This is a genomic window from Sphingomonas sp. 4RDLI-65 (assembly GCF_049472435.1).
Classification (GTDB): domain Bacteria; phylum Pseudomonadota; class Alphaproteobacteria; order Sphingomonadales; family Sphingomonadaceae; genus Sphingomonas.
The window spans coordinates 1-461,373 of sequence record NZ_JBCEBT010000001.1; the positions used below are offsets into that span (position 1 = coordinate 1).

Consider the following 461,373-nt stretch of genomic DNA (forward strand, 5'->3'; position numbering starts at 1 on the left):
GGGCTCCCGCCTTCGCGGGAGAACATCGCCAGGATCACCGCGTCGGGTAATTCGGCGCTTCCCGCGTGATCGTTACGTCGTGAACATGGCTCTCCATCAAGCCAGCGCCCGTAATCTGTACGAACTCCGCGCGCGCCTGGAGATCCGGAATCGTCGCGGACCCCGTATAGCCCATCGCCGCCTTGATCCCGCCGACCAGCTGATGGACGACATCCCTTGCCGGGCCCTTGTACGCCACCTGCCCCTCAATGCCCTCAGGCACGAGCTTGAGCTGGTCCTTGATATCGCCTTGGAAATAGCGATCCGCCGAGCCGCGGCCCATCGCGCCGACCGAGCCCATGCCGCGGTACGACTTGTACGCCCGCCCCTGATACAGGAACGTCTCGCCCGGAGCTTCGTCCGTGCCGGCCAGCAGCGAGCCGATCATCACCGTCGATGCACCTGCCGCGAGCGCCTTTGCCATATCACCCGAGGTGCGGATGCCGCCATCGGCGATCACCGGGACGCCGGCCTTGTGACCCGCCTCCGCGCAATCCATCACCGCAGTCAGCTGCGGCACGCCGACGCCTGCGACGACGCGCGTGGTGCAGATCGAGCCCGGCCCGATGCCGACCTTGATCCCGTCCGCGCCCGCACCGATCAGCGCACGCGTCGCCTCGCCGGTCGCGACGTTACCCGCCACCACCTGCACCGAGTTCGACAGCTTCTTCACGCGCTCGACCGCACGGCCGACGTCGCGATTATGCCCGTGCGCGGTGTCGATCACGATCAGGTCGCAACCGGCGTCGACCAGCTGTTCGGTCCGGTCGAAGCCCTTGTCGCCGACCGTCGTCGCCGCGGCCACGCGGAGGCGACCCGCCTCGTCCTTGGTCGCATCCGGGAACATCACCGCTTTCTCGATGTCCTTGACGGTGATCAGGCCGACGCAGCGATACTGCGCGTCGACCACCAGCAGCTTCTCGATGCGGCGGGCGTGGAGCAGGCGGCGTGCCTCTTCCTTGCCGACTTCGGTCGAGACGGTAGCGAGGTTCTCATGCGTCATCAGCTCGCTGACCGGCTGCTGCGGATTGCCCGCAAAGCGCACGTCGCGGTTGGTGAGGATGCCGACCAGCTTGCCGTCCGCTTCCACAACCGGGATGCCGCTGATCCGGTGACCCGACATCAGTGCCTGCGCTTCGCCGAGCGTGGCGGTCGGCTTGATCGTGATCGGGTTGACCACCATGCCCGATTCGAAGCGCTTGACCTGGCGCACGGCCACCACCTGTTCCTCGATGGTGAGGTTGCGGTGGAGCACGCCGATCCCGCCGAGCTGCGCCATCACGATCGCCATGTCGGCTTCGGTGACAGTGTCCATCGCGGACGAGAGGATCGGGATGTTGAGCGCGATGCCGCGCGTCAGCTGAGTCCGGGTATCGGCCTGGCTTGGCAGCACGTCCGATTCCCCCGGATACAGGAGGACGTCGTCGAATGTGAGGCCGAGGCGGATATCCATGAGAGCTGCCGTTCCTGGGTGTGAGGTGGCGCGCCATGTAACCAAACGCGCGGCGTACGGCTAGGCCTCTCATAAGCGGACGTGCTATAGCCGGGCCATACACGGATGGGGGATTGTTCGATGGGCCTGATCGTTGCCGCGCTCCTGCTGGCGCTGGTGCTGCTGTACCTCTTCACCAGCATCAAGATCGTCCACCAAGGCTATCAATACACGATCGAGCATTTCGGTCGCTTCACCACGGTCGCGCGGCCCGGCTTCAATTTCTACCCCGCGTTCTTCTACCGCGTCGGGCGGAAGGTGAACATGATGGAGCAGGTGATCGATATCCCCGGCCAGGAGATCATCACCAAGGACAACGCGATGATCTCGACCGACGGGGTCGTGTTCTTCCAGGTGCTCGACTCGGCCAAGGCGGCGTACGAGGTGTCGGACCTGTACCAGGCGCTGTTGCAGCTCACGACGACGAACCTGCGCACGGTGATGGGGTCGATGGACCTCGACGAGACGCTGTCGAAGCGCGACGAGATCAACGCGCGGCTGCTCAACGTGGTCGATCATGCGACGACGCCGTGGGGCGTGAAGATCACGCGCGTCGAGATCAAGGACATCCGTCCGCCGGCCGACATCGTCAACGCGATGGGGCGGCAGATGAAGGCCGAGCGCGAGAAGCGCGCGAACATCCTCGATGCCGAGGGTTCGCGGGCGTCTGAAATCCTGCGCGCCGAGGGGCAGAAGCAGGCGCGGATACTCGAGTCCGAGGGGCGCAAGGAATCCGCGTTCCGTGATGCCGAGGCGCGCGAGCGGGCGGCAGTGGCGGAGGCTTCGGCGACGCGTGCGGTGTCGCAGGCGATCGAGGAGGGTGGCGCGCAGGCGATCAACTACTTCATCGCACAGAAATACGTCGAGGCGATCGGCAAGTTCGCCACCTCGCCGAACGCGAAGACGATCCTGTTCCCGGTCGAGGCTACGCAGTTGATGGGGACGCTCGGCGGGATCGGTGAGCTGGCGAAGGACGCGTTGCGGGATGCGACGGCGTCGCCGCCGGCCAAGCCTGCCGCTCGTGGGCCGTTCGAGCTGTCTAAGTCCACCGAACTGCCGAAAAGCTGATGGACGGGATCAGCGCGGCTGCTGCGTGGCTGATCGCGGCGCTGGTGCTGGGGATCGCGGAACTGGCAGTGCCGGGGGTATTCCTGGTTTTCCTGGCGATCGCCGCGGCGGTCACCGGGGCGGCGGTGTTCGTGCTGCCCGACCTGCCGATGCCCGTTCAATTGGCGGCGTTCGCGATATGGAGCGCGGTCACCGTGCTCATCGGGAAGCGCTGGTACCGGGACTATCCGGTCGAGGGCGGCGACGCGATGCTCAACGACCGCGCGGCACGGTTGACCGGGCAGGTGGTGATCGTGGAAACGGCGCTGGTCGGCGGTCACGGCCGGGTCTTGGTCGGTGATGGAAGCTGGCCGGCGCGGGGAGACGACGCGCCGGTTGGCGCACGCGTCAGGATTGCGGCCGTGATCGACGGCGAAGTCGTGGTGGAGTCGCTTTGACGGCGCGGTGAGGCATGCGAGCGTTGGCGGGTGTTGCGCATGCCGCTAAGCCCGACTCTCTTAGACTATCCACCGCCTCCAAACCGGTAAATTCACCGCCCGCAGATCACCAGATTACAAGTCGACGGGAATTACCGATGACTATGCCGTTGCAGCGATAATTTAATTTCTCGGTCCGTACTATTGATTGTTATCGGATGCAATATTCAGGACTCTCGCTTGCGGTTTCCTGTAACACTCATCTGTTCAAGGACTCGTGAACGTACGAGCCGCGAGTCGCACGGTCTATAGCCCCGACCCCGTCATGTCCGGGTCGCCCGCATACGGATCGCCCGATACAGGGAGGGCCGTATGCTGCAACATGCGCACGCCATTCTGGGTATCAGCCCGGCAATGGTGGCGTTGCGCGGCTATCTGCCCAAGATCGCGCGGTCGTTGGCGACCGTCCTGATCACCGGCGAGACGGGCACCGGCAAGGAGCGCGTCGCACAAGCGGTGCATGACCTCGGCCCCCGCGCGCACGGGCCGTTCATCGCGCTCAACTGCGCCGCGCTGCCCGAGGGATTGATCGAAAGCGAGCTTTTCGGCCATGCCCGGGGGGCGTTCACGGGCGCGCATGTCGCGGTGCGAGGCCATATGGCGCAGGCCGATGGCGGCACGCTGTTCCTCGACGAGATCGGCGAGATGCGGCCGCAGGCGCAGGCGAAACTGCTCCGGGCGATCGAGACGCGCGAGATCCGGCCGGTCGGCGGGCAACGCGGCGTCGCGGTCGACATCCGCGTCGTCGCCGCGACCAACCAGTCGCTCGAGGGCATGGTCGCGCACGGGCTGTTCCGCGCCGACCTGTATTACCGGCTGAACGTCGCGCGGCTCGACCTGCCGCCCTTGCGCGATCGACCCGAGGATGTCGGCGTGCTGCTGTCGGCGGCGATCGGCGAACTGAACCGGCGCGACGATGCCGATGTCGGCCGGCCCGATCCGGAGCTGGAGCATTGCCTCGCCGCGCACGACTGGCCCGGCAACGTGCGCGAGGTGCGCAATCTCGCCGAGGCGTTGTTCATCGATCCGCCGCGCGGCACGATCCACTTCGCGGACCTGCCGCCGGCGTTCGCCCGGCTGTTCGCGCCGTACCGGATCGCGGTGTCGGACGAGCGCGCGCGGCTGGTCGCGGCGCTGACCGCAACGCACTGGAACAAGGCGCAGGCGGCCAAGGCGATGAACTGGTCGCGGATGACGCTGTACCGCAAACTCGCGCAGTATCACGTCGAGCATAGTATCGAGGTGTAACCCGGCGCGCAGGGCGATGTTACGGTGCGAGCGTAACATGCGCCCGCGCACGATGGCGGGAATGGCGGATATCCGCGGTTGGCACGTCCGTTGCGCATGTCACGGCATGACGCCAAACACTTCCTCGACCCCGACCTCGACAGCACCGGGCGATCTCGCGCTCGCGACCTACGCGAACTATTGCGAGGTGGGCTACAACGCGTTCGAGTTCCTGCTCGATTTCGGCCAGTTCCGGCCCGAGGCGCGCGCGGTCAACGTGCATTCGCGGATCGTCGCCGGCCCCGTCCAGGCCAAGCTGTTCGCGCGACTGCTGGCGGATGCGATCGCCCGGTTCGAGAGCGCGCACGGGGCGATCGCCGATCTCGACGACGAGGATCCGCTGAGCGCGCTGATCACCAGCCTGCCCGAGTTCGAACACCGCGCGACGACCGTGCGGGCCCAGCCCCTTTCGCCCTCCCCCTCCCCTCCACCGGGCGCCATGCCCCCTTCGCCGAGGTAGCCAATGCCTGCGCAGATCCGCCCCAACCGGCTCGAGGTCAACGACCGTTTCCCGATGCTCGGCTTCACCATCCGCACTCGCGGCGAACCACGCCGCGCGGAGATCGCGATCGCGACGGATCCCGGGCTGTTCGGCCCCGGCGGACGCGGCGCGCGCCGGCCCAGCAATTTCTATTCGAGCCGCGCGAGCGGGACGCTGGAGGTCGCAAGGGGCGAGGCGGTGTACGTGATCCCGCCCGAAGTTCTCGCGCAGTTCGTCGGTTCGGAGAGGCTGTATTTCGGGCTGGCGACGACCGGCCCGTCGGGACCGATCCAGTTCGAGGTCGACGTGATGCCGACATCGGCGAGCCCCTATGTCTCGCTTCACGCGCTGACCGGGCGCAGCCTGCGACGACTGCGCGTGATCCCGGGCCAAAAATCCGGTGCGGCGGGTGCGCTCGAATGGGCCGGCGACGCGGCACCGCCGGGGCAGCAGCCGGCGCAACGTACGGTGGCACCAATTACCAACGCCGATGCCCCACCGGCCGGTCATTATGATGACGGGTTTGGTCCGATGCCTGTCAAATCCCCCGGGTCGGCGCCGGTCGCCGACGCGGTTCCGGAACGACGGACTGCCCCGACGGCCCCGCCCATCGACCGGCCCATCGCGACAGCCCCCGCAGCGACCGCCAGCAGCCTTGCCTGGTCGACCGCGCCGAAGCCTGCACAGGCCTTCGCGACCGACGTCGTCGTCTCGCCCGATCGCGTCGCGGTCACGCCTCCGCCGGTCACGGTGCTGAGCGGGGCGCTACGGATCGCGGCCGAAGCGCTGCTACTCACGGTCACCGGCCCCGCCGCGCCGATGATCATCGCGCTGCGACTAGCCGCCCGGGCATCCGCCGCGGCGGGCATGCCCGTCTCGATCGGGCTCGGCGAGGCGGCCGGAGCCGGGCTGCTCCAGGGTGGTACGCTCGGCATCGGCCTGATCTTCGGGCCCGCCGGGGAATTGGGCGTCTACGGCTCGGCGCAACTCGATACGGGTCTGCTCGCATCGATCAGCGCGGTGGTGCAGCTCACGGTCATCCGCGGCGGCGTCGCCGGCTTTTCGGGTTGGAGCCGGAGTGCGACCGTTTCGGGCGGCGAGGCGATCGTCGGCGGCGCCTCGGTATTGTTCGATACGCTCGGCAATTTCCAGGGCGTCACGGCGCAGGTCGGGATTGGCGCGGGGTTGTCGCCGATCGAATTCTTCGTGTCGGTCCAACGCACCGTCTCGACCACTTTCGGGATGGCGGCAGCGCTCGGACAGCTCGGCGAACCGGCGCGCGCGCTCGGTGCGGAAGGGCGGAGCGTCGAAGTCAAATACCGGATGTTCATTCCCTCCCCTGCAATCGACTCTCCGCTGACCGTCTATGGCGGTGACGGGCGCGGCTTCGCCTATGCGGGCGGCACGAGCCGCGGCGAGATCGTCGCCGAAATACGGCTCGCGGCAAACGGTACGATCGCCGGGATCGACATCTCGCGGGCCGACTGGGGCGAGAGCACCGCCTATGCGACCGACGACACGTTCCATCCGGAGGGCAAACCCAATTGGTGGCGCGAAAAGCGCGACGGTGCGCAACCGACCGAGCGCGCCAAGCTCGCGCGGACGGTGGACAATCTCGATATCCGATCCGGTGCACCGGGCATGGCGCGCGGCGCACAATCCGCGTTCGAACGCGCGTCACTGGTAACCATCAGCGCCAGCGGCGGCCTTCCGCTCAGCCATGTGTCGCCCGCGATTGATGCCGACATGTCGGTGCTGTTACGGATCACCGGCGATGGCGCAATCGAGGCGAAGGCCACCGGCAGCCATGACGGTTTCCCAGCCCACGAACTCTATGTCGGTGGGCACAGGCTTTACGCCTATGATCCGGTCGCGGCGGGCAACGATCCGAGCAACCTGCTGCCGCCGATGGATATCGACGTCGACACCGGCTGGACGACCGTTGCCGCGGCATCGGCGACCGGCCAGGCGCTCGCGCTGAAGCCTACCCCACGCGCGTTCGATGCGGAGATCCCGCTCGATCCCGGCGTCGGCGGCCAGTCGATCGGCATGGGTGCGTTGCAGGTCGGCGACATCATCCTGTCGACTACCGACGCGGCAATCTCGCAAGCCATCCGCCGCGCGACGAGCGGCCAGGTCAGCCATGCGATGCTGTATGTCGATCAGGGCGGCATGGTGATCGAAGCGGTCGGCGACGGCGTTCTCTTCCGCCCGCTCGGCGAAGCGCTGGCGGACGCGACGGTCGCGGTCGCGTTCCGCGTGCCGGGGCTCGACACCGCGCAGCGCGAGACGATCGCGCACGCCGCCAGCGCGCATATCGGCGAGCCCTACAGCCATATCGGGATCGTCCGCCAGGCGCTGTTCCAGATCGACCAGCGGCTGTGCTCGGCCTTGCCCAACGGCCTGTCCGACCGCTGCCGCGCGTTCGCCGGTCGCATCGACATGGGCACGCCGTCCAACGACAGCTTCTTCTGCTCCGAACTTGTGCTCGACGCGTATCAGGCTGCGGGAAAGCCGCTCACGACCGAACCGCCAAGCTGGGCGACGCCCGACGACATCGCCAACCTGCGCTTCGATGCCGATCGGTTGCGCTATGTCGGGCATCTGAAGGCAGCCCCCTCAGGCGGGCTGTTCGGACACCTGCTCTCCTACGCCAAGGGCGAGGCAACCAGGGCGGCGCGTGGCCTCGCCAACGAGAGCTACAGCCTCAATTGGGACGAGGTCGAGCTCATCGCGCAACCGAGCGATTTCAGCTGCTGGGCGGCAGCGGGCGCGATGGTGATCGGCTGGGGCGAGCGCGTCTCGCTCAGTCCCGACAGCGTCGCGACGCTGTGCCACCGCACCACTGCGACCGGGCTGGCGCCCGCGCAGGTCGGCGATTTCGCCCGCGAGATGGGGCTAAGTGCGGCACCGCCAGCCTGCTATACGCCCGACGGCCTGCGCGGACTGCTTGAGGATCATGGTCCGTTATGGGTCGCGGCCGACGTGCCCGGCCTTCATGCGATCGTCGTCACCGGCATGTACGGCGACGCGAACGGCTTCTTCGTGCGGATCAGCGATCCGTGGGACCGGACGATCGGCACGCCCGGGTCCCCCGGCGCGTATGCCAGCACGCATCTGACCGGCAGCCGCTACATCATGGGCTGGGACGCGTTCGCCGCGGAATACGAGAATGCCGCGACGCTCGCGGGCGTCAACCTGCAGATCCTGCACAATGCGGACACCGGAGGGCGCCGTCCCAACACGGGCTCCGCGGCTGCCGTCGGCTATGCGCAAGGCTATGAGCAACGCCGCATGGCCCCGCCTCCCGCCAGCAAGGGACCACGGGCGATGGATGCCGGTGCCGACCCGATCCGGCGGACCGACCGGACGACGGTCGGCGGTGTCGGCTTCGTGCTCGAACAGCTCGATGGTCTGCGCCGGCCCCGTACCGCGCGGACGGTCGAGATGCCCGAGGTGCAGGGCGCGCTTGCGATCGACGACTGGCCACAGATGCCGGACGCGGGCGGCGGTACCTTTGGTGGCGTGGCGCTTGCCTGGAGCCATGGCGGCGGCGCGGTCGGCAACGTCCGCGTCACCCCCGGTCGGGCGGCGCTAAGCGACGGCTGGGCGCTGAATGTCGAGGGCCGTATCCTCGACGGTCCGGACGACGAGAGCCTCGCCAAGCTGACCGTCGTGCTCGATCACCACTTCAGCAAGCCCGGCGAGGCGGATCATCGCTCGACCATCCGCGTCGTGCTCGATGGCGATGGGCATCATCTCCGAACCAACGCGTGGGTCGATACGGGGTCCGATGCGGGCGCCACCCCATCGCGCGAACCCGCCCACGTCGGCGTTTGAGCGGCTCGGCCGATGCCCCTTCGCCCTCCTCCCCCGCCGACGAGCGGCGGCTATGCCGTCGCGCGGTCGCTGGCGCGCGATGCGTTCGGGCGCGAGATCGGCGATTCGACGCAGGCGCCCCAGCCCGAGGACGATCCGGCAGCGGTCACCCCCGCACCAAAGCGCGAGACCGCAACCGACTCGCTCGGCCGTCGCGCGGGCGCGCTGTCGGACGAACTCGACTTTCCCGCGTTTGTCGCCAGCCTCGTCCACGGCACGTTCGATGCGATCGTCGACAGCTCGATCCGGCAGATGGAGAGCTTCGCCGATCTCGTCGCCGCGGTCGCCAAACCGCTCGAACAGTTCAAGAACGAGAATGTGACGCTCAACCAGGCGCGCGACTATCTGGTCGAGCAATATCCGCGCGACGTCGCGATCGGCAAGGGTGAGGACGGGCCAACGCTCGTCCCCGTGGCGCGCCCCGGCAACGACGAATCCGCATCGCCGCCGTGGCTTGCCGATTTCGGGCTCGACGATCAGGAACTCACCGCCGAACTGCTCGAACAACAGGTGCTGCCGCACGCACGCGAGGCGGTCGCGAAACAGCGGTTGCAGACATTGTCGACGATGGTGCTGCTCGGCATGAACCGCGTCGTCGTCAAGGACGGCACGATCAACGCGCGCGTCCGGTTTCGCGCCGCGGCGGCGGACCACACCGCGTTCGACTATGCGACCGGCGGCGATCCCAAGACCGGCGGCGCCGAATGGAGCGAGCGTGGATCGCGCACCTATGCCGCGCCGTCGACCAAGGTGTCGACCGTCGGCGTCAACGTGCAGGCCGACAGCGATCTCAAGGCCGAGCTGTTCGGCGAGGTGAAAATCAATTTCGCCAGCGAGACCGTGCCGCTCGATCGCTTCATGGACGACGTCAAACGCGGCCAGCTGGAGCATCACGCGAGAGGCGGATCGACCCGCCCCGCGCCCGCCCGCGCCGCGCTGCCTGCCCCTGTTCCCATTCCCCTCGCGCCGGGCGTGACGGCATGACCGGCCTCCGCCCGCTCGCGCAGACGCTGACCGAGGTTGCCGACGGCGCGATGGCCGCCGCCGCGCAGACCGGCGTGCGCGCGACCCGGATCGAACTCGACCTCCCGATCGAGATCGGATTTGGCGGCACGGAGTTTCGCGCCGACCTGCCGCGTTTCGTCACGCGCACCGCGTTCGACCTGCCCGTCTCGCGGCTGCGCGTGGTGTGGGAGATGCCGTCATGAACGCCGGTGCGCTCCCGCTCGAGCATTTCATCCAGGCGGTACAGAGCCAGCTCGACAAGGCGCAGACCGCGATGGCGACCAAGGCGCGCAATCTCAACCTGCCGCTGACCTTCGCGATCAAGGACATCACGATGGACCTGCGCGCGCAGGTCGAGTTCACCGCAGGCGAGATCCGGATCCGCCCGGCGGGCGCCGCGGATACGCAGGCGAGCCTGTTCCACCTCGTCTTCGCGGCGATCACCCGGCCAATGATCGAGGAGAATGCGATCGCCTCGTCCTATGATCCGAACGATCGGCCGCTCGACGAACTGGGCGACGACGTCTCGGAGGAGGAGCGCCGCAAGCTCGAATGGATCGGCGTCCGCACTGTCGACAAGCTCCAGCAGATGAGCAAGGACGGCGGCGAGCGCGAGATGGCGCGCGTCACCAGCCTGCCGGTCGACCGCCTGCGCAAAGCGTTGGAGCGTGCCGCCGCGCCGCTGGTCGAGCATGTCGTGCCGGTGCCAAACGACGATCCCGATGCACCGCCGCTACTGCGCGTCCGCGGTCGCAATCTCACCCGGGGCGGTCCGCCGCGCGTCATGCTGGCGGGCGAGGCGATGGCGGTGGTCAAGGCAAGCGAGACCGAATTGCTGCTCGCGCCGTCGCCGCATCAATGGTTCGGCGAACTGACCGTCGCGCCGACGCCGACCGTCTCGACCGCGATGGCGTTCGATCTGCGACCGTTCGCACCGCTTCCCGTCGTGGGACCGATCGCAGCCGTCATACTCGATCCGGACGCGACGTCATGACGATGCGTCGTCTCGCCGCCCCCTGGGCACCCCGCGGCTCGACCGCCTATTGCCTGCCGGGATCGATGCTCGTGAAGCTGAGCCTAGGCGAGGCGCCCGCGTCTGTCCCCGCGCGCAACGACGTCCGCGACGGGGCGATCGCCGCGGCGACGGCGCTGGACGGTGGCGCGATCGACCGGATTCTTCGCGAACGCGGTGGCAGCGTGCGTATCGCGCGGCTGCACACGGCTGCTGCGAACATCGGCCACAAGGGCGCGCGCAACCGGCACTATACCGACGCCGAACAGATCAGCGGCGTCGCGCGCACCTTCCTCGTCCAGGCCGATCACACGACGCAGCTTGGCGACCTCGCCGATGCGTTGTCGTCGATCAGCACGGTCGAGTGGGCGAGCCCCAACTACGTCGCCGCAGGACCGTTCGGGCAGGCCGCATTGCTCGCGGTCGATGCGGTCGACGACGAGGAGATGTGGGCGCCCTGGGCGATGATCCGCGGGCCTCAAGCCCTGGCCTACGAACCCGGCGACAGCGCAGTGATCGTCGGCATCATCGACAGCGGCGTCGCACCCGAGCACCGCGAGTTCGCCGGACGGTTCCGGCGCGGCTACGATACGGTCAACCTGTCGACCCGAGACGTCGCACCGGGGATCGAGATGCTCGGGACCACCGACGATCCCGATCACGAGCCGGTCGATCATTATGTCGGTCACGGCTCGGCCTGCGCGGCGATCATCGGCGCGCTCGGGATCGACATGCCACCGGGCATGGCGGGCGATGCGCAGCTGTTGCCGATGCGCGCGCTCGGCGCGGCGCGGCTGCCCGGACGGTCGGCGGCGATCGGCATGGGCGCGATCGCCGATCTCGATGCGGCGGCCAAGCTCGCGATCGATCTCGGCGCGCGCGTGCTCAACCTGAGCTTCGGCACCGACGACGCGCAACTCGCGCCGCACATGCCCAAGCCGCATGCCGACGTGATCGCGTACGGCGCGGATCGCGGCTGCGTATTCGTCGCGGCCAGCGGCAACAACGGCCACGAGACGACCTATTGGCCTGCCGCCTATCCGCAGGTGATCGCAGTCGGCGCGGTCGGCACCGATGCGCGGCCGACCGGCTTCTCGACCCGCGGCCAGCATGTCGCATTGTGCGCGCCGGGCGACCGGATCTTCACCGCAGCGCTCGACGGCTATCAGCGCGCGACCGGCACCAGTTTCGCCGCGCCGTTCGTCAGCGCGACCGCGGCGCTGATGATCGCCCGCGCCGAACGCCGCGCCTTCCCGATCGATGCGGCCACGATCAAGCACCTGCTCGCCGCCACCGCGCGCCCGTTCTCGACCGCCTCGCCCGGTTGCGGCGCGGGCGTGCTCGACGCGGCCGCCGCGGTCGCCGCGGTGGATCGGTTCATCGACCACGAACATCCCGCGACCGAGGACGGATGATGGCCAGACCCCGCACACCCCGGAAAGGCCCGAACAAGCAGAGGAATCCCGCCATGACACTCTCGAACATCCGCTACCGCGATCTCGCCCACCTCGAATTCACCGAGCGTACCCGCCTGCAGGAGCGCCTCAACCAGCTCGATCGATCGGCGCGCTCGCGGGCCGGCGCGGGAGTCGGCGGTGCCACCGACGCGGTATATTATTCGGTCGAAGAAAAGGCCGAACGCGACCGCATCGCGCGGACGCTTGCGATCATCACCGTCACGCCCAAGGAATGGGCCAGCCCCCTCTATCTCGCCGCGCGCGACCTGTTCACCGAGCGCAACCTGTTGATCGGCCATCTCGGCAACCCCGATGGCTCGGTGCTCGACGAATCCCCCGGCGTGACACTGAGAATGGCGAGCGGCGATCGTCTCAACGGCCCCTCCGCGGTCGGTTGCGCGCTGACGATCGGTTTGTTGATCAGCGATGCGGTAGAACCGCCTCCGATCGTCATCGACGACCGCCCCAGGAGGCCCGAGGCTCCGACTGCGGCGGAAGCTGCCGCAGCACTCAAGGCGCGGACCCAAGGTCAGATAGACGCTGCGGCGGTTGAGGCCGACATCATTGCCAACCAAACGCCTGCCGAACAGGAGGCGGCGGCCGTGCTCGCTGCGAAGCTCGAGGCGGAGACGAAATTCGACAACGACCGCTTCGCGCTGAACGCCGACAAAGACGATCCCCAATGGCCGCTTTTCGCCCGTGCGTTCTTCAAGGCGCTCGGCGAAACAGAGTCGTACAAGCCGTTGTCGGCGCGCGTGCTGGGCATCCTGGCGCAGGAAGGCGGCGGCACATCCGCCAGCGGTGGAATCGTCGATGTCGTGGAATTCGCCAAGGTCATGCGTCAGCTCGCGGCGCGCGGCGTCACCGAGCATGATCCGCAACTCGGCCGCCGGATTAGCGAGGCGCTCGACAAAGTCCAGAACGTCGGTGTCGGCGACGTCACGAGCGAGATCGGCATCGACCTGCCCGACCTCGACACGGTATCCGATGCCGAAGTCGTCTCGGACAATATCCGGCTGATGGGACCGGTGATCTGCGCGGCGATGCTCGACGAGCTGAAGGCGTTCCAGGTCGTCGACAAGATCCTGGAGAGTGCGCAGAACGGCACGCTGCCGATCGGCAAGGGCGCGGCGGGGCAGATGCTGTATCGCCGCTGGAAGGAGTCGCCCAACCGGATCAGCGAAGGCGAACGCGCCGACCTGTATGCGATGACGATGGGGCAGCCGGGCGGCAATCCGGCGATCCAGGGCAATACCGACTTCAACGACCTCTGGCTCCGGTTCGTGTCGTCGGTATCCAATTTCGTTCGCCAGCAGGACGTCGACAAGCTACTGCGCGCGGCGATTCCCAGCGCGACCGGCGCGCAGCAGATGCGCAAGGCGGCGCGCGACCTCGCCACCAACCTGTCGCTGCACGGCTATGGCATGACCTATTATGCCGCGCTCGAGCTGCAGGGCGAGGTCAAGTCGATGATCCAGCTGCTTAGCGATCCCGAGATCCGCGGCGCCTACGGCGCGCGCGACATGTGGCAGGTGATCGATCAGGTCGCGACCACCGATCTGGGCGGCGCGCGCACCAGTTCGCGCTACCGCACGCTCGCCACCTGCGGCGCGATCATCACCGCGTGGCTCGCCAACAACATCGAGAAGATCATGCGGCCGATGGGCGTGTTGCTCGACATGATGGACGTGCGCTCGCCGATGCCGCGCACCGCGGGCTCGAAGGCGACGAGCAACCCGACCGACTATGACCTGGTCAATGCCTGCGAGCTGTGGCTCGCCGACACAGCGACCACCGACAGTCGCGTCGACGAGATGAGCCAGCCGCGGATGTCGCCGGTGATGACCTCGAAACCCGTCCAGATGCCCGCCTTCGCGCGCGAGTTCATGGACGAGATCCCGGGCATGACCGGGGGTTTCAGCGGGGCGATGGGCGTCCGCAACGGCGCCAGCCGGCACTGATGGCGCCCCTCTAGAACGCCACCGACAAGGAGGATCGAACGATGCCCTACCAACCGCTCTCCGCCAAGGTGACCGAGCGCCTTGCCCAGGCCGCGCGTGCGCTCGGCGCGGCCGATCCGAGCCAGCCGATGGCCGGGCTGATCGCGCGCACCTTCCCGTTGCCCGCGGGCGACCCGCGCTATGCCCGCAATGCGCTGGTGCCGATGGCGGCACCGTTCGAGCCGTCCTTCTCGGAGATACAACCGGCCAAGCTGCGCTTCACGATCGAGCCGCTCGAACCCGACGCGTCGGGGGCGGACCGCCGCGACGAGGCGACGCGCGAGATGCGGCGGCTGGTCGGCGCGTTCCTCGGGCGCGACACGCTGCGCTGGTTCGACGAGCGCTCCGAACCGTTTCGCGGCTTCGGCGGCGGCAATCTCGATTACGGCGCGTTCTTCGGCGCCTCGACCGACCGCGACGGACTGTACGCGTCGAAGGTCTATTACGAGACCAACCCACACCAGGTGACGCAATTGCCGCCCGGCCTGCTCCAGGTCATCACCACCGCGCAGCGGCTGCTGCCCGGCCTGCGCCCGCTGTTCACGACGATCAGCGCGCAGCGCGACATGGGCGGCCAGCGGCTGACGTTCCTGTATCCGCACGCGCTGAAACTGCGCGATCTCGAGCCGGTGCTGACCGCGATGGGCATGGCCGAACGGCTGCCGGCGATCATGCAGATCATCGGCCTGGTGCTGGGTGGCCGGTTCGAGCTGCCCGAAAATTCGGTGCTGATGGCGTTCGGGACGGGACCGCAGGGCCCCGAGTTCGAACTCTACGTCCAGCTTGCGCGGATCCCAGACCTGCCGCCCGAATTCCTGAGCCTGCTGACGCTCGGGCTGTCGGAACGGCCGCGCGAGCTCGCCGCGCTCAGTCGCTGGATGAGCGCGTTCACCCCCGACGACGAGGTGTGGCCAGGGCGGTTCTCGATCCTGTCGGTCCGCGCCGGCGCCGCACTGCCGCCGCGGATCAGCCTGTATCTCCGTCCCGCCGAGTTCGAGGTCAGCGCCGAGGCGCTCCAGCAACTCGCCGCCTGAACCCCTTGCGAGGCCCAAACCATGCACCCGCCGTCGATAGCCACGCTGCCTCGCCCGCCCCGTCCCGAAGTCCGCGACGCGGTTCGCGACCTGTTGATGAAGAGCCCGGCGTTCGCCGCGCTGCCGCCCGCCCGACAGCTTCAGGTCGCGAAGGATACTACCCTGATCGCGAATTACCTGGCGGCGCCGGAGGATATCGAGGGCAACCGGCTGGCGGGCGGCCTTGGCATGCCGGCCACCGCGCTGGCCACCCCGGGCAGCTATGATGCGAACAACGAGAAAGTCGAGGCGATCGGCGACAGCGACTTCAAGGCGGGTGCGATCCACGAAGGCGTCGCAGCCGCGAAGGAGTATATCGATGGCGTGAACTTCCCGGCGTTCGTCGGCGGACTGATCTCCAACGTGTTCCAGGCGATCGTCAGCACATCGATGGAGCAGATGGAGGCATATGGAAAACTGGTCGCATCGGTGTCGATGTCGCTCGGCCAGTTCATGCAGGATAACGTCTCCGAAAATCAGGGCCGCGATCATATCCAGGAGAAATTCCCCGACATGTTCGAGATGGGCACCGACGACATGGACGATAATCCGCAACCGCGCCTGAAACTGCGCGGCGATATCGACGAGGGCGCCGCACTCGCGCGCGTCAACAGCTCGATCAGCTTCGAAAACGGTGCACTCAAGAGCCTCGACCTGTCCGACGCGAACGTCGAGCGCGCCTTGGTGGTCGGCGCCCGGATGCAGCTTGCCAAACAACGTCAGCAGATGATGGCGAGCATGATCCTGCTCGGCATCAACCGGATCGTCGTCACCGACGGCAAGATTTCCGCCAAGGTGTTGTTCGACTTTACCGCGACCAGCGGCCGCGATCTCAGCCGGAGCGCGGAGGCGTTCGACATGGCACGCGATCAGGCTGGTAATGTCCAGACCACACGCCAGGGCGTCAGCACGCGAGACCGAGGATCACAGACCAAGATCGAGGGCGGCACGCTCAACGCGGAAAGTTTCTCACGCGGCACGTACAAATACCAGGACCGTCCGATCATCACCGCCAAGAGCAGCGCGTCGGAAACCAGTTCGGACATGATCAAGGCCAAGGCCAGCCTGACCGGCGCGGTCGAGGTGAACTTCAAGAGCGATTACCTGCCGCTCGACAAGATGGCGACGCCTGGGATGATCTCGGCGATCCAGGGCAATGCGACGCCGGTCGATCCCAACGTGCTGCCGTCGGCGCGGGTCGCCACCCCGCCGCCGATCGCCGCCGCGCCCGTCGCCGCCCGGGTCTGAGCCATGGCGCGCGAGGATCCTGCGGGCTGGACGAGTCCCCACGCGCTGGCCCCCCAGGCGCTGGCGGAGGTGCGGCCGCAGGTCCGCGACCTACTGACCGCGGTGCCGGCGTTCGGCGTGCTGCCAGCGGGCGAACAGCAGCAGCTCGCGCGCGATATGGTCAAGGTGCTGTCGTACATCGCGGACCCGAATGCGGTGTCGCAAGCGGCCTCGCAGGCAGGCGTTGCCCCGCCCCCTCCCCCGACCTCGACCGCAATGGACCAAGCGTCGGGCGTCGCCAATTTCAAGAAGCTGACGAGCGGCCTGCCCCCTGCCGCCGGCGCGAACTTCAAGGCGGGCGCGACCGCGGCGGGGGTCGAGCAGTTCGGCAACCTGGTCGGCAAGGTCGATTTTCCGAAGTTCGTCGGCGGGCTGATCAAGAACGTCTTCCAGGCGATCGTCGAATCGTCGATGGAGCAGATGCGCGCGTACGGCGAACTGATCGCGAACGTCGCTAAGACCGTCGACCAATTCATGGACGACAATATCGGTGCAGGCGCAGGCCGCGATTACCTCGCCAACCGCTTCCCCGACGACCTGTCGGTCGAGGTCGACGGCAACGCCACGTCGTTCGCGGCCGGTGATGCGCCGCCGCCGACCGCCAAGCTGGTCACGACCGGCGACGACACCGAGGTCGCGCTCGCACGGATCAGCGCGGAGATGAATATCAACCCGCCGATCACCGACCTGTCCGACGCCAATGCCGAACTTCGCCTGGTCACCGCCGCACGGTTGCAGATGGCGCGGCAGCGGCAGCAATTGCTGTCGTCGATGGTGATGCTCGGGATCAACCGGATCGTCATCACCGATGGCTCGATCAACGCGAAGGTCGTGTTCGACATGCGCGCGAGCGACAGCGTCCAGCAATCGAACACCGCCTCTATGTACGACCGCGAAAGCTCGATGAACCGCAACGTCACCTCGGCCGGAGTCGCTGGCTGGGGTTTCGCTGCGGGTACGACGAACACCAACGTGCAGGAGCATGTCGCGACGGTCGGCTCGGCGGTCGACGAGAGCAGCGAGAGCAAGGCGGAGGTGAAGGCCAAGCTGTCGGGCGACGTCCGGGTGAACTTCAAGAGCGACTACCTGCCGCTCGAGAAGATGGCGACGCCCGAGATGATGAGCGTGATCCAGGGCAATTCGACGCCGTACAATCCTAATACGCCGAAAGCCCCGGCCGCGCCGGCCGCCGCACGATGACCGCCGCGCTATGACCAAGGCCAGCGCCTTTGCGAGCCCTCCGATCGAGACGATGCTCGACGAACTCGGGCGCGCGCAACGCCTCGTCGCGCAGGCGAGCAGCGTCGCGACCGCGCTTGCCGATTTCGGCCCCGATATCGGCATCGAGCTGCCGCCACCCAGCGCCGCGACCGCCGACGCCGCACAGCTGCGGGCGATCGCAGGGCTGTATTTCGCCGCCGAACTCGACGCCGCCGGGGTCATCGCCGCGGCCGAGGCCTTGGCGGGGTTGCACGGCGGCGGCGGGATGCCGTTCACGCTCGGCAGCGCGGCGGGCGACGTCGCGCAATTCTGGAGCGGACGCCACGATCGTGCCTCGCATGACGAGCGCGCTGCGGTGTTCGCCAGGCTGTTCGGGGCGGATACCGGAGTCGGCCCCGCGGATCATCCGGGAAATACCGATTTCCAGACCGACATGATCGAACTCGCGGAGGCGCTCTACAAGCTCGACGAACTGGGCGACGATCGCCAGTTCGGCGGTGTCGCGCAGCAGGCGCGCGTGCGCGGCGCGGCGGGGCGCGTGGTCGACGGGCTTGTCTCGGCTTCCAGCGGGCTGACCGTGTTCATGGCGGAGGATCTGCTGGCGACACTGAAACAGGCCTTCGCTATCTTCCGGCACGACGATCTGCGGATGGCGCTGCGCGCGCACGATCTGTGGGGGGCGGTCGCCTCGGCGATGCGGATCGCACGCCTGCCCGCGTCGTCGACCGCGCTGCATGCCAGTCGTGCCGGGGCTGGCATGACCGTGCTCGCCTGGCTTGCCGACGCCGCCGCGCATCTCGGCACGGGTGGCGGACCGCTGGTCGCGCTCGATCACCCAGTGATCGCCGCGGCGGTCGAATGGCTCGAGGTCTCGCTGAGGATCGGCGAGGCGGGGACGCCCGATACGCCTGCCCCCGGATCGCCCTACGCACAGGCCCCGTCCGCCAACGCGCGCCCGACCGTGGCGGCGCGCTCGCCCTGGGCGGCGATCGCCGGCTGACCGGCGCATGACGATCCACCTCACCTCGCCGACTCCCGAAGTGCGTGGTGCGGTGCGCGATGTGCTGACCGCGTCGGCCGACTTCCATGCGTTGCCGCCGGATGCCCGCCGCGAGATCGCCGGCGGCCTCGTCCAGGTCGCGCATACCGCGCGGGCGCTCGCCGACGAATCCGGCGCGCCACTTGCCACCGCGCAGGCGGGTGGCGCGGGTTCCGCGTTCTCGGGCGTCGCCACCGACAAGATCGCCTCGACGACCAAGGCGGTCCTCAACGCGGTGTCGTTCCCGCGGTTCGTGACAGAACTGATCACCGGCGTGTTCAAGGCGATGAACGATTCGAGCCAGCAGCAGATGCAGGCCTATGTCGAACTGATCCGCAACGTCGCCGCCAGCACCGAAGGCTTCGCCGATGCGCAGGTCGGCGTGGCCGGGGCTCGCGCGTGGCTGGCGGAGAAATTCCCGAACTTCACCGTCACCGGCGACGACGACGACACGAGCCCCGAAGACCGCGCGCGCATGACGCCCGAAGAGCGTGCCGAAGCTGCGGCGGACCGCGATCGATCGACGCGGCTCGCACTCGCGCCGGGCGCCTCGATGCCGAGTGAGGCGGCATTGCGCGCCGCGCTCGGGCTCGGCGCGGCGGAGTCGGTACCGAGCGGCAGTCCCGAGGGGCTGGTCAGCTTCGCGCGCGCGGCAATGGCGCGCAGCCGGCAGCAGATGCTCGCCTCGATGGTGATGATGGGGCTGCAACGGATCGTGATCGAGAGCGGGCGGATCAGTGCGGGCATGCGCTTCCACATCGACACGCGCAGCGCCGCCGACGACGATCGCGGCAGCAGTTTCGACACGCGCACCGAAGCCGCGGCCAGCGGCAGCTTCGGTTATGGCCCGTGGGGCGCATCGGCAAGCGTCAAGAGCACGATCGGCTTCGTCACCACCGAACAGACGCGGACTACCGAGGAGATCAACACCAGCGTCGACCTCAACTCCGCGGTCGAACTGGTCTTTCGCACCGACTACGTGCCGCTCTCGCGCCTCGCCGGCGGTGGCGACGTCGACCGGATCCGCGTCAACACGCTCAACCCTGCGGAAGAGGCACGGCTGGCGACCGCGGCGGATACCACCCGGTCGACGCGGGGCAGCGATGCCGACGATGCGCGGCGGACCAGCCTGTCCGCCCGGCTCGCGGCGCCCGCCGGATCGACGCTCACGGCCCCGCCGATTCCCCCACCGGCGGTCATACCGCCCGCCAGCCCGCCGCCACCACCAGCTCCACCTGCCGCCGTTCCACCTGCCGTCGTTCCCCCCGCTGCGGTTCCGCCCCCTGCCGTCCCCCCTGCGGCCGCCCCCCCGGCGGTCGTCCCCCCCGCCGCCGTTCCGCCCGCGCGCTCTCCAGCCGCGTCTGCTCGTCCCGCCCCCGCCCCCGCCCCCGCGCGCCGCGCCCCGGCGTCACGCGCGGAAACGGCGCACTGACCCGTCGACGAACGCGATTGCCCTTGCCCCCCGGTTGCGCCTAGCTTCGGCACATCGTCTCCGGAGCCTTTCGCCATGACCCTCAAACTCGCCCTTCTCGCCTCGATCGCGCTCGCCACCCCGGCGGTCGCGCAGACCCAGCCTGCCCCCGCGTCGATCGGCGGCGACATCCCGGCCAAGTTCGTCCCGCCGATCGCCAATCGCGATTACGTCAAGCGCGAGGTGATGATCCCGATGCGCGACGGCACCAGGCTCTACACCGTCATCGTCTATCCCAAGGGCGTGACCAACGCGCCGATCGTGCTGACGCGCACGCCCTATGACGCGAAGTCGCGCGCGAACCGGTCGGACAGTGCGAGCATCCTCGCGACGCTGCCGCTGGCCGACGAGATGTTTGTGAAAGCCGGCTACATCCGCGTCTATCAGGACGTTCGCGGCAAATATGGCTCCGAGGGCGACTATGTCGTCACGCGTCCGGTGATCGGTCCGCTAAACCCGACGAAAGTCGATCACGTCACCGACGCCTACGACACGATCGACTGGCTGGTGAACAAGGCGAACCTGCCCGAATCGAACGGCCGGGTCGGCATGATCGGGTCTTCGTACGAGGGCTTCACCGTCGTCATGGCGCTGCTCAACCCGCATCCCGCGCTCAAGGTCGCGGCCCCCGAGAGCCCGATGATCGACGGCTGGATGGGCGACGACTGGTTCCATTACGGCGCCTTCCGCCTCGCCAACATCGCCTGGCTCGGCGGCCAGACCGGCTACAAGGGCGCGGGGAAAGCCCCGCCGACCGGCGGCTACGACGATTACGAGAATTTTCGCGAGGTCGGCTCGGCTGGCGACTGGGCGAAGAAGTCAGGGTACGACCAGCTGCCCTATTGGCAGCGCATGGTCGCGCATCCCGCCTATGACGAATTCTGGCAGGGCCAGGCGCTCGACAAGCTGCTCGCCGCCAACCCGTCCAACGTGCCGACAATCTGGGAACAGGGGTTGTGGGACCAGGAGGACATGTACGGCGCGGTCACGTCGTGGGAAACGCTCAAGGCCAAGGGAAAGCTCGGCAACAACCATCTCGTGATGGGCCCGTGGCGGCACAGCCAGATCAACCGCGACGGCCGCAGTCTCGGCCCGTTCCAGTGGGATGGCGACACCGCGCAGCAATTCCGCGAGGACATGCTGCTCCCCTATTTCAACCAGTATCTGAAGGACGGCCCAGCCGTGACGCTGCCCGCCGCGGCGATCTACAACACCGGCGAGAACCACTGGGACAAGTTCGCCAGCTGGCCGCTTGCCTGCGAAACCGGGTGCGCCGCGCCGCTGAAGCCGATCTACCTCCAGGCCGGTGGCGCGCTCGGCTTCGGCACGGCGGCGAGCGGCGGTGACAGCTATGTCTCGGACCCCGCCAAGCCCGTGCCGCACCTGCCGCGCCCGGTGAACTTCGGCGACGGCCGCTGGGGCGACTGGCTGGTCAGCGACCAGCGCGGCGTCGATGGCCGGCCAGATGTAATGACCTACATCACCGAGGCGTTGACCACGCCAGTGCGCGTATCGGGCGCGCCGATCGCGGACATCTTCGCCAAGACGACCGGCACCGATGGCGATTTCGTCGTCAAGGTGATCGACGTCTATCCCGCCGAGAACGCGACCGATCCGAAGATGGGCGGCTACGAACTGCCGATCAGCCTCGACATCTTCCGCGGTCGCTATCGCGCAAGCTTTGCCAAGCCGAGCGCGATCCCGGCGGGCAAGGTGCAGGAATACAAGTTCCGCCTGCCGACCGTGAACCATGTCTTCCAGCCCGGCCACAAGATCATGATCCAGGTCCAGTCGAGCCTGTTCCCGCTCTACGACCGCAACCCGCAAACCTATGTGCCCAACATCTTCCTGGCGAAGAAGGCGGACTACAAGGCGGCGACGGTGACGATCCTGCGCGGCGGGCCGTCGGCGAGCGCGGTGTGGCTGCCGGTGGTGCCGCTCGATCAGTCCGCCGCGATGGTAAAATAGGCGGCGGCGCGTCGTCGTGCCGTCTGCGTGGCGATCGAATGCGCAGACTGCGCCTGACGTGGGAGGGGCCGGTTTATCAGGCACGGGGAGTCTGTTTCCCCGCGAAGGCGGGGACCCAGTCTGGGCTCCCGCCTTCGCGGGAGAACAAAATGTGCGAACAGAATGGCACTGACAGTGCCCTCATCGCCTTTTGTCCACCAAAGACCTTAGACATGTTGTATCATAACGCTTGACGCTCGGCCCGCGCATCGGCCACACGCCCGGCTCGCATACCGGGAGTTATCGCGTGCCAGACCAGACCCCGCCGTCGATCGTCATCGACGACGTCACCCTCGCTTATGGAGCGCACCGCGTGCTCGACCGGCTGTCGTTGCGCGTCGCACCGGGGAGCATTTATGCGCTGCTCGGCGGCAACGGCGCGGGCAAGTCGACCACCTTGTCGACGCTGCTCGGCTTCGTCGCGCCGCAATCGGGGCTCGTCCGGGTCGCGGGGATCGACCCCGCCGCCGACCCCGACACCGCCCGCCGCCGGGTCGCGTACCTGCCCGAGAACGTCGCGCTGTACGAGCATTTGAGCGCGGTCGAGAACGCCGATTACCTGCTCGCGCTGTCGGGCGAACCGCAACCGCGCGAGGCGATCGTTGCGGCGTTCGCAGCAGCCGGCTTGCAGGAACGCGCCTGGGACCAGCGGCTCGGCGGGTTCTCGAAGGGCATGCGCCAGAAGGTCGCGATCGCCGTCGCGCTGCTGCGCGCGGTGCCGGTGCTGCTGCTCGACGAGCCGACCTCGGGCCTCGATCCACGCGCGACCGCCGACTTCAACCGGCTGGTCGGCGATGTCCGCAACCGCGGCACGGCGGTCCTGATGGTGACGCACGACCTGCTCAGCGCGGTCGACGTCGCCGACCGGATCGGCTTTCTCGATGGCGGCCGGATCGTCGAGGAGGTCGTCGCGACCGGTCCGGACCGGTTCGACATCCGCGCGCTCCACGCGCGCTTCGCCGCGCCTGCGGACCCGGTCGCATGAGCCCGCTACGGCTGATCGCCCGCGACGAGCTCCGGTTGATGGTGCGCAACCGCGTCGCCCTCATCGCGCTCGGCCTGATCCTGATCCTCACGATCGTCGCGATCGCCACCGCCTGGACGCACCAGCGAGGCATCGCCGACCAGCGCGCGCGGCACCAGGCCGCCGCCACCGCCGCGTTCGAGGCGCAGCCCGATCGCCATCCGCACCGCGTCGTCCATTACGGCCACTTCATCTTCCGCCCGCTCGGGCCGCTCGCCGCGTTCGATCCCGGCGTCGACGCCTTCACCGGCAGCAGCATGTTCCTCGAAGGCCACCGCCAGAACACCGCCAATTTCGGCGACGTCCGTCAGAGCTCGCTGCTCGTCCGCTTCGGCCAGCTCACCCCCGCCTTCGTGCTGCAGGCGGTCGCGCCGTTGTTGCTGATCTTCCTCGGCTACGGCGTCGTCGCGCGCGAGACCGAACGCGGCACGCTGCGCCCGCTGATGCTCCAGGGCGCCACGCGCGCGCAGATCGTCGGCGGCAAGCTGCTCGCGCTGGGCGGGCTGGCGCTGCTGGTCGGCCTGCCGGCGATGATCGGGCTCGGGCTGATCGCCGGGCAGCCGGGTGCGCTCGCCACACCGATCGCGACGCTTGCGCTGGGCTATGCCACGTATCTCGCTTTGTGGACGGTCGGGATCGTCGCGATCTCGGCGCTCGTCCGCCGTCGTCGCGACGCGTTGCTGGCGTTGCTGGCGGTGTGGACGGTCACCGTCGTGCTGCTGCCGCGGGTCGCGCCCGACATCGCGAACCAGGCCTATCCGCTCGCCAATCGCCTGCAGACCGACGTCGGCATCGCGCGCGACCTGCGGGCGATGGGTGACAGCCACGATCCGAACGACCCGCATTTCGCCGCGTTCAAGCAGGCGACGCTCAAGCGTTACGGCGTGTCGCGCGTCGAGGATCTGCCGGTCAACTACAAGGGCGTGCTCGCGCTCGAGGGCGAACGCCTGAGTACCGAATTATTCGACCGCTATACGACCGAGAGCTTTGCCGCGCAGGCGAAGCAGACCGCCCTAGTCGATGCGATCGGCCTGCTGAGCCCGACGATCGCGCTACGCTCGCTGTCGATGGCGGCGGCGGGGACCGATCTGGCGGGACACCGCCGTTTCCTCGATCAGGCCGAGGCGTATCGTTACGCGCTCGTCCAGCGGCTCAACGCGCTCGAACAGGATGCGGTGAGCTATGCCGACGACACCGCGGTCGATGCCGGTGCAGATCGTCGCAAGCGTGTCGACGCCGCCAACTGGCGCGCGTTGCCGGCATTCACCTTCCATGCCCCCGATGGCGCGAAGCTCGCGCGGTCGGCACTGCCCGGCCTTGCGGTCGTGGTCGCGTGGCTGGTCGCCGCGACGCTCGTGCTGACGATCGCGACACGACGGATGGGGGCACGCTGATGCGGATCTGGGCTTACGAGGCGCGGCTGTTGCTCCGCTCGAAACTGGCGGCGTTCGCGCTGCTGCTGCTCGCCGCGCTGACGATCGGCGCGGTCGTCGCCGGCATGGCCGAAGTCTCGCGCCAGCGCGCTGCGATCGCCCGGATCGCGCCGGCGCAGGCCGAGGACATCGGTGCGATCGCCGACTGGGTCGTGAAAACGAAGGACGCGGGCAGCGCTGGCTATTACACCTTCCACGCGACCTGGGACGCCCCCTCGCCGCTCGCCTTCGCGGCGATCGGCATGCGCGACGTCGCACCGTACATCCTCCGCATCCGCGCGCTCGGGCTGGAGGCACAATTGTACGACGGCGACACCTTCAATCCCGAGCTCGCGCTGCCGGGACGGTTCGACTTCGCGTTCGTGCTCGTGTTCCTGTCGCCACTGTTCGTGATCGCGCTGTTCCACGATCTCGTATCGGGCGAGCGCGAGGCAGGGCGTGCAAGGATGCTCGCGGCGTTGCCGGGGACGCAGCGGCGGCTGTGGCTGCGACGCGGCGCGCTCCGGTTCGCGCTGGTCTTCGCAGGGCTCGGCCTGCCGTTCGTGGCAGGCGCGATCCTGTCGGGCGCAGCAGTGATGCCAGTGCTCGCGATTCTCGGCCTCACCGCCGCGTACCTGCTGTTCTGGACCGTACTGGCGGTGCTGGTCGCGCGGACCGGCATGGGGTCGGTCGCCAATGCGGCGGCGCTGGCGGCGGCGTGGTTGGTGCTGGTGCTGGTAGTGCCGACGCTCGCCAACGTCGTGGTCGACCGCGCGATCCCAGTCGACCAGGGTGCCGACATCGCGCTCGCCCAGCGAGACCGCGTCAACGGCGCCTGGGACATTCCGCGCGAAGACACGATGCGGCTTTTCTATGCACACCATCCGCAATGGGCGGACTCGCCGCCGCTGCCGACCGGCTTCCATTACAAATGGTATTTCGCGTTCCATCAGGTCGGCGACGAGAGCGTCGCGGACCAGGCGCGGGCCTATCGCGCCGGGCTGGAGAAACGCTCCTCCGCCGCCAGCGCGCTCGGCTGGGTCCTGCCGTCGGTAGGAATCCAGGCGCTGCTGACGCGAATCGCTGGTACCGACCTCGCCGCACAGCTCGCTTATCAGGACCGGATTCGCGCCTATCATCGCCGTTTGCGCGAATTCTACTACGGCTACCTGTTCCGCGACCGCCCGTTCGACCGGGCGGACTTCGCAAAAACACCGCAATTCAAGGACTCATGAGACCGCCATGTCACCGCGCCGGATGTGCTTTACAATGGCAATACACCTGATAGCTTGAACCCTTGATAAGGGGGTCTCCAAATGCTCGAACTCGCCAACGTCACGCATGTCTACGCCAACGGGACGCGCGCGCTCGACGACGTCAGCCTGAGCATCCCCAACGGGATGTTCGGGCTGCTCGGCCCCAACGGTGCAGGCAAGTCGACGCTGATGCGCACCGTCGCGACCTTGCAGACCCCAACCTCCGGCACGATCCGGTTCGGCGCCATCGACGTGATCGCCAATCCGGAAGCGCTGCGCGAGACGCTCGGCTATCTCCCGCAGGATTTCGGCGTCTATCCGCGCGTGTCCGCCTACGACATGCTCGATCACATGGCGGTGCTGAAGGGCATCGCCTCGGCGCGCGAGCGCAAGGAGACGGTCGAGACGCTGCTCAACCAGACCAACCTCTGGAGCGTCCGCAAGAAGGCGATCGCCGGGTTCTCGGGCGGGATGCGCCAGCGGTTCGGGATCGCGCAGGCGCTGATCGGCAATCCCGCGCTGATCATCGTCGACGAACCGACCGCCGGGCTCGACCCCGAGGAGCGCAACCGTTTCCTCAACCTGCTGGCCGAGATCGGCGAGAACGTCGTCGTGATCCTGTCGACGCATATCGTCGAGGACGTCGCCGACCTGTGCCCGCGGATGGCGGTGCTCGCCGCCGGCCGGATCCAGCTCGAAGGCGCGCCGCTCGACCTGATCGAACGCACGCGAGGCCATGTCTGGGCAAAGACGATCGGCCGCGACGAACTCGACGAGGCGAAACTGCGCTACGAGGTGATCTCGACGCGACTGTTCGCGGGGCGGACGATCATCCACATCCTGTCGCCCGACGATCCCGGTGACGGCTTCGCCGCCGCGCATGGCGGGCTGGAAGACGTGTATTTCTCGACGCTTGCCCGCTCGCGGCGGGTTCCCGCAGCGGCTCCCTCTGATCAAGCCGTCGCCGCCTGATGTTCGGCCAGATCGCGCGCTTCGAGCTGCGCTACCAACTGCGCAACCCGGTCTTCTGGACCGTCGCGATCCTGTTCTTCCTGCTGAGCTTCGGCTCGGTCACGATCGAGCAGATCCAGATCGGCAGCGGCGCGAACATCCACAAGAACGCCCCTGTCGCGATCGCGCAGGTCCATATGATCATGTCGCTGTTCTTCATGTTCGTGACGACCGCGTTCGTCGCCAACGTGATCGTCCGCGACGACGAGAGCGGGTTCGGGCCAATGGTGCGATCGACCCGCGTCACCAAGTTCGACTACCTCACGGCGCGCTTCCTCGGCGCGTTCGGTGCCGCCGCACTCGCCTTCACCGCGATCCCGCTGGCGATCTGGTTCGGGTCGCTGATGCCGTGGGTCGATGCCGAAACGCTCGGGCCGAACCGGCTGCACGATTACGCCTATGCCTATTTCCTGCTCGCGCTGCCCAACGTCTTCCTGACCTCGGCGATCTTCTTCGCGGTGGCGACGATGACGCGGTCGATGATGTACAGCTATCTCGGCGTCGTCGTCTTCCTGATGCTGTATCTGGTGATCACCGCGGTGCTGCGCGCAAAGCCCGAATGGCGGCCGGTCGGCAGCTATTTCGAGCTGTTCGGGCTCGGCGCGTTCGGCACCATCACGCGCTATTATACCGCGAGCGAGGCCAATGCCGGCCTGCCGCCATTCGCGGGCGTGCTGCTGTGGAACCGCGTGCTGGTGATCGCGGTCGGGTTCGTCGCGATCGGTATCGCCTATGCGCGCTTCACCTTCGCCGAACGCGGCGTCTCCAAACGCAAACTGCGCAAGCAACAGCGCACCGTCGCCAAGCTCGCCGCGACGCCGCCGCTGCTGGTCGACCGCCTGCCGCCCGCACGACCCGCTGCCGCCACCTGGACGCGGCTGCTGGCGCGATGCAAGTTCGAGATGGCGCTGGTGTTTCGCAGCCCGGCCTTCCTCGTGCTGCTGCTGGTCGGGCTGTTCAACACGCTCGGCGGGCTGTTGTTCGCCAACGAACTGTACGGCACGCCGATCCGCCAGCTGACCTTCGCGGTGATCGGCACGCTGGAGGGCAGCTTCAGCATCATCCCGCTGATCATCGCGATCTATTATTCGGGCGAACTCGTCTGGCGCGACCGCGAGCGCGGCATGCACGAGATCGTCGACGCGACCCCGCTGCCCAACTGGGCCTATCTGATTCCGAAGGTGCTGGCGATCACCGGCGTGTTGTTCGCGACCGTGGTGATGGCGGTCGTCACCGCCTGCGTGATCCAGCTCGCGCGCGGCCAGACCGATCTGGCGCTCGGCGAGTATCTGATGTGGTGGGTGCTGCCGATGACCGTCGACGCGGTGATCCTCGCGGTCCTCGCCGTGCTGGTCCAGGCGCTCAGCCCGAACAAATATATCGGCTGGGCGATCATGGTGCTCTACCTCGTCGGCACGATCACGCTCGTCAACATGGGCTTCGAACACCCGCTCTATCAATATGGCAGCACCGGCACGGTGACGTTGTCGGACATGAACGGCGCCGAGGTGGGCGGTCCGCGCGAATGGTGGCTGCGGCTGTATTGGGGGTCGGTCGCGCTCGGGCTGAGCGTGTTCGCGCACCTGCTCTGGCGGCGCGGCACCGAGACGCGGCTCAAGGTCCGTATCGCGCAAGTGCCGCGTCGCCTGCTCGGCACGCCCGGCGCGGTCCTGGCGGGCGCGCTGCTCGTCGCGGTCGCGACCGGCGCGTATCTCTATCACCAGATGGACGTGCTCAACGTCTATCGCACCAAGCAGGACGCCGACGCACGCCTTGCGACCTACGAGAAGAAATACCTCCGATATGCCCGCGTGAAACAGCCGACCGTCACCGACATGCGGCTGAACGTCGCGCTCTATCCCGACCAGCGGCGGCTCGAGGCGAACGGCACCTACGCCTTTATCAATGATACCGGCGCGCCGGTCCGCGACCTCCATGTCCGCCTGCCCGACGAGAAGACGCGGCTCGGCGACGTCACGATCCCCGGCGCGACGCTGGCGATGAACGACGCCGACCTGCAATACCGCATCTACCGGTTCGCGACCCCGCTCGCCCCCGGCGCCCGCGGCACGCTGACCTTCCACGCCAGCCGCTGGCAGCACGGCCTGGTCGCCAACAACGACGACACCCGGGTCGTCGGCAATGGGTCGTTCCTCCAGAACGCGGAATTCTCGCCGCAGATCGGCATGAGCCGCGACGGCCTGCTCCAGGATCGCGCCAAGCGTCGCAAATACGGCCTGACGCCCGAACTCCGACCCGCCAAGCTCGAGGACCGGTCGGCGCAGGACCGCAACCTCATCGGCAACGCGCCCTGGGTCCGCTCCGACATCACCCTGTCGACGCTGGCGAGCCAGGTGCCGATCGCGCCCGGGCGTAAAGTGGCAGACTCGGTCGCGGACGGCCGTCGCACCGCGCGGTTCGTCTCGACCGTGCCGATCCTCGCCTTCTTCTCGGTCCAGTCCGCCGCCTACGCGCAGAAGAGCCGCACCGCCGACGGCACCGATCTCAGCGTGTTCTACGATCCCCAGCACGCGTTCAACGTCGACCGGATGCTCGACGCGATGCAGCGCTCGCTCGCCTATTACCGCGCCAATTTCGGGCCGTATCAGTTCGACTATGCCCGCATCCTCGAATATCCGGGCTATGCGAGTTATGCGCAGGCGTTCGCGGGCACGATCCCCTATTCGGAGCGGCTCGGCTTCATCGCCGACAACCGCGATCCGACGAAGATAGACTATATCGGCTACATCACCGCGCACGAACTGGGCCACCAATATTGGGGCCACCAGCTCGTCAGCGCGGACATGCAGGGCGGCTCGATGCTGGTCGAGACGATGGCGCAATACTCCGCGCTGATGGTGATGAAGCACCAATATGGCGACGACAAGATCCGCCGCTTCCTGAAATACGAGCTCGACAGCTACCTCCGCTCGCGGGGCGGCGAGGTGATCGAGGAAGTGCCGCTCGACCGGGTCGAGAACCAGGGGTACATCCATTACCGCAAGGGCTCGCTGGTGATGTACCTTCTCCAGGACAGGCTCGGCGAGGCACGCGTCAACGCGATGCTGCGCGGCCTGCTCGCGCGCTATCGGTTCAAGGGCAAGCCCTATCCGCGCTCGCTCGACCTGGTCGAGGGTTTCCTGTCGCTCGCGCGTACGCCGGCGGAAAGGGCGCTCGTGCTCGACCTGCTCGACCGGATCACGATCTACGGCCTGAAGACGACCGCGGCGACGACCCGCAAGCTGCCGGACGGACGCTACGAAACGCTCCTGACGATCGACGCCAGCAAGGTCTACGCCAATGGCCAAGGCGTCGAGAAGGCCGCGCCGTTGCAGGACACGATCGACGTCGGTGTCTTCGACCAGCGTCCCGGCCTCGGCAGCTTCGCGCTACGCGACGTGATCCTCAAGGAGCGTCGACCTATCGTGTCGGGGATGCAGACCCTCCGGATCGTCACGAAACGCAAGCCCGCCTTCGCCGGCGTCGATCCGTACAACATGTACGTGGATCGCAACGGCGACGACAATGTCGTCGCGGTCACCGGAGGATGATGCGCGCCGGGGGCGGTCGTCGTTCGGAGTTGTAGGGTCACGACAGCCCAAGAACGCGCAGCGGCCCCTCGGCTTGGCTGGCACCCATCATACTCGTCCCATTCACCTCCCCGGCGGAGGCCGGGGTCCAATTGGGAAGGTCTTCGTAACTCGGCGCTGTGTCAGCCAACAAGGCTCTCCCAATTGGACCCCGGCTTTCGCCGGGGAGGAGCCAAACCTATCGGATACACGCTGCCCAAAGGTTGAAGGTAATCCAATGATTTGCTTGAAACACCACACACCCGACGCACGTCGGCTGCCATCCCATTCCGGATGCGCTATTTTTTGCAACGCATAGTGCAAGTCATTGTAGTGGATCGGTAGGGTAAGCGCGGGCATGATGCTGACGATGTCGCGACCTGGCCCTCCTCTCTTCGATCAGCCTTGCCGCGTGTCACGTGCGCCGACGAGTGATGCATGCGGGCCCCTCGGGTGACGATCATCACGGCATTGCGTCACCTTCTGCGCCAATTCCACATTCAGCGGGTCGACACCCCAGCCACCCCAGATCCGTGCAACCGCACCGCACTCCCCCGCACACGATCTGAGATCGTCCAGGCTGCAGCTCTGCTGGACCTGACCATCCCCGACGCCTGCCTGCCTGGAGTCGAGGCGAACCTTGCCTTGCTCGACAGCCACGCAGACATTTTGCTGCATCCTGCTCGACGAGGCGATCAGTGAGGCGCGCGCTCGACATCGCCGACGACGTCCGCGCAGGACGCGTCACCGCCACCGAGATCGTCGAGCGCTGCCTGACTGGCTTGCGCGCCGGCAACGACCGGCTTTGCGCAGTTACGCACATCCTCGAAGACCGCGCCCGCGCCGATGCCGCGAAAGTCGATATCGCCATCGCTGCGGGCCGCGATCCGGGGCCTCTCGCTGGCGTACCGTACGGCGTGAAGGACCTGTTCGACGTTGCCGGGCGGCCCACCACCGCGGGATCCGCCCTGTATGCCGACGCTGCGCCTGCACAAACCGATGCCGAAGCGATCCGCCGGCTGCGCGATGCCGGCGCGGTGTTGGTCGCGACGCTCAACATGGACGAATTCGCCTACGGGTTCGCGACGATCAACGCGCGGCATGGCACCACGCGCAATCCGCACGACCCCGATCGGTTGGCGGGCGGGTCGTCGGGCGGATCGGCGGCGATCGTCGCGGCGGGCTTGCTGCCGTTCGCGCTGGGGTCGGACACCAACGGATCGATCCGGGTGCCGGCCAGCCTGACGGGCGTCTACGGTGTCAAACCGACGCACGGCGATTTGCCGATGGCCGGCGTGTTCCCGTTTGCCGAGAGCTTCGACGACATCGGTCCGTTCGCCACCTCGGTCGCGGATATCCGATGCATTCATAGCGTGTTGCAAGGCGCTTCGCCCACCAATGCCGAGGATCGCAAGGTCCGGGTCGCGCAACTCGGCGGACGGTTTCTCGAAAACGCGGACCTCGATCTGCGCGCCGCAATTATTGAGATCGCCCCCGATGGAGCGGTGCTGGAACTGCCCGATATCGCTCGCGCAAGGTCGGCCGCGTTCCTGATTACAGCGTATGAAGGCGGCACGCTGCACCGCGCCGCGCTCGCGGCGAACGCGATGATGTTCGGCCCGGCGACCCGCGACCGGCTGATCGCGGGCACGCTGATCCCGCGCTCGCTCTACGATGCCGCCCAGGAGTTTCGTCTGTCTTTCAAGGCAATGGTCACCGATCTTGTCGCGGAGTATGATATCCTGCTCGGCCCGGCGACCCCGTGCGTGGCACCGCTTGTGGAAGACCCGCGAATCCTGATCGATGGCGTGATGAAGCCCGCGCGCTCGGATCTCGGCATCCACACGCAGCCGATCAGCTTTACCGGCCTGCCCTCGCTGTCCGTGCCGCTGCGCAGGCCGGGGCGACTACCGCTCGGGCTGCAACTGATCGGGCGGCCGAATGGGGAATCGACGCTGTTCCAATTCGCCGCCATGCTGGAAGCCAAGGGGGTGATCGGAACGTCTCCCCCGCCTGATTATCGGGGGCCGGACTATCGGGGGCCAAGCTATCGGGGGATAGAGACATGACGACCGCAACGGGCCGGCTCGACCGGTATTTCAGCCTCACCGAACGCGGCACGTCCGCGCGCACCGAAGTGCTGGCGGGCTTCACCACCTTCCTGACGATGGCGTATATCGTGCTCGTCAACCCGGCGATCCTCGGTCAGGCGGGCATGCCGATCGCCTCCGTTGCCGCCGCGACCTGCTTTGCCGCCGCGTTCGGCTCGATCCTGATGGGGTTCGTCGCCAACACGCCGCTGGCACTCGCGCCGGGCATGGGGCTCAACGCGTATTTCAGCTTCACGGTGGTGCAGCAGATGGGTGTGCCATGGCCCGTCGCGCTGGCTTGCGTGTTCCTCTCGGGCGTCGCCTTCCTGATCCTCACGCTCACCGGCGTACGGCAGCTGATCGTTGCCGTGATCCCGATGCACCTGTTCGCCGCGGTCGCAGGCGGCATCGGCCTGTTCATCGGCTTTATCGGCCTGAAGAACGCCGGCATCGTCGTCGCCAACCCCGCCACCTTCGTGGCGCTCGGCGACCTGAAGGCGCCCGGTGCCGCACTCGCGCTGTTCGGCCTGCTCCTGATCGCGACGCTCAGTGTGTGGAAGGTGCGCGGGGCGATGCTGATCGGGATCGTCGCGACCACCTTGGTCGCCTGGATATTCGGCCAGGTCACGGTGACACCCGCGCCGTACAGCCTGTCCGCGCTCACCGGCACCGCGTTCGCGCTCGACCTGCCGGGCGTGTTCGGGCTGACCGGCAGCCACGGGCTCGGCCTGCTCGAAATCCTGTTCGTGTTCCTGTTCGTCGACCTGTTCGACAATATCGGCACGCTCGTCGCGGTTACCAAGCGCGCTGGGCTGATGGACGCGGCGGGCCGCATCCCCGGCCTCAACCGCATCCTGATGGCGGACGCCGCCGCGACGATCGTAGGCTCGATGGCGGGCACCAGCACCGTCACTAGCTATGTCGAGAGCGCGGCGGGCGTGCAGGAGGGCGGCCGCACCGGGCTGACCGCGATCGTCACCGGCGTGCTGTTCCTGCTGACGATGTTCGTCGCCCCCTATGCGCAGATCGTCCCGCTCGCGGCGACCGCACCGGCGCTGATCATCGTCGGCGGGCTGATGCTGTTGCCGCTGACCGAGGTCGAGTGGGAGGATCCGCAGGCGGCGATCCCAGCGTTCCTGACGGTGGCGATGATCCCGCTGACCTTCTCGATCGCCAACGGCCTCGCCTTCGGGATCACAGCGCACGCCGCGCTGAAACTGCTGCGCGGACAGGCGACCGGCAAGGACTGGTTCCTGTTCCTGCTCGCCGGGCTGTTCGTGGTCCGCTTCGTCTGGATGAGTGCCGCCGCATGAAAATCTGTCTTGCCCTGCTCGCTATCATCGCCTCGCCTGCGATCGCGAAACCGCTCGATCGGACACCGCGCACCGTCGTGATGACCGCCTTCGCACCCGAATGGGAGTCGCTCGCGCATTCGATCGACAAGCCCAAGACGTACAAGCTCAATGGCCTGACGTTCCTCACCGGCACGATGGCAGGCAAGCCCGTACTGCTGATGCAAAGCGGCGTCAGCATGGTGAACGCGGCGATGAACACGCAGCTCGTGCTCGATCGCTTCACGGTCCGGCGCATCGTGTTCTCCGGAATAGCCGGCGGCGTCGATCCGGGCCTGTCGATCGGCGACGTCGTGGTCCCCGATCACTGGGCGCAATATCTCGAAGTCTCGTTCGCGCGCAAAGCCGGCGAAGGCTGGACGCCGCCCGAACCGGCCGATGCGGATGCCCCGAAAAATTACGGCATGATGTTCCCGCGCGGCGTCCGCGTCGGCAATGCCGCCGAGCCGGCACGCCGTCATTACGCCTTCCCGGTCGATCCGGCGATGCTCGCGCTGGCGCGGAAAGTCGCCACCGACGTGACGCTGCGCCGGTGCGTCACCCAGCAGGCCTGCCTTACCGAAACGCCCAAGATCGTCGTCGGTGGCACCGGAGTCAGCGCAGGCGTCTATGCCGACAACGCCGAATTTCGCAGCTATCTCTCGCAGACCTACAAGGCGCCCGTGCTCGACATGGAAAGCGCCGCGGTCGCCCAGGTCGCCTATGCCAACGCCGTCCCGGTGATCGTCTTCCGCAGCCTCTCGGATCTCGCGGGGGGCGATGCCGGCGCGAACCAGATGACGGTCTTCATGACGTTGGCCGCATCGAATTCCGCCGACGTCGTCCGCGCGTTCGTCGCAGCGTTGCCGAACTGAGATGGCGCTGACGACCGTCACCGGCACCAGGGGCATGGTCACCGCGCCGCACTTTTTGGCGGCGGAGGCCGGCCTCGGCGTGCTCCGCGACGGCGGCAACGCGGTCGAGGCGGCGGTCGCCGTCGCGGCGACCCTGGCGGTAGTCTATCCGCACATGACCGGCATCGGCGGCGACGGCTTCTGGCTGATCTGCGAGCCGGATGGCGACGTGCACGCGGTGCACGGCTGCGGTGGCGCCGCGGCCAAGGCGGACCTGTCCCTCTACACGGGACTCGACGCCGTACCCACGCGTGGCCCATTGGCGGCGAACACGGTCGCAGGCACGATCTCCGGATGGGCAGCCGCGTTGGAGCAAACCGGCGGCACCCTGCCGCTCGACCGCCTCGTGCGCGACGCGATCGCCCATGCCGAGGCCGGCGTCGCCGTCACCCCTGGCGGCGCAGCGATCGCCGCCGCCAAGGGCGACGAACTCCGCAATCAACCTGGCGCCTACGCTGCGATCTTCGAGCCCGAGGGCCGCCCGTTGCGCGTCGGCGACCGACTCCGGCAACCGCTGCTCGCGCAAACCCTCCGCCAACTCGCCGCAAACGGCCTCGACGATTTCTACCGCGGGGACCTCGCCGCACGGATCGCCGCCGAGCTGGACGCGCTCGGCAGCCCGGTCGCGCTTGCCGATCTCGCCAGCCACCACGCGACCCGACCAGCACCGCTGACCGTCCGCATAGACGGCGCGCGCCTCTACAACAGCGCACCACCGACGCAGGGCATCGCATCGCTGCTGATCCTCGCGCTGTTCGACCGGCTCGCAGCGAAGGAGGGCGAGAGCTTCGACCATGTCCACGGTCTGATCGAGGCGACCAAACAGGCGTTCCTCTGGCGAGACCGGCATTGCGGCGATCCCGGCTTCATGACCGACGAACCGCAGGCGCTGCTCGACGATGCCGCCGCGCTCGACGCCTTGGCCGCGCGGATCGACCCGACCCACGCGCTCCCCTGGCCGCAACCGCCACAATGGGGCGATACCTGCTGGTTCGGCGCTGCCGATGCCGAGGGCCGCGTGGTCAGTGCTATCCAGTCGACCTATTTCGAGTTCGGGTCGGGCCTCGTCCTGCCGGGCACAGGCGTCACTTGGCAGAACCGCGGCAGTTCGTTCCGCCTCGCCGAGAGCGGCTGGAACGCGCTGAAACCCGGCCGCCAGCCCTTCCACACGCTCAACCCCGCGCTCGCCCGCTTCGACGATGGCCGGACGATGGCGTACGGCACGATGGGCGGCGAAGGCCAGCCGCAGACGCAGGCCGCGCTGTTCACCCGCTATGCCCGCTACGGCAGCGATCTCCAGGCCGCGATCATTGCGCCACGCTGGCTGCTGGGCCGCACCTGGGGCGAGCAGAGCACGACGCTGAAGATCGAGGACGGCCTACCCGCGCCCCTCTACGCAGCACTTGCCGAAGCCGGCCACGACGTCGAACGCGTCGGCCCGCTGACGGCAATGATGGGCCACGCCGGCGCGATCGTCCGCCATGCCGATGGCCGTCTCGAAGGCGCCACCGATCCCCGTAGCGATGGCGGCGTGGCGGCATGGTGACCGCCCTCCCCGGCGGCGCCCGCGCGGTCGCCCGCTGCGACGAACTCGGCGTCGCGCCCTCTAGCGACCTGCCGGACAGCCTCTACCGTGGCTATCTCACCCCCGCCCACCGTGCCGCGCTCGACTGCGTCTGCGCGTGGATGAGCGAAGCCGGCATGCAGGTCCGCATCGACCCCGCCGCCAACCTGATCGGCCGCTACGAAGCCTCCACCGCGGACGCCCCCGCGCTGATCATCGCCAGTCACATCGACAGCGTCCGCGACGGCGGGCGTTACGACGGCCCTCTCGGCATCATGCTCGGGATCGAAGCCGTCGCAGCGCTGCAAGGCCGCCGCCTGCCCTTCGCGATAGAGGTGATCGCGTTCGGCGACGAGGAAGGTTCGCGCTTCCCCGCCGCGATGCTGACCAGCCGCGCGGTCGCCGGCACGCTCGACGCCTCCGCGCTCGACATGGCCGACGCGCACGGCATCTCGGTCGCCGGAGCGCTCGCCGAGATGGACCTGGACGTCGCGAAATACCTGACCGCTGCCCGCAAGCCCGGCACCACGCTCGCCTATCTCGAAGCGCATATCGAACAGGGCCCGCTGCTCGAAGCCGAGGGCCTGGCCGTCGGCACGGTGACCGGCATCGCCGCGCAACTCCGCTACGAGATCACCGTCACCGGCACCGCGGGCCATGCCGGCACCACCTCGATGCCACTCCGCCGCGACGCGCTTGCCGGCGCGGCGGAGATGATCCTCGCGGTCGAGACGATCGCGCGAACCGCCGCCTCCGACCTGGTCGCCACCGTCGGCCGCATCGAAGCGTCGCCCGGCGCCGCCAATGTCATCCCCGGCAGCGTCACGTTCACACTCGACGTGCGCGCAGGCACAGCCGCGCGACGCGACGAAGCCGCCGCCGACATCCTCGCAGCCATCCGTGCAATCGCCAGCAATGATACACCCCACCCTTCCTCGTTCCCCCGCGAACGCGGGGGCCCAGGATTACAGGAGATACCATTCGTGGCTCCTGGGCCCCCGCGTTCGCGGGGGAACAGCGCGCGGGACGACGTGGCCAGCCGCAACCTCGATGTCACCATAACCCTGATCCACGACCTCCCCGCCAGCCCCTGCGACCCCGCCCTGATGGACCTGCTCGACGCCGCCACTACCACCGCCGGCCACCCCGTCCGCCGCCTCGTCTCCGGCGCAGGCCACGACGCCATGGTCATGGCCGCTTTGTGCCCCACAGCCATGCTCTTCATACGCTGCCGTGGCGGCATCAGCCACAACCCCGCCGAACATGTCGACCCCGCCGATGTCGAAATCGCGCTAAAAATCATGTCCGGCTTCATCGACAGACTGGGAGCGTCCCTTGACCCTGCTTGACCCCTTGTTGTTCGGGGAAATCGACCCGCCGCAGCGCCTGCTGATGGGCCCCGGCCCGATCAACGCGCATCCACGCGTGCTGCGCGCGATGGCCGCCGATCTGCTCGGCCAGTTCGACCCCGAGATGACCGCCTACATGAACCAGGTCATGGCGCTCTACCGCCCGGTCTTCGGCACCGCCAACCACTGGACGATGCTGATCGACGGCACCGCGCGGGCCGGGATCGAGGCGGCTTTGGTCAGCCTCGTCACGCCCGGGGATACGGTACTCGTCATCAATTTCGGCCGCTTCGGGTTGCTCCTCACCGAAATCCTCGCCCGCATCGGCGCGGTCGTCGAAACCGTCGAGGCCCCCTGGGGCGAAACCGTCCCACTCGACGCGATCGCCGCCGCAATCGAACGCACCGCCCCCAAGGTCGTCGCCTCGGTCCACGGCGACACCTCGACGACGATGGCCCAACCGCTCGAAGGCCTCGGCGCGCTGTGCCGATCAGCCGGCGCGCTGAGCTATGTCGACGCCACCGCGACCATCGGCGGCATGGAGATCGCGACCGATCGCTGGGGCATCGACGTCGTCACCGGCGGCTTGCAGAAGTGCCTCGGCGGCCCGTCCGGCTCGGCCCCCATCACGATCTCCGACACCGCCGCCGCGCACATCGCTGCCCGCCGCCACATCGAGCGCGGCATCCGTCGCGACGACATTTCTGATGGCGCCGGCCCACGCATAAGCTCGAACTATTTCGACCTCGCGATGATCATGGACTACTGGTCCGACAAGCGCCTCAACCACCACACCGAAGCCACCTCAATGCTCTACGCGGCAAGGGAATGCGCGCGGCTCGCAGTCGGCGAAGGCCTCGAAGCGCGCTTTGCCCGCCACGCCTCGGCCGGCCGCGCGATGACCGCCGGCCTGCGCGCGATGGGCTTGCGCGTGTTCGGCGACGATGCGCACCGGATGACCAACGTCACCGGCGTCCACATCCCCGAAGGCGTGGACGGCGAGCGCGTCCGCACCGCGATGCGCGAGCATTTCGAGATCGAGATCGGCACCGCCTTCGGACCGCTGCAGGGCAAGATCTGGCGGCTCGGCGCGATGGGCTACAACGCGATGAAGCATAAGGTGCTGCTGACCCTGGCGGCGCTCGAAGCATGCCTGAAGGCCGAGGGCTATTTGCTCCCCGACGGCGAGGCGGTGAAGGCGGCGCTCGAGGCTTGGCACGCATGACCCTCGCGCGCGACCTGATCGGCTACGGCGCCACACCACCCGACCCGCGCTGGCCCGGCGGGGCACGCGTGGCCGTACAGTTCGTCATCAACTACGAGGAGGGCGCCGAGAACAGCGTCCTCAACGGCGACGTCGGTTCCGAAGCCTTCCTCTCCGAAATGGTCGGCGCGGCGAGCCACCCGGACCGCGCAATGGCGATGGAAAGCCTCTACGAATATGGCAGCCGCGCCGGCTTCTGGCGCCTCCATCGCCTCTTCACCGAGCGCGCCCTCCTCGTCACGGTATTCGGCGTCGCCAAAGCGCTCGAGACGAACCCGGCGGCGGTCGACGCCATGCTTGCCGCCAACTGGGAGATCGCGAGCCACGGCCTGCGCTGGATCGACTACCAGACCGTCCCCGAAGCCGTGGAACGCGCGCACATCGCCGAAGCCGTCGCGCTCCACACCCACCTGACCGGCACGCGCCCGCTCGGCTGGTACCAGGGCCGCACCTCCCCCAACACCGCGCGGCTGATCGCGGAAGAGGGCGGCTTCGCCTACGACGCCGACAGCTACGCCGACGACCTGCCCTACTGGCAGCACCGACAATTGATCGTCCCCTACACGCTCGACGCCAACGACATGAAGTTCGTGGCCCAGAACGGCTTCACCGAGGGCGACCAGTTCTTCCGCTACCTCCGCGACACGTTCGAGCAACTGCGCAGCGAAGGCGGAAGGATGATGTCGATCGGCCTCCACGCACGCATCGCCGGCCGCCCCGCCCGCGCGCTCGCGCTCGCCAAGTTCCTCGATCACGTCATCGCCAGCGGCGACGCGTGGGTCGCCCGCCGCATCGATATCGCGCGCCACTGGATGGAGGTGCATCCGGCATGATGATCGACGACCCCGTCCTGCTCGCCGAAGTGACCCAGGCGTTCGAAGCCTATGAACGCGCGCTGATGGCCGACGACGTCGCCGCGCTCGACGCGCTGTTCCACGCCGCGCCCACCACCAACCGCTACGGGGTCGGCGAACTCCTGTACGGCATCGACGCGATCCGCGACTTCCGCAAGGGCCGCGGCGGGTCACCCCAACGCAAACTCGGGCGCGTCGCGATCACCGTCTATGGCGATGCGTTCGCCACCGCCGACGCCGAATTCCACCGCGAAGGCAGCGACCGTCGCGGCCGCCAGACGCAATCCTGGGTCAAGTTCGCCGACGGCTGGAAGGTCGTCTCCGCGCACGTGAGCCTCGAAGGGGCGACGCATTGACCGCCGCTGACAAAGAAGCGTTCATCGCCCGCCACGCCGCCCTGTTCGAGCACTCCCCCTGGATCGTCGAACGCGCCGCCGAAGCGCTGCCCTTCGCGGACGTCCACGCCGGACTGATGGCCGCAGTCCACGCAGCCACCCCCGACGAACAGCTCGCCCTGATCCGCGCGCACCCCGAACTCGCCGGCAAGGCCGCGATCGACCGCACGCTGACGGAAGCCTCCACCACCGAGCAAGCCTCCGCCGGTCTCGACCGCCTCACGCCCGCCGAATTCGACCGCTTCCACGCGCTCAACGCCGCGTACCGAGACCGCTTCGACTTCCCCTTCATCATCTGCGTCCGCCTCACCGACAAGGCCGGCATCCTCGCCGCGATGGACCACCGCCTCGCCAACTCCCGCGACGTCGAGATAGCCACCGCCCTCGATCAGATCGGCGAGATCGTCCGGCTCCGACTGGCAGACCTCGCATGATCGGCCTCCCCGCCCTCGAAACGGACCTGGCCCGCCAGCTCACCCTGATCGGCCACGGCGGCGCCGACTGGACCCGCCCCCGCGCGCATCCCGAAGGCCATGTCCACGACGTCATCATCATCGGCGGCGGCCAGAGCGGACTCGCCGTCGCGTTCGGCCTGCTCCGCGAACGCGTCTCGAACATCCTCGTCATCGACGAAAACCCGGCCGGTTACGAAGGCCCGTGGGACACCTATGCGCGGATGATCACGCTGCGCACGCCGAAGGGCCTGAACCCGATCGATTTCGGCGTCCCGGCGCTCAGCTTCCGCGCCTGGTACGAAGCGCAGCACAGTGCCGACGGCTGGGACGCGCTCGACAAGATCCCCCGCGGCGACTGGATGGCCTACCTCCGCTGGTACCGCCGCGTGCTCGCACTCCCGGTTCGCAACGACGCGAAGCTCGACCTGATCGAACCGCTCGGAGACGGCCTCTACCGTCTCCAAATCGTCGGCCAGGCGCCACTGCTCGCGCGCAAAGTCGTCCTCGCGACCGGTATCCAGGGCGGCGGCGAATGGCACGTGCCCGCAATGATCGCCGACGCGCTACCCCGCACGCTCTACGCGCATACCAGCGAACCGATCGACTATGCCGCCCTCGCCGGCAAACGGATTGGCATCCTCGGCGGCGGCGCCTCCGCCTTCGACAACGCCAACGCCGCACTCGAATTGGGCGTCGGCACCTGCGACGTGTTCCTCCGCCGGAAGATCCTGCCGCGCATCAACCCGATCCGCCACATGGAGCGCGTCGGCTTCACCGGCCGCTATCCCGCACTCGCCGACGCGGACAAATACGCGGTGATGGCGGCGTTCCTCGGCCACAACCAGCCCCCCACCAACGACACGTTCGCGCGCGCCTCCGCCAAACCCGGCTTCGCGCTGCACCTCGGCACACCCTGGCTGTCGGTCGCATCCGAAGACGGCAAGGTCCGCGTGACGACTCCCCAAGGCAAGCATGAATTCGATTTCGTCGTGCTCTCGACCGGTCTCGTCAGCGATTCCGGCCTCCGCCCCGAACTGAAGCTGGTGGCCGACAGAATCGCCCGCTGGTCCGACCGCTTCACGCCCCCCAAAGGCGAGGCCAACGCACTGATCGACGCGCACCCCTATCTCGGCCCCGGCTTCGAATTCCTCCCGCGCGGCACCGCCCCGCTCCACGGCCTGTTCGCCTTCAACTACGCAGCACTCGTCAGCCTAGGCCTCTCCGCCTCCGCGCTGTCGGGCCTGCGCACCGCACTCCCCCGCGTGACGAAGGGCATCACCGACCAACTCTTCCTCGACGATCGCGAAGCGCTCGTCGCCGACCTGCTCGCCTATGACGAAGCCGAATTCGTCGGCGAATGGCCCCGTCTCCAGGACACCGCAGCATGACGACCCTCTCCACCCACGTCCTCGACACCGCACATGGCCGGCCCGCCGCGCATGTCGCCGTCCGGCTATCGACCGCGGCGGGCGTCTGGCTGTTCTCCGCCGTCACCAACGCAGACGGCCGCTGCCCCGGCCTGCCCGCCATCAAGCCCGGCCGCTACCGCCTCGAATTCGCCGTCGCCGAGTATTTCCGGGGCCTCGACGTCGCCCTGCCCGACCCGCCGTTCCTCGATATCGTCGCGATCGACTTCGGCATCGCCGACGAAGCCGGCCACTACCACGTGCCGCTGCTCGTCTCGCCGTTCGCCTATTCGACCTACCGAGGGAGCTGACATGACCGTCCGCTTTGTGCTCGATCAAGAGGTAATCGAGCTCGCCGAGGTCGATCCGACCGCCACGCTGCTCGACCATCTCCGCTACCGGATGCGCCGGACCGGCACCAAGGAAGGCTGCGCGGAGGGCGACTGCGGGGCGTGCACCGTCCTCGTCGGCGACCTGGACCACACGCATGACGCGGTGACCTGGCGCGCGGTCAACGCCTGCATCCTCTTCCTGCCGATGCTCCACGGCAAGGCGCTGCTGACCGTCGAAAGCCTCGCGCAGGACGGCGTCTTCACCCCGCTCCAGACCTGCATGGCGGAAAACGGGAGCTCGCAATGCGGCTTCTGCACGCCCGGCTTCGTCATGTCGCTCCACGGCCGCAGCATCGGCGCGACCGGTCACACGCTCCCGGTTGCAGACGTCATCGCGGGCAATCTCTGCCGCTGCACCGGCTACGGCCCGATCCTCGCGGCTGGCGATGCCGTCGAGCCCACGCCGCAGGATGACCAACGGCTGGTCGCCAAGCTGAAGGCGCTGGCCGAAACCGACACCGTCTCGGGCCGCTTCGGCGACCGCCAATGGTTTATTCCGCGCACCACAACCGCGCTCGTCGAACTTCTCGTCGAACATCCTAAGGCACGCCTCGTCGCAGGCGCGACCGACGTCGGCCTATCGGTCACCAAGGGCCTGCAAACGATCGACACGCTAATCTTCCTCGGCGACATTCCGGAACTGGCCCGGATCGAAGACACTCCGGATGGCCTGACGATCGGCGCAGCCGTACGCTACGCCGACGCGCACGACGCCTTCACCCGCCTGCACCCCGATCTCGGCGAACTCACCCGACGCCTCGGCGGTCTCCAGGTCCGCAACGCTGGCACGATCGGCGGCAACATCGCCAACGGCTCCCCGATCGGCGACGGCCCGCCCGCGTTCATCGCACTCTGCGCGACGCTCACAGTGCGCAGCGCCGAAGGCCGCCGGACGATGCCCCTCGAACGCTATTTCATCGCCTACGGACAGCAGGATCTCCGCCCCGGCGAGTTCGTCGAAAGCCTCCACATCCCCCGCCCCGGTCCGGACGACGTCATCCACATCTCGAAACTCGCGCGCCGGTTCGACAGCGACATCACCGCGGTCTGCGGCGCGTTCAAGCTGACCGTTCGCGACGGCCGGACCACCGACGCCCGCATCGCCTTCGGTGGCATGGCGGCAACCCCGAAGCGCGCCGGCGGATGCGAGGCCGCCCTCACCGGCCGCCCCTTCACGCTCGCCACGATCCAGACCGCGATGGATGCGCTCCGCAGCGACTACGCCCCGCTCACCGACGTTCGCGGGTCCTCCGCATACCGCATTGACGCCGCCGCCAACTTGCTGCTCCGCCTCTGGTACAAGGCGCAGGGCGAAACCGTCTCCGTGCTCGACCTGGAATCCGCCGGTGCCTGACCGCAATCCCAAGCCGAGCAACCCGCACGACAGCGCCCGCCTCCACGTCAGCGGCGCCGCGCTGTACGTCGACGACGTCGGCGAACCCGGCGACATGCTCCACCTCGCCTTCGGACAAAGCAGCGAAGCCCATGCCGACATCGCCGCGATCGAACTCGCCACCGTCCGCGCGGCACCCGGCGTCGTCGCCGTCTTCACCGCGTCCGACATCCCCGGCGCCAACAACGTCAGCCCGGTCGCGAAGGACGACCTGCTGCTCGCCGACGGTGAAGTCCTGTACGTCGGCCAGCCGATCTTCCTCGTCGCCGCGACCAGCCAGCGCGCCGCCCGCGCCGCCGCCCGGCTCGGCCAGATCACCTACGAAGCCCGCCCCGCACATCTCACGATCGAAGCCGCACGCGAGGCGAAATCCGAGATCGAACCAGCCCAACGCATGGCCCGCGGCGACGCAGCCGCCGCGCTCGCCAAAGCCCCGCACCACATCAGCGGCAGCTTCGCGATGGGCGGCCAGGACCATTTCTATCTCGAAGGCCAAGTCGCGGTCGCCACCCCCGGCGAAGACGGCCAAGTCCACATCCTCAGCTCGACCCAGCATCCGAGCGAAATCCAGCACCTCGTCGCGCACCTGCTCCACCGCAGCTCCGCCGACATCACCGTCGAGGTCCGCCGGATGGGCGGCGCATTCGGCGGCAAGGAAACCCAGGCCGCCGCCTTCGCCGCCGCCGCCGCGCTGATCGCCGACAAGACCCGCCGCCCCGCCAAATTCCGCTGCGACCGCGACGACGACATGATCCTGACCGGCAAGCGGCATGATTTCGCGGTCGCCTACGACGTCGGCTACGACGACGAAGGCCGCATCCTTGCGCTTCAGCTTCGCCTAGCCTCGCGCTGCGGCGCCACGGTCGATCTGTCGCCCGCGATCAACGACCGCGCGATGTTCCACAGCGACAATTGCTACTGGCTGCCCGATGTCGAGATCGTCTCCGAACGGCTGAAGACCAACACCGTTTCCGCCACCGCCTTTCGCGGCTTCGGCGGGCCGCAAGGCATGCTCGCGATCGAGCGTGTGATCGACGACGTCGCCGCGCATCTCGGTCGCGATCCATTGGCGGTAAGGCTTGCCAACCTCTACGCCCCCGGCCGAGACATCACGCCCTACGGCATGACAGTCGCCGACAACATCGCCCCGCAACTCGTTGCCAAGCTGCGACAAGATGCGCACTATGACGCGAGACGGCAGGAGGTCGACGCCTTCAACGCCCGCAACCGCGTCATCAAGAAGGGCATCGCGCTCACCCCCGTAAAATTCGGGATCAGCTTCACGACGACGCATCTCAACCAGGCCGGCGCGCTGGTCCACGTCTATGCGGACGGCAGCATTCAGATCAATCACGGCGGCACCGAGATGGGCCAGGGCCTCTACATCAAGATCGCACAGATCGTCGCCGACGTCTTCGCGGTGCCGGTCTCGCAGGTCCGCATCACAGCGACGCGCACCGACAAGGTCCCCAACACCTCGGCGACGGCGGCATCGTCCGGCGCCGATCTCAACGGCATGGCGGCGTACAACGCGGCGATGACGATCCGAGACCGTCTGACCGGGTTCCTCGAGCGAACCTTCGACTGCAACGACGTCCAGTTCACCCCCGATGGTGTCGTCGCCGGCCGGGAACATCTTACGTTCGGCGAACTTGCCAGGAAAGCGCATATGGGCCGCATCTCGCTCTCCGCGACCGGCTATTACGCCACCCCCGACATCGCCTACGACCGCGCCGCGCATCAGGGCCGCCCGTTCTATTACTTTGCCTATGGCGCGGCGCTCGCCGAAGTCGCGATCGACACGCTCACCGGCGAGCACAAGGTGCTAGCCGTCGACATCCTCCACGACGTCGGCCGCTCGCTCAACCCGGCGATCGACATCGGCCAGATCGAGGGCGGCTTCCTCCAGGGCCAGGGCTGGCTGACCACCGAAGAACTCGTGTTCGACGAGCACGGCCGCCTGCTCACCCATTCCCCCGCCACCTACAAGATCCCGACCGCCGCCGACCGCCCGCGCCATCTGAATATAACGCTTTGGGACGGCGAGAACGTCCAGCCGACGATCAACCGTTCGAAAGCGGTCGGCGAACCCCCGTTCATGCTCGCCATCGCCGTCTTCTCCGCGCTCAACCAGGCCATCGCCGCGACCGCGCCCGACACCCGCAGCATCCCGCCCCTGAACGCCCCCGCCACCCCCGAAGCGATCCTCCGCGCGATCGCCGGCCACCGCGCATGATCGACTGGCTCATCTGGCTCCGCGACATCGCAGCACACGAACCCGCCGCGATGATCAGCGTCCTCGCCAGCGAAGGCTCCGCCCCCCGCGGCGCCGGCACGCGCATGCTGGTCACCGCGACCGCACTCCAAGGCACGATCGGCGGCGGCCAACTCGAATACCGCGCGATCGAACAGGCCCGAGCGATCCTCGTCCTTCCCGCCGGAAGCTGGCGCATCCAGGATTACCCGCTCGGCCCCTTGCTCGGCCAATGCTGCGGCGGCCGCGTGCGGCTGCTCATCGAACATGTCGATCCCGCTGGTCTCGGCTGGATCCCCGACGCCACCGAAGAACGCGTGCTCGTCTCGACGCTGACGCCCGCCGGGATCGAACGCCGCATCAGCCGCGACGCCATCGCAACCACGCTCTCCGCCAGAGGACCAGCCCCGCTCCCCGGCACGACCTTCGCCGAGGTCGTCGGCCAGCGCCGTCGCCCCGTCTACCTTTTTGGCGCTGGCCATGTCGGGCAAGCCATCGCCCGCCACGCCGCCAATCTGCCCTTTCGTCTCGCCTGGTTCGACACCCGCCCAATCTTCGAAACGATCGACGGCGTCGTGATCGTCCCCGAAGCCGGAATCGCCGCGTGCGTCGCCGACGCCCCCGACGACAGCGCGATCCTGATCCTCACCCACGATCACGCGCTCGATTACCAACTGACCAAGGCCGCGCTCGAACGACCATCACCCGCCTTCGTCGGCCTGATCGGATCCGCCACCAAGCGCGCCCGCTTCGACGCCCGCCTAGACCGCGAAGGCATCCCCGCCGAAGCGCGCGCGCGCCTCACATCCCCCATCGGCATAGCCCGAGTCCCCGGCAAGGAGCCCGACGTCATCGCCATCTCCACCCTCGCGCAACTGCTTCAACTGGGACCCGCATGAAACCGACGCCCTTCCGCCACGCGCTGCGCCTCGCCGGCCTCTGCCTGGCGATCCTCCTGTCCACCGGCCCCGCCACCGCACAGGATCACCGGCGGAAAGTCATCATCGACGACGAGGGGTTCGGGCTCATGCACCTGATGCTGCTCGACGCGCCCGACGTGGACGTCGTCGGCATCACCACCGTATCGGGCAATGTCTGGGCCAACCGCGCGACCGCGCTCGCCCTGCGCGGCGTCGAGATCGCCGGCCGCACCGACGTGCCCGTGGTGCAGGGCGCGACCTACCCCCTGCTCAATTCCGAAGCGCTGACCGATCGCTGGGAGGCGCTGTACGGCAAGCTCATCTGGAAAGGCGCGTGGATGAAGGCGTGGGTCGAGCCGACCCAGCAGGCCGCGCCGCCCTATTACGGCCCGACGGACTCGGTGGTGCTCCCCGGCGGCAACGCGAAGATCGAACCCTCGACCGAGATCGCCGCGTTATACCTGATCCGGATGGTGCACGCGCACCCGGGCGAGATCACGATCGTCGCCGCCGGGCCGCTCACCAACCTCGCGCTCGCGCAACGCCTCGACCCGAGTTTCGCCAGTTTCGCGAAGGAGCTCGTCTATATGGGCGGCAGCCTCAACCCGCGGCAGATGCTCGCGAACACATCCGCCGGCGATTTCGCGCGCGAGTATGTCAACGCTCCGCGCCGCGAGTTCAACATCCGCTTCGATCCCGAGGCGGCGAGCATCGTCCTCCACAGCCCGTGGAAACACATCACGCTCGTGCCCGTAGACCCGACGACCGCCACGCAGTTGAGCCCCGAACTGCTCGCCCACCTCGCCAAGGTCGCCGACCCCGCGGTCGCAAAACTCATCACCGCCATGGAGCCCGGCTTTCCGCTATGGGACGAGGTCACCGCGGGCATATGGCTCGATCCGACGATCGTCACCGCGAAGGAGACGCTGTTCGTCGACGCGGACACGCAGTTCGGTGCGGGCTACGGCGACCTGCTCTCGTGGGATAAGGCCTATCGCCCCGGATTGGGCGAGCAACCCGCCGACGTCGTTCGCGCGGTCGACCCCGCCAAACTGGAGGCCTTGATGACCAAACTCATCGCCAACGCCTCGCACCACGCCAAACGAAAATAGCGCTCACCCGTCCGGGTCGACCGCGGCGTCGATCGAGGCGGGATAGCTCAACTGCGCGAACCCGTTCTCGATCTCGCGCAGCACGATCCCCGCCGCATAGGACGGCGTCCGCGCCGACGCCGTGCACAGCGCCAGGATCATCGGCCGCAGGATCGCATCCGAAATCCGCGTGAACGACAACAGCCCGCGCCGCACTTCGGTCGTCACGTCGATCGAGGTCAGGATGCCGATCCCGACGCCCTGCAGCACCAGCGACGTGATCATCTGGATATTGTCCGACGTCACCGTCTTGTCGACGACCACGCCGGTGATCCCCTCCAGCACCGCGATCTGCTGGCACACCGCAAGCGGCTCGGCCGGCACGATCAGCGCCGAGCCCGCACACGCCGAGAACCGCGCTTCCCGCTCCCGCCCCAGCGGATGCCCGGCCGGCGTCAGCAGCCCCAGCACTACCTCGACGAACGCGCGCACCGTGATCCCGCGAAAGGATTGCGGCTCGAAGAAGATCCCGAAATCCACCTCGCCGCTCAGGATCGCGCTGCGCACCGCATCGTTGTTGAGCACCTTGATGCCGATCGTGATGCCCGGATACTGGCTCTGGATCGTCTGGACGATGCTTGGAATGTACCCCTTCGCCAGCGCGTCGATGATCGCGATGTCGACATGCCCGCGCTTCAGCCCGCGCAGATCCTCGATCCGGGTGCGCACCTCGACCAGGTCCTTCTGCCATTTGAGCCCCGACGCCATCAGGATCTCGCCCGCCGCGGTCAGCCTGAGCCCGGTCGGCAGCCGCTCGAACAGCGGCATGCCCATGTCCGCCTCGACGTTGAGGATCTGGCGATCGATCGCCGACGCCGAGACGTTGAGCACGTCGGCTGCCTTCCGGATCGACCCCAATCGTCCGACCGCGATAAAATAGCGCAGGAATCGTGAAAAGGCGGGCATGGACCACTCTATTTTTTGCAACGGGCTGCGGGATTCATTGCATTTGATAGCCGCAGGTCAAGCCCGTACGCCTTGCGCATAACTATAAAAGTCGGGGGCGGATCGGCGCACCAATGAAACCGAAGCCAGTTCAACGGGCACGGCACTATTGGCGCGGAACATATCTAGGGACGCTGGGGCATCCCTAAATTACGATCAGGGGGACTACCGACAATGCCAGTATTTCAGGGCTTCGGCTCGACGGTCGTTTGCGCACCCCGCGGACGTCTCGGGATGTATCGTCTTGCGTGTGTCGCAAGCCTGCTGAGCTGTACCGCGATAACGTCGCCCGCTTTCGCACAGACCTCCACGACACAGACCCCAGCCGACGAGAGCGCGGAGATTGTCGTCACCGGGTCGCTCGACGCGCTGCCGAACAAGGACGTCGGCTCGATATTCGGGTTCGACAAGACGCTGGTCGAAACCCCGCGCTCCGCGTCGACGATCAGCGGCGAGCAGATCGAGCGGTTCGGCATCACCGACATCTACGATCTCGTCGCGCAGGCGCCGGGCACCTTCACCAACTCGTTCTTCGGCGTCGGCGGCGCGCTCGATATCCGCGGCACGCCCGGCGAGGTCTATTTCCGCGGTGTCCGCCGGCTCGACAATCCGGGCAATTACCCGACGCCGATCGGCGCCTCCGACCGGATCGATATCGTCCGCGGCCCCGCCTCGCCGATCTACGGTCCGTCAAAGACCGGCGGCTACATGAACTTCGTGCCCAAGTCGGCGCGCGTGAAGGGCGGCGCACTGCTCGATCACGCCGAAGGCGAGATCAGCTACACCGGCGGCAGCTGGAACCGAAACGTGCTGAAGGCCGAGGTGCGCGGCCCCGCGCGCGTGATGGGCACCGAATTCGGCTACAGCCTGTACGCCGAGATCGAGGATTCGGGCAGCTATTACCGCAACATGGGCACCAACCAGACGGTCCTCCAGGCGGCGTTCGACAACCAGCTCACCGACGCATTGCGGATCGAATTCGGCGGCATGTACCAGAAATATTCCGGCCAGCAGAATGGCGGCTGGAACCGGCTGACGCAGGATCTGGTCGATAATGGCACCTACATCACCGGCTCGGCCAAGCCGCTCGATACCAACGGCGACGGCCAGCTTTCGCCAGCGGAATTCACCGCGGTCGGCAATTTCTCACCGTTCGGTGGCTTTGGCTGCGGCGGCAACGTCACCGCGGCCTCGATCACCAACGCCTGCTTCAACACACTCACCGCCGCAAATGGCACGGGCCCGAGCAACTATCTCGCACTCCAGAACGTCGGCACCACGAAACTCAGCCGCAAGAACGTGCTTACCGGCGAAAACGACTTCCTCAAGAACACCGCCAAGACCGGCTATTTCGACATCATCTTCGACGGCGGCAACGGCTTCGAGATCAAGAACCAGCTGTTCTACGATGGCTACAACAACGACAACGAGAACGCGTACGGCTTTTCGCAATTCCACGATTCCTGGGTGATCGAGGACAAGATCGTCGTCTCCAAGGCGTTCAAGACCGACGTCGGCAAATTCTCGTTCCAGGTATCGCCATCGATCCGCTACACCGATTTCCTGCACGGCGAAGACTTTGATTTCGAGTATTTCCACCGGGTCGACCTGACGCAAGGCTACACCCCACTGTCCGACCGTCTGCTGTCGACCGAGTGCGACTGCAATTACACCAATTACGTAAAGGGCCATTATACCGACTACGGCCTTGCCGGGCTCGCCGATCTCGACTTCGACTTCGGTCTCGATCTGGTGCTCGGTGCGCGTTACGACGTCATCGACGCCAAATCGACGATCGATCCGACCAAGGTCCGTGTCGTTCCCGCCGTCCTGACCGGAACCGGCAGCACCGGCGCATGGTCGTGGACCGCCAGCGCGTCGTACAAACTCCCGTTCGGGCTCATTCCCTACGTCACCGCGTCGCGCCAATCGACCGTGGTCGCCGGCCAGGGTGCCGAAATCGCCGTCGCAGACGTGATAGGCGAGAATTTCGTCGCCGCGTCGAAGCTCTACGAAGGTGGCCTCAAGGGCAGCTTCCTCGACGACAAGCTCTACGCGGCGGTCTCGGTCTACAAACAGACGCGTACCGATCACAATGTCCAGTCGGCTACGGTCAACCAGTCGGTCGAAACCCGGGGCCTCGAGGCCGAAGCCCGCTGGGCGGTCGACAAGCACCTCTTCATCACCGGCGCCTATACGCGGACCAAAGTCTACAACCAGACCTTCCTCGATGCCGGCACCGCGTTCAGCTTCTTCGGGATCGAGGATCTGGTCAACGTCACCGATCCTACGCTGTTTCTCGGCGGCCAACCCGGTGGCCTCGTCCTGATCCCCGACAAGGAGGCGTCGCGCCGTCAGGGCATCCCGACCAATCTCTATTCGGCGACCGCCAGCTACGCGTTCGACAACGGCATCGCGCTGACCGCCAGCGTCGTCCAGGTGGATTCGGTGTTCTCGGGCCAGTCGCGCGTGGTGAAGCTGCCGGCCTACACGCTCGTCGATCTCGGCGCCTCGTTCCAGAAGGACAATTGGCTGTTCCGCGTCGTCGTCAAGAACGTGACGGACACGACCTATTACCGCGCCAACTTCACCGAATTGTTCGGCAGTACGATCGTCCTGCCGGAGCGGCCCCGCAGCTTCCAGGGCTCGGTCATCTACAAGTTCTGACGATAGCGCTTCGCTCGCAGGCGAGAAATGCCTGCGTGGCGATCGTATCGAGGGGCAATCGCTATGGACCGATGCGGCAGCCTAGGATGGCCGATATGTAGTTGATGGGCGCATGGTCGGCGAGTCCGCGAAAGGGGGCGGTGTTCCAGCTGACCACCCGCCGAAATGCTCGCCTCGCACGGATCTGGTCGCGGCACAGCATCACCGGACCGAGAGCGTCCCCCAAGTGAACATGGCCGGTCGCGTCGATATAGCGAAGGCCGTCGAGATGACGATAGCCGATTGCCTTGGGCGGCAGATGCGCGACGAGATCGGTACAATCGACATAGCGCCGCATCGTGCGCCCCTCCCACGCGGTGGCAAAGGCGGCGTCGCCGACCCGCGGCGATCCGAACGTGACGAGGTCGGCGTCCCGATGTCGTGCTGCGAACAATGTCGCCATCGCGGCGCCCAGGCTGTGCCCTGTCACCGTCAGTTGCACGATCCGCCGGTCCGCGATCCAACGGTCGACCTGCGGCAAGAGACCGAGCAGCGCGTCGTTGAAGCCGCGATGGACACGACCCGCGCCGGTCCATGACACCGGCAGCGCCCGCACATCGCTCAGCACGTCCCGCAACGAATCCGGCTGCGTGCCGCGAAATGCGATGATCGCGTGTCCGTCGGCGCGGAGTCCGGCAAAGCCCTGGCCATCGAGCCCGTGCGCACCATTCCTGCTGCCATCGCTGAAAAAACCGACGTCGCGATAGCCCAGAGCGCCAACCGCATCGGCGACAACCGTGCGGTACGCACCGTCTCGTTCGAACCGGACATAGGCAAGCCGGGAGAATTCGCCCGCAACGGCATCATCGGGCCATGTCTTGTCCATCCGCAACTGGGGACGGATCTCCGGATGGAACACCGCCGCGCTGGTCGGATCATACGCGATCCGCACCCGCGGGGCTGACGCGATCGCCGCCGTCGGCACCGTGGCTTGAGTCGGAATAGCCGTCAGGACCAGTTCCGGTCGTGATCGCGGTGCGCATCCGTCAGCCCGTTGCGGAAGAAGCGCTCGTAATAGTCGAGCTCCAGCTTGTGGACCTGCAGCCACACGCCGGGGACATGGATCGTGTCGACGTGCGCGGGAAAACGACCATGCGTATCGTAGATATAGTTGCAGATGTCGCGCGCGCACGCGATCACGTCGTCGGGATATTCGCTGGCGTCGCGCAGATAGGCATCGGCATAGCCGGGCTTGTAGATCCGGTCGAACACCGTCTTGTCGCGGTAGATACCTTTCGCGCCGAACTTGCCGGCCATGACCGCGTCGACTGCCTCCGCCATGCTGTCGTAATAGGGCGGGCAGCTGCCCTTGATCAGATGCTCGCCCTTGTGGCGCAGACCGACCGGGTGCGCGCGCAGGTCGGCATATTTGGGCAACGGCACCTGCCAGCGGAGCATGTCAGCGAGCTTCCATTTCGGCGTGACGAAATCGAAGCCCAGCATCGCGCCGTAGGTCTTGCGGAACTTGGGATCGCCGAGCAGCACCGGCGGCGACATCGCCGCGTGCAGCCACGCCCCCAGCCCCATCGCCTCGGCGGTCAGCACCATGTTCTGAAGGATCAGGTCGGCCTCGATCTGCGTCCGCATCTGCGCGATCGTGCCGAGCGGCACCTTGATGTCCTTGTTGAGGAAACCGTTGGCGACCCATTTCTTGACGCCCGCCATCCGGTAGAAATTGCGATCGTCGACCAGCGTCGGTCGCGCACCGTCGGGCTGCGTCAGCAGGTACATCAGACCGTTGATATATTGGTGCGACAGGTCGACCACCGGGAACAGGATCGTCGTGCCCGGCAGGTTGGACAGGAAGCGGTTCGAATCGAGATAGGCGGGGAAGTCGCGCTGGCCGTCGGGCACGTCGAGCCGGTGATCGAGCAGCTTCACCTTGCTCTGCGCCGCGCGCTCCAGCAGCACCGTCTCGCTGAAGATCGTATCGGGCGCGGGCGGCAACTTGCGCAGGAAATAGGTCCCGCTGTCGTTGATCAGGAAAAAATGCGTGCCCTGCGCATTGTCCGGACTGCCCGCGGTCCGTCCGGCCATGTTGAGGTTGGGCTTGGCCATGATCGGCTTGCCGTTGCGCGGATCGTTGAACGGCCGATCGGGCATGGTCAGCCCGGTGCATCCCGTCATCGCGATCAGCACCGCCTCCTCGAGCGCACCCAGCGGTTCGCGTTGGTGCGGGCTCTTGTAGCTCATCGAGCCAGCCGAGACGTCGCTGCCGCGGCTCACCCGGTGCGTACGGCGCTGCCAGATCGTCTCCAGCAGCGGGCGATCGAGCAGCGCACGCAGACCGGCGTGCGGGATTTCCGGAGCGTCTGTCATGTCATGGCTTTCGTGACGGCACCGGGCGCCACGGCGCGAACGCACTCGCGTCGCGCGGCAGCGTCGCGGCCAGTTCGGGGCAATGGCGCAGGATGACGCTGGTCATCGTGTTGCGTTCGATCCAGTCCATCCCGAACGGCGAATAGATTTCGGGCCGAAAATCGACCGTCAGGAAGCGATCGCTCTGCAATCGTCGCGACGCCATCAGGATGAAGATCCGGAACGCGGTATCGGAAAAGCCGAACCCGGTCGGCACCGGCTCCGCGAACAGCCCGACCATCGTGTCGACCTCGTCGATCGACCGGTAGACATCGCGCAGTTGCCGGACGGTTTCGGGATCGTCGGTCAGATCCTTCCAGCGCGTGATCCGCGGCTTGTGCAGCCCGGCGCGAAAGTCGTTGTAGCGTGGCACGCCGCGCCGCCGGGTGCGGACGAGGTCGACCACCGCCAGGTCGATCATCTCGCCATCGCGGTCGAAGCTGCGCAGCGCGTCGGGGTAATTGTGCAGCGTGATCGCGCCGGGATGCGCAATGCCGAACGAATACAGCGCGTTGCCGAGCCCGACCCTGCGCATCTCGTCGTCTGCGGTACGACCCTGGATATCGGCGAAGCTGCGCGTGCCGATATGGCCACCGCCGCGATGATCGTAGAACGCGTAATCGTCGGGGATCAGCGGGTGAAGCCGATAGACCGTGGCGAAATCCTCGGTCAGGCAATAGGGCGCGCCATGATGATCGGGCATCGTCTTGGGGATGCCGACCCCGGATCCCGCATCGAGCAGCCAGAGCCCGCCTTTGGTCAGCCAGTCGTTCGCCGGTGGGCCGTTCCAATTGTTCTTCAGCGCGGTGTCGATCGCCTTGGTGGCAAGGATCGCGGGCGTCCACTCGACGGTGTGGATCTTGGCGATCAGCGCCGACACGATCAGCCGCGCGGTGTGATAGACGCGGTCGTCGGTCCAGATCGGGTAATGCCGCTGCAGCTCGTCGCACAACAGATTGTGCTCGCGCGCGAACAGCGTGTGGAGCGCGCTCAAGCCCATCCACCAGCTCTGGTTGAAGCCGGTGATGTCCATGCCGTTGAGGTCGGTCGGCAGATAGCCATCGGGGAGCCGTAACCTGGCCCCCTCGCGGAGCGCGGTCGCCTGGGTCAGCGTCGCGCCATAGACCTCCGATCCATCCCACCAATGCGACGCCTGGTTGGCGAAGACGCGCTGGATGCCATCCGGCGTCTCGGTCGATGCGACGTTGCCGGCGACCCGCATCGTATCTTCCAGCGGACCGTCAGGGGTATTCCTCCAGCGCGGCGTGCCCGGCGGCAGGGGTATGCGGACGTCCTTCTTGCCGAGCGCGAGGCGTTCGTGATCGACCCAGTCATGGACCTGGAACTGGATCCACGCCGCCGCGAGGATGTTGAGCGACCGCGCCGGAATGAACGCCTCGCGCTTGAGCAGGACGTCGCTGACGGTGATCGGGTTCGGCGTGTCCATCAGGTCGGGGCGGTAATCGGGTTTCAGATTGCGCCCGAACGGTTGCCCGACCGATCCCATCAGCGGCTTCGACAGATCGTTGCCGACCCCGTCGAAGCTGCGCGCCAGACGCGCGTCCTCGTCGGGTGCCGGCGGGGCCGGCCGCGCGACCGGCGGCGCTTCGGGTGTGTCGGTATCGATCAGATTGTCGCGCCGCAGGACGAAGCGAAACATGTCGAGATTGAGCAGGCTCGCGGCAAGCGGCAGCTTGTGCCATGCGACGAACCGGTTGATGCCGCGGAAGACCATGCGCGCCGCCCCGGTCGAGAGCGTGTTGCGGCGTGGCGGGTCGGCGTGCCAGCGGAGCGACTGGCGGTGCGCGGCACTTGCGTCGTAGACCGATTTGCGCGCGCGGTTGAGGTTGCCGAGCGGGCGGAACTCGTCGGTGGTGTTCCACGGATTGAACGACAGCCCGTCGATCGCCCGCGATTCCGCAAGCGCCACCGCGCCATTCGTCTCGTTCGCCATGCCGCCCGGCAGGCGGATCGTCGCGACCGGCACGAACGCGCTGTCCCGCTCGCGCCACGGGATCGCGGTATCCTCGATCGGCGTGGTCGCCTCGTCGACGAACCGCTGCACGCACAGCTCGAACACGATATCGTCATGAGCCAGGCGCCGGACCGCCTCCTTGCCAAGATACCCCGGATCCTTCGCGACAGGATCGGGTGCGGGCGGAGCGTTCGACGCGGGCCTGATCTGGAAACGGACGGCTTCGCGGCCCCAGCACATTGCGCCGCGGCTCCAATAGGTCTCGAGCGCGATGCTGCGGACCACCCGCTTGCGCGCGGCACCGACGTTGCGCAGCATCCGCACCGTCTCGGACGGGCCCTCGGCGGCGATCAGCCCGATCAGGCCGAGCAGCCGTGACACCGAACCACCCGCGGTCGCCTTTGCGAAGCGGACGAACTGACGGGCATTGCGCGCATGCGACACCGGATAGTTGGTGGCGAGCAGATCATGCTGCTCGCCGTCCGATACGATTATCCGCACTGCGATGCCGCGCAGATCGGGCTTGTAGTCGGGCGTCGCGTGATTGGCGGCGTTCGAGATCCGGACGATCGCGTCGTAGCGCGCGCCGGGGTGTGCGAAACCAACCACCAGATCGTCGGGCATCGTATCGAGGAACGTGATCTTCGCACGCTCGACTCCGAGCAGCGCCTTGGCGTGGAAGGCGCGGTCGATCGCGCCGCCGAACGCCTTCCGCGCCTTGATCTGGGCGCGCATGATGTCGATCGCGAGCCGCTCGGTCTCCAGCCGCTCGGCCTCCGCGCTGCCGCCCGCATAGGTTTCGCTCCAGCTCACCATGCCCTGCCCCCCGGTTCGCGGCCCTCAGTCCTCACGAAAACGCTTCTCGACACGTTCGACGATCCCCGCGATCACGCCCTGCGGCGAGGTGCCGTAATGCGGCACCGCCCAGCGCGTGATGTGCGCGTCGATCACCGAGGGTTTTCCCGACGCCAGCGCAGCGGCAAAGGCCGTCTCGAACCCGTCCTCGTCGTCGACGGTGTAGCCGTCCGCGCCGCACGCCCGCGCATAGGCCGCGAAGTCGGGGTTCTGGAATTCGACCAGCCCGGTCTCCCGGTATTCGGTGAGCTGATAGATCTTGATGAGCTTGAACTGGCCATCGTTGAAGATGATCCAGATCACCGGCAGGTCATGCTCGACCGCGGTCATCAGCTCGAAGCCGGACAGCGAATAACACCCGTCGCCGCAGCCGACGACGACCTGGCGATCCGGGTGCGCGAGCTGTACGCCGATCGCGCCGTTGGTATGCCCCGCCATCGGGCCGAACGCGCCGGGCTTGCGGAAATGCTGGCCGTCTTCGAGCTCGATATAATAGCCGAACCAGGCGAGATGCGCACCGGCATCGGCGAGTACGATCGCGCGCGGCGGCAGCATCCGGCCGACGATCTGCGCGATCCGGCCGGGGTGAACCGTGCCGGGGACGGGAAGGATCGTCCGATATTCATAGTCGCGACCATCGACCGTGGGAGCGGCGCGCGGACCGACCCGCGGGTCCAGCGCCACAGTCAGCGCCTCGATCGCCAGTCGCGCATCGGCGACGATCGCGTGATCGGCCTTGTAGACCTTGTCGATCTCGATTTCGGAAATGTTGATGTGGACGAGCTTGCGGTCTTCGAACAGGTCCGCCCAGTAGTTGAAGGTCGCGTGCTGGTTGAACGCGTTGCCGATCGCGACGACCACGTCGGCGGCCAGGAACGCCTTCCAGGCGCTGGCATGGCCGCTGTCGCAGAATACGCCGATCGAGAGCGGGTGGTTTTCATCCAGGATACCCTTGCCGTCGAGCGTCGTCAGCAACGGGATCTGGAACCGTTCTAGGAACAGGCGGATAGCCGTCCCCGCGCCGCTGCGATGCGCGCCGAAGCCGACCAGCGCGACCACCGACTTGCCCTTGGCGAACGCGTCCGCGAGCATCGTCGCGACATCCTCGACGCGCGCCGGGTCGGGTGGACACGACCTGACCGACAGCACGATCGGGCGATAGTTGGTGACATCGTGGCCGGGCAGGCCGAACTCCCCGGGCACCGCGATATGGACCGGCCCCGGCCGCCCGTCGAAGGCCAGGTTTACCGCCTGTTCGAGGATGTCGCAGGTCTGGTCCGGATGGTCGATGATCCAGCTGCCCTTGGTGCAGGCCGCGAACATCGCCTGCGAATCCGGCGTATTGTTGAGCCCCGACGTCTCGTTCAGCGACCCACGGCCGCGCCAGTTGCGGTTGGCATAGCCGGTGATCGCGAGCATCGGATAGGAATCCGACATCGCGATGCCGAGCCCCGAGATCAGGTTGAACGCACCCGGCCCCGCGGTCGCCCAGCATACGCCGAGCTGGTCGGAGAACATCGCCTGCCCGCATGCCATGAACGACGCCGCCTGTTCGTGGCGGGTGATGATGCCGCGGATCTTGGTCGAATGCTTGAGCGCGATCATCATGCCCGTTGCGGTCTCGCCAGCGCCGCCATAGGCCGCGGTAACGCCGATGTTCTCGAGGCCGGCAACAATCGCTTCGAACACGCGCATCCCTGCCCCCTCTATTGCCCATACGACGAACTATTCGGTGAGTCCTGATTCCGAACTTAGCGTGTTAGAGCTTTATCCAATCGAGTCGGTCAAGTGGCATAGACTCTTCATATCCAATACGGACCAATATTGAGTAGATCTTCGCTTGAATAAGAGCAGTATGAATACTGCATTTACATAACATCTCTTCTTCACCGTTCATGGGGAGTGGCGACGATGTCTGATCCGGGCTGGCCGTCCAATGCCGAGGACGCGGCGATCGACCAGCGCGAGCGAGACCTTGTCGCCGAACGCAGAGCAGTCTGGGGCGCCGCCGGGGGCGCGGCCAGCGCGCCGCCGATCGGCCTCGCGCTGTCGGGCGGCGGCATCCGCAGCGCGACCTTCAGCCTTGGCGTGCTGCGCGAGCTGTCCGCGCTCGGAGCGCTGACCCGGTTCGACTATCTCGCGACGGTGTCGGGCGGAACCTATGTCGGCGCCTTCCTGGGCGGACTGTTCGTCGCGCGTCGCACCGGAACCGCGATCATCGCGCCGAGCCAGTCCCCGCCGGCCAGCGGAGACGCCGATCCGCTCGGCACCACCGATGCGCACAAGGCGATCCGCCTGCTCCGGCAATCGGGACGCTATCTCGCACCGAGCGGCACGGTCGACTATTGGTATGCGTTGGCGATCCTGATCCGCAACTGGATCGGGCTGCACCTCGTGCTCGGGTCGATCGTCTTCGGCCTCGCGCTGGCCGGCGTCTGGCTCCGTGCCGCCGTCGCGCACGGTCACGTGATCGTCGCTGCGGGCGGCTCAGCGGGCGGCACAGCGGACACCCTGAGCAAGGTCGTCGCCTATGTGCCCGATATCGGCGTGCTACCGTCGCTGACGATCTTGATGTTCGCGATCGCGACGGCGTTCGGCTGGGCCTATTGGCTGACGCGGCGCGACATCGGCGGCGGGCTCGCTAATGCCGGTGGCGCGGTTGCGGCGTCGGTCGTGATCGTACTCCTGTGCCTCTGGGATTCGGCCAGCCTGCAGTCACCTGCCAGCCTGAAATCACTTGTCGCCTATATCGATGCCGCGCCGATCGCGCGGAGCATCGGCGCGATCGGGCTGGTGGCGCTCGCGACTTGGCTGTTCGGCTCGGTGCGCGCGATGAGACGGGGCGACGGCAGAGATCTCGAACAGGCCTGGGATGCGCAGCGATTGTGGATCACGCGCCGCCAGTCGACCCTGTTGCAGATCGCGGCCGCGCTAGCCGCCTTCGCGCTGGCCGATCGTGCCGCCTTCGCACTGGCCGGCTGGATCGCAAAGGACGGCAACGGCTGGAAACTCGCCGCATCGCCGGTGCTGGTCACCGGGCTGGTCACCGCGGCGCGAACGCTGTTGTCGCGCACGGCCATGCTGGGCACCTTCGCGCGTGGCCCTTTCGCCAAGCTGGCCAACCGCTTGCTCATTCCCGGGCTCGCGACGGCGCTCACGCTGTCGGTGGTCGCGTTCTGGGGGACACTGGCCTATGTCGTGACGTGGCCATTTGCGGCAGATCAGGCCGGTTCCTTGGGCAGAATACCGCTTTTGAACGCGTTTCTATCGCGTGGCGGGGTCATCTCCGCCGACGTGGCAATCCCGTCGCCCGCGCTCGTTTGGCTAAAGAATCTCGCTACAGCCCGCCCGCTGGTGATCGCGACGATCGTCGCGCTGGTCGCGGCGCTCGGCATTCGCAAGACGGTGAGCTTCCTCAACCTTTCCTCGCTCGCGACATTTTATGCCGGGCGGTTGCGCCGCGCCTATCTCGGGGCGGGCAACCGGGCCCGCTTCGGCGCAGGCATTGCGATCGAAATCGGCGATTCCGGCGACGACATCGACCTCGCGGCCTATTTCCCGCACCGGTCGTCGGGCGCCCCGCTCCATCTCATCAGCGTCACGTTGAACCAGACGCGAGGCCGCGGCTCGAACATCGTCCAGCACGACCGTCACGGCCGCAACATGACGCTCGGGCCCGCCGGGATCAGCGTGTCGCTGGATGACGGCGCACGCTCGCTGATCCCTTACGATAGCGCGACGACGCAGGTCGAACGGCTGCCGCTATCGGCCTGGATCGGCATTTCGGGCGCATCCTTCTCCACCGGGATTGGCGCGCGCACTGGCTTCGGGCTGACCACGCTCGCGGGGCTCGCCAATGTCCGCCTCGGCTATTGGTGGCGCGCTGGCGATCCCAAGACCGACCAGAGCGTGCAGTCCTATCTGCTCGACGAGATCCGCGGGCGTTTTGCAGGGACCGACACGCGCCGCTGGTATCTGTCTGACGGCGGTCATTTCGACAACAGCGCGGTATATGAACTGATCCGACGCCGTCTGCCGTTCATCCTCGCCAGCGACAACGGGCAGGACGAGCGCTATGGCTATGAGGATCTAGCGACGCTGGTCCGCAAGGCGAGGATCGATTTCGGCGCGGAGATCAGCTTCCTCGATGCCCCCGCGCTCGATGCCGCGCTAGGGGTCGCACTCGAAGCCAATGCTCGCCCGGTCACCTCGCCCGCCTCACGCCCAGGCACCGCGTCCGGAACTCCACAAAGTCCAGGCGAGGACAATCTTGTACGACGCGCATTCGGTACCTTGCGGCAGATCGGCGGCGACGAACCGGCCGCCCCTCATGCGGTCGCGGCGCTGGCAACGATCCGGTATCACGATGGCAGCATGGGCACGCTGGTACTGATGAAGCCGCGGCTGACGGGCGACGGCCCCGCCGATCTCGTCCGCTACAAGAGCGACAATGTGAATTTCCCGCAGCAGGCGACGATCGACCAGTTCTTCGATGAGGCGCAGTGGGAGAGCTATTATACACTGGGCCGACTGGTAACCCGCCTCGTCATGGCGCCGCGTGACGGGCGCTGGTCGCCCGGCGAACTGGTGCCGCTCGGCGCCGTCTAGGCCGGCCCACCGCCTGATCGGGCAGCCAATCCTGGCGGTGGTGCGGATAGATCGCCGGTCTAGTGAGATCGCGACGCCACACACCCTGCGCAGTTGCCCAGACTGCAAGCTCCAGGATCGCGTACCTTCCCGGAATGCAGCGCTTTTGACCACGCCGGGCGCTGGATCGCACGCCGCGACGGTCTGGCGAACGCAAGCGCGCTTGGCATGGATATCGGCCTGCCGCGCAGTCCTGACCATCGCGCGGCATAGCCGGATCAAACTGTAATTCGCCCCCCTACCCGCGATCGTCTCGACCAGCAGCGTCCTTCATAACGTCATGCGGACCGACGCGCGCACTGTGCGCGGTGCGCCGGGAAATACCCAGACCGGGCTGTACGAACTCATCGCGTATTTTTCGTCGAACAGATTGTCCGCCTCGACCCGCAGCGTCATGGTCGTGGTGACGCCGATCTCGCCCGCTAGTTTCGCCTTGGTGTAGGCGGGCAGGCGCAGCCCGCTGGTGTCGATCGCGCCGGCCCGGTCCCCGACATAGGTCGCGCCGGCACTGATCGACCATTCGGTGTCCCAGCCGGTCGGATAGCGCCCGACCACCAGCAGCGTACCCGAGTGCTTGGCGACGTTCAGCACCGCCGGTGTCGCGAATGTCGCGTCGTCCGCGCTGGCGTCGATATAGGCGTAGTTCGCGACGACCTGCCACCTTCGCGCGAGATCAACGGACGCATCGAGCTCGACGCCGCGGCTGGTGAGCGATCCCACCGGCGCGTTGAAATTGGCATCGAGCGGATCGTTGGTCAGGATGCCGCGCTTGACGATATCGAACACAGTCGCCGTGGCATTGATCCCGGCCCAGCGACCCGCAACGCCGATCTCGTATCCCGTCGCATTTTCCGGCCCGAACGCCTCGCCGGTACGCCCGGTCCCCGAATTGAGCAGGAAGGATTCACCCCAATTGGCGTGCACCGCGATCGTGTCGGTCACGCGGTAGCGCGCGCCAACACGGAACTTGACGGGCTCGCCGGTGGTCGCGGTGGCGATGCCGGTCAGGTTGCGGCGCAATTGCTGGCGATATGCATCGAACCGGATGCCCCCTGTCACGGTCAGCCGCTCGGTGAGATCCCACATATCCTGGGCATAGACCGTGACGACCCGGCGTTTCTCGCGCTGGTCGATCGACGGCAGCAGCGGCTGTGCGATACCGCCATACACCGGGTCGAACACGTCGATCGCGTAAGGAAACGCCGCGGTTGGATTGCTGCGATTCAGCAGTTCGAGATAGTCGAGCGTATAGCCCTTCACGCCGATGCTGGGATGATGGAGACCGAGCGCGTCGAACCGTCCGGCGAGCTCGATCCGCGCCGACAGATCGGTCGCTTCGTAACCGCGCTCGCGTCGCTGCCGCCACAGGATGCGGTCGTCGACCAGGCGCGACTGGTCGCTCGAGAACCCGCGCAGCGTGCTGTTCCGCCAGACGATGCCACCGTTCAGCGACCATTCGCCACCAAGATCATGCTCGCCGGTCAATTGCAGCCGCGTGTTGCGCGCGTGGTGGTCGCCGTCGCCGGGTTCGCCAAAGAACCGACTCCGCGGCAGCGCGAGCGCATCGCCCTCCACCGCGGGCACGCCGCGATCGAAGGGCGAATCGAAGCGCGTATATTCGGCGAGCGCGATGATCCGGGTGCCGGCCTGCGGCTGCCAGGTCAGCGAGGGCGACACGGTACGCCGCGACAGGCCGACGAAATCGCGATAGCCGTCGCTGTCCTCCGCTGCGACGACGATCCGGCCGGCAATCGTCGACGTCAGCGGCCCGGTGACGTCGAGTTCGCCTCGCCTGGTATCGAACGACCCATACAGCAGCGTAACCTCGGCATGGGGTGTAAACCGCGGCGTCTTGGAAACGATGTTGACGCGACCGGCAGGATCGATGTCGCCGAAGACCGCCCCCGCTGGACCCTTGAGCACCTCGATACGCTCGGTCGTCGCCGGATCGCGCGGCGGCGCCAGCCCGCGATTGGCGAGGAAGCCGTCGACATAGGATTCGGCGCCGCCATCGGGCGTGCCGAGAAAGCCGCGGATCGCAAAATTGTCGATAAAGCCGCCGCGGTTGTTCTGCTGGCTGATGCCGCTGAACAGCTCCAGCGCATCCGACAGGCGATAAGTGCCGTTGGCGACCAGCAGATCGTGTTCGAGCGATCGGCTCGACTGCGACATGCGCCGGGTGATGAGGTCGGATCCCAGCGTCGCATCACGCGGCGCCCCCGTCCCGAGCACGACGATGTCGCCATGATCGTCTTCGACGGGATGAGGATCGACACGGGCAGATGGATGATCGACCGTTGCCCGAGGAGCCCCCCGCGGAAGCGTGGCAGTTGCGGAAGCCGCTGCATCTTGCGCGATGGCTGCTTCCGACAGGCAGAGCGCAATCAGCGGCAGGCACGTCGCGGCGATGCGCGTCAGTGCTCGGTTGGAGCAGGTCGTCATGCGGTTTCCCCCGGTTGTTGCGACGCCCTTAACCGCAACGCGTTTAATGATACAACATATCTTTGAGCTGATAGGTCAGGATGCTTGCCGCGCGGTCGGCGTCCGGGGATCAGAATCGGGTGCCCACGCGGAACGGGACTACTGCGACCCGCAATTCCGCCGTCGCAGCACATGCTGGAGGGCGGACAATGCAGGCCTTCGAGGGCGGAGCAACGCTGCTGCTCCTATGCTCTCCCTCACCTTCGACGGCGATTTTGGCCTCGGCGATGGCGACGGCTCGATGCGGAAAAAGCCAGACTTCAAGGCGATAGCGCCGCATAAGCCCTCGCCGGGCTGCATGCGTCGGAGCGCGATCATCCTCGACCGTCGCCAATGCCTGCTTTTCTTGCGGCGCACGATCCGACAGGATGCGGAAATCCGATCGGCAGGGGGAACGCGAAAATGACATCAAACACTGCGATGCAGGCTTTGCGCCTGTGTGCCTTGCTGGCCCTGTCGCCCGCGTCACAGGCTGCGCAGGCGGCTGATCCCGCGACCGCCCGGGCCACCATCGACGCGCGGATCGAGCAGGATTACCCCGCGCTCGACACGCTGTACCGCGATATCCATGCGCATCCCGAGCTCGGATTTCAGGAAACCCGGACGGCGGCGTTGCTGGCGAAGCGGATGCGGGCGCTGGGCTTCACGGTAACGGAAAAAGTCGGCAGCACCGGGCTGGTCGCGCTCTACAAGAACGGCGCCGGGCCGACCGTAATGGTCCGCACCGAGCTCGACGCGCTGCCGATGGAGGAGAAGACCGGGCTGCCCTATGCGAGCCGTGCGCAGGCCGACTATGACGGCAAGACGACGTTCGTCGCGCAGAGCTGCGGTCATGACGTGCACATGACGGCCTGGGTCGGCACCGCCCAGGCATTGCTGGCGATGAAGGCCCAGTGGAAGGGCACGCTGATGTTCGTCGCGCAACCCGCCGAGGAGCAGGTTCAGGGCGCCAGGGCGATGATCGACGATGGGCTGTTCACGCGGTTCGCCAAGCCCGACTATGGCTTTGCGGTGCATGTCGGGTCGAACGAAGCCGGCACCGTATTGGTCAAGGACGGCGTCGTCAGCTCGAATTCCGACACCGTCGAGATCGTCTTCAAGGGGCGCGGCGGGCACGGATCCATGCCGAGCGCGACGATCGATCCGATCGTGATGGGCGCCCATTTCGTCAACGACGTGCAGACCGTCATCAGCCGGCAGAAGGACGCGAACGCCTTCGGAGTCGTCACCGTCGGCAGCTTCCAGGCAGGCACGGTCGCCAACATCATTCCCGATCAGGCGGTGCTGAAACTGAGCCTCAGGTCGTTCGACAAGGACGTGCGGCAGGCGTTGCTCGACGGCGTGACCCGGACCGCGAATGCCTCGGCGGCGATGGCGATGGCGCCTGTCCCCAGCGTCAAGCGGCTCTACGGCACCGCCGCGGTCGTCAACGACTCCGGGCTCGTGCGGCGCGCCGCGGCAATGTTGAAGAGCGCCGGCGGCGATCGGATCGACGTTCTCCCCGCGACCGCGCCCGGATGGTCGGCAAGCGAGGATTATTCGGCGTTTGTCGATGCCGGTATCCCGTCGGTCTATTTCACGATCGGCGGGTATGATGCCGAGACGCTTGCCGGCTTCAAGGCGCGCGGCGAACCCGTGCCGAGCAATCATTCGCCGTTCTTCGCGCCCGATCACGACGTGGCGATCCGTACCGGTATCCGGACGCTATCCCTTGCCGTGCTCATGGTTACGTCGCCGGACTGAGACCGGATCAGGCGTCCGGAAGCACCCGACCTGCGGGAACGTAGCTTGATCCAGGTATATTTGCGATTGCTTCGCAGTAGCCATGACGATAGGAGGCCATCAACGCGCCGGGGGGCGTGATCATCTCGGAGGACAGTATGAAGCTCAGCCTGATCGCAGGACTGTTGGTCGGCGTCGCGTCGCCAGCATTCGTTGCAGAACTTCGCGCCGCCGAACTTGCAGACGTGCCCGATCCGCAACGCTCCGACGACATCATCGTCACCGGCTCGAAGGTCGGCAAGGCCGCCGACAAGCAGAGCGCGTCACCCACCGGCCTGGCGCTGTCGCTCCGCGAGACACCACAGTCGATCACCATCATCGACCGCGAGCGGATCGACGACTTCGCGATCACCAACGCCAACGACCTGCTGACGCAGACCATCGGCATCAATGTCGAGCGCACCGAGACCGACCGCACCGAATATACTTCGCGCGGCTTCGACATCACCAATTTCCAGATCGACGGCATCGGCCTGCCGCTGTTCTTCAACATCCAGACCGGCGATCTCGACACCGTGCTGTTCGAGCGGGTCGAGGCGGTGCGCGGCGCCAATGCGATCATGACCGGCGTCGGCAATCCGTCCGCAACGATCAACTATTTGCGCAAGCGTCCGACCGCGGAGTTCCACGCCAATGCCTCCGCGTTCCTCGGATCGTTCGACCAGCGTCGGCTCGAGGCGGATGTGTCGGGGCCGATCACCAAGGACGGCAAGCTGCGTATCCGTGCGATCGCCGCGCACGACGAGCATGACAGCTATCTCGACTACAACCACGTCAACCGCGACGTCTATGCCGGCCTCGTCTCGTGGGACGTGCTGCCGTCACTGACCGCGACCGCGGGCTATATGCGGCAGGACAACCGGTCCGACGGCGTGCTCTGGGGGGCGTTGCCGCTGGTCTATAGCGACGGCAGCCGGATCGATTACGCACGCTCGGCCTCGACATCCGCCGACTGGACCTATTGGAACGTGCTCGACCAGACCGCATTTGGCGAGCTGGCGCTGAAGCTCGGCGGCGACTGGTCGGTTCGCGGCGTCTATACCTATCGCAACTGGCAGGAACGGGCCAAGATCCTCTACGCCTTCGGCACGCCCGACCCGGCAACCGGCCAGGGCATCATGGGCATGACCGGTGTCTATCCGTCACAGAACAAGCAGTACATGGCGGATGCCTATGCGTCGGGCAGCGTCGAGCTGTTCGGCCGCCGGCACCAGCTCGCCTTCGGCTTTTCCAACGGTATCTCGAACGGCAAGCAATATGGGGAGTTGTCGACCACCAACATCGATTATGGCGACATCCGGCAGCTCGCCAGCTTCCGCGCGGTCGAGCCCGACTATCCAGACGTGCGACTCCAGGCCGACACCCGCGATCGGCTGACGCGCGCGTATGGGTCGATGCAGGTCAACCTCGCCGATCGCCTGAAGGCCGTCGTCGGCGGAACCGCGATCTGGCTCAAGAGCTCGGGCTATTCGTACGGCGTCGACCAGGCGCGAAACAACAACAAGCTCAGCCCTTATGCGGGCCTGCTGTTCGACCTGACCAAGAACCTGACATTGTATGCGAGCTACACCGACATCTTCAATCCGCAGAGCGAGGTCGACGTCGGCAACCGGCGGCTCGATCCGGCCAAGGGCACCAGCATCGAAGGCGGCGTGAAGGGCGAATGGCTCGGCGGGCGCATCTACGGCGCGGCGTCGATCTTCCAGGCGAAGCAGAACGGGCTCGCCGATTTTGCCGGGACGTTCGACGGCACCACCGGCGGGCAGATCGGCACCAGCTATTATGTCGGCCGCGACACGACTTCGAAGGGGTTCGAGGTCGAGGTCGCCGGCCACGTGTCGCAGCGCTGGCTGGTATCGGGTGGCTTCACGCACCTGAAGCTGGAGGACGACGACGGCGTAGCGGCCCGGTTGTTCGTGCCGCGCGACACGTTCAAGCTGGCAGCGACCTACACGATCGAGGATCTGCGAGACCTAAAACTGGGCGGCCAATTTCGGTACCAGAGCCGGATAAGCGCACCGAGCGGCATCGCCGACGCGGCGGGCGACGACATCGCGATTCGCCAGAAGGGCTACGCGACGCTCGACCTGCTCGGCAGCATCCGTGTCGCCGAGCGTGTCCGTGCCAGCCTGAACGTCCGCAACGTCACCAACACCCGGTATCTCGGCACGCTGAAATACGCGTCCGGGTTCTACGCCGCGCCGCGCAGCGTGATCGCCACGCTTCGTTTCGAGTATTGAGGGTATGGCGCACGCGGGTCGCGCTCTGGCGATGGTCGCAGGTGTGATCCTCCTGCTTGCGGCCGCGGCCCCCGCCCGGACTTCGCCGGTTGCGGCGGAGACCCCGCTCGTACGCATGCCGGGTACGCGCGAACTGGCGCTGAAAGGGCCGCAAGGCGCAGACTATCGGATCTGGATCAGCGAGCCGGTCGGTCCCGTCCCCTATACCGGCGGCTACCGCGTGCTCTATGTGCTCGACGGCAACGCGTTCTTCGGCCTGTTCCACGATGCCAAACGACTGCAGGACGCGTTTGCCGACACGATCATCGTCTCGGTCGGCTACCCTACCGACAAGCCGTATGACTTCGCCCGCCGCGCCTACGACTTCACGCCGCCGGCCCCTGGCGCCAAGCCGGCGCAGGGCGGGCAGGACGCATTGCTCGATTTCCTCGAACAGACGCTGAAGCCGGCGATCGCCGCGCGCTACAGGATCGATACCGATCAGGAGAGCCTGTTCGGGCACAGCTTCGGCGGGATGTTCGCGCTGTACGCGATGTACACCCGCCCGGCGCTGTTCGATCATTATGTCGCGGCGAGCCCGACCCTGTGGTGGGCCAACCGCTATCTGCTCCCGTCCGAACGCGCCTTCGCAGCGCGTGTCGCGCGCGGCGAGATCGACGTCCGCCAGACCAGCCTGTTGCTGGCAGTCGGCGACGTCGAGCCGGCGCAGGAGGTCCAGGACGTGATCGCCCTCGAACGGCGGCTCCAGCCATTGTCCGCGCAAGGGCTACGGACGTCGGTGCGTCTCCAGCCGGGCGAGGATCATATGTCGTTGCCACCGTCGATCGTGTCGCAGGTGCTCCGCGAGGTATTCACCGCCCGCACGCGGTAAAGCGGGCGTCGTCTGCTCGTCAGGCCGACATGGTCGTGACGACCTGCAACCGCATCGTGCCGCGGATGCCGTGCTCGGCATAGTCGACTCCCATGCCCGACTGTTTGATGAGCGGGAACGGGACGGTCGGGTCGAAGGCGGCATGGCGATTGATAGCAGCGGACCCGACGACGAGGCGGCCTGCAATGGCGTCGCCCGCCGTCAGGTCGGAGGTCCAGATCGACGCCGTGAGGCCGTAAGGGCCCGCGTTGATGCGATCGACCACTGCGTCGATGTCGTCATAGCCGACCACCGGGATGACCGGCCCGAACTGCTCCTCGTCGACCAGCCGCGAGCCATCGGCGAGACCGGTGACGACGGTAGGCGGGAAGAAATAGCCGGGTCGGTCGAGGGGGCCACCGCCGCTCAGCATGACACCACCATCTGCGCGCGCGTCCTCGACGATCGCGCAGACCTTGTCATATTGCGCCTTGTTCTGGATCGGGCCCAGCGTCACGCCCGGCGCGAAGCCATTGCCCAGCACATAGGCGTTCGCCGCCGCCGCCAGCCGCTCGGCGACCGCGTCGACGAGTGCGAACGGTGCGTAGATACGCTTGATCGCCGCGCAATATTGCCCGCAATTGCTGAACCCGGTCATGGCAGCCGCCGCGACCAGATCGTCGATCGAACCGTCGGGCAGCAGGATCGCCGCGTCGTTGCCGCCGAGTTCCAGCGTCACCGGGCGCAGGAATGCGGCCGACGTCTTGGCGATCGCGATCCCGGTCGGGGTCGAACCGGTGAACGACACCTTGTCGAACCCCGGATGCCCGACCATCGCAGCACCCGTTTCACGCCCGCCGCTGATCACGTTGAGCACGCCGAGCGGCAATATCCTGAGGCTGATGCGGCCGAGTTCCAACGTGCTGAGCGGAGTCAGTTCGGACGGCTTCAGGACGATCGTGTTGCCCGCGATCAACGCCGTCACGACCTTGACCATGCCGAGCAGCAGCGGCCCGTTCCACGGCGCGATCGCCGCGACGACGCCGAGTGGGTGCCAGCGCTCGACGACTGTCCGCGCTGGCTCGTCGATCAGGATGCGATCGGAAACACGGAACCGCGACATGACCCGAATCCGCTCGGCTGTCGTCCGCACGAACAATTCGGACTGGCCGAACGGCATGCCCTGTTCCAACGTGTGCAGCGCGGACAGCCACGCGCTCTCCCGGTCGATCGCATCGGCGAACGCCTGGAGCTGCCGGGCACGCTCGTCCCAGCCAAGCGCCGCCCAGCCGGGCTGGGCGCGCCGCGCCGCCGCGACCGCCGCGTCCAGTTCCGCGGCAGTCGCGACCGGCGCGCGCTGGAACGCGGTGCCGGTCGACGGATCGATGACGTCCTCGAACAGGGTTGCGACGCGTTCGCCGTCGATGGTCTGCAGGAACGTCTCCTGCGCGGCGCGGTCGATCAGATGCTGCAAGGTCGGGCTCCGGTATCGAACGAGGTCAGGATTTCGGTGGCGCGCGCAGCGGAATGGCGCGTGGGTTCGGGTCCATCAGGATGTCCATCGCCACGCAGGTCGCCTTGACCTTCGACGGCGAACAGCCCGACCGATGGCCGCGACCGGTCCAGTCCTCGGCGAGGATCGCTTCGCCGGGCTTGAGGTTCAGCGTGCGGCCATCGCCCAGATCGAAGAACATCTCGCCCTGGAGCGCGATGATCAAATGCCGGTAGTCGACCGCACCGTGCCATTCGAACATAGCCCCCTGCACGCCCCGCCCGATCGTGATCTGGTGCGGGCTCTGCATATTGAAATAGGTCTGGAGCGCGGCGCCGGACTTGTGCGTGGTCTCCTGCGACGGGATCGAGATCTCTTCGAGATAGCTCTTGCCGTCGCTGGCGGCATAGGCGTGATAGATCTTCAGCGCGCGCAGATCGTCCCATGTCAGCAACGAGTCCGCGGCGTTCGCCGATGCCCCAGGCAGGAACGCTGCTGCCGCTGCGAGCAGCCCGACGATCTTGGTCCTGAATTGTCTCGCCATCATGTCGATCCTTCTGGGTGGGGGAAGCGGGTCACGCGGCGACCGGCAGTTCGGCGGTGAGCGCGTCATAGGGTTTACGGCTCTCGCGATCCTCGGCCGCGATTTCGGGCGCACCACCGGGCCCGGCGTCGAAGATCTCGCCTTGTCGCCGCGATTCGAGGAGGATTGCGTTGGCTCGGTCGCGGCGCGCGCGCTCGTAGAGGTTGAGCGCCGCCTGCGGCCCCGCTCCGGTGGCAAACGCCCGCCCGAGGACGATCGCGTCCTCGATCGCGAGCGCTGCGCCGAAACCGAGGAAAGGCAGCACCGCATGCGCCGAATCCCCGAGCAACCCGACGCGACCGTCGGTCCAGACGTCGAGGGGATCGCGGTCGTACAAGGCCCAGCGTGCGGTTCGCTCCAGCGGCGCGCAGGACGCGAGCCCGACGACGTTGGCGTTCCAGCCTTTGAACAGCGCCAGCAATTCCTCGCGCGTGGCCTGCGCGGACCAGTCCTCGTCCTCGATTTCGGGCGCATGCGCGAAGGCGACGCAGTTCACGACGCTGCCCTTGCGGATCATGTACCGCGCCAGCGCGACGCGCGAGCCGACATAGATGCCCGCGGTCCATTCGCCCATGAACGGCGCGGCATCTTCGATCGGCACGAGGAAACGGTAGGCGACGCGGCCGGTCTTGCGGGGTTCGCCAGCGCCCAACATCTGCGTCCGCACGGTCGATCGCAGGCCGTCGCAACCGAGCAGCGCCTGCCCGGTGAAGCGGCGCCCGTCGGCGAGCAGGATCGTCGCGTCCTCGGCGGTCTGTTCGAACCCGACGACCGAGCAATCGAGCTGGATCGCGTCGCGGTCGTTGGCGTCAACCGCCGCCCTCAGCACCGCGAACAGATCGGCACGATGGAGCATGTTGACGTCGACCAGATCGGCCGCGCTCCAGTTCCGACGCGCAAACGCCCCGCCCAGGACTTCGCCGGTCCGATAGTCGAACGCGGCCGAGGCCTGCGGACGGTCCGAGACGGCAGTCAGTGCCTGTTCGAGCCCGAGCGAATACAGGCTGCGGCTTGCGGTCGCGCCGAGCGCTATGCCTGCGCCGACGTCACCGACCGTTGCCGTTCGCTCGAACAGCCGGACGCGGAACCCCTGACGCTGCAACGCGAGCGCCGCGGCGAGGCCGCCTATCCCGGCGCCGGCAATGAGAATGGGAGAAGGCATCGAACGGCATCCCGATTGATCGCGTGATGTCGTCTTGTGCAACGATCGTGCACGCGGGTGCATGGTCGGTCCGGAGTGTGATCGTCAGGCGATCATGGATCTCGTGCTTGGCGGGATGGACTTCCGCCACCGAGCTTTGTGCAATAATGTGCAACGGAACCCGGCCGCGGCACCATCAACTTCGGACTTGTGACCATGATACAGCCCCTGCCCCGCCGCATCACGTCCAGCGACGTCGCCCAGCTGGCGCAGGTATCGCGGTCGGCGGTGTCGCGGACCTTTACCACCGGTGCGAGCGTCGCGCCGCACACGCGCCAGCGCGTCCTCGCCGCTGCCGCCGAACTCGGGTATCGACGCGCTAGCGCCCGCACCGATCGCCCGGTGGCGGTCATCATGGCCAACGTCCTGAGCCCCTATTTTGCCGAACTGAGCGATCGGCTCAGCGCGGAACTTGCCGGTCGAGGCCAGAATACGCTGTTCTTCATCTCGTCCGATCCGACCAAGATCGACGACCTGGTCCGCAACGCCGTCGCGGCGGACGCGCGCGGCATCATCCTGTTCTCCGCCGTCCCCTCGCGCGCGGTGCTGGCGGAGGCGCGATCGCGCGAGCTTCCGATTGTGATCCTCGACCGCAACGAACGGGTCGAGGATGCGAGCCTGGTCTGGATCGACAGTGCAGAGATCGGTCGCACAGTCGCCAAGCGCATGCTCGCCGAGGGACGTCGACGCCCCGCCGTGATCGCCACCGCGCCGGAACGATCGCGCGAGCTGGAGGCCTTTGCGGATACGATGGACGCCGCGGGCGCCGCCCCGTGTCGCTGGATCGATACGGGATGGAGCTATACCGATGGCCTGGACGCCGCGGCGCGCTTGTTGGCAGGCGAGGACGTGCCGGACGCCGTGTTCGCCGCGTCGGACGCGGTGGCGATCGGCGTGCTCGACGGTATTCGCCGGGACAGCCGCCTGACGGTCCCTGGCGGCATGTCGATCATCGGCTTCGGCGACACCGCGCCGTCGACCTGGCTGTCGCACCAGCTATCGACGGTCCGCATTCCCGTCGTTGCCCTGATCCAGACCGCGGTTTCAACGCTGATGGCGCGCATGGCGTCGATGGGGACGCCGGCGCCACGGATCTGGCTGAGCTGCGACCTCGTCGAGCGCGGCACCAGCCTGGGGCTTGGCGACCCTAGATCTGGATGAACGGCGCGTCGCGTTCGTTGAGCGGTTCGCAGCCGTTCTCGGTGATCAGCCAGAGGTCTTCGAGATGGACGTTGCCCGATGCGTCCGCCTGAAGTGCGGGGCAGTCGACGCTGATCACCATGTTCGCTTCCAGCACGTGATCAGCCTTGGCGAAGTTCAGCGAATCGTCGCGGAATGCCTCGTCGGTATGGAACAGCCCGACGCTGTGCGCCGAACAGGCGATCAGGACGTCGAGCCCCGCCTTCGCCACCGCCTCTCGCCCGATGCGGGTGATCTCGGAATAGCGCAGGCCGGGTTTGAGCGCCTTTGCGACCGCCTCGTTGGCGGTGATCGCCGCATCGAGTGCGCGGCGGACGGCCGGGTCGGGCGTGCCGACGAACACGGTGCGCCCGTAATCACCATGATAGCCCGCATAATGGCTGACCGCGTCGATCTGGAACGAGCGGCCGGCGCGGATGATGCCGTCGCGCTGGCGGACCGGCATGCTGTCGGTCGAGATAAACAGCGGCACGCCGCCCCGCGCGCCGGTTTCGGCGAAGAACGCCCGGCGCAGATCGTCGAAGCTGCGGCCGACCGCCATCGACTCGACCGCGGTGCGCGCCGCCTGCGCGTTGTTCTGCGCGGCGTGGCGCATCAGCAGGATCTCGGCCGGCGTCTTGACCATGCGGATCCGCCGCAGCAGCGGATCGGCTGGGCGATACGCGAAATCGTCGCCGAAGAAGGATTGCGGAATGGCAGAGTCGACTGCCACCAGTCCGTCGATCGACGCGTCGTGCAACGCGGCACGGAGCGCCCGTTTCACGTCCGGATGTGCAGGATACGTCGCCAGTTGCCGCTCGGTGGATGCGCGCGTGATGCGATCGAAGGGGTCCGGTGTGCCGCCCTCGGCGCTCGCGAAGAAGATCGGCGGGGCGGCGGTATCGCCCTCCAGGCCGTCGGGGGCGGTATACAGCGAGATGCGCAACGGCCATGCCGCCGGCGTGTCCTCCAGATCGTAGAGGTAATGCATGAACTGGCTGGTCACGAGTACGACCGGCGCCGAGCGATCGCGGGGGACGATGGCCAGCGATACGCCGGTCTGACCCATCGCCACCGTCTGAGGCCAGAAGCCCGTCGCGTAATAGACGTTGGTCGGATCGGCGAGGATCATCGCCGAGACGCCGAAGTCGTCCAGCACGCGCTGGGCACGATCGCGGTCGATCAGCGGGATTGGCATGGCCATGGGATGCTTCCTCTTTTCAGCCGGTCGTGCCGCGGACGTCCGGGGTGCCGCCCTCGACGCCGGTAAGATCTTGCTCGGCGGGATCGGTCTCGACGAGGTTGAGCAGCACGCCGTCGGGGTCGCGCAGGCAGACTTCGCGCTGGGCACGGTGCGCCATCCGGAACATCTCGGGGTCGGGCGACCAGCTCGCGCCGGCAGCGCGCAGCGCGGCGAGGACAGGGTCGAGCGCGCGGACGTAGAAGACCAGCGCGACCTCACCGATCCTCGCGGGACCTTCGGCCATCGGAACGACCTCGGGTGCCAGCGCAGGATCGATCAGGAACAGCCCGATCATGCCGAAATTGGGGCCGCCGCTCTTCACGATCCGTACGCTCAACGGTCCGTGATCGGCGAAACCGAGGATGGTCGATGCCGATGAATCCGAGATCACGCCTTCGTAATAGATCCGGTCGAACCCGAGTGCTGCGTAGAACGCCGCAGCCCGTTTCAGGTCGCGGACGAAGATCGTGCCGCGGATGAGCGATGAGACGGAGGGTAGCGTCATGCCGAAAGCTCCTGGACCGCGGTCAGTTCGTAGGTGGTCGGCACGAGAGCCCATTGCATGCGGAGGAACAGATGATCGCCGCCCCTCACCCACAGGTCGGCGGCCGGCCAATCCTCGCGCCAGCGCACCGCGTAGCGACGCACGTCGAAGCGGCCGGCGATCACGGAGATGGTCTCCTCACCGATATAGGCCACCTCGATCCGGACCGGCACGGCGCGACATGCTTCGTCGCCATTGGGGGATACCGAGTTTGTAACGGCATCGATGCCGACGAACCGGCCTGGATCGTCGGTGCCGCGGATTGCCGCGATCAGCGCGTCGCCCTGCAGCGGGTGGAGCCCGAGATAGGGCAGCCGACCATCGGTGAAGAGATGCAGTTCGTTGTTGGGCTGCTGCCCGATGCGCGCCGCGACGCGGACCGACTCCGCGCCGACGTCGAACCACATCGCCGCCAGCGGCTGGCCGTCTTTCACGATGCGGCAGAAGCCGTCGATCGGCCGCCAGTCCGTATCCATCGCGAGTGTCACGTCGCGGAGCAGCGCCTCGTCGTCGATCTCGCACAACGCACGCAGGACATGTCCGCCGGGATGGTGGAGGATCTCGAACCGCTCGCGTCCGGTCTCGCGGCCATCCGCCCCGAGATACGCGATCCTGCCGCTGATGCCGCCGGTCCGAACCGCCTCCATCACCAGATTTCCGGCTCGGCGCGGCGCGACGGATCGGTCTCGTACTGATTGTCCGGACGCGACAGGCCGAGATTGCCCCGCAGCGTGTCCGATTCATATTCCGTGCGGAACAGGCCTCGTTCCTGGAGGATCGGCACGACCTGGTCGACGAAATCCTCCAGCCCGCCCGGTAGGAAGGGGGCGGCGATTACGAAGCCGTCGGCTGCGCCCTCAGCTTCCCATTTCTGCAGTTCGTCGGCGACGTCGGACGCGGTGCCGACGATCGTCCGGCTGGTCCGCCCCGCCGCGACCCGACGCGCGAGTTCGGCGACTGGGAGATTCTCGTTCCGGCTCAGTTCGAGCACGCGGTCACGCGTCGAATTCTCGCCCTGCAACGCGGCTTCCGGAAGCGGCGGCAATGGCGCGCCGGGATCGACGTTTGACAGGTCGATGTTGCCGAGCAGCGCGCCGAGTTTCGAGATCGCGATCTCCGCGGGGATCAGTGCGTCGAGTTCGCGCTGCAACGCCGCCGCTTCCTCGCGCGTCCGACCGATCACCGGCGTGACAGCAGGCATGATCTTCAAGGTGTCCGGCGTCCGCCCGAACGCCGCGAGCTGGGCGTGCATGGCGGTGCGGAAGGTGCGTGCGGTCTCGATGCTCGGGTGCGAGGTGAAGATCACTTCGGCGCAACTGGCCGCGAAATTCTGCCCCGTCGCCGACGAACCGGCCTGGACCAGCACGGGATGACCCTGCGGCGAGCGCGGCACGGTCAGCGGGCCCGCGACGCGGAAATGCGCGCCGTCATGGTTCACGGCCGAGATACGCGCGGGATCGGTGTAGCGGCCGCTCGCCTTGTCCGCGGTGACCGCGCCGTCCTGCCAGCTGTCCCACAATTTCCGCGCGACATCGACGAACTCGGCGGCGCGTTCGTAGCGGACGCCGTGCGCGAGATGCGCCTCGCGGCCGTAATTATGCGCCTCGTTCTCCATCGTCGAGGTGACGATGTTCCAGCCGGCGCGACCGTGGCTGATATGGTCGAGCGTCGCGAACCGGCGGGCGAGATCGTAGGGCTCGTTATAGGTGGTCGACGCGGTGCCGATCAGCCCGAGATTGCGCGTCGTGGCGGCGATCACCGACAGCAGCAGCAGAGGATCGAGCTTGGGCGTCTCCATGCCCGCGAACACCGACGCGCCCTTCACCGGATGATAGCCGACATAATCGGCGAGGAAGACCGCATCGAACAGCCCGCGTTCCGCGACCCGGCCCAGCGCGGTGAAATAGTCGATGTCGGTGAGCGCGTCGCTCGCCGCACGCGGGTGGCGCCAGCCCGCGATATGGCCGCCCGTCTGCATCAGGAAAGCAAGCAACTTCATCGGAGTATCCCTGGCCATGTCTCGAGGTGGTCCTAAACCCACCGCCCGGCGACACGGCCTGCCCGCCCCCGACTATCCGCCTGGCGACCAGATTGCGGGCGCGCCGCTATCTCGACCGCCGCAGCGTCAAGAAGGCGGCAACAGGAGTTCTGCATGGCGTATTCGTTCGATTCCGCTCCGTCCGGTCCCTCTCCGTCCGGTGTAGAGCCCGAAACCCAGGGTGGCGGCGCTGCGGCCTGGTTCGCGGTGACGATCCTGTGCATCGCGCAAATCGTCTCGACGATCGACCGCGGCATGCTCGCGCTAGTGATCGACCCGGTCCGCGCCGATTTGTCGATCAGCGAGATCCAGATCGCACTGCTCCAGGGGTTCGCCTTCTCGGTATTCTACGTGACGATCGGCCTGCCGCTCGGTGCGGTCGCCGATGTGGTCAACCGCAAGCGCCTGTTGATCGGCGGGATCATCGTCTGGAGCGCGGCGACGATCGGCGGCGGGCTCGCGCAGGATTTCGGCCACATGTTCGCGTCGCGCGTCTTCATCGGCGTCGGCGAGGCGGTGCTCGGCCCCTGCGCGGTGACGATGATCGGCGACATGTTCCCACCAAGCCGCCGCGGTCGGCCGATCGCGGTCTATGTGCTCGGCTCGATGGTCGCCTACGGGATCGGTTCGCTGGTCAGCGGCTACATCCTCCAGATCGCACCGACCGGCGTGTTCGGCGGCGTACCGTTCCTCGCCGATCTCGCGCCGTGGCGGATCGTGTTCGTGCTGGTCGGCAGCTTCGGCTTCGTCATCGCCTGCCTGCTGGCGCTGCTGCGCGAACCACCGCGTCGGGGCAGCGTGCCCGGCGTCAAGGGCAAGACCGCGTTTCGCGCGTCGCTCCACCATTTCATCGACCAGCGCGGCGTATTCCTGCCGCTGTACGGCATGCTCGGGCTATTTGCGATGGGCGGATCCGCGGCGACCGGCTGGGGCGCGGTGCTGCTGACCCGCTCGTTTGGGTTCCAGATCGGCGCGGCGGGCAAGAGCCTCGGCGTCGGCCAGATCGGCTGGGCGATCGTCGGCGCGCTGCTCGCGAGCGTCTTGGTCGACCGCGTCTCGCGCGATGCAGGAGCCGTCGGCAAGGTGAAGCTTGCCGCAATACTGTGTCTGGCCGCGATCCCCGCCACGATCGCCGGGCTGGCGAGCAACGGCACGCTCGCGGTGCTGCTGCTGTCCGAGATCATGTTTGCCAGCGCGGTGTTCGGCACGACGATGCTGTCGGTCATCTCGCAGATCACCCCACCCGGCGCCCGCGGACTCGCCGTCGCGCTGTATGCGTTCGTGATGACGATGATCGGCGGATCGCTGGGGCCGCTCGCGGTCGCGTATCTGACGCAGACCGTGTTCGGCGCCCCCGAAGCAGTCGGCCAGTCGATGGCGATCGTCGGCGTTGCGGCGCTTGGCGCGGCGACGCTGCTCGGGCTGCTTACCGTTCGACGGATGCGCGCCGATCAGGCCGACGCCCACTGGCTCGCCACCGAACCCTCCGCCGCCTGAGCGCGGCGCTCCCACGAAAGACCAAATTATGGACCGCATCACGCGCGCCTATGCCGACTCACGCTATGGCCAGGTGCATTACCGCATCGTCACCCCCGAAAACCCGACCTCCGCGATCCCGCTGCTGTGCCTCCATCAGACACCCGGCAACGGCGGCGACTGGGCGCCTGTCATGCCGACGCTCGGGAGCGCGCGGATCGTCATCGCCGCCGACACCCCCGGCTACGGCATGAGCTCGCCTCCGCCCGAGCCTGCGCGGATCGAGGATTTTGCGGGAGTCATGACGCAGCTGATGGACGATCTCGCTGCTAGCGGCGCGATCCCCGCGGGCGCGTTCGACGTCATGGGCTATCACACCGGATCGCTGATCGCGACCGAGCTTGCCAGGACCCTGCCCGACCGCGTGCGGCGCGCGGTGCTGTTCGGCCTTGCCGCCTATCCGGCCGAGGCGCGCGCGGAAAAGCTCGCGCGGCTGCGCGACAATTTCCCGGTGCCCGAGCGCAATCTCAACCACGTCAACAAGCTGTGGGACATCATGCAGTCGCTGATGGACCCGCGGATGAGCGCCGAAGAGCTGCATGTCGGGATGGCGGAATGCCTGCGCCTCGGCACGCGGATGCCATGGGCATATATCTCGGTGTATAAATACGACTTCCTCGCGGCGATGGCGGCGGTGTCGCAGCCGGTGCTGGTAATGAACCCCGAGGACGATCTGTGGGAGGTCACGCGCGCCACCGCCGCGCTGTTCCCGGCGGGGCGGCGCCACGACATGCCCGGCGTGCGTCACGGCGTGCTGTCGATCGAGCATGATCGCGTGGTCGCCGAGATTACCGGCTTCCTCGACGCCTGAACGATTCCGCCCAGCGGCATTACTATCCGCTGGGCGATCATACAGGTTCCCAAGCTGGCGCCCAGCCCGGTTGATCCCCATCCCGATGTCGGACGTGGACGCCGGTTTGACCGGCAGGCCCGCATCCGAACCGAAGTTCGCAGGAACCCGCGATCGCCGGAGGCTCATAATGGCCGCGGCGCATGATCGACGGGAGAACAGCTACCCCATCTGCGGGAAGGCGGCCAGGCGCCTTGCCGATATCATCAAAGGGACTTCGCGAATGTATCGCTTTTCAACCACGGTCGTGCGCAGTTGCCTTGCGGCCTCCGCGTCGATCCTCGCCATCGGCGCAATGACGTCGCCTGCGCTCGCCCAATCGGCTGCCGAGACTGCGGCAGTACCAGTGCCAGCAACGGCGCCAGCGACATCACCGCCCCCCGTTCAGTCGGTTGCGCCCGCAGTGGCTGTCGCTGCCGAAGCGCCATCCGAGGAAATCCTGGTGACCGCGCGCAAGCGTGCCGAGGACATCCTCAAGACGCCGATCTCGATCTCCGCCTTCACGAGCGCCGATATCCAGGCGCGCGGCATCCAGTCGATCACCGATCTGTCCGCCTTCACGCCCAGCATGAAGATCGTCAGCACCGCGTCGGGCCGCAACGACCGCTCGTTCCAGCAGATCATCATCCGCGGCTTCACCCCGTCGAGCGCCGCCGCGCAGACCACATCGCTGTTCATCGACGGCGTTCCCGTCTCGACCGCGACCGGCATCCAGACGATCACCGACCCCGAGCGGATCGAAGTGCTGAAGGGTCCGCAGAGCGCCTATTTCGGCCGCCAGACCTTTGCCGGCGCGGTCAACGTGGTCACCAAGGCACCGCCAAAGGACCTCGAAGGCTCCGTCAGCGGGATGCTCGGCACGCGCAACAACCGCGACGTCCAGTTCGCGATCGGCGGTCCGATCTTTGGTGAGGTGCTCGGCTTCCGTGCCACCGTGCAGGAAGTGGCCAAGGACGGATCCTACGAGAATGCCGGCGTCCCCGGCCAGACGCTGGGCGACCAGCGCACCCGTTCGGGCACGCTGTCGCTGCAGTTCGAGCCGACGCATAATCTGAAGATCAAGGCGTTCGGCCTGTTGTCGGCGAACAAGGATGGCCCCAACGCCACCGGCTTCATCTCCGCGTACGGCGTCACCAACCCGAAGACCGGCGCGGTCATCGTCCCGAACCAGGGCAATTGCAGCTTCAACGGCGTCACCGCGGCGGGCGCGGCGGTCGTCAACCAGTCGATCTGCGGGACCGTGCCGAAGCTGTCGTCGACCTCGCCGTCGATGAACACCGCGAACGACGCGAACATCACCAATTTCCTCGCCAGTTCGAACGGTCGCGTCGTCAACGCGGACGATGGCGTCCAGGGCTATGGCCTCGTCAGCCGCTATTATCACCTGCATCTCAATGCCGACTGGGCGATCGGCGATACCGGGATCACGCTGTCGTCGCTGACCGGCTATAACAACGAGCGTCGCAGCCAGATGTCGGACCTCGACCTCTATTACGACACGTCCGCCGCCAACCCGAGCACCGCAGCCGGCGCACCGAGCTATTTCTCGTATCCCTATATCGTCGAGGCCGTCAGTCGCGACGTCTCGCAGGAGGTCCGCGCGAGCTACGAGCCGGGCGGCCCGTTCCACGCGACGATCGGCGCAAGCTATCTCAACGCCTTTTTCCAGGGCAGCGGCGGCGGCGGCAACGGTGCGCTCGGCACCACCGTCTCCAGCGTGGTCAGCGGCGCGACGCGCTCGAAGACCAGCGGCGTCTTCTTCGGCGTGGGCTATGACATCACGCCGTCGCTCAAGATCAATTTCGACGGCCGCTATCAGGAGGATCACCTGATCGCCTATACCAAGCCGACCGGGCAGACGCTGTCGACCAGCGTCTTCGCGCCCGCCGGCGTGTATGCGGGCGGCTCGGTCCTGGTGCAGGACAAATACAAGAACTTCATGCCGCGCGTGATCGTCAACTATGACGTCACGCCCGAGACGATGGTCTACGCCTCCTATTCGAAGGGCATCAATCCGGGCGCGTTCAACACCGTGTTCCTCAGCAGTTCGCCCGCGGTGCAGGATATCGCCGCCGCTGCCGGGCTGAAGGTCGCGGTCAAGCCCGAGACGCTCAACAATTACGAGATCGGCCTCAAGGGACGGCTGTTCGACAACGCCATCCGCTACAGCCTGAGCGCGTATTACGGGATCTGGAACAACCAGATCAACGCGCTGACGCTGGCGGCGAAAGATCCGACGACCGGGCTGATCTACGTCATCCAATCCACCGACAATACCGGCAAGGTGCGCGTTTCCGGGCTCGAGGCCGAAGTGTCGGCGCGGGCGTCGTCGCGGTTGAACTTCAACTTCTCGGGCTCGATCAACGACACGCATATCCTGAAGTTGAGCAGCCCGTCGGTCACGCAGCTGACCGGAATCACCGATTTCCGCGGCAAGGAAAATCCGCTGACGTCGAAATATTCAGGTGCGGCCTCCGCGCAATATACCGTGCCGATCGGCAACGAGGGCGTGAAGGCGTTCGGCCGGGCGGACTTCACCTACAAGTCGGGCGTCTACACCAACGCCGCCAACATCCTGAAGACCCCCGCCATGACGCAGGTCAATCTGCGGCTGGGCGTCGGCAACGACCGTGTGTCGATCGAGGCGTTCACGACCAACCTCTTCAACAACCGGGCCTATGCCAGCGCGATCGATTACTACACGTTCGACACGACCTTCTCGAAACTGGCGATCCCGTCGGGTGTGGCGGTCGCGTTGCGCGACCTGCGCACCTTCGGCCTGCGCGGACGGTATAACTTCTGAGGCTCTCGGGCTCGGGAGCATCGATCGCGATGCTCCCGAGCCTTTATTCGTAAAGGCGTTGCAATGCTTCTGAATCGAGACCGGGCCGATGCCCTGATGGACCGCGACGGTGTGACGGCGATCGTCGCATCGACGCCGATCAACACCTTCTACCTCAGCAGCTGGGCAACCGATGCGAGCTGGGGCTTCGGCGATCTCGCGCTTGCGATCCTGCCGCGCGATCATGGGCGCGACGCGGCTGTCCTGACGGTCGAGGTCGACATGGGCCAGCCGCAACAGGGCCAGGGCACCTGGATGATCGTCCGCGGCTATGCGCGGAAAGCCGGGATCGGCGCGGGCGGCGTCCAGGCGACGATGAACGCGGAAGGCCTGCCGCAGAACCACCCGGAAGCGGTCGCCGCGCATCTCCGCGAACAGGGCCTCGACCAGGGCCGCGTCGCGTTCGAGGATCGCGGGCTCGGCATCGACGTCGCCGCCCTGCTCGGCGGGACAATCGAAGTCGTCGAGGCGCGCGACCTGCTGCGAGACATCCGCATGGTCAAGACCGCACCGGAAATGGCCAACATGCGCGCAGCCTCGCGCAAGACCGAACTCGCGCTCCAAATTTCCGCCGAGGCGATCGCCGCCGGCGCGACCTGCGCAGAGGCCGAACGCGTGTTCTGGTCCGCCGCAGCGCTTGCCGGCGGACGCCCCGTGTTCCTGCTGATCACCCCGTATCGCGCGAACTTCGGCCGCCTGCCCAAGAACGCAGCGCTCGAGCCCGGCGACACCGTCACCTTCGATGCGACCGCGGAGTTCGGTCACTATACCAGTGACATCGGCCGCACCGCGGTGATCGGCGAACCCTCCCCCGAACAGCTCCGCCGCTACAACGCGACGCGGCTCGGCTGGCACGAGGCGTTGCCGCACTTCAAGGCGGGCGCGCTGTCGACCGATGTCGAGAAGGCGGTGGTCGCCTGCATCCAGGCCAATGGCAACCCCGAGTTCCGCGCCTGCGGGCTGCACTCGGTCGGTCTCGAACACACCGATCACCCGCATCCCGGCGGCGGCATGCACAGCTTCACGCTGGTCGACGGCATGGTGCTGAGCTGCGACCTGCCCTGGATCGGGCCCGCGGTCGGCAAATTTCATTTCGAAGACATCATCTACCTGAAGGACGACGTCGTGGAGATCCTGAACGATGCCGATGGCCGCCTGCTGGCGTGCATCGATGGCCGGACCGTTCGCGTTGACTGAGCGCGCCGCTGGGGCGGCCCCCTCCTACCCCTCTCTGCGCCAGAGCTGGTGGCCGATGCTGCTGCTCTTCCTCGCCGCCAATCTCTACAGCATCGACAAGGCGATCGTCGGCGTGCTTGCCGAGCCGATCAAGGCCGATCTGGGCATCAGCGACATCCAGATGGGGCTGCTGCTCGGGCTCGCGTTCACGTTGCTCAGCGGGATCTGCGGGCTCTGGCTCGGCAGCCTGGCCGATCGCGGCATCCGTCGCAACATCCTCGCCGGCAGTATCATCCTGTGGAGCCTCGCCACCGCCGCAGGTGGTCTCGCGCCCAACTTCGCCAGCTTCTTCGTGTTCCGCGCGCTCGTCGGTCTCGGCGAGGGCGCGATCGCTCCCGCCGCGCTGTCGCTGCTCGCCGACATGTTTCCGCCCGCACGACGCGGTCGGGCGATCAGCGGCTACATGATCGGCGCGTCGGTCGGCACCGCGCTGTCGTCGATCATCCCCGGCTGGATCCTCAGCGAAAACCTGCACCTCTCGATCCCAGGCTACGGCCAGGTCGTGCCGTGGCGCACCACCTTCCTGTTGTGCGGCATGATCGGCCCGGTCGTCGGATTGCTGTTCTTTACGATCAAGGAGCCGGTCCGCCACGGCCTGAAGGCGATCGAGACCACGCCGTCGCATGTGAAGGACAAGCTCGCCTATCTCTGGCGCCAGCGCAGCGTCGTCGCGCCGTTGTTCGGCGGGTTCACGCTCTATTACGTCGCATTCATCGGCGTGCTGTCTTGGACCGTACCGCTGCTGATGCGGACGTTCGGCGTCGGCTTGACCAGTTTTGCCGGCCTGCTCGGCGGAGTCGCGCTGGTCGCGGGACTGTCCGGCTATCTGTTCGGCGGGTTCATCGTCGACACCGTCTCGCACGGTAATCCCGGCAAGCGGCTCCGGCTGATGGCGTTGTTGCCGCTGATCGCGCTCCCCTGCGCGTTCGCCGGCTATGCGCCGAGCGTGCTGGTCGCGATCCTCGCGCTCGCCACGATCAGCTTTGCGACGCCGATCCTCAACGTCGCGACCAACGTAACCATCCAGGAAATCGTCTCGAACGACATGCGCGGCTTCTCGTTCGCGTTCCTCGGCGTGGTCGTCGCGATCCCGGCAGGCGCCGGCGGACCGTTCGCGATCGCCTGGGTCACGCAGACGCTGCTCGGCGATCCGCTGCGCCTCGGCCAGGCCTTCCTGATCGTCGGCCTGCCTTGCTTCCTGCTCGCCGCCGCCTGCTTCCTGCTCGCCGCCCGCGCCTATGCCCGCACGACCGACGACGGCGAACTCGCCCGCGTCGTCCGGTCGAGCCGAACCTGAATTCCCGGAGATAGATGATGACCGACCCGACCCGGAAGATGATCCTGGCCACCTTCATCCACAACAGCGGCGCGCATCCCGGCGGCTGGCGCTATCCGGGTGCCGAGGCCGTCGACCAGCACGACTTCCAGCATTACGCGCACATCGCCCAGACCGCCGAACGCGGCAAGATGCACTGCTATTTCTCCGGTGATTCCGTCGGTTTCCCGCAGATCTCGGGCAAGGACGCGTTCGCCGCGACCGATTATGCGGGCAAGCTCGAGCCGACCACGCTGCTCGCTGCGCTGGCCGTCGTCACCAAGCATATCGGCCTGATCGCGACCGCATCGACCACCTATAACGATCCCTATTCGATCGCCCGCCGGTTCGCATCGATCGACCATATCTCGAAGGGTCGCGGCGGCTGGAACGTCGTGACCTCGGCCGGCGACAACGAGGCGCGCAACTTCGGTCGCGATGCCAACATGGACCATGACGACCGCTACGCACGGGCGGAGGAGTTCGTCGATGTCGTCAAGAACCTGTGGGATTCGTGGGAGGACGGCGCGATCCTGCGCGACCGCGAGGCGGCGCGCTATTTCGACACCGACCGCGTCCACCAGCTCGATCATGTCGGCAAGTTCTTCAAGGTCGCAGGCCCACTCAACGTCAACCGCCCGCCCCAGGGCCATCCGATCATCGTCCAGGCGGGCGGATCGGGCGTCGGCCGCGCACTCGCCGCGCGCACTGCGGACCTGATCTTCACCGCGCAGAGCACGCTCGAAGGCGCCAAGACCTTCTACGACGACATGAAGCAGCGGGCGGTCGGCTTCGGGCGCAATCCCGATCACCTGCTCGTCATCCCGTCGGTCCAGCTGATGGTGCGCTCAACCGAGCGGGAGGCCAAGCTCGCCGAGGCGGAACTGCTCGACCTGATCCCCGACGCGCTGGCGCTCCGCACGCTCCAGCTACAGCTCGGCGTCGACCTGTCGGCCTATTCGCCGGACGCGATGCTGCCAGACCTGCCGCTGACCAACGGCGGGCAATGGGTGCAGCAGCAGATCGTCAAGATGGCACGCGACGAGAGCCTGACGATCGCGCAGCTCGCGCGCCGCGTCGTCGTGTCGCGGGCGAGCTTCTCGTTGTCGGGCACGCCCGAGCAGATCGCCGACATGTGCGAACTCTGGTTCCGCGAAGGTGGCGCCGACGGCTTCTCGCTGTCGCCGAATTACCTGCCGGGTGGACTCGACGACTTCGTCGATCAGGTCATTCCGATCCTCCAGAAGCGCGGCCTGTTCCGTACCGAATACCAGGGCGCGACGTTGCGCGAGAATCTCGGCCTGCCCCGTCCGGAAAACGCGTTCGTCGCCAACCCGGCACTCGGCCGCGAACCGACGATGTGGGCGTGACGTAACCTCTTATCCTCCCCCGCCGGGGGGAGGATTGTTTTAGTTCCTGCACATAGTCCCCCCCCGTCATGCCGGGCTCGTTCCAGCATCCACGGTTCCGCGCAATCGACGGATTAGGGCTTGCAACGGCAGACCCCGGAACACGTCGGCGGTTATTCTTCTCCGACATGTAAACCTTGTTTCCCCGCGAAGGCGGGGATCCAGACTGGGCTCCCGCCTTCGCGGGAGAACAAGAGGAGCGGTCGAGACTGCGTTGAAACGCGCGTACATGCTCGATCGGTATAGGTGTCGAACACGTCTGGGGTGACGGAGTGAGTTTGGCGACGGTGCTTAAGGGCGACTCACCCGTTACCGCGCCTCGACGAACGCCTTCAACACAGCCCCGGCCGCAGCCGGATTGTCCTGGATCACGAACGCACCCGAGTTCGGCACCACCGCGGTCCGGACATGCTTCAGCGCAGCCTCGGCCGCCGGCTGAAACTTCCGATACGCCTTGTCGCGGTCGCCATAGACGAGCAATGTCGGCGCCTCGACCCGTTTAAGCGTGCCGGCGATGTCGGTGATCGCGACGCCGCGCTCGGTCGGCTGGATCCAGTGCCCGGCGGCTTTGCGGCTGGCGATGCCCTCGACGTTGATCGCCTCGGCATGGACTATCCCGAAGATTTGCTCGATCATCGCCGGCGCGGTCGGGACCGGATTGCCGCCCGCGTCGAACAACGCGGTCTGCCTGGCATCGATGTTGGTCGCGATCTCGGCGAGCGAGCGCCGCACGCCTAGCGCACTCGAGATGATCGCGAGCTTGGCGACGCGCTCGGGCCAGAACGCCGCGAGCGGCACCGCGACACAGCCGCCCAGCGACGTGCCGAGCAGGTCGACCCGGTCGATCCCCATCTCGTCGAGCGCACCGATCAACAGCGCCGCACTCTCGCCCAGCGTATGGATGTACGGCGCCGTGCCGAGCCACTGCGACCCGCCATGCCCGGGCAGATCGAATGCGATGACACGGCGGCCCTGCGCCAGCACCGGCGCGACGAAGCGCCAGTCCGACAGCCACCCGCCGAGCTTGTGCAACAGCACGATCGGCGGGCGCCCGCTGCGATCCTCGCCGAGCGTCGCATAATGGAGCGTGCCGCCTGCCCGACGAAGATCGCCGAATTTGGTCCAGGGACCGACTGGCGGCACGATCGACGCGGCCCCCGATGCCGCGCCGGAGGGAATTTGCGCTCGGGCGCCCGAACCGAAGACCGCAGCGGCCGCGGTGATGGCGGCGCCGGTGGCGAGATCGCGACGGTTGATCATGCTGGTCCTCGTATCTCGATGTATCGATGGCATACCGGACAACCGCGACCGGCCCTGCGGGTTACGGCAGCGTTGGTCGCCTGTCGGATAAACATACTAGGGTTTGCGCAGGCGAGGCTCGATCCTTCGTGGTCCCGGTATCAGCGTGCGGGCGGCTTCAACGTCGTCAGATAGGCGATGACCGCCGCGCGATTGGTCGGATTGGCGATGCCGCCGAACGCCATCTTCGTGCCCGGCACCACCGCGCTCGGCCGCGTCAGGAAATTGTCGAGGTTGGCCGCGGTCCACGTCACGCCCGCCTTCTTCATCGCCGGCGAATAGACATAGCCCGGGCGGACCGCCGATTTCGCGCCGACCACGCCGTTCAGGTTCGGGCCGATGCCGTTGCGCTCGCCCGGTCCGGGCGTGTGGCAGGCACGGCATTGAAGGAACAGCTTGCCGCCGAACACCGGATCGCCCGCCGCCGACGCCGCCTGCGGCAGCGCCACGCAGGCAATCGCCGCGATGATCCCGATCCGTGTCATACAAATCCCTTTCGTCCGAAGCTCGACGCAAACCCTAGACGCGCCGCGCCGGCGATCGCTGGGCCAAGCGCCGGGATGATCGCAGGGCGAGCAACGTCGACGCATGTCTGGCCGATAACGCCGCCATCACTTGTATTCCGTGCACGCAACCGTCGTCCGGAGCCCGATCATGAACACGCATCCGCTCAACCCGATCACGCCCGAGCATATCGCGGACTATCGCCGCGACGGAGTCGTCTGCCTGCGGCAGATGTTCGATGCCGACTGGATCGCGTCGCTCAAGCAGGCCGCCGACGCGGTGATCGCCGATCCGCACGCGCACGGCCAGACCGGGCCGTCGCACGGCGCGATGACGTCGGTCTCTTTCCTGTGGCGCAACGAGGGGCCGTTCCGCGATTTCGTCGAGAACTCCCCCGTCGGCGAGATCGTCGGCCGGGTGATCGAGGCGGATACCATCCAGCTTTTCCACGATCACCTGTTCCACAAGCCCGCCGGATCGCCGAGCATCATGCAATGGCATGCCGATCACCTGTGGCCGTTCACCGGCACGATGATCCCCAACATCTGGATCGCGCTGTCGCCGGTCAACAAGGAGAATGGCCGGATCGAGTTCGTCGCGGGCTATCATCGGTTCTGCATCGACACCGGATCGAGGTTCGGCCCGGCGGGCGACGGCAGCTTCCGCTTTCCCGATTTCCAGGCCGAGCGCGACAATCCCGACTTCCCGTTCGACTTCGTCACCTGGGATCTCGAACCCGGCGACGCGGTGCTGTTCCACGTCGACATCCCGCATTATTCGAAGGGCAATGATTCCGAACATCTGGCGCGCACCGGGCTTGCCGTCCGCGTGATCGGCGACGACAGCTATTGGTGCCCGCGCGAGGGCCTCACGCCGATCGCCGGGGTCGACGTGCATGCGCAGCCCGAGGGCGTGCATCCCGCCCCGATCCCCGAACTGCCGGTGATCTGGCGCCGCCCCGAGAACGAGCCGCGCGCCTTTCGGCCGGCGGTCGCCGCGTGACGATCGATACGCTGGCGAGCAAACGCGCGTTCCTCACCCGCTCCGGCGCGCTGCTCGCGTCGCTCGGGCTGGCTGCGCTCGCCGATGGCAGTCTCGCGGCGGACCTCAAGAAGACCGCGATCCCGCTCGATTATCCCGGCACCGGGCCGATCCCGTGGTTCCGCCGGATCTTCCATCTCTACACCGGCCCCGACGGCCTGACGCACGCCGCACAGATCCCCATCGATACGCCGGAGGGCGCGCAGACCGCGCAGTTCCTCCGCCGCACCGCCGAGCGAGTCACGATCGGCGGGCTGGCCGCCAATGCGGGGTTCGGCTTCCATGTCGCCAACCAGCCGACGTTGCTGATCCCGATCTTCGGGACGATGATCGTCGAGCTGCACGACGGTACGCGCCATGAACTGCAGCACGGCGACATCGCAATCGCCGAGGATTGCTCGGGCAAGGGGCATATCTCGCGCGCCGGAGCGAACGGTTCATTCATGGTCGCGGTGCAGTTGCCGAAATCGCTCTGCCCCGCGACGGGACCCTCCGACCCGGCCAGCTTCTGGAAGGATTAACCCGGCAGCAATGCGGTGAAGGCGGCGCGGGTGGCGTCGTCGATGCCGATGCCGAGCACGGTCGATCCGCCCTCGGCATAGCAATGCGAGCGATGGCCCTGCCCGTGCGTGTCGAGCATCAGCAGGACCGACCCGGTGCGCAGCATCCGCCGCTCGCCGTCGCCTGCCTCGATCTCCCATTCGCCCGACAGGACGATCGAGAGGCCCGCCATGTTCGCGACGTGCCAGTCCTTCACGACCGGTCCGGTGCCAACGACGAACCCCATCACGGTCGCACCGGTCGCACCGAGAAACCGCGTCCTGCCCTCGACATCGACGGTCTGCGCCAGCGCGGGGAGCGCGACGTCGGTCAGATGCGACACCCCGTCACGGTCGGCATAAATGCAGACGGCGTCGACCGTGGGCGGCTGTTCAGCGCACATCATGCGTGACGCGGTCGAGGAACACGCGGGCGGCGGCGACGCTCGCCGGCCCGCATTCGAGCGGCATCATGTGGCCGCAATACCGGATCACCGTCAGCCGCTTGTCGGTCGAGCCGAGCAGCCGCAGCGCATTGCGCCCGTCGATTGCAAGCGGCACTTCGGGGTCGGTGTCCGACCACAGCAGCAACGCGGGCGCGCGGATCGCGGCGAGGTCCGCGGGGGTGCGCGCGAACGACACGTAACCGGGCGGACGCGGGCGGCGCAGGTAGAATTGCGCACGGTTGTTGAGGTCGGTCCATTCGCGCACCAGCGCCGACGTCACCTTGGCCGGATCGGCATAATTGGCGGTCAGGACGCCGTTCCAGAACGCCGGCATGTGCCACCCGCCGAGATAGGGATCCGCCCATAGCGCCAGCCGGAACGCGAGCGGATACGCGGTCGGCCGGAAGGCAAGCGGCCCGGCAGCGATGTTGGCGAAGATCACGCCCCTAACCTTGTCGGGATGCGCAGCGGCGTATGCAGCGGCAGATTCGCCGCCGCTGGAGGTTGCGGCCAGCACGAAGCGGTGCACGCCGAGCCGTTCGGTCAGTGCCCCGATCAGCTCGGCCTCGCGCGCGGCGTCGTAGCGCCCCTGCGGTTCGGCACCGCTCAGCCCCATCGGCGGGCGATCGAAGCGGATCAGCCGGTACCGCCCGCGCAACGCGTCCGCCCAGCCGTCCCACATCCGCAGGCTCGCGAACGAGCCGTGGACCAGCACGATCGCCGGCCCCTGCCCTTCGTCGACATAATGGATTGACTGGCCATCGATCGTCGCGAACCGGCCGGTCGGCAGCGCATACCGCGCGCGCAGTTTGGCATCGTCCGGCGTCCGCCAGCCCTGCCGCGCCGATACGACGTACCAGCCTGCGCCGATCGTCAGCAGACCGACGATGGCGATCGCCAGCCGGGCAATCTTGCGGATCATTTCGCAGGGTGCGCCTTGAGAAACGCGCTCGTCCGCAACAGCGCATTGGCGCGGACGTCGGCGTAGAACAGGCCGAAGTCGTGATAATGCATGCTGCCCCCCGGCAACGGCTTCAGGCCGAGCGACGGCGCGGGATCGACCACCAGCATCCCGTGATCGCACCGCGCCGAGACCGCGCCGCGGATCAGCGGGCCGACCACGCCCTCGCCCGGATCACCCGGCACTGCGCCCAGGCTGCGCGTTGCGGGCGCATTCGGGACGGCGCGGTCGAACGTCAGCGGGTTGACGCACAGCGTCCGCTTGTCGGGCCCGTCGCCATATTTATCGACGAACCCCTGCTCCGCGCGTGTCGCCGCGAGCGTCAGGTCGACGCTGCCGAGCACCGCGTTCCACTGCACCGCGCAACCGGTCTGCGCGGGCGTGTCGCAGATCGGGGTGTGCGTATAGCGGCGCGAAAAATCGCCCTCCGCGAGGTTGAAGCCGATCGCATAGGCGGCAACCATGCGCGCCGCGATCGGCTTGCCGTCGATCCGCGTCTCGAGCAGCTTGGCGACCATTAAGCCGCCCTGGCTGTGCCCGGCGAGGATGAATGGCCGGCCGTGATTCTGGTAGCGGATATAATGGTCGAACGCGCGCTCGACGTCGCCATACGCCAGATCGAGCGCGCGATCGCGGCCGCCGACCTTGTCGCTCAGCAGCGATGCCTGGCGGTAACGCGGCGCATAGACCCGGCAGCAGGCGTTGAAAACGCTCGCCTGCCGCGCGATCGTGCTGGCGTCGGTCCAGTCGTTGACGCTCTTGTCGGCGACGTCCTGGTTCCAGATCGTCGTGGTACGGAACGTGGTGGGGTGGATGAAGAAGACGTCGACCGGCGCGTTACGGGCGGCGGCGGTCGCGCCCTTGGGGACTGCGGCACTGGCGCCGGGGCCTGCGGGGCCTGCCGCCCAGGACGAGGCGAGCGCATAGTCCGGCGCAGCGGGCGGGGTCTGGTCGGCGAACGCGGGGACCTGCGCCGCAACGTTCGCCGCCATGCCCGTAGCGGCGAGCAGGAGACCGATCCGCACCAATGTCTTCAATTCGAATACCCTTGCGTTAGCGACGCGGACCGATCTGCCGCCAAAAGTGCCTTCGGAACCGGTCGGCGATTACCCTGTCCATCATGCAAAGCTTGTTTCCCCGCGAAGGCGGGGGCCCAGACTGGGCTCCCGCCTTCGCGGGAGAACAAAGCAGTTCGGGCTAGCGGGAAGTGGGTTTGCACATACTGGCCCCAAGATGCCCGGCCCTCCCCTACCCCTTGTACGTCACCGGCGGGCGCCGCAGCGCCGCCTCCGGGTCCGCGATGATCGTCCTGTCGTGCGCCTCCAGCATCGCCAGCCAGTCCTGCGGCATGTCGCCGATCTTCAGCACCTTCGCACCGATGCCGCGCAGCGTGATCGTGCCCGGCCGGTCGCCCATCTTCAGCCAGCGCGGAAAGCTCGTCACGTCGCTCGAATGCACCCACGCATCGACCGAAGTCGTCCGCGGATCAAGCGCCTGTGCCGACGGCCCGTAGATCATGCTGACATCGTTCACGATCCGGTCGGCAAACCCCGCAGTCCGCACGCGAGACCGCGCACGATACTGGACGAAGACATTGCCCTGCGCCTCGAACGGCGTTTCGGGGAACGGCTGGAACTCGATGTCCGACCCGCCAAGATTGCGCGGCACGGTCGGGATCGCATCGGGCGAATAATGGATCGTCGTCGGCCCGATCGGGTTGAACGGCGACACCAGCATCTCGCCCGTCAACGGATTGCGAAAGTCCCCCAGCCGCTTGCCGGTCGCCAGATCGGTGCGGAAGCCAAGCTCCATCTGGGTGACGTCGAAGCCGCCATCCTGGCCCTGACGGACCATCTGGATCCCGCCGAAGTTCATCCCGTACAGCGGCGTCAGCGTCGCATCGACATCGGCGAGATACTCGCCCTTGATCCACCAGAACACCATGCCCTCGTCGGTCCGATAGCGCAGCTTCCGGATGATCTTCCGCGCATCGTCGGCATTCTTCGGATCAAGCCGTTTTGCCGCCGCGGACGCCGATGACGGCAGCGCGGCGAGCGCCGCCGCCCCCATGCCGACCGCCATCACCGTGCGACGACCCAATAGCGGGGCGCGGCGATCCTCGTGTGCCAATGTCCATTCCGTCATACCGCCCCCCATGCTGCCCAGACCCTGCGCGACGATCACGCCCGCCCGACGATCTCCATCGCCGCGCGCTCGCCGCTCTCGAACGCCGATTCCATGCCGAAATCGACACGCCGCGTGTGTTCGCCGGCAAAGTGCAACACCTGCCACGGGTCGACCATCGTCCGCGCGAACGCGTTGACCTGCCCCGGCGCGAGGCTGAACCCGCAGCCGCGCTGGAGGGGATCCGCCTGCCAGTCCTTGTAGGTCGACACCTTGACCAGCCCCTTCGACGCCGGCCGCAACCGGGTGAGTTCGTCGAGCAGGAACGCCTCCGCCGCCGCCGGCCCCAGCTTCGCGATCGAGCGCGCGACGTTGCCGACCAGCACGATCATCGCGCGGTGCGCGCCGGTGCCCTTATGGTTGTCGATCGCCCAGAACATCCCCATCGGCCCGTCGGTCGAGAACGACGGCGGCAGGCCGTCCTCCAGCCAGAACGGCCGCTCGACGGTGACGTACATCCGCGCGGTGTTGGCATAGGGCATCTCGGTGATGGCCTTGCGCATCGTCGGGTTCGGCTTGCCGGCGATCGCGACGTCGCGCAGCATCGTGAACGGCAGCGTCGAGATCACGAACCGTGCCTTGTACACGCTGCCATCGGTGCAGGTGACGGTGCCGCCGGTGTCGGTCAGCGCGATACCCGCGACCTTCTTGTCGAGCCGGACGACGTCGCCGAGCTTGGCGGCCATCGCCAGCGGCAGCCGCTGGCACCCGCCCTCGATGTTGGAGATCTGCGCGAGACCGTCGATCTCCTTGCGATTATTGCCCTCGCCGAACGGATGGTCGCGGTGTGCGGGCGCCTGCGCCGGCCCCGCGATCTTGCGATCGAGCATGCCGCGCGTATCCTCCTGCCACATCCGCAGCAGCGAGGTCTCGTCGATGCCGATGCCGGGTGCGGAGAAGCTCGCGAGCTTGATCGCCTGCGCGCTATAGCCCTTCGCGGTCATCAACTGGCGCAGGCTGATATCGAATGCGCCATATTTGGGATCGAGCCAGTCCTCGACCTCCTTCAGCGGGTTGAACTTGGCCGACACCGCCTGCCCCATCAGCATCGGCGGGATTTTCCGCTCGTCCCCCACGCACGTGTTGAGCGGGTTGGCGTCCCAGGTCTTGGGGTCGATCCAGCTGTCCATATAGTGCGCGCCGAACGTCAGCAGGTCCCGGTCCTCGGAGAGCAGTTTCAGGCCGTGCGTGCGACACGCGTCGATCACTCGCGCGTAACTGCGGCCGATCTGGCTGGCACCGACGTCGATCGGGCCCTCCCCGGTCTGCACCGTCTTGACGCGCCCGCCGACCTGCGGCCCCGCTTCGAGGATGATCGGCCGCATGCCCGTCTCGGCGAGGATCGAGGCGGCATGCAGCCCCGACAGGCCGCCGCCGATGATGATGACGTCCGATGCCGTCGCCGCGAACACCGCCTTCGACAGAAGCGGGATGGCGGCCGCGGCGGCCACGAAACTACGCCGTGAGAGCATGGTCATCGACCCTTTTGATAATGGACAGCGTGGATCTCAGCTCTTGCGCGGCGCGGGCGCTGCGGGCGGCTGCGGCGGCGACCAGCCGGCCGGGACCGGCGCGGGCGTCTGCTCGTGCGCATAATGCTCCAGGCTCGACAGCGACGGACCGTAATCGGTGGTCGGTGCGGACAGCCATTTGGGGTCCATCGCGCGCGCCGCCGCGGCAAGATCGGCAGGCAGCGCCGCGACGTTGGGCAGGGTCTGGAACGTGCACAGATAGTTCACGTTGCCGGGCGCCTGCCCCATCAGCATCCATGGCAGCCACGGCGTGACGCGGCTCCACGATCCGACATGCGGGATATGCGTCAGCCGCGGATTCTCGACGTCGGCGCGCTTGACCGTATAGACGAAATGCTCGGAGACGCGGTTCATCGGTCCGGCGGATTCGCGCGGCCATTTGTCGGGCTGGAGCGCGCTCGGATAGATCATGTCGATCCCGGTCTGGCAGATCAGCGTTCCATCGGGCCCCTCGGTCCAATCGAGCAGGAACGGCTTGCGCGGTGCCGGCGCGGTCTTCTGCAGTCCGCCGTAGGAGGGAGCCTCGGGCAAGAAATCGCTGATCGTGTAGTTGAACGGATCGTTGGCGATCGGCACGACGCGAACGTCTTCGTCGGTATAGGGATTATGCCAGGTCTTGAGCAGCTCGCCGGTATCGAGATCGCGGTAGAACACGATCTCGCGCAGCATCCGCCGCCAGCTGCCGTCCTCGAGCTGCTTGACGCGAACCAGGCTGAACCCCTCGACCCCGAACAGCGGGCGGACCTTCTCGTTGTCGCGCACGCCCCAGGCGGTGCCCTTGAGCCAGCCGAGCTTCTCGCGGGTCGGATCGACGTCGCCGTCCATCCGCGCATAGGTGTCGCGGTTCCACTTGGGATCCTTGAAGTCGACCTTGGTGACGAAGCTGGGCACGCTCGCCGATGTGACCGCGCCCGCTGCGATACCGGCCGCGCCCGCCGCCTTGGGTATCGCCATCATGCCGACGGTCGCCGCTGCCAGCTTCAGCCCGTCGCGCCGCGTCACCTGATCGTTCGCCATGTAATCCCCCACTCGAATGATGCGGGATCATGCGGCACCAAAAGGAGCGCGCCATATCGATCTTGGAGACTAGCCGATCATCGGATACCCGGTTTACGGAGGCGTGCCGGGCGCCCGAGCCCATGACGAAAAAGACGCGCCCCGCGGATGCGGGACGCGCCTTTGGTCGCCTGTCGGATGTCGCAGATCAGAAGCTGAACTTGGTCCGGATACCGACCGTGCGCAGTTCGCGGAGCGACACGAGGACCGCCGAATTGTAGCTCGTATAGGTGAAGGTGTTGTTGAAGACATAGTTGTCGACGGCCATGTTATAGGCCTGGTTGTTGAACAGGTTGGTGACGAACGCCTCGACCGTGAAGGCCGCGCTCCTGGCGCCGATGCGCAGGTTGACCTGCGTCATGTCGGGGGTCTTGAGGATGTTCGCGGCGTTCGAATAGACGCCCGACTTGTAGGTGAAGTCGGCGCGGACATAGCCGTCGACATCGGTCAGCCCCGGCAATGGCGCGGTGTACGAGCCACCGATGGCCGCCGAGTATTTCGACGTGTTCGGGTTTTCCTTGCCGCGATAGTTCGTGAGCCCGGTTAGCTGCGTCGTCTGCGGCGCGACCAGCGCGAGGATGTACGAGTCGTTGAGCGCACCGCTGGCGTTGAAGGCAAGCTCGGGCGTGATGTTCGCCGTCGCCTCGACCTCGATGCCCTGCATCCGCACCTTGCCGGTATTCGCCGAGCCTTGGACGAGCTGCGGCAGGTTGTTCTCGGGGTCGACTAGCACCAAGGTCTGCGAGTTGATCTGGTTCTTCCAGATCGCGTGATACGCGCTGATCGAATAGCGCAGGACGTTGCCGAACGCCTTGCCCTTCAGCCCGATCTCGTAATTGTCGAGCTTTTCGGGCTCGACCATGATGCTGAAGCCCGCGGCATCGGCCGCGCGCTGCGTGGCCGGGGTGGCGGTCAGGAACGTGCTGTTGAACGCGCCGGGGTTCACCCCCTTCGAGAACGACGCATACATCATCGTCGACGGGTCGAAATCGAACTGCGCGATCAGGCGCGGCAGGAAGTTTTTGTAGGTTCCCTTCAGCAACTGCGCGTTCGGGCCGTACGCACCGGCGGGCGCGAAGGTGCTCGAGGTCAGCGTCACCCCGAGCAGCGGGGCATAGGCGTAGAGATTGTCGATCTGGTAGCGACCATCGGCGTTGATGCTGAAACCCGGTATGATCTCCCAGCCGACACCGAAGAACCCGCCGAACGTACGCGACCGCGCGCCGCCGCCGACCGACGAGAAGGTGGTGACGCCGAGCGCGGTGTTGCCGCCCGCGCTGCCGCCGACGCTATAGGCGTTGAGGTAGCTGGCGCCGATCGTGGCGTGCACCGGACCCTGGTTGTCGAAGCTCGCGCGGACCTCCTGCGAGAAATCCTTGCTTTTCCGTTCGATCAGGAACGGAAAGTCGAAATAGGCCCGCGAGCCGGTGCCGCCAAACGGATTGGTGGCGGTCGTGTCGTAGTAGTTCTTGAGATCCGACAGCTCGCTATACTGCTCCCGGTTGACCCCGGTCAGCGACGACAGCGTCACGTCGGAGCCCGGAATGTCCCAATCCATCGCCAGATGGAGATGGACGGTGCGGCTGCGCAGGCCATAGCCCTGCACGCCGTCGTCGGGATCGATCAGGCGCCCCCTCGGATTGGCCAGGAAGTTCTTGGTGAACGAGTCGTTGATCGTGTTTGCGGACGGCGCGGTCGAGGCGAGCGACGGCGTAGTCCCGCAGAGGAACGCATTGGTCCGCGCGACGCCGGTCGAGGTCAGTCCGTTCAGCGTGCAGTTGCTCTGGCCCGGCACGATGACCTGGCCCGCGGCATTGCGGATCGTATAGGCCGAGATCAGCCCGGTCGCGCCGGGACCGTCGTTGTTGAGCGACAACAGCCCGAACGCCTTGGCGGTAAAGTTCGACGCGGGCTTGAACACCAGCGACAGCGTACCGCTCTTGGTCGACTGGTCGCCCAGCGTCTGGCCGTTCACGCCGGCGTTGTCGTAGGATCCGTCCTTGGACAGCTTCCGGCCCGACAGGCGAAAGCCGAGCACGTCGCCGAAGATCGGGCCGCTCAGTTCGCCCTGCACGTCGTAGTTGTTGCGCGTGCCGAGCAGTCCGTCGACCGATCCGGTCAGCCTTTCGGTCGGCAGCTTGGTGACGATGTTGAGCGCACCGGCAAAGGTCTGGCGGCCGAAATAGGCGCTTTGCGGGCCCTTCAGGATCTCGACGCGCTCGGGATCGGTGATCGTCTCGATCGCGGTCGCGGACGATACCGGCACGCCGTCGATGAAGATCGAGGTGGTCTGCGACAGCGCGGTGGAGGGCGTGAAGCCGCGGATGATGACCTGCTGGAACGAGCGATCGCTGCGTGCGCCGCTGGAGCTCGCGTTCGAGATCTTCATGCCGGGCGTGAAGCTGGCGACGTCGTTGATCGACACGACGCCGCGGGCGGTCAGATCGGCGCTGGTGAAGGCGCTGATCGCGACCGGGGTCTTGAGGATATCCTCGGCCCGCTTGCGCGCGGTAACCAGGATTTCACCCGAATCCGCGCCTTCGTCCACCTGGGCCAGCGAGGCATCCGCGGCCACCTTGGCGTCGGCATCGGGCGTCGTGCCCGGCGGTGCCGCGACCTGCGCCATACCGGCGGTGCCGCCCCCCGCGAGTATCAGTGCCAGCGTCGACGTCATGCATCGACGCAGCGTCATGGTATTGCCGATCTTCATCATTGTGATTGCCCCCCAGGGTTGCTCATGATGTCGTGCGAAAACCGGCGAATGCGGTTTCCCCGACGTATCCGGCGCGGGGGAACAGAGTCCCCATGCCGGACATGCAGTGCGCCGCGCACAAGATCGCAGGCCGGCAAGTGGATAACCTGCGGTCAACCTGACTTCTTCGAAGATCGAAGCCCCATGTTCTTGTATGTTTTCAGGGCCACCCGATTACGGCAACATTTGGAAGCTCCCGCAAGCCGATCGATGCTACAATCCCATGGTTATAGATAACCACTCTGCGGATAAGTCTTGGCGCGGCGCCATCGGTAGAACTTTTCCAGAATCACCATAAGTGATCGACCGCTATCGATCGTGCCCGGCCCATGCGCGCCTGCCGGGACTATTGCCGTCGAGCCCCGTTCTGTTCGACTGGCGGCCAGCCTGTACGTCGGACGGCCTATTTCGAGACGCCTGCATAGCATGCCCTTGGTCGACAGAACGCCACGTCGACGAGGGGAGCCCGTATGAAGCAACGTGCATTGATCGGCTGGGGGATCGGGTCGTTCACCTCCTCGGCGCTGGTGGGCGCGGTGGGGCTGCTCCACCTGCGTTTCATGACCGACTCGCTGGGGCTTGCGATGGGGCTCGCGGGCATGCTGGTAGTGATCGCCAAGATCTACGACGCGGCGCTCGATCCGGTGATGGGCGTGATCAGTGATCGGACGCGGACGCGCTGGGGGCGGCACCGGCCGTATCTGTTCGCCGGCGGGCTGTGCTGCGCGACCTCGCTGGTGCTGTTGTTCAATGTGCCGCAGGGTTTGAGCGGTACCGGTCTGGTGGTGTTCGTGGCGTTTTCGCTGCTGCTGTTCTCGACCGCATACACGATGTTCCGCATCCCCTATCTCGCGCTCGGCCGGTCGATCACGCAGGATTTCGACGAGCGATCGAAGCTGATGACGTTCAGCGTCTATGGCGCGTCGCTCGGCGGCCTCGCGGCGACCTCGGCAGCACCGTATCTGCTCGCGACGCTGGGCAGCGACCGTGCGGGACACGGCGCGGTCGCGTGGATCCTCGCCGCGCTGATCGCCACCGGCGGGGTGGTGAGCTTCCTGCTGATCGATACCGAAGCCGGCGATAGCGGCACCGGGACGAAACGCCCCCACGTCTCGTTCCGCGAGGCCTGGGCGGCGCTGCGCGAGAACCGGCCGTTCCAGCACCTGATCGGCTTCAAGGTGACGATGTTCGCCGGCCTCACGCTCAACGGCGCCGCGATCCCTTATTATACGCGCCACGTTCTGGCCGCGTCCGACGTCAGCCTGAGCGGCATCTTCCTCGCGCAGATGATCGCGATGATGGCGTCGCAGGTCCTGTGGGTCCGGGTCGCGCACCACTTCGGTCGCCGCGACGCGCTGATGGCCGCGTCGCTGCTCCAGATGATCGCGATGCTGTGCTGGTACGTCGTTCCCCCCGCACATCCGAGCCCGTGGGTGCAGATCCTCGGCGCGTTCCAGGGCGTGTGCGCGGGCGGCATCTTCTTCGGGCTGTACACCGTGCTGACCGACACGATGGACCTGTCGCGCAAGACGGCCGACGGCGAGAGCCATGCGGGACGCGAAGGCATCCTCGCTGGCGTGTTCGTGATGGTCGAGAAGGCCACCGCGGCGTTCGGCACCTTCGTGTTCAGCGCGATCCTCGGCTCGGTCGGCTATGTCTCGGCGAAGAACGCCGGCGCCGCCGCGCAACCGCACGAGGTGATCGTCGGTATCGGCATAGCGATGTCGGTGATCCCCGCCGCCTTCGCGCTGGTCGCCTGCCTGTTCCTGCGCCGGCTCGATCTGCCGCACGTTCGGCGCGCGCGTGCCGAACCGGGCGGTATCGGCAAGCCAGTGACCGCAGTCGCCGCACTGCTTCTTGTCGGCCTGGCCATGTCCGCAGACCCCGTACGCGCGGAAACGCCGGTCGCGGTGCCGACCATGGTGATGATCAAGCGCGTCTATACCGGCGAGGGCGGGCGATCGACCATGGACGAGGTCGAACTCCCGCGCGTCAGCGGCGGCGACGGGCGCAGCGTCGGCACGCGGCTCTATGCCACCGACGTCGAGATGGGGCTGTCCGCGCCCGGCAGCTTCATCGACTGGCACGGCGTCACCACCCCGCGCCTGCTGGTGGTGATCGCCGGCGCGCTTGAGATCGGCCTCGGCGACGGCACCACGCACGTGCTGACGCCCGGCACGATCGTGCTGGTGATGGACATGACCGGCAAGGGCCACACGAGCCGCTCGATCGGCCGCGTCCCGGTGCAGGTCGCCACCATCCGGCTGCCAAGCGACGATCCGCTCAAGCCCAAGCTCAACAGCTGTCCGCCAAACGTGGCACCCGACAAGTGCGTTGCCAACGGCGTCGCCGTCACGCGGGCGGTGCGCTGATGCCGCTCGAACTCACGGGACTCGTCTCGCACAATCGCGGCGGGCCGCTCGCGCCCCGGCCGCAGACCGACTTCGACGTCGCGGGGATCGTCGCCAGTGCGGTCGCGCAGGAGTGCGCGGGGTATGACAAGGTGCTGATCGCCAACAGCGCGCTGATGCCCGACAGCCACGCGATCGCCACCTACGTCGCGGCGAACACGACCAGCCTGCGGATGATGATCGCGCACCGCCCCGGCTTCATCGCACCGACGATGGCGGCGCGGATGCTGGCGACGGTCGACCGGCTGAGCAACGGCCGCGCCGCCGTCCACATCATCGCCGGCCCCAGCGATACCGAACTCGAGGCGGACGGCGACTTCACGACCAAGGACCTGCGATACGCGCGGGCGAGCGAATATGTCGGCATCCTGCGCCGGCTGTGGACCAGCGCCGTGCCGGTCGATCACGACGGCGCCTTCTACCGCTTCAACCAGGCGTTCATGCCGGTCAAACCCGTCGTCGCCGGGGGCATCCCGGTGTCATGGGCCGGCAGCTCCCCCGCCTCGATCGAGGCCGCTGCCGAGCACGCCGACATCTTTGCCATGAGCGGCGATTCGCTGGCCGTGATCGGCGCGATGGTCGGGCGGCTGGGCGATGCCGCGGCGAGCCACCAGCGCACGCTCGACTATATGATGACGGTGATCGTGATCCTCGGCGACACCGAGGACGCGGCCTGGGCTAAGGCGGACGCGGCGCTTGCCGCCTTCCTCGCACTGCGCGGACCAACGCTGGCGACCGACGACAAGGGCCCCTCGAACTTCGCCGCGTCGAGCGATGCCGGGGCTCGCGTGCTGGCGACCGCCGCTGGCGGCGCACGGCAGGACCGGTGTCTGTGGATGGGCATGACGCACGCGGCGCAGGGCAAGTTCGGCAATCAGACGACGCTGGTCGGCACGCCCGACCAGGTGACGGAGGCGCTGATGGACTATTACCGGCTCGGCGTGACGCGGTTCCTGGTCCGCGGCTATCATCCGGAGGCGGATATCGAGGAATATGGCCGCGACCTGTTCCCGCGGTTGCGCAGGGCGGTGGCGGCCTATGATGCGGCGGTGGGGTCAGTGTAAGGCGAAACGCGAGCCTTACCACGCCACCACCCCGGCGGAGGCCGGGGCCCAGTTGGGGGACGTCGCCAACTAAGGGAAGCGCTTCGTTACCATGGCCTTGCTAACTGGGCCCCGGCCTCCGCCGGGGTGGTGAAGTATGTGTAGTGCCGCTTACAGGCGATCTGAGCTCGGTTAGCACCCTGATCGAAAACGCAACCCACGGTATGCAATAAATTTACCCGCCACCATATGTTGCGCCTGGTTCGCAACAGGCACATAGTCCTCCCGCCGGCCCCAAAGCGCATCCTCGCGCGCTTCGCGGAGTATCGGCGGCTGCCCATCCCAAGGATATCCGATGAGTTCGACTATCGCGCACGGCCCTCTCGACCAGCCCGTCACGACGCATATCTGGCGCGAGAAATACCGGCACGGCGACGAAGCCGCCCCGGCGGACACCTTCGCGCGAGTCGTCGGCGGGGTCTATGCCAACGATACGAAAGAGCAGGCGGAAACGGCGCTCGCGGCGCTGAACGCGCGCGACTGGGTGCCGGGCGGGCGCATCTTCGCGGGTGCCGGGACCGGCAAGCGGGTGACGTGGATCAACTGCTTCGTCAGCCCGACGATCCAGGATTCGATGGATACCGAACCCGACCTTCCCGGCGCCGGGATCATGCCCGCGCTGAACGTAGCGGCGTTCACGCAGCAGCAGGGTGGCGGCATCGGCATGGATTTCGGCACGCTGCGCCCCGATGGCGCGGTGGTCGGCCGGACCGGATCGATCTCGTCGGGGGTCATCCCGTTCATGGTGATGTGGGACGGTATGTGCGTGACGATCCGGTCGAGCGGATCGCGGCGCGGCGCGATGATGGGCGTGCTGCCGGTGTGGCACCCGGACGTGCTGGCGTTCATCACCGCCAAGACGCGCAAGGATTTCCTCAAGAACTTCAACGTCTCGGTCACCGTCACCGACGATTTCATGGCCGCGCTGGAGGCCGGCGAGGACTGGGAGCTCGGCTTCCACGTGCCGCGCGCGGACGGCGAGCATGTCGCGGTGCGCGAGAAGGACGGCCGCCCCTGGTACGTCTATCGCCGCCTGCCCGCCGCCGAACTGTTCGACCTGATCACCCGCACCACCTATGAATATGCCGAGCCCGGCGTGATCTTCATCGAGCGCGTCAACCGCCTCAACAACCTCAATTACTGCGAGACGATCGCCGCGACCAATCCGTGCGGCGAGCAGCCTCTGCCGCCCAACGGCGACTGCGATCTCGGCCACGTCAACCTCGCCAACATGGTGCTGAACCCGTTCACCACCGACGCCGCGGTCGATTGGGAACGGTTGCGTGCAGCGGTGCGGATCGGCGTGCGCTTCCTCGACAACGTGCTCGACACCTCGCCGTTTCCGACCGCCGAACAGCGCGCCGAAGCACTCGCCAAGCGGCGTATCGGGCTCGGCTATACCGGGCTCGGCAATCTGCTCCAGCAGATGCGGGTGCGCTATGGCCGCGGTGCGGTCGCGCTGGTCGAACAGGTCGGCGAGGCAATCGCGATCGAGGCGTATCGCACCTCGGTCGACCTCGCACGCGAACGCGGCGTGTTTCCGGCCTATGATACCGAGGCGTTCGCGCGCGCGCCGTTCCTGGAAAAGCTGCCCGCCGATCTGGTCGCGGACATCCGCACTTACGGCATCCGCAACGGCGTGCTGCTGACGCTGGCGCCGACCGGCACGACCTCGATCTTCTACGGCAATGTCAGCTCGGGCGTCGAGCCGACCTTCAGCTGGCATTACGACCGCGCGGTCGTCGTCGAACAGACCGCGACCGAGCAGAAGCTGGAGAGCTTCGAGGTGCAGGATTATGGCTGGTATCTCTATTCGCGGATGCCCGGCTTCGATGCTGCCTCGGCCCTGCCCGACTATATGGTGACGGCGCTGGAACTGTCGGTCGACGATCACATCGCGGTCGCAGCGGCGGCGCAGGCGTGGGTCGACGCGGCGATCTCGAAGACGATCAACTGCCCCGCGGAGATGCCGTACGAGGCGTTCCGTGAGGTGTATCTGACCGCCTACCGCGAGGGCATGAAGGGCTGCACGACCTATCGCCCGAGCGGTCTGCGCGGCTCGGTGCTGTCGGTGAAGAGCGATACGCCCGCAGTTGCCGATACGGTGGAAGCGCCGTTCGCGGGCACATCGGAGGTGCTCGCGCGGCCGCAGGTGCTGAACGGCAAGACGATCAAGATCAAATGGCCGATCGACGGCGAGAACTACTACCTGACCATCAATGATTACGTTCATCCAGACGGCAAGCGCGTGCCGTTCGAAATCTTCATCTCGACCAGTTCGGTCGAGAATTTCGAGACGATGGCGGCGTTGACCCGGACCCTGTCGGCGGCGTGCCGGCGCGGCGATGCGACCTTCCTGTTCGAGGAACTGGAACGCGTCCATTCGCCCAAGGGCGGCGCGCTGATCCGGCTCGAACACGAGGCGAAGGGGACGTACGCACCAAGCCTGATCGCGCTGATCGGCCGTATCCTGCGCCAGCATTCGACGCCTGCGCCGGTGAATGCGATCGAGGAGACCGGCGAGCAATGCCCCAATTGCAAGCGCCACACCGCGCACAAGCTGGAGGGGTGCCTGACATGCTTCCAGTGCGGGTACAGCAAATGCGGGTGATGTAACTGCCGCCTGTGCGATCCTCCCCCGCCAAGGGGAGGGAAGGTCGCCGCAGTGGCAGAACAGTCCGTCACCGCAGACCTGTTAAGCGGCTATACCTTTCGAGCACGTAAGACTTGTTCTCCCGCGAAGGCGGGAGTCCAGACTGGGCTCCCGCCTTCGCGGGAGAACAAGGAAGGCACGGTGCCGCACGACTGTCGACTCGTACGCGTTCGAACGGGATAGCCACCGAACCAGTCAGGCATGACGGAGGAGCGGGGTGGCGACTTAACCCATGATCCCGGTGGCGCGGAGTGCGGCCACAGCATCGGGCGCGCGATCCAGCGCGGCGATCGTGTCGGCCAGGCGATCGTCGCACGCTTCGAGACCCGCGAAGGCCAGGCAATCGCGAGCCTTCGCGCGGTGTTGCTCCGGTGTCAGCGGCCACGCTGGCGAGCCCAGCTGCGCGGTCATGTCGACGCGGATCGTCCGCCCATCGTGCAAGGTAGCGACCATATAGGCGGGCACGAACGCCGCAGCGTCGGGATTGTCGTCGGCGATAACGCTCACCCGCGCAGCCAGCGCCAGGACCGCAGGATCAGCCAGCCTCTCCGCACGAAAATCCGCTAGCCCGACGGTCTCTTGCAACAGCGTCACCGCCGCCAACCATTGCAGGCAAAGCCGCGCATACCCCGGCTCCATCCCCGCAAACGCCGGACGCCCGACGAGCCGCTCGATCAACGGCGGCGCATGATAGGCCAGCGTCGCGACGGCATCCGCGACCACGCCATGATCCGCCATGAGGCGCTGGATCGCGACGATCCCGCCATGCGCCGCGCGACCGGTCGGGAACGGTTTCCAGCTCACGCCGGCGATATGATGCCCCCGCCCCAACGCCCCAAGCGCGCCGTCGAGATCGCCCTGCGTCTCGATCAGCGCGAAATACCCGAACGCGCCCTCGATCGGCTGCGCCACACCCGGCATTCCGCCGCACGCAAGGTCGACGGCGGCCAGCGCATTCCGCGCCGCGTTGGCGACCTGCACCGGCAGCGCGGGCTTGCCCTCGACATGCGCCTGCATCGTCCCCGACGCGAACGCCAGCGCATGGCCTAACGCATCGCGCGCAGTCTGGCGCGACAGCGCACGCAAGCTCGCGATCGCCGCGACGCAGCCGAAGATCCCCGCAGTCGCCGGCCGGAAGAACCGCAGCGGCCCTGCAGCGATGCCGAGCGTCACCGCGACGTCCACTCCCGCGACGATCGCCGTCAGCAGTCGCACGCCATCGACCGGCACGCCGCGCTCGATCTCCGCCAGCAGTGCTGCCAGCACGGTCGCCATCGGGTGCAGCACCGCGGGCTCGTGGACGCAGTCATATTCCTGGCCGTGGATCTGAAACGCGTTGACGAACGCAGCCGAAGACGCGGGCAGCCGCAAACCGGGCCGCCCAAGCACGGACGCACGCCCCCCCTCGCCCCAGCCCTGCGCTATCGCCAGCACCGCGTCCGCATGCGCCGCATGACGCCCGGCGACACCGACGCACAGGCTATCGTGGAGGAACGTCTTCGCCGCCGCCCGATCCGCCTCGCCCAAATCCGCCCAGCGCAGCGCCAGCGCGTGGTCGACCAGCCGTTCGGATACGCTCAATGCGGTTCCTCGCCGCCCGACACATTCATGCTCTCGCCCGTGATGTAAACCGCCTCGTCCGAACACAGGAACGCGACCGCCGACGCGGTGTCGCTCGGCAGGCCGGGTCGTCCCATCGGGATCCGCGCCGCCATCCGCGCCAGATACTCCTCGACTGACACGCCCTGCAATTCGGCGAAATGCGCGTTCTGCCACGCGCCGAGCCCGGTGGTGACGTGGTTCGGGCACACGTTGTTGACGGTGATGCCATGCTCGCCCAGTTCGATCGCCGCCGAGCGCGCGAGCCCGACCAGACCGTGCTTCGACGCGGTATAGGCCTGCGCGTGTGCGAAGCCCGACTTGGCGGCTTGGCTGGCGATATTGACGATCCGCCCGCCCCTGCCTGCCGCGATCATAATCCCGGCGGCGGCCTGCAACCCGTAGAACGCGCCGCTCAGATTGACGTCGATCACCGCACGCCAATCGTCCGACGTCACGTCCAGCAGCGGCTTCATGATATAGCCGATGCCCGCATTGTTCACCCAGACGTCGAGCGAGCCGTGCGCCGAAACCGCGTGCGCCGCGAGCGCGCGGACCTGGTCGGGATCGCGCACGTCGCACGGAAAGATCGACGCGGGCGTGTCGAGCAAGTCGGCGATGGCCTGCATCTCCGCGGTGTCGCCGATCATCGCATCGGGCGTCGCCGCGTCGCGTGAGGCGCCGATGTCGGAGACGACGATCGCCGCCCCCTCCGCCGACAGCCGCCGGGCGATCGCCTCGCCGAGCCCGCCGCGACGCCCCGATCCGGTGACGACCGCGGTCTTGCCCGCAAACCTCATGCGAGCGGTTCGGTGGTCATGAAGGTCACGTCGGCCATATCCTGGAACGCCGCGGCGATCGCCTGCATCGCCGCGGTCGAGACGTCCTCGCCGAACCGCACCATGTCGGGCACGTCGATGATCTCGACATACGCATAGGGCGCCGCGGCGTCGGACCCGAGCTGGCCGGTCACTCGGTGGACGGTAAAGCTTTCGACCGACGCGAGGCCGGTCACCGTCGGGATGTCGACCGTCTTCGCCCAGTCTTCATAGGCCTCGACCGCGATACCCGGCTTCAGGTTGAACAAGACGATGAGGCGCATGGGAAATCCTTGATTGTCCGCGACGATCGAAGCCTAGCGCGCCGCCCGAAATCGGACCTCGCCGCGCGCGGACTATCCGCGACGCGAACACCGCGTGCATGCCGCACCGGCAAGCGGCTCCGTGGTATAGTGCAGGCGCACATCTCAGGAGCGCGTCGTGACCAGCAGCACCAACGACCCTGCCGCCGACTATGACGGCCCGCCCGACTACCGCGTCGTCGGCCGCCACGCGCTGTTCCCGCAGACGAGCCATGACGAGATCGAGCGGATCAATTACCTTGCGCAGATGAACCGCCACCTCGCCGCGCGTGTCGTCCCCGGCGTCAAGGCAGCCTATGGCGTGCGCGTCGTTCCCGGTTTCGAGCGCGAGCATGGCCGGCCGATCGCCAACCGGCACGAGGCGCGCAAGGCGTTGTTGCAGGATCCGGCGTTCCAGAGTTGGTCGGCACTCCGCCGCCTGACGATGGAGCAACGCCAGCAGGCCGGTCGCTGGACCGTGATCCGCCAGCGCGAACAGCTCGCGCGCATCGCCGCCGACCTGACGGATGGCGACGACCGGCTGTTGCTCGATCCGACCCTTGCCGTGCCGCGCTACGTCTCCGCGGTCGATCACCACTGCATGCCCGGCAGCTATCATACCGAGGCATTCGCCGGCGATGTCGCGGCCGGCGCGAATTACGATCATGCGGGGTTCGTCACGACCGGCGGGCTGCTCGGCAAATATTCGGACGGCGGCGGCCATGCGGTCGTCAAATGGGTGAAGCGCAACCTGCCCGACTTCCGCCCGACCGCGATCCTCGAGATCGGCGGTACCGTCGGTCATTCGAGCCTGCCGCTCGCGCAGGCGTTTCCCGAGGCGGAGATGACCGTCGTCGATATCGGCGCGCCGGTGCTGCGCTATGGCCTCGCACGCGCGAAATCGCTCGGCGTCGACAATATCCGCTTCGTCCAGGCGAGCGGCGAGGATCTGTCGACGTTCGCCGATGCCAGTTTCGACTGGATCCAGACGACGATGTTCCTCCACGAACTGTCGACCACCGCGCTCGCCAATATCTTCGCGGAGACGCGGCGGTTGCTGAAGCCGGGCGGGATCGTGCTGCATGTCGAGCAGCCGCAATACGCCCCCGACATGCCGCTGTTCGAGCAGGCGATGCGCGACTGGGATGCGTTCTACAATAACGAGCCGTTCTGGAGCCGGATGCACGAGATGGACCTCGACGCGGCAATGGTCGCGGCCGGGTTCGATGCGGACGCCTTGATCCACGGCGGCGTAACGGGCGTGGTCGACCGCGACCTGTTCCCCGATGCGGAGGAGGACGAGACCGAGGATTATGGCCGCAAGGCCGCGTGGCACGTGATCGGGGCGATGGTCGCATGAGTGTCGCCGATGCGTTGCGCGAGGCGGGCGCGAAGCCTGCCGGGAAACGGCCGTATTTCCTCGAACCGCAGGTCGAGCGGGTGCTGGCGATCACGATGGCGATCGCGCAGGAACTGGCGGTATCGCGGCAGCGCGGCGACACGCTCGAACGGTTGCTGAAGGCGAAGGGCGTGCTCGCCGATGGCGAGATCGATGCGTTCGCGCCCGATCCGCAGGCCGCCGCCGAGCGCGCGATGGCGAACCAGGAATATATCGCCCGCATCCTCCGCATCGTCCAGCAGGAGAACGAGGCGGCGGTCGCGACCGGCGATGTCGCCTCCGAAAACGTCGGCGACGAACTCGGCTGAATGACCGGGTTCGAGTTCACGATACCCGTCCTCGTGGTCGGCGGCGGGGCGTGCGGCTGCGTCGCGGCGCTGGCGGCGTCGGATGCGGGCGCGGCGGTGCTGCTGATCGAGCAGGACGCGCGGCCGATGGGATCGACCGGCATGTCGCAGGGGCTGTTCTGCGCGGCGGGCACCAAGGCGCAAGCGGCGGCGGGCATCGACGACGATGGCGAGACATTCCTTGCCGACATCATGGCGAAGACGCGTGGCCAGACCGATCCGGTGCTTGCGCGGACCTTGGCGTTCGGATCGGGGCCGGCAGCGGACTGGCTGATCGAGACGCACGGGCTGCCCTGGGCGGTCGATCGCGGGTTTCGGCCGGCCTATGGCAACAGCCGGTTTCGCGTCCATGGCTGGCGCGGGCATGGCGGCGTCGACATGGTGCCTTTGCTCCACCAGAAGCTCGCCGAGGCCGGGGTCGACGTGCTGTTGCAGGCCCGACTGACCGACGTGATCGCCGACCCCGACGGTCGCGTGCGCGGCGTCGAGATCGCGCGGCCAGATGGGTCTGTCGAGCGGATCGGTTGCGACACGCTGATCCTCGCCAGCGGCGGCTTCGCGGCCAATCACGCGATGGTGGCGAAGTTCATGCCCGAAATGGCGACCGCGCGGAACAACGGTCACGAGGGCAGCCAGGGCATCGCGGTAACGCTGGCCGGCAAGCTCGGCGGCGCGCTGGCGGACATGGGATCGTATCAGGGCTATGCGATGCTGACCGAGCCGCAGGGGATCAGCGTGCCCCCCGGCGTGCTCGTCGAGGGCGGCGTAATCGTCAACGTCGAGGGCCAGCGCTTCACCGACGAGACCGCGGACATCGCCGGCATGGTCCATCCGGTGATGGCGCAGCCGGGCGGTCACTGCTGGGTGATCTTCGACGCGGGGATCGAGGCGCGGTGCGGCTACATCCCGGAGACGAAGGCGCTGGTCGCGCTGAACGCAGCGAAGGCGGCGGACGACGTTGCGGGCCTGGCAGCGCAGATCTGCGTGGATCCGGCAACGCTTGCGGCGACTCTGGCCGAGGCACGCGCAGCACAGGCGTCAGGGATCGCCGATGCGCAGGGCCGGACCTGGGGCGACGACACGCCCCCCGCCCCGGCCTATCGCGCGCTGAAAGTGGTCGGCGCGATCTATCACACGCAAGGCGGCCTCCGCATCGACGGCGAAGCGCGCGTAGTCCGCGAGGACGGCTCGGCCTTGCCCAACGTGTTCGCCGGCGGCGGTGCCGCGCGCAGCGTCTCGGGCCCCGCGCATTGGGGGTATCTCCCGGCAATGGGGCTCTGCACCGCGATCACGCTCGGCCGCATCGCCGGCGACACCGCCGCGCGCCAGGTGCTGGCCGGGGATTAACGCCACCGTTTCGACCCCCACTCTTGTTCTCCCGCGAAGGCGGGAGCCCAGTCTGGGTCCCCGCCTTCGCGGGGAAACAAGCTTGCTTACCGGAGAGGAATAACGCCGAACCGTTCTGCAGAACGAGGCACCCGCCCTACCGCGCCAGATGCCGGTCGAAGAATGTCCAGATCAGGTCGTACGCTTGCATCGCCTCGGGCGTGCCGGGGATCGTCGTGAATTCGCCATGACCCGTGCCTTCCTGGACGAACAGCTGCGTCTCCACGCCCACTTCGAGCAGCTTGACGTTGGTCACCAGCGCGTTGCTCATCGCGCTGTCACGCGTGCTGGTCACGAGCAACGTCGGCGGGAATAGCGCGAGCGTCTTCGGGAACAGCCCCGGCGTCACGAGCGGGTCGTTGCCGTCGACGCCGGCCAGATACAGATTCCCCGCGCCGGTCTTCAACTGTTCGGGCGTCGGCGCAGGCTGGCCGTTGAGCATCGGCGCGACCGACAGCGCGTCGCCACCATACCAGAAGGACGGCATCGCCCCCGAGCAGAAGATACCGATCGCCCCGGGACGCGGCAGGCCGTGCTGCTGGAACCACGCCACCGCCTGCGCGACCAGCGTACCGCCCGCCGAACAGCCATAGATGCCGATATTCTCGGGCCTATAGTCCTTCAGCAGCGCGCGGTAGACATACGCGACGTCTTCGCTCGCCGCCGGAAAATGCGCTTCGGGCGCGAGGCGGTAATCGACCGCGACCACCTTGATCCGGCCGCGTCCGGCGAGCGGCACCGCTTCCAAACGTCCGCCGATCCCGGAGCCAGCGAAGAACCCGCCGCCGTGCAGGTTGATCAGGATTCGGGCGGCATTCTCTTTCGCGATGCCCGCCTTGGGCACGACGACATCGGTCCTGACCCCATTCATCACCACCCGCGTGATCGTCGAGGGATAGATCGCCTCCCACCGGGCGAGCAGCGGCGCGAGGAACGCGTCGGTCGCCTTGCGCGCGTTGGCGATCGCGTCGCCGCCGGTCGCCGCGGGAAAATGCTGCTGGAGCCGCGCGGCGATCTGCGTGCGGGCCTCGGGGCTGAGCATGTCGGACAGCGGCACGACCAGCCTATCGGCATGGATCGTCCCGTCGCGGTCGACCGTGACCGTATCGCGCGGGGTCTGCGCCGACACGCTGGTGCTGGCGGCGAGGATCAGGCCGGACGCGATCATCCGGCGAACGAGGCGATATGGCATGGCCGAAAATCCCATCAAACGGTGACCGGCTCGTCGGCGAAATCGCGGTAGCGGCCGAGCAGGAGGAACGACGCGGCGGCCACGACCAGCACGACGCACGAGATCGTCAGCGACAGATGATAATTGCCGTGCAGGTCGTAATCGCGGCCGAATCCGAACGGGCCGAAGCCTGCGCCGAGCGAGAAGAACACGTACAGCATGCCGTAGATCGCGGCGTAGCTCCGCAGCCCGAAATAGCGCGCGACGAAGAACGCCATCACGTCGTATTCGACCCCAAGCGCAAACCCGATCAGGACGATCGCTGCCGCCGCGGTCGGGTAATCGAGCGCGGTGCCGGTCAGCAGCCAGCACGAGATCCCCGGCAGGCTGAGGATCACGAACGCGACCGCGGGCGCCCAGAAGCGGTCGAGCAGCCATCCCCCCGCGATCCGTCCGACGATCGACGCCAGCCCGACCAGCGGCGTCAGCGTCAGCACGGTGGCGGCATCGACCCCGCCGCCCTTCAGGATCACTTCGAGGTTCGGCACCGGCCCGCCCAGCGCATAGGAGATCGGCAGCAGCGCGCTCGCCAGCAACAAGAACCGCCACTGGCCGAGTGCTTCCCGCAGCGTGAACCCGCCCGGCGTGGTGGTGCGGACGACCGCGTCGGCATGCGTATCGGTATCGCGGAACAACAGGTAGGCGGTCGGCAGCGCGATCAGGATCGGCAGCAGCCCGAGCCCGACATAGCCCGCCCGCCAGCCAAACGCACCGATCAGCCAGGCGAGATACGGCTTCGACGCGATCCCGAACAATCCGGTACCCATCAGCGACAGGCCCAGCGCGAGCCCCTTGCTACGGTCGAACCAGTGGTTCACCGCCTTGGTCCAGGTGATCGGCAAGGTGCCCGCGCCGAGCGTCGCGATCGCCGCCCAGGTCAGGTAATATTGCGTCAGCGATCCGCTCGACAGCCCCAGCGTCATGAAAGCCAGCCCGAACAACGGCAGCGACGCCAGCGCGACCCGCCGCACCCCGATCCGCCCGGCGAGCACGCCGATCGCCGGCCCTGCCCACAGCACCATGAAGGTGGTGACGGTCAGCCCGCCCATGATCTCGCCGATCGACCAGCCGAATTCCTTCGCCATATGCGGCGCGAACACGCCCATCGTATAGAACGGCATCGGCGACAGCCCGAGGCCGATGCCCAGCAGCGATGCGAGCACGATCTGCCAGCCGCGCCTGAACTCGGAATATTTTCCGCTGCCGATGGCCATAAACTGCACGCCCCCTGTTGCCTAGCGTGAGAGGACGAGGGCGTGGCGTGTGCGGCAAGCGACCGCCCGGCTCGATCCGCCCAGCGGATAAAGACCGCTCGACCGCTGCCGTGCGGGGCGACGCGGATAGGGTGTCGATGCCCATCCCTATCGCCGAGACTGGAGCCGCGCTCATGCTGGCAGACGCAACGACCCCGCCTCCAACGGCGAACTTTCCCGCCGCCGCACTGAAGGCCGAATTCGTCGCCATCGTCGGCGCGGCGAACGTCCGCGACGACGCGGCGAGCCTCAGTCTGCACAGCGAAGACGTGTTCGAGGCAGCGGACGAGACCGCGATGCTGATCGTCGCGCCCACCTCGCTCGAACAGCTGAGCAAGGTCGTCGCCGCGGCGCATGCCGCCGGCGTCGCGCTCGCGCCGCGCGGTGCCGGCATGAGCTACACCGCGTCCTACCTCCCGGTCACCGCCACCACCGTGTCGCTCGACATGGCGCGGATGAATCGCATCCTCGCGATCCGCCCCGACGACATGACCGTCACGGTCGAGGCGGGTTGCACCTGGATCGCGCTCAACGACGCGCTGCGCCCCCACGGCCTGCGCACGCCGTTCTGGGGTCCGATGTCGGGGCTGTATTCGACGATCGGCGGCGGGCTCAGCCAAGGCAATGCGATGTTCGGCGCGGGCCATTACGGCACCTCGATCGAGAGCATGATCGCGCTGACGATGGTGCTCGCCGACGGCCAGGTCCTGCGCACCGGCGCACGCGGGCCCGACGGAGACACGCCCTTCTACCGCTATTACGGCCCCGACCTTGCCGGGTTGTTCTGCGGCGACAGCGGCACGCTGGGGATCAAGGCGGAGGTGACGATGCGGCTGATCCGCACCCCCGCGCACGAGGATCACGCCTCGTTCTCGTTCAAGTCCGGCCAGGACTTGCTGAAGGCACTGGCGGAAATCGCACGCGCGGGAATCGCCTGCGAGACCTGCGGCTTCGATCCGGGGCTGACCAAGGTACGGATGCGGCGGATGTCGCTGCTCGGCGACATCAAGACGCTGGGCGCGGTGATCGGCAAGCAGGGGTCGCTCGGCAAGGGCTTGTTCGCGGCGGCGAAGATCGCGCTGGGCGGGCGCAACTTCATCGAGGCGGACGAATATCCGCTCCACATCGTTGCCGAAGGCCGGTCGAAGGACGGCGTCGCGCACGACATCGCGACCGCGCGGGCGATCGCGAAGGCGTTCGACGGGGTCGAGATCGATAACACGATCGCCAAGGTGATCCGCGCACAGCCCTTCCCCGCACCCAATTCGATGCTCGGCCCCGACGGCGAGAGCTGGGCACCGGTCCACGGCCACGCCTCGCTGTCGACCGCGCCGGCGATGTTCGGCGACATCCAGGCGCTGTTCGCCGCGATGCAACCCGAGTTCGACGCACACGGGATCAGCACCGGCTATCTGTTCACCTCGCTCGCGACCAACGCGATCACGATCGAACCGGTGTTCTTCTGGCCGCACGGCTATCGCCCGCTGCATGTCGCGCTGATGGAACCGGGCTATCTCAAGGGCGTCCCGAAGCTCGACCCCAACCCGGTCGCGACCGAAGTGGTGGTGCGCGCCCGCGACGCGGTGAAGGACATCGCCACGAAATACGGCGCGGCGCATTTCCAGATCGGCCGCGCCTATCCGTATCGCGACAGCCGAGATGCCGCGTCGGTGGCGCTGCTCGACACGATCAAGGCGCTGGTCGATCCCGATCGGCAGTTCAATCCCGGCGGGCTGGGGTTCCCGCTGTGAGCGCCGAGACCTATGCAGCAATCCGCCTCGAACGCTTCGCGCCGTCGTTTCGCGAAGGCGCCGACATCGTCCGATGCCCACTGACGCTGCCGGGGCCGGGCGAGATCCGCGTCCGCAACCGGCATTGCGGGATTAACGCGATCTTCGACACGCAGATCGCGCGCAACGCGGTCGATTACGTCGCGATCGCGCTGCCGACCTTCACCGGCGTCGAGGCGGTGGGCGTCGTCGATGCGATCGGCGACGGCGTCACGGGCTTCGCTGTCGGCGACGCGACGGTGACGGTGCGCTTCAGGGGCGGCTACCGCGACGCGAACATCGGCGCCGAGAGCCAGTTCACCAAGGTGCCGGCGGCAACGCGTGACTGGCTCGCGCTAGCCTCGACCGGTGTGTCCGCGTTGCTCGCGCTGGAACGGATCGGCGAAATCCGTGCAGGCGAGACCGTCGCGATCTCGGCGGCGGCGGGCGGGCTCGGCCATCTGATGGTGCAGATCGCGCTGCTCCGCGGCTGCCATGTGATCGGCGTGTGCGGCGGCAGACGGAAATGCGATTTCGTCGCCTCGCTCGGCGCGCACCGGGTGATCGACTACCGCAGCGAGGACGTCGGCGCGGTGCTCGCCGCGGAATATCCCAAGGGGATCGACGTCGCGGTCGACACCGTCAGCGGCGCGATCTTCGACGCGTTCCTCGCCAACATCGCCTATCACGGGCGGCTGGTGGTCGGCGGCGCCGCGGCCGATCTCGAGGGCCGGCCCGAGATGGTCACCGCGCCCCGCATCGCGCACAGCATCTATTACAAGGGCGCGTCGGTGCGCGGCTTCATGAACGGCCTGCTGACCCCCGACTGGCCCGCCGCGCGCGAGACGATGTTCGGGCTGTACGCCGATGGCCGCATCGCGGTCACTTTCGACGATGTGCCGTTTTGGGGCCTCCCCGGAATCTACGATGCGGTCGAGCGGCTGCTGTCGGGGCAGTCGATGGGCAAGGTCGTCGTCGACTTCTGAGCCCTTCCATCTTCAGGGGAGACAGGCGCGTGGCAAACAAGGTTTCGCAGCCGGGAATCAGGGACGCGATGCCCCTGCTTGCAAGCAACGAAGGCGTCTGGGAGGGCTGGTATCGTTATTACGACGCGAAGACCGGCGCCCTCACCGACGAGCATCGTTCGCGACTGTTCTGCCGCCTGACCGGCGAGCCGGGCCACGAGGAGTACACCCAGACCAACCATTATTTCTGGGACGACGGTCGCGTCGACGTGCGCGAGTTCCCGGCGTGGTACGAGAATGGCCGGATCTGGTGGGACAATGATCTGATCAAGGGCTGGGCCGCGGCGATGCAGCCCGACGACCGCAACCGATCGACCTGTCTCAACTGGACGCGCCACGACGAGCCCGACATCTATCTCTACGAGATGATCCAGGTGAACGAGGATCGCACAAAACGCGCGCGCACGTGGCAATGGTTCCGCGACGGAGAATGCTATCAACGCACGCTGATCGACGAACGGCTGGTGACGCGCGACTGGGCAAGCTTTACCGACACCAGCGCGCCGAAGATCTGAGATGACGGCGGGCGGGTCAGCACGGCGATCGCACTGCCGCCCGCCCGCCCGATACCGCGCGTCAGCGCTTGAGTTCGACCAGTTCGTACCAGGTCTGCATATAGCCGCCGACCCCGCCCTGGACGAAGATCGCGTCGTCGTCGGCGGTCACCCACAGATCGTAGTCGGGGTGCGCGCCCTTGTCGCTCGCCATCCCGCCATGTTCGTCGCCGAACCGGAAACGGCGGCAGGCGAACGTCCCCGCCGCGACCGTGACGGTCTCGTCGCCGATATACGACAGCTGCATGTTGGCCTCCGCGATCAGCGGCGGGGTGGCGCCGCGGTGGTCGATCGACGGCAGGAACGTGCGCAGCTGATGCGTGTGCGGGCCGCGCGCGATGTCGAGCCGCTTGGTGATGTACGCGTCGCCCTGGATCGGGTGCGTGCCGAAGCCGTCATAGGGCCCGACGATCTTCACCCGCTGCGAGACGCGGCCGATCGACGGGCCATAGCTCTCGCACTCGACATGGCCGTCGCCGATGATGAACAGCCCCGCGCCCATGAACCGGTCGCCGATCGTCAGCCGGACGAAACAGTCCATCGGCACGTCGTTCTCGTCCATCGAATAGGTGATGTCGCGCATGACGGTCGGCGCCGGCTCCTCGATCTCGCAGAGCGCGCGGAACGTCCGCTTGCCGTCGGAATGGATCGTGAAGGTGAAATCCTCGCGCCCGCGTTCCTCGCCCATCCGCTCGGGACGGCGCGACGTGTAGAGGATTTTCCCCGTGATGGTGCGATGCTGCATGCTGCGTGCTTCCCCGAAAAGACCCTCGAAGCATGCGTGATAGGATCAAGTCGGCGCCCCGGCAGCGCGGTCGCATGATGCTATCCGCACAGCAGTCTCTCCTTGCCTTCACCGTGGAGCCGTCATGAACCTGTTGCGTTGCGCTACCCATACCGTCCTCGATCTCGACGCGACCGTCGCCCGGTTCGCCGAATGGCTCGATTACCGCGTCGTCGAACGTGGCGAAGTCCCCGCCGACCTCGCCGCCGCCTGGGGCACGCCGGCCACCGCCGGGCGTCGGTATGCGATCTGCCAGCCCGCCTCGGGTGCGGAGGTGTTCCTGCGCTTCGTCGAAGGCGATCCGGTGCCGGCGTATTTGCCGATCCGCAGCTTTGGCTGGGCGGCGATCGAGATCTGCGTGCAGGACGTGCTCGCGGTCGATGCGCGGATGCGGCAGCCGGGTTCGCCCTATCCGGTGATCGGCCCACCGACGCGGATCGCAGGCATCGACACGATCTTCCCGATGCAGGTGCGCGGGCCCGAGCAGGAGACGCTCTACTTCACGGAGGTCACCACCGACGCGCCCGACAGCGGCCTGCCGCGCGCCGGTTCGCCGATCGACAAGCTGTTCATCCTGGTGCTCGCCTGCCCCGACATGCGCGCGACGGTCGACTGGTTCGCGCGCACGCTGAAGCTCGCCATGACCGCCCCGATCGCGATCCGCTATTCGATGATCAGCAAGGCGTTCGACCTGCCGATGAGCGACCTGCACGAGATCGTCACGGCAAAATGGGACGGCGACGTGTTCCTGGAGTTCGACCAGTATCCGGCGGGCACCGTCGTGCGCCCCGGCCATCCCGGCGCACTGCCCCCAGGCGTGTCGATCTGCACGCTGCTCCATCCCGCGTTCGACACGCTGGCCCCCGACTGGTTTTCCGAGCCGGTGGTCCGCGACGGCATACTCTATGCGGGCCGACGGGTCGGTATCCTCAAGACTCCCGAAGGCGCACTGCTCGAAATCATCGAGGGGTAAGCGCTCTCCTCACCTACGCCACCCCGGCGAAGGCCGGGGCCCAATTGGCAAGGTCGCAGTAACGGCGCGCACCGCTAATCATCACCGTCCCCCAATTGGGCCCCGGCCTTCGCCGGGGTGGTAGTAGGGGGGCTCAAACCGGCGTGGCGATACCGAGATAGCTCGCGACCAGCAGCAGCAGCCACAAGGTGATCACCACCCGCCGGGCCTTGGCGTTGACCGCGGCGATGGTCCGGTCGGTCTCGGGCGTCGGCCCGGTCGCGATCATCTGGCGGATCGCCACGAATAGCGGCACCAGCTGGCGCCGCACGACGAGCCCCAAACTGATGCAGGTCGCCAGCACGATCAGCTTCAGCGCGATGAACAGCGGCAGTGCGATCAGCTTGACCAAGCCCGCAAACCCAAGCCCGAACAGCACCGCCAGCATCCCCCAGCGGATCGCGATATCGAGCCGCTTCACCCCATCGCCCCCGCCATGCTTCAGATGCACCGCCCAGGCGAGCGCGAGCCAGCCGAGCGACGCGATCCCCACCGTCACCGGGACATAGGTCGGCAGGTCCAGCCACCCCTTCAGCCACGCGAGCACGAGCCCGGTCGGCAGCGCGAGGATCAGCGCGGTGCGCGGCGCCATGTCGACGTTATTGAGGATCTTCAGCGCCATCGTCCGCTCGACGACGGTCCGCTTCGGATCGACCATGAAATTCGATCCATAGAACGCCCCCAGATCGCCGCCGAGCCAATAGACCAGCACGAGCACGTGCAGGAGCGTGAACAGCGCTGTCGCCAGATCCATGAGGTCGGTCCTTTGAAAAATGCCCGCGCGCCCGGCGACGTCGCGGTCGTCGCAAGCCCTGCGCCGCGGTGATCCTAAGGCGCTTCGCTGCCGCCATTGGAGGGATCATGCCGCCGGTCGCCTGGCGGACACGTCACGGGGAGGTTTGGCCGCTCTTCGGATAGCCGCCCGCCGTCATGCCCGTCGGGTCGCGTCGCGTCCTAGGGTCGCGGCATGCCATCGACCCTGTATGCCAAGCTGTGGGACAGCCACGTCGTCGCCGAGCTGACCCCCGATCGACAGGGTGGCGACGCGCTGCTCTATATCGACCGTCACCTCGTCCATGAGGTGAGCAGCCCGCAGGCGTTCCAGGCGCTCCGCGACGCCGGACGCAGGTTGCGACGGCCCGAGACGCATCTCGCGGTCGCCGATCATGCGGTGCCGACGCGCAGCCGTGGCGAGCGGATCGCCGACCCCCTGGCCGCCGCGCAGGTCGCCGAACTCGAGGCCAATGTCGCGCAGTTCGCGGTGCCCTATCACCGGCTCGACGGCGAGGATCAGGGCATCGTCCATGTCATGGGCCCCGAGGCGGGCTTCACGCTGCCGGGCATCACGCTCGTCTGCGGCGACAGCCACACCACCACGCACGGCGCGTTCGGCGCGCTCGCCTTCGGGATCGGCGCGAGCGAATGCGGCACCGTCATGGCCGCGCAATGCCTCAAGCAGAAGCGCGCGCAGACGATGCGCGTCGACCTGACCGGCACGCTCTCGCCGCATGCCTCAGCCAAGGACATCGCGCTCGCCTTCATCGCCCGCGTCGGCGCCATGGGCGCGGCGGGGCATGCGGTCGAATATGCCGGGCCGGGCATTGCGAGCCTGTCGATGGCGGCGCGGATGACGCTGTGCAACATGACGATCGAGGCAGGCGGCCGGATCGGCTTGATCGCACCCGACGACACGACCTTCGCGTATCTGGAAGGCCGCCCGCTCGCGCCGCGCGGCGACCGATGGACCCCGGCGGTCGCGTATTGGCGGACGCTGCGATCGGACGACGATGCGGTGTTCGACCGGATCGTCTCGATCGATCTCGGCGAGGTCGTGCCGCACGTCAGCTGGGGCACCAGTCCCGAGGATTGCGCGCCGATCACCGCCAGCGTGCCCGATCCCGCGACGATCGCCGATCCGAGCGCACGCCGCCGGCTGGAAAAGGCGCTCGCCTATATGGACCTGGCGCCCGGCACCGCATTGCAGGCGATCGCGATCGACCGGGTGTTCATCGGCTCGTGCACCAACGGCCGGATCGAGGACCTCCGCACGGCCGCGGCGATCGTCGCCGGGCGGCACGTCGCGGACGGGGTAACCGCGATCGTCGTGCCGGGCTCGACCGCGACCAAGCATCAGGCCGAAGCCGAGGGGCTCGACGCGATCTTCCGCGCGGCGGGGTTCGAATGGCGGCATGCCGGCTGTTCGATGTGCGTCGCGATGAACGACGACCGGCTCGCACCCGGCGAACGCTCGGCATCGACCTCGAACCGCAATTTCGAGGGCCGGCAGGGCCCCGGCGGGCGCACCCATCTGATGAGCCCGGCGATGGCGGCGGCTGCCGGGATCGCCGGCCATCTGGTCGATATCCGCACGCTGGGAGCGCCGGCCGCATGATGAAGTTCGATCGCCTCGCCGGCACCGCGGCGCCGCTACCGGAGGAGAATGTCGATACCGACATCATCTTCCCCGCGCGCTTCCTGCTGATCACCGAGCGCCACGGGCTTGGCCGCTACGCGTTCCACGATCGTCGCTTCGATGCGCAAGGCGCGGAGATCGCCAGCTTCGTGCTCAACCGGACACCGTGGCGCGACGCCCCGATCCTGATCGCGGGCGCTAATTTCGGCTCGGGATCGAGCCGCGAACAGGCGGTGTGGACGCTGCTCGGGCACGGCATACGCTGCGTGATCGCGCCGAGCTTCGGCGAGATCTTCCACGGCAACTGCTTCCGCAACGGCGTGCTGCCGATCGTCCTGCCCGATGCGATCGTCGCCTCGCTGATGGCATCGGCACAGGGCGGCCGCAGCTTCGTCGTCGATCTCGATGCGCAGGTGATCGCAAGCGAGAACCTGCCGCCGCTGACCTTCGCGGTCGATCCCGAACAGCGGCTCGCCTTGCTCAACGGCTGGGACGAGACCGACCTGATCCTCAACGCGCGCGGTGCCGAGATCGCAGCGTTCGAGAACCGACAACACCGCGTGCAGCCCTGGCTGTACGAGCAGGAGACGGCGGCATGAGCGACGATCTGGCGGCGAATTACGCCGGCGTGTACGGCAAGCGGATCGGCTTCGGCGCGCGGCCCGCGCTGCTGATGATCGACTTCTGCCAGGGGTATTTCGATCCGGCGTGCGATCTGTATTCGGGGGTCGCGGATGCGCTGGCGTCGGCGTTGCGCATCCGCGCGGCGGCACGCGCTGCGGGCGTTCCCGTGATCCTGACCAACGTGGTCTATCACCCGACCGCGATCGACGGCGGGCGCTTCTACGAGAAGGCCGCGCCGTTGCGCCATTTCCTCGCCGGCAATCCGATGGGCGCGTGGCCCGCGGGGCTGGTGCCCGAGCCCGACGAGCTGGTGATCTCGAAACAATATCCTAGCGCATTCTTCGGCACGTCGCTCGCGTCGACGCTGACCGCATTGGGCGTCGACAGCGTGCTGCTGACCGGGCTGACGACCAGCGGCTGCGTGCGCGCGAGCTGCGTCGATGCGATGTCGCACGGCTTCCGGACCGCGGTGATCGCCGATGCGTGCGGCGACCGCCATGCCGCGCCGCACGACGCGAACCTGTTCGACATGAACGCCAAATATGCCGACGTCGTGCGCGAGGACGAGGCGGTCGCGTTCCTGCAAGGCCTCAAGCCGTGACCGCGCGGCTCGACGGCAAGGTCGCGCTGATCACCGGCGCCGGCATGGGGATCGGTCGCGCAATCGCACTGCGCTTCGCCGAAGAGGGCGCGCGGCTGGCGCTGATCGAGCTCGATGCCATGGCACTGGAAGCGATCCTGGCCGACGTCGCGGCGCTTGGCTGCACCGCGATCGGGCTGGCGGGCGACGCGACCGAAGAGACGGCGGCGGCGGCGCTCACCGAGCAGGCGGTCGCCGCGTTCGGGCAGATCGACATCGTCGTCAACAATGTCGGCGGCGGGCGCTCGGGGCGGATCTGGGATCTGTCGGTCGAGGACTGGGATCACACGATGCGGCTCAGCCTGCGCTCGGCGTTCCTGTTCACGCGCGCGACCGTGCCGCACATGATCGCGCGCGGCTATGGCCGGGTGATCTGCCTGTCGTCGGGTGCGCGTAACGGCACCGTCTGGAACGCGTTCCACGTCGGCGCGTGCGCATATGCGACCGCCAAGGCCGGCATCCACGGCTTCATCCGCGATCTGTCGATCGAACTCGCCGACCACGGCATCACCGTCAACGCGGTCGCGCCGGGGCCGATCGATACCGAGCTGGCCGGGCCGTACCTGCGCAAGATGGACGCCGACGGACTCGAATACGCGCCGAGCCGGATGACCCCGCTGCACCGCCTCGGCACCCCGCGCGAGGTGGCCGATGCGGTGCTGTTCCTCGCGTCGGACGAGGCGAGCTACATTACCGGCGTGACGCTCGACGTGACCGGGGGGCGCTGACGCCGCGCGTCACTGCAACCCCTATTGCGGCAGATCGCGCGCGACGCGGAAGCCGAGATGCGTGTTCTTGATCGCGATCGGATCGCCGATCCGCTGCGCGATACGGACGCTCCACGCTTGCAGGTCCCAACCGCCGCCACGAACGTTGCGGACCGCGCAATCGGCGTCCTTCAACCACGGCGAGCCATCCGCCGGCGCGCCCTCATAGCCGTTGTGATAACAGTCCTGCACCCATTGCGCGGTGTTGCCGGTCATGTCGTACAGCCCGAACGCGTTGGGCGGATAGCTGCCGACCGGCGCGGTGCGATCGCGGTTCTTGGCGTAATTGGCGTTGTCGGGGGTGATCGCATTGCCGAAATACCACCAGCCGGTGGTGCCTGCGCGACCGGCATGTTCCCATTCGGCCTCGCTCAGCAGGCGATAGGGCTGGCCGGTCTTCGCCTTGAGCCACGCGACAAAGGCGTTGGCATTGGCGAAATCGACGTTGATGACCGGTCGTCGGCCCCTGCCCCAGCCCGCGTCGTCGGGCTGATAGCCATCGCAGCCGCCATCGGCGACGCACGCATCCCACTGCGCGAACGTCACCGAATAGCGCGCAACCGCAAACTTATACGCGATCGACACCGGATGCCGCGGGCTCTCCATCCTGTCGAAGATCGCCATCGCACCGAGCTTGGTCCGTTCCTCCTGCGTCGAACCCATCACGAAACGGCCGGGCGGCACGACGACCATGTCCGGGCAATCGACACAATCGCTGAACGCAGCGCCGATCCGGTACGGCACCGTCTCGCCGGAAAGCGCCGCTGGAAGCGCAAGGACCGCGCAGGCGAGAAGACGTGACGTCAGGCTCATAAGGACTCCTCGAAAGGGCCGTCGACCATGTCGGCGGCATTGGCCCGGGCCGACGCGCGGACGCGGTCGAGCAAGGCGATCAGGCGGTGGCCATCGCCGTGCAGCGAACTGCGGTGCGGCCGGCCGCGAACCGCGGCGACGAACTCGCCCAATTGCGTCCGGAAATAGCCCGACAGGTCGCGCCCGCTCATGCTGCGCGGATTGTCGATCGTGCCCGTCACCGGCTGCACGATCGGCACGTCGTTCCAGTAGAGCCACTCGCCATCCTCGATCCGCAGCACGCCGCGATCGAAGAACAGCGTCTTGCGATCGACCACGTGCCGCTGATTATAGCTGAGGTGGAGGGTCGCCATCCGCCGCCCCGGATAAGCGAGCAGGATCATCGCCTCGTCCTCGCCGCGCCAGCCATCCTGGTGCCGCGCCGCCTCGACATGGACGCGGACCGGGTCGTCGGCCATCACCAGCTGGACGAAATCGAGCGCATGCGGCGCGAACAGCGACAGGATCAGGCCATCTTCGGGCGCACGTGTCGCCCACCACGGAGCCTGCGGACCATCCCAGAACACGCATTGCGACACCTCGACCGCGTGGAGCAAGCCGAATTCGGCACGATGGTCCAGGAGATGACGGACCACCGCGCCGTGGCGGAAGGTGTGGCCGACCGCCAGCACACGACCCGAGGCGTCGGCCGCATCCGCCATCGCCTGCGCATCGGCAGCGTTCTCCGCCATCGGCTTTTCGACGAGCACATGCTTGCCCGCCGCAAGCGCCTGCAACGTTTGGGGCGCATGGCAGGCGTTGGGCGTACACAGGATCACCGCATCGACCATGTCGAGCGCGAGCGCCTCGGCAAGAGTCGTAAATGCGTGGGCGGCGCCCCGCTCCGCCGCTACCGTCGCGGCCCGCGCCGGATCGGGATCGACCACCGCGACCAGCGTCGCGAGCGAAGGCAACGCTGCAATCGCGTCGAAATGCGCTTCGGCGATCCGGCCGCAGCCGATCACGGCGATGCGGAGCGGATCAGCCGGCATGGACAGGCGCCTTCACCGGTACGGCCTTGACCAGATCCGCCGGTACGAAGCGCCAGACGATAGCGGCGGCGATCAGCTTGAGTATCCCCGGCAGCACGCCGTAGGCGAACGCGATACCGGTCAGCGCCGACGCCGGCTGCACCCCGCCCTGCTTGGCGAGCGCGGCGCTGAACCCGGCCGCCGACAGCACGAACCCGGCGATCAGCGTGCCGCCCAGCGCGATCCCGGATTTCTCGATGATCGTCCACACCGCGGAGAACGAGCCGGCGCGGTCGTCCCCGCGTTCGGCGCGCGATCCGGCGATCGTGTCGGCGAGCAGCGACAGCATCACCAGCCCCCAGCCGGTGTTGAAGAACCCCACGCACGCGCCGAAGACATAGACCATGCCGATCGGTGCATCCGCCGACAGCGACCACACCAGCATCGTCAGCGCGTGGCCGATCGCGGCGACCAGATACGCGTTCTTCTTGCCGATCCGCCGGGCGACATACACCCATAGCGGCGAGCCGGTCATGACGACCACCGCCATGATCGTCGAGATGATGCCGATCTGCACGAACGCGTCGCTGCGCGCCATGTTGTAGGTCACGAAGAACGCGAACGAGGCATAGGACATGCCCGCCGCCACGGTCATCGCCACCGCCGACGCGCACAGCACGACGAACGGGCGATAGGCCAGCACGCCGAGCAGCGCGCGCAAGGTCAGCACGCGCTTCACACGCGGGACTACCCGGATCCGCCCCGCCGCCGCCCACGCGATCAGCAACGTCGCCGCGCAGAGCAGCCCGAGCACGGTCGCCGCGATCAGATACGCCGCGCGCCCTCCCCCGAGCAGGTGGATCAGCACCGGCGTCAGCGCCGCGCCGAGCAGCACGCCGACCCCGGTCATGCCGTGCTTCCACGCCATCAGCACGGTGCGCTCGCCGGGATCGTCGGTCATCTCCGCGAACTGCGCGAGATAGGGCACCGAGAAGGTCGAGAACGCGATCATGTAGACGCTGAACGCCAACGCGACATACCCGACCTGCACCCACAACGCGGCATCGGGCACCGCGAAGGTCGCGACCATCGCCAGCGGCGCCATCACCGCGCCGATCAGCAGCCAACGCCGCCGCGGCACCCTGTCCACCAGCCGGTCGGACAGGATGCCGATGCCGAGATCGGACACCGCGCCGAAGAACACTTTCGGGATGAAGATCGCGGCACCGGCGATCGCGGGCGGCATGCCGATGATGCTGGTCAGGTAGAACAGCAGCAGCAACGACGGCGCATCGCGGAACAGCTGCCCGGCGATCTGTCCGGCGCCATAGCCCGCCTTGACCGCGGTCGTCAGAGTATTGGCGGGTCTGTCGTGCATCGGCGAAGTCCTGCGTCTGGTGTCGTCGCCACGACAAGAGCCACATATCGCCAGGCAAATATCCGGTCGCACCCGCCGTGATCGCGTGGCGGGCAGGACGCCGGACCTAAATCCGGATCATGCCCGATCGGCGAGGAACTGGGCGATCAGGGCGATGCGCCGTGGCCCGAAATGTGGAGCGTCGTAGCGAGGCAGTGCGACGAACCGGCCCTCGGCCACCAGTCGCTCGGCATCGCGCGTCACCTCGGCGAGCGGATCGTCTTCCGCCGCCAGCAACAGCATGCGCTGCTCTGCGAGCGGGAGGCGTACGACCGCGTCCCACGCGAAGGCGGCATGATAGGCGAGCGGATAGGTCTCGGCCGCCTTGAGAACCTCGACCAGCCAGGCGTGAAGGTCCGCGGCCGGGCGGACGCCGCCATCGCGACGCCCGGTACGCGTACGGTCGTACCAGGGATAGAAGAGATACTGGTCGCGGCAGAACTGGAACGCACGCATCAGATAGCCGCCGTCGAGATCGGGCGTGAACGCGGGTGCGTAACGGGCAAGCTGCTCGTCGCGCTGCTCGGGCGTGAAGATGCCGATGCCGTCGAGGATCAGCCGATCGACGCGATCGGGCGCGAGGATCGCGAGCTCGACCGCGATCGCCGCGCCGGTATGCGAGCCATAGACCGCGACCCGGTCGAGCCCGAGCGCGTCGAGCAACGCCGGCAGCCGGGCGGCATAGTCGGCGATGGTCGGCGCCGCGATCGGCAGCGGCGTACTGTCGCCGTTGCCGGGCGTATCGGGGGCGACGACGTCGTATCGCTCGGCAAGTCCGGCGATCAACGGCACGAGCTGGCGCGAACTGCCGGGCGAGGCATGAAGCAGGAAGATAGGGCTCGCCGTCCCCGTCACTGGCCCGGCCCGGCGATAGTGGAGCTGGCCGTCGGGCAGGTCGATAAACACGCGGCGGATCGTCATGCCGCATAGACCCAGGCGCGGCGCAGACGATCGGCGGCGATAAACGCATCGATGTCCACGCGGCGCTTGAGCGTCAGATCGATCGCGTCGAGACCATCGAGAAGCATCTCCTTCGCCTCGTCCGCGATCGGGAATGCGTGCGTCGTGCCGTCGGGAGCGGTCAAGGTCTGCGTCGGCAGGTCGATAGTCAGCCGGCGCGCTTGCGGGTCGGGCGCGATGGCGGTCGCCAGCGCGGCGATAGCCAGCGCATCGAGCGTCACCGGTACGATCCCGTTGCGGATGCAATTGCCCTGGAAGATCGGGTTGAACGACGACGCCACGATCGCGCGGATGCCATATTCGGCGAGTGCCCAGGCGGCGTGCTCGCGACTGGAGCCGCAGCCGAAATTCGCGCCACCAAGGATGATGCGGGTGGTCGCGTAGGCCGGCTGGTTCAGGACGAAATCGGGGTCACGATCGCGCGTGCCGATGCCGATATAGCGCCAGCCGGCGAACAGGCCGTCGGCCAGGCCGGTCTTCGACACCGACCGCATCTCACGCGAAGGAATGATCGCGTCGGTGTCGATATTGTCGCGCAGCAAGGGCGCGGCAACGGCGGTCAGACGTGTGAACGGCTCCATCTCAACGCTCCAGCAGGCGGGGGTCGGCGATCCGCCCGGCGATCGCGCTGGCGGCCACCGTCTCGGGACTGGCGAGGTGCGAGCGCGTTTCCGGACCCTGCCGGCTTTCGAAATTGCGGTTGGTCGAGGTCACGACCCGCTGGCGTGCGCCGAAACTCTCGCCGCCGGCAAAGAAGCACATCGAGCAGCCGGACTCGCGCCACTCGAACCCGGCGGCGCGGAAGATACGGTCGAGCCCTTCGGCTTCGGCAGCGTGCTTGACCGCGGTCGAGCCGGGCACGCAGATCGCGCGCACACCGTCCGCCACCTTGCGCCCATCAAGCAAAGCAGCGGCACGGCGGAGATCGGACAGGCGGCTGTTCGTGCATGAGCCGATGAACGCGGCATCGATCGGCAGGCCGAGCAACGCGTCGCCCGCGGCCAGCCCCATATAGGCGAGCGCGCGATCGGATGCGTCGGCCGGGACCATGCCGTCGATCGCGACCGAATCCTGCGGACTGATCCCCCAGCTGATCGTCGGCGCGACTGCGGTGGCGTCGATCGCGATCTCGGCATCGAACACCGCATCGGCGTCGGTGGCGAGGGTGCGCCAATAGGCGACGGCCGCATCCCAGGACTCGCCTTTGGGGGCATGCGGGCGCCCTTGCAGATAGGCGAAGACCTTGTCGTCGGCGGCGATGATCGCGGTGAAGGCGGAGAATTCGGTCGCCATGTTGCACAAAGTCATCCGCGCCTCGACGTCGAGTGCGCTGACGATTTCGCCGGCATATTCGACGACATGGCCACGTCCGCCGCTCGAACCGTGCTTCGCGAGGATGTGGAGCGCAAGGTCCTTCGCCGTCACGCCGCGACCCAACGCGCCTGAGATCGTGACGCGCATCGTCTTTGGCTTCAGCACGCGCAGAGTCCGCGTGGCGAGCGCATGCTCCGCCTCGGTCGAGCCGATCCCCCAGGCGAGCGCCCCGAGCGCACCCTGCGTGCAGGTATGGCTGTCGGGGCAGACCAGGGTGACGCCCGGCAGGACGATCGCCTGTTCCGGGCTGATGACATGGACGATCCCCTGCCCCGGATCGCCGATGTCGAACAGCGTGATCCCCGCCGCGTCGGCTTCGGCGCGGGTGGCGCGGATGAAGTCGGTGCCGGTCGGCATGATCGTGCGATCGGTCCGGCCGGGAAGCGTGTCGACGACGTGATCCATCGTCGCGAACACCTGCCGGGGGGCGGCGACCGTGCGACCGACTTCGGCGAGACTTTGCAGCGCGATCCCGCCGGTGCGCTCGTGGAGCAGCACGCGGTCGATCAGGATCAGGCCACCGTCTGCGAGCGGCGCGACCTCATGATCGCGCCAGATCTTCTCGAAGATCGTCAGGCCCATGCTCAGCCCGCCGCGCCGGATGCGAACATCGCGTCGACTGCCTCAACGGACAGGCCCGCACCCAGCAAAAGCACGCGCGAGTCCGCACCGGGCTCGCCAAGGTCGTGGCGGACGCCAAACCGCGCACCGTCGACTTCGATCGGGAGCGCCGGGAGACGCGCCGCAGTACCGCCAGGGAGCTGCAGGTCGACGAGCCCGCCCTGCGCATTCAGGTGCGGATCGTCGAACAGGTCTTCGGGGCGAGCGATCGGGGCTACCGGCAAGCCGATCGCCTCGCATTTCGCCAGCAGTTCGGCGCTGTCGAGGCTCGCGAATAGCGCGCGGATCCTCGGCAGGATACGGTCGCGCGCCAGCACGCGGTCGTTGTTGAGCGCCAGCGTCGCGTCGCTCGCGAAATCGTCGAGTGCGAAGGCGGCGCAGAACGCGCTCCATTGCTGGTCGCTGACCACACCGACGAACACCTGCTCGTCTTCACGGCACGCGAACACGTCGTAGATCGCCCAGGCCGAGATGCGGGCGGGCATCGGTGCCGCGGCGATCCCGGTGACCGCCTTCTGCGCCATGTGCTGGCCGACGAGGAACGCGGTGGTCTCGAACAACGAGCATCTCACCTGACCGCCCGCGCCCGTGCGGTGCCGCCGTTCGAGCAGGCCCAGTATCCCAATCACGCCGAACATCCCGCCGGTGACGTCGATCACCGACGCGCCGGCGCGCAAAGGCCGGCCGGGCGGCCCGGTCATGTAGGCGAGCCCGCCCATCATCTGCGCGACCTCGTCCAGCGCGGTGCGGTTCTCGTACGGACCCGCGAGGAAGCCCTTGGCCGAGCAATAGATCAGGCCGGGATTGTCCTTCGACAACGCGTCGTAGCCGAGCCCGAGCCGATCGAGCGCGCCGGGGCGAAAATTCTCGACGACGATGTCCGCGTCCGCTGCCAGTGCGCGCGCCGCCGCGATGCCGCCCTCGGACTTGAGGTCGAGGCACACGCTGCGCTTGTTTCGATTATACATCGGATAATAGCCCGCGCCCGAGCCGAGCAGCCGGCGCGTGCGGTCGCCGCCGATCGGTTCGACGCGGATCACGTCGGCGCCCATGTCGCCGAGGATCAGCCCAGTCGACGGGCCCATCACCATGTGCGTGAACTCGACGACCTTGAGCCCGGCGAGGGGCAAACCGGCGAGCGGCAGCCCGCTGAGCGGGGACATTTCCGTATCCGACATCCGGTCACTTTCTCCTGATCCGTCGCCACCCTGCGCGCCGCGCGCCATCGCTGACCACCGCACCGCGCCGACTATCCGAGGACCGGAACAAATGACCGAAATCGACATACTGGTGAGCGAGGTCGGCCCGCGCGATGGCTTGCAGAGCATCGCCACGATCATGCCGACCGCCGCCAAGAAGGCGTGGATCACCGCCGAGGCCGCAGCGGGGCTGCGCGAGATCGAGGTCGGCAGCTTCGTCCCCGCCAAACTCCTCCCGCAGCTCGCCGACACCGCCGAGATCGTCGCGCACGCGCGCACCATCCCCGGCCTGACGGTCGCGGTCCTCGTGCCGAACGCCAAGGGCGCAGCGGCGGCGATCGAGGCGGGCGCGCACAAGATCACGCTGCCGCTGTCGGTCAGCGAGACGCACAGCCTCGCCAATCTTCGCCGGACGCACGCACAGGTGCTGGTCGAGGCAAAGACCATCGCGGACATGATCAAGACGCTGCCCGAGGGCGAGCGCCCGCATTTCGAGGGATCGCTGTCGACCGTCTTCGGCTGCACGCTGGAGGGCGCGATCCCCGATGCGCAGATCGCGCGACTCGCGGAGGGATTGATGGCAGCGGGGTGCGACGAGGTCGGGCTGTCGGATACGACCGGCTACGCCGATCCCTTCGCCGTCAAGCGGCTGATCACGCTCGTAAAGCGTGCGGCAGGCGACGATGCGCTGACCGGGATCCACCTCCACAACACGCGCGGGCTCGGGCTGGCGAACGCGCTGATGGCGCTCGAATGCGGGCTGACGACGCTGGACTCCTCGCTCGGCGGTCTCGGCGGGTGTCCGTTCGCACCGGGCGCTTCGGGCAATATCGTCACCGAGGACCTGTGCTTCATGCTCGCCGCGATGGGTCTGCGCACCGGGATCGACCTCGACGCTCTGGTCGCTGTGCGGTCAATCCTGGCCGAGGCTCTGCCCGGCGAGCCGCTGTTCGGCTTCCTCCCCGACGCGGGACTTCCGCTCGGCTGGAGGCAGGCATGACGATTATCGGCACCAGGATGGTCCGCGAGGACAAGACCGCACGGCAATTGTTCGAGGCGGTCATGGCCAATCCGACCCGCACGAAATTCGGGTTCGGCGAGAAGCTCGCGATCGTGAACATCGATTTCCAGAACGCCTATACCCGGATCGACGAGTTCAAGACCGCCTACGAAACCGACCCGCGCCAGATCGAATACGCCAACACGCTCTCGCGCCTCGCCCGCGCAAAGGGCATGCCGGTGATCTGGACGCACGTCGCCTACATGGACGACGCCAGCGACGCAGGCGTCTGGGGCACGCGGACCGATACGCCGGACAGCTTGCAGAACATCAAATACGGCTCACCTCGGCACGCGTTCGACGATCGCTGCGAGATCGATCATGCGAAGGACGCCATCTACACCAAGCGGATGCCGTCGCCGTTCTTCGAAACGCCGCTGCAGAGCCTGCTGGTCTGGCACAAGGTCGACACCGTGGTCATCACCGGCGGCTCCACCTCAGGCTGCGTCCGTGCCGCCGCGGTGGACTCGCTCAGCCGAGGCTACCGCACGATCGTCCCGATCGAGACATGCGCGGACAAGCATGAGAGCTATCATTTCGCGAACCTGACCGATCTCCAGCTCAAATACGCGGACGTCGAGCCGGTCCAGACGGTGATCGACTGGCTGGAGGCTCGCCCATGATCGAAGGCGCATCCGATCCCGGCCTGTACGACTTCAGCCCCTATCGCGACCGGAAGCCAATCGTCTGGCCCGGCGGCAAGAAAGTCGCGGTGTGGGTGTCGCCCAACCTCGAATATTACGAGATCGACCCGCCCGCCAACCCGCATCGGAAGAGCTGGGCGAAGCCGCATCCCGACGTCGTCGGCTACAGCCACCGCGACCACGCCAACCGCGTCGGCCACTGGCGGATGGCCGACGTGATGAGCAAGCACGGCTTCCCCGGCTCGGTCTCGCTGTCGGTCGCCTTGTGCCAGCATCACCCGGAGGTCGTCGCCGACGGCGCCGCGCGCGACTGGGAGTTCTTCAGCCACGGCATCTACAACACGCGCTATTCCTACGGCATGGACGAGCGCCAAGAACGCGCGATCATCGAGGATTCGATCCGCACGGTGCGCGAGGCGACCGGCCAGACGATCCGCGGCTGGCTCGCGCCTGCGCTGACGCACACCCCGCGCACGCTCGACCTGATCGCAGAATACGGCCTCGATTACACCTGCGACCTGTACCACGACGACCAGCCGATGCCGGTCAAGACGGCGAGCGGCGACCTGATCTCGATGCCGTACAGTCTCGAGGTCAACGACCATTACGGCTTCTTCATCTACAACATGAGCCCGCGGGAATACGCAAAGACGCTGATCCGCCAATATGAGCGGCTCGCCGACGAGGCCGAGAAAGCTGGCGGCGCAGGCGGCACGGTGATGTGCATCCCGCTCCACAGCTACCTGATCGGCCAGCCGCACCGGATCGGCGCGTTCGAGGAGGTGCTGCGACACATCGCCGCCGACGGCCGTGCCTGGATCACGCGCGCGGGCGACATCGCCGACGCCTATCGGGGACAGATGGCATGACGCTCGATCCCGCCTATCTCACCTATCCCAAGCGTCGGCTCGGCTACGACCACGATCTCTACGCCTACACCCCGCTCCCGCAGCGTCCACCGATCGCATGGCCGGACGGCAGGAGCGTTGCGACCTGGATCGTCGTCAGCCTCGAATGGTTTCCGATCACACCGTCCGACGTGCCGTTCTGCGCGCCGGGCCACATGCAGACGGTCTACCCCGATTACCGCCATTACACCGCGCGCGATTATGGCACGCGCGTCGGGTTCTACCGCCTGCTCGATGCGTTCGCGAAGGTCGGCGCCAAGGTGTCGGTCGCCGCGAATTCGGCGATCGCCGAGCGCTATCCCGTGATCATCCGCGACATCGTCGACGCGGGTCACGAGATCATCGCGCACGCGACCGACATGAACGGCACGATCGCCACCGGCCTGCCCGAGGCCGACGAGCGCGCGCTGATCGCCCGGTCGCTCGACACGCTCGAACGCGTCTCGGGCACCCGCCCGCGCGGCTGGCATTCGATCGCGCGGTCGCAGAGCTGGAACACGGTTCGTCTGCTGAAGGAGGCAGGCGTCGACTATTGCTGCGACTGGACCAACGACGAAATGCCGTGGGCGTTCGCGAACGGCCTGGTCAACATACCGCTCAACCACGAGCTCTCCGATCGCCAGATCCTCAACGTCCAGCAACAGTCGGTCGACAGCTATGCCGAGCAGATCCGCGACGCGCACGACTGGCTGTCCGCAGAGGCCATGACGCAGGGCGGCGGGCGACTGCTGCCGCTCCACCTCACGCCATACATCATCGGCCTGCCCTACCGGATGGACGCCTTCGAGGCGCTGCTGGCCGACCTCGCCGCACGCCCGACCAACGGGTTCGCGCGCGGCGACGACCTCGCCGACATTTTCAGGAGACAGATGTGAAAGCCTATCAGATCGGCGCGCAGGACGGCCTAGGGTCGCTGACCGCAACCACGCGCCCCGATCCGGTGCCTGGGCCGGGCGAAGCGGTGCTCAAGGTGCGGCTGATCGGCCTCAACCACCGCGACATGCTCGTGCTAGCCGGCACCTACGGCGCGAAGCGGCCCACGGAGCGCGTGCCGCTGTCCGAAGGCGTCGGCGAGGTCGTCGCGATCGGCGCCGGCGTGACGACGGTGAAGGTCGGCGACCGCGCCATCTTCGCGCATTTCACGACGTGGCTCGACGGCGACTTCTCACCCGCCGCATTCGGCAACGATCTCGGCATCACGCATGACGGCTGGCTGGCCGAACGGATCGCCGTCCCCGGTGCCGCGCTGGTGCCGGTACCGGAAGGCGTGAGCGACGAGCAGGCGATCCTCGCATCCGCCGGCCTGACCGCCTGGAACGCGGTGGTCGAGGTCGGCCGCGTCAAGGCGGGCGACGTGGTGCTGGCGCTCGGCACCGGCGGCGTCTCGATCTACGCGCTGAAGATCGCGGTGGCGAACGGCGCATGCGTCGCGATCACCTCGTCGAGCGACGAAAAGCTCGCCTTCGCCAAGTCGCTCGGCGCGGACATCCTCGTCAACTACCGGACCACGCCGGACTGGGCGGCGGAAGTGATGAAGCAGACCGGCGGCAAGGGCGCGGACATCGTCGTCGAGACCGGCGGCCAGGCGACGCTCAGCCAGTCGATCGCGGCGGCCGCACCGAACGGCCGGATCGTCATCATCGGCGCGCTGGCAGGCGCGGCGACCGGCGGCCTGCCCAATTACGGCGCGATCATCGGCAAGAACCTGACGCTGAAGGGCATCGCCGAGGGCAGCCGCGCGATGCTGGTCCGCCTGCTCCGCGCGGTCGAGGCGAACACGATCATGCCGGTGATCGACAAGGTGTTCGCGTTCGACGACGCGGCCGAAGCCTATGCGCATCTGAAATCGGGCAATCATGTCGGCAAGGTACTGATCAAGCTCGACTGACCGCGGGGCGCATTTCCCTCCGCCATGCAAAGCCTGTTTCCCCGCGCAGGCGGGAACCCAGTCTGGTCTCCCGCCATCGCGGGAGACCAAAAGCAGCGGTAGAGACTAAGACGGCATTCCCAACCCAAGCCGCTCGCGCAGCGTACCGGTGGCGCGCGCGCGCGGGAGCAGGCCGCGTTCGATCAGCGCAGGCAGCATCGTGTCGGCGAACTCCTGCAACCCCCGGCGCGGAAAGGGCGGCGTGAGGTGGATGCCATCGATGATCCCGTCATGGTACAGCGCCTCGATCTGGTCGAGCCCGGCGAGCGCGGTATAGGTCCGGAGCAGGCATTTGGGACCCGGCGGCGGCTTTGGTGAATCCATGTCGATGATGACGACATCCGCTGCGACCTGCGACCACAGCGGGTCGGCGTCAGTCTGTACCAGCACCGGATGGCCGTGCGACGGACGCGCGACATCGAGCACGTCGGCATTGCCACCCCGATCGCCGTGATCGACTTCGGCGCCGTCGGACCGAGCGCGGCGATCGGGGCCGACGTCCGCGTCCGCCCACAGGCTGCGCATCGCGGCGACGAACGCAACGCCGTGTGCCACGCTTTCGCCCGTGGTCGGCTGGACCAGCGTCGACGGCTGCCAGCCCGAGCGCTCGCCAGTCTGCGCATCGAGCGCCGATAGAGCGCGTGCGACGTCGGACGACGGCTCGCCCCCGGTATCGCCCCCGGTAGCGCTCCCGGTATCGGCTCCGGTATCGATCGTCGGCACCAGCCCGACCGATCCGGCGCGCGGGGTCAGCCACTGCGCGACCGCCATCGGATCGAACGGGGCGGCATGCCCGTCGCCGAGCAGCAGCAGCGCGATGCGGGCCTGGTCGGCAAGCGCGATCATCTCGCCCGCCCATACCGGGTCGGACAGGCGAGCATCGGCAATGCCCACGGACAGGATCAGCGGTGCACGGTTCATATCGTCGTCACTCCATGACTCGTTTGATTGGGGAACCCGGCCGGTTCAGCGGGCCCTGCCGCGCGATCGCCGCGACCGCGGGTGGATGACGAGAACGATCGAAGGACATCTCTTCGGCACCGGAACGGGCGCGTGGATCGGTCGACGTTTCCATGCGAATACAAAGAGGTCGCCCGACCGTGTTAGTCCTTCGTTGCGCTCTCTTTATCCGCGTGTCGGATAGACGGTCCGATCGACCACGCAGCGGGCGTGCGACCGGATAGCGCGGGGTCCACATTCCGTACGACATTCTGCATCGAGACCAGGCGCATGACCGACCCGCTCCGCACCATCGCCCGCCCGCGTCGGGCCATTCCCGGCGAAGACCCCGAAGTCGCACGACTGTCGGCGATGGTCGTCGCGCTGCTCGGCGAGGTCGCGGTGATGGGTGAGCGGCTCGATACGGTCGAGCGGCTGCTCGACGCGAACGCGCTGGTGACGCGTCATGCAATCGAGGCGTTCGCGCCCGACGCACAGGCGCAGGGCGAGCGCGATCTGAAGCGCCGCACGTTGGTGGCCGGTGTCCTCCGCCCGCTCCGCGATGCCGCCACCGAACAGGCACGGGGGTTCGCAGCATGATCTCGTCGATCCACCCGATGATGCCCGAGCCGTCGCACGACGAGCGCGCCGCGCAATATTTCATCCGCGACTTCAAGATGCAGCTGCTCGAAATCGGCGCGATCGAACGGTCGATCGCGCAGACTGTCGCTGCTGCCACCGGTGACGAGGGGCTTGCGTTGCAGGACCGGATGATGGCCGACGACGTCTACCGGTCGTGGACCAGCCTGCGCCGCCTGTCGCAGGAAATGCTGTGGCAGCGGATCGCGGAATCGGTCGATCGCCAGCTGCCCGAGCTGACCGCGCGCGCGCAAATCGCGGAGCCCAAGGGATCGGTAGTCGTCGATCCCGATTTCACCGCGCCCGCCTATCTCGCCGACGTCGACGTCCATCTCATGCCGGGCGGCTATGCGAGCGACCGCGGCGACGACGATATCCGCCAGGGCGCGATCATGGACCGCGGTGGTGCTGTGTATCTGCTGGGACGCAATGGCGGGCTGATGAACGACGGTCGCGGCCATGCGGCGATGTCGCACGTGTTCCACCGCGCCCCCGATTTCGCCCCCGCCCGCACGCTCGACATGGGCTGCGGCGTTGGCGCCAGCACGGTGCCGGTCGCCGCGTATTTCCCCGAGGCGCAGCATATCGGGATCGACGTCGGCGGCGCGATCCTGCGCTACGCCCACGCCCGCGCGGAGCATGTCGGCGCGGCGATCGATTTCGTCCAGGCCGATGCCGAGGCGACCGGATTTCCCGACGACCATTTCGACCTGGTCTATACCTGTGCGGTGCTCCACGAGACCTCGCACGAGGCGGTCGCGGCGATCGTCGCCGAAGCGCACCGGATCCTGCGGCCGGGTGGCCTCATGGTCCATCTCGAAGTACCTGCCCGGCAGGACGACGGCGATCCGTGGAGTTACCTGTCGGCAGCGTTCGAGAGCCTCTACAACAACGAAAACTGGTGGCACGGCGCGACCACGATCGATCACGGTGCGCTGGTCGAGGCGGCGGGTTTCCGCGACGTGATGGTCGGCTACCAGCTCAGCACGCCCGCCGCGCAACGCGGCAATGACGGGTTCTCGAAGGTGTCGAGCGGCGCATTCGCGTGTTGGTTCGTCGTCTCGGGCGTGAAATGATCGCGGCATGACGCTCAAGGAACAGCTCGTCGCCGCACTCGGCGCTGCGGCAGTCAACGACGACTCCGCGTTGCGGACCGTTATGGGCCACGACGTCTATCGCGGTTCGGCCAGCCCGGTGCTGATCGTGCGGCCGACGACGGTCGCGGCGTTGCAGGCGGCAGTGCGGATCTGCGCGGCGGCAGGCGTCGCGATGGTGCCGCGCGGCGGCGGCGCATCCTATACTGACGGCTATCTGCTCGACGCGGGCGGCCACGTGCTGTTCGACACCGCCGGGCTCGATACGATAGCGGTCGACATCGACAACGCACTGGTGACGGTCGGCGCGGGCGTAACCTGGGCGCGGTTGAAGGATGCGCTGGCGGTGCACGGCCTGCGCACGCCGTTCTGGGGCCCCTTCTCGGGCCTCGCAGCGACGGTAGGCGGCAGCGTCAGCCAGAACACGCTCAGCCACGGCAGCGGCGCATACGGGCTGTCGGCGGAATCGGTGGTGTCGATGGACGTCGTGCTGGCTTCCGGCGAGCTGCTCACCACCAGCCCCTCGGAGGCGACGCGGCATTACGGCCCCGACATGACCGGCCTCTTCACCGGCGATTGCGGTGCGCTGGGGATCAAGGCGACGATCCGCCTGCCGCTGATCGCCGCGCGCGAGGCTTTCGAGGCGGTGACGTTCGCGTTCGACGACTTCGCCGCGTTTCATAACGGCGTGCGACTGGCGCAGCGCGAAAAGCTCGACGATTCACACTTCGGCCTCGATCTCGCGCTGTCGCAGGGGCAGATCGGGCGGCAGGCGGGGCTTGGTGCCCGGCTGCGGATCGCCGGCGAGATTTTGCGCAATGCGCCGGGCAAGATCGGTGCGATCCGGCAGCTCGTGCGGATGGCGCTGGCCGGCGACGACGCGATGCGCGCGGGCGCCTATATGTGCCATTTCATCCTCGAAGGCGTCGACCAGGCCGAGGCCGCATCGCGCGCGAAACGGCTCCGCGCGGTGCTTGCGCCGTACGGACGGGAGACCGCCAACAGCGTGCCGAGCTTCGTCCGCGCGCTGCCGTTTGCGCCGCTGACCAACATCCTGGGTCCGGGCGGCGAGCGCTGGGTGCCGCTGCACGGCGTCCTCCGCCACAGCGACGTCGTGCCGTTCCACGCGGCGCTCGCGGCGTTCTATGCGACGCGCAAGGTCGAGATGGCGCGGCTCGGCATATGGGTCGGCACGATGTTCAGCCCGGTCGGCCCGAACGGTTTCCTGTACGAGATCGCGCTGTACTGGCCCGACGCGCGCACCGTCTATCACCCGCACATGCTGACGCCCGAGCATCTCGCGACGCAGCCCGACTTTCCCGACAATGCCGAAGTCCGCGACTATGTCGACCGGCTGAAGCGCGACATCGTCGACTTGTACCAGCAGCACGGCGCTGCGCATTTCCAGATCGGCCGGACCTACCCGTATCGCGACCGGCTCGACCCGCAGGCGTCGCTGCTGATGCAGGCGATCAAGCACACGCTCGACCCGCAAGGGCTGATGAACCCCGGCGTATTGGGACTCTGACCGGCAGGCGGGCATCGGCCCTTCCCGAGCCCGCCGACGACCGCCCTCGCCTACGCTGAGACGTCATCATCAGCACGAGGAAACACGCCATGGCCGCCTATATCGTCGCAACCGTCACCATCACCGATCCGGTCAAGTTCGGCGCCTATGTCCAGGCGATCGCCGGGCTCAGCGAGAAGCATGGCGGCGAATACGTCGTCCGCGGCAAGGTGTTCGAGGTGCTCGAAGGCGACATAAACCCCGAAGAGCGCGTCGTCGTCAGCCGCTTTCCCAGCGCCGACGCCGCGCGCGGCTATGCCAAGTCGGCCGAATATCTGGCGGGCGCGGCGCTGCGCGAAGGCGCGGGAACGGTCGAGAGCCGCCTGCTGGTCGTTCCCGACTGAACCGAAAGCCCGTTCCTACGATCCTCCCCCCGCCCGGGGGGAGGATTAGATACCCGCCTGCTCCCGCCCCCAGCGCGCCAGGATCATCGCGCCCAGCACGTTGAGCGCCGCCGGGGCCAGCCCGAACGTCACCATCACCCCGATCAGCGCGCCGGGTGCTTGCGGCAAGCCCGCCACCGCGCGCGCCGAATCGAATCCGAACGCGGACAGCATCAACCCCACCAGCAACGTGCCGCCGAGCGCGAACGCGATCTTGTCGGTCGCGATCCAGGCCGCCGCATACAGCCCGGAATGGCGATCGTCCTCGCTGGCGATGTCGGACATCATCGAGAAGCCGAGCATCGTCCACCCGGCATTGCCGATCGCCGCGACGAACGACAGCACATAGGCCGCGACCGTGCCCCACTGCGCGGCGAATGCCCACACCGCATAGGTCGCCGCGAACACCACGGTAGAGGCGACATAAGCGCGGCGCTTGCCGATCCGCGCCGCGACCGCGACCCACATCGGCTGCGACACGACGATCCCCGCGCACGCGACGAACACGAGTCCGCCGATCAGCTGGAACGCATCGGTGCGCACCATATTGTAGCTCAGGAAATACAGCATCGACGCATAGGCCATGCCGCCGCCCATCAGCTGCAACAGGTTCGCCCCGAGCAGCACCGAGAAGCGCGGCGCCAACAGCACGCCGATCGCCTCGCGCGGCGACAGCCGCACGCGGGCCTCGCCGTTCGCGACATAGGCGCTCTGTTTGGCGGCATGCCCCGATCCGAAGAACGCCGCGAGCAGCGCCAGCGGACAGATCACCGCGAGCACCAGCGCCATCGTCTCGTACGCGCCCTGCCCGCCGCCCTGGCTCTGGACGATCGCCGGCGCGACCGCACCCGAGGTCAGCACGCCGACCGCGGTGAACACCAGCCGCCACGCCATGATCACGTTGCGCTGGCGCGAGTCCGACGTCAGCTCGCCCGCGATCGCAAGATACGGCACCGAAAAGCTCGCAAACACCATCATGTACAGGCTGAACACGCAGGCGACATACGCAACCCGCAAGCTGGTCGAGCCCTCCGGCACATGGAACAGCAGCACCATCGCGACCGGCGCGCCGAGCGCCCCCGCGAGCAGCCAATAGCGTCGCTGGATCCGCCGCTGCCACCGATCGGACAGGATGCCGACCAGCATGTCCGAACCCACGCCCCATATCAGCTTGGGCACGAAGATCGCCGTGCCCGCGATCGCCGGTGCGATGCCGAGCACGGTGGTCATGAAGAAGAGCAGCAACAGCGAGGGAACGTCGCGGAAGACCTGGCCGGCGATCTGCCCGACGCCATAGCCGAGCTGCGCGCCGAGCCCGAGCGTCCCCGCGGGGCGGGTATCCGCGATCACCGACATGCGCGCCCACCGCGCTTGGCGCACCTGTATGGCGCGCCCTCGATCGTCCCGTTCTTCATCGTGCAACTCCAGCCCCAGCGATCAAGCGGCGAAGCTGGCGCCTTGCACCTCGGTCTCGCCATGTCCAGGCGGGACAATGGTCGCCTGGCGGATAGTCGACGGGGTCGGTGCTTGTCGCTAGCCCTGCTTTGCCGCACGCTGCGACGCTGGCAACGGAGTCCTCTGACATGCTCAATACCTTCCAGCAGCAGCTGCATCCCATGCTGCCGCGCGTCACGCATGACGAAGCCTCGCGGCAGGAGTTCACCAAGAGTTTCAAGGGGTTCATCCAGGCGAAACTGCTTCCCGGCCTCGGCCCCGTCTATGGCGGTCGCGTGTCGAAGGCGTTCGAGCGCGAGCATGGCCGCGCGCCCGCCGACCGCCGCGACATCCGCACCGCGATGGTCGACGATTTGTATTTCCAGCATTACGCCTCGGCCAACCGCACCGCGCAGGAACTGCTCTGGGAATCGACCAACATCAGCGTCGAGCGCGAGCTGCCCGAGCTGATCGAGAAGGCGAAGGCACTGTCGGCCGGGTCGACCGCGGTGCTCGACATCCCCGAGACATTCGAGACGCCGCGCTACATCACCGCGCTAGACATCCACTGCATGCCGGGCGGCTATGCGACCGAAGTCGCGCCCGACGACGTGTCGGTCGGCGTGCTCTACGATCGCGGCGTCTATCTCTACGCGATGGGCTATACCGGGCCGATGAACGACGACATGGGTCGGTCGGTCTGCAATTACGTCAAGCGCAACCTCAAGGGGTTCGCGCCCAAGCGCATCCTCGACATGGGCTGCACCGTCGGCCATTCGACGCTACCTTACGCGGAGCTGTTCCCGGACGCCGAGATCTGGGGGATCGACGTCGCCGCCCCGCAGATCCGCTACGCGCACGCGCGCGCCGCAGGCCTCGGCCTGAACGTCAATTTCGCGCAGATGAATGCCGAGGAGACACGCTTCCCCGACGGGCATTTCGACCTGATCGTCAGCCACATCCTGCTCCACGAAACGAGCGGCAAGGCGATGCCGCGGATCTTCGACGAATGCGCACGGCTGCTGGCGCCGGGCGGCTACATGATCCACGCCGATCTGCCGCCGTTCGACCTGATGGACCCGTTCACGCAGTTCATCCTCGACAACGAAACCTGGTATAACAACGAGCCGTTCTGGGGTGCGATGCGCGATACCGATCAGGTCGCGCTCGCCGAAAAGGCCGGGTTCGACCGCGCCGAAGTCCGCTTCGATACCGCGCCGATGGCGGTGATGGAGTTCGCTGCGCAGGGCGGCGGCTACAGCGAGGAGTCCGCGACCGCAGTCGCCGAGCGCGACTTCACCGCGGGCGAATTCGCCCCCGGCGGCGGCTGGGAAGTCCTGATCGCCCGCAAACCCCTCGAAAAGGCAATGGCAGCATGACGACCGAAACCCAGGAACGCCCGCACGTCGTCAAGGACGCCAAGGGCAAGCGACCGGTGTTCTACGAAGCGCCTGGCATGGACCAGGCGATGTCGATGATCATGGTGCTGGCGAACGAGATCTCCGTCGTCCACGACCGGCTGGATTCGGTCGAGCGGGTCGCGGCAAAGCACGGCATCGACCTCGCCGCGGGGATCGAGACGCTCGAACTCGACCAGGCCGCGCTGGAGACGCGCGAGGCCTGGCGACAGGATTTCCTCGAGCGCCTGTTCTACCTGATGCGCAAGGACGCGCATGAGGCCGGGCAGGCTGCGACGCATGAGGGGTATCGCTCGACGATCGCGGAGATCGCTGAGGGGTGAGCCTGTAGGCCTCTCGACCGAAGTCCCCGACCCACTTCTTGTTCCCTCGCGAAAGCGGGGGCCCAGGAGCCACCCACGCTACCGCCCGTAACCCTGGATCCCGCCTTCGCGGGAGGACGGGACGGCGGAAATGGCAGTGGGTCCTACCCAACCAACACCACCCCGGCGAAGGCCGGGGCCCAATTGGGGGACGTTGCTAACTAAGCGCAGAGCCTCGTTATTGCCACCTCACCAACTGGGCCCCGGCCTTCGCCGGGGTAGTGGGAAATCTGCGAGCAGCCCCCCTCAAACGATAGCCGCTTCCTCCCGCAAACTCTCATACATCGACTGCCGCAACAGATACGCCCGCCGCTTCTCCGGATCGTTCACCAGCGCCGCGAGCCGTATCTCCTGCTCGCTGCGACCGTCCCCATTCGACTCCATCATCTTCTTGTTCGCGATCGTCTGCGCCTGGACGAAGCTGTTGGCGATCGTCCGGCGCTGGCGATCATACTGCGCCAACGACGTATCCGCGTCGGCATCGTCGAGGATGATGTCGCGCAGCCTGCTCGTGAGGTTCCAGACGTCGTGGATGCCAGAGTTCATCCCGAACCCGCCGAGCGGATTGTTGAGATGCGCGGCGTCGCCCGCCAGCAGCACGCGACCATGGTGGAAACCGCCAGCGACGCGCTGATGAACGCGGTACAGCGTCCGGTGCGACGTCTCGACCTTGGCGCCATCGCCGACCAGCCCGTCGAACACCGCGTTCTTCTTCGCGTCCGACAACAGGTCGGCGTCCTGTGCGGCGATGTTGGTCGGCACCAGCACGCGCCAGAAATCCGGCACACGCAGCAACACGCACCATTCGTCGCGATCCGACACATAGTTGACCCCGGCCAGTCCGTCGAAATGCTTCTCGATCGGATAGCGCGTCGACAGCGTGAGGAAGCGTTCGGGATAAGTGAAGCCCTCGAAGCTCGTGCCGGTCCATTTGCGCACCGTCGAATTGGCACCGTCGGCCGCGATCAGATAGTCCGCGCGGATCGTCTCGATCGCCATCGGCGTCTCGATCGACACCGTGACGCCGTTGACGTCCTGGTCGTAGGCCAGCACGCGACGCTGGAAGAAGGCTTGCCCATTGGGCAGCGCGTCGAGCTTGGCGGTCAACAGGCGGGCAAGCTTGAACTGCTCGCATTGCAAGCGGTACGGATGCGCCGACACGTCCGCCAGTTCGCCGAGATCGAGCGCGATCACATCGCCACTACGGCGGTTGCGATAATGATAGGTCGGCGCGCGCAGGCCGACCTGCTCTAGTTCGTCGAGCACACCCAGCTCCGCCAGCATGTCGAGCGTTGGCGGATGCAGCGTCGAGGCACGCATGTCCTCCGGGCAATCGGGCAGCGCCTCGACCAGAATGGTGTCGATCCCCATCATCGCGAGCCGATACGCAGCCACCGCACCCACCGGGCCGCCGCCCGCGATCAGAACCTGCGTTCGCCGGATGCCAGTCTTCGTTCCGGTCACTTGCGCCACACCAATACCCCCGTGTCCGTTCTGAATTCCATCATTCGGGGTAGCAATCACGCCAAAGCGGGCCTGCTCATGGATCAATAGTGTTCGACAGACGACCATAATCCAGCGCCGTGATCGATCGATTTTGATCCCTATCGTCGGGCCTGTGACCGCGTATCGGATAGCGACGATGCGGTCGCGACAGGTCTCCCCGCGCCATCTAGCCTTCGGCCATGATGAACCCTGTTTCCCGTCGCGCGGCAATCGGCATGATCGGTGCCGGCCTGGTCGCGGCCCCCACGCGCCGCTCGATCGCCGCCGCGTCCGCCACGTCCCCGACGCTGGTCGATATCGAGACGACGAGCGGGCGGATCAGCCGCGTCACGCGCTGGCGCGCTTCGATCATGCGGGGCACGATCACGCGGGGCACGATCCTGTTCTCGCACGGCGCGATGTCGTCGCCGGCCAAATACGATCCGCTGATCCTGCCCCTTGTCGCCGCCGGGTTCGACGTATGGGCGCCGTTGCACGTGGACTCGACCGATCATCCCGATACCAACTTGTTCCCCGGACTGGCCAGCTGGGGCGCGCGGATCGAGGACATGCGGGCATTGTCCGCGCATGTTGGCGGCAAAGGACATATCGCGGCCGGACACAGCTATGGCGGGCTGACCGCGCTCACGCTCGGCGGCGCGCAGGCGGTGACCCCCGAAGGGATCACCGGGCCGCTGCGCGATCCACGGACGCGTGCGGTCCTCGCCTTCTCGCCACCGGGGCTGGCACCGGGACTGATCGATGGCGCCGGCTATGCCGGGCTCGCGGTGCCGGCTTTCATCCAGACCGGCGACAAGGATTTCCCACCCGGTCCGCTTGAGGGTGCGGTCGATCCGGCTGCCTGGAAACAGCATCTGCTCGCCTATGACAGCGCGAAGACCGGTGGCGATCGCTATGCGTTGATCCTCGACGGGGTGGATCATTATTTCGGCGGGCTGATCTGCAGCCCCGAACGCCCGGGCCCGCGGCAGTCCGTCCAGATGCGGCAGGCGGTGACGCTCTCACTCCAGTTTCTGCGCGGCTACGGCACGGGATCGGCACGCGCGCGGGCAGCGCTGGACGGTGCGCTGATCGACACCGGACCGGTCGTCCTCTGGCGCAGGTGACTCCGCAAACTGATCGCCAAGCGGAGACATATATCCGAAACCGTTACGGTCCATGTCTCCGGATGGTTGTGTGAGCGTCGCTTACAGGAGGCGTACGCATGGTAGATTCCCTTGGTCCCCGGATGAAGTTCGCGGTCGTCGCGCCGTCCACCAACACCAGCGTCGAGCCCGAATACGCGCGCATGCAGCCGCGGGGCGTGACCAATCACTTCTCGCGCATCGCCATTCCGGACACGAAGGTGACCGACGACGACAGCTTCATGGTGATGCTCAACACGATCCGCGATTCCACTTTCGATGCGGTCGACGTGTCGATGTCGATGGACCCTGGCTGCGTCATCATGGGCATGTCCGCGGAGACGTTCTGGGACGGCGCCGAGGGTGCCGATCGGCTCCACAAGAAAATGGTCGAGCGGACCGGCGGCGTGCCCGTCATCATGGGATCGACCGCGGTCGACGCGGCGATCAAGGCCTACGAGGCCGACCGCGGTCCCATCAAGAAGATCGGCATCATCACGCCGTACATGCCGGTCGGCGACCGCAACGTGCAAAAGTTCTTCGAGGACCAGGGCTATGACGTGGTCAATCTCGTCGGCCTGAAATCGCCCTCGCCGATGATGATCGCCCATGAATCCAAGCAGATACTGAAGCAAGCCGCGATCGACGTCTCGGACGGCGTCGACGCGATCATCCAGGCGGGCACCAATCTCGCCTTTGCCGAGGTTGCGGCAATCGCCGAATTCTGGCTGGAGAAGCCGGTGATCGCGATCAATACCGCGACCTATTGGCACGCGCTCAGAACGATGGGCATTTCCGACCAGATCGACGGCTTCGGCCATCTGCTCAGCCACTGCTGACCCCCAGGAGTACGCGCATGGACTATGACTACATCCCGCTTCCCGCCCGTCAGCCGCTCGTGTGGCCGAACGGCGCGCGCGTCGCGCTGATCCTCACGTTTAACCTCGAAACCTGGGATCTAACCAAGGATACCGACAAGCCCTATTATGCGGGCGGCCCGTCGATCCTGCCCGACACCCTGCCCGGCAACGTCCCCGATTTCCCGAACTACAGCTGGCGTGAGTACGGCCAGCGGGTCGGCATCTGGCGGCTGTTCGAGCTGTTCGACAAGCTTGGCGTCAAGGCGAGCTGCACCACCAACGGCGTGACGTTCGAGCGGCGCGGCGCGATGACCGACGCGGTCCTCGCGCGCGGCTGGGAATTGCTGACGCACAATTGGGAACAGGGCGAACTGCTGACCAATTTCGCGGGCGATCCGGAGAAGGAGCGCGAGATCGTGCTGCGGACGCTCGACCAGTTCGAGAAGTTCACCGGGCGAAAGTCTAAGGGGTGGCTCTCGTCGTCGTTGCGCGGGACGATGCAGACCGCCGACATTCTCGCGGAATACGGCTGCACCTTCTACTGCGACATCATGAACGACGATCAGCCCTATCTGCTGAAGACGCCGAACGGGCCGATCGTATCGGTGCCCTATTCGAACGAGATCAACGACTTCACGTTCATCACGCGCAAGAACTTCACCACCGACCAGTTCTCGCAGGCGCTGATCGAGGAACTCGACGTGTTGTACGAGGAAGGCGCGACGACCGGGCGGATCATGAACGTCGGCCTGCACCCGCACGTCTCGGGGCGCGCGCACCGGATCCGCGCGCTGCGTGAGTTCATCGAACATGCGAAGTCGTTGCCGGGCGTGTGGTGGGCGACGCGCGAGGAGATCGCCGACTGGTATCTCCAGAACCACGAGAGCCATATTCCCGGTCAGCTAGGGTGAGCCGTAGCGAGAAGATCACAATCGTCGGCGGCGGCATCGGCGGGATGACCGCGGCCGCCGCGATCGCGCAGGCCGGTTTCCCGGTGACGTTGCTGGAGGCGGCACCGCAGTTCGGTGATATCGGCGCGGGCGTCACGCTGTCGCCTAACGCGATGAAGGCGCTTGATCATATCGGCGTGATGGAAGCGGTCGCAGCCGCCGGCGTCGAGCCCACCCGGCAGCGCATCCAGCATTGCCACGACGACCGCGTACTGGTGCCGATGGAACGGGCGAGCGCGCGCGCCAAATACGGCGCGCCCTATGTGACGATCCACCGCGCCGACCTGCACGCCGAACTGGTCCGCGCCGCGCGCGAAGCCGGCGTCGACCTGCGCACTAGCGCGCCGGCCGCGTCGACCGAGGGCACGACCGTGATCCTTGCTGACGGCAGCCGCGTCGAAGGCGACGTGATCATCGGCGCGGACGGCGTGAAGTCGGTCGTCCGCCAGCGGTTCGAGACGGTGGCTGGCACATTCACCGGCCACGTCGCGTGGCGGGCGCTCGTCCCGGTCGACGACGCGATCCGCTCGGTCACCGAATGGCCGGGGATCCATATCGGCCCCGGAAAGATGATCACGCGCTATCCCGTGCGCGGCGGCAGTCTGCTCAACATGGTGTTCTTCGCGCGGCAGGATGGCTGGACGGAGGATGGCTGGACGCTGCCCGCCGATCCAGCCGACCTTACCGCCACCTATGCGGGCTGGTCCGACGAGGTCCACGCGATGATCGCCGCGGCCTCGACCGTGCCGCTGTTCAAATGGGCGATCAATGCACGCGCCGCGCTGCCCGACTGGACGGTCGACGGCAACGTCGCGCTGCTCGGCGATGCCGCACACGCGATGACGCCGTTCCTCGGCCACGGCGCCGCCTGCGCGCTGGAGGATGCGGTGGTCTTGGCGCGCGCGCTCGCCGCGTCGGAGAGCACGGAAGAAGGCCTGCGCCGCTACGTCGCCGCACGCCACGACCGCGCGTCGTTCATCCAGGCGGAATCCAACGCCAATGCCGATCGCATGCAGGCCGACGACGCCGCGCTGTTCGGGCTCGGCGCGATGAAGGACGAGGAGAGCCTTGGCCTGTTCGACTATGATTGCAGGACGGTGAACGTATGACCCCCTTCGACGGCCACGCGATCGCGCCCGAGACGCAGGCGTTTCTCGACCAGCCGCACAAACTGCTGATCGATGGCGCGTGGGTCGATGGCGAGACCAACGAGACGATGGAGGCGCGCGATCCAGCGACCGGTCTGGTCCTCGCGCGGTTCGCGATCGGCGGCGCCGGCGATATCGACCACGCGGTCGCAGCGGCACGGCGGGCGTTCGAGGGGCCTTGGTCGCGGCTGACGGTCGCCGAGCGCACCGCGCTGATGATGCGGCTCGCGCGGGCGATGAACGACGATGCGCAGGTGCTCGCCGAGCTCGACGTGATCGACAACGGCATGCCGATGTTCATCGCCGGGCTCACGGTCGCGAACTGTGTCGAGATGGTCGACTATTACGCCGGCGGGATCATGCGGATCGAGGGCACGACGACCGCCCCGCCCCGCCACGTTGCCGCCGAAGCCGAGGCACTGACCTACACGCTCCGGGAGCCCGTCGGCGTGGTAGGCCAGATCGTGCCGTGGAACGTGCCGCTGTCGACCGCGATACTGAAGCTTGCGCCGGCGCTGGCCGCCGGGTGTACCGTCGTCATCAAGCCGTCCGAGGAGACGCCACTGTCGATGCTACGGCTCGGGCAGTTGATCCTAAATGCGGGCTTTCCGAACGGCGTGGTCAACATCGTCAACGGGCTGGGTTCGACGGTAGGCGCGGCGCTGGCCGAGCATGCGGACGTCGACAAGATCTCGTTCACTGGATCGACCGCGACCGGCAAGCGGATCGTCCAGGCGGCAATCGGCAATCTGAAGAAGGTATCGCTGGAGCTCGGCGGCAAGTCGCCGGTGGTGGTGCTGGCCGATGCCGACCTCGCGCTGGCGATCCCGGGCGTGGCGATGGCGACGTTCTTCCTGCAGGGCCAGAACTGCATGGCCGGCACTCGGATCTTCGTCCACGAGAGCATCCACGATCAGCTGGTCGAGGGGCTGGTGGCGTTTGCGGCCGGCATGACGCTCGGCCACGGGCTCGACCCTTCGACGATGCTCGGGCCGATGATCTCGGACGCGCATACCGCCAAGGTGATGGGGTATATCGACGGCGCGATTGCCGAAGGTGCAACGCTGGTTGCTGGCGGCAAGCGGCTCGATCGAGCTGGGAATTTCGTCCAGCCGACGATCTTCACCGACACGCGGCCGGAGATGGCTGTCGTGCGCGAGGAGATTTTCGGGCCGGTGATGACGGTGCAAAAATTCGCGACCGACGATCTCGATGCGATCGCACGGCTGGCGAACGACACGCCGTTCGGGTTGTCGGGGAGCGTCTGGACGCAGAGCCTCTCCTCGGCGCACCGGCTGGTGTCGCGGATCCGGGCTGGGCAGGTTTCGATCAACTGCCATGGTGCGGTCGGGACGAACATTCCGTTCGGGGGATACGGGCAATCGGGTTGGGGCCGTGAGTTCGGGCGCGAGGGGCTCGATGGGTATCTCGAAACGAAGGCCGTGACGGCGCGGTTGTGAGGTCACCTCTCCCAATTACCACCCCGGCGAAGGCCGGGGCCCAATTGGGGGACGTCGCTAACGAAGGGCGGCGCGTCGTTATTGCCGCCATTCCAATTGGGCCCCGGCCTTCGCCGGGGTGGTGGTGTCGTATGAGCGTCTACGCCCCCACGCCCTCACTCAGATCGTGACTGATCAAAATCGCCGCCGCCTTCAGTTCCTCCAGATACGTCTCCAGCGCCACCTCCAGCTTCATCGCGGTCACGAAGAACACCATCGTCATCGCCGCCTCGAACGTGCCGTTCATGAAGATCGGCACCGCGATCGACGAGGTCTTCCCCGGCGTCAGGTTGAAGTGGTTGCGCCCCTGCACCGCGTACCCCTGCCGGCGGATGCGCTCCACATCCAAACTCGCCTGCGCGGTGGCGAGATATTGCAGGTCGATCTCCTGCGACACGCGCATCCATTTCAGGATCATCAGCCGCTCCTCCTCCGGCGCGAACGCCATCGATAGCTTGCCCGACGCGCTGTCGAGGATCGGCAGCGTGAAGCCGGGATAATATTGCTCGAACGTCAGCGAGGTGTTCGCATGCGTCGAATCGCGCAGCATCATGTTGCGCCCGACGCGCGTCGCGATCGAGACGGGCCAGCCGAACCGCCGCGTCAGCTCGACGATGTGCGGCCGCGCTGCCTTCACCAACCGGTCGTCCTGCTGAAACCCGTGCGCGAGCGTCTGCACCATCGCGGTCGGGCGATAGCGTTTGCGCGCCGGCTCCTGCTCGATAAGCCCCTCATACAGCAAGGTTTGCACGATCCGACAGGCGGTCGGGTACGGGACTTCGGAAGCTTTCGAGATCTCCATCATCGACAGCGAGCCGTGGCGGTTGATCGCCTTCAGCGCGGCGATCGACCGGCTGATCGACCGGATGGGCACACCCTTTTCCATGCTCGCGAATCCCCGAAGTCATTTTGGTTGCACCAACATGACAGGGAATGGCTTCATGACCGCTACGTGACAATCTTTATCCGCCTGTCGGACAAAGCGAGACGTTCAGGGTTTGACCACCTGCCGGATCGCGTCCCCCGCCGCGAGCTTGTCGAGGAGGCCGTTGATGTCAGAGAGCGGGCTGATAGAAGTGAGCAATCGCTCGACCGGGAGACGCCCTGCGCGCCAGAGTGCGACGTAGCGCGGGATGTCGCGCGACGGGATCGACGAGCCCATGTAGCTCCCCATCAGCGTCTTGCCGTCGGCGACCAGCGACAGCGCCGGGATCGACAGCATCTCGGACGGGTTGGGCAGCCCCACAGTGACGACCCGCCCGCCGCGCCGCGCGGCCGCATAGGCCTGGGCAAGCACCGCGGCCTTGCCGACCGTCTCGATCACGACGTCGGTTTTCGGCAGCGACGCGGCGTCGTCGGGCGACACCGCCTGCGCCGCTCCGAGTTCGAGTGCCAGCGCGCGCTTCTCGGGCGAAGGATCGACGGCGGTGACGGGTTGCGCACCGGCCGCCAATGCGCCGAGCAACGCGGCGAGGCCTACGCCGCCGAGCCCGTATACCAGCACGCTCTCACCCGGCCGGACCTGTGCGGTATTCATCACCGCACCGACGCCGGTCAGCACCGCGCAGCCGAACAGCGCCGCGGTCTCCGCCGGAATGTCGCGATCGACCTTCACCGCTGAGCGACGATCGACCACCGCATGCGTCGCGAACGCCGACACACCGAGATGATGGTGCACCGCCTCGCCGCAATCGGAGAGCCGGTGCCCACCGCGCATGAGTTCGCCCGCGCCGTTCGCCGCGGCGGCGCTCGGGCAGAGATACCCCTCGCCGGACGCGCAGGCGACGCATTCGCCGCACGACGGCAGGAACACCAGCACGACCTGATCGCCGACCGCAAACTGCGCATCCGTCGGATCGCCGAGCGCGACGACCGTGGCGGCGGCTTCGTGGCCGAGCGCCATCGGCATCGGCCGGGGACGGTCGCCGTTCACCACCGATAGGTCCGAATGGCAGATCCCGGCGGCATCGATCCGTACCAGCAGCTCGCCCGGCTTCGGATCGTCGAGCGTCAGCGTCTTCAAGGCCAGCGGTGACGTGTTCGCATAAGGGCGCGGGTTGCCGCTTTGCGTGAGGACGGCGGCGGTGATCTGGGTGGTCATGACAATGCCTTCTCGCACAAACCGTGTTCCCAAGAACGCGGGAATCCAGGGGCACAAGCGGTTCGCTCGGAACCCTGGGGTCCTGCGTTCGCAGCAGAACGGCGAACCAGGGTTATTCCGCCTTGGCCCATTTCTTCTCGAACGCCCAGACGTCTTCGAAGCCGATCAGCGAGCAGAACTCCTTGAAGTTGAAGATACCGTCGGGCTCGCCGACACCGTTCTGCTTGAGGTCGATCAGCGCCTTTTCCATCGCGGTCGCGGCGACCAGGCTGGTCAGCGAGGGATAGATCGCGAACGCATAGCCGAGCTCGGCCAGCACCGATGCGTTCGGCACCGGCGAAAGCCCGCCGTTCGCCATGTTCGCCATCACCGGCGCGTCGAACGCGGCGCAGGCGGTCCGCATCTCCTCCTCGCTCTGCAGCGCTTCGGGGAAGAGGATGTCGGCACCGGCCTTCGCATAGGCCTCCAGCCGCCGCAGCGATCCGTCGAGGCCTTCGCTTTGCCGCGCATCGGTGCGCGCGACGATCAGGAGGTTCTCCTTATCCGTCCGCGCGTCGCACGCGACCTTGATCTTCTCGACCATGTCCTCGAGCGAAATCAGCCGCTTGTTGGGCGTGTGACCGCATTTCTTGGGGAATTCCTGGTCCTCCAGCTGGACCGCGGTGACGCCAGCGGCCTCATAGCCCTTCACGGTGTGATGGACGTTGAGCAGGCCACCATAGCCCGTGTCGGCGTCGGCGATCAGCGCCGCCTTGCTCGTGCGCGCGACGGTCGCCATGCGGTCGACCATCTGCGTGTAGCTGGCGATCCCCGCGTCGGGCAGACCGTAGGCCGAGGCGGTCAGCCAATACCCGGTGCCGTAGAGGATATCGAACCCGACCTTGTCGGCGATGACCGCCGAGATCATGTCGTGGACGCCGGGGACGACGAAGAACGCGCCGTCCGCGAGCTTCGTGCGGAGGATGGAATTGGCCATGATGTGCAGTCCTTATTTGGCAGCTATTACAGTGGCATGCCAGCGCGGTTGCTTCGGAGCGGGGAGGCCGGTTTCGGCGAGGCAGTTGGCGCGCAACGTCTCGATATCGGGGCCATAGTCGAACGTCGGCAGTTCCGCCGGGCGGCCTGCACGCATCGTCGCGCGCAAGGCCTCGGTCGCCGCCGCATCGACCGCGCCGTCGACCAGCACCACGCCGTACCGCCGCGCGCCCTCCGCCGTGACGAGACCCTGCCGCAGTTCCTTCGCCAGCAACGCCGGATCGCGCTCGAGCGGATCACCCCAGCCGCCGCCACCCCAGGTGACGAACTTCAACTGCTCGCCAGCCTCGACCGGATAGTCCTCCAGCTTGTTGCCGAGCACGATCTCGGTCCCGTCGTTCTTCACCAGCACTTTCCGCGCCCGCGTCCCCGGCTCGCCGCCGTTGACGCCCCAGGGCGGCACGAACCAGCGATCGTCGTGGATCGCGATCACGCCCGGCTGAAGGAAGCGGTACACCATGTTGATGCCGTTGCCGCCGCGGTGGAGCCCTGCCCCGCCGCTGTCCGCGACCGTCTCGTACGTCTCGATCCGCAGCGGGAAATAGCGCTCGAGGAACTCGTTCGGCACATTGGTGAAACCCGGCCAGAGCGAATGGCCATCGGGTCCGTCGCCCATCGGCCGAGCGGGGATCCCGCCGAAACCGATCTGGAACAGCTGGAACCATTTTCCGCTCGCATCCAGCCCCGAATAGAACAGATGCGGCGACGACGAGAAGCCGGCGGCGTTGAGGAACTCGGGCGTCTTCTGGCCGAGCAGCCCGCCGAGGATATCGAACAACCGACCGAGTGCATGCGTGCGGCCCGACAGCGCGGCGGGGAAGCGCGGCTTCAGCAACGAGCCCTCCGGGATGCGGACGTCGATCAGGTCGTAATAGCCGTCGTTGAACAGGATCTGCGGATCGAAGACCATGATCATGTAGATGCCGAAGAACATCTTCATCATGTTTTCGTTGAGCAGGAAGTTGATCGACGCCTGGCTCTGCGGATCGGTACCGTCGAAATCGAGAATGACGCGGCCGTCCTCGCGCCACATGGTGCACTTGATCTTGTACGGGCCGTAGCCGAGCCCGTCGTCGCAGATATAATCCTCGAAGCTGACCTTTTCCTCGCCGATCGCGGTCTCGACGAGCTGCTTCATCGCGCGGTAGTTGCGCTCCAGCAGCAGGTCGGTGGCGGACGCGTAGACGTCGTCGCCGAACCGTTCGCACATCTCGATGATCCGGCGCGAGGCAACCCGGCACGAGGCGATCAGCGCGTTCAGATCGGCACGGCACCAGTCGGGCGTACGCGTCTGGTGCATCACCAGGTTGAGCAGGTCCTCGTTGTAGACACCCTGCTTCCACAGCTTCACCGGCGGGATGCGAACCCCCTCCTGGAAGATGCTGGTCGCGTCGATCGGCATCGATCCGGGCACCTTGCCGCCGATGTCGCTCATATGCCCGAACATCGAGGTGTAGGCGACGACGCGGCCGTCCTTGAACACCGGCATCAGCACGAGCCAGTCGTTGAGGTGGCTGATCGCGCCCTGCACCGAATAGGGATCGTTGAGGAAGATCAGATCGCCGTCCTCGACGGTGCCGTCATAGCTTTCGAGGAACGGGCCGATATACGAGCCGAACTGGCCGACGATCATGCGGCCCTTGCTGTCGGCGATCAGCGGGAAGGCGTCGCCCTGTTCGCGGATACCTGGCGACATCGCGGTGCGGACGAGCGTGGCGTCCATCTCGATGCGGGCGTTGCGGAGCGCGTTCTCGATGACTTCCAGCGTTACCGGGTCGATCGGGACCGTGGCGAACGGCGTGTCGTTGGCCTGGATGATGCGTGCGGGCATGATGGTCCTCTCAGGCCAGATTGATCAGGATGTTGCCGACCGAGTCGACGATGCCGGTGCAGCCGCCCTCGATCAGCGTCGTGGAGTCCATCTCGACGATGATCGCCGGGCCGGGGATGACGTCGCCCGCGCGCAGTTTCGACCGGTCGTAGATGACCGCAGGCCGCATCGCGCCATCGGTCCAGAGTTCGTGATCGCGCAGTTTCGCGGCGATCGGATCGCCGTTGCCCTCCTCCAGCACCGGCGCCTTGAGATCGAGCAACGGTCCGAGTGCGACCGCGCGGAGGTTCACGAGTTCGTGCGCGGTTTCCATGTTGAAGGTGAACAGGCGGTGATGCTCTTCGTCGAAACGTCCGGTGACGCCCGCGAGCCCGTCGCGCGCGAGTGTCTCGGCATCGATCGATAGCGGCACCTCGAACGCCTGGCCTTCGTAGCGCACGTCGATCTCGAACAGCGAGGTAATGTCACTGTCGGCGATCCCCTCGGCGGCGAGCTCGGCGCGGGTCTGTGCCGCCATCTCGTTGAGGATCGTCTGGACTTCGGTTTCGTCGGTCTCGCTGAACCGGCGCGAGAAGCTGCGCGCGGTCTCGGTCCGCATCTGCGTCGTTGCGTCGCCGAGCGCGCACAGCACACCGGGGCTGACCGGCGACACCGCAGGCCAGCTCCCCATCAGCCGCGCGACCGCATTGACGTGGAGCGGCCCCGCCCCGCCAAAGCCCATCAGCGCGAAGTGGCGCGGATCGTAACCCTGCTGGACCGAGATCATGCGGAGCGCGCCGAACATGTTCTCGTTGACGATATCGATGATCCCCCGCGCCGCCTGCATCAGGCCGATGCCGAGCTTGTCGGCGATCCCCTGAACGGCAATCTTCGCCCCCTCACGGTCGAGCTTGAACGCACCGCCGAGCAGCGATTCAGGCAGATAGCCGAGCACCACGTTGGCGTCGGTCACGGTCGGTTCTACCCCGCCCTTGCCGTAAGCGACCGGCCCCGGCACCGCGCCCGCCGACCGCGGCCCGACCCGCAGCGCGTTGGTCAGCTCAGGAACGTAGGCGATCGAACCGCCACCCGCGCCGACCGTCTTCACATCGAGGGCCGAGGCCCGCACCGCGAGATGCCCGACCTCGGTAGTGCGCACCCGGCGCGCCTCGAGGTTCTCGATCAGCGCGACGTCGGTCGAGGTGCCACCAACGTCGAGCGTCAGGATGTTGCGGATGCCCGCGTTCTTGCCGACCCACAATGCACCCGTCACGCCGCCCGCTGGCCCCGACATCAGCAGCGACACCGGATGCTCCTCGGCCTTCTCCGACGACATCAGCCCGCCATCGGAACGCAGCAGCGACAGGCTCCCCGCCATGCCGCTGTCGCGCAGCTTGGTTCGCAGGTTGCGGACGTAGTTGCGCATGATCGGACGGACCGCGGCGTTGGCGACAGTCGTCAGCGTGCGTTCGTATTCCTGCATCTCGGGCAGCACGACATGGCTGAGCGACAACGGCACGTCGGGCAGGATCTCGGCGGCCAGTTTGGCCACCCGCAACTCATGCGCGCCGTTCAGATACGCGTTGATCAGCGACACCGTCAGCGCCTCGATCCCTTGAGCCTTCAACGCCTCCAGCGCCGCGCGGATATCGGCATCGTCGATCGGCCGGACTTCGTTGCCCTGCGCATCCATACGCCCGGCGATCTCGACGGTATCCTCCAGCGCAGCGAGCGGCTCGGGCTTCGGCCAGACGATCCAGCCGGCGAGGCCACCGGGCACGAAGCTGCGCGCGATCTGCATGATCTGGCGATACCCCTCGCTGGTGACGAGACCCACGCGTGCGCCCTTGCCCTCCAGCACCGCGTTGGTCGCGACGGTCGTACCATGCAGGAAGAACTCGACCTCGGCAGGCGTGATCCCCGCCTCCGCGCAGATCGCGTCGACCCCGGTGAGGATACCGACCGAACTGTCATGCGGCGTCGACGGCGTCTTGTGCCGCCAGAACCCACCGCTCTTCTGATTCAGCAGCAGCAGGTCGGTGAAGGTCCCACCGACATCGACGCCCAAACGATAAGCCATGATGTCCCCGCGATAATGATGGCGCGGCCTCCGCTCCGGACGCCGCATTTTGCTGGGGCCTTCCTAGAACCGCCCGATGATGCGATTGGCCCGCGTCACCGCGACTATCCGCTGTGCGACTTTTCGGGCGTGGCGATTGGTCACGCGCGGCCACGTTCGCCACGGTGCCAGCCTTGCAGGAGAAGCCGTCATGATCGTCCGCCCCGAACTTCGCGCCGACACGCGCGCCTTCCTCGATCGCCGTGCGACGGGGTCCGGATTGCTGATCGGCGGCGCGTGGCAGTCGGCTGAGGGCGGCCGTACGATCGCGACGCTAGATCCGGCGACCGGCGACGAGATCGGTCGCATCGCCTCCGCCTCTGCCGCCGACGTCGACCAGGCGGTCACCGCTGCGCGCGTGGCCTTCGACGGCTGGCGCACCACCACCCCGGTCAACCGCGCGCGCGTGCTGTGGGCGATCGCGGACCTGATCGAGGCGCATGTCGACGAACTCGCTGAACTGGAGACGCTCGATCAGGGCAAGCCGCTGTTCGTCGCGCGCTGGGCCGAGATCCCCGGTGCGATCAACCAGTTCCGCTTCTTCGCCGGCCAGGCGATGGCGATCGAGGGCAACACGATCGAAAGCTCGATCGACTATCAGCCGGCGGGCAAGCAGGTCTCGACCTGGACTCTCCGCGAACCGGTCGGCGTGGTCGCGGCGATCGTGCCGTGGAACTCGCCTCTGGTCCTCACTGCGATGAAGCTCGCCCCCGCGCTGGCGGCAGGCTGCACGATCGTTCTGAAACCGGCGGAGGATACCTCGCTCAGCGCGCTCCGGCTCGGCGAACTGATGACGCAGGCGGGGCTCCCGGCGGGTGTGCTCAACATTGTCACCGGGCTAGGCAGCGAGACCGGCGCCGCGCTTGCCGCGCATCCCGGCGTAGACAAGATCGCGTTCACCGGTTCGACGCAGACCGGCCGCGCGATCCTCGACGCGGCCAAGACCAACTTCAAGCGCGTCACGCTCGAACTTGGCGGCAAGTCGCCCGCGATCGTGCTGCCCGACGCCGATCTCGACCTAGCCATCCCCGGTGTCGCCAACGCGATCTTCTTCAATGCAGGCCAGGTCTGCATCGCTGGCTCGCGGCTGTACGTCCACCGCTCGATCCACGACCAGGTGATCGAGGGCGTCGTCGCCTATGCCAAGGGGCTCGCAATGGGCCACGGCCTCGACCCCGCGACGCAGATGGGCCCACTAGTCTCCGCGCGTCAGGCCGAGCGCGTCGCGAGCTTCGTCACGGGCGCACGGGATGAAGGCGCGACCGTGCTGACCGGCGGCGACCGCTCGGGCGAGGCCGGCACGTTCGTCGCGCCGACCGTCGTCGTTGACGTCCGCCCTGACATGACGATCGTCCGCGAGGAGGTGTTCGGGCCGGTACTGGTCGCGCAACCCTATGACGATCTCGACGAAGTGGTCGCGGCGGCGAACGACAGCCAGTACGGTCTCGCGTCGAGCATCTGGACGCAATCGCTCTCCAGCGCACACCGCCTGACTGGGCAGCTGCGCGCGGGCTCGGTGTGGATCAACTGCCACGCGATGTACGACGCCTCGCTGCCGATCGGCGGGATGAAGGCGTCCGGCTGGGGTCGCGATAGCGGGAAGCAGGCGATGGATAGCTATCTCGAGTGGAAGACGGTGTGTGCGGTGATTTGAGGAGGCGCTGGGGGTTACAGCTCGGTTGACGTTGTTTTAATTCGCCCACCAAACTCCACCCCGGGGGAGGCCGGGGCCCAGTTGGAGAGGTCGCAGTAACGAGGCGCTGACCTCCGTCATTACCGTCCCCCAACTGGGCCCCGGCCTCCGCCGGGGTGATGCAAATTTGTGGGTAGGTGCGATCCCCGCCCCCTTGTTCTCCCGCGAAGGCGGGAGCCCAGTCTGGGTCCCCGCCTTCGCGGGGATACATACTCATGGCCGCCTGATGCCGCAGCGATAAACTTACATAGATCAACTCTATACTATGCTACATCGCTGTCCGGCAGACGGACACCCGTCCGGTAGGCGCTCCCATTCGGACGCGCCGTCGGCACTGTCCCATCAGCGAAACGCGGCGGATGCATCGGCCATCCCAACGCGGCGCCAGACCCCGGGAGGGGGCTCATCATCGGGACGAGATAGCCGGACCATGCCGAAGACGCAGGCCGCGCGACCTGGTCCCAAAAGGGACATCCTATGCGCAGCTTCACGCTTTCGACCGCCTCCGCCCTAGCCCTCCTGACGGCCACCGCCGCGCACGCGCAGGACGCGCCGCAGGACAGCGGCGCACTCGAAGAGATCACCGTCACCGCGCAGCGCACCGACCAGCGGCTCCAGGACGTCCCCGTCAGCGTCACCGCGATCTCCGCCAAAACGATCGACCGGATGCAGATCCAGTCGCCCTCCGACCTCAACCGCATAGCTCCCAATGTAAAGTTCGACTCCGTCACCGGCGGCACCACCGGCCTGAAGCCGTTCATCCGCGGCGGCGGCGTTACCGACGGCGCGCTGGTCACGTCGGAGTCCGAAGTCGCGATCTATGTCGACGACGTCTACCGCGCGCGGCTGTCCGGCTCGATGCTCGAATTCGTCGAACTCGACCGGATCGAAGTTCTCCGCGGACCGCAAGGCGTGCTCTATGGCCGCAACTCCTCGGCCGGCGCGGTCAACATCATCACCAAGGCACCGAGCGACGTCTTCGGCGGCACCGTCCAGGCCGGCTACGGCACCTGGAACGAGCGCCTCCTCAAGGGCTACCTGACCGGGCCGCTGTCCGCAGACGGCAAGTGGCGCGCGTCGCTCAACGGCCTGGTCCGGGCACGCGACGGCGGGCGGCAATACAACGTTACGCAGGACAAGAAGGTCGGAAGCGAGAATTTCGAGGGCGTCCAGGGCGACCTCGCCTATGTCGGCGACGCGGTCGATGCGCGGCTGACCGGCTATTACATGCACGGCACGTCGGATGGCCAATATGCCGTCGCGACCACGCTCGATGCGAACGGCGGCATCGTCCCCGTCACCGGCTCATATCGCCGCGTCCAGTCGGCCGCGCCATCGTTCACCCGGCTCGAACAATATGGCGGCACGCTGAAACTCGGTGCGGACATGGCGGGCGGGCGGCTCACCTCGATCACCGCCTATTCCGAGATGACCGACGCATGGCGCCAGGATTTTTCGGGCGGCGTGCTGCCCGCCGCGGTGGGGCTGCCCGGCATGACGCCCTTGTCGCTGTTCGATCGCACCACCAGCAGCGCGCAGCACCAGTTCAGCCAGGAAATCCAGGTCACCAACACGGCCGCGGACGGCGTGCTCGAATACATCGCCGGCCTGTATTATTTCAACGAAAAGGCGAGCCAGGCGATCGACACGACGCTGTTCTTCACACCCGCCCGCACCGATTATGCGGTCGAGACCAACAGCTTCGCCGGCTACGGTCAGCTGACGTTGAACCTCAGCAACAAACTCTCGCTCGTCGGCGCGGGGCGCTACACGATCGACGACAAGCGGCTCGACGCGACGATCGGCGGCATTCCGGTCCAGCTCGCCAACAGCTATGCCAAGTTCACCCCCAAGGTCGGGCTCAACTACAAGCTTACCACCGACACACTGGCCTATGCGTCGTACGGCGAAGGCTTCAAGTCGGGCGGGTACAACGGCCTGGCATCGACCGCGGCCGAACTGTCGCAGCCGTTCAAGCCGCAGGTCACCAAGGCGTATGAAGTCGGGATTAAGGGGGAGTTTTTTGGGGGGAGCGTGCGGTTCAACGTCGCTGGGTTCTATAATACGATCGGGGATCGGCAGCAGGCTATTACTACTGCGGCGGGTGCTTTCCTGATTGAGAATTACGATGCGACGTTGAAGGGGCTGGAGCTTGAATTTTCTTGGCGCGCACTCCGGGGGCTGACGTTTTGGGGCAATGGTTCGCTCAATGACGGCGAATATGCTAAGAGCGCAGCTGGTGGCTCGCTCGATGGTAACGAGCTGCCGGTGTTCCCGAAATACCAGTTCTCCGCAGGCTTCGACGGCGACGTCGCGGCCGGGCCGGGCAAGGTCGTGCTCGGCGCAGACTATACCAGCCGCGACCGGTATTTCTCGACTGCGGACAACCTGGCGATCGGCGCGGTCGGCAAGCAGGATTTCCTCAACGGCTATGTCGGCTATGAACGCGCGCGGTGGAAATTCCAGGTCAACGGCAAGAATTTGCTGAACCAGGCGGGATCGCAGACCGGATTCGGCTTTTCGGTGATCCAGCCGCGTTTCGCGATCGACCCGCGTACGGTGTTGGGCACGGTCCGCTACAGCTTCTGAGCAGCGCGCCGATCGGGGCTGGGCGAGGACGCAAACCAAATACTCGACCAGCCCGCGAACCGCGCTAGGATGCGCGCATGACTCCGCGCAAAGCCTTTCTCGGTGAGCTGATCTCCGAGGCCATCGCAATCTTCATCGTCATGACCTTCGGCCTGTCGGTCGCGGCGATGTACACGCTGTACGATCCGAGCCCGTACAAGACGGCCTATTGGGGGGTCTGCATCACCTGGGGCATGGCGGTGTCGATTTCGATCTACGTCACCGGCGCAGTCTCCGGCACGCATGCCAATCCGGGCGTCACGCTGGCGCTCGCATTGTACCGCGGCTTCCCGTGGAAGAAGGTGATCCCCTATTGGTGCGCGCAGCTCGTCGGCGCGTTCCTTGGCGCCGCGATCGTCTATGCGCTGTATTACAACGTGATCGATCACTTCAACGCGACGCAGAATCTGACGCGTGCGGGCGGCGGCGCGGCGGGCGTGTTCTTCACCGCGCCCGGCCTGGCGGTGACGACGATGAAGGGGTTCGTCGACGAGATAATCCTGACCGCGATCCTGATCTTCGGGATCTTCGCGATCACCGACGAGTTCAACACCATGGCTCCGCAGGCGAACTTCGGGGCGATCGTGATCGGCCTGCTGGTCGCGGTGATCGGCGCGTCGATGGGGTATCTCGAAGGTTGGGCGATCAATCCCGCACGCGATCTCGGCCCCCGCACCTTCGCCTGGCTGATGGGCTGGGACAGATCGGCGTTCCCCGGCGTTGGCGGCTATTGGTGGGCCCCGATCGCGGGTCCCTTGATCGGGGCGGTGATCGGCGGCGGCGCGCAGCATCTGCTGGTCCGGCCGTTCCTGCCGCGCGACAAGGCCGTGGCGGGCCCGCAATAATTCTAGGAGAGTAAGGCGTGACCGACACCATCATCCTGGCGATCGACCAGGGGACGACCTCGACGCGGAGCATGACGTTCGGCACCGACGGCGTCCCCCGCCAGACCGTCCGCCGCGAGTTCGCCCAGCATTATCCGCAATCGGGCTGGGTCGAGCATGACGCCGAGGATATCTGGCGCGACACCGTCGAGACGTTGAAAGAGGCCGCCGAGGCAGACGGCGGCAAGGTGGCCGCGATCGGCATCACCAACCAGCGCGAGACGGTGGTGGTTTGGGACCGTAAGACCGGCAAGCCCGTCCACAACGCGATCGTCTGGCAGGACCGCCGCACCGCCAAGCTCTGCGCCGAGCTCAAGGCGGACGGCAACGAGCCGCTGGTGCGCGAGCGGACCGGGCTGATCCTCGACCCGTATTTCTCGGGCACCAAGCTGAAATGGATCCTCGACAATGTCGACGGCGTCCGCGCCCGCGCTGACAAGGGCGAGCTCGCGTTCGGGACGATCGACAGCTTCCTGCTGTGGCGGCTGACCGGCGGCAAGGTCCACGCGACTGACGCGTCGAACGCCTCGCGCACGCTGCTGTTCGACATCCACAAGGGCGCCTGGGACCCGGACATGCTGCGCATGCTCGACATTCCCGAGAGCCTGCTGCCCGACGTCAAGAACAACAGCACGATCTTCGGCGAGACCACGCCCGACCTGCTCGGCAAGGCGGTGCCGATCGGCGGGATGGCGGGCGACCAGCAGGCCGCGGTCGTCGGCCAGGCGTGCTTCCAGCGCGGCGATGCCAAGTCGACCTACGGCACCGGCTGTTTCGTGCTGCTCAACACCGGCAAGGAAGCGGTGACGAGCAAGAACGGCATGCTCACGACGATCGCCTATCAGCTCGACGGCGAGATCACCTATGCGCTGGAGGGCTCGATCTTCGTCGCGGGCGCGGCGGTGAAGTGGCTGCGCGACGGGCTCGGCCTGATCAACCGCGCCGCCGATACCGACGACATGGCGACCAAGCTCGACGGCAATGGCGGCGTCTACATGGTGCCGGCGTTCGTCGGCCTCGGCGCACCGCACTGGGACCCTGACGCGCGCGCGAGCATCACCGGGCTTACCTTCGCCGCGACCGGATCGCACATCGCCCGCGCGGCGCTGGAGTCGGTAGCCTACCAGACTGCCGACCTGATGAACGCAATGGTCGCCGATGGCGCACGTGACGCACGCCAGATCCGCGTGGATGGCGGCATGGCGGCGAACGACTGGTTCTGCCAGTTCCTAGCGGACATGCTCGACACCGACGTCGTCCGGCCCGCTAACATCGAGACGACCGCGGCCGGCGCGGCGTTCCTAGCGGGCATGGCGGTCGGCATCTGGAACGGACCCGACGACATCGCGGCTGCGTGGAAGGAAGACCGGACGTTCGCGCCAAAGATGAAGAGCGACGAGCGGACGACGCTGATGGCCGGCTGGCAGGAAGCCGTCGACCGAACCAGCTCGAGGAAGACAGCATGAGCAACGGTACGACCCAGCCCGATGTAGACCTGCTGGTCATCGGCGGCGGCGTGAACGGCACCGGGATCGCGCGCGACGCCGCCGGCCGCGGGCTGAGCGTGATGCTGGTCGAGCGCGACGACCTCGCCTCGCACACCTCGTCGTCGAGCACCAAGCTGATCCATGGCGGCCTTCGCTATCTCGAATATTACGAGTTCCGGCTGGTTCGCGAGGCGCTGGCCGAACGCGAGAAGCTGATCGACGTCGCGCCGCACCTGATCAGCCCGATGCGGTTCGTCATGCCACTAGCCAAGGGCATGCGTCCGGCCTGGCTTATCCGCCTCGGGCTGTTCCTCTACGATCATATCGGCGGTCGCACTCGCCTGCCGAAGTCGAAAGGCGTGCGGCTCGACAAGACCAAATGGGGCGCTGGTCTGAAGCCGATCCGCCACGGCTTCGTCTATTCGGACGGCTGGGTCGACGACGCGCGGCTGGTCGTGCTGAACGCGCTCGACGCCGCCGAACGCGGCGCGCAGATCCGCACGCACACCAGCTTCGAAGGCGCACGCCGGGAGAGCGATCACTGGGTCGCGACGCTCGGTGACGGCAGCACGGTACGCGCGCGCGCGATCGCCAACACCTCGGGCCCGTGGGTGAGCAAGGTGCTCGCGGAAATGCCGCAGGCGCATGCCGAACGCCCGCCGCGCCTCGTCAAGGGCAGCCACATCATCTTGAAGAAGCTGTTCGAGGGAGAGCACGCCTATATCCTCCAGAACCCCGACAAGCGGATCATCTTCGCGATCCCCTACGAGGACGACTTCACGCTGATCGGCACCACCGACAAGCCGTATGAGGGCGACCCGTCGCACCCGACGATCGACCCCGACGAAACCGAGTATCTCTGCGCCAGCGTCAACCGCTACTTCACGCGGCAGATCGGCCCGGACGACGTCGTCGGCAGCTATTCCGGCGTCCGCCCGCTGTTCGACGACGGCAGCGAGAACGCCTCCGAAGTCACGCGCGATTACGTGCTGCGGCTCGGCGCGCGCGAAGCACCGCAGATCCTGTCGGCGTTCGGCGGCAAAATCACGACCTATCGCAAGCTCTCCGAACACGCGCTTGAAGACCTCACGCCGTTCCTGCCCGCGATGGCAAAACCCTGGACGGCGGGCGTACCGCTGCCCGGTGGCGACCTGCCGAACGGCGATTTCGCGGCGTTCCTGAAGACTGTCCGTGCGCGCTGGCCGTTCCTCGACACGGTCAACGCGACGCGGATGGCGCACGCTTATGGCACGCGTATCGACCGCGTGCTCGGCGAAGCCACCAGCCTCGACGACATCGGCCACGGCCTGTCGACGCGCGAGATCGACTATCTGATCGACGAGGAATGGGCACGGACCGCCGAGGACATCCTGTGGCGCCGGACCAAGCTTGGACTGCATGGCGGCGAACCACTCAAGGCCGCGGTCGAGGCGTATCTGGCGAGGCGGTAACGCGCGCCGTCGGTCGCGGTGGCCTACCGCGACCTACGTTTCGTGAGACGCGTTGCGTTGGCGTGTTCCTCTGCCGCCAGTTTGCGCCAGCGATCGAACCGCTCCGAGGTCAGCACGCCGGCGGCGATTGCCGCGCGGATGGCGCAGCCCGGTTCCACGCCGTGCGAGCAATCCGAGAAACGACACTCCTGCGCGGTCAGGGCGAAATCGTCGAAGACCTCGGCGATGCCCGATGCTGCTTCCGACAGCTGCAATTCGCGCATGCCGGGCAGGTCGAGCAGCCACCCTCCGTGTTCGAGCCGGTGCATCTCGCGCACGGTGGTCGTGTGGCGGCCAGTCCCGTCGTTCGCGCGGATCGCCTGCGTGGCGATGCTGTCAGAGCCGCGCAACGTGTTGACGAGCGTGGACTTGCCGACGCCCGACGAGCCCAGGAACGCGACCGTCTTGCCGGGACCGCACCACGCCGCCAGTCGTGCGACATCGGCCGGATCGAGTCCGTTGACGGTTTCGACCAGCAATCCCGGCTCGATCGCGCGGGCCGAGGCCGCGAACGCGTCGGGCGCATCGGCGAGATCGGACTTGGTGAGGACGATCACCGGCTGCACGCCGACCTCGCGCGCCAGCACGAGATAGCGTTCGATCCGGGCGACGCTGAAATCCTGGTTGCACGAGGCGACGATGAAGACCGTGTCGACGTTCGCCGCGATCATCTGCTCCTTGCGCGGATCGGCGGGCGAGCGCCGCTTGAACAGGTTCATCCGCGGCAGGACACGCAAAGGGAGCGACGTTTCGTCGTCGATCAGCAGCCAGTCGCCTACCGTCGGATGAGCGTCCTCAGGCTGGGCACCGGGAATATGCGGATCGACCAGCCACTGCGCCCCCGCACCCGAGACGGCGATCTTGCCGCGGTGGACGGCCATCACCCGGACGGGGTGGACGTGGCCGGCTTCCTCGCCTGAAATCTGCTCGCTGAAATAGGCATTCCAGCCAAGCTCTTCCAAAGTCTCGTCGGTCGCTATCATAAGGGTGCAGTAGCGTCTTTCTGTGCGGCCACGAGACGATCGTTGCGGGTCGGCGCGGGTCGGCACGGTGGCGTGGCCGGTCATTATGGCCTGCATCGCGCGTGAAAGCACGAACTCCCTCTGTTTTCGGCGCGCGGGCGGCGTACGGCGACGGGCGGTGTACGGCGGCGGGCTGGGCGTCAGATGCCGGTTGCGTACAGCGCGTGATGCGTGAGGATGAACAGCGTGCGCCGGTCCGCCCCGCCGATCACGAGCTGCAGCGGACGCTCCGCCACGTCGATACGGCGCAGCAGCGTGCCGTCGGGCCGATAGACGAACACCTGTCCGTTCGCGACGTAGAGGTTGCCGGCGGCGTCCTGCGCCACGCTTTCGCCGCCACGATCCGCGACGACCTTCAGGTCGGTCACGCGGCCGCGCTCGCCGACCAGCCCGCTATAGGTTCGGTTTTCGGATGCGTTCGTCAGGACGACGCGTTCGCCGGGAACCGCGGTCACGAAGCCGTGCGCATCGAGCGTGTCGGACCAGCGCCAGCCCTGGTGATCGTCGGGCCCCTGGTTCCAGACGCGGAACGCGGGCAGCACCAGCGAACCATCGGGCGAGACATAGTCCTGCGGCTTGGCCTCGGCCATCTTGGCGGCGAACAGGTCCGCCATCGTCGGATATCGATAGGTGGCGGGATCGATCCGGTCGGCGAACTCGCCGTTCGCCCAGACGTTTACCGGCAGCACGGTCGCCGCACCATGGCGGGTTCTGGTAGGTGTCGGTGCAATCACGGTAACGTCGGCGGGCCTGGCCGGATCGATGCTGTAGACCGTGGCATCGCGGCCCGCGGACGACAGGACCAGCAGGTTGCCCGACCGATCGACCGCGAGGTTCACCGCATCGAGCGGCGCATCCGCGATGATCGACAGCCCCTCGCCCTTCGACCAGCCATGGATCCGCTGGAACTGCCGGTCGATGAAGTACAGCTTGCCCTTAGCATCGACCGCGCCGCCGGCGATCGAATAGAAGCCATCGGCCAGTTTCTCGACGCCGGGCGATACCGGCACGGCTGCGGCCACCGCCGGCGAGGCAGGCACGTCGAGCTTTGCGAACTCGCGCTCGCGGACCTCCTGCCCGCCGGTCATGTCCTTGATCGCGTTCTCGAACGGATATTTGCTCGCGCGCAGATAGGTGCCGCAGCCCTTCGCGTCGCAACTCGCGAACCCGCTCTCGGCGTTCACATGGAGGTTGCGAAAGCGGATATCGCTTGAGTTGTAGAGCTTCACCGCGGCGTCCATCGGCTTGATCGAGCGCGTCACGCGGTAGCCGTGGTAATTGGCGAACAGGATGTTGCGCGAATTGCGGATTTCGGTCGAGATCGCGTCGACGCCGTCGCGCACCTCCTGCTCGGTCTGCGGCGCGAGAAATTCCCAGTTCTCGACATGATCTAGCACGATTTCGGCGCGGTAATGATGCTCGGCCGACAGCTCGTACACATGCCCCGGCGTCGTGGTGTTCGAGACGTAGAACCCGGCAGAGGCGAGCGTGTTCGGCGACCACAATGCCGCGAACGTCCCGCCGCCGCCATCGGTCACCCAGATGCTCGGATGCTGGCCGTCGAACCGCGCGCGCGGATCGCCGAAACCGATCGGGCTGCCCTTGGTCAGCACGGTGCCGCCGCCGCCCTGGATCTTGACGTCGTTGACCATCGACGCTTCGCCCGCTTTCCACAGCAAGGCGGTCGCCCGCGGATTGACGCCGCCGGTCCACAGGCCGAGCCCGGAGACGATCGCGTTGCCGCCCTTCGCGCTCTCGATCAGCGCCTTGGCCGGGCCGACGCCCATATAGGCGGGCGTCGCATCGGGCAGATACAGATGCGTGAGGCTGGGATGCAGCGCGATCAGCACGCTGTCGGGGCGCAGCTTCAGCGTGTCGCTCACCCGGTAGCGACCGGTCGGGAAATACAGCACGCGGTGCGTGTCGACCGCGCGCTGGAGTGCCGCGGTATCGTCGGTGCTGTCGTCGCCCTTCACGCCGAGATCGCGGACGTTCGCCCAGTCCCGCACCGGCGGCATCGCACGGATCGCGGGCGTACGCCGCGCTGGCACGCGACCGAGCGGCGCGATGCTGACGTCGGTCGCATATTCCCCGATCGCACCGAGGCCGGGCAGTTTCAGGCCGTAGGAGAAATCGGCCACCCGGTAGCGCGCACCGGGCGCGGCGACGGTCTTCCCGCTCTCCCGGAAACGCGCGAAAGTGGGCGTATTGACGGCCACCGCATTGTCGAAGCCGATCTGCGTGAAGACGCTGTTCTCCGCGGAGATGACGATCCCGGCGTTGCTGACATTCTCGAACCGGACGTCCTTGCCGTAGAACGAGTCCGAATTGCCGCGATCGATCTCGATCCCGACCGGGGTATCGCGGATCGCCACGTTGACCAGCGTCAGGTCGACTTCATGCTCGCGGATCGCCGCATCGCGCTGCCCCTCGAAATCGGAATCGATCAGCGTGAACTGCCATGCGGGCGAGGTCTTCTCGGACATGATGCCATAGCGCCCGCCGTAGAAGCGCAGATCCTCGAACTCGTTGCCCGCCTGGTAGACGCCCGCGAGCCCCGATCCGATATGGAAGTCGATATGGCGGAGATAGCCGTGCTGCGCGACGCGGAAGCGGACCGCGACCGCGCCGGCATTGCCCGTGCCGATCCGGAAATCGACGTTAGACAGCGCGGAATAGAAGGTGCTGGAGGTCGCGTCGAAGATGCTCGGATCGAACGGCACGCTGGTCGGCGGCGGTACGGGCGCCTTGCCGACGCGGTACTGGTCCTCGCCGGTAAAGCTGACCATCGCCGCGACGCCCGACCCGAAGCCCGCGCTGTCGTCGCCGAGCACGATCTCCGGCCGGGTCGCGCCTATCCCGAAGATGCGGACGGCGGAGCGGACGAAGATCGTCCGGCTGATGCGGTAGCGGCCCGATGGCAGGAACACGACGCCGCCCTTGCCGCCGACCGCCGCCGCATCGATCGCCTGCTGGATCGCGACGCTGTCGTCGGCGCGGCCATCGCCCACGCCGCGGACGGTGATCGCGCGCGGATCGTTTGGCGCGCTGAGATAGACGGACGTGGACTTCGCAGACACAGACGCAGGGATCAGCAGCGCCGCAGCGCCAAGCAGCCATCTTGCATGCATACCGTCTCTCCAATTGGGTCGACTGACTTCAATCCTCCCCCTGGCGGGGGAGGATTGAAATGGGCCTCTATGATCCTAGCGCGGGTCCTAGGTCGCTTCAGGCGCGACCAAGGTCGTATCTCGGGCCGATCAGCCTCCGCGCATGCCAAAGGTCTGCGCGACGATCGCGACCTGCGTTCGATTTCGGACGTTCAACTTGCGCATCAGCGCGGTCATGTGCGCCTTCACGGTCGCCTCGGCGATCCCGAGGTCGAACGCGATCTGCTTGTTGAGCAGCCCCGAATGGACGCCGTGCAGCACTTTGGTCTGGGTCGGGGTGAGTCGGGGCAGTGCCGCGCCGGCAGCATCCTGAACAGTCGCGTCCATGGTCATCCTCCTCTGGTTCCGGTGTGTATTCCGCGGTCGTCCGCCGCGGTTACACGTCTCGCTCCACCGCCCGCCATTTACGGATTCGGTAGGACAGCTTTAGGGTATGGCGCGCTACATTCGCAGCGATCAAGCCTTTTCTGTTGTCACCGGCCGAAAACCTGTCCTACAGATCACGCACTGGATCGGCAGGCGAACACGCCACCGGGTGAACGGAGGATGTCGATGCCGCAACCCTTGGACCATCGCACCCGGCGCCTGAGGCCCCGGCCATGATCGGTGGCGACCTGCGGCTGGTGATCGCCGCGCTGACCGGGATACTGCTCGCCGTCCTGATGATCGTGCGGGGCCGGCTGCATCCGTTCATCGGCCTGTTGTGCGGCGCGTTCACCGTCGGGCTGCTCGCCGGCCTGCCGCTGCCCGAGGTCGCGAAGGCGGTGCAGAAGGGCGTCGGCGATATCGTCGGCGGGACCGGGCTGGTGGTCGCACTCGGCCTGTCGCTCGGCGCGATGCTGCACCTGTCGGGAGCCGCCGCGTCGCTTGCCAAGCGTGCGCTGCGGCTGACCGGCGAGCGTGCCGCGCCCTGGGCGACGCTGGGGATCGCGATCGTCATCGGCCTGCCGCTGTTCTTCGAGACCGGGCTGGTGCTGCTGCTGCCGATCGTGGTCGCCGCGGCGGAGGAAATGGCGGGCGGCAAGGACGAAGCGCACCGCGACGGCGCGAAGCTGCGGCTGATCATGCCCGCGCTCGCCGGGCTGGGCGTGGTTCACGCGCTCGTCCCCCCTCACCCGGGTCCGCTGCTCGCGGTCGAGGCGCTGGGTGCGAATCTCGGGCTGACGATGCTCTACGGCATCCTGATCGCGATCCCCACTGCGATCATCGCCGGGCCGGTATTGGCCAGGTTCACCACGCCGGGCGTGCGTCTCGCGTCGCCCGTGCTGACCGATTCCGACCTCAGGATCGCCCCGCCGCCACCAATGGCCTCGCTGCTGATCGTGCTGTTGCCCGTGCTGATGATCGCGACCGGCGAACTGGGCCAGATGATCCCGACGATGAAGGGCACCGCCTGGCTGGTCGCGGCGAGCAACCCGGTAGTCGCGCTGTTGCTGACCAACCTGCTCGCATTGCCGCTGCTGTTCGGACGACGGCTGGGCGAGTCCGCGATCCAGGACGCGGTGTGGCACGAGACGATGGGCGCGGCAGGCGCGATCCTGCTCGCGATCGGTGCGGGCGGCGCGTTGAAGCAGGTGCTGGTCACCGCCGGCCTGTCCGATCTGCTCGCCCGCACGGTGATGATGTACGCGATCTCGCCGCTGTTGCTCGGCTGGCTGGTCGCGGTCGGCATCCGGCTCGCGGCGGGCTCCGCCACGGTGGCGACGATCACCGCGGTCGGGATCATGCCCGGCGTGGTGGCGAGCTCGGGCGTGTCCCCCGAACTCGTCGTGCTGGCGATCGGCGCGGGCTCGGTGTTCTTCAGCCACGTCAACGATCCCGGCTTCTGGCTGGTCAAGAGCTATGTCGGGACGAGCACCGCCGACACCTTCCGGACCTGGTCGCTACTCGAAACGGCGATTTCCGTGGTCGGGCTCATCTTGGTGATGGGACTGAGCTATGTCGTCTGACTACAGGCCCATCGTGACCGAGGTCCGGCTGGCGGATCGTGCCTATACCGCGATCGTGCGGATCATCACCGACGATGCGCTGGCGGTCGGCGATCGCCTGCCGTCGGAGGCGCAACTGGCGGCGACCTTCGGCATGTCGCGCGCGATCGTCCGCGAGGCGCTGGCGCGGCTGGCGTCCGACGGCATCACCCAGGCGCGGCGCGGTGCGGGTTCGTACGTCAAGCGCCGCCCATCGGCCCGGCTCGGCTCGCACATGCCGATGGATGCGCTGGCGGCGACGCTCGGCACCTACGAGGTCCGCTTCGTGCTGGAGGCGGAGGCGGCGCGGCTCGCGGCACAGCGACGGTCGCCGCATCAGCTCGACACGATCGAGCGGGCGCTGGAGGCGTTGCGCGCCGCTTTGCTGTCGAACGCACCCGCGCATGACGAGGACTGGCATCTCCACCGGGCGATCGTCGAGGCGACCGCCAATGCCGCGTTCCTGCCGGTGTTCGATCATATGCACGACGCGGTGATGGGTATCCTGCGCGCCGGCGTCGACATCTCGCGATCGCGCGCGCCCGACGTGATCGGCGCGATGATGGACGAGCATGACGCGATCGTCGATGCGATCCGCGTGCAGGACGCCGACGGCGCGGCGCTGGCGATGCGCTGGCATCTGTCGCAGGGGCGCAAGCGGCTGATGCCGTGATCGCGCGGGTCGGGTCATCTCAGACGGAGCGCACCGCCCAGCCACACGAGCACATCCGCGGCCAGCATTTCGGGCGAGCGTCCTGCGTCGAGCGTCAGCGCGCACTCGTCCGCGCCCGGCCGCTCCAGCGTCGCCAACTGGCTGTCGAGCAGGCTGACCGACATGTAATGCCCGGTGCGCGTCGCCAGCCGCCGGGCGATCTCGCCGGGTTCGGTATCGAGCAGCACGAACGAGAGCGGCACGGCCGACGCGGTCCTCAACCGATCGCGATAGCCGCGCTTGAGCGCGGAACACGCGGCGACCGCACCTTTGCGCTGCGCCGCCACGCCGATCGCTGCGCCCAGCCGATCGAGCCACGGCCAGCGGTCCGCATCGTCGAGCGCGTGCCCGGCCTGCATCTTGGCGACGCTGACCGCGGCGTGGAAATCGTCGCCCTCGATCATCGCGCCACCAAGCCGCGATGCGAGCAACGCCGCCAATGTCGACTTGCCGCATCCGCTCACGCCCATGATGACCAGCGCGCCGCCCGTGTTTCGCTCTTCGTGCACCACGCGCCCTCTCCGATCGTCCAGTCCGCTATCGGACCAAGGCGCCGGCTTGAACATTACGACCTTTGTCGCAGTCGCCGGCTTGGGTGCGTCGGTCTATCCCGGACGGATCGATACTCGTTTTTACGATCCTCCCCCGCCAGGGGGAGGTGACTGGCGCTTGCCAGACGGAGGGGGAGGTGAGTGGTCACTTCGGTTGCGTGTCCTCCCCCTCCGTCGCCTTCGCGCCACCTCCCCCTGGCGGGGGAGGATCGTGAAGTCGCAGGTCGATCGAGGACAAGGGACGTAAATCCATGACAGCTACCCCCAAGGCGTTGATCGCAGCGCGCCACATCGCCCCAGCGGCGCTGGCCATGCTGCTGGCTAGCGTCTCCACCACCGCGCTCGCCTCCCCGTCCCGCTCGAGCTTCGCCACCGCCCCCGTCGATCCGCGCGCGATCACGGTCGTGGGCCGCGGCGACGGGGTGACCGACGACGGCCCGGCGATCCAGCGCGCGATCGATGCGGCGGCGGCGAAGGGCGGCGGCGGAATCGTGTTCCTGCCCGCCGGTCGCTACCGGATCACGCGCACGCTCTACATGCGCCCCGGCGTCCGGCTGTTCGGCGTGGGGCCTACCCGCCCGGTATTCCTGCTCGCCCGCGCGACCCCCGGGTTCCAGCACGGCGTCGGCAGCATGGTCTTCTTCACCGGCAACCGCCCCGCGACCGCCGGCGAGCCTGCACCGCCGCCGGTCCCGGTCCCCCCGCCGACCAGCGTGCCGTTCGATCCGACGATCGCCGATGCCAATTCCGGCACCTTCTATTCGGCGATGTCGAACGTCGATTTCGAGATCGGCGACGGCAATCCGGCGGCGACCGGTATCCGCTTCCATCTCGCCCAGCATGCCTATCTGAGCCATATCGATTTCCACCTGGGCTCCGCGCTCGCCGGCATCTACCAGGTCGGTAATCTCGGCCAGGACCTGCGCTTCTTCGGCGGCCGCTACGGCATCCTCGCCGAGAAGACCTCGCCCGCGTGGCAATACACGCTGCTCGATTCGACCTTCGAAGGACAACGCGACGCTGCCATCCGCGAGCATGAGGCCGGGCTCACTTTGGTCAACACCGTGTTCCGCAACGTGCCCGTCGGGATCGAGATCGACCGCGGCTATGGCGACTGGCTGTGGGGCAAGGACGTCCGGTTCGAGAACGTCGCAAAGGCCGGCATCGTCATCAGCAACGAAGGCAATGCCTATACCCAGATCGGCTTCGACGACGCCGTCGCGCAGGGCACGCCGACCTTCGCCCGCTTCCGCGACAGCGGCAGGACGGTCGCCGGCCCCGCCCCGCGCTACCGCGTGCGCGAGTTCACCTACGGCCTGACGCTGCCAGCGATGGGCACAACCGGCAGCTTCGCGACCCGCATGGACGCCGCACCGCTCGCCAAGCCCGCCCGCCCCCGCGACGCAGCGATCCGCGCATTCCCGCCCGTCTCGGAGTGGACCAGCGTCCGCGATCTCGGCGTGCGCGGCGACAACGCGACCGACGACACCGCGGCACTGCAGCGCGCGATCGATGGCCACCGCGTGCTGTATTTCCCCGCCGGCTTCTACCGCGTCACCGACACGCTGAAACTGCGCGCCGACAGTGTCCTGATCGGCCTCCACCCCAGCCTGACGCAGATCGTCCTCGCCGAGGACAGCCCGGCCTATCGCGGCATCGGCGGCCCGCACGCGCTGATCGAGAGCGCGAAGGGCGGCGCGGCGATCGTGTCGGGCCTTGGGCTGTCCACCGGCGGCAAGAACCCGCGCGCGACCGCGCTGCTGTGGCGCGCGGGCGAACGATCGCTGGTCGACGACGTCAAGTTCCAGGGCGGCCACGGCACGTTCCTCGCCGATGGCAGCCGCTTCGATCCTTACAACGCGACGCATACCGCCGACGTCGATCCGGCGAAGCGCTGGGACGGGCAATATGCCAGCCTGTGGGTCACGGACGGGGGCGGCGGCACGTTCAACGGGCTGTGGACGCCCAACACCTATGCGCAGTCGGGGCTCCACGTCTCGAACACCAGCACGCGGGGTTACGTCTACCAGATGTCCGCGGAGCATCATCGCCGCGCGGAGATCGTCCTCGACACCGTCCGGAACTGGCAGTTCCTCGCACCGCAGACCGAGGAGGAGGCCGGCGAAAGCCGCGCCGCCGTCGCGCTGGAGGTGCGCAACTCGCGCAACATCCTGTTCGCCAACCTCCACGCCTACCGCGTCACGCGCTCGCTCGAGCCCGCCCCCGCCGCGGTCACGCTGTACGGCTCGACCGATATCCGCTTCCGCAACGTCCATGTGAATGCCGAGAGCGGCTTTTCGACCTGCGACGCGAACGGTTGCGGCACGTATCTGCGCGCGAGCAAATACCCGTACGAGAACGCGATCCTCGACGTCACGCGCGGTACCGCGATGCGCGAGCGCGAATTCGCCGTCCTCGACGTGACCGATGCGCCAGGCCCAACCGCCGCAGCACCGCTGGCACCGGTGAAGGCGGTCGCCGATGGCTTCTACTCGCTCGGCGGCGGCGCGGTGGATTCGAAGGGGAAACTGTATTTCGTCGACCGCCAGTTCCACCGCATCCACGGCTGGTCGAAAAAGGACGGGCTGTCGATCGTCGCCGACGCGCCGCTGGATCCGGTCAATCTCGCGATCGACACGTCGGACAACCTGATCGTGCTGTCGTCAGCCGGGCCCGCTGCCAGCGTCTACATGCTCAGGCCCGACGCACCGCAGGCAGTCCGCGTCATCGCGCCAACGCCAACCGGCGATCGCTCCGCCACGCGCATCGCGCTCCCGGGCAGCGTCTGGAACAACGGCGAGTTCCGCGATCAATACGACGCCGCGACCGACCACTTCACGACGCTAAGCGAGATGTTCGCGCGCGACGTCGCGGTCGCCAAGCCGCTCGAATATCTCTCGCCCGATGGCAGCCTGGCGCTCCCCGCCTACCGCGTCTGGCAGCAGGGGCCGGCGGATCATCTCGGCTGGCGCTTCTCCGACACGCTCGACACCTATGGGCTGATCACCGGCAGGATCGGCGAGCGCATCCATCTGATCAACGGATCGGAGGACCGCACCTATAGCGGGCTGCTCGGTCGCGGCGGCGCGGTGACCGACCTCAAGCCCTTTGCAACGCGCGGCGGCGAGAGCGTCGCGACGGGCGCGGACGGCCGCGTCTATGTCGCGAACGGAGAGGTCTTCGTCTACGCCGCGGACGGTCGCGAACAAGGGCGGATCGACGTGCCGCAGCGCCCCCTGCAACTGCTGTTCGGCGGCGAGGACGGACGAACGCTGTTCATCCTCACGCACCACGCGCTCTACACCGCCCGCCCCTGAGGCACCTGTCCCCCGGCCATGCGACCATGCGACCATGGTCGTAGATGATCCGCGGCTCGGCCTGCGGTAAGCACCATGAATAGACGATCCGGGCCCGAGCCGAAAACACGGTGTGCGCCCGATACACAAAAGGGGATGGATGCATGACCACGGCCACGCGCGATCGGCGATTTGTCACCAGCCTTCATGGTACCGCTACCAGTCTGGCCGTGCTGGCGGCGGCATTGGCCTGCACCCCCGCGGTCGGCCAGACCGTTCCTCCGACGACCGCATCCACACCCGCAGAGCTGCCATCGCAGGCGGCGGAGCCCGACTCCGCACCGGCTTCCACCAACGACATCGTCGTCACCGGGACGCGCATCACGTCGAGTGGCTTCAATGCGCCGACACCGACCACCGTGATCGGCGAGGAGCAGATCCTCAAGAACGCGCAACCCAACATCTTCACGACCGTCGCGCAGCTGCCGTCGCTCCAGGGCTCGACCGGCGCCAGCACCGGCACGTTCAGCACCTCGAGCGGATCGCAGGGGCTGAGCTCGTTCTCGCTGCGCGGTCTCGGCACGATCCGCACGCTGACGCTGCTCGATGGCCAGCGCGTGGTCGGCGCGAACGTCACCGGCGTACCCGACATCAGCCAGTTCCCGCAGCTGCTGATCAAGCGGGTCGACATCGTCACCGGCGGCGCATCGGCGTCCTACGGCTCGGATGCGGTCGGCGGCGTGATCAACTTCATCACCGACACGAAGTTCACCGGGTTCAAGGCCAACGTCCAGTCCGGCGTGACGACGTACGGCGACGACGGCCAGGTGCTGGTGCAGGCCGCGGTCGGCAAGAGCTTCGCCAACGACCGGCTGCACGTCATCCTCAGCGGCGAATACGCCAAGGAACAGGGCGTCGGCCCCGGCAATTTCGGCGAGGACCTGGCGGGAAGCCGCGACTGGTATCGTGCGACGACGCTGGTCAACACCGGCATCATGAACAATGGTTCGCCGCAGTTCCTCTACCGCGATCACGGCCAGGCCTATCAATACACCAAATACGGCCTGATCAGCGCCGGACCGCTGCAGGGCACCGCGTTCGACGCCAACGGCCAGCCCTTCGCGTTCCAATACGGATCGAACGGCGTTCCCGCCAAGAACGCGGCCGGCGCGGTCAATGGCTGCTTCGTCGGATTCTGCGTCGGCGGCGATCAGTCGGGCCATGTCGGTGCCGGCACGTCGCTGCAATCCGCGATCCAGCGGCTCAACGGCTATACCCGCATCAGCTATGACGTGGCGCCCGACATGGAGGTCTACATGACCGCCAACGTCGCGCAGGTGAAATCGCACAACCAGCCCAATCCCGGCGCCGCCAAGACCGGGCTGACCGTCCAGTGCGCGAACCCGTATCTGCCCGCCTCGATCGTCGCGGCGTGCGCGGCGAACGGCATCACCAATTTCCAATACGGTCTCAGCAACGCGATCCTGCCCAACATCAAGGTCAACACGGATCGTCGCCAATACCGCTTCGTCGGCGGGCTGAAAGGCAAGGCGGACCTGCTCGGCACCAACTGGACCTATGACGCGTCGTACGAGCACGGCATCAACATCACCGACATCGACGTCGACAACATCAGCCTGACCGGGCGCTACAACCAGGCGATCAACGCCACCCGGATCAACGGCCAGATCGTCTGCGCGGACGCGACCGCACGCGCCGCCGGCTGCCAGCCGATCAACATCTTCGGCGGCACCACGCCGTCGGCGGCCGCGCTCGCCTACGTCACCCCCGCCGCCGGTCCGTTCCAGCACACCAAGCAGACGCAGGATGCCGCGGCCGGCAGCATCTCGGGCGAACCGATCACGCTATGGGCCGGGCCGCTCGCAGTCGCCGCCGGCATCGAATATCGCCGCGAATTCTACCGCGTGAACGCCGATCCCTATGGCGCAGGCGTGTCTGCGATCAGCCCGAACTCCGCGCTGTACCCGACCGATCCCAACCTGAACTCGACGGTCGGCAGCAACTGGTATGCCGGCAATTACAAGAACGGCACGGGCAAGTACGACGTGCTCGAGAGTTTCCTCGAGCTGAACCTGCCGATCCTGAATTCGGATACGCTGGGTCGGGCGAACGTGAACGCCGCCGGCCGCGCCACGCGCTATTCGACGTCGGGAACGGTCTATGCGTGGAAGGTGGGTGGCACCTGGGACACGCCGCTCGACGGGCTCCGGTTCCGCGCGGTCACGTCGCGCGACGTCCGCGCACCCAATCTGTCGGAGCTGTTCGCCGCCCCCGTCACCACCACGATCCCCAACTTCACCGATCCACGCAAGACGACCGCGAACCCGAACGGGCGCCAGGTCCTGATCATCCAGAACACGATCGGCAACACGGCCCTGCGGCCGGAAATCGCCCGCAACACCGAACTCGGCGTCGTCTATGCGCGGCCGTCCTGGCTGCCAGGGTTCAGCGTGTCGTTCGACTACTACAAGATCAACCTGAAGGACGTCGTCTCCAGCCTGTCGGCGCAGCAGATCGTCAATCTCTGCCTGGTGGACAAGATCCCGGATACCTGCGGCGCGTTCGATCTCGACAGCGATTCGAAATTCGTCAACGTGCAGGCGTTCAACCTGGCATCGATCAAGACCGACGGGTTCGACATCGAGGCAAGCTATCAATGGCGCAAGCCGCTCGGGATCGAGGGCAATCTGACGCTGCGTGCGCTGACCACGCACGTCATGAAGTTCGTCACCGATCCGGGCCTGCCCGGCACCATCCCGGTCGATACGGCCGGCGCCAACACCGGCGCGACGCCGAACTGGAAATGGCTCGCCACCGAAAGCTACGATAACGACGCATTCAGCATCACCCTGCAGCAACGCTGGTTCAGCGACGGCGTGTTCGGCAACCAGTATGTCGTATGTTCGGCCGGCAATTGCCCCGCCTCGACCAGCAACAACCCGACGATCGACTACAACACGATGAAGGGCGCGTTCTATTTCGATATCGGCGGCGCGGTGAACGTCACCAAGCAGGTCAGCATGTTCTTCAAGGTCGACAACCTGTTCGATCACGATCCGGAGCCCTCGCCGCAGACCAACACCGGGCTCGACGTGAACCCGGCGCTGTACGACACGCTGGGCCGGTTTTTCAGGATTGGCGTGCGCGCACGGTTCTGAAGGCGTATCCAGACCGCTCACATCGAACGCCGGGGACGCCGACATGGACATGGGACGACGCAACCTGATGATCTCGGCCGCGGCGCTGACACTCGGTCCCGGCGCGCTGCGAAGTTCCAGCGCGCTGGGCGCCGGGCGGGCCGAACGGCCGCTCGGCTATGCGATCGTCGGGCTTGGGTATTACGGGCTCGACGTCATCATTCCGCAATTCGTCAATTGCGCGCACAGCCGGCTTGCCGCGGTGGTCAGCGGCGATCCGGACAAGGCGAAGCGCGTTGCCGCCGCTAACGGGTTGCCGGCGCGGTCGATCTATTCCTACGCCGATTTCGACACGATCCGCGACAACCCCGACGTCGACATCGTCTACGTCTGCCTGCCCAATGCGCTCCACGCGGCATACACCATCCGCGCCGCCAGGGCCGGCAAGCACGTGATGTGCGAAAAGCCGATGGCCGTCTCGGTCGCCGAATGCGAGGCGATGATCGCCGCCTGCAAGACCGCCAACCGCAAGCTGATGATCGGCTATCGATGCCACTTCGAGGCGTTCAATCGCGAAGCGATGCGGCTGGCCCGGACGGGGGCGGCGGGCAAGATCCGCTACGTCCGCTCCGAACACGGTTTCGTCCAGCGCGATCCCTCGAAATGGCGGCTCAAGCGTGCGTTGTCGGGAGGCGGATCGTTGATGGACATGGGCATCTACAGCTTGCAGGCGGCGCGCTACATGACCGGCGAGGAGCCGGTCGCCGTCACCGCCCGCGAATCCACCGACCGCCGCGATCCACGCTTTGCCGAGGTCGAGGACATGATCGACTGGACGCTCGAATTTCCCTCGGGCGCGATCGCCGGATGCCAGTCGATGTATAGTGCGAACCAGAACCGCATCCTGCTGATGGGAGACGCCGGGCGCATCGAGCTTGAACCCGCGACGCGCTATGCCGGCAACATGATGTGGCTGGGCAAGGACGGCCGCGAGCAGGCGGTGACGCCCCCCGCCGGGCCGGGCAAGACGCAGTTCGCCGGGCAGCTCGATCATCTGGTCGCGTCCATCCGCACCGGTCGCGAGCCTATCGTTTCGGGCGAGGAGGGGCTGCGCGACATGCGGATCGTCGAGGCGATCTATCGCTCCTCGCGTGAGGGGCGGACGATCCGCCTGGACAACAATCGACGGCCGAACGCGCGGACGTGATGCTGCCGGCGCGGGTCCTGGCTGCGCCCGCGATCCTGGCAGCGGCACTGGTATCGGCACCCGCTCCGGCGACGGCGCAGGCCAAGGATCCCACCAGCTTCGCATCCGATGCCGACGTGACCGCACAGATCGCCGCGATGGCCGCGACGATGAAGCCCGGCCAGGGCTTTGCCTGGCAACCGCTCGTCCGCGACGGGGAAACCATCGCTGCGCTGGAATATTGGAAGACGCCCGGCCGCCCGGCGGTTCATCCCGACCAGGCCGAATATGCGATCGTCGTCGCCGGCGCGGGCACGCTTATCTCCGGTGGCACGCTCGTGCGGCCGACAGCCGTCAAGGCGGACCTTGTCGAGGGCAGCGACATCGTCGGCGGGACGACCCGGATACTTGCGCCGGGCGACGTGATGCTGATCCCCGCCGGCGTGCCGCACACCTTCGGCATCACCGGGGAACGGCTCGTGCTGCTGGGGATCAAGTTGCCGACACCCCGTCGATAGACACGGCTGGTCCGCCGGTGGCGCTCGCGCCGTCCGCCCCCCGATACGCGTCTCCGTTGTTCGAAACGCCCCGGCGAAGTCCTGCGGATCGTCGCTTGCCCGCGTCGGGGCTGGTGTTATGATAGCGGTACCGTCGGCATCGGCGGAGCTTGGATCTCGGAGAAGATCGGCTTTCAGGAAGGATCCCACGGTCATGCATATCCGCGTCCCCGCCCGCCTCATGGCATTATCCGTGACACTGGCCTCCGGCATCGCGATCGCTCAGGTCGCCCCCCCTGCCCCCGCTCCCGCCCCCGGTGCGCCATCGCAGGCCGCAAAGGCCGAACCGCGCAGCCCGGACGGCAGACGCTACCTTGCCCAGCCGCTCGTCACGACGATCTATGCCGCCGATCCCTCGGCACACGTCTTCAACGGCCGGATCTACGTCTATCCCAGCCACGACGTCGATGCGGCCATTCCCGACGACGATCTCGGCAATCAATATGCGATGCACGACTACCGCGTGCTCAGCATGGACCGGCCCGGCGGCCCGGTGACGATCCATCCGGTCGGTATCGACGTGAAGCAGATTCCCTGGGCATCGAAACAGACCTGGGCGCCCGATGCCGCCTACAAGGCCGGCACCTATTATCTCTACATGCCGGCGCGCGACGCACAGGGCATCTTCCGGATCGGCGTCGCCACGTCGAAATCGCCGACCGGTCCCTTCAAGGCCGAACCTCAGCCGATCCGCGGCAGTTTCTCGATCGACCCGGCCGTCTTCACCGATGGCGACGGTGAGAGCTATATGTATTTCGGTGGCATCTGGGGCGGTCAGCTGCAACGCTGGGCGACCGGATCGTTCGCCAAGGACGGCAGCGATACGGACCTGAAACAGGACGATCGGCCGGCGCTCGCCCCCAAGATCGCGCGCCTGTCTGCGGGCATGACGCAGTTCGCGGAAACCCCTCGCGACGTGCAGATCGTCGATGCAGCCGGCAAGCCGCTGCTCGGCGGCGATCACGACCGGCGTTTCTTCGAGGCCGCCTGGGTGTTCAAGCGCGGCGGCCGATATTATTTCACCTATTCGACCGGCGACACGCACAGAATCGCCTATGCGATCGGTGACAATCCTTATGGCCCGTTCCGCTATACCGGCCAGATCCTGTCGCCGGTCCAGGGCTGGACGACGCATCACTCGATCGTCGAATTCCAGCACCGCTGGTGGCTATTCTATCACGATACGCAGGTCTCAAATAAGAACCACTTGCGATCCGCCAAGATGACCGAGTTGTCGTTCAACGCCGACGGCACGATCAGGCCGCTCAACCCGTTCCGGAAGTAACGGGACGCCGGGCGTCGATCGCTTCCCGATCGATGTTCCCTTCGCCGCGCCGCTTACAGCTGGATCAACGTCACCGTCGGGCGTTGCTCCAGCTCGGCGGATCCGGTGAGGGCCGCCCCTCCGGCCTTGGCCCCGATCTGATCGACCACGTGGGCTGCGCCGAAATAGACGACGTAGAGCAACCCATCCGGCCAGTTGAGTTCGTACGACCAGCTGTTGCCGGCACTCGTCGCGTAATATCCCGGTGGTGCGGGGGTGCCGGTATTCGGTCCGGTTTCACCCGCGGCCGAATTGAGCGCGATCACATAGGCATTGGTGCCATCAGCGCCGGCCGGACCGCCGATGATGCCGAAGACCGCCGGGTCGCCGTTGCTCTGGCGAAAACCGAGCTGCATCCAGCGGCCGGTGGTCGCCCCTTGCGCCGCCTGCGACAGCGCGAGCAGAACCCCCGGCGGTCCGATCGGCAGCGGCACCGGAACGCTGCCGAGCCCGGGGCCGTAGGCGGCGACCGAGATCGGCGTGGCCGTCGCGACGCTGATGTTGGTGATCGTCAGATTATTGCCGTGCCAGTCATGCGCGAACACGCTGGGCGCCATCGCCAGCGCCGGCGCCAACAGCATGACAGGCGCGCTTGCGGCACTCGTCCAGGCGAGCTTGCCCGCGCTGTTGAACGGCGAGACGTTGCAATAGCCCAGCAGCATCGAGCCGTCGGGCGTCTGCGGCATCGAAACGGCCTCATATTGCGCGAGCGTGGTCGCAGCGCCGTTCCACGGCGCAGGGGTAGAGGCGGAGGTGGAAGTGGAAGTGGAGGCGGGAGGCGGATCGGCAGGCGCAGTATCGAAAAACCACGCCGGACGCGTGGTGCCTAGGATGGCATATGCCGGCGTGTCAGCCACGCTCGCCCCGGCTCCTGCCAATAAGAGGTCGATCACGACCTCCCGTCGAGACCTGCGCATCTTATGACGCGGGCACGGCTATAACGCCACCATCGTGACCTGGACCGGCGCCGCGCCCACGGGGGACAGGTTGGCGACATAGACGAGCGCCGCGTTCCAGTTGAACTGGAAGTTATAGGCATTGCCCGCCACAGTCGCATAATAGCCGGCGGGCGGCGGCGTGCTGTCGGGCACGTTGAGCGCGATGACATAGGCGTTGGTCTGGTCGGGCGGATTGAGCGGTCCGCCGACGATCGCGACGATGGTCAGCGCGCCGCTGTTCGCAGTGAACCGCAGCAGCATCGATTTGGGCTGGGACAGGCCCTGCGCCGCCTGCGCGACGGCGAGCGCGATCGACGACCCGATCGGCAGGTTGACCGGCGTGGCGCCGGGGATTCCGGGACCGAACGCCTGGACCAGGATCGGCGTGGCGGGCGCGACGCTGGTATTCGTGATCGTCAGGTCGTTCGCCTGCCAATTGTCGACCAGCAGGCTCAGTATCTGCTGGAACGCCGGCACCGGATAGGCAATCGGCGCGCTACCCCCGGAGGTGACGGTGATTTCGCCCTGGTTGTTCTGCTTCGACCGGTTGAGATAACCGATCACCAGCGAACCATTAGGCGTCTGCGGCATGCTGGCCTGCTCGGTCGTCGCCAACACCGTCGCGGCACCATTCCAACCGGCTTGACTGGCCATCATAGCTCCTCGCGGTTTTGCCTCGGGTCGAACGGGAGGCCGGTCCGGCGGACCGTCGGACCGACCCCGCCGCATCAGAGCGCGACCAGCGTCAGCGTGACCGCCGCGGCCGTCGATGCCGACATGTTCGCGAGATACACGACCGTCGCCCCCCAGTTGAACGGGTAGCTGATCGTGTTCCCCGCGCTCACCTTGGTATAGCCCACCGGGTTCGCGGTCGCGACATTGAGCCCGAACACATAGGCGTTGTTCCCGGTCTGGTCGGGCGGCCCCCCGATCAGCACGACGACCGAGGCATCGCCGGTGGTCGAGGTCATGCGCAGCAGCATCGACTTGGGCGGCGTCACGCCTTGCGCGACCGAGGTCGTGCCAGGGGCCGGATTGAGGACGAGCGCGGTGCCGATCGTGATCGGCACCGTCACCTGGCCCGGCAATCCCGGACCAAATGCCTCGACCCAGATCGGCGTCGCGTTCTGCACGCTGATATTGTTGACCGTCAGGTTGTTCGCCTGCCAGTTCTCGATATGGATCGAGGGCACCAGCGCGCCGAAATCGGCATCCAGCGTCTCTTGCGTGCTGCCGCTCGACAAGGACAGCTGGCCGCTGTTGTTGAGCGTCGCCTTGTTCTGATAGGCGAACACCGTCGATCCGTTGGGGGTCTGCGGCATCAGCAGCGTATCGCCCAGCGTCGTGATCGTCTTGGGCGAACCATCCCAGATCACGGTTGCGCCAAGCGCCTCCACGGCCTCGATATTTTCGATCCCAGGATTTTCGAGTTCGATCGTCGCATCGCTCATTGCTTGTCTCCATCAGGTGCGTTCAAAGTCCAGGCAGGCCGTGGTATGCGCATTCAGGCTCCTCCTCCGTGGCTGATGATCAAACCGGTTCGATATCTGTGAGCGCGAGCGTCAGCGCGGTGAAGCGCAGTACCGGCGTGTCGACGCCGCTCAACGCCGCGTATAGCGTGGTGTCGAACACCAGTTGCGCACCGGCCGGCTCGGAACCGCTGCCGTAGGCGACCGCGTTGGCGCTCGCCCATTGGTCGATCGCCTGCGCGAACAGCGTCGCAAAATCGCCCAATTGTGCCGGGTCCTGCCCATCGATGTCGAAGCTGCGCGCGAGTACGATCGGTACCAGCGGCCTGAGCGAGGACGTATCGTACGCGGTGCGGCTGACCGCGGGCATCGGGAACCGGAAGGCGCAGCCCATGGTCATGCGGCGCCTGGCGTCGGGCGCGGCCCCGGCGGCACGATACGCCCCCCGCAGCGCCGCCGCCTGATCGGGATCGGCGAGCAGATTGACCATCAACGTGTAGATCCGCTGGCACAGGCTGCTCCCCGAGGCGGAGCTGCACGCAGCACCACTGCCGAGGTTTGGCAGGCTCGCGATGTCGACCGCGGTGGCGACGTCGATGAACGGCGTCACCGGCTGGCTCGGCCGGACCTGAGCGGTCTTGTAGACGAACGCCGGCACCACCTGCCACGGGCTCTGATCGGACGCGGTGAGCGTGATAAGATTGCGTTCGACCTGCACCGAGGCGAGCGCATTCTCCGCCGCCAGCACGTTCAGCGCCTGGACCGCGATCTGCTGCACCACGCCCAGCGGCGCGATCGGCGCATTCGGGACGGTGACGACCAGCGCGGTGGCCGATGTCGTGCTCGTCTGCCCCGGATAAGGCTGCAACGTCGCCGCGGGGTCGAGCGCGGTCAGCGCCAGCGTAACGCCGGAATAACTCGATTCCCCCTGTTCGCTCGTCCAGGCGAGCGTGATCGTCTGCGTCGCCGCGGGATCCGCTGGATCGGTATCGACCGCATCGGTGACGACATAGCTGTCGGTGATCCGGGTCAGCGCCAGCACTCGCGTCGCGACGACCGTCGACGGGTTCCAGTCGGAATTCGCCGCGACCTCGGCAACGCTCTGCGCGAACGCGGCCACCGCGTCGGTCCAGTTGGCCGCAGCAGGCGTCTGCAGCACGGGCCGCACCGCATCGATCACGGCAGTCGCGCGCGCCAGCGCCTCGAACAGCGTATAGATCGTATCCCCGGTCGCGCGCAGCGACGGCGGCCCCGAACGGGTCGCGCTGAGATCCGTATTGTAGGTGACCGTGGTGCCGATGCGATCCTGCGCCGCGAGGAAGGCCTGGTAGGTGTAGCCGTAATCCCACTGCGCATGCGCCGCGATCGGATTGGCGGCCTGCGACGCTGCGGACGTGCTGGTCCAGCCCTGCCGCACCAGAGTCGGCGGGGTCGGATATTGACGGAACACGACCGGAATGTCGGTGGTCGTGCCGACCGGCCCGACATGCGGGATCTGGCCGGGTGCATAGGGATCGATGAGCTGGAGCCACAAGGATGGCCGCGCTTCGCCTTCGGCGCCCGGCGGTGCGAGAAAATACTGAAGGTTGGTGATGTTGAAGCGCAGATCCATCGACACGATCGCGCGATCGGCGACGTCGGGCGTGCCGTAGAGGAAGGTCAGCGGGCTGCTGCCGCTCGAGACGATCGGCACGTGCGCGGTCGACAGGCCGGCATTCTGCCGTGTCGCCGAGAAGCGCCCCTGCCCGCTGCCGTTCGTCACCGCGAGCGTGAACTGCGTGCCACCGCTGGTGCCGGTGACGGTGTAGACGCCGTCGGCAGGCGCCCAGGATCCGGCATCGGCGGTGAACAGCATCACCACCTGGTCCCCGGTCGACAGCGACTTCGCGCTCGACGAGGTCGCGGTCAGGACCACACCGGTCCAGTTATAGCTGCCGAGCATGATCGCCTCGACCTGGCCGAACAGCTCGATCGCCTGGTCGACCGCGGGCGACACCGCGGCGTTCCACGCGACGTCATATTGCACGATCGTGTCGACCGCATACGCGGTCATCAATGCGGACCGCATCTGTTGCTCGAAGACCTCGCGCGCCACGCCCAGTTGCGCAGGCGTGCCGGTGAAGGGCGATGCGACGCCGAACAGCCAGTCGACCTCGAACGACGCATAGCCCTGCGCCAGCATCTCGCGTCCCCGCGCGATAGTTTCATAGGCCGCGCGCGCCGTCGCGAACGCCTGCGCGGCCGATGCCGGGCCGAGCACGGTGTCGACGGTCTGGAAGAACACCCGGTTGAACTGGTCGAGATCGACGTCGACGAACAGCCGTTGCGCGGACAATGACGGCAGCGACGGCGCAAGTTTCGGTAGCGCGACCGTGGCGGTGTTGAGCGCATTGTCGAGTGGCTTGGGCGACAGGAAGCGCGGACCGCTGCCCGTGGCCAGCCCGATCGATACGTCGAGCATCGCCGCCTCGACCGCCCATAATGTCTGCCCCGAGCTGGTACCGCCGCCCGATCCGTCGGCGGCAAGGCGCTGCGTGCGCAAGGCGGTGCGCAGGCGATGCGTGCTCGATACGAGCGCGGGCGGTTGCGCCGCATCGGTACCGGTCAGTCCGACCGCAAGCTTGCGCGCCGGGAACGCCGCGACGAACGACGCCGCGAACGCCGAAAGCGTGCCGGTGACGCCGGTATCGGGGGCGACCGTCGTCGCGACGTTCTGCGCGGCGGGCAGCAGGATGGTGTCGCCGCTCTTGATATAGGGGGAGATCAGCGCCGGATCGCGCAGGATCCCGAACAGCACCGCCAGCGGGAAGGCCGGCGCCAGCGCGCCCGGCCCGGCCACGGCAACCGTGAGCGCAACCGCCGCCGGGAACGCCTTGGTCGGGTCGGTCAGCCAGGCGACCATGCCCGCCACCATCGCCGTGACCGCCGCGGTATCGGCAACACCCAGCGTGAACTGCACAAGGTTGCCCTGGGCATCGACCGCGAGACTGGTCTCGACGTAGAACGAGACTCCGGGACCGGTGATCTGGTCACGGATCGTCAGGAAATGCGCGAGCGCCGCCTGCAACGCGGTGTCCGACATGCCGACGAACGCGCTTTGTGTCGGGGTGAGCGACAGCGCGATGCCGGCGATACCGACGTTGGCAAAATCATAGCTGGCGATCACGCCGGTCCATTGATCGACCGGCAGGAGCGGATCGAAATAGAGATCGGTATCGCCGAACACGCTCGGGCTCGGCAGCTGGTTGCCGAACGCATCGTTGGTGAACACGTCGAGCGTGAACGCCTTGCCGATGCTGGCATAGCGATCGGGATAGCCCTGCCCGACATTGTCAGTCGCCACGCCGTAGAGCGGCACGACGATGCGGTAGTCGCTGGCGGTATCCTGGTCGTCCAGGCGCTGCGGCTGGATCGGTGCCGACAGGTTGCTCGCGACGAAGCCGGCGCTCGCCTCAACCTGATAGGTGACCAGGCTGTAGAGTGCGTTGAGCGCGGCCGGTGCGGCCCCCATCGCGGCGAGGGCGGCATGGATATCGGGCTCGTGCATCATGCCCGACGCCTGCAACGCCGCGATCGCGTCGGCGCGATCGATCGGCGCGGCCGTACCGAGCCTTGCCTGCGCCGCGACGGCTTCGCTGGCGGTCAGATCGGTGACGCTGTCCGATCGCGACAGCGTCACGCCGAACGTGCCCGCCGCGGTGGCCGGATAGCGCAACTGTAGCGCCGGGTCGGTCGTTTCGGCGTAATACACCAGGCTCGCCTGCGTCTGCGCGAGCACGGCCGCGGTGTGATAGGGCCGGACCGACAATGGCGCGAGCACCGTATTGTCCTGGGTCGCGTCATAGCGGATCAACAGCGTGACCTGCCCGACGCCCTTGACGAACAACGCCGCCGGCAGCGAATGCCCGCTCGTGTCGAGATAGCGCAGATAATAGCCCGCCGCGTTCGTGACGGTCGCCTGCTGGACGATCTGCAGGAAGCCATAGCCGCCATCGTCGGTCAGTTCGGCGGTCGCCCCCACCGCCACGCCGTCGGGTAGAGCCGAGCCCCCGAGCATCGTCGATGCCGGCGGTGGCTGCGACACCGAGCTGGTATTGGTGCGCAACACGAACAGCACGGCGGGATCGATCGGCGCCGAATGGAGCCCCGGCACGCCCGCAGCGGTCTGGAAGAGGATGTCGATCGACGCGATCGGCCGGTCGCCGCCGCGCAGGTCGGCGAGGATGCACCCGAGCAGCGCCTCGTCCGACTGGCTCGCACCCGATAGGGCGAACAGGTCGTCGAGCACGACGCCGGGCGCCCCGCCGGGGATCTGCCGGACGGTCAGCCCGATGCTCGTCACGAGTGAAATGTCAGCAGCGGGCAGCGGCGTGCCATCGGGCAGATAGGCACCATCGGCGGCACGCGACTTGATCAGCATCGACACCGGCGCCGTAGCTTCGGCCCGCTGGAGCCGGCGCAGGTTCGGCGGGAAAGGCTGCAGGCTCAGCGTGCCGTCGAGCAGGATACGGCTCTCGAACGCGAAGGATTGCGGCCCGACCTCGGTGAACGCGATCGGCTGCGGATTGCCCGGCTGTGTCACCGCGGCTTGCGTCAGGCCGTAATAGCCGAGGATCGTCGCCTTGCCGAGCGTGTAGCTCGCGGTCGGGGTGAGCCAGCCCTGCGTCGTATCGGGATTGGTCAGGGCTATCGTATAGGCATCGCCCGCTGCGAAACCGCCGACCGGGAATGCCTGCCACAGCAGCGCGAACAGCGGGTTCGTGGTGGTCGCCGCCGCGCCGCCGGGCACCGTCAGGCCGCTGGCATAGGGCAAGCGGATGCCGCTGCGCATGCTGCTGCTCATCTGCCCCGCGAGTTGCTGGAACAGCGATTGCGACTGCGGCGTCGGCGCGCCGGCCACGGCGCTGAACAAACTGGTGAGCGTGGCCTGCGCCAGCCGCTGGTCCTGCATCGTCACCAGCAGCTGGTGCACCGCGCCGCGGATCAGCCCCTTGAAATAATCGAGGAAGATTTCGGTCGGCAGCGGCGTCGTCGCATCGGCCGCCAGCCGCAGCGTCGGCGGGGTCGGTGTCTGGTTGACGAACAGCTGGTTGAAATACGCGTCGACCGCCTGCAGGTAGCTTTCGGCGACGAGGTTCTTCGATGCGAAAGTGTAGGACAGGTCGTCGGCAACCGTCCCGTCGGTCCGGCCCGTGGTGGCGAGCTGGAGGAACGGCGGCATCGGGAAGACCGTCGCCTGCGTCGCCTGGGTCGGCAGCGCGACGCTCGCGGTGAAGTTGGCGAGCTGGCCGAGAATGTCGGCATAACCGATCCAGCCGGTCAGCAGTTCGGGGTCGCTGTCGAGCGAGCGCAGGCCCGGCTTGCCGCTGACCGGATCGTCGTCGAGCGTGACGATCGCATCATAGCTCGCAAGATCGAGCGCATGCATTACGGCGAAGGTCGCGAGCTGAGTCGCCACCGCCTCGAACGGCTTGAACGCCGCATAGCTCGGGGCGGGCGTGGGTGCAGGCTCATATTGCACCCCGAGCGACACCGCGACCCATGGCACGCCGACGTCGGTCGCGTTCGGGAATACGACGGTGACTTCAGGGAGATAGAGCAGCGGCAGCGTGGCGCTGAGCCCCGGGCACAGCCCGATCGCAGCGGGCGCGGCGAGCCTGCGCGTGGTGCGGTAGGCGGCGAGCATCGGCCGCGCCTGCTGGCTCGAGCCGACCAGCTGCCATTCGAAACGGAACGAAGCCCTGAAGCTGAAACTGATCGTGATCGAGAACAGGAACAGGTTGATCCTGACGCTAACGCTGACGCTGACGCTCGCCTCGATATACAGCAGGATCGAGCCGTCGCCGCCGCCCGGCGCTTTGGGTTCATAGGTCAGGATGATGCCGATGCTCGCCTGTAGCCGGACGTTGACGCTCGCCTTGATGATGATGAAGTCGAGCGCGCCGTACAGCTCGCCGATGATCCCGACCTGGCCCTGCAACGACAGCGCGTCGGGCGTGCGGAAGATATCGCCGCCGTCGCTGAGATAGCCCGCCGCGCCCTGGATGATCCCGAAAAAGGTGACGCTGACCCCGGCCTTGAGTGGACCCGCGACGAAATCCTTGCCGACGCCGAGCCGCAGCGCGAAACCGAACGCGGCGATCGTCGCATAATCACCCTTGAACACGTCGGGGTCGGTCGCCGAGCTCAGCATCGCGATATAGAAGCCCCCCGCGCCGGTCACCGGCACCGGCCCCGCCTGCGCCTGGATCCGGAAGCTGCCGCTCCAGTCGTCGCCATCGGGGAAGCCGAGATCGACCTTCCAGTTGCCGTTGGTGTAGATACTCACGCTCAACGTCGGCAGCGTCAGCGAGGCGACCCCGACCTGGAACGTGCGCAGACTGTCGGGCAGCGCGATCTTGATCGCATACAGGCCGATCGTATCGGTCACCTTGGTATAGGTGATCTCGAACGAGAACCCGCTGCCGGGGCCGCCGATCAGCGAGATCTGCAACGCGTAGAACGGCGTGACGTCGTAGAAGACGACGCCGATCTCGATCAGCTTGAGCAACTTGAAGTCGGCGACGAAAATCCACCGCCCATCGGGATGGTAGATTTCGGCGAATTCCTTGTCCTTCAGCTTCTCCCAGAAATCTTTCTGCATATAGGCGAGGAAATCGGCATAGCTGGTCGGCGGACTGGCCGGATCGGGACCGACACGCTGGCCGAGCCCGACATAGATGAGTTCGAACACGCCGCCATCGTCTTCGCCCTGCCCCATGGGGGTGAGCACCGCGTCGCGCGCGTCCCGCACCGGCAGCAGCGGGGGCGCGGCGCTATCGCCACCACCACCGTCCTCGCCCTTGTTGTAGGCGCCGATCCAGCCGATCTGGTCGGCACCCTCGGTCGGCGCGAACAGTCCGATGCTGACCGTTCCCGCCGGCGGAATACGCGTGCCGAGCAGTTCGATGAAGCAATCCTGCAACCCGAGCACCAGCATCTTCGGATCGGAATCGGTCGCGTACAACAGCGTGAACTGCTCGATCGCGATCGTCAGCACGCCCTGGATCTTGATCTCGAGCTTGCCGTCGACCTGCGGCAGCTGCACGCCGAAGGCGATCCCGCCACCCTGCGCAGGGGTCTGCCAGCCGATGATCATGTTGAACTTGAACGCCGACAACGAACCGACCAGCCCGCCGAGCGAACCCAGATCGAGGTCGAAGATCAGCGCGTAGTTGAAGCTGTCCTGCAGCGCGATCCCATTCTCCTTGAGCCCGGGGATCGACGACAGCGAATAATAGTCGATGCTGTCGATGCTCTGGCCGTCGCCGGTCGCGTACAGGAAGGATTTGAGCTTGAACGGGATCAGCGCGAGCAGGCTGGTGTCGCCGCTCCGCGGTGCGGTCGCGCCGAGATCAAGCCGCAGGTCGCCGGGCGCGAAGGCGAGCGTCAGCTTGTCGGTCGACGGCTGTGCGGTCTCGTCGAGGACCAGGTTGAACCCGACGTCGATGCCGAGGTTGGAGAATTCGAGCTTCTCGAACGCGAAGATGTCGAGCACTTGGAGTTCGTTGAAGGCGATGCTGCCCCAGATGCCGAAATGCGACGCGATCCGCGTCGTGGTGACGCCCCCGACACACGACACGGGTGTCTCGGCGTCGAACGAGAATTGCAGCTTGGTCAGCGTGATCGACTTCAGATAGCTGCTGTTGGGCTGGCCGGCCGGGTCGGTGAAGTCGTAGACGAACAGGCCCTGTGCGACGAACGAATAGAGCCCCTCGCCCGCGCTGCTGTCATCCCCCGACGTGGCGTTGGCCTGGTACGCGCCGACGATCGTGATGGTGTTGCCGTCGTCGGTCCCGCGCGTGGCAGCGCTCGGGACCTGGTTGACCCCGGTCTCGAACAGGCTGTTGATCGTCAGGTTGAGCTGGCAGGCAAAACTCCGGAGCTCCGCATTCACGAACAGCGCGCGGAGGAACTCGACGTCGAAACTGTAATCGAGCGCGAGGGCGAGCGCCTGGGACGGCGCCAGGCTCTTGGTCTTCTCGTAATCGACGAGCGCGAACGCCGCGCTGCGCGCCAGCGTCGGCTGCGGGTTGGTCGGATCGGTATTGTTGATCGCCACGCCGACGTGATGCACGCGGAAGCCGGCGATCCCAGGATCGACCATGCCGCCGAGCACCGCGCGGATCGCGCCGGGCAACGTGGCGAGCCGCATGCTGCAATTGACCGCGAGAATGCCGCTGAACGCCGGGTCGGTGACCGTCTCATAGAACGGCCAGTAGAGCGAGTCGGTGTCGGGATCCGGGCCGCCACCGGCAAACACCGCGGCCTTGGCAGCGGCGATCGTCGCCTGGAGGAACGCCTGCGCCGCGCTGGCGGGGAACGGCGCGGTGTTGAAGACGTCGGGCTGCGACCAGAGCCGGAGATCGTCGACCAGCGCGGCGATCGGCTGGCCGGGATAGAATTTCATCAGGAAAATCGGCGGCGTGCCGTCGGGTGCGGCAAGCCCGCCGGGCGACAGGTCGAACGTCCAGTCGCCGATCGTCAGGTCGCTTTGCGCAAAGCCGAACAGCGATCCCGGATCGGTGCTGACGACGGTGAAGATCTGGTTCTGCTGCACCGCCTTGCGCATCGCCGGCCCCAGGCTGTCGAAGGCGAGGATGCCCGCGCTGCTGGTCGCCATCTGCAACGCGGTCCAGGCCGGCGGCGTACCGTCGATCTGCGCGAGCATGCCCTGCGGCGTCATCGCCAGAGTGCTCCCGGTCGCCGCCAACGCGGCAGGACCCGGCCGCACGACGACCTTGCCCGCCTGCGGCGGCGCGGTGAGATACGCATCGGCGCGCCGCGGATTGAGCGCGTTCGATTCCATGTCGAGATAGGCCGACAGCTGGAGATCGGGATCGGTCGCGAACGCCAGCCCGCCATACGGCACGAACGGCGTCGCGGGCGCGTCCTGTGCCGCGGTCCACGACTCGATCGGCAGGAAATCGAGCACATACACGCCGAGCCCCGACGCGGGCGCGGCGTCCGCGATCACCGCGGTGCCGCTGCTGGCTTGCGCGAAGAGCGGTGCGCTCTGCGGCTGCGAGACATAGGCCCCCGCCGTGGCGACGACGCGCGCGTAGGACGTCGTCGCGGCGTCGCTGAGATACGCGGGCGCAGCGGCGGTGTCGGCGCTGTCGGGAAGCCGATAGGCGGGCTGGCCTGGCACGAATTCGAGGCGGTCGCCCGTATTGCCGCCTCCGCTGCCAAGCGCGCTGCCGAGCGCGACGTCGAGAAACTCCGTACCGGTGATCCCGCACAGCACTTGCGTAGCGGTAGGGGCAACCGCCCCTGACGGTGGCGTGGCGCTGCTGCCATCGGTCAGCGAGACGGCGAACTGGCCCGCGGGGGTCAGGTAATAATTGCTGGTGTCGCTGGTCGCCTGCACCGGACGGCTGGCGAAGACGAACCGGCTGGTGCTGGCCACGTCATCGGCGCTGCTCTCGAAATACACCGGCTTGCCATTGGCGGTGACATAGTTGGTACCGAGCACCGGGTCGGTGAACTGGAAGAGGCTGCGTAGCGGATCGAGCGGCGCGAGCACGTCGAGCGTCACCGCGAATCCGAACGGCGTGTCCGGCGCACCCGCCGCGCGGAACAGCGGATAGCCGAGCGCCTGGATCAATCCCCCCGATTGCGGCGGGTTGAAATACATCATGCCGGCCTCGAACTGCGTCAGATCGTCCGCGGTGAACCCGAACGACGTACCCAGCGTCGCGGCGAGATCGCCCGCGACCGGCAGCACCGCGACGGTGCCGCTGCTGTAATAGGAGGACGATCCGCCCGCCGGTGGCGCCGCGGTCAGCTGGAAGACCTGCCCTGTCGCGGCGGTGTCGATCAGCTGGAACGCGCCGCTCGCATCGTCGAAGGTCATCGTCGGACCACTGGCCGCGAAGCTGGTAAGTACGGTCAGCGTGACGCTCTCGCGGAACGCCAGCGAAAAGGTCTGCGCGACGACCGGCGTTCCTTCGCTCCAGTCGAGCGCGATCAACACGGGTTGCACGGCGATCTCGTCCGAGAACCAGCCGAGCTGCGCCTGGTAGCTGGCGGTAAACACGGTGCGGGCCTGCGTGGCAAAACTCGCCCAGTCGCGCGTCGCCGATGGCGTCACGAACGCAAAGTAACCGGTATCTTTGAGCGCCAGCCATGATGCCGCCGTCAGGTCGAAAACCGGATCGACACGCAGCGCATCCTCGAACAGAAAGGCGACGCGCGCCGTCTCAGGCGCAACGGACAAGTATACGCCACTTAAATCGCGATTGAATGCGATCATTATCCGCCCCTTTTATGGGTTTTATAGTGATCAGCGCCGTTTCGACTCGGAACCTATCCAGTGCCGGCATATTACGTTGTTTACGGAATTGGCCATCATGCAACTTACGCCAAAATGAATGGCATTTTAGTGCGAATATTAATCAATCACTTCTTAATGCCTTCGCGAGACGCAATGCTCTACACCTTGGGCCGACGAGCCATAATGGGGGCCCCGTCGGGCTTGGATCTGCTCGCCGAAGTCCCGCGCGGGGCCGAGCATCGTGTCTTGCGTGGGAGTTTCCCGCAGGTCGCTTGCATGACTAAGGCCGGATCGACACGTGAGCCGACGGCATCGGCGCGGCACGGTGGCGCGCTGCGCATGAGGGTGACTGTCCCGACTTGGTGAGACGGGGAATCGGTGCGGGCGTGGTCGCTCGCCGCGAACGACGTCGTGCCGCGGCTCCCGGCGGTCGTGCTCGGCCGGCCGACGTCTTGCGATCTCGGTACTAGCCGACCGCGGCCAGACCCAACGCCTTCAATTCGACCGCCGTGTCGGCGAGAAGGACCGGATCTATCCGTGCCGATCCGGTCACGAGCGCGCGGCCCTGGACGTAATCGCGCACCCGGTTCACGCAATCGAGCGCGATCACGCGACCGGCCTTCAGGTAGACCAGCGAAAAACTTCGATCGGCCGGATCACCGCGCAGGACGGTCGCGTCGTACCCCGCCGACAGACCGACCGTCTGCAGCTTCAAATCATATTGATTCGACCAGAACCACGGAACCGCATGATAGTGCTCGGGCGCGCCCGTCAGCGTCTTCGCGACGATCGTCGCCTGGTCGTTTGCGTTCTGCACCGATTCAAGCCGGATCACGCGACCGTCCGCAAACGCGTTCGCATGCGCGGCACAGTCGCCGATCGCGAAGATATCGGGCAGCGTCGTCCGGCAATATGCGTCGACCGTGACGCCGTTGCTTGCCTCCGGGCCGCCCCCGGCGCCCGCGGCGAGCAGCAGCGCGACGGCGGGAACGATGCCGATGCCGACGATCACCATCTGGCACGGCAGTATCTCGCCATCCGCCAGCCGGACGCCGCACGCGGCGCCATCCGCTGCCTCGATACACGACGCCGCAGTGCCGGTTCGCAGATCGACGCCATGCGCACGATGTTCGGCCTCGCAGAACCGCGACAGCGGCTCTCCGGCGACGCGTGCCAGGACGCGGTCCTGCGCCTCCAGCACCGTCACGTGCTTGCCGAGCCTGGTCAGGACGGCAGCCGCCTCGAGCCCGATATAGCCGCCGCCGATCACCACGACGCGCTCCACCAACGGCAGCTCGGCAATCATCCGGTCGACATCGGCGCGTGTCCGCACGCCGTGGACGCCCGCGAGATCATGCCCCGCACAGGTCAATCGCCGCGGCGATCCGCCCGTGGCCCAGACCAGATGACCGTAAGCCACGCCGGTCCCGTCCGCGGTGGTAACGCGGTGCGCCTGCGGAGCGACCTCCCCGACCGTCCGTCCAGGCAGCAGCGTGATCGAACGGTCGGCCCAGAAGGTCGCGGGGCGAAGCAGCATGCGCTCGAACGGCTTCTCCCCCGACAGATACTCCTTCGACAGCGGCGGGCGCTCGTACGGCAGCGACGGCTCGTCGCCGAGCAGCGCGATGCTGCCCGCATAGCCACGCTGGCGGAGCACGATCGCCGCCTGGGCCCCGGCATGCCCCGCACCGACGATCAGGACGTCGTACTGCTCTGTCTCCGACATGACCCACCCTTGAAATGACGTCCGCACGCCGTGTGGCGCGTGACCCTGAACTCGATACCGCGACCGATCGCGACGGGGCGAGGCACCGGGTCGAACTCCGTCGCGGGAATACCGTCACGCCCCGTCGGCACGCAATAGCCGGCGCGACGGCCGGGTCGACTGACAGTGACGTCCCCGGCTCCGTTACCTAGCGGGCCCAGCAAGCGGGCGGGTGCTCGCTGATCATCAAGGACTCGTCGCAACCTGCGCCGCATTCCAGTCGCGCTTGATCTTCTTGGCGAGGCTCCATTTATGGACTTCGGTCGGGCCGTCGTAGATTCGGAACGCGCGGACCTCGCGAAACACCTGCTCGACGATCGTGTCGCCGGTCACGCCGGTGCCGCCCATCACCTGGACGCAGCGATCGGCGATCCGCATCAAGGCTTCGGACACCGCGACCTTCGCCATCGAGCTTTCCGCTGTGCCTAGCGAACCCGCGTCGAGCACGCCCGCGCACCAGTCGATCATCAGTTCGGCCTGGCGGAGATCGATCAGGTTCTCGGCGAGCATGAAGCCGACACCCTCGTGATCGACCAGCGGCTTGCCGAACGCGTGGCGGCGGCAGGCATAGTCGGTGGCGATCTCATTCGCGCGGATGCACGCCCCGAGCCAGCGCATGCAATGCGACAGTCGCGCCGGCGACAATCGTACCTGTGCGTAGCGAAACCCCTCATGCGGCGCGCCAAGGATCGCATCCGCCGAGACGCGCAGGCCGTCGATCGCGATCACCGCATGGCCACCCGGCATCGAGCTGTCGATCGTGTCGAGAACGCGCTCGATCCGGATCGCCGGATCGGGCAGGTCGACCAGGAACATCGTCGCCGCCAGCGTGCCGTCACCCGGATCGGTACGCGCCATGACGATCCCGACCTTCGCGCCATCCGCGCCGGTGATGAACGCTTTCCGCCCGTCGATCACCCAGTGGTTGCCGTCGAGCCGCGCGGTCGTGCGCATCATCGATGGATCCGAGCCTGCGCCACCCTCCGACGCGGGCTCGGTCATGAAGAACGCCGAGCGCGCATCGCCCGCGACCATCGGCGCGAGGAACCGTGCCTTCTGCGCCGCCGAGCCCGCCTTGCCGATCAGGTACATGTTGCCCTCGTCGGGGGCCATCGTGTTGCAGGCGAGCGGCCCGAGCGGCGACAGTCCCGAGCGGATCAGCACGTGCGCGGTCTCGGCCTGCGTCAGGTGATCGCCATCGTCCAGGATATGCGGGGTCAGCACACCGGCGGCACGAGCGAGGGCGCGCAGATCGTGGACCAGATCGTCCGACGGCCCATGCCCGCCGCGCCGTTGATCGTGCTCGAACGGCACCACGACATCGCGCACGAAACGTTCGACCCGCTCGCCGATCGCTGCGGCGCGCTGGCTCGGAGCGGTACTCACGACGACGGGCCGTCGTCGGCATGGGCTTTGGAAAAGCGGATCGGCATGGTGTCGAACATATCCTCTTTGCGCTGGGTGTGGAGGGGCCAGCGCATCCCCTGTCGCGATATCGAGCGGGTCGTTTAGGCACTTAGCCGGGAACCTCACTGCGACTCCCGTGGCTGCGATCCCGGCAAGCGCGCAGACCCGCGTGATTACCAGAACCGCAGATGCTACGCTGCCTCTCGCACCCTCGGTGCCGCCTGACGTACGCCTTCGTCGACATGCTCGGCGAACTGCGCGAAGTTCTCCACGAACAGGTCGACGAGTTTCGCGGCGGTCGCGTCGTAGGCATCCTTGTCCGCCCAGGTCGTCCGCGGGTCGAGGATCGCGCTGTCGACACCCGGTACGCTCACCGGTACCTCGAACCCGAAGTTCGGATCGGTCCGGAACTGAGCATCGTTGAGGCTGCCGTCGAGTGCGGCGTTCAGCAACGCCCGCGTCGCCTTGATCGGCATCCGGTTGCCGACGCCGTATTTGCCGCCGGTCCAGCCGGTGTTGACCAGCCAGCAATCGACGCCGCCTTTCGCGATGCGCTCCTTCAGGAGGTTGCCGTAGACCGAAGGATGCCGCGGCATGAACGGTGCGCCGAAGCAGGTCGAGAAGGTCGCATCGGGCTCGGTCACGCCGATCTCGGTCCCGGCGACACGCGCGGTGTAACCCGACAGGAAATGGTACATCGCCTGGTCGGGCGTCAGCTTGGCGATCGGCGGCAGCACGCCGTACGCGTCCGCGGTCAGCATTACGATGTTGCGCGGCACCGGCCCCATGTTTTCGGCCGATGCATTCGGGATGAAGTCGATCGGGTACGCGCCGCGGCTGTTCTCGGCGAGCGTGTGGTCGTCGAGGTCGAGCAACCGCGTCGCACGGTCCATCACGACGTTCTCCAGCACGGTACCGAACCGCTTGGTGGTCGCGAAGATCTCCGGCTCGGCATCGGCGGACAGGCGGATCATCTTGGCGTAGCATCCGCCCTCGAAGTTGAAGACGGCGGTGTCGGACCAGCCATGCTCGTCGTCGCCGATCAGCGTGCGGCTCGCGTCTGCGCTGAGCGTGGTCTTGCCGGTGCCCGACAGACCGAAGAACACCGCGGTGTCGCCGTTCGCGCCCATGTTGGCCGAGCAATGCATCGGCATCACGCCGGTCGGTGGCAGCAGATAGTTGAGCAGGCCGAACACCGACTTCTTCATCTCGCCGGCATATTTCGTGCCGCCGATCAGGATCAGCTTGTCGGTGAAGTTCACCGCGATCACCGTCTCGCTGCGGCAGCCGTGGCGCGCGGGGTCGGCGCGGAAGCTCGGGAGGTCGACGATCGTGTATTCCGCAACGAAATGCTTCAGCGCCGCCTGCTCGGGCCGTACCAGCATCGTCCGGATGAACAGGTTATGCCATGCCAGTTCGGTGACGACGCGGACCTGCACGCGGTGATCGGCCTGCGAGCCGCCGTACAGATCTTGCACGAACAGCTCGTCCTTCTGCGCCAGCACCGCGAAGAAATCCTCCTTCAGCGCGGCGAAATGCGCAGGCTCCATCGCCTTGTTGCTCTTGCCCCACCAGACCGTGGAGTCGGTCTCGGCATCGCGGACAATGAACTTGTCCTGCGCCGAGCGTCCGGTATGCGCGCCGGTCTCGACCACCAGCGGGCCGTCGGCGGACAGCGTCCCCTCGCCGCGCGCGAGCGCCGCTTCGACGAGCTGTGCGGTGACCAGGTTCCAGTGCAGGGTGGCGCGGGTCTCGATCCCCTGCGCGGCTAGGCCGCCGGCCGGAATACGTTCGTTGGACAAGGCATCTCTCCAGATATTTTTTCGCATACGTATGTATGTCGTTGCCTCCGGCTGTACGGGGCACCTTTCCACCGGTCAAATACGCTGACCCGCGACGCTGTCCCGATACGGTCTTAGTTGAGTAGCGGCGCGGATTGGCCTACGCCGACACGCCAACGACCGAGGCGAGCGAGCCAGAGATGACGGCCCAAAAATGACCGCAACGATCGCGCTGGTCGACGACGACCGCAACATCCTGACCTCCGTGTCGATCGCGCTGCAGACCGAGGGCTTCGTCACGCGCGTCTATTCGGATGGCGAGACCGCGCTCAAGGCACTGACCGACAACCCTCCCGATCTCGCGATCTTCGATATCAAGATGCCGCGGATGGACGGATTGGAACTGCTCCGCCGGCTGCGCGAGAAGAGCCAGATCCCGGTGATCTTCCTAACCAGCAAGGACGACGAGCTCGACGAGGCGCTCGGGCTCGCGATGGGCGCGGACGACTATATCGCCAAGCCCTTCTCGCAGCGGCTGCTGATCGCCCGCATCCGCGCGATTCTGCGGCGTACCGAACTGACGCAGTCGCCGGGTACCGAGACCGAGGCAGAGGCGGCCGGTCCGCTCGATCGCGGTCGGCTGAGCATGGATCCGGCCCGGCACCGGACGCTCTGGGGCGGCGAGCCGGTGACGCTGACGGTCACCGAGTTCATGATCCTCGAGACGCTCGCGCAGCGGCCGGGCATCGTCAAGACACGTAACCAGCTGATGGATGCGGCCTATCAGGACGATATCTATGTCGACGACCGGACCATCGACAGCCACATAAAACGACTCCGCCGCAAATTCAGGCAGGTCGATCCCGCATTCGACGCTATCGAGACATTATATGGTGCCGGGTATCGATTTTCTGAGGAATGAGCTGGGCGTCGACGGGCGCGACCTCACGTTGCGCTGGTCGGGACAGATCTCGCTCACGCGGCGCATCCTGGCGGTCAACATCTTTGCGCTGCTGCTGCTGGCGGGCGGGTTCTTCTATCTCGATTCGTATCGCAGCCGGGTGGTCGACAACCGCGTGGCGCAGGCCGGCCGTGAGGCGCGGCTGATCGGCGAGGCGCTCGCCGCAGTCGACCCGGCGCTGCGCGATCCGCTGGTCCTGAGGCTTGCCCGAGATACCGGATCGCGCATCCGGCTGTTCGACGCGGGCAGCGGCACCGTCGTCGACAGCCGTGTGCTCGGCCTGCGCAATTTCGTGCTGATGGACCCCGACAAGGAAGACTGGGACCAGACGATCGCCCGCTTCCTCGATGCCGCGATCGACATGGTCGTGATGGCCCCGCGACCGCCGCTGTACCGCGAGCGCGGACGCGCGCAGCCATGGCCCGACGTCGTCGCCGCGCGAAACAGACGGGCTGTCGCGACCACCGTCTGGCGCGCACCCGATCGCAGCCCGGTGATCACCGCCGCCGCCGCACTGCCCGGCGGCGGAGTCGTGATGACGACGGTCAACGCGCGCGACATCACCCGCACCGTGCGGATCGAGCGGTTTCGGCTGAGCATGGTCCTGCTGGTCGTATCGATCGTCTCGATCCTGTTGTCGCTGTTCCTCGCCCGAACGATCGTGCGGCCGCTGCGTCGCCTCGCAAGGGCAGCGGTGCGGGTCCGGCTGGGTCGCGCGCGCGAAGTGGTGGTGCCGCGCCTGCCCTCGCGTCGCGACGAACTCGGCATGCTCGCGCGCGCGCTGTCCGACATGAGCCTGGCGCTCAGGGCGCGGATCGACGCGACCGAGGCGTTTGCCGCCGATGTGACGCACGAGATGAAGAACCCCCTCGCCTCGCTCCGGTCTGCGGTCGAGGGATTGTCGCGCGTGAAGGACCCGGCGCTCCAGGCGCAATTGCTGGCGATCGTCCGCGACGACGTCCACCGGCTCGACCGGCTTCTGTCCGACATCTCCGAAGCCTCGCGGCTCGACGCGCTGCTCAGTCGCGCGAAGTTCGAGCCGGTCGACGTCGCCGCGATGATCGAAGGGCTCGTGGCGCAGCGCGACGCGCGGGGCGTGGAACGCGGCATCCGCCTGCGCTTCGATCGCAACCCCGACGACCGGACGACCGTGATGGGCGAAGGTGCCAGGCTCGAACGCGTGTTCGAGAACCTGATCGATAACGCGCTGTCCTTTTCCCCCGAGTCCGGCCTGATCGCGATCTCGATCGTCCGGCGCAACGACGACCTCGTGGTCCATGTCGAGGACGAGGGTCCCGGCGTACCCGAGGAGGCACGGGAAGAGGTGTTCAAGCGGTTCCACTCGGTCCGCCCCGACAGCGAGACGTTCGGGCAGCATTCCGGCTTGGGCCTGGCGATCGCGCGGACCATCGTCGACGGGCACCAGGGCGCGATCTTCGTCGAATCGCGCGAAGACCGGATCGGCGGCGCGCGCTTCGTCGTCCGACTACCGCTCGCCGACGTGCCGTTGTAAGGAAAGGACGTGATCGACCTTTCCTCCGATCGGCTTCACGCCACGACGGTCTCGATCGACGGCCAGGCGGTCATCATCGAAGGCGTGTCCGGGTCGGGCAAATCCGACCTCGCATTGCGCCTAATCGATCGCGGCGCCGTGCTGGTCAGCGACGACCAGACGTTGATCGTCCGGTCGGGCAAAACGCTGCTCGCCCGCGCGCCGACGACGATCGCTGGCCGGATCGAAGTCCGCGGGATCGGCATCCTCGCGATGCCGCACGTCGACGGCGTTCCGGTCGCCCTGCTCGTCCGCATCGACGGCGCTATCGAGCGCATGCCCGAACGCCGCGCACGGAAAATCGCCGGGATCGACGTCCGCCAGTTTGCGGTCGATCCCTTCGAAGCGTCCGCCCCGATCAAGGTCGAACTTGCATTGCGCAATCCCCAACCTTCAGAATCGAGCCCCTAGAATGACGTGTTTGCCATGACCCGGCCCAAGGACATATTGCTCGTCACCGGCATGTCGGGGGCGGGCAAATCGACCGTGCTGAAGACGCTGGAGGATCTCGGCTGGGAAGTCGTCGACAACTTGCCCTTGCTGCTGCTCGACCGCCTGCTCGATGCGCCGCTGTCGGCCAGCTCGCCCGACGACTCGCAGCCACTCGCGATCGGCATCGGCGCGCGGACGCGCGATTTCGATCCCGAGCGGATCATTCGACGGATTCGCGACCTGCACGATCGTCACGGGCTCGAGGTCGGCATGCTGTTCCTCGACTGCTCGGGGGCGGAACTCGAACGGCGCTATTCCGAGACGCGCAGGCGCCACCCGCTTGCGCTCGATCGGCCCGCCAATGACGGTATCGGCCGCGAACGTGACCTGCTCGCGCCCTTGCGTGACTGGGCGAACCGGCTGATCGACACCACCGACATGGCGGCGAACGAACTCGCACAGCAGATTCGCGCGAGCTTTGGCGGTGAGGACCTCGGCGAGCCGACGCTGTCGATCCGCTCGTTCGGGTTCGCCCGCGGGCTGCCGCGCAACGCCGACCTGGTGTTCGACATGCGCTTCCTCCGCAACCCGCACTGGGATCACGACCTGCGCCCCGGCACCGGGCTCGATGCCGACGTGTCCGCCTACATCATGGACGATCCCGCCTACGAAGCCGCGGTGAGTCGGATCGAAGAGCTGCTGATGCTGTTGCTGCCGCGCTACAGGGCGGAAGGGAAGTCGTACGTCACGGTCGCTTTCGGGTGTACCGGAGGGAGACACCGGTCGGTTCACGTCGCCGACCGGGTGGCGCGGCGGTTGCGCGACGCCGGATTTTCGCCCAGTGTTGTGCACCGCGACCTGGGGGCCGCACCGCAGGATGCGCTCGAGGGATCGCCAGTCGTCTTATGAGTATGAAACGCTGATATGATCGGCCTTGTTCTGGTAACGCACGGTCGATTGGCCGAGGAATTCGTTCGCGCGATGATCCACGTCGTCGGCCCGCAGGAGCGCGTCGCGACGATCGCGATCGGCCCCGACGATGACATGGAGAGCCGCCGCGCCGACATCGCCGCCGCCATCCATGAGGTCGATACCGGGCGCGGCGTGATCGTGCTGACCGATTTGTTCGGCGGCACCCCGTCCAATCTCGCCATATCGCTGATGGAGCGCGGCCATATCGAGGTGATCGCGGGCATGAACCTGCCGATGCTGATCCGGCTCGGGTCTGCGCGCAAATCGATGACCGTCGTCGCGGCGGTTGCGGCGGCGCGCGAGGCGGGTCGCAAATATATCTCGGTGGCGTCCGAGGTTCTCGGCGAGGCGGCGGCGTGAGCGACGTCGTCCGCACCGTCCAGATCACCAACCGCCGCGGGCTCCATGCGCGGGCCAGCGCGAAGTTCGTGACGCTCGCTTCGACCCACGCGGTCGAGGTGCGCGTGACCAAGGACGGGTCCGATCATGTTACCGGCACCTCGATCATGGGCCTGATGATGCTCGGCGCGGCGATGGGCGACGCGATCACGATCAGCGCGAGTGGCGATGGTGCGGATCATACGGTGGCGGCGCTGGTCGAACTGGTCGAAGCGAAGTTCGGCGAGGATTGACGTGACTGCTCCCCTCCCGCAGGCGGGAGGGGTTGGGGGTGGGCGCGCGCTCACCATAATCGAACCATTTGCTGAGGCCGGGAGCCCACCCCCGGCCCCTCCCGCATACGGGAGGGGAGGACAAGAATGCCCCGCGAGATAACCGCCTTTTCGAACCCGCTGATCAAGTATGTCCGCGACCTGCGCGACAAGCGACATCGGCGTGCGGCCAGGCAATTCCTGGCCGAGGGCCTGCGTATCCTGACCGAAGCGCGCGAGACGGGACGCCTGCCCCGCACGCTGTTCTATGCCGCCGCGAGCGCGAACCATCCGCTCGTCCACGCGCTGTCGATGGACGTCGAGGAGGCTGGCGGCGAGTCGATCCAGACCACGCCGGACATCCTTTCGAAGCTGTCGGGCAAGGATAACCCGCAGGCAGTCGTCGGCGTGTTCGACGAGTTCGATGCGACGCTGGAAGACCTCGACCGCAGCAGCGCCGGCATCTGGCTGGTTGCCGAACGGCTGCGCGATCCGGGCAATTTGGGCACGATCCTGCGCACTGGCGATGCAGTCGGTGCGGGCGGATTGATCCTGATCGGCGAGTCGGTCGATCCGTTCTCGGTCGAGGCGGTGCGCGCGAGCATGGGCGCGCTGTTCACGATCCCCGTGGTGAAGACGGAGTGGGAGCCGTTCCACACCTGGCTGCGCACCGGCCCCGGCCAATTGGTCGGGCTGAGCCTCGATACCGACACCGACTACCGGTCGGCGATCTATACCGGCCCGACCTTCCTGCTCACCGGCAACGAAGCGCAGGGCATGCCGCCCGAAATGGCCAAGGCGTGCGACGTGCTGGTCAAGATCCCGATGCTCGGCAAGGCGGACAGCCTCAACGCCGCCGTCGCGACCGCGGTGATGGCGTATGAAGTGCTCGCCCGGCAGGAAAAATCCCCGACGTCCGCCTGAACCGACGAATTCGGCCCGATTGGCGATGCTTAGCGAGTCCGGTTCAGCTAAGGGAGAGCTACGTCGTGCGAAAGCATCGACCAGATACAAGACAGGACGATTATGGCTCGCGGTTTCGATGATGGACGAATGAAGACTGGCGTGATCCGGTCGGTGCTCGCGGTGGCCAGCACGGCTACAGCGATGCCGCTGCTGATGGCGACGCCGCTGTTCGCACAGCAGGTCACGCCGCCGCCGGTGATGCCGACGGTCACGCAGACCGCGCCGATGCCGACGCCGACGCTTGCCCCGCCGGTCATCACCGTGCCGCCGCTGAGCGACGCGCAGGCGACGTTGCTCGACAAGCTGCTCAACGGCGACATCGTCGCGCAGGGCCTCAAGTCCGCCGCGACCGCGTCGACGACCGCGCCAACGAAGGAGGAACTCGTCCGCGCCGCGCTCGACCATGCCCGCGCGGTGCATGCGGGTCGTCTCAGCGAGGCCGATTTCCAGCGCGACTGGGGCCTGCGCCCGCCGACCTATGATCCGACGCCGGCGTTCGCCGATGCGGTTCGGCTCGACCGGATCGCGGCATGGTTCGCGTCGCTGCCGCCGCCCTATGCGGGCTATGACGGCCTGCGCAAGGGCCTCCAGAACTATCGTTCGATCGCCGCTGCGGGGGGCTGGTCGCCGCTCGCATCCGGCCCTGATTTCACGATCGGCGCAACCGGCTCCCGCGTGCTGGCGCTTCGCAAGAGGCTCTCGGCCGAAGACAAGGACGTCTCGACCAGCGGCGACACGTTCGACGCCGCCCTGCTCGACGCGGTGCGTCGGGCGCAGCGTCGCTATGGGCTCAACCCCAGCGGCATCGTCTCGACGCAGACGCTGGCCGCGCTGAATGTCTCGGCGACCGACCGCGTTCGCCAGATCATGGCGAACATGGAGCGCTGGCGCTGGCTGCCGCAGGACCTGCCGCGCGATCGTATCCAGGTGAACATCGCCGCGGCCGTCCTGACCGTGTTCGACGGCGATACCCCCGTGCAGTCGATGCGTGCGGTCACCGGTCGTCCCGGCGACGAGACGCCGATGCTGTCGTCGACGATCCACAGCATCGTCATCAACCCGCCCTGGAACGTGCCGACCTCGATCGCCACCAAGGAGTTGTGGCCGAAGGAAAAGGCGAACCCGGGTTACCTGAAGCGCAACGGCTTCAAGGTGATCGACGGCAAGCGGCTGCAGCAGCAGGCCGGCGACCAGAGCGCGCTCGGCCGGTTCAAGTTCGATTTCGCCAATGATTATTCGGTCTATCTGCACGATACGCCGAGCCGCGCGAAGTTCGCGAGCTTCAGTCGGCTTTCGAGCCATGGCTGCGTACGCCTTGAAAAGCCTGCCGAACTTGCCGACCTGTTGCTGAAGGGCGACCCCGCCTGGACGCCCGAGACGGTCGACGCCGCAGTCGCCAAGGGCGACACCGTCCGCGCGCGCCTCGTCAAGCCGGTCTCGGTCTACCTGCTCTACTGGACCGCATTCGCCAGCGGCAACGGCCAGATGAACTTCCGCGCCGATCCCTATGACTGGGACGGCATTCTCGCCTCCAAGATCGAGGCGCGCACCGCACGCCAGACGATCGCCGCTCGCTGAGAGGACCTATTATGACGATCTCCACCCGCACCCGTTCCGCTATAGCCGGCGGCCTGCTGACCGCGATGGCGCTGGCCGGCTGCTCGCGCTCCGAGCCCGAGCAGCCGCCGACGGACACCAACATGGTCGAGGATACCGGCGTGACCGAGACCGAAGCGGCCCCCGCCCCGGTCGAGGCCGCCCCCGTCGAAGCCGCGCCGCCCGCACCGGCGGTGGTCGAGCCGCCGCGTGAGAAGCCGATCGCGCCGGACGAGCAGATGCTCGACGACGCGGATGCCACGGGTATGACCGCGCGCGTGACCCGTGACGAAGCGCCGGCCGAGAACCCGGCTGCGAACCCAGCCGAGAACGACGCCGAACCGCAGCAGTAACGCTACCGGCTCCGGCGGTCCCCGACCGCCGGAGCGTCTGGTTCAGGCCCGAACCGATAATCCGGGCGCATGGCGATCGACCAGCGTTTCGCTCGCCGTGTTGAGGCCGATTACCTCGACCTCGCGGCCATGGCGCCGCAATTTGCCGACCACGTCCTGCAGCGCGCCCACCGCCGTGACGTCCCACAGATGCGCGTCGGTCAGGTCGATGCGCACCGCGCGCGCGCTTTCGCGCAGGTCGAACCGGTCGGCGAAGATGTCGGCGCTGGCGAAGAAGATCTGTCCGCTTACCCGGTAGATACGCGTGTCGCTTGCCACGTCGTGGTGAACCGTGACGTCCATCATCCGCGTGACCTTCCACGCGAAGAACACGCCGCTGAGCAGCACGCCGACGCCGACGCCGAGCGACAGATCGTGCGTCGCGACGGTGACGACGACGGTCGCGACCATCACCACGCTCGACATCTTGGGGTGCCGCGCGAGATCGCGGAGCGAGCCCCAGGAGAACGTGCTGATCGACACCATGATCATGATCGCGACCAGTGCCGCGACCGGCACCTGCGCGACCCATGGCCGCAACGGCACCATGACGATCAGCAGGAACACGCCCGCGACCAGCGTCGAGAGCCGCCCGGTGCCGCCATAGCGGACGTTGCCGACGGTCTGGCCGATCATCCCGCACCCGGCGATGCCACCGAACGCACCTGCGGCGATGTTGGCGAGGCCGAGCCCGGTACATTCGCGTGCCTTCGAACTCGTCGTCTCGGTGAGTTCGTCGACCACGCTCGCCGTCATCATCGATTCGAGCAGGCCGACCGCGGCCATCGCCAACGCATAAGGCGCGACGATCCGAAGCGTATCCCACGTGATGGGTACGTCGGGCAGCCCAAACGACGGCAGCGAATCCGGCAGGCGACCGAGATCGCCCACGGTCTTCAGCGGCATCGGGAACCACATCGCGATCGCGGTGAGCACGACGATGCAGATGAGTGGCGACGGGATCGCGCTGGAGATCCGCGGCACGAGGTAGATGATCGCGAGGCCACCCGCGATCATCGCATAGGCCTGCCAGCTGACGCCGACCATCTGCGGCACCTGCGCCGAAAAGATCAGGATCGCCAATGCGTTGACGAAGCCGGCATGGACCGACTTCGACACGAACCGCATCAGGATATCGAGCTTGGCGAGCCCGAATGCGATCTGGAGCACGCCAGCGAGGATCGTCGCGACGAGGAGATATTGGAGGCCGTAGGCGTGGACAAGCGCGGCTGCGACGAGCGCGACGGAGCCCGCCGCGCCCGAGATCATCGCCGGGCGGCCGCCGGCAAACGCGATGACGATGCCGATCACGAACGAGGCGAACAGGCCGACTTCGGGATCGATGCCGGCGACGAACGAGAAGGCGATGACCTCGGGGATCAGCGCGAAGGTGCCGACCATGCCGGCGAGAACGTCACGGCGCGCAGCCGTAGGACCGCTGAACCATTCGGCCCGGTAACGAGAGAGTGATGTCATGTGTGTATCCGCATTGGACGCGAGAACCGCGGCGATTGCGCGGGCGGTTCGTGAGAAAGGCGTCGGTGCGTTGTCCGGCGGATCGGCGGCCGGAATAGCCACCCGGAATTGCACCGGGTCCAAGCGAGTTAGGGTGTGGTAGCGTAAGGTATGCTGCGATGCAACACGCCGAGTTGAGGGGATGGGCCCCCTCTATCCATACTTCCGTCATGCCGGGCCCTTTCGGGCATCGAAAACAAGGTTAGTATGTTTCCCCGCGAAGGCGGGGATCCAGACTGGGCTCCCGCCTTCGCGGGAGAACAAGGAAGAGTAGACCGTCGTTCAAATGCGGCCGCGACCTTGGTACAAGGAGCAGTACCGAACGGATCAGGGCGGACAATCCAGTTCCGGCTTAGCCTATCGAACCACCCTACGTAAACAGATCCACTACCTCAGCCCCCTCGCCAACCGCGCGCAACAGCAAGGTCCGGTGGCAGTGACAGGGATCGCGCTCGTAACACAGCAGCGCGCTCGGCTTCTCCGCGGCGAGCCCGAGCATGATCGCGGCCTGTGCCTGCGCCTCGGGCAGTTCGAGTTGTTCGTTGTACACCGCAGTGAGGGTCGCGACGTCGCCCTTCTTAGCCGCATCGCGTCCACGCTTCGGCGTGCCGAGCGCCTTCAAGTGGACGTAATCGATCTCGACCTCGCGCAACGACGCGGCCAGCGAAGTCTTCGAGAACCCCGGCCGCCGCGACAGGGGGAGCGCGCGCACGTCGATCACACGCTCCACCCCGGCCGCCTTCAGCGCCGCCAGGAAATCGGCCATCGTCGTGGCCTCATAGCCAATCGTGAAGATTGTCGTTGGGGATGTCATGCAGGCGAAGTGGGATTGCACGGCTGACACGACAACCGCTGACATGACAGGCGTCTCGCGCTATCTGACCGGAATGACCCACGATATCCATGTCATCGGCGGTGGCCTCGCCGGTTCCGAAGCCGCCTGGCAACTCGCCGAAGCCGGCCTGAAAGTACGCCTCTCCGAAATGCGCGGCAGCGGCGAAGAAACGCCCGCGCACCAGACCGACGGCCTCGCCGAACTCGTCTGCTCGAACAGCTTCCGGTCGGACGACGCCGAGAGCAACGCGGTCGGCCTGCTCCACCAGGAACTGCGCACGCTCGGCTCGCTGATCATGCGGCAGGCGGACATCCACCGCGTTCCCGCCGGTTCGGCGCTCGCGGTCGATCGCGACAATTTCTCGGCCAGCGTGACCGAGGCGATCGACCAGCATCCGAACATCACGCTGGTGCGCGAACGCATCGACACGCTCCCCGACGGTCCGACGATCATCGCCACCGGTCCGCTCACCGCCGCCTCGCTCGCCGCCGGCATCGGCGCCGAGACCGGCCGCGAGGCGCTCGCGTTCTTCGACGCGCTCGCCCCGATCGTCCACCGTGACTCGATCGACATGGACACCGCATGGTTCGCGTCGCGCTGGGACAAGGGAGAAGGCAAGGATTACATCAACTGCCCGATGGACAAGGACCAGTATCTGGCCTTCCACCAGGGCCTGATCGACGGCGAGAAGACCCCGTTCAAGGAATGGGAGAAGGACACGCCGTATTTCGACGGCTGCATGCCGATCGAGGTGATGGCCGAGCGCGGCGTCGATACGCTGCGCTATGGCCCGATGAAGCCTGTCGGGCTCGACAACCCGAAGACCGGGCGCTGGCCGCATGCCGTCGTCCAGCTTCGTCAGGACAATGCGCAGGGCACGCTGTGGAACATCGTCGGCTTCCAGACCAAGATGAAGCACGCCGACCAAGTCCGCCTTTTCCGCACGATCCCTGGCCTCGAGAATGCCGAGTTCGCGCGGCTGGGCGGGTTGCACCGCAATACTTTCATCCGCTCGCCCGAGCTGCTCGACGCGACGCTGCGGCTGAAATCGCGGCTCAACATCCGCTTTGCCGGCCAGATCACCGGCTGCGAGGGCTATATCGAGAGCTGCGGAATCGGCATGCTCGCCGGGCTGTTCGCGGCGGCCGAACTGACCGGCAAGACCTTGACCCCGCCGCCCTACGCGACCGCGCTCGGCGCCTTGCTCGGGCACATCACCGGCGGGGCGGAAGTCGAGACGTATCAGCCGATGAACGTCAATTTCGGCCTGTTCCCGCCGATCCCCGGCCGCACCAAGAAGACCGACCGCAAGAAGATGTACACCGATCGCGGTCGCGTGGCGTTGGCAGAGTGGCTCAACTCTCCTCCGCAACAGACTGAACCGGTGGGCAATTCACCCGAGCTGGCCCCTTCCGCTTGACCGCCGTCGTGGCAAATTCGGGGGCGGTCATCGCTCCCGATTTGTCACGGTCCGCGTCCGCGAATTTGGTTGTCGCCTTGACCGCCCACTCGTCGAACGACAGATTGCCGTCGCCGTTTACGTCCAGCCGCGCATACGCCTTGTGTCGCTGGACGAGATATTCCTCGCGCGTGATCTTCGCATCGCGATCCTTGTCGTAGCGATCGAACCGCTTCTGCTCGCGTGTCTTGGCGGTCGCCTCGGGCGCGACATCGGGTAGCGGCTCGCTGGGCACCGCTGTGCCGCCAACCTGCGAGACGGGTTGCGCGGGCAATACCGGCCCCGGCCGCGCATCGCCGCTGAAGACCATGAACCCCGCGACGATCAAGGCGATCACCGCCGTTCCGCCCGCCAGATACCGCCACATCGCCGCCGCCCCCCGCTGTGTGACGCCATGCTACGCGCCGGACCGCGCGTTCCCAATGCGATCGGTCAGTATCCGGTCAATCTGTGCAACAGAAGCCGCCCCACGCGCTTCGGGCTGCCGGGGGGAGTGAGCGGAACCGCCACGTCGAAGCGCGCCGCCAGGGCCATCGCTCCCAGGGCGCGGGCGTGCTGCGGCCAACGTCCTCGGAGCGCATCGTCGAGCAACGTCGCGCCGCGCGTTGCCGCAGACGTCCGCGCGTCGGCATCGCTCAGCCGTTGCGACAGGTCGGCCAACGCCCAGCCCTTGCCTGCCATTGCGATCCGAGGGTCGGCAACCCCCAGCAGCATGCCCGCGAATTCGAACAGCCGCCCTCCCCGATCGCGCGCGAACGTATCGATCGCCGCATCGCCCAGCACGGGTTCCAGCAACGCCTCCCAACCGTCCGTCAGCGAGGCCAGCATCGTACCCGTGACACCGCCGGGCAGGACCAAGGCCTGCAGCGCCGCGAGCACCGGCTCGGCAGGCGCCGGCGCCTCATCGAGCCGCCCCAGCGCCTCATACCACCAGGTCAGCCGCATCTGCCCGACCAATGGCTCGCGCGTCGTGCGAAGGATCGCCGCGAGCGTATCGTCGAGCGCGAACAGCGCCTCCAGCGCCGGGTAAGCGGCGGACGGCGCGTAGCGCAGCGCCAGGCGCCGTTCGGCACCACGAGCAAGGCCCGCGACGTTTCCAGTTTCCATGGCCTTAACCATTTTACTTGTAATGCCTTTATCGGTCGGTGGCGCAACGTGAGCCATTCGAACTTATCGATGGGGTGACGGTGTCCATTAAAGCGAAACGGGACAGGGGCAACGGCCCGCGCGGGTTGTCGTGGCTCGCCCTCGTTGGTCGCTTGCTGCGGCATACCGGCGGCAACACGCTGATGATCGCCGCAGCCGCGATGATCCCGCTGACCGCCATGGTCGGCGGGGCGATGGACATGAGCAGGCTGTGGCTGACCAAGACCCGCATGCAACACGCCTGCGACGCGGCCGTCCTGGCCGGGCGCAAGCAGATGGGTGGCGGCACCTGGGGAACGACGAGCATCCTCGCAGCGAACCAGTTCTTCACCGCCAATTTCGCCGATGGCGCGTATGGCAGTACCGATCTGGACCCGAAATTCTTTGAGAGCGGCGGCAAGGTGTCGGGAGTGGTTCGTGCCGCTCTGCCGATGACGCTGATGAAGGTGATGGGATTCGACAACAAAGCGCTGACCGTCACCTGCGACGCCGAGATGCGATTGCCCAATACCGATGTGATGTTCGTGCTCGATACGACCGGTTCGATGGCGCAGAAAGCCGTAAACACCGATCCGCAGACCAAGATCGAGGGTCTGCGCAGCGCGGTGAAATGCTTTTACGAAATTCTCGCCAAGCTGCCTACCGATGCGGTTTGCGCGGCGAGCAAGCCAACCGGAGGGACCAGCGGAGTTCAGATCCGCTTTGGATTCGTGCCTTACGCGACCAACGTCAACGTCGGATATCTGTTGCCGACAAACTACGTTGCAAACACATGGACTTATCAATCCAGAAAGAAATCCTCATCTACGCCGGGTTGGAGCGATTATACGCAATACGACCAACTGAGCTATAGCGGCTTCACATCCTGCCCTTCAGCGCCACCAAATACTACTAGTATCCAATATAATTTGGATAAATCAACTGTGTATGGATGGTTTAGCATTACTACGGTATGCACATACTATTCACGACAGAAGATCGATATCGTCACTTGGCAATATGGTCCCATTTCACACGACATTTCCGGACTCAAAAACGGAACGTCTTGGAATAGCAGCTTCACGCTTCCAATCGGGGCCAACGGAACTGCCAAGACGATCAACTGGGACGGATGCATCGAGGAACGCGCAACGGTCAGCGGGACGAACTTTACCCCGATACCAACCAGCGCAAAGGATCTCGACATCGACAGCGCGCCCGTCCCCAGCGACGCCACGACATTGTGGGCTCCTGCCCTCCCCGCCGTGATCTACACCCGGCAGGGCACTGGAACCAGCACGTCCGGCTGGAACCGCGCCGCGGTGACGACAACCGACGAGTACGGCAACGGCTCCTATTACGCCTGTCCACAACCCGCGCGGAAACTCGCGACATGGAGCGATCCGACGCAGTTCGACGATTATGTCGACAAGCTGACGCCGGAGGGCAATACCTATCACGACATCGGTATCCTGTGGGGTGCGCGCCTCATGTCGCCGACCGGTATCTTCAAGTCCGAGAACGCGACCACGGCACAAGGCGGTGACATCGAACGGCACATGATCTTCATGACCGATGGCGATACGCAGACGCGCCTTAACGACTACGGCGCTTACGGCGTACCGTGGTTCGACAAGCGAAACGTGGCGAACCCAGGCGGCACCACCGACAATTACAACGATGAGATCAACGCCCGCTTCGCTGCGCTGTGCACGGCCGTGAAGAACAAGAACATCACGCTATGGGTCATCTCGTTCGGCGACGGATCGAACGCCACGACGGAGAGCCGCCTGCAAACCTGCGCGACCTCGAGCAGCTATTATTTCAAGGCGTCGAGCTCGGCCGCGTTGCAGACGGCGTTCAGCAGCATTGCCAATCAGATCTCGCAATTGCGGCTTACGAAGTGAAGTGGCGTCGTGCCTCGACATCGCTGGCTGCCGATCAACGCGGGGTGGCGCTGGTCGAGTTCGCGCTCGTCGCCCCCGTACTCGTGCTGTTCCTCGTCGGCGCGTTCGATATTGCGCATACGCTGTACATGCAGGCGGTGCTGCGCGGCATCGTCCAGAAGACGGGGCGCGATTCGGCGTTGGAAGATGCCGGATCGACCGCACGGCAGGCCGCTATCGACGCCGACGTGACCAGTCAGGTACGGCTACTGTACAATAGCGCGGCGGTGAAATTCACGCGGCGCTCGTTCACCACCTATGCGCAAGCCGCGGCAAAGATTCCCGAGGTCTACACAGACACCAACCTCAACCTGACGTGCGACGCTGGCGAGCCTTATATCGACGCCAACAACAACAATGCCTGGGATCCCGATGGCGGGGGCGCTGGCCAGGGCGGGGCGAAGGACCGCGTGATCTACACCGTCACCGCGACCTATCCCGCTATCCTGCCGCTGTATAAATATGCGGGCGGGACAGCGACCCGTACGGTTTCCGCCACCACGATCCTGCAGAACCAGCCCTATTCGGACCAGCAGGTCACGACGGGCACGGCTACCAGGTATTGCCCATGACGATGATCCGACGGCTGGTTTGCAGCGCCCTACGGCTTCGCAGCGATCGATCCGGGCTGGCGCTGCTCGAATTCGCGATCGTCTTCCCGGCGCTGCTCACGCTCTCGCTGACTGGTGCGGAGATCACCAACTTCATCACGACCAAGATGCAGGTCAGCCAGCTCGCGCTGATGCTGGCCGACAATGCCGCGCGGATGGGGATCGGTTCGCCGCTGGCCGCCAAGACGATCAGCGAGGTCGACATCAACGAGATCTTCATCGGCGCGAACCTGCAGTCGGGCTCGCTCGACCTGCGCACGAACGGCCGCGTGATCCTGTCGGATATCGAGCAGGATCCGGCCAACGCCGGTAAATTCCAGATCAAGTGGCAGCGCTGCTACGGCCTGAAGACGGCGCATGGCTCGACTTACGGTACGGCACCGTCGAGCAACTTGGCGGGCGTGGGCCCCGCCGGGCGCCAGGTCACCGCGCAGGACAACAATGCGACGATGTTCGTCGAAGTCTATTACGTTTACAAACCACTCGTCAGTGCGTCGCTCGTGCCGTCGACCACGCTTACCGAAATCGCATCGATGGCAGTGCGCGAGCGGCGCGATCTTTCCACGATCGTCAAACCGACCGGGGTGGTCGCCTCGACCTGCTGAACCGAATGGCATCGGGCAGGGCGGCTAGGCGGCCCCCCTGCCCGCGTCCAATTTACCGGTACGTGACCTTCTTCGCTGCCGCGACGACCTTGTCGACGTTGACCAGCATCAGCTTTTCGAGGTTCGCCGCATACGGCATCGGCACGTCCTCGTTGGTCACGCGGAGCACCGGGGCATCGAGGTCGTCGAAGCCGTGCTCCATCACCACCGACACGATCTCCGAGGCGATCGAGCAGGTCGCCCAATTCTCTTCGACGATGATCATGCGGTTGGTCTTGGCCAAGCTCTTGAGCACCGTCTCGGTGTCGAGCGGGCGCAGCGTGCGCAGATCGATGACCTCCGCGTCGATGCCCTCTTCGGCGAGCTTCTCGGCGGCTTCGAGGCTGATGCCGACGCCGATCGAGTAGCTGACGATCGTGACGTCCTTGCCCTCGCGGACGATCCGCGCCTTGCCGATCGGCAGGACGTGGTTGTCGAGCTTGGGCACGTCGAAGCTGCGGCCGTACATCAGCTCGTTCTCAAGGAACACGACTGGATCCTCGGTGCGGATCGCCGCTTTCAGCAGGCCCTTCGCATCCGCCGCGTCATACGGCGCGATCACGATCAGGCCGGGAACGCTCGCATACCACGCCGCGAAATTGTGCGAATGCTGCGCACCCACGCGCGACGCCGCGCCGTTGGGACCGCGGAACACGATCGGGCAGCGCATCTGGCCACCCGACATGTAGTTGGTCTTGGCGGCCGAGTTGATGATGTGGTCGATCGCCTGCAACGCGAAGTTGAAGGTCATGAACTCGACGATCGGGCGCAAGCCGCCCATCGCCGCGCCTGCGCCGATGCCGGCGAAGCCGTATTCGGTGATCGGCGTGTCGATCACGCGGCGGTCGCCGAACTCGTCGAGCAGGCCCTGAGTGACCTTGTACGCGCCCTGATACTGCGCGACTTCCTCGCCCATCACGAAGACGCGGTCGTCCTCGCGCATTTCCTCGGCCATCGCGTCGCGAAGCGCCTCGCGGACGGTCGTCTTGACCATCTCGGTGCCCTCGGGGATCGCGGGGTCGGAGATACCGACCTTCTCGGCCGACGCGACGAGCTGTTGCGTGCCGCTCTCGGCCTTGGCGGGCGACGCGCCCTCGGGAACCGGCGGTGCCTTGTCGTCCGACGGCGTCTCCTTCGGTGCGGCGTTGGCCGCATCGCCGGAGCGTGCCTCGGTCGGCTTGGCGTCGCTTGCGCTCTCGCCCTCTTCGAGGATCGTCGCGATGACGGTGCCGACCTTCACGTTGTCGGTGCCCTCGGCAACGCTGATCGAACCGATCGTGCCTTCGTCGATCGCCTCGAACTCCATCGTCGCCTTGTCGGTCTCGATCTCCGCGAGGATGTCGCCCGACTTGACGCTATCGCCTTCCTTGACGAGCCACTTGGCCAGCGTGCCCTCTTCCATCGTCGGGGAGAGCGCGGGCATCTTGATCTCGATCGCCATCAGTACTTCTCCACCAGAACGTCGGTGTAGAGCTCGGCAGCATCCGGCTCCGGCGTCTGTTCGGCGAAATCGGCGGCTTCGTTCACGATTTTCCTGATTTCCTGTTCAAGGGACTTGAGATCCGCCTCGGTCACGCCCTGCGCGTCGAGCAGCTTCTTCATGTGATCGATCGGATCCGACTTGTCGCGAACCGCCTGGACCTCGTCACGCGTGCGGTACTTGGCCGGATCGGACATCGAGTGGCCACGGTAGCGATAGGTCTTCATCTCGAGGATGACCGGACCCTTGCCCGCACGGACCCACGCCAGCGCTTCCTCGGCAGCACCGCGGCAGGCGAGCACGTCCATACCGTCGACCTGGATGCCCGGAATGCGGAAGCTCTCGCCGCGGCGATACAGCTGGTCCTCGGCCGAGGCGCGATTGACGCTGGTGCCCATGGCGTACTGGTTGTTCTCGATCACGAAGATGATCGGCAGCTTCCACAGCTCGGCCATGTTGAAGCTCTCGTACACCTGGCCCTGGTTCGCGGCGCCGTCGCCGAAATAGGCCATGCAGATGCCGCCGTCGTTCGAGTATTTATGCTTGAACGCGAGACCGGTGCCGAGCGACACCTGCGCACCGACGATGCCGTGGCCGCCGTAGAATTTATGCTCGGTCGAGAACATGTGCATCGACCCGCCCTTGCCCTTCGAGATCCCCGAATTGCGCCCGGTCAGCTCGGCCATGATCACCTTCGGGTCGATCCCATAGGCGAGCATGTGGCCGTGATCGCGGTAGCCGGTGATCACCGAATCGGTCTCGCCGTTGAGCGCGGACTGAAGCCCGACAGCGACGGCTTCCTGGCCGATGTAGAGATGGCAGAAGCCACCGATGAGGCCCAAGCCATAGAGCTGGCCCGCTTTTTCCTCGAAACGGCGGATCAGCAGCATCTGCCGATACATTTCGAGCAGTTCGTCCTTCGACGCCTCGTACGGTTTCGGTTCGGCCGGCCGTTCACGGTTGGTGATCGGCGGTTCGGCGATAGCGCGTACTGGTGGGGGGGTCTTGGCCACGATGTGGGAAACCTCGTTTTCCGTAGGGGAGTTGAGGGAGCCTATAGGCGCGGACGGGGCGGAACATCAATTCCCGTCTGGGGTATGTCGGTTTTGGGGGCGTGGGATGGGCGCGCCAATGTGTGTGGCGTCGGCCCATTCCCCGAACTGGACCACCCCGGCGAAGGCCGGGGCCCAATTGGTGAGGTTGCAGTAACGATGCGCATCGCTCAGTTGGCGACGTCCCCCAGTTGGGCCCCGGCCTTCGCCGGGGTGGTGAAGAATGAGCGGTGGCGTCGACCCGGCTTTCAAAACGAACCCGCCCCCGCCTCCTTGTTCTCCCGCGAAGGCGGGAGCCCAGTCTGGGCTCCCGCCTTCGCGGGAGAACAAGGGGAACGAGCAACCTTGGCTCGCGCCACTATCCCCACCCCAAGGAAAGCTCCGGTTGCCCTCCCCGTTCGCCCAAGCCTAAAGCCAACCGCAATGGACCCCACCACCGACCCCCACCAGCATCCCTTCCGGATCGCCAATTTCCGCGCCTATTGGCTGTCCCGCTTCACCGGCACCATCGCCGTCAGCGCGATGTCGATCGTGATCGGGTGGCAGGTCTACAACATCGCCCGCGAGACGATGGATATCCGCCAAGCCGCGTTCATGCTCGGCATGATCGGCTTCGCGCAGTTCGTGCCGCTGTTCCTGCTCACCCCAATTACGGGGCTGGTCGCGGATAGCTTCGACCGTCGCTGGATTGTCCGCGGCACGACCGGACTGCTCGTCTTTACCGCAGCGACGCTTTGGCTACTGACCTGGACTGGCCACCTTACGCTCGGCGTATTGTTCGTGGCCGCAGTAGCCTTCGGCGTTGCCCGAGCCTTCTCCGGCCCGGCCTATTCCGCGCTCGCCCCCAACCTGGTCCCCCGCGCCGTTCTCCCGACCGCGATCGCTATCAGCTCGATCGCCTGGCAGGTCGGCACGATCGCCGGCCCCAGCGTCGGGGGGCTCCTCTACGCGATCCACCCGGAGGTCGCTTACGGCGTCGCGACGATCCTCTTCATCGTGGCGCTCTTCTTCATGTTCCTGATCGGCCCGGTACCACAGCCTGCTTCACAGACTGATCATCGCCCCCTCGCCCGGATCATCGAGGGCTTCACCTATGTCCGCCGCAACCGCCTCGTGCTCGCGACCATCACGCTCGATCTGTTCGCGGTGCTGCTCGCTGGCGCGACGTCGCTGCTCCCGGTCTATTCGCGCGACATCCTCCACGTCGGCTCGCAGGGGCTCGGCGTGCTCGCGGCCGGCATGGGAATCGGCGCGGCTGTCACTGCGATCTGGTTCTCGTTCCGCCCGATGAGCACCAATGTCGGCGTGAAGATGCTGATAGCCGTCGTCGTGTTCGGCCTCGCGATCCTCACCTTCGGGGTCGCGACCCCGATCGTGACCCTGCTCGGCATCGCACCCGGTACGATCGCCGGCATACCCGTCCAGCCCGCCTTCGTGCTCAGCCTGATCGCGCTGATCGTCGCGGGCGGAGCGGACATGATATCGGTCTATGTCCGCCAGTCGCTGATCCAGCTCCATACGCCGGACGCGATGCGCGGCCGCGTCAGCGCGGTCTCGCAGCTCACCATCTCCGCCTCGAACGAACTCGGCGAATTCGAGAGCGGGGTGATGGCCTCGCTGCTCGGCCCGGTCGGCGCAGTGGTGTTCGGCGGCGTCGGTGCTATTGCGATCACGATCGGCTGGGCGCGACTGTTCCCGGAACTTGGGCGCGCCAAAACCTTTGATCCCCCAGAAATTCTCGAGACCGAACCTCAGCACGGAGAAGCCAAGCCATGAAGGCCAACTCGATCCTCGACACGATCGGCAACACGCCGCACGTCCGCCTGTCGAAGCTGTTCCCCGATTCCGAAGTCTGGGTGAAGTCCGAGCGCTCGAACCCCGGCGGTTCGATCAAGGACCGCATCGCGCTCGCGATGATCGAGGCGGCCGAGAAGGACGGCCACCTTCAGCCCGGCGGCACGATCATCGAGCCGACCAGCGGCAACACCGGCATCGGCCTCGCGCTCGTCGCCGCGGTCAAAGGGTACAAGATCGTCCTCGTCATGCCCGAGAGCATGTCGATCGAACGCCGCCGCCTGATGCTCGCATACGGCGCGACCTTCGACCTGACCCCGCGCGAAAAGGGCATGAAGGGCGCGATCGAGCGTGCGAAGGAACTGGTCGAGCAGACGCCCGGTTCGTGGATGCCGCAGCAGTTCGAAAACCCTGCGAACATCGCCGTGCATGTCGCTACGACTGCACAGGAAATCCTCGCCGACTTCCGCGATACGCCGATCGACGTGATCATCACCGGCGTCGGTACGGGCGGTCATATCACCGGCGTCGCCGAGGCGCTGAAGAGGGAATGGCCGTCGCTGAAGGTCTATGCGGTCGAGCCCGCGGCCTCGCCCGTCATCGCCGGTGGCCAGCCAGGGCCTCACCCGATCCAGGGCATCGGTGCGGGCTTCATCCCCGTGAACCTGCACACACAGGCGCTCGACGGCGTAATCGAGGTCGACGCGGGAGTGGCCAAGGATATGGCACGCCGCTCGGCGACCGAAGAGGGCATGCTGGTCGGCATCAGCTCGGGCGCAACGCTCGCAGCTATTCTCCAGAAGCTCCCCGATCTACCTGACAACGTTCGCGTTCTCGGCTTCAACTATGACACCGGCGAGCGCTACCTGTCGGTCCCGGACTTCCTGCCAGAACAGTGAAGACCGATCTTTCCGCGCGCGGCACCAAGGTGCTGCGCGCCACTCTCGTCGGCATTTCCGCGCTGGCGATAGTCGGGCCTGCGCTGGTCGTCGCCAACGCGCCGACGATCGTTCACGTCTCGAAGCGGGTCAAACTCCCGCCCGGCCGGGTCGTGCCGCAAGCCGAAGTGCCCGAGGTCGAGCCCGTCAAGTTCGTCGACCTCAGCCCCGAAGACGCGCGCGCGTTCAACGCGACGGTGCCGTTCTCGACCGATCCCAACCCGGCTGCGCGCCCGTTTCACTTCGCCGGCGGGCCAGAGGACTTGGCGCGCGCGACCGACTGCATGGCGGCGGGCATCCTCTACGAAGCGGGCGACGATACGCTGGGCGAACGTGCGGTGGCGCAGGTCATGCTCAACCGCCTGCGTCATCCGGCCTTTCCGAAGACTGTTTGCGGCGTGGTGTTCGAGGGGCAGGACCGGTCGACCGGCTGCCAGTTCAGCTTCAGCTGCGACGGCGCGCTCACGCGCTGGCACCCGACCGACGACGCCTGGCAGCGCGCGCGCGAAGTCGCTGCGGCATCGCTATCCGGCGCGGTCTTCAAGCCGGTCGGCTACGCCACGCACTACCACACCGATTGGGTCGTGCCGTATTGGCAGTCCAGCCTCGACAAGATCACTGCGGTGAACACGCACCTGTTCTTCCGCTGGTCCGGATGGTGGGGCACGCCCGCAGCATTCGGCCGACACCCTGAAACCGTAGAGCCGGTGATCGCCCAACTCGCCGACCTATCCGATGCGCACAAGACCGGCGCCGTGCTAGCGGAGGTCGATGCGGCCCTGGCGGAGGCGTCGGTCGCGATGGGGTTCGGTGCTGCCGCCGAGACCGTCGCTGCACCTGCGGCCGGCGCCCCGATCGACGGCGATACGCTGTTGGTGACGCTATCCCGCAACCAGGCTGCCGATGAGCTCACCACGCTTGCGGTGCTGGCCTGTGGCGACCGGCCGTTCTGCCGTTACATGGCATGGACGGACGACACGAAGGCGGCGTCATCCCTCCCTCTTAACGCCGCGCAGGCCGCCGCGATGAGCTTCAGCTACCTGCGCGATCGGTCGCACGGCTACGAGAAGTCGCTTTGGAACTGCCGCCAGTTCAAGCGCGCAGATCCTGCGCAGTGTATGCGCGTTCAGGTCACGATGACGGCGGTCCCGCCCCCTGCCCCGGTCGAACCGGTCGCAAAGCCGGTCGCGACGGAAGATCTGAGCGGGATCCGGCGGAAACCGGCCGTTGCACCGACGCCACCTCCCGTACCGACGCCACCTCCCGTGACGAAGCCCCCCGCCAAGCCCTGAACGCTATCCGCGCCGCAGCAGATAGATATCCATGATCCACCCATGCCGCGCGCGCAGTATGGCGCGGCTATCGACGATCTCGGCACCGACACGGTCGAGCGGCCCAGCGATCAGGGCCTGGTTCGGCATGCCGAGATAGGCGCCCCACCAGATCGCGATGCCCTCCGGCGCCAGCGTCTCGAACGCGCATCCGCCGTCGAGCATTACCGCGAGCGTATCGACGCCGCTGGGCCAGCCCCCCGCCCGCAAACGACGCCCGGTCGTGATCAGTACCGGCGCGGCGAGCGTGTTCAGCGGTATCGCATGCGCGGCAGTCAGCACCTGCAGGCTGGTGATGCCCGGCTCGACATGGACACGCATCGCCATGCCCTTCGCGCGCAACCGATCGGCGATCCGCAGCGTGCTGTCGTAGAGCGACGGATCGCCCCACACGAGCAGCCCCAGCGTGCCTCCGTTCGGCAGGTGCAAGGCGATCTCCGCGGTCCAGGCATCGGCGATCGCATCGTGCCAGCGATCGACCGCGTCGAGATACGCGCCGGTCGAATCGCGTTCGGGCAGGTCGAACTCGACGATCCGGGTCGCCCCCACAAGCACATCGGCGCAGATCGTCCGGCGCAGATCGATCAGGTCCGACTTCGCGTCACCCTTGCGTGGCAGCAGGATCAGGTCGGCGGCATTCATCGCGGCGATCGCCGCGCGCGTGAGGTGATCGGGGTTGCCGGTGCCGATGCCGATCAGATGAAGGTCGATCATTCGGCCTCCATGAGCGGGCCGTAGAGGATCAGTGCGGGCTTGCCCGAAAAGCCGTCCTGCAACTGCACGGCGAGCTTCGCGATCGTCGAGCGGCTCAGCATCTGATCGGGATGGCCGACATTCTCCGCCATCAGCGTGGGCGTATCGGGCGACAGGCCGTGCTCGATCAACGACGCCGCCAGCGCGGGGAAGGTGCGCTTCGGCATGAACACCACCGTGGTCGCCTCCGGATCGGCGAGCGCGGCCATGTTGCGTTGCTCCGGAAGGTCGCCGGTGACGTCGTGGCCGGTCACGAACTGGACCCGCCGCGCGCTGAGCCGCCGGGTGAGCGGGATCTGCGCGGCGGCCGCGGCGGCACTGGCGGCGGTGATGCCCGGCACGATCTCGAACGCGATGCCGGCCTCGCGCAGCGCGACGATCTCCTCCTCGAGCCGGCCGAACATGCCCGCATCCCCCGATTTGAGCCGGACGACACGGATGCCGCTCCGCGCATAGTCGACCAGCAACTGCGAGACATGCGCCTGCTTCGGCGACGGACGCCCGGCGCGCTTGCCGACCGCGACCAGTTCCGCACCCGCGCGCGCATGGCCAAGCACCGCCGACGACAGATCGTCGAACAGCACCGCATCCGCCGCCTGCAACCGCGCCACCGCCTTCAGCGTCAGCAATTCAGGATCGCCGGGGCCGGAACCGACGAACGACACGAACCCGGTCATGCCGCAGGCGCGATCATGTGAAAGAACGTGCCGGTGACGCGACCGCGGTACGATCCGGTCTCGGGCACCGCCTCGCCCTGCGCATCGGTAACGTCGGCGAGCGCCGCATCCGGCTGTTCGAGGATCGTCGAGTAGTGAAATTCATGCCCCGCGAGCGAAGCTCCCGACGCGAACCCGCCCATCGGCGACCGCAACGAAGCGCGCCGATAGCCGAGATGCATCTTGCGCTGCGCATAACTCGTGACCAGCCCCAGCAGCCCGGCCATCCGGTGCCGCACCCCGTCCGCGTCGATCAGGCCTTCGCCCAGCGCCATATACCCGCCGCACTCGCCGTGGACCGGTCGCGTGCCGGCATGTTTGACCAATCCGGCGTGAAAATTGCGCGCCTCGGCAAGGCGACCCGCATGGAGTTCGGGATAGCCGCCTGGCAGCCAGACAAGGTCGGCGTCGGCGGCCGGACGTTCGTCGGCCAGCGGCGAGAATGGCAGGATCTCGGCCCCTGCCCTGCGCCAGCCTTCGAGCACGTGCGCATAGGTGAACGAGAACGCCGCGTCCTGCGCGAGCGCGATGCGCTGCGCCGGTGGCCGTATCCAGACCGGATCGCTCGGGCCTTGCACGCCCGCCGTCGCAGCCTCGCGCAGCGCCGCGATATCGACATGCGCGCGCAGGAACGTCGCATATTCGCCGATCCGCACATCGAGATCTGGATGCTCGACCGCCTGCACGAGCCCGAGATGACGTTCGGGCAATTTCAGGTCACCGCGTCTCGGCAACGCGCCGAACACCCGGATTCCGACCGCGTCCATGCCGCTACGGGCAAGGCGTTCGTGCCGCGGGCTCGCGACGCGGTTGAGGATGACGCCGGCGATCGTCACGCTCGGATCGTAGCGGCTGAAGCCCAGCGCAGTGGCGGCGGCGGACTGCGCCTGGCCCGACACGTCGATCACCAGCACGACCGGCCAGCCCATCCGCCGCGCGATGTCGGCGCTGGCGCCGTTGCCAGTCGTGCCCGGCTTCGCGACGCCGTCGAACAGCCCCATCGATCCTTCCGCGAGCGCGAAGTCGGCATCGTCGGCCTTGCCCGCGAGCGTATCGAGCATCGCACCCGGCATCGACCAGCTATCGAGATTGAACGATGCGCGACCGCTGGCGGCGCGGTGAAAGGCGGGGTCGATATAGTCGGGACCGCTCTTGAACGGCTGGACCGCGACGCCGTCGTCGCGGAGTGCGCGGAGCAGGCCGAGCATGACGGTGGTCTTGCCGGTGCCGGAGGCGGGTGCGGCGATCATCAGGCCGGGGGTCATGCAAGGTCTCCAGCAAACTTCGACTCTGCCGATTGCGGTCGGAAACGGCGGTCGTATCCCTCGGCGTACAGGCTGCTTTCGGCGAAATCGCGCGCCGCAAGCGCCTGGCCGACCAGGATCAGCGCAGTGCGATCGGGCTTGCCTGCCACCGCATCGGCGATCGTCGCGAGCGTGGCGCGCGCGATCTGCTGGTCCGGCCAGCTCGCGCGCCAGACGATGGCGACCGGGCAATCCGCGCCGTACGCTGGCATCAGGTCGGCGACCACCTGGGCGAGATTATGCACCGACAAATGGATCGCGAGCGTCGCCCCGGTCGCGGCGAACGTGGCGAGGTTTTCGGCTGGCGGCATCGTGCTGGCGCGGCCGGGCGTACGGGTCAGCACCACCGACTGCACGAGTTCGGGCAGCGTCAGCTCGACCTCCAGCGCGGCGGCGGCGGCGGCGAAGGCCGGCACGCCGGGCGTGATCGTGAACGGAATGGCCAGCGCGCGGAGCCGGCGAAGTTGCTCGCCCATCGCCGACCAGATCGACAGGTCGCCGGAATGAAGACGGGCGACGTCCTGCCCGGCCTCGTGCGCGGTCTGGATCTCGGCGATGATTGCGTCGAGCGACAGCGGCGCGGTGTTGACGATCTGCGCGCCGGGCGGACAATGATCGAGCATCGCCGCGGGGATCAGCGAGCCGGCGTACAGGCAGACGGGCGATCCGGCGATCCGGTCGCGGCCCCTGAGCGTCAAGAGATCGGGCGCTCCGGGGCCCGCGCCGATGAAGTGGACGGTCATTGGGCAGGTCCTTCGGTACACGATCGCGCGAGGGCGCAGGTCGCCGTTCGATCGGGCGATATGTGACGCGTCGTCAACAGCCACGCACCAGGGCCGGCAGCGGCAAGCGCCGCGGCTTCGGCGACGCTGCCGGTGGCACGGGCCTTCAGGCTGGCGGGCGATTGCGTCGGCGTTGGCGACGACTGCAGCGCGCTGGGCGATACCGCGATCATCGCTACCCCCAAGGCCTCGGCGAGCGGCGACACCAGCGCGAGCTTGTCGTGCGGCGCGGCGAGCGCGGTGACCGGAGGCTGGCCTTGCTGCGCGCTGGCGAGTGCCGACCGTATCGCGCCCAAATTCGCGCCCGTGCGCCATCCGAAGCCTGCGACGATCACGCGATGACGCTCCACTGCACGACCGGATAGCGCGCGCGCCAGCCGCGGCGATTGCCGATCGAAGTCGCGTCCGACAGTTCGATCCGCAGGAGCGTGCCGCCCTTCAGCCCCTGCCAGCGGATGAGCAGTGCCTCGGATTCGAGCGTGACCGCATTGGCCACCAGGCGCGTGCCGGCGACGAGCTTCGTCCAGACATGATCCAGCAACGCCTCCGAGAGGCCGCCACCTATGAAAACCGCATCGGGCGCGGCATGGCCTTCGAGCACAGCGGGTGCACGACCCTCCACGACCGTCAGACGATCTACCCCCAGCGCGGCCGCATTGGCGCGCGCACGGGCGGCGCGGACCGGGTCCGCCTCGAACGCGATCGCCTGCATCGAGCCGCCGGACAACAGCCATTCGATACCGATCGAACCCGCGCCCGCGCCGATATCCCACAACGTCTCGCCCGGCCTCGGCGCGAGCGCGGACAGGGTCAGCGCGCGGATCGGGCTTTTGGTAATCTGGCCGTCATGTTCGAACCACGTATCGGGCAGACCCGCGGCCTGGGGCATTGCGTCGCCCGTGCCGGCGAACACGATCCCGACCGCCACGGGATGCGCGACATCGTCGAAATCGAACCGCGCCGCCGTCGTTCCGCGGATCCGTTCGCGGGGGCCGCCCAGCGCTTCGAGGACGTGCAGGCGCGAGTCCGCAAAGCCAAGATCGCCGAGATACCGTGCCAACGCCGCAACGGCATCGCCGTCGCGAACCAGCACCACGGCGCGGCGTCCGGTCGCGACATGGCGGCGTAGGCGCGCGAACGCTGCTGCGTGAAGGCCGAGGCACGCGGTGTCCTCGATCGGCCAACCGAGACGTGCGGCGGCAAGGCTGAACGTCGATGGCACCGGATGCGCGATCCACTCGCCCGGGGCGAGATGACGGGTGATACTGGTGCCGCCGCCGAACCAGAACGGATCGCCGGAGACGAGCATGACGACGCGCCGTTCGCGATGATCGAGCAGCCGGGGTATCCCCTGGTCGAACGGGACTGGCCACGGCACGACCTCGCCCGTAAGATCGGGGAGCAGCGCCAGATGCCGGGTCGCACCGGTCACGAGATCGGCGCCGGCGAGCGCCGCTTTTGCCGGCGCGGACAGGCCAGCGATGCCGTCTTCGCCGATCCCCACGATCGTCAGCCAGGGAGTGTCAGCCATGTCGAACATCCTGGTGCTGGGCGGCACGACCGAAGCGAGCGCACTGGCCGTGCTGCTGGCGGCGCGGGGCGGCGATGCCGTCCTGAGCTATGCCGGGCGCGTCGCCAGCCCCAGGGCACAGCCGATCCCGGTGCGGGTGGGCGGCTTCGGCGGCGTCGAAGGGCTGGCCTTGTATCTGGGCGATCACGGCGTGACGCACTTGGTGGACGCGACGCATCCGTTCGCCGCCCGCATGAGTGCGAACGCCGTCCTCGCCGCAGACCGTGCGGGTGTGCGGCATATCGCCCTGACGCGACCGCCCTGGAGCCCCGTCGCGGGCGATCGATGGACGCATGTCGCCGATATCGAGGCGGCCGTAACGGCACTCGCCGGACCATCGCGGCGCGTGATGCTCGCGCTCGGGCGGATGCAAGTCGACGCATTCGCAGCGCAACCGCAGCACGATTATCTGCTGCGGTTCGTCGATGTGCCCGATCATCCGCCCGGGTTGCCGCGCCATCACCTGGTGGTCGATCGCGGGCCGTTCGATCTCGACGGCGATCTGCGGTTGCTGGAAGCGCACGGGATCGAGGTCGTGGTCTGCAAGAATGCGGGCGGCACCGGCGCGCAGGCCAAGCTGGGCGCGGCACGCGCGCTCGGGGTGCCGGTGATCATGATCGACCGGCCGGCCCTGCCCGCTCGGTTGGAGGTGCATGCGGCGGAGGACGTGCTGCATTGGCTCGATCATGGCGCCGACCTGGGCGTGTAGAGGATCGGGCCCGCCGGGCGGTCGATGATTCGGGTGAGGCTGGAGCCGATGATGATCATCGTGCGCATGTCGGCCATCTCAGCGCGGGCTTCGGTGAGCGGGACGATGCGGAGGGTTTCCTCGGGCGTGGAGACGGCGCGGGCGAACAGGACGGGGCGGTCGTCGCGGCAGGTCTCGCGGAGGATTTCGAAGACGCGGATCAGGGCGTCGGGTCGTGCCTTCGATCGGGGGTTGTAGAAGGCGATCGCGAAGTCGGCTTCGGCGGCGAGGCGTACGCGGCGTTCGATCAATAACCACGGCTTGAGATTGTCCGAGAGGTTGATCGCGCAGAAATCATGCCCCAGCGGCGCCCCGGCACGCGCGCTCGCGGCGAGCATCGCGGTGATGCCGGGAAGTACGCGGATATCGAGATCGCGCCATTCTTGCGGGCCGGCTTCGAGTGCCTCGAACACCGCCGCCGCCATCGCGAACACGCCGGGATCGCCGGACGATACGACCACGACGCGGCGTCCTTCCGTCGCGAGTTGCAGCGCGTGCGCGGCGCGATCGAGTTCGACACGGTTGTCGGTCGGGTGAAGCGTCAGGCCTTCGCGTGGGGCGACGCGCGCGACATAGGGGATGTAGCCGATGACGTCGGTCGCTTCGGCGAGCGCAGCCGTGACTTCCGGCGTCACGAGCGCTTCGTTGCCCGGCCCGAGCCCGGCTATGGCGAGCCAGCCGGTCATGGGCGGCGTCCCTGGCCGTGGATCAGCAGAATCGAGAAATACGGCGTGATCGCCTCCGCATCGCAGAGCCTGGTGACGCGCTGATCCGCCATTGTCGCGTACTCAACCAGCCAGGCCTCGTCCTCGCGGCCGGCGGCGGCGACGGCACGGCGGAGCTTGTCGAGGTGGCGGCCGATCTTCATCACCACCAGCGCATCGGTGTCGCGGATCCGGCGAACCAGATCGTCCTCGGGGAGCGTGCCCATCAGCACCGTGAGCACGTCGTCGCCCCACGTGATCGGCGCCCCGCTCGCGGTCCAGGCGCCCGACATGCCGGTGATGCCGGGGACGACCTGAACCGGTGCGATCGTCTGGAGGCGGGTGTAGAGGTGCATGAACGAACCGTAGAAGAACGGGTCGCCTTCGCAGAGTACGACGACGTCTTCACCGGTGTGGGCGAGTGTGGCGAGGTGGTCGATGCAGCCTTCGTAGAATGCCGACAGGCAGTCATTGTAGCGCGGGTCCGATACCGGGATCTCGGTGGTGACGGGGTATTCCATCGGGAACTCGATCACGTCGGCGCGGAGCATGCCGTCGACGATCTTCCGCGCCTGACCGGCGCGTCCCGCCTTGCGGAAATAGGCGACGTGGCGGGCGTTCCGGACAAGGCGGTCCGAGCGGACGCTCATCAGGTCCTGCGCGCCCGGGCCCAAGCCGACGCCGTGGATCGTGCCAAGCGTCATTCGGTACCGCTCGCCAGCGCGTTTATTGCGGCGACGGTGATGGCGCTACCGCCCATCCGGCCTTCGACGACGACGCAGGGAACTGGCTGGTCGGTCCAGAGCGCCGCCTTCGATTCGACCGCGCCGACGAAGCCGACGGGGCAGCCGATGATCGCCGCCGGACGCGGGCAATCGGGGTCCTCGAGCATGTTGAGCAGGTGGAACAGCGCGGTCGGCGCATTGCCGATCGCCACGACTGCACCGGCGAGATGCGGACGCCAGAGTTCGAGTGCGGCCGCCGATCGCGTATTGCCCATCGTTCTCGCGAGCTCGGGCGTTTCGGGGGCGCGGAGCGTGCAGACGATGCGGTTGTCGGCGGGCAATCTGGCGCGGGTGATGCCTTCTGTGACCATGCGGGCGTCGCACAGGATTGGCGCGCCGGCCTGCAAAGCGCGGCGGGCTTCGACGGCGAATGTCGGCGAGAAGCGGAGGTGCTGGGCGAGGCCGACGAGCCCTGCTGCGTGGATCATGCGGACGGCAACCGGCTCTTCCTCGGGCGAGAACCGGGCGAGGTCGGCCTCCGCGCGGATCATGGCGAAGGACTGGCGGTAGATCGCCGCGCCGTCGGTTTCATAGGCGTACGGCATTCAGGCGGCTCCGAAATGAGCGAGGATCTGCGCGGCGTCGAGGCCAGCGCGGGAGGGTGGCGCGCCGGCGCGCGCGTCGAAGGCGAGGTCGTAGCGACCGTCGCGCCCGGTCAGCGTCACGTCGGCGGGGGCGGCGCGGGCGCATCCTTTGGCGCATCCGGAGACGTGGAGCCGGCCGGTAACGTGGGGGGCTAGGTGGCGCGCGAGATCGCGGGTTTCGACGCTGGCCTGCGCGCATGCCGGCGCGCCTACGCAGGCATCTACGCGCAGGATCGGCGCAGATGGGTCGGTGATGAAGTCGGCGGGGTCCGGCTGCACGGGGAGCTTGGCAGCCGTTTCGCAGATCGCGATGTGCCAGGGTGTCAGGCAAATCCCCTCGACGGCAGTTTCAGCTTCGAGGAAGCGGGTCAGTGCCGTCGCCGAGACCCGACCGAATGGCAGGCCGAGCGCGACGCCGAGAGGGTGCCGGCCAGGTTGGAGCCTGTACGCCGATGGCGCGGAGGACGTGATGCCGGCAGCCCAATCGGGGAGAGGCGCATCATGTCGTGCCATGCGACCGCTCGCGGCGCCGCCGGTGTCCGCGAACCATCGAGCAAGCGCTATCAGGCGGTCAACTTCGGTGCCGGGCGACAGCAGCGTGCCGAGCTCGCGACCGTCTGCGCGGAGGATCAACTGACCGGGCGCGGCGCGTTCAATGCGGAAGTCGGCGGGCGCGTCTTGCAGCATCGGCGCGGCGCCGGCGTCGATCGCGAAACCGACCTTGCCGGGAAGATCCGGCAGCTCCGACAATCGGGTGCGCAGCTCTTCGGCAATGCGGTGGGTGTCGTCGCCGGCGCGCCAGTCGGGCGCGACGAGGATGTTGGCGCGCGTCTCTTGGGTCTGGTCCCGGTCGATCAGGCCGAGGTCGAGAAGCGCGTCGATCAGCGGACGCCAGCTTTCCTCGCAGACGCCGCGAATCTGGAGGTTGGCGCGGCTGGTGGCGTCGATCTGGCCGTTGCCGTGCTGCGTCGTGGCTTCGGCAAGGCCCAGAAGTTGCGCGCGGGTCAGGCGACCGAGCGGGGGGCGGACGCGAACGAGCAGGCCGTCGCCGGCCATCATCGGGCGCCATGCGTCGGGGCACCAGCCCTTGACGACGAACCCGGTCATGCCGGCAGGTCCAGCGCTGCGAGGATCGAGTTGCGGCGGGTCGGCCACAGGTCCGCGGCGTGGAGCGCTGCGAACCGCGCCTGCATTGCCGCCAGCGCACCGGGGTTCGCTTCGGCGAGGAAAGCGTGGACGTCGTCGCGGCCGAGCGTCGCGTCGTAATAGAGGTCGATCAGTTCGGGGCGGACCGCGCTGGCCAAGTGCGCGAAGGCGCCGAGGTGATCGAGCGTGGCGGCGATCTCCGCGCCGCCGCGGAAGCCGTGGCGCATCATGCCGTCGACCCAGCGTGGGTTTGCGGCGCGAGCGTGGACGACGCGGGCGATCTCTTCCTTGAGCGGGCGGGCCTTGGCTTGGGTCGGGTCTCGTGCGTCGAGGTGGTAGAGCGTGGCGTTCCCTCCTGCGACCGATTGCGCGGCGGCGAAACCGGCTTCGTGCGCGGCATAGTCCGCGGCGAGGAGCAGGTCGGTTTCGGGCAGGTCCTGGACGTGGACGAAGGCGTCTGCGGCGGCGACGCGGTTGCGAATGCCGGTCGGGTCGAAGCTGTCGTGGCCGTCGTCGAGCGCGTGGCTGGAGGCGGATAGCCACGCTTGGCCAGCTTCCAGTCGAGCCTCTGGCGTGTAGGTTTCGGCGGCGTCGCCCATGCTCAGGCCGTAGCGGCCGGGTTCGGGGCCGTAGACGCGAGCGCTGACGGGCTTGCCGATGAAGGGGTTCCAGTCGGCCGGTTCATCGCGTGCAGCGAGCGCTCGGACGGTCTGGCCGAACATCGTGCAGAGTGTCGGGAAGGCGTCGCGGAACAGGCCGGAGACCCGCAGCGTGATGTCGATACGGGGGCGGTCGAAGTTGGCCAGCGGCAGGATCTCGACGCCCGTCACGCGGTCCGACTGCATGTCCCACACTGGCTCCGCGCCGAGCAGGTGGAGCGCCATCGCGAACTCCTCTCCTGCGGTCCGCATCGTCGCGGAAGCCCATAGGTCGACGACGAGGTTGCGGGGGTAGTCGCCGTGGTCCTGCAAGTGGCGGCGGACGAGTTCGTCGGCGAGCTTTACGCCCTGGGTATGTGCGGCCCGCGAAGGCACTGCGCGCGGATCGGTGGTGTAGAGGTTGCGGCCGGTCGGGAGTACGTCGGCGCGGCCTCGCCACGGGGAGCCGGAGGGGCCAGGTGCGACGCGTTTGCCTTGGAGCGCGGACAGGAGCCCGGCGCGTTCGCCCTCGCCGTGCTCGCCGCAGCCGTAGATGTGGAGGCCGTCGCCATACTGGCTCTCCTTCACATCGCAGACGAAGGTGTCGATGCGGGTGATCGCCTCGGCTTGGGACTGCGCGTCGTCGAGGCCCAGCGTTACCGCGAGGCCGGTGGCGGTGGCTTCGTCGCGGATGTCGCGTTGCAGGCGGTCTCGGCGTGCGGGGTCGAGACCGTCGGCGTTGGAGAATTCGTCGAGCAGTGCTTCGAGACGGCCGAGGCCGGCGCCGGTGCGGGTGCGTTCGAGCGGTGGCGGGACGTGGCCGAGCGTGACCGCGCCGATGCGGCGTTTGGCTTGCGCCGCTTCGCCGGGGTCGTTGACGATGAACGGGTAGATGACGGGCATCGCGCCGGTGAGCGCTTCGGGCCAGCAGGCGTCGGACAGAGCGACCGACTTGCCGGGGAGCCATTCGAGCGTGCCGTGCGCGCCGACATGGATCAGCGCGTCGGTGCCGCGCGTGCGGAGCCACAGGTAGAAGGCGACATAGGCGTGGCAGGGGCAGCGGGAGAGGTCGTGATACTCCTCAGCGCGCTGCTCGGTCCGGCCGCGTTCGGGTTGGAGGGCGACGAGCGCGCCGCCGTGGTCGATCGCGGTGAAGGTGAAGTCTTCGGTCGGGTCGGCCCAGGTTTCCAGGAGATCGCTACGGAGTGCTTCGGGCAAGTGCGCGAGGGCTCTGCGGTACTCGGCAAGCGGCCAGTTTATGCGGGACATCGCAAGATCGCTGGTGTCGGGCATGATCGCGTACCCGGCTTCGGTTAGGTCGGCGAGGATTGCTTGCGTGGAGGCGATCGCGTCCAGGCCGACGGCGTGCGCCATCTGGTATGCCTTGCCTGGGTAGGTTGAGAGGACGATCGCCAGGCGGTGGTCGGCGACGGGTTTGCTGGCGAGTTTCGTCCAGGATTCAATGCGCGCGGCGATGGCGTTGATGCGTGCCGGGTCAGCGCGGTGTTCGCGGCGGGTATATTCTAGGTCGCCGTCTCTGGTCGCGGCTTCCTTGAAGCTGGCGACGCCGACGAAGAGGCGGCCGTCCACTTCGGGAAGGACGACGTGCATGGCGAGGTCGGCGGGCGAGAGGCCGCGGGTGGCGCCGGCCCAAGCTGCGCGGTCGGACGTGGCTAGCGCGATCTGGAAGACGGGGACGTCGGCGCCGTCGAGCGGCGTGGTGTCGGTGGCGCCGCGGGCGGAGAACGCGGTGGCGTTGACGATCGCGGCGGGCTTCAGGGCTGTGACCCAGCGAGATAGCCAGCCGGCTGCGTCGGGGGCTTTGAGCGAGGGCGCGAAGAGGGCGATGACGTCGAAACCTCGCGCGGTCAGTTCGGCGTGGAGCGCTTCGATCGGGTTGAGGTCTGCGGCGGTCAGGTAGGAGCGGTAGAAGACGACCAGCACGCGGGGGCGGTGCGCGTTGAGCGCGAACGCGGCGGGGCACGTTACGCCGTCGTGCGGTTGCCAGCCGCCGACGTCGGCGATCGCGCGGACTCCGCTGACCGGGCCGGCGTAGCAACCGGCGGCCAGCGCGAACTGGGCCAGTGCCGCTTGCGCCGCGACCGCGCCGCCGGTGTCGCAGAGATGCGCCAAGCGGCGCAGCGTCGACAGCGGGATCGTCGAGGCGGCGTCGAGGCGCGTGTCGATGCGGCCGTCTGCTGCGAGGACGGCGAGCGCTATGCCCTTCTCCCACGCGAGGTTCTCAACCTGTTGCAGGCCGTAGCTCCAGTAGGAGCGGCCGCCGATCAGCCGGATCAGGATGCCCTTGGCGCCGGCCAGCGTTTGCTCGACATAGGTGTCGACCGAGAGCGGGTGCTGGAGTGCGGTCAGGTTCGCGAGACGCAGCGACGGGAGGCGGCTTCCGGCCGCATCCGCACGTCTCCAGCCCGCGGCGAACGCGCCGAGGTCGCCGTCGGAGAAGGACAGGACGACGAGATCCGCGGGGGATTGGGCGAGGTCCTGCGGGACCGCGCTTTCCTCCAGCCCGTGGGTCTCGCGGAAGACGACGTGCATCGGGGCTCAGGCGTCCAGCGCGGCCTTGATGCGGGCCTCGTCGATGCGGTCGTGCTCGGCGATGACCACGAGTTGCGTGCGGCGGGGTTCGCCTGCGCGCCAGAGGCGATCATATTGCGTGCGGACGCGCGCGCCGACCGCCTGGACGAGCAGGCGCATCGGCTTGCCAGTGACGGCGGCGTACCCTTTCACGCGGAGGATGTCGGCGCTGCGGGCGAGCGCTTCGATCTTCGCGGTGAGGGCGGCGGGGTCGGCGATCTCGCCCAACTCGACGACGACGCTGTCGAAATCGTCATGCTCGTGATCGTCCTCGCCGTCGTGATGCGAGGGGCGACTGGCGATGTCGTCCTCGGCGGCGGCGTTGAGGCCCAGGATCACGCGGGGATCGATGATGCCGTCGGTGAGGTCGATGACCGGGAGGGGACGTGCGGACTCGGCGGCGATGACGGCGCGCGCCTTGGCGACGCCTTCGGGACCGGCGAGATCGACCTTCGTCAGGAGCACGAGATCGGCGCAGGCGAGCTGGTCCTCGAACACCTCCGACAAAGGCGTCTCGTGATCAACGCTGGGGTCAGCGGCGCGCTGGGCGTCGAGCGCGGCGACGTCTGGGGCGAAACGCCCGGCGGCGACTGCCTCGGCATCGGCGAGCGCGATGACGCCGTCGACGGTGATGCGCGAGCGGATCGCGGGCCAGTCGAACGCCTTGAGCAATGGCTTGGGCAGCGCAAGGCCGGACGTCTCGATCAGGATGTGGTCGGGGCGCGGGTCGAGTGCGAGCAGTGTCTCGACGGTCGGGATGAAGTCGTCGGCGACGGTGCAGCAGATGCAGCCATTGGCGAGTTCGACGACGTTCTCGGCGGGGCAATCGGGGATCGCGCAGCCCTTGAGGATGTCGCCGTCGATGCCGAGCGTGCCGAATTCGTTGACGACGACCGCAAGACGGCGGCCGTTGGCGTTGCGGATCAGGTGGCTGATCAGCGTGGTCTTGCCGGCGCCCAGGAAGCCGGTGACGATGGTGACGGGGACCTTGGCCAGATTGGGCGAACGGTCGGACATTCTACTTCTCCTTCGAGCACACGCACGCGCGACCTTTCGGCCGCACGCGTTCGTCGCTCAGACGGAGAACCGTGCCGCGACCATCCCCTGGATCAAGGCAAGAGCGACCGTTACGCTGGCAGGTCTCCTGGCTCGCGGGTCGAGGCTCGACGTACGCCTTCCCAGGTTTGCACCCAGTGGCTGCCCTCCGAAACGAAGGACGTGTGCGTCTCGCTCACCGCTTACAGTTGCAGGGACAGCCGCGGCATTGCGAGGAAGCCTCCCGCACCGCATTCCCATTCAAGCCCTTTCGGGCACCGGCGCGATCTGTGAGGTTCGGTACAACCGAGCCTCGGGGGTGGGTTAGAGGACTTTCCGGCACGCCGCCAGCTATCCGTGCACGACTTCGATCTCGTCGAAGCGTTTCCAGCGGTAGATCGCGAAGCTCAGCACCCAGCAGAGGACGAACAGGCCGATGATCGCGAAGCCGAGGCCGTTGAAGTTCTCGCCGAGTGTCGACGCGGCGTCCCAGATGCCGCCGGTCAGGCCCAGCTTTGCGCCAAGCAGCGCGAGCGTCTCGATGCCGCCGATAGCGATCGCGACGATGGCGGAGATCAGCGTGATGGTGATGTTGTAGTAGAGCTTGCGGATCGGCTTCACGAACGCCCATTCGTACGCGCCGAGCATGACGACGCCGTCTGCCGTGTCGACCAGCGCCATGCCGGTCGCGAACAGCACCGGGAGCACGAGCACGACGCCGATCGAGAGACCGTCGGCAGCCTGGCTCGCGGAGAGGCCGAGGATCGCGACTTCGGTCGCGGTGTCGAACCCCAACCCGAACAGGAAGCCGAGCGGCGCCATGTGCCAGCTGCGCGTGACGAGCCGGAACATCGGGCGGAACAGCCGGGCAAGGAGCCCGCGGTTGCCGAGCAGCAGGTCGAGATCCTCCTCGACATAGGTCCCACCGCCGCGGACATGGCCGAAGGTGCGCCAGACCGAGCGGAAGATGATCAGGTTCATCGCCGCGATCGTGAACAGGAACACGGCCGAGATGACGGTCGCGATCACGCCGCCGACCTGCTTGAACGCCTCGAACTGCGACAATGCGCTGGCGGTCAGCGCGATCGCGACCGCCGCGATCAGCACGATCCCCGAATGGCCGATCGCGAACCAGAAGCCGACCGCGATCGGGCGCTGGCCGTCCTGCATGAGCTTGCGCGTCACGTTGTCGATCGCGGCGATGTGGTCCGCGTCGACTGCGTGGCGCAGGCCCAGCCCCCAAGCGAGCAGCGCGGTGCCCAGCATCAGCGGTTGCGCGTGGAACAGCGAGAACGCCCAGCCCCAGGCGGCGATATTGGCCGCGACCAGGCCTGCGAACAGCCAGCCGATGCGCTTGCGGGTCGAAACCCCCACCGGTCTTTCACGTGTTGTAGTCGTCATGCACAAACCCCGCAGCGTCCGACGAGGACCGGGGCCTGCCGCGAACGGCCGGGACATACGACGACCGGACGCCATGAGCGGCCGACGCACGACGCCGATGCGGCCCCCGCCACATGGTCGTCGCTCAGCCAGTGTCACGCAGGCGGCGTTCACCGTGCCTCGGCCACCCCCTGGACCGGGACAAGAGCGACCAGACGCCGGCAGGTCTCCTGGCTCACGGGTCGTTGCTCGATGCACGCCTTCCCAGGCTTTGCGGCCCAGTGGCTGCCCTCGCGGAGAGGGCTCGTGCGTCTCGCTCGCCGCTTACAGTTGCAGGGACAGCCGCGGCATAGGACGGCGAACCGTCCGCACCGCATTCCCAATCAAGCCCTTCCGGGCACCGACGCGATCACGGGAAACGGCTGGAAGCCGCATCCTGCGCGATCGGTACCCTGCTTTCGGTCGCGTGCCAACGGGCGTGCTATTTCGCGATGCCGAGTTGTTGCAGCATGAACGCCTGCCATTCCGAATTCTGACGATAGCGCTCGAAGCGCCCCGACTTGCCGCCATGGCCCGCCTCCATGTTGACGCGGAACAGCAGCGGGTTGGTGTCGGTCTTCAGTTCGCGGAGCTTGGCGACCCACTTGGTCGGTTCGTAATATTGCACCTGGCTGTCCCATAGCCCGGTGCCGACATACAGCGCCGGATACGCCTTCGCCTCGACGTTGTCGTATGGCGAATAGCTCAGCATGTAATCGTAGGACGCCTTCTGCGCGGGATTGCCCCATTCGTCGTACTCGAAGGTCGTCAGCGGGATCGACGCGTCGAGCATCGTCGTAACCACGTCGACGAACGGCACCTGCGCGATGATGAGCTTGTAGTCGGCCGGCGCCATGTTCGCGACGCCGCCCATCAGCAGCCCGCCCGCGCTGCCGCCCATCGCCGCGACGCGGTCCTTGGCGGCGTATTTCTGCGCGACGAGATAGCGGGTGACGTCGATGAAGTCGGTGAAGCTGTTCTTCTTGTTGAGCAGATGCCCGTCGTCATACCAGCCGCGCCCCATCTCCTGCCCGCCGCGGATATGCGCGATCGCATAGACCATTCCGCGGTCGAGCAGGCCGATCCGGCCGGGATCGACGGCGGGGTCGCTCGAAATGCCGTAGCTGCCATAGGCGTATTGGAAGAGCGGCGCGGTGCCGTCGCGCTTGGTGCCCTTGGCGTAGACCAGCGACACGGGAATCCGCGTGCCGTCTCTCGCGGGTGCCCAGACCCGTTCTGTTACGTATTTCGCGGGGTCGTAGCCCGGCACTGGCGCAACCTTCAATACACGGCGCTCGCCGGTCTTCGCGTTGACCTCATACGTGGTGGTAGGCGTGACGAGCGAGCCGTAGGTGTAGCGGACCCACGGCGTCGCAGTCTCCTCGTTGACGTCGAGCGACATGCGATAGGCGGGTTCGTCAGCGGTCACCGCGGTCGACTTGCCCGCATCGCTCAGCACCCGGATCATCCGGTTGCCGCCCTCGCGCTGGTCGATCGCAACGAACCCGTCGAACGGCTTGAACCCCTCGATGAAGACGGTGTCGCTGGCCGGCGTCAGGTCGCGCCACGCCGCAATGCCCTTGGCCAGATCGGCGTCGGCGACGGTGACGAGCTTGTAGTTCTTCGCGTCCTTGTTGGTGCGGATGATCCACCGATTGCCGATATGATCCGCGCTATAACGGAACTCGCGCGCCCGCGGTGCGACGATCGTGAAGCTGGTCGGTGCCACGGCGGGTGCGCAGCGTTGCTCGTCGCTGACCGTGCTACTCACGCCGATGCAGACGAACTTGTCGTCGGCGGTGCGTGAGACCTCCATCGAATAGGTGTCGTCCTTCTCCTCGTACAACAGCCGATCGCTCGCCACGGGCGTACCGAGGACATGCGCCTTCACGCGGTACCCCCGCAGCGTGACCGGGTCCTTCTCGACATAGAGCACCGTCTTGTTGTCGTCGGCCCAGACGACGTTGGGCTCGATGTTCGACACGGTGTCAGCGATCGTCGCGCCGGTCGCGAGGTCCTTCACCTTGAGCACATATTGGCGCCGCCCGACGGTATCCTCGGCCCAGGCGACGCGGGCGTTGTCGGGGCTCACCGCCCAGTCGCTCAGCGCGAAGAAGCTGTGGCCCTTCGCCATCGCCGGTTCGTCGAACAGCGTTTCGGCAGGCGCGGTGCGGCTGCCCTTGCGGCGTTCCAGGATCGGGTAATCCGCGCCGGTCTGGAACCGCGAGCCGTAATAATAGCCGTCCTTCGCATACGGGACCGAGCTGTCGTCCTGCTTGATATGCGAGACGGTCTCTTCGTACAGCTTGGCCTGGAGCGGCTTCAGCGAGGCAAGTTGCGCATCGGCATAGGCGTTCTCCGCGGCGAGATAGGCAAGCATCTCGGGGTTCTTCCGCGTATCGTCGCGCAGCCAGTAATAATCGTCCTCGCGCGCGCCGTTGGGCGACGTCACCTGGAACGGCTTCTTCGCCACGCGCGGAGGCTGGACCTGCGCGACAGCCGCCGTCGAGACCAGCGCCACGCCGGCCAGCATCATATACCGTATCGTCATCGTGCTGCTCCCTGTGTTTCTGCCGCCATTGCTGTGGCCGGCTTCCGGTATCGATCGAACCAGGCGATGATCGCCGACGCCTTTGCCGCCGATTGCGACGGGCGTGCGGCGAGGCCACCGTGGCTTGCGCCCGGCACCTTCACCAGCGCGGTCGGCACGCCGCGAATCTGGAGCGCTGCATAATATTGCTCGGATTCGCTCACCGGCGTCCGGTAATCGTCGCCACCGACCACCACCAGGGTCGGCGTCTTGACGTTGCCGACGATGCTCAGCGGCGAGCGATTCCAATAGCTCATCGGATCCTCCCACGGCAGCTTGGTGAACCAATAGCGCGAGGTGAACAGCGTGTTGTCCATCGTCAGCGCCTCGCTGATCCAGTTGATCACCGGCTTCTGCGTCGCGGCGGCCTTGAACCGGTCGGTCTTGCCGATGATCCACGCGGTCAGCAGCCCGCCACCCGATCCGCCGGTCACGAACAGATTGTCGGGATCGGCCGTGCCCTCCGCGATCGCCGCGTCGACCGAGGCGATCAGGTCGTCGTAATCCGCGGCGGGATAGGTCTTGTCGATCAGGTTGGCGAACTCGGCTCCATAGGAGGTCGAGCCCCGCGGGTTAGTCCAGAGCACCGCATAGCCGGCCGCAGCGTAGAGCTGCATGTCGGTCGCGAAGCCGGGGCCGTAGGCGGCGTTGGGTCCGCCGTGGATCTCGAGGATCAGCGGCACGCGCTGCCCCGCGACGCGTCCCGGCGGGGTGGCGAGCCATGCGTCGATCGGGCGACCATCGGGCGCGGTCACCGCGATCTTGCGCACCTGTGCGAGCGCCTTCGATCCGGCCAGCACCGCGTTGAGCGTCGTCAGACGGCGCGGCTTGCCACCTGCCAGCACCCAGACGTCGGCAGGTGCGCTCGCATCACCACCGGTATAGGCGATCGTGCCGCCCTTCGAGACCGAGAACTCGCCGCCGGTATAGGGCCGATCGAGCCCGCCGCCCGCGACATTGTCGATCAACGGCGTGACGCGGCCATCGACACCGACGCGCGCAACGCGGCGCTGGCCGCGGTCGTCGTAGCTCGCATACAGGCTGCGGCCGTCGGCGGACCACACCGCGTCCTCGATCGCACGGTCGAGCGTGGCGGTCAGCGAGCGCGGCGAGGCGGCGTCGCGGTCGCCGACATAGAGCTGCGTGTTCTCATAGCTGCGGCGCTTGTCGTCGAAGCCGAGCCACGCGATTTTCGACCCATCCGGCGACACGCGCGGCTGGGCATCGGGACCGTCGCGCGTCGTGAGGGTTCGCATCGTGCCGCTCGCCGCATCGACCGCGATCACGTCAGAATTCATCACCTGGCGATCGGCGGCGGGGCCACGGATCGCGGCGAAGACGATGCTGCGGCCATCGGGCGTCCACGACAACGGACCGCCATCGTCGAACTTCCCATATGTGAGCTGCCGGGCCGCGCCCCCGTCGGCACCGACCACGAACAGATGGTCGTAGCCCGGCTTCACATAGCCCGGCCCGTCGTTGCGGTAATTGACCCTATCGATGATCGTCAGCGGCTCAGCCCATTTCGCGCCCTCGGGCTTGGGTGGCTGCGTGCCGAGCTTGGTCCCCTCGCCCGCCACCGTCGCGATATAGGCGAGCTTGGTCCCGTCCGGCGACCAGGCGAGCGCCTGCGGATCACCGGGGAAACTCGTCACGCGCGCACTCTGCGCACCGCCGATCCAGCGGACGAACAACTGCGATCCCTCGCCGTCGCGCGCGGCATAGGCGATCCGCGCACCATCGGGCGACCAGCGCGGGCTGCTGCCATCGGTGGCGAACGGCGTCTGCCGACCGCTCGCGACGTCGATCAGCCAGAGCGACGACTGCATCTTGTCGGTCATCACGTCGCCGGTGCGGCGGACATAGACGATCGTCTTGCCGTCCGGGCTGATCTGCGGATCGGCGGCGATCGTCAGGCCGAACAGGTCGCTCCCGGTGAAGCTGCGCGTCGAGCCGTCGGGTACGGGAGCAACCGGCTGTTGCTGGGCAAAGGCCGGCGTCGCCGCGAGCAGGAGGAGAGCAAGGGTCAAGCGCAACGAACGGCTCCTTCGAATGAACCGCGGCACGATGACACATTATCACGTGGAGGCAAGCGGCACGAACGTCACCGGCAAACCATCCTTTGGGCGCGGGATCGGGAACACCTGCCAAGCATCACCGCTGCCCGCCGCCGCCTCGATCCGGTAGCGCGTAAGCAGATGCGCGATCAGCAGCCGCATCTGCATCGTCGCGAAATGCAGCCCAATGCACATGTGCGCGCCGCCGCCGAACGGCACCCACGCGAACCGGTGGCGCCCCTTCGACGCTTCGGGCGTGAAGCGCAGCGGGTCGAACCGCTCGGGATCGGGCCAGTATTCCGCCATCCGGTGCGTGTAGGTGATCGCCGTCCCGACGCTCGTCCCCGCCGGAATGTCATACCCCCCAAAGCTGAAATCCTTCAGTGCGCGGCGCGGGATCGACGGGACCGGCGGCATCATCCTGAGCGATTCCTTGAACGCATATTCTGTGAGGATCAGGCGATCGAGCTGTTCGGTCAGCGGCAGCGCCGTATCCAGCGCGGCGACTTCCTCGCGCAACCGCTCCTGCCAGTCCGGATTGCGCGCGAGCAGCATGACGAGGCTCGTCGCGGACGACGTGATCGTGTCGTGCGCCGCCATCATCAGGAAATTCATGTGGTCGGCGATCGCCAGCGCGCTCAACGGCGCGCCGTCGTCATCGGTCGCGCGGCAGAATTGCGAGAAGAAATCCTGGCCGTCGCCGGTCCGGCGCGCGGGGATCTCGCGCTCGAAGAAGTCGACCAGATAGGCGCGGGCCTTCACCCCCTTGCGCATCTGCGTGCCGGGCCAGGGTTTGCGGATCGGCGACACGCTCGCCTGCACCTCGTCGACGAACGCCTGGTTGATCCGGTCCGCCTCCGCGCCGAGCGGCACGCCCAGGAAACTGGTCGCGGCGAGATCGAGGGTGAGCTTTTTCACCACGTCGTAGAAGCGTAGCGTCTGCCCGGCCCAGCCACCGATCGCCGCTTCGATCCCGGTATCGAGTTCGGTCGCGTAATGCCGCATCGGCTCGGGCTTGAAGGCCACCGACAGCGTTTTTCGATCAGCGCGATGTTTGTCGAAATCCATCAGCATCAGCCCGCGCGGGAACAGCAGGTTGAGTACCGGCCCCCAGCCCTGTTCGGACGAGAAGATCTTGTCGCGGTCGAACAGCACGAGCTCGTTCGCGTCGGGACCGAGCAGGTTGACGCCGGTGCCGCCGAGCGCACGATTGCGATACACCGGGCCGTACCGCGCCGCCATATCTTCCGAGAACGCGATCGGATCGGCGAGCAACTTGAACGTGTTGCCGACGAACGGCAGGCCGTAATTGCCGGGGATATGATCGAGCGCACCTTTACGCTGACGCGGGAGCCAGTGCGCGCTGGCGTTCTGCAACATGGCGTGGCTCATCGACGGATCCTCAGCGACATGCCGGCTTGGCAAGCCTCGAATACCGGCATAACTAATGTTCTGCAACCGGGGCGCGGATCCCGGGGCTTTGACAGGAGAGATGCATGGACCTCGCAAACAGTGCTGCCGTGGTGACCGGCGGCGCGTCGGGATTGGGCGCGGCGACCGCGCGCGCGCTGGCCGCCAAGGGCGCGAAGGTGGCGATCTTCGACCTCCAGGCGGACAAGGGCGAAGCGCTCGCAGCGGAAATCGGCGGGGTGTTCTGCAAGGTCGACGTTACTTCCGACGACAGCGTCGATGCGGGGTTCGCGGCGGCGCGCGCGGCGCACGGCCAAGAGCGGATCCTGGTCAATTGCGCGGGGACCGGCAATGCGGCGAAGACCGCGGGGCGATCGAAGCAGGACGGCTCGATCAAGCATTTCCCGCTCGATGCGTTCGACCGGATCATCCAGATCAATCTAGTCGGCACGTTCCGCTGCCTCGCCAAGTCGGCCGCGGGGATGCTGACGCTGGAACCCGGCGAGGACGGCGAGCGTGGCGCGATCGTGAATACGGCGAGCGCGGCGGCGGAGGACGGCCAGATGGGGCAAGCCGCCTACTCTGCATCAAAGGCCGGCGTGGTCGGCATGACCCTGCCGATCGCGCGCGACCTTATGAGCGAGGGGATCCGGGTGAACACGATCCTGCCGGGAATCTTCGACACGCCGCTGCTGGCCGCCGCGCCGCAACCGGTCCGCGATGCACTGGCGGCGTCGGTGCCGTTTCCCAAGCGCCTAGGGCGGCCGGAGGAGTTCGCGGCGCTGGCGCTGACGATGATCGAGTGCGGGTATTTCAATGGGGAGGACGTGCGGCTGGATGGCGCGATCCGTATGGCGCCTCGGTGATGTAGGCCGTCGTCACCCTTCCCACGGCGATGAGTGAGGATGGGGCCCGCTAGGTGGTCAAGTTCGTATCCTCCCCCGCCAGGGGGAGGTGGCTGGCGCTTGCCAGACGGAGGGGGAGGAAAGGGTAACCAAGGTTCTGTGTCCTCCCCCTCCATCACCTTCGCCGCCACCTCCCCCTTGCGGGGGAGGATCGTTTAACGGCCCCCTTCAGGCTGCCCGGTACCAACCTCCACCCCGGCGAAGGCCGGGGCCCAATTGGGGGACGTCGGTAACTGAGGGCAACGCTTCGTTACTGCGGCCTTTCCAATTGGGCCCCGGCCTTCGCCGGGGTGGTGCCTCGTAGTCGGAGTGGTGCTTGGTAGCGAGCCTCAAGCCGCCCGCGCCAACTGCCGGCCCTTGATCATGTCCGCAGCCTTCTCCGCAATCATGATCGTCGGGGCGTTGGTGTTCGAGCCGATCAGCGTTGGCATCACCGACGCATCCACCACCCGCAAGCCCTGCAACCCGCGCACCGCCAAAGTCGCATCGACCACCGCCAGCTTATCGTCCGATGTGCCCATTTTGCACGTCCCCACTGGGTGATAGATCGTCTCCGCCGTCCGCCTTACCCAGGCGTCGATTTCGTCGTCGGTCCGCACGTCTTCGCCCGGCGACAATTCCCCCGCCCGGTACGGATCGAGCGCCGCCTGCCGCGCGACATCGCGTCCGATCCCGACGCACGCCCGCATCACCCGCCGATCCTCCGCGGTCGCCAGATAGTTCGCGACGATCACCGGATCGGCAAACGGATCGGCCGAGCGCAGCCCGATCCGCCCGCGACTCTCCGGCCGCAACTGACACAGATGCAGCGTGAAGCCATCCTCGGTCGCCTTTACCTTGCCGTGATCCTGCATGATCGCGAGCACCGCGTGGATTTGCACGTCGGGCCGCGACAGCCCTTCGCGCGACGCCACGAACGCGCCGGCCTCGAGGAATTGCTGCCGCCCCGCCCCCTTGCCGCGCAACAGGTAGTTTAGCCCGACGCCAATCATCCCGACGCCCTTGGTCATCGCATAGCCAGTCCGCAGCCCACGCGATTTCCAGTTCATCACGACGTCGAGATGATCCTGCAGATTCTCCCCGACGCCGGGCAGCGCATGCACCACGCCGACCCCCGCTGCGGTCAGCCGATCCGGATCGCCGATCCCCGACAGTTGGAGGATCTGCGGCGACTGCACCGCCCCCGCGCACAACAGCACTTCGCGCGCCGCGGTCACCGACTCCGCCCGCGCGCCCTTGTCGAGCACATAGTCGACACCGACCGCCCGCCCCTTGTCGATCCGGATCCGCGTCGTCCGCGCGCCCGTCACGCAGGTCAGGTTACGCCGCGACAACACCGGCCGCAGATACGCCGCCGCCGTGCTCCACCGCTTCCCGTCCGCCACCGTCAGATCGTAGCGGCCGAAGCCCTCCTGGCTCGCGCCGTTAAAATCCTCGGTAACCGGGTACCCGGCCTGCCGTCCCGCCTCGACCAGCGCGTCATAGAACGGGCTGTCGGACTCGCCGCCCGAGATCGTCAGCGGACCGCCGCCCCCATGCAAGGGGCACTCGCCGCGATGATGCCCTTCGAGCCGCTTGAAATACGGCAGCACGTCATCGAACGACCAGCCGGGCAGCCCCATCTGTCGCCACTCGTCGTAATCCTGCGGATGCCCCCGCGTGTAGATCATGCCGTTGATCGACGAACTGCCGCCCAGCCCCTTGCCGCGCGGCCACCACAGCCGGCGGTTGTCGAGATGCGGCTCGGGCTCGGTCGAAAAGCCCCAGTTGCTCGCGTTCTTGCTCTTAATGAGTTCGCCGACCCCTGCGGGCATCCGCACCAGAACGCCGTCGTTGCGCCCACCCGCCTCAAGCAGCAGCACCGACACATCGTGGTCCTCGGTCAGCCGCGCGGCGAGCACACAGCCGGCCGAGCCCGCGCCGATAATTACGTAGTCATACGTCTGCATGCCCGCATCCTCTTGTTCACGCTCCGCTTTTTACAGAGTCGCGGTTTCAGGCTAGCGCTCGCATAGCAGCGTTAGCAACCCGGTTCGCAATATCCCGCGATCTAGACCCTCGACCGGATGCACTTCGCTCAACCCCACCGCGAGCAGCGCGTAGCCACGAATACCCGCCTCTACGGAATCGAACCCGTGCGCGGTCAGCTGCTCCACCAGGAACGCCATCACCTTGTCGTCATGCTCGCGGATCGCCGCCGCCGCGCGCGCGTCGCTCTTCGCCCAGGCGCGCATCGCGAGCGCCAATTGGGACATGTCGTGATCGCGGACATGCTCGGCGAACGCGCGGATCCGCTCGACCGGCGCAAGGTCCGAGGCGGCCAGCGACGCGAGCAACGGATCGATCTGCGCCTCCGCGAAATACGATGCGAGCGCGGCATGATAGCCGTCGAAATCCTTGAAATGATGATAGAAGCTGCCGGTCGACGCCCCCGCTGCCTGTGCGAGGCTGCGGAGTTTCAGCGCACGCAAGCCCCCGCTCTTGAGCAAGGCCTGCCCGATCTCCAGCCAGTCGCGTGGCGCCAGGTCCGCGCGGGGTGCCACGTCGTTTTCAACCGATACCGTGCTTGACAAGCCACTCTCCATAACGAATGTTACGTCGGAACGAAGCCGGACGCAATCCGGCATCAGGCACCACGACCGCACTATAGCGGCGGGTGTAACAGGAGAGTGATTTTGGCCGAGGCATTGATCATCGACGCCGTCCGTACCCCGCGCGGGATCGGCAAGACGGGCAAGGGCGCGCTTGCGCACATGCACCCCCAACATCTCGCCGCGACCGTCCTGAAGGCGATTGCCGAGCGAAACAAGCTGGATACCGCCGATGTCGACGACATCATCTGGTCGACCTCGACTCAGCGTGGCGAACAGAGCGGCGATCTCGGGCGGATGGCGGCGCTCGACGCGGGCTATGACGTCAAGGCGAGCGGGACGACGCTCGATCGGTTCTGCGGCGGCGGGATCACGGCGGTGAACTTCGCCGCGGCGCAGATCATGAGCGGGATGGAGGACCTCGTCATCGCCGGCGGCACCGAGATGATGTCGCTGACCACCACGATGATGCAGGACGACATGGCGGCGGGCAAGCGACCGCTCGGGATCGGCTCGGGCAACGCCAGGCTCGACGCCGCGCATCCGCAATCGAACCAGGGCATCTGCGCCGACGCGATCGCCAGCATCGAGGGGATCGACCGCGAAACGCTCGAAGCGCTCGGGCTCGAGAGCCAGCGGCGTGCCGCGGTGGCGATCGCCGAAGGCCGCTTCGATCGCAGCCTCGTCGCCGTCACCGACGATACCGGTGCGCTGGTGCTCGAGAAGGACGAATATCCGCGGCCCGATACGACTGCCGAAGGCCTCGCCGCGTTGCGCCCCTCGTTCGCCGGGATCGCCGACATTCCGCTCGACGAAAAGGGCACGACGTATCGCAAGCAGATCAACCGGCGTTATCCCGACGTCGATATCAAGCACGTCCATCACGCCGGCAATTCGTCCGGCGTGGTCGACGGCGCCGCGGCCGTGCTGCTCGCCAGCGCCGACTATGCCGCCAAGCACGGCCTGAAGCCGCGCGCACGGATCGTAGCGATGGCGAACATGGGAGACGACCCGACGCTGATGCTCAACGCCCCCGTCCCCGCCGCGCGAAAAGTGCTCGCGAAGGCGGGGCTGACGGTCGACGACATCGATCTGTGGGAGATCAACGAGGCGTTCGCGGTGGTCGCCGAGAAGTTCATTCGCGACCTGAAGCTCGACCGCGACAAGGTGAACGTCAACGGCGGTTCGATCGCGCTCGGCCATCCGATCGGCGCGACCGGCGCGATCCTGATCGGGACAATCTTGGACGAACTCGAACGGCGCGACCTGAAGCGCGGGCTCGTGACGATGTGCGCGGGCGGCGGGATGGCGCCGGCGATCATTATCGAGCGCGTCTGATGCACCCCGTCGCGCACGCGCTGACGACGCCCGACAAACCCGCCTACATCATGGCGGCGACGGGCGAGACGGTGACGTATCGCGACCTGGATGTGAGGGCGAACCAGGGCGCGCATCTGTTGCGCTCGCTCGGGCTGAAGCGCGGCGACGGCATCGCGGTGCTGATGGACAATTCGCCGCGCTATCTGGAGGTGATGTGGGCGGCCGAGCGTACCGGGGTGTATTGCACCTGCCTGTCGTCGAAACTGACCGCGAGCGAGGCGGCGTACATCATCCGCGACGGCGATTGCCGTGTGCTGATCGCAAGCAAGGGGTGTGCTGAGGTGGCGGCGGCGCTGGCACCGATGCTCGACGACGTGGCGCGCTACATGGTCGACGACACGATCGAGGGTTACGACTCTTATGAAGCCGCACGCGATGCGATGCCCGCCACGCCCATCGCCGACCCCTCGCCCGGCGGCATCCTGCTCTATTCGTCGGGCACCACCGGCAAGCCCAAGGGCGTCAAGCACGCACTGTCGGACGAGCCGTTCGGCACCAACGTCTCGCCGCTCGTGATGCTCGGCAAGGGGCTGTACGGGTTCACGCCCGAGATGGTCTATCTCTCGCCCGCGCCCCTCTATCACGCCGCGCCGCTGCGCTGGTCGATGGCGGTGCATCAGGTCGGCGGCACCGTTGTCGTGATGGAGCATTTCGACCCGGAAGCCGCGCTCGCCGCGATCGAACGGTTCCACGTCACGCACGCGCAATGGGTGCCGACGCACTTCATCCGCCTGCTCAAACTCCCGCCAGACGTCCGCGCGAGCTACGATGTGTCGTCGTTGAAGGCGGTATGGCACGCCGCGGCCCCCTGCCCGCTCCCGGTCAAGCAGGCGATGATCGACTGGTGGGGGCCGATCATCGGCGAATATTACGCCGGCACCGAAGGCAACGGCTTCTGCGCGATCTCCAGCGCGGAATGGCTGACGCACAATGGCTCGGTCGGCCGCAACCTGACCGCGCAGACGAAGATCTGCGACGAGGACGGCAACGCCCTCCCTCCACGCGCGGAGGGCGACGTGTATTTCGCGGGCGGCGGCGCGTTCGAATATCACAACGATCCCGCCAAGACCGCGGAGGCCGCCAACGCACATGGCTGGACGACGCTTGGCGATGTCGGCTGGCTCGACGAGGAGGGCTATCTCTACCTCACCGACCGCAAGAGCTTCATGATCATCTCGGGCGGCGTGAACATTTATCCGGCCGAGATCGAGAATCTGCTCGTCACCCACCCCAAGGTCGCCGACGTCGCGGTGATCGGCGCGCCGGACGACGAGATGGGCGAGCAGGTGGTGGCAATAATCTGCCCCGCCGACCCGTCCGAGGACCGCGTGCAACTCGCCGCCGAGCTCAGCGCCTTCGCCCGCGCGAACCTCAGCCATGTGAAAGCGCCACGCCGGATCGACTTCCGCGACACGCTGCCGCGGCACGAAACGGGGAAGCTCTACAAGCGCCTGCTCCGCGACGAATATTGGGCGCAAGCCAAGGAGTCCGCATGAACTTCGATTATTCCGACGACCAGAAATTCCTCAAGGACGAAGCGCGCAAGTTCCTGGCAGCGCATTGCGGCAGCGACCGGGTCCGAACGGTGCTCGACGATCCCGCCAAAGCGTATGATGCAGACCTCTGGAAAGCGGTCGGCGCACAGGGTTGGCTCGGCGCAGCGATCCCTGAGGAGTTCGGCGGACTTGGGCTCGGCCATATCGAACTCTGCGCGGTCGCCGAGGAACTGGGCCGAGCCTGCGCCCCGATCCCGTTCGCCTCGACCGTTTATTTCGTCGCCGAAGCCTTGATGCTCTACGGCAGCGACACCCAGAAAGTCCGATGGCTGCCACGGATCGCGGCGGGTGACGTCATCGGCGCATTCGCAACGTCGGAAGGCGCCGGCCCGGTCACCGCGCGCTCGATCCGCACCACCGTCTCCGGCGGCAAGCTCACCGGGGAGAAGATCCCCGTCACCGACGGCGACGTCGCCGACCTGATCGTTGTCCTAGCCCGCGACGGCCTCTACCTCGTCGAGAAAGGCGCAGGCGTCACCGCGGAGGTCCTCGAAACGCTCGACCCGACCCGCAGCGCCGCCCGCCTCACCTTCACCGACGCGCCCTGCGAAAAACTCGGCAGCGACGATGGCATCGCCGCGATGCAAGCGGTGTTCGACCGCGCCGCCGTGCTCCTCGCGTTCGAACAACTCGGCGGCGCGGATCGCTGTCTCGACATGGCGAAGGGCTACGCGCTCGATCGCTACGCGTTCGGACGCCAGATCGGCGGCTACCAGGCGATCAAGCACAAGCTTGCCGACATGTACGTGAAGAACGAACTCGCGCGCTCGAACGCCTATTACGGCGCGTGGGCGCTGAACGCGGGCGCCGCCGAACTGCCGCTCGCCGCCGCCACCGCGCGCGTCGCCGCCTCCGACGCCTACTGGTTCGCGTCGAAGGAGAATATCCAGACGCACGGCGGGATGGGCTTCACCTGGGAGTCCGACTGCCACCTCTATTACCGCCGCTCGCGCCAGCTCGCGCTCGTCGCCGGCGCCCCCGCTGCGTGGCGCGAACGCCTCGTCGGCCAACTCGAAATGCGCAACGCCGCCTGAAAGGACGAGCATGGACTTCAAAGACAGCGACGCCGAAGCCACGTATCGCGCTGCCGCACGGGCGTGGCTCGACGCCAACATCGCCGAGCACGACGCCGGCCATTACCCCGACGACATGACCAAGGCGAAGGCGTGGCAAGCGCGCAAGGCGGCGGGCGGCTATGCGTGCATCACCTGGCCGCAGGAATGGGGTGGCGGCGGCGGCACACCGATCGAAAGCGTGATCTTCGGCCAGGAGGAAGCGCGCCACGCGGTCGACGGCAGCTATTTCACGATCGGGCTCGGCATGTGCGTACCGACCGTGATGGCCTATGCCGACGACGCGACCAAGCGGCGTTTCGTCGGCCCCGCGGTACGCGGCGACGAGATCTGGTCGCAGCTCTTCTCAGAACCCGCCGGCGGCTCGGACGTCGCCGCGATCCGCACGCGTGCGGTGCGAGACGGCGACGACTGGGTGATCAACGGCCAGAAGGTCTGGACCTCGGGCGCGCATTACAGCGACTACGGCATCGTCCTGGTCCGCACCAACCCCGACGTCCCCAAGCATCAGGGCCTGACGATGTTCTGGCTCGACCTGAAGGCGCCCGGGATCGAGATCCGCCCGATCCACCAGATGTCCGGCGGGTCGAGCTTCAACGAAGTCTGGTTCGAGGACGTCCGCATATCCGACGCGCAACGCCTTGGCCCCGTCGACGGCGGCTGGAAGGTCGCGCTGTTCACGCTGATGAACGAGCGCCTCGCGATCGGTACGAGCGGCGGCGTCGGCCCCGAGGACATCCTCGCCTTCGCCGCCCAAGCCAACGGCGCAGACGGCCCGCTGCTCAAGGACACCGCGTTCCGCCAGACGCTCGCCGACTGGTGGGTGCAATCGGAGGGCCTGCGCAACACCCGGATGCGGACGATCACCGCGTTGTCGAAGGGCCAGGTGCCCGGCCCCGAAAGCTCGATCGGCAAGATCGTCGCCGCCAACCAGTTGCAAGCGATCGGCAACACCGCGGTCGAGGCGGGCGATCAATACGGCATCATATCCGACCCCGCGCTGACACCGTTGAAGGGTGCATTCCACGCCGCGACGATGTGGGCGCCGGGCTTGCGCATCGCCGGCGGCACCGACGAGATCCTCAAGAACATCATCGCCGAACGCGTCCTCGGCCTCCCCGGCGAAATCCGCGTCGACAAGGATCAGGCGTTCCGGGATTTGCCGGTGGGAGCGTGAGTCTCCCAATGTCGCTCCGTCACCCCGGACCGGTTCCGGGGTCCACGGATCCGCAAACCAGATTCTCTCGATTTTGCGGCACGGTGGATGCCGGAACGAGCCCGGCATGACGGAAAGAGAACCCCAAATCCATCGATCCGCATTGGATGTCGTTCCGTCCTTATAAAACGCCCATTAGCGGACATCGGTATCCGGCGATAAGACGGCCACAAAGGGGCAAAGCTTCATGTTTCTTGCGCTGATTGACTGGATTGATCGGGACTGGGCAAGCCGGAAATACAATCCCGTGTTCGCCTTCGGGCAACGCTTCGTCTGGGGCGTCCCAGTCTTCATTAGCATCGCAATAGGCATCGCTCTAGAAGCCTTGGGCTATCCCAGTGACGGCACGGCGATCCTTGTGGTTGTTGTTCTTGGCGCGGCTGGAATGTTCTCGATCATGCTCATTTCGCTTTATCGATGGGCTGTCGGTTACAGCCGTTCGGACTTTCAGGAGCGGGCTGCGGCCGAGCATCGAGCGCAGTTGTTGGCGAGACACCGACGACTCCGACAATTGTTCAATCGCAACAACGGCTGATTACCCAATCATTGCCACTGAATTTTCGCTCCCACCCGCTGTACCGAAAAGTTCACTTCGTTCCGTGCTCTTCCGACCATTGATCCGCCGAGGATGCCCCGATGACTGACATGCACACCATCCTGACCGTCCAGCGTGAAGCATTCATGGCTGAGATGCCGGTCACGAAGGCGGTGCGCTTCGACCGGCTCAAGCGCACGGCGGCGATGGTGCGCGATAACGCCGCGCGGTTCTGCGATGCGGTGTCGGAGGATTTCGGGCATCGCAGTCGCGAGCAGACGATGATGACCGATATCGGCGCGTCGCTTGCGCCGATTGCGCATGCCGCCAAGCATCTCGATCGCTGGATGAAGCGCGACCGCCGTCCGGTCCAGTTTCCGCTCGGCCTGCTCGGCGCGAAGGCGTGGGTAGAATACCAACCCAAGGGCGTGATCGGCATCATCGCGCCGTGGAATTTCCCCGTGAACCTGCTGATCGCGCCGCTCGCGGGCGTGTTCGCCGCGGGCAATCGCGCGATGGCGAAGACGAGCGAATACACCCCCGCCACCGCCGCGCTGTTCGAGGAGATCGCCCCCAAATATTTTGCGCAGGATGAACTCGCGATCGTCTCGGGCGATGCGGAGGTCGGCAAGGCGTTCTCCTCGCTGGCGTTCGACCATCTCATCTTCACCGGCGCGACGGCGATTGGTCGGCACATCCTCCATGCCGCCGCGGACAATCTTACCCCCGTCACGCTTGAACTCGGCGGCAAGTCGCCCGTCATCCTCGGCGCCTCGGCGGATATCGCGCGCGCGACCGAACGCGTAACGCTCGGCAAGATGATGAACGCCGGGCAGATCTGCCTTGCGCCCGATTACATGCTCGTGCCCTCGGCGGACGAAGCCAAGGTCGTCGATGGCATCAAGGCCGCCGCCAGCGCGATGTACCCGACGCTGCTCGCGAACGCCGACTACACCTCGGTGGTCAACGACCGCCACCACCAGCGCCTCACAGACTGGATCGCCGACGCCCGCGCGAAGGGTGCGACGGTCGAGGTCGTGAACCCCGCCAACGAGGATTTCGGCGCCGCCAATTCGCGGAAGATGCCGCTGCATATCGTCCGCGATGCGACCGACGACATGATCGTGATGCAGGAGGAGATCTTCGGCCCGGTCCTGCCGATCCGCCGCTACGACGGCATCGACGACGCGATCGCGCAGGTGAATCGCCGCGACCGCCCGCTCGGACTCTATTATTTCGGCAACGACGAGACGGAACGCCGCCGCGTGCTCGACCGGACGATCTCCGGCGGCGTGACGCTCGACGACGTGATCTTCCACATCTCGATGGAGGACCTGCCCTTCGGCGGCAGCGGCCCGTCGGGCATGGGCGCGTATCACGGCATCGACGGCTTTCGCACGTTCAGCCACGCCCGCGCCGTCTACAAACAGTCGCGGCTCGACGTCGCCAAGCTCGCCGGGCTCAAGCCGCCGTACGGTGCGGCGGCGGCCAAGACGATCGCACGCATGATCCGCTGATCGGTTGCCGGCCGACGCGCGCCGGAGTGCGGCGTGACCTGGTCGATCCAGCGACACCGCGGTGCTTGGTAGGCCCGTCCATGCCGGTCCATCGTCCCGGACCGTGCGCGCGTGTGGGCGAACGATGGACGATCATCGTCCGCCACGATCAGAACAGCTCGTCCCCCATCTTCAGATAATTGTCGATCGCCCCCTCCATCGCCGCGACCGCCTTGTCGGTCATGTAGAGAAACTGCTTGGGGTCGTCGGAGGTGGCCGCGATCGGCTCGATCAGGCCCTTGTGGACGAGGATGCCGATCCAGCGACCCGCCACCGTAGTCGCAGTCTGCGCCGCGGCCATTGCCGTCTCGATCTCGACGGTTCGCCCTTCGCGATACGCGATGTAGAGGAACAGCAATATGTCCCAGGCCGGCTCGCCGAGCAGGTCGGCATCGATGAACGGCCTGCGCGCGCGCCGTGCCGCCAGCATCAGCCGTGCGATCGACAACCGGGTGATGACACGGCGTGTCGAGGACAGCATCCGCTTTTCCTCGTCGGCGGCGCGGTTCATCGTGTCGACCAGTGCCTGAAGGTGAACGGCACGTCGTGATGGATCGTCCTCGAAAGACGCCATGGCTACCCCTGTAGTCTGAGCGTTGACCACACACTGTTACGCGCACGCCGCCCCAGAGGCCCGAAGACGAAAACACCGAGACGGGGCGTTTCGACCGTGCCCGGCCGATCGCCCCGTCGCGTCCCCGCTACATCTTGAACCGCGCGCCCATCAGGAACGTGCGACCGAAGTGATTATATTCATAATTTCGGTTGGCATCGAGATCGGTGTACCGGCTGCGGTAATTGTCGGTGAGGTTGGTGCCCTCGAGCGACACCTCGACCGCGGGCGTAAGCTTGTAGCGGAGCGACGCATCGACGTTGAGCGTCGAATTATACCCCTCGAACAGGTTACCGGTTGCCGAGCTGCCATCGATATACGGGCTGCGATAGCTGACCGACCCGCGCGCGCTGAACTTCTTGTCCTCGTAATACAGCGTCCCGTTATACGCGCGCTTCGACAGTCCATAGAGCGTCGCGGTGCGCGTGGTGTTGGGCAACGCACCCAGCACGCCGCCCGGCCGCGTCACGCTCGTCGCCGGTCCGCCCTGCGAATAGCCCGCGCTCGAATCGACGAACGTCGCATTGGCGAGGAAGCCGAAATTCTGGAGGAAGCCCGGCAGGAAACGGAAGCTCGACTGGAGCGATATCTCCATGCCCTTCAGCGACGCACCGACACCGTTGACCGGCGCATTGATCTGCCAGAGCTGGCCTTCCGGCGCGCCCGCCGCGGGCGAGCTCGCCGGGATCACCGACAGCGGCAGGCCGGTCGAGGCGAAGCTGCCGCTGCGCGTCTGCGTCACGGTGAAGCTCTCGATGTTCTTCTTGAACAGCGCGACCGAGAAGATCGATTGCGGCGCGAAATACCATTCGGCGGCGATGTCGAACGCGGTCGCACGGAACGGCTTCAACAGCGGATTGCCGAACGTCACGCGGTAGTTGAACCCGTCGACCGAACCGCCCGGCGTCAGGCTGCCCAGACTCGGCCGCGTCAGCACCTTCGAGATCGCACCGCGCAGGATGATCTTTTCTGTCGGGAACAGCGCGACGTTGATCGCCGGCAGGAAGTCGTCATAGCTCCGCTCGACCGTCGCCGGCGTGTTGACGGTGACGCCGCCAACCACGGCGGAGGAAATGCCGGTCGATTTCTGCGCGGTATGCGCATACCGCACGCCCGCATTCGCCGCATAGCTCAGCCCGAGCAGGTCGCCCTTCACGTCGAACTGCATATACCCCCCAGTCACCTCCTCCGACACGCTGCGGGTATCGCCCACGAGCACGGTCGGGGTGCGGTTGTAGAGCCCGGTAAAGGCCGCCGCCGCATCGATGTTCGGAACCAGGAAGCTGGACGTGGTGCCCGAAGGCTGGCCTGCTTTCCCCAGATTGAAGATCTCGCCGAGGCTGCCGGCCGGGAACCCGTAGACCGCGGTCGGGCCGAACAGCGTGTTGGGCGAGCATGTCAGCGTTCCGAGCACGACATCCTTGCCGCCCGCATTGGGACAGACGACGGCATCGCGCGAGAAGCCCTTGGTATCGAACGAGAAGCGCCGATACATCGCGCCGGTCTTGATCTGGAACCCTTCCGCCACGTCCCATTCGGTGCGCAGTTGCGCGGTGCGGAAATCGTTGACGGTTTCCGATGGCCGATCGCGGATTTCGGCGAGCTGGAAGTTGGCCGGATCGGTCACGCTGGTCCCGAACGTCAGCGTCGGGCGCTTCATGTCGGTATAGTCGTAGCTATACCCCTGCGCATCGCGGTCGTCGAAGACGAAGGTCGTCTCGACCGGGATCGTCGCGTCGGACTTCGAATAGCCGCCGAGCAGCGTGAAGCGGAACGTTTCCGACAGATCCTGATCCCAGCTGCCGCCGATCTGGTAGAATTCGGTCTGCGACTTGCGCAGGTAATGTTCGGTGCGGACCCAGGCGTCGTTGAGCGTCGCCTTGATCAGATTGTTGTTCGAATCGATCGTATAGTTGCTGAGGTCGATCGAGCGTTCGTTCGAGCGCAGCAGCACCTCGGCCCATTTCTCTTCGCGCGTTTCCTTGAACCGCGAATAGAGCCCGTCGATCGAGATCTTGGTGGCATCGCTCGGCGACCATTGGATGCTGCCGGTGATCCCCAGCCGCTCGCGATCGTGACGGATCGAGCCATAGCGCGGAATATGCGGATGGAAGGCAAGCGCGGCCGCGTCGCACGCCGCCGCACCGGTATAGGTGCCGCCGCGGTTGGGTGCGGTGAAACAGCGCGTGCCATCGACCGAGTCGAACACGCCCTGCGCCCAGCGGACGCTGTTGTTGCCGAGTTCGAGATTGTTGGTCTTGCTGTACGCGCCGGACAACGACGCACCGAAACTGCCGTCCGCCGATTTCCACGACAACAGGCCGGCGAGGCGCGGCCCGAAATTCTTGCTGAGATCGTTATAGCTCGCCTGTGCCGATCCGACGAGCGTGACGCCGGTCTTGCCGGCGAGCGGATTGCCGGTGTTGAGGTCGACCACCGCGCCCAGCGACCCCTCGTCGAGCGACGCTTCCGCGGTCTTGTGGACGACGATCGAGTTGAAGAGTTCGGACGCGAAAACGTTGAAATCGAATGCGCGATCGCGGTTCGAACTGGCGCCGTCGGTCGAGGTGGCGACCGTCTCGAGGCCGTTGACCCGGACGCGCGTAAACTGAGCGCCGAGCCCGCGCACGGTGATCGCCCGCCCCTCGCCCGCGTCGCGCTGGATCGAGATGCCGGGAATGCGCTGGAGCGATTCTGCGAGGTTCTGGTCGGGGAACTTGGCGATGTCCTCGGCGACGATCGCGTCGACCGACGACACCGACTGACGCTTGACGTTGAGCGCGGCGTCGAGCGAGCGACGGAAGCCGGTGACGATGATCTCCGCGGTTTCGCTATCGGGCGAAACGGTTTCGGGGTCCACTTGCGGCGCAGTGGTCGCCGCCGGATCGGTCGGCTGCCCTTGTGGCACGACGGCGGTCTGGGCGGGCGACGGATCGATCTGCGCGGGCGTGCCCGGCGTCACGCTATTGGGAATTTGTGCCGCCTGCGCGAACACGGTGGCGGGCATCGCAAGCGCGAGAACCACGCTGCCGGCTGAAACGCCGCCCAGCCAGATCCTGCGCCGAATCGCTGCCGTTGCTCGAACTTCCATTGCACCACTCCCCGTTCGGCTAATACCGATGACACCGGTTACGCGTTTGGCGTTGCGCCAGATCGCTACCGTCCTGATTATCTTGGGGATTCAGACCCGTTATTCGCGACGGGGGCATCTCATCCTCTCCCGGACGCCCAGTTGTTGCTGGTCCGTCCACCGGTCCCTGACCTGCCTAGGTAACCGGTGTCACAACAATGTCGAACGATGTCCGGTGTGTCAACATGCCGCGTCGTGCATCATCGTGGCATCGACCGAGACGCCCCCAGCGATGATGGCGAACCAGCACATGACGTAACGGTGGCGGTGGCTTCAGCTTCCCGGCTGGATATACGGGACGCGCGCGAACAGTTCGCGCTGCCAGCGCCGCGGATCATTCTCGATGCGGGATCGCGCGTCGAAGATCATCGTCGACCGGGACGCCAGATCGTAGCGCGGCCAGTCGGGCGCACCGGCAGGACCGGGGGCACCCGTCGCGGCGAAGGTAACGAACGCGTCCTGCATCGCCCTCGACGCGGCGCGCGCATCGGCGGCGGTCCCGGTCTGCGATCCCGCCGCACCGAGCGTACCGAACACCAGCGGGATGTCGATCGTATGGAAGGCGCCGCGGCGCGGATCGGTCCGCGAGGCGAAGTCGACCTGATACACCCATGTCGGCGCGGCCCCCGCTGCGCCCCCCGCCGCTGCCGCCATCGCGCGCGCCTCCGCCTCGATCACCTGCCCACGCCAGCTCCGCCCGGCGGTGGTCGCATCGTAGAAGATTTCGATCGGCGTCCAGGCCGGATAGCGGCCGCGATACTGCGCCACCACCCATTCGGGCAGGATGTCGATCTTCAGTTCGGGCGCCATTCGCGCGGCAAGGTTGCTCCAGTCGAGCCCGCGCAGCTTGGCCGAGTCGCGCCCGATGAACCCGCGCGTTTCGTCATGCGTGTTGCCGAGCATCATCGGGATGCGGTTCCCCAGCGGGTTCGCGTCCGGCCAGAACGGATGTCGCGTCAGCCACGCCATGTCGAGCACGGGCCCGAAATACACCCCGCCACCAAGGATCGGATCGGTCGCATCCAGCGCTTCGACGAGCGTCTCGACGGGCATCGCCAGGAGCGGCGAGAGATCGCCTTCCGCGACGCCCAGCTTCGCCAGATACGCCCGCGTCCTCGCGGTGGCGTTCAGCGGCCCGGACACCGTCACCTGCTGCCCGCTCATGGTCGCGGCGCGGTGGAAGAGCCCGGCGGCGGCAGGCATGCCCATCAGCGTCGCGATCTTCGCGCCGCCGCCAGACTGACCGAACACCATCACGTGGCTCGGATCGCCACCGAACGCCGCGATGTTGTCGCGCACCCATTTGAGCGCGAGGATCAGGTCGAGCTGGCCCGCATTGCCGCTGTCGGGAAACCGCGCATCGAGCCGTGCGAGATACAGATAGCCCAGCGCATTCAGCCGGTGGTTGGTCGTCACGACCACGCAATCGCCGCGTGCCGCCAGCGCTTGCCCGTCGTTCAGCGGATCGGTGACGCTGCCGTTCGAATAGGCGCCGCCGTGGATATAGACCATCACCGGCTTTTTCGCGCGGGCGTCGGTCTCGGCGGTCCAGACGTTGAGGAACAGGCAGTCCTCGGATTGCGGGGCATAAGGCCCGGACTGGGGGCAGACCGGGCCGAACGTGAAAGCGGATACCGGGTCGCGCGCGGGCGGGATCGCCACCGGCGCACGGAATCGCTCGGCGCGACCGTAGCGAATGCCCTTGAACGCCGTCACGCCGTTCGCGCCCGGCCCCAGCGGCATGCCGACGAACCCGCCCGCGGGGCATCGTACCACGACCGGTGGCAGCGGGATCGTAGTGCGCCCGGCCCCCGCAATCAGCGTCGCTGCGCCCGCGCCGAGCACGCCACGCCGGGCCCAGCCGTCAGCGCCGGACATCGAGCCCGCCCGCCAGATACGCGTCGATATCGGCCTGGCGGAACAGGCTCGCATCGCCCGGCAGCGAATGCTTCAATGCGGCGAGTGCAAGGCCGATCCGCGCGAGGTCGGCGAGATCCTCGCCCGAGCGCAGTCCATGGAGCACGCCCGCCGCGAACGCATCGCCGCCACCGATCCGGTCGACGATCCCGGCAAGCACGACCTCGTCGGTTTGGACATGCGTTGTGCGCGTATCGATCCGCGCCGACAAGCGATGGAGATCGACATGCTCGACGTGGCGTGCGGTCGAGGCGATCGTCTGCAACCGCGGAAACGCGTCGAACGCCGCGTCTGCCGCCTCGCGCCGCCGGTCCTCTGCACCGCCTGAAAAGTCGCGATCGAGCAGGAGCGCGATGTCGCGGTGGTTGCCGAACATCAGATCGGCATGCGCGACAAGGTCGGTCAGGATAGCGCGCGGGTTCGAATCCCAGCGCTCCCACAGCTTGCCGCGCCAGTTGCCGTCGAACGACACCGGAATCCCGCGCCGTGTCGCGGCCTCGACGGCCGCGAGCGCGCTTGCTGCGGGCACCGGGCCGAGCGCCGGGGTAATGCCGGACAGGTGGAAGCGATCGACGCCTGCCAGCAACGTATCCCAGTCCCAGGCGCTCACCGGTGCCTGGGCGAACGAAGACCAGGCGCGATCGTAGACCACTTCGGTTGCGCGCAGGCCCGCGCCCGAGGTGACAAAATACAGCCCCATCCGCTCGCCGCCGAACGCCATGGTCGATGTGTCGACGCCGTGACCGCGCAATGTCGTGATCGCCGCGCGACCGAGGTCGTTGTCGGGGACCATCGTCGCCATGCCGACGTCGTGGCCGAGCCGGGCAAGCTGGGTGACGACGTTCGCCTCCGCGCCGGCGACCCACACGTCGAGCTTGGGCGTCTGCAACAGCAGCTCGCGCCCGGGGGGCGACAACCGCAGCATGATTTCGCCGAACGCCAGGAATTTGCTCATATTGCCCCTTGTTCAAATCTTTACGCTACGGCCGATAACCGTATCGTCATTCCCGCGAAGGCGGGAACCCATAGTGGCAAGCTTAGCGACCCGATCTCTAGCCTTCGCCAATATGGATCCCCGCCTTCGCGGGGATGACGAACAAGCAGGCAAAGTTATCGTGCCAGCCAGCCGCCATCGACGGCCAGGATATGCCCCTGGACATAGTTGGCCGCGGCCGACGACAGGAATACCGCCGCGCCGCCGAGATCGCTCGCATCGCCCCATTTACCCGCTGGAATGCGGTCCATGATCGACTTGTTGCGCGTCTCGTCCGCCTGCAACGCGGCGGTATTGTTGGTCGCGATATAGCCCGGCGCGATCGCGTTGACGTTGATGCCCTTGGCCGCCCACTCGTTCGCCAGCAGCTTGGTGAGGCCGCCGATCCCGGACTTCGACGCGGTGTAGCTCGGCACGCGGATGCCGCCCTGGAAGGTGAGCATCGAGGCGATGTTGACGATCTTGCCGCCACCATTTGCGATCATGTGTCGCCCCGCCGCCTGGCAGAGGAAGAACACCGACTTCAAATTGGTGTCGATCACCGCATCCCAGTCGGCTTCGCTGAAATCGACCGCGTCGGCGCGGCGGATGATGCCGGCGTTGTTGATCAGGATATCGAGCCCGCCGAGCTTGGCGACCGTCTCGTCGACGACGCGTTGCACGGGTTCGATCGTTGACAGGTCGGCGGAGACGATCTCCGCCTTGCGCCCGAACGCGCGGATCTGCGCGACGGTGTCCTCGGCGGGGGTGCGGCCGACACAGGCGACGTCGGCACCAGCGGCGGCGAGCGCGACGGCGATCGCCTGGCCGATGCCGGTGTTCGCGCCGGTGACGATGGCGACCTTGCCGGTCAGGTCGAAGGGGTTTGTCATGCTTTCTCTCTCATTCCCCTCCCGCCTGCGGGAGGGGTTAGGGGAGGGGAAATGCGGACCAACGCTCGTGGACACGCCCTCCCCCGACCCCTCCCGTGAACGGGAGGGGAGAAGATTTACGCCAGCTGGCAGATGTCCAGGACGTTCATGTCGGTATAATCCTGGTTCTCGCCGGCCATCGCCCAGATGAACGCATAGGCCTTGGTGCCCGAGCCCATGTGGATCGACCAGGGCGGGCTGATCACCGCTTCCTCGTTCGCCATCACGATGTGGCGGGTCGCCTCGCCCTCGCCCATGTAATGGAACACGCGGTCCTTCTCGAGATCGTTGAGTTCGAAGTAGAAATAGATCTCGCTGCGACGCTCGTGGATGTGCGGCGGCATCGTGTTCCAGACCGAGCCCGGCTTCAGGACGGTGAGGCCCATGACGAGCTGCGCGCTGTCGCAGATGCCCGGAATGACCATCTGGTAGATCGTCCGCTCGTTCGACTCCTCGAGGCTGCCGCGCTCCAGCGTGGTCGCATCGCCGACCGAGATCACGCGGGTCGTGAACGCCTTGTGTGCGGGGCACGACGCCAGATAGAAGCGCGCGCCGTCGCCCGAGAACTGCACGTCCTTCGCGCCCATCGTCACGTACAGGCAATCCTTGTTGCCGAGCGTGAACGTCTCGCCGTCGACGGTGACGGTGCCGTCCACCTTGCCGACATTGACGACCGCAAGCTCGCGACGCTCGAGGAACGGATGCCCCGCCGCCGATGCCGGCTCGGTCTGGTCGGGCAGCTTCACCGATCCGCTCGCCACCGCGACACCGCCGATGACGAAGCGCTCGGCGTGGGTGTAGTTGAGCACGCATTCACCGTCGCGGAACAGGTCCTGGATCAGATAGCGGTCGCGCAGTTCGTCGTTGGAGACGCACTCCATCATGTCGGGATGCGTGGCGTAATAGGTGCGTTCGTACATGGTAAGCTCCGGTCAGGCCGCTTGCGCAGCGAAATGGGGGTCGTCGATACGATAGGCGCGGCGGACGAGGCCGCTGGTGAGGTCGTGCGCAAGCTCTGCAGCTTCCCAATCGGCAAGGCGGTGCTCGGCGACCAGCCGCGCGAGGAACCCGCAATCGATCCGCCGCGCGACGTCGTGTCGTGCCGGGATCGAGAGGAACGCCCGCGTGTCGTCGTTGAAACCGACGGTGTTGTAGAACCCCGCGGTCTCGGTGGTCATCTCGCGGAACCGTCGCATGCCCTCGGGACTGTCGTGGAACCACCAGGACGGCCCGAGCTTCAGGCACGGATAATGGCCCGCAAGAGGCGCCAGCTCCCGCGCGTACGTGCTTTCGTCGAGAGTGAAGAGGATGATCGACAGCCGCGTGCTGGTCCCGAACCGGTCGAGCAGCGGTTTCAGCGCGTGCACATACTCGGTCCGGGTGGGGATATCGGCGCCCTTGTCGCGGCCGTGGCTCGCGAACAGGCCGGCATTGTGATTGCGCGACGAGCCCGGGTGGATCTGCATCACCATGCCGTCGTCGACCGACATCGCCGCCATCTCGGTCAGCATCTGCGCGCGGAACAGCTCGGCATCGGCGGGCGTCCAGTCGCCCCGCGTCACCTTGGCGAACAGCGCCTCGGCCTCGGCGGGAGACAGATTGGCGGTCGCTGCGGTCGGATGGCCGTGATCGGTCGCGGTCGCCCCCGCCGCACGGAAATCGGCGCGGCGCTTGCGGTGCGCGGAAAGATAGCCCTTCCAGTCGTACACGTCCTCGCCGGTCAGTTCGGCAAAGCGCGTCATCGCGGGCTTGAAGACCTCATACTCGACGTCGATCACGCCGTCCGGGCGATAGGTCGTGACGACGCGCCCGTTCCAGCCCGACTGGCGGATCCGGCGATGCGCCGCGAGATCGTCCTGCGCACCCTCGGTGGTGGCGAGGAAATCGATCCCGAACCGGTCGAACAGCGCGCGGGGTCGAAACGCGTCGGAGGCGAGCTTCTCGGCGATCAGATCGAAATACCGGTCCGCAGTCGATGATTCGAGCGCGACGTCGATCCCGAACACGTCGGCAAAAACGTGATCCAGCCACAGTCGCGACGGCGTGCCGCGGAACAGCGTATAATGATCGGCGAACACCCGCCACGCCGCACGCGGATCGATAGCGGGAATGCCGCTCAGGCGCGGGATCGCCAGCGTGTCGAGCTCGACACCCTGGCTATAGAGCATCCGGTACAAATAATGATCGGGCGCCAGCAGCAGCGTCGTCGCATCGGTCCAGTTGGCGTTTTCCGCGAACCAGGTCGGGTCGACATGCCCATGCGGGCTGACGATCGGCAATCCGGCGATGTCGGCGTACAGCGATCGCGCGATATCCCGGGTCCCCGGGTCTGCAGGGAATAAACGGTCGGGATGCAGTTCCAAAGCGCGCGCCATGCCGTCCTCTCTACATCCCATATTGTGCCATGTCGCTTCAAAACGATCAGGCTAGGTATTGGTAACCGGTGTCAGATGCGTGTGCAACCGCGATTTGCCGGATCAGCGCTCTTCCAGGTCGGCAGGCGCGGCGACCGAACCGCGCCGGATCAGCGTCGACAGGAATAGCGACGGCTCCTCGACCAGGTCGCTGCCGGTATCGACTCCGGCGATCAGCTTCAGCGCCGCCGACCGCGCCATCGATGCGATCGGCCACCGCACCGTGGTCAGCGGCGGCCAGACATGCGCGGCGATCGGGGTATCGTCGAAGCCGATGATCGACAGGTCGTGCGGAATATCGAGTCCCCGCTGGCGCGCGGCATGGATGATGCCCGCTGCCATCTCGTCGTTCGACGAGAAGATCGCAGTCGGCCGCGGCATCAGATCGAGCAGGCGCTCGGCCGCGGCGAGCCCCGATTCGAAGGTGTAATTGCCGTCCGCGATCATGCTCCGGGGCAGCGCGATCCCCGCCGCCGCCAGTGCATCCTCGAACCCCAGGCGTCGCTCGCGCGCGGACCTGAAACCATGCGGCCCGGCGACCAGCCCGATCCGGCGATGCCCTTGCGCGATCAGATACTCCGTCGCGATTCGAACGGCTTCGCGGTCGTTCGACGCGACCATGTGCGTAGTATCGTCGATCACGGCCGACCCCATGCGGACGTAACGGCAGCCGATCGAATCGCACAGTTTCGCGACCGAATCATTCTCGCTGACCGGCGGCATCAGCAGCACGCCGAACAATCGCTGGCGCTCGAGGAAATGCCGCAGATCGTCGAGCATCGTCGCGGACCCACGATCGAGCGGCCTGACGACCATCTCGAATTCGGTCCCGTGCAGCGCCTCCAGCATGCCCTGCTGCACGTTCAGCACGGTCTGCGCGTTGGGATTGTCGTGGACCAGCCCGATCAGGAAGTTCCGCCTGAGTGCGAGCGCGCGTGCCTGCGGATTCGGAATATAGCCAAGCTCGGCGATGACGTCCTCGACCCGCTTGCGCGTATCGTCGCTTAGCAGCGCCGACCGGTTGATCACCCGGCTCACCGTCTTCTTCGAGACGCCGGCAATGCGGGCAACGTCGTTGATCGTCGGCTGGCCTGTCTTCTCCATTGTCCTGCCATAGACCGGGGCGTGCGGATCGACCAGTCTGCTCGTCCAGCGGGGCCGTCGCGCACCGAATGCCGCAGCCGCTTGCCAATGACACCGGTTTCCCATACGTTTCGATCAAAGCGGATAATCGCTATCTTTGAGGAGGGGCTCTTGGCCGTACAGCCGGACACAGACAACATCAGGCAGATCGCCCGCGTCTTCGTGGCGGCGCGCCGGGATGGCGTCGCGGTCCCCGATTTCCCCGGCGCCGTGCCCACGACCCTCGACGAAGGCTATGCCGTACAGGACGTTGCACTGGGGCTTGCCGACGGTTCGGTCGCCGGCTGGAAGGTCGGCCGGATCAACCCGCCGCTGGGTGGCATCGACCGCCTGACCGGTCCGATCTTTGCCGACCAGGTCGTCGTCGCACCCGGCCAGCCGCCGGCGATGCCGGTTTTCGCCGAAGGGTTCGCCGCCGCCGAAGCGGAATTCCTGCTGCGCATCGGCACCGCACCCGATCCTGCGAAAACGCACTACACGATCGACGAAGCGCGCGCGGTGGTCGACGCGGTGCATGTCGGGATCGAGATTGCGAGTTCGCCCTTCCCCGGCATCAACGCGCTCGGCGCGACCGTCACGGTGTCCGATTTCGGCAATAACAATGGCTTGGTCGTGGGGGCGGAGGCCGAAGGGTGGCAGGGCGGCGACCTCAACGCATGGCCGGTCGAACTGTGGATCAACGACGCCTTGATTGGCGCCGCGACCAGTGCGACGATGCTCGACGGGCCGTTCGGTGCGGTCCGCTATCTGCTCGAACACATGGCGGCGCGCGGGATCGCGTTGTCGCCGGGCCAATGGATTTCGACGGGCGCGGTCACCGGCGTCCATCCGGTCGCGATCGGCGACCGGGTCGAGGCGCGCTTCGACGGACGGTTCGCCGTCCATTGCACCATCAAGGCCCGCTAGAGGCTGTCTTTAGGAGAGAAGCCAATGGCGAGCACGAACATGCCGGAGGTAGGCGCGTCCAGCGCGAACGGCGCGATCGGCGACGCGGGTATAGGCGGCAAGATCGGCCGCTATCGCTGGCTGATCTGCAGCCTGTTGTTCGCCGCGACCGCGATCAATTACGTCGACCGGCAGATGATCGGCGTGCTGAAGCCGACGATCTCCGCCGAACTCGGCTGGAACGAGACGACCTATGCCGACGTCATCTTCTGGTTCCAGGCGGCGTACGCGATCGGCTATCTGAGCTTCGGCCGGATCGTCGACGTGCTCGGCGCGCGGATCGGCTACTCCGTCGCGTTCGTGATCTGGACGCTTGGTCACACACTGTGCGGGTTCGCCGGCAACGCGTTCCAGTTCTCCGCGGCGCGCGTCGTGCTCGGTCTCGGCGAGGCGGGCAATTTCCCCGCGGGGATCAAGGCGGTCTCGGAGTGGTTCCCCGCCAAAGAGCGCGCTTTCGCGACCGGCGTGTTCAACGCAGGTGCGAACATCGGCGCGGTGATCACACCGCTGATCGTGCCGATCATCACGATCGCGTTCGGCTGGCGGATGGCGTTCATCATCACCGGTGCGGTGAGCCTGATCTGGCTGGTGGCGTGGATCGCGATCTATCGTCGTCCGCGCGAAGTCGCCAAGCTGTCGCCCGCCGAACTCGCGCATATCGAGAGCGATCCGGCGGATCCGGCCAAGAAGATCGGCTGGCTCAAGCTGCTCGGCTACCGCGAGACCTGGGCGTACGCGCTAGGCAAGTTCCTGATCGATCCGATCTGGTGGCTCTTCCTGTTCTGGACGCCGGATTTCCTTGCGAAGACGTATCATCTCGACCTCAAGAGCTTCGGGCCACCGCTAGTCGCGATCTACCTACTGTCGGATGTCGGCAGCGTCGCGGGGGGCTGGTCGTCGTCCAAGCTGATGAAGCGCGGCCATTCCGCCAATTTCGCGCGTAAGATCACGATGCTGGTTTGCGCGTTCCTGGTGATGCCGATCTTCTTCGCGCAATATGTCGACAATCTCTGGCTGGCGGTCGGGATCGTCGGGCTGGCGACGGCAGCGCACCAGGCGTTCTCGGCGAATCTCTACACGATCCCGTCGGACATGTTCCCGCGCGGCGCGGTCGGCTCGGTGGTCGGGATCGGCGGCACGGTCGGGGCGATCGGGGGCATGATGATGGCGAAGTTCACCGGCTATGTCCTGCAGACGACGGGGAGCTACACGCTGATCTTCGCAGTCGCCGGCAGCACGTACCTGATTGCGATCACCGTCGTGCATCTGCTGTCGCCAAGGTTGGCGAGGGTGGACGCGGGCTGAGGCTCCGGCCCCGTGTTCTCCCGCGAAGGCGGGAGAACACGCTTCGAACGACGAACACCTCGCCAAATCGCTCAATGCAGATTGGCCCTCTAGGAGAGAGCAGTGAAGCGTTTCACCACGGCGTCCGTCCTTGCACTGGCTGTCGCCAGCATCGCGCCCGCCGCCGCGCAGGACGCGACCGGGCTGCTGTTCCGCGCATCTGCCGACAAGAGCCTGACCGCCGACTTCGCCGCTGGAGACCCGGTACCCAATTTCCGCAGCGGCGTCGACATCACCCCGGACGGCGCGATCGGTGGTGCCGCGCGATGGGCGGATGATGGGTATGTCGCGTGGAAAGCGCCGGGCAACATTCGCGCAGACCGGGGTACGCTCGCCTTTTTCTGGCGATCGCGGACACCCGTCGGCGAAGCGCCTTTCGTGATCTTCCGCACCGGGTTCGCGGATCATTCGAGCTGGGACATGGCGTTCCTGCGGATCGACTGGAACGGCCACGGCTTCGACGCCTTCGTCACCGACGCGAACCTCTCGCGCATCCGCGTCTCCTGGACGATCCCGCAAGCGCCAACGGCCGACGCCTGGTCGCACATTGCCTTCGCCTGGGACGAGACCGTCGGCGTGCAACTCTTCGTGAACGGCAAGCTGGTCGCTCGGAAGGATCAGAAGGCCGACCTCGACAGCGGCCTCGACCAGTTCGGTCTTGCCGGGCGCGTGATGTCGCCGCACCAAGTGCAGAGCCGCTATAATTTCATGCGCGGCTCCGACCTCGACGAAATCCGCGTCTACGACCGCATGCTCGCCGCCAGCGATGTCGCGGCGCTCGCCGACAAGCGCGAACCGTCCCCCGCCCCCGCGAGCGACCCCACCGCAAAACGCACCGCGTGGCTCCACCGCTATGGCTGGGACAAGACCGCGCCGCCCGTGCTCGACGCCCCCGTCACGCGTGTCCGAAAAGTCGAATTCGCCGATGCGAAGGACCTCAAGGAATGGATGTGGAAAGGCGTCGACGGCATCGCCGAGACGACCTGGCCCGGCGTCTACAACCGTTCCCGCCTGCCCGGCCGCGACGATTATTTCGAGCTGCCCGACTGGAACACCTATGTCGAAGGCGGCCAGCGCTACGACCTGACGATCCCGCCGAACGAACGCGTCAACCGTGTCGAGATCCGCGGCGCGGCGTACGGCCGGCTCGACTGGAGCGACGGCGCCAAGACCGCCCAGATCGCCAACCGCGCGCAAGGCGTTGTCCGCAGCGTCGACCAGTTCGCCCCCCGCACCGGCGGCACGCTCAGCTTCACGAACACGATGCAGGAGCAGCCGATCCAGGAACTCTGGGCCTACGACATCGGCGCGGGCGCTGAACCCGCCGGCAGCTTCAAGCTCTCTTACACCATAGACGCCGCCGCCTCCCCCAATCTGGCGGCCCTCGCGCCCCTTAACGCGTACATCGCCGGCCGCTTCGCCCCGGACGAGCGCAGCACCGTCGTAGCGATGCCCTCCGCCGGCCTGAAGGCTGCGGTCGGCGCAGGCACCGGTGGCGCATCGGGCGCGCCCGTCCGCCGCAAGGACGCCGCCCCAATCGTCCACATCCTGATACCGGCAAGCTTCGGCGATGCGCTGCCCGACCGCCCGCTCGCCCGCGCATTCGATTACGGCTGGCAGAACCTCAACGACGGCCTCGACGGCATCGCCCTCGACATCCCCGCGCTGAAAGCCAAGCCCAACGCCGCCGGCCTGATCGCGCTCAACATCCGTGTGAAGGACCCGATCTGGCCGGGCCGCGACATGATCGACCTCTCCGTCTCGGTCCGCCCGAACGAAGCGCGCACGCTCTGGCTGGACCTGCGCGACCGCATCCTGCCCAACGACAGCCTGTATCTGACGATCGCAAGCGCCGCACCCGACTTCGACGCCACCGCTCTGAACGGCGCCAAAATCCGTCTCGTCTTCAAACCCCGCGCCGCCGCCCTGCCCGAGCACATCGACGACCGCATGGCGCAGGTGAAGGACAATTGGGGCTTCCTCGTCGAGGAGCACACCGCCTCCAAACGCGCCGGCCTCTATCAGCGCCTGTTCGCCGACATCTCCGACCTGCTCCGCGTCGACCCCGACAATGCGCGCGCCCGCGCCTATTGGGCGGACATCAACTATCGCCCCGAAAACCTGCCCGCCTTCGTCCAGCCGGTCGCGCCCGCCGGCGTGCCCCTCTGGGCCTTCCGCCAGCTCGAAGACCTCAAGCGCGTCCGCCAGTTCGTCACCTGGTGGATCGACGAGCGCCAAGTCCCCTATGGCGATTTCGGCGGCGGCCTGTCCGACGACACCGACCTTACACAGCAATGGCCCGGCCTCGCGCTGATGGGTGTCGAGCCCGACAAGATCAACGCTTCGCTCCGCGCGCTGTCGGATGCGGTCTACAAGAACGGCATGATCGTGAACGGCCTCGGCTATATCACCGCCGACGAACTCCACGCGTACGAGGAGGGCCTGAACAGCAACGCCGAACGCCTGTACCTCAACTGGGGCGAACCCAAGGCGGTCGAGCGCCTGATGGACAACACGCGCGCCCTGCAAAACGTCATCCTCAAGAACCCGGCCGGCCACATGCACTTCGCCAGCAACTGGTATGGCGGGCGGAAGATGTACCGCGAAGGCGCGTGGGAATGGCAAAAACCCTATGCCTTCACCGTCATGCACGGCCCGATGCTGGTCGGTCTCTACAACGCCAATCCGCTCGCACGCGGGCTGGTCACCGGCGTGATCGACGGCTGGATGGCACATGGCAAGCAAGCGCCGGATGGCGGCTGGAGCTATCCCAACGAAATCAACTGGCGCACCGACGCCGAGCGCGTCGGCGACGGCGGCGGCGTCACCACGTCGCTCCAGGCGACTTGGGCGGCATGGCGATACACCGGCGACGCGAAATACCTGCGCCCGATCGAAGCCCGGCTTGCCAAGGCGGGTCCGGGGGCGCTGGCCGAGTTCAGCGAGAACGCCTTCGACGCACTTCCCGGTGGCGCCGCGGCACGCAAGACACTGGCGGAGAAGACGTCCGACGATCCGTTCGCCCGCTACACCACCTGGGTCGCGACTGGCGACACCGCGCCCTTGGAAGCGCTTCACGCCGACGCGATCGCCGACAAGTCGCAGCACATGGACATGTATACCGAGGGCCATTGGTGGAGCGACCGCGTCGACCAGCCGAGCGATATCCTGCAACGCGAACGCCTCGGTGGCGTGGCGCTGCGCCGCAACCAGAGCTGGCCGGGCAATACGGTGAGCTGGCGTTTTGCTGAAGCGGATGCGGCCGAGCGCGTCGCGATCCTGCTGCCGGGCGCCACGCCGACCAGGTTCCGCGTGATCGCCTACAACACCACCGACCACGCCCAGCGCGCGACGATGTCGACCTGGACCGTCACCGCAGGCCGCTGGTCGATGCAGGCGTCGAGCAGCAGCGACGGGGGCAAGACGCTCGCGCCCATCGGCGGCGCGCAGACTATGGCACTGGAGCGAAGCGCGAATATGGACGTGACGTTCGCGCCGGGCACGACGGTGTTCGACTTCGCCTTGGTCGAAGCCGGCACCCCGGTAGACGAGCGCGCAGACCTCGGCATCGGCACGGACGACGTCGCCGTGAAGGGGCGCAGCGTGGCGGTCACCGTTCACAGCCTTGGCGCGAAGGATGCCAAGGGCGGGCGTGCGGACCTGGTCGACTCGACGGGTAAAGTGGTGGCAACTGCGAGCATCCCGCCGCTGGCCGCTCCGCTGGATCTGCGACCGAGGACCACGACCGTGAAGCTGGCGATCCCGGCCCGCGTAGATCCCGCAACGCTGACCGTTCACGTCGCACTTGCTGGAGACGAGGCCGAGATCACGCGGGCGAACAACAGCGTGTCGCTGTCACGATGACGCGCCGCCGATGACGGTTCCCGAATCCCGCAACGCCTGCTCCGCCCAGAGCCGGAGTAAGGCCTCCCCTACCCCGTTCGCGCTGAGCGAAGTCGAAGCACACATCCCTTGGGGCACACCCTTCGACTTCGCTCAGGGCGAACGGGGATGTGGAGAATGACCCCGGACCGGAGAAGCGTACTCGTCGGGCTGGGAGCATCTGCCTTCCTTGCTACGAACGTGCGTGCCCAGCCCACCCCGTCCCTACGCCAAACTCTCGACGCCGCCGCAGCCGCAGCCGACCCAGACGAAGCGCTCCGCCTGCTCACGCCGTTCGACACAAGCTCCCTGCAACCGAGCGACCGCCTTGACCTGACCACCGCCCGCGCCGGGCTCGCGATCGACGTTGCCATTGCGCGGTCCGCGTTCGGTCGCACCGGACGCAGCCTCTACCGCGTCACCCCGACGACCGGTGCGTGGAAAGCCGCCCGTCCGGATCAAGCCAAGATCGACGCAGACACCGCCGCTATCCTTGCGGACGCAGACGCCGGCATCATCCTCCCGCGCCTGTCGCTCGACCGCACGATCGACGCGCTTCGAACCGCTCCCACGAACCCGGCGATCGACCGACAGATCGCCGCGCTGGAAAGCCTGCGAGACACCGCCCCTTCCGTCCCCGGCGTCGGCCGGTTCCGTGGCGGTGCGGACTGGTACGCGCTGCAACTCCAGCGCTCGCTGGGCACCATGACGCCAGCCTATGCCGAACGCCGGTTGTTCGCCGAACTGAACCGCCTCCACGCCCGCGCCACACCCCTGTTCGACCAGATCGGCGCACCCAAGGGCTCGATCGCGGACCGCTACGCCAGGCTCTGGCGCGAGGATCGCTTCCTCTACCCCGATACCGACGCCGGCCGCACCAAAGCGGTCGCCGACATGAACCGCATGCTCGCCACCGCCCGCGCCAACATCCCGGCGGCGTTAGGCCAGCTCCCGCCCTGGTGCCTGAACGCCACCGCCCGCTCGCTATCCGCGCTCGAAATCGCCAGCGGTCGCGCCGGCTACCGCGAAGTCCCGACCCCGATCCGCCCTGGCGGCTACATCGTCGACCTCAAGGACATCCGCCGCCGCCCGCGCTGGACTCTCCCCAGCGTCGTCGCGCACGAACTCCTCCCCGGCCACATGATCCAGCTTGGCCTGGAAAGCACCACCCCGCCACAATCGCTCCGCATCGACTACGCGTCGACGTTCGTCGAGGGCTGGGGCATCTATGCCGAGCAACTCGCCGAACGGACGGGCGCCTATGCCGACCCACACGACGCGCTCGGCCACATCCACTGGCTCCTGTTTCGCGTCGCCCGCGCACTCGTCGATCTCGGCATCCACCTCCACGGCTGGTCGATCGACCAGGCCCGCGAGCGCCTTGTCGAATGGCAAGGCGAGCCCGCTTATTTCGCACCGTTCGACGTCGAACTGGCCCGCATCCCCCTCGAACCCGCATCCCGCGTTGCTGAAGCGATGGCGTGGCTCACGATCGCCGATACCGCGCGCGGCAAACCCCCGATCGCGTATCACGCCGCGCTACTCGCCCACGGCCGGAAGCGCATCGACGACATCCTAAAGATCACGACATGACCTTCACCCGCCGCGACGCCTTCACGACGCTCGGCGGCTAGCGCGGCTCGATCCGGTCGAATGGACTGCGAACCGCTGGTTCTGGATGAAGGGCGGCACCGGGTGACCAACGATCGCCACATCGTGACGTACGACACCAGCGACGATGGCGGCCGGAGCTGGCATCGCTTCGATCGCGGGATGAAGGTGTGTCGGGCTATCACCACAACGTCCGCGGCGGCGCCCGCTTCCGCAAGCTCCGGTTCGAGGCTGTTTAGCAGGCTGGGCTAACAGGCTGGGGCATCATGTCCGGGTGACACGCCGCCGGGCGCCCGCTACCCCGCTGTCGATGACCGCGCTCCGCCGCCTCCTCGCTCACCGCAGCCTGGCCATATTGGTCTGCCTGGCCGCGCTGGCGATGAAGCTGCTCGTGCCGTCGGGATACATGATCGCCAGCGATCACGGGCGGCTGGCGATCACGCTCTGTCCCGGTGTCTCGTCGCAAGCGATAGCCATGCCGATGGCGATGGCCACGCCGATGACAATGTCGATGCACGCCGACATGGCCGATCACGCCATGCCGCAGGACCACGGCTCGTCGAAGGAGCATGGCAAGACCGAGATGCCGTGTGCGTTCTCGAGCCTGTCGGCGCAGGCGCTGGGCGCGGTCGATCCGATCCTGCTCGTCCTCGCCATCGCGTTCGTCATGGCGCTCGGCCTGCGCGCCATCCGCCCGCTGCCCACGTCGCTGCCGCGGTATCTGCGACCACCGCTGCGAGGTCCGCCCGCCCTGATCCGCTGAATCGCGCCGTCGTCCACGCAGGCGACAGCGCCCTCATTCATGGCGCGCGTCCGCCCGGAAAACGCGCCGATCAAGGCTATCCCCATGTTCCGAACCACGCCTCCCGCCGAGGCGGCGATCGCCGTCGCCCGGCGTCGCCTGCGCCACACGCGGCAAATCCTGTTCCTCTCGCTCGCCGGCCTGACCGTGTCGCACGCCGCCTATGCACAGTCGGCCCCGGTCGAAGGCGACACCCGCTTCACCATCGGCGACATCGTCGTCACCGCACCCAGCATGGCGCGCTCGACCGAGACCGTGCTCACCTCGGTCGACATCCTCGGCGGCGACATCGTCCAGCGCCAGTCCGTCGACAACGCGTGGGAACTGTTCGCACGGCTGCCCGGCGTCGTCCTGACCGACTTCAACCAGGGCACCACCTCGGGCCGCTTCTCGATCCGCGGCTTCAACGGCGAGGGCGAGATCAACGCGGTCAAGCTGATGATCGACGGCGTTCCGACCAACGACAATGCCGGCGGCATGACCGGGATCGACATGATATCCCCGCTCGACATCGCCGGGATCGAACTGGTGCGCGGCACCTCCGATCCGCGCTGGGGCCTGAACAACATTGCCGGCAACGCCAACATCCTGACCCGGATCGGCGGCAATTATCTCGATGCGCGCGCGATCGGCGGCGCGTTCGGGACGGTCGACGGACAGGTCTCGGCCGGGCTCGAACGCGGCGGGTTCAGCCAGAACTACCTGGTCGGCTACCGGCGCACCGACGCGTATCGCGACCATGCCGATCTCGACCGGCTCAATCTCGCGGGAAAGTGGTTCTACGATTTCGGCGCCACCCGGCTTGGACTGATCGTCCGCCACTCGACCGCCACCGCGCAGGAGCCGGGATATCTGACCGACGCCGACGCCTATACCGACCGCCGCCGATCCTATGCGGTATCCGAGACCGACGGCGGCACGCGGCGGATCGGCCAATACAGCGTGCATCTCGATTCCGACCTTGCCGACACGCTTGCCCTGAGTGCGAAGGGCTATGCGAACAGCCTGCACGACGATCGCTACGTCCGCTTTTCGGCGACCGTGGCGCAACAGCGGCGGCTGACCGACGAATGGCAATATGGCGGCACCGTCGCGCTGCATTATCATCCGCAGGTCGCATTCCTCCACGGGCTGATGATCGAGGCCGGCGGCGATTTGCAGGTACAGGACAATAAGAGCCTGCGCTGGCTGACCGACCGACGCACGCCGACCAGCCAGACCCGCAACCAAGCCTTCGACCTGACCGTGTATGGCGCATACCTGCAAGCCGTGATCGAGCCGACCGACTGGCTCAAGATCACGCCCGCGTGGCGGCTCGACTGCGTCGAGGGGAGCTTTGCCAACCGGCTCGCAGGCACGACCGCGCCGATCAACGATTACGGCACGATCAGCCAGCCCAAGCTGGGCGTCGCGGTCATCCCGACGCGTGGCGTCACGGTGTACGCCAATTACGGGCGGACCTTCCAGATCGGTACAGGCTCGGGCGCGTATCTGGTCGCGCCGCGCATCGTCGACGTCGCGCCATCGATCAACGAAGGGTATGAGGCCGGCGTCAAGCTGACCCGCGGCCGCTGGCTGGAGGCGCGTATCGCGCTGTGGCAGCAGACCGCGAGCGGCGAACTGAAGCGGCGCCTCAACGATCCCTCGGGCGATGTCGACAATCTCGGCAAGACGCGGCGGCGCGGGATCGATCTCCAGCTCGACCTGAAGCCGGTGCGCGGCGTTGCGCTATGGGGCAGCTATTCGCATCAGACCGCGCGGATCGTCACGCCCGATCCGGCGACGCCGTCGCAGGCCGGCAACGCGATCGACCATGTGCCTGAGAACGTCGTCTCGGGCGGGATCGACATGACCCCCGATCCAAGGCTGCGCGTGTCGTTCTGGGGTAACGGGCAGTCGCGGTACGAGCTTGATCCGGCGAACACGCAGGGCCGCTACGGCGCCTATGTCGTACTGAACGCAGAGGTCGCCTACGAGGTAACGCCGCAGGTCGAACTGTCGGCGCAACTGAAGAATCTGGCGAACCGTCGGTACGAATATGTCTGGTATGACGGCACACAGCGGCTGCATGCCCCCGCCGATCCGCGCTCGCTGTTCGGCGCGGTCCGGCTGAGCTTCTGATGGCGGCCGCCCGCCTTTCGACGCGCGTGATCGTCCGCCGTGTCCATCTCTGGCTGGGGCTGACGATCGGCGCGCTGTTCGCCGTCGCCGGACTGACCGGCAGCCTGCTGGTCTTCTATCCGGCGATCGACGCAGCGCTCAGCCCCGCGCTGCGCGCCGTGCCGACCGAGGCTCGCCCGGTCTCGTGGCAGGCGGTGGTCGACACGCTCCACCGCGAGCATCCGACCCGCACCGGCGCCTGGCGGATCGAGGTCGCGCCCGATGGCGGGGCGATCCCGGTCCGCTACTACCGGCCGAAGGAAACCGCGGACCGTGATTTCGCGCCACTGCTGCTGTGGATCGATCCGGTGCGGCTGACGACGATCCGCACCGGTTTCTGGGGCGATACGCTCGTCACCTGGATCTACGATCTCCATTACCGCCTGTTGCTGGAAAAGCCCGGCGGGATAGCGATGGGGATAGCCGGCATCGTCATGCTGGTGCTGATCCTCAGCGGCGTGTGGGCGTGGTGGCCACGGCCGGGCGGGTGGTGGCGCGCGTTGCGCTTCAAACGCGGTGCCGTGCCGATCCGCCGGCTGTACGACTGGCACAAGCTTGGCGGACTGGCCGGACTGCTGCTGCTCCTGGTCGTGACCGCGACCGGCGTCCTGCTCGACCTGCCGGATCAGACCCGTCCGCTGATCGCGCGCATCTCACCGCTGTACCGATTGCCGGTTGCGACGATCCGGCCGGACGCGCGCGCCTTGCCGGTGGACCGGCTGATCGCGATCGCCCGTCGGCGCTTCCCCGATGGAGCGCTCGCCTGGATCGAGACGCCGGCCAGCGCGACGGCCCCCGTCCGCATCAACCTGGCACGCCCGGGCGAACCGAGCCGGCGTTTCCCGCGGACCAACGTCTGGCTCGATCCCTATACCGGCGGGATCGTCGCGGTGCGTGACGGCCGTGCGGAAACCGGGGGCGATACCCTGCTGAACTGGTTGCATCCGCTGCATGATGGCGAGGCGTTCGGGCTGGCCGGGCGCCTGCTCGCGTTCACCGCAGGGCTGATCCCAATCCTGCTGTTCGTAACCGGCCTGCTGCGATGGCGCCGCAAGCTGGGCCACCGGAGCGCGGGGGCTGGAAAAACTCATTTAGGTTAGGATTTGCTAAGCGTTTGGTTCTAAGTTCTAATCGTGACCGACTTCGTTCAACCTAGCCATGATGCCGAGCTTGCGCGTCTCACGGCGCTGAAGAACATGATGATCCTCGACACGCCGGCGCATCGTGATTTCGACGAGATCACCCGGCTGGCCGCGCTCGCGCTCGGGGCGGAGACCTGCGCGGTCAGCCTGGTCGACGATCGTCGCGCCTGGTTCAAGTCGAGCGTCGGCATGCCGGCCACCGATGCCGCTCGCAAGCATGCGTTTTGCACGCTGGCGCTCGACTCGACCGAACCGCTCGTCATTCTCGATACGCACGCCGAACCGCGGCTCGCCGGCAATCCCTTCACGATGGGCAAGGCGGGGTTCCGCTTCTATGCCGGCGCTCCGCTGATCGTCGCCGGAGGCCATTGCCTCGGAACCTTGTGCGTACTCGACAGGACACCGCGGGCTGCGCTGAGCGACGACCAGGTCAGGACATTGACGTCGCTTGCCGGCCTGGTGGTCGATCTGATCCAGGCCCGCCGGTATCGCCAGATCGGCGAGATCGCGGCACAGGTCGTCGACGTGACGTCGGACGCCATCCTGTGTTCGGACCAGCACGGCACCATCACCTTCTGGAACCGTTCGGCAGAACGCATGTTCGGGTATCCGGCGGCGGTCGCGCTGGGCAAGCCGCTCGACCTGATCGTGCCCAATGGCCTGGCGACAGCGCGTGACAGCGGCCATGTCGCCGGCGGGGCGAACGATCCGGTCGGCGCCAGCGTCGAATTGATGGCGAGGCGCGCCGACGGCAGCGAATTCCCGATCGAATTGTCGCTGGGCCGCTGGGGCGATCCGGATACCGGCCACGGCTTTGCCGGGATCATCCGCGACACCTCGGCGCGCAAGCTGCTGGAGGCCGAACGCGAACAGGCGAAGTCGTTCCTCGATTCGGTCATCACCCATTTGCCCGCGATGCTGTTCGTGAAGGACGTCGCATCGCGCCGGTATCTGCTGCTCAACCGGGCCGGCGAAACATTGACCGGCCTGCCGCTGAGCGATGTCGTCGGGCGGACCGATCGCGATCTGTTCGCGCATGGCGCGGAGTATGAAGCGCGCGATTCGGTCGCGCTGTCGACCGGCGGACTGTCGCATTTCGAAAGCGATTTCAAGCGCACCGACGGGACGATCGTCACGCTGCGGACCAAGCGTATCGCGATCGACGGGCCCGATCGTCGCGCACAATATATCCTGGGCATGTCGGAGGACGTAACCGAAACCCGTCGGGCCCAAGCCGAAGTCCTGCGGCTGGCGCATTACGACTCGCTGACCGGCCTGCGCAATCGCGGCTCCTATGTCGAGAAGATGGAGATGCTGCTCGGTTCCGGCGCGCCGTTCGCGCTGCTCAGCATCGATCTCGATCGGTTCAAGTCGATCAACGATCATTATGGCCACCTCGCCGGCGACGACGTGCTCGCGCAGATCGGCGATCGGCTGCGCAAGATCGTGACCTCCGGCGATATCCTCGCACGCGTGGGCGGCGACGAATTCGTCCTGCTGGTCACCGGCGATGCGCCGGGCGAACGCGCGCGGCTGGCGGCGAGCGCGATCCAGGAGGCGGTCTCGACCCCGGTCGCGACCAAATGGGCGACCGTCCAGCTCGGCGCCAGCATCGGCATCGTCGTCTGCCCCGAGGACGGCGATACCAGCGAAGGATTGCGCCAGTGCGCCGATCTCGCCCTCTACCGCGCCAAGGCCGAGGGCCGTGGCAGCATCTGTTTCTTCAGCGCCGAGATGGACGCCGCGGCGCGCGATCGACGCCTGCTGGAGCGCGATCTGCGCCACGCGCTCGACGCGGGCGAGATCACTTTGGTGTACCAACCCGTGCTGTCCGCCGCGACCGGGCAGATCACCAGTGCCGAGGCGCTGGCGCGCTGGACGCACCCGGTGCGCGGTCCGATCCCGCCCGCGCTGTTCATCGCGATCGCCGAGGAGAGTGGCCTGATCGAACAGCTCGGCGCGCTGATCCTGTCGATCGCCTGTGCCGACGCGATGACTTGGCCGAAGGACATCTTCGTCGCGGTCAACGTATCGCCGATCCAGGTCCATTCCGAACGGCTGTGCAACACGGTGAAGGACGTTCTGGCGAGCACCGGGATGCCGGCACGCCGGCTCCAGCTCGAGGTGACCGAAAGCCTCTTTCTGCGCGATGTCGACCATGTGTTCGGCCAGCTCGACCAGTTGCGGTCGCTCGGCATCCAGATCCTGATGGACGATTTCGGCGTCGGCTATTCCTCGCTCAGCTATTTCGAGCGGTTTCCGTTCGACAAGGTGAAGATCGACCAGTCCTTCGTCCGTGAGATGGGCACCTCGCGCGCCGCCCGTGCGATTATCCGGGCGGTCGTCGGGCTCGGCACCGCGCTGGAAATGGGCGTGGTCGCGGAAGGCGTCGAGACCGAGGAACAGATGATCGCGCTGGTCGCGGCCGGCTGCACGCATCTCCAGGGCTATCTTTTCAGCAAGCCCGTCGCGCGCGAACGGATCGCGCACCTCATAGCGTCGCCGGCCGACCTGCTCGCGATCCCGCGGTCCGTCGAACCAGCCGTCCATCCGACGAAACGGGGCGATCGCCCCGTTTCGCGGATACTGCTCCGAAGCTGATCCCCCTCACCCCGGACGTTTTCGCAAGGGAGCCGGCGCTAGCCGATCCCGGCGTTGCGGCGCACGGCCAGGGCGACGCCGGCCCAGTCGACATCCTCGCCTTCGGTGGCGATCGCCGATTTCAGATGGTCGCGAACGATCCCCAGCAGCGGCATCGGCACACGCAGGTGGGTCGCGGCGGTATCGACCAGCGTCATGTCCTTCAGCCCCAGCGGCGCGGCGAACCCGGCCGGGCGGAACCGGTCCTCGACCAGAATGTCGCCGTAGGTGTGGTAGATCGGCGCGTCGAACAGCGTACCGGTGAGCACGTCGAGCAGCATGCGCCGGTCGATCCCGCCCTTCTCCGCAAGCGTCATCGCCTCCGCCATCGCCTCGACCGCGGCCATGATCATGAAATTGCCGCTGAGCTTGACCAGATTGGCCGCCGAGGGTGTCTCGCCGATACGGAAGGTGCGCTGGCCGATCGCCGCGAACAGCGGTTCACAAATGTCCAGATCGGCGGGCGCGCCCGCGGCGACGACGAACAGCTTGGCCGCCTGCGCTGCAACGGGCCGGCCGAACACCGGCGCCGAGACGAACCCGCCGGCCGCATCGGCGGCAAGCCGGTCCGCCAACGCAACGCCGATCGTGCTGTGTGAGATGTGCAGCGCGGGCGCAGCGCGGATGCCGCCTTCGCCGTAGACCACCGCCTCGACGGCGCGGTCGTCCGCGAGCATCGTCATCACCACGTCGCCCTGCGCCGCATCGACCGGGCGGTCGGCCAGCGTCGCCCCCGCCTCGACCAGCGCCTCGGCCTTGTCGGGCGACCGGTTCCACACCGTCACGTCGTGCCCCGCCTTGACGAGGTTGGCGGCCATCGCACTGCCCATCTGCCCCAGGCCGATAAAACCGATCTTCATGTCGTCAGTCCTCTGTTCATCGCGAACGGTTCAAACCGTCGCGGACGCCGGGTCGTTCCTGCCGTGCTATGGTTTCGACCGCTCGAGCTCGACAATCTCGAAATCGTGGCGGATCCAGCCGCGGTCGATCGCAGGATCGGTCGCAGCCACCCGTTTCCGGCGGGCTTCGGCGAATGATTTGGTGTGGCCCCAGAATATTTCGGTCCGCCCGCCGCCGAGATGCGCGACGATCCGCCAGTAATGCGTGAACGGCGTGGCCGTCGGCCCGATCGTCTTCACATAGCCATCGGCAAGCGTGGCGGTCAGCAGGTATTTCTTGTTCGCCATAAGGTCAGCCCTGCCCTTCGGTCGCCGGCGCCATCGTCAGATCGAATGCGGTGTGTGCCATCGTCCGGCCGTTGACGATCAGGTCGACTCCGTGGCTGCCAGGATGATGCCGCCGCGTGCTGAAATCGCGGATCGTCTGGCGGATGGCGAGTGCGACACGCGCGCCGGGCAGAAGGTCGACGGTCTTCAGCTTGAACACCTTCGCCGCGCGTTGTCCGCCGGCGCGTGCGTAGTGAAGCCTGTAATCGACGACCAGCCGTTGCGGTGCGGTTGCCGTGGAAACCAATTCCGCGTCAATGACGATGGTCTCGCCGAGGCGCACCATCCCGGGCGCAACCGCGAACCGTAGCACCTCGACCGCCGCGCCGTCAGTGGCACCGATCAACGCCAGCGCTTGCGGATTGCCCTGCTTGACGAGCGTGCGCAGCGCGTGGCGGACGATCCAGGCGGTACCGGCATCGTCCCTATCCCAAGTCGTTAGCAGGTCCAGCACCCAATCCGGTAGGTCCTTGCCGATGTCGTTCAGATGGTTGGCGACCGATTTGCGGACATACGCGCTAGGATCGTTCTTGAGTTCGCACAGGATTTCGGCCGCCAGCGTCGGATCCGCCGTCAATGCGGGGATACGCGTCGCCCAGGGCAGACGCGGCCGGCTCCCCTCGCTGGCCAGCCGGCGGACATGCGCGTCCGCGTCACGACTCCACTGCAGCATGATCCCCAGCGTCTTTTCGGGTTCGCGCGCCAGGAACGGACGGATCGCAAACTCCGCGCTGCCGAAGCGGGTCAGCACGGCGAGCGCCACCATCGATCGGTCGAATGCATGGCCGCCGTGACGCGCGACGAACTCGGCCAGCGCCATCGCCTGGAAACCGTGCGTCGATCGGGGCCCCATCGCCTCGACGACCGCAACCGCCTCCGAATACTCCGTCGGCAGCGCAGCCTTCAGCGCGTCGGCGATCCGGCGTACTCTTTCCATGATCGAGAGCGTTTCGATCCCATCGGATGCGACCGCCAGAAAGATCCGGCGATCGAACAGCGGTGATGCCGCGCACCCGGCGTCGGCGATCGTCGCCAGCGCTTGTGGTCCGAGGATGTCTTTCAACAACGGCGCGGCGCTTGCGGTGGTAGTTGCGGTGGTGGTCATCGGAAAGCGGCTTTCATGGCCTTGCGATACGCGCGAAGTACGACGCGCTTCAACCGGATGCGCCTGCCGGATGGTGCACCGACGCAGCGAACCGACCGCGGCCTGCACCAGTCCTCCCGCCCCTTGCGATTTCGCGTCGAACGCTGTTCGTGGTGCGATCGGCGTCGGGCATGGGGGTTTCATCCAGGCCCCATCACGACGACATGAGCCATAGTCCTTTCACGGAGACGCCCGCATGACGACCGCCTACGACACGAAACTCGGCCTCTACATCGCCGGCGAATGGCTGAGCGGCGACGGCCGGGACACGCGCGACGTGCTCAACCCGGCGACCGGCGCGGGCCAGGCGGCACTGCCGCTCGCCACCGCCGCCGATCTCGACCGGGCACTCGAAGCGTCGCAGCGCGGCTTCATCGCCTGGCGCGCGACCCCGCCCGAAAAGCGCGCCGCGATTCTGACGCGCACCGCGCAATTGCTGCGCGAGCGCGGCGATCATATCGCGCGCATCGCCACGCTGGAGCAGGGCAAGATCCAGGCCGAGGCCAAGGGCGAAGTCGCCTTCGCCGCCGCATTGCTCGATTTCCACGCCGCCGAGGGGCTGCGCGTCTATGGCCGCGTCCTGCCCCGCCCGTCGGGTACGCGCAGCCTGGTGCTGCACCAGCCGGTTGGTCCGGTCGCGGCGTTCTGCGCGTGGAACTTCCCGATCATGAACGTCGTCCGCAAACTCGCACCGGCGTTGGCGGCGGGTTGCTCGATCATCATCAAGCCGTCCGAGGAAACCGCGGGCAGCGCGGTCGAGGTGCTCAAGTGCTTCCAGGATGCCGGGCTTCCGGGCGACGTCGCGCAGTGCGTGTTCGGCGTTCCCGACATGGTGTCGCGCCAGCTGCTCGCCTCGCCGATCACGCGAAAGCTCAGCTTCACCGGCTCGGTCCCGGTCGGCAAGGCGCTGATGAAGCTTGCCGCCGACACGATGATGCACACGACGATGGAGCTCGGCGGACACGGCCCGGTGCTGGTGTTCGACGATTGCGACCTTGAGAAGACGCTCGACACGCTGGTCGCGCACAAGTTCCGTAACGCCGGCCAGGTCTGCGTCGCGCCGACGCGCTTCCACGTCCAGGACGGCATCTACGACCGCTTCGCCAAAGGGTTCGCCGAACGGACGCGCGCGCTCAAGATCGGCGACGGCATGGATGCGGCGAGCCAGATGGGGCCGATGGCCAATGCGCGTCGCCCCGAGGCGATCGCCGAGCTGGTCGGCGACGCCACCAGCCACGGCGCCACGCTGCTGGCGGGCGGCGACTATGGCGGCTCGGGCGGGTTCTTCTTCCAGCCGACCGTGCTGGGCGACGTGCCGCTGTCGGCGCGCGCGATGAACGAGGAACCGTTCGGCCCGGTCGCGTTGCTCGGTCGCTTCGCCACCGACGACGATGCGATCGCCGAAGCCAACCGCTTGCCGTTCGGTCTGGCGGCATATTGCTTCACCGAGCACGGCCGCCGCCAGAACGTGCTGGGCGATGCGATCGAGGCGGGCATGATCGCGATCAACAACGTCCGCCTGAGCTATCCCGACAGCCCGTTCGGCGGCGTGAAGGACAGCGGCCACGGGTCCGAGGATGGCCCCGAGGGGATCAGGGCGCATCTGGTGACGAAGGCAGTGCACATCAGCTAGGACGCCGCATCAATCCCGGCGTCATTTAACCGCCCCGGGTTCCGCCGGGGTGGTGCTCGCACTGCAACATAACCTGTTTCCCCGCGAAGGCGGGGATCTAGACTGGGTTCCCGCCTTCGCGGGAGAACAAGGCGCGCGTGGGCCGTATTTCGAGTGCGGCCCCGTCCTCGCATCAAGCCCCCCTTCCCCTCCCGGCGCAAAACAGGTAGCGCTACCAAAAATCGGGAGAGACGAGATGACGGCACGATCGGGCAACGACCGGCGGAGCACTGCAACACGGATGGCGTGGGCCGCAGGCGCCTCGCTGCTGGCGATGATCGCCACCCCCGCACTCGCCGAGCCGCTGGCGACGGTCGACCGCAACGGCGCGCTGGTCGCGATTGAGCCTTACGCCCCGAACATCGTCCGCGTCACGATCGCGCTCGATCGCGCGCAGTCCGATTCCGCGCCCGGCGAAGGCGCCAACGCCAAGCCGAACGCGACCGGCTGGACGCATCGTACCGATACCACCGGTGACGTGTTTGCCTCAGCCGCGCTCCAGCTGACGGTCAAGGCACAGCCCTGGCCCAAGGCGCCGAGCCAGATGGAACGCTATTTCGCGCCGTCGCTGCCCCCCGTCTCGATCGGCATCGCCAGCGCCGATGGCCGGACGATCGCCGAGATGAACGGCTGGGAACGCGCACCGCACACCGTCAACGGCGAGAAGACGTTCCGCGTCGGCGCCAGCTTCGCGATGCAGCCGGACGAGCATTATTACGGCCTCGGCCAGAACCAGGACGGCGTGCTCGACCTCAAGGGCCGGACGATCGACTGCCGCCACAATTACGATGCGCCTGCGGGCGAGACGGTGTGCGTGCCGTTCATGGTGACCAACAAGGGCTATGGCATTGTCTGGGACAACCCGTCGATCACCACCGTCTCGCCCGGCCTGCACAATGCGACGAAATGGCAGTCCGAAGTCGGCGAGCGCGTCTCGTTCTTCGTCATCACCGGCACCACCACCGATGAGCTGTACGCCGGGTACGCCAAGCTGACCGGCGCTACCCCGCTGCCGCCCAAGGCCGCGTTCGGACTGATCCAGTCCAAGGCGCGCTACGAGACGCAGCAGGAGCTGCTCGGCATTGCGGAGGGGTATCGCAAGCGCAACTACCCGCTCGACGTGATGGTGCTCGACTGGTTCTATTGGACCCGCATGGGCCAGCTCGACATCGACCGGACCTATTTCCCCGATCCCAAGGCGATGAACGACAAGCTGAAGATGCTGGGGATGCATTCGATCATCAGCGTCTGGCCACGGTTCGAGCGGGAATCGCGCTATTTCGACCTGCTCTCGAGCAAGGGCTGGCTGCTGCACGATGCTGACGGGAGCGTCGTCGACGGCCTTGCGGTCCGCGCCGATCGCGCCGGTGCGTTGCTCGATTCCACCAACCCGGACGCGCGCGAATGGTTCTGGGGCAAGATTCGCGACAACATCGCGTCACAGGGCTTCGACTGGTTCTGGCTCGACGAGACCGAGCCGGACCTCGTCCCCGACGGTCATTTCTATCAGCTCGGCTCGGGCGATCGGTACCACAACCTGTTCCCGCTGGTGCACACCACCGGCGTCGCGGAAGGCTCCGCGCGCGATCGGCCCGACACGCGCAACCTGATCCTGTCGCGCGCCGCCTATCTCGGGACGCAGCGCAACGGCGCGCTGTTCTGGTCGTCGGACATCCAGGCGACCTGGGACGCGTATCGCCGCCAGATCCCGAGCGGTCTTGGCTTCACCGCGACCGGGATGGCGTATTGGAGCAGCGACACCGGCGGCTGGCAATATCCGAACGGGCCGAAGGCGACGCACCCCGTGTTGCTCGATCCCGCCGGCGCGACCGCGATGTCGCCGAGCTATGCCGATTATCCCGAGCTGTTCGCGCGTTGGTTCGCGTATAACAGCTTCACGCCGACGCTGCGCATCCACGGCCAGCGCCCGGCGACCGCGATCTGGGAATATGGCACGGCTGCCGAGCCCGTGCTCGCGCGCTTCCTGAAGCTGCGGTATAGGCTGATGCCGTACATCTATTCGCTCGGCTACCAGACGTACAAGACCGGCGCGCCGTTCATGCGGGCGCTGTTCATGGATTTCCCGAACGATCCGAAGGTCGCGACGATCGGCGATCAGTATATGTTCGGGCCTGCCTTCCTGGTCGCGCCGGTGACCGAACAGGGCGCGACGACGCGCACGGTGTACCTGCCCGCCGGGACCGACTGGTATGATTACTGGACCGAGCAGCGTTTCACGGGTGGCCAGACGATCACGGTGAAGGCACCGATCGAACAGATCCCGCTGTTCGTCCGTGCCGGATCGATCATTCCGATGGGGGCCGAGATCCAGAGCACCGCGACGCGCCAAAAGCTCGACAGCATCCGCGTCTATCCGGGCCGCAGCAGCGACTTCACGCTGTACGACGATGACGGCGTGACGAACGACTATAAGAAGACCGGCGGCAGCGTCGCGACGTTGCGCTGGGACGATGCGAGCGGGCGGTTGAGCGCATCCGGTCGCCTGCCTTCGGCACAGGATTTTGCACCGCTGGTAAAGATCGTCGGGTCCGCAAAGCCCAGGTGACACGCGATAATAAATCCTCTCCCGCCCGGCTCTGGCGGGAGAGGATCGTCATTATCCGGGGCCTGACGTGACTGGCCCTAAAACGCCGTCGCGAGGCGGCGCTGCATCGACAGGGCCGGGCTGGACGCCGGTTCGGGCATATCCTGCGCCGCATCGAGCAGCGCGACGCGCCGGTGGATATCGGCACTCGCGACGATCAGCGCCTGCGCCGGGGTCGGCAGCGCGGCGAGCAGCGTCGCGTCGATCACCGGCCCATCGCCCAGTCGTCTTGACGGATCCAGCGCATCGCGCGCGTGCAATTCACCGGTCTGCACCGCGCGCTGAGTCAGCAGCCAGGCGATCACGTGCATCAGCCGCGTCGTCACCTTCAGCGACTCGCAACTGAAGCTGACCCGTGCGAACGGGCCGAGCGTATCGCGGTCCATGCGTCCCGCCTCGTCGAAATAGGCACGCGCTTCGTCGGCGAGCAGCATGGCCTCGCCGTACAGCGAGTCGATCAGCCGACGGTGCAACCGTGATTCCGCTCTCAGTTCAATCATTTCAGCGACATGGCATAGCGCCTGCGCCCAGCACAGCGCCGCGGAACGGCGTTCGCGACGAACTGTCCCGAAATGCGCCGATCGGTGGCCTCTCGGTAAAGACGATCGCTGCGCACGACTCCACGCGACATCGTCCAGGAGATGAGTTCAGGCGATGATGTCGGGAATAAGCAGATCCTCGCGCGCGACGATCTCGTCACGCAGCCGCAGCTTGCGCTTCTTCAGGCGCGCCATCTGCAACTGGTCGGGCACTGCCATCGACGCCAGCGCGGCGATCGCGTCGTCAAGATCGCGATGCTCGATCCGCATCCCGTCGAGCCGGGCCCTTGCCTGCGTTTCGTCCGCCATGTTCCCGCTCGCCTGCTGCCCCTCGGTACGTCCCGCTTAGCAAATACCGACGCCCGCGCGAGCGATAATCCGGGATCGGGACAGATCGCGCGCGATTCATCCGGTCGTCGCGGCAAACCGCTCGATCGAACGATTTGGCCCATTTCCGATGAAGACATTTTTGCGACGGAGTGGTTTACTCCGTTCCCCAACCCGAATGCAGGAGGTACTTCATCGTGCAGACGACGCATCAGACAGCCCTGGAAACCAAGCACGCCGTTCTCGATCAGCGGATTGCGGCCGAGACCCACCGGCCACTGCCCGACGCGACCCTCCTGGCTGGACTGAAAAAACAGAAACTGCGCCTGAAGGAAGAAATCGTCAGCCTCTGACATAGGCCCGACGCTTCGAGATATGGTTCCCCGGACATGGATCCGGGGGACATTCGCACCGACCGGTCCGAAACGGGCCGGGTTCGGCTCCTACCGTCCCGATCCCACAATAATCGCCAGAGGCTCCGTCAGGGTTCGCCCGGCCCCTTGGCATAGAACGGCGTCGATGCCGGTTTCGTCCCGCCGATCGGCTTGCGCGCCTTTTTCGGGTCGATCGGCGAATCCAGCGCGATCCCCATCCGCCCCTGGGTACACCAGGCCACCTTGCCGGTGGTTTCACCGATCCCCCGCAGGTCAAGCCGGACCGGTGTGCCGACATCGACGACCTTGTCGAGTTCGAGCATCAACCCGCCTTCCGACAGGTTGCGCACGCGGACCTCGCGGATGCCACGCTCGTTGCCCAGCTGGAGCTTGGCGACCAGCAACAGGCTGTCGCGGCTGCGCGCGCGGTTTTGCTGGCCGTCCACCGGCATGGCATCGCCCGACCTGGACCCGATCGCCGTGACGCCGGATGCCCCGGGTTCCATACCCGTCATAGCCCGCTTGAAATCGTCCATCGCTGATCCAGCATCCGTTGCGTGCGCCGGCCTGAAGGGGCCCGCCTGTCCGCTACGTCACGCATAGCCTACCAAGCATCGCGAAACCCTTAACGCACGGCGTGCACGTCAGCCAGTCGCTTCTCCGGTGCGGCGTAGGATCAATCCTCGCGCGAGACCTTCTCGTTGCGCTCGTGCCGCTCCTGCGCCTCGACCGTCATCGTCGCGATCGGCCTGGCTTCGAGCCGGGCAAGGCTGATCGGTTCGCCGCTGACTTCGCAATAGCCGTATTCGCCCTCGTCGATCCGGCGGATCGCCGCCTCGATCTTCGAGACCAGCTTGCGCTGGCGATCACGCGTCCGCAGCTCGATCGACCAGTCGGTTTCGCTCGACGCCCGATCGGTCAGGTCCGCCTCGCGCAGCGAATCCACCTGGAGCTGCGACAGCGTCTCCTGTGATTCTCGCAGGATCGCCTCTTTCCAGTCCTGCAGCTTGCGACGGAAATAGGCCTGTTGCTTCAGGCTCATAAAGGGTTCGTCGGCATCGGGCCGATAGCCCTCGATATCGCTGTCGTTCGCAGCGTTTCGGTTGGTAGTTCCGGTATCGTCCATACGATTCATAACGGTCGCCATACCACTCTCCCTCTGGCCCCGTCGGACCGGCCACGCCGATCTCAAGGAACCGCCCCCAAATGGTGAAAGCGCCTATAGTCTTCCCGGTGGCCGACCACAAGCGAGGCAACTTGCGCATTCTGCCCGTCCGCGGACATTTTATTGCGTTCCCAGCGCGTTCGGTCTTGCGGCCGGAATCTACGCTTCGGTAACAACATAAGTCATGGTCCGCCCGCCGTGGCAAAGGCGTTTGTGTCCCAGCCCGGCACGTTAAGCTAAACGCTGTTGGCGGAGGCTGCGTAAATCGTTCGGTAACCATCCCGATCCTGGTTAATAGGGCTTGCACTTAACGGTTTGTTTTGCAGTTAGTCGGATAGCGGCATTTCGATGCTGCGGAACGGGGATCCGGCGTCCAGCAAATGTCCGGCAACGAAAGAGTGACGATATGTCAGTGCGGATGGCCTTGGCGAAATTGTGCGCGTGCGCATGCGGCGGTGCCCTGATCGGCGGCGGCGCCGTGCATGTGGCGGAACGGCCGGCGCGAACCGCCAACGCAAAGCGCGTTCTCGTCAAGCGAGTCGCGCGCCATGAGGTGGCCGCGGTCGCTCGTCCGCGCGTTCGCCGCGTGACCACGACGACCCGCACCACCTGCGCCCCGACCGTCGTCACCGTCGCGAACGCCGTCCCGGTGCCGGCTCCGGTCGGCGAAGGCTATATCGGCGGCGGCGGCGCAGGCTCGACCCCGGCGGTGATCGGCGGCAGCGGCGGCTTTTTCGGCGGCGGTTTTGGTGGCGGGTTCGGCGGCGGCTTTGGCGGCGGCGGCGGCGGATCGAGCGGCAGCATCGTGATCTCGTCGACGTCGAGCGGCGGATCGACCTCGACCGGCGGCTCGTCGAGCAGCACCGGTGGCGCCGAAATCTCCAGCACCTCGTCCTCGGGCGGCTCGAGCGGCAACATCTCGTCGGCGTCGGGGGGCTCGAGCGGCGACGTATCCTCGTCGTCGAGCGGCAACGTCTCGACATCGTCGAGCAGCGCCTCGTCGGCGTCGTCGGCCTCCTCCGCATCGTCGGCCAGCAGCGGCAGTTCGTCCGGTGGCAAGCCTGGCCATGACGGATCGAGCTATGGGTCGAGCAGCAAGGGTTGGGGTTCGAGCGGTGGCTGGAACTCGACCGGCGGCTGGAGCTCGAACGGATCGTCGGGCAGTTCCGCGTCTTCGGGCAGCAGCGCGTCGTCCGCGAGCGGGTCAAGCGGCAGCAGCGCGAGCAGTGCCAGCAGCGCGTCGAGCGCCAGTTCTGCTTCGAGCGCGAGTTCCGGTGGCAGCACCGGATCGAGCGGTGGCGACCCGGCGCCCGTTCCGGCACCGCCGATGATGCTGTTGTTCGGCGCGGCGGCGGCAGCCCTGGTCGCCCGCAAGCGCCTTGCCAAGCCGATGGCAGCCGTGACCGGCTGACATGCTTCGCTACTGAAAATCGAAAGGCCCCGCCGGACATTGCCGACGGGGCCTTTTTTGTGTCCGTGGTTCAGGCGTTCTTGAGCGCCTTCTCGATGTCCTTGATCGGATGCCCGGTCAGGTCCTTATCGAGTTCGCCGGCCAGGCGGCTGCTGACCTCCTTGTGATAATGCTTGCGCAGTTCGCCGAGCGTCTTTGGCGGCGCGACGATGATCAGCGTCTCGAAATCGTTCTTCAGCGCACGCTTCTTGAGCATCGCGGCGGCATCCGCGGCAAAACGATCCTCCTCGATCTGGTGGAAATCGGTCGGCTCGACCGAACTCTGCACGCCGCCCTGCGGTGACGAGGCACGGCCGGCGGAATCGGTGGCCTGATCGCGCGTCGCGGGATTATCCTGCTCCTGCGCTTCCTCGACGATCAGGTTGGGAAATTCATTGTCGCCCTCGTTGCGCAGGAACAGCATTTTCCGGCCATCCGCGACGAGCACGACGGAATTGTGGGGAAGCTGCATGCGATATCTCCTTTTCGCTGTGCGTGTGGTGGATGAACGCGTGGCGGACCGGTGAGGTTGCTTCTGATCCTCCCCCCGGCAGGGGGAGGGCCGTAAAGGCGGGCCGCCTTGCTTACGCCTGCCTGCCCCGGCATAGCCTCAGCCATGCACGACATACGCCTGATCCGCGACGATCCCGCCGCCTTCGACGCCGCCCTCGCCAAGCGGGGCTTCGCACCGCAGTCCGCTTCGCTGGTGACGCTCGACGAGCAGCGCCGCGCGACGATCGCGGACTCGCAGACCGCACAGACCCGCCGGAACGAACTGTCGAAGGCGATCGGTCAGGCCAAGGCGCAGAAGGACGAGGCCAAGGCGCAGGCGCTGATGGCCGAAGTCGCGAGCCTCAAGGAGGCGCTACCGCAGCTGGAAGCCGACGAGGCGCGGCTTAGCGGGGAGCTAAGCGACCTGCTGGCGGCGATCCCCAACCTGCCGGCCGCGGACGTTCCACAGGGCGGCGGCGAGGACAACAACGCGCTCGTCCATACCCGCGGTACGCCCACGACCTTCGCCTTCACCGCCCGCGAGCACGACGCGATCGGCCCGGCGATCGGCCTCGATTTCGAGACCGGCGCGGCGATGTCCGGTGCACGCTTCACGCTCGTTCGCGGGCCTGCCGCCAAGCTGCAACGTGCGCTCGGCCAGTTCATGCTCGATCACGTCGCAGACGCCGGCTTCGAGCAGGTCTCGCCGCCGCTGCTGGTCCGCGACGAGGCGGTGTTCGGCACCGGGCAGTTGCCCAAATTCTCGGAGGATCTGTTCCGCACGACCGACGGTCGCTGGCTGATCCCGACCGCCGAGGTGAGCCTCACCAACATCGTCCGCGAACAGATTCTGAGCGAGGCCGAACTGCCGCTGCGCTTCACCGCGCTGACGCCGTGCTTCCGCTCCGAGGCAGGCGCGGCGGGGCGGGATACGCGCGGCTACATCCGCCAGCATCAGTTCGACAAGGTCGAGATGGTCTCGATCGTCACCCCCGACATGTCCGAAGCCGAGCATGAGCGGATGACGGCGTGCGCGGAAGGCGTGCTCGACGCGTTGCAGCTACCGTTCAGGCGGATGCTCCTATGCACCGGCGATATGGGCTTCACTGCGGCACGCACCTACGATCTCGAAGTCTGGCTGCCGGGCCAGGCGCGCTATCGCGAGATCAGCAGCGTCTCGACCTGCACCGATTTCCAGGCGCGCCGGATGAACGCGCGCTATCGGCCCGAGGGCGAGAAGGGTACGCGGTTCGTCCACACGCTCAACGGCTCCGCACTCGCGGTCGGCCGGACGGTGGTCGCGGTGCTGGAGAATTACCAGCAGGAGGATGGCTCGGTCGCGGTCCCGGCCGTGCTCCAGCCGTATCTCGGCGGGCTGACCGTATTGGAGCCGAAGCGCTGATGCGGATCCTCCTCACCAACGACGACGGTTATCACGCGCCCGGCCTGAAGGTGCTCGAGGCGATCGCGAAGACGCTGTCCGACGATATCTGGGTGGTCGCGCCCGCCGAGGAACAGTCGGGCGCCGGGCATTCGCTGACGCTGTCGCGGCCGATCCGCGTGCGGAAGCACGGCGAGAAGCGGTATGCCGTCGCAGGCACGCCGACTGATGCGGTGATGATGGCGCTCGCCAAGATCATGAAGGATTGCCCGCCCGACCTGATCCTGTCGGGCGTCAACCGCGGCGCCAATCTGGCTGAGGACGTGACCTATTCGGGCACCGTCTCGGCGGCAATGGAAGGCGCGCTGGGCGGTATCCGGTCGATCGCGCTGAGCCAGATCTACAGCCGCGAGGGCATGGGCGACAGCGTGCCGTTCGAAGCCGCCGCGGCATGGGGCGAGCGCGTGTTGCGGCCGTTGGTCGACGCACCGCTCGCGCCGCGGACGTTGGTCAACGTCAACTTCCCCGCCGGCCCGGCCGATGCGGTGAAGGGCGTGCGCATCGTCGGCCAGGGGCTGCGCGATTACGGCCGGTTGCAGATCGTCACCAATACCGATCCGCGCGGGTACGAGTATCACTGGTTCGCGCTCGGCCGGACCGTCGAGACGCCTGCGCATGCGACCGATCTCGAAGCGACCGCGGAAGGGTATGTGTCGGTCACGCCGCTGCATCTCGACCTGACGCATTTCGAGTCGATTGACATGCTCGAACGGGCCTATCGCTGATGCGCCATGCACGCGCGCTGGTCTCGATAGCGGCGCTGCCGTTGCTCGGGCTGGCTGCGTGCATTCCGCATGTCGATCGTCCCGCGGGCTATGGCGGCCCGCCGTCGCGCCCGTACCGCGATCCACCGCCTCGCCGTGACGATCCGCAACCGCGCCGGGACGACGCCCCGGTTCGGGACATCCCCGGCCGCGACACGGGCGAGGTCACCACCCTGCCCGCCCCGCGTCCCGCCTGGGAAGCGCGGCCGGTCAGCGCCGACGCGAAGACCATCCCCGATTCGACCTATGTGGTGCAGCCGGGCGATACGCTGCGCCGCGTGGTCGATCGTAGCGGCGCGAGCCTCGAGGCCATCGCGCGGGCCAATGACCTCGACTCGCCCTACACGATCCGCAGCGGCCAGCGACTGACGATCCCCGGTGGACGCTATCACCAGGTCCGCCGCGGCGAGACCGGCATCGCGATCGCGCGCGCGTACGGCGTCGAATGGTCGCGGATCGTCGCTGCTAACGCGCTGGTCGAGCCCTATGTCCTGCGCGCCGACCAGCGCGTCCTGATCCCCGATGCGCCGGGCGGCGGCAGGCCCAGCGCGTCCGAACGCGCGCAGGCCTTCACGCTAGATATCGACGACATCCTGACCGGTGGCGAACCCGCGCTCGCCAGCAACCAGGCGCCGGCGAAACCGATCGCGACGCCGCGCCGCGTGCTGCCGTCGAACGCCGTCGTCACCGCCCCGGCGCGTCTGGCGAGCGGCGGCTTCCTGTGGCCGGTCGACGGCAAGGTCGTGAAGCGCTTCGGCCACGGTGCTAGCGGCGAGCGCAATGACGGCATCAAGATCGCCGTACCGGTCTCGACCCCGATCCATGCTGCGGCGGACGGCGTGGTCGCCTATGTCGGCGATGGCATCGCCGCGCTTGGCGGGCTGGTGATTATCAAGCACGGCGGCGGCTGGACGAGCGTCTACGGCCACGCATCGAAGCTGCTGGTGCAACGCGGCCAGAGCGTGAAGCGAGGACAGACGGTGGCGCTGTCCGGGGATACCGGGTTCGCGGATCGACCGGAATTGCACTTCGAGCTGCGCAAGGGGCGCACGCCGGTCGATCCGACGTCGCAACTGCCTAGAACCTAGCCGCTCAGACAAAACCGTCATCCCAGCGAAAGCTGGGATATTCCGGTTCGGGCCGGAGCACCCGCCCCTTAAAGATCCCAGCTTTCGCTGGGATGACGGCGGTGGGAGCGCATGCTAGTCGCCCTCCCATGACCTACCAGTCCGACCTGCTCACCACGCTGACCTCGCGCGGCTATGTCCACCAGATGACCGACGCGACCGCGCTCGATGCGCTCGCGGGCAAGCAGGTGGTGCCCGGCTATATCGGCTTCGATCCGACCGCGCCGTCGCTCCACGTCGGCAGTCTCGTCCAGATCATGCTGCTCCGCCGGCTCCAGCAGACCGGGCACAAGCCGATCGTCCTGATGGGCGGCGGTACCGGCAAGATCGGTGACCCGAGCTTCAAGGACGAAGCGCGCAAACTGCTTGGCGAGGACGGGATCAAGGCCAACGTCGCCTCGATCCGGCGCATCTTCGAACGCTTCCTGACCTTCGGGGATGGCCCGACCGACGCAGTGATGCTCGACAATGCCGAGTGGCTCGACGCGCTCGAATACATCCCGTTCCTGCGCGATGTCGGTCAGCATTTCTCGGTGAACCGCATGCTCGCGTTCGATTCGGTCAAGCTCCGGCTCGACCGCGAACAGTCGCTAAGCTTCCTCGAATTCAACTACATGATCCTTCAGGCGTACGACTTCCTCGAACTGTCGCGTCGCGCCGAGTGCCGGTTGCAGATGGGCGGCTCGGATCAATGGGGCAACATCGTCAACGGCATCGAACTCGCGCGTCGCATGGACTCGACCGAAGTCTACGGGGTCACCACCCCGCTGATCACGACCGCGGACGGCGGCAAGATGGGCAAGACGATGTCGGGCGCGGTCTGGCTGCACGAGGACCAGCTGCCGCACTTCGATTACTGGCAGTTCTGGCGCAACACCGACGACCGCGACGTCGGCCGCTTCCTGCGGCTGTTTACCGACCTGCCGCTCGACGAGATCGCGCGACTTGAGTCGCTCGAAGGCGCCGAGATCAACGCCGCCAAGATCGTCCTCGCCAACGAGGCGACCGCGATGTGCCGCGGCCGTGCTGCCGCCGAACAAGCCGCGGAGACTGCGCGGAAGACGTTCGAGGAAGGCGCGTCGGGCGACTCTTTGCCGAGCTTTGCGGTTTCCGGCGGCGCGATCGGCATCGTCGAGGCGCTGGTCGGGCTCGGCTTCGTCGCCTCCAATGGCGAAGCGCGGCGCAAGATCGCCGAGGGCGCCGTCCGCGCCGATGGCGAGCCGGTGCGCGAGCCCACCCAATCGATCGCGGTCGCCGTCCCCGTCCGCCTCAGTCTCGGCAAAAAACGTCACGGGATGCTAACCCCCTCGTAAATAGACGCATTCCGGGTACAAAGAATTCCGCGTTAAGCATCATCGTTCGCACCCGGTTCACACCGCGCCGCCTAGGTTGCCCCCTGCTCAAAGGCGGGGGAACCATCGATGACGAACCATGCCGAAGCCGTTCGCGATTTGCGCGGCGAGCCGCGCGACGAGGTCATGCACCGGACGCGCGCGATCGATGCCGCGGGCCACAGCGTGAAGCTGGTGCTCGTCAACATATCCGCAAAGGGGCTGATGGCGCGCTGTGATGGCAACCCGGCGGCCGGCGACATGCTGCGCATTCACCTGCCGATCCTGGGCGAGGTTGCCGCAGTGGTACGCTGGTCGCTTGGCGGGCGGATCGGGTGCGAGCTCGAACGGACGATCCCGCTGGCCGAATATTACGGCATGCTCTCGGTCATGATCCGCCACATCTGACGCGTCAGCCGGCGCGGACCAGCACGACGCCACCGATCACCAGCGCGACGCCGGCCAGCCTTGCGAGGCTGATCGGTTGCTGGCTGAGACCAAGCAATCCGAACCGATCGAGGATCAGCGCGGTGACGAGTTGGCTCGCGACCGCCATCGTCAGCGCGGACGCGAGGCCCAGCCGCGGCGTGGCATAGGCGAGTGCGGCGACGAAGCATGCGCCGTACAGGCCGCCGAGCCATGCCCAGCCGGGCGCGCCCTTCAACGCCGACGGCATGGTCCGATCTGTTGCTGCCCAGACGCCGAACAGGATGATCGTGCCGACCGCGAACGAGACGAGCGATCCGAGCCAGAGCGACCCGGATGCCTTCACCAACGCGGCGTTGGTCGGTGGCTGGATCGCGAGGCCGATGCCCGCGAGGAGAACGACGATGATAGGAAGGAGGGCAGTCATCGCGGCTCCGTGATCGCTCCCCCCGCCGAGGTCAACCCGAGCGGAGCAGCGCCACGCCGGCATCGCGATCAAACAGGTACAGGGCCGTGCGCGCCGCCTGCCCCCTCGGTCCCTCGAGCCCGCCGTCGCGGTCGATCAGCAGGCGCGTGTCGTCGTGTGCGCATTGCAGCAGGTCGGCCATCATGTCTGGTGTCGCGAGCCGGAACGCCATTTCGCCGGACTGCTTCGTGCCGAGCAGTTCGCCTGCGCCACGGAGGCGGAGGTCCTCCTCGGCGATGCGGAAGCCGTCGTTGGTTTCGCGCATCAGGGCTAGCCGCGCGCGCGATGTCTCGCTGAGCGACGATCCGCGCATCAGCAGGCAGATCGATCGCCCGGTGCCGCGCCCTACCCGCCCGCGGAGCTGGTGGAGCTGGGCGAGACCGAAGCGGTCGGCATGCTCGATCACGATCAGCGTCGCGTTGGGGACGTCGACGCCGACCTCGATCACCGTCGTCGCGACGAGGACGGAGGTGCGGGCGGCGGAAAACTCGGCCATCACCGCGTCCTTCTCCGCGGGTTTCATGCGGCCGTGGACGAGCGCGACCTTGTCCCCGAACCGCGCGCGCAGCACTTCCGCGCGCATCTCGGCGGCGGCGAGGTCGCTCTTCTCGCTCTCCTCGACCAGCGGGCATACCCAATAAGCCTGCCCGCCATCGGCCAGATGCCGGCCGAGCGCATTGACGACGTCGTCGAGGCGGTCCTCCGAGATCACGCGCGTTTCGATCGGCTGGCGACCGGGCGGCATCTCGTCGAGGCGGCTGACGTCCATCTCACCGTATTGCGCGAGCGTCAGCGTGCGTGGGATCGGCGTCGCGGTCATCGCCAGCAAATGCGGCGGGGCGACACCCTTGGCCTGCAACGTCATCCGCTGCGCGACGCCGAAGCGGTGCTGTTCGTCGACCACCACGAGCGCGAGGTCCTTGTAGCCGACCGCATCCTGGAAGATCGCGTGCGTGCCGACGAGGATATCGATCTCGCCGCTCGCCAGCGCCATTAGCGTCGCCTCGCGTACCCGCCCCTTGTCGCGCCCGGTGAGCACGCCGACGTTGATCGGCAGGCCGGCGAGCGTTTTCCGCAACGTCTCGTAATGCTGGCGCGCGAGAATTTCGGTCGGCGCGAGCATCGCCGCCTGTGCGCCGGCCTCGACGGCGATCAGCATCGCCATCGCCGCAACGAGCGTCTTGCCCGAGCCCACATCGCCCTGCAGCAGCCGCAACATCGGCGCAGTCTGCGCGAGATCGCCCTCGATCTCGCCGACTGTCCGCGATTGCGCGCCGGTCAGCGTGTAGGGCAGCTTGAGCAGGTCACGCAGACGGCCGTCACCGTGGAGAGCCCTGCCCCGCCGCTTGCGCGTGTCGGCGCGGACCAGCGTCATCGCGAGCTGGTTCGCGAAGACCTCGTCATAGGCCAGCCGCTCGCGCGCCTTCGCGTCCGACGGGTCGGCGTGGATGCGCTCGAGCGACTCGTGCCAGCCAGGCCATTCGCGCTTCGCCTTCAGGCCGGGCTCGATCCACTCGGGCAGGTCCGGCGCGCGCGCGACCGCCTGCGTGGTCAGCGCCGCCAGTCGGCGCGACGTGAGGCCTTCCGACAGTGGATAGATCGGCTCGCGCTCGCGCAACTCCTCGTCCGGCTCGACGATGTCGGGATGGACGATCTGCAATTCCTGGCCGTATTCGTCGAGTCGGCCGGAGATCCGCTTGGCCTCGCCGATCGGCAGCAGTCTCTTCGCCCAGCTTGAGCTTCCGCCGAAGAAGACGAGGCTGACATAATTGCCGTGCTCGTCGGTCGCCTGCACACGCGTCGGGCCACGGCCCGCGCTGATCTTGTAGTCGCGCGGGGTCAGCGTGATCGTGATGATCCGTCCGGCGTCGCTCGACATGAGCTCGGTGCGCGGCAGGCGATCGACATAGCCGGTCGGCAGATGGAAGGCGACGTCGACGACGCGCGCGAGCCCGAGCCGGTCTAACGGCTTGGCGAGCGCAGGCCCCACCCCCTTCAGGACGAGGGTTTCGGCGAACAGCGGATTGAGGATTTCGGGTCGCATGACTATCTGGCCTCTATAGCCTAGCCGACGCCCGCCGCCAGCGGGTCGCCGGCCTATCCGCGTTGGAGATACGATGGACCACGAGACCCGCCTCAAGCGCCTGGGCTTTCGCAGCTCGCACCGCGGCACGCGCGAAGCCGACATGATGATCGGCGGCTTCTTCGCGACCTATGGCCGGACGTGGACTCCCGAGCAGCTCGACTGGTTCGAGGCGCTGCTGGAGGAACAGGACGTCGACATCATGGGCTGGGCGATCGGCTCGATCGTGTGCCCGCCCGAGTGGGACGGCCCGATGATGCAGGCGATGCGCGACATAAATTACGTGACGGTCGTGAAGTAAGTATCTCCCTCTCCCCTCTGGGGAGAGGGTCGGGGTGAGGGGCAGCCAAGCAGCGCAGCGCCTAGAACAGCCCCTCACCCAACCCTCTCCCCGACGGGGAGAGGGCTTTAGGAAGCCAATGCCAGACCTCAAGACGATCCTCTCCGCGACGAGCCCGCTGACGCTGTCGGGCGTGCCGTCCGGCTTCCAGCCGTCGCTGCTCGCCGATCTCGCGCGCGCCGTGAAGACCCGCGCGGTGTTCATCGCGCCGGACGATGCGGCGATGCGCGCGATCGCCTCGACCGCGGCGTATTTCGCGCCCGATCTCGAAGTGCTGAGCTTCCCCGCCTGGGACTGCCTCCCCTACGACCGCGCCTCGCCGACGCTCCGCATCATGGCCGAGCGCGTCGCGGCGCTGCAACGACTCCAAGGCAAGCCCAAGGGTCCGCAGCTCCTGCTGACCACCGCGAACGCCGCGACTCAGCGCGTGCTCACCCCGTTCCGCATCCGCCAGCTCGTCGCGCGGCTCGCGCCCGGCGAACAGATCGGCCGCGACAAGCTCGCCATGCTGCTCCAGGCGAACGGCTATGTCCGCACCGATACCGTCCACGACCAGGGCGAGTATGCGGTGCGCGGCGGGATCGTCGACCTCTATCCCTCGGGTGAGGACCACGCGCTGCGCCTCGATTTCTTCGGCGACGAGATCGAGAGCGTCCGTACGTTCGACGCGGCGGACCAGCGCACCACCGGCCGGATCGATGGCTTCGTCCTGCTCCCTGCCTCCGAGGCACTGCTCGACGAGGATTCGATCAAGCGTTTCCGCACCCGCTACCGCGATGCGTTCGGCGCGACCGCGACCGGCGATCCGATGTACCAGGCGATCTCCGAGGGCCGCCGCATCGCGGGCATGGAGCATTGGCTGCCGCTGTTCGAGGAGAAGATGGCGACGCTGTTCGACCATCTCGGCCCCGACGACGTGGTGGTGCGCGACAACGGCGTCGCCGCGGCGGTGGAAAGCCGGCTCGAATCGATCGCCGACTATTACGAGAACCGCAAACGCGCCGAGGCCGCCCAGCCCGGCAGCTACCGCCCGATGCCCGCCAAAGCGCTGTATCTCGATGCGCAGGAATGGTCCGGCGGTGTCGAGGCGTTCGCCGCGCACATCACCTCGCCGTTCCACGAACCGCCGAGCGACACCGTGCTCGACTTCGACGTCGACGGCCCGCGCGATTTCGGCCCCGAGCGCGCGGCGCAGGCGAACATCTACGAAGCCGTCGCCGATCACGTCGAGAAGCTCCGCAAGCAGGGTCGGAAGCCGATCCTCGCCAGCTATTCGATCGGCGCACGCGAACGCCTGGGCAGCTTGCTCGCCGACCACGGGATGAAAGGCGGCAAGCACGCCGAGACCTGGCAGGAGGCGCTCGGCATCGCCGACACCGCGCGCAGCTTCGGCGTCGCGCTGATCGTCCTGCCGCTCGATCACGGCTTCACCGCGCCGGGGATCGCGGTCCTCACCGAACAGGACATGCTCGGCGACCGGCTCGTCCACCGCAAGAAGCGCAAGAAATCCGCCGACGCGTTCCTCGCCGAGCTGGCCACGCTGACGCCCGGCGATCTGGTGGTCCACACCGAGCACGGCATCGGGCGATACGAAGGCCTGACCTCGATTCCCGTCGGCCAAAGCCCGCATGATTGCGTCGCGCTGAGCTATGCGGGCGGCGACAAGCTGTACGTGCCGGTCGAGAACATCGACGTCCTCTCGCGCTACGGCTCGTCCGAGGAAGGCGCTACGCTCGACCGTCTCGGCGGCGAAGGCTGGCAGCGTCGCAAGTCGAAGATGAAGGAGCGGATCCGAGAGATCGCCGGCGAGCTCATCGCGACTGCCGCCGAACGTGCGCTGCATCCAGGCGACGTCCTCGAACCCGATGCGAGCGGCTATCCGAGCTTCGTCGACCGCTTCCCGTACGAGGAAACCGAGGACCAGGACCGCGCGATTGAGGACGTGCTCGGCGATCTCGCCGCCGGGAAGCCAATGGACCGCTTGGTCGTCGGCGACGTCGGCTTCGGCAAGACCGAGGTCGCGCTCCGCGCCGCGTTCGTCGCGGCGATGGGTGGCAAGCAGGTCGCGATCGTCTGCCCGACGACACTGCTCGCACGACAGCATTACAACAACTTCGTCGCCCGCTTCGAAGGCTTCCCGATGAACATGGGACGTCTGTCGCGGCTCGTCACCGCGAGCGAGGCGAAGGCGACCAAGGAGGGCCTCGCGAACGGCACGATCGACGTCGTCATCGGCACGCACGCGCTGCTGGCGAAGAACATCGACTTCAAACGGCTCGGGCTGGTGGTGGTCGACGAGGAGCAAAGGTTTGGCGTGACGCACAAGGAGCGGCTGAAGGCGCTCAGGGCAGACGTCCACATGCTGACGCTGACCGCAACGCCGATCCCGCGCACGCTGCAGATGGCTATGTCGGGCATCCGCGAGCTGTCGGTGATCCAGACACCGCCGGTCGATCGCCTCGCGGTGCGGACGTACATCATGCCGTTCGATCCGGTCGTGCTGCGTGAAGCGTTGTTGCGCGAGCATTATCGCGGCGGGCAGAGCTTCGTCGTCACGCCGCGGGTCGCGGACCTGCCCGAGATCGAGGATTTTCTGCGCGAACAGGTGCCAGAGATTCGTTTCGTCGTCGCGCATGGCCAGATGTCGCCGACCGAGGTCGAGGAGCGCATGTCGGCGTTCTACGACAAGAAGTTCGAGGTGCTCGTCTCGACCACGATCATCGAGAGCGGGATCGACATCGCGTCGGCCAACACGATGATCGTCCACCGCGCCGACCGCTTCGGCCTCGCCCAGCTGTACCAGTTGCGCGGGCGCGTCGGCCGGTCGAAGACGCGCGCGTACGCATATCTCGTGACGCCGCCCGAGCGGCAGATGACTGTCACCGCCGAGAAGCGCCTGAAGGTGCTGTCGGATCTCGATTCGCTGGGGGCTGGCTTCCAGCTGGCGAGCCACGATCTCGATATTCGCGGTGCGGGCAACATGCTCGGCGACGAGCAGACCGGGCATATCAAGGAGGTTGGGTTCGAACTCTACCAGGCGATGCTGGAGGAGGCGATCATGGACGCCAAGGCGGGCGGCATGACCTCCGGACGCCCGCGCGATTTCTCACCGCAGATCACGGTCGACGCGCCGATCCTCATTCCCGAGGATTACGTGCCCGATCTCGACCTGCGAATGGGGCTGTATCGCCGCCTCAACGACCTCGACGAGAGCCAGGAGATCGAGGCGTTCGCGGCTGAAATGATCGATCGGTTCGGCCCGCTGCCGGATGCGACCGAGAACCTGATCAAGGTCATCGAGATCAAGCTGAACGCGAAACGCGCGTGCGTGTCGAAGATCGACGTCGGGCCGAAGGGCGTGCTGGTGTCGTTCCACGACGACAAGCCGCCGAACATCGACAAGCTGCTGGCGTATGTCGAGCGCTTGAACGGCGTCGCGCGGTTGCGGCCGGACAGCAAGCTGGTGCTGCAGCGCGCGTGGGGCGATCCGAAGGCGCGGCTACATGGGGCGTTGCAGTTGTCGAAGGGGTTGGCGAAGGCCGCTTCTTAAGCCCTCTCCCCTCTGGGGAGAGGGTTGGGTGAGGGGCGCCGCGAGCGCTGCGCTCTGCAACTGCCCCTCACCCCGGCCCTCTCCCCGAAGGGGAGAGGGAGCAGCGCCACGAAAAAGGCCGGACTACCCTGGGGTAGCCCGGTCTTTTTTTACCGTCTCGAACGCCGCAGCTTACTTCGGCAGCACGACGCTCGGTCCGATGCTGTCGACCACCTTGCGCGCATCGAACGCGCGGATGTTGTCACGCGGGATCGGGCCCTTGCGCATCACGATCTCGGCGGTCGCTTCGTAGCGGTCGATCGTGCGGACGTCGAAGTCGTTGCCCCATGGGCCACCACCGAAGCCACCGCCGTATCCACCGAATCCGCCGCCAAAGCCCGGGCTCCAGTTACGCCAGCCGAACCCGCGCCCGTAATAGCGCCAAGACGGCCCCCAATAGCCGCCGAAGCCGCCATAGCCGAACCCGCCGCCGATCCCCGGCGTCGAGTACGTCCGCGACTGGAGGTTGGTGTCGCGGTCGGCCATCAGGTAATAATCATAGCCGTTCTGCAGCGTCAGCTCCGCGGCGCGGAAGAACAAATAACGCTCGACGGTGTCGCGCGACGTGACGCTGTTGCCGGCGAAGCTGACGAGGAAGCGGCCGGGCTCGACCTGGCGGTCGCTATAGCCGGTGCGGTTGAACCCCTGACCCGTGGCAGGGCGATAGGTGGTCTCGGTCGCGCATCCGGCCAGCAGCAGCGCGCCCGTTGCGAGCGCTGCAAATGCGACCTTGCGACCCTGTATCTTGAACATGGTGTCGTCTCCGTTCGCGGCGAATGCGGCGAAACGCCGCTTATTAGCCGTCAGTGGTGGAACGGTTGATGAACGACATCGCTCCAATGCGCCACCGGCCTGACGGATTTTTCATGATCTGCGTCAGTCGCCGATGACGTGTAGCGCGAGCGTGCGGCGGTGTGGGCGGCGGCGGTGTTCGAAGAGATAGATGCCCTGCCATGTGCCGAGCGCGAGTCGCCCGTCGATCAGCGGGATCGCGAGCTGGACCTGAGTGAGTGCGGTGCGGAGGTGCGCGGGCATGTCGTCCGGGCCCTCGTCGTCATGCTCGTACTCACGCGATTCCGGGGCGATGCGGGCGAAATAGGCTTCGAGGTCGGTACGGACCTCGGGGGCCGCGTTTTCCTGGATCAGGAGGGAGGCGGAGGTGTGACGGCAGAAGATCGTGAGCAGGCCTTGGGTGAGGCGCTGGTCGCGGGTCCAGCGGGCGATCTGGTCGGTGACGTCGACGAGGCCCTGGCGGGTGGTGTCGATGGTTAGGATGGTGGAGGCTTGGCGCATGGGGTCTTAACGATCGGTTGAGGGGGTTGCTCCACTGTTCCCCCGCGAAGGCGGGGTTCAGGAGTCTCATATGCCATCGCCGATAGCCTGGACTCCCGCCTTCGCGGGAGAACGGGAAGCGTGCCCACCCCTCTTACTACCCCGGCGGAGGCCGGGGCCCAATTGGGAAACGTCGCTAACGACGGACGCGCTCAGTTACTTCGACCTCACCAATTGGGCCCCGGCCTTCGCCGGGGTGGTAACGCTTGGTAAGGTTAGCACCTCAAACAGCCCCGTGGCACTGCTTATACTTCCGCCCCGACCCGCAAGGGCACGGCGCATTACGGCTGACCACGCCTTCCCAGTTCGCAGGATCCTCGCCGATATCGGCCTCCTGCGGCTGAGGGATCTGCAACGGCGGCATCGTCGAGGTGATGTGCCCCCGCGTACCCGCATCGAAATCATTCGAATCATCCTCACCCGTGAACGGGTCGAAATGCGTGGTGATGAAGTCCGGCAGCTCGGGCAGCCCGACCGGTGCCTGCATCTGGAACTGCGCGTGCGCGATCGTCTTGGTCACGTCTTCGCGGATCGTCTCAAGCATGCGCTGGAACAGCGAGAACGCCTCCTGCTTATACTCGTTGATCGGCGTCTTCTGCGCATAGGCGCGCAGATGGACGACCTGACGCAGCGCATCGAGCGTCGCCAGATGCTCCTTCCAGTGATGGTCGAGATTCTGCAACAGGATCGACTTCTCGACCGACGTCCACGTCTCCGCATCGAGATCCGCCGACTTCTGCGCGATCGCCTCGTCCGCCATCGTGCGGATCCGCTCCTCCAGAACCTCGGGGTCGACCGACTCCTCAAGCAGCCACGCATCGATCTGCGGCTCGAGGTTCAGCACCTCGGCGAGCCGCGTCTTCATCCCCTCGATGTCCCACTGCTCGGGATAGGAGTTGGGCGGGCACGCATCGCCGACGATCACGTTGACCGTCTCCGCGCGCATGTCGGTGACCACGTCGCCGACCGTATCGGCATCCATGATGTCCGCACGCTGCTCGTAGATCACTTTCCGCTGCTCGTTCATCACGTCATCATATTCGACGACCTGCTTGCGGATGTCGTAGTTGCGCGCTTCGACCTTCTTCTGCGCGGTCTCGATCGCCTTGCTCAGCCACTTGCTGCCGATCGCCTCGCCATCCTCGATATTGTTGCGCATCATCTTGGCGAACAGCGTGTCCGGCCCGAAGATCCGCAGCAGATCGTCGTCGAGGCTGAGATAGAAGCGCGACAGGCCCGGATCGCCCTGACGCCCCGAGCGTCCGCGCAGCTGGTTGTCGATACGCCGGCTCTCGTGACGCTCGGTGCCGAGCACGAACAGGCCACCCGCCGCGAGCACCGCCTGCTTCTCGGCTTCGATCTCGACCGTGATGCGAGCGGCCGCCTCGTCATACTCAGGCGTGCCCTCGACCAGCTCGGGATGCTCGTCGAGCATGCGGAACTCGAGGTTGCCGCCGAGTTTGATGTCGGTGCCGCGGCCCGCCATGTTGGTCGCGATCGTCACCGCGGACTTGCGCCCGGCCTGCGCGACGATGTGCGCCTCCATCTCGTGGAAGCGCGCGTTGAGCACCTTGTGCTCGACGTTCTCGCCGACCAGGAACTCGCTCAGCATCTCGGACTTCTCGATCGACACCGTGCCGACCAGCACCGGCTGGCCCAGGTCCGCGTGATGCTTGATCTTCTTGGCGATCGCGGCAAACTTGTCCTTGGTGTCCTTGTAGAACTCGTCTTCCTCGTCGACGCGCTTCACCTCGACGTTGGTCGGGATGCTGACGACGTTGATCTTGTAGATGTCGTAGAACTCGGCTGCCTCGGTCGCCGCGGTGCCGGTCATGCCACCGATCTTGGGGTACATGCGGAAATAGTTCTGGAACGTGATCGAGGCCATCGTCTGGTTTTCGGGCTCGATCTGGACGCCCTCCTTCGCCTCGACCGCCTGGTGCAGGCCGTCCGACCAGCGCCGACCGTCCATCATGCGGCCGGTGAACTCGTCGATGATGATGACCTTGCCGTCCTTGACGATGTAGTCGATGTCCGACTTGAACATCACGATCGCACGCAACGCCTGGTTGAGGTGATGCACGACCTGCGTGTTCTCGAAGTCGTACAAATTCTGCCCCTCGAGCAGCCCCGCCGCCTCGAGCATCCGCTCGACCTTCTCGGTGCCGTCCTCGGTGAGGATGATCGTCTTCTGCTTCTCGTCCTTGTCGTAGTCGATCGGCTCGAGCTGCTTCACGACCGCGTCGACCTGCATGTACAGCTCGGACTTGTCGTCGGTCGGGCCGGAGATGATCAGCGGCGTACGCGCCTCGTCGATCAGCACCGAATCGACCTCGTCGACCACCGCGAAGTTGAAGGCACGCTGCGTCATCGCACTGCGCTCGTACTTCATGTTGTCGCGCAGGTAATCGAACCCGAACTCGTTGTTCGTGCCGTAGGTGATGTCGGCGGCGTAGGCGGCGCGGCGTTCCTCGTCGGACAGGTTCGGGATGATGACGCCGATCGTCATGCCGAGGAAGGTGTAGACCTGCCCCATCCACTCGGCGTCGCGGGCCGCCAGGTAGTCGTTGACGGTGACGACGTGGACGCCATCACCAGGGAGAGCGTTGAGATAAGTCGCGAGCGTGGCGACGAGCGTCTTACCCTCGCCAGTCCGCATCTCGGCGATCTCGCCGCGGTGAAGGACGATGCCGCCGACCATCTGGACGTCGTAATGGCGCTGGCCGAGCACGCGGTGCGCGGCTTCACGGACGGTGGCGAACGCTTCCGGGAGCAGGTCGTCGAGCTTCTCGCCGTCTGCGAGCCGGGCGCGGAACTTGACGGTCTGCGCGGACAGCTCCTCGTCGGACATCGCCTGGAGCGACGGCTCGAACGAGGCGATCTTGACGAGAATCGGGTTGAGCGACTTGACGTAGCGGTCGTTGGACGAACCGAACAAGGATTTGGCGAGGCCACCGAACATGGGCTGATTTCCTGAATTTGAGACGCGGCGGCACGCGAGGGGCACGCACGCGTAGAGAGATAGGGTGGCCCGTAAGCCGAGGGATCAGACGCCCGACGCTATTCGCGCCGGCGGTCCGCCCAGATCGGAGCCTTGCTCACGGCGATGACTCGCAACGCCGCCGAGACGGAAACGTCTTCCAGCGAAGCCAGAACTGCGGCCGGCCGTATCGCAACCTTGACCGGCGCTGCCGCCACCGACTGCGAGCAAACGCTACCCTGCGCGACAGCCTGCGCCGACTGGCCACGCACACCCGGCACCGCGCCGGTCAGCGCGGACAGGAGGGCGGAGAGGAGCAGCAGCAGGTTCATGCGGCACCGGCTGTATGCGAGCTTGCGCTATAAATCTACCGTTCGTCTCGGCGGAACACCCGGCGGACGTCGCAGGGCAGTAATCGCCCGGCGATCTTCGCGCACGTCATCTTGCCGCCCGCCCGGCAACGACTATGAAGACGGCATGCAAATCTCGCCGCTCGCCTTGCCCTTCCCCGCCGCCCCTTCGATCGACGGAGTCGCGCTGCATGTCGCGCGCGCGGCGTACAAGACCTGGGATCGGTGCGACCTGACGTTCGTGACGCTGGAGCCGGGGACGGTGGTCGCAGGCGTGCTGACGCAGAGCAAATGTCCTTCTCCCGAGGTGGAGTGGTGCCGAGCGGCGCTAACGCTCGGGCAGGCGCGCGCGCTGGTGGTGAATGCGGGCAATTCGAACGCGTTTACCGGCTCGCGCGGGCGGGCGGCGGTCGAGGCGATCGCGGCGCGGACGGCGGCGCATCTCGGGTGTCAGCCTTCGGACGTGTTCGTCGCCTCAACCGGCGTGATCGGCGTACCGCTGCCGATCGACAAGGCCGAAGCGGGGCTTGACGCAGCGTTCGCTGCCGCGCCGTGCGGATGGCAGGATGCGGCCGCGACGATCATGACGACCGACACCTTCACCAAGGGCGCGGTGACGACCGCGGTGATCGGCGATCGGACCGTCACGCTGGTCGGGATCATCAAGGGCTCGGGCATGATCGCGCCGGACATGGCGACGATGCTCGGCTTCATCTTCACCGATGCCGCGGTCGAGCCGGAGTTCCTGCAGGCCGCGCTATCGAAGGCGAACGCGCCGAGCTTCTCCTGCATTACTGTCGACAGCGATACATCGACCAGCGACACGGTGCTGGCGTTCGCAACGGGCAAAGCGGGCAATGCGCTGCTGGTGGACGAGGGCAGCGTCGGCGCGGATGCGTTCCGCGCGGCGCTGGCCGACCTGTGCCATCAATTGGCGATGCTCGTCGTTCGAGACGGCGAAGGCGCGCAGAAGCTGATCGAGATCCAGGTGACCGGCGCGGAGAGCGACCGTAGCGCGCACCGTATCGCAATGAGCGTCGCCAATTCGCCGCTGGTGAAGACCGCGATCGCCGGTGAGGACGCGAACTGGGGCCGCGTCGTGATGGCGGTCGGCAAGGCTGGCGAACCCGCCGATCCCGATACGCTCTCGATCCGGTTCGGGAATACGCAGGTCGCGGAAGGTGGCTTGGCTCTCAGCGGGTATGAAGAGGCGCCGGTAGCGGCGCATCTCAAGGGCCAGGAAATTGAGATCGGAGTGGACCTCGCGCTAGGCGAAGGTCGCGCCACCGTTTGGACCTGTGATCTCACTCACGGCTACATTTCGATCAACGCCGACTACCGGAGCTAAGCTCGACCGAAGCAGAGCTCTGTCGAAGCCAATCTCCCAACCTGTCACCCCGCCTACGTCCGTCACCCCAGCGAAAGCTGGGGTATCCCCGTTGGCAAGCGGTGTGGCTCGAAGCGGGAGATCCCAGCTTCCGCTGGGATGACGGAGAGGTAGGTGACCCTTAGGCCAGTTCGCCTTCGAGCCAAGCCTTCAACCGCCCCTTGGGCTCCGCGCCGACCTTGGTCGCTGCCGGTGCGCCGCCCTTGAACAGGATCATCGTCGGGATGCCGCGGACGCCGTACTTGCCCGGCGCGTCGGGGTTCTCGTCGATGTTGAGCTTGGCGATCGTCACCTTCTCGCCGAGCTCCTCGGAGATTTCCTCCAGCGAGGGTCCGATCATCTTGCAAGGACCGCACCATTCCGCCCAGAAATCGACGAGCACGGGGCCGTCTGCGTTGAGGACGTCCGCATCGAAGCTGGCATCGGTGATCTGCTTGGTCGCCATCGTGAATTCTCCTTGGTTGCTCGTAATCTAGGGTCGCGCGTGCGTTCGCTCAACCACCGGGACGCTAGCTTTGCTCCGTGGGCCGATAGCGCGGCTTGTGATCGGCGAGCAGCTCGGGCGGCAACATGATCAAGCGGGGCCCTGCGGTGTAGAGCAACGCCGCCTCGACCGCGCGACCCGGAAAGATCACGCGCAGCGCCTCGGCATACGCGGCGATCTGCTTGAGGTGATATTCGGGAACATCCGCCAAGCCCAAGGGCGCACGGCGGCCGGTCTTGAAATCGACCACGCGGATGCGGTCGGTTTCGATCAGCAGGCGGTCGACCGTCCCCGACACGACGATCCCGTCGCTCAACGTCGCCGCAATCGGTGCCTCCGCCAGCGTGTCCGCGCCGAACAGATCCGCGAAGCGGGGGTCGTCGAGCACCGCCGCGACGCTGGCGATGATCTCCGCCCTCGCCGTGCCATCCTCGACGCCGCCCGCTTTGGCCAGCCAGCGATCCGCTGCCGCGGCCCGGTCAGCGGGCGCGATCGCGGGGAGGCGCTCGAACAGCGCATGGATCAGCCGGCCACGCTCCGCCGCCAGCCGCATCGCGGGGGTAGGCGGTGGATCGGACACCGCATCCTCGCCGAGCGCGGACGGTGACAAGGGCCGCGGCGGACGGGACTCGGTCGGCGCAGGCTGATGTGCCCAGTCGGGGAGCCGCGCGGTCTCGGACACGACGATCTGTTGCGATGACTTGGCGACGATCGCCGGCTGCGGCTCCACCCCGTGAAAAGTTCGCGCGCCCTCGCCTTCGGCCACACCGAGCAGCGTCAGCGCACGGTCGGCGGCGGCGTACCAGCTGTTCTCCGGCGGCGCCCCCTTGGCGCGCGACCCGAGCGCACCGGCGATCACCAGCCGCTCTTCCGCGCGGGTCGCGGCGACGTAGAACAGCCGCCAATGCTCCTCCAACTCGCGCTTTTCCGCGGCCGATACGACGGCGTCCAGCGGCCCGCCGCGCTCCGCTGAGCGGGGGCGGAATACGGGGATCGGCGCGGCGTCGGGCTCGGGGGCCCATTTCAGGATCGAGCGTGGGGCGGCCGACGGATCCGCGGTCGCATCCGCGAGGATCACCAGCGGGGCCTGCAAGCCCTTTGCGCCGTGCGCCGTCATCACCCGGACCGCATCGAGCGGCGCGGACGGATCGCGGACGATCTCGACATCGCCGCGGTCGAACCAATCGAGGAATCGCTGTAGCGAGGGCGTCGTTGTGCTCTCGAACGTGAGGGCGGCGTTGAGCAGTTCCTCGATCGGGTCGCGTGCCTCCGTGCCCAGCCGTCGGATCAGTTTGCGGCGACCGTCGAGCGGGCCCGACAGCAACTCCTCCAGGAACTGGTACGGCGTGGCGATATCCGCGCGCGCGAGCATCGCCAGCAAGGGGGCGAGCCTTGCCGCGGGTTGCGTGCGTTGCAGGTGGCGCCACAATGGGCCCGCGTCGCGGGGTGCCGCAGCCATCAACTCGTCCTGCGTCCAGCCGATAAGCGGCGACACAAGCAGCGCCGCGACGCTCAAATCGTCCTCGGGCTGCAACACAAAGCGGATCGTGGCCAGCAGATCCTGTACCGCGAGCGGCGCGTTCAACCGCAGGCGATCGACACCCGCCACCGGCACGCCCTCGGCATAGAGCCGCGCGACGATCAGCGAGGCGAGATCGCCGCGTCGCTTGACGAGGATCATCACGTCCTCGGGCCGCAACCGCCGCCCCTTGCTCTCCAGCATGAGCCCCGTGTCGGGCGCGAGCCAACCCTTTACCGCGCGCGCGATGTCGCTGGCGAGCTTGCGCACCGCGTCGTCGACCCAGCCCTCTTCGTCGTCCTCGCTGCCGCCGGCCGAGACTGGCGGCCACAAGGTGACCGTGCCCGGACCGACAACTTCGCTGGCATGCGGTTCCGTTGTCTCAATGCCGAGCCCAGGCTCGCCGATTGCCTCGATAGCCGCGTCGACAAATTCTAGAACAGGGAGTGTCGATCGGAACGAATGCGTCAGCGACAATGCGGATAACGGCAGACCACGCTCATTCTCAGGCCAGTCGTCATCACCAAATGCTTCTTCGGCGCGACGAGAGAAAGATATCTGCGCGGCTTCGAATTGTCGCGGATCGGTCCCCTGGAACCCGAAGATCGCCTGCTTGTAGTCGCCGACCGTGAACAGCGTTCGCGTCGACGGCGCATAGATGCCGCGGCCGACGAAGAACTCGTCCGCCAGCGCGCGGACGATCCGCCACTGGTGGCCGTTGGTATCCTGCGCCTCGTCGATGAGCAGATGCTCGGTCGCCTGGTCGAGTTTGTAACGCACCCATTCGCCGATCCCCGGCTGATCGAGCAGCGCCACTGTCGTTGCGATCAGGTCGTCGAAATCGACCGCCCCCGCGCGGCGTTTGGCCTGCGCATAGCCGCGCGCGTAATCGCGCCCGACTTCTAGCCCGTCGGCGAGCAGGTCTGCATACTTTGTCCTAACTTGCAGAGCGAATAGTGCTGAACAGTTACCATAAAGTTCGGCAGCAATTTCCGCGTACTCAGGCTCCTGCGGCGCTTGTCCCTTACCAAACGAGCGCTGCTCGCCGTCAGCCTTGGCCCACACCGTATGCAGTTCGCTCAGAGTTCCAGCTCGATCTTCTACCGACCGTTCCAACCACGTCCGGATTAACTCTGCCCGCGCGACACCGTTTTTCGTTCCCCACGCGAGGTTTAACTCGCAAATTCGCGTGATCGCATCCAAATCCAAGGCGTCACACCATTCCGCGACAGCTTCGTCGATGTCGCCCGACGGCAACTCCAACTCGCGTCGGAGCCACGGCTGGATCCCGACCGGGAGCGCTTCCAGTGCCGGCAGCGCGCGGGCGCAGGCGAGCAGGAACGCCTCCGCCCCGCCCTCGCCCATCCGCAGCGACAAGCGTCCCACGATTTCAACCGGACGTTCGCGGCCTTCGCGCTCGGCGTCGGACAGCATCGACGCCAGCGCCTCGCGCGCCAGCCCCGCCTCTTCACGCGCCTCCAGCGGGCGGAACCCCGGCGTCAGCCCGGCCTCAACCGGGAACGCCGCCAGCAATCCCTGGCAGAACCCGTGGATCGTCTGGATGCGCAGGCCACCGCCCGGCGCATCGAGCACCTTGGCGAACAGCGTGCGCGCGCGATCCTGCAAGGCCTGTAGCGGGCTCTCGCCAAGCGCGATCAAATCCGCCGCGAGCGCTGGCGCGGGCATGCGGACCCAGGCCGCGAGGCGTCCGTTGATGCGTTGCGCCATCTCCGCTGCGCCTGCCTTGGTGAAGGTCAGGCACAGGATCGCGCCCGGGTCGACGCCGCGCAACAGGAGCCGGAACACGCGGGCGGCCAGCACTTGAGTCTTGCCCGTGCCCGCCGACGCCGACAGCCAGACGTGCGAGGCCGGGTTGCTCGCATCGGCCTGCGCGCCCCTTAGCCGGGGCAGCGTGGCGAGCGCGTCACCGCTCACGGCCATACCATTCGTCGCGTCGCATGAGCTGGTCGTACTCGGCATAGGGGGCGTATTCGGGGACGAGTTTCGCGGTGAACGCGGCGCTGCCGGTCAGCCATTCGCCGACGACTTCGGTGAAATTGTGCGCGGCGATTGACGTGAACTCGGCGGTCGGGATCTTGTCGCGTTTGCCCTCGGGATCGACCGGGCTCTCGATATAGCCGAACGCGTCGCGCTTCTTGCCGAGCGACCAATATTCGAACGCACCCGCGGTGCCGCGAACGTCTTCGAACCCGCCGCGCTCGGCAATCAGGCCGAGCAGGCCCAGTTGGAGGCTGTACCCCGCGCGGACGGCGGTCGGCGACGGCGGCTTGCCGGTCTTGTAGTCGATCACGGCTAGGCGCCCGTCGGGGAGCTTGTCGATGCGGTCGTAGCGCCCCGACAAGGTCACCCCGGCGATCTCGATCTTGCCCTTGCCCTCGGCGCTGGCGACGGTGCGGCCGTCTTCGCCCTGCGCAACGATCGCGCCGGCGATCCAGTCGATCGCCTCCAGCAACCGCGGCTGCCACAGCGCGCGCATCATCGGATGCGTACGCTCGTCGTCGAGCATCGCCTTCGCGCGCTGGCGGAGCGTGTCGACGGTGCAGTTGTCCTGCTTCCACCATTGCTCGAGAATGTCGTGCACCGCGGTCCCGCGCCATGCCGCGCTGGGGTCGGCATCGACCGGATCGAGCGGCATCAGCCCGAGCACGCGGCGTGCGTAGAAGGCGTAGGGGTCGGCCTTGAGGCGATCGACCTCGGTGACGGAAATGACCTTCGGACGGAGCGATGCGGGTGGCGAAGGTGCCGGACGGTCGGCGGGTCTATGCTCGCCCGGATCGTCGAGCGCGCGGGTCCAGTCTTCCAGCGCGGTGGCGCGCTCGAACCGGGCGCCCGCTAGCGCCTGTAACCTTAGCCAAAGCCGGGACGCCAACGCGGGTGACTTTGCATCGCGGCGCGCCCGCGTGACGACCGCGCGGGGTGCGCCCAAGGCCTGCGCGAAGTCATGGGCTGCCGTACCGACACGCCGCTCCAGCCCCGGCAGGCCAAGCTCCATACGGATGCGCGGCGCGAGCCAAGGATCGGGCGCGGGACGGCCCGGCCACACGCCTTCGTTCAGCCCGCCGAGCACCATGACGTCGGCAGTCTGCAACCGCGCCTCGATCAGGCCGTAGATCGCCAGCCGCGGATGCCCGCCTGGGGCCGGTCGCACCGCCACTTCGTCGAGCAACGTTCGCAGCAATTGCGGGAGTTCGCGCGGATCGATCCGCGGCGGTCCGGCTGGTGCTTCGGCTTCCAGATCGGCAAGGAACTCCGCCGCAGCACGTCCGGCCAACCCCGACCAGAGATTGTCGCCGCACAAGGTCTGCGCCGTCTCGCGCAGGCAGGCGAGCACCGACGCCAAAGCCTGCGGTCCCTGGTCAAACGCACCGGCCAGCGGCGTCAGCAACGGCTGGACGTCGGCCCACCATGTTGCCGCCGTCCCCTTGCGCTCCTCCAGATGCCCCGCGATCCCGTCGAGCCCCGCCGCCGGCCGCGGCCCACGCAGCCTGCGATCAAGTGCGCGCGCGCCGTCGAGCCATAGCAAGCGATCGTCGCCCGCGCGCACCAGCGGGTGCTTCAGCAACGCCAGCAATGCGAGCGGCGAGAAGCGCTGCGCCGCCGCTTCGGCCAGCGCGAGCAGCAACGTCCCCGGCGGCAGGATCGACAGAGGCCGCCCCGCGCTGTCGTCGATCCCGATACCCCATCGCCCGAGATGCGCCGCCACCCGCCGCGCCAACGCGCGGTCCGGCGTTACGAGTGCGGCGGTCCGCTCGGGCACTTCCAACGCCTCCCTCAGCACGAGCGCGATCGCCTGCGCCTCCTCCGCAGGCGTAGCGAGCTCAGCCGCAGTCACGCCCTTCAAGCGGCGGTCCTCCGCCGCGATCTGCGTCCATTTGCCGGTGAAGTCCGCGGGCGCCAGCGCGTTGGCGATCGCCCGGCCGCGCGCGGGGTCGGCATCGTGCCCGCCGCCCTCGCGCCACGTCTGCACTTCACCGCGGGCGACGCCCATGCGCAGGATCATCAACTTGGCATCAAACTGTGGGTGCGTCTCGATCGAGCGGCGCGTGAGCCCCGTCACGGGGTGCGGATCGTGCGGGCCGAGCGCGTCCCATTCCTCGTCCGGCAGCGCGAGGTCGAGACCGGCGAACACGACCATCCCCTGCGGCATGTCGGCGATGCACCGGAGCAGCCGCGCCACCGCGGGTGCGGAGTCGGTCACGCCCGCCGCGCACACGATCCCAGCCGGTGGCGCATTCCGCCAGCGCTGGGCGAGCCGATCGAGCAGCGCCGAGCGCCGCGTCGCCGCATCGATCCGCTCCAGCCGCGCGAGTTCGCCCGGCCAGCGTTGCAGGACGATCTCGAACGTCGCGAGCGCGCGCCGCCAGTGCTCGGTGAGTTCGGGGCCGAGCTCGATATCGCGCAGCTTGGTTGGCGGTACCTCCTCGACCAGCAACTGATCGAGCGTCCGCGCGAGTTCGCCGGCCAGCCGCACAGCCTCGGCCGCATCGACGGGATGGCCTTCGCGCGCGCGCTCTTCCGACACCAGCCGGGCGAGGATCATCCGTCGCTGATAGGGCGGCACCGCGGGCAGCGGCGGATCGATATCGTCCGCGGGATCGAGCGCGGCGCCGACCGACTCCCCCATCTCCGGATCACCCAAGGCGACAAGCCGCGGCAACACCAGCCCGCCGCCGCTCGCGCGTACGAACGCTTCGGTCACGGCCTTCACCGCGCGGTTGTTCGGTAGCACGACGAGCGCTCGGGCAAGTGCCAACGGATCGCGCCCCGCCTGCCGCGTCAGCCCGGCGACGAGCGCATCCGCAAACGCGCGGTGCGCGGGGATCGTGTACAGCGTCGGACGACCCGCCGTGGCGATATCAGCCATCCGCGAGGATCGCCTCGGTCCTGGGGATCGCGGCGGGGGTGCCGACGTCGAACCACAGGCCCTGGTGGACCTGGCCATAAGCGCGGCCCGCCTCGATCGCGCGATCCCAGAACAGGTTGGTCGAGAACGGCCCCTCCGGCCAGTCCGCGATCAGCCGCGGGTGGAGGATCTGGATGCCAGTATAGGCGAACGGCGCGAGCCGGCCGGACTTGCGCCGCCCGCTGATCCGGCCGTCGGCTGCGAGGTAGAAATCGCCCGGCCCGCGGTGGTTGTGCGCGCGTGCGAGCGGCACCATCAGCAACAGCGCGTCCATCTTCGCGTCGTCCCAGCGCGATGCGAGCAGCTTGATCGCGTCGACCGGCCCGTCGATCCACAGGTTGTCGCTGTTGACGACCAGCACTGGCGCGTCGCCGAGCAGGCCGCGGGCCTGGACGAGCCCGCCGCCGGTCTCCATCAGCATTTTCCGCTCGTCGGAGATCACGACGTCGATCCCCGCGAACCGGTCGGTGACGTGCGCCTCAAGCGTGTCCGCGAGGTAGTGCACGTTGACCACCGCGCGCTTAATCCCCGCCGCCTGCAACCGTTCGAAGACGTGGTCGATCAACGGCTTGCCGGCGACCTTTACCAGCGGCTTGGGACGCGTGGCGGTGAGCGGGCGCATCCGCTTGCCAAGCCCGGCGGCCATCACCATCGCCGTCTCGGGCACGGTGCCGCGCGGGACGGGGCGGATCGTCTGCTGGCGGGTCACGCGCTCATAACCAGAGGGTCGCCGCGCAATTCAGCCGGCACGTTCGCTTCGAACCACGCCGCAACGGGCGCCATCACCGGTTGCGCGAGGTCACGCTCCAGATAGGTCCACACGCGCGGGCACATCGTCGCGTAATGCGGCTTGCCGTCGCGCTGCCATAACCGCGTGAAGATGCCGAGGATCTTTGCGTTCCGTTGCGCGCCGAGCACGTGGTATGCGTTCATGAACGCCTCGTCCACGTCGGTGGCGGCGCGATAGCGGTCGAGCATTGCCGCCTCTACGGTCGGATCGACCGTTCGCCGTGCATCCTGCAACAGCGACACGAGGTCGTAGGCCGGGTGTCCCGCGAGCGCGTCCTGGAAATCGAGCAGGCCGAGCGATCGCGCCGGTCCGACCAGCATCAAATTCTCGGCATGATAATCGCGCAGCACGGTGACGGGCGTATCGGCGATGGCGTGGTCGAACACTGCATCCCACGCTGCATCCCAGCCTACGAGATCGGGCTCGATCCCGACCGCTGGGCAATACCATTCGACGAACAGCCCCGCCTCGCGCTTCAGCACCGCGCGATCGTATGGGGGGACCGGTCCAGCCGGCTCGGCGCGCAGCCGCACCAGCAAATCGATCGCTGGCGCGTAAAGCGACAATTCCTGGTCCGGCGTCGCGTCGACGGTCTCGCGCAAACGGACATCACCGAAATCCTCGATCAGCACGAGCCCCTGGTCGAGGTCGCACGCCAGGATCGCCGGCGCCGCGAAATCGCGCTCGACCAGCCATTCGGCGATGGCGATGAACGGCCGCGGGTCCTCGTGCGGCGGCGGTGCGTCCATCAGGATCGCCTGACGCCCACCCTCGACCGCGCGGAAATAGCGCCGGAACGACGCGTCGCCGGCGACCGGGAGGATCTGCGCGCCACCCCAGCCATGAGCGTCGAGAAAAGCGGCGGCGCCGGGCGGCGGGGTCATGTCGGCCATCGCGACCTCCAAGCTTCCGGGACTCCCACTGTCAAGCCGCGCGTGCCGTCCGGCTCGATCGTCAGGCTGAGCCGAAGTGCATCGGGCCAATGATCGGGGCCTGCGCGTTCCGGCCATTCGACGAGCAACAGCGCATCGTAGCGTGCGTCGTCTAGCGCCAGCTCCTCGATCTCGGCGGGGTCGTCGATCCGGTAGAGGTCGACGTGGAGGACGGGGAAGCGGACCTCGGGCGGCTCATAGGGCTGGACGATCGCGAAGCTGGGGGACGGTGCCTCGCCGGCGAGGCCGAGCGCGGCGAGGAGTCCGCGGGCTACGCTAGTCTTGCCGGCGCCGAGCGTGCCTTCGAGCGTGATAACGTCTCCGGGTTGGACACGCGCTGCCAACATCGCGCCGAACGCCTCGGTCGCTTGCGGATCGAGGAGTCTCACCACCGTCCGTCACCCCGGACCTGTTCCGGGGTCCACCCGTCCGCATTCCCTACGGCCGGCGAGCACGCGGAACAGTGGATGCCGGAACAAGCCCGGCATGACGGAGTGGCGGTAATCATCGTCGCGGCAATTCTACGGTGATCAACGTGCCGGCGCCCGGTTCGGAGACCAGCTCGATCGTCCCACCATGCGCCTCCACGAACTGCTTGGCCAACGGCAAGCCCAACCCCAAAGCCCGATCCCCCATCGTCTTCGATTCCGCAAACCGGTCGAACGCATGCGCGACGGCTTCGGCATCCATCCCGGGCCCGTCATCCGACACCACAATCCGTGCGGACGTCGCGTTCCCGTCGGTATGCAACAGTACCCGCCCGCCATCCGGCGTCGCCGCGACCGCATGGCGCAAGAGGTGCTCGACGACCTCCTTCAACCGCTTCGCATTCCCGTTCACCCGCCCCGTCGACCGCGCCACCTCGACCGCGAAGTCGAGCTTCCGCCGCTTGGCGGATGGCAGGATCGTCTCGGCAGCTGCACGCACCGTGGTCGGCAGATCGACGTCAGTCCGATCCGTCTCCGCACGGTCGCTTTCCGCCCGCGTCAGGTCGAGCACGTCGTCGACCAGCAGCCCAAGCCGCTCGACCGATTCGAGGATTGCCCCGACATAGCCCTCGGCCTGCTTGGTCATCTTGCCGGCATAGCCGCCGTGCAGCATCTCCGCGAACCCGCTGATCGATGTCAACGGCGTGCGCAGCTCGTAGCTCATGTTGGCCACGAACGCGGTCTTCACCTTGTCCGCCGCCTCCAGCGCATTCGCGCGATCCCGCAGCGCCTGCTCGGCGCGGCGGCTGTCGGTGATGTCGAGCATCGTGAACAGCGCGTTCCCATCGGGCAGCGGCACGCCGGCGAATTCGAAATGCCGCCCGTCCGCAAACGCGACGCGGCCTCCACGCTGCTGCCGTTCGACCGTCGCCGACCGCACCAGGTCGGGGATCAGCGCCGACCGACCGGGTGTGAGCAGCTTGCCGCCGGCCGCCTCGGCGAACGCATCGACGCGGGGATGCGAGGCGAGGAACTCCTCCTCCAGCCCCCAGAGCAGGCGGAAGCGGTTGTTCCAGAGCTGCAACCGCCCATCGGCTGCGAACACGCCAAGCGCCTCGAACAGATTGTCGAATGTCGCCGTCCGCACCCGCAGCAAAGTATCGCGCGCGCTGGCGAGCTGGACCTGCTCGGTGCGATCCTCGAAGATCAGCAACAGGCCGCCATCGGGCAAAGGTTGCGCGACGACGCGGAGGTGCGTGCCGCCGCGAAGGTGCCAGTTCTCCTCCATAGCGCCGCCGCCGGGCGAGCCACCGGTCTGCATGAACCAGTCGCGCCGCTCCGCCTTCCAGCTCGGGAAATCGCGCACCTCGGGCAGGCGGTTGGCCTCGCGCATCCGCTCGAGCACACGGTCGAACTCGGGGCGATCGGCGAGCCATTCGCTGCGCATCGCGAACATCCGCCGGAACGGCTGGTTGCAGAACACGAGCGAGCGATCGCCGCCAAACTGCGCCACGCCCGCCGACAGCCGATCGAGCATCGCGCGCTGCGCCTCGGCAAAGCGCTTCGCCCCCGACCGCGCCTGCTCAAGCTCCTCGATATCGATCGCGAACCCGGCCACGCCGCCGCTTGGCAACGGCACGTCGTAGATCTGCAACGACCGGCGCGCGCCGTCGATCGTCGCCGGCAGGACCTGCTGATGCGGCCGCCCCTGCTCGCGCGCGACCGCGGCGCCGGCGAGCGGCCCGCCCCGCCCTGATCCCTCGACCAGTTCGAGCCCCCGCGCGACGACATCGGCAGCGTCACGCCCCTCGACCGCGTCGACATAGGCCGAGTTGACCATCGCCAGCCGCAGGTCGGTCGCGCGGTACCACATCGGCATCGGCGCGGCTTCGATCAGCCCGGTCAACGACTCATACGCCTCGCCGAGCCGCGCAGTCTCCGCCCCAAGCCGGGCGATCTCCGCCTCGCTGTCGGTCGCATCGAACGCCCAGAGCAACACGGCCCCCGTAGCGCCCATCTCGCCCGGCGCACGCCCCCCGCGAAACGTGATCGCCCGCGTCGAGCCCTGCAGGCGCACCGACCGCACGAACCCCCGCCCCGACCGCTGCGCCGCCGTCACATCCGCGATCAACCGCGCCGCATCGTCCGGTGATAGCCCCGTGCCCCCCGTCGCCAACTCCGCCAGCGACCGCGGCGGTACGTCCAGCCCCAGCCAGTCCGCCATCCGCTGCGTCATCTCGATCCGCCCGCCCGACCGGATTACCGTCACCAGCGCGGGCGATCCGTCGAGCAGCGTGCGTAGCTGGACGCTTGCCTCGAGCGTCTTCGCGGCGGCATTGCGCGCACGGACCCCGACGAACAACAGCACGCCACTCGCCGCGACCAGCGCCAGCAGAAGCACGCCCGCCAGCATCGCCATCCCGGGGACAAGCGTGATCATCGTGGAGCGGACGAGAGACGGAGCGAGATCATCGCCACCCGTCTAAGCGTGCCGATGCCGATGGGGAAGACGGATGGGGAATAGCAGCCTGCGATTCTCGTCGCATAGCGTGCGTCGACCGCCCTACCACGCGAAAGCCCCGAATAAGTCTGCAACCTTGCCAGAGTGTTGCAAGGAAGAAACACCGCGCAATAATCGGTCGCGGCTCGTCGCAAGAGAATGGCAGAGCTCGTGTCCCAGCCTTAGGCGGCGTCGCATTGACGAATGACAGCGCCGTTGTCGTTTCGCCCGAACCGCAAGCAGGATGTCCCCAATGCAGACATATCGCCGTCGTTTGCTCGCCACGACATTGTTCGTGGGTGCCGTTGCCCTTGCCGCCCCTGCCGTCGCCCAGGTCGCTCCGACCGAAGCGCCCGCGACCGACCCGATGGCAGCGCAGCCGCCAGTCGACCAGACGACGGCACAGTCCGCAGCCGATCCCGCCGCGCAGGCGACCGGCGGTGCCGCGCAGGGTGACGAACCCGCCGGCGATATCGTCGTCACGGGTTCGCGCATCTCGTCGCCGTCGGCCACCGCGGCATCACCGCTGCAGTCGATCAGCGCCGACCTGATCCGCCAGTCCGGCGCGGTCAACGTCCAGGACGTCCTGCTGCAGAACCCGACGTTCGGCGCCCCCGGCATCAGCCGCACCAATTCGAGCTTCGCGACCCAGTCGGCCGGCGTCGCGACGGTCAACCTGCGCAACCTCGGTGAGGATCGTACGCTCGTCCTCGTCAACGGTCGTCGCTTCGTCTCGGGCGTTCCCGGCAGCAGCGCGGTCGATCTCAACGTCATCCCCGCACAGTTCCTCGAGCGGACCGACATCCTCACCGGCGGCGCGTCGGCCGTGTACGGTTCGGACGCCGTCGCGGGCGTCGTCAACTTCGTTTACAAGACCAAGTTCGACGGCCTGAACATCGATGCACAGCAGGGCATCTCGCAATATGGCGATGGTTCAGATCGCCAGATCAACTTGCTCGCCGGCAAGAACTTCGCCGATGGTCGCGGCAACATCATGCTGTTCGGCGGCTATTCGAAGCAGGGTACCGTCCTGAAGAAGGACCGCTCGACCGAAGCCGGTTCGAGCGCGATCGACCGTACCAGCGCCACGCTGACCCCGAACGATCCGGAAGTCCTGCTGTCGGGCTTCATCCCCGGCGGCCGCTTCTACGCCGGCGATCAGACGTTCAGCTACGGCACCGACAATACGCTCCGCAATTGCACCACGGTCAGCTGCGGCGGCTTCAACCGCTCCGACTCGCGCTATCTCGCCGTACCGGTCGAGCGCTATCTTGCCGCCGGTCGCGCGAACTACGAAGTCTCGCCGGCCGCCAACTTCTTCGTCGAGGGCAACTACGCCAAGACCAAGGCGCGCACCAACATCGAGGCGTTCCCGCTCAGCTCGGATCTCGTCAACATCGCTACCGGCGGCCAGGTGCCGATCCAGACCGTCGTCGGCGGCGCGACTTTCCGCAATCCGTATGTGCCCGACGCGATCTTCAACGCGGCGACCGACACCGACGGCGATGGCCTGAAGGACATCTACTTCGATCGTCGCCTCACCGATTTCGGTCCCCGCACGAGCAGCGCGACGCGCGACATGTTTCGCATTGCCGGCGGCGTGAACGGCAAGTTCCTCGACGATCGCTTCAACTACGAAGTCTATGGCATCTATGGCCAGACCATCGAGAACCAGACCGGCAACGGCCAGTATGACAGCACCAAGTTCACTCAGGCGCTGAATTCGTACCGCGATCCGGCAACCGGCCAGATCGTCTGCGCCGATCCCGCAGCACGCGCAGCCGGCTGCGTTCCTGCGAACATCTACGGCATCAACGCACTCGCGCCGGCCGCCGACTACCTCGCGGTGCCGACGTCATTGCGGTCGAAGATCACGCAGACGGTCGCCGGTGCGAACGTGTCGGGCAAGCTGTTCTCGCTGTTCGGCGCGGACCCGGTCGGCTTCAGCGTCGGTACCGAATATCGCCGCGAGAGCAGCAGCAACACGTTCGATCTGCTCACACAGCAGGGCCTTAACGGCAACAACGCGCTGCCGTCGACGAGCGGCAGTTTCGACCTGATCGAAGGCTTTGCCGAGACGATCGTGCCGCTGCTTCAGGACCGTCCGTTCTTCCATTCGCTGTCGGTACGCGGCGCGGTCCGGGTGTCGAACTATTCGACCGTCGGCACCACGGTCAGCTACAATTACGGTGGCGAATGGGCGCCGATCCAAGACGTCCGCTTCCGCGTTATGCAGGCACGCTCGGTGCGCGCGCCGAACGTGAACGAGCTGTTCCAGCCTGCCCAGCAGGATTTCCCGACCGGTCTCCAGGATCCCTGCGCAGGCGTGACGGCAACCACCGCCGGCACGCTCGGCACGCAGTGCCGTGGCGCCGCCGGGGTCGCTGCCAACATTGCCGCGAACGGTGCGTTCGCGGTCAACCAGGCCGATCTCCAGGGCATCACCAGCTTCGGCGGTGGCAACCCTGCACTGCAGGAAGAGAAGGGCAATTCGTTCACGGCGGGCGTGGTCATCAACCCGCGCTCGGTCGCCGGTCTACGCAATCTCGTCGTCAGCGTCGATTACTTCAACATCAAGATCGACGACGCGATCGTCACGACGCCGCTCCAGTTCATCCTGAACCAGTGCTACAACTCGGCGATCCAGCAATATTGCGACCTGGTCGTCCGTCGTCCGACCGTATCAGGCCCGAACAGCGCCGGTTCGCTCGACGAGGTGAACACGTCGCCGAGCAACAGCGGCGGCGCAAAGACTTCTGGTATCGACGTCGCGGTCGACTGGCGTTCGAACCTGTCGTCGCTCGGCCTGGGCGGCGATCTTACGCTGCATGGTGCCTACACGCATCTGATCAGCGGCTACAATGTACCTTTGCCGGGCTCAGCTCGCGACTATTTCGCGGGTGAGGTCGGTACCGATATCGCGGCGCCTCGCGACAAGTTCAGCATCACATCCGGGTATGATATCGCTGGCATTGGCCTCACGCTGACAGGTACGTGGCTGAGCCAGGCGAGCCTTGACGACCAGCTGACCGGCGTTCGTCCAGGCAGCGATCTTCAGTACCGCACGCGCCCGCAGTTCTATCTCGACTCGCAGGTGCGCTTCCGGACCAACGACGGCTTTGAATTCTATGTTGGTGGCTCGAACCTGCTGAACAACAAGCCGCCATTCATTGCCGACATCGGCGGGAGTGCAGGGCAGGATACGAATACCTCGATCTACGATCCGCTCGGCCGTCGTTATTATGCAGGCGTTCGTATGTCGTTCTAAGCGACCTTCGCGATCGAACCGAAGAGGGGGGCCGGAAACGGCTCCCCTTTTTTATTGCAGCAAAGGTAAGTATCTCTGTCGCGTTGAATCGAGACTGACGATCTCTGCCACGGGAGTATTGCAGATGAACTGGGTACCGGGAATTGCGGCGATGGCACTGGCGGCTTCGGGCCTGGCAGCCGGTCAACCGGCCGCCGGCACGACCGGCGTCTTGCGGGTGAAGGACGTGGGCCGGTTGGTTTCCGTCAAGCCTGGATCCGAAATCCGGATCGCGTTGCCGTCTGTCATTGGCACGAGCTATCGGTGGCGGATATTAACGGCGAAGCGGGTGACGCTCGCGGCCCCCATCACGATGATCGACGATCCGGATCGCTCGGTCGGAGCGCCCGGCTTACCGCAGGTCGCCTTGATCAGACTGCGCGCGCCATCGAGCGGAACCGCCAGCGTCTTGCTGGGCGAGGTGCGCGATGGCAGCGGCGGTGGAGCGGAGTCCAACTCGTACCGTTTCCGCTTCCGCGTCACGCCGTAATTACGGCCCATAACAAAAAGACCGCGCCCACCTGATGGTGGACGCGGCCCTTCACGCAGCGATCGCGGGTGCGATCAGTAGCGGTAATGGTCCGGCTTGAACGGGCCTTCGACCGGCACGCCGATGTAACCGGCCTGCTTGTCCGAGAGCTTCGACAGCTTCACGCCGAGCTTCTCGAGGTGGAGCATCGCGACCTTCTCGTCGAGGTGCTTCGGCAGGACGTACACTTCGTTCTTGTAGTTCTCGCCCTTGGTCCAGAGCTCGATCTGCGCGAGCGTCTGGTTGGTGAACGAGGCCGACATCACGAACGACGGGTGGCCGGTGGCGCAACCCAGGTTCACCAGGCGACCCTTCGCCAGGATGATGATCTGCTTGCCGTCCGGGAACTTCACCAGATCGGTGCCGGGCTTCACTTCGGTCCAGTCGTAGTTCGACAGCGCGGCGATCTGGATCTCCGAGTCGAAGTGACCGATGTTGCAGACGATCGACATCGGCTTCATCGCCTTCATGTGATCGGCGGTGATGACGTCGGCGTTGCCGGTCGCGGTGCAGAAGATGTCGGCGCGCGACACGGCCTCTTCCATCGTCACGACTTCGAAGCCCTCCATCGCCGCCTGCAATGCGCAGATCGGATCGACTTCGGTGACCATCACGCGCGCGCCGCCGTTGCGGAGCGACTGGGCCGAGCCCTTGCCGACGTCACCGAAACCGGCAACGCAGGCGACCTTGCCGGCGAGCATGACGTCGGTCGCGCGACGGATCGCGTCGACCAGCGATTCCTTGCAGCCGTAGAGGTTGTCGAACTTCGACTTGGTGACCGAGTCGTTGACGTTGATCGCGGGGAACGGCAGCTCGCCCTTCTTAGCGATCTCGTACAGGCGGTGGACGCCCGTGGTGGTCTCTTCCGAAACGCCCTTCAGGTTCTTGACGGTCTCGGTGAGGTAGCCCGGGTTCTTCGCGACGTACGCCTTGAGCGCACGCTGCATCTCGACCTCTTCCTCGTTCTCGGGCTCGGGCATCGTGTGGCCGGCTTCGAGCTTGGCGCCCCAGAGCGCGAACATCGTCGCGTCGCCGCCGTCATCGAGGATGATGTTGGCGGTCTGGCCTTCTACGTCGCGATCCCACTGGAAGATGTCGCCGACATAGTTCCAGTAATCGGCGAGCGTCTCGCCCTTGATCGCGAACACCGGCACGCCGGTTGCGGCGATCGCGGCGGCGGCATGATCCTGCGTCGAGAAGATGTTGCACGTCGCCCAACGGACGTCGGCGCCTAGCGCGGTCAGCGTCTCGATCAGGACGGCGGTCTGGATCGTCATGTGCAGCGAACCGGTGATCCGCGCGCCCTTGAGCGGCTGCGCGGCGCCGAATTCGGTGCGCAGCGACATCAGGCCGGGCATCTCGGTCTCGGCGATGTTGATCTCGGCGCGGCCGAAATCGGCGAGGCTGATGTCGGCGACGACATAGTCGGGCTTGCCGTCAGTTTTCTGGGGCGCGAGCGTGGTGGCCACGAGGATATCTCCTGGGAATAATCTTTGATCGGCGAGCCTCATGCCCGTGCCGGATGCCGTGCCACTTAGGGGATCGAGGGGCTCAAATCAAATATAAAGATATCTTTATATGATGGATCGACCTCCGACTGATTGCCGGTGCCGAAGCAAACTTTCCTCCCCCGCCAGGGGGAGGTGGCGCCGAAGGCGACGGAGGGGGAGGACACGGAACAGGGGTTTCCCTTACCCCCCCTCCGTCTGGCAAGAGCCAGCCACCTCCCCCTTGCGGGGGAGGATTGCACTACGCCCGGCCCGTCTCGGCGACGAGCAAGCGTGGGTCCACTCCTGCCTGTGCAAACGCATAGGTCCAGCGATCCTCCACCGCGGTATCGAACAACAGGTCGGTATCGCCGAGCACGTTGAACCACCCCGGCCGCGACAGTTCGCCCTCCAGCTGCCCACCATCCCAACCGGCATAGCCCAGCGCCACCACCCACTGCGACGGCCCCTTCCCTTCGGCGATCGCGCGCAGCACGTCGACCGTACTCGACAGCTTCCACCGCCCGGCGACGTCCACCGAATCCTGGCCGCCCCAGTCGGACGAATGCACCACGAAGCCACGGCGCGGCTCGACCGGTCCGCCGAAATGCACCGGCGCGTTGGGCGCGTCGCCGGGCTCGATCCCGAACTGTTCGAGCAGGTCATGGAAGCCCAGCCCGTCGATCGTCGCACCGATCCCGATCCCGATCGCGCCATTCTCGTCATGGCTGCACATCGCGATCACCGCGCGGGCAAAGCGCGGGTCGCTCATCCCCGGCATCGCGAGCAGGAATTGTCCCGAAAGAAAGGCCGTCTTGTCCATGCCGCGCAACATAGCGGCGCATACCCGCGGTCGCCACGCTTGAAATACCCGTGCTCGCGTCCAAGGTACGGCTCGCGCGAGACCAACTCGCGGCGACAGGAGATTTCATATGACGATCAGCGTCGGCGACCGCCTTCCCACCACCACTCTCGTAAAGGCCACCGCGGATGGCCCCGATCAGGTCGATACCGACAGCTTCTTTAAGGGCCGCAAGGTCGCGTTGTTCGCGGTCCCTGGCGCGTTCACCCCGACCTGCTCGGCGAAGCACCTCCCCGGCTTCGTCGAGAAGGAAGCCGAACTGAAGGCCAAGGGCGTCGACGAGATCGCCTGCGTGTCGGTCAACGACGCGTTCGTGATGGGCGCGTGGGGCAAGGCGGCGGGTGCCGGCGACATCACGATGCTGGCGGACGGCAATGGCGATTTCGCCAAGGCGATCGGCCTGACGATGGACGGTTCGGGCTATGGCATGGGCACGCGCAGCCAGCGTTACTCGATGCTGGTAAATGACGGCGTGGTCGAGCAGCTGAACGTCGAGGCTCCGGGCGAGTTCAAGGTGAGCTCGGCCGAGCATCTGCTCAGCGAGATCTAATCCTCCCCGGCACGGGGAGGGGGACCGTTCGCAAAGCGAATGGTGGAGGGGGCTCACCGCGACCGTTACGCTCGTGGAGCGCCCCCTCCGTCAGCCCAAGCGGGCTGCCACCTCCCCGACACGGGGAGGATTTAGGTGGTCTTGCCACCGTAACGTCCGCCACCTAACACTGCGCGATGACAATCGCATCCGACCTCGTCGCCGACCTCGACCGCCTCTACCGCGCCTCCGTCGAGCGCCTCCAAGCCGCCATGAGCGCCTATATCGCCGACGGCACGACGCCCGATCCGATCAGCCGCACCGATGGCTCGTTCGCCTATCCCGAGATCCGGCTCACCTATAAGGGCGGCGTCGATCGCCCCACGCCGCTGCGCTCGTTCGGCCGCATGGTCACGCCCGGCGAATACAAGATCAGCGTCACCAAGCCCGCGATCTTCGCCGAGTATCTGACCGAACAGCTGACCCTGCTGATCGAGGATTACGACGTCACCGTCGAAGCGGTCGAGGGTCGCCAGGAAATCCCGTTCCCCTATGTGATCGAACCCGGCCACGCGCTGAGCCTCGACGAGGTGTCCGCTACGGAGTTGTCACGCCACTTCCCCGCCACCGAGCTCGCGCATATCGGCGACGAGATCGCCGATGGGCTGTGGATCGCGCAGGACGAGACGCGGCCGCTCGCGCTGTTCGACGGGCTTCGCACCGATTTCAGCCTCGCCCGCCTGCGCCACTACATGGGCACGCCCGCCGAGCATGCGCAGCGCTTCGTGCTGTTCACCAACTATCACCGGTATGTCGACGAATTCGTCCGCTGGGCCGGCACGCAGCTTGGCGAGGGCTCACGTTTCACCAGCCTCTCGGGCGCAGGCGGGATCACGATCTCGTCGGGCGACGACATCGACAAGATCATCTCCGACAGCGCGTGGCGCCGCCACCAGATGCCCGCCTATCACCTGATGGCGGACGACCGCACCGGTATCACGCTCGTCAACATCGGCGTCGGTCCCTCGAACGCCAAGACGATCTGCGACCATCTCGCGGTTTTACGCCCGGAAGCATGGCTGATGATCGGCCATTGCGGCGGATTGCGGCCGAGCCAGCGGATCGGGGATTATGTGCTCGCACATGCGTATCTCCGCGACGATCATGTGCTCGACGACGTCCTCCCGCCTGAAATCCCGATTCCGGCGATTGCCGAGGTGCAACTGGCCATGGCCAAGGCCGCCGAGATCGTCTCGGGCCAGTCGGGCGAGGAACTCAAGCGGCGTCTGCGCACCGGCACGATCGTCACCACCGACGATCGCAACTGGGAGCTGCGATATTCGAAGTCGGCGCTCCGCTTCTCGCTCAGCCGCGCGGTCGGCATCGACATGGAGTCAGCCACCATCGCCGCGCAGGGCTATCGCTTCCGCGTCCCCTACGGCACGTTGCTGTGCGTCTCGGACAAGCCGCTTCACGGCGAATTGAAGCTGCCGGGCCAGGCCAACCGCTTCTACGAACGCGCGATCAGCGAGCATTTGCGGATCGGGATCGAGACCTGCGAGCAGCTGCGGCTCGAAGGTGCCAAGCTCCACAGCCGCAAGCTGCGCGCGTTCGACGAGCCGCCGTTCCGGTAAGGGGGCCGGCAAAAAGCGGAGCGGATCGGCCGGTAATGCGTTACGTATCCGGAATCATTTCTGAGGGAGCATAGCCGTGGCCGACACCGACACGCCCGATACGGACGCCAAGAAGCCCGTCACCCGCCGACGTGCGCCCCGCAAAGCCAGTGCTCCAAAGGCGGCACCGGCCACCGCGTCTTCCGTCAAGCCGGCCGCGGCAAAGCCTGTGCCCGTCGCCAAGGCCGCCGCGAAGCCGACCGTGGCCAAGCCTGCGGCAGCGGCTCCTGCCAAAGCTGCGCTTAAGCCGGCGCCAAAGCCACGCTCGACCAAGCGCAGCACCCCGCGTCCTGTCGCCGCGCGCAAGACGGCAACGCCTGCAACTGCTGCCAAGCCACCGGAAAAGACGCGCGGCAAATGGGGTGCCGCTGCGATCTTCAGCGGTGTTGCGGTCGCCGGTGCGGCGGTCGGCGCTTTGCTGACGCTGCGGGGGAGTACGCCGAAGGTTCCGGCCGCGCCCAAGCCCGATGGCAAGCACGCGCATCAGGCGGATGGGACGGACTCGTCGAAGTCGTTCGAGGCCGGGATTGCGGACGAAGGCACGGTCCCGGAGTAAGCTACTCACGCCAAGCAGCTCCACACACCCCGATAGCACGCCACCCCGGCGGAGGCCGGGGCCCAGTTGGGGGACGTTGCTAACGGAGCAACGGGCTTCGTTACTCAGGACGTTCCAACTGGGCCCCGGCCTTCGCCGGGGTGGTGCCAGTTATCCGGGACGGTGCAGGTTTATTGCAAGCTATAAGCCCAGTACTTTTACCGTTCCCCCGCGGAGGCGGGGGCCCAGCTAAACCAAGGGTGCGTTCGTAACCCTGGGCCCCCGCCTCCGCGGGGGAACTAGGAGTTAGCGGGCGAACGTCAGCTGGCGGGGGACCAACACTTCCCCCTCACCACCCAGCCGGCTTGCCCTTATTCTGCACGTCGAGCCATTTCTTCAATGGCGCGAAATACTCCACCAGCGCGGCACCCGACATCTCGCGGCTACCGGTGAACACCTGCAGCGCATCCGGCCACGGCTTCGACTGCCCCATGCTCAGCATCGCGTTCAGCTTCGTGCCGACCGCCTTGTCGCCGTAGAACGAGCAGCGATGCAGCGGCCCCTTCCAGCCCGACCGGTCGCACGCCGCCTTGTAGAACTGGAACTGCAACACCCGCGCCAGGAAGTAGCGCGTGTACGGCACCGCCGCCGGGATATGATACTTGGCGCCCGCGTCGAACTTGGTCTCGTCGCGTGCGACCGGGGGCTTGATGCCCTGATACTGAAGCCGCATGTGGTCCCATGCCGCCTGATAGCCGGTCGCCGGAATCTGCCCGGAGAACACGCCCCAGCGCCATTTGTCGATCAGCAACCCGAACGGCAGGAAAGCGACCTTGTCCATCGCTTGGCGCAGCAGCAGGCCGATGTCCTTGTCCGCGCTCGGCACCTTCGCCTGGTCGAGCAGCCCGATCTTCACGAGGTAATCCGGCGTGATCGACAGCGCGACGGTATCGCCGATCGCCTCGTGGAAACCATCGTTCGCGCCGTTCTTGTAGAGGAACGGCTGCGCCTTGTACGCGCGCTGATAGTAATTGTGGCCGAGCTCGTGGTGGATCGTGACGAAGTCGTCCGCGTTCACCTTTGTGCACATCTTGATCCGGATATCGTCCTGGTTGTCGAGGTCCCAGGCGGAGGCATGGCAGATCACGTCGCGGTCGGCGGGCTTGGTGATCTGCGACCGCTTCCAGAACGTCTCCGGCAGCGGCGCGAAGCCGAGCGACGAATAGAACCCCTCGCCCTGCTTCACCATCTTGAGCGGATCATAGCCCTTCGCCTTGAGCAACTCCCCGGTATCGAAACCCAGGTCCCCCGCGCCCTTCGGCGCGACGATGTCATAGATGTTGCCCCATTCCTGCGCCCACATGTTGCCGAGCAGGTCGCTGCGGATCGGCCCGGTCTTCGCCTGGACCGCATCGCCGTATTTCTCGTTCAGCTTCCACCGCGTGTAGGTGTGGAGCGCCATGTAGAGCGGCTCGACCTGCTTCCAGATCTTGTCGGTCAGCGCCGCGAACTGCTCGGGCGTCATGTCGTAGCCCGAGCGCCATAGCGCGCCGACGTCCTTGTAGCCGAGTTCGCGCGCGCCTTCGTTGGATATCGCGGTCATCTTGGCATAGTCGCCGCGCATCGGCGCGCCGACCTTGTCGTTCCAGCTGGTCCACATCTCGGTCAGCTTGACGGGATCGCGCGTCGAGCCCATCGCAGCTTCGATATCCGAGCCGTTGATCGGCTTTCCGTCGAGCGTGCCCATGCCCTTGCCATAGGACGACGACATCTTGGTGGTGAGCGTCGAGAGCTCGTCGGATGCGCCGGCGCGCGTCGGTGCCGGCAGCGTCAGCCCGCCGCGCAACAGGTCGAGCTTGCGCTTGGTGTCGAACGACAGCCCCGGGACGCTCGCATATTTGGCCGCGCCGAGTGCGTACTTCACGCCGAGATCGGTCATCTCCGCGCCGGATTTCGCCGCCAGCGCATCGGTATCGTCGGTGATGTAGGTCGCGTTGACCCACGCCACGCGCGACGCATCGACCGACTTTGCGGCGAACACGCGCTCGGCTTCGGCGACGAATGCATCCGCGTCGGCGACGGTGGGCTTGGCGGTCGGCTTGGCGGCAGCGGCGGAGGGCGTGGTCTGCGCGGCGGCAGGCACGGCGATCGCGCAGGCCAGCGCGATCAGAGAAGCATTACGGATCATTGGTTTCCCCTGGAACATGCGACCAGAGTGGTAGCCCGCCGCCGCCCGGTCAACCCGCCTGGGCCCTGATCCTTGCGATCCTCCCCCTTGCGGGGGAGGATCAAGGACATGGCGTCAGGCCGCCAGGAAGTCCGCGATCGCCTGACCCAGTTCCGGCTTCACCACCGCACTCATATGGCCGCCGGGCGTCTCGACATAGGTCCCATGCGGCAGCACCGCGGCCAGATCCGGGGCCGAGCCATTGTCCTGGTCCTCGCCTCCGCACACGACCAGCGTCGGCTGCTGGATCGCCTTCACGCTCTCCAAAGGCGTGTCGACGAACGTCTCGAGGATGCCGAGCAATGCCACCGGATCGCCGCCGGTAGTCTTCAGGAAGGCCTCGGCCAGCCATTCCGGCGTGCCCTGCACATGCTGACCGAGCCTAGTGAGGATGTTGCGGAAATGGCCGGCGCGGCGCGATGTCTGGGTCAGCCCCTCCAGGCCCATGCCGGAGAAGACAACCCGCCGTGGCGTCGCGCCCGTCGCCAGCATCCGCGACGTCGTCCGCGCGCCGAGCGAATAACCGCCCAGGTCATAGTCGGTCAGCCCGAGATGCGCGATCAACGCGTGCCCGTCCTGCGTCAGCGCATCCGCCGGATACGCCTCCAGCTCATGCGGCTTGTCGCTGGCACCATGCGCGCGCAGATCCGGCATGATCACCCGAAACCCCTTCGCGGCGATCTTGGCGGCGTGGCCGTAGCGGATCCAGTTGGTCTTCGCGTCCGAGAAATAGCCATGGATCAGCACGACCGCGCGTCCTTCACCGACCTCGTGCCACGCCAGCCGCGTGCCATCGAAGCTGTCGAAATAATGCGTATCGCTCGGGGTGCTGGCCACGGTCTCATCCTGCAATGGTGTCGCGGCCAGTTCGGAGCGCCGGCGCCGTCTGTCAACGTCCCCAAACGAAAACGGGCGACCCGAAGGCCGCCCGTCTCCACGTCTTCGGCAGCGGATCAGAACTGATAGCCGACCCCGCCCGAAGCGCCGGCCTTGCCCTGCGAGTCGTACGTGCCGCTCAGCTTCACCACGGTGTGCCCGTCGTTGAAGGCCTTCGACATGCCGACTGCGAAGGCCGACTGCCCGGCATAGGTGCCGCCACCGACCGCGATCATGCCCTTGCCCGCTTCATACGCTTGCGGCAGCCCGGCGGCGGCGAGTGCGCTCGACGTCCCGGCATAGCTGTCCCGACGCACCGAGCGAAGGTCGAAGGCGAGTGCCGCAATCCGCCCGTCGGTGTAGCTGTTCGCCTGTGTCACCGCCGAGTTGATGCCGGAGTTGAGCTGCCCGACATTAACCGCATCGGTGGTCGACACGCCCGCCGCGACGTTGCTCAGCACGGTGGCGGTGCCGCCTGCGTTGAACGTCACGTTGGTCCTCCCCGGGCCATACTGGACCGAGTTGCCACCCAGCGCCAAGGCGCTGTCCGCCGTCCCCTGCGCGGTCGCGACCGCCTGGTTGGTGGTGTAGAGCTGGCCACCATTGACCGCATCGGTCGATCCCGCGGCGAGCGTTGCGGCGGCGACGTTGCCGACGGTCACCGGTGCGGCCGCATTGCCACCCGCCAGCGTCACGGTGTTGGTCCGTGCACCGCTCGCATCGGTGTTGTACGACACCGCGTTCACGGTGGTCAGCGCCAGGGCGTACACCTGCCCGCCATTGACCGCATCGGTCGATCCCGCCGCGATCGAGCCGCCCGCGACGTTGTGCAGCCCGACCGGGGCCGTCGTCGCGCCGACCAGCGTGAGGTCGTTGGTCTTCGTCCCGCCGTTCGGCGTGGTGGGGCTTCCCGAGTTGGAATATTGCACGGGGCCGGTGCCGCCATTCGCGACCTGGTTGCCGAGGTTGGTGATCGCAGTCGTGTTGTTCGCGACCTGGACGTTGGTCGCGTTCAGCTGCGAGCCGTTGACCGCGTCGGTCGATCCGGCGGCGACGTTGCCCGCCGCAACGTTGGTGATCGTCGTCCCGCCGGCACCGCCGAGCGTGATCGTGGTCTTGGTGCCGTTGTCATATTGCACCGTGCTGTTGCCGAGCGCGGCGACCTGCGCCGCCACCCCGGCGACCTGCCCGACGTTCGCGGCATCGGTCGCTGCCGTGCCCGCCGCGACGTTGGTGATCTGCCGCTCGGCACCGGCCGAACCGACCGACACCTCGCCGACCGAGTTCTGCAACCCGCCAAGGCCCAGCGCCGCGTAGCCGAGCGTGCCACCGCGCAGCGCCGACGAGCCGGTGCCGATCGCGACACTGTTGTCGGCCGTCGCGGTTGCCTCAGGACCGATCGCGATGCTGTCGGTGCCGGTCACGCTGCTATCGCCGCGGGTCGAGAGTACCCGGAAATACCGGATCCCCGCCCCGCCGTTGATCGCGCCGTCGACCGCGTCGAACACCGACTGGACGTTGCCATATTGCACGCCGCCAAAGCCGATCGAGGCCAGCACGCTGTTAGTCGTCGCGTCATAGCTCGACAGGCCGCCGAGACCGGCAGCGACCGAGTTGCCGAGACCGACGAGTTGCCCGCCATTGACGGCTTCGGTCGATCCCACCGCCAGCGTTCCCGCAGCGACGTTGCCGAGCACCACCGGTGTGGCCCCTGCCCCGCCGAAGGTGACGCGCGAGCGGCTCAGATCGTCATATTGCACCGAGAGTGCGGCGAGGTTGCCGACCTGCCCGGACACCGTCGCCAGCTGGCCGCCATTGACCGCATCGGTCGATCCCGCCGCGACCACGCCGTTGCCGACATTGTGCAACGCGACTGCCCCCGCCGCGCCGCCGACCAGCGTGACGTCGTTCGAGGGCACGCCGCCATTGGGCGTGGTCGGTGCGCCTGCGCTCGAATATTGCAGCGCGCCGATGCCGCCATTGGTGATGCTGGTCGTCAGGTTGGTGACGTTGGTGTTGGTTGCGAACAGCTGGCTGCCGTTGACCGCCTCGGTCGAGGTCGCGCCCAGCGTCCCCGCCGCGACATTGCCGATCACGACCGGGGCCGCGCCCGTCCCGACGCCGCCCAGCGTGATCCGCGAGCGGCCGATGTCGTCATACTGCACCGCGAGCGCGGACAGCCCGCTGACCTGCCCCGAGACGCTGGCGAGCTGGCCGCCGTTCACCGCGTCGGTCGATCCGGTCGCGACCACGCCATCGGCGACGTTGTGCAAGCCGACCGGGCCCGCCGCCGCGCCGACCAGCGCGACGTCGTTGCTCGGTACGCCGCCATTGGGCGTGGTTGGCGTCGCGGCATTCGAATATTGCACCGCGCCGATCCCGCCATTGCTGATACTCGTTGTCAGGTTCGTCAACGCCGTGTTGGTGTTGGTGACGTTGGTGTTGGTCGCGAACAGCTGGCTGCCGTTCACCGCCTCGGTCGAGGTCGCACCCAGCGTGCCTGCCGCGACGTTGCCGAGCACCACCGATGGCGTACCGGCCCCGCCGAACGTCACGCGCGAGCGGCTGAGATCGTCGTACTGCACCGCCAGCCCGTTCAGCGTGCCGACCTGGCCGGAGACCAGCGCAAGCTGCCCGCCGTTGACCGCGTCGGTCGATCCGGTCGCAACCACGCCGTCGGCGACGTTGTGCAACGCGACCGCTCCTGCGGCACCGCCCACCAGCGTCGCGTCGTTGCTTGGCACGCCACCATTCGGCGTCGTCGGCGTTCCCGCGTTGGAATATTGCAGGGCACCGATCGCGCCATTGGCGATGTTGGTCGTGAGGTTCGTCACGTTGGTGTTGGTCGCGAACAGCTGGCTGCCGTTGACCGCGTCGGTCGAGGTGCCACCTAGCGTCCCGGCTGCGACGTTGCCGAGCCCGACCGGTGCCGCACCGACGCCGCCCAGCGTCACGCGGGCGCGGGTCGCATCGTCATACTGGACCGCCAGCGTGTTGAGCGTGCCGACCTGGTCGACGACCGTCGACAGCTGACCGCCGTTGACCGCATCGGTCGACCCCGTTGCGACGACACCCGCGGCGACATTGTGCAGCCCGACCGGCCCTGCAGCCACGCCGACCAGCGCGACGTCGTTACTCGGGATGCCGCCGTTCGGAACAGTCGGTGTCGCGGCGTTCGAATACTGGACCGCGCCGATCCCGCCATTGGTGATGTTGGTGGTCAGGGTGGTCAGCGCGGTGTTGGTGTTGGTGACGTTGGTATTGGTCGCGAACAACTGGCTGCCGTTGACGGCCTCGAGCGACGTCGTGCCGAGCGTGCCCGCCGCGACGTTGTCCAGTACGACTGGCGACGTCCCGGTCCCGAGACCACCCAGCGTCGCCCGCGCGCGGGTCGCGTCGTCATACTGGACGGCGAGGCCGGCAAGCGTGCCGACCTGGTCCGACACGGTCGACAATTGCCCGCCATTGACCGCGTCGGTCGATCCGGCGGCAACCACGCCATTGGCGACATTGTGCAACCGGACCGCGCCCGCCGCTCCACCGACCAGCGTCGCGTCGTTCGAGGGGATGCCACCGTTCGGCGTCGTCGGGGCACCTGCGCTCGAATATTGCAGCGCGCCGATCGCGCCATTGGCGATGTTGGTGGTGAGGTTGGTGACGTTGGTGTTGGTCGCGAACAGCTGGCTGCCGTTCACCGCATCGGTCGACGTCGCGCCGAGCGTGCCGGCCGCGACGTTGCGCAGTGCGGCGGCTGGCGCGCCGGTGCCGACCCCGCCGAGCGTCACGCTCGTCTTGGCCAGGTCATCATACTGGACCGCGCCACTTGCGACGGTGCCGATCTGCGCCTGCACGCCGGCAAGCTGGCCGACATTGACCGCATCGGTCGTTGCCGAGCCTGCCGCGACGTTGGTGATCTGGCGCTCGCCACCGGCCGTGCCGACCGACACCTCGCCCGCCGAGGTCTGCGCGGCGGCCAAGCCTAGCGCCGCATAGGGCCCCTGAGGTCCCCGCGCGGCAAGGCTGCCTGCACCAAGCGCGACACTGTTCGCGGCGGTTGCGTTCGCACCGGTGCCGAGCGCGATTGCGCCGGTTGCGTTGGCGCCGACCACCGATCCGGTACCGAGCGCGATCGCGCCCAGGGCCGTCGCATCCGTCCGCGATGAATTGCCGAACGCGATCGAATTGCCCTCGCCGGCGATCGCCTCCAGCCCGTTCGATCCGAGACCGGTGATGCGGTTGCCGCCGATCGCGATGCCTGCGGGGTTGCGCAGGGTGAAGCCATCGGCCTGCGAGTCGCAGCGATCCGACGGTCCGACGATCGTGCCGTTGGAGTTGAGCACCTGCAACGTGATCGGGTTGCCCGCCGCGGCATTGCTGAGCAGGCCCGCGACGTTGATGTTCAGCGGGGTCGCCGAGATCGGCAGAATGCCCAGCAGCGGCAAGGCGTTGACCAGGTTGTTGACGCCGGCAAGCAGCGGATTGACCGTACCCTGGATCGGCGTGACGACCCCGGTGATCACGGGCGACAGGATGTCGGTGACGACCGAGCGCGGCAGGCTGACGCCCGAGCATGCGCCCACGACGTTGAGCGGCGGCGCGATCTGCGCGGCGGCGGGCTGGGTCACGATCATGCCGGTCGCAGCCACGCCGATCAGCGACACACCATTGCGGAGGCGACGCAACACGCGCGCGCTGCTGGACGACATGCCGACGATCCCGAAGGCTCCCGACGTCGCAATGGCCTGGACATGCGGGCGAACAAACGCGTGAGACATCGAACAATCCTCCACTGGCACTGCATCCGCAGCGCGACCTTTTCCGGATCATCGACCGTTTACGGGCCCGACTACCGGAACGGGGTAATGTTCATCCCAAGATTACTAACAGTAAGTTACTTCAATAAATAAGAATAAACGAGGAACATGACAAGTATTGAGGCGTTCTATGTCTTGAATTCAATTCATAGCGGTTTCGAGTCAAAACCGTTTTTGTTGTAAATTGCAATATAGTGCTTGAGGCCACCGACCGGCGGCCGCGATTGATCGTTAATAGACAAACTCATTCTGACATATATCAATATTGCGGCGGATCGGTCGGCGCAAACCGGGTCTATCGTGCGCGATCGTCTCTCGACCTCGGCCGGATCGCGAATCATGAAAAAACCGCGTCGTCACGGCAAAGTGACGACGCGGTTTTGGTATTGCAGCACTGGTTCGGGGCGAACGCCCCGCCCAGATCAGGCCTTTTGCAGATGCCGGCGGCCGAGCAGTTCGGCGATCTGCACCGCGTTCAGCGCGGCGCCCTTGCGCAGGTTGTCGCTGACGCACCACAGGTTCAGGCCGTTCTCGACGGTCGGATCCTCGCGCACGCGGCTGATATAGGTCGCGAAGTCGCCGACGCACTCGATCGGCGTGATGTAGCCGCCGTCCTCGCGCTTATCGACCAGCATGATGCCGGGCGCCTCGCGGAGGATGTTCTGCGCTTCCTCGGCCGAGATCTCGTTCTCGAACTCGATGTTGATCGCTTCCGAATGGCCGACGAACACCGGCACGCGCACGCACGTCGCGGTGACCTTGATCCTCTTGTCGAGGATCTTCTTGGTCTCGACGACCATCTTCCACTCTTCCTTGGTCGAGCCGTCGTCGAGGAAGCTGTCGATGTGCGGGATCACGTTGAACGCGATCTGCTTGGTGAACTTCTTGGGTTCGGCCGGATCGCCGACGAAGATGTTGCGGCTCTGCTCGAACAGCTCGTCCATCCCCGCCTTGCCCGCGCCGGATACCGACTGGTAGGTCGAGACGACCACGCGCTTAATCACCGCGACGTCGTGCAGCGGCTTCAGCGCCACGACCATCTGCGCGGTCGAGCAGTTCGGGTTGGCGATGATGTTGCGGACCTTGTAGCCGTCGATCGCCTCGGGATTCACCTCGGGCACGATCAGCGGCACGTCGGGGTCCATGCGGTAGAGCGACGAATTGTCGATCACGACGCAGCCGGCGGCGGCGGCGATCGGTGCGTAGACGGCAGTGCCCTCCGAGCCGATCGCGAACAGCGCCATGTCCCAGCCGTTCCAGTCGAAATGCTCGATGTTCTGGCATTTGATCTGCTTGCCGGTGTCGCCGTAATCGACCATCAACCCCTGGCTGCGCGACGACGCGACGCAGGCGATCTCGTCGGCGGGAAACTCGCGCTCCGCCAGGATATTGAGCATCTCGCGCCCGACATTGCCGGTCGCGCCCGCGACCACCACCCGATAACCCATGTCTTAACTCCGATTGGACTTGGGCGCGCAGTACCGACGTTGCGTGGCAAGGTCCAACGGCTTTCGACTTGTTGCGCGGATAGAGGGAGTTTGGGGAGCTTTTGGTGATGGCCGCCCTTCCCTCCATGTTCTCCCGCAAATGCGGGAGTCCAGTTTGGACCCCCGCCTTCGCGGGGGAACAAGCCTATCTCTCTCCACAACCCCTAGAGTAGCACCACCGCGGCAGACGCCGGGGTGGTGCCCGTAGCGCTCGACGCTCTGCTCACATCGCGAGTAGATTCTTGAGATGCTTGGTGGAGTTGATGTCCAGTCTGGAGAGGAATGCGGACATTCGAGCAGTCGTCGGAGGCTTTTACCAGAGGATATGATCGGTAATCACGCCAAACCTGACGAGAAAGCCTAGCGACGCTCCTATAAAAAGGAGGGCCGCATACACAGTGATCGCTCGCGTCCGGCTTCGACGGTTTGTTTGATAGCTCATGCTTGATAACCTCGTCCCAGAGTCTGCTGCCAAAGTGACCGATTCAATCGATGTCCGCTTGTGGGCGTTTTCAGCCGCAGTTCGCGAGCATGTCGCGAGACGGTCGGATACCGACCGTCTCGACGAACCGCACCGGCGTTTACTTCGCCGAAGCTGGCGCCGCAGCAGGCGCCGCAGCAGGCGCCGCAGCAGGCGCAGTTTCGGCCACCGGCTTGTCCTTCACCGTCCGGTCGAGGAAGTTCAGGATCGTCCCCCAGACATGCTCGCTGATCCCCGGCCCGGACACCCGGTGCGTGTACCCAGGATAGAACATCATCTCGAACGGCGTCGCGGTCGCCTGCATCCGTGCGGCAACCTTGGTCGAATTGTCGAGGAACACATTGTCGTCCGCCATGCCGTGGATCAGCAGCAACGGATCGACGATCTTGTTCGCCTCCTCGACCGCCGCCGACGTCGCATAGCTCACCGGGTCCTTCGCCGGATCGCCCAGATACCGCTCGGTATAATGCGTGTCGTACAATTGCCAGTCGGTGACGGGCGCGCCGGACACGGCGGCGGCGTACACGCCCGGCGTCTTCTCCAGCATCTTCAGCGACATATAGCCGCCATACGACCAGCCATAAGTCGCGATCTTGCTCGGCTCCACGAACGGCAGCGACTTTAGATAGTTCGCGCCCGACAGCTGGTCCTCGACCTCGACCGTGCCCATCGCGTGATAGATCTGGTCCTCGAACGCCTTACCGCGATTATACGAGCCGCGGTTGTCGATCTTGAAATAGATCCAGCCGCGATCGACCAGATATTGCGGCAAACCGCCCTGCCAGCCGCGCGTGACTTGCTGGCCGGTGCCGGGGCCGCCGTAATGTTCGAAGAACACCGGATATTTCTTGCCCGGCTCCAATGGCGGCGTGATCATCTCGTAATAGAGAGTCATGCCGTTCTTGGCCTTCAGCGTGCCGAACTTGGTCTCCTGGTGGCTCGACAAATACGGATAGTACGGGTGCCCTTCGACCACCGCATTCTCGTTGATCCACGAGATCCGCTTGCCGGTCGCGTCCGCCAGATAGACCTGGGTCGGCTGCTTGGGGTTCGAGCGCGAGATGATGAAGCGGCTCGCGGCGGCATCCATCGTCGCGCTATTCCACCAGCCGGCTTCGGTCAGTTTGGTGATCGCATTCGGCTTGGCGACGTCGACCGAATAGAGCTGCTGCTCGAGCACGTCGTCCTTGTTGCCGAGGAAGAACAAGCGGCCCTTCGTCTCGTCCACACCGACCAGATCGGTGACGACCCAATCGCCTTTGGTGAGCTGCGTCCACTTGCCCGACGCGAACCGGTAGAGATGCCCGTAGCCGCTCCGCTCCGACCGCCAGATCAAGCTGCCGTCCTTGAGCACGTGATACGCATCGGACAGGTTGAGCCAGCTCTTCACGCCCGATTTCTCGGTGAACAGCACGGTCGACTTGCCCGTCGCCGGATCGACGCGCAGCATTTCCAGCAGCTTCTGGTCGCGGCTCTGGCGCTGGACCAGCAGCATCCGGCCATCCGGCGTCCAGTCTACCCGCGCAAGATAGATGTCGGGGTTGACGCCGAGATCGACCTTCACCTGCCCCGAGCCATCCGCTTTCATGATATACAGATCGACGAGCACGTTGGGCGTGCCGGCGGCGGGATAACGCTGCTCGTACACCTTGGTCCCGGTCGCGCCGATCGATGCGCGCGTCGCGGTGTGCACCGGCGCCTCGTCGAACCGCTCGACCGCGACATATTGTTCGTCGGGCGACCACCAGTATCCGGTGCGGCGATCCATTTCCTCCTGCGCGACGAATTCCGCCTCGCCGAAATGAACCGTGCCGCCCCCTCCTGTGGTGACCGCCCGCGCGGTGCCGCCGCTCAGCGGCTGGACGAAGACGTTCTGGTCGCGGACGAACGAGACGAAGCCGCCCTTGGGGCTGACTACAGGATTCAGTTCGCCGCCGGGCGTGTTGGTCAGCCGCGTTACCTTGCCGTCGAGTCCTGCGAGATACAGGTCGCCGTCGAGCGGCACGAGGATCGACTTGCCGTCGGGCGCCCAGTCATAGGCGACGATGCCCTTCTGACCCCCGATCCGCGCGCGCTCGCGCTGCATCTTCTCGGCTTCGGTCAGTTCGGCGCCGCTGCCGACGGTCTTCGAATCGACCAGCATGCGTGCCTGCCCGGTTGCGGTATCGACCGCCCATAGATCGAAGCGCTCCTTCTCGTCGTCGCGGTTGCGCAGCGAGGTCAGCAACGTGCCGTCGGGCGAAAGACGCACAGCACGAGGCTGCGATCCCGACAGGTCCGGATTGCCGAAGACGCGGGCCATCGTCAGGTCGCCGGGTCGGGCGGCCTCGGCTGGCCTTACCGGCGCGGGCGCGGGCGGCGCTACCGCCGGAGCCGCCTGATCAGCAGCCATCGCGGCGGTTCCGACCGAAGCAAGCGCAAGCCCGAGCAACCATGTTCGCATCCTGTAGACTCCGTGGGATCATCCCGCCGGATACCGCCCGGCGGCCCGAAGATGTTCGGTGGCGCGTTATCGCGACGGCATGAGGCGGCGTAAAGGGCGCATCGCAACGACGATCTCGACCATTCCGATTGCCGACCGATGAGCATGAGATAATGACCACCGCGTAAACCGCGTCTTTACGCGCTTCGTTTAAACGGACCGACGAGAACCCTGCCGTGGACGATCGTTCCACGGCGCAGCACGACCGGAGTATGATGGTCTCGACCACGGTACCGCAGGGCAACGAGCCCGCAGGCGAGCGCAGCGCATGGCAGGCGCTCGTCCGGCTGACCGCGGCCGATAGCAGCGTCGCGCACCCGCATTATCGCCGCCTGATCGCCGGCGGCCAGGCGCCCCGCAACCTGTCCGACGCGGTCCACGCGCTGTGCTCGGTGCACGGCGATCACCCCGGCATGATCGCCGACGTCCTGGCAAATCCGGTCCAACCCGAGGCGCGCGACTGGCTCACCGCCGCCGCCGCCGGATTCGTCGACGAGCGCACCTATCTCGCGCAACTGACCGCCGCGGTCGGCCCGCTGCCCTCGACGCCGGGACAGGCGGAAACCGTATCGGCACTGGTCGGGGAGCGGCACGCGCTCGAAATGCTCGCTCGATCGGAGCGGCGCGGCTGTGCAACCGGCGCGGTGGCGGCGCTGTTGCTCGATTGGGGTGCGATCCGCGTCATGCTCGATATCGCCGCCGAGCGGTTCGGCCTCGCGGTACCCGAAGCGACCTTTCCGTCGGAGTCCGATACCGCCGCGATGATCGCCGCGCTCGGCAGTTCGCCCGGTGTGCAGCGCGCGATCCTGTTCGGCGCGCAGCAACTGTTTGCGCAGCACCGCGGCCTGTGGTCGCTGCTCGAAGCCCGTGCGAGCGCCCGCGGGGACCTGTAACCGGCTTGCACGGGGCTGCGGAAACCCTCTATCCATACCCGGTATTCAGAACCGGACGGGACATCGCATGAAGCGCTTCGAAGGCACCCAAAGCTACGTCGCGACCGACGATTTGAAAGTCGCGGTTAACGCCGCCGTGACGCTGCGTCGCCCGCTGCTGATCAAGGGCGAACCCGGCACCGGCAAGACCGTGCTGGCCTACGAGATCGCCAAGGCGCTCGGCGCGCCGCTGATCGAATGGAACATCAAGTCGACCACCAAGGCGCAGCAGGGCCTGTACGAATATGACGCGGTCGCCCGCCTCCGCGACGGCCAGCTCGGCGACGCGCGCGTCCACGACATCGGCAACTATATTCGCAAGGGCAAATTGTGGGAGGCGTTCACGCAGCCCGCCCCGCCGGTCCTGCTGATCGACGAAATCGACAAGGCCGATATCGAGTTCCCCAACGACCTGTTGCAGGAACTCGATCGGATGGAATTCCACGTCTACGAGACCAAGGAAACGGTGCGCGCGGTCGAGCGCCCGATCGTCATCATTACCAGCAACAACGAAAAGGAACTGCCCGACGCGTTCCTCCGCCGCTGTTTCTTCCACTACATCAAGTTTCCCGACCGCGGCACGATGCAGGCGATCGTCGATGTCCACTTCCCCAGCATCCAGAAGATCCTCGTCAGCAAGGCGATGGACCTGTTCTACGACGTCCGCGACGTACCCGGCCTGAAGAAGAAGCCCTCGACCAGCGAGCTACTCGACTGGCTGAAGCTCCTTCTCCACGAGGACATGCCGCTCGACATCCTCCAGAACCGCGACCCGACCAAGGCGATCCCGCCGCTCCACGGCGCGCTGCTGAAGAACGAACAGGACGTCATGTTGTTCGAACGCCTCGCGTTCATGGCGAAACGGCAGAAGAACCAGGGGTAAGGACGCCCTTAACCCGCTCGCTGTATAGACTTCGGGGTTATTGCGATCCTCCCCCGCAAGGGGGAGGTGGCGCCAAAGGCGACGGAGGGGGAGGACACGGAACCGATGTTATCCCTTACCGCCCCCTCCGTCAGGCTACGCCTGCCACCTCCCCCTTGCGGGGGAGGATCATTAGGCTCCGACGCCGTCGAGTGTCAGCCAGCGATTGCCTTATGCTGACCTCGACCCAACCGCGGCAAGCAGCAGCGCTCGCGGCAATACTCCTCCTCGGCCTCTCGCTCCGCCTGTGGAACGCACACGGCGGCCTATGGGTCGACGAAGCCTGGTCCGCGCAGTTCGTCGCGCAGGCGGGCTCTCCCTGGGGTATCGTCTGGCGGGTCAATCACGACAATAACCATTATCTGAACAGTCTGTGGATCCTGCTGGTCGGCCCCTATGCGCCGCCACTGCTGATCCGCGCGCTCTCGATCGCCACCGGCACGCTCTCGATCGCGGTCGCCGGTGCGATCGGCTGGCGGCGGACGCCGTGCACCGGGTTGATCGCCGCGCTCCTGTTCGCGATCTCGCCGATCCTCGTCGCCTACGGAGCGGAAGCGCGCGGCTATGGCCCGATGCTCCTGGCCCTGCTCCTGTCCATCCTCGTGGTCGATCGATGGCTGGACCATGACGACGCGCCGCCGCCAGCGTGGACGCTTGCCGTGCTGACATTCGCAGGCTTGCTCGCGCAACTCACCTACATCTTCGCGCTCGCCGCCTTTACAGGCTGGATCGTTACCGCACGCAGTCGCCGCGGGTCGATCGATGCCGCCGTCGCCGCGACATTGCGCGCGCTCGGCCCGTCGTTTGCCGTCTTGGCATTCGTCGTCGCGTTCGTCGTGGCCGCCGCCTCTGCCAGCACGACCGGCTTCCAGGCTGGCGGTTATCCGAGCTTCACGCTCTCGGCGTTCGCGGACGTGCTGGCGGAGACGATCGCCTATACCGTCGGCGTTGCGTTGCCGGACGCATGGCCAACGATCGGGCTGGCGCTGATCGCGATAGCCGCGCTGCTTCTCCGCGCGCACCCCGATCGCCGGCCGCTGTACCTGTTCGCGACGATCGCCTTCCCGCTGGTACTCGGCATCGCGCTCTGGCGGATCGGCAATGCAGGCTTTGCACGCTATTATCTGGTCGCGGTCGTCGGCCTGCTCCTGTTGCTGGCGGACTCCGCCGGCGCAGCGATCCAGCACGGCGGCCGGCGCAAGGCGATCGCGATCGCCCTCACGCTGCTGGTGATCGTGGCGTGCATCCGGCGCGACGGCGCGTTGGCGGGCGCGGCCCGCGGCGATCCGGGGCTTGCGATCGCGGCGATGCACGCCCGTGCGCCAAGCGGCACCAGCGTCCTGGTCGATACGATCCGGCCGATCCCGGTGCTCGACGTCGCGGCACGCGGCACTGGATACCCGCTGGCGATCCACCAGGATTGCCCCGCGGCGGCGTACACCTTCGTAGATCTCGATGGGCCATTGCCGCCCGCGGCCACGCTCACACGCTGCGGCGCCCGCTATTTGATCGTGCGGAGCGGCCGTCATCTCGCTTTGTCCGGATTGGACTGGGCGCTCTACACACGCGCCGACCTGCCCGAAAAACGCGGCGGAACTGTGCGTTAACCAAAGCCGGCAACCAGCCGGTCACCGACGGCCCGCTACCGTCGAGGCATGAAGCGAATCCCCCGAACGCTCCTCAGCCTTGCCCTTGCCGCCACCGCGGCTGCCAACGCCAGCGCCAGTTCGCTGCTCGATTATGTCGGCCAGTGCGTGCCCTTCGCGCGCGCCGCGTCGGGCATCCAGATCTACGGCAACGCCTGGACTTGGTGGGAGCAGGCTGACGGCAAATACGAGCGCACGCACAAGCCCAAGGAAGGCGCGGTGATCGTGTTCGAGAAGACCAAGCGCCTGCCGATGGGCCATGTCGCGGTCGTCAGCCGCGTCGTCGAGAAGCGCGTGGTCATGCTCACCCACGCCAACTGGTCGCGCCAGAACGGCGAACGCGGGCATGCGGAACAGGACGTCACGCTGTTCGACGTCTCGCGCAACAACGACTGGAGCGACGTCAAGGTCTGGTACAAGGACGTCGACGGCCTCGGCGGCGGGGTGTATCCGGTGTACGGCTTCATCTACGGCCACGCGCACGCCGCCGCCGAACTGACGAGCCGGAATCCCGATTATGTCGGTGCGCTGATCGACGCGTACGTTCCGGTAAGCGGCGAACCCATAGCCCGCTGATTCCGCGTCCGGCGCCGGGCCTCTTTCGTCGGGATGACGGCGCGAATGGATTGCCGCGACCCTCCAAACCGTGCCACCATCACCGGCAAACACGGTGAGGATGACGATGCGGCTCAAGACCTTGACGACGATCACGCTGGCCTTGCTCACAACGTCCGCGCTTGCGCAGAAGGAAAAGGCCCCGCCCCCCGGCGGCGACATTCCCGCCAAGTTCGTCCCCGCCAACCCAAGCTTCGATTTCGACCGCCGCGAGGTCGACATCCCGATGCGCGACGGCGTTACGCTCCACGCGGTCATCGTCCAGCGCAAGGGGCTCACCGACGCCCCGATCCTGCTCCAGCGCACCCCCTACAACGCCGAGAGCGCCGCCAGCCGGTCCTCCAGCCCCAGCGGCGCGATGAACCTGCGCGCGTCCGACGCGATGTTCTTCGACGCAGGCTATATCCGCGTGTTCGAGGACGTCCGCGGCAAGAACGGCTCGAACGGCGCGTATATCAACGAACGCCCGCTGATCGGCCCGCTCAACAAAACGAAGGTCGATCACTCGACCGACGCCTACGACACGATCGACTGGCTGGTGAAGAACCTCAAGAACTCGAACGGCCGCGTCGGCATCATCGGTGGCAGTTACGACGGCATGATGGCGGCGATGGCACTGGTGAACCCGCACCCTGCGCTGAAGGCCGCGGTGCCGATGAACCCGGTCATCAACACCTGGAAGGGCGACGACGACTTCCACGGCGGCGCGTTCCGCCAGATCGGCTACGACTATTACTACACGCAGGACGCGGCCAAGGGCGAAGCGGGCGACCTGTGGCGCGACGCCTACGACGATTACGACACGTTCCTCCGCGCCGGATCCGCCAGCGCGTTCGTCAAAAGCCGCGGGCTCGAACAGCTCCCGTTCGTCAACCGCCTCCACGATCACCCGACCTACAACGCGTTCTGGCAGGGCCAGGCGCTCGAGACGATCCTGCCCAAGCAACCGCAGACCGTGCAGACGCTCTGGGTCGCCAGCCAATGGGACCAGGAAGACATCTACGGCGCGGTCGCGGCGTATGAAGCCGTATCGAAAGTCGACCCCGATCACGTCAACCACCTAGCACTCGGCCCCTGGGCGCATGGCGGCGCGAACGGCGATGGCTCGACGCTCGGCGCGATCCGCTTCGATGCCGACACCGCGCTCTGGTTCCGCAAGAACGTCCTGCTCCCGTTCCTCGACGGCGCGCTGAAGACCGGCGCGACACCGCCCGCGCTCGCCCCCGTCACCGCGTTCCAGACCGGCACGAACCAGTGGCAGACGCTAGCCGGCTGGCCGAGCTCGACCGCCACGCAGAAGCTCTACTTCCAGCCCACCAGCGGCCTCGCCCCGACCGCGCCCGCGCAGGACGGCCATGACGACTATGTCTCCGACCCCGCCAAGCCGATCCCCTACCGCCTCCGCCCGATCCGCCCGACCTACGCGACCGGCTCGACATGGCGGCAATGGCTGGTCGACGACCAGCGCCCGTTCTCCGACCGCACCGACGTCCTCACCTACCAGACGCCGCCGCTGACCAGTGCAGTCGCGATCGCCGGCGCGCCCGTCGCCGACCTGATCGCCAGCACCACCGGCACCGACGGCGACTTCGTGGTGAAGCTGATCGACGTCTATCCCGCCGAATATTCCGACAAGCCCGAGATGGGCGGCTACCAGCTCGCCGTCTCGATGGATATCCTCCGCGGCCGCTACCGCGACGGCTTCGACAAGCCGACCCCGATCGTCGCGGGCCAGCCGACGCACTTCCGCGTGGTCCTGCCCAACGCCAACCACGTCTTCCTCCCCGGCCACCGCATCATGGTGCAGGTCCAGTCGAGCTGGTTCCCGCTCTACGACCGCAACCCGCAGACCTACGTCCCCAACATCTTCGACGCCAAACCCGCCGACTACCGCAAGGCGACGATCAGCGTGTTCCACTCGGCCGCGCAGCCCAGCGCGATCGAACTGCCGATCGCGGCGGCCAAGTGAGGACGTGAGCCTGTGTTCCTGAACTTCCTCGACGAACTCCGCAGCGCCGGCATTCCCGCCAGCCTCAAGGAACACCTCATCCTGCTCGAAGCCCTCGACGCCGAGGTGATCGAGCGGACGCCCGAGGATTTCTACTACCTCTCCCGCGCAGTGTACGTGAAGGACGAGGGGCTGCTCGACAAGTTCGACCAGGTCTTCGCCAAGGTCTTCCGCGGGCTCGCCACCAGCTACGGCACCCCCGCCGGCGAAGTCCCTGAGGACTGGCTGAAGGCGGTCGCCGAGAAATTTCTGACCCCCGAGGAAATGGCGGCGATCAAGTCGCTCGGCTCGTGGGACAAGATCATGGAGACGCTCAAGAAGCGCCTGGACGAGCAGAAGGAGCGCCACCAAGGCGGCAACAAATGGGTCGGCACCGGCGGCACGTCGCCTTACGGCAACGGCGGCTACAACCCCGAAGGCGTCCGCATCGGCGGCGAAAGCACGCACAAGCGCGCGCTGAAAGTCTGGGACCAGCGCGAGTTCCGCAACCTCGACAACACGCGTGAACTCGGCACCCGCAACATCAAGGTGGCGCTGCGCCGCCTGCGCCGCTTCGCCCGCGACGGCGCCGCCGACGAGCTCGACATCGACGGCACGATCGCCGGCACCGCGCGGCAGGGCTATCTCGACATCGTCATGCGCGCCGAGCGCCGCAACGCGGTGAAGCTGCTGCTGTTCCTCGACGTCGGCGGGTCGATGGACCCGTTCGTGAAGCTCTGCGAGGAGCTGTTCTCCGCCGCGACCACCGAATTCAAAAACCTCGAATTCTTCTACTTCCACAATTGCCCGTACGAAGGCGTGTGGAAGGACAACACGCGGCGCTTCGCGGAGCGCACGCCGATGTGGGATCTGCTCCACAAATACGGCCATGACTACAAGCTGATCTTCGTCGGCGACGCGTCGATGAGCCCGTACGAGATCACGCATCCCGGCGGCTCGGTCGAGCATTTCAACGAGGAGCCGGGCGCAGTGTGGATGCAGCGGTTGACCAACACCTATCCGGCGGCGGCGTGGCTGAACCCGGTGCCCGAGGCGCAATGGGGGTATTCGCAGTCGGTGCGGATTATCCGCGAGCTGATGACCGACCGGATGTACCCGCTGAGCCTCGCCGGGCTCGACGACGCGATGCGCGAGCTGACCCGCAAACGGTGAGTTTGGTGGGGTAAGCGACTGACCGTAACGGAACCGTCACGGAGGCGATCGGTTTATCGGGCATCATCCCTTACCGAAGGAACTCCCGATGTCGTCGATCCCCAACTCCGCCATGCCGCACGCCAAGGTCCATCACGACGACGACCACAAGCCGAAGCCCGAGAAGAAGACCGCAGCGACCAGCGATTGGGTCGAGGACGCAACCGACGCGGCAAAGGCTGGCCTCGCAACGGCGACCGATGCGGTGAAGTCCCACCCGAAGACCGCGATCGCGGTTGGCGCGACGGTGATCGCGGGGATCGCAGCAGCGATTGCAGCGCCCGCGTTGCGCGCGAAGGACGCAGCAGAGAAGAAGGCGCCACCGAAGAGGCCAGAGCCCAAGAAGCCGGCCAAGGCAAAGAAGCCGCACTGATATCCCAGTGCACCCTTATGGTGCAGCACCCCGGCGAAGGCCGGGGCCCAATTGGGGGACGCCGCTAACTGAGCGCGCGCTTCGTTACTGCAACCTTTCCAATTGGGCCCCGGCCTCCGCCGGGGTGGGGAGTTCACAGGCGACAGGGACCTAACGTCCTTGTTCTCCCGCGAAGGCGGGAGCCCAGACTGGACTCCCGCCTTCGCGGGAGAACAAGCTTACGGCCTATCAAGCAAGGGGCGCTCAAACCCGATCCACAACCCCACCAGCCATCGCCACCGGAACCCCAGTCGTCCCCGGAAAACTAATCGCCAGCCCCTTCAACGTCCGAACTGCCATATACGCGAACCCCTCAGCCTCCAGCGCATCGCCGTTCCACTTGAGCACATCGGTAGGCTCCACCAACAACCCGGTCCGCTCGGCAATCATCGCCAGCATCGTCGGATTATGCCGACCACCCCCTGCAACCAGCAACCGAACCGGCCGAGCCGGCAAATGCCGCAAAGCCTCCGCCACCGTCGCCGCGGTAAACGCGGTCAAAGTCGCCGCCCCATCCGCCGCCGACAACCCCCGCGCCGGCTGGATCGTAAAGTCATTCCGATCCAAAGACTTCGGCGGCGGCGCATCGAAAAACGGATGGTCGAGCATCGCCGTCAACACCGTCTCGTCCACGCGACCAGACGCCGCCAACGCCCCCCCGGCATCATACCGAGCGCCCGTCTCCGCCTCGACCCAGCTATCGATCAACCCATTCGCCGGCCCGGTATCGAACGCCACCAGCCCGTCGGGGTCCATCATCTGCGCCCGCTCCGGCGACATCTCCCGCGAGTCGTGCATGTCGAGCCCACCGGGAATGAAGGTGATGTTCCCCACCCCGCCAAGGTTCAGCACTGCGACCGGCCCCTCTAGCCCAGCCGCCAACGCCGCATGATACACTGGCAACAGCGGCGCACCCTGCCCACCAGCCGCCACATCCGCCGACCGAAAATCCGACACCGTCGTGATCCCGGTCGCCCGCGCGACCGCAGCCCCATCGCCGATCTGCCACGTCCAGCGCCGATCCGGCCGATGCGCGATCGTCTGCCCGTGAAAGCCGATCACATCGACATCCGCCGCCGCAACCCCCGAATCCGCCAGCAACTTGTGCACCGCAAACACATGCGCGCGCGTGATCAACTCGCCCGCCGCGACCACCGGCGGACTGGCGCGCGGCTTGTCGAACGTCAGCGCCATCCGCGTCGCCTCCGCCAACTGCGCCCGAGCGGCATCCGAATAGGGCTCGCCCCGAAACGCGATCGGCCGCACGAACGCCTCGCCGTCGGTCTCGATCAACGCGGCATCGATCCCGTCGAGCGACGTCCCCGACATCAGTCCAATCGCCAGCATATCGGTTCCTTCCCGCGCAATCCGCCCTCCCATGCAGGATGCAATTTCCCCCGCCTAGAAAAAACCGAACTTTGCGCCTATGTGCGCGGGCTTCATGGCAACAACACTCCCCTCCCCGCCGAAGATCGGCATGGTCTCGCTCGGCTGTCCGAAGAACCTCGTCGACAGCGAGCGGATCCTCACCCAGCTTCGCGGCGACGGCTACCAGATGTCGCCGGACTACGCGGGCGCCGACATCGTCCTCGTCAATACCTGCGGCTTTCTCGATTCCGCCAAGGAGGAGAGCCTCGAGGCGATCGGCGAGGCGATCGCCGAGAACGGCCGCGTCATCGTCACCGGCTGCATGGGCAAGGAAGCCGACGCGATCCGCGCGCGCTTCCCGCAGGTGCTCGCGATTACCGGCGCACACGAATACGAGCAGGTCGTCGGCGCGGTGCACGAGGCCGCGCCGATGCCGCCGTCGGCGTTCCTCAACCTGATCCCCGACGCCGGCCTGAAGCTGACCCCGCGCCACTACAGCTATCTGAAGATCTCGGAGGGCTGCAACCACCGCTGCTCGTTCTGCATCATCCCGAGCTTGCGCGGCGACCTCGTCAGCCGCCGCCCCGACGCGATCCTGCGCGAGGCGGAGAAGCTCGTCGAAGCCGGTACCAAGGAACTGCTGGTCATCAGCCAGGACACCTCGGCGTACGGCGTCGACCTGCGCCACGCCAGCTGGCCGGTGAAGACGGGCGGCCCGATGGCCCGCGGCGACGCTCGCGAGGTCCGCGCGCACATGACCGACCTGTCGCGCGAACTCGGCAAGATCGCACCGTGGGTCCGCCTCCACTACGTCTACCCGTACCCCCACGTCGACCACGTCATCCCGCTGATGGCGGAGGGCCTCGTGCTGCCGTATCTCGACATCCCGTTCCAGCACGCCGCACCGTCGGTGCTGCGCCGGATGAAGCGCCCCGGCAATGATGCGAAAGTGCTCCAGCGCATCCACAATTGGCGAACGATCGCGCCCGACATCACGATCCGCTCGACCTTCGTCGTCGGCTTCCCCGGCGAGACCGAGGAGGATTTTCAGTATCTGCTGGATTGGCTTGACGAGGCGCAGCTCGACCGAGTCGGCGCGTTCCGATTCGAACCGGTCGAGGGCGCCGCGGCGAACGCGCTGCCCGATCACGTGCCCGAAGAGCTCAAGGAAGAGCGCTACGCCCGCATCATGGAAAAGACCGCGGCGATCTCCGCGGCCAAGTTGCAGGCCAAGATCGGCCGCACACTCGACGTGATCATCGATGCGGTGGATGAAGAAGGTGCAACCGGCCGCTCGAAGGCCGATGCGCCGGAAATCGACGGCGAAGTCTTCCTCCGCGATGCCGGCCACCTGACGGTAGGTGACATCGTGCCCGTCATGATCGAAGACGCAGACGACCACGATCTCTACGGCGTCCCCGCCTGATCCCGCCTACTGTTCTCCCGCGAAAGCGGGAGCCCAGGGTAAGGAGCTATACCGCCCGTAACCCGGACTCCTGCGTCCGCAGGAGAACGAGGTTCAGACGACGTTGCGCCCGGTGAACAGCTTCACCAGCACGACGATGACCGCGATCACCAGCAGGATGTGGATCAGTCCGCCTGCGACATGGAAGGCGAACCCAGCCAGCCAGAGGATCAGCAGGATGATGGCGATGGTATACAGCATGAGTGTGTCCCCTAAGACGTAAAAAGGCTCCCGGTCGGACGATGAAACGTGCGTGTAACGCGCCCTGTTCCGTCAACATTTCTGCCCTAGCGTAACCCCTTCAACCGGCGCGAAATTAAAATCGTGGGCGTTGCGCGCACGGGCCGCTTCTGCTTCGATACGACCATGATTTTCCGCCTTCTCGCCATCGCCACGCTGCTCCCGGCCCCCGCCATCGCGCAGTCGCTCACCCCCGCCGAAACCGCGCAGATCGACACGCTGGTCACCGGCGCGCTCGGCGATACCGGCGTGCCCTCAGCCTCGATCGCGGTGGTGCGCGGCGGCCGGATCGTGTTCGCCAAGGCCTACGGCAAACCGTCCGAAGCAATCGCCGTCGCCGACCCGAAACTCCCCTACCAGATCGCATCGATCTCGAAGCAGTTCACCGCCGCCGCGATCCTGCTGCTCGAGGACGAAGGCAAGCTCAGCCTCGACGACAACGTTGCGAAATACATCCCCGGCATCACCGACGGCGACCGCATCACGATCCGCCAGCTGCTCAGCCACACCTCCGGCCTCCAGGATTACTGGCCGCAGGACTACAGTTTCGCCGCAATGGCCAAGCCCGTCACGCCGCAGCAGATCGTCGATCGCTGGGCCAAGAAGCCACTCGATTTCCAGCCCGGCACGCAGTGGCAATACTCGAACACAGGTTACGTCGTCGCCGGCATGATCGTCGAGAAAGTCGCGAAACAACCGCTCCTCGCTTTCCTCCAGCAGCGCATCTTCAAGCCGCTAGATATCCGCGCGCTCGATCAGGACAAGGCGATCGGCAAGGCGTTCCCGCAAGGCTATGGCCGCTTCGCCCTAGGCCCGGTTCGCCCCGAGACACCCAGCGCCGACGGCTGGCTCTACGCCGCCGGCGAACTGTCGATGAGCGCCGAAGACCTCGCCAAATGGGACGTCGCACGCCTCAACCGCACCACGCTCCCCGCCGACGACTGGGCCGCGCAGGAAACCCCGGTCAAACTCGCCGACGGATCGAGCAACGGCTACGGCCTCGGCGTCTTCACCGGCAGCGCGAACGGCCGCCGCTATGTCGAGCACAGCGGCGAAGCGGTCGGCTTCCTGTCCGAAAACACCGTCTACCCCGACGACAAGGCCGCCATCGTCGTCCTCACCAACAGCTGGTTCAGCGACGCGACGGGCCGCATCGCCGCGGGCGTCGCCAAAATCGTCCTACCCACCGCGCCCGCAAACGCCGAGGACACCGCCGCGCTCGCCCGAGCCCGCACCGCCTACGACCAGCTCCGCACCGGCACGCTCGACCGCAAAGACCTGACCGAAGACGCGAACTATTACTTCAAGCCGGTCGCGCTCGCCGACTACAAGACCAGCCTCGGCGCGCTCGGCGACCCCACCGCGTTCGTGCAATCCAACACGACCCGCTTGCGCGGCGGCTTCGTCAACCGCACCTATCGCATCACCTATCCCGACCGCACGCTCTCGCTCAGCACCTATGCCGAGCCCGGCGCGAACGGCCGGTACGAACAACTTTTGGTGGCGCCTGCACAATGACCGATTTCGTTTCGATGCTCCAACCAGACCGCGGCCAGCCCGCGCGGACCATCCACGTCGTCCACCCCGATGCGTATGAAGGCTGGCTCGCGAGGCAGTCGCAGCGCATCCGCACGACGGTCGCCGCACACCGGCTGACCGGCAAAGCCGGCGACCGCGCGGTGCTGCCTGGCGAGACCGCGGACGACTGGTCGATGCTGCTGGTCTGCAACGAGGCGGTGACGTCGCCGTGGCGGATCGCCTCGCTCGGCGCGTCGTTGCCAGAGGGCACCTACCGTCTCGCGGAAGGTCCGGTCGGTGCGGCTGGACTCGGCTGGATGCTCGCGCAGCACCAGTTCACCCGCTACGTGAAGCCAGACGCGACCGGCCACCGCATACTCCTGACCGCCGACGCCGCGCATATCGACGAGACGGTCCGCCTCGCCGAAGCCACCGCACTCGTCCGCGATCTCGTCAACACCGGCGCGTCCGACATGGGCCCCGCCGACCTCGAAGCCGCTACCGAGACGCTCGCCAAGCGCCATGGCGCGACGGTCACGACCACGCGCGGGGATGCGCTTGCGATCGGCTACCCGATGATCCACGCGGTTGGCCAAGCCGCGAGCAAGGACCGCGCGCCGCGACTGATCGAACTCGAATGGGGCGATCCCTCGCACCCTCGCATCGCGCTGGTCGGCAAGGGTGTGACCTTCGACACCGGCGGGCTCGACATCAAGCCGTCAGCGGGCATGCGGCTGATGAAGAAGGACATGGGCGGCGCGGCGCACGCCTTGGCGTTGGCGAGCCTCGTGATGGCCGCCAAGCTCCCGGTCCGCCTGCACCTGCTGATCCCCGCGGTCGAGAACTCCATCGCCGGCAATGCCTTCCGCCCCGGCGACGTCCTCGCGACGCGCAAGGGCCTGACGGTCGAGAACACTAACACCGATGCGGAAGGCCGCCTCATCCTCGGCGACACGCTGACCAAGGCGGGCGAGAGCAATCCCGAACTGATCCTGGACTTCGCCACGCTGACGGGCGCGGCGCGCGTCGCGCTCGGCCCGGACCTGCCGCCGATGTTCACCGACAACGAATCACTCGCGGCGGACCTGCTCGCGGCCGGGCTGGAACAGAACGACCAGATGTGGCGCCTGCCGCTGTGGAACGGTTACGACGAGATGCTCAAGTCGGATATCGCCGACATGGTCAACGCCCCCGATGGCGGTTTCGCCGGCGCGATCACCGCCGCGCTGTTCCTCCGCCGGTTCGTGCCGAAGACCGCGGCGTGGGCGCATCTCGACGTCTTCGCGTGGCGCCCGTCCGCCAAGCCAGGGCGACCGAAGGGTGGCGAAGCCTATGCCCTCCGCGCCGCCTTCGCGATGTTGGCGAAGCGGTACGGCGCCTAGCCGTTCCCCCGCGGAGGCGGGGGTCCAGGGTCACGAACGTCAGCCTATGAGATCCTGCCCCCCCGTCTCCGCGGGGGAACAAGCTAATGCTCGGGACAGTGCAAGCGAAGCCCTTACCCCGTCGCGAACTGCCCAAACGGCAGCAATTTATCCGCCAGCGCCTTCGTCGCATTCGCATCGCCCGCGCGCAGCGGCACGAGCACCGCCACCGCTGCCTTGCGCACATATCCGTCGATGGCAGTCGGCGTCGGCGCCTTGCTTGCGGTCTCAACCAGCGCACGCCCCCGTGCATCGTTCGGGTCGATCTCCAACCGCAAAAGCCCCGCCAGCCCTGCGAACATCGCGCGATTGCCACCTAGCGCCACCGACTTGTCCAGCGCCTCGAACCCGGTCGCCTTCTGCGCGCCGGCCACCGCACGCCCGACGAACCGCCCGAGCTTGGCGATCACCCCGACATGCCACGCGCCCAGCGCCGCCTGCGCCTCGGCATTGCGGGGATAGCGCGTCACCAGCGCCTCATATTGCTTCCGCGCGGCGATAGCCTGCCCGCGATTGCCGAGCAGTTTCGCACGATAGCCGTTCGCCATCGCCTGCATGATCGCGGCCTCCTGGTCGTTCGGCGAGCGGCTCAGCGCCTGACCCGCGACCGCCGCCGCCTTGTCGATCCGAGCCAGCGCGACGCCGCGATCACGATCGACGAACCCCGCCTGAGTCAACAGTTCGCGCGGCGTCTCGGCCCGAGCAGGGATCGCAGACACCACCGCGCAGACCGCGATCGAGGCGCCTACGCATTCGGGAAACCACCTGGCCATATCAACCCTCGCACGAAAGCCGCGTCACGCCGACCAACGATCAAATCGCCGAATCGCTCAATGATCTTAAGACGATAGGGTTTATCGGGACTTAACGCTTTCCGACGCAAGCCCCCGACGCCCCCGTCAAAGCGAAGCCGCCGCCTCGATGATCGGCACGAACTTCGCCGCGGTCAGGCTCGCGCCGCCGACCAGCGCCCCGTCGACGTTCGGCGTATCAAGGATCGACGCTGCATTCGCGCCCGTCACCGACCCGCCGTACAGGATCCGTACCCCCGCCGCGGCGTCGCCGATCAGCATCCGCAGCTTCGCGCGGGCGATCGCATGGATCGCCGCGATCTCCTCCAGCGTCGGCGTGCGGCCCGTCCCGATCGCCCAGCGCGGCTCATAGGCGAGCGTGAACCAGCTTCCGTCGGCATTGTCCGGCACCGACTTCTCGATCTGCGCCTGGACTACGCGCTCGGCGCGATCGGCATCGCGTTCCGCCTCGGTCTCGCCACAGCACAGGATGACGTGGAGCCCCTGCCGCCGCGCCGCGGACGCCTTGGCCCATGCGTCATGACTGGTCTCGTGCTGGTCCGAACGGCGCTCCGAATGGCCGACGATCGTGAACGACGCGCCGACTTCCTTCACCATCGCCGCCGAGACGCAGCCGGTATGCGCACCCGAATCCGCCTCGTGCACATCCTCCGCGCCGATCGCGAGGGTCGGCACACGCTCGGAGGCCGCCGCGATCAGCGTGAACGGCACCGCCACCGATACGTCGATGCCCGGTGCAGCGCTCGCCGCCGCGGCAATCGCATCGAGTTCGACGAGCAACGCCCGCGACCCGTTCATCTTCCAGTTTCCGGCTACAAGCTTACGCCGCATCATCGTCTCCCAGATATTTTTCCAAGCGATAGCGCCACGCCCGCCCCACACAACCCCACACGACCTGACCGCCCCCTGACCGCACCCCTGACCGCCGCCTGGACCGCCGCATGACGCGCCCGACTTGAAGAGCCGCCCGCGCGCCCGTAAAGCAACCGCGTTCTATCCCTGTCGATCGGCTGTCCATGCTCGCTTTCTTCCGCCGTCTTACCCATTCACGGGTCGGCGTGATCATCACCTTCCTCGTACTCGGCGTGATCGCGCTCGCGTTCGCGGCCGGCGACATCACGGGGCTCAGCTCGATGACCGGCGGCGCGGGGATCACCGGCGGCGACGTGGCCAAGGTCGGCAAGGCCGAGGTCACCGTCAACGAAGTCAAGACGCAGGCGCAGACCCAGCTCGAAGGCTTCCGCCAGCAGCAGCCGACGCTCGACATGGCGACCTTCGTCAATCAGGGCGGCCTCGACGGCACGCTCGACCGGATCATCTCCAGCATGGCGCTCGAGCAGTTCGGTCGTGCGCAGGGCATGGTCGTCAGCAAGCGCGCGGTCGACGGCCAGATCGCCAGCATCCCCGCGTTGCAGGGCCCGACCGGCAAGTTCGACGAGAACCTGTATCGCCAGGTGTTGGCGCAGCGGAAACTGACCGACGCACAGATCCGCAGTGATATCATCCGCGACACGTTCGCGCAGCAGCTCACGATTCCGAGCACCGGCGCGACGCAGGTCGCCAGCCAGATCGCGCTGCCCTACGCGTCGCTGCTGCTCGAAAAGCGCACCGGCACGATCGGCTTCATCCCGACCGCGGTCGTTCCCGCCGGCCCCGCGCCGAGCGACGCCGACCTCGCCACCTTCTACAAGCGTAATATCGCGCGCTACACGGTGCCGGAGCGCCGCATCGTCCGCTACGCGATCGTCACGCCCGATCAGGTCAAGGCGCAGGCGGTTCCGACCGATGCCGAGATCGCCAAGACCTATCAGCAGGATCGCGCACGCTATGCCGCGACTGAAAAGCGGACGATCACGCAGGTCGTCGTCGCCGATCAGGCCGGCGCCACCGCGCTCGCCGCCAAGGTGAAGGCCGGCACCAGCCTAGCCGACGCCGCGCGCGCCGCGGGTCTCGAAGCGTCGACCCAGACCGGCGTCGAGAAGGCCGCCTATGCCGGCACGACGTCCGCGCAGGTCGCCGATGCCGCGTTCGCCGCCGCGAGTGGGGCCGTGATCGGCCCGGTCCGCACGCCGCTTGGCTGGACCGTCGCGAAGATCGACAAGATCGAGAACGTCGCCGGTCGCTCGCTCGATCAGGTGCGTGGCGAAATCGCGGCCGCGCTCGGTATCCAGAAATCGACGGAGGCGCTGTCCGCGATCCACGACAAGATCGACGACTCGCTGTCGAGCAACGCCACGTTCGACGAGGTGATCGCCGACCAGAAGCTGACGCCCGTCACCACGCCCGCGCTGATCGCGAACGGCGTCAATCCCGACGACGCCGCCAGCAAGCCCGATCCGGCGATCGCGCCGCTCGTCGCCGCCGCGTTCCAGGCCGCCGAGGGCGATGGGCCGCAGCTCGTCCAGCTCGGCACCGATGGCGGGTTCGCCGTCGTCGCGCTTGGCCGTGTCGTTCCGGCGACGCCGCGTCCGCTGGCGAAGGTCCGCGCGGCGGTACTGCGCGACGTGAATGCCGATCGCTCGCGACAGGCTGCACGGAAAGTCGCGAACGAGGTGCTCGCCCGGATCAACAAGGGCATGCCGATCGCGCAGTCGCTGGCGCAGGCCAAGCTGCCGATCCCCGCCCCGCGTCCGCTGACCGCGTCGCGTGCGCAGATCGCTGCCGATCCGCGTGGTGCGCCGCCTGCGCTCGCGCTGATGTTCAGCATGGCGCCGAACACCGCAAAGACGCTCGCCGCGCCCGACGACAGCGGCTGGTTCGTCATCAAGCTCGACAGCATCGCCAGCGGCAATGCGGCCGGCAACGACGCCGCGATCAAAGCCGCGCGCGCCAATATCGGTCGCTCGGTCGGTCGCGAATATGTCGAGCAGTTCGCCAAGGCGGTCCGCGCCGATGTCGGCGTGAAGACCAACCCGACCTCGCTGGCGCGCGTCCGTGCCGACCTGCTCGGCCAGGGCGGCACCGGGAACTGATCGTATGAGCGCGCGGGAAGCCTTGGCCGAGGGGCGCCCCGCGCTCGTCTGGCGCCGTCAGGTCGCTGACACCGAAACGCCGGTCGCCGCCGCGTTGAAGCTGATCGAGCCGGGTCGCGGCGACTTCCTGCTCGAATCGGTCGAGGGCGGCGAAACCCGCGGCCGGCACAGCCTGATCGGCCTCGCGCCCGACCTGCTGTTCCGCGCGCACGGTGACAGCGCTGAGATCAACCGCCACTGGGCAACCGATCGCGATACGTTTGAACCGTGCCCGGTACCAACGCTCGATGCGTTGCGCGCGCTCGTCGCCGAATGCCGCGCGGACGTTCCCGCCGAACTTCCCCGCGCGCTCGCCTGTCTCGTCGGCTATTTTGGTTACGAGACGATCGGCCTCGTCGAGAGCCTGCCGCAACCGCCGGTCGATCCGCTCGGCCTGCCCGACATGATCTTCGTGCGGCCAACCGTCGTCCTGGTGTTCGATCGCCTGACCGATGCGTTGTACCTCGTCGCACCCGCCTGGCCCGATCCCGCGCGCGATGCCGACGCGATCGTGACCGAGACCGAAGAGCGGCTCGACGCAATCGCTGCCAAGCTGGCCAGCACGCCCGTCCCCGCCCTGATCCGTGCCGACGTCGCCGAACCCGCCTATACGCCAGCGCTGCCCGATGGCCGCTACGGCGAGATGGTCGCTACCGCGAAGGACTATATTCTCGCCGGCGACATCTTCCAGGTGGTGCTCGCCCAGCGCTTCAGCACGCCGTTCGCGCTGCCGCCGTTCGAGCTGTATCGCTCGCTACGCCGGATCAACCCGTCGCCGTTCCTCTACCACCTAGACCTGCCCGGATTCGCGCTGATCGGCTCGAGCCCCGAGATCCTCGTCCGCGTCCGCGACGACGAAGTGACGATTCGTCCGATCGCCGGCACGCGCCCCCGCGGCAAGACCGCCGCCGAGGACGAGGCGAACCGTATCAGCCTGCTCGCCGATCCGAAGGAACGCGCGGAACACCTCATGCTGCTCGACCTGGGCCGCAACGACGTCGGACGCGCCGCAGCGCCGGGCTCGGTGCAGGTGACCGCCAGCTACGGCGTCGAATTCTATAGCCACGTCATGCACATCGTCTCGAACGTCGTCGGCACGCTGTCGCCCGACAAGGACGCGCTCGACGCGCTGTTCGCAGGCTTTCCCGCCGGCACGGTCAGCGGCGCGCCAAAGGTTCGCGCCTGCCAGATCATCGCCGAACTCGAACCCGAACGCCGCGGTGCCTATGCGGGCGGGGTCGGCTACTTCTCGCCCGACGGATCGATGGACTCGTGCATCGTCCTCCGTACGGCGGTGGTGAAGGACGGCACGATCCACGTGCAGGCCGGCGCTGGGATCGTCGCCGACAGCGTGCCCGAATACGAGCAACGCGAGTGCGAGGCCAAGGCGGGGGCGATTCTAGCCGCTGCGCGCGAGGCGGTCAGCCGGGCCAAGGCACCCGGCTTCGGTCAGTGAATTTGGTGTTCTGGTAGCAAGCCGGCCGCAACCAGCGGTTACTCCACGCCGGCGAAGGCCGGGGCCCAAGTGGTGAGGCCGCGGTAACGGCCCGCGACCTTCATTAGCCCCGCCCCCCAATTGGGCCCCGGCCTTCGCCGGGGTGGTTACTTTTAAGGCTGGGTAGCGGTCCGGCTGACCGAAAGCTCACGGGGTCGTGTTCGTCTCGCTCGCCGACGCACGACGCTCCGCGGCATAAGCCTGGTTACGCTGCATGAAACAGCCCGACTGGCCCCCCGTACCCACCGCCGAGCACGTATCCGGCAGGCCGCCGGCCACGCGCCCGACCTGATCCATCGTCGCCGCGCGGTTCACCCAGCTCTGGTTCTGCGCGGCGATCGGCTTGTCCTCGCGCAACGACTTCGGGATGCGATACGGCTGGTCGAGCGTCGAGCACACGACGATCTCGCTGCCACTGGACTTGGGGCATTGCTGGTCGCCGGTGAGCGTGACGCTGCGGATACGCTGGGGCGGTTTGTCGACCTGCGCGTCCTGCGCGGCGGCCATGGCGGGGAAGGCTATCAGTGCGGCTAGGACGGCGGTACGAAACATGGATCAGGCTCCTCTGGAGCGGATAACGTCCTTCAGGCGGCATTGCTCCGCGCTGAATGATGCCCCGCCGACTAGGTCCATATAGGATCGCCACTGCCCGAGCGCGACCGCCGCGCGGCAGAAACGCGCCAAACCGTCGCAGCGCGCACAACGACGCTGCAACACCGTTGCGTGGCGTGACGCTTAGGCTATGGCGGCGCCATGATCCTCGTCGTCGACAATTACGACAGCTTCACCTGGAACCTCGTCCATTACCTGATGGAACTGGGTGCCGAGGTCGAAGTCGTCCGCAACGATGCGATCTCCGCCGGGCAGGCTCTGTCGTCGGGCGCGGACGCGTTCCTCATTTCCCCGGGGCCCTGTACGCCGACCGAGGCGGGCGTCAGCCTCGACCTCGTCGCGGCCTGCGCGGATGCCGGCAAGCCGCTGCTCGGCGTGTGCTTGGGTCACCAAGCGATCGGCCAGCATTTCGGTGGCAAGGTCGAGCGCGGTGGCCTGATGCACGGCAAGACCTCGCCGGTTCTCCACGACGATACCGGGCTCTACGCAGGCCTCCCCTCGCCGTTCATCGCCACGCGCTATCACTCGCTGATCGTCAACGCAGTCCCCGAAACGCTGGTGGTGAATGCGACCGCGCAGGACGGCACGGTCATGGGCTTCCGCCACAAGACGCTGCCGATCCACGGCGTCCAGTTCCACCCGGAAAGCATCGCCACCGAGCACGGCCACGCGATGCTGGCGAACTTTCTGAAGGTGGCCGGGATCCCGGTAAAGCCGCGCGAAGGCCTGGAGCTGTGACGACCACCGTGCTCCTCCCCGACCCATTCTCTCCCCTCTCGCCCGAATCCGCCCGAGAAGCGTTCGCCGACATCCTCGACGCCCGCGCTAGCGACGACGCGATCGCCACCTTTCTCACCGACCTGGCAACCCGCGGCGAAACCAGCATCGAGATCGCCGAAGCCGCACGCGCGATGCGCCAGCGCATGATCCCGATCGATGCCCCCGCCGGCGCGGTCGACGTCTGCGGCACCGGCGGCGACGGCCACCACACGCTCAACGTCTCGACCGCGGTTGCACTCGTCGTCGCGGCGACCGGCGTCCCCGTCGCCAAGCACGGCAACCGCGCCGCCTCCAGCAAGGCCGGTGCCGCCGACACGCTGGAAGTGCTCGGCCTCGACATGGACCGTGCCGGTGCCACCGCGGAAGCGAGCCTCAACGAGATCGGCATCGCCTTCCTGTTCGCCGCCAACCACCACCCGGCGATGAAGCGCATCACCCCGATCCGCCAACGCATAGCCAAGCGCACGATCTTCAACCTGATGGGCCCGCTCGCCAACCCGGCCGGCACCACCCGCCAGCTCATCGGCATCGCCCGCCCCGACTACGTCGCGCTCTACGCCGACGCACTCGAACAGCTCGGCACCGAGGCCGCGCTGGTAGTCTCGGGCGAAGAGGGCCTCGACGAAATCTCGGGTGCCGGCCCCAGCATCGTCGCCTCGGTCGGCAGCGTCGCGCTGCCCGCCAGGATCACCCCCGAAGACGCCGGTCTCGTCCGCCACGCCATCACCGACATTCGCGGAGGCGACGCAGCCCACAACGCCGAAGCACTCCGCCGCCTGCTCAAGGGTGAAGCGGGCCCCTACCGCGACGCCGTCCTGCTCAACGCCGCCGCCGCCTTGATGGTGGCCGGCACCGTCCCCACTCTCGTCGAAGGCGCCGCGCAAGCCGCCGCCGCCCTCGACACCGGCAGCGCCGATGCGCTGCTCGCCCGCTGGATCGCCTACTGACATGACCATGCTCGACCGAATCCTCGAGACCAAGCGCGCCGAAGTCGCTGCACGGAAAGCAACGACGTCGCTCGCCGACATCGACGCCGGCATTGCCCGCATGTCGAAACCGCGCGGCTTCCGCGCCGCGCTCGACGCGAAAAAGGGCGATGCGAAGACCGGTTACGCGCTGGTCGCTGAGGTCAAAAAGGCGAGCCCCTCGAAGGGCCTGATCCGCACCGACTTCGATCCGGTCGCGCACGCTCGCGCCTACGAAGCCGGCGGCGCCGCGTGCCTGTCGGTCCTGACCGATGAAAAGTGGTTCCAGGGCTCCGACGCGTACCTGACCGCCGCGCGCGATGCCGTTTCGATCCCCGTGCTTCGGAAAGACTTCATGGTCGATCCGTGGCAGTCGACCGAAGCGCGCGCGATCGGCGCCGACTGCATCCTGATCATCGTCGCCGCGCTCGACGACGTCCAGATGGCCGAGATCGAGGCGTCCGCGCTCGAATGCGGCATGGACGTGCTGGTCGAGGTCCACGACGCGCACGAAATGGAGCGCGCGCTGAGGCTCAAGTCGCGCCTGATCGGCGTCAATAACCGCGACCTACGCGACTTCACCGTCGATTTCCAGCGCACCTACGACCTCGTCGGCAAGGCGCCCAAGGACTGCACCTTCGTCGCCGAAAGCGGGCTCACGACCCGCGCCGAACTCGACGCGATGGCCGAGCACGACATCCGCTGCTTCCTGATCGGCGAAGCGCTCATGCGCCAGGACGACGTCGAAGCGGCTACCCGAGCGCTCGTAGGATGACCGGCCTCACCCACATCGACGAAGCCGGCGCGGCAAGGATGGTCGACGTCGGCGGCAAGGCGGTCACCGCCCGCGAGGCCGTCGCCTCCGGCCGCATCACCATGTCCGCCAAAGCCGCCGCCGCGATCGGCGCTGGCACGGCCAAGAAGGGCGACGTCCTCGCGGTCGCGCGCGTCGCCGGCATCATGGCCGCCAAGCGCACCAGCGACCTGATCCCGCTCTGCCACCCGCTTCCGCTCACGAAGGTGGAAATCGATCTGGTGGTCGACGAAACCGGCGTAACCGCCACCGCCACCGCCTCGACCGAAGGCAAGACCGGCGTCGAGATGGAGGCGCTCACCGCCGCCACCATAACCCTCCTGACGATCTACGACATGGCGAAGGCGATCGACAAGACGATGGTCCTCAGCGACATCCGCGTCCGCGCCAAATCAGGCGGCAAATCCGGCAACTGGACAGCGTAAAAAAACCCTCTCCCTAAAGGGGAGAGGGAGAGATGCCGAAGGCGGCGAAGGATGAGGGCAAGCCAAGCAAAGCGCGCTCAGCTTGGGACTTCACTCCTCATTCCATAGACCAGTCATGGTACTCCACGATCGTAGACTCCACCGGCCGCCCCGCCGCATCCAGCGACGGATCATACCGAAACCGCTCCTCGATCAGCCGGCACGTCAGCGTGTCCAGCACCCGGCTCCCGCTCGACCGAGTCACGCGGCAATGCGACACGCGCCCGCTGACCTCGACGGTATAGCGCACCCAAACGATCCCCCGAATCCCCGTCTCCGGCGCATCGCTCGGAAAGTCCGCATCCCGCAACCGCCCCTTTCGCCACCGCGGCGGCGTCTCCTCGCCCCCACCGCCGTCGCCATCCCCATACCCGCCGCTGCCGGTACCGTTGCCGATCCCGCCACTCCCGGTCCCCGGCCCGCGCACATCCGAAGCGCCGGCGGTCGCCTGCGCGCCCAACCCAGCCTTCTCCGCGACCACAACCGGCGGCGGTACGACGATCGGCACTACCGGCGGCGGCGCGACGACTTCGGTCGCCTTCGACTTCAGGTTAGGCGGCGATGCAGCCCCCTGAGGCTTGCGACTGGGCGAAGGCCGCGGCCTGACCTTCTCGACCGGCGGCGGCGGTGGCGGCGGCGCCACCCCGAACACCTTCAGCGCATCGCTCACCGCAGCCGGCATCGGTACCACCAACCCATGGAGCAACGCATAGCCGAGCAACCCCGGCAGCAGGACGGCGCCTACCGCCGCCCCGATCCTGTCTCTCGCCCGAGGCTGATTGCGTGTCATCATGCTGATCTGGTGTCTCTTTCCCCCAAACAAAGCCCCGCAAAGGATGAACCCGCGCTGGCCGAGCATTCGGAGGACCAGATCAGCTGCCGGGCCGCCCGCGATGGCCACTCTGGAAAAAGACCGAGGCAAATCAAAATCGAAACACCACCCCGGCGAAGGCCGGGGCCCAGTTGGCAAGGCCAAACTGATAACGAGCGACGTCGGCCAAACCCGTGTTTCCCCGCGAAGGCGGGGACCCAGCCTGGCCTCCCGCCTTCGCGGGAGAACAAGGAAGAGGTCGCCACCAGCGCCCGATGTCTACGGACCCAACGGCCCCCTGACGGTCCAGCACGTAGCCCCCGCTAAGCCAACGACACCTGTCCTACACCCCAAACCCATGGCAAAGCGCGGAACATACCCACGCACCCTGCGATTCTCTTTTACGAAGCACCCAACCGCCAAACCGCGTCCAGCGCCTACACTTCCCACACCTCACCTTTCAAAATCGTCCGAAAACAGAGCCTAACGTATGACCCTAGTCCCCGTCGCCGAAGCCCAGACCCGCCTCTTCGCCATGGCCCCCCGCGTCGGCCACGAGACCGTGACGTTGCGAGAAGCCGCCGGCCGCTGGGCCGCCGAGGACATTCTCGCCCGCCGCACGCAGCCCGCCGCCGACCTCTCGGCAATGGACGGCTACGCGATCCGCTTCGAAGACCTCCCCGGCCCCTGGAAAGTCATCGGCGAAAGCGCCGCCGGCCGCCCCTTCACCGGCAAGGTCGGCCAAGGTGAAGCCACCCGCATCTTCACCGGCGCAGCAATGCCCGAAGGCGCGGACACGGTGATGGTCCAGGAAGAAGCCGAGCGAGACGGCGAAACCCTGATCCTCGCCGGCGAAGGCCCGCCGACACTCGGCCGCAACACCCGCCGCAAGGGCCTCGATTTCTCCACCGGCACCCGCCTGATCGGCGCCGGCGACCGCCTCAGCCCCGCGCGCATCGCCGTCGCCGCAACCGGCGGCCACGGCAGCCTCGCTGTCAACCGCCGCGTCCGCGTCGCCGTCGCCGCGACCGGCGACGAACTCGTCCCCCCCGGCTCGACCACCGACGGCGTCGCACTGCCCGAATCGAACGGCATCATGCTGGCGGCAATGCTCACCGACATACCCGTCGACATCATCGACCTCGGCATCCTCCCAGACAATCTCGAAATCCTGCGCGACGCCTTCGCCAGCGTTCAGGCCGACCTGCTCATCACCACCGGCGGCGCGTCAGTCGGCGACCACGACCTCGTTCGCCCCGCAATCGAAGCCGCTGGCGGCACCATCGATTTCTGGCGGATCGCGCTACGCCCCGGCAAGCCGATGATGGCCGGCCGGATCGGCGAGATGATGGTGCTCGGCCTGCCCGGCAACCCGGTCTCCGCGTTCGTCACCGCGACGCTGTTCGTGAAACCGGTCGTGGCGCGCATGGCCGGCGCGCGCGATCCGCTCCCCCAGTCGACCCACGCGCTGCTCGGCGAAGACCTCCCCGCCAACAACGCCCGCACCGACTATCTGCGCGCCGAACTCCGCGACGGCAAAGCCTATGCCTCGACGATCCAGGACAGCTCGATGCTGCTCACCCTGGCCCGCTCGACGTGCCTCATCGTCCGTCCCGGCAACGCTCCCGTCGCGAGGACCGGCGAATCGGCGGAAATCCTCGTAATCGCGTGATACGGATGCTTGACGGCGTTAATTATGTTCCATAGAAGTTCCCAGTCTGTTCCGGACGGAGAACCGCCATGCTCACGCGCAAGCAGCACGAACTCGTCTGCTTCATCAACGATCGCCTCAACGAAACCGGCGTCTCGCCGTCGTTCGAGGAGATGAAGGACGCACTCGACCTCAAGTCGAAGTCGGGCGTCCACCGTCTGATCAGCGCGCTCGAGGAGCGCAACTTCATCCGCCGCCTGCCGAACCGCGCACGCGCACTCGAAGTGCTGCGCATGCCCGAGCGCGCCGAGAAAAAGGCGCCGTCAAAGGCATCGAACGTAAAGCCCGCCGCCGCGCCACAGCCAGCGAACGACGTCGTCGAGATCCCCCTCCACGGCCGCATCGCCGCCGGCGTCCCGATCGAAGCGTTCGAAGGCAGCACGATGTTGGCCGTCCCCGCCGCACTCCTCGGCACCGGCGAACACTATGCGCTCGAAGTCTCCGGCGACTCGATGGTCGAAGCCGGTATCCTCGACGGCGACTACGCCCTGATCCGCCGCACCGAAACCGCGCGAGACGGCGAGATCGTCGTAGCCCTGATCGAAGAGAGCGAAGCCACCCTGAAATACTTCCGCCGCGAAGGCGCCATGGTCCGCCTCGACCCGGCAAACCGAGCCTACGACCCGCAACGCTACGCGCCTGCGCAAGTCCGCGTGCAGGGCAAGCTCTCCGGCATCCTCCGCCGCTACGACTAAACTGCCGAGACCGGCCTGTGTCATGGTGAACGCAGGCCGGTCTCGGTTTTTGATTGCGAAGGAAAAGCGGCAGCCGAGCATCCAGGTCAAGTCGCTCCTCCTGCCGACAACAGCGACCGGATCTCTTCGGCAAATTAAGCTAGCTTCTCTGGGCGTGTTGAAAAAACGGCTAGTTTTTCGACACGCCCCCCAAGCGTCCGGAAGACCATCCCGTGGTCCGACACATGAGCGCGGACTCGGTTCGAACGCCCAATCTCCGCGCCTCTGCGCCTCTGCGCGAACATCTCGCCGTCAATCCCCAGCGCTGCCGAAGAATTGGTTCGCGCGGAGACGCGGAGACGCGGAGGTGTTTCGCTTCGGGAGCACGAAGCGCCTCTAAACGTCTTCGGAAGGAAGCCAAGACAGTCGCCAGCCCCAGCCACCCCGTCATACAAGAACCTTCCCCGCGTCTCCGCGTCTCCGCGTGAACCAATTCTTTGCAATACGATCGCACGCGACGACAGAAGATTTTGCTCACGCGAAGGCGCAAAGGCGCGAAGATGTTGTATTTGGATAGGCGCCTACCGGCTTTCACGGACCGCCGATAAACCGACGTCGGCTTATCGTTCAGGAAGGTGTTGAGGTCTCCCGAATCGCACTACCTTCGCGCCTTTGCGCCTTCGCGTGAACATTTCTATTTTTGACGGCCTTGGCCGGCTCGAAACGCCGACGGGGGGGCCATGTCGCGGCTTTAACGAGTGCGTGGAGCGTTCGAGGAGAGGGGGATCGCGCCAGGGGTGACGATCGCCTGCGTTTAGGACGGTCACTACCATCCCGCTCCCCAAGGTCAGCGAGACGCCTCCCGTTCGCCGTAGTACGCGACGATCCAGTTTCAGCCACCGCGGTACACAGCGTTTCGGCAGACCGCGTTCGCTGACGACGGCGTCGGCATTGCTACAGGCGGCGACCAGTTCAGCAATCGGGACCATATAGGCGCTGCGGGTCGCCAGGATGCGCCACATCCGTCCTCGTCCTGCGATATCTGTGACGCACAGATCACGGCTGCACCGGGCATCGGGTTGGTCCGCGAGCAGGAGCGGCTCGCCGTCCACCCCGCCATTCTCGGCCAGCATGTCGCGCGTGTAGTCGCCCGCCCGGTCGCGGAGCATCGCCAGCCCGGCGGCGGTGCGTACCGCGACGTGGCGACCGTCACCCGTCACCAGAACGTCCGGCGCCGGCGTGGTCAGTGCCCAGATCGCGCCGACGGCCAGCGGCACCAGTCCAAGGCGTCGCCACCGCGTCCGCCACAGCGCAATCCAAATCCCCCCGACGATCATCAGCGCGAACGCCGCCGTCGGCATCGCGGGCAAGGACCGCACCGAGCCGGGAGCGCTGGCAACGATGTGCGCGAGCCACAGCAGCGCATCGAGCGATCGCTGCACCAGCCACCAGATCGGCGCGCCAAGACCGCCCGCATCGAGCAGCAGCGCCAACGCTTCAAGCGGCATAACCACGAATGTCGTCAGCGGAATCGCAACGATGTTGGCGAACGCGCCGTACAGCCCCGCCTTGTGGAAATGATACACCGCGATCGGCATCAGCGCGAATTCGACCAGCAGTCCGGTCAGCAGCAGCGACGCGATGCCGCGCGCGAGTTTGCGCCCGCGTCCCTCGTCATGCGGCCCGAAGAACGCGCGGATCACAGGATGCTCGTGCAGCGCCATGATCGCGGTGATCGCCGCGAACGAGAGCTGAAAGCTCGGCCCCGCAGCAGATTCCGGCAACACGAGCATGACGCACGCCGCTCCGGCCGCGACGAGCCGCAACGTCATTGCCTCGCGCCCCATCGCCAGCGCCGCCAGCACAAGCAACGCAGCAACACACGACCGAATCGTCGGCACCTGGCTCCCGGTCAATAATGTATAACCGATCGCCGCCGCCGCACCCGCCAATGCCGCGATCAACGGCAGGCGCGCATGCAGCGCCAGCCAGGGACTGAGCGCCAATAGACGCAACACGATCAACATAGTCGCGGCCACCGCCGCAGTGATGTGCAATCCGCTTACGGACAGCAAATGCGCGAGCCCCGCTCGCCGCATCGCCTCCGAATCTTCCTCACTGATCGCACCAACGTCGCCGGTCGCGAGAGCTGCCGCGATACCGCCCGCGCTCCCGTCCAGTTGCGAAACGATGTGGTGCGACAGCGCGACGCGGATACCGGCGCCCGATTCGCTCGGCGTCGTCACGACCACCGGCGCGAAGCCGCGCCCGGTCGCACCGATCCCGCCGAACCACGCGACGCGCGCGAAGTCGTAAGCGCCTGGCACCGCTGGCAAAGGCGGCGGCATCAGGCGGGCGCGCAAGTGCACGACGGCCCCGGTCCCGAGCAGCTTCGGGGCATCCGCCTCGGCCAGATTGACGCGGATGCGATACGGCAAGGCGACTGGTTGCCCATCGGTTTCCACCCCCTTCCCGACCGGCAGGACCGTCAACCGCACCAGTTTCCGCGCCACCAGCGGCTCGATCGCCTCGACCTTTGCCGAGAAGCTCGCAATCGTCGGGCCGCCTAGCACCGGCCGCGCCACCGATTCCGACCGTGCCCAGATCAAGCTCAAGCCGAGTGCAGCCGTCAGCAACCCGATCGCCAGCGACCGCACTGCGCGACCGCCATGCCCCAAGGCCAGACACGCCAACCCACTCGCCGCTAACAGCAACATCGCCACGCCCCACGCCGCCGGGTCAGGCAGCGCGAACCACAACGCGATCCCACCCCCCAGCATCACCGGCAGCCACAGCACCAATTGGTCGCGCTCCGCCTCCAGCCAGCGCTCGACTGCCAGCCCCCCGCGCTCCACGGCAAGCCCGACGACAGCCCCCCATCGCGGCACGCCCATTTGTCGCCGCCAAGGACGCATGCTAGGGGCGGCGACGGCTGTCATGGCCATCGTTTCTCCATTGTTTCATCAGTCTGGGAGCACCCGCGGTTGGGCGCAATATCTGATACGGGCACCGCCGCTTCGGCCGCACCCGTGGTTACCCGTTTCGCTCCGTCGCCGACGGGGTTCCTACATCTTGGCGGCGCGCGCACCGCGCTGTTCAACTGGCTGTTCGCGAAAGCAAACGGGGGTAAATTCCTGCTGCGGATCGAGGATACCGACCGGGTCCGCTCGACCCAGCCGGCAATCGACGCGATCATCGACGGCATGCGCTGGCTCGGGCTCGACTGGGACGGCGACGTCGTCATGCAGTTCGCCGGTGCCGAACGCCACGCGCAGGTCGCGCACGAGATGGTCGCGAACGGCCATGCCTATCGCTGCTACATGACCGCCGAGGAAATCGCCGCGATGCGCGCCGAGGCGCAGGCCGCGAAGAAGCCGCTCCGCATCCGCAGCCCGTGGCGCGATCGTCCCGAGAGCGAGGCTCCGAACCTCCCCCACGTCGTCCGCCTGCGCGCGCCTCAGGAAGGCGCCGTCACGATCGAGGACCGCGTGCAAGGGTCTGTCACGGTCAAGAACGAAGAGATCGACGACCTCGTCCTGCTCCGCTCCGACGGCACGCCGACCTACATGCTCGCGGTCGTGGTCGACGATCACGACATGGGGGTCACGCACGTCATCCGCGGCGACGATCACCTCAACAACGCGTTCCGCCAGCTGCCGATCTACCGCGCGATGGGCTGGCCCGAGCCGATCTACGCGCACATCCCGCTGATCCACGGCCCCGACGGCGCCAAGCTGTCGAAGCGTCACGGCGCGGTCGGTATCGAAGCGTATCGCGACGAGATGGGTATCCTGCCCGAGGCGTTCGATAATTACCTCCTCCGGCTCGGCTGGGGTCACGGTGACGACGAGATCATCAGCCGCGAGCAGGCGGTCGAATGGTTCGACCTTTCCGGCGTCGGCAAGTCACCGTCGCGCTTTGATCTGAAGAAGCTCGAGAATCTCAACGGTCACTACATCCGCGAAGCCGACGACGCGCGGCTGGCGCAGCTTGCCGCTGATCGCCTCGGCCATGACCTGCCAACCGGCGGACTCGATCTTCTGACTCGCGCAATGCCAGTCCTGAAGCCACGTGCCGCAAACCTGAACGAGCTGGCCGAAGGCTCGAATTTCTTGTTCAGTCAGCGCCCGCTCGCGATGGACGACGCCGCAGCGAGCCTTTTGCAAGGTGAAGCGAGTGTCATTTTGGCGAACGCGCATGCCGAACTTGACGCGCTCGCCACGTGGGATACGGAGGCGCTCGAAGGCGCGGTACGGCGCGTGGCCGAAGCGCGGGGCGTCAAGCTCGGCCAGGTCGCACAGCCGCTTCGCGCCGCGCTGACGGGACGCAAGACGTCGCCGGGGATCTTCGATGTGCTCGATTTGCTCGGGCGCGACGAGAGCCTGGGACGGATCGCCGACCGGATGGCTGGCTAAAAAGATTTCGAGGAAGGATACAAGCATGAGCGAGACCGCAACCCTCAAGGTCGACGGCAAGGATTTCGAGTATCCGGTGATGTCCGGTACGGTCGGACCCGATGTCATCGATATCCGCAAGCTGTACGCGCAGACGGATAATTTCACCTATGATCCAGGTTTCACCTCGACGGCATCGTGCCAGTCGAAGCTGACCTATATCGATGGTGACGCAGGCACGCTGCTGCACCGCGGCTACACGATCGGCGAGCTAGCCGAACAGTCGAACTTCATGGAAGTCGCCTACCTCCTGCTCAACGGCGAACTGCCGAGCGAAGACGAGCTGGCCAACTTCTCGAACACGATCACGCGCCACACGATGGTGCACGAGCAGCTCGCGCAGTTCTTCCGTGGCTTCCGCCGCGACGCGCATCCGATGGCGATCCTGTGCGGCGTCGTCGGCGCACTCTCGGCGTTCTACCACGATTCGACCGACATCCACGATCCGGCCCAGCGCGTGATCGCGTCGCATCGCCTGATCGCCAAGATGCCGACGATCGCCGCGATGGCGTACAAGTACAGCGTCGGCCAGCCGTTCGTCTATCCGGACAACACGCTGAGCTACACCGGCAATTTCCTGAAGATGACGTTCGGTGTCCCTGCCGAGAAGTACGTCGTGAACCCGATCGTCGAAAAGGCGATGGACCGCATCTTCATCCTTCACGCCGATCACGAGCAGAACGCGTCGACCTCGACCGTCCGTCTCGCCGGTTCGTCGGGTGCCAACCCGTTCGCGTGCATCGCGGCCGGCATCGCCTGCCTGTGGGGCCCTGCGCACGGCGGCGCGAACGAAGCCGCGCTCAACATGCTGCATGAGATCGGCACCGTCGACCGCATCCCCGAGTATATCGCCCGCGCCAAGGACAAGAACGATCCGTTCCGCCTGATGGGCTTCGGCCACCGCGTCTACAAGAACTACGATCCGCGCGCGGCCGTCATGCAGACGACGGTCAAGGAAGTGCTCGGCGAACTGGGCGTCACCGACCCCGTGTTCGACGTCGCGATCGAACTCGAGCGTCTCGCGCTGAGCGATCCGTACTTCATCGAGAAGAAGCTGTTCCCGAACGTCGATTTCTATTCGGGCGTGATCCTGTCGGCGATCGGCTTCCCGACCTCGATGTTCACCGTCCTCTTCGCGCTCGCCCGCACCGTCGGCTGGGTCGCGCAATGGAACGAGATGATCACCGATCCCGACCAGAAGATCGGCCGCCCGCGCCAGCTGTACAGCGGCCCGACCGCGCGTGATTACGTCCCGATGGCGTCACGCTAATGAAGACGCTCCGGCCGATCCTGATGATCGTCGGCGTGCTCAGCGCGCTGATGGGTCTGCTCTGGATCGGTCAGGGGCTCGGATACGTCCACTGGCCGCAGTCGAGCTTCATGCTCGATCAGCGGCCATGGGCGGATCGCGGCGCATTCCTCGCCGCGTTCGGTTTAGCGCTGATCCTGGTTGCGCGCCGGATCCGCCGGTAACGTCAGGATGAAGCGCGCGCCTTCGCCGGGCGCGCTTTCGATCGTGAGATCCCCCTGCATCGCCCGCGCGAGACGCCGTGCGATATACAGGCCGAGCCCATTGCCGCCGGCCTCCGACGGGTCGACGCGCTCGAACTTCTCGAAGATCCGGATCTGATCCTCGGGCGCGACGCCCTTGCCCTTGTCCGCCACCACGACGACCGCGTGGCTTTCGGTGCGCGTCACGGTGACGATCACCTGCGCGCCACGCGGCGAATAGCGCACCGCGTTGCCGACGAGGTTGACGAGAATCTGCAACACGCGGCGGAAATCGCCGAGCGCGGCCACACGCATGTCGACCGGTGGTCGCGCGATCGTGACATCGGCATTGGCCGCGCGGACCGACAACAGCCCCGCGGCACGACGCGCGACATCGGCGAGATCGATCGGCTCGGGGACCAGCGTGAAATCGGGCCGCTCGACCGCTTGGAGATCGACCAGGTCATCGACCAGTTCGAGCAGATGGCGCCCGGCGCTCGCAATATCGGCCGCATAATCGGCGTAATCGCCCTGCACCGGACCATCCGCCTGCGCGTTGATGCTGTCGGCATTCGCGACGATCCGCGCGAGGGGAATGCGCAACGCCTTGTCGAGCCCGCTCGTGAAGGTCGGCGACAGCGTCGCGGTCTCGGCGGCCGGCGCGACATCGTCGACCACCATCCGTGCCGCGCCGACGAACCCGGCAAAATCCCCCGAAGCATCATGACGCACGGTCGCGGTCAGCGTCACCGCCCGCCCCGAACTCCGCAGCCGTGCCGGTTGCGCGATCATCGGCCGGCGCCGGGCAAGCGAGTCGAGAATCGGCAACGTCCCGTCGGTGCCGGTATCGAGCGCGAACATCGCCGTCAGCGGCTGGCCGAGCAGCGCAAACGCGTCGAAACCATGCTTCGGCCCGGCATCGAGCGTCACGAACGTCAGCCTTAGCGCGGAGTCGGTCTCCCACCGCCAATCGGTGTCGCTGCCGATAAAATCATCCTGCGCACCGGGTGCGGGCCGGGTCGGACGCCACGCGGCGATCTCGCGCCAGCCGCTGACCGTCAGCCGCACATTCTCGCCATCCGGTTGCGCACGCACCCAGAGATCCACGTCGGTCTCGTCGTCGGCGACCACCACGCCGCGCGACACGACGATCCCCAGCCGCCGCGCCAAGCGCGCGATCGTCGCGAGTTGCGGTACCGCGAGCGGCGCGCCACGCATCCCGCCAGCGCGTTGGTTGAGCGCGATCAAAGCCGGGTCCGCGAACGACAGCGAGCCATCGGGTGCGACGATCGCGTGCGCGATGGGGCTTTCGGTCGATGGGTCGAACACGCTCATCGCCGATCCGTACGCGCCAGCGCGCGCAACGCCATCCGAAAATCGCGGTTCAGTGCCAATGGTGCGATCGACGCCCGCGCATCCTCGATACCGACCGCCACGATCGCATCGAGAGCGTCCGCAAACGCCTCGATATCGCGCCGTGGATCCGCTTCCGACAGTGCAAGGCCGATCCGGGCGATCGTCGGCCGATCCATGTCGAGCGCACGCAACGCCAGCCACAGCCGGTCGCCCTCGGGTTCCAGCGTGATCGAACGCGCCTGGTCGAACGCGATTCCCAGCGCATGCGCCAGCACCGCGACGAACAACGACAGCCGCCGATCGCCAATCGATTCGACCAACACTGCGGCCAGTTCATTGGGCCGCGCATCGAGCGCCGCCGCCAGCCGCATCGCCACCGCGTCTGGGCGTTCACCCTCGTCATGCGCGGCAAGACTGCGCTGCGCCGCATCGGTAATTGCCCGGTCGCTCTCGCGCGTCGCTTGCCGCAAGCCATCGCGGATCGCCGCCGCCACCCACCAGACCAGCCGGTGATGCAGTTCGGCCGGCAGTTCGCTCCCGCCCGCCGAGCCCTGTTCGTTCGCAACCCGACGCCGGCTCTCCGCCGCCAGCAATGCCGATGCCGCCGAAGCCACGACGCTGTCGGGCACGCCGGCCAGCCGCACGAGCAGGCTCGCCTCGTCTGGCTCCGCCACCTCGACCGGCAGCGACGCGGCGATCAGATCATGCCGCACACGCGCGATCAGTTCGTCCATCAACTCTTCGTCGCGGAGCAGCCCGGCGCGCGTCAGCCGCTCGACGACGCCCCCCGCGCCCGCCTTGAGGATCGCCTCGCCTGCGCGCGTCGACCCGTCCCCAGCCAGCAGCCGTGCCGCATGCCGCCGAATATCCCATTCGATCGCACCCACGATCGCGCCGAGCACGTGCGCCAGCATCAGCCGAGTCCGGTCGTCGAGCCGCGCATCCGCATCGAGGAAGAAGTCGGCGATCGTCCCCGCCAGCCGCGTTTCCGCGCGCAGGCGCACGGTTTCAGCCCGCGCGACGGGATCATCATAGGACGGCGGAGCGTCACGCACTGGGTCTTGGCCGACCGACATGGTCCCGTGCTTAGCCCCCTGTCGTTAAGGTCCGCCTAAGGCGCGCGACGCAATCGTTCGATTGCGGCCGCCAGCGTAGCGGTCGCATAGACCGCGGTCAGCCCCAGTCCGAACACCGGAAAACCGATCAGCGCGAACAGCGTCACCACGAGCAGATACGCCGTGGGACTGCCCCACCAGAGCTGCCTTTCGCGTTCGGGGATAGCGCGCTCTGCCAGACCGCCGATCGCCACGAGCGCCGTACCGATCGCCAGCGCGGTGTTCTCACCCGCGTAACCGCTGACGAAAAATGCGAAGACCAGGATCGCCGACGCAACGACACCGGCGATCGCCAGCATCTGGCCATGCGCCATCGGCTCTTCGTCACGCAGTCCACTCAACACCGAACCGAGCGCGAGCGCGATACACCCGACCAGCGCGGTCACGAGCCCGGTGGACGGCAGACCGAAACCGATCGTCACCAGCCCCGCCACGCCCAACGCCAGGCCTGCCGCACCGACGGTCGTCCCCGCCGCACCGCGATCGACCAGCAACGGTAGCGCCAGTCGCGCGATCGGCGCGAGCACGAAGCGGTCGAACCAGCCCCGCCGCCCCGACACGATCGTCATCAGCACCGCGCGACCGCGTTCCTCCAGCGTCCGCGCCTGGCGCTCGATCCCGTGCCCGCCGCGCACGGCGTCGGTCGGCAGCAACACCTGCGTCGCCCGCGACTGCACCGCGAACCGCAACAACGACGACTGGAGATCGTAATCCTGCGGCAGGCCCGCCACCTCCGCGATCCGGCTCGAACTCAGCCGCGCGACCCCGGCCCAGGCCATCTGCCCGCCGACGCGTTCGAAGCCCGGCCCAGCATCGGCCTCCGGCACGACGAGCAGGCAATCGCCCTCCTCGCCCGCCATCGCCTTGACGATAGCCTCGGTCGTCACCAGTCCGTCGCCGAGCATCAGCACGCGCGCGAGCGGATGCAGTTTCTCGACCGCCTCGCTCGCCGAGCGCACCGTATCGACGGAGATTCCACGCCGCCCGATCCGGTTGATCGCGCCCAGCAGTTCGGGCGTCATCCGCGTCACGACGACGATCACCTGCGCCACGCCGGCCGCGATCAGCAACCGTGCCTGATATTCGATGAGCGTGACGCCGCTGAACGGCAGCGTCGCGGCCAGACGATCGGGTCGATCGTCGGCGTCGTGAATTGCAAATAATAGGCCGGCAAGCATGTGCGGCTGTTAGGCGGTACGCGCCGTCCTGCAAAGCCCGCGTTCGGCCGAACCGCCCTGCGCTAAGGCCGGAACCGCGTCACAAGCGCGATATGGCACGCCGCAGCGTCTTCAAACCCTCGGCATCGCGCGGATCGCCTTCCGCGACCTTGGTCACGAGCGCCATCAGCCGGATCGCGCCGAAGCTTGCCGCCAGCCCCTTCAATCGCCACGCGGCAACGCGCCATTCCTCGACCTCGGTCGCGAGCGTCATGGCCGTCAACGCGCGCTCGGCGCTCTCGACGAATGCGATTCGCAGTTCGGCGATCAGCGCAGGCTCGTCGCCGACCGCAGCTGCCAGCGTCGCATCGATTGCCCCCGGATCATACGCCATGTCGCCCTGCTTACCGGACGGATGCTTAAGAGAAGATTGCACTATGCGTTTTGTCCGACCGCGTTTCGTGGTACCTCAACAGCTCATGAACGGGGGTTCGTCAATGATCGGGTTTCGCGCGACGGCAGGCAATGCCCATCCCATTCGCGCGGACATCGTGATGGATCCGGTGATAGAAAACATGTCCGAAACCGTCACTGAATCGCACTTCGACGAGGTTTATCAAGAGCCTGCACGCGAGCGCGGCCCGGTATTGGCCGGCATCGCCATTGCAATCGTGGTGGTCTGGCTCGCCACAATGCTCTGGATCGCACGCGGTTCGCTCGGCGGAATCGAGCCGGTCGCGCTGGTCCAGTTCATCGCCGCACTCTGCATCGTCCCCGCGCTCGTCGGCATCGTCTGGCTGCTCGCGATGCGGACCAGCCGCGCCGAGGCGCACCGGTTCGGCATCACCGCGCAGGCGATGCGCGACGAAGCCGCGAGCCTGGAACGCACCGTCGCCGCGCTGTCGAACACGATCGACGCCAACCGCGTGCAACTCGCCCAGCAACTCGACGCACTGATGGCGATGGGCGGCGGGGCGACCGAGCAGCTCGCCGCGATCGGCCGCGGCATGGTGTCCGAAATCGACCAGGCCGCCGCGCACGCGCGCAACCTCGCCACCTCGACCGCGGGCGCACAGACCAGCCTCGGCGTGTTGATCGCCACCCTCCCCCGTGCGCAGGCGGATATCGACGACGTCGCCAAGCGGCTCGAACGCACCGGGCTTTCGGCGAGCGAACACGCAGCAGCGCTCGACGCGCAGATCGTGGCGCTCGCCGAGCGCGGCCGCGATGCCGACACGATGGCGAGCGGCGCGGCACAGCGTCTCGCCGCGCACATCGTCCGCATGGAAGCGACCAGCCAGACCGCGGGCGCGCATCTCGAGTCGGTCACCGACGGCATGTCCGGCGCGGTCGACGCGCTGCTCAACCGCACCGCAGACGCGGTCGACGAAGCGCGCAAGGGCATCGCCGCGCAGGGCGACGCGATGCTGGCGATGGTCGGCGCGAACCAGGCTGCGCTCGACACCGCCGCCCGCGACAGCGCCGAAGCGCTCGCCCGCCGCATCGCCACCGTCGAGGACGCGATCGAACGCGTCGCCATCCGCCTCGACCTGCAACGCAACGCCGGCGAGCGGATCGTCGACGACCTTCACACCGGGCTTGGCGAAGTCGAGGCGCGGATCGAGACTCTCCACCGCCACGGCACCGAGCGCACCCAGGGCCTCGCCGCGTCGATCAGCGCGCTGGGCGGCTCGGCCGACGCGATGACCGAGGCGCTGCGCACCGGCGACGAGATGGCGCACCGCACGATCACGACGACCGAGACGCTTCTGGTCGCGCTCGATGCCGCTGCGCGGGAAATCGACGAGACGATGCCCGAGGCGCTCGGCCGGCTCGATTCGCACGTCCTCGCCAGCAAGAGCATCGTCGTCTCGGCCCGGCCCGAACTGCTCGCGCTGGTCACCGCAGCGGAGAGCACGCACGACGCGATCGAGGCGATCGCTGGCGTCATCGGCGAACAGCGCTTGGTGCTCGATACGCTGTCCACCGACCTGCTCAACACGCTCAACACCGGTCGCGCGAAGGCCGATGCGCTCGGGCAGATGGTCGACGAGGCGATCGGCCGTACGCAGCATTTCGCCGAAGACGCCGCGCCGCAGTTGATCGAGGCACTCCACCGCGTCCGCGAAACCGCCGCGGTCGCCGCCGACAAGGCACGCGAGACGCTGTCTAAGGTCATCCCCGAAGCCGCAGCCGCGCTCGGCGCCGCGAGCGCCGACGCGATGCGCCGCGCAACCAACGACACGGTGGAGCGGCAGGTCAAGGCGCTCACCGACGCCACCGATGCGGCCGTCGATGCCGCCACCGGCGCGACCGAGCGGCTCGCACGCGAAGTCCAGGCGATCGTCGACCAGACCGCGATCGTCGAAACCCGTATCCAGGAAGCGCAGACCGAACGCGACGAAGCGGACCGCGATACCTTCGCCCGCCGCGTCTCGCTGCTGATCGAATCGCTCAACTCCGCCTCGATCGACATCACCAAGGCGATCGCCCCGGAAATCTCCGACAGTGCCTGGGGTGCGTATCTCAAGGGAGACCGCGGCGTCTTTACGCGCCGCGCCGTCCGAATTCTCGACGCCAGCGAAGTGCGCGAGATCGCCGGTCTCTACGACGACGACGAAGCGTTCCGCGAGATGGTGAACCGCTACATCCACGACTTCGAAGCGATGCTCCGCGCGATCCTGACGCAACGCGATGGGTCGCCGCTTGGGGTGACGTTGCTGTCGTCGGATATGGGCAAACTGTATGTGGCCCTCGCGCAGGCAATCGAACGGTTGCGCTGAGCCCAGACCGAATAGGAGTTCTCGAAATGATCCAGCGGCACCGCTGACGCGGCCCTCGCCAGCGGAGCAATCCGCCGACCGGACTCATAATCGAGGCTTGCATGCCAAGACTGAATGGTAAGATTTGCGTCGTCACCGGCGCAGCACGCGGCATTGGCTGCGCGATCGCCGAGCGCTTCCATGACGAGGGCGCCATCGTCATCGTCACCGATATCGACGAAACCGCCGGCGCAGAGACTGCCGCCGCAATCGGCTGCCGGTTCGAAAAGCTGGACGTCCGCGAAGAAGCGGATTGGCAACGACTGTCGGAGATCGTTCCGGTCGCCGACGTGGTGGTCAACAATGCCGGCGTGACCGGTTTCGAACACGGCATGGTCGCGCATGATCCCGAACATGCCAGTTTGGCGGACTGGCGTGCGGTCCATGCAGTCAATCTGGACGGCAAGTTCCTCGGCTGCCGCTATGCGATCGGCGCGATGAAGGTCGCGGGGACCGGTTCGATCATCAACATCTCGTCGCGGTCAGGGCTGGTCGGCATTCCCCTCGCTGCGGCGTATGCGTCGTCGAAGGCCGCGATCCGCAATCACAGCAAGACGGTGGCGCTGTATTGCGCGCAGCAGGGGTGGAAGATCCGCTGCAACTCGGTGCATCCGGCGGCGATCCTGACGCCGATCTGGGAACCTATGCTGGGGGATGGGCCCGAGCGGGAGGCGCGGATGGCTGCGCTGGTGGCGGATACGCCGTTGAAGCGGTTTGGGATGCCCAACGAGGTCGCCGCGGTCGCGGTGATGCTCGCGTCGGACGAAGCGACGTATATCACGGGGACGGAGATTAATATCGATGGTGGCTTGCTGGCAGGGTCGGCCGCGTCGCCGGGGTAATTGTCCTCCCATGATCCTCCCCCGCAAGGGGGAGGTGGCTGGCACTTGCCAGACGGAGGGGGAGGTAAAGGAACCTCTGTTCCGTGTCCCCCCCTCCGTCAACTTCGGTGCCACCTCCCCCTTGCGGGGGAGGATCGTGAGACCGCCCCTCAGCGCGTGACCATGTTGCCGCGGTCGAACAGGTCGACGCTCTGCGGCGTGATCCACCCGTAGGCATAGTTCAGCTCGAACAGCACGAACAACACCGTCGCCACCACCGTCACCCGCCACGCCGTCCGCCCCGAGCGAAACTCGTGCGGCGCGCTCTCGGCTTGGCCGGGGACGTGTTCGCCCCCGACTTCTCGCGTTGTCTTCACACCGAACGGCAGGACCAGGAACACCGAGAACGACCAGAACAGGACGTAGATCGCGAGTGCCGAGGTCCAGCGCATCCGATCAGCCCTCGATCAGCAGCACGTCGACGATCGGCTGCTTGCCGGTCCAGCGCTTGGCGACCTTGCGCACCGCGAGACGGATCTGCTCGCGCATCTTCTCGCTCTCGCGCTTGCCGCCGCGTACCGTATCGGCCGCCGCCTGGACCGCATCGGCGATGAATGCCGCGCGGTCTTCCTCGACCGGCACACCCTGCACGCGGACCTGCGGCTGGCCGACCATCCGGCCATCCTTGCCGAGCGCGACACCGACCGAAATCTGGCCGTTGATCGCCAGCTTGCGCCGCTCGCTCAGCGTCGCGCCGTCCGCCGGCAGGATCACATCGCCGTCAAGCACGAGACGCCCGACCGTCGCATTGCCGATCTTCGCCGGACCCTTGGGCGCCAGACGAATGATGTCGCCGTTGCTCTGCACGATCGCGCGCGGAATGCCCTGCTCGAGCCCAAAGCGCGCATGTTCCATCATGTGGCGCATCTCGCCGTGCGTCGGCACCAGCACGTCGGGCCGGAGCCAGTCGTACATCTGCGCGAGTTCGGGCTGACCCGGGTGACCCGACACATGGACGTGCGCCTGACGCTCGGTGATCATGCGGATGCCCTTGGCCGCCAGCGTGTTCTGGATGCGACCGATCTGGACCTCGTTGCCCGGAATCTGCTTCGACGAGAAGATCACCGTATCGTCGGCTTCGAGCGTGATCGTGTGGCTGCCGTTCGCGACGCGTGCGAGCGCCGCGCGCTCCTCGCCCTGACCGCCGGTGGCGATGATCAGCACCTTGTTCTTGGGCAGGCGCATCGCCTCGTCGGGGCTGATCGTGTCGGGGAAATCCTTCAGATAGCCCGTCGCGCGCGCGACCTTGATGATCCGGTCGAGCGAGCGGCCAGTCACGCACAGCTTGCGCCCGGTTTCCTTCGCGACTTCGCCGAACGTGTGCAGACGCGCCGCGTTCGACGCGAAGCTGGTGATCATCACCCGGCCCTTGGCCTTGCTGACCTCCTCGAACAGCCCCTTGCGGACGGTGCTCTCGCTGCCCGACGCGGTGGTGTTGAAGATGTTGGTCGAATCGCAGACCAGCACGTCGACGCCCTTGTCGCCGATCGCCATGAAGCCCTCGGGCTTGGTCGGGTTGCCGATCACCGGGTTGGCATCGAGCTTCCAGTCGCCGGTGTGGAACACGCGACCATAGGGCGTGTCGATCAGCAGCGCGTTCGCCTCGGGGATCGAATGCGACATCTCGACGAAGGTGAAGCCGAACGGCCCGAGCTGGAAATTGCCGCCCATCGGGATCATCTTGAGCTTCACGCGGTTGGCGATGCCCTCTTCCTCGAGCTTGCCGCGGATCAGGCCCATCGTGAACGGCGTCGCGTAGATCGGCACGCCGAGGTCTTCGGCGAGATACGGCAGCGAGCCGATATGATCCTCATGGCCGTGCGTGATGACGATGCCGAGCAGGTCGTCAATCCGGTCCTCGATGAAGGACAAATCGGGCAGGATCACGTCGACGCCGGGATATTGCGGATCGGCGAAGGTGATGCCGAGATCGACCATCACCCACTTGCCCTGGCAGCCGTACAGGTTGACGTTCATGCCGATTTCGCCGGAGCCGCCAAGGCCACAGAAAAGGAGTTCGTTCTTCGGAGTCATTGAATACTTTCAGGATTATACAGGAATATGGCCCGCAGGCCGGTCGGCGCGAGCCCAATGGCCCTAGATATGGTGACGATCCCACATCATCGCCAGCCCCTGGATCGTCAGGTCGGCTTCGATGACGTCGAACACGTCGGTCTGTTTCTCGAATAATGTGGCAAGCCCGCCGGTGGCGACGACCTTCACGGGTCGGCCGATCTCGCGCTTCATCCGCGCGACCAGCCCCTCGATCATCGCGACATAGCCCCAATAGATGCCGATGTGCATCTGCGAGACGGTGTTGAGCCCGATCACGCTGGTATCGGTCGGTGCCTCGATCGCGATCCGCGGGAGTTTCGCCGCGGCGGTCACCAGCGCGTCGAGCGACAGGTTGATCCCCGGCGCGATGATCCCGCCCTTGTACGCGCCGCTATAGTCGACGACGTCGAAGGTGGTCGCGGTGCCGAAATCGATCACGATCAGGTCGCCGGGATGCAGCGCGTGCGCCGCGATCGTGTTGACCGCACGATCGGCACCGAGCGAGGCGGGCTCGTCGACGTCGATCGCAATGCCCCATTCGACCGGCGCATGGCCGGCGATCAGTGCTTCGGTGTTGAAGTATTTCGACGCGAGCACCTGGAGATTGTGCAGCGCGCGCGGGACGACGGTGGCGACGATCACACCCTCGACCGCGGTACGATCATGCCCGCCGAGCTGCATCAGCTGGCTCAACCACACCGCATATTCGTCCGCCGTCCGCCGCGGATCGGTCGCGATCCGCCAGCGCGCTACGATCTCGCCGTGCCCCTCGTTCTGGCGAACAAGCGCGAACACGACATTGGTATTGCCGGCATCGATCGCGAGCAGCATCAGCGGGGCCTCAAAGCAGGAAGACGTCGGCAGCGTGAATGACACGCCGCTCGCCAGACGCCAAGCGGAGGATCAGCGCGCCGTCGGTGTCGAGCCCGACGAACAGGCCGTCGATCCCGCTGCCATCGGGAAGCCGGGCGGTCAGCGCGGTCCCGGCGGGGTGTGCACAATCGACCCAACGCTCGCGGACGGGCGCAATGCCCTCGGTGCGCCAACGGCCGATCCAGCGCGTGAAACTGTCGGCGAGAATGTCGAGGAACATCGCGGGATCGACCACCACACCGTGCGCGGCCAGATCCGTCGTTAGGCGGTCGGGCAAATCCGGATGATGCGCGATGTTGACGCCGTAGCCGACGATCACTGCGTCATCCGCGCGTTCGAGCAGGATGCCCGAGAGCTTAGCGTCCGCGAGCAACAGGTCGTTCGGCCATTTCAGGACGAGCGTTTCGCTCGCGTCGGTCGTGCCCTGGCAGATCCCGGCGACAAGGAAGGTAGAGACGGCTTCCTGCAAGGCAACCGCAGCGACCAGCGCAAGGCTGGCCGCAGGCGGATCGTTCGGCCGCAACCGGACCAGCGTGCTGGCGTAAAGGTTACCCTCGGACGACGACCATTCGCGCCCGAGCCGCCCCCGTCCCGCCGTCTGCCGGATCGCGCGCAACCAGAGACCGTCTTTGGCACCGCCGCGTGCAAGCTCCAGCAGGTCGGCGTTGGTCGATCCTGTCTCCGCGACGGTGCGGATGATGCTCAGAACAGCGCCCGTGCGGCCGCCATCGTCCACGCGCCGAGCACGGGGATGAGGAGATAACCGGCTGGCGACACGAACACCGCGGCGATGGCGATCAGGCCACCCTCGACCTTGCTCTCCATCGGCGCGAACGCCGGGGCCGGATCGTCGAAATACATCGTCTTCACGACGCGCAGATAATAATACGCGCCGATCACCGAGGCGGCGATACCGACCACCGCCAGCGGGAACAGCCCTGCGTCGACCGCCGCGCTGAACACCGCGAACTTCGCGTAGAAGCCGAACAGCGGCGGGATGCCGGCGAGGCTGAACATGAAGATCGCGAGCGCCGCTGCCAGTGCAGGCCGGGTCCGCGACATGCCGGCGAGGCTGTCGATCGTCTCGACCGGTTGCCCGTCGTCACCACGCATCTGCAACACGACCAGGAACGAGCCCAGCGTCATCGCGACGTAGATCGTCAGGTACATCAACACGCCCGACACGCCTTCCGGCGTCCCGGCCGCGAGACCGATCAGCGCGAAGCCGACATTGTTGATCGACGAATAGGCGAGCAGGCGCTTGATGTTGGTCTGGCCGATCGCCGCAACCGCGCCGAGGATGATCGAGGCGAGTGCCGCGAAGATCACGATCTGGCGCCACTGGTCGGTTGCCGGCCCCATCGCATCGACCGCAACGCGGACGCTCAGCGCAAGCGCCGCGACCTTCGGGGCGGACGCGAAGAACGCGGTGACCGGGGTCGGTGCGCCCTCGTACACGTCGGGCGTCCACATGTGGAACGGCACGGCGCTGATCTTGAACGCGAGCCCTGCGAACACGAACACCAGACCGAACAACAGCCCAAGCGACTTGGTGCCGGCATAGGCTTCCGAGATCCCCGAGAACAGCGTCGTACCGCTGAACCCGTAGACCAGCGAGATGCCGTACAGCAGGATGCCGCTGGCGAGCGCGCCGAGCACGAAATACTTCAGGCCGGCTTCTGCCGAACGCCCGTCGCGCCGCATAAAGCTGGCGAGAACATAGGCCGCGAGGCTCTGGAGCTCGAGACCGACATACAGCGTCAGCATGTCGGTGGCCGAGACCATGATCCCCATGCCGCAGGCCGACAGCAGGATCAGCACCGGATATTCCGGACGCAGATTGTCGCCGTGGCTGCGCGCGAAAAAGCTCGGCGCCATCACGATCGCGACCGCCGAGGCGATGTAGATCAGCACCTTGGCGAACGCGCCGAACGCGTCTGCGCGGTACAGGCCGTCGAACGCATAGCCACCCGACGAAGCCGGGCCGACAAGCGCGATCCCTGCCCCGACGAGCACGAACACGGCGGCGATCGAGACGGCGCGCGTGGACTTGTCCCCGCCCCAGGCCGAGACGAGCATCAGGGCGATCGCACCCAGCGCCAGCACCAGTTCGGGCAGGGTCATTGCGATGTTAGCGGCGTAATCCATCAGTGTGCCTCCCCGTGCGCGGCACTATGGACAATTGCAGCGGGCTTCCCCGCGGTTGGGTTTGAATCGCTGGCAGGCTTGGCGCGGTCGACACGGGCGAGAAGCACGCCCACGTCCTTGCGCATCGGTGCCAGGAAGCTCTCTGGGTACACACCCATCCACAGCACGACGGCTGCGATCGGTGCGAGCAGCCACATCTCGCGGCCCGACAGGTCGACCATCGCACGGACGTCGTCGGCCTTGATCTCGCCGAACACGACGCGACGGTACAGGAACAGCATGTACGCGGCACCAAGGATGATGCTCGTCGTACAGAGCAACGCAGTCCAGGTCGAGACCTGATACGTGCCCATCAGCGACAGGAACTCGGCGACGAAGCCGCTGGTGCCCGGCAGGCCGATCGATGCCATCGTGAAGAACAGGAAGAAGATCGCGTATTTCGGCATGTTGATCGCGAGACCGCCATAGCGCGAGATCTCGCGGGTATGGAGCTGGTCGTAGATGACGCCGACGCACAGGAACAACGCACCCGATACCAGGCCGTGGCTCAGCATCATGATCATCGCGCCTTCGATGCCCTGCCGGTTGAACGCGAACAGGCCGATCGTGACGATCGCCATATGCGCGACAGACGAATAGGCGATCAGCTTCTTCATGTCCGACTGCACGAGCGCGACGAGCGACGTGTAGATCACCGCGACCGCCGACAGACCGAAGATCAGCCATGTCAGCTGGCCCGATGCTTCGGGGAACATCGGCAACAGGAAGCGCAGGAAGCCGTAGCCGCCGAGCTTCAGCAGCACGCCCGCCAGGATCACCGAGCCCGCGGTCGGCGCCTGGACGTGCGCGTCGGGCAACCAGGTGTGGACCGGCCACATCGGCATCTTGACCGCGAACGACGCGAAGAACGCCAGCCACAGCCACGTCTGCACATGCGCCGGGAAGTCGTAGTTCATCAGCGCCGGGATGCTGGTCGTGCCTGCGGTCTTCGCCATGTACAGCATCGCGATGAACATCAGGACCGAGCCGAGCAGCGTGTACAGGAAGAACTTGTACGACGCGTAGATCCGGTTCGCGCCGCCCCAGATGCCGATGATCAGGTACATCGGGATCAGGCCGGCTTCGAAGAACACGTAGAACAGGAACAGGTCCTGCGCCGCGAACGTGCCGATCATCAGCACTTCGGTGAACAGGAACGCCGCCATGTATTCGGGCACGCGGGTCGTGATCGAGCGCCAGCTGGCGCCGATGCAGATCGGCATCAGGAACACGCTGAGCATGATCAGCATCAACGCGAAGCCATCGATGCCGAGCGACCAGCCGAACGGGCCGAAGATGCCGGGGGCATGCTCGACGAACTGCCACTGCGCACCGCCGATGTCGTAGTTCATCCACAGCATGATGCCGAGAACGAAGTCGATCAGCGTCGCCGCGAGCGCCAGCGTCCGCGCCGTGTTGGCCGAGACGAACAGGCACGCGATGGCCGCGATCATCGGGACCGCGATCAGGACGGAGAGGATAGGAAAGCCGGTCATTACAGTCCGATCGCCCAAGTTACGGCTGCGGTCAGCCCGATCAGCATGACGAAGGCATAGGTGTAGAGGTATCCCGTCTGGAAGCGGTTGGCCACGCGGCTGCCGATCTGGACGACCCAGGTCGCGCCGTCGGGCCCGAACCGGTTGATCGTCTTCTCGTCGCCGCGGTGCCACAGGAAGCGACCGATCGCGAAGGCCGGACGGACGAAGATCAGGTCATAAAGCTCGTCGAAATACCACTTATGCAGCAGGAAGTCGTAGAGCACGCCGAACTGTTCGACGACCTTGGCCGGGAACGTCGGTGCCTTGATATAGGCGTACCAGGCGGTCAGCAGGCCGAGCAGCATCGCGATCGTCGCCGACAGTTTGATCAGCAACGGCACGCCGTGCATTTCGTGCATCAGATGTTCGCGGAACGCGAGTGCGCCCTTCCAGAACTCTTCGCCTGCGGTCGGCTCGATGAAGAAGCCGTGGAACACGAAGCCGGCAAGCACCGCACCGATCGACAGGACGATCAGCGGGATCAGCATCGGCAACGGGCTCTCATGCGGGTGATACCCGCCATCGCCTTCGGCCGGTGCATGCGTTGCATCGTGATGACCGTGCGGCGCATGTCCTGCGTCCTCGGCCTGAGCCGGGTTTGCATGATGATCATCCGCGTGATGCGCGTCGTGTGCGTGGTCGTCATGGCCATGCGCATCATGGAGCGCATGCTGGATGTGCTCCGACGCAGCCCAGCGCGGCTTGCCCCAGAAGGTGAGGAACATCAGGCGCCACGAATAGAAGCTGGTCAGCAACGCGACGAGCACGCCGACGAACCACACGCCCGGCTGGCCCGCAGCCCAGCTCGCCTCGATGATCGCATCCTTCGAATGGAAGCCTGCGAACCCGATCGCGCTGTTGCCGAAGATGCCGGGGATGCCGACGCCGGTGATCGCGAGCGTACCCGCCATCATCGCCCAGAACGTCACCGGGATCTTTTTACGCAGGCCGCCATAATAGCGCATGTCCTGCTCGTGGTGCATCGCATGGATGACCGAGCCGGCGCCGAGGAACAGCAGCGCCTTGAAGAACGCGTGTGTGAAGAGGTGGAACATCGCCGCGCCGTACGCGCCGACACCGGCCGCGAAGAACATGTAGCCGAGCTGCGAACAGGTCGAATACGCGATCACGCGCTTGATGTCGGTCTGTACCAGGCCGCAGGTGGCGGCGAACAGGCAGGTCGCGGCACCGACCGAGGTGACCACGGTCAGCGCGACCGGGCTCATCTCGAACATCGGCGACAGGCGGCAGACCATGAACACGCCGGCGGTGACCATCGTCGCCGCGTGGATCAGCGCCGACACCGGGGTCGGGCCCTCCATCGCGTCCGGCAACCAGGTGTGCAGGCCGAGCTGCGCCGACTTGCCCATCGCACCGACGAACAGGAGTAAGCAGAGCACCGTCATCGTGTCGAAGCGGTAGCCGAGGAAGCCGAGCGTCGAGCCCGCCATGCCAGGGGCTGCGGCGAGGATCTCGGGGATCGAGACCGTGCCGAACACCAGGAACGTGCCGAAGATACCGAGCATGAAGCCGAGATCGCCGACGCGGTTGACGACGAACGCCTTGATAGCCGCAGCGCTGGCAGACGGCTTGCGGAACCAGAACCCGATCAGGAGGTAGGATGCGAGACCCACGCCTTCCCAGCCGAAGAACATCTGGACGAGGTTGTTGGCCGTCACGAGCATCAGCATCGCGAAGGTAAACAGCGACAGATACGCAAAAAAGCGCGGCTGATCAGGATCTTCATCCATATAGCCCCAGCTATACAAATGGACGAGCGCCGAGACCGACGTGACGACCACGAGCATCACCGCGGTCAGCGCATCGACGCGCAACGACCACGCGACGTTCATGTCGCCGGAATGGATGAAGTCGAGCAGCGGCGCGACGGTGGCCGTGCTGGTGCCCGAGAGGAAGCCGATGAAAATCGGCCAGGACAACAGGCACGAGCCGAACAGCGCAGCCGTGGTGACGAGTTTCGCCGGCACGTTGCCGATCGCGCGATTGCCGAACCCGGCAACGATCGCGGCCAGTAACGGCAGGAAGACGATAAGCTGGATCAACCGTATTACCCCTTCATCCGGTTGACGTCGTCGACCGCGATGGTGCCGCGACCGCGGAAATAGATCACGAGAATGGCGAGGCCGATCGCGGCCTCACCCGCGGCGACCGTAAGCACGAACATCGCGAACACCTGTCCGACGAGATCGTGGAGGAACGCCGAAAACGCGACGAGATTGATGTTCACCGCCAGCAGGATCAACTCGATCGCCATCAGGATGACGATGAGGTTCTTGCGGTTCAGGAAGATGCCGAGCACCCCCATCGTGAACAGGATCGCCGCGACGACCAGATAATGGACGAGACCGATCGTCACAGTTCGACTCCCTGCCCGACGACCGGGCTCGTGTTGCGCGTGGCATCCTGCGGACGACGCGCGTTCTGGCGGCTGATGTTCTGCGCCTTGACGCCGCCACGCTGACGGTGGGTCAGCACGATCGCCCCGATCATCGCAACCAGCAGCACCAGGCCGGCGCCCTCGAACACGAACAGATAGCGCGTGTAGAGCAGGTTACCGATCGCCTGGATGTTCGGCACGGTGTCGTCGATCGGTGCGGCACGACGTGCAAGCTGGATCGGGCCCGTGCTCCATGCTCCGATCGCGATCATCACCTCGGCGGCGAGTGCGACGGCGAGAGCGAGGCCGATCCCGAAATACCGGGCGACGCCTGCGCGAAGCTCGGTGAAGTCGATGTCGAGCATCATCACCACGAACAGGAACAGCACCGCGACCGCACCGACATAAACGATGACGAGCAGCATCGCGATGAACTCGGCACCGACCAGAATCATGAGGCCGGCCGCGTTGAAGAACGCAAGGATCAGCCACATCACCGAATGGACCGGGTTGCGCGACGCGATCGTCAGCGCGCCCGACAGGACGACGACGAAGGCGAAGAGATAAAAAGCCAAGGCCTGGATCACGCGATCACCCTCCCCGTCGCCCCAGCGAACGCTGGGGTCTTCACGTTGGTGGGTGTGCCCGTGCGGCAAGAGATCCCAGCCTGCGCTGGGACGACGGAGTTAATCTGTGTCATCGCGGCGCTCGCTTAACGGTACGGCGCATCGGCGGCAAGGTTCGCCGCGATCGCGCTTTCCCAACGGTCGCCATTATCGAGCAGCTTCGACTTGTCGTAGATCAGCTCTTCGCGCGTCTCGGTGGCGAACTCGTAGTTCGGTCCCTCGACGATCGCATCGACCGGGCACGCCTCGGCGCACAGGCCGCAGTAAATGCACTTGGTCATGTCGATGTCGTAGCGCGTCGTGCGGCGCGAACCGTCGTCACGCGGCTCGGCTTCAATTGTAATAGCTTGGGCAGGGCAAACCGCCTCGCACAGCTTGCAGGCGATGCACCGCTCTTCGCCGTTCGGATAGCGACGCAGCGCATGCTCGCCACGGAACCGCGGCGACACCGGGTTGCGCTCGTACGGATAGTTGATCGTCGCCTTTTCCTTAAAGAAATAGCGAAGCGTCAACGCGTGCGCCTTCACGAATTCCCACAAGGTGAACGACTTGATGATCTGAGCGACGCTCATGAACCCACTCCAACGCGCGTCAGCATTAGATAGCCCGACACGAGGAAAACCCAAAACAGCGAGACGGGGAGGAAAACCTTCCAGCCGAGCCGCATCAGCTGATCGTAGCGATAACGCGGCACGGTCGCCTTCACCCAGCTGAACAGGAAGAAGAAGAACAGGATCTTGGCGAACAGCCAGATGATCCCCGGCACGTAATACAGCGGCGCCCAGTCGACCGGTGGCAGCCACCCGCCCCAGAACAGCGTCGCGTTCAGCGCGCACATCAGCAGCACGTTGGCGTACTCGCCGAGCCAGAAGAGCGCGAACGACATCGACGAATATTCGGTCTGGTAGCCGGCGACGAGCTCGCTCTCCGCCTCGGTCAGATCGAACGGTGCGCGCTGCGTCTCGGCCAGCGACGAGATGAAGAACATCACCGCCATCGGGAACATCAGCGGGTTCAGGATGTACCCGTTGAAGAACCATACGTGCGACTTCTGCGCCATCACGATCGCCGACAGGTTGAAGCTGCCGGTCCACAGCACGACCGAAATCAGGATGAAGCCAATCGCGACTTCATACGACACCATCTGTGCCGCCGCACGAAGCGCCGAATAGAACGGGTATTTCGAGTTCGACGCCCAGCCCGACAGGATGATCCCGTACACGCCGAGCGACGAGGCCGCGAGCACGTAGAGCAGGCCAACGTTGATGTCGGCCAGCACGACGCCGACCCCGAACGGCACCACCGCCCAGACGATCAGCGCGACCGTGAAGGTGATGATCGGCGCCAGCAGGAACAGCGTCCGGTTGGCGGCTGCGGGGACGATCGTCTCCTGCAGGAACACCTTCAGGCCGTCGGCGAAGCTCTGGAGCAGACCGAACGGACCGACGACGTTCGGACCACGCCGCAACGCCATCGCCGCCCAGATCTTGCGATCGGCATAGATGATCATCGCCACCGCCAGCATCAGCGGCAGGGCGATCACGAGGATATCGATGATCGTCGCGAGGAAGAACGCCCAGTCATAACCGAGCGAGGATTCGAACCAGGAGATCATTCGGCTGCCTCCGCGTAATCTTCCCCGTGGAGAAGTTCGGCCGAGCAGCGCTGCATCGTCGGCGACGCGCGGCAGATCGCGTTGGTCAGATAAAAGTCCTTGATCGGATAGCCGGCGAGAATGCCCTGCCCTTCACCCGAAAGCGAAGGCGGGTTCCACTCGAACGTCGCGAGCGCCTGATGACGCAACGCAGGCACGTCCGCGTACATTTCCTCGCGCAGACCCTCGAAGCTGTCGAACGGCAGCGTGTGTCCGAGCGTGTCGGACAGCGCGCGGAAGATCGACCAGTCGTCACGCGCGTCGCCCGGTGCAAACACCGCGCGCTCGCCGCGCTGGACGCGCCCTTCGAGATTGACCCACGTGCCCGACTTCTCGGCATAGGTGACACCCGGCAGGATGACGTCGGCAGCCGCAGCCCCCATGTCGCCGTGATGCCCCACGAACACCTTGAAGCCGGCGAACTTCGAATAATCGATCTCGTCCGCGCCGAGGAAGAAGCCGAGCTTCGCCCCCATCACGTCGGCGATGCCGCCCTTCTGCGCGTAGCCGAGCATGAGCCCGCCCATCCGCGAAGCCGCCATGTGAACGACGTTGAAGCCGTTCCAGTCCGCCTTCACGAGCCCCAGCGTGTCGACCAGCTTCAGCGCAGCCGCATGGCCACCCTTCAGCGCGCCGCCACCGACGATCACCATCGGACGCTCAGCCTTGCCGAACGCCTCGGTCACCGCCTCGGGCAGAGCGCCGAGGAGCGCCAGATCGTCACCGAACCACTCGACCTTGTAGGTCAGGTCCGTCTCCGGCCCGATCGCGAAGACCTTCGCGCCCTTCTTGATAGCCTTGCGCACCCGCGTGTTCACCAGCGGCGCTTCCCAGCGCAGGTTGGTGCCCACCAGCAGGATCGCGTCGGCACGCTCGGTGCCGGCGATCGTCGTGTTGAAATTGACCGCAGCGATGCTCGTCGCGTCGTAATCCATGCCGGTCTGACGGCCTTCGAGCAGGCTCGAACCCATCTTCGCGAGCAGTGCCTTGGCGGCGTACATCGTTTCGCAATCGACCAGATCGCCGGCGACCGCGGCAACGCTAGACCCGGCGTTTACCGCCTTGATCGCCGCGAACGCTTCGTCCCACGTCGCGGGCTGGAGCTTGCCGTTCACCCGGACATAGGGCTTGTCGAGACGACGACGGACTAGGCCGTCGATCGCGTGGCGCGTCTTGTCGGTCGCCCACTCCTCGTTCACGTCCTCGTTGATCCGCGGTACGCAGCGCAGCACCTGGCGCCCACGGCTGTCGAGCCGGATGTTGGTGCCGACCGCGTCCATCACGTCGATCGTCAGCGTCTTGCGCAATTCCCAGGGGCGCGCCTCGAACGCGTACGGCTTCGACGTCAGCGCACCGACCGGGCACAGATCGACGACGTTGCCGCTCAGCTCGCTCTTGACCGCATTCTCGAGATACGAGGTGATCTGCATATCCTCGCCGCGGAAGATCGCACCGATCTCCTCGACGCCGGACACTTCCTCGGCGAACCGGATGCAGCGCGTGCACTGGATGCAGCGGGTCATGACCGTCTTGACGATCGGACCCATATACTTCTCGGTGACCGCGCGCTTGTTCTCATCGTAGCGCGAATGGCCGCGGCCGTACGCAACCGACTGATCCTGAAGATCGCACTCGCCGCCCTGATCGCAGATCGGGCAATCGAGCGGATGGTTGATCAGCAGGAATTCCATGATGCCCTCGCGGGCATTCTTGACCATCGGCGAGTTGGTGAAGATCTCCTGCTTGTCCGCCGCCGGCAGCGCGCACGACGCCTGCGGCTTGGGCGGACCAGGCTTCACCTCGACCAGGCACATCCGGCAATTGCCGGCGATGCTCAGGCGCTCATGATAACAGAAACGCGGGATCTCCTTGCCGGCAAGCTCACACGCCTGCAGCACGGTGGCGCCCTGCGGCACCTCGATCTCTACGCCATCGACTTTGACTAAGGGCATTACTCTGCGGCTTCCATCATCGGCGCGGTGTCGCCACCACGTTCGCGGATACGGCGTTCCATCTCTGGGCGGAAATGCTTGATCAGGCCCTGGATCGGCCATGCGGCTGCGTCACCGAGCGCGCAGATCGAGTGACCCTCGACCTGCTTGGTGACCTGCTGGAGCATGTCGATCTCGGACAGTTCGGCGTCGCCGGTGCGCATCCGTTCCATCACGCGCCACATCCAGCCGGTGCCTTCGCGGCACGGCGTGCACTGGCCGCAGCTCTCATGCTTGTAGAAGTACGAGATACGGCTGATCGCGCGAACAATGTCGGTCGACTTGTCCATGACGATGATCGCCGCGGTGCCAAGGCCTGAGCCGACCGCCTTCAGGCCGTCGAAGTCCATCGCACAGTCCATGATCTGCGCGGCGGGCACCAACGGCACGGACGAACCACCCGGGATCACGGCAAGCAGGTTGTCCCAACCGCCGCGGATACCACCGCAATGCGTCTCGATCAGGTCGCGGAACGAGATGCTCATCTCCTCCTCGACCACGCACGGCTTGTTCACATGGCCGCTGATCTGGAACAGCTTAGTACCGCGATTGTTCTCCGCGCCAAAGCTGGAGAACCACGCCGCGCCACGCCGCAGGATCGTCGGCGCAACCGCGATCGACTCGACGTTGTTGACCGTCGTCGGGCAGCCATAAAGACCAGCACCTGCCGGAAAAGGTGGCTTCAGCCGCGGCTGGCCCTTCTTGCCCTCGAGGCTCTCCAACATCGCGGTCTCTTCGCCGCAGATGTACGCGCCCGCACCACGATGCACGAACACGTCGAAGTCGTAGCCCGTCCCGCACGCATTCTTACCGATGAAGCCGCGGTCGTATGCTTCGGCGACCGCCGCGAAGAGCGTCTCGGCCTCGCGGATATATTCGCCGCGGATGTAGATGTACGCGGCGCGCGCGCGCATTGCGAACCCGGCGATGAGCGCGCCCTCGATCAGCTTGTGCGGATCGTGCCGAATGATCTCGCGATCCTTGCAGCTGCCCGGCTCCGATTCATCGGCGTTGATGACGAGGAAGTTCGGCCGATCGGGCTTAGGCTCCTTCGGCATGAACGACCATTTCGTGCCGGTCGGGAAACCCGCACCGCCACGCCCGCGCAGCCCCGACGCCTTCATCACGTCGATGATCGCGTCCTGGCCGAGCGCCATCAGGTCTTTGGTGTTGTCCCAATCGCCGCGCATGATCGCTGCGTCGATATTCCACGGCTGGAAACCGTAGACGTTGGTAAAAATGCGGTCCTTATCGGCGAGCATCAGGCCCACTCCCCCCGGTAATCGTGGTTCGCGTCGACCATCGCCTTTAGCGACGTCGGGCCGCCTTCGGGGCAGCTAGCGCGACGACCGAACTGCGGACCCGGCGTCGGCGTGCCGCCATTGGCCAGCGCCTCGAGGATCTCGGTCGTCTTGTCGTAATCGAGATCTTCGAAGTTATCGTCGTTGATCTGCACCATCGGCGCGTTCGCGCACGTGCCCAGGCACTCGACCTCGGTCAGCGTGAACATGCCGTCCGGCGTCGTGCCACCCTTGACCAGACCACGGTTCTTGCACGCGGCCAGAACGTCGTCCGACCCGCGCAGCATGCACGGCGTCGTGCCGCAGACCTGAACATGGAAACGACCGACCGGCGCCAGATTGAACATCGTGTAGAAGGTCACGACCTCATACACGCGCATGTACGGCACGCTGATCTGACGCGCGACGAACTCGATCACCGGCACCGGCAACCAGCCCTGCGTCTGCGTTTCCGCCCCGACCTGGCGCTGCGCCAGATCGAGCAACGGGATCGACGCGGACTGCTCGCGACCCTTGGGATAGCGCCCGAGAATCTCGTTCGCCTTCACCTGGTTCTCGTCCGTCCACGCGAACGAACCCCAGCGTGCGCGGGTCTCGGCCTCGTCGGGAATTTTTGGTGCTTCAGCCATCAGCCGTGATCCGTAAGTTCTAGGCGACGTTCGATCCGCTCGACCCAATCGGACAGCCGATCGAGCCGCGAGTTGACGCCGGAAATCGCGATGATCGAACTGCCAAGATGCTCCTCGACCATCGTTATCCGCGTCCTGAGATCGCGCACGTCGAATTTCATCTCGGACATATCGCCCTGCATCTTCTGCAGGACCGAATAGATCAGTTCGTTGGTCACTGCGCCGTTCTGTGCAGGCATCATCGGTCGCACTCGCCGAACACGATATCCATCGCGCCGAGGATTGCGGTCGTATCCGCCAGCATGTGGCCCTTCGCCATGAAGTCCATGGCTTGCAGATGCGAGAACGCGGTCGGGCGAATCTTGCAGCGGTACGGCTTGTTCGAGCCATCGGCGACCAGATACACGCCGAACTCGCCCTTCGGGCTTTCGGTCGCGACATAGACGTCGCCCGCGGGCACGTGGAAGCCCTCGGTGTAGAGCTTGAAGTGATGGATCAGCGCTTCCATCGACTGCTTCATCTCGGCGCGCTTGGGCGGCACCACCTTGCGGTCGAGCGACGCGATCGGCCCCTCGGGCATGTCGCGCAGGCACTGCTTCATGATACGCGCAGACTGACGCACTTCCTCGACGCGCACCATGAACCGGTCATAGCAATCGCCACGCGTGCCGACCGGCACCTCGAAGTCCATCTTCGCATAAGCATCGTAGGGCTGCGACTTGCGCAAATCCCAGGCGATTCCCGAGCCGCGGATCATCGGGCCCGAAAAGCCCCATTTGATGGCGTCGTCGCGGCTGACCACAGCGATGTCGACGTTGCGCTGCTTGAAGATGCGGTTGTCCGCGACGAGCGAGATCGCGTCCTCGAACAGCCGCGGCAGGCGCGTGTCGAGCCAGTCGCCGATATCCGCGAGCAGCTTCAACGGCGCATCCTGATGCACGCCACCCGGACGGAAATAGTTCGAATGCATGCGCGCGCCCGAGACGCGCTCGAAGAAGTTCATGCAGTCTTCGCGGATCTCGAACAGCCACAGGTTCGGCGTCATCGCGCCGACGTCCATGACGTGCGACCCGAGGTTCAGCATGTGGTTCGAGATGCGCGTCAGCTCGGCAAAGAACACGCGCAGATACTGCGCGCGCTCGGGCACTTCGAGGTCGAGCAGCTTCTCGACCGCGAGCACCCAGCTATGCTCCATGCACAAAGGCGAACAGTAATCGAGACGATCGAAATACGGCAGCGCCTGCGTGTACGTCTTGTACTCGATCAGCTTCTCGGTGCCGCGGTGGAGCAGGCCGACATGCGGATCGACGCGCTCGACGATCTCGCCGTCGAGTTCCATGACGAGCCGAAGCACGCCGTGCGCGGCCGGATGCTGCGGACCGAAGTTGATCGTGTAGTTCTGGATCGTGACGTCGCCGGTCGTCGGATCGGCTGCGTCGGCTTCGCCCAGAAGCTCTTCGACATACAGACTCACTGGTTCTGTCCTCCACCCTTGGTCGGGACCACGTCGGGGTTCGCCGGCTTCGGGGTCGCGTCGGACTCCGGCTTGCCAGCGCCCGTCTGCGCGGTCGACTCGGTGCTCTTGGGTTCGGTCGGCGCCTGCGTTGGCGACTGGGCCGCGTCCGCCTTGACGATCGTGTCGGCCTTGAGCGGCGTCGGCGCGCCCTTGGCCTCGGGCAGCGCGCCTTTCTCGTCACCGGGGAGCACGTAATTCGCACCCTCCCACGGGCTCATGAAATCGAACGTCCGGAAATCCTGAGCAAGCTGTACGGGCTCGTACACGACGCGCTTCGACTCTTCCGAATAGCGCAGCTCGACATACCCGGTCAGCGGGAAGTCCTTGCGCTGCGGATGACCGCGGAAACCGTAATCGGTCAGGATGCGGCGCAGGTCCGGATTGCCGCTGAACAGCACGCCGTACATGTCGTACACTTCGCGCTCGAGCCAGCCCGCGACCGGCCAGATGTCGGTCACCGATGGGACCGGCTTCTCCTCATCGGTCGCCACATGGACGCGCAGGCGGTGGTTCCGCGTCAGCGACAGCATGCAATAGACGACCTCGAACCGTTCCGCGCGATCCGGATAGTCGACGCCGGCGATCTCCATGAGCTGCTGGTACGCAAGCCCCGGCGTGTCGCGCAGTGCGATCATCGCGTCATACAGGTCTTCGCGACGGACGTGCAGCGCGACTTCGCCGACATGGTCGACCGCGTCGAGCAGCATGCCGCCAAGCGCCGCGCGGGCGCTGTCGATGACGCCGTCGTTCGACGTGTAAGCTGGTGCGGGAGCCCTCAACGCTCGATGCTCCCGGACCGCCGGATCTTCCGCTGCAACTGCATGATGCCGTACAGCAGCGCCTCAGCCGTCGGCGGGCACCCGGGGACATAGATATCTACGGGCACGATCCGATCGCAGCCACGCACGACGCTGTAGCTGTAATGATAATAGCCGCCGCCGTTCGCACATGACCCCATCGAGATCACGTACTTCGGCTCGGACATCTGGTCGTATACCTTGCGGAGTGCAGGGGCCATCTTGTTGCACAGCGTGCCAGCGACGATCATCACGTCCGACTGGCGCGGGCTCGCGCGCGGTGCGGCGCCGAAGCGCTCCAGATCGTAGCGCGGCATGTTGACGTGGATCATCTCGACCGCACAGCACGCGAGCCCGAACGTCATCCACCACAGCGAGCCGGTGCGGGCCCACTGGAACAGCTCCTCAGTCGACGTGACGAGGAAACCCTTATCCGTCAGCTCACCATTCAAACCGTCGAAAAAGCCCTGATCGGGTGGCACCAGCGAGCTGGAGGCACCGAGTGCGGGCTGAAGCTCTACTCCCAATCGAGTGCTCCCTTCTTCCATGCGTAGACGAGGCCAAGGGCCAATTCGCCGATAAAGATCATCATCGAAATCCACGCGGTCCAGCCGAGCGTGAAGACCGAGACGGCCCAGGGATACAGGAACGCGGCCTCGAGATCGAAGATGATGAAGAGGATGGCGATCAGGTAGAAGCGTACGTCGAACTGGCTGCGCGGATCTTCGAATGCGGGGAAGCCGCACTCGTATTCGCTCAGCTTCTCAGGCGTAGGCTTGTGTGACCCCGTGAGGCGCGAGACGGCCATCGGCAGGAACACGAACGTGCTCGACAATGCGATGGCGATCCCGAGGAACAGGAGGATCGGAAGATAGTGCGACAGGTCGACCAAATTGCTTCTCGCAAGTGCGAACGGAACGGGGCCGCTTTAGGCCGATGGGGGGTGATGGGCAAGGCTCGGGGGGTGTGAGAATCACTCGCAAGAGGAGGGACGGAGGTGGTGGGAAACATGCGTTACTTGGCGCGCGGGCATCCAGACGGGGCTGCTGCGAAATAGCGGCGACATTACCAAACCCACCCGGTCACCCCGGACTGGTTCCGGGGTCCACGGCGCCGCAAACCAACGGCCGGCGAGAATGCGGAACGGTGGATGCCGGAACGAGCCCGGCATGACGGATCGTTGCGCCCGCACCGCGAGATCCGGCTTGCGGCCTCCCGGCTCCCAGACCCATCCGTCACCCCAGCGAAAGCTGGGGTATCCCTGTGGTAGCCGCATCGTCCACCAACCACGATACCCCAGCTTTCGCTGGGGTGACGGATGTGGGTAAAGTGACGCAGTTCTGTCTCGTGGCACCTATCAGTAAAGCGCTTTCGCTCCCACCCGGCTTAACGCAGCGCGCCGGCCACCAGCTTATGCAGTCGCGAATGCAGCGCGTCGTTCGCGGCGAGGAACTCGTTGCGCTCCATCGCACGGTCGCCGCCGCGGAAGTCGGTAACGAAGCCGCCGGCTTCCTTCACCAGCAACATGCCGGCCGCGACGTCCCAAGGCTTCAAGTTCGATTCCCAGAAGCCGTCGAAACGCCCCGCCGCAAGCCAAGCCAGATCCAACGCCGCAGCCCCAAGACGACGGATACCCGCGACCTCAGGCGCAACTGCCCCGAAAATCCGGCTCCACTGCGCAAAGTCGCCATGGCCGAGGAACGGGATCCCCGTCGCGATCAGCGATTCGGACAGGTCACGCCGCGAAGACACACGCAAACGCTGGTCGGTGAGCCAGGCCCCCCGGCCCTTTTCCGCCCAGAAGCTCTCATCGGTCAGCGGCTGATACACCAGCGCGGTGGTGACCTCGCGCTTGCCGTTCGGCATCGGCTCCTCGACCGCGATCGAGATGCAGAAATGCGGGATGCCGTGGAGGAAGTTCGACGTGCCATCCAAGGGATCGACGATGAACCGCGGCTTGTTCGGATCGCCCGCGACCTCGCCGCGCTCCTCCATGAGCATGCCCCAGTCGGGACGGGCGTGGCTGAGCTCTTCGAAGATCGTCTGCTCGGCGCGCTGATCGGCCTGGCTGACGAAATCCGCGGGACCTTTACGGCTCACCTGGAGCTGCTGGACCTCGTTGAAGTCGCGGCGCAGGCGCGGCGCGGCCTTGCGGGCGGCGCGCTCGATGACGGTCATGATGCCGGAATGGCTGGGCATTTTATTCTAACTCCCCCCTCCCGCATGCGGGAGGGGCCGGGGGTGGGCTCGCGCTATCATCGTCGCGCAACGTAGAGATAGTCGCGCCATTATCGTTGCGCGACGTGGAGGGCAGGCGCCCACCCCCCAGCCCCCTCCCGCTTGCGGGAGGGGGAGCAGATTTTAGTCTGCGCGCCTTACGTAGGTCTGCTCGTACACATCGACGACGATCCGCGTGCCGGCGCCGATATGCGGCGGCACCATTACGCGCACGCCGTTCTCAAGCACCGCCGGCTTGTACGACGACGAAGCAGTCTGCCCCTTCACGACAGCATCCGCCTCGACGATCAGCGCCTCGATCGTATCGGGCAGCTGGACCGAGATCGGCCGCTCTTCCCAGAGCTCCATCACCACGTCCATGCCGTCCTGCAGGAACGCTGCGGCATCGCCCAGGATATCGGCGTCGAGCGAGATCTGCTCGTAATTGATCTTGTCCATGAAGGTGAGCATGTCACCCTCGCGGAACAGGAACTGGAAGTCGACGGTCTCGAGCCGCACCTTCTCGACGCTCTCGGCGGAGCGGAAGCGAGTGTTGTTCTTGCGGCCGTCGATGAGGTTCTTCATCTCGACCTGCATATACGCACCGCCCTTGCCGGGCTGGGTGTGCTGAATCTTGACGGCGCGCCAGATGCCGCCTTCATATTCAAGGATGTTGCCGGGACGAATCTCGACCGCGTTGATCTTCATGACCGATTCCTGCTGGAAAGAGCTAGGGGCCGTCCGCGAAGCGTAACTCTGCGGAAACCCGAAGCGGCGGGCTTTAGCGGGCGCGCTCGCGTCCGGCAAGCAGCGGGTACGGGTTGACGTTCTCGCCCTGCCACCAACGTTCGCCCGGCTGCATCTTGGTCAGCCCAAAATGCAGGTGGTAATTGCCCGCCCCCGCATCGCCGGTGTCGCCAACATAGCCCAGCGTATCGCCCGCCTTCACCGCCATGCCCTCGCGAAGGCCGGCCGCATACCCGGCGAGATGCGCGTAATAATAGGTCCAGCGGCGATCGGGCGATCGGACGTAAAGCGTGACGCCACCAAGCCCACTCTGGAACAGCTTCTCGATCCGCCCCGGCGCGGCGGCGACGACGGGTGTGCCGCCTGGCGCCATAATGTCCGTCCCATGATGCCCGCGCAGACCACCGCCCCGCGCGTCATTCCAGCTATCCGCGATGGCTTTCCGCGGAACGCCGGCCACCGGAATAGCCAAAGCCCCAGGCGTCACGGTAACGGCAGCGACCTCGGCGGGAGGCGCCGCCTTGCGCCAGGGCACCCGCCGCTCGATGCCGCTACCGCCGCTCCCGAAAGAAAGCATCGACGCAAACCCGCCAACCACGACGACGATCAGCCCGAGAATGATCCAGAACGTCCGCGTCATAGCCCTATGCCTGGAAGATCGCCTTGGTCCCCGGCTTGATCATCATCGACAGTCGAGCCGCATCCCAGTTGGTCAGACGGATACAGCCATGGCTCTCCGCACGCCCGATCGTCTCGGGGTTGGGCGTGCCGTGGATACCGTAATGGTCCTTCGACAGATCCATCCAGACGACGCCGACCGGACCATTCGGCCCCGGCGGCAGCATCTCCTTCTGCTGCCCCTTCTTGGCATCCCAGAACAGCGCAGGGTTGAAGTGGAACTTCGGATTATAATCCGAACCCTTGATGGTCCACGTCCCGAGCGGCAGCGGATCATGGCTCGACCCCATCGTCGCGGAAAACTGCGCGATCAGCTTGTCGTTCACATCGAGCACGCGCAGCACGCCATCGGATTTGTCGACGACGACATGATCCGCCTGCGGCTGCTTCGCATCGACGTTCAGCATGTTGAGGGTCGCGGTCCAGTCCGGCCGGAACTTGGCATCGTAAGCGCGCGATGTCGGCAAGGCGTTCGGGAACACCACCTTCGTACCGGGCGTCAGCATCGTCGTTGGGGAGTTCAGCGCCATGATGACCGCAGGCGTGGTGTGGAACATCTCCCCGAGCTTCTCCATGACCGAGCGATAGCCGATCGTCGGGAGTTCGGCTTGCTTGGCGGGATCCTTCGGCAGCGGATTGACGAACGGCCCCGCGAGCATCTGCGGCGTCAATGCGACCGTCACCGTCGGCCGAGCGGCGCGGTACGGGTACAGCGCCTGCAACGTCCGCGCATCGGGCTTGCCCGTGATTGGCAGGCCCTTCGCCTCCTGGAACCCCTTCAAAGCAGCGACCAGCGACTGCCCGCCACGCCCGTCGAGTACGCCCGGCCCGAAGCCGAGATGATCCAGGATCACCTGTACGTGCAGGACATTGCGATCAATTGGTACGGGTTGGGCCGCTGCGGGGACGACCCCGACCGCAACTGCCGCCATGCCAATCGCCAAAGCTACCGTCGTCGTCCGCATATGCCGCATCCCTTTACCGTTACGCTTGTGCATCAAACGGACGGGAGCGATCTTGTTTCCGTTGCGAGGCACAACGCCTTCCGGCAACCGTCATCCTGAATTTCGTCAGGATGACGGAGTGTCAGGTTCAGCGCTTGGCGAGAACCTCGCCGAACGCCTTGATCGCGGCGACCTCATCACCACCCCAGACGGCGCCGGACACCGCAATGAAGTCCGCTCCGGCCGCGACGAGAGGCGCGGCGTTTTCCGGGGTGATGCCACCGATCGCGACGCAGGGCATCTCGAACAGCGTCGACCACCAGGACAGGATCACCGGCTCGGCAGTATGCGTCGCGACCTTAGTCGTCGTCGGATAGAAGGCACCGAACGCGACGTAGTCGGCCCCGGCCTCGCCCGCTTCCATCGCCAGGTGGCGGCTGCCGTGACAGCTCACGCCGATCTGCGCATTGGGCCCAAGCTGCGCCCGCGCCTCGCGCGGATCGCCATCGTCCTGCCCAAGATGCACGCCGTCCGCATCGAGCCGCTTGGCCAGCCCGATATCGTCGTTGACGATGAACGCGACATCGCGCTCGGCACAGATCGCGCGCAACGGCTCTCCGAGCGCGGCCGCGGCGTGCTGGTCGATATCCTTCACCCGGAACTGGAATGCGGCCACCGGCCCGGCGTCGAGCGCCCGCGCTAGACGCTCGGGGAAATCGCCGCCGACGTCCAGCGGCGACACCAGATACAGCTGGCACGGAGGCCGACGCATGTCGCGACGGAAATTCTCGGCGAAATTGGGATCGAGCGGGCCCAGCGGATCTTCGAATTCGGTCATGTCCGCCCCCTAGCCTCTCGTGCCGCGCTCGTCACCCCGGCGCGTGGCGAGGTGACGAGCGGGCAGAACGCGACTTATTCCTCGTTCTTGTAGATCCGGATGATCCGGTCGAGCATCGCCAGCGCTTCCTCGCGCGGGCGCTGGAAGGTGTTGCGGCCGATGATCGAGCCGTTGCCGCCACCGTCGCGGATGTCGCGCGCGTCCTGGAACACCGCGTCCTCGCCCTTCGACGCGCCGCCCGAGAACACGTTGATGCGACGCCCGGCAAAGCTCGACTGGACGACGTGCTTCACGCGGTCCGACTGCTTAGACCAGTCGGTGTTCGCATAGAGCGGCTTGGCTTCCTTCTGCTCGATATGCGCGGTCGGCAGCTTGGTCTTGATGATGTGCGCGCCGAGCAGAGCCGCCATGTGCGCGGCATAGGCGCCCACGTCCAAAGCGAGTTCGCCGTCCTTGGTCAACTCGCCGCCGCGAGGGTACGACCAGATAACCGTAGCGATGCCGACCGACTTGGCCTCTTCGCTCAGCTCGCGGATTTCCTCGACGAGGTCGAAGAACTGGTCCGCACCTGGATAGATCGTGAAGCCGATCGCCGCCGACCCGAGCCGCACCGCGTCCGACACGGTCGCGGTCACCGCCTGGTCGATCGAGGTCGCCCAGCTGTTCGAGCTGTTGCACTTCAGGATCGTCGGGATCTGCCCCGCAAACGTATCCGCCCCCGCTTCGAGCATGCCGAGCGGCGCGGCATAAGCGCTAAGCCCCGCATCGATCGCAAGCTGGTAATGGTAATGCGGGTCGTACGCCGCCGGATTGACCGAGAAGCTGCGCGCCGGACCATGCTCGAAGCCCTGGTCGACCGGCAGGATCACGAGCTTGCCGGTGCCGCCGAGCTTGCCCTGCATGAGGATGCGCGCGAGGTTCGCCTTCACCGCCGAACTGGTGGCTTCGTATTTATCGAGAATGGTTTTGATTTGCGGGGTGATCGTGGAAGTCATGCTGAAATCCTGTTTTAAAGTTCGAGCCAGCGGCGCAGCGCGTCGTCGACCCGGGTCATGGTGGTGATGGGTATCGTACCGATAATCTTGACGATCCTGTTGCGGTCGAGCGTATCAACCTTGTCGATCTGGATCTCGCTATCGCGAAATAGGCCGGTTTCCGCCGATGCCTCGAGCGACACGCGAAACAGGTTCGTCCCGCTAATGACGCTGGTCAGCGGGCACAGACAAATCGTCGCGTGATCTGCAAAAAGGTCTGATTGGACGACAAGAAAGGGGCGCGGCTTGCCAGAGAAATCGCCCTTGCCCGCCCCGACGACGATCATACCGCGGACGAATTTCATGCAGGGGGCGCCCCGATTAGTGCGTCCCAATCCTCTTCACCTGCCTGCCTATCGTGATCAGCCGCCGCGAGCGACTGACGCCGTGCCTCCGCAAGGAAAGCCTCGTCGTGGCGCTCGACATACCTGCGCACCGCTTCACGCGCGATATCGCTCTTGCTGCGCCCCTGCGTACGCGCAACCGCCGCGAGTCGTTCTTCGAGTTCGCTATCGAGCCTGACGCCAAGCATCCGAGTCTCCGTTTAACGTGTTAAACATAGCCCGGATGCACACGTATTTCAACCGTGGAGCGCGGCGACCCCGGGGAGGGTCTTGCCTTCCATCCATTCCAGGAACGCGCCACCCGCGGTCGAGACGAACGTGAACGCGTCCGCGACACCAGCGTGATTGAGGGCGGCGACCGTATCGCCGCCGCCGGCGACCGAGACGAGCGAACCGCCCTCGGTCAATGCCGCTGCGGTCTTTGCCAGAGCGACGGTCGCCTTGTCGAACGGCGGCGTCTCGAACGCGCCGAGCGGGCCGTTCCAGACCAAGGTACGGCAATTCTTGAGCACGTCGCCGAGCGACTCGACTGCGGCCGGCCCGACGTCGAGGATCATCTCGTCGGCGGCGACTTCGTGCACGTTGACGGTGCGGGTGGCGGGGTTCGGCTTGAACTCCTTCGCGACCACGACGTCGTACGGCAGGTGGACCGTGCAGTTCGCCCTGCCCGCAGCTTCCATGATCTGTTCGCAAACGCTCGCAAGCTCATGCTCGCAAAGGCTTTTACCGACATCGACGCCGCGTGCCGCGAGGAAAGTGTTCGCCATGCCGCCGCCGATGATCAGATGATCCACCTTGGTGACGAGGTGGCGCAGCACGTCGAGCTTCGACGACACCTTGGCGCCACCGACGACCGCCGCCACCGGATGCTCGGGCTCGCCAAGTGCCTTCTGGAGCGCGTCGAGTTCGGCTTCCATCGCCCGCCCGGAATAGGCCGGGAGGACGTGCGCAAGACCCTCGGTCGAGGCATGCGCGCGGTGTGCGGCGGAGAAGGCATCGTTGACGTAGAGATCGCCAAGGCTTGCAAACCGCTGGACGACAGCAGCGTCGTTCGTTTCCTCGCCGCCAAAGAAGCGCGTGTTCTCCAGAACCGCGATATCGCCGGGCTCCAACGTCGCGACAGCGTCGTCCGCCCCTTCCCAGTCGATGTAGCGGACTTCGCGGCCGAGCACTTCGCTGTACGGCTTTACGACCTGCGACAGCGAGAACTCCGGGCTCGGCACACCCTTGGGACGGCTAAAATGCGCGAGGACGAGCACGATCGCACCCTTGTCGGCGAGTTCGCCGACGGTCGCGACGGTCGCACGAAGGCGGGTGTCGTCGGTGACGCGACCCTCGGCCATCGGCACGTTAAGGTCTTCGCGGACGAGCACGCGCTTGCCCTGGATGTCGCCCATATCGTCGAGCGTCTTGAATGGCTTGGTCATGGTTCTTCGATCCTGATCTCATCACCGACGGCGATTCTGCCGCCCATCAAAACTCGGGTACACGCCCCGCCGCGCCAGTCGGGCGTCAGCGCGGCGAACAATCCTGGCGCGAGCGCCTCCATGCGTTCGCACGGATCGGTGTGGCGCGTCACCTCCAGCACGACGTCCGCGCCGATGCGGAGCCGCGTGCCGGGTATCTGTGGGAGGTCGAAACCGTCGACGAGCAGGTTCGCGCGGCGCTGGTACCAGGGGATATCGTGACCGACCTCGGCCATCGCCGCATCCCAGTCGCCGCGTTCGAGCAGCGTGACCTGCCTCCGGCCTTTGCCGCCCGGCTTCACATAGCCGCGGAAATCGCCGTGCAGCCCGGCTTCGATGGTGATCTCGACATGGTCGATCACCTCCATCGGGGCTTTTGCGCGGGGGTGACGGGCGATGCCGGCGATGGTGCCGACTGCCATCGCGCCGTCATCCCGGCTTTCGCTGGGACAACGGACTGGAGAGATGGAACGCAGCGCCCGTCTACCTTCAGATGAACTTCGCCATCGCCGTGGCGGTGTCGACCATGCGGTTCGAGAAGCCCCATTCGTTATCGTACCAGCTGACGACACGAACCAGCTTGCCGTCGATCACCGCAGTCTCCAGGCTGTCGATCGTCGACGACGCCGGCGTATGCTGGAGATCGATCGAGACGAGCGGCTCGTCCGACCAGTCGAGCACGCCGACCAGCGGACCGCTCTCGGACGCGGCCTTCAGCACCGCATTCACCTCTTCGCGCGTCGTGTCGCGCGACGGCGTGAAGGTCAGGTCGATCAGCGAAACGTCCGGCACCGGCACGCGGATCGCCGAACCGTCGAGCTTGCCCTTGAGCTCCGGCAGCACTTCCGAAACGGCGCGCGCGGCGCCGGTCGTGGTCGGGATCATCGACATCGCCGCCGCGCGTGCGCGACGCAGGTCCGGATGGATCTGGTCGAGGATCTTCTGGTCGTTGGTATAAGCGTGGATCGTCGTCATCAGGCCACGCTCGATGCCGATCGCATCGTTCAGCACCTTGGCGACGGGCGCGAGGCAGTTGGTCGTGCACGACGCGTTCGAGACGATCGTGTGCTCGGCGGTCAGCTTGTCGTGGTTGACGCCGTAGACGACGGTCAGGTCGACGTTCTTGCCCGGTGCCGAGATCAGCACCTTCTTCGCGCCGGCATCGAGATGCTTCTGGCAGCTCGCCTTGTCGGTGAAGAAGCCGGTGCATTCCAGCACGATGTCGACGCCCAGCTCGGCGTGCGGCAGGTTGGCCGGGTCACGCTCGGCGGTGACGCGGATGCGCTTGCCGTCGACGACCAACTCGTTGCCTTCGGCCGAGACCTCGCCCGGATACTTGCCGTGGACGCTGTCGCGCTTGAACAGCCAGGCGTTCGACTGGGCATCGCCGAGATCGTTGATCGCGACGAGTTCGAGTGCGCCGTTCGACTGTTCGAGTACCGCACGGGCGACGAGACGGCCGATGCGCCCGAAACCGTTGATCGCAACCTTGACCGTCATTGCTGTCTCTCCGCTACGCCCGCGAGTCCGTTCCGGGCGCGCAGCCTTTGCGGGGCGGTGGGGCGCCCTGTCAACACCGTGGATCGCGGATCGGGGCGGCGAAACCGACTTGTCGCACACCCCGCGCATGCTATCTCGACCGCATGCCAGATACTCCAGACACGATAACCGATACGACGTCCGATACGAGAGACGATACGATAGCGGGCGCGACGGCGGATACGGCGGCGGTCGACCGGATCGACGCCGCGATCGCCCGGATCGAAGCCGCGATCACCGCCCGCGCCCGCAGCGGCGATGCGCTCGCCAAACGCCACGCCGCGCTAAAAGCACGGATGGCCGAAGCCGTCGCGGCACTGGACGACGTCATCACCCGCGGGAGCCCCAACTGATGGCACAGGTCATGCTCGATATCGGCGGTCGGCCGCACGCCGTCGCCTGCCGCGACGGCGAGGAGTCGCGCGTCCGCCTGCTGGGCGCGATGCTCGCCGAACGCTGGCCGATCGCAGACCGTGCGGCGGGCGGCCTTAGCGCCGAACGCGCGATGCTGTTCGTCGCGCTGATGCTCGCCGACGACCTCGACGAAGCCGCGCATCGCCCACCCGAAGGCTCGGCGGTCAGCGAGATCGCCCTGACCCGGATCGCCGATCGTCTCGAAGGTCTAGCAGAAGCCCTTGAGCTAAGCCCGCCGAGCGCCTAGATTGGGCTTGGCGGGTTCTGCCCGGTACGAGCCTTTATTATCCCTGAGGCTATTCATCATCCATAGGGGGCTGTCCCTGTTAGGATCCTGGTCCGAAGCATATGGTCCCCACCTGACGTACCGTGCGTCAGTGGATAACCCGGCACACGGCCATGGTGGGCCCGCCACACCACCATATTTCGAGGTCGCCTGCGCATGACCGACAAGAGTGCGCTGAGAGCCTCGCTCCGCGCCGCGCGGGAAGCGCGCCCTCCAATCGACATCCTGGTGCCGTCGGCATTTTTGACACGACTGAAGCCCGGACTGACCGTCGCTTCCTACGTCCCGTTCGGCGGCGAGGCCGATCCATCACCGTTCGCGCGCGCCGCGGTCGACGCCGGGTGCGTGATCGCCCTGCCCCATGTCGTCCGCCGGTCGCTGCCGATGCGCTTCCTGTCATGGGCGACCGAGGCGGCGCTGATCGCCGGACCGTTCGGGCTGCACCAGCCTGCCTCGGACGCGGCCGAACTCGAACCCGACATCATCCTGACGCCGCTCGTTGGCTTCGATCGCAGCGGCAACCGGATCGGCCAGGGCGCCGGCTATTACGATCGCGCCTTCCTGGCGCACCCTAACGCCTGGCGCGTCGGCATTGCACTGTCGGTGCAGCAGGTCGATAGCCTCACGCCAGACCCGTGGGACGTCCCGCTCCACGCCATCGCTACCGAATTAGAATGGATCACGCCATGACGCCAACCTGGCGCAAGCCCGTCGGGATGCTCGGCATCCTCCTTCTGATCCTGGTGTGGTGCGTGGCGATCGTGAGCCTGTCGAACATCGTCGGCAGCTGGCACTGGCTCGCGCAACTGGTGTTCTACCTGTTCACCGGCCTGATCTGGATCGCTCCTTTGAAGCCGGTACTGCGGTGGATGGAGATCGGGCGGTAACCCAGCCCCGCTCGTCGGCTCCCTAAGCCGATGCGCTCCGCTGCCTCCACTACCGCCTCCCCGAGCCGATGCGCCGCTGCCCCCACTACCGCCTCCCCCGAGCCGCCGCGCTCCGTCCGCCCCCTACCGTTCGTCCTGAGTAGCCATCGAGTAGCCGCGCAGCGGCGTATCGAGAGGGCGTATCGAAGGACAGGTTGGCGCGGGGAACCTATGCTTCGATACGAGCCCTCGATACGCTTCTTCGAAGCCACTCGGTCTCTACTCGGCACGAACGGAAGGGGGGATGATCCTTACCTAGGAGGCAGGATGGAATGCTCGCAGCATCCAAAACTATGACAGGGTCTCGGCCACCCATAGGGTGGCGCGAGTGACGGGACTCGAACCCGCGACCTCCGGCGTGACAGGCCGGCGCTCTAACCAACTGAGCTACACCCGCATTCCCAATGACGAACCCTAGCGACCCTGGGGCCACGCGGGAAGGCTCGTCAAAACCTCAACACTATCTCGAACCACCTAAACGATGGCGCGAGTGACGGGACTCGAACCCGCGACCTCCGGCGTGACAGGCCGGCGCTCTAACCAACTGAGCTACACCCGCTGAAACAGCGTGGAGGCGGCAACTAGGCGAGGGTTCGGATACCGTCAACCCAAATTATCCGCCAGTTTCACGTTGTGCCTCGGGCGGATCGCCGCGACGACGATTCCGCCCGGTCTTGGGCTGCACCAGCGTCCCGTGCTCGAACAGGAACCCGGCGATATCAGGCTTGCCAGCGGCCCCCAGCACGGTCTGGATGATGATCAGCAGCGGCACCGCCAGCAATGCCCCCGACGTGCCCCACACCCATCCCCAGAAGCTCAGAGAGATCAGGATCAACAACGGGCTGATCGTCAGCCGGTGCCCAACCACGAACGGCGTGATCGCGTTCGCCTCGACCAGGTGCAGCCCGTACATCAGCGCCGGCGGCAGCATCGCCATCCAGATGTCGGAGAACGTCATCAGCCCGCCCAGCGCGAGCAGGAACGCACCGATCACCGGCCCGAAATACGGGATGTAATTGAGCAGCGCGACGATCCCGCCCCACATCGCCGGATACGGCATGCCGATAAACCACAGCGCTACCCCGGTAACGATCCCGAGCACGATGTTGATCAGCGTGATCGTGCCAAGATACGCCGAGACGTCGTCGACGATGTCCTGGATCACCCGCGCGGTCGCCATCGCCCCGTCGAAGCTGGTCCGCCCGGTGATCGTCTGCCGCCGCATCCGCGTCCATCCGGACAGGAAGAAGAACACGATCAGCACGCCGAACAGGAACTGCACGATCACCGCCGGCGCCGACGTCGCGGCCAGTTCGAGAATCGAGCCCGGCGCGGCGACGCCTGCGGTCGCCGGCTGCTTGATCGGCGTCGATGCGACCTGCCGCAGCGTCTTGTTCACGTATTTCTCGAGGCTCGAATAGAGATCGAGCAGCGGCGCGAGATTGCTCTGGATTCGATCCAGTCGCGTCGGCAGCAGGCGGAAGAAGTCGGTCGCCGGCACGAGGATCGCAGCGATCGCGATGTTCGCGGCGATCAGGAAGACGAGGATGCAGAGGATCGCGGCGAGGGGCGACGGCACATGACGCCGCTCGAGCCACTCCAACACCGGCACGAGCGCGACCGAGATCACGAGCGCGATGGTGAGCGGCAGGAAGAACTCCGCTCCCGATTTCAACGCAAACGGGATGGCAAGGATCAGGCCGACGCCTGCGGTGAGCGTCAACGCCGCCAGCAACCGGTCGCGACGCTGCGCGATCCGCATCGCATCCTCGACCCCGACCGCGATCGGCAGCCCGAACGCACTTTCGGCCGGCGGACCTTCCGCAACGGCGCCGCCTCCACCCTGCGGCTGGTCCGGTTCCTGGCGAAGTCCCTCGCCTGTCATGGCGTCCGTCATGGCAATTCCTTTGCCACCCCCATCCCGTAATCGCGCCGTGCTGACAAGCATGCCGAAGGGCGCGTCGGTGCTACTGCAAAAGAAATCTTTAGTTCGGACCATCGCACCGGGCCCGCCGCACCGAGGCCGACCGATAAGCAGGCAACTAGAACGGAATAGCGTCAAAGAGCATCGTCACCACGGATCCGTTCCGTGCCTAACCCGCACCGGTCCGCAATCCAGGGGCAGCCCCCCCACCCTTGTTCTCCCGCGAAGGCGGGAGCCCAGTTTGGATCCCCGCCTTCGCGGGGAAACATGCCTTGTTCGAACGTTATGAGCGACGACTGTTTCCGAGGCCTCCCGCCCTACGCCGTCACGCCCACCCGGTCCTCGAACAACACCTGAAGATCCTTCTTCAAGATCTTCCCGTTCGCATTCCGCGGCAAAGTCTCATGCACGAAGCGCACCGCCACAGGCGTCTTGAACGCCGCCAGATGCTGCCGCACCCAGCCCTGCAACTCCGCCTCGGTCGTCACCGCACCCGGTGCCAGATGAACCACCGCCGCCGGTTCCTCGCCGAGGATCCGGTGCGGGATGCCGATCAGCGCCGCGTCGGTCACCGCGGGATGCGCGTACAGGACGTTCTCGACCTCGCTCGAATAGATGTTCTCGCCGCCGCGGATGATCATGTCCTTGGCGCGGTCGACGATGTAGCAGAACCCCTCCTCGTCGAGCCGTGCGAGGTCGCCTGTCCGCACCCAGCCGTCGACGAAGGTCGATGAGGTCGCGTCGGGCTTGTTCCAATACCCCTTCACGATCATCGGCCCGCGCGCCCAGAGTTCCCCGACCTCGCCCAAAGGCATTTCGGTCACGCCGTCGTCCGCCATGATCTTCAGGTCGGCGGCAGCGACCGGAGGCCCCGCGCTGGTCGGGCGATTGAGGTAATCCTCGCCGCCGTGATGCGTGACGGTCGCCATCGTTTCGGTCATGCCCCAGCCATTGCCGGGCATCGCCCCGAACTCGGCGTAAATACGCTTCACCAGTTCAGGCGCAGCCGGAGCACCGCCATAAGCGATCGATTCGAGCGACGAGAGGTCGTATTTCGTGCGATCGGGATGCTCTAGCAGCTGCCACGCGATCGTCGGCACGCCGCCGGTGACGCTCACCTTTTCGCGCTCGATAATCTCCATCGCGCGAATGGTGTCCCATTTCCGCATGAAAATCATCGTGCTGCCGGTCGCGATCACCCCCATCATGCCCGCCGAACACGCCGTGACGTGAAACAGCGGGATCACGGTCAGCGTCACCCGCGGCGTCGGCTCGGGCGGTGCCTCACCGCGTCGCAGGAACGAGCGCGCCGACGAATAGCCGCCCGACAGGATGTTCGACATCATGTTGCGATGCGTGCCGAGCGCCCCCTTCGGCGCGCCGGTGGTGCCGCTGGTGTAGAAGATCGTCGCATCGTCGTCGGGTGCGATCGTCGCCTCGGGCAGGCCAACATCGGGTAGCGCAGCCCAGTCGTGCGGCGTGCCGATCACATCCTCCAGCCGCGTCACGATTCCCGTCAGCGGTTCCGCGGCGCGCGCCACGAATACGTGCTCCAGCGCCGGCAACGTCGCATACGACGCCTCCAGCCGGTGGTGTCGCTCGTCATCGGTGATCAGCACCCGTGCACCCGAATCGGCGAGCCCGTATTCCATCTCCGCGCCGGTCCACCACGCGTTGAGCGGCACCATGATCGCGCCGATGCTCGCGCCGGCAAAGAACGCGACCGGCCATTCGGGGAGGTTCCGCATCGCCAACGCGACGCGGTCGCCGGGACAGATTCCCATCTCGCGCAACCGGTGCGCCAGCACCGCGATCGCCCGAAAGTTCGCCTCGTAGGTGACGCGCTCGTCCTCATACGCCGTGAACACCCGCTCGCCATGCGCGCGCGCCGCCTCGGCCAGCCACCGCAGCGACGGCGGCGCGTTCTTCCAGATCCGCGTCTCGATGCCGTCGATCGTCAGCGTCTCCATCTCGAACTTCGCGCCGGGCGCGGTCAGCATTCGCTCGGCATCGGCGAGCGACATCGCCGGCCAGGAGGGATCGAGTGCGATGATCGGTTCGCTTGCCAAGACCGGTTGACTCCAGAGTTGAATTTCGGGTTTGGCTTATCGCCTGTTCGAAGACAGGTTATAGTTGATTCCTGCCGCACTCAAGGCAATAGAGGCACCAAGTTCGAACTAGGGGTATGGAGCAGGTCATGACAGGGTCGGTCGAATCGTGAAAATCGCCAAGCCCGCCGCGCATGGCTTCGACGCGAGCCGGTTGGCAGCGATCGATACGCTGCTCCAGACGCGCTACATCGATTCGGGCAAGCTGCCGAACGCACAACTGTTGATCACGCGCGACGGCGAGATCGTCCATTTCTCGCATGCGGGTGCGGCACGGGAGGGCGGCAAGAGCGTCGACGAAGGATCGCTGTTCCGGATCGCGTCGATGACCAAGCCAATCACCTCGGTCGCGTTCATGATGCTCGTCGAACAGGGCCTCGTCGCGGTCGATACGCCGGTCCATCACGTGCTGCCCGAGTTCAAGGATATCGCGGTTTACAATGGCGGCGGCGGCGGCGTCCCGTTCGTGACCAAGCCGACCGCCGAGCCGATGCGGATAGTCGATCTGCTGCGGCACACGTCAGGGCTGACCTACAGCTTCCAGAACCGATCGAACGTCGATGCCGCCTACCGCGAGGGCAAGATCGAGAGCTGGCACGGTGGCCATGACATTGACGGCTTCATCGGCGCGCTGGCCAAGATCCCGCTCGAATTCTCGCCCGGCACGGCGTGGAATTACTCGGTCGCGACCGATGTGCTCGGCGCGGTCGTGCAGCGCGTATCGGGCCTGCCGCTCGACCAGTTCTTCCGCGACCGCATCTTCGCACCGCTGAAGATGGACGACACCTTCTTCCAGGTTCCCGCCGACAAGCTCGACCGCCTGACCGATTGCTACACGCTCGCGCCCGGCAAAGGCCGCGTGATGTATGACCGCGGCGCGGAGAGCGCCTGGAGCCGCACTCCGAAGCTCGTGTCCGGCGGCGGCGGGCTCGTCTCGACCGCGCTCGATTACCACCGGTTCAACACCATGCTGCTGAACGGTGGCGAACTCGACGGCGCGCGCATCCTCGGGCGCAAGACGCTGGACCTGATGACGCAGAATCATCTGCCTGGAAAATCGGATCTCGCGACGATGTCAAAGTCGCTGTTCAGCGAGGCGTCGAACGCCGGCACCGGCTTCGGGCTCGGCTTCGCGATCACCGACGACGTCGCGAAGACGATGGTGCCGGGGTCGAAAGGCGAGTTCTACTGGGGCGGGATGTTCTCGACCGCGTTCTTTGTCGATCCCGTCGAACGCCTGTCGATGGTGTTCATGACGCAGCTTTCGCCGAGCAGTTTCTATCCCATCCGCCGCGAACTGAAGACGATGATCTACGCGGCGATGACCTGATCCACGCATACAAACTTACCCCGTCACCCCAGCGAAAGCTGGGGTCTCCCGATTACGAGGAGATACCAGCTTCCGCTGGCATGACGTTCAAATCACAGGAGACTCTATGACTTCGCCGATCCACACCGAACGCCATGACGACGTGCTCGTCATCATCTCGAACAACCCGCCCGTCAACGCGCTCGGCGCCGCGGTCCGCCAGGGCCTCGAAGCCGCGATCAAGGAAGGCGTCAAGGACGACAGCATCACCGCGATGGTGATCCGCTGCGACGGCCGCACGTTCTTCGCAGGCGCCGACATCACCGAGTTCGGCAAGGAAATGGTCGAGCCCGGCCTGCCGACCGTCGTCGACATGATCGAGGCGTCGTCGAAGCCCGTCGTCGCGGCGATTCACGGCACCGCACTCGGCGGCGGCTGCGAAGTCACGCTCGGCTGCCATTACCGCGTCGCGGTCCCCTCGGCGAAGATCGGCACGCCCGAAGTTAAGCTCGGCCTGCTCCCTGGCGCGGGCGGCACGCAGCGCATCCCGCGGATCGCCGGCGTGAAGCTCGCGCTGGAGATGACCGCGAAGGGCGATCCGATCTCGGCCAAGAAGGCGCTTGATGCCGGCCTGATCGACAAGATCGTCGGTGAGGATTCGCTCGAGGCTGATGCCGTCGCATTCGCACGCGAGATCGCAACCAAGCGTCCCCTGCCCCGCGCGTCCGAGAAGACCGCGCAGGCCGATCCCGATGCGGTGGCTGCCTTCAAGAAGGAGAATGCGCGCCGTTTCCGCAACTTCGACGCACCGGCCGCCAACATCGCCTGCGTCGAGAAGGCCGCGGACGGCTCGAGCTTCGAGGAGGGCATCGCGTTCGAACGCCAGGAATTCATGAAGCTGATGACCGGCGTGCAGTCCGCCGCGCAACGCCACATCTTCTTCGCCGAACGCCAGGCCGCCAAGATCGACGACGTCCCCGCCGACACCAAGCTGCGCGAGATCAAGCGCGTCGGCGTGATCGGCGCGGGCACGATGGGCGGCGGCATCTCGATGAACTTCCTGTCCGCTGGCATCCCGGTCACGATCGTCGAGATGCAACAGGAAGCGCTCGACCGCGGCACCGGCGTCGTGCGGAAGAATTACGAGGCGACTGCCGCCAAGGGCCGGATCAAGCCCGAGCAGGTCGATCAGGCAATGGGCGCGCTGAAGCCGACGCTCGACTTCGCCGATCTCGCCGAATGCGACCTGATCATCGAGGCGGTGTACGAGACGATGGAGGTGAAGAAGGAGATTTTCACCAAGCTCGACGCGATCGCCAAGCCCGGCGCGATCCTCGCGTCGAACACCTCGTATCTCGACATCGATGCGATCGCGGCCTGCACCAAGCGGCCCGAGGACGTCGTCGGGATGCACTTCTTCTCGCCCGCCAACGTGATGAAATTGCTCGAAGTCGTACGCGGCGACAAGACCGCGGACGACGTGCTGGCGACGGTCATGGTACTCGCGAAGAAGATCAAGAAGGTCGCCGTCGTCGCGGGCGTCACCTACGGGTTCATCGGCAACCGCATGCTGATGCCGCGGCAGGTCGAGGCGACCAAGCTGCTGCTCGAAGGCGCGAGCCCGGAGCAGATCGACAAGGTCCATGTCGCGTTCGGGATGCCGATGGGGCCGTTCCAGATGAGCGATCTCGCGGGCGTCGACATCGGCTGGCACCGCGATCCGAACCGGATCGAGAACATCCGCGATGCGCTGGCGGCGGAGAACCGCTGGGGCCAGAAGACCAAGGCCGGCTTCTACGACTACGATGAGAAGCGGACGCCGTCGAACTCTGTGCGGGTTACCGAAATCATCGACGATTTCCGCAAGAAGTCGGGCGTGACGCCGCGCGAGATCAGCGACGAGGAGATCGTCGTGCGGACGCTCTACACGATGGTCAACGAGGGTGCGCTGATCCTCGAAGAGGGCAAGGCACAGCGTGCGTCGGACGTCGATGTGGTCTGGATCTACGGCTATGGCTGGCCGGTGTACCGCGGCGGACCGATGTTCTGGGCGCAGTCCGAGGGGTTGCCGAAGGTCGTTGCTGGGCTCGAGAAATACGGGTTCCCGGTGGCGAAGTCGCTGAAGGATGCCGCAGCATCGGGCGGTCGACTGAAGTGATCGGTCGCGGTCGTCTCTTGCCGGTAGTCGTACGCTGATGGAGCGGTCCGCGCTCCAGACGGCGGCGGCGATCCGTGCGGGCGAGACGACCGCGCTCGCCGAATGCGACGCGGCGATCGCGCGGATCGAGGGGCGCGATGGTGCGATCAACGCCGTCGTCGTCCGCGACTTTGCGCGGGCGCGGGAGGCCGCACGGGCGCTGGATGCGGAAGGGCCGGATGATCGGCCGCTGTTCGGTGTACCGATGACGGTGAAGGAATCGTTCGACGTCGTCGGCCTGCCGACCAGTTGGGGTCTCGGGGTCCACCGCGACAATGTCGTCGACCGTGACGCCGTAGCCGTCACGCGACTGAAGGCGGCGGGCGCGGTGATCCTCGGCAAGACCAACGTGCCGGTGCGGTTGAGCGACTGGCAAGCGGACAACCCAATCCATGGCCGGACGAATCACCCGCTCGATCCGACGCTGACGCCCGGCGGATCGTCGGGCGGTGCCGCGGCGGCGCTCGCGTCGGGCATGGTACCGCTCGAACTCGGCTCCGACATCGGCGGGTCGATCCGTGTGCCGGCCGCGTTCTGCGGCGTCTGGGGGCACAAGCCGACCTATGGCGCCTTGTCCGACATGGGCCACCGCGTGCCCGGGACCGATGGGGCCAGCGCGGCTCTCGGCGTGATCGGACCGCTCGCGCGCAATCCCGAGGATTTGGCCGTCGCGCTGGATATCCTCGCCGACCTGCCGCTGTCCCGCCCGCGCGTCGACCTTGCGCGGCCGCGGATCCTGCTGCTGACGGCACATCCTTCGGCGCGCGTTGATGCGTCGATCGTGTCGGCGATCGAGCATGTCGGCAAGGCGCTCGGCCGCTCCGGCGCAACCGTATCGCATGTGCCGCCGCCGATCGACCTTGCCGCGCAACACGCCGACTATATGCGGATGCTCGGCATCGCGATGACTCGGGGCGGGCCGGCGCGTGACGGCAAGGTCGCGACGTTGTCGCACTGGTTCGACCTCATTGATACTCAAGCGCGGATGCAGCGCGCGTGGGACGCGCTGTTCGCAGAATTCGACGCGGTGATCGCGCCCGCCAGCGGTGTGAACGCTTTCGCGCACATCGGCGAGCGCAACGTCGCGCGACGCACGCTGTCGATCGACGGCGAGGACACCCCGTTCGGCGTCCAGTTCGCCTGGGCGGGCCTCGCCACCTTCCCCAATCTGCCCGCGACCAGCGTGCCCGTCGGGACCGACCCGCGCGGCCTGCCGATCGGCGTGCAGGTCATCACCAACCGTTTCCGCGACCACGACGCAATCGCCGTCGCCGCGCTGTGCAACCGACTAAGCAGGAGCTGATCCGATGTCCGACCTCGACACTTTCCGGTCCGAAACCCGCGCGTGGCTCGCGGAAAACTGCCCACCCGAGATGCGCAAGCCCGTGCGCTCGGAGGACGACGTCTGTTGGGGCGGGCGCCAGTTCAAGCCTTCGAGCCCTGCGCAGAAGGATTGGCTCGACAAGATGGCGGCCAAGGGCTGGACCGTGCCCGACTGGCCCAAGGCGTACGGCGGCGGCGGCCTGTCGCCCGCGGAGACCAAGATCCTGCGCGAAGAGATGACGACAATAAAGGCGCGCAACCCGCTCAATTCGTTCGGGATCTCGATGCTCGGGCCGGCACTCTTGAAGTACGGCACCGAGGAGCAGAAGCTCGACCACCTGACCAAGATCGCCCGCGGCGAGATCCGCTGGTGCCAGGGGTATTCCGAGCCGAACGCCGGCTCCGATCTTGCCGGACTCGCCACCTCCGCGGAGGACAAGGGCGACCATTATCTCGTCAATGGGCAGAAGGTGTGGACGTCCTATGCCGACAAGGCGGACTGGATCTTCTGCCTCGTCCGCACCGACAAGACGTCGAAGCAGGGCGGGATCAGCTTCGTGCTGTTCGACATGGCCTCGCCCGGCGTGTCGACCAAGCCGATCCTGCTGATCAGCGGCAATTCGCCGTTCTGCGAGACGTTCTTCGACAATGTGAAGGTGCCGAAGGTCAACCGCGTCTACGAGGAGAATAAGGGCTGGGACGTCGCGAAATACCTGCTCGGGCATGAGCGCGAGATGATCTCGGGGATGGGGCTGGCGTCGAGCGGCGGCAATCCGTTGATCGATGGCGCGATCGCGACCGTTGGGCTTGGGCATGACGGGCGGCTCGCCGATCCGTTGCTGCGCGCGTCGATCGCGTTGTTCGAGGTGCGCGCGAAGGCGTTCGGGGCGATGTCCGAACGCTTCATCGACGAACTGAAGGCGGGCAAGGCGCACCCGGCCCAGCCGAGCATGATGAAATACTACGGGACCGAGCTGAACAAGGGTCGGTACGAGCTGATGATGGCGGCGGGCGGGTCGGATGCGCTCGAATGGGACAGCGAGCGGTCGCGCGGCGGGGCGATCCCGCGGTCGTGGCTGCGGACCAAGGCAAACTCGATCGAGGGCGGGACGAGCGAGATCCAGCTCAACATCATCGCCAAGCGGATTTTGGAACTGCCGGCCTAATGCACCCCTGACCACGCACGTCACCCCAGCGAAAGCTGGGGTCTCCCCGAAACGAACCGCCCCCCTGCCGCACGATACCCCAGCTTCCGCTGGGGTGACGGAAGCCTTCGGGGCGACGGAGTACCCGAAATGCCACTGTATCTAGACGACGACCAGACCGTCCTTCAGGACACCATTCGCGATTTCGTCGCCGAGCACGCACCGGTCAGCCACATGCGCGCGCTGCGCGATGCCGACGACAAGACCGGCTTCTCGCGCGACCTGTGGAAGCAGTTCGCGGAGATGGGCTTTACCGGCATCCTGATCGGTGAAGACCAGGGCGGGCTCGGGCTCGGCCATGTCGAGGCTGGCGTGGTGCTGGAGGAAATCGGCCGCAACCTGTCCCCCTCCCCGTTCCTCTCCACCGCGGTCGCGGCGGTCGAGGCCTTGAAGGGCACGGCGCAGGCCGAGCGCTGGTTCCCCGGCATCATCACCGGCGAGACCGTCGCGGCGCTGGCGATCGACGAGGGCGCCAAGCACCGCGACACGGTCGCGATGAAGGCCGAACGCTCGGGCAACGGGTTCAAGCTGACCGGCGCCAAGCGGTTCGTCACGCATGGCCACACCGCCGATCTGATCATCGTCGCCGCGCGGACCGGAGGCTCGGACAACGACACGGACGGTATAACGCTCTTCGCCGTACCGAAGGATGCCGCAGGACTGTCCACAAACGCCGAACGTCTCGCGGATTCGAGTTTGGCCGCGCGGCTCGAGTTCGAGGGCGTGGAGGTCGATGCGGACGCGGTGATCGGCGAGGTCGACGCTGGGCGCACGCCGCTCGATCGCCTTTTACGCGCAGGTCGCACCGGTGCGTCCGCGGAATTGCTCGGCGTCGGCGGCGGGGCGATGGACATGACGATCGGCTATATGAAGGAGCGCAAGCAGTTCGGGACGCTGATCGGCAGCTTCCAGGCGCTCCAACACCGTGCCGCGCACCTGTATTCGGAGATGGAGGTGGCGCGCGCTGCGGTGTTGAAGGCGCAGCAGTTGCTCGACCAGAGCAGCGACCGCGCGGACGAAGCGGTGTCGGTGGCCAAGGCGATGACGACGCTGGCGACGACGCTCAGCGTGCAGGAGGGCATCCAGATGCACGGCGGCATCGGCATGACCGACGAATACGACATCGGCTTCTACATGAAGCGCGCGCGGGTGCTGGCGGAGATGTTCGGCGATGCAAACTTCCATGCGGATCGTCTGGCGATAGCGGCGGGCTATTGACCCTAGAGTGTACCCCCGCGAAGGCGGGGGCCCAGACTGGGCACCCGCCTTCGCGGGTGAACAAGGAGGTCAGATGCCTGCCGAAACTGCCGAAGTAACGCCCGAAGCACTCGCCCAGGGTCTCGTCGACCTGCTCGAAATCGAGGAGGTCGACACCGACCTCTATGTCGGCAAGCGCCAGCCCGGCGGCGTGGGTCGCGTGTTTGGTGGACAGGTCATCGCGCAGGCGCTCCAGGCCGCGCAACGCTCGACCGAGGCACCCAAGGCCGCGCATTCGCTGCACGCCTATTTCATGCGGCCCGGCAACGAGGACTATCCGATCGTCTACCGCGTGGTCCGCGATTTCGAGGGCCGCAGCTTCGCCACCCGGCGCGTGATCGCGATGCAGAAAGGGCAGCCGATCCTCAACATGGCGGCGTCGTTCCAGACGCCCGAGGACGGGCTGCATCATCAGGACACGATGCCCGACGTCGCGCCGCCGGAAGACCTGCGTTCCGATCGCGAGCTGCGGCTGGAGAGCATCGACGGGATCCCCGAGAAATTCCGCGCGCACATGCTGCGGCAGCGTCCGATCGAAATCCGCCCGGTCAATCCGCGCAGCTGGATCGAGCCCGTTGCGCAACCCGCGATGCACGCCAACTGGTTCCGCCTGGTCGCGCCGATCGGCGACGACCCGGCGATGCACCGCGCGATCCTGGCCTATGCATCGGACATGGCGCTGCTCGGCACGGCGCTGCTGCCGCACGGCGTAAACTGGATCACGCCGGGGTTGCAGACCGCGAGCCTCGATCACTCGCTATGGCTGCACGAGGATTTTCGCGCCGACGACTGGCTGCTCTACGCCTGCGACGCGCCCTGGTCGGGCCACGCGCGCGGGTTCAACCGTGGCCGGATCTTCTCGCGCGACGGCCGGCTGGTCGCCAGCGTCGCGCAGGAAGGACTGATCCGGATGCGGTCGTAAGCGTTACTTCCGCGTCCAGACCTTCTCGCCGCCGATCCAGGTCTCCTGCACGACGGTGGCGCGCAGGTCGGTCGGCGAGGCGGTCGTCGGATCGCGGTCGACGATGATGAAATCCGCGCGCTGGCCCGGCGCGAGCGCACCGAACCTGGTCTCGGCGAACCCGGCATAGGCGGCAGCACCCGTCATCGCCCACCACGCCTGTTCGCGTGTCACCAGTTCCTGCGGCTGCCACCCACCCTGCGGTTGCCCGTCGGCATCCGCCCTCGTGAACGCCGCCGCCCAGGTCGCGAACGGATCCGGCTTCTCGACCGGGAAGTCGGTGCCGAAGGCGAGCTTCGCGCCGTTCGTCAGCATCGATTTCCACGCATAGGCGCCTGCCAGCCGATCCTGCCCGAGCCGAGCCTCCGCCATCGTCCGGTCGCTGGTCGCGTGCGTCGGCTGCATCGACGCGATCGTACCGAACTTGCCAAAGCGCGGCAGGTCGGTCGGATCGACGACCTGCGCATGCTCGATCCGCCAGCGGCGGTCGCCGGTATAGGTCTCGCTCTCGACCTGGATCGCGTCGAGCACTTCGCGGTTGGCCCTGTCGCCGATCGCGTGGACCGCGACCTGATACCCGTCCATCGCCGCGCGGCTCATCTGGTTCTGGAGCTGGTCGTCGGTCAGGAAGCCCAGACCCGACTGGCCGGGCGCGTCGGCATAGGGCTTCAACAGCCAGGCGCCGCGCGAGCCGAGCGCGCCGTCGGCGTACAGCTTCACGCCGCCCATCCGCAGGCGATCGTTATACAACCACGGTGTCGGCCCCTTGCCGCCGATCCGCCCCGCAGTCTCGACGCCCATCGCATAGCTCATGATGCGGACGCGAAGCCCACCGATGTCGGCCATGCGACGATAGGTCAGCCAGTCGTCGAGTGTCGTACCCATATCGGCGACCGCAGTGACGCCGTAGCGCAACAGAATGCTCTGCGCGGTAAGGAAGGCCGCATCGCGCTCCTTGGGAAGCGGCTGCGGCACGACCTTCTCGATCAGCGCCTGCGCACCATCGACGAACACGCCCGCAGGTGCACCGCCGGTCTTCTCGATGCGTCCGCCCGCGGGCGAAACGGTAGCGCCGGTGACGCCAGCCTCGCGCATTGCTTCGCGGTTCGCCCAGCCGGCATGGCCGTCCGCGCGCGACAGCCAGATCGGGTGGCCGCCCGAGACCGAGTCGAGGTCCGCGGCAGTCGGGAAGCGGCCGAGGCCCCAAGCCTCCTGGTTCCAGCCGCGGCCGAGCACCCATTTCCGATCGGGATTGCCCGCGATGTACGCCGCGATCCGCGACTTGGCCTCGTCCAGCGACTTGGTCATCGACAGGTCGAGCGACAGCGCGCCGAAGCCCATTTCGATCACATGCCCGTGCGCGTCGACGAACCCCGGCAACACGGTCTTGCCGCCCATGTCGATCCGCCAGTCGTAGAGCGGCTTGCCGGCGTTCTTCTTCAATTCCTTGCGGCTGAGCTTGGGCGCTTCCTCGCCGGGGGGGACGAGCCGCGTGACCTTGCCATCCTTGTCGATCAGGATCGCCTTGAAGTGGATCACGCGACCGCCATCGGCGACGGTGATGCCGTTGACGTTGTCGACGATCCCATCGGCGAGCGCGGGGGTTGGGAGGATTGCGAGGGTTGCCAGCAATGCCGCCGCCGACACCTGCCCAGCCATCCCCCGCCCTGCTGACAAGCGTCCTGACAACACCCGTCGTCCCAGCGAAAGCTGGGATATTAGCCTTGTGCCACTACGCTCGCCCCCGCGGAGCGATACCCCAGCTTTCACTGGGGCGACGGGGTTCGTAGCCGAGGCGACGGGGTTTGTAGCCGCAGTGACGGCGGTGGTGTGCGGGGCAAATCTACGCGTCATCACTTCGGCAATCTCCGTACCAGCGCGCTCGTATCCTGCCGAGCGCCGCCCATCTTCTGCACGTCCGCATAAAACTGGTCGACCAGCGCCGCGACCGGCAGCACCGCGCCGTTGCGCCGCGCTTCGTCCAGCGCCAGCCCCAGATCCTTGCGCATCCAGTCCACCGCAAAGCCGAAGTCGAATTCGTCCTTCGCCATCGTCGGCCAGCGATTGACCATCTGCCAGCTCTGCGCCGCGCCCCCCGAGATCGCCTCGAACACCTTGTCCAGATCGAGCCCCGAGTTTTGCGCGAACCGCAGCGATTCGGCGACGCCCTGCATCACGCCGGCGATCGCGATCTGGTTGCACATCTTGGTCGTTTGGCCCGCGCCCGCCTCGCCGACGTGGACGATGCGTGCTGCGTAAGTTTGCATGAAGGGTTCGGCCTTTGCCATCGCCTTGGCCGAGCCGCCGCACATGATCGAGAGCTTGCCGTTCTCCGCGCCCGCCTGGCCGCCAGACACCGGCGCGTCGACCACCAGAGCCCGCTCACCCGCCAGACGCCGCGCAATCGAGGCAGAAACGGTGGTGTGGTCAACGAACACCGCGTCGTCGCGCATCGCCGCGAACACGCCGTCGTCGCCTAATGTCACGGCAAAAAGATCGTCGTCATTGCCAACGCAGGCGAACACCGCATCCGCATCCTTCGCCGCCGCCGCGGGCGTGTCCGCAACCTCGCCCCCGTATTTATCGGCCCATGCCAGTGCCTTGGCCTGAGTCCGATTATACACGGTGACGTCGTGCCCTGCCGCGGCGAGGTGCCCCGCCATCGGCGCGCCCATGACGCCGGTTCCGATGAATGCCAGTTTTGCCATAGCGTCCGCGCATAAGCGGTGTTTCCCACGCGCGCCAGATGGTCTAGCGGGTCGGACATGGCTACCCAAGCTGCCGTAGCGGCACCCACCCTCCCCGTCTCGATCGACGACGTCCGCGTCGCGCATGACCGGATCCGCGCCTCGATCGTCCGCACGCCGACGCTGATCAGCAAGACGCTGAGCCAGATGACCGGCGCGACGGTGTATCTGAAGTTCGAGAACCTCCAGTTCACCGCGGCGTACAAGGAGCGCGGCGCGCTCAACACGCTGCTGCAGCTGTCGCCGGAAGCCTGCGCGAAAGGCGTCATCGCCGCGTCCGCAGGCAATCACGCGCAGGGCCTCGCCTATCACGCCAACCGGCTCGGCATCCCCGCGACGATCGTGATGCCGACCAACACGCCGACCGTGAAGGTCACGCAGACCGAGGGCCACGGCGCCAACGTCGTCCTCCACGGCGAGACGTTCGACGCGGCCTACGCGCATGCCCGCATCCTCGAGGGCGAATGTGGCTTCACCTTTGTCCACCCGTTCGACGACCCTCGCGTCATCGCTGGCCAGGGCACCGTGGCGGTCGAGATGCTCGAGGACGTCCCGCAGATCGATACGCTCGTCATCCCGATCGGCGGCGGCGGATTGATCTCGGGCATGTCGACCGTAGCGCGCGCCGCCGACCACAAGATCGAGATCGTCGGCGTGCAGGCCGAGCTGTTCCCGTCGATGTACAACCGCATCAACGGCACCGACATGCCGTGCGCAGGCGATACGCTGGCGGAGGGCATCGCGGTGAAGGAGCCGGGTGCGATCACCGCGAAGATCGTCGCCGAACTCGTTGACGAGATCCTGCTGGTCAGCGAACGCAGCCTGGAGGAATCGGTCAGCCTGCTGCTCCAGATCGAGAAGACCGTGGTCGAGGGCGCCGGCGCTGCCGGGCTCGCCGCATTGCTGTCGCATCCGGGGCGGTTCGCGGGCCGGACGGTCGGCATCGTGCTGTGCGGCGGCAACATCGACACGCGTCTGCTCGCCAACGTTCTGTTGCGCGATCTGGCACGGTCGGGGCGGCTCGCGCGGCTGCGGATTCGGTTGCAGGACAAGCCCGGCGCGCTGTTCCACGTTGCGCGGATCTTCGACCAGGAACGCGTCAACATCATCGAGATCTATCATCAGCGCGTCTTCACGACGCTGCCGGCGAAGGGCCTGATCACCGACATCGAATGCGAAACGCGGGACCGCGCGCATCTCGACCGGCTGGTGGGTGCGTTGCGCGCTGGAGGGTATGAAACCTCGACCGTCGAGCTGGCGTAGATACCACGGCAACACCCTGATTTACCGCGTTAACCCATAATCGTGGTAAACGCGCTTTTCAGCATTGCATGACGCGACCATATACTGTTGAGACGCGACTGATCGCGCTTGCCTGAAGGACATCCGGTTCGGTGACTGCGCCTTTTCGTTTCCCGCGCTTCTTCGTCACCAGCCCGTCGCCGTGCCCGTATCTGCCGGGTCGGCAGGAACGGAAAGTGTTCACCGAACTCACCGGGCCACATGCGAGCGAGTTGAACGATGCGCTCGGCCGGATCGGGTTTCGGCGCAGCCAGGGTGTCGCGTATCGACCGTCCTGTGCCGGCTGCACCGCCTGCGTCTCCGTCCGCGTCGTGACGAACGCGTTCGTGCCCAACGCGACGCAGCGCAAACTGCTCAAGCGCCACGGCGACATCGAGATCACCGCCTGCAAGGCCTGGGCGACCGACGAGCAGTTCCAGTTGCTCCGCCGCTATCTCGGCACACGGCATCCGGGTGGCGGCATGGCGGGGATGGACGAGGACGACTACGCCGACATGATCGAGCATTCGCCGGTCAATTCGGTGATCGTCGAGTACCGCGAGCCCAGTGTGAACGGCGCGCAGGGGCGGCTGATCGGCGCGTGCCTGACCGATCGCCAGGCGGACGGGCTGTCGATGGTCTACAGCTTCTTTGCGGCGGACGCGGACAGCCGGCCGGGGTTCGGCAACTTCATCATCATGGATCACATCCTCCGCGCGCGCGATGCCGGGCTACCGTACGTGTATCTGGGATACTGGGTGAAGGGCTCGCCGCGGATGGAGTACAAGACGCGGTACCGGCCACTCGAGGTGCTGGGGCCGGCAGGGTGGCGGCGGCTGGAGGATGCGGATCTGGTGGCGCAGGCGGCGCCTGTCGCGGCGATGGCCTGACCAAAATCTCGTTCTCCCGCGAAGGCGGAAGCCCAGTCTGGATCCCCGCCTCCGCGGGGAAACAGTCCTAGTCCTCGCGCTGCACCACGACGTCGACGTCGAGTTCCTCGCCACCCTCGCCCAGCCGCGAGCCCGCAACAGGCGCCGCGCCGGCCGCATCGAGCGCCATTGCGACACGGACATAATGCTCCTCCGGCGACATGCCCGTGCACGGATCGAACCCGATCCAGCCGAGCCCGTTTACATAAGCCTCTGCCCAGCCATGCGGCGTCGGGAAGTGGACCACCTCATGGTCGTTGTGATGATAGCCCGACACATACCGCGCAGGTGCCCCGAGCGAGCGCGCCGCGACCGCGAAGATCTGCGCCATGTCGCGCGGGGTGGCCGTCTCCCGGCGGAACGCAGCCGCCGCGCTCAGCCCCGGTTCGGGACGGCCGGCATCGAAGACGAACTGCTTGTGCAGCGCGCGGTTGAGCCGGTGCAAAGCCCCAACCCGGTCACGCGCGCCGACCACCGCATCGGCCGCGAACTCGGCGATCGCGGAATCATGCGCGGTCGCTTCGGTCGAGCGCAGATACAGGGCCGGCGGCAAGGTCTCGTGCACGCCGTGCAGCACCCCGTCCGAGTGACTAGTCAGCACTTCCCCCTTCACGGTGATCTCAATCCCGTCGACCGGCCCCTCGGCGTACAGCATCGTCACCGCATTACCGAAGCCGTCGCGACCCGGCCGCAATCGTGCGTCGCAGTCGACGTCGATCCGCCACGACGCCACGGTCTGGTCGTGCGTGTTTTCAGGCGTCAGCCGCAGCATCTGGACGAGCCGGCCCTGCGGCTGGGTAAAGCGGTAGATCGTGTGATGATCGATCGACAGCCGCATCAAAGGAACTTGAACTGGCGGCCGATCGCGCCGTGGAGCAGCGCATTCTCGGCGATGAAGGCTTGCAGATACTGGTGCAGACCCGAGGCGATCACTTCCCCCGACCGCGTCTTGGCCATGCGTGATGCGCGCATCCGTGCCATCCTGTCCGCCTCCCCGTGATTGCCCGTGCGTTTCGCCAGCAGGTTGAGCACGTCGACCGTCTCCTCGACCGACGCCGCCAGGCTGCGCGGGAGTTCGGCGCGGGCGAGGAGCAGGTCGATCACGTCGGCAGGACGCAGCCCGTCATTGTAGAGCCAGCGATAGGCGGTCACCGCCGACACGGTCTGGAGGATCGTCGTCCACTGGTCGCGATCGATCGCACCGCCGAGGCGTTCGCCCTCGGGCAGCAGGATATGGTATTTGACGTCGAGCAGTCGCGCGGTGTTGTCCGCGCGCTCGACCGCCTGGCCGAGCCGGATGAACCACGTCGTCTGGTTCCGCAGCATCCGGTGCACCGCGCCCTCGAAGCCACGCGTCTCGGTCTTCACAGCCTCGACCAGGTTCATCTGGTCGGTCGTGCTGCGCGGGATCGTCCGGTTCTCAAACAGGAGCCACGCACGGTTGATCGCAGTCCACGCCTCGCGGGTCAGCGCGGTCCGCACCGCCTTCGCGTTGTTGCGCGCCATGTCGACGCAGCGGACGATCGAGCCGGGGTGGCTCGAATCGAGCGTCAGGAAGCGCACGACTTCGGTCTGGCTGAGGTTGCCCCCAAGCGTCGCGAACGGCTCTTCGGTTTCGGTGACGGCGAGCGCGGACGCCCAAGCCGCCTCGCCCGCAGGCTGCGACGAAAGCACGTCGAGACGGACGGTGGCCTCGACCAGTCGGGCGATGAAGTCGGCACGCTCGAAATAGCGGCCAAGCCAGTAGAGCGACGATGCGGTACGCGAGAGCATCAGGCGTCCCCGCCCAGCGTCTGCGTCATGCCACCCATCGTCTGCGTCATCGCACCACGCGTGATCCGCTGCGACTGTTCCGCCATCAGCACGAAGCTGTCCTTCGTCCCGCCACCCTGGCTGGAATTCACCACCAGCGATCCTTCTTTCAGCGCGACGCGTGTGAGGCCGCCGGGAACGACCTGCACGCCCTTCGACCCGCTCAACACGAACGGACGAAAATCCACATGGCGCGGGGAAAGGCCACCATCAGCCATCGTCGGCACGGTCGACAGCGCCAGCGTCGGCTGCGCGATGTAGCGGTGCGGTTCGGCAATCAGCGCGGCGCGGAAGTCCTCGATCTCCTGTTTCGACGCGGTCGGGCCGACCAGCATGCCGTAGCCGCCCGAGCCATCGACCAGCTTCACGACGACGTCTTCGAGGTTGTCCAGCACGTACTGCAGCGCCTGCGGCTCGCGACAGCGCCATGTCTCGACGTTGCGCAACTTGCACTCGCCGCCGGAATAGAATTTCACGATATCGGGCATGTAACTGTAGATCGCCTTATCGTCGGCGATGCCGTTGCCCGGCGCGTTCATGATCGCGACGTTGCCGGCCGCATAGGCTGCGATCAGCCCCGGTACGCCGAGCGCGGAGTCCGGGCGGAACACGAGCGGATCGAGATAATCGTCGTCGATCCGGCGATAGATCACGTCGACCTTAACCCGCCCCGCAATCGTCCGCATCCAGACGATATCGTCGTCGACCACCAGATCGGCCGCCTCGACGAGTTCGATCCCCATCGAGTCCGCGAGGAAGCTGTGCTCGTAATAGGCGGAGTTGTAATGGCCCGGCGTCAGCAGCACGCAGGTCGGGTTAGAGCCCGTACCGTGCGGCGCGACCGACTTCATCGTCTCGAGCAGCAGGTCCGGATAGCTGTCGACAGCCGCGACGCGGAACTCGCGGAAGAGCTCGGGGCATAGTCGCAACATCGCCTCGCGGTTTTCCAGCATGTAGCTGACGCCCGATGGCGTGCGCGCATTATCTTCGAGCACGAAGAAATCATCGGGGCCGGTGCGGACCAGATCGATGCCGCAGATATGCGCCCAGACGCCGTGCGGCGGGCGAATGCCGGCGATCTCGGGCCGGAACTGCGCATTCCCGAGCACGAGATCCTCGGGGAGGATACCCTCCTTCAGGATGCGGCGCTCGCCATAGATGTCGCTGAGGAACGCGTTGATCGCCTCGACGCGCTGGACGAGGCCTTCCGAAAGACGCGTCCATTCGTCGTGGAGGAACACGCGGGGGACGATGTCGAACGGGATGATCCGCTCGGCCGCTTCGTTTTCACCGTACACCGCGAAGGTGATGCCAAGCTGGCGGAACGTCGTCTCGGCGGCTTCCTGCCGGCGACGAAGCTCGGCGTCGGGCGTCTCCTCGATCCAATGCCCGAGAGCCGCGAGTTCGGGACGAGCGGTCGTATCGCCCGGCGTCCCCATGATTTCGTCGAACGCCTGTTTCCCCATCGGAACGGTCAATTCCCCATCAAGCGTTACGGTTCCATGCTGCAACGCTTCGCTGCGCTGCACAAGTCATTCTGTGTGAGCGATGGCACTGCTAATCGCGTGCCATCCATCGGTTCGTCATCCCCGCGCAGGCGGGGATCCATATCCTCAAAGGTTGCGCCTCTATCGTCCGGTTCGCCAGTCTGGGTTCCCGCCTTCGCGGGAATGACGAAGCGCCGCTTGATCTGGTTTACGCGCCCAACCCTTCGAGCAAGCCCGGCGTCAGGACTTGTGGCAGGACCGTCGGTTCGGCAGCACCCGGCGCATAGTAAAGATACAATGGTACACCCGCGCGGTTATGCGCCTGAATGAAGCGGCCCATCACCGGGTCGCCGTCGGTCCAATCGCCAATCAGCGCAGCGACCTTGTGCTGGGCGAACGCATCGCGGACGCCGGTGGTGTCGATCGCCGCCTTCTCGTTGACCTTGCACGTCAGGCACCAGTCGGCGGTGAAGTACACGAACACCGGCCGCTTCTCGGCCCGCAGCGCGGCGAGCCTGGCTTCGGTAAACGCTTCGTCGCCGGCGGTCGCGGTCTTCGCCGAAGCAGGCGGCGTTTGTGCGATCAACGCCGCGCTGCCGATGAACACCGCCAGCAACAGAATTTGCGCCACCACGCCAAACGCCTTGCCCTTGCGCTGCCGCGTACCGCCGATCCAGAGGACCACGCCGACGGCCAACACCGCGATCAGCGCAAGCGTCAGCGCTTCCACCCCGGTCTGGCGGCCGAGCACCCAGCCGAGTGCGATTGCGGTCAGGAACATCGGTACCGACAGGATGTGGCGGAACGTTTCCATCCACACCCCCGGCTTCGGCAACCACCGTCGCCAAGACGGGATAAACCCGATCGCAAGGAACGGGAGCGACAAGCCGATCCCGAGCCCGCCGAACACGGCGAGCGCCGCCGGCCCTGGCAGCACCAGCGCCGCGCCGAGTGCCGCGCCCATGAATGGCCCGGTGCACGGCGTCGCGATGAACGCCGCCAGCGCACCGGTCGCGAACGCCCCGCTCGCGCCGCTCTCGCCGGCAAAGCGCGGCGTCGGCACCTCGAACAGCCCGGCGAGATTGAACGCGATCGCCGCGCTCAGCAGGAGCAGGACGACGATCGCCGCTGGATGCTGCAACTGGAACGCCCAGCCGACGACTGAGCCGCCTGCGCGGAGTGCCAGGATCGCCGCGCCAAGCCCGAGGCAGACCAGCACGACGCCTGCGGTGTAGGCCAGCGCCTCGCCCCGCGCGTCCTTCTCGCTGGCGCCGCCGCGTGCAAGGCTCAGCGCCTTGAGGCTCAGGATCGGGAACACGCACGGCATGATGTTGAGGATCAGGCCGCCGAGCACTGCGCCCGCGAACGCGATCAGCGCGGTCAGCCAGATGCTCTCGCCGCTCGCGCTCGTCGAGCCGCTGCCGGCCGTATCGCCGACCACGCCGGGCATCGCCTTGATGCCAAGCCCCTGCCCTTCGCCGATCCGCAACACGCCTTCGATGGGGCCACTGGTCTTCGCATTTGCGGCAATCTTGGTGCTGATCGTCAGCCGGTCGCCGTCACGCGTGACGGTCTGCGCAGCGCCATTCTCGATCAAGCCGGTGGTGACGGGGAAGAAATACGCCTTGTCGACCTTCGCACCTGCCGGGAACGGGATGGCGATCCGCATCGTCCCGTTGTTTGCCGCATAGGTCGCGCCAGCGTCGAGCGGCTTCGGAATCGCCTGCCGCCAACCAGCGAACGCGGCCGCCTGCGATGGCGGGCCGTCACCGATCGTAAGGTCGAGCGAGAGCGCCTTTTCCTCGGGTACGCAGATCGTCGCGGAGCAGACGAGGTAGCTCGTCCTCAGGCGGATCGGTAATTTCGTGCCTGCTGTCAGCCCTGCCGGAACCTGGATCGTCACCAGCGGCGCATACGGCGCTTCGTAGACATAGTTCATCAGCCCAGCGATCAGCAGCGTCGTCGGCACCGGCCATTCGGGCTCGCCCGCCTTCGCGCCCGCGGGCAAGGTCCAGTCGAACGTCGCCGGAAAGCCCGCGTCGCCGGGATTGCGCCAATAGCCGTGCCAGCCGGTTTCGGGCGTCGTTGCCAGCGCGATCGTCAGCGGTGCGCCGGCCTTGGGGTGATCGCTTTCGGCAACCAGCTTCATCATCAGATGCTGGCTGGAGCCGTTCAGCGATTCCGCAAGCGCAGGCCCACTCGCCAGTCCGCAGACGGCGAGCAAAACCGTCATCAGGACGCAACTTAAACTGCGCATGGCCATCCTTGTTTCGTTCATCGCGCAAAGCCATAGCGGTGACCTTGTCGTATTGCACTTCAAAGCGACGGCCCCGCTCGATGGTCGTCGCTGGCTAAAGGACTGTTCGTGAAAGCACTTATCGCCGCGCTTCTGCTGACCTCGGCCGTTTCGGTCTCCGCCCAGACGGCGCCTCCTGCGCCCGCCCCTGCCCCTACGGCGACTCCGACCACGCCGCCGAAGCTGATCGTCGCGATCTCGGTCGATCAGTTCGCCGCCGACCTGTTCCAGCAATATCGCAACCGCTACACCGGCGGCTTCACGCGACTGCTGAACGGTGCGGTGTTCCCGAGCGGCTATCAGAGTCATGCCGCGACCGAGACGTGCCCCGGCCATTCGACGATCCTGACGGGCATGCGGCCCGCGCATACCGGGATCATCGCCAACAACTGGGTCGATCAGCGCGCCGGGCGACCCGACAAGATCGTCTATTGCTCGGAGGACGAGCGCGTCACCGGTAGCACGCACGACAGCTACACCGTCTCCGACATGCATCTGAAGGTGCCGACGCTCGGCGAGATGATGAAGGCGCGCGATCCGCGGACACGCTCGGTCTCGGTCGCGGGCAAGGATCGCGCGGCGGTGATGATGGGCGGCCACAAGGTCGACGAGCTCTGGTGGTGGGACGGCAAGACGTACGTCTCCTATGCAGGGCGTGCTGTGCCGCCGGCGGTGCAGCGGACGCGTGACGCGGTCGCGGCGCTGATCGCCAAGCCGCAGACGGCGCTGCCGTTGCCGGGCTATTGCGCGAGCGTGAACCACCCGATCGTCATCGCGGGCAAGACGTACGGCCAGGGCCGGTTCGAGCGCGAGGCGGGTGACGCCAAGGGTTTCCGCGTGTCGCCAGCCTCCGACGCCGCAGTGTTCGCAATGGCGGCTGCGCTGGTCCAGGACATGAAGCTCGGCAAGGGCCCGCAGACCGACATCATCGATATCGGCGCGTCGGCGACCGACTATATCGGCCACACCTACGGTACGCAGGGCTCGGAGATGTGCATCCAGATGGCCGAGCTCGACCGGACGCTGGGCGATTTCTTCAACGTGATGGACGAAACCGGGGTCGATTACGAAGTCGTGCTGACCGCGGATCACGGTGCGCACGACGCGACTGAGCGCCAGCAGCAGCGCGCGATGCCGATGGAAGCGCACATGGACGAGAACGTGCTGGCCAAGCAGGTCGGCACCGCGATCGCCAAGGACATGGGCCTGCCGGGCAGCGTCCTGCTCGGGACCGAGGGCGACGTCTATATCGACGATTCGCTGCCGGAGAAAACGCGCGCAAAAGTGCTGACGGAGGCGCTGCGCCGGTATCGCGCGATGCCGCAGGTCGCCGCTGCGTTCTCGGCTGCCGAGATCATGGCGACGCCGATGGCCAAGTCGCCATCCGAGACCTGGACGCTGATCGAGCGCGCCCGCGCCTCGTTCGACCCCGACCGGTCGGGGCAATTGGTCGCACTGCTGAAGCCGCGTGTGACGACGATCGTGTCGCCGGCGGGCGGCTATGTCGAGACGCACGGGTCGCCATGGGATTACGACCGCCGCGTGCCGATCCTGTTCTGGCGCAAGGGGATGACCGGGTTCGAGCAGCCGCTGTCGGTCGAGACGGTGGACATCGTCCCGACCCTGGCGGCGACGATCGGGCTGCCGGTGTCGGGGCTGGACGGGCGGTGCCTGGACCTGGACGCGGGCGCTGCGAGCACCTGCCCGAACTGAGGCAGATCTCGCTCGCCTAGTGTGTTCTCCCGCGAAGGCGGGAGTCCAGTCTGGGCTCCCGCCTCCGCGGGAGAACACACTTGTTGGCAGCCGAAGTGCTTCGCTTCGTCGGTTGCCCCCCCCCCCCGCAAGCGCGCACCGCTCCCACTCCCCCGTCATCCCAGCGAAAGCTGGGATATCCCCGTGATGACCATCTGCTTTCCCAACGAGAATACCCCAGCTTTCGCTGGGGTGACGGTAGAACCAGACTGTCTACCGCGTCTCGAACGCCCGCAACCCGGCCCCGAGCCGGTTCGCGCCCAGCGCCAGCTTGTCGTGGCTGTAATCCGCCAGGAACGCCGGGCTTGTGCTATCCCCCGGTGACAGCCGCGCGTCGTTCCCCTCCACCCGCAGACCGGTCGAGCGGTACGTCTTCGCCTCGGCGGCGACGACGATCAGCCCGGTGTGGTTTTCCTTCTGGCGGCCCTGCACGAAGGTATTGCGCGCGATCAGGCCGGTAGCACCTTCGGGCAGGTCGATCATGTAGTTGGTCTTGCGCCCCGCGGTATCGTCGAAGCTGTTGTCGGTGATCGACACGTTCGGCACGCGCAGCTTGACGTAATGCCCGCCCGTCCCGCGCTCGAACCGCGAGTTGGTGATCGTCACGCTGCCCTGGTTGGCCAGATAGATCGCGTGCGCACACCCCGGCGTTTCGTCGCACTGGCCAAGCCCGGCGAAGGTCGAATGATCGATCGTGATCTTCTGGCCGGTCGGCTGCCCGCCGAGGATGCCTTCCTGGCTGTCGAGGAACATCGCGTTGATGACGGTCAGGTCGCCCATCTCGGTGCGGATGCCGGCTCCGTTGCCGTCGGCCACGCGGTAGCCGCGGAATACCAGCCCATCGACCACCGATCCCTGTCCGCGAAGCACGAGCGCCGCCTTGCCTTCGCACGCGACGCTGTCGAAGATCGCGGTGCCGGGCTGGACCGCCTTGAACGTGATGCGCCCGCCGGCCTGGACCGCGCACTGGCGGTAGGTGCCGGGTGCGATCAGGATCGTCGCGGTACCCATGCGGATCGACGACACCGCGTCCTGCAGGTTCGCAAAGCCCTGTCCGTCTACCATGAACGGCGCCGATGTCTGGGCAAGCGCCGGCGCGGCAAACAGCGCGAGGGTCAGGAGCGATCGTTTCATGCGAGATCCTTCTTGTCCGGCGCGTGCCACGCCACGAGGTGTGATCGCACGTAATGCCGCCCCCCTACCAGCCGGTCCGTCGTCGCTTTCGGCGACCGTCCCGAAATGGCGCAGGCGAGAATTCAACCCGCCACGGGCCTAGTCGTCGCCGCTGCTTATTGCCGACACCGGTGCATCCGAATATCGTCGCAGCCGAAATGATGCCGGCGGGGGGAACCGACCGTGCACAGGGGGATCATATGCACGCCATGACACCGACGGAGGTTTTCCTCCTCGCGATGCTCATCATCTTTACCGTGCCGTACCTGGTGTGGCGGCTCGGGCGGACCGATTACTGGGCGCCGCTGGTGGTGGTGCAGATCATCGGCGGGATCCTTCTCGGACCAGGTGTGCTCGGCGCGGTATATCCGGACTATTATGCGACGATCTTCACACCCGCGACGATGGGATCGCTCAACGGCGTGGCGTGGTGGGCGGTGATGATGTTCGTCTGGGTCGCCGGCATCGAGCTCGATCTCGGCGAGGCCTGGAAGCGGCGCGGCGAGACCGGCGTCACCGCAGGGCTAGCGCTCGCAGTACCGCTGGTCACCGGCAGCATCGCCGCGGTTCTGATGTTGCGCTACCCCGGCTGGCGCGGGCCGGACGGCGCGACGTGGCAGGTTGTGCTCGGCATCGGCATGGCCTGCGCGGTCACCGCCCTCCCCATCCTCGTGCTCTTCCTCGAAAAGCTCGAAATCCTGCGCAAACCGATCGGCCAGCGCATCCTGCGCTACGCGAGCCTGGACGACATCGCGATCTGGGGCGTGCTCGCGCTGATCTTGCTCGATTGGGAGCGCGTCGGGCGGCAGGGCGGCTTCCTGGTCGGGTTCGCGGTGGCGACGTTGCTCGTGCGCAAACTGATGGCGCGGATCGAGGAGCGCGACCGCTGGTATGTCAGCCTGATCTGGCTTGCGGGTTGCGGGTTCGCGGCGGACTGGGCGGGGCTGCACTTCATGGTCGGCGCGTTCCTGTCGGGCGCGGTGCTCGATTCGAAATGGTTCACGACGGCCAGAATGGACCAGTTCCGCCACTTCGTGCTGCTCGCGGTGATGCCGGTGTTCTTCCTGTCGACCGGCTTGAAGACGCAATGGGCGGTCGGCGGCTACGCAGTGTTCGGCGCGGCGGCGTTGCTGCTGGTCGCCTCGGTCGGTGGCAAGCTGGCGGGGGTTCACGCCGCCGGGCGAATCCTGAAATGGCGACCGGGCGAGGCGTCGGCGATCGGCTGGCTGCTCCAGACCAAGGCGCTGATCATGATCATCTTCGTCAACATCCTGCTGGATAAGAAGATCATCACCAATGAGACCTTCACCGCGCTGCTGCTGATGGCGCTGGCGAGCACGATGCTGACCGTGCCGATGGTCGCGCCGAAGCTGAAGAAGCTGGCGGGGCTGGTCGGGAAGAGCGGGTAAGCAAACCAGGCAGCCAGCATCCCGATACTGTTCCCCCGCGAAAGCGGGGGTCCAGGAGCCAAGACGGGTATCGTTCGTAACCCTGGGCTCCCGCCTTCGCGGGAGAACGAAAAAGAGATTACCCTCCGGCGTTCAGCAGGTCGTGGCGTTTCAGGGCGTGGCGGAGTTGGTCGTAGCTCAGGCCCAGCGCTTCGGCGGTGGCGCGTTGGTTGAAGCGGTGTTCGGACAGCGCGCGCGAGAGCAGGTCGCGTTCGAAGCGGGATACGCGGGACTTGAAGTCCGAGGGGCCTTCCTCGCACGCGACGACCGGGTCTTCGCCGTCTTCCGGTTCGGCTGTGCGCGGAGCCACCACCATAGGCTTAGGCGCGGTCGACGCCCCCGGCCGATGCGGCGACTGGAACGGGTCGATCTCGATCGCATCGATCGGCCCGGCCTGTTCCCAGCGATACACCGCCCGCTCGACTACGTTGCGCAGCTCGCGGACGTTGCCGGGCCAGCGATACGCGATCAGCGCGTCCATCGCCGCCGGGCCAAACCCTTCCCAGCGCTCGCGTCCCAGTTCGGAGGCCATCCGCCTGCCGAAATGCTCCGCGAGCACCACCACGTCGCCGGTCCGCGCGCGCAACGGCGGCAACGTCACCACCTCGAACGACAACCTGTCGAGCAGATCGGCGCGAAACTCGTGCCGGTCGACCTTGTCCGGCAGATGCTCATTGGTCGCCGCCACGATCCGCACATCGACGCGCATCGGTCGCGACGAGCCGATCCGCGTGATCTCGCCATATTCGACCGCACGCAGCAGACGGTCCTGCGCCGCCATCGACAGCGTACCGAGTTCGTCGAGGAACAGCGTGCCGCCATCGGCCTCCTCGAACCGCCCGACCCGCGCCTTGGTCGCACCGGTGAACGCGCCCGCCTCATGCCCGAACAATTCCGCCTCGATCAGCGTCTCGGGCAGCGCCGCGCAGTTCATGATGACCAGCGGCTGGTCCCACCGCGGCGACAGGCGGTGGAGCCGTTCGGCGACCAGTTCCTTGCCCGTCCCACGCTCGCCGATCACCAGCACAGGACGATCCAACGCCGCCGCCCGCGATGCGCGTTCGAGCGCCGCCATGAATGTGCCGGACTCGCCGATGACCTGGGTTGTTCGCTCCATGGCGAAGATGTGGCGCGAATTCCCAACTCTTGGCAAGCTTGCGGTGCCAGCCCGAAAGCCGAAATCGCGCAAACCCCTGCAATTCCACCATTTTCGAAACTGGCACGACAGATGCAATGCTTCAGGCAACCCGCCGAATAGCGGAACCAACCAGTCTTAAAGGGGACCCACCATGTTCAACACCAACATCGCCCGCACCGTCGCCGCCACCCTCTGCACCATCGTCGTCAGCGCGACCTGCGTCCTCGGCGCAGTCGGCCCCGCGATCGCAACCAACGCAACGCCCATCGCGGTCCACACCGCAATCGTGGCATAAGACCCCGACGGACTCGCTTAGAGCCTCGGGCCGACCCCTGGAGTAGGATTTACATGGGCATCTTTTCCCGCACCCGCGACATCGTCGCCGCCAACTTCGCCGATCTCATCGAGAAGGCCGAAGATCCGTCGAAGATGATCCGCATGATCATCCTCGAGATGGAGGAAACGCTGGTCGAGGTTCGCGCCTCCGCTGCGCGCACCATCGCCGACCAGAAGGAGATGCGCCGCCATATCTCGAAGCTGGAGCAGCTCCAGGACAACTGGACCGAGAAGGCCGAGCTGGCGCTCAGCAAGGACCGCGAGGACCTCGCCAAGGCCGCGCTCGTGGAACGCCAGAAGGCGTTCGACATGGCCGAGCAGCTCAAGGCCGAAGTCGGTGTGCTCGACGATGCGCTGCGGGCATCGGAAGAGGACATCGCCAAGCTCCAAACCAAGCTCCGCGAGGCGCGCACCAAGCAGAACGCGGTGCAGACCCGGCTGGAGAGCGCGAACAACCGCACCCGGCTGCGCGAGATGTACAACGGCCCGAAGACGCACGAGGCGTTCAGCCGCTTCGACATCCTCGACCGCCGCGTCGACGAGGCCGAGGGCCGCGCGGATGCGATGGGGCTCGGGGTCGTCAAGACGCTCGAAGAGGAGATCGCCGAACTGCGCAGCGACGACAAGGTCAACGCCCAGCTCGCCGCGCTGAAAGCGCGCATGAAGAAGGACGATTGAGATGGACACCGTACTCGTATGCGCCACCCTCTTCGTCGGGTTGCCCTGGGTGATCCTCCACTATGTCACCAAGTGGAAGACCGCGCCCAAGATCACCGACGAGGACGAGCGGCTGCTCGATGAGATGCAGATGCTCGCGCGTCGCCTCGAAGACCGGGTGATGACCGTCGAACGGATCATCGCCGCCGACAATCCCGACTGGAAGCCGGGCCTCGGCACGACGCAGTCGGACACCCCCTACCGCCTCGATCGCGACAGCGACCGCCAGGCCGATCGCCCCTTCGAACGGAGAAACTGACATGTCCGGTAGCCGCACACAGTTTTACCTCGACAAGCAGAATGCCAAGTTCAAGGGCGTCTGCTCGGGGATCGCCGATTACACCGGCGTCGATATCACGCTCATCCGGGTCGCGATGGTCGTGCTGGCCGTCGCCACCAGCGGCTGGGTCATTCTCGGCTACTTCGCCACCGCATGGCTGGCGCCCAAGAAGCCGACCGGTCTGTACGAGACGCCCGACGACGCGAAGTTCTGGCAGGGTGTCCGCTCGAACCCGAAGCGCTCGACCGCCGAGGTCCGCAGCAAGTTCCGCGACATCGACCGCCGCCTCGCCGACATCGAGACGCATTACACCAGCCGCTCAAGCAACAGCCTTGCGGCAGAGATCGACAGCCTGCGCTGAGACGCGGCGTCAACAGGGAGAATGACGATGAATTGGGGTGGACCAGGTTTCATTATCGCCATCATCGCGATCACGACCGTGGGTTGGATCGTCAACAACTGGATCCGTACGAAACACGGCTACCCGCCGAGCGATGACTGGGGCAACTCGATGAACTGGGGCGGCGGGCACAAGCAGGACCCGGCTGGCGAACGAAAAGTCGAACTGCTCACCAGCGAGAACGAGCGCCTCACCGGTCAAGTTTCCCGCCTCGAGGAGCGGATCGCGGTCCTCGAACGCATCGCCACCGATCCCGCGGAGCGTACGGCTCGCGAGATCGAAGCGCTCCGCAACCGCTGACGCGTCACCGAAAAGACAAGCACAGGAGATAAGCTCATGAACGGTGGACAGGTGATGGTCGTGATGATCGTCCTGATCGTGATGATTACCGGCATCTTCAAATCGCGCCACAAGAGCGCGCGCCGCGGCGAAGGCGTCTCGCTGATGAACGATCCCGAAGCAGCGCGGCTGCGCGACGAGGTGCAGCAGATGAAGGAGCGCATCCAGGTGCTGGAACGCGTGATCACCGACAACCACAAGAGCGTCGATCTCGACCGAGAGATCGAGCGGCTCCGCGACCGCTAGGAGGCGGACATGATCGACCCGAATCTTTACATCACCTTGGCGCTGGCGAGCCTTGCAGGGCTGGCGATGATCGTGGCCGGCGGACTGGCCGGATGGCGCGGATGGCTCTCGCTGCGGCGGCTGGAACTGGATCATGCGCAGGACGGCCGCATGCCGGTCGCGGTGTCGACCGGATCGCGGATCGAGATCGCCGATCTGAAGGAACGCATCAAGAAGCTCGAGGCGATTGCTGCTGGAGTGGACCTCTAGACTGTTCACCCAAGAGGCATGTTCCCCCGCGAAGGCGGGGGTCCAGTCTGGGCCCCCGCCTTCGCGGGGGAACATGGTGTTGAAGCGCTACGGTCGAACCGCTACCGACCCGCACATGGCCACTCTCACCGACATCCGCGAGGAATATGACTTCCTCGAACCCGACGACCGCTACCGCCTGCTGATCGACCTCGGCAAAGAGCTCGAACCGATGCCGGACGCGCTCAAGACCGATGCGACCCTGGTACGTGGATGTTCGGCGTCGGTATGGGTCTATCCGACCACGACAGACGATGGCCGGCTGCATTTCCTGGCGGATTCGAATGCAGCGATCACCAAGGGGATCATCGCGCTGGTGCTGCTGACGGTGCAGGACCAGGCGCCGGCCGAGATCGTCGCGACCGATATCAAGGCGGAACTGGCGCCGTTCGATCTGAGCAAGCAGCTGAGTTCGAACCGGACTCAAGGGATCCCGAACATGATCGCGCTGATCCGGGAGACGGCAGAGCGGTACGCCGCTTAACGCGGAAACCGTGCCCTCACCCTTCCCACACGGCAAGCGCCGCGCGGGCCCCTTCCCTCTCCCCTCAGGAGAGAGGGAGAGACGCCGAAGGCGGCGAGGGTGAGGGCACGCTGGCGGTCAGTGACGCGACGACCTCGCCCACGTCAGTACCCGCCGGCACCAGCATCCACCGATCCGGCCGAGCCCCGTCCACCATCACCACCGCGTTCTTCGGACACACACCGAGGCATTTGACCTCGACCACGCCGCGGTCCGCCTTGCGCCCCTTCTTCACCCCGAGCGCCTGCCGCAGCAGCTTGACCAGCGGCGTACGCCCCTTCTCGCCAAATCCGCCACCGAGTTTCTTCGAACATTTCCCGCAGACCAGCACGCTCCCCTGCCAGCGGCTGGCAAGAACGCGGATCACGCCGGTTTCCACGTCCGCTGGTCTTCGGCTACCTTCAGCACTTCGTACGCCGCCTGCACGCCCTGGAACCGCTTCGCTGCGTCCTTGTCGTTCGGCCGAACGTCCGGGTGGTTCGCCTTCGCCATCCGCCGCCACGCCGCACGAACATCCTCGAACGTCGCATCCGGCTCCAGGTCCAGCACCTCCAGCGCGCGCATCTCGTCACGCGAACGGCTGCCATCCCCAGACCCTGCCCAGGCATAATGCTTGGGATCGGTATAGCCGTCCGCGGTCCGCGTTTCCGCCGCCTCGCGCTCGGCGGCCTCTTCCGCGCTCAAACCTTCGAAGTAATTCCACCCGCGATTATATTCGCCCGCATGGTGCATGCAGAAATACCAGCGGTCCGGGCTGTTCGGCGACTTCGGCGCCGGGCAATTGCCCGGCTCGTTGCAGCCATGCCGGTCGCACAGCCGGACGGTCACCGCCTCGCTGCTCGCGCCATACTCGCGCCAGCGTGGAAAACCCCAGTCGGTAGATCGTGTCGTACTTCTCGCCATAGCGGCCCGAGATAGGCGTCCGGGCGGACAACGCAACCGCAGGCGTCGAACAGGACCAAAACTCCCCCGGCCCGACAATCTTCCGTGCCGCAACATTCCGCCTTGAGTCAGCAACCGTTCATCGATTACTGAACATGAACTATTTGTCATGTGGCATGGATAGACGCGTCCGGTTCGGACGTATTCCCAGCCGACACCTTAGCGACAGGAGCCCTGGTGCCGACTCTCATTCCAAAGCTTACCACATGGCGCGCGGATCTTCCCGCCTCCGTCGTTGTCGCGCTGGTCGCGCTGCCGCTGTGTCTCGGCGTCGCGCTGGCGTCGGGTGCGCCGCTGTTCGCGGGCGTCATCTCGGGGATCGTCGGCGGTATCGCGGTCGGCCTGTTCTCGAAGTCGCCGCTGTCGGTCAGCGGCCCCGCCGCCGGCCTGACGGTGATCGTGCTCACCGCGATCGAAAGCATGCCGAGCTACCAGATGTTCCTGATGGCCGTGGTGCTCGCCGGCGTGCTCCAGATCTGCTTCTCGCTGACCCGCGCCGGTATCCTCAGCGAGTTCGTGCCCTCATCGGTCATCACCGGGATGCTCGCCGCGATCGGCCTGATCCTGATCCTCAAGCAGATCCCGCACGCCGTCGGCTTCGATCGGGAGGCCGAAGGCATCTTCGAATTCACCACCGCGAACGGCATCAACACCTTCTCGCGCATTTTCGACAGCCTCAGCGCCGCGGTGACGCCGGGGGCGATCCTCATCGCCTCGGTCAGCCTCGCCTTCCTGTTCTGGTGGGATGGCGCCAAACCTAAGAACGGCCCGCTGCGCTTCGTCCCCGGCCCGCTGGTGGTCGTGCTGATCGGCATCTTCGGCAACATGCTGCTCGGCGCGGTGAAGCCCGACTGGCAGCTCCAGGCGACGCACCTCGTGCAGGTGCCGATCACGCAGACGCTGTCGCAATTCCCGTCGCTGTTCACCTTTCCCGACTTTTCCGGGATCACGATGGGCATCGTCTGGAGCAGCGCCGTTACGCTCGCGATCGTCGCCAGCCTGGAATCGCTGCTGAGCGTCAAGGCGGTCGACGAGATCGATCCGCGCCGCCGTTCGACCGACAAGAACTGGGAGCTGATGGCGCAGGGCGGCGGTAACATCCTGTCCGGCCTGATCGGTGGCCTGCCCGTCACCTCGGTGATCGTCCGCTCGTCCGCCAACGTCGACGCGAAGGCCGAGAGCAAGCTGTCGACGATGCTCCACGGCTTCTGGCTGCTGGTCAGCGTCGCGCTGATCCCCGCGGTGTTGAACCTGATCCCGCTGTCGGCGCTCGCCGCGGTGCTGATCGCTACGGGGTACAAGCTGACCAAGCCCAAGCTCTTCACCGAACGCTACAAGCAGGGCTGGACCCAGTTCATCCCGTTCGTCGTCACGGTCGGCGCGATCCTGTTCACCGACCTGCTCGAAGGCATCATGATCGGCATGGTGGTCGGCTTCGTGTTCGTGATCGCGCGCAACTTCCGAACCGCCATCACCTTTGCCTGCGATGACGAGGATTGCCTCGTCCGCGCGCGCCGCAACCTGTATTTCATCCATAAATACGAGTTGCAGAAATCGCTCGACCGCGTGCCGGACAACGCGAACCTGCTGATCGACCTGTCGTCGACCAGCTATGTCGATCTCGACAACGTCGACATCATCAACGCGTTCATCAAGGGCGCCGAGTATCGCGGCATCACCGTGCTGATCCGCGGCGATCTCGCGTTGCGCACGGTAAAGCTGATCAACGCCCCCCAGACCGAGGTACGTTTCGCATGAGGCAGTACAAGCAGCTCCTGCTCGCCAACAAGGCGTGGTCGGCCGAGATCATCGAGGAGAGCGCCGACTTCTTCCAGCGCCAACTGGTCGGCCAGAACCCGGAATTCCTGTGGATCGGCTGTTCGGACAGCCGCGTCAGTCCGGAACAAATGACGATGACGCCGCCGGGCAACATGTTCATCCACCGCAACATCGCCAACCTCGTCAACGACGACGACATGAACCTGATGTCGGTGCTGCAATATGCGGTCGACGTGCTCGGCGTTCGGCACATCATCATCTGCGGCCATTATGCGTGCGGCGGGATACGTGCGACGCTCGACGGTGGCACCACCGGTCCGGTCGACGACTGGCTGGCGACCGCGCGCGGCGTGCTGCACGATCACGCCGACGAGATCGACGCGCAGCCCGATCGCGAGCAGAAGGTCAACCGCCTGGTCGAGGTCAACGTCCGCGACCAGCTGATCCGCCTCGCCCGCACCGCGACGATCCAGGGCGCGTTCGCGCGTGGGCAGGAAGTGCTGCTCCACGGCTGGGTCTACGATATCCGCGACGGGCTGATCAAACCGATGATGGAGATCGACGGTAACACGGTCCTCGAAGAGGTCGGACGACCGGACAAGGTGCTGGTGTAACGCCAGGGCTCAGCCTGCGTCCTTGTTCCCCCGAGTTCGCGGGAGAACAAGGACGTAAGGGACGGCGTGATATTACTACCCCGGCAGCATGAACTTGATCCGCCGCGTCGTAGCCCCGCAACCAAGGCTGCCGTCGGGCCGATACGTCTTGTCGAACTTCGCCATCGTGAAGAACTTGGTCCCCGCCTCCGAGAAGATGAACGGCGGGTAGCTCAGCAACGCGCGTTGATTGACGACGTTGCCATCCGCCCCGACGTCGTACTGGACCAGCGTCCAGCCCTCGAACCCCCAGCGTTGCGCCTCCCTCGGAAATGCTTCCGAGCCCGGGGTAAAGACCATCTTCGGCGGCGCATCCATGATCGCGCACTGGTTCGCCGTGAGGCCGCTCGACGCGAACGTGGCGCGTGCCGCCTCGATCTGCCCTTCGCGTTCCTGGATCGAGGCGATGCGGATCAGCGCGCCGACGCGGAGCGGATCGTTGGGCTTCAACGCCTTGTCGTCCGCCACCTGTCGAAGCACCACCACCGCCGCGTCGTTCCTCGCCGATTTCAGCGAGCGCGCGACGGTGCCGTCGACCATCATCAACCGGATAGCCGCCCGGGCCTGAGGATCGTTCGCATAGACCGGCTCGACCGTCATCGGCGTCAGGATGCGTTCGTACACGCCCGGCTTCCAGATGTCCGCGACCCCGCTGATCCGCCCTGGCAGGTCGAGCGCGAGCCGCGCGCTGGCGGGCACGGCGTTGGCATCCGCGATCGCCAGCGCCTGCGCGTACAACGCCGCACGCTCCTCCCGCGCGACCACGGGATTGTTGGTCAGGCGATAGATCGCCGCCAGCGTAGGCAGACCCGTCGGGGATTGCGCCAAGGCTGCCGACAACGCGGCACGCTGGCCAGGCAGTGCGGCGGCCTGGGGACCGGTCGGCTCCGGCGGGATCGCAACGCCCTTGGTCGTCAGCCACTGCTCCAGCGCGCCATCCAGCCCGTCGCCGATCGACGGACGTTCGAACGCGGTCGAACAGCGCATCTCGACGCGGGCGTGATAGCGGAAGAATACCGGGATCGCCTCGACCCGGTCGATCGGCCATGACCAGTCCTTGACTGCGCGCGCGAACTCGAGCGCAACCCTGCCACCGCCGGCGGCATAGATCGGCGTCACCTGCGCGACGGTGCCGTCGGGCGCGATGCTGAAATCGACGACCGCGACATCCTGTGGCTTCAGCCCGGCCTCGCCGCCGCAGTCCGGCGCCCGCATCTCGCCGGCGGGATCGAACGATCCCTTCGCCATCCGGCCGGCCCCCGTATAGGCCATGTAGCGCCGCGCTTCGTCGGCATCGCCGCCAAGCAGGTACGCGATCGCCGCATCCGAGCGGGCGGAGACGTCGGCGGTATCCATCTTCTGCGTTTCGAGCCCGCCAAGCAGCCTGATCGCCTGCAACGCACTCGCGCGCGCACCTTTGAAATCGCCGGTGTTGAGCCGCAGGATCGTGCGCTGCCGGGCGAAATGCGCCTTGATCGCGGCGTCCAGCTTGATCGTCGCGATCAGCGCGTCGCTGCGTCCCAGCGTTGCTTCCGCCGCCGCCGGATCGACGAAGATCTGCGCCGAGGCCAGCGCCAGCATCGCGCCGAGCTTGTCCCCCGTGTTGATCGCACTGGCTTCCGCCTTTTGCAGCGCGGACACGGCGCCCGCATAATCGAGCGTATCGGTGGCGACGCGACCGATGACGAGATACGCCTTCGTCCGATCCTCCGCGAGGCTGGGATCGCTTTCCGGCAGCAGCGCCAATCCCGCTCGCGCCGCCTTCACGGCGTCGTCCGCGCGATCCAGCGCGAACAGCGTTGGTGCCTTGCGGACCAGGACGATGCCGCGACTACGCGATCCCGGCTTGGTACGCGCCTCCAGCCGGTCCCACGCGATCAGCGACGCGGCGCGATCGCCCTTTGCGTCCAGCGCGGCGGCGGCGTCGAAATCCTGCTGAACGCTGGTCGCCGGCGTCTGCGCGCCGCCCGGTACCGCTGCCGCAACGATCGCTGCAACGCTCGCGCCTATCGACGCCATTCCCCTGATACGCATCACTTCCCCCGACGTAATTTCGTCGCAGTCTGCAATGGTTCGGGGAAGGATGCCAGAGGGTCTGTAAGCCGGGTTCTGTCCATTTCCGATCCTTCGATACGGAAGTTAGGCGACCATTCCTCTAGGACGACGGTTGCCCGCCGCCTCAAGCAATCAACCCGGGTGACGAGCTGAAACGAAGCCCATGTGCCACCCCTATTCGATCTTGCTCCCGGTGGGGTTTGCCGTGCCGCCCCTGTTACCAGGCGCGCGGTGCGCTCTTACCGCACCCTTTCACTCTGACCGCCCCGACCGAAGCCGAGGGTTGGCCGTCTGCTCTCTGTGGCACTTTCCCTGAGGTCACCCTCGCCGGGCGTTACCCGGCACCGTCGTTTCGCGGAGCCCGGACTTTCCTCGCGTGTCCGAAAACACCCGCGGCCGCCCGACCCTCTGGCGAGGCGAGCCCTAGCGTGGGTGCGGACGATGCACCACAGTTTTTAGCGGGTGCGCTAATCCTCGCCCGCAAGGGGGAGGATAATTGTCAGTCGTCGCCCATCGGTTTGGGAAGCAGCAACGCGAGAAGAATGCAGCGACACTCCGCATCGACCTCGCCATCCACCAACTCCGGCCGAAACCGCCGCTGGAACGCCATCGTCGCCGCCATCCGGTTCTCAACGTCGTAGCCGAAGCGTTCCAGCGCGAGGCAGAAGCCGCCTTCGGTCCAGCCCGGATCCATCAGGTTCTTCGTAGGCCGCGGCAACGCCAGCCGGCGCCGCGCCAGTTCGTGCCACGGGAACAGCTCGCCCGGATCGCGCTTGCGCGTCGGCGCGATGTCCGAATGGCCGACGATGTTGCCACGCGTGATCTCGTGGCGATCCTTGATCTCGGCGACCAGCGCCACGACCGAGGCGATCTGTTCGGGCGGGAACGGGCGATAGCCGAACTCGTGACCCGGATTGACGATCTCGATGCCGATGCTCGCCGAGTTGATGTCCTCGATCCCGCGCCAGTGCGAGCGGCCCGCGTGCCACGCGCGCTTGTCCTCGGCGACCATGCGCAGGACGGTGCCGTCCTCCTCGACCAGATAATGCGACGAGACCTTCGCCGCGGGATCGCGCAGCCGGGCGATCGCCGACGGGCCGTCCTTCATGCCGGTATAATGCAGCACGAGCATCGTGACGGGCAGCGTCCGGTCGTCGAAATTGGGTGACGGTGTCTCGATGAATTTCAAGCCAGCTTCCCTTCGAGCCGTTCTGCCACTCTCACACCGACACGTGCGGTGCGGATGGTGACGATCGCGACGCCCAGCATCGCGACGCCGCCGCCTGCCAGCATCAATAGCGTCAACGGGTTGCCGAAGTAATAGGCTGCGGCAAAGACCGAGATGATCGGTGCGGCGAGCGTCATCGGCGTGACGACGCTGACCGAATGACGCTGGAGCAGCCACGACATCGAGCCTTGGCCGATCACGGTCGAGCCGATCGCCGAGAACGCGACCCAGCCGATCGTCCTGAGCGGCAGGTCCGGGATGCCACGCATCGCCGCGGGCTCGGCAATCCCGGCGACCACAGCCATGACGATGCTGCCCATCAGCCCGACCCACGCGTAGATCGTCAGCACCGGCACGCCGACCAGCCGACGCTGGATCAGCGACGTGATCGCCCAGATGAAGCTGGCCAGCGCGGTCAGCGACAGCCCGACGCCTTCGCGCGCGGCGGCGGGATCGAAGACGAGCAACACCACGCCGAGGATCGACAGGCCGATCCCGAGCATCCGCGGCCAGTGGATCTTCTCGCGGAATACCAGGATCGCAAGCAGCAGCGAGAACGGCACGCCGAGCTGTCCCGCGATCGCCAGCGCGCCGATGTTGCTCGACACCGCCAGCGACAGGTTGATGATTAGATAGAACACCCCGCCCGACAGAGTCCCAAGCAGCGCCAGCGTGCCGGTCCGCCCCGGCACCAGCCGCAACCAGCTTGCGCAGACCAGGAACACGATGGCCTGGCGCAGGAAGCCCGCGGTCATCGGCGCGATCTGCGTCACTGCCATCTTCACCGCGATGATGTTGAGGCCCCAGAGGACGTTCATGACGATCACGACCGCGAAATCGCGCAGGCCGAAGCGATGAACGTCGCCGGTGGTGGGGATGGTCGGCACCGACGTCGCTTGCCGTCACGCGCCGCGGAAGTAAACCGCGCTCAGGCCGCGGTCTTGCTCCGCCCCGGTTCGCCCGGCGTTTCGTAGCAGCCGCGGAAGCGCTTGCTCGGCTCGAACAATCGGGTCTGGCCGATCACCGTCTCGCCCGCGCCCATCACCAACACCCCGCCCGGCCGCATCGCCGACGCGATATTGGGGAATACGAGGCTCTTGGTCTCGGTCGACAGGTATAGCAGGACGTTGCGGCATAGGACGATGTCGAATTGCCCCGGCGGTGGCTGGTCGGATACCAGGTTCATCCGCCGGAACGCGACCATCTTGACCAGTTCGGGCTTGGCCACCCAGTCGCTGCCGGTCGTGTCGAACCAGCGGATCATCCGCCGGACGGGCAACCCGCGCTGGATCTCGAACTGCGAGAACCGCCCGGCGCGCGCGCGCGTGACCGCGGCATCGGAAACGTCGGAGGCGACGATCTCGGGCATCGCCGCGCCGGTCGCCTCGTGCCGCTCGGCGAACAGCATCGCCAGCGACAGCGGCTCCTGGCCGGTCGAGCATCCGGCACACCAGATCCGCACCCGGCGACGCTCCGATCCTGCGGCGGCAACCGCGTCGGCGATCATCTCGAACACCTGCGCGTCGCGAAAGAACGAGGTCTCCTGGTTGACCAGCGCGTCGACGATCCGGTCCCCGATCAGCCGGTCGCTGCCTTCGAGCAACTGCGTCACGAGCTGGTCGAGCGTGTCGAGCTTCCGATCGCGCAGCAGCGGTTTCAGCGCGGTATCGAGCCGCCAGGACCGGTAGGCGGCGATCTGCTGCCCGGTGCGTGCCTCGAGCAGCGCGGTGAGTACGTTGATCGCGGTCTGCGACGCGATCGTCGACGCGGCGGGCAACGGGGCCGAGCCCGTCATGGTCGGCGCCGCGCGGCGACGAAGCGACCGATCGCGTCGGGCGGCAACACCGCATCCGCAACGCCCGACGACACGACCGCTCCCGGCATACCCCACACCACCGACGATTCCTGATCCTGCGCAACGACGATGCCGCCCGCCTCGTGAACGCGCCGCGCCCCCTCCGCGCCGTCACGTCCCATGCCGCTGAGCACGATCGCGAGCATCCGCGCGCCGTAGACGCTCGCCAGCGACGCGAGCATCGGATCGACCGACGGCATGCAGCCGCTGCCGACGGCTTCGTGCGTCAGCCGGAACGCTGCCTCGCCATCGCCCAGCGCAACGCATTTCAGATGCGCATCGCCCGGCGCGACGACGATCCGGCCGGGACGGATCCGCAGGCGATCGACCGCAACCTCGCACGGCCGCCCCGCCAGCAGGGCGATCTGCGCCGCGAAATAGGGCATGAACGACGCCGGCAGATGCTGGGTGATGACGATCGGCAGGCGAAAGCCGGGCGGCAGTTCACGAAACATCTGGCTGAGCGCGTGGATGCCGCCGGTCGACGCCCCGATCGCGACGATGTCATAGTCGTCGCTGGTCGATCGACGCCCGGCCGGTACGATCGCCGACACCGGAATCGGCGACAGCGGCACAGACGATGGCATCGTCAGGCTCGTCGAGGAACCTGCGCGGACCATCGTCACCGGAGGCAGCCGCCGCGAATTATCGCATAGCCGTTCGAGCTTGGCGACCAAGGCCGCGCCGAACCGCCCCGACAGGGCACTCGCCGAGGGCTTGACCAGGGTTTCGACCGCACCGAGCGCAAGCGCCTGGATGGTCGCCGCGCCGCCGTCGTCCGCGCTGGACGACACGATCAGCACCTTCGCCCCCTGCCCCGCCGCGATCAGTCCTGGCAGCGCGGTCAGCCCGTCGACGCCGGGCATCTGGATGTCGAGCAGGATGAAATCGACCGAGGCGCGGCCGAGGAATTCCAGCGCCGCCGCCGCCGTGCCGACCGCACCGACCACCGAGAACCGGTCGCTCGCATCGATCATCCGCGCGATCACCGCCCGGGCGACCACCGAATCGTCGACGATCAGGACCCGCGCGGTGTCGATCGCATCGCGGTCCGCATGCCGCGCAGAAGGGAGAGGGCCCGCCGTCACGATGCCGCCCGGATCAGGCCATGCCGACGATCTGGAGCTTCGATTCGAGCGTGTCGCGGTCGAACGGCTTCATGACGTATTCGTCGGCCCCCGCCTCGATCGCCGCGCGGATATAGGCCATGCCGTTCTCGGTCGTGCAGAACACGACCTTGGGCCGGCGCGGCACGTCGGCCTCGCGCAGCGCACGCAGGAAATCCATCCCGCTCATCACCGGCATATTCCAGTCGAGCAGGATCACGTCGGGGATCGACGCCATGCACGCGGCCAGCGCCTCGCGACCGTCGCAGGCCTCGGTGACGGTAAAGTCCAGCGTCTCCAGGATGTGACGCGCGACCTTGCGGATCACCTTCGAATCGTCGACGACAAGACAGGTCTTCATGGAAAGCCTTCCGGGGGTAAATCGTGGGTCCGGTCTACGCAGGAAAGCGTAAGCACCGGGTTAAGCGACGGAAATATCAGGCAGCGAGGGCGCTCGCGGGGATCACGGCGGCGAGATCGAGGACCAGCAACGGCTCGCCATCACGTTCGACGATGCCGGTTCCCGCCGCCGCCCAGCCGCCCTGCAGGGCAAGCCCCGACGACAGCGGCAGGCGCGCGAACGGCGCGACGTCCTCGACCGAATCGACCAGGATCGCATAATGATGCCCCTCGACGACGGTGATCACCGCACGCCGGACGGTGTCCGGGGTCGGCGCCAGGCCGAGCGCGGTGCCGGTGTCGATCACCGTCACCACGCGGCTGCGCAGTGCGGCGAGCCCGCGAACGAACGCATCGGCACGCGGCACCGCGACGATGTCGCCGATATCGACCACCGAATCGACCTGCGCGGCAGCGATCGCCACGCCGCGCCCCGCGATGTGCGCGACCAGGAACAAGTCGGTCATACCGCCCTCCGTGCCGCGATCGCGGCGATCAGCGCGGGCCGATCGTACCGATAGATGCTGCCGTCATCGTCGCCGTCCTTCGCGCGGAACCGGCGCAGCGTCACCACGGGCGCGAGCGTCTCGCGGAGCGGCGCATCCTCCATCGCCAGCGCGATCGCCGCGGTCTCGCCGTCCGCCAGCGCGGTCACGCAGCGATAGCCGGATGCCTCCAGCGCCGGCTTCAGGAACGTTTCCATCCAGCCCGATCCGTCGACCTGCAACAGGCAGACCGGCGGCGAGGCGATCGTCACCGGCTCGCCCGCGAACAGCGCATGCGGATCGACCAGTTCGATCTGCTCGCCCGCGATCAGTACGACGCCGGCAATCGGGCCGTTGCCGCGCGCGGGGGCGATCTCCGCCGGCAACGTGACGATCTCGATCGCGTCGGCGATCGCATAGGCCATCTCGCTGTCGCCATCGGTCAGCCGCAACACCGCGACCTCGCTCCGGTCGCCGAGATCGCCGACCGCGTACAGCGGAATGATCGCGTCGCCGATCGACAGCCGCATCGCGCCCGCGGTCCAGCGGATCGCGTGCGTCGGCACCGGCTCGACCCGGTCGATCACCGCGAGCGCGATCGCGCGGCGCTGGCCATCCAGGTCGTCGAACAGGAGCGCGGGCACGCCCGGCACGACCGCCTCCTCGGCGGCGGTATCGGCGGCGACGACCGGGGTAAACCGCAGTCCAGCCACCGCGGCGATCCCCGACGCGTCGAGCAACAGCATCGGCAGGCCGTTGTCGGGCAAGGTCTTGCCCGCATAGACGCCGGTCGCCATCACCGCGGGCGATGCGGGTTTCACCACCAGCTCCTCGGTATCGAGCACGGTATCGACGCCGAGCGCGTAATCGCCCTCGCGCGTCGACACGATCACCAGCGTCGGCGGCGCGTCGTCGTTCAGCGCGAACAATTTGCCGAGCGATACCAGCGGCATCCGCCGTCCGCGCACCGTGACGGCGGCCGCGTCGCCGATCGTGTCGATCCGCACGGCATCGCCGCGCACCATCACGATCTCCTCGATCGCCTGGCGCGGCAACGCAAACCGCTGCGTGCCGACGCCGACGATGATCGTCGACAGGATCGACAGCGTCAGCGGCACGTGGATGACGATCCGCAGGCCCCGACCCGGCTCGTTGGTCAGCACGACGCGCCCGCCGATCTGCTCGATATTGGCGCGCACCACGTCCATGCCGACGCCGCGCCCGGAAATCGCGGTCACCGCATCGCGGCTCGACAGCCCGGCGGCAAAGATCAGGTCGAGCTTGGCCGCCTCGCTCATCGCCGCGAGCTCGGTGATGCTATGGAGCCCCTTTTCCGCCGCCTTGACGACGATCCGCGCGACGTCGATGCCCTTGCCGTCGTCGGCGACCTCGATCAGGATCTGGTTGCCCGACTGGCGCGCGGACACGACCAGTCGTCCGCTCACCGGCTTGCCGAGCGCGCGGCGCTCTGCCGGCCCCTCGATGCCGTGATCGATCGAATTGCGGATGATATGGACCAGCGGATCGCGCATCAGCTCGATCATCTCGCGGTCCAGCTCGACATCGGCACCCTCGATCACAAGATCGACGCTCTTGCCGAGTTCGGCACTGGTATCGCGCACCATCCGCGGCAGCGCCGAGAACAGCGCGTCGACCTTCTGCATGCGCGTCCGCGTGACGGTATCGCGCATGTCGGCGACGGTCAGCGACAGGCGTTCGAGCGCCGCCTCGACCTTCGGATCGACGTCGCAGTCGCGCAACCGCCGGGCCAGTTCGTTGCGCGCGAGCACCATCTCGGACATGCCGCTCATCATGTGATCGAGCAGGTCGACGTTCAGGCGTACGCTGCGGCTGGCGGCGCGACCGTGCGGAGTGGCCGGCGCCTGTGCGCGAGGCTGCGCGTCGGGCGCGAGCGCGGCGATCAGCAGGTCCTCGCCCGAATCGTCGAGCGGCGAGCCGCTGTCGATCGCCTCGACGATCTCGCCGATCCGGTCGACGATGCCGAGAACCGCGTTGACGAGCGCGGTATCGGGGGTGCGCTTGCCGTCGCGGACCGCGGCGAGCACGTCCTCCGCCGCATGGCTCAGCCGGGCAAGCCGCGGCAGGTCGAGGAAGCCGCAGCTGCCCTTGACGGTATGGACGAAGCGAAAGATCGCATCGAGGCGCCCGCTATCTGCCGGTGCAGCTTCCCACGCGACGATCTCGCCGGAGATCGCCTCCAGCGTTTCGCGCGTCTCGGCAATGAATTCCTGTAACAGATCGTCCATGCGAGCCCCGCGTTCGAGCCCTGTCATGCATGGTGGAGGTTAAGGGGGCGTTAGCTCGTCTTCTCAATCCTCCCCCGCCAGGGGAAGATGGAACTTTCGCCCTACCGCGCGTTGAACACCGCACCGAAGATCATGATCCCCTCGGCCGGTTCGGACACGATCACCGTGCCGCCGGCCTCCGCCACGACGGTGTTGATCAGGTACGCGGCGGCGGCGCGCGGCGTGACGGTATGCGCGCCCTCGCCTTCGACCAGCGTGCGGCGGATCTCGGGGTCGAGCACGATCCGCGCGCCCTCGATCTTCACGACGATCTCGAGCTGCCCGTCATTCTCCTCGCCGCCGACCTCCATCGTCCCGCCGCGCACCAGCGATTCGGTCGCGACCAGCACGAGGTTGAGCAGCACCTTGACCGCCGACTTGGGCATCGCCGACGCCTCGACCGCCCAGACGAAATTGATCCGCTTGTTCTCCGCGACCAGCCCCTCGATCGCGCCTCGCGCCTCGTGCGTATCGACCAGCTCGCCAAAGCCACCCGCCGCCCCGAACGCGAGCCGGAAGAATTTCAACTTGCTGGCAGACGCCCGCGCACTGTCGGCGAGCAACTGCATCACCCGCTCGCGCATCGCCGGATCGGTCTCGTCGGCGAGCAGCTCCAGCCCGTTGTTAAGCGCCCCCACCGGCGACAGCAGGTCGTGACACAGGCGCGAACACAGCAGGCTCGCGAAATCGACCGGGCTGACCGTCATGAAAATCCCCTAATTCTGGAAGGTCTTGTGGCGGTGGTGCGGCGGCGGCGCAAGGGTGGTTGGGATCGACATTGGGAGCGGGATACAGACCACTACGACAGACTCCACCCCGGCATGCTCCACCCCGGCGAAGGCCGGGGCCCAATCGGGGGACATCGCCAACTAAACGCTGCGCTCCGTTACTCAGACCTTCCCAATTGGGCCCCGGCCTTCGCCGGGGTGGAGGTTTCTGCGATACGCTCGATTACCTCTTCGACGAAGGCCCCCACTACCACCGATCGCCAAGCCCGCGCCACGCCGCCACCGAGGATCACCCACACGGCCCCATCCCCCATAGCCTGCGCCGCATCTCTAGCAGACGGAACCGGCAAGCCCGATGGATGCGAATGATAATGCCCGACCACCGCCAGCCCCCCCGCCCGAGCCCGCCGATGCGCCGCAAACAACGCCGTCGGATCGATCTCGAACGTCCGCGCCGGGTTCGCCGCAACGTTCACGCATACCTCCGCCGCCGCGATCCGCCCCGCAGCACCAAACAACAGCCCACAAATCTCCGCATCCGGCGAAGCATCCGCCGCCGCCAATAATTGCTCCAGCACTTCGCTTGAAATCATCACGCTCATCGCCACATCGCTACGACATGGACCGGGGGGTTTCCATCGTCGAAGCATCGATCACGCCGGCCACGGATGGCTGGAGGCTCGACCGTGCGCTCGCCGAAGTGCTGCCGGACATGTCGCGCGAACGGCTCAAGGGGCTGATCGCCGCGGGCCAGGTGACGCTCAACGGCCGCGAATGGCGCGATTCCGCGAAGAAGGCCGCCGCGGGCCAAGTGTTCGCGGTCGCGATCCCGCCGCCGACGCCGCTGCACAACGAAGCGCAGGATATCCCGCTCGTCGTCGCCTACGAAGACGACGACCTGATCGTGATCGACAAGCCCGCCGGCCTAGTCGTCCACCCCGCCGCGGGCAATTTCGACGGGACATTGGTCAACGCGCTGCTCCACCACTGCGCCGGCAATCTGTCCGGGATCGGCGGCGTCGCGCGGCCGGGGATCGTCCACCGCATCGACAAGGACACGTCGGGCCTGATGATCGCCGCCAAGACCGACCGCGCGCACGAAGGCCTAGCGAAGCAGTTCCACGACCACAGCATCGACCGCCGCTACAAGGCGATCGTCGGTGGTATCCCGCGCCCGCCAAGCGGCACCGTCAACGCGCCGCTCGCGCGAAGTCCGCAGAACCGCAAGAAGATCGCGATCGTCGAAGGCGGCAAGCGCGCGGTGACCCATTTCTCGACCATAACAACACTGCGCGATGCAGCCCTGATCGAGTGCCGGCTCGAGACCGGCCGCACGCATCAGGTGCGCGTGCACATGGCGTCGATCGGTCACGCCTTGTTGGGCGACCCGGTCTATGGTAGAACAAAGCAAGCTCAAAAGTCGCTGCTCGAAACGCTCGGTTTCCGCCGGCAGGCCTTGCACGCGGCGCATCTGGGGTTCATCCATCCGGTGAAAAGCATCGCTTTGGCGTTCGAAAGCGAAATGCCCGCAGACATGCAGGAACTGTTCACCCAGCTTCACGTATAGATAATCGAGCCCATGCCGCAGTGCGGCACCGAGGCTCAGCAGAAAGGGATTACGACAATGGCAGCCCGCTCCAACGTTCCAGCGACGATTCCTGCGCTCGGCAGCGAGGCGGGTCTCAATCGCTATCTCGCCGAGATCAAGAAATTCCCGCTGCTCAAACCCGAGCAGGAATACATGCTTGCCAAGCGCTTCCAGGAGCATGGCGACACCGAGGCGGCTGCGCAGCTGGTAACCTCGCATCTCCGCCTCGTGGCGAAGATCGCGATGGGCTATCGCGGCTATGGCCTGCCGACGTCTGAGCTGATCTCCGAGGGCAACATCGGCCTCATGCAGGGCGTGAAGAAGTTCGAGCCCGAGCGTGGCTTCCGTCTCGCGACCTATGCGATGTGGTGGATCCGCGCGTCGATCCAGGAATATATCCTGCGCTCGTGGAGCCTCGTGAAGATGGGCACCACCGCCGCGCAGAAGAAGCTGTTCTTCAATCTGCGACGCATGAAGAGCCGTCTCGATGCGTTCGAGGACGGCGATCTGCGCCCCGAACACGTTACCAAAATTGCGACAGATCTCGGTGTGGCCGAAACCGACGTCGTCAGCATGAACCGTCGCATGGCGATGGGCGGCGATACGTCGCTCAACGTGCCGATGCGCGAGGATGGCGAAGGTCAGTGGCAGGATTGGCTGCAGGACGACGCGCCGTTGCAGGACAAGATCGTCGCCGATGCGCAGGAGGCGGACGTTCGCCATTCGATGCTGGTTTCGGCGATGGACGACCTCAACGAGCGTGAGCAGCATATCCTGACGGAGCGTCGCCTGACGGACGATCCTAAGACGCTTGAGGAATTGTCGCAGGTCTACGGCGTATCGCGCGAGCGCGTGCGGCAGATCGAGGTGCGCGCGTTCGAGAAGCTGCAAAAGGCGATGATGCGGATCGCCGGCGAGAAGCGCCTGCTGGCGGCATAACGTGGCGCGCACCGTCGTCATCGGCGGCGGTGCGGCCGGTATTGCAGCGGCTAGGACGCTGCATGACGCGGGGCATGACGTGTTGCTCGTCGAGGCGAGCGACCGGTTGGGCGGAAGAGCCAAGAGCCTTCCGCTAGCCTCCATGTTCCCCCGCGAAGGCGGGGGCCCAGACTGGACCCCCGCCTTCGCGGGGGAACACGTAGACGCCGGTTGCGGCTGGCTGCACTCCGCCCAGCGCAATCCTTGGACGTCGATAGCAGAGGCTAGCGGCTTCACCGTCGACCGCTCCGACGCAAACTGGCGCACTCAGTGGCGCGACCTCGGCTTCTCGCCTGAAGACCAAGAGTCCTCCGCCACCGCCTACCAAGCCTGGAACGCGCGCGCGCTCGCCGCACTGGACGGCTCCGACCGCCCGCTCTCCGACTTCATCGAGCCGCATGACAAATGGCGCCCGAAGATCGACGCGATCTCCGGCTACGCAAATGGTGCGAACCTCAGCGAGGTCTCGCTCCACGACTGGGCAGCGTATGAGGAAGCCTCGACCGACGATAATTGGACGGTGAAGGAAGGCTACGGCACGCTAGTCGCGAGCCACGCCGCCGGCCTGAACATCCGCCTTTCGACCCCGGTGACGCGCATCGACCACAGCGGCCATCGCATCAAACTAGACACCTCAACCGGCACGATCGAGGCAGCCCACGTCATCGTCTGCGTCCCCACCACCGTCCTCGCCAAGTCGCAGATCGTCTTCGACCCTCCGCTTCCCGACAAGCACGCCGCCTCCGCCGACCTCCCGCTCGGGCTCGCAGACAAGGTATTCCTCCACGTCGACCGGCCCGAATGGCCGACCAACGCGCACCTGATCGGCAACCCCTACAGCGCCTGTACCGCGAGCCACCGCCTGTCGCCGTTCGGCTGGCCGATCGTCGAAAGCTTTTTCGGCGGCGACTGCGCGGAAATGCTGGAGGACCGCGACGCCTCGCAGTTCGCGATCGACGAACTTGTCAGCCTGCTCGGCAGCGATTGGCGCAAGCGCTTCACCCCACTCGCTGCAACCCGCTGGCGGCACGAACCCTATATCGGCGGCAGCTACAGTCACGCGCGGATTGGCAGGGCCGGACAGCGTGCCGTCCTCGCCGCCTCCGTCGACGGCCGGATCCACTTCGCCGGCGAGGCGTGCCACCCGTTCGACTTCTCCACCGCACACGGGGCGTATGAGACCGGCGTTGCGGCCGCGCGCGCGGTGATTGGCGAGCCTGCTACGATCGCATAAGGAGCGCCGATGGGCTTCTTCCGCATTTTCGCCAAGATCATCTTTGGGTTCGTCCTGATCACCGTCGCCTGGGTCGGCATATACCGCTTCGTGCCGGTGCCGTTCACCTGGACGATGATGGGCGACGTCATTGCCGGCCACGGCGTGACCAAGGACTGGATGCCGCTATCCGAGATGGACCCGGACATGGCGCGCGCCGCGATCGCCGGCGAGGATTCGCGGTTCTGTTCGCACCACGGCTTCGATTTCAAGGCGATGGCGGGGGCGGCGGCGCGCAATGCGCAGGGCGGGCGGATCCGCGGCGGCTCGACAATCAGCCAGCAGACCGCGAAGAACGCGTTCCTGTTCCAGGGCGGCGGTTATGTGCGGAAAGCGTTCGAGGCGTATTTTACCGTGCTGATCGAGGCGATGTGGCCGAAGCGCCGGATCATGGATGTCTATCTCAACATCGCCGAGACCGGGATCGGGACGTACGGCGCGAACGCCGGGGCGATCCGGTATTTCAACCACGACGCGTCGCGGCTGTCGCCGACCGAGGCGGGGCGGATCGCGGCGGTGCTGCCGTTGCCGAAGAAGCGCGCGGCAATCGATCCGCACGGGTTCGTGCGGCGCCACGGGAATACGCTGTCGCGGCGGGTTTCGACCGTGCGGAACGATGGGTTGGATGGGTGTTTGCGATCCTGACCCGCTCCATCACCTTGGACCAATTCCGGGGTGACGGAGTGAGAGGCAGCTGAACTCACCACGAGCTTCCGTTCTGCTCACGAACCCACCCAGACACCGTCACCCCAGCGAAAGCTGGGGTATCCCCGTGGCGAAGGGTGCGCGTCGTCGAGGAAGATCCCAGCTTTCGCTGGGATGACGGTTGGGTCGCTCGCGTGACGTGCAAGGAAAGTCGAGCGGCTACCGACCACCAGCGCCGCGGGCAAAGCCCGCGTCGGTCATGGCGGGCCATGCCGGCCGGGCTTGCGCGTCTCGCCGTCTTGCGACGGCGTGCGCGCTTCGCCTCAGAACGGCAGCTTGAAGCCCGGGGGCAACTGCAACCCGCTGGTCATCTTCGACATTTCGCTGCCCGAGACCGCATCGGCCTTCGCCCGCGCGTCGTTGAACGCCGCCGTCAGCAGGTCCTCGAGCATCTGCTTCTCGCTCACCTGCATCAGCGAATCGTCGATCGCGATGTTGATGATGCGGCCCTTCGCAGAGGCCTTCACCTTGACTAGGCCGCCACCGGACGCACCCTCGACCTCAATCGTGTCGAGATTGGCCTGCGCCTTTTCCATCTCGTTCTGGACGTTCTGCGCCATGGCGAGGATTTCATCGATATTCTTCATGCGTTGCTCCTTTGACCCGGCCACGATTCTAGCTGGGCGTCCGGAAACGCTGCCACCGCGGCCTTCATGATGGGGGATTCGAGAATAGCCTGACGCACCGCAGCGTCGGCGGCGTCCTGCGCCTCGCGCAGCGTCGGCGCGCCGGGCGCGTCGACGATCGACACTTTCCACGCAGTCCGCGTCACCGTCTTCAACAGCGTGTTGAGTTCTGCGAGCGTGTCGGCGGAGACCGGGCGACTGCCGCTGAGCGCGAATTCGGGCGGCGCGTAGCTGACGACGCGGGCGCCGTGACGAAGGCGCGCAGCGATCGCGAGGCCGCCCGATTCGTCGAGCAGATCGACCAGCGCCTCGAACGTCGGCGGCAGGATCGGACCGGTCGCCACGGGTTCGGGCGCCTTCGCAGCGGATCCCGCGTTCCAGGGCGGCGCTTCGCCAGACGGGCGCGCAGGTGGCGGCGGCGGTGAGGTCGGTGCCGCCGCGGGCGCCGCGCCGCTGGCAATCTGACGCGCCAACTCGCCGGGATCGGGCAGCGTCGAGGCGTAGATCGCGCGCAACAGCGCCATCTCTGCCGCCTCGATCGGCAACGCCGCCTTGGCGACCTCGTCATGGCCCTTGAGGAACAGCTGCCACAGACGGTGCAGCGCGGGATAGCCGAGCGATGCCGCCCATTCCTCTCGCGCCGCGCGTTCCTCCATCGGCTGTGCGGCATCCGGAGGCGTGCCGACCTTCGTCAGCGTGATGCCGTGGACGGTTTCGAGCAGCGAGCGCAGCACCGACAGCGGGTCGACGCCGTAATCATATTGGCGGCGCATCGAGGCGAGCGCCCCTGCCCCGTCGCCAGCGAGGATCAGCGTTAACAGGTCGCGCACCGCACCGCGGTCGGACAGGCCAAGCATCTGGCGCACCGCGTCCGCGGTCACGCCGCCGCCTTCGAGCCCGGCATGCGCGATCGCCTGGTCGAGGATCGACAGGCCGTCTCGCGCGGAACCTTCCGCCGCGCGCGCGATCAGCATCAGCGCCTCGAGATCGGCGCCCACGCCCTCTTGCTCCGACACCCAGGCGAAATGCTTGGCAAGCTGTTCGGCGGAGATGCGGCGCAGGTCGAAGCGTTGGCAACGCGAGAGGACCGTCACCGGGACCTTGTTCACCTCCGTCGTCGCGAACAGGAATTTCACATGGGGAGGCGGCTCCTCCAGCGTCTTCAGCAGCGCGTTAAACGCGTTCTTCGACAGCATGTGGACTTCGTCGATGATGTAGATCTTGAAGCGCGCGGTGACCGCCGAATAGCGCGACGCGTCGATGATCTCGCGGACGTCGTCGACGCCGGTGTGGCTGGCAGCGTCCATCTCGATCACGTCGATATGGCGGCCCTCGGCGATCGCGCGGCAGGGTTCGCAGACGCCGCAGGGGTCGATCGTCGGGCCGCCGTCACCGTCAGGACCGATGCAGTTGAGAGCCTTGGCGATAAGGCGTGCGGTCGAGGTTTTTCCCACGCCGCGGACGCCGGTCATCAGGAACGCGTGCGCGAGCCGATCGCGCTTGATCGCGTTGCCAAGCGTCTGAACCATCGCATCCTGCCCGATCAGCTCGGAGAAGGTCTGCGGACGGTATTTCCGTGCGAGCACGCGGTAGGCGACGTCCGCCGCTTTGGCCGGCTGCGGGGGTTCGCCCAGGTCGAATGAATCTGACATTGCGGTCGATATAGGCGGTTTGGGGGGCGGTGTCGAAGGGCTAGCGAACCCTTTCTGTTCCCTCGCCGACGCGGGGGTCCGGGGTTCGGGGTAATATCTGCTTTTTAGTTGGAAAGTGCGCTGCGGCTAAGCCGCATCGTCAGACGGTGCTTTGCACCGCTGGCCGCGCTCACGTTTGCTTGCAAACATTCGCGGTGGGAGCCGGGACGACCCGTGGCTTAGTCGTTGTGGCTGCTTCCTTCCGGATCTGACCAAGTTGGCGACGACCACGTCCGCCCGACTCCCGCGACGCATATGGCGGGGTCGGGCGGGATGATCAAGCCGCTTTAGACGCGGGCTCGGACTTAGCGCCCGGACTTAGCGCCCGGGCTTAGCGGTTGACGCGGACCGTGCGGCAGACGCGCTGGCGGTGATGGTTGCGATAGACGTTGCGGCAGACCTGGCGCGTACGCACGGCGTGACGACGGTAACCCGGACGGTTGTCGTTGTGACGCACGACGGTGCGCTCATGGACGACGGTGCGCTGTGCGGAGGCTTCTGCGGCAATGCCGACAGGCGCGAGGCCGGTGAGCGCGACGAGACCGGCAGCGGCGAGGGTGAACAACTTCATGGGACTTCTCCTGCTGGG

Annotated in this window: 376 protein-coding genes, 2 tRNA genes, 2 other RNA genes, 1 pseudogene, 2 riboswitches and 1 other annotated feature; of the genes and pseudogenes, 193 read left to right on the forward strand and 188 right to left on the reverse strand. The window is 66.6% G+C overall.

Annotated features, from left to right (window positions below; genetic code table 11):
- Positions 1-34: 34 nt before the first annotated feature.
- Complete coding sequence (guaB, locus tag VH567_RS00005) at positions 35-1,492, reverse strand: IMP dehydrogenase (RefSeq protein WP_423322168.1); 1,458 nt, start codon at positions 1,490-1,492, stop codon at positions 35-37.
- A gap of 120 nt (positions 1,493-1,612) precedes the next feature.
- Here guaB and VH567_RS00010 point away from each other — a divergent pair, with 120 nt between their 5' ends.
- The 37 genes from VH567_RS00010 to VH567_RS00190 all read left to right on the forward strand — a co-directional run bounded on the left by VH567_RS00010 (position 1,613) and on the right by VH567_RS00190 (position 48,259).
- Positions 1,613-2,599: an SPFH domain-containing protein gene (locus tag VH567_RS00010; RefSeq protein ID WP_423322169.1), complete on the forward strand. Its 987-nt coding sequence runs from the start codon at positions 1,613-1,615 to the stop codon at positions 2,597-2,599.
- Complete coding sequence (locus tag VH567_RS00015) at positions 2,599-3,036, forward strand: NfeD family protein (RefSeq protein ID WP_423322170.1); 438 nt, start codon at positions 2,599-2,601, stop codon at positions 3,034-3,036. The genes VH567_RS00010 and VH567_RS00015 overlap by 1 nt, the downstream gene beginning before the upstream one ends.
- Before the next feature lie 351 nt (positions 3,037-3,387).
- Positions 3,388-4,323 carry a sigma-54 interaction domain-containing protein gene (locus VH567_RS00020; RefSeq protein WP_423322171.1) on the forward strand — a complete coding sequence of 312 codons (936 nt, stop codon included), beginning with the start codon at positions 3,388-3,390 and terminating at the stop codon, positions 4,321-4,323.
- Positions 4,324-4,429: 106 nt separating this feature from the next.
- The gene (locus tag VH567_RS00025; RefSeq protein WP_423322172.1) at positions 4,430-4,822 is read left to right on the forward strand and encodes a DUF3467 domain-containing protein; all 393 of its coding nucleotides are present in this window, start codon (positions 4,430-4,432) and stop codon (positions 4,820-4,822) included.
- 3 nt (positions 4,823-4,825) lie between these two features.
- On the forward strand, positions 4,826-8,683 hold the full coding sequence (locus VH567_RS00030; protein ID WP_423322173.1) for a papain-like cysteine protease family protein: 3,858 nt from the start codon (positions 4,826-4,828) through the stop codon (positions 8,681-8,683).
- A gap of 12 nt (positions 8,684-8,695) precedes the next feature.
- Positions 8,696-9,706 carry a hypothetical protein gene (locus VH567_RS00035; RefSeq protein WP_423322174.1) on the forward strand — a complete coding sequence of 337 codons (1,011 nt, stop codon included), beginning with the start codon at positions 8,696-8,698 and terminating at the stop codon, positions 9,704-9,706.
- Positions 9,703-9,930 carry a hypothetical protein gene (locus VH567_RS00040; protein ID WP_423322175.1) on the forward strand — a complete coding sequence of 76 codons (228 nt, stop codon included), beginning with the start codon at positions 9,703-9,705 and terminating at the stop codon, positions 9,928-9,930. Before VH567_RS00035 ends, VH567_RS00040 begins: the two co-directional genes overlap by 4 nt.
- Positions 9,927-10,721, forward strand: coding sequence for a hypothetical protein (locus VH567_RS00045; RefSeq protein WP_423322176.1), 795 nt, complete (start codon positions 9,927-9,929; stop codon positions 10,719-10,721). Before VH567_RS00040 ends, VH567_RS00045 begins: the two co-directional genes overlap by 4 nt.
- On the forward strand, positions 10,718-12,154 hold the full coding sequence (locus VH567_RS00050) for a S8 family peptidase (RefSeq protein ID WP_423322177.1): 1,437 nt from the start codon (positions 10,718-10,720) through the stop codon (positions 12,152-12,154). The genes VH567_RS00045 and VH567_RS00050 overlap by 4 nt, the downstream gene beginning before the upstream one ends.
- 53 nt (positions 12,155-12,207) lie before the next feature.
- A complete protein-coding gene (locus VH567_RS00055; protein WP_423322178.1) occupies positions 12,208-14,157 on the forward strand; it encodes a hypothetical protein in 1,950 nt (649 codons plus the stop codon).
- A 41-nt stretch (positions 14,158-14,198) separates the two neighbouring features.
- On the forward strand, positions 14,199-15,230 hold the full coding sequence (locus tag VH567_RS00060) for a hypothetical protein (RefSeq protein ID WP_423322179.1): 1,032 nt from the start codon (positions 14,199-14,201) through the stop codon (positions 15,228-15,230).
- A 21-nt stretch (positions 15,231-15,251) separates the two neighbouring features.
- The gene (locus VH567_RS00065) at positions 15,252-16,517 is read left to right on the forward strand and encodes a hypothetical protein (RefSeq protein ID WP_423322180.1); all 1,266 of its coding nucleotides are present in this window, start codon (positions 15,252-15,254) and stop codon (positions 16,515-16,517) included.
- 3 nt (positions 16,518-16,520) lie between these two features.
- A complete protein-coding gene (locus tag VH567_RS00070) occupies positions 16,521-17,756 on the forward strand; it encodes a hypothetical protein (RefSeq protein WP_423322181.1) in 1,236 nt (411 codons plus the stop codon).
- 10 nt (positions 17,757-17,766) lie between these two features.
- The gene (locus tag VH567_RS00075) at positions 17,767-18,777 is read left to right on the forward strand and encodes a hypothetical protein (protein ID WP_423322182.1); all 1,011 of its coding nucleotides are present in this window, start codon (positions 17,767-17,769) and stop codon (positions 18,775-18,777) included.
- A 7-nt stretch (positions 18,778-18,784) separates the two neighbouring features.
- Positions 18,785-20,248 (forward strand): hypothetical protein, encoded by a 1,464-nt coding sequence (locus VH567_RS00080; RefSeq protein ID WP_423322183.1) that lies wholly within the window; start codon positions 18,785-18,787, stop codon positions 20,246-20,248.
- Positions 20,249-20,323: 75 nt separating this feature from the next.
- Positions 20,324-22,255: a CocE/NonD family hydrolase gene (locus VH567_RS00085; protein ID WP_423322184.1), complete on the forward strand. Its 1,932-nt coding sequence runs from the start codon at positions 20,324-20,326 to the stop codon at positions 22,253-22,255.
- A gap of 286 nt (positions 22,256-22,541) precedes the next feature.
- Complete coding sequence (locus tag VH567_RS00090) at positions 22,542-23,279, forward strand: ABC transporter ATP-binding protein (RefSeq protein ID WP_423322185.1); 738 nt, start codon at positions 22,542-22,544, stop codon at positions 23,277-23,279.
- Positions 23,276-24,712 carry a DUF3526 domain-containing protein gene (locus VH567_RS00095; protein WP_423322186.1) on the forward strand — a complete coding sequence of 479 codons (1,437 nt, stop codon included), beginning with the start codon at positions 23,276-23,278 and terminating at the stop codon, positions 24,710-24,712. The genes VH567_RS00090 and VH567_RS00095 overlap by 4 nt, the downstream gene beginning before the upstream one ends.
- The gene (locus tag VH567_RS00100) at positions 24,712-25,965 is read left to right on the forward strand and encodes an ABC transporter permease (RefSeq protein ID WP_423322187.1); all 1,254 of its coding nucleotides are present in this window, start codon (positions 24,712-24,714) and stop codon (positions 25,963-25,965) included. The genes VH567_RS00095 and VH567_RS00100 overlap by 1 nt, the downstream gene beginning before the upstream one ends.
- Before the next feature lie 81 nt (positions 25,966-26,046).
- Positions 26,047-26,958, forward strand: a complete 912-nt coding sequence (locus tag VH567_RS00105; protein ID WP_423322188.1) for an ABC transporter ATP-binding protein — start codon at positions 26,047-26,049, stop codon at positions 26,956-26,958.
- On the forward strand, positions 26,958-30,548 hold the full coding sequence (locus VH567_RS00110; protein ID WP_423322189.1) for a M1 family aminopeptidase: 3,591 nt from the start codon (positions 26,958-26,960) through the stop codon (positions 30,546-30,548). The genes VH567_RS00105 and VH567_RS00110 overlap by 1 nt, the downstream gene beginning before the upstream one ends.
- Positions 30,549-31,019: 471 nt before the next feature.
- Positions 31,020-31,268 (forward strand): AtzG-like protein, encoded by a 249-nt coding sequence (locus tag VH567_RS00115; protein ID WP_423322190.1) that lies wholly within the window; start codon positions 31,020-31,022, stop codon positions 31,266-31,268.
- Positions 31,265-32,635, forward strand: coding sequence for an AtzE family amidohydrolase (locus VH567_RS00120; protein ID WP_423322191.1), 1,371 nt, complete (start codon positions 31,265-31,267; stop codon positions 32,633-32,635). The genes VH567_RS00115 and VH567_RS00120 overlap by 4 nt, the downstream gene beginning before the upstream one ends.
- Positions 32,632-33,969, forward strand: a complete 1,338-nt coding sequence (locus VH567_RS00125) for an NCS2 family permease (RefSeq protein ID WP_423322192.1) — start codon at positions 32,632-32,634, stop codon at positions 33,967-33,969. The genes VH567_RS00120 and VH567_RS00125 overlap by 4 nt, the downstream gene beginning before the upstream one ends.
- Positions 33,966-34,862, forward strand: a complete 897-nt coding sequence (locus VH567_RS00130; protein WP_423322193.1) for a 5'-methylthioadenosine/S-adenosylhomocysteine nucleosidase — start codon at positions 33,966-33,968, stop codon at positions 34,860-34,862. The genes VH567_RS00125 and VH567_RS00130 overlap by 4 nt, the downstream gene beginning before the upstream one ends.
- A gap of 1 nt (position 34,863) precedes the next feature.
- On the forward strand, positions 34,864-36,447 hold the full coding sequence (locus VH567_RS00135; protein WP_423322194.1) for a gamma-glutamyltransferase family protein: 1,584 nt from the start codon (positions 34,864-34,866) through the stop codon (positions 36,445-36,447).
- Positions 36,441-37,814: a Zn-dependent hydrolase gene (locus VH567_RS00140; RefSeq protein WP_423322195.1), complete on the forward strand. Its 1,374-nt coding sequence runs from the start codon at positions 36,441-36,443 to the stop codon at positions 37,812-37,814. The genes VH567_RS00135 and VH567_RS00140 overlap by 7 nt, the downstream gene beginning before the upstream one ends.
- A gap of 43 nt (positions 37,815-37,857) precedes the next feature.
- Entirely contained in the window at positions 37,858-39,039 is a 1,182-nt protein-coding gene (locus VH567_RS00145; protein WP_423323633.1) for a pyridoxal-phosphate-dependent aminotransferase family protein, read from the forward strand.
- Positions 39,036-39,911 (forward strand): allantoinase PuuE, encoded by an 876-nt coding sequence (puuE, locus tag VH567_RS00150; protein WP_423322196.1) that lies wholly within the window; start codon positions 39,036-39,038, stop codon positions 39,909-39,911. Before VH567_RS00145 ends, puuE begins: the two co-directional genes overlap by 4 nt.
- Positions 39,908-40,288, forward strand: coding sequence for an oxalurate catabolism protein HpxZ (gene hpxZ / locus VH567_RS00155; protein ID WP_423322197.1), 381 nt, complete (start codon positions 39,908-39,910; stop codon positions 40,286-40,288). The genes puuE and hpxZ overlap by 4 nt, the downstream gene beginning before the upstream one ends.
- A complete protein-coding gene (gene uraD, locus VH567_RS00160; RefSeq protein WP_423322198.1) occupies positions 40,285-40,761 on the forward strand; it encodes a 2-oxo-4-hydroxy-4-carboxy-5-ureidoimidazoline decarboxylase in 477 nt (158 codons plus the stop codon). Before hpxZ ends, uraD begins: the two co-directional genes overlap by 4 nt.
- Positions 40,758-42,170: an FAD/NAD(P)-binding protein gene (locus VH567_RS00165; protein WP_423322199.1), complete on the forward strand. Its 1,413-nt coding sequence runs from the start codon at positions 40,758-40,760 to the stop codon at positions 42,168-42,170. Before uraD ends, VH567_RS00165 begins: the two co-directional genes overlap by 4 nt.
- Positions 42,167-42,499 carry a hydroxyisourate hydrolase gene (gene uraH / locus VH567_RS00170; protein WP_423322200.1) on the forward strand — a complete coding sequence of 111 codons (333 nt, stop codon included), beginning with the start codon at positions 42,167-42,169 and terminating at the stop codon, positions 42,497-42,499. The genes VH567_RS00165 and uraH overlap by 4 nt, the downstream gene beginning before the upstream one ends.
- A gap of 1 nt (position 42,500) precedes the next feature.
- Positions 42,501-43,934 (forward strand): xanthine dehydrogenase small subunit, encoded by a 1,434-nt coding sequence (xdhA, locus tag VH567_RS00175; RefSeq protein ID WP_423322201.1) that lies wholly within the window; start codon positions 42,501-42,503, stop codon positions 43,932-43,934.
- Positions 43,927-46,209 carry a xanthine dehydrogenase molybdopterin binding subunit gene (xdhB, locus tag VH567_RS00180; RefSeq protein ID WP_423322202.1) on the forward strand — a complete coding sequence of 761 codons (2,283 nt, stop codon included), beginning with the start codon at positions 43,927-43,929 and terminating at the stop codon, positions 46,207-46,209. Before xdhA ends, xdhB begins: the two co-directional genes overlap by 8 nt.
- Positions 46,206-47,126, forward strand: a complete 921-nt coding sequence (xdhC, locus tag VH567_RS00185) for a xanthine dehydrogenase accessory protein XdhC (protein WP_423322203.1) — start codon at positions 46,206-46,208, stop codon at positions 47,124-47,126. The genes xdhB and xdhC overlap by 4 nt, the downstream gene beginning before the upstream one ends.
- The gene (locus tag VH567_RS00190) at positions 47,123-48,259 is read left to right on the forward strand and encodes a nucleoside hydrolase (protein ID WP_423322204.1); all 1,137 of its coding nucleotides are present in this window, start codon (positions 47,123-47,125) and stop codon (positions 48,257-48,259) included. Before xdhC ends, VH567_RS00190 begins: the two co-directional genes overlap by 4 nt.
- 3 nt (positions 48,260-48,262) lie before the next feature.
- Here the strand turns inward: VH567_RS00190 and VH567_RS00195 are convergent, their stop codons facing one another.
- Positions 48,263-49,204, reverse strand: a complete 942-nt coding sequence (locus tag VH567_RS00195; protein ID WP_423322205.1) for a LysR family transcriptional regulator — start codon at positions 49,202-49,204, stop codon at positions 48,263-48,265.
- 273 nt (positions 49,205-49,477) lie between these two features.
- Between VH567_RS00195 and VH567_RS00200 the strand changes: the two genes are divergently transcribed.
- Positions 49,478-51,910, forward strand: a complete 2,433-nt coding sequence (locus tag VH567_RS00200) for a TonB-dependent siderophore receptor (protein WP_423322206.1) — start codon at positions 49,478-49,480, stop codon at positions 51,908-51,910.
- A 61-nt stretch (positions 51,911-51,971) separates the two neighbouring features.
- On the opposite strand, the gene VH567_RS00205 is transcribed toward VH567_RS00200, so the two are convergent.
- The 4 genes from VH567_RS00205 to VH567_RS00220 all read right to left on the reverse strand — a co-directional run bounded on the left by VH567_RS00205 (position 51,972) and on the right by VH567_RS00220 (position 58,832).
- Positions 51,972-52,775: a lipase family protein gene (locus VH567_RS00205; RefSeq protein WP_423323635.1), complete on the reverse strand. Its 804-nt coding sequence runs from the start codon at positions 52,773-52,775 to the stop codon at positions 51,972-51,974.
- 122 nt (positions 52,776-52,897) lie between these two features.
- A complete protein-coding gene (locus VH567_RS00210; protein WP_423322207.1) occupies positions 52,898-54,268 on the reverse strand; it encodes a hypothetical protein in 1,371 nt (456 codons plus the stop codon).
- Between the two features lies 1 nt (position 54,269).
- Entirely contained in the window at positions 54,270-57,098 is a 2,829-nt protein-coding gene (locus VH567_RS00215) for a peroxidase family protein (RefSeq protein ID WP_423322208.1), read from the reverse strand.
- 24 nt (positions 57,099-57,122) lie between these two features.
- Positions 57,123-58,832: a thiamine pyrophosphate-binding protein gene (locus VH567_RS00220; RefSeq protein ID WP_423322209.1), complete on the reverse strand. Its 1,710-nt coding sequence runs from the start codon at positions 58,830-58,832 to the stop codon at positions 57,123-57,125.
- 216 nt (positions 58,833-59,048) lie between these two features.
- Between VH567_RS00220 and VH567_RS00225 the strand changes: the two genes are divergently transcribed.
- Positions 59,049-61,745, forward strand: coding sequence for a hypothetical protein (locus VH567_RS00225; protein ID WP_423322210.1), 2,697 nt, complete (start codon positions 59,049-59,051; stop codon positions 61,743-61,745).
- Between the two features lie 309 nt (positions 61,746-62,054).
- On the opposite strand, the gene VH567_RS00230 is transcribed toward VH567_RS00225, so the two are convergent.
- Positions 62,055-64,226 carry a TonB-dependent siderophore receptor gene (locus VH567_RS00230; protein ID WP_423322211.1) on the reverse strand — a complete coding sequence of 724 codons (2,172 nt, stop codon included), beginning with the start codon at positions 64,224-64,226 and terminating at the stop codon, positions 62,055-62,057.
- Positions 64,227-64,667: 441 nt separating this feature from the next.
- Here VH567_RS00230 and VH567_RS00235 point away from each other — a divergent pair, with 441 nt between their 5' ends.
- The 3 genes from VH567_RS00235 (at position 64,668) to VH567_RS00245 (ending at position 69,158) form a co-directional block, all read left to right on the forward strand.
- Positions 64,668-66,008: an amidohydrolase gene (locus VH567_RS00235; protein ID WP_423322212.1), complete on the forward strand. Its 1,341-nt coding sequence runs from the start codon at positions 64,668-64,670 to the stop codon at positions 66,006-66,008.
- A gap of 137 nt (positions 66,009-66,145) precedes the next feature.
- Complete coding sequence (locus VH567_RS00240; protein ID WP_423322213.1) at positions 66,146-68,287, forward strand: TonB-dependent siderophore receptor; 2,142 nt, start codon at positions 66,146-66,148, stop codon at positions 68,285-68,287.
- A gap of 43 nt (positions 68,288-68,330) precedes the next feature.
- Positions 68,331-69,158, forward strand: coding sequence for an alpha/beta hydrolase (locus VH567_RS00245; protein ID WP_423322214.1), 828 nt, complete (start codon positions 68,331-68,333; stop codon positions 69,156-69,158).
- A 19-nt stretch (positions 69,159-69,177) separates the two neighbouring features.
- On the opposite strand, the gene VH567_RS00250 is transcribed toward VH567_RS00245, so the two are convergent.
- The 3 genes from VH567_RS00250 to VH567_RS00260 are packed head-to-tail and all read right to left on the reverse strand — an operon-like array spanning position 69,178 to position 72,374.
- Positions 69,178-70,611, reverse strand: coding sequence for an aldehyde dehydrogenase family protein (locus VH567_RS00250; protein WP_423322215.1), 1,434 nt, complete (start codon positions 70,609-70,611; stop codon positions 69,178-69,180).
- A gap of 25 nt (positions 70,612-70,636) precedes the next feature.
- Entirely contained in the window at positions 70,637-71,173 is a 537-nt protein-coding gene (locus tag VH567_RS00255; RefSeq protein ID WP_423322216.1) for a hypothetical protein, read from the reverse strand.
- A gap of 31 nt (positions 71,174-71,204) precedes the next feature.
- Positions 71,205-72,374 (reverse strand): FAD-dependent monooxygenase, encoded by a 1,170-nt coding sequence (locus VH567_RS00260; protein WP_423322217.1) that lies wholly within the window; start codon positions 72,372-72,374, stop codon positions 71,205-71,207.
- Between the two features lie 195 nt (positions 72,375-72,569).
- Between VH567_RS00260 and VH567_RS00265 the strand changes: the two genes are divergently transcribed.
- Entirely contained in the window at positions 72,570-73,574 is a 1,005-nt protein-coding gene (locus VH567_RS00265) for a LacI family DNA-binding transcriptional regulator (RefSeq protein WP_423322218.1), read from the forward strand.
- Here the strand turns inward: VH567_RS00265 and VH567_RS00270 are convergent.
- The 4 genes from VH567_RS00270 to VH567_RS00285 are packed head-to-tail and all read right to left on the reverse strand — an operon-like array spanning position 73,561 to position 77,378.
- Positions 73,561-74,796, reverse strand: coding sequence for a M24 family metallopeptidase (locus VH567_RS00270; RefSeq protein ID WP_423322219.1), 1,236 nt, complete (start codon positions 74,794-74,796; stop codon positions 73,561-73,563). The genes VH567_RS00265 and VH567_RS00270 overlap by 14 nt on opposite strands.
- Before the next feature lie 16 nt (positions 74,797-74,812).
- The gene (locus tag VH567_RS00275) at positions 74,813-75,340 is read right to left on the reverse strand and encodes a VOC family protein (RefSeq protein WP_423322220.1); all 528 of its coding nucleotides are present in this window, start codon (positions 75,338-75,340) and stop codon (positions 74,813-74,815) included.
- Positions 75,337-76,026: a hypothetical protein gene (locus VH567_RS00280; protein WP_423322221.1), complete on the reverse strand. Its 690-nt coding sequence runs from the start codon at positions 76,024-76,026 to the stop codon at positions 75,337-75,339. Before VH567_RS00280 ends, VH567_RS00275 begins: the two co-directional genes overlap by 4 nt.
- A complete protein-coding gene (locus VH567_RS00285) occupies positions 76,026-77,378 on the reverse strand; it encodes an LLM class flavin-dependent oxidoreductase (protein WP_423322222.1) in 1,353 nt (450 codons plus the stop codon). The genes VH567_RS00280 and VH567_RS00285 overlap by 1 nt, the downstream gene beginning before the upstream one ends.
- Before the next feature lie 153 nt (positions 77,379-77,531).
- Between VH567_RS00285 and VH567_RS00290 the strand changes: the two genes are divergently transcribed.
- The 6 genes from VH567_RS00290 to VH567_RS00315 all read left to right on the forward strand — a co-directional run bounded on the left by VH567_RS00290 (position 77,532) and on the right by VH567_RS00315 (position 86,566).
- Complete coding sequence (locus VH567_RS00290) at positions 77,532-78,914, forward strand: MFS transporter (protein WP_423322223.1); 1,383 nt, start codon at positions 77,532-77,534, stop codon at positions 78,912-78,914.
- Positions 78,915-78,942: 28 nt separating this feature from the next.
- Positions 78,943-79,764: an alpha/beta fold hydrolase gene (locus tag VH567_RS00295; protein WP_423322224.1), complete on the forward strand. Its 822-nt coding sequence runs from the start codon at positions 78,943-78,945 to the stop codon at positions 79,762-79,764.
- A 481-nt stretch (positions 79,765-80,245) separates the two neighbouring features.
- A complete protein-coding gene (locus VH567_RS00300) occupies positions 80,246-82,606 on the forward strand; it encodes a TonB-dependent receptor (protein ID WP_423322225.1) in 2,361 nt (786 codons plus the stop codon).
- 63 nt (positions 82,607-82,669) lie between these two features.
- Positions 82,670-83,842 carry a M24 family metallopeptidase gene (locus tag VH567_RS00305; RefSeq protein WP_423322226.1) on the forward strand — a complete coding sequence of 391 codons (1,173 nt, stop codon included), beginning with the start codon at positions 82,670-82,672 and terminating at the stop codon, positions 83,840-83,842.
- The gene (locus VH567_RS00310) at positions 83,817-85,178 is read left to right on the forward strand and encodes an MFS transporter (RefSeq protein ID WP_423322227.1); all 1,362 of its coding nucleotides are present in this window, start codon (positions 83,817-83,819) and stop codon (positions 85,176-85,178) included. The genes VH567_RS00305 and VH567_RS00310 overlap by 26 nt, the downstream gene beginning before the upstream one ends.
- 17 nt (positions 85,179-85,195) lie before the next feature.
- Entirely contained in the window at positions 85,196-86,566 is a 1,371-nt protein-coding gene (locus VH567_RS00315; protein ID WP_423322228.1) for an LLM class flavin-dependent oxidoreductase, read from the forward strand.
- 348 nt (positions 86,567-86,914) lie between these two features.
- On the opposite strand, the gene VH567_RS00320 is transcribed toward VH567_RS00315, so the two are convergent.
- Entirely contained in the window at positions 86,915-87,865 is a 951-nt protein-coding gene (locus tag VH567_RS00320) for an alpha/beta fold hydrolase (RefSeq protein WP_423322229.1), read from the reverse strand.
- 140 nt (positions 87,866-88,005) lie between these two features.
- Positions 88,006-88,389, reverse strand: a complete 384-nt coding sequence (locus tag VH567_RS00325; RefSeq protein ID WP_423322230.1) for a c-type cytochrome — start codon at positions 88,387-88,389, stop codon at positions 88,006-88,008.
- A 169-nt stretch (positions 88,390-88,558) separates the two neighbouring features.
- Here VH567_RS00325 and VH567_RS00330 point away from each other — a divergent pair, with 169 nt between their 5' ends.
- Both VH567_RS00330 and VH567_RS00335 read left to right on the forward strand, forming a co-directional pair.
- On the forward strand, positions 88,559-89,410 hold the full coding sequence (locus VH567_RS00330) for a phytanoyl-CoA dioxygenase family protein (RefSeq protein ID WP_423322231.1): 852 nt from the start codon (positions 88,559-88,561) through the stop codon (positions 89,408-89,410).
- The gene (locus tag VH567_RS00335; RefSeq protein ID WP_423322232.1) at positions 89,407-89,970 is read left to right on the forward strand and encodes a hypothetical protein; all 564 of its coding nucleotides are present in this window, start codon (positions 89,407-89,409) and stop codon (positions 89,968-89,970) included. The genes VH567_RS00330 and VH567_RS00335 overlap by 4 nt, the downstream gene beginning before the upstream one ends.
- On the opposite strand, the gene VH567_RS00340 is transcribed toward VH567_RS00335, so the two are convergent.
- The 7 genes from VH567_RS00340 to VH567_RS00370 form a co-directional block, all read right to left on the reverse strand.
- On the reverse strand, positions 89,967-90,395 hold the full coding sequence (locus VH567_RS00340; protein ID WP_423322233.1) for a hypothetical protein: 429 nt from the start codon (positions 90,393-90,395) through the stop codon (positions 89,967-89,969). The two genes, VH567_RS00335 and VH567_RS00340, sit on opposite strands and share 4 nt — an antisense overlap.
- Positions 90,382-91,356 (reverse strand): alpha/beta fold hydrolase, encoded by a 975-nt coding sequence (locus tag VH567_RS00345; protein ID WP_423322234.1) that lies wholly within the window; start codon positions 91,354-91,356, stop codon positions 90,382-90,384. The genes VH567_RS00340 and VH567_RS00345 overlap by 14 nt, the downstream gene beginning before the upstream one ends.
- Positions 91,353-92,432, reverse strand: a complete 1,080-nt coding sequence (locus VH567_RS00350) for a DUF3089 domain-containing protein (protein WP_423322235.1) — start codon at positions 92,430-92,432, stop codon at positions 91,353-91,355. Before VH567_RS00350 ends, VH567_RS00345 begins: the two co-directional genes overlap by 4 nt.
- 211 nt (positions 92,433-92,643) lie before the next feature.
- On the reverse strand, positions 92,644-93,540 hold the full coding sequence (locus VH567_RS00355; protein ID WP_423322236.1) for a DUF1838 family protein: 897 nt from the start codon (positions 93,538-93,540) through the stop codon (positions 92,644-92,646).
- 35 nt (positions 93,541-93,575) lie between these two features.
- Positions 93,576-95,057 carry a flavin monoamine oxidase family protein gene (locus VH567_RS00360; protein WP_423322237.1) on the reverse strand — a complete coding sequence of 494 codons (1,482 nt, stop codon included), beginning with the start codon at positions 95,055-95,057 and terminating at the stop codon, positions 93,576-93,578.
- Between the two features lie 30 nt (positions 95,058-95,087).
- Positions 95,088-96,128, reverse strand: a complete 1,041-nt coding sequence (locus VH567_RS00365) for a DUF1838 family protein (RefSeq protein WP_423322238.1) — start codon at positions 96,126-96,128, stop codon at positions 95,088-95,090.
- A 187-nt stretch (positions 96,129-96,315) separates the two neighbouring features.
- Positions 96,316-98,859 (reverse strand): TonB-dependent receptor, encoded by a 2,544-nt coding sequence (locus VH567_RS00370; protein WP_423322239.1) that lies wholly within the window; start codon positions 98,857-98,859, stop codon positions 96,316-96,318.
- A gap of 530 nt (positions 98,860-99,389) precedes the next feature.
- On the opposite strand from VH567_RS00370, the gene VH567_RS00375 reads away from it, so the two are divergent.
- The 3 genes from VH567_RS00375 (at position 99,390) to VH567_RS00385 (ending at position 105,044) form a co-directional block, all read left to right on the forward strand.
- Positions 99,390-101,291 (forward strand): MFS transporter, encoded by a 1,902-nt coding sequence (locus tag VH567_RS00375; RefSeq protein WP_423322240.1) that lies wholly within the window; start codon positions 99,390-99,392, stop codon positions 101,289-101,291.
- Positions 101,291-102,394: an LLM class flavin-dependent oxidoreductase gene (locus VH567_RS00380; protein WP_423322241.1), complete on the forward strand. Its 1,104-nt coding sequence runs from the start codon at positions 101,291-101,293 to the stop codon at positions 102,392-102,394. The genes VH567_RS00375 and VH567_RS00380 overlap by 1 nt, the downstream gene beginning before the upstream one ends.
- Positions 102,395-102,728: 334 nt before the next feature.
- On the forward strand, positions 102,729-105,044 hold the full coding sequence (locus tag VH567_RS00385; protein ID WP_423322242.1) for an adenosylcobalamin-dependent ribonucleoside-diphosphate reductase: 2,316 nt from the start codon (positions 102,729-102,731) through the stop codon (positions 105,042-105,044).
- A gap of 267 nt (positions 105,045-105,311) precedes the next feature.
- Here the strand turns inward: VH567_RS00385 and VH567_RS00390 are convergent, their stop codons facing one another.
- The 3 genes from VH567_RS00390 to VH567_RS00400 are packed head-to-tail and all read right to left on the reverse strand — an operon-like array spanning position 105,312 to position 107,787.
- On the reverse strand, positions 105,312-106,667 hold the full coding sequence (locus VH567_RS00390) for an MmgE/PrpD family protein (protein WP_423322243.1): 1,356 nt from the start codon (positions 106,665-106,667) through the stop codon (positions 105,312-105,314).
- Positions 106,664-107,485: an SDR family NAD(P)-dependent oxidoreductase gene (locus VH567_RS00395; protein WP_423322244.1), complete on the reverse strand. Its 822-nt coding sequence runs from the start codon at positions 107,483-107,485 to the stop codon at positions 106,664-106,666. The genes VH567_RS00390 and VH567_RS00395 overlap by 4 nt, the downstream gene beginning before the upstream one ends.
- Complete coding sequence (locus tag VH567_RS00400; RefSeq protein WP_423322245.1) at positions 107,482-107,787, reverse strand: REDY-like protein HapK; 306 nt, start codon at positions 107,785-107,787, stop codon at positions 107,482-107,484. The genes VH567_RS00395 and VH567_RS00400 overlap by 4 nt, the downstream gene beginning before the upstream one ends.
- A gap of 157 nt (positions 107,788-107,944) precedes the next feature.
- Between VH567_RS00400 and VH567_RS00405 the strand changes: the two genes are divergently transcribed.
- From VH567_RS00405 to VH567_RS00415, 3 genes are read left to right on the forward strand one after another with little or no spacing between them, the layout of a single operon-like run.
- Positions 107,945-109,165, forward strand: a complete 1,221-nt coding sequence (locus tag VH567_RS00405) for a methyltransferase domain-containing protein (protein WP_423322246.1) — start codon at positions 107,945-107,947, stop codon at positions 109,163-109,165.
- Entirely contained in the window at positions 109,162-109,512 is a 351-nt protein-coding gene (locus tag VH567_RS00410) for a hypothetical protein (protein WP_423322247.1), read from the forward strand. Before VH567_RS00405 ends, VH567_RS00410 begins: the two co-directional genes overlap by 4 nt.
- The gene (locus VH567_RS00415; RefSeq protein ID WP_423322248.1) at positions 109,513-110,898 is read left to right on the forward strand and encodes an FAD-dependent oxidoreductase; all 1,386 of its coding nucleotides are present in this window, start codon (positions 109,513-109,515) and stop codon (positions 110,896-110,898) included.
- 136 nt (positions 110,899-111,034) lie between these two features.
- Here VH567_RS00415 and VH567_RS00420 read toward each other — a convergent pair whose 3' ends face one another.
- Together VH567_RS00420 and VH567_RS00425 are read right to left on the reverse strand one after the other, a co-directional pair.
- On the reverse strand, positions 111,035-112,129 hold the full coding sequence (locus tag VH567_RS00420; protein WP_423322249.1) for an alpha/beta hydrolase: 1,095 nt from the start codon (positions 112,127-112,129) through the stop codon (positions 111,035-111,037).
- 14 nt (positions 112,130-112,143) lie between these two features.
- Complete coding sequence (locus VH567_RS00425) at positions 112,144-113,382, reverse strand: MFS transporter (RefSeq protein ID WP_423323637.1); 1,239 nt, start codon at positions 113,380-113,382, stop codon at positions 112,144-112,146.
- 137 nt (positions 113,383-113,519) lie between these two features.
- On the opposite strand from VH567_RS00425, the gene VH567_RS00430 reads away from it, so the two are divergent.
- The 3 genes from VH567_RS00430 (at position 113,520) to VH567_RS00440 (ending at position 116,730) form a co-directional block, all read left to right on the forward strand.
- Positions 113,520-115,172, forward strand: coding sequence for an FAD-binding oxidoreductase (locus VH567_RS00430; protein WP_423322250.1), 1,653 nt, complete (start codon positions 113,520-113,522; stop codon positions 115,170-115,172).
- Entirely contained in the window at positions 115,169-116,176 is a 1,008-nt protein-coding gene (locus tag VH567_RS00435; RefSeq protein WP_423322251.1) for a zinc-binding dehydrogenase, read from the forward strand. The genes VH567_RS00430 and VH567_RS00435 overlap by 4 nt, the downstream gene beginning before the upstream one ends.
- Before the next feature lie 68 nt (positions 116,177-116,244).
- Positions 116,245-116,730 carry a DUF3598 domain-containing protein gene (locus VH567_RS00440; protein WP_423322252.1) on the forward strand — a complete coding sequence of 162 codons (486 nt, stop codon included), beginning with the start codon at positions 116,245-116,247 and terminating at the stop codon, positions 116,728-116,730.
- Positions 116,731-116,791: 61 nt separating this feature from the next.
- Here VH567_RS00440 and VH567_RS00445 read toward each other — a convergent pair whose 3' ends face one another.
- Positions 116,792-117,514: a hypothetical protein gene (locus VH567_RS00445; RefSeq protein WP_423322253.1), complete on the reverse strand. Its 723-nt coding sequence runs from the start codon at positions 117,512-117,514 to the stop codon at positions 116,792-116,794.
- 124 nt (positions 117,515-117,638) lie between these two features.
- Here VH567_RS00445 and VH567_RS00450 point away from each other — a divergent pair, with 124 nt between their 5' ends.
- A complete protein-coding gene (locus VH567_RS00450; protein WP_423322254.1) occupies positions 117,639-118,526 on the forward strand; it encodes a VOC family protein in 888 nt (295 codons plus the stop codon).
- A gap of 133 nt (positions 118,527-118,659) precedes the next feature.
- Here VH567_RS00450 and VH567_RS00455 read toward each other — a convergent pair whose 3' ends face one another.
- On the reverse strand, positions 118,660-119,319 hold the full coding sequence (locus tag VH567_RS00455) for a hypothetical protein (RefSeq protein WP_423322255.1): 660 nt from the start codon (positions 119,317-119,319) through the stop codon (positions 118,660-118,662).
- 213 nt (positions 119,320-119,532) lie between these two features.
- Between VH567_RS00455 and leuC the strand changes: the two genes are divergently transcribed.
- The 4 genes from leuC to VH567_RS00475 are packed head-to-tail and all read left to right on the forward strand — an operon-like array spanning position 119,533 to position 122,970.
- Positions 119,533-120,957, forward strand: coding sequence for a 3-isopropylmalate dehydratase large subunit (gene leuC / locus VH567_RS00460; protein ID WP_423322256.1), 1,425 nt, complete (start codon positions 119,533-119,535; stop codon positions 120,955-120,957).
- Positions 120,954-121,577, forward strand: a complete 624-nt coding sequence (gene leuD / locus VH567_RS00465; RefSeq protein ID WP_423322257.1) for a 3-isopropylmalate dehydratase small subunit — start codon at positions 120,954-120,956, stop codon at positions 121,575-121,577. Before leuC ends, leuD (VH567_RS00465) begins: the two co-directional genes overlap by 4 nt.
- The gene (locus tag VH567_RS00470; protein ID WP_423322258.1) at positions 121,574-122,203 is read left to right on the forward strand and encodes an isochorismatase family protein; all 630 of its coding nucleotides are present in this window, start codon (positions 121,574-121,576) and stop codon (positions 122,201-122,203) included. The genes leuD (VH567_RS00465) and VH567_RS00470 overlap by 4 nt, the downstream gene beginning before the upstream one ends.
- Positions 122,200-122,970 carry an SDR family NAD(P)-dependent oxidoreductase gene (locus tag VH567_RS00475; RefSeq protein ID WP_423322259.1) on the forward strand — a complete coding sequence of 257 codons (771 nt, stop codon included), beginning with the start codon at positions 122,200-122,202 and terminating at the stop codon, positions 122,968-122,970. Before VH567_RS00470 ends, VH567_RS00475 begins: the two co-directional genes overlap by 4 nt.
- A 21-nt stretch (positions 122,971-122,991) precedes the next feature.
- On the opposite strand, the gene VH567_RS00480 is transcribed toward VH567_RS00475, so the two are convergent.
- The 7 genes from VH567_RS00480 to VH567_RS00510 form a co-directional block, all read right to left on the reverse strand.
- The gene (locus VH567_RS00480) at positions 122,992-123,822 is read right to left on the reverse strand and encodes a formylglycine-generating enzyme family protein (protein ID WP_423322260.1); all 831 of its coding nucleotides are present in this window, start codon (positions 123,820-123,822) and stop codon (positions 122,992-122,994) included.
- Positions 123,819-124,853, reverse strand: a complete 1,035-nt coding sequence (locus VH567_RS00485) for a Gfo/Idh/MocA family protein (protein ID WP_423322261.1) — start codon at positions 124,851-124,853, stop codon at positions 123,819-123,821. Before VH567_RS00485 ends, VH567_RS00480 begins: the two co-directional genes overlap by 4 nt.
- On the reverse strand, positions 124,843-126,210 hold the full coding sequence (locus tag VH567_RS00490) for an MFS transporter (RefSeq protein WP_423322262.1): 1,368 nt from the start codon (positions 126,208-126,210) through the stop codon (positions 124,843-124,845). Before VH567_RS00490 ends, VH567_RS00485 begins: the two co-directional genes overlap by 11 nt.
- Positions 126,211-126,327: 117 nt before the next feature.
- Positions 126,328-127,170: an alpha/beta fold hydrolase gene (locus VH567_RS00495; protein ID WP_423322263.1), complete on the reverse strand. Its 843-nt coding sequence runs from the start codon at positions 127,168-127,170 to the stop codon at positions 126,328-126,330.
- Entirely contained in the window at positions 127,167-127,790 is a 624-nt protein-coding gene (leuD, locus tag VH567_RS00500; protein ID WP_423322264.1) for a 3-isopropylmalate dehydratase small subunit, read from the reverse strand. The genes VH567_RS00495 and leuD (VH567_RS00500) overlap by 4 nt, the downstream gene beginning before the upstream one ends.
- Position 127,791: 1 nt before the next feature.
- Positions 127,792-129,165, reverse strand: coding sequence for a 3-isopropylmalate dehydratase large subunit (locus VH567_RS00505; RefSeq protein WP_423322265.1), 1,374 nt, complete (start codon positions 129,163-129,165; stop codon positions 127,792-127,794).
- Positions 129,166-129,167: 2 nt separating this feature from the next.
- Positions 129,168-130,367 (reverse strand): CaiB/BaiF CoA transferase family protein, encoded by a 1,200-nt coding sequence (locus tag VH567_RS00510; RefSeq protein WP_423322266.1) that lies wholly within the window; start codon positions 130,365-130,367, stop codon positions 129,168-129,170.
- 106 nt (positions 130,368-130,473) lie between these two features.
- Between VH567_RS00510 and VH567_RS00515 the strand changes: the two genes are divergently transcribed.
- Genes VH567_RS00515 through VH567_RS00535 form a run of 5 tightly spaced genes read left to right on the forward strand, consistent with a single transcriptional unit; the run spans position 130,474 to position 134,903 of the window.
- Entirely contained in the window at positions 130,474-131,403 is a 930-nt protein-coding gene (locus VH567_RS00515; RefSeq protein WP_423322267.1) for a hydroxymethylglutaryl-CoA lyase, read from the forward strand.
- Positions 131,400-132,086: an isochorismatase family protein gene (locus VH567_RS00520; RefSeq protein ID WP_423322268.1), complete on the forward strand. Its 687-nt coding sequence runs from the start codon at positions 131,400-131,402 to the stop codon at positions 132,084-132,086. Before VH567_RS00515 ends, VH567_RS00520 begins: the two co-directional genes overlap by 4 nt.
- Complete coding sequence (locus VH567_RS00525) at positions 132,083-132,976, forward strand: polysaccharide deacetylase family protein (protein ID WP_423322269.1); 894 nt, start codon at positions 132,083-132,085, stop codon at positions 132,974-132,976. Before VH567_RS00520 ends, VH567_RS00525 begins: the two co-directional genes overlap by 4 nt.
- Complete coding sequence (locus tag VH567_RS00530; protein ID WP_423322270.1) at positions 132,973-133,890, forward strand: polysaccharide deacetylase family protein; 918 nt, start codon at positions 132,973-132,975, stop codon at positions 133,888-133,890. The genes VH567_RS00525 and VH567_RS00530 overlap by 4 nt, the downstream gene beginning before the upstream one ends.
- Entirely contained in the window at positions 133,887-134,903 is a 1,017-nt protein-coding gene (locus tag VH567_RS00535) for a zinc-dependent alcohol dehydrogenase family protein (protein ID WP_423322271.1), read from the forward strand. The genes VH567_RS00530 and VH567_RS00535 overlap by 4 nt, the downstream gene beginning before the upstream one ends.
- Positions 134,904-135,008: 105 nt before the next feature.
- Here the strand turns inward: VH567_RS00535 and VH567_RS00540 are convergent, their stop codons facing one another.
- Complete coding sequence (locus tag VH567_RS00540; RefSeq protein ID WP_423322272.1) at positions 135,009-135,863, reverse strand: hypothetical protein; 855 nt, start codon at positions 135,861-135,863, stop codon at positions 135,009-135,011.
- 309 nt (positions 135,864-136,172) lie between these two features.
- Here VH567_RS00540 and VH567_RS00545 point away from each other — a divergent pair, with 309 nt between their 5' ends.
- From VH567_RS00545 to VH567_RS00560, 4 genes are all read left to right on the forward strand, one after another.
- The gene (locus VH567_RS00545) at positions 136,173-136,481 is read left to right on the forward strand and encodes a hypothetical protein (RefSeq protein WP_423322273.1); all 309 of its coding nucleotides are present in this window, start codon (positions 136,173-136,175) and stop codon (positions 136,479-136,481) included.
- On the forward strand, positions 136,478-137,596 hold the full coding sequence (locus VH567_RS00550; protein ID WP_423322274.1) for a class I SAM-dependent methyltransferase: 1,119 nt from the start codon (positions 136,478-136,480) through the stop codon (positions 137,594-137,596). Before VH567_RS00545 ends, VH567_RS00550 begins: the two co-directional genes overlap by 4 nt.
- 7 nt (positions 137,597-137,603) lie before the next feature.
- Entirely contained in the window at positions 137,604-139,142 is a 1,539-nt protein-coding gene (locus VH567_RS00555; RefSeq protein ID WP_423322275.1) for an FAD-binding oxidoreductase, read from the forward strand.
- An 89-nt stretch (positions 139,143-139,231) separates the two neighbouring features.
- A complete protein-coding gene (locus VH567_RS00560; protein ID WP_423322276.1) occupies positions 139,232-139,525 on the forward strand; it encodes a DUF1330 domain-containing protein in 294 nt (97 codons plus the stop codon).
- A 45-nt stretch (positions 139,526-139,570) separates the two neighbouring features.
- Here VH567_RS00560 and VH567_RS00565 read toward each other — a convergent pair whose 3' ends face one another.
- On the reverse strand, positions 139,571-140,920 hold the full coding sequence (locus VH567_RS00565; RefSeq protein ID WP_423322277.1) for an MFS transporter: 1,350 nt from the start codon (positions 140,918-140,920) through the stop codon (positions 139,571-139,573).
- A gap of 227 nt (positions 140,921-141,147) precedes the next feature.
- Here VH567_RS00565 and VH567_RS00570 point away from each other — a divergent pair, with 227 nt between their 5' ends.
- Both VH567_RS00570 and VH567_RS00575 read left to right on the forward strand, forming a co-directional pair.
- On the forward strand, positions 141,148-142,377 hold the full coding sequence (locus VH567_RS00570; RefSeq protein ID WP_423322278.1) for a class I SAM-dependent methyltransferase: 1,230 nt from the start codon (positions 141,148-141,150) through the stop codon (positions 142,375-142,377).
- Positions 142,374-142,739, forward strand: coding sequence for a hypothetical protein (locus VH567_RS00575; protein ID WP_423322279.1), 366 nt, complete (start codon positions 142,374-142,376; stop codon positions 142,737-142,739). The genes VH567_RS00570 and VH567_RS00575 overlap by 4 nt, the downstream gene beginning before the upstream one ends.
- A gap of 285 nt (positions 142,740-143,024) precedes the next feature.
- Here VH567_RS00575 and VH567_RS00580 read toward each other — a convergent pair whose 3' ends face one another.
- On the reverse strand, positions 143,025-144,242 hold the full coding sequence (locus VH567_RS00580; protein ID WP_423322280.1) for an FAD-dependent oxidoreductase: 1,218 nt from the start codon (positions 144,240-144,242) through the stop codon (positions 143,025-143,027).
- A 224-nt stretch (positions 144,243-144,466) separates the two neighbouring features.
- Here VH567_RS00580 and VH567_RS00585 point away from each other — a divergent pair, with 224 nt between their 5' ends.
- The 5 genes from VH567_RS00585 to VH567_RS00605 all read left to right on the forward strand — a co-directional run bounded on the left by VH567_RS00585 (position 144,467) and on the right by VH567_RS00605 (position 149,826).
- Positions 144,467-145,390: an alpha/beta hydrolase family protein gene (locus VH567_RS00585; protein ID WP_423322281.1), complete on the forward strand. Its 924-nt coding sequence runs from the start codon at positions 144,467-144,469 to the stop codon at positions 145,388-145,390.
- Positions 145,391-145,488: 98 nt separating this feature from the next.
- On the forward strand, positions 145,489-146,247 hold the full coding sequence (locus tag VH567_RS00590) for a maleate cis-trans isomerase family protein (RefSeq protein WP_423322282.1): 759 nt from the start codon (positions 145,489-145,491) through the stop codon (positions 146,245-146,247).
- 17 nt (positions 146,248-146,264) lie between these two features.
- A complete protein-coding gene (locus VH567_RS00595) occupies positions 146,265-147,179 on the forward strand; it encodes a polysaccharide deacetylase (protein ID WP_423322283.1) in 915 nt (304 codons plus the stop codon).
- On the forward strand, positions 147,176-148,327 hold the full coding sequence (locus VH567_RS00600; RefSeq protein WP_423322284.1) for an FAD-dependent monooxygenase: 1,152 nt from the start codon (positions 147,176-147,178) through the stop codon (positions 148,325-148,327). The genes VH567_RS00595 and VH567_RS00600 overlap by 4 nt, the downstream gene beginning before the upstream one ends.
- Positions 148,324-149,826: an aldehyde dehydrogenase family protein gene (locus tag VH567_RS00605; protein WP_423322285.1), complete on the forward strand. Its 1,503-nt coding sequence runs from the start codon at positions 148,324-148,326 to the stop codon at positions 149,824-149,826. Before VH567_RS00600 ends, VH567_RS00605 begins: the two co-directional genes overlap by 4 nt.
- A 139-nt stretch (positions 149,827-149,965) precedes the next feature.
- On the opposite strand, the gene VH567_RS00610 is transcribed toward VH567_RS00605, so the two are convergent.
- The 5 genes from VH567_RS00610 to VH567_RS00630 all read right to left on the reverse strand — a co-directional run bounded on the left by VH567_RS00610 (position 149,966) and on the right by VH567_RS00630 (position 156,891).
- Complete coding sequence (locus VH567_RS00610) at positions 149,966-150,751, reverse strand: IclR family transcriptional regulator (RefSeq protein ID WP_423322286.1); 786 nt, start codon at positions 150,749-150,751, stop codon at positions 149,966-149,968.
- A gap of 105 nt (positions 150,752-150,856) precedes the next feature.
- On the reverse strand, positions 150,857-151,966 hold the full coding sequence (locus VH567_RS00615) for a zinc-binding dehydrogenase (RefSeq protein ID WP_423322287.1): 1,110 nt from the start codon (positions 151,964-151,966) through the stop codon (positions 150,857-150,859).
- A 112-nt stretch (positions 151,967-152,078) separates the two neighbouring features.
- Positions 152,079-152,942 (reverse strand): isocitrate lyase/PEP mutase family protein, encoded by an 864-nt coding sequence (locus VH567_RS00620; protein WP_423322288.1) that lies wholly within the window; start codon positions 152,940-152,942, stop codon positions 152,079-152,081.
- A gap of 12 nt (positions 152,943-152,954) precedes the next feature.
- Positions 152,955-154,832: a hydantoinase B/oxoprolinase family protein gene (locus VH567_RS00625; protein ID WP_423322289.1), complete on the reverse strand. Its 1,878-nt coding sequence runs from the start codon at positions 154,830-154,832 to the stop codon at positions 152,955-152,957.
- A gap of 10 nt (positions 154,833-154,842) precedes the next feature.
- Positions 154,843-156,891: a hydantoinase/oxoprolinase family protein gene (locus tag VH567_RS00630; protein ID WP_423322290.1), complete on the reverse strand. Its 2,049-nt coding sequence runs from the start codon at positions 156,889-156,891 to the stop codon at positions 154,843-154,845.
- A 190-nt stretch (positions 156,892-157,081) separates the two neighbouring features.
- Here VH567_RS00630 and VH567_RS00635 point away from each other — a divergent pair, with 190 nt between their 5' ends.
- The 5 genes from VH567_RS00635 (at position 157,082) to glpD (ending at position 165,073) form a co-directional block, all read left to right on the forward strand.
- The gene (locus VH567_RS00635) at positions 157,082-158,584 is read left to right on the forward strand and encodes an aldehyde dehydrogenase family protein (RefSeq protein ID WP_423322291.1); all 1,503 of its coding nucleotides are present in this window, start codon (positions 157,082-157,084) and stop codon (positions 158,582-158,584) included.
- A 516-nt stretch (positions 158,585-159,100) separates the two neighbouring features.
- Positions 159,101-161,212, forward strand: coding sequence for a TonB-dependent receptor (locus VH567_RS00640; protein ID WP_423322292.1), 2,112 nt, complete (start codon positions 159,101-159,103; stop codon positions 161,210-161,212).
- A 77-nt stretch (positions 161,213-161,289) separates the two neighbouring features.
- The gene (locus VH567_RS00645) at positions 161,290-162,096 is read left to right on the forward strand and encodes an MIP/aquaporin family protein (RefSeq protein ID WP_423322293.1); all 807 of its coding nucleotides are present in this window, start codon (positions 161,290-161,292) and stop codon (positions 162,094-162,096) included.
- Positions 162,097-162,113: 17 nt separating this feature from the next.
- Positions 162,114-163,601, forward strand: a complete 1,488-nt coding sequence (glpK, locus tag VH567_RS00650; protein WP_423322294.1) for a glycerol kinase GlpK — start codon at positions 162,114-162,116, stop codon at positions 163,599-163,601.
- Positions 163,598-165,073, forward strand: coding sequence for a glycerol-3-phosphate dehydrogenase (gene glpD / locus VH567_RS00655; protein ID WP_423322295.1), 1,476 nt, complete (start codon positions 163,598-163,600; stop codon positions 165,071-165,073). The genes glpK and glpD overlap by 4 nt, the downstream gene beginning before the upstream one ends.
- Positions 165,074-165,096: 23 nt before the next feature.
- Here glpD and rsgA read toward each other — a convergent pair whose 3' ends face one another.
- The 3 genes from rsgA to VH567_RS00670 all read right to left on the reverse strand — a co-directional run bounded on the left by rsgA (position 165,097) and on the right by VH567_RS00670 (position 169,631).
- Positions 165,097-166,095: a ribosome small subunit-dependent GTPase A gene (gene rsgA / locus VH567_RS00660; RefSeq protein WP_423322296.1), complete on the reverse strand. Its 999-nt coding sequence runs from the start codon at positions 166,093-166,095 to the stop codon at positions 165,097-165,099.
- Positions 166,096-166,274: 179 nt separating this feature from the next.
- A complete protein-coding gene (locus VH567_RS00665; RefSeq protein WP_423322297.1) occupies positions 166,275-169,265 on the reverse strand; it encodes a glycosyl hydrolase family 28-related protein in 2,991 nt (996 codons plus the stop codon).
- 129 nt (positions 169,266-169,394) lie between these two features.
- A complete protein-coding gene (locus tag VH567_RS00670) occupies positions 169,395-169,631 on the reverse strand; it encodes a helix-turn-helix domain-containing protein (protein ID WP_423322298.1) in 237 nt (78 codons plus the stop codon).
- Positions 169,632-169,903: 272 nt separating this feature from the next.
- Between VH567_RS00670 and VH567_RS00675 the strand changes: the two genes are divergently transcribed.
- On the forward strand, positions 169,904-171,253 hold the full coding sequence (locus tag VH567_RS00675) for a GntP family permease (protein ID WP_423322299.1): 1,350 nt from the start codon (positions 169,904-169,906) through the stop codon (positions 171,251-171,253).
- A 13-nt stretch (positions 171,254-171,266) separates the two neighbouring features.
- A complete protein-coding gene (locus VH567_RS00680) occupies positions 171,267-171,944 on the forward strand; it encodes a FadR/GntR family transcriptional regulator (protein ID WP_423322300.1) in 678 nt (225 codons plus the stop codon).
- A 14-nt stretch (positions 171,945-171,958) separates the two neighbouring features.
- Here VH567_RS00680 and VH567_RS00685 read toward each other — a convergent pair whose 3' ends face one another.
- Entirely contained in the window at positions 171,959-172,495 is a 537-nt protein-coding gene (locus VH567_RS00685) for a gluconokinase (protein ID WP_423322301.1), read from the reverse strand.
- Between the two features lie 290 nt (positions 172,496-172,785).
- Between VH567_RS00685 and VH567_RS00690 the strand changes: the two genes are divergently transcribed.
- The 5 genes from VH567_RS00690 (at position 172,786) to VH567_RS00710 (ending at position 182,016) form a co-directional block, all read left to right on the forward strand.
- Complete coding sequence (locus VH567_RS00690) at positions 172,786-175,851, forward strand: glycosyl hydrolase family 28-related protein (protein ID WP_423322302.1); 3,066 nt, start codon at positions 172,786-172,788, stop codon at positions 175,849-175,851.
- A gap of 143 nt (positions 175,852-175,994) precedes the next feature.
- On the forward strand, positions 175,995-179,009 hold the full coding sequence (locus tag VH567_RS00695) for a TonB-dependent receptor plug domain-containing protein (protein WP_423322303.1): 3,015 nt from the start codon (positions 175,995-175,997) through the stop codon (positions 179,007-179,009).
- 43 nt (positions 179,010-179,052) lie between these two features.
- Positions 179,053-180,195 (forward strand): Gfo/Idh/MocA family protein, encoded by a 1,143-nt coding sequence (locus tag VH567_RS00700; RefSeq protein ID WP_423322304.1) that lies wholly within the window; start codon positions 179,053-179,055, stop codon positions 180,193-180,195.
- Positions 180,195-180,692 carry a cupin domain-containing protein gene (locus VH567_RS00705; protein ID WP_423323639.1) on the forward strand — a complete coding sequence of 166 codons (498 nt, stop codon included), beginning with the start codon at positions 180,195-180,197 and terminating at the stop codon, positions 180,690-180,692. The genes VH567_RS00700 and VH567_RS00705 overlap by 1 nt, the downstream gene beginning before the upstream one ends.
- Before the next feature lie 193 nt (positions 180,693-180,885).
- The gene (locus tag VH567_RS00710; protein ID WP_423322305.1) at positions 180,886-182,016 is read left to right on the forward strand and encodes a glycoside hydrolase family 43 protein; all 1,131 of its coding nucleotides are present in this window, start codon (positions 180,886-180,888) and stop codon (positions 182,014-182,016) included.
- Positions 182,017-182,069: 53 nt separating this feature from the next.
- Here the strand turns inward: VH567_RS00710 and VH567_RS00715 are convergent, their stop codons facing one another.
- The 7 genes from VH567_RS00715 to VH567_RS00745 all read right to left on the reverse strand — a co-directional run bounded on the left by VH567_RS00715 (position 182,070) and on the right by VH567_RS00745 (position 199,751).
- Positions 182,070-182,912, reverse strand: coding sequence for a hypothetical protein (locus VH567_RS00715; RefSeq protein WP_423322306.1), 843 nt, complete (start codon positions 182,910-182,912; stop codon positions 182,070-182,072).
- A 78-nt stretch (positions 182,913-182,990) separates the two neighbouring features.
- Positions 182,991-183,647, reverse strand: a complete 657-nt coding sequence (locus tag VH567_RS00720) for a hypothetical protein (protein ID WP_423322307.1) — start codon at positions 183,645-183,647, stop codon at positions 182,991-182,993.
- 74 nt (positions 183,648-183,721) lie between these two features.
- Positions 183,722-184,444 carry a hypothetical protein gene (locus VH567_RS00725; protein WP_423322308.1) on the reverse strand — a complete coding sequence of 241 codons (723 nt, stop codon included), beginning with the start codon at positions 184,442-184,444 and terminating at the stop codon, positions 183,722-183,724.
- 79 nt (positions 184,445-184,523) lie between these two features.
- Entirely contained in the window at positions 184,524-194,756 is a 10,233-nt protein-coding gene (locus VH567_RS00730; protein ID WP_423322309.1) for a hypothetical protein, read from the reverse strand.
- Between the two features lie 487 nt (positions 194,757-195,243).
- Positions 195,244-196,503 (reverse strand): NAD(P)/FAD-dependent oxidoreductase, encoded by a 1,260-nt coding sequence (locus VH567_RS00735; protein WP_423322310.1) that lies wholly within the window; start codon positions 196,501-196,503, stop codon positions 195,244-195,246.
- A gap of 225 nt (positions 196,504-196,728) precedes the next feature.
- Complete coding sequence (locus VH567_RS00740) at positions 196,729-197,928, reverse strand: acyl-CoA dehydrogenase family protein (RefSeq protein ID WP_423322311.1); 1,200 nt, start codon at positions 197,926-197,928, stop codon at positions 196,729-196,731.
- Positions 197,929-198,140: 212 nt separating this feature from the next.
- Positions 198,141-199,751: a phosphoenolpyruvate carboxykinase gene (locus VH567_RS00745; protein ID WP_423322312.1), complete on the reverse strand. Its 1,611-nt coding sequence runs from the start codon at positions 199,749-199,751 to the stop codon at positions 198,141-198,143.
- 193 nt (positions 199,752-199,944) lie between these two features.
- Here VH567_RS00745 and VH567_RS00750 point away from each other — a divergent pair, with 193 nt between their 5' ends.
- The 9 genes from VH567_RS00750 to VH567_RS00790 all read left to right on the forward strand — a co-directional run bounded on the left by VH567_RS00750 (position 199,945) and on the right by VH567_RS00790 (position 207,212).
- Positions 199,945-200,652, forward strand: a complete 708-nt coding sequence (locus VH567_RS00750; protein WP_353442738.1) for a response regulator transcription factor — start codon at positions 199,945-199,947, stop codon at positions 200,650-200,652.
- On the forward strand, positions 200,621-202,204 hold the full coding sequence (locus VH567_RS00755) for a stimulus-sensing domain-containing protein (protein ID WP_423322313.1): 1,584 nt from the start codon (positions 200,621-200,623) through the stop codon (positions 202,202-202,204). The genes VH567_RS00750 and VH567_RS00755 overlap by 32 nt, the downstream gene beginning before the upstream one ends.
- 9 nt (positions 202,205-202,213) lie before the next feature.
- Positions 202,214-202,654: an HPr kinase/phosphorylase gene (locus VH567_RS00760; protein WP_423322314.1), complete on the forward strand. Its 441-nt coding sequence runs from the start codon at positions 202,214-202,216 to the stop codon at positions 202,652-202,654.
- Between the two features lie 15 nt (positions 202,655-202,669).
- Positions 202,670-203,584 (forward strand): RNase adapter RapZ, encoded by a 915-nt coding sequence (gene rapZ / locus VH567_RS00765; RefSeq protein WP_423322315.1) that lies wholly within the window; start codon positions 202,670-202,672, stop codon positions 203,582-203,584.
- A 15-nt stretch (positions 203,585-203,599) separates the two neighbouring features.
- The gene (locus tag VH567_RS00770) at positions 203,600-204,007 is read left to right on the forward strand and encodes a PTS sugar transporter subunit IIA (RefSeq protein WP_423322316.1); all 408 of its coding nucleotides are present in this window, start codon (positions 203,600-203,602) and stop codon (positions 204,005-204,007) included.
- On the forward strand, positions 204,004-204,279 hold the full coding sequence (locus tag VH567_RS00775; protein WP_423322317.1) for an HPr family phosphocarrier protein: 276 nt from the start codon (positions 204,004-204,006) through the stop codon (positions 204,277-204,279). Before VH567_RS00770 ends, VH567_RS00775 begins: the two co-directional genes overlap by 4 nt.
- A gap of 126 nt (positions 204,280-204,405) precedes the next feature.
- The gene (locus VH567_RS00780; protein ID WP_423322318.1) at positions 204,406-205,221 is read left to right on the forward strand and encodes a TrmH family RNA methyltransferase; all 816 of its coding nucleotides are present in this window, start codon (positions 204,406-204,408) and stop codon (positions 205,219-205,221) included.
- 129 nt (positions 205,222-205,350) lie between these two features.
- A complete protein-coding gene (locus tag VH567_RS00785; protein ID WP_423322320.1) occupies positions 205,351-206,841 on the forward strand; it encodes a L,D-transpeptidase family protein in 1,491 nt (496 codons plus the stop codon).
- A gap of 11 nt (positions 206,842-206,852) precedes the next feature.
- Complete coding sequence (locus VH567_RS00790; protein ID WP_423322322.1) at positions 206,853-207,212, forward strand: hypothetical protein; 360 nt, start codon at positions 206,853-206,855, stop codon at positions 207,210-207,212.
- A gap of 42 nt (positions 207,213-207,254) precedes the next feature.
- On the opposite strand, the gene VH567_RS00795 is transcribed toward VH567_RS00790, so the two are convergent.
- Both VH567_RS00795 and VH567_RS00800 read right to left on the reverse strand, forming a co-directional pair.
- Positions 207,255-208,727, reverse strand: coding sequence for a SulP family inorganic anion transporter (locus VH567_RS00795; RefSeq protein WP_423322324.1), 1,473 nt, complete (start codon positions 208,725-208,727; stop codon positions 207,255-207,257).
- 68 nt (positions 208,728-208,795) lie between these two features.
- Positions 208,796-208,851 (reverse strand) — a sequence feature (sul1 is cis-regulatory element that is thought to sense ions involved in sulfur or methionine metabolism; They are found in Alphaproteobacteria).
- 285 nt (positions 208,852-209,136) lie between these two features.
- Positions 209,137-209,580, reverse strand: a complete 444-nt coding sequence (locus VH567_RS00800) for a DUF488 family protein (RefSeq protein ID WP_423322326.1) — start codon at positions 209,578-209,580, stop codon at positions 209,137-209,139.
- Between the two features lie 73 nt (positions 209,581-209,653).
- Here VH567_RS00800 and trmFO point away from each other — a divergent pair, with 73 nt between their 5' ends.
- Positions 209,654-211,021, forward strand: a complete 1,368-nt coding sequence (gene trmFO, locus VH567_RS00805; protein ID WP_423322328.1) for a methylenetetrahydrofolate--tRNA-(uracil(54)-C(5))-methyltransferase (FADH(2)-oxidizing) TrmFO — start codon at positions 209,654-209,656, stop codon at positions 211,019-211,021.
- Here the strand turns inward: trmFO and VH567_RS00810 are convergent.
- Both VH567_RS00810 and VH567_RS00815 read right to left on the reverse strand, forming a co-directional pair.
- Positions 210,957-211,427, reverse strand: a complete 471-nt coding sequence (locus VH567_RS00810) for an EF-hand domain-containing protein (RefSeq protein WP_423322330.1) — start codon at positions 211,425-211,427, stop codon at positions 210,957-210,959. The two genes, trmFO and VH567_RS00810, sit on opposite strands and share 65 nt — an antisense overlap.
- 65 nt (positions 211,428-211,492) lie before the next feature.
- Positions 211,493-212,167: a squalene/phytoene synthase family protein gene (locus VH567_RS00815; protein ID WP_423322332.1), complete on the reverse strand. Its 675-nt coding sequence runs from the start codon at positions 212,165-212,167 to the stop codon at positions 211,493-211,495.
- A 38-nt stretch (positions 212,168-212,205) separates the two neighbouring features.
- Between VH567_RS00815 and VH567_RS00820 the strand changes: the two genes are divergently transcribed.
- Genes VH567_RS00820 through VH567_RS00830 form a run of 3 tightly spaced genes read left to right on the forward strand, consistent with a single transcriptional unit; the run spans position 212,206 to position 215,347 of the window.
- Positions 212,206-214,092 carry a TadE/TadG family type IV pilus assembly protein gene (locus VH567_RS00820; protein WP_423322334.1) on the forward strand — a complete coding sequence of 629 codons (1,887 nt, stop codon included), beginning with the start codon at positions 212,206-212,208 and terminating at the stop codon, positions 214,090-214,092.
- Complete coding sequence (locus VH567_RS00825; RefSeq protein WP_423322336.1) at positions 214,089-214,703, forward strand: TadE/TadG family type IV pilus assembly protein; 615 nt, start codon at positions 214,089-214,091, stop codon at positions 214,701-214,703. The genes VH567_RS00820 and VH567_RS00825 overlap by 4 nt, the downstream gene beginning before the upstream one ends.
- On the forward strand, positions 214,700-215,347 hold the full coding sequence (locus tag VH567_RS00830) for a TadE/TadG family type IV pilus assembly protein (RefSeq protein WP_423322338.1): 648 nt from the start codon (positions 214,700-214,702) through the stop codon (positions 215,345-215,347). The genes VH567_RS00825 and VH567_RS00830 overlap by 4 nt, the downstream gene beginning before the upstream one ends.
- A gap of 52 nt (positions 215,348-215,399) precedes the next feature.
- On the opposite strand, the gene VH567_RS00835 is transcribed toward VH567_RS00830, so the two are convergent.
- Positions 215,400-216,827, reverse strand: coding sequence for a pyruvate dehydrogenase complex E1 component subunit beta (locus tag VH567_RS00835; protein WP_423322340.1), 1,428 nt, complete (start codon positions 216,825-216,827; stop codon positions 215,400-215,402).
- On the reverse strand, positions 216,827-217,879 hold the full coding sequence (gene pdhA, locus VH567_RS00840) for a pyruvate dehydrogenase (acetyl-transferring) E1 component subunit alpha (RefSeq protein ID WP_056475462.1): 1,053 nt from the start codon (positions 217,877-217,879) through the stop codon (positions 216,827-216,829). Before pdhA ends, VH567_RS00835 begins: the two co-directional genes overlap by 1 nt.
- Positions 217,880-218,341: 462 nt before the next feature.
- Here pdhA and VH567_RS00845 point away from each other — a divergent pair, with 462 nt between their 5' ends.
- From VH567_RS00845 to VH567_RS00855, 3 genes are read left to right on the forward strand one after another with little or no spacing between them, the layout of a single operon-like run.
- A complete protein-coding gene (locus tag VH567_RS00845; RefSeq protein WP_423322342.1) occupies positions 218,342-219,694 on the forward strand; it encodes an MFS transporter in 1,353 nt (450 codons plus the stop codon).
- Entirely contained in the window at positions 219,691-220,611 is a 921-nt protein-coding gene (cysK, locus tag VH567_RS00850) for a cysteine synthase A (RefSeq protein WP_423322344.1), read from the forward strand. The genes VH567_RS00845 and cysK overlap by 4 nt, the downstream gene beginning before the upstream one ends.
- On the forward strand, positions 220,608-221,942 hold the full coding sequence (locus VH567_RS00855) for a cell wall hydrolase (RefSeq protein WP_423322346.1): 1,335 nt from the start codon (positions 220,608-220,610) through the stop codon (positions 221,940-221,942). The genes cysK and VH567_RS00855 overlap by 4 nt, the downstream gene beginning before the upstream one ends.
- Before the next feature lie 3 nt (positions 221,943-221,945).
- On the opposite strand, the gene cobF is transcribed toward VH567_RS00855, so the two are convergent.
- From cobF to cbiE, 6 genes are read right to left on the reverse strand one after another with little or no spacing between them, the layout of a single operon-like run.
- Positions 221,946-222,695 carry a precorrin-6A synthase (deacetylating) gene (cobF, locus tag VH567_RS00860; RefSeq protein ID WP_423322348.1) on the reverse strand — a complete coding sequence of 250 codons (750 nt, stop codon included), beginning with the start codon at positions 222,693-222,695 and terminating at the stop codon, positions 221,946-221,948.
- Positions 222,692-223,411, reverse strand: coding sequence for a uroporphyrinogen-III C-methyltransferase (cobA, locus tag VH567_RS00865; RefSeq protein ID WP_423322350.1), 720 nt, complete (start codon positions 223,409-223,411; stop codon positions 222,692-222,694). The genes cobF and cobA overlap by 4 nt, the downstream gene beginning before the upstream one ends.
- Positions 223,408-224,715: a cobyrinate a,c-diamide synthase gene (locus VH567_RS00870; RefSeq protein WP_423322352.1), complete on the reverse strand. Its 1,308-nt coding sequence runs from the start codon at positions 224,713-224,715 to the stop codon at positions 223,408-223,410. Before VH567_RS00870 ends, cobA begins: the two co-directional genes overlap by 4 nt.
- Positions 224,712-225,497 carry a precorrin-4 C(11)-methyltransferase gene (cobM, locus tag VH567_RS00875; RefSeq protein ID WP_423322354.1) on the reverse strand — a complete coding sequence of 262 codons (786 nt, stop codon included), beginning with the start codon at positions 225,495-225,497 and terminating at the stop codon, positions 224,712-224,714. The genes VH567_RS00870 and cobM overlap by 4 nt, the downstream gene beginning before the upstream one ends.
- Complete coding sequence (locus VH567_RS00880) at positions 225,494-225,871, reverse strand: cobalamin biosynthesis protein (RefSeq protein ID WP_423322356.1); 378 nt, start codon at positions 225,869-225,871, stop codon at positions 225,494-225,496. Before VH567_RS00880 ends, cobM begins: the two co-directional genes overlap by 4 nt.
- The gene (cbiE, locus tag VH567_RS00885; protein ID WP_423322358.1) at positions 225,868-227,067 is read right to left on the reverse strand and encodes a precorrin-6y C5,15-methyltransferase (decarboxylating) subunit CbiE; all 1,200 of its coding nucleotides are present in this window, start codon (positions 227,065-227,067) and stop codon (positions 225,868-225,870) included. Before cbiE ends, VH567_RS00880 begins: the two co-directional genes overlap by 4 nt.
- On the opposite strand from cbiE, the gene VH567_RS00890 reads away from it, so the two are divergent.
- On the forward strand, positions 227,066-227,815 hold the full coding sequence (locus VH567_RS00890; RefSeq protein WP_423322360.1) for a cobalt-precorrin-6A reductase: 750 nt from the start codon (positions 227,066-227,068) through the stop codon (positions 227,813-227,815). The two genes, cbiE and VH567_RS00890, sit on opposite strands and share 2 nt — an antisense overlap.
- Here VH567_RS00890 and cobJ read toward each other — a convergent pair.
- From cobJ to VH567_RS00940, 10 genes are all read right to left on the reverse strand, one after another.
- Positions 227,791-228,540, reverse strand: coding sequence for a precorrin-3B C(17)-methyltransferase (gene cobJ, locus VH567_RS00895; protein ID WP_423322362.1), 750 nt, complete (start codon positions 228,538-228,540; stop codon positions 227,791-227,793). The two genes, VH567_RS00890 and cobJ, sit on opposite strands and share 25 nt — an antisense overlap.
- Positions 228,537-229,262, reverse strand: a complete 726-nt coding sequence (gene cobI, locus VH567_RS00900; RefSeq protein WP_423322364.1) for a precorrin-2 C(20)-methyltransferase — start codon at positions 229,260-229,262, stop codon at positions 228,537-228,539. Before cobI ends, cobJ begins: the two co-directional genes overlap by 4 nt.
- Positions 229,259-229,888 (reverse strand): precorrin-8X methylmutase, encoded by a 630-nt coding sequence (locus tag VH567_RS00905; protein ID WP_423322366.1) that lies wholly within the window; start codon positions 229,886-229,888, stop codon positions 229,259-229,261. Before VH567_RS00905 ends, cobI begins: the two co-directional genes overlap by 4 nt.
- Positions 229,889-231,034 (reverse strand): cobalamin biosynthesis protein CobG, encoded by a 1,146-nt coding sequence (locus tag VH567_RS00910; protein WP_423322368.1) that lies wholly within the window; start codon positions 231,032-231,034, stop codon positions 229,889-229,891.
- Entirely contained in the window at positions 231,031-234,264 is a 3,234-nt protein-coding gene (cobN, locus tag VH567_RS00915; protein ID WP_423322370.1) for a cobaltochelatase subunit CobN, read from the reverse strand. Before cobN ends, VH567_RS00910 begins: the two co-directional genes overlap by 4 nt.
- A gap of 6 nt (positions 234,265-234,270) precedes the next feature.
- On the reverse strand, positions 234,271-235,320 hold the full coding sequence (gene cobW / locus VH567_RS00920) for a cobalamin biosynthesis protein CobW (RefSeq protein WP_423322372.1): 1,050 nt from the start codon (positions 235,318-235,320) through the stop codon (positions 234,271-234,273).
- A 100-nt stretch (positions 235,321-235,420) separates the two neighbouring features.
- Positions 235,421-235,636, reverse strand: a riboswitch (cobalamin riboswitch).
- 53 nt (positions 235,637-235,689) lie between these two features.
- The gene (locus VH567_RS00925) at positions 235,690-236,739 is read right to left on the reverse strand and encodes a HoxN/HupN/NixA family nickel/cobalt transporter (RefSeq protein ID WP_423322374.1); all 1,050 of its coding nucleotides are present in this window, start codon (positions 236,737-236,739) and stop codon (positions 235,690-235,692) included.
- 182 nt (positions 236,740-236,921) lie between these two features.
- Positions 236,922-237,138: riboswitch (cobalamin riboswitch) on the reverse strand.
- 61 nt (positions 237,139-237,199) lie between these two features.
- Entirely contained in the window at positions 237,200-239,308 is a 2,109-nt protein-coding gene (locus VH567_RS00930) for a S9 family peptidase (RefSeq protein WP_423322376.1), read from the reverse strand.
- A complete protein-coding gene (locus VH567_RS00935; RefSeq protein WP_423322378.1) occupies positions 239,305-241,383 on the reverse strand; it encodes a prolyl oligopeptidase family serine peptidase in 2,079 nt (692 codons plus the stop codon). Before VH567_RS00935 ends, VH567_RS00930 begins: the two co-directional genes overlap by 4 nt.
- 42 nt (positions 241,384-241,425) lie before the next feature.
- Complete coding sequence (locus VH567_RS00940) at positions 241,426-242,796, reverse strand: cytochrome P450 (protein ID WP_423322380.1); 1,371 nt, start codon at positions 242,794-242,796, stop codon at positions 241,426-241,428.
- 104 nt (positions 242,797-242,900) lie between these two features.
- On the opposite strand from VH567_RS00940, the gene VH567_RS00945 reads away from it, so the two are divergent.
- A complete protein-coding gene (locus VH567_RS00945) occupies positions 242,901-243,680 on the forward strand; it encodes an SDR family NAD(P)-dependent oxidoreductase (protein ID WP_423322382.1) in 780 nt (259 codons plus the stop codon).
- A 368-nt stretch (positions 243,681-244,048) separates the two neighbouring features.
- Here VH567_RS00945 and VH567_RS00950 read toward each other — a convergent pair whose 3' ends face one another.
- Both VH567_RS00950 and VH567_RS00955 read right to left on the reverse strand, forming a co-directional pair.
- Positions 244,049-245,668, reverse strand: coding sequence for a choline dehydrogenase (locus VH567_RS00950; RefSeq protein WP_423322384.1), 1,620 nt, complete (start codon positions 245,666-245,668; stop codon positions 244,049-244,051).
- Positions 245,669-245,719: 51 nt separating this feature from the next.
- Positions 245,720-246,262 (reverse strand): TetR/AcrR family transcriptional regulator, encoded by a 543-nt coding sequence (locus VH567_RS00955; RefSeq protein ID WP_423322386.1) that lies wholly within the window; start codon positions 246,260-246,262, stop codon positions 245,720-245,722.
- 132 nt (positions 246,263-246,394) lie between these two features.
- Here VH567_RS00955 and VH567_RS00960 point away from each other — a divergent pair, with 132 nt between their 5' ends.
- The 6 genes from VH567_RS00960 to VH567_RS00985 all read left to right on the forward strand — a co-directional run bounded on the left by VH567_RS00960 (position 246,395) and on the right by VH567_RS00985 (position 253,587).
- Complete coding sequence (locus VH567_RS00960) at positions 246,395-247,648, forward strand: acetyl-CoA C-acetyltransferase (protein WP_423322388.1); 1,254 nt, start codon at positions 246,395-246,397, stop codon at positions 247,646-247,648.
- A complete protein-coding gene (locus tag VH567_RS00965; protein ID WP_423322390.1) occupies positions 247,648-249,186 on the forward strand; it encodes an acyl-CoA synthetase in 1,539 nt (512 codons plus the stop codon). The genes VH567_RS00960 and VH567_RS00965 overlap by 1 nt, the downstream gene beginning before the upstream one ends.
- Positions 249,183-250,280 carry an acyl-CoA dehydrogenase family protein gene (locus VH567_RS00970; RefSeq protein WP_423322392.1) on the forward strand — a complete coding sequence of 366 codons (1,098 nt, stop codon included), beginning with the start codon at positions 249,183-249,185 and terminating at the stop codon, positions 250,278-250,280. The genes VH567_RS00965 and VH567_RS00970 overlap by 4 nt, the downstream gene beginning before the upstream one ends.
- A gap of 10 nt (positions 250,281-250,290) precedes the next feature.
- Complete coding sequence (locus VH567_RS00975; protein WP_423322394.1) at positions 250,291-251,496, forward strand: acyl-CoA dehydrogenase family protein; 1,206 nt, start codon at positions 250,291-250,293, stop codon at positions 251,494-251,496.
- Positions 251,497-251,722: 226 nt separating this feature from the next.
- Positions 251,723-252,070 carry a hypothetical protein gene (locus tag VH567_RS00980; protein ID WP_423322396.1) on the forward strand — a complete coding sequence of 116 codons (348 nt, stop codon included), beginning with the start codon at positions 251,723-251,725 and terminating at the stop codon, positions 252,068-252,070.
- Between the two features lie 110 nt (positions 252,071-252,180).
- A complete protein-coding gene (locus tag VH567_RS00985) occupies positions 252,181-253,587 on the forward strand; it encodes a coniferyl aldehyde dehydrogenase (protein ID WP_423323641.1) in 1,407 nt (468 codons plus the stop codon).
- A gap of 148 nt (positions 253,588-253,735) precedes the next feature.
- Here the strand turns inward: VH567_RS00985 and VH567_RS00990 are convergent, their stop codons facing one another.
- The 8 genes from VH567_RS00990 to VH567_RS01025 all read right to left on the reverse strand — a co-directional run bounded on the left by VH567_RS00990 (position 253,736) and on the right by VH567_RS01025 (position 264,709).
- Positions 253,736-254,200, reverse strand: a complete 465-nt coding sequence (locus VH567_RS00990) for a hypothetical protein (protein ID WP_423322398.1) — start codon at positions 254,198-254,200, stop codon at positions 253,736-253,738.
- Positions 254,201-254,327: 127 nt separating this feature from the next.
- Positions 254,328-257,330, reverse strand: a complete 3,003-nt coding sequence (locus VH567_RS00995) for a TonB-dependent receptor (RefSeq protein ID WP_423322400.1) — start codon at positions 257,328-257,330, stop codon at positions 254,328-254,330.
- A gap of 312 nt (positions 257,331-257,642) precedes the next feature.
- Entirely contained in the window at positions 257,643-259,247 is a 1,605-nt protein-coding gene (locus VH567_RS01000) for a carboxylesterase/lipase family protein (protein ID WP_423322402.1), read from the reverse strand.
- Complete coding sequence (locus VH567_RS01005; protein WP_423322404.1) at positions 259,234-260,241, reverse strand: sugar kinase; 1,008 nt, start codon at positions 260,239-260,241, stop codon at positions 259,234-259,236. Before VH567_RS01005 ends, VH567_RS01000 begins: the two co-directional genes overlap by 14 nt.
- A 155-nt stretch (positions 260,242-260,396) precedes the next feature.
- Positions 260,397-261,152 carry a 2-dehydro-3-deoxy-D-gluconate 5-dehydrogenase KduD gene (gene kduD / locus VH567_RS01010; protein ID WP_423322406.1) on the reverse strand — a complete coding sequence of 252 codons (756 nt, stop codon included), beginning with the start codon at positions 261,150-261,152 and terminating at the stop codon, positions 260,397-260,399.
- 116 nt (positions 261,153-261,268) lie between these two features.
- Positions 261,269-262,111, reverse strand: coding sequence for a 5-dehydro-4-deoxy-D-glucuronate isomerase (gene kduI / locus VH567_RS01015; RefSeq protein WP_423322408.1), 843 nt, complete (start codon positions 262,109-262,111; stop codon positions 261,269-261,271).
- Between the two features lie 12 nt (positions 262,112-262,123).
- On the reverse strand, positions 262,124-263,566 hold the full coding sequence (gene uxaC / locus VH567_RS01020; protein ID WP_423322410.1) for a glucuronate isomerase: 1,443 nt from the start codon (positions 263,564-263,566) through the stop codon (positions 262,124-262,126).
- 102 nt (positions 263,567-263,668) lie between these two features.
- Positions 263,669-264,709 carry a LacI family DNA-binding transcriptional regulator gene (locus VH567_RS01025; protein ID WP_423322412.1) on the reverse strand — a complete coding sequence of 347 codons (1,041 nt, stop codon included), beginning with the start codon at positions 264,707-264,709 and terminating at the stop codon, positions 263,669-263,671.
- Positions 264,710-264,859: 150 nt separating this feature from the next.
- Between VH567_RS01025 and VH567_RS01030 the strand changes: the two genes are divergently transcribed.
- The 9 genes and pseudogenes from VH567_RS01030 to VH567_RS01070 all read left to right on the forward strand — a co-directional run bounded on the left by VH567_RS01030 (position 264,860) and on the right by VH567_RS01070 (position 279,235).
- Complete coding sequence (locus VH567_RS01030; protein WP_423322414.1) at positions 264,860-265,654, forward strand: 2-keto-4-pentenoate hydratase; 795 nt, start codon at positions 264,860-264,862, stop codon at positions 265,652-265,654.
- A gap of 24 nt (positions 265,655-265,678) precedes the next feature.
- Positions 265,679-266,998: an MFS transporter gene (locus VH567_RS01035; protein ID WP_423322416.1), complete on the forward strand. Its 1,320-nt coding sequence runs from the start codon at positions 265,679-265,681 to the stop codon at positions 266,996-266,998.
- 102 nt (positions 266,999-267,100) lie between these two features.
- Positions 267,101-270,901 (forward strand): LamG-like jellyroll fold domain-containing protein, encoded by a 3,801-nt coding sequence (locus VH567_RS01040; RefSeq protein WP_423322418.1) that lies wholly within the window; start codon positions 267,101-267,103, stop codon positions 270,899-270,901.
- A 219-nt stretch (positions 270,902-271,120) separates the two neighbouring features.
- Positions 271,121-272,512 (forward strand): DUF885 family protein, encoded by a 1,392-nt coding sequence (locus VH567_RS01045; RefSeq protein WP_423322420.1) that lies wholly within the window; start codon positions 271,121-271,123, stop codon positions 272,510-272,512.
- Between the two features lie 93 nt (positions 272,513-272,605).
- A pseudogene (locus tag VH567_RS01050) lies at positions 272,606-272,769 on the forward strand (xylan 1,4-beta-xylosidase); the annotation flags it as partial.
- A 71-nt stretch (positions 272,770-272,840) separates the two neighbouring features.
- A complete protein-coding gene (locus tag VH567_RS01055; protein ID WP_423322422.1) occupies positions 272,841-273,293 on the forward strand; it encodes a hypothetical protein in 453 nt (150 codons plus the stop codon).
- Between the two features lie 84 nt (positions 273,294-273,377).
- Positions 273,378-275,453, forward strand: coding sequence for a TonB-dependent receptor (locus VH567_RS01060; RefSeq protein WP_423322424.1), 2,076 nt, complete (start codon positions 273,378-273,380; stop codon positions 275,451-275,453).
- On the forward strand, positions 275,453-276,592 hold the full coding sequence (locus VH567_RS01065) for a PepSY-associated TM helix domain-containing protein (RefSeq protein WP_423322426.1): 1,140 nt from the start codon (positions 275,453-275,455) through the stop codon (positions 276,590-276,592). The genes VH567_RS01060 and VH567_RS01065 overlap by 1 nt, the downstream gene beginning before the upstream one ends.
- A gap of 33 nt (positions 276,593-276,625) precedes the next feature.
- Positions 276,626-279,235: a sensor domain-containing phosphodiesterase gene (locus VH567_RS01070; RefSeq protein ID WP_423322428.1), complete on the forward strand. Its 2,610-nt coding sequence runs from the start codon at positions 276,626-276,628 to the stop codon at positions 279,233-279,235.
- Between the two features lie 38 nt (positions 279,236-279,273).
- On the opposite strand, the gene VH567_RS01075 is transcribed toward VH567_RS01070, so the two are convergent.
- From VH567_RS01075 to VH567_RS01085, 3 genes are all read right to left on the reverse strand, one after another.
- On the reverse strand, positions 279,274-280,134 hold the full coding sequence (locus tag VH567_RS01075) for an NAD(P)-dependent oxidoreductase (RefSeq protein WP_423322430.1): 861 nt from the start codon (positions 280,132-280,134) through the stop codon (positions 279,274-279,276).
- Between the two features lie 66 nt (positions 280,135-280,200).
- Positions 280,201-280,461, reverse strand: coding sequence for a hypothetical protein (locus tag VH567_RS01080; RefSeq protein ID WP_423322432.1), 261 nt, complete (start codon positions 280,459-280,461; stop codon positions 280,201-280,203).
- 4 nt (positions 280,462-280,465) lie between these two features.
- Positions 280,466-281,605 carry a DNA alkylation repair protein gene (locus tag VH567_RS01085; RefSeq protein ID WP_423322434.1) on the reverse strand — a complete coding sequence of 380 codons (1,140 nt, stop codon included), beginning with the start codon at positions 281,603-281,605 and terminating at the stop codon, positions 280,466-280,468.
- Positions 281,606-281,840: 235 nt separating this feature from the next.
- Between VH567_RS01085 and VH567_RS01090 the strand changes: the two genes are divergently transcribed.
- On the forward strand, positions 281,841-283,277 hold the full coding sequence (locus tag VH567_RS01090) for an NAD-dependent succinate-semialdehyde dehydrogenase (protein ID WP_423322436.1): 1,437 nt from the start codon (positions 281,841-281,843) through the stop codon (positions 283,275-283,277).
- A 280-nt stretch (positions 283,278-283,557) separates the two neighbouring features.
- On the forward strand, positions 283,558-285,882 hold the full coding sequence (locus tag VH567_RS01095) for a TIM-barrel domain-containing protein (RefSeq protein ID WP_423323643.1): 2,325 nt from the start codon (positions 283,558-283,560) through the stop codon (positions 285,880-285,882).
- A 77-nt stretch (positions 285,883-285,959) separates the two neighbouring features.
- Here the strand turns inward: VH567_RS01095 and VH567_RS01100 are convergent, their stop codons facing one another.
- Positions 285,960-286,421, reverse strand: a complete 462-nt coding sequence (locus VH567_RS01100) for a DUF1465 family protein (RefSeq protein ID WP_423322438.1) — start codon at positions 286,419-286,421, stop codon at positions 285,960-285,962.
- Between the two features lie 147 nt (positions 286,422-286,568).
- Positions 286,569-286,769 (reverse strand): YdcH family protein, encoded by a 201-nt coding sequence (locus VH567_RS01105; protein ID WP_423322440.1) that lies wholly within the window; start codon positions 286,767-286,769, stop codon positions 286,569-286,571.
- 215 nt (positions 286,770-286,984) lie between these two features.
- Between VH567_RS01105 and VH567_RS01110 the strand changes: the two genes are divergently transcribed.
- Positions 286,985-287,140, forward strand: a complete 156-nt coding sequence (locus tag VH567_RS01110; protein ID WP_423322441.1) for a YdcH family protein — start codon at positions 286,985-286,987, stop codon at positions 287,138-287,140.
- A 128-nt stretch (positions 287,141-287,268) separates the two neighbouring features.
- On the opposite strand, the gene VH567_RS01115 is transcribed toward VH567_RS01110, so the two are convergent.
- From VH567_RS01115 to VH567_RS01135, 5 genes are all read right to left on the reverse strand, one after another.
- Positions 287,269-287,613 carry a PilZ domain-containing protein gene (locus VH567_RS01115; protein WP_423323645.1) on the reverse strand — a complete coding sequence of 115 codons (345 nt, stop codon included), beginning with the start codon at positions 287,611-287,613 and terminating at the stop codon, positions 287,269-287,271.
- Between the two features lie 224 nt (positions 287,614-287,837).
- A complete protein-coding gene (dksA, locus tag VH567_RS01120) occupies positions 287,838-288,308 on the reverse strand; it encodes an RNA polymerase-binding protein DksA (RefSeq protein WP_423322443.1) in 471 nt (156 codons plus the stop codon).
- Positions 288,309-288,998: 690 nt separating this feature from the next.
- Complete coding sequence (locus tag VH567_RS01125; RefSeq protein WP_423322445.1) at positions 288,999-289,385, reverse strand: hypothetical protein; 387 nt, start codon at positions 289,383-289,385, stop codon at positions 288,999-289,001.
- Between the two features lie 21 nt (positions 289,386-289,406).
- Positions 289,407-289,700: a hypothetical protein gene (locus VH567_RS01130; RefSeq protein ID WP_423322447.1), complete on the reverse strand. Its 294-nt coding sequence runs from the start codon at positions 289,698-289,700 to the stop codon at positions 289,407-289,409.
- 107 nt (positions 289,701-289,807) lie between these two features.
- The gene (locus VH567_RS01135; protein WP_423322449.1) at positions 289,808-290,248 is read right to left on the reverse strand and encodes a host attachment family protein; all 441 of its coding nucleotides are present in this window, start codon (positions 290,246-290,248) and stop codon (positions 289,808-289,810) included.
- 144 nt (positions 290,249-290,392) lie between these two features.
- Between VH567_RS01135 and serS the strand changes: the two genes are divergently transcribed.
- From serS to VH567_RS01160, 5 genes are all read left to right on the forward strand, one after another.
- Positions 290,393-291,670 carry a serine--tRNA ligase gene (serS, locus tag VH567_RS01140; RefSeq protein WP_423322451.1) on the forward strand — a complete coding sequence of 426 codons (1,278 nt, stop codon included), beginning with the start codon at positions 290,393-290,395 and terminating at the stop codon, positions 291,668-291,670.
- Complete coding sequence (gene surE / locus VH567_RS01145; protein ID WP_423322453.1) at positions 291,670-292,434, forward strand: 5'/3'-nucleotidase SurE; 765 nt, start codon at positions 291,670-291,672, stop codon at positions 292,432-292,434. The genes serS and surE overlap by 1 nt, the downstream gene beginning before the upstream one ends.
- Positions 292,434-293,561 (forward strand): peptidoglycan DD-metalloendopeptidase family protein, encoded by a 1,128-nt coding sequence (locus VH567_RS01150; RefSeq protein ID WP_423322455.1) that lies wholly within the window; start codon positions 292,434-292,436, stop codon positions 293,559-293,561. Before surE ends, VH567_RS01150 begins: the two co-directional genes overlap by 1 nt.
- Positions 293,562-293,689: 128 nt before the next feature.
- On the forward strand, positions 293,690-294,913 hold the full coding sequence (tyrS, locus tag VH567_RS01155; protein ID WP_423322457.1) for a tyrosine--tRNA ligase: 1,224 nt from the start codon (positions 293,690-293,692) through the stop codon (positions 294,911-294,913).
- 108 nt (positions 294,914-295,021) lie between these two features.
- Entirely contained in the window at positions 295,022-295,339 is a 318-nt protein-coding gene (locus tag VH567_RS01160) for a PilZ domain-containing protein (RefSeq protein ID WP_423322459.1), read from the forward strand.
- Positions 295,340-295,343: 4 nt separating this feature from the next.
- Here VH567_RS01160 and VH567_RS01165 read toward each other — a convergent pair whose 3' ends face one another.
- The gene (locus tag VH567_RS01165) at positions 295,344-295,784 is read right to left on the reverse strand and encodes a DMT family transporter (protein ID WP_423322461.1); all 441 of its coding nucleotides are present in this window, start codon (positions 295,782-295,784) and stop codon (positions 295,344-295,346) included.
- Positions 295,785-295,815: 31 nt separating this feature from the next.
- Positions 295,816-297,867, reverse strand: coding sequence for an ATP-dependent DNA helicase RecG (gene recG, locus VH567_RS01170; protein WP_423322463.1), 2,052 nt, complete (start codon positions 297,865-297,867; stop codon positions 295,816-295,818).
- 73 nt (positions 297,868-297,940) lie between these two features.
- Between recG and VH567_RS01175 the strand changes: the two genes are divergently transcribed.
- A complete protein-coding gene (locus VH567_RS01175; protein WP_107955663.1) occupies positions 297,941-298,207 on the forward strand; it encodes a succinate dehydrogenase assembly factor 2 in 267 nt (88 codons plus the stop codon).
- Between the two features lie 118 nt (positions 298,208-298,325).
- Positions 298,326-301,796: a transcription-repair coupling factor gene (gene mfd, locus VH567_RS01180; protein WP_423322465.1), complete on the forward strand. Its 3,471-nt coding sequence runs from the start codon at positions 298,326-298,328 to the stop codon at positions 301,794-301,796.
- A gap of 171 nt (positions 301,797-301,967) precedes the next feature.
- Here mfd and VH567_RS01185 read toward each other — a convergent pair whose 3' ends face one another.
- The 4 genes from VH567_RS01185 to VH567_RS01200 form a co-directional block, all read right to left on the reverse strand.
- Positions 301,968-302,588, reverse strand: a complete 621-nt coding sequence (locus tag VH567_RS01185; protein WP_423322467.1) for a CC0125/CC1285 family lipoprotein — start codon at positions 302,586-302,588, stop codon at positions 301,968-301,970.
- A gap of 123 nt (positions 302,589-302,711) precedes the next feature.
- Positions 302,712-303,128, reverse strand: a complete 417-nt coding sequence (locus VH567_RS01190; RefSeq protein WP_423322469.1) for a secondary thiamine-phosphate synthase enzyme YjbQ — start codon at positions 303,126-303,128, stop codon at positions 302,712-302,714.
- A 262-nt stretch (positions 303,129-303,390) separates the two neighbouring features.
- Entirely contained in the window at positions 303,391-306,129 is a 2,739-nt protein-coding gene (secA, locus tag VH567_RS01195) for a preprotein translocase subunit SecA (RefSeq protein WP_423322471.1), read from the reverse strand.
- Positions 306,130-306,227: 98 nt separating this feature from the next.
- Positions 306,228-306,479, reverse strand: coding sequence for a hypothetical protein (locus VH567_RS01200; protein WP_423322473.1), 252 nt, complete (start codon positions 306,477-306,479; stop codon positions 306,228-306,230).
- A 145-nt stretch (positions 306,480-306,624) separates the two neighbouring features.
- Between VH567_RS01200 and argJ the strand changes: the two genes are divergently transcribed.
- On the forward strand, positions 306,625-307,845 hold the full coding sequence (argJ, locus tag VH567_RS01205; protein WP_423322475.1) for a bifunctional glutamate N-acetyltransferase/amino-acid acetyltransferase ArgJ: 1,221 nt from the start codon (positions 306,625-306,627) through the stop codon (positions 307,843-307,845).
- Positions 307,846-308,005: 160 nt separating this feature from the next.
- On the opposite strand, the gene trxA is transcribed toward argJ, so the two are convergent.
- The 7 genes from trxA to VH567_RS01240 all read right to left on the reverse strand — a co-directional run bounded on the left by trxA (position 308,006) and on the right by VH567_RS01240 (position 319,401).
- Positions 308,006-308,329 carry a thioredoxin TrxA gene (trxA, locus tag VH567_RS01210; RefSeq protein WP_055877560.1) on the reverse strand — a complete coding sequence of 108 codons (324 nt, stop codon included), beginning with the start codon at positions 308,327-308,329 and terminating at the stop codon, positions 308,006-308,008.
- A 64-nt stretch (positions 308,330-308,393) separates the two neighbouring features.
- Positions 308,394-311,828, reverse strand: coding sequence for a double-strand break repair helicase AddA (addA, locus tag VH567_RS01215; protein ID WP_423322478.1), 3,435 nt, complete (start codon positions 311,826-311,828; stop codon positions 308,394-308,396).
- Positions 311,812-314,772, reverse strand: a complete 2,961-nt coding sequence (addB, locus tag VH567_RS01220; protein WP_423322480.1) for a double-strand break repair protein AddB — start codon at positions 314,770-314,772, stop codon at positions 311,812-311,814. The genes addA and addB overlap by 17 nt, the downstream gene beginning before the upstream one ends.
- Positions 314,765-315,520, reverse strand: coding sequence for a nucleotidyltransferase family protein (locus VH567_RS01225; protein ID WP_423322482.1), 756 nt, complete (start codon positions 315,518-315,520; stop codon positions 314,765-314,767). Before VH567_RS01225 ends, addB begins: the two co-directional genes overlap by 8 nt.
- On the reverse strand, positions 315,517-316,485 hold the full coding sequence (locus tag VH567_RS01230) for an aminoglycoside phosphotransferase family protein (RefSeq protein ID WP_423323647.1): 969 nt from the start codon (positions 316,483-316,485) through the stop codon (positions 315,517-315,519). Before VH567_RS01230 ends, VH567_RS01225 begins: the two co-directional genes overlap by 4 nt.
- The gene (gene tsaE, locus VH567_RS01235) at positions 316,482-316,922 is read right to left on the reverse strand and encodes a tRNA (adenosine(37)-N6)-threonylcarbamoyltransferase complex ATPase subunit type 1 TsaE (RefSeq protein WP_423323649.1); all 441 of its coding nucleotides are present in this window, start codon (positions 316,920-316,922) and stop codon (positions 316,482-316,484) included. Before tsaE ends, VH567_RS01230 begins: the two co-directional genes overlap by 4 nt.
- 115 nt (positions 316,923-317,037) lie before the next feature.
- The gene (locus VH567_RS01240) at positions 317,038-319,401 is read right to left on the reverse strand and encodes a PAS-domain containing protein (protein WP_423322484.1); all 2,364 of its coding nucleotides are present in this window, start codon (positions 319,399-319,401) and stop codon (positions 317,038-317,040) included.
- Positions 319,402-319,714: 313 nt separating this feature from the next.
- On the opposite strand from VH567_RS01240, the gene VH567_RS01245 reads away from it, so the two are divergent.
- Together VH567_RS01245 and VH567_RS01250 are read left to right on the forward strand one after the other, a co-directional pair.
- Positions 319,715-322,729 carry a TonB-dependent receptor plug domain-containing protein gene (locus VH567_RS01245; protein ID WP_423322486.1) on the forward strand — a complete coding sequence of 1,005 codons (3,015 nt, stop codon included), beginning with the start codon at positions 319,715-319,717 and terminating at the stop codon, positions 322,727-322,729.
- A 124-nt stretch (positions 322,730-322,853) separates the two neighbouring features.
- Entirely contained in the window at positions 322,854-323,258 is a 405-nt protein-coding gene (locus tag VH567_RS01250; RefSeq protein ID WP_423322488.1) for a hypothetical protein, read from the forward strand.
- Between the two features lie 74 nt (positions 323,259-323,332).
- Here VH567_RS01250 and ahcY read toward each other — a convergent pair whose 3' ends face one another.
- Positions 323,333-324,766 carry an adenosylhomocysteinase gene (gene ahcY / locus VH567_RS01255; protein WP_423322490.1) on the reverse strand — a complete coding sequence of 478 codons (1,434 nt, stop codon included), beginning with the start codon at positions 324,764-324,766 and terminating at the stop codon, positions 323,333-323,335.
- Positions 324,767-325,046: 280 nt separating this feature from the next.
- The gene (locus VH567_RS01260; RefSeq protein WP_423322492.1) at positions 325,047-325,607 is read right to left on the reverse strand and encodes a YqgE/AlgH family protein; all 561 of its coding nucleotides are present in this window, start codon (positions 325,605-325,607) and stop codon (positions 325,047-325,049) included.
- Positions 325,608-325,716: 109 nt separating this feature from the next.
- Here VH567_RS01260 and VH567_RS01265 point away from each other — a divergent pair, with 109 nt between their 5' ends.
- The 3 genes from VH567_RS01265 (at position 325,717) to VH567_RS01275 (ending at position 328,404) form a co-directional block, all read left to right on the forward strand.
- Positions 325,717-326,196, forward strand: a complete 480-nt coding sequence (locus tag VH567_RS01265; RefSeq protein ID WP_423322494.1) for a peroxiredoxin — start codon at positions 325,717-325,719, stop codon at positions 326,194-326,196.
- A 176-nt stretch (positions 326,197-326,372) separates the two neighbouring features.
- On the forward strand, positions 326,373-327,809 hold the full coding sequence (locus VH567_RS01270; protein ID WP_423322496.1) for an AMP nucleosidase: 1,437 nt from the start codon (positions 326,373-326,375) through the stop codon (positions 327,807-327,809).
- A gap of 76 nt (positions 327,810-327,885) precedes the next feature.
- Positions 327,886-328,404: a hypothetical protein gene (locus tag VH567_RS01275; RefSeq protein WP_423322498.1), complete on the forward strand. Its 519-nt coding sequence runs from the start codon at positions 327,886-327,888 to the stop codon at positions 328,402-328,404.
- 328 nt (positions 328,405-328,732) lie between these two features.
- Here VH567_RS01275 and VH567_RS01280 read toward each other — a convergent pair whose 3' ends face one another.
- From VH567_RS01280 to VH567_RS01300, 5 genes are all read right to left on the reverse strand, one after another.
- Positions 328,733-330,571: a M2 family metallopeptidase gene (locus tag VH567_RS01280; protein WP_423322500.1), complete on the reverse strand. Its 1,839-nt coding sequence runs from the start codon at positions 330,569-330,571 to the stop codon at positions 328,733-328,735.
- Between the two features lie 114 nt (positions 330,572-330,685).
- A complete protein-coding gene (locus VH567_RS01285) occupies positions 330,686-331,447 on the reverse strand; it encodes an alpha/beta fold hydrolase (RefSeq protein WP_423322502.1) in 762 nt (253 codons plus the stop codon).
- A gap of 116 nt (positions 331,448-331,563) precedes the next feature.
- Positions 331,564-336,261 carry a beta strand repeat-containing protein gene (locus tag VH567_RS01290; RefSeq protein ID WP_423322504.1) on the reverse strand — a complete coding sequence of 1,566 codons (4,698 nt, stop codon included), beginning with the start codon at positions 336,259-336,261 and terminating at the stop codon, positions 331,564-331,566.
- A 461-nt stretch (positions 336,262-336,722) separates the two neighbouring features.
- Positions 336,723-337,748 carry an aspartate-semialdehyde dehydrogenase gene (locus VH567_RS01295; protein WP_423322506.1) on the reverse strand — a complete coding sequence of 342 codons (1,026 nt, stop codon included), beginning with the start codon at positions 337,746-337,748 and terminating at the stop codon, positions 336,723-336,725.
- A 620-nt stretch (positions 337,749-338,368) separates the two neighbouring features.
- On the reverse strand, positions 338,369-340,711 hold the full coding sequence (locus VH567_RS01300; RefSeq protein ID WP_423322508.1) for a DPP IV N-terminal domain-containing protein: 2,343 nt from the start codon (positions 340,709-340,711) through the stop codon (positions 338,369-338,371).
- Between the two features lie 215 nt (positions 340,712-340,926).
- Here VH567_RS01300 and VH567_RS01305 point away from each other — a divergent pair, with 215 nt between their 5' ends.
- From VH567_RS01305 to VH567_RS01335, 7 genes are all read left to right on the forward strand, one after another.
- Positions 340,927-341,643: a DUF6975 family protein gene (locus VH567_RS01305; RefSeq protein ID WP_423322510.1), complete on the forward strand. Its 717-nt coding sequence runs from the start codon at positions 340,927-340,929 to the stop codon at positions 341,641-341,643.
- 67 nt (positions 341,644-341,710) lie between these two features.
- The gene (locus tag VH567_RS01310; protein WP_423322512.1) at positions 341,711-342,565 is read left to right on the forward strand and encodes an AAA family ATPase; all 855 of its coding nucleotides are present in this window, start codon (positions 341,711-341,713) and stop codon (positions 342,563-342,565) included.
- A gap of 212 nt (positions 342,566-342,777) precedes the next feature.
- The gene (locus VH567_RS01315) at positions 342,778-344,211 is read left to right on the forward strand and encodes a hypothetical protein (RefSeq protein ID WP_423322514.1); all 1,434 of its coding nucleotides are present in this window, start codon (positions 342,778-342,780) and stop codon (positions 344,209-344,211) included.
- Positions 344,212-344,259: 48 nt separating this feature from the next.
- Positions 344,260-344,826, forward strand: a complete 567-nt coding sequence (locus VH567_RS01320) for a CHAP domain-containing protein (RefSeq protein ID WP_423322516.1) — start codon at positions 344,260-344,262, stop codon at positions 344,824-344,826.
- A 106-nt stretch (positions 344,827-344,932) separates the two neighbouring features.
- Complete coding sequence (locus VH567_RS01325) at positions 344,933-346,834, forward strand: CocE/NonD family hydrolase (RefSeq protein WP_423322518.1); 1,902 nt, start codon at positions 344,933-344,935, stop codon at positions 346,832-346,834.
- A gap of 12 nt (positions 346,835-346,846) precedes the next feature.
- Positions 346,847-348,025 (forward strand): vWA domain-containing protein, encoded by a 1,179-nt coding sequence (locus VH567_RS01330; protein WP_423322520.1) that lies wholly within the window; start codon positions 346,847-346,849, stop codon positions 348,023-348,025.
- An 88-nt stretch (positions 348,026-348,113) separates the two neighbouring features.
- On the forward strand, positions 348,114-348,437 hold the full coding sequence (locus VH567_RS01335; protein WP_423322522.1) for a hypothetical protein: 324 nt from the start codon (positions 348,114-348,116) through the stop codon (positions 348,435-348,437).
- 243 nt (positions 348,438-348,680) lie between these two features.
- On the opposite strand, the gene VH567_RS01340 is transcribed toward VH567_RS01335, so the two are convergent.
- Positions 348,681-349,823 carry an anhydro-N-acetylmuramic acid kinase gene (locus VH567_RS01340; RefSeq protein ID WP_423322524.1) on the reverse strand — a complete coding sequence of 381 codons (1,143 nt, stop codon included), beginning with the start codon at positions 349,821-349,823 and terminating at the stop codon, positions 348,681-348,683.
- A gap of 94 nt (positions 349,824-349,917) precedes the next feature.
- Here VH567_RS01340 and rimO point away from each other — a divergent pair, with 94 nt between their 5' ends.
- A complete protein-coding gene (rimO, locus tag VH567_RS01345) occupies positions 349,918-351,270 on the forward strand; it encodes a 30S ribosomal protein S12 methylthiotransferase RimO (RefSeq protein WP_423322526.1) in 1,353 nt (450 codons plus the stop codon).
- Positions 351,271-351,363: 93 nt separating this feature from the next.
- Here the strand turns inward: rimO and VH567_RS01350 are convergent, their stop codons facing one another.
- Positions 351,364-351,510 (reverse strand): lmo0937 family membrane protein, encoded by a 147-nt coding sequence (locus VH567_RS01350; RefSeq protein WP_107957518.1) that lies wholly within the window; start codon positions 351,508-351,510, stop codon positions 351,364-351,366.
- Between the two features lie 165 nt (positions 351,511-351,675).
- Between VH567_RS01350 and VH567_RS01355 the strand changes: the two genes are divergently transcribed.
- Positions 351,676-353,067: a serine hydrolase domain-containing protein gene (locus tag VH567_RS01355; RefSeq protein WP_423322529.1), complete on the forward strand. Its 1,392-nt coding sequence runs from the start codon at positions 351,676-351,678 to the stop codon at positions 353,065-353,067.
- Positions 353,064-354,449 (forward strand): leucyl aminopeptidase family protein, encoded by a 1,386-nt coding sequence (locus VH567_RS01360; protein WP_423322531.1) that lies wholly within the window; start codon positions 353,064-353,066, stop codon positions 354,447-354,449. The genes VH567_RS01355 and VH567_RS01360 overlap by 4 nt, the downstream gene beginning before the upstream one ends.
- A 113-nt stretch (positions 354,450-354,562) precedes the next feature.
- Here the strand turns inward: VH567_RS01360 and VH567_RS01365 are convergent, their stop codons facing one another.
- On the reverse strand, positions 354,563-355,210 hold the full coding sequence (locus VH567_RS01365) for a hypothetical protein (protein WP_423322533.1): 648 nt from the start codon (positions 355,208-355,210) through the stop codon (positions 354,563-354,565).
- A gap of 177 nt (positions 355,211-355,387) precedes the next feature.
- The gene (gene tpiA / locus VH567_RS01370) at positions 355,388-356,134 is read right to left on the reverse strand and encodes a triose-phosphate isomerase (protein WP_423322535.1); all 747 of its coding nucleotides are present in this window, start codon (positions 356,132-356,134) and stop codon (positions 355,388-355,390) included.
- A gap of 182 nt (positions 356,135-356,316) precedes the next feature.
- On the opposite strand from tpiA, the gene VH567_RS01375 reads away from it, so the two are divergent.
- Positions 356,317-358,272 carry a SurA N-terminal domain-containing protein gene (locus tag VH567_RS01375; protein WP_423322537.1) on the forward strand — a complete coding sequence of 652 codons (1,956 nt, stop codon included), beginning with the start codon at positions 356,317-356,319 and terminating at the stop codon, positions 358,270-358,272.
- 4 nt (positions 358,273-358,276) lie between these two features.
- A complete protein-coding gene (trpE, locus tag VH567_RS01380) occupies positions 358,277-359,767 on the forward strand; it encodes an anthranilate synthase component I (RefSeq protein WP_423322539.1) in 1,491 nt (496 codons plus the stop codon).
- A gap of 186 nt (positions 359,768-359,953) precedes the next feature.
- On the opposite strand, the gene VH567_RS01385 is transcribed toward trpE, so the two are convergent.
- Positions 359,954-360,358: a hypothetical protein gene (locus VH567_RS01385; RefSeq protein WP_423322541.1), complete on the reverse strand. Its 405-nt coding sequence runs from the start codon at positions 360,356-360,358 to the stop codon at positions 359,954-359,956.
- Between the two features lie 201 nt (positions 360,359-360,559).
- Between VH567_RS01385 and VH567_RS01390 the strand changes: the two genes are divergently transcribed.
- Genes VH567_RS01390 through moaC form a run of 4 tightly spaced genes read left to right on the forward strand, consistent with a single transcriptional unit; the run spans position 360,560 to position 363,402 of the window.
- On the forward strand, positions 360,560-361,156 hold the full coding sequence (locus VH567_RS01390; RefSeq protein WP_423322543.1) for an anthranilate synthase component II: 597 nt from the start codon (positions 360,560-360,562) through the stop codon (positions 361,154-361,156).
- Positions 361,153-362,145: an anthranilate phosphoribosyltransferase gene (gene trpD, locus VH567_RS01395; RefSeq protein ID WP_423322545.1), complete on the forward strand. Its 993-nt coding sequence runs from the start codon at positions 361,153-361,155 to the stop codon at positions 362,143-362,145. Before VH567_RS01390 ends, trpD begins: the two co-directional genes overlap by 4 nt.
- A 1-nt stretch (position 362,146) precedes the next feature.
- On the forward strand, positions 362,147-362,938 hold the full coding sequence (trpC, locus tag VH567_RS01400) for an indole-3-glycerol phosphate synthase TrpC (protein ID WP_423322547.1): 792 nt from the start codon (positions 362,147-362,149) through the stop codon (positions 362,936-362,938).
- The gene (moaC, locus tag VH567_RS01405; protein WP_423322549.1) at positions 362,935-363,402 is read left to right on the forward strand and encodes a cyclic pyranopterin monophosphate synthase MoaC; all 468 of its coding nucleotides are present in this window, start codon (positions 362,935-362,937) and stop codon (positions 363,400-363,402) included. Before trpC ends, moaC begins: the two co-directional genes overlap by 4 nt.
- Positions 363,403-363,499: 97 nt before the next feature.
- Here moaC and VH567_RS01410 read toward each other — a convergent pair whose 3' ends face one another.
- Positions 363,500-364,234 (reverse strand): energy transducer TonB, encoded by a 735-nt coding sequence (locus VH567_RS01410; protein WP_423322551.1) that lies wholly within the window; start codon positions 364,232-364,234, stop codon positions 363,500-363,502.
- A 508-nt stretch (positions 364,235-364,742) separates the two neighbouring features.
- Here VH567_RS01410 and VH567_RS01415 point away from each other — a divergent pair.
- Together VH567_RS01415 and lexA are read left to right on the forward strand one after the other, a co-directional pair.
- Positions 364,743-365,924, forward strand: coding sequence for a molybdopterin molybdotransferase MoeA (locus VH567_RS01415; protein WP_423322553.1), 1,182 nt, complete (start codon positions 364,743-364,745; stop codon positions 365,922-365,924).
- Positions 365,925-365,992: 68 nt separating this feature from the next.
- Positions 365,993-366,658 carry a transcriptional repressor LexA gene (lexA, locus tag VH567_RS01420; protein WP_423322555.1) on the forward strand — a complete coding sequence of 222 codons (666 nt, stop codon included), beginning with the start codon at positions 365,993-365,995 and terminating at the stop codon, positions 366,656-366,658.
- A gap of 599 nt (positions 366,659-367,257) precedes the next feature.
- Here the strand turns inward: lexA and VH567_RS01425 are convergent.
- The gene (locus tag VH567_RS01425) at positions 367,258-369,531 is read right to left on the reverse strand and encodes a ComEC/Rec2 family competence protein (RefSeq protein WP_423323651.1); all 2,274 of its coding nucleotides are present in this window, start codon (positions 369,529-369,531) and stop codon (positions 367,258-367,260) included.
- A gap of 90 nt (positions 369,532-369,621) precedes the next feature.
- Between VH567_RS01425 and gltX the strand changes: the two genes are divergently transcribed.
- From gltX to VH567_RS01440, 3 genes are read left to right on the forward strand one after another with little or no spacing between them, the layout of a single operon-like run.
- Positions 369,622-371,052, forward strand: a complete 1,431-nt coding sequence (gene gltX / locus VH567_RS01430) for a glutamate--tRNA ligase (RefSeq protein WP_423322557.1) — start codon at positions 369,622-369,624, stop codon at positions 371,050-371,052.
- 25 nt (positions 371,053-371,077) lie between these two features.
- The gene (locus VH567_RS01435; protein WP_056048581.1) at positions 371,078-372,361 is read left to right on the forward strand and encodes a citrate synthase; all 1,284 of its coding nucleotides are present in this window, start codon (positions 371,078-371,080) and stop codon (positions 372,359-372,361) included.
- A complete protein-coding gene (locus VH567_RS01440; RefSeq protein ID WP_107962026.1) occupies positions 372,361-372,564 on the forward strand; it encodes a hypothetical protein in 204 nt (67 codons plus the stop codon). Before VH567_RS01435 ends, VH567_RS01440 begins: the two co-directional genes overlap by 1 nt.
- On the opposite strand, the gene VH567_RS01445 is transcribed toward VH567_RS01440, so the two are convergent.
- The 4 genes from VH567_RS01445 to VH567_RS01460 all read right to left on the reverse strand — a co-directional run bounded on the left by VH567_RS01445 (position 372,526) and on the right by VH567_RS01460 (position 376,604).
- On the reverse strand, positions 372,526-373,917 hold the full coding sequence (locus VH567_RS01445; protein WP_423322560.1) for a sensor histidine kinase: 1,392 nt from the start codon (positions 373,915-373,917) through the stop codon (positions 372,526-372,528). The two genes, VH567_RS01440 and VH567_RS01445, sit on opposite strands and share 39 nt — an antisense overlap.
- Positions 373,914-374,993, reverse strand: a complete 1,080-nt coding sequence (locus VH567_RS01450) for a DUF2336 domain-containing protein (protein ID WP_423322562.1) — start codon at positions 374,991-374,993, stop codon at positions 373,914-373,916. Before VH567_RS01450 ends, VH567_RS01445 begins: the two co-directional genes overlap by 4 nt.
- Positions 374,994-375,049: 56 nt before the next feature.
- Entirely contained in the window at positions 375,050-376,231 is a 1,182-nt protein-coding gene (locus VH567_RS01455; RefSeq protein WP_423322564.1) for a hypothetical protein, read from the reverse strand.
- 79 nt (positions 376,232-376,310) lie between these two features.
- Complete coding sequence (locus tag VH567_RS01460) at positions 376,311-376,604, reverse strand: Hpt domain-containing protein (RefSeq protein ID WP_423323653.1); 294 nt, start codon at positions 376,602-376,604, stop codon at positions 376,311-376,313.
- A gap of 181 nt (positions 376,605-376,785) precedes the next feature.
- Between VH567_RS01460 and VH567_RS01465 the strand changes: the two genes are divergently transcribed.
- Positions 376,786-378,993, forward strand: a complete 2,208-nt coding sequence (locus tag VH567_RS01465; protein WP_423322566.1) for a hypothetical protein — start codon at positions 376,786-376,788, stop codon at positions 378,991-378,993.
- A gap of 101 nt (positions 378,994-379,094) precedes the next feature.
- Positions 379,095-379,874, forward strand: a complete 780-nt coding sequence (locus VH567_RS01470; protein WP_423322568.1) for an SDR family oxidoreductase — start codon at positions 379,095-379,097, stop codon at positions 379,872-379,874.
- Positions 379,875-380,023: 149 nt separating this feature from the next.
- Here VH567_RS01470 and VH567_RS01475 read toward each other — a convergent pair whose 3' ends face one another.
- The 30 genes from VH567_RS01475 to gap all read right to left on the reverse strand — a co-directional run bounded on the left by VH567_RS01475 (position 380,024) and on the right by gap (position 407,246).
- The gene (locus tag VH567_RS01475) at positions 380,024-380,305 is read right to left on the reverse strand and encodes a DUF1467 family protein (RefSeq protein ID WP_423322570.1); all 282 of its coding nucleotides are present in this window, start codon (positions 380,303-380,305) and stop codon (positions 380,024-380,026) included.
- 4 nt (positions 380,306-380,309) lie between these two features.
- Complete coding sequence (locus VH567_RS01480; RefSeq protein WP_423322572.1) at positions 380,310-381,947, reverse strand: ribonuclease J; 1,638 nt, start codon at positions 381,945-381,947, stop codon at positions 380,310-380,312.
- Between the two features lie 63 nt (positions 381,948-382,010).
- On the reverse strand, positions 382,011-382,799 hold the full coding sequence (locus VH567_RS01485; RefSeq protein WP_423322574.1) for a type III pantothenate kinase: 789 nt from the start codon (positions 382,797-382,799) through the stop codon (positions 382,011-382,013).
- Between the two features lie 10 nt (positions 382,800-382,809).
- Positions 382,810-383,541 (reverse strand): biotin--[acetyl-CoA-carboxylase] ligase, encoded by a 732-nt coding sequence (locus VH567_RS01490; protein WP_423323656.1) that lies wholly within the window; start codon positions 383,539-383,541, stop codon positions 382,810-382,812.
- 2 nt (positions 383,542-383,543) lie between these two features.
- A complete protein-coding gene (nuoN, locus tag VH567_RS01495; protein ID WP_423322576.1) occupies positions 383,544-384,989 on the reverse strand; it encodes an NADH-quinone oxidoreductase subunit NuoN in 1,446 nt (481 codons plus the stop codon).
- On the reverse strand, positions 384,989-386,524 hold the full coding sequence (locus VH567_RS01500; RefSeq protein ID WP_423322578.1) for an NADH-quinone oxidoreductase subunit M: 1,536 nt from the start codon (positions 386,522-386,524) through the stop codon (positions 384,989-384,991). Before VH567_RS01500 ends, nuoN begins: the two co-directional genes overlap by 1 nt.
- Positions 386,524-388,629, reverse strand: coding sequence for an NADH-quinone oxidoreductase subunit L (gene nuoL / locus VH567_RS01505; protein WP_423322580.1), 2,106 nt, complete (start codon positions 388,627-388,629; stop codon positions 386,524-386,526). The genes VH567_RS01500 and nuoL overlap by 1 nt, the downstream gene beginning before the upstream one ends.
- Before the next feature lie 5 nt (positions 388,630-388,634).
- A complete protein-coding gene (gene nuoK / locus VH567_RS01510) occupies positions 388,635-388,943 on the reverse strand; it encodes an NADH-quinone oxidoreductase subunit NuoK (protein WP_082441002.1) in 309 nt (102 codons plus the stop codon).
- On the reverse strand, positions 388,940-389,551 hold the full coding sequence (locus VH567_RS01515) for an NADH-quinone oxidoreductase subunit J (protein WP_056048540.1): 612 nt from the start codon (positions 389,549-389,551) through the stop codon (positions 388,940-388,942). Before VH567_RS01515 ends, nuoK begins: the two co-directional genes overlap by 4 nt.
- Positions 389,552-389,676: 125 nt before the next feature.
- Entirely contained in the window at positions 389,677-390,162 is a 486-nt protein-coding gene (gene nuoI, locus VH567_RS01520; RefSeq protein WP_055877898.1) for an NADH-quinone oxidoreductase subunit NuoI, read from the reverse strand.
- Positions 390,159-391,205 carry an NADH-quinone oxidoreductase subunit NuoH gene (gene nuoH, locus VH567_RS01525; protein WP_056058320.1) on the reverse strand — a complete coding sequence of 349 codons (1,047 nt, stop codon included), beginning with the start codon at positions 391,203-391,205 and terminating at the stop codon, positions 390,159-390,161. The genes nuoI and nuoH overlap by 4 nt, the downstream gene beginning before the upstream one ends.
- The gene (gene nuoG / locus VH567_RS01530) at positions 391,202-393,196 is read right to left on the reverse strand and encodes an NADH-quinone oxidoreductase subunit NuoG (protein WP_423322584.1); all 1,995 of its coding nucleotides are present in this window, start codon (positions 393,194-393,196) and stop codon (positions 391,202-391,204) included. The genes nuoH and nuoG overlap by 4 nt, the downstream gene beginning before the upstream one ends.
- The gene (gene nuoF / locus VH567_RS01535) at positions 393,196-394,497 is read right to left on the reverse strand and encodes an NADH-quinone oxidoreductase subunit NuoF (protein ID WP_423322586.1); all 1,302 of its coding nucleotides are present in this window, start codon (positions 394,495-394,497) and stop codon (positions 393,196-393,198) included. The genes nuoG and nuoF overlap by 1 nt, the downstream gene beginning before the upstream one ends.
- On the reverse strand, positions 394,497-395,165 hold the full coding sequence (locus VH567_RS01540) for a complex I 24 kDa subunit family protein (protein ID WP_423322588.1): 669 nt from the start codon (positions 395,163-395,165) through the stop codon (positions 394,497-394,499). Before VH567_RS01540 ends, nuoF begins: the two co-directional genes overlap by 1 nt.
- Positions 395,165-395,407 (reverse strand): hypothetical protein, encoded by a 243-nt coding sequence (locus VH567_RS01545; RefSeq protein WP_423322590.1) that lies wholly within the window; start codon positions 395,405-395,407, stop codon positions 395,165-395,167. Before VH567_RS01545 ends, VH567_RS01540 begins: the two co-directional genes overlap by 1 nt.
- Positions 395,404-396,615, reverse strand: a complete 1,212-nt coding sequence (locus VH567_RS01550; protein WP_197978397.1) for an NADH-quinone oxidoreductase subunit D — start codon at positions 396,613-396,615, stop codon at positions 395,404-395,406. Before VH567_RS01550 ends, VH567_RS01545 begins: the two co-directional genes overlap by 4 nt.
- A 20-nt stretch (positions 396,616-396,635) precedes the next feature.
- Positions 396,636-397,460 carry an NADH-quinone oxidoreductase subunit C gene (locus VH567_RS01555; RefSeq protein ID WP_133031327.1) on the reverse strand — a complete coding sequence of 275 codons (825 nt, stop codon included), beginning with the start codon at positions 397,458-397,460 and terminating at the stop codon, positions 396,636-396,638.
- Positions 397,457-398,005: a NuoB/complex I 20 kDa subunit family protein gene (locus VH567_RS01560; RefSeq protein ID WP_187504417.1), complete on the reverse strand. Its 549-nt coding sequence runs from the start codon at positions 398,003-398,005 to the stop codon at positions 397,457-397,459. Before VH567_RS01560 ends, VH567_RS01555 begins: the two co-directional genes overlap by 4 nt.
- A complete protein-coding gene (locus tag VH567_RS01565) occupies positions 397,996-398,370 on the reverse strand; it encodes an NADH-quinone oxidoreductase subunit A (RefSeq protein ID WP_056048518.1) in 375 nt (124 codons plus the stop codon). The genes VH567_RS01560 and VH567_RS01565 overlap by 10 nt, the downstream gene beginning before the upstream one ends.
- A 494-nt stretch (positions 398,371-398,864) precedes the next feature.
- Positions 398,865-399,677, reverse strand: coding sequence for an inositol monophosphatase family protein (locus VH567_RS01570; RefSeq protein ID WP_353467990.1), 813 nt, complete (start codon positions 399,675-399,677; stop codon positions 398,865-398,867).
- 162 nt (positions 399,678-399,839) lie between these two features.
- Positions 399,840-400,403, reverse strand: coding sequence for an elongation factor P (efp, locus tag VH567_RS01575; protein WP_056482276.1), 564 nt, complete (start codon positions 400,401-400,403; stop codon positions 399,840-399,842).
- Positions 400,404-400,476: 73 nt separating this feature from the next.
- The gene (locus tag VH567_RS01580) at positions 400,477-401,082 is read right to left on the reverse strand and encodes a M23 family metallopeptidase (protein WP_423322594.1); all 606 of its coding nucleotides are present in this window, start codon (positions 401,080-401,082) and stop codon (positions 400,477-400,479) included.
- Positions 401,083-401,086: 4 nt separating this feature from the next.
- Positions 401,087-402,052, reverse strand: coding sequence for a L,D-transpeptidase family protein (locus VH567_RS01585; protein ID WP_423323659.1), 966 nt, complete (start codon positions 402,050-402,052; stop codon positions 401,087-401,089).
- A 160-nt stretch (positions 402,053-402,212) separates the two neighbouring features.
- Entirely contained in the window at positions 402,213-402,902 is a 690-nt protein-coding gene (gene thiE / locus VH567_RS01590; protein ID WP_423322596.1) for a thiamine phosphate synthase, read from the reverse strand.
- 74 nt (positions 402,903-402,976) lie between these two features.
- Positions 402,977-403,897: a class I fructose-bisphosphate aldolase gene (locus tag VH567_RS01595; protein ID WP_423322598.1), complete on the reverse strand. Its 921-nt coding sequence runs from the start codon at positions 403,895-403,897 to the stop codon at positions 402,977-402,979.
- A 14-nt stretch (positions 403,898-403,911) separates the two neighbouring features.
- Positions 403,912-404,241 (reverse strand): type II toxin-antitoxin system PemK/MazF family toxin, encoded by a 330-nt coding sequence (locus tag VH567_RS01600; protein ID WP_423322600.1) that lies wholly within the window; start codon positions 404,239-404,241, stop codon positions 403,912-403,914.
- Positions 404,238-404,468: a type II toxin-antitoxin system RelB family antitoxin gene (gene relB / locus VH567_RS01605; RefSeq protein ID WP_056482291.1), complete on the reverse strand. Its 231-nt coding sequence runs from the start codon at positions 404,466-404,468 to the stop codon at positions 404,238-404,240. Before relB ends, VH567_RS01600 begins: the two co-directional genes overlap by 4 nt.
- Before the next feature lie 48 nt (positions 404,469-404,516).
- The gene (locus tag VH567_RS01610; RefSeq protein ID WP_423322602.1) at positions 404,517-405,707 is read right to left on the reverse strand and encodes a phosphoglycerate kinase; all 1,191 of its coding nucleotides are present in this window, start codon (positions 405,705-405,707) and stop codon (positions 404,517-404,519) included.
- Complete coding sequence (locus tag VH567_RS01615; RefSeq protein ID WP_423322604.1) at positions 405,704-406,168, reverse strand: MOSC domain-containing protein; 465 nt, start codon at positions 406,166-406,168, stop codon at positions 405,704-405,706. The genes VH567_RS01610 and VH567_RS01615 overlap by 4 nt, the downstream gene beginning before the upstream one ends.
- A 67-nt stretch (positions 406,169-406,235) precedes the next feature.
- Positions 406,236-407,246 carry a type I glyceraldehyde-3-phosphate dehydrogenase gene (gene gap, locus VH567_RS01620; protein WP_423322606.1) on the reverse strand — a complete coding sequence of 337 codons (1,011 nt, stop codon included), beginning with the start codon at positions 407,244-407,246 and terminating at the stop codon, positions 406,236-406,238.
- Positions 407,247-407,389: 143 nt separating this feature from the next.
- On the opposite strand from gap, the gene VH567_RS01625 reads away from it, so the two are divergent.
- From VH567_RS01625 to VH567_RS01640, 4 genes are all read left to right on the forward strand, one after another.
- Complete coding sequence (locus VH567_RS01625; protein ID WP_423322608.1) at positions 407,390-407,638, forward strand: hypothetical protein; 249 nt, start codon at positions 407,390-407,392, stop codon at positions 407,636-407,638.
- The gene (locus tag VH567_RS01630) at positions 407,638-407,946 is read left to right on the forward strand and encodes a cell division protein ZapA (RefSeq protein ID WP_128452890.1); all 309 of its coding nucleotides are present in this window, start codon (positions 407,638-407,640) and stop codon (positions 407,944-407,946) included. The genes VH567_RS01625 and VH567_RS01630 overlap by 1 nt, the downstream gene beginning before the upstream one ends.
- A 195-nt stretch (positions 407,947-408,141) precedes the next feature.
- On the forward strand, positions 408,142-408,675 hold the full coding sequence (locus VH567_RS01635; protein WP_423322610.1) for a 5-formyltetrahydrofolate cyclo-ligase: 534 nt from the start codon (positions 408,142-408,144) through the stop codon (positions 408,673-408,675).
- Positions 408,672-408,872 carry a DUF2842 domain-containing protein gene (locus VH567_RS01640; RefSeq protein WP_423322612.1) on the forward strand — a complete coding sequence of 67 codons (201 nt, stop codon included), beginning with the start codon at positions 408,672-408,674 and terminating at the stop codon, positions 408,870-408,872. Before VH567_RS01635 ends, VH567_RS01640 begins: the two co-directional genes overlap by 4 nt.
- Positions 408,873-409,231: 359 nt before the next feature.
- Here VH567_RS01640 and VH567_RS01645 read toward each other — a convergent pair.
- From VH567_RS01645 to VH567_RS01660, 4 genes are all read right to left on the reverse strand, one after another.
- A tRNA-Asp gene (locus tag VH567_RS01645) sits at positions 409,232-409,308 on the reverse strand.
- Positions 409,309-409,393: 85 nt separating this feature from the next.
- Positions 409,394-409,470, reverse strand: a tRNA-Asp gene (locus VH567_RS01650).
- Between the two features lie 54 nt (positions 409,471-409,524).
- Positions 409,525-410,673 carry an AI-2E family transporter gene (locus VH567_RS01655; protein WP_423323662.1) on the reverse strand — a complete coding sequence of 383 codons (1,149 nt, stop codon included), beginning with the start codon at positions 410,671-410,673 and terminating at the stop codon, positions 409,525-409,527.
- A gap of 479 nt (positions 410,674-411,152) precedes the next feature.
- On the reverse strand, positions 411,153-412,859 hold the full coding sequence (locus tag VH567_RS01660) for a class I adenylate-forming enzyme family protein (protein ID WP_423323665.1): 1,707 nt from the start codon (positions 412,857-412,859) through the stop codon (positions 411,153-411,155).
- A 193-nt stretch (positions 412,860-413,052) separates the two neighbouring features.
- Between VH567_RS01660 and VH567_RS01665 the strand changes: the two genes are divergently transcribed.
- From VH567_RS01665 to VH567_RS01690, 6 genes are all read left to right on the forward strand, one after another.
- A complete protein-coding gene (locus VH567_RS01665; RefSeq protein WP_423322614.1) occupies positions 413,053-414,273 on the forward strand; it encodes a serine hydrolase domain-containing protein in 1,221 nt (406 codons plus the stop codon).
- Positions 414,274-414,379: 106 nt separating this feature from the next.
- Positions 414,380-416,410 (forward strand): 3-hydroxyacyl-CoA dehydrogenase NAD-binding domain-containing protein, encoded by a 2,031-nt coding sequence (locus VH567_RS01670; protein WP_423322616.1) that lies wholly within the window; start codon positions 414,380-414,382, stop codon positions 416,408-416,410.
- A gap of 37 nt (positions 416,411-416,447) precedes the next feature.
- Entirely contained in the window at positions 416,448-417,752 is a 1,305-nt protein-coding gene (locus VH567_RS01675; RefSeq protein WP_423322618.1) for an amidase family protein, read from the forward strand.
- Positions 417,753-417,756: 4 nt separating this feature from the next.
- On the forward strand, positions 417,757-418,938 hold the full coding sequence (locus VH567_RS01680) for an acyl-CoA dehydrogenase family protein (protein ID WP_423322620.1): 1,182 nt from the start codon (positions 417,757-417,759) through the stop codon (positions 418,936-418,938).
- A 129-nt stretch (positions 418,939-419,067) separates the two neighbouring features.
- Positions 419,068-420,195 carry an acyl-CoA dehydrogenase family protein gene (locus VH567_RS01685; protein WP_423322622.1) on the forward strand — a complete coding sequence of 376 codons (1,128 nt, stop codon included), beginning with the start codon at positions 419,068-419,070 and terminating at the stop codon, positions 420,193-420,195.
- Positions 420,196-420,268: 73 nt separating this feature from the next.
- Positions 420,269-421,156, forward strand: a complete 888-nt coding sequence (locus tag VH567_RS01690; RefSeq protein WP_423322624.1) for an acyl-CoA thioesterase — start codon at positions 420,269-420,271, stop codon at positions 421,154-421,156.
- A 3-nt stretch (positions 421,157-421,159) separates the two neighbouring features.
- Here the strand turns inward: VH567_RS01690 and VH567_RS01695 are convergent, their stop codons facing one another.
- Together VH567_RS01695 and VH567_RS01700 are read right to left on the reverse strand one after the other, a co-directional pair.
- Positions 421,160-422,854 carry an amidohydrolase gene (locus tag VH567_RS01695; protein WP_423322626.1) on the reverse strand — a complete coding sequence of 565 codons (1,695 nt, stop codon included), beginning with the start codon at positions 422,852-422,854 and terminating at the stop codon, positions 421,160-421,162.
- Between the two features lie 194 nt (positions 422,855-423,048).
- Positions 423,049-423,903, reverse strand: a complete 855-nt coding sequence (locus tag VH567_RS01700) for an NAD(P)-dependent oxidoreductase (protein ID WP_423322628.1) — start codon at positions 423,901-423,903, stop codon at positions 423,049-423,051.
- 57 nt (positions 423,904-423,960) lie between these two features.
- On the opposite strand from VH567_RS01700, the gene VH567_RS01705 reads away from it, so the two are divergent.
- Both VH567_RS01705 and VH567_RS01710 read left to right on the forward strand, forming a co-directional pair.
- Positions 423,961-425,205 carry a threonine ammonia-lyase gene (locus VH567_RS01705; protein WP_423322630.1) on the forward strand — a complete coding sequence of 415 codons (1,245 nt, stop codon included), beginning with the start codon at positions 423,961-423,963 and terminating at the stop codon, positions 425,203-425,205.
- 131 nt (positions 425,206-425,336) lie between these two features.
- A complete protein-coding gene (locus tag VH567_RS01710) occupies positions 425,337-426,113 on the forward strand; it encodes an arginyltransferase (protein ID WP_423322632.1) in 777 nt (258 codons plus the stop codon).
- 67 nt (positions 426,114-426,180) lie between these two features.
- Here the strand turns inward: VH567_RS01710 and VH567_RS01715 are convergent, their stop codons facing one another.
- The 4 genes from VH567_RS01715 to VH567_RS01730 all read right to left on the reverse strand — a co-directional run bounded on the left by VH567_RS01715 (position 426,181) and on the right by VH567_RS01730 (position 431,684).
- The gene (locus tag VH567_RS01715) at positions 426,181-426,990 is read right to left on the reverse strand and encodes a transglutaminase family protein (protein ID WP_423322634.1); all 810 of its coding nucleotides are present in this window, start codon (positions 426,988-426,990) and stop codon (positions 426,181-426,183) included.
- Positions 426,990-427,925 carry an alpha-E domain-containing protein gene (locus VH567_RS01720; protein WP_423322636.1) on the reverse strand — a complete coding sequence of 312 codons (936 nt, stop codon included), beginning with the start codon at positions 427,923-427,925 and terminating at the stop codon, positions 426,990-426,992. The genes VH567_RS01715 and VH567_RS01720 overlap by 1 nt, the downstream gene beginning before the upstream one ends.
- Positions 427,925-429,430, reverse strand: a complete 1,506-nt coding sequence (locus tag VH567_RS01725; RefSeq protein ID WP_423323670.1) for a circularly permuted type 2 ATP-grasp protein — start codon at positions 429,428-429,430, stop codon at positions 427,925-427,927. The genes VH567_RS01720 and VH567_RS01725 overlap by 1 nt, the downstream gene beginning before the upstream one ends.
- 229 nt (positions 429,431-429,659) lie before the next feature.
- The gene (locus VH567_RS01730) at positions 429,660-431,684 is read right to left on the reverse strand and encodes a protein-disulfide reductase DsbD family protein (RefSeq protein WP_423322638.1); all 2,025 of its coding nucleotides are present in this window, start codon (positions 431,682-431,684) and stop codon (positions 429,660-429,662) included.
- A gap of 132 nt (positions 431,685-431,816) precedes the next feature.
- Between VH567_RS01730 and VH567_RS01735 the strand changes: the two genes are divergently transcribed.
- Positions 431,817-433,460: an alkaline phosphatase family protein gene (locus VH567_RS01735; RefSeq protein ID WP_423322640.1), complete on the forward strand. Its 1,644-nt coding sequence runs from the start codon at positions 431,817-431,819 to the stop codon at positions 433,458-433,460.
- A 252-nt stretch (positions 433,461-433,712) separates the two neighbouring features.
- Here VH567_RS01735 and VH567_RS01740 read toward each other — a convergent pair whose 3' ends face one another.
- Entirely contained in the window at positions 433,713-434,633 is a 921-nt protein-coding gene (locus VH567_RS01740; RefSeq protein WP_423322642.1) for a right-handed parallel beta-helix repeat-containing protein, read from the reverse strand.
- Positions 434,634-434,872: 239 nt separating this feature from the next.
- Here VH567_RS01740 and VH567_RS01745 point away from each other — a divergent pair, with 239 nt between their 5' ends.
- A complete protein-coding gene (locus VH567_RS01745; RefSeq protein WP_423322644.1) occupies positions 434,873-436,081 on the forward strand; it encodes a cation:proton antiporter in 1,209 nt (402 codons plus the stop codon).
- 118 nt (positions 436,082-436,199) lie between these two features.
- On the opposite strand, the gene pspF is transcribed toward VH567_RS01745, so the two are convergent.
- Entirely contained in the window at positions 436,200-437,237 is a 1,038-nt protein-coding gene (gene pspF / locus VH567_RS01750) for a phage shock protein operon transcriptional activator (protein WP_423322646.1), read from the reverse strand.
- A gap of 172 nt (positions 437,238-437,409) precedes the next feature.
- Between pspF and VH567_RS01755 the strand changes: the two genes are divergently transcribed.
- The 8 genes from VH567_RS01755 to VH567_RS01790 all read left to right on the forward strand — a co-directional run bounded on the left by VH567_RS01755 (position 437,410) and on the right by VH567_RS01790 (position 440,348).
- A complete protein-coding gene (locus VH567_RS01755) occupies positions 437,410-437,553 on the forward strand; it encodes a hypothetical protein (RefSeq protein WP_181321087.1) in 144 nt (47 codons plus the stop codon).
- Positions 437,554-437,606: 53 nt separating this feature from the next.
- Positions 437,607-438,272: a phage shock protein PspA gene (gene pspA, locus VH567_RS01760; protein ID WP_056482347.1), complete on the forward strand. Its 666-nt coding sequence runs from the start codon at positions 437,607-437,609 to the stop codon at positions 438,270-438,272.
- Between the two features lies 1 nt (position 438,273).
- Positions 438,274-438,570 carry an envelope stress response membrane protein PspB gene (gene pspB, locus VH567_RS01765; RefSeq protein WP_423322649.1) on the forward strand — a complete coding sequence of 99 codons (297 nt, stop codon included), beginning with the start codon at positions 438,274-438,276 and terminating at the stop codon, positions 438,568-438,570.
- Position 438,571: 1 nt separating this feature from the next.
- Positions 438,572-438,952, forward strand: a complete 381-nt coding sequence (gene pspC, locus VH567_RS01770) for an envelope stress response membrane protein PspC (RefSeq protein WP_423322651.1) — start codon at positions 438,572-438,574, stop codon at positions 438,950-438,952.
- Positions 438,953-438,979: 27 nt separating this feature from the next.
- Positions 438,980-439,291 (forward strand): hypothetical protein, encoded by a 312-nt coding sequence (locus VH567_RS01775; RefSeq protein WP_423323673.1) that lies wholly within the window; start codon positions 438,980-438,982, stop codon positions 439,289-439,291.
- Between the two features lie 36 nt (positions 439,292-439,327).
- Positions 439,328-439,576 (forward strand): hypothetical protein, encoded by a 249-nt coding sequence (locus VH567_RS01780; protein WP_132896794.1) that lies wholly within the window; start codon positions 439,328-439,330, stop codon positions 439,574-439,576.
- Between the two features lie 9 nt (positions 439,577-439,585).
- Positions 439,586-439,825 carry a hypothetical protein gene (locus VH567_RS01785; RefSeq protein WP_423322653.1) on the forward strand — a complete coding sequence of 80 codons (240 nt, stop codon included), beginning with the start codon at positions 439,586-439,588 and terminating at the stop codon, positions 439,823-439,825.
- A 115-nt stretch (positions 439,826-439,940) separates the two neighbouring features.
- Positions 439,941-440,348 (forward strand): SufE family protein, encoded by a 408-nt coding sequence (locus VH567_RS01790; protein ID WP_423322655.1) that lies wholly within the window; start codon positions 439,941-439,943, stop codon positions 440,346-440,348.
- Between the two features lie 64 nt (positions 440,349-440,412).
- Here the strand turns inward: VH567_RS01790 and VH567_RS01795 are convergent, their stop codons facing one another.
- Both VH567_RS01795 and VH567_RS01800 read right to left on the reverse strand, forming a co-directional pair.
- On the reverse strand, positions 440,413-440,754 hold the full coding sequence (locus tag VH567_RS01795) for a (2Fe-2S) ferredoxin domain-containing protein (RefSeq protein ID WP_423322657.1): 342 nt from the start codon (positions 440,752-440,754) through the stop codon (positions 440,413-440,415).
- Positions 440,751-441,290 carry a J domain-containing protein gene (locus tag VH567_RS01800; RefSeq protein WP_423322658.1) on the reverse strand — a complete coding sequence of 180 codons (540 nt, stop codon included), beginning with the start codon at positions 441,288-441,290 and terminating at the stop codon, positions 440,751-440,753. Before VH567_RS01800 ends, VH567_RS01795 begins: the two co-directional genes overlap by 4 nt.
- 216 nt (positions 441,291-441,506) lie before the next feature.
- Between VH567_RS01800 and VH567_RS01805 the strand changes: the two genes are divergently transcribed.
- Positions 441,507-443,087 (forward strand): SulP family inorganic anion transporter, encoded by a 1,581-nt coding sequence (locus VH567_RS01805; RefSeq protein WP_423322660.1) that lies wholly within the window; start codon positions 441,507-441,509, stop codon positions 443,085-443,087.
- Entirely contained in the window at positions 443,084-443,722 is a 639-nt protein-coding gene (locus VH567_RS01810) for a carbonic anhydrase (protein WP_423322662.1), read from the forward strand. Before VH567_RS01805 ends, VH567_RS01810 begins: the two co-directional genes overlap by 4 nt.
- A gap of 75 nt (positions 443,723-443,797) precedes the next feature.
- Here VH567_RS01810 and VH567_RS01815 read toward each other — a convergent pair whose 3' ends face one another.
- From VH567_RS01815 to VH567_RS01865, 11 genes are all read right to left on the reverse strand, one after another.
- On the reverse strand, positions 443,798-445,795 hold the full coding sequence (locus VH567_RS01815) for a hypothetical protein (protein ID WP_423322664.1): 1,998 nt from the start codon (positions 445,793-445,795) through the stop codon (positions 443,798-443,800).
- A 48-nt stretch (positions 445,796-445,843) separates the two neighbouring features.
- Positions 445,844-446,228: RNase P RNA component class A (gene rnpB, locus VH567_RS01820), an RNA gene on the reverse strand.
- 87 nt (positions 446,229-446,315) lie between these two features.
- The gene (locus VH567_RS01825) at positions 446,316-446,948 is read right to left on the reverse strand and encodes an N-acetylmuramoyl-L-alanine amidase (protein ID WP_423323676.1); all 633 of its coding nucleotides are present in this window, start codon (positions 446,946-446,948) and stop codon (positions 446,316-446,318) included.
- Between the two features lie 53 nt (positions 446,949-447,001).
- A complete protein-coding gene (locus tag VH567_RS01830) occupies positions 447,002-447,931 on the reverse strand; it encodes a DMT family transporter (RefSeq protein WP_423322666.1) in 930 nt (309 codons plus the stop codon).
- Between the two features lie 41 nt (positions 447,932-447,972).
- Positions 447,973-448,839, reverse strand: a complete 867-nt coding sequence (locus VH567_RS01835; protein WP_423322668.1) for a CheR family methyltransferase — start codon at positions 448,837-448,839, stop codon at positions 447,973-447,975.
- Positions 448,836-449,939, reverse strand: a complete 1,104-nt coding sequence (gene cheB / locus VH567_RS01840; RefSeq protein ID WP_423323678.1) for a chemotaxis-specific protein-glutamate methyltransferase CheB — start codon at positions 449,937-449,939, stop codon at positions 448,836-448,838. The genes VH567_RS01835 and cheB overlap by 4 nt, the downstream gene beginning before the upstream one ends.
- 61 nt (positions 449,940-450,000) lie before the next feature.
- The gene (locus VH567_RS01845; protein ID WP_423322670.1) at positions 450,001-450,366 is read right to left on the reverse strand and encodes a response regulator; all 366 of its coding nucleotides are present in this window, start codon (positions 450,364-450,366) and stop codon (positions 450,001-450,003) included.
- A 76-nt stretch (positions 450,367-450,442) separates the two neighbouring features.
- The gene (locus VH567_RS01850) at positions 450,443-450,871 is read right to left on the reverse strand and encodes a chemotaxis protein CheW (protein ID WP_423322672.1); all 429 of its coding nucleotides are present in this window, start codon (positions 450,869-450,871) and stop codon (positions 450,443-450,445) included.
- Positions 450,868-453,156, reverse strand: coding sequence for a chemotaxis protein CheA (locus tag VH567_RS01855; protein WP_423322674.1), 2,289 nt, complete (start codon positions 453,154-453,156; stop codon positions 450,868-450,870). Before VH567_RS01855 ends, VH567_RS01850 begins: the two co-directional genes overlap by 4 nt.
- A 101-nt stretch (positions 453,157-453,257) precedes the next feature.
- Entirely contained in the window at positions 453,258-453,902 is a 645-nt protein-coding gene (locus VH567_RS01860) for a histidine phosphotransferase family protein (RefSeq protein ID WP_423322676.1), read from the reverse strand.
- A gap of 179 nt (positions 453,903-454,081) precedes the next feature.
- Positions 454,082-454,525, reverse strand: a complete 444-nt coding sequence (locus VH567_RS01865; RefSeq protein ID WP_423322678.1) for a M67 family metallopeptidase — start codon at positions 454,523-454,525, stop codon at positions 454,082-454,084.
- A 17-nt stretch (positions 454,526-454,542) separates the two neighbouring features.
- Between VH567_RS01865 and VH567_RS01870 the strand changes: the two genes are divergently transcribed.
- Genes VH567_RS01870 through mtgA form a run of 4 tightly spaced genes read left to right on the forward strand, consistent with a single transcriptional unit; the run spans position 454,543 to position 458,407 of the window.
- A complete protein-coding gene (locus VH567_RS01870) occupies positions 454,543-455,490 on the forward strand; it encodes an RluA family pseudouridine synthase (RefSeq protein WP_423322680.1) in 948 nt (315 codons plus the stop codon).
- Between the two features lie 57 nt (positions 455,491-455,547).
- Positions 455,548-456,450 (forward strand): RNA polymerase sigma factor RpoH, encoded by a 903-nt coding sequence (rpoH, locus tag VH567_RS01875; protein ID WP_056048373.1) that lies wholly within the window; start codon positions 455,548-455,550, stop codon positions 456,448-456,450.
- A 1-nt stretch (position 456,451) separates the two neighbouring features.
- Positions 456,452-457,723 (forward strand): flavin monoamine oxidase family protein, encoded by a 1,272-nt coding sequence (locus VH567_RS01880; RefSeq protein ID WP_423322682.1) that lies wholly within the window; start codon positions 456,452-456,454, stop codon positions 457,721-457,723.
- 9 nt (positions 457,724-457,732) lie between these two features.
- Entirely contained in the window at positions 457,733-458,407 is a 675-nt protein-coding gene (gene mtgA, locus VH567_RS01885) for a monofunctional biosynthetic peptidoglycan transglycosylase (RefSeq protein ID WP_423322684.1), read from the forward strand.
- Between the two features lie 323 nt (positions 458,408-458,730).
- On the opposite strand, the gene VH567_RS01890 is transcribed toward mtgA, so the two are convergent.
- From VH567_RS01890 to VH567_RS01905, 4 genes are all read right to left on the reverse strand, one after another.
- A complete protein-coding gene (locus tag VH567_RS01890) occupies positions 458,731-459,054 on the reverse strand; it encodes a YbaB/EbfC family nucleoid-associated protein (RefSeq protein ID WP_093399186.1) in 324 nt (107 codons plus the stop codon).
- Positions 459,051-460,745 (reverse strand): DNA polymerase III subunit gamma/tau, encoded by a 1,695-nt coding sequence (locus VH567_RS01895; protein ID WP_423322686.1) that lies wholly within the window; start codon positions 460,743-460,745, stop codon positions 459,051-459,053. Before VH567_RS01895 ends, VH567_RS01890 begins: the two co-directional genes overlap by 4 nt.
- Positions 460,746-460,936: 191 nt before the next feature.
- Positions 460,937-461,032, reverse strand: an RNA gene (gene ffs, locus VH567_RS01900) — signal recognition particle sRNA small type.
- Positions 461,033-461,115: 83 nt separating this feature from the next.
- Positions 461,116-461,355 (reverse strand): hypothetical protein, encoded by a 240-nt coding sequence (locus VH567_RS01905; RefSeq protein WP_423322688.1) that lies wholly within the window; start codon positions 461,353-461,355, stop codon positions 461,116-461,118.
- Positions 461,356-461,373: the final 18 nt, after the last annotated feature.

Bases quoted from the DNA above. Each gene is read 5' to 3' on its own strand.
- guaB (WP_423322168.1), bottom strand. From the start codon at position 1,492: ATGGATATCCGCCTCGGCCTCACATTCGACGACGTCCTCCTGTATCCG.
- VH567_RS00010 (WP_423322169.1), top strand. From the start codon at position 1,613: ATGGGCCTGATCGTTGCCGCGCTCCTGCTGGCGCTGGTGCTGCTGTAC.
- VH567_RS00015 (WP_423322170.1), top strand. From the start codon at position 2,599: ATGGACGGGATCAGCGCGGCTGCTGCGTGGCTGATCGCGGCGCTGGTG.
- VH567_RS00020 (WP_423322171.1), top strand. From the start codon at position 3,388: ATGCTGCAACATGCGCACGCCATTCTGGGTATCAGCCCGGCAATGGTG.
- VH567_RS00025 (WP_423322172.1), top strand. From the start codon at position 4,430: ATGACGCCAAACACTTCCTCGACCCCGACCTCGACAGCACCGGGCGAT.
- VH567_RS00030 (WP_423322173.1), top strand. From the start codon at position 4,826: ATGCCTGCGCAGATCCGCCCCAACCGGCTCGAGGTCAACGACCGTTTC.
- VH567_RS00035 (WP_423322174.1), top strand. From the start codon at position 8,696: ATGCCCCTTCGCCCTCCTCCCCCGCCGACGAGCGGCGGCTATGCCGTC.
- VH567_RS00040 (WP_423322175.1), top strand. From the start codon at position 9,703: ATGACCGGCCTCCGCCCGCTCGCGCAGACGCTGACCGAGGTTGCCGAC.
- VH567_RS00045 (WP_423322176.1), top strand. From the start codon at position 9,927: ATGAACGCCGGTGCGCTCCCGCTCGAGCATTTCATCCAGGCGGTACAG.
- VH567_RS00050 (WP_423322177.1), top strand. From the start codon at position 10,718: ATGACGATGCGTCGTCTCGCCGCCCCCTGGGCACCCCGCGGCTCGACC.
- VH567_RS00055 (WP_423322178.1), top strand. From the start codon at position 12,208: ATGACACTCTCGAACATCCGCTACCGCGATCTCGCCCACCTCGAATTC.
- VH567_RS00060 (WP_423322179.1), top strand. From the start codon at position 14,199: ATGCCCTACCAACCGCTCTCCGCCAAGGTGACCGAGCGCCTTGCCCAG.
- VH567_RS00065 (WP_423322180.1), top strand. From the start codon at position 15,252: ATGCACCCGCCGTCGATAGCCACGCTGCCTCGCCCGCCCCGTCCCGAA.
- VH567_RS00070 (WP_423322181.1), top strand. From the start codon at position 16,521: ATGGCGCGCGAGGATCCTGCGGGCTGGACGAGTCCCCACGCGCTGGCC.
- VH567_RS00075 (WP_423322182.1), top strand. From the start codon at position 17,767: ATGACCAAGGCCAGCGCCTTTGCGAGCCCTCCGATCGAGACGATGCTC.
- VH567_RS00080 (WP_423322183.1), top strand. From the start codon at position 18,785: ATGACGATCCACCTCACCTCGCCGACTCCCGAAGTGCGTGGTGCGGTG.
- VH567_RS00085 (WP_423322184.1), top strand. From the start codon at position 20,324: ATGACCCTCAAACTCGCCCTTCTCGCCTCGATCGCGCTCGCCACCCCG.
- VH567_RS00095 (WP_423322186.1), top strand. From the start codon at position 23,276: ATGAGCCCGCTACGGCTGATCGCCCGCGACGAGCTCCGGTTGATGGTG.
- VH567_RS00100 (WP_423322187.1), top strand. From the start codon at position 24,712: ATGCGGATCTGGGCTTACGAGGCGCGGCTGTTGCTCCGCTCGAAACTG.
- VH567_RS00105 (WP_423322188.1), top strand. From the start codon at position 26,047: ATGCTCGAACTCGCCAACGTCACGCATGTCTACGCCAACGGGACGCGC.
- VH567_RS00110 (WP_423322189.1), top strand. From the start codon at position 26,958: ATGTTCGGCCAGATCGCGCGCTTCGAGCTGCGCTACCAACTGCGCAAC.
- VH567_RS00125 (WP_423322192.1), top strand. From the start codon at position 32,632: ATGACGACCGCAACGGGCCGGCTCGACCGGTATTTCAGCCTCACCGAA.
- VH567_RS00130 (WP_423322193.1), top strand. From the start codon at position 33,966: ATGAAAATCTGTCTTGCCCTGCTCGCTATCATCGCCTCGCCTGCGATC.
- VH567_RS00135 (WP_423322194.1), top strand. From the start codon at position 34,864: ATGGCGCTGACGACCGTCACCGGCACCAGGGGCATGGTCACCGCGCCG.
- VH567_RS00140 (WP_423322195.1), top strand. From the start codon at position 36,441: ATGGTGACCGCCCTCCCCGGCGGCGCCCGCGCGGTCGCCCGCTGCGAC.
- VH567_RS00145 (WP_423323633.1), top strand. From the start codon at position 37,858: ATGGGCCCCGGCCCGATCAACGCGCATCCACGCGTGCTGCGCGCGATG.
- puuE (WP_423322196.1), top strand. From the start codon at position 39,036: ATGACCCTCGCGCGCGACCTGATCGGCTACGGCGCCACACCACCCGAC.
- hpxZ (WP_423322197.1), top strand. From the start codon at position 39,908: ATGATGATCGACGACCCCGTCCTGCTCGCCGAAGTGACCCAGGCGTTC.
- VH567_RS00165 (WP_423322199.1), top strand. From the start codon at position 40,758: ATGATCGGCCTCCCCGCCCTCGAAACGGACCTGGCCCGCCAGCTCACC.
- uraH (WP_423322200.1), top strand. From the start codon at position 42,167: ATGACGACCCTCTCCACCCACGTCCTCGACACCGCACATGGCCGGCCC.
- xdhA (WP_423322201.1), top strand. From the start codon at position 42,501: ATGACCGTCCGCTTTGTGCTCGATCAAGAGGTAATCGAGCTCGCCGAG.
- xdhC (WP_423322203.1), top strand. From the start codon at position 46,206: ATGATCGACTGGCTCATCTGGCTCCGCGACATCGCAGCACACGAACCC.
- VH567_RS00190 (WP_423322204.1), top strand. From the start codon at position 47,123: ATGAAACCGACGCCCTTCCGCCACGCGCTGCGCCTCGCCGGCCTCTGC.
- VH567_RS00195 (WP_423322205.1), bottom strand. From the start codon at position 49,204: ATGCCCGCCTTTTCACGATTCCTGCGCTATTTTATCGCGGTCGGACGA.
- VH567_RS00200 (WP_423322206.1), top strand. From the start codon at position 49,478: ATGTATCGTCTTGCGTGTGTCGCAAGCCTGCTGAGCTGTACCGCGATA.
- VH567_RS00205 (WP_423323635.1), bottom strand. From the start codon at position 52,775: ATGGACAAGACATGGCCCGATGATGCCGTTGCGGGCGAATTCTCCCGG.
- VH567_RS00210 (WP_423322207.1), bottom strand. From the start codon at position 54,268: ATGACAGACGCTCCGGAAATCCCGCACGCCGGTCTGCGTGCGCTGCTC.
- VH567_RS00215 (WP_423322208.1), bottom strand. From the start codon at position 57,098: ATGGTGAGCTGGAGCGAAACCTATGCGGGCGGCAGCGCGGAGGCCGAG.
- VH567_RS00220 (WP_423322209.1), bottom strand. From the start codon at position 58,832: ATGCGCGTGTTCGAAGCGATTGTTGCCGGCCTCGAGAACATCGGCGTT.
- VH567_RS00225 (WP_423322210.1), top strand. From the start codon at position 59,049: ATGTCTGATCCGGGCTGGCCGTCCAATGCCGAGGACGCGGCGATCGAC.
- VH567_RS00230 (WP_423322211.1), bottom strand. From the start codon at position 64,226: ATGACGACCTGCTCCAACCGAGCACTGACGCGCATCGCCGCGACGTGC.
- VH567_RS00235 (WP_423322212.1), top strand. From the start codon at position 64,668: ATGACATCAAACACTGCGATGCAGGCTTTGCGCCTGTGTGCCTTGCTG.
- VH567_RS00240 (WP_423322213.1), top strand. From the start codon at position 66,146: ATGAAGCTCAGCCTGATCGCAGGACTGTTGGTCGGCGTCGCGTCGCCA.
- VH567_RS00255 (WP_423322216.1), bottom strand. From the start codon at position 71,173: ATGGCGAGACAATTCAGGACCAAGATCGTCGGGCTGCTCGCAGCGGCA.
- VH567_RS00260 (WP_423322217.1), bottom strand. From the start codon at position 72,374: ATGCCTTCTCCCATTCTCATTGCCGGCGCCGGGATAGGCGGCCTCGCC.
- VH567_RS00265 (WP_423322218.1), top strand. From the start codon at position 72,570: ATGATACAGCCCCTGCCCCGCCGCATCACGTCCAGCGACGTCGCCCAG.
- VH567_RS00270 (WP_423322219.1), bottom strand. From the start codon at position 74,796: ATGGCCATGCCAATCCCGCTGATCGACCGCGATCGTGCCCAGCGCGTG.
- VH567_RS00275 (WP_423322220.1), bottom strand. From the start codon at position 75,340: ATGACGCTACCCTCCGTCTCATCGCTCATCCGCGGCACGATCTTCGTC.
- VH567_RS00280 (WP_423322221.1), bottom strand. From the start codon at position 76,026: ATGGAGGCGGTTCGGACCGGCGGCATCAGCGGCAGGATCGCGTATCTC.
- VH567_RS00285 (WP_423322222.1), bottom strand. From the start codon at position 77,378: ATGAAGTTGCTTGCTTTCCTGATGCAGACGGGCGGCCATATCGCGGGC.
- VH567_RS00290 (WP_423322223.1), top strand. From the start codon at position 77,532: ATGGCGTATTCGTTCGATTCCGCTCCGTCCGGTCCCTCTCCGTCCGGT.
- VH567_RS00295 (WP_423322224.1), top strand. From the start codon at position 78,943: ATGGACCGCATCACGCGCGCCTATGCCGACTCACGCTATGGCCAGGTG.
- VH567_RS00305 (WP_423322226.1), top strand. From the start codon at position 82,670: ATGCTTCTGAATCGAGACCGGGCCGATGCCCTGATGGACCGCGACGGT.
- VH567_RS00310 (WP_423322227.1), top strand. From the start codon at position 83,817: ATGGCCGGACCGTTCGCGTTGACTGAGCGCGCCGCTGGGGCGGCCCCC.
- VH567_RS00315 (WP_423322228.1), top strand. From the start codon at position 85,196: ATGACCGACCCGACCCGGAAGATGATCCTGGCCACCTTCATCCACAAC.
- VH567_RS00320 (WP_423322229.1), bottom strand. From the start codon at position 87,865: ATGATCAACCGTCGCGATCTCGCCACCGGCGCCGCCATCACCGCGGCC.
- VH567_RS00325 (WP_423322230.1), bottom strand. From the start codon at position 88,389: ATGACACGGATCGGGATCATCGCGGCGATTGCCTGCGTGGCGCTGCCG.
- VH567_RS00330 (WP_423322231.1), top strand. From the start codon at position 88,559: ATGAACACGCATCCGCTCAACCCGATCACGCCCGAGCATATCGCGGAC.
- VH567_RS00340 (WP_423322233.1), bottom strand. From the start codon at position 90,395: ATGATGTGCGCTGAACAGCCGCCCACGGTCGACGCCGTCTGCATTTAT.
- VH567_RS00345 (WP_423322234.1), bottom strand. From the start codon at position 91,356: ATGATCCGCAAGATTGCCCGGCTGGCGATCGCCATCGTCGGTCTGCTG.
- VH567_RS00355 (WP_423322236.1), bottom strand. From the start codon at position 93,540: ATGACGGAATGGACATTGGCACACGAGGATCGCCGCGCCCCGCTATTG.
- VH567_RS00360 (WP_423322237.1), bottom strand. From the start codon at position 95,057: ATGACCATGCTCTCACGGCGTAGTTTCGTGGCCGCCGCGGCCGCCATC.
- VH567_RS00365 (WP_423322238.1), bottom strand. From the start codon at position 96,128: ATGGCGAACGATCAGGTGACGCGGCGCGACGGGCTGAAGCTGGCAGCG.
- VH567_RS00370 (WP_423322239.1), bottom strand. From the start codon at position 98,859: ATGACGCTGCGTCGATGCATGACGTCGACGCTGGCACTGATACTCGCG.
- VH567_RS00375 (WP_423322240.1), top strand. From the start codon at position 99,390: ATGAAGCAACGTGCATTGATCGGCTGGGGGATCGGGTCGTTCACCTCC.
- VH567_RS00380 (WP_423322241.1), top strand. From the start codon at position 101,291: ATGCCGCTCGAACTCACGGGACTCGTCTCGCACAATCGCGGCGGGCCG.
- VH567_RS00385 (WP_423322242.1), top strand. From the start codon at position 102,729: ATGAGTTCGACTATCGCGCACGGCCCTCTCGACCAGCCCGTCACGACG.
- VH567_RS00395 (WP_423322244.1), bottom strand. From the start codon at position 107,485: ATGAGGTTTGCGGGCAAGACCGCGGTCGTCACCGGATCGGGGCGTCGC.
- VH567_RS00400 (WP_423322245.1), bottom strand. From the start codon at position 107,787: ATGCGCCTCATCGTCTTGTTCAACCTGAAGCCGGGTATCGCGGTCGAG.
- VH567_RS00410 (WP_423322247.1), top strand. From the start codon at position 109,162: ATGAGTGTCGCCGATGCGTTGCGCGAGGCGGGCGCGAAGCCTGCCGGG.
- VH567_RS00415 (WP_423322248.1), top strand. From the start codon at position 109,513: ATGACCGGGTTCGAGTTCACGATACCCGTCCTCGTGGTCGGCGGCGGG.
- VH567_RS00420 (WP_423322249.1), bottom strand. From the start codon at position 112,129: ATGCCATATCGCCTCGTTCGCCGGATGATCGCGTCCGGCCTGATCCTC.
- VH567_RS00425 (WP_423323637.1), bottom strand. From the start codon at position 113,382: ATGGCCATCGGCAGCGGAAAATATTCCGAGTTCAGGCGCGGCTGGCAG.
- VH567_RS00430 (WP_423322250.1), top strand. From the start codon at position 113,520: ATGCCCATCCCTATCGCCGAGACTGGAGCCGCGCTCATGCTGGCAGAC.
- VH567_RS00440 (WP_423322252.1), top strand. From the start codon at position 116,245: ATGCCCCTGCTTGCAAGCAACGAAGGCGTCTGGGAGGGCTGGTATCGT.
- VH567_RS00445 (WP_423322253.1), bottom strand. From the start codon at position 117,514: ATGCAGCATCGCACCATCACGGGGAAAATCCTCTACACGTCGCGCCGT.
- VH567_RS00450 (WP_423322254.1), top strand. From the start codon at position 117,639: ATGAACCTGTTGCGTTGCGCTACCCATACCGTCCTCGATCTCGACGCG.
- VH567_RS00455 (WP_423322255.1), bottom strand. From the start codon at position 119,319: ATGGATCTGGCGACAGCGCTGTTCACGCTCCTGCACGTGCTCGTGCTG.
- leuC (WP_423322256.1), top strand. From the start codon at position 119,533: ATGCCATCGACCCTGTATGCCAAGCTGTGGGACAGCCACGTCGTCGCC.
- leuD (WP_423322257.1), top strand. From the start codon at position 120,954: ATGATGAAGTTCGATCGCCTCGCCGGCACCGCGGCGCCGCTACCGGAG.
- VH567_RS00470 (WP_423322258.1), top strand. From the start codon at position 121,574: ATGAGCGACGATCTGGCGGCGAATTACGCCGGCGTGTACGGCAAGCGG.
- VH567_RS00480 (WP_423322260.1), bottom strand. From the start codon at position 123,822: ATGAGCCTGACGTCACGTCTTCTCGCCTGCGCGGTCCTTGCGCTTCCA.
- VH567_RS00485 (WP_423322261.1), bottom strand. From the start codon at position 124,853: ATGCCGGCTGATCCGCTCCGCATCGCCGTGATCGGCTGCGGCCGGATC.
- VH567_RS00490 (WP_423322262.1), bottom strand. From the start codon at position 126,210: ATGCACGACAGACCCGCCAATACTCTGACGACCGCGGTCAAGGCGGGC.
- VH567_RS00495 (WP_423322263.1), bottom strand. From the start codon at position 127,170: ATGACGATCCGCCGCGTGTTTATCGACCTGCCCGACGGCCAGCTCCAC.
- leuD (WP_423322264.1), bottom strand. From the start codon at position 127,790: ATGGAGCCGTTCACACGTCTGACCGCCGTTGCCGCGCCCTTGCTGCGC.
- VH567_RS00505 (WP_423322265.1), bottom strand. From the start codon at position 129,165: ATGGGCCTGACGATCTTCGAGAAGATCTGGCGCGATCATGAGGTCGCG.
- VH567_RS00510 (WP_423322266.1), bottom strand. From the start codon at position 130,367: ATGTCCCCGCTCAGCGGGCTGCCGCTCGCCGGTTTGCCCCTCGCCGGG.
- VH567_RS00515 (WP_423322267.1), top strand. From the start codon at position 130,474: ATGACCGAAATCGACATACTGGTGAGCGAGGTCGGCCCGCGCGATGGC.
- VH567_RS00520 (WP_423322268.1), top strand. From the start codon at position 131,400: ATGACGATTATCGGCACCAGGATGGTCCGCGAGGACAAGACCGCACGG.
- VH567_RS00525 (WP_423322269.1), top strand. From the start codon at position 132,083: ATGATCGAAGGCGCATCCGATCCCGGCCTGTACGACTTCAGCCCCTAT.
- VH567_RS00530 (WP_423322270.1), top strand. From the start codon at position 132,973: ATGACGCTCGATCCCGCCTATCTCACCTATCCCAAGCGTCGGCTCGGC.
- VH567_RS00540 (WP_423322272.1), bottom strand. From the start codon at position 135,863: ATGAACCGTGCACCGCTGATCCTGTCCGTGGGCATTGCCGATGCTCGC.
- VH567_RS00545 (WP_423322273.1), top strand. From the start codon at position 136,173: ATGACCGACCCGCTCCGCACCATCGCCCGCCCGCGTCGGGCCATTCCC.
- VH567_RS00550 (WP_423322274.1), top strand. From the start codon at position 136,478: ATGATCTCGTCGATCCACCCGATGATGCCCGAGCCGTCGCACGACGAG.
- VH567_RS00555 (WP_423322275.1), top strand. From the start codon at position 137,604: ATGACGCTCAAGGAACAGCTCGTCGCCGCACTCGGCGCTGCGGCAGTC.
- VH567_RS00560 (WP_423322276.1), top strand. From the start codon at position 139,232: ATGGCCGCCTATATCGTCGCAACCGTCACCATCACCGATCCGGTCAAG.
- VH567_RS00565 (WP_423322277.1), bottom strand. From the start codon at position 140,920: ATGTCGGTGATCGCGGATACCCGCCCCGCGGGGACGCTCGGGCTCGGC.
- VH567_RS00570 (WP_423322278.1), top strand. From the start codon at position 141,148: ATGCTCAATACCTTCCAGCAGCAGCTGCATCCCATGCTGCCGCGCGTC.
- VH567_RS00575 (WP_423322279.1), top strand. From the start codon at position 142,374: ATGACGACCGAAACCCAGGAACGCCCGCACGTCGTCAAGGACGCCAAG.
- VH567_RS00585 (WP_423322281.1), top strand. From the start codon at position 144,467: ATGAACCCTGTTTCCCGTCGCGCGGCAATCGGCATGATCGGTGCCGGC.
- VH567_RS00590 (WP_423322282.1), top strand. From the start codon at position 145,489: ATGGTAGATTCCCTTGGTCCCCGGATGAAGTTCGCGGTCGTCGCGCCG.
- VH567_RS00595 (WP_423322283.1), top strand. From the start codon at position 146,265: ATGGACTATGACTACATCCCGCTTCCCGCCCGTCAGCCGCTCGTGTGG.
- VH567_RS00605 (WP_423322285.1), top strand. From the start codon at position 148,324: ATGACCCCCTTCGACGGCCACGCGATCGCGCCCGAGACGCAGGCGTTT.
- VH567_RS00610 (WP_423322286.1), bottom strand. From the start codon at position 150,751: ATGGAAAAGGGTGTGCCCATCCGGTCGATCAGCCGGTCGATCGCCGCG.
- VH567_RS00615 (WP_423322287.1), bottom strand. From the start codon at position 151,966: ATGACCACCCAGATCACCGCCGCCGTCCTCACGCAAAGCGGCAACCCG.
- VH567_RS00620 (WP_423322288.1), bottom strand. From the start codon at position 152,942: ATGGCCAATTCCATCCTCCGCACGAAGCTCGCGGACGGCGCGTTCTTC.
- VH567_RS00625 (WP_423322289.1), bottom strand. From the start codon at position 154,832: ATGCCCGCACGCATCATCCAGGCCAACGACACGCCGTTCGCCACGGTC.
- VH567_RS00630 (WP_423322290.1), bottom strand. From the start codon at position 156,891: ATGGCTTATCGTTTGGGCGTCGATGTCGGTGGGACCTTCACCGACCTG.
- VH567_RS00635 (WP_423322291.1), top strand. From the start codon at position 157,082: ATGATCGTCCGCCCCGAACTTCGCGCCGACACGCGCGCCTTCCTCGAT.
- VH567_RS00640 (WP_423322292.1), top strand. From the start codon at position 159,101: ATGCGCAGCTTCACGCTTTCGACCGCCTCCGCCCTAGCCCTCCTGACG.
- VH567_RS00645 (WP_423322293.1), top strand. From the start codon at position 161,290: ATGACTCCGCGCAAAGCCTTTCTCGGTGAGCTGATCTCCGAGGCCATC.
- glpD (WP_423322295.1), top strand. From the start codon at position 163,598: ATGAGCAACGGTACGACCCAGCCCGATGTAGACCTGCTGGTCATCGGC.
- rsgA (WP_423322296.1), bottom strand. From the start codon at position 166,095: ATGATAGCGACCGACGAGACTTTGGAAGAGCTTGGCTGGAATGCCTAT.
- VH567_RS00665 (WP_423322297.1), bottom strand. From the start codon at position 169,265: ATGCATGCAAGATGGCTGCTTGGCGCTGCGGCGCTGCTGATCCCTGCG.
- VH567_RS00670 (WP_423322298.1), bottom strand. From the start codon at position 169,631: ATGGACGCGACTGTTCAGGATGCTGCCGGCGCGGCACTGCCCCGACTC.
- VH567_RS00675 (WP_423322299.1), top strand. From the start codon at position 169,904: ATGATCGGTGGCGACCTGCGGCTGGTGATCGCCGCGCTGACCGGGATA.
- VH567_RS00690 (WP_423322302.1), top strand. From the start codon at position 172,786: ATGACAGCTACCCCCAAGGCGTTGATCGCAGCGCGCCACATCGCCCCA.
- VH567_RS00695 (WP_423322303.1), top strand. From the start codon at position 175,995: ATGACCACGGCCACGCGCGATCGGCGATTTGTCACCAGCCTTCATGGT.
- VH567_RS00700 (WP_423322304.1), top strand. From the start codon at position 179,053: ATGGACATGGGACGACGCAACCTGATGATCTCGGCCGCGGCGCTGACA.
- VH567_RS00705 (WP_423323639.1), top strand. From the start codon at position 180,195: ATGCTGCCGGCGCGGGTCCTGGCTGCGCCCGCGATCCTGGCAGCGGCA.
- VH567_RS00710 (WP_423322305.1), top strand. From the start codon at position 180,886: ATGCATATCCGCGTCCCCGCCCGCCTCATGGCATTATCCGTGACACTG.
- VH567_RS00720 (WP_423322307.1), bottom strand. From the start codon at position 183,647: ATGGCCAGTCAAGCCGGTTGGAATGGTGCCGCGACGGTGTTGGCGACG.
- VH567_RS00725 (WP_423322308.1), bottom strand. From the start codon at position 184,444: ATGAGCGATGCGACGATCGAACTCGAAAATCCTGGGATCGAAAATATC.
- VH567_RS00730 (WP_423322309.1), bottom strand. From the start codon at position 194,756: ATGATCGCATTCAATCGCGATTTAAGTGGCGTATACTTGTCCGTTGCG.
- VH567_RS00735 (WP_423322310.1), bottom strand. From the start codon at position 196,503: ATGTCGGAGACAGAGCAGTACGACGTCCTGATCGTCGGTGCGGGGCAT.
- VH567_RS00750 (WP_353442738.1), top strand. From the start codon at position 199,945: ATGACCGCAACGATCGCGCTGGTCGACGACGACCGCAACATCCTGACC.
- VH567_RS00755 (WP_423322313.1), top strand. From the start codon at position 200,621: ATGGTGCCGGGTATCGATTTTCTGAGGAATGAGCTGGGCGTCGACGGG.
- rapZ (WP_423322315.1), top strand. From the start codon at position 202,670: ATGACCCGGCCCAAGGACATATTGCTCGTCACCGGCATGTCGGGGGCG.
- VH567_RS00770 (WP_423322316.1), top strand. From the start codon at position 203,600: ATGATCGGCCTTGTTCTGGTAACGCACGGTCGATTGGCCGAGGAATTC.
- VH567_RS00780 (WP_423322318.1), top strand. From the start codon at position 204,406: ATGCCCCGCGAGATAACCGCCTTTTCGAACCCGCTGATCAAGTATGTC.
- VH567_RS00785 (WP_423322320.1), top strand. From the start codon at position 205,351: ATGAAGACTGGCGTGATCCGGTCGGTGCTCGCGGTGGCCAGCACGGCT.
- VH567_RS00790 (WP_423322322.1), top strand. From the start codon at position 206,853: ATGACGATCTCCACCCGCACCCGTTCCGCTATAGCCGGCGGCCTGCTG.
- VH567_RS00795 (WP_423322324.1), bottom strand. From the start codon at position 208,727: ATGACATCACTCTCTCGTTACCGGGCCGAATGGTTCAGCGGTCCTACG.
- VH567_RS00800 (WP_423322326.1), bottom strand. From the start codon at position 209,580: ATGACATCCCCAACGACAATCTTCACGATTGGCTATGAGGCCACGACG.
- trmFO (WP_423322328.1), top strand. From the start codon at position 209,654: ATGACCCACGATATCCATGTCATCGGCGGTGGCCTCGCCGGTTCCGAA.
- VH567_RS00810 (WP_423322330.1), bottom strand. From the start codon at position 211,427: ATGTGGCGGTATCTGGCGGGCGGAACGGCGGTGATCGCCTTGATCGTC.
- VH567_RS00815 (WP_423322332.1), bottom strand. From the start codon at position 212,167: ATGGAAACTGGAAACGTCGCGGGCCTTGCTCGTGGTGCCGAACGGCGC.
- VH567_RS00830 (WP_423322338.1), top strand. From the start codon at position 214,700: ATGACGATGATCCGACGGCTGGTTTGCAGCGCCCTACGGCTTCGCAGC.
- VH567_RS00835 (WP_423322340.1), bottom strand. From the start codon at position 216,827: ATGGCGATCGAGATCAAGATGCCCGCGCTCTCCCCGACGATGGAAGAG.
- VH567_RS00845 (WP_423322342.1), top strand. From the start codon at position 218,342: ATGGACCCCACCACCGACCCCCACCAGCATCCCTTCCGGATCGCCAAT.
- cysK (WP_423322344.1), top strand. From the start codon at position 219,691: ATGAAGGCCAACTCGATCCTCGACACGATCGGCAACACGCCGCACGTC.
- cobF (WP_423322348.1), bottom strand. From the start codon at position 222,695: ATGATCGACCTTCATCTGATCGGCATCGGCACCGGCAACCCCGATCAC.
- cobA (WP_423322350.1), bottom strand. From the start codon at position 223,411: ATGACCGGGTTCGTGTCGTTCGTCGGTTCCGGCCCCGGCGATCCTGAA.
- VH567_RS00870 (WP_423322352.1), bottom strand. From the start codon at position 224,715: ATGACCCCCGGCCTGATGATCGCCGCACCCGCCTCCGGCACCGGCAAG.
- cobM (WP_423322354.1), bottom strand. From the start codon at position 225,497: ATGACCGTCCACTTCATCGGCGCGGGCCCCGGAGCGCCCGATCTCTTG.
- VH567_RS00890 (WP_423322360.1), top strand. From the start codon at position 227,066: ATGTCGAACATCCTGGTGCTGGGCGGCACGACCGAAGCGAGCGCACTG.
- cbiE (WP_423322358.1), bottom strand. From the start codon at position 227,067: ATGGCTGACACTCCCTGGCTGACGATCGTGGGGATCGGCGAAGACGGC.
- cobJ (WP_423322362.1), bottom strand. From the start codon at position 228,540: ATGACCGGCTGGCTCGCCATAGCCGGGCTCGGGCCGGGCAACGAAGCG.
- cobI (WP_423322364.1), bottom strand. From the start codon at position 229,262: ATGACGCTTGGCACGATCCACGGCGTCGGCTTGGGCCCGGGCGCGCAG.
- VH567_RS00905 (WP_423322366.1), bottom strand. From the start codon at position 229,888: ATGCCGTACGCCTATGAAACCGACGGCGCGGCGATCTACCGCCAGTCC.
- VH567_RS00910 (WP_423322368.1), bottom strand. From the start codon at position 231,034: ATGACCGGGTTCGTCGTCAAGGGCTGGTGCCCCGACGCATGGCGCCCG.
- cobN (WP_423322370.1), bottom strand. From the start codon at position 234,264: ATGCACGTCGTCTTCCGCGAGACCCACGGGCTGGAGGAAAGCGCGGTC.
- cobW (WP_423322372.1), bottom strand. From the start codon at position 235,320: ATGTCCGACCGTTCGCCCAATCTGGCCAAGGTCCCCGTCACCATCGTC.
- VH567_RS00925 (WP_423322374.1), bottom strand. From the start codon at position 236,739: ATGACGACTACAACACGTGAAAGACCGGTGGGGGTTTCGACCCGCAAG.
- VH567_RS00930 (WP_423322376.1), bottom strand. From the start codon at position 239,308: ATGACGATACGGTATATGATGCTGGCCGGCGTGGCGCTGGTCTCGACG.
- VH567_RS00940 (WP_423322380.1), bottom strand. From the start codon at position 242,796: ATGAGCCACGCCATGTTGCAGAACGCCAGCGCGCACTGGCTCCCGCGT.
- VH567_RS00945 (WP_423322382.1), top strand. From the start codon at position 242,901: ATGGACCTCGCAAACAGTGCTGCCGTGGTGACCGGCGGCGCGTCGGGA.
- VH567_RS00950 (WP_423322384.1), bottom strand. From the start codon at position 245,668: ATGCAGACGTATGACTACGTAATTATCGGCGCGGGCTCGGCCGGCTGT.
- VH567_RS00965 (WP_423322390.1), top strand. From the start codon at position 247,648: ATGCACCCCGTCGCGCACGCGCTGACGACGCCCGACAAACCCGCCTAC.
- VH567_RS00970 (WP_423322392.1), top strand. From the start codon at position 249,183: ATGAACTTCGATTATTCCGACGACCAGAAATTCCTCAAGGACGAAGCG.
- VH567_RS00975 (WP_423322394.1), top strand. From the start codon at position 250,291: ATGGACTTCAAAGACAGCGACGCCGAAGCCACGTATCGCGCTGCCGCA.
- VH567_RS00980 (WP_423322396.1), top strand. From the start codon at position 251,723: ATGTTTCTTGCGCTGATTGACTGGATTGATCGGGACTGGGCAAGCCGG.
- VH567_RS00985 (WP_423323641.1), top strand. From the start codon at position 252,181: ATGCACACCATCCTGACCGTCCAGCGTGAAGCATTCATGGCTGAGATG.
- VH567_RS00990 (WP_423322398.1), bottom strand. From the start codon at position 254,200: ATGGCGTCTTTCGAGGACGATCCATCACGACGTGCCGTTCACCTTCAG.
- VH567_RS00995 (WP_423322400.1), bottom strand. From the start codon at position 257,330: ATGGAAGTTCGAGCAACGGCAGCGATTCGGCGCAGGATCTGGCTGGGC.
- VH567_RS01000 (WP_423322402.1), bottom strand. From the start codon at position 259,247: ATGTCCGGCGCTGACGGCTGGGCCCGGCGTGGCGTGCTCGGCGCGGGC.
- VH567_RS01005 (WP_423322404.1), bottom strand. From the start codon at position 260,241: ATGAGCAAATTCCTGGCGTTCGGCGAAATCATGCTGCGGTTGTCGCCC.
- kduD (WP_423322406.1), bottom strand. From the start codon at position 261,152: ATGACAAACCCCTTCGACCTGACCGGCAAGGTCGCCATCGTCACCGGC.
- kduI (WP_423322408.1), bottom strand. From the start codon at position 262,111: ATGTACGAACGCACCTATTACGCCACGCATCCCGACATGATGGAGTGC.
- uxaC (WP_423322410.1), bottom strand. From the start codon at position 263,566: ATGGCGCGCGCTTTGGAACTGCATCCCGACCGTTTATTCCCTGCAGAC.
- VH567_RS01025 (WP_423322412.1), bottom strand. From the start codon at position 264,709: ATGGAGAAGACAGGCCAGCCGACGATCAACGACGTTGCCCGCATTGCC.
- VH567_RS01035 (WP_423322416.1), top strand. From the start codon at position 265,679: ATGGCGAGCACGAACATGCCGGAGGTAGGCGCGTCCAGCGCGAACGGC.
- VH567_RS01055 (WP_423322422.1), top strand. From the start codon at position 272,841: ATGACCGCGCTCCGCCGCCTCCTCGCTCACCGCAGCCTGGCCATATTG.
- VH567_RS01060 (WP_423322424.1), top strand. From the start codon at position 273,378: ATGTTCCGAACCACGCCTCCCGCCGAGGCGGCGATCGCCGTCGCCCGG.
- VH567_RS01065 (WP_423322426.1), top strand. From the start codon at position 275,453: ATGGCGGCCGCCCGCCTTTCGACGCGCGTGATCGTCCGCCGTGTCCAT.
- VH567_RS01075 (WP_423322430.1), bottom strand. From the start codon at position 280,134: ATGAAGATCGGTTTTATCGGCCTGGGGCAGATGGGCAGTGCGATGGCC.
- VH567_RS01080 (WP_423322432.1), bottom strand. From the start codon at position 280,461: ATGGCGAACAAGAAATACCTGCTGACCGCCACGCTTGCCGATGGCTAT.
- VH567_RS01085 (WP_423322434.1), bottom strand. From the start codon at position 281,605: ATGACCACCACCGCAACTACCACCGCAAGCGCCGCGCCGTTGTTGAAA.
- VH567_RS01090 (WP_423322436.1), top strand. From the start codon at position 281,841: ATGACGACCGCCTACGACACGAAACTCGGCCTCTACATCGCCGGCGAA.
- VH567_RS01095 (WP_423323643.1), top strand. From the start codon at position 283,558: ATGGCGTGGGCCGCAGGCGCCTCGCTGCTGGCGATGATCGCCACCCCC.
- VH567_RS01100 (WP_423322438.1), bottom strand. From the start codon at position 286,421: ATGATTGAACTGAGAGCGGAATCACGGTTGCACCGTCGGCTGATCGAC.
- VH567_RS01105 (WP_423322440.1), bottom strand. From the start codon at position 286,769: ATGGCGGACGAAACGCAGGCAAGGGCCCGGCTCGACGGGATGCGGATC.
- VH567_RS01115 (WP_423323645.1), bottom strand. From the start codon at position 287,613: ATGCCGGTGGACGGCCAGCAAAACCGCGCGCGCAGCCGCGACAGCCTG.
- dksA (WP_423322443.1), bottom strand. From the start codon at position 288,308: ATGGCGACCGTTATGAATCGTATGGACGATACCGGAACTACCAACCGA.
- VH567_RS01135 (WP_423322449.1), bottom strand. From the start codon at position 290,248: ATGCAGCTTCCCCACAATTCCGTCGTGCTCGTCGCGGATGGCCGGAAA.
- serS (WP_423322451.1), top strand. From the start codon at position 290,393: ATGCACGACATACGCCTGATCCGCGACGATCCCGCCGCCTTCGACGCC.
- surE (WP_423322453.1), top strand. From the start codon at position 291,670: ATGCGGATCCTCCTCACCAACGACGACGGTTATCACGCGCCCGGCCTG.
- VH567_RS01150 (WP_423322455.1), top strand. From the start codon at position 292,434: ATGCGCCATGCACGCGCGCTGGTCTCGATAGCGGCGCTGCCGTTGCTC.
- tyrS (WP_423322457.1), top strand. From the start codon at position 293,690: ATGACCTACCAGTCCGACCTGCTCACCACGCTGACCTCGCGCGGCTAT.
- VH567_RS01160 (WP_423322459.1), top strand. From the start codon at position 295,022: ATGACGAACCATGCCGAAGCCGTTCGCGATTTGCGCGGCGAGCCGCGC.
- VH567_RS01165 (WP_423322461.1), bottom strand. From the start codon at position 295,784: ATGACTGCCCTCCTTCCTATCATCGTCGTTCTCCTCGCGGGCATCGGC.
- recG (WP_423322463.1), bottom strand. From the start codon at position 297,867: ATGCGACCCGAAATCCTCAATCCGCTGTTCGCCGAAACCCTCGTCCTG.
- VH567_RS01175 (WP_107955663.1), top strand. From the start codon at position 297,941: ATGGACCACGAGACCCGCCTCAAGCGCCTGGGCTTTCGCAGCTCGCAC.
- mfd (WP_423322465.1), top strand. From the start codon at position 298,326: ATGCCAGACCTCAAGACGATCCTCTCCGCGACGAGCCCGCTGACGCTG.
- VH567_RS01185 (WP_423322467.1), bottom strand. From the start codon at position 302,588: ATGTTCAAGATACAGGGTCGCAAGGTCGCATTTGCAGCGCTCGCAACG.
- VH567_RS01190 (WP_423322469.1), bottom strand. From the start codon at position 303,128: ATGCGCCAAGCCTCCACCATCCTAACCATCGACACCACCCGCCAGGGC.
- secA (WP_423322471.1), bottom strand. From the start codon at position 306,129: ATGTTCGGTGGCCTCGCCAAATCCTTGTTCGGTTCGTCCAACGACCGC.
- VH567_RS01200 (WP_423322473.1), bottom strand. From the start codon at position 306,479: ATGAACCTGCTGCTGCTCCTCTCCGCCCTCCTGTCCGCGCTGACCGGC.
- argJ (WP_423322475.1), top strand. From the start codon at position 306,625: ATGCAAATCTCGCCGCTCGCCTTGCCCTTCCCCGCCGCCCCTTCGATC.
- trxA (WP_055877560.1), bottom strand. From the start codon at position 308,329: ATGGCGACCAAGCAGATCACCGATGCCAGCTTCGATGCGGACGTCCTC.
- addA (WP_423322478.1), bottom strand. From the start codon at position 311,828: ATGGCCGTGAGCGGTGACGCGCTCGCCACGCTGCCCCGGCTAAGGGGC.
- addB (WP_423322480.1), bottom strand. From the start codon at position 314,772: ATGGCTGATATCGCCACGGCGGGTCGTCCGACGCTGTACACGATCCCC.
- VH567_RS01230 (WP_423323647.1), bottom strand. From the start codon at position 316,485: ATGACCCCGCCGCCCGGCGCCGCCGCTTTTCTCGACGCTCATGGCTGG.
- VH567_RS01240 (WP_423322484.1), bottom strand. From the start codon at position 319,401: ATGATCACGCTTGTCCCCGGGATGGCGATGCTGGCGGGCGTGCTTCTG.
- VH567_RS01245 (WP_423322486.1), top strand. From the start codon at position 319,715: ATGCAGACATATCGCCGTCGTTTGCTCGCCACGACATTGTTCGTGGGT.
- VH567_RS01250 (WP_423322488.1), top strand. From the start codon at position 322,854: ATGAACTGGGTACCGGGAATTGCGGCGATGGCACTGGCGGCTTCGGGC.
- VH567_RS01260 (WP_423322492.1), bottom strand. From the start codon at position 325,607: ATGGACAAGACGGCCTTTCTTTCGGGACAATTCCTGCTCGCGATGCCG.
- VH567_RS01265 (WP_423322494.1), top strand. From the start codon at position 325,717: ATGACGATCAGCGTCGGCGACCGCCTTCCCACCACCACTCTCGTAAAG.
- VH567_RS01270 (WP_423322496.1), top strand. From the start codon at position 326,373: ATGACAATCGCATCCGACCTCGTCGCCGACCTCGACCGCCTCTACCGC.
- VH567_RS01280 (WP_423322500.1), bottom strand. From the start codon at position 330,571: ATGATCCGTAATGCTTCTCTGATCGCGCTGGCCTGCGCGATCGCCGTG.
- VH567_RS01290 (WP_423322504.1), bottom strand. From the start codon at position 336,261: ATGTCTCACGCGTTTGTTCGCCCGCATGTCCAGGCCATTGCGACGTCG.
- VH567_RS01295 (WP_423322506.1), bottom strand. From the start codon at position 337,748: ATGGGTTATCGGGTGGTGGTCGCGGGCGCGACCGGCAATGTCGGGCGC.
- VH567_RS01300 (WP_423322508.1), bottom strand. From the start codon at position 340,711: ATGCGAACATGGTTGCTCGGGCTTGCGCTTGCTTCGGTCGGAACCGCC.
- VH567_RS01310 (WP_423322512.1), top strand. From the start codon at position 341,711: ATGAAGCGCTTCGAAGGCACCCAAAGCTACGTCGCGACCGACGATTTG.
- VH567_RS01315 (WP_423322514.1), top strand. From the start codon at position 342,778: ATGCTGACCTCGACCCAACCGCGGCAAGCAGCAGCGCTCGCGGCAATA.
- VH567_RS01320 (WP_423322516.1), top strand. From the start codon at position 344,260: ATGAAGCGAATCCCCCGAACGCTCCTCAGCCTTGCCCTTGCCGCCACC.
- VH567_RS01325 (WP_423322518.1), top strand. From the start codon at position 344,933: ATGCGGCTCAAGACCTTGACGACGATCACGCTGGCCTTGCTCACAACG.
- VH567_RS01335 (WP_423322522.1), top strand. From the start codon at position 348,114: ATGTCGTCGATCCCCAACTCCGCCATGCCGCACGCCAAGGTCCATCAC.
- VH567_RS01340 (WP_423322524.1), bottom strand. From the start codon at position 349,823: ATGCTGGCGATTGGACTGATGTCGGGGACGTCGCTCGACGGGATCGAT.
- rimO (WP_423322526.1), top strand. From the start codon at position 349,918: ATGGCAACAACACTCCCCTCCCCGCCGAAGATCGGCATGGTCTCGCTC.
- VH567_RS01350 (WP_107957518.1), bottom strand. From the start codon at position 351,510: ATGCTGTATACCATCGCCATCATCCTGCTGATCCTCTGGCTGGCTGGG.
- VH567_RS01355 (WP_423322529.1), top strand. From the start codon at position 351,676: ATGATTTTCCGCCTTCTCGCCATCGCCACGCTGCTCCCGGCCCCCGCC.
- VH567_RS01360 (WP_423322531.1), top strand. From the start codon at position 353,064: ATGACCGATTTCGTTTCGATGCTCCAACCAGACCGCGGCCAGCCCGCG.
- tpiA (WP_423322535.1), bottom strand. From the start codon at position 356,134: ATGATGCGGCGTAAGCTTGTAGCCGGAAACTGGAAGATGAACGGGTCG.
- VH567_RS01375 (WP_423322537.1), top strand. From the start codon at position 356,317: ATGCTCGCTTTCTTCCGCCGTCTTACCCATTCACGGGTCGGCGTGATC.
- trpE (WP_423322539.1), top strand. From the start codon at position 358,277: ATGAGCGCGCGGGAAGCCTTGGCCGAGGGGCGCCCCGCGCTCGTCTGG.
- VH567_RS01385 (WP_423322541.1), bottom strand. From the start codon at position 360,358: ATGTTTCGTACCGCCGTCCTAGCCGCACTGATAGCCTTCCCCGCCATG.
- VH567_RS01390 (WP_423322543.1), top strand. From the start codon at position 360,560: ATGATCCTCGTCGTCGACAATTACGACAGCTTCACCTGGAACCTCGTC.
- trpC (WP_423322547.1), top strand. From the start codon at position 362,147: ATGACCATGCTCGACCGAATCCTCGAGACCAAGCGCGCCGAAGTCGCT.
- moaC (WP_423322549.1), top strand. From the start codon at position 362,935: ATGACCGGCCTCACCCACATCGACGAAGCCGGCGCGGCAAGGATGGTC.
- VH567_RS01410 (WP_423322551.1), bottom strand. From the start codon at position 364,234: ATGATGACACGCAATCAGCCTCGGGCGAGAGACAGGATCGGGGCGGCG.
- VH567_RS01415 (WP_423322553.1), top strand. From the start codon at position 364,743: ATGACCCTAGTCCCCGTCGCCGAAGCCCAGACCCGCCTCTTCGCCATG.
- lexA (WP_423322555.1), top strand. From the start codon at position 365,993: ATGCTCACGCGCAAGCAGCACGAACTCGTCTGCTTCATCAACGATCGC.
- VH567_RS01425 (WP_423323651.1), bottom strand. From the start codon at position 369,531: ATGGGCGTGCCGCGATGGGGGGCTGTCGTCGGGCTTGCCGTGGAGCGC.
- VH567_RS01435 (WP_056048581.1), top strand. From the start codon at position 371,078: ATGAGCGAGACCGCAACCCTCAAGGTCGACGGCAAGGATTTCGAGTAT.
- VH567_RS01440 (WP_107962026.1), top strand. From the start codon at position 372,361: ATGAAGACGCTCCGGCCGATCCTGATGATCGTCGGCGTGCTCAGCGCG.
- VH567_RS01445 (WP_423322560.1), bottom strand. From the start codon at position 373,917: ATGAGCGTGTTCGACCCATCGACCGAAAGCCCCATCGCGCACGCGATC.
- VH567_RS01455 (WP_423322564.1), bottom strand. From the start codon at position 376,231: ATGCTTGCCGGCCTATTATTTGCAATTCACGACGCCGACGATCGACCC.
- VH567_RS01460 (WP_423323653.1), bottom strand. From the start codon at position 376,604: ATGGCGTATGATCCGGGGGCAATCGATGCGACGCTGGCAGCTGCGGTC.
- VH567_RS01465 (WP_423322566.1), top strand. From the start codon at position 376,786: ATGTCCGAAACCGTCACTGAATCGCACTTCGACGAGGTTTATCAAGAG.
- VH567_RS01470 (WP_423322568.1), top strand. From the start codon at position 379,095: ATGCCAAGACTGAATGGTAAGATTTGCGTCGTCACCGGCGCAGCACGC.
- VH567_RS01475 (WP_423322570.1), bottom strand. From the start codon at position 380,305: ATGCGCTGGACCTCGGCACTCGCGATCTACGTCCTGTTCTGGTCGTTC.
- VH567_RS01480 (WP_423322572.1), bottom strand. From the start codon at position 381,947: ATGACTCCGAAGAACGAACTCCTTTTCTGTGGCCTTGGCGGCTCCGGC.
- VH567_RS01485 (WP_423322574.1), bottom strand. From the start codon at position 382,799: ATGCTGCTCGCGATCGATGCCGGCAATACCAATGTCGTGTTCGCGCTT.
- nuoN (WP_423322576.1), bottom strand. From the start codon at position 384,989: ATGGATTACGCCGCTAACATCGCAATGACCCTGCCCGAACTGGTGCTG.
- VH567_RS01500 (WP_423322578.1), bottom strand. From the start codon at position 386,524: ATGACCGGCTTTCCTATCCTCTCCGTCCTGATCGCGGTCCCGATGATC.
- nuoI (WP_055877898.1), bottom strand. From the start codon at position 390,162: ATGAGCGTCGCTCAGATCATCAAGTCGTTCACCTTGTGGGAATTCGTG.
- nuoH (WP_056058320.1), bottom strand. From the start codon at position 391,205: ATGATCTCCTGGTTCGAATCCTCGCTCGGTTATGACTGGGCGTTCTTC.
- nuoG (WP_423322584.1), bottom strand. From the start codon at position 393,196: ATGCCCTTAGTCAAAGTCGATGGCGTAGAGATCGAGGTGCCGCAGGGC.
- nuoF (WP_423322586.1), bottom strand. From the start codon at position 394,497: ATGCTCGCCGATAAGGACCGCATTTTTACCAACGTCTACGGTTTCCAG.
- VH567_RS01540 (WP_423322588.1), bottom strand. From the start codon at position 395,165: ATGGCTGAAGCACCAAAAATTCCCGACGAGGCCGAGACCCGCGCACGC.
- VH567_RS01545 (WP_423322590.1), bottom strand. From the start codon at position 395,407: ATGATGCCTGCACAGAACGGCGCAGTGACCAACGAACTGATCTATTCG.
- VH567_RS01570 (WP_353467990.1), bottom strand. From the start codon at position 399,677: ATGCCCAGCCATTCCGGCATCATGACCGTCATCGAGCGCGCCGCCCGC.
- efp (WP_056482276.1), bottom strand. From the start codon at position 400,403: ATGAAGATCAACGCGGTCGAGATTCGTCCCGGCAACATCCTTGAATAT.
- VH567_RS01580 (WP_423322594.1), bottom strand. From the start codon at position 401,082: ATGACGCGGACGTTCTGGATCATTCTCGGGCTGATCGTCGTCGTGGTT.
- VH567_RS01585 (WP_423323659.1), bottom strand. From the start codon at position 402,052: ATGGCGGCAGTTGCGGTCGGGGTCGTCCCCGCAGCGGCCCAACCCGTA.
- thiE (WP_423322596.1), bottom strand. From the start codon at position 402,902: ATGACCGAATTCGAAGATCCGCTGGGCCCGCTCGATCCCAATTTCGCC.
- VH567_RS01595 (WP_423322598.1), bottom strand. From the start codon at position 403,897: ATGACTTCCACGATCACCCCGCAAATCAAAACCATTCTCGATAAATAC.
- VH567_RS01600 (WP_423322600.1), bottom strand. From the start codon at position 404,241: ATGAAATTCGTCCGCGGTATGATCGTCGTCGGGGCGGGCAAGGGCGAT.
- relB (WP_056482291.1), bottom strand. From the start codon at position 404,468: ATGCTTGGCGTCAGGCTCGATAGCGAACTCGAAGAACGACTCGCGGCG.
- VH567_RS01610 (WP_423322602.1), bottom strand. From the start codon at position 405,707: ATGACCAAGCCATTCAAGACGCTCGACGATATGGGCGACATCCAGGGC.
- VH567_RS01615 (WP_423322604.1), bottom strand. From the start codon at position 406,168: ATGGCAGTCGGCACCATCGCCGGCATCGCCCGTCACCCCCGCGCAAAA.
- gap (WP_423322606.1), bottom strand. From the start codon at position 407,246: ATGACGGTCAAGGTTGCGATCAACGGTTTCGGGCGCATCGGCCGTCTC.
- VH567_RS01625 (WP_423322608.1), top strand. From the start codon at position 407,390: ATGCCAGATACTCCAGACACGATAACCGATACGACGTCCGATACGAGA.
- VH567_RS01630 (WP_128452890.1), top strand. From the start codon at position 407,638: ATGGCACAGGTCATGCTCGATATCGGCGGTCGGCCGCACGCCGTCGCC.
- VH567_RS01635 (WP_423322610.1), top strand. From the start codon at position 408,142: ATGACCGACAAGAGTGCGCTGAGAGCCTCGCTCCGCGCCGCGCGGGAA.
- VH567_RS01640 (WP_423322612.1), top strand. From the start codon at position 408,672: ATGACGCCAACCTGGCGCAAGCCCGTCGGGATGCTCGGCATCCTCCTT.
- VH567_RS01655 (WP_423323662.1), bottom strand. From the start codon at position 410,673: ATGCGGATCGCGCAGCGTCGCGACCGGTTGCTGGCGGCGTTGACGCTC.
- VH567_RS01660 (WP_423323665.1), bottom strand. From the start codon at position 412,859: ATGTCGCTCGCCGATGCCGAGCGAATGCTGACCGCGCCCGGCGCGAAG.
- VH567_RS01670 (WP_423322616.1), top strand. From the start codon at position 414,380: ATGACTTCGCCGATCCACACCGAACGCCATGACGACGTGCTCGTCATC.
- VH567_RS01675 (WP_423322618.1), top strand. From the start codon at position 416,448: ATGGAGCGGTCCGCGCTCCAGACGGCGGCGGCGATCCGTGCGGGCGAG.
- VH567_RS01680 (WP_423322620.1), top strand. From the start codon at position 417,757: ATGTCCGACCTCGACACTTTCCGGTCCGAAACCCGCGCGTGGCTCGCG.
- VH567_RS01685 (WP_423322622.1), top strand. From the start codon at position 419,068: ATGCCACTGTATCTAGACGACGACCAGACCGTCCTTCAGGACACCATT.
- VH567_RS01690 (WP_423322624.1), top strand. From the start codon at position 420,269: ATGCCTGCCGAAACTGCCGAAGTAACGCCCGAAGCACTCGCCCAGGGT.
- VH567_RS01695 (WP_423322626.1), bottom strand. From the start codon at position 422,854: ATGGCTGGGCAGGTGTCGGCGGCGGCATTGCTGGCAACCCTCGCAATC.
- VH567_RS01700 (WP_423322628.1), bottom strand. From the start codon at position 423,903: ATGGCAAAACTGGCATTCATCGGAACCGGCGTCATGGGCGCGCCGATG.
- VH567_RS01705 (WP_423322630.1), top strand. From the start codon at position 423,961: ATGGCTACCCAAGCTGCCGTAGCGGCACCCACCCTCCCCGTCTCGATC.
- VH567_RS01715 (WP_423322634.1), bottom strand. From the start codon at position 426,990: ATGCGGCTGTCGATCGATCATCACACGATCTACCGCTTTACCCAGCCG.
- VH567_RS01720 (WP_423322636.1), bottom strand. From the start codon at position 427,925: ATGCTCTCGCGTACCGCATCGTCGCTCTACTGGCTTGGCCGCTATTTC.
- VH567_RS01725 (WP_423323670.1), bottom strand. From the start codon at position 429,430: ATGGGGAAACAGGCGTTCGACGAAATCATGGGGACGCCGGGCGATACG.
- VH567_RS01730 (WP_423322638.1), bottom strand. From the start codon at position 431,684: ATGACGGTTTTGCTCGCCGTCTGCGGACTGGCGAGTGGGCCTGCGCTT.
- VH567_RS01740 (WP_423322642.1), bottom strand. From the start codon at position 434,633: ATGAAACGATCGCTCCTGACCCTCGCGCTGTTTGCCGCGCCGGCGCTT.
- VH567_RS01745 (WP_423322644.1), top strand. From the start codon at position 434,873: ATGCACGCCATGACACCGACGGAGGTTTTCCTCCTCGCGATGCTCATC.
- pspF (WP_423322646.1), bottom strand. From the start codon at position 437,237: ATGGAGCGAACAACCCAGGTCATCGGCGAGTCCGGCACATTCATGGCG.
- VH567_RS01755 (WP_181321087.1), top strand. From the start codon at position 437,410: ATGTTCAACACCAACATCGCCCGCACCGTCGCCGCCACCCTCTGCACC.
- pspA (WP_056482347.1), top strand. From the start codon at position 437,607: ATGGGCATCTTTTCCCGCACCCGCGACATCGTCGCCGCCAACTTCGCC.
- pspB (WP_423322649.1), top strand. From the start codon at position 438,274: ATGGACACCGTACTCGTATGCGCCACCCTCTTCGTCGGGTTGCCCTGG.
- pspC (WP_423322651.1), top strand. From the start codon at position 438,572: ATGTCCGGTAGCCGCACACAGTTTTACCTCGACAAGCAGAATGCCAAG.
- VH567_RS01775 (WP_423323673.1), top strand. From the start codon at position 438,980: ATGAATTGGGGTGGACCAGGTTTCATTATCGCCATCATCGCGATCACG.
- VH567_RS01780 (WP_132896794.1), top strand. From the start codon at position 439,328: ATGAACGGTGGACAGGTGATGGTCGTGATGATCGTCCTGATCGTGATG.
- VH567_RS01785 (WP_423322653.1), top strand. From the start codon at position 439,586: ATGATCGACCCGAATCTTTACATCACCTTGGCGCTGGCGAGCCTTGCA.
- VH567_RS01790 (WP_423322655.1), top strand. From the start codon at position 439,941: ATGGCCACTCTCACCGACATCCGCGAGGAATATGACTTCCTCGAACCC.
- VH567_RS01800 (WP_423322658.1), bottom strand. From the start codon at position 441,290: ATGGCGAGAAGTACGACACGATCTACCGACTGGGGTTTTCCACGCTGG.
- VH567_RS01810 (WP_423322662.1), top strand. From the start codon at position 443,084: ATGAGGCAGTACAAGCAGCTCCTGCTCGCCAACAAGGCGTGGTCGGCC.
- VH567_RS01815 (WP_423322664.1), bottom strand. From the start codon at position 445,795: ATGCGTATCAGGGGAATGGCGTCGATAGGCGCGAGCGTTGCAGCGATC.
- VH567_RS01825 (WP_423323676.1), bottom strand. From the start codon at position 446,948: ATGCTCGTGCTGCATTATACCGGCATGAAGGACGGCCCGTCGGCGATC.
- VH567_RS01835 (WP_423322668.1), bottom strand. From the start codon at position 448,839: ATGACGGGCTCGGCCCCGTTGCCCGCCGCGTCGACGATCGCGTCGCAG.
- VH567_RS01845 (WP_423322670.1), bottom strand. From the start codon at position 450,366: ATGAAGACCTGTCTTGTCGTCGACGATTCGAAGGTGATCCGCAAGGTC.
- VH567_RS01850 (WP_423322672.1), bottom strand. From the start codon at position 450,871: ATGACCGACTTGTTCCTGGTCGCGCACATCGCGGGGCGCGGCGTGGCG.
- VH567_RS01855 (WP_423322674.1), bottom strand. From the start codon at position 453,156: ATGGACGATCTGTTACAGGAATTCATTGCCGAGACGCGCGAAACGCTG.
- VH567_RS01860 (WP_423322676.1), bottom strand. From the start codon at position 453,902: ATGACGGTCAGCCCGGTCGATTTCGCGAGCCTGCTGTGTTCGCGCCTG.
- VH567_RS01865 (WP_423322678.1), bottom strand. From the start codon at position 454,525: ATGAGCGTGATGATTTCAAGCGAAGTGCTGGAGCAATTATTGGCGGCG.
- VH567_RS01870 (WP_423322680.1), top strand. From the start codon at position 454,543: ATGGACCGGGGGGTTTCCATCGTCGAAGCATCGATCACGCCGGCCACG.
- rpoH (WP_056048373.1), top strand. From the start codon at position 455,548: ATGGCAGCCCGCTCCAACGTTCCAGCGACGATTCCTGCGCTCGGCAGC.
- mtgA (WP_423322684.1), top strand. From the start codon at position 457,733: ATGGGCTTCTTCCGCATTTTCGCCAAGATCATCTTTGGGTTCGTCCTG.
- VH567_RS01890 (WP_093399186.1), bottom strand. From the start codon at position 459,054: ATGAAGAATATCGATGAAATCCTCGCCATGGCGCAGAACGTCCAGAAC.
- VH567_RS01895 (WP_423322686.1), bottom strand. From the start codon at position 460,745: ATGTCAGATTCATTCGACCTGGGCGAACCCCCGCAGCCGGCCAAAGCG.
- VH567_RS01905 (WP_423322688.1), bottom strand. From the start codon at position 461,355: ATGAAGTTGTTCACCCTCGCCGCTGCCGGTCTCGTCGCGCTCACCGGC.